The organism is Acinetobacter puyangensis (assembly GCF_900096995.1).
Lineage (GTDB): Bacteria > Pseudomonadota > Gammaproteobacteria > Pseudomonadales > Moraxellaceae > Acinetobacter > Acinetobacter puyangensis.
Genome location: NZ_OANT01000003.1, coordinates 1 through 408630 on the forward strand (window position 1 = coordinate 1; position 408630 = coordinate 408630).

At 39.7% G+C, this 408630-nt stretch carries 370 protein-coding genes, 11 tRNA genes and 7 pseudogenes; 226 read left to right on the forward strand and 162 right to left on the reverse strand.

The genetic code is table 11. From position 1 onward, the window contains the following. The 3 genes and pseudogenes from CRO21_RS06535 to CRO21_RS06545 form a co-directional block, all read right to left on the reverse strand. Positions 1–548 (reverse strand): annotated as a pseudogene (locus CRO21_RS06535) (inovirus-type Gp2 protein); the annotation flags it as partial. Between the two features lie 465 nt (positions 549–1013). Further along, positions 1014–3431, reverse strand: coding sequence for a hypothetical protein (locus CRO21_RS06540; protein WP_097078538.1), 2418 nt, complete (start codon positions 3429–3431; stop codon positions 1014–1016). A gap of 823 nt (positions 3432–4254) precedes the next feature. Further along, positions 4255–6450: a TonB-dependent siderophore receptor gene (locus tag CRO21_RS06545; protein ID WP_097078539.1), complete on the reverse strand. Its 2196-nt coding sequence runs from the start codon at positions 6448–6450 to the stop codon at positions 4255–4257. A 471-nt stretch (positions 6451–6921) separates the two neighbouring features. Between CRO21_RS06545 and CRO21_RS06550 the strand changes: the two genes are divergently transcribed. Next, positions 6922–6997, forward strand: a tRNA-Thr gene (locus CRO21_RS06550). 20 nt (positions 6998–7017) lie between these two features. On the opposite strand, the gene CRO21_RS06555 is transcribed toward CRO21_RS06550, so the two are convergent. The 3 genes from CRO21_RS06555 to hisB form a co-directional block, all read right to left on the reverse strand. After that, positions 7018–7311: a DUF2218 domain-containing protein gene (locus CRO21_RS06555; RefSeq protein WP_097078540.1), complete on the reverse strand. Its 294-nt coding sequence runs from the start codon at positions 7309–7311 to the stop codon at positions 7018–7020. Positions 7312–7411: 100 nt separating this feature from the next. Then, positions 7412–8029 carry an imidazole glycerol phosphate synthase subunit HisH gene (gene hisH, locus CRO21_RS06560; RefSeq protein WP_097078541.1) on the reverse strand — a complete coding sequence of 206 codons (618 nt, stop codon included), beginning with the start codon at positions 8027–8029 and terminating at the stop codon, positions 7412–7414. Further along, the gene (gene hisB, locus CRO21_RS06565) at positions 8029–8622 is read right to left on the reverse strand and encodes an imidazoleglycerol-phosphate dehydratase HisB (protein ID WP_097078542.1); all 594 of its coding nucleotides are present in this window, start codon (positions 8620–8622) and stop codon (positions 8029–8031) included. The genes hisH and hisB overlap by 1 nt, the downstream gene beginning before the upstream one ends. A gap of 111 nt (positions 8623–8733) precedes the next feature. On the opposite strand from hisB, the gene CRO21_RS06570 reads away from it, so the two are divergent. The 3 genes from CRO21_RS06570 to CRO21_RS06580 all read left to right on the forward strand — a co-directional run bounded on the left by CRO21_RS06570 (position 8734) and on the right by CRO21_RS06580 (position 9483). Then, positions 8734–9111, forward strand: a complete 378-nt coding sequence (locus CRO21_RS06570; RefSeq protein ID WP_097078543.1) for an acetyl-CoA sensor PanZ family protein — start codon at positions 8734–8736, stop codon at positions 9109–9111. A 91-nt stretch (positions 9112–9202) separates the two neighbouring features. Then, a tRNA-Phe gene (locus CRO21_RS06575) sits at positions 9203–9278 on the forward strand. Between the two features lie 129 nt (positions 9279–9407). Next, positions 9408–9483: transfer RNA gene (locus tag CRO21_RS06580), tRNA-Phe, on the forward strand. 483 nt (positions 9484–9966) lie between these two features. Here the strand turns inward: CRO21_RS06580 and CRO21_RS06585 are convergent. The 4 genes from CRO21_RS06585 to ompR all read right to left on the reverse strand — a co-directional run bounded on the left by CRO21_RS06585 (position 9967) and on the right by ompR (position 14949). Continuing rightward, positions 9967–10767 (reverse strand): RIO1 family regulatory kinase/ATPase domain-containing protein, encoded by an 801-nt coding sequence (locus CRO21_RS06585; RefSeq protein ID WP_097078544.1) that lies wholly within the window; start codon positions 10765–10767, stop codon positions 9967–9969. 188 nt (positions 10768–10955) lie between these two features. Beyond that, the gene (locus CRO21_RS06590; protein ID WP_097078545.1) at positions 10956–12470 is read right to left on the reverse strand and encodes an acetyl-CoA hydrolase/transferase family protein; all 1515 of its coding nucleotides are present in this window, start codon (positions 12468–12470) and stop codon (positions 10956–10958) included. Between the two features lie 221 nt (positions 12471–12691). Beyond that, the gene (locus CRO21_RS06595) at positions 12692–14164 is read right to left on the reverse strand and encodes an ATP-binding protein (RefSeq protein ID WP_228150384.1); all 1473 of its coding nucleotides are present in this window, start codon (positions 14162–14164) and stop codon (positions 12692–12694) included. A 23-nt stretch (positions 14165–14187) separates the two neighbouring features. Beyond that, positions 14188–14949, reverse strand: a complete 762-nt coding sequence (ompR, locus tag CRO21_RS06600; protein WP_087619723.1) for an osmolarity response regulator transcription factor OmpR — start codon at positions 14947–14949, stop codon at positions 14188–14190. Positions 14950–15372: 423 nt separating this feature from the next. On the opposite strand from ompR, the gene CRO21_RS06605 reads away from it, so the two are divergent. Both CRO21_RS06605 and CRO21_RS06610 read left to right on the forward strand, forming a co-directional pair. Further along, entirely contained in the window at positions 15373–17730 is a 2358-nt protein-coding gene (locus CRO21_RS06605) for a Tex family protein (RefSeq protein ID WP_097078546.1), read from the forward strand. A 325-nt stretch (positions 17731–18055) separates the two neighbouring features. Continuing rightward, positions 18056–19411, forward strand: a complete 1356-nt coding sequence (locus CRO21_RS06610) for an 8-oxoguanine deaminase (RefSeq protein WP_097078547.1) — start codon at positions 18056–18058, stop codon at positions 19409–19411. A gap of 98 nt (positions 19412–19509) precedes the next feature. Here the strand turns inward: CRO21_RS06610 and CRO21_RS06615 are convergent, their stop codons facing one another. Further along, on the reverse strand, positions 19510–20265 hold the full coding sequence (locus CRO21_RS06615) for an SDR family oxidoreductase (protein ID WP_097078548.1): 756 nt from the start codon (positions 20263–20265) through the stop codon (positions 19510–19512). A 166-nt stretch (positions 20266–20431) separates the two neighbouring features. Between CRO21_RS06615 and CRO21_RS06620 the strand changes: the two genes are divergently transcribed. Continuing rightward, the gene (locus CRO21_RS06620; protein ID WP_097078549.1) at positions 20432–21340 is read left to right on the forward strand and encodes a LysR family transcriptional regulator; all 909 of its coding nucleotides are present in this window, start codon (positions 20432–20434) and stop codon (positions 21338–21340) included. A 4-nt stretch (positions 21341–21344) separates the two neighbouring features. Here the strand turns inward: CRO21_RS06620 and uvrA are convergent, their stop codons facing one another. After that, on the reverse strand, positions 21345–24179 hold the full coding sequence (gene uvrA / locus CRO21_RS06625; protein ID WP_097078550.1) for an excinuclease ABC subunit UvrA: 2835 nt from the start codon (positions 24177–24179) through the stop codon (positions 21345–21347). 93 nt (positions 24180–24272) lie between these two features. On the opposite strand from uvrA, the gene CRO21_RS06630 reads away from it, so the two are divergent. Further along, positions 24273–24734: a GNAT family N-acetyltransferase gene (locus tag CRO21_RS06630; protein ID WP_097078875.1), complete on the forward strand. Its 462-nt coding sequence runs from the start codon at positions 24273–24275 to the stop codon at positions 24732–24734. Between the two features lie 10 nt (positions 24735–24744). Here CRO21_RS06630 and guaD read toward each other — a convergent pair whose 3' ends face one another. From guaD to tenA, 3 genes are all read right to left on the reverse strand, one after another. Then, the gene (gene guaD / locus CRO21_RS06635) at positions 24745–26112 is read right to left on the reverse strand and encodes a guanine deaminase (protein WP_097078551.1); all 1368 of its coding nucleotides are present in this window, start codon (positions 26110–26112) and stop codon (positions 24745–24747) included. Between the two features lie 431 nt (positions 26113–26543). After that, positions 26544–26918, reverse strand: a complete 375-nt coding sequence (locus CRO21_RS06640; protein ID WP_097078876.1) for a hypothetical protein — start codon at positions 26916–26918, stop codon at positions 26544–26546. 163 nt (positions 26919–27081) lie between these two features. Continuing rightward, a complete protein-coding gene (gene tenA, locus CRO21_RS06645) occupies positions 27082–27756 on the reverse strand; it encodes a thiaminase II (protein WP_097078552.1) in 675 nt (224 codons plus the stop codon). 91 nt (positions 27757–27847) lie between these two features. Here tenA and CRO21_RS06650 point away from each other — a divergent pair, with 91 nt between their 5' ends. Both CRO21_RS06650 and CRO21_RS06655 read left to right on the forward strand, forming a co-directional pair. After that, entirely contained in the window at positions 27848–28261 is a 414-nt protein-coding gene (locus CRO21_RS06650) for a GFA family protein (protein WP_097078553.1), read from the forward strand. Between the two features lie 228 nt (positions 28262–28489). Then, positions 28490–29512, forward strand: a complete 1023-nt coding sequence (locus CRO21_RS06655; RefSeq protein WP_097078554.1) for an AraC family transcriptional regulator — start codon at positions 28490–28492, stop codon at positions 29510–29512. Between the two features lie 38 nt (positions 29513–29550). On the opposite strand, the gene CRO21_RS06660 is transcribed toward CRO21_RS06655, so the two are convergent. The 5 genes from CRO21_RS06660 to CRO21_RS06680 all read right to left on the reverse strand — a co-directional run bounded on the left by CRO21_RS06660 (position 29551) and on the right by CRO21_RS06680 (position 36008). Continuing rightward, positions 29551–30309 carry a fimbrial biogenesis chaperone gene (locus tag CRO21_RS06660; protein WP_097078555.1) on the reverse strand — a complete coding sequence of 253 codons (759 nt, stop codon included), beginning with the start codon at positions 30307–30309 and terminating at the stop codon, positions 29551–29553. After that, entirely contained in the window at positions 30306–31910 is a 1605-nt protein-coding gene (locus CRO21_RS06665; RefSeq protein ID WP_097078556.1) for a fimbrial protein, read from the reverse strand. The genes CRO21_RS06660 and CRO21_RS06665 overlap by 4 nt, the downstream gene beginning before the upstream one ends. Before the next feature lie 2 nt (positions 31911–31912). Next, entirely contained in the window at positions 31913–34594 is a 2682-nt protein-coding gene (locus CRO21_RS06670) for a fimbria/pilus outer membrane usher protein (protein ID WP_097078557.1), read from the reverse strand. Positions 34595–34615: 21 nt separating this feature from the next. Continuing rightward, complete coding sequence (locus CRO21_RS06675; RefSeq protein WP_097078558.1) at positions 34616–35359, reverse strand: fimbrial biogenesis chaperone; 744 nt, start codon at positions 35357–35359, stop codon at positions 34616–34618. A 133-nt stretch (positions 35360–35492) separates the two neighbouring features. After that, positions 35493–36008, reverse strand: a complete 516-nt coding sequence (locus tag CRO21_RS06680; RefSeq protein ID WP_097078559.1) for a fimbrial protein — start codon at positions 36006–36008, stop codon at positions 35493–35495. Between the two features lie 414 nt (positions 36009–36422). Here CRO21_RS06680 and CRO21_RS06685 point away from each other — a divergent pair, with 414 nt between their 5' ends. The 3 genes from CRO21_RS06685 (at position 36423) to CRO21_RS06695 (ending at position 40423) form a co-directional block, all read left to right on the forward strand. After that, positions 36423–37787, forward strand: coding sequence for an MFS transporter (locus CRO21_RS06685; protein WP_097078560.1), 1365 nt, complete (start codon positions 36423–36425; stop codon positions 37785–37787). Positions 37788–37845: 58 nt separating this feature from the next. Then, positions 37846–38415 (forward strand): single-stranded DNA-binding protein, encoded by a 570-nt coding sequence (ssb, locus tag CRO21_RS06690; protein ID WP_097078561.1) that lies wholly within the window; start codon positions 37846–37848, stop codon positions 38413–38415. Between the two features lie 304 nt (positions 38416–38719). Continuing rightward, on the forward strand, positions 38720–40423 hold the full coding sequence (locus tag CRO21_RS06695) for an NAD-dependent malic enzyme (protein ID WP_097078562.1): 1704 nt from the start codon (positions 38720–38722) through the stop codon (positions 40421–40423). 149 nt (positions 40424–40572) lie between these two features. Here CRO21_RS06695 and CRO21_RS06700 read toward each other — a convergent pair whose 3' ends face one another. Continuing rightward, positions 40573–41469, reverse strand: coding sequence for a LysR family transcriptional regulator (locus CRO21_RS06700; protein ID WP_097078563.1), 897 nt, complete (start codon positions 41467–41469; stop codon positions 40573–40575). 152 nt (positions 41470–41621) lie between these two features. Between CRO21_RS06700 and CRO21_RS06705 the strand changes: the two genes are divergently transcribed. From CRO21_RS06705 to CRO21_RS06730, 6 genes are all read left to right on the forward strand, one after another. Then, the gene (locus CRO21_RS06705; protein WP_097078564.1) at positions 41622–42473 is read left to right on the forward strand and encodes an aldo/keto reductase; all 852 of its coding nucleotides are present in this window, start codon (positions 41622–41624) and stop codon (positions 42471–42473) included. A 21-nt stretch (positions 42474–42494) separates the two neighbouring features. Beyond that, on the forward strand, positions 42495–43544 hold the full coding sequence (locus CRO21_RS06710; protein ID WP_097078565.1) for an alpha/beta hydrolase: 1050 nt from the start codon (positions 42495–42497) through the stop codon (positions 43542–43544). 89 nt (positions 43545–43633) lie between these two features. Then, positions 43634–44767: a cupin domain-containing carboxymuconolactone decarboxylase family protein gene (locus CRO21_RS06715; RefSeq protein WP_097078566.1), complete on the forward strand. Its 1134-nt coding sequence runs from the start codon at positions 43634–43636 to the stop codon at positions 44765–44767. 16 nt (positions 44768–44783) lie between these two features. Continuing rightward, a complete protein-coding gene (locus CRO21_RS06720) occupies positions 44784–45884 on the forward strand; it encodes an alpha/beta hydrolase (protein ID WP_097078567.1) in 1101 nt (366 codons plus the stop codon). A 12-nt stretch (positions 45885–45896) separates the two neighbouring features. Further along, complete coding sequence (locus CRO21_RS06725; protein WP_097078568.1) at positions 45897–46592, forward strand: flavodoxin family protein; 696 nt, start codon at positions 45897–45899, stop codon at positions 46590–46592. A gap of 35 nt (positions 46593–46627) precedes the next feature. Beyond that, complete coding sequence (locus CRO21_RS06730) at positions 46628–47848, forward strand: multidrug effflux MFS transporter (protein ID WP_171294001.1); 1221 nt, start codon at positions 46628–46630, stop codon at positions 47846–47848. Between the two features lie 2 nt (positions 47849–47850). Here the strand turns inward: CRO21_RS06730 and CRO21_RS06735 are convergent, their stop codons facing one another. Then, a complete protein-coding gene (locus CRO21_RS06735) occupies positions 47851–48744 on the reverse strand; it encodes an AraC family transcriptional regulator (protein ID WP_097078570.1) in 894 nt (297 codons plus the stop codon). A 213-nt stretch (positions 48745–48957) separates the two neighbouring features. Here CRO21_RS06735 and CRO21_RS06740 point away from each other — a divergent pair, with 213 nt between their 5' ends. The 4 genes from CRO21_RS06740 to CRO21_RS06755 all read left to right on the forward strand — a co-directional run bounded on the left by CRO21_RS06740 (position 48958) and on the right by CRO21_RS06755 (position 52271). Continuing rightward, positions 48958–49452, forward strand: coding sequence for a (R)-mandelonitrile lyase (locus CRO21_RS06740; RefSeq protein ID WP_097078571.1), 495 nt, complete (start codon positions 48958–48960; stop codon positions 49450–49452). A gap of 107 nt (positions 49453–49559) precedes the next feature. Continuing rightward, a complete protein-coding gene (locus tag CRO21_RS06745; RefSeq protein ID WP_097078877.1) occupies positions 49560–50192 on the forward strand; it encodes a carboxymuconolactone decarboxylase family protein in 633 nt (210 codons plus the stop codon). 110 nt (positions 50193–50302) lie between these two features. Then, on the forward strand, positions 50303–51136 hold the full coding sequence (locus tag CRO21_RS06750; protein ID WP_097078572.1) for an SDR family oxidoreductase: 834 nt from the start codon (positions 50303–50305) through the stop codon (positions 51134–51136). A gap of 79 nt (positions 51137–51215) precedes the next feature. Continuing rightward, positions 51216–52271, forward strand: coding sequence for an NAD(P)-dependent alcohol dehydrogenase (locus CRO21_RS06755; protein ID WP_097078573.1), 1056 nt, complete (start codon positions 51216–51218; stop codon positions 52269–52271). A 63-nt stretch (positions 52272–52334) separates the two neighbouring features. Here the strand turns inward: CRO21_RS06755 and CRO21_RS06760 are convergent, their stop codons facing one another. Further along, positions 52335–53222, reverse strand: a complete 888-nt coding sequence (locus tag CRO21_RS06760; protein WP_097078574.1) for a LysR family transcriptional regulator — start codon at positions 53220–53222, stop codon at positions 52335–52337. A gap of 221 nt (positions 53223–53443) precedes the next feature. Here CRO21_RS06760 and CRO21_RS06765 point away from each other — a divergent pair, with 221 nt between their 5' ends. Both CRO21_RS06765 and CRO21_RS06770 read left to right on the forward strand, forming a co-directional pair. Continuing rightward, complete coding sequence (locus CRO21_RS06765; RefSeq protein WP_097078575.1) at positions 53444–54415, forward strand: aldo/keto reductase; 972 nt, start codon at positions 53444–53446, stop codon at positions 54413–54415. 77 nt (positions 54416–54492) lie between these two features. Further along, the gene (locus CRO21_RS06770) at positions 54493–55086 is read left to right on the forward strand and encodes an NAD(P)H-binding protein (RefSeq protein WP_097078576.1); all 594 of its coding nucleotides are present in this window, start codon (positions 54493–54495) and stop codon (positions 55084–55086) included. Positions 55087–55208: 122 nt separating this feature from the next. Here the strand turns inward: CRO21_RS06770 and CRO21_RS06775 are convergent, their stop codons facing one another. Further along, positions 55209–56351 carry an efflux RND transporter periplasmic adaptor subunit gene (locus tag CRO21_RS06775; RefSeq protein WP_097078577.1) on the reverse strand — a complete coding sequence of 381 codons (1143 nt, stop codon included), beginning with the start codon at positions 56349–56351 and terminating at the stop codon, positions 55209–55211. 21 nt (positions 56352–56372) lie between these two features. Further along, a complete protein-coding gene (locus tag CRO21_RS06780; RefSeq protein ID WP_097078578.1) occupies positions 56373–59549 on the reverse strand; it encodes an efflux RND transporter permease subunit in 3177 nt (1058 codons plus the stop codon). A 149-nt stretch (positions 59550–59698) separates the two neighbouring features. Here CRO21_RS06780 and CRO21_RS06785 point away from each other — a divergent pair, with 149 nt between their 5' ends. After that, positions 59699–60595 carry a LysR family transcriptional regulator gene (locus CRO21_RS06785; RefSeq protein ID WP_097078579.1) on the forward strand — a complete coding sequence of 299 codons (897 nt, stop codon included), beginning with the start codon at positions 59699–59701 and terminating at the stop codon, positions 60593–60595. Positions 60596–61326: 731 nt separating this feature from the next. On the opposite strand, the gene CRO21_RS06790 is transcribed toward CRO21_RS06785, so the two are convergent. The 16 genes from CRO21_RS06790 to CRO21_RS06865 all read right to left on the reverse strand — a co-directional run bounded on the left by CRO21_RS06790 (position 61327) and on the right by CRO21_RS06865 (position 82347). After that, positions 61327–62655, reverse strand: a complete 1329-nt coding sequence (locus tag CRO21_RS06790) for a hypothetical protein (protein WP_141398118.1) — start codon at positions 62653–62655, stop codon at positions 61327–61329. A 19-nt stretch (positions 62656–62674) separates the two neighbouring features. Beyond that, a complete protein-coding gene (locus tag CRO21_RS06795) occupies positions 62675–64777 on the reverse strand; it encodes an ATP-binding protein (protein WP_097078581.1) in 2103 nt (700 codons plus the stop codon). Continuing rightward, the gene (locus CRO21_RS06800) at positions 64777–66033 is read right to left on the reverse strand and encodes a DNA cytosine methyltransferase (RefSeq protein WP_097078582.1); all 1257 of its coding nucleotides are present in this window, start codon (positions 66031–66033) and stop codon (positions 64777–64779) included. Before CRO21_RS06800 ends, CRO21_RS06795 begins: the two co-directional genes overlap by 1 nt. 61 nt (positions 66034–66094) lie before the next feature. Further along, positions 66095–67699, reverse strand: coding sequence for a Tn7-like element transposition protein TnsE (locus CRO21_RS06805; protein ID WP_097078583.1), 1605 nt, complete (start codon positions 67697–67699; stop codon positions 66095–66097). Beyond that, a complete protein-coding gene (locus CRO21_RS06810) occupies positions 67692–69215 on the reverse strand; it encodes a TnsD family Tn7-like transposition protein (protein ID WP_097078584.1) in 1524 nt (507 codons plus the stop codon). Before CRO21_RS06810 ends, CRO21_RS06805 begins: the two co-directional genes overlap by 8 nt. Positions 69216–69228: 13 nt before the next feature. Then, positions 69229–70875: an AAA family ATPase gene (locus CRO21_RS06815; protein ID WP_097078585.1), complete on the reverse strand. Its 1647-nt coding sequence runs from the start codon at positions 70873–70875 to the stop codon at positions 69229–69231. A gap of 1 nt (position 70876) precedes the next feature. Further along, positions 70877–72964, reverse strand: coding sequence for a DDE-type integrase/transposase/recombinase (locus CRO21_RS06820; RefSeq protein ID WP_097078586.1), 2088 nt, complete (start codon positions 72962–72964; stop codon positions 70877–70879). Next, positions 72948–73781 (reverse strand): TnsA endonuclease N-terminal domain-containing protein, encoded by an 834-nt coding sequence (locus tag CRO21_RS06825; protein ID WP_097078587.1) that lies wholly within the window; start codon positions 73779–73781, stop codon positions 72948–72950. The genes CRO21_RS06820 and CRO21_RS06825 overlap by 17 nt, the downstream gene beginning before the upstream one ends. A gap of 152 nt (positions 73782–73933) precedes the next feature. Next, positions 73934–75772, reverse strand: coding sequence for a glutamine--fructose-6-phosphate transaminase (isomerizing) (gene glmS / locus CRO21_RS06830; RefSeq protein WP_097078588.1), 1839 nt, complete (start codon positions 75770–75772; stop codon positions 73934–73936). Positions 75773–75790: 18 nt separating this feature from the next. Further along, the gene (gene glmU / locus CRO21_RS06835) at positions 75791–77152 is read right to left on the reverse strand and encodes a bifunctional UDP-N-acetylglucosamine diphosphorylase/glucosamine-1-phosphate N-acetyltransferase GlmU (protein WP_097078589.1); all 1362 of its coding nucleotides are present in this window, start codon (positions 77150–77152) and stop codon (positions 75791–75793) included. A gap of 4 nt (positions 77153–77156) precedes the next feature. Then, the gene (locus CRO21_RS06840; protein ID WP_097078590.1) at positions 77157–77678 is read right to left on the reverse strand and encodes a phosphatidylglycerophosphatase A family protein; all 522 of its coding nucleotides are present in this window, start codon (positions 77676–77678) and stop codon (positions 77157–77159) included. Then, the gene (gene thiL / locus CRO21_RS06845; RefSeq protein ID WP_097078591.1) at positions 77650–78576 is read right to left on the reverse strand and encodes a thiamine-phosphate kinase; all 927 of its coding nucleotides are present in this window, start codon (positions 78574–78576) and stop codon (positions 77650–77652) included. Before thiL ends, CRO21_RS06840 begins: the two co-directional genes overlap by 29 nt. Before the next feature lie 18 nt (positions 78577–78594). Further along, a complete protein-coding gene (gene nusB, locus CRO21_RS06850; protein ID WP_097078592.1) occupies positions 78595–79041 on the reverse strand; it encodes a transcription antitermination factor NusB in 447 nt (148 codons plus the stop codon). 18 nt (positions 79042–79059) lie between these two features. Further along, positions 79060–79530 carry a 6,7-dimethyl-8-ribityllumazine synthase gene (gene ribH, locus CRO21_RS06855; RefSeq protein ID WP_097078593.1) on the reverse strand — a complete coding sequence of 157 codons (471 nt, stop codon included), beginning with the start codon at positions 79528–79530 and terminating at the stop codon, positions 79060–79062. A gap of 149 nt (positions 79531–79679) precedes the next feature. Further along, positions 79680–80795 carry a bifunctional 3,4-dihydroxy-2-butanone-4-phosphate synthase/GTP cyclohydrolase II gene (ribBA, locus tag CRO21_RS06860; protein WP_097078594.1) on the reverse strand — a complete coding sequence of 372 codons (1116 nt, stop codon included), beginning with the start codon at positions 80793–80795 and terminating at the stop codon, positions 79680–79682. Positions 80796–81072: 277 nt separating this feature from the next. Then, a complete protein-coding gene (locus tag CRO21_RS06865; RefSeq protein WP_097078595.1) occupies positions 81073–82347 on the reverse strand; it encodes a hypothetical protein in 1275 nt (424 codons plus the stop codon). An 87-nt stretch (positions 82348–82434) separates the two neighbouring features. On the opposite strand from CRO21_RS06865, the gene serB reads away from it, so the two are divergent. The 3 genes from serB (at position 82435) to CRO21_RS06880 (ending at position 85095) form a co-directional block, all read left to right on the forward strand. Then, positions 82435–83652, forward strand: coding sequence for a phosphoserine phosphatase SerB (serB, locus tag CRO21_RS06870; RefSeq protein ID WP_097078596.1), 1218 nt, complete (start codon positions 82435–82437; stop codon positions 83650–83652). 430 nt (positions 83653–84082) lie between these two features. Further along, a complete protein-coding gene (gene aciT / locus CRO21_RS06875; protein ID WP_097078597.1) occupies positions 84083–84418 on the forward strand; it encodes an AciT family ciprofloxacin tolerance protein in 336 nt (111 codons plus the stop codon). A 197-nt stretch (positions 84419–84615) separates the two neighbouring features. Further along, positions 84616–85095, forward strand: coding sequence for an SCP-2 sterol transfer family protein (locus CRO21_RS06880; protein ID WP_097078598.1), 480 nt, complete (start codon positions 84616–84618; stop codon positions 85093–85095). A gap of 74 nt (positions 85096–85169) precedes the next feature. Here the strand turns inward: CRO21_RS06880 and CRO21_RS06885 are convergent, their stop codons facing one another. Next, on the reverse strand, positions 85170–85556 hold the full coding sequence (locus CRO21_RS06885; RefSeq protein ID WP_097078599.1) for an RcnB family protein: 387 nt from the start codon (positions 85554–85556) through the stop codon (positions 85170–85172). Positions 85557–85726: 170 nt separating this feature from the next. Here CRO21_RS06885 and CRO21_RS06890 point away from each other — a divergent pair, with 170 nt between their 5' ends. Further along, on the forward strand, positions 85727–86425 hold the full coding sequence (locus CRO21_RS06890; RefSeq protein WP_097078600.1) for a VIT1/CCC1 transporter family protein: 699 nt from the start codon (positions 85727–85729) through the stop codon (positions 86423–86425). Between the two features lie 49 nt (positions 86426–86474). Here CRO21_RS06890 and CRO21_RS06895 read toward each other — a convergent pair. From CRO21_RS06895 to CRO21_RS06905, 3 genes are all read right to left on the reverse strand, one after another. Continuing rightward, positions 86475–86550 (reverse strand) — tRNA-Ala (locus CRO21_RS06895). Between the two features lie 70 nt (positions 86551–86620). Further along, a complete protein-coding gene (gene gltX, locus CRO21_RS06900) occupies positions 86621–88132 on the reverse strand; it encodes a glutamate--tRNA ligase (RefSeq protein WP_097078601.1) in 1512 nt (503 codons plus the stop codon). A 261-nt stretch (positions 88133–88393) separates the two neighbouring features. Continuing rightward, positions 88394–88729 carry a hypothetical protein gene (locus tag CRO21_RS06905; protein WP_141398119.1) on the reverse strand — a complete coding sequence of 112 codons (336 nt, stop codon included), beginning with the start codon at positions 88727–88729 and terminating at the stop codon, positions 88394–88396. Positions 88730–88986: 257 nt separating this feature from the next. On the opposite strand from CRO21_RS06905, the gene CRO21_RS06910 reads away from it, so the two are divergent. Next, the gene (locus CRO21_RS06910; RefSeq protein WP_097078603.1) at positions 88987–89997 is read left to right on the forward strand and encodes a sulfate ABC transporter substrate-binding protein; all 1011 of its coding nucleotides are present in this window, start codon (positions 88987–88989) and stop codon (positions 89995–89997) included. Between the two features lie 62 nt (positions 89998–90059). On the opposite strand, the gene CRO21_RS06915 is transcribed toward CRO21_RS06910, so the two are convergent. Then, on the reverse strand, positions 90060–91355 hold the full coding sequence (locus tag CRO21_RS06915) for an MFS transporter (protein WP_097078604.1): 1296 nt from the start codon (positions 91353–91355) through the stop codon (positions 90060–90062). A gap of 459 nt (positions 91356–91814) precedes the next feature. Between CRO21_RS06915 and rutD the strand changes: the two genes are divergently transcribed. The 8 genes and pseudogenes from rutD to CRO21_RS06955 all read left to right on the forward strand — a co-directional run bounded on the left by rutD (position 91815) and on the right by CRO21_RS06955 (position 98886). Continuing rightward, the gene (rutD, locus tag CRO21_RS06920; protein ID WP_097078605.1) at positions 91815–92585 is read left to right on the forward strand and encodes a pyrimidine utilization protein D; all 771 of its coding nucleotides are present in this window, start codon (positions 91815–91817) and stop codon (positions 92583–92585) included. Between the two features lie 30 nt (positions 92586–92615). Further along, positions 92616–93215 carry a malonic semialdehyde reductase gene (locus tag CRO21_RS06925; protein WP_097078606.1) on the forward strand — a complete coding sequence of 200 codons (600 nt, stop codon included), beginning with the start codon at positions 92616–92618 and terminating at the stop codon, positions 93213–93215. A gap of 41 nt (positions 93216–93256) precedes the next feature. Beyond that, a pseudogene (locus CRO21_RS06930) lies at positions 93257–93920 on the forward strand (IS1595 family transposase). A gap of 50 nt (positions 93921–93970) precedes the next feature. Beyond that, positions 93971–94597 carry an MFS transporter gene (locus CRO21_RS06935; RefSeq protein ID WP_097078607.1) on the forward strand — a complete coding sequence of 209 codons (627 nt, stop codon included), beginning with the start codon at positions 93971–93973 and terminating at the stop codon, positions 94595–94597. Positions 94598–94774: 177 nt separating this feature from the next. Beyond that, complete coding sequence (gene uvrC / locus CRO21_RS06940) at positions 94775–96574, forward strand: excinuclease ABC subunit UvrC (protein WP_097078608.1); 1800 nt, start codon at positions 94775–94777, stop codon at positions 96572–96574. Positions 96575–96711: 137 nt separating this feature from the next. After that, positions 96712–97506 (forward strand): acyl-CoA thioesterase, encoded by a 795-nt coding sequence (locus CRO21_RS06945; protein WP_097078609.1) that lies wholly within the window; start codon positions 96712–96714, stop codon positions 97504–97506. Positions 97507–97597: 91 nt separating this feature from the next. Continuing rightward, positions 97598–98182: a CDP-diacylglycerol--glycerol-3-phosphate 3-phosphatidyltransferase gene (gene pgsA, locus CRO21_RS06950; protein WP_097078610.1), complete on the forward strand. Its 585-nt coding sequence runs from the start codon at positions 97598–97600 to the stop codon at positions 98180–98182. A 95-nt stretch (positions 98183–98277) separates the two neighbouring features. After that, positions 98278–98886: an alpha-ketoglutarate-dependent dioxygenase AlkB family protein gene (locus CRO21_RS06955; protein ID WP_097078611.1), complete on the forward strand. Its 609-nt coding sequence runs from the start codon at positions 98278–98280 to the stop codon at positions 98884–98886. Between the two features lie 9 nt (positions 98887–98895). On the opposite strand, the gene CRO21_RS06960 is transcribed toward CRO21_RS06955, so the two are convergent. The 4 genes from CRO21_RS06960 to recN form a co-directional block, all read right to left on the reverse strand. Continuing rightward, positions 98896–100707 (reverse strand): ABC transporter ATP-binding protein, encoded by a 1812-nt coding sequence (locus CRO21_RS06960; protein WP_097078612.1) that lies wholly within the window; start codon positions 100705–100707, stop codon positions 98896–98898. Between the two features lie 59 nt (positions 100708–100766). Beyond that, positions 100767–101213, reverse strand: a complete 447-nt coding sequence (gene ruvX / locus CRO21_RS06965) for a Holliday junction resolvase RuvX (RefSeq protein ID WP_097078613.1) — start codon at positions 101211–101213, stop codon at positions 100767–100769. After that, a complete protein-coding gene (locus CRO21_RS06970) occupies positions 101206–101760 on the reverse strand; it encodes a YqgE/AlgH family protein (RefSeq protein WP_097078878.1) in 555 nt (184 codons plus the stop codon). Before CRO21_RS06970 ends, ruvX begins: the two co-directional genes overlap by 8 nt. 207 nt (positions 101761–101967) lie before the next feature. Continuing rightward, entirely contained in the window at positions 101968–103629 is a 1662-nt protein-coding gene (gene recN / locus CRO21_RS06975; RefSeq protein WP_097078614.1) for a DNA repair protein RecN, read from the reverse strand. A gap of 366 nt (positions 103630–103995) precedes the next feature. On the opposite strand from recN, the gene ppnP reads away from it, so the two are divergent. The 3 genes from ppnP to CRO21_RS06990 all read left to right on the forward strand — a co-directional run bounded on the left by ppnP (position 103996) and on the right by CRO21_RS06990 (position 106066). Next, positions 103996–104322 (forward strand): pyrimidine/purine nucleoside phosphorylase, encoded by a 327-nt coding sequence (gene ppnP / locus CRO21_RS06980; RefSeq protein WP_087621099.1) that lies wholly within the window; start codon positions 103996–103998, stop codon positions 104320–104322. A gap of 99 nt (positions 104323–104421) precedes the next feature. Further along, positions 104422–105165: a 23S rRNA (guanosine(2251)-2'-O)-methyltransferase RlmB gene (gene rlmB, locus CRO21_RS06985; RefSeq protein ID WP_097078615.1), complete on the forward strand. Its 744-nt coding sequence runs from the start codon at positions 104422–104424 to the stop codon at positions 105163–105165. Positions 105166–105184: 19 nt separating this feature from the next. Beyond that, positions 105185–106066 carry a DMT family transporter gene (locus tag CRO21_RS06990; protein WP_097078616.1) on the forward strand — a complete coding sequence of 294 codons (882 nt, stop codon included), beginning with the start codon at positions 105185–105187 and terminating at the stop codon, positions 106064–106066. Here CRO21_RS06990 and coaE read toward each other — a convergent pair. The 4 genes from coaE to pilB are packed head-to-tail and all read right to left on the reverse strand — an operon-like array spanning position 106063 to position 110492. Continuing rightward, positions 106063–106668 (reverse strand): dephospho-CoA kinase, encoded by a 606-nt coding sequence (gene coaE / locus CRO21_RS06995; protein ID WP_097078617.1) that lies wholly within the window; start codon positions 106666–106668, stop codon positions 106063–106065. The two genes, CRO21_RS06990 and coaE, sit on opposite strands and share 4 nt — an antisense overlap. Continuing rightward, positions 106669–107526 carry a prepilin peptidase gene (locus tag CRO21_RS07000; protein WP_097078618.1) on the reverse strand — a complete coding sequence of 286 codons (858 nt, stop codon included), beginning with the start codon at positions 107524–107526 and terminating at the stop codon, positions 106669–106671. It lies immediately after the preceding gene. Continuing rightward, positions 107526–108755 (reverse strand): type II secretion system F family protein, encoded by a 1230-nt coding sequence (locus tag CRO21_RS07005; protein ID WP_097078619.1) that lies wholly within the window; start codon positions 108753–108755, stop codon positions 107526–107528. Before CRO21_RS07005 ends, CRO21_RS07000 begins: the two co-directional genes overlap by 1 nt. 21 nt (positions 108756–108776) lie before the next feature. Next, a complete protein-coding gene (gene pilB, locus CRO21_RS07010; RefSeq protein WP_378234930.1) occupies positions 108777–110492 on the reverse strand; it encodes a type IV-A pilus assembly ATPase PilB in 1716 nt (571 codons plus the stop codon). Positions 110493–110678: 186 nt separating this feature from the next. On the opposite strand from pilB, the gene tpiA reads away from it, so the two are divergent. From tpiA to CRO21_RS07055, 9 genes are all read left to right on the forward strand, one after another. Then, positions 110679–111446: a triose-phosphate isomerase gene (gene tpiA / locus CRO21_RS07015; RefSeq protein WP_097078621.1), complete on the forward strand. Its 768-nt coding sequence runs from the start codon at positions 110679–110681 to the stop codon at positions 111444–111446. 9 nt (positions 111447–111455) lie between these two features. Continuing rightward, complete coding sequence (gene secG, locus CRO21_RS07020) at positions 111456–111782, forward strand: preprotein translocase subunit SecG (protein ID WP_097078622.1); 327 nt, start codon at positions 111456–111458, stop codon at positions 111780–111782. 55 nt (positions 111783–111837) lie between these two features. Then, positions 111838–111922: transfer RNA gene (locus CRO21_RS07025), tRNA-Leu, on the forward strand. A gap of 542 nt (positions 111923–112464) precedes the next feature. Continuing rightward, positions 112465–112541: transfer RNA gene (locus tag CRO21_RS07030), tRNA-Met, on the forward strand. A gap of 94 nt (positions 112542–112635) precedes the next feature. Then, a tRNA-Met gene (locus tag CRO21_RS07035) sits at positions 112636–112712 on the forward strand. A gap of 250 nt (positions 112713–112962) precedes the next feature. Further along, positions 112963–113481 carry a ribosome maturation factor RimP gene (gene rimP / locus CRO21_RS07040; protein ID WP_097078623.1) on the forward strand — a complete coding sequence of 173 codons (519 nt, stop codon included), beginning with the start codon at positions 112963–112965 and terminating at the stop codon, positions 113479–113481. 38 nt (positions 113482–113519) lie between these two features. Further along, a complete protein-coding gene (nusA, locus tag CRO21_RS07045) occupies positions 113520–115004 on the forward strand; it encodes a transcription termination factor NusA (protein ID WP_097078624.1) in 1485 nt (494 codons plus the stop codon). A 14-nt stretch (positions 115005–115018) separates the two neighbouring features. Next, positions 115019–117724: a translation initiation factor IF-2 gene (gene infB / locus CRO21_RS07050; RefSeq protein ID WP_097078625.1), complete on the forward strand. Its 2706-nt coding sequence runs from the start codon at positions 115019–115021 to the stop codon at positions 117722–117724. Beyond that, a complete protein-coding gene (locus CRO21_RS07055) occupies positions 117724–118125 on the forward strand; it encodes a ribosome-binding factor A (protein WP_097078626.1) in 402 nt (133 codons plus the stop codon). The genes infB and CRO21_RS07055 overlap by 1 nt, the downstream gene beginning before the upstream one ends. A gap of 73 nt (positions 118126–118198) precedes the next feature. On the opposite strand, the gene CRO21_RS07060 is transcribed toward CRO21_RS07055, so the two are convergent. From CRO21_RS07060 to CRO21_RS07105, 10 genes are all read right to left on the reverse strand, one after another. Continuing rightward, positions 118199–118978 (reverse strand): hypothetical protein, encoded by a 780-nt coding sequence (locus CRO21_RS07060; protein WP_097078627.1) that lies wholly within the window; start codon positions 118976–118978, stop codon positions 118199–118201. A 135-nt stretch (positions 118979–119113) separates the two neighbouring features. Then, entirely contained in the window at positions 119114–119533 is a 420-nt protein-coding gene (locus CRO21_RS07065) for a Na+/H+ antiporter subunit G (RefSeq protein ID WP_097078628.1), read from the reverse strand. A 12-nt stretch (positions 119534–119545) separates the two neighbouring features. After that, on the reverse strand, positions 119546–119821 hold the full coding sequence (locus CRO21_RS07070) for a monovalent cation/H+ antiporter subunit F (RefSeq protein ID WP_097078629.1): 276 nt from the start codon (positions 119819–119821) through the stop codon (positions 119546–119548). After that, positions 119818–120363 (reverse strand): Na+/H+ antiporter subunit E, encoded by a 546-nt coding sequence (locus tag CRO21_RS07075; RefSeq protein WP_097078630.1) that lies wholly within the window; start codon positions 120361–120363, stop codon positions 119818–119820. Before CRO21_RS07075 ends, CRO21_RS07070 begins: the two co-directional genes overlap by 4 nt. Before the next feature lie 3 nt (positions 120364–120366). Continuing rightward, positions 120367–122163 carry a monovalent cation/H+ antiporter subunit D gene (locus tag CRO21_RS07080; protein WP_097078631.1) on the reverse strand — a complete coding sequence of 599 codons (1797 nt, stop codon included), beginning with the start codon at positions 122161–122163 and terminating at the stop codon, positions 120367–120369. Continuing rightward, entirely contained in the window at positions 122163–122531 is a 369-nt protein-coding gene (locus CRO21_RS07085) for a Na+/H+ antiporter subunit C (protein ID WP_097078632.1), read from the reverse strand. The genes CRO21_RS07080 and CRO21_RS07085 overlap by 1 nt, the downstream gene beginning before the upstream one ends. A 4-nt stretch (positions 122532–122535) precedes the next feature. Then, positions 122536–125358, reverse strand: coding sequence for a monovalent cation/H+ antiporter subunit A (locus tag CRO21_RS07090; protein ID WP_097078633.1), 2823 nt, complete (start codon positions 125356–125358; stop codon positions 122536–122538). A 255-nt stretch (positions 125359–125613) separates the two neighbouring features. Beyond that, positions 125614–126552 carry a tRNA dihydrouridine synthase gene (locus CRO21_RS07095; protein ID WP_097078634.1) on the reverse strand — a complete coding sequence of 313 codons (939 nt, stop codon included), beginning with the start codon at positions 126550–126552 and terminating at the stop codon, positions 125614–125616. A 177-nt stretch (positions 126553–126729) separates the two neighbouring features. After that, the gene (locus CRO21_RS07100) at positions 126730–126996 is read right to left on the reverse strand and encodes a hypothetical protein (protein ID WP_097078635.1); all 267 of its coding nucleotides are present in this window, start codon (positions 126994–126996) and stop codon (positions 126730–126732) included. 155 nt (positions 126997–127151) lie between these two features. Then, the gene (locus CRO21_RS07105) at positions 127152–127496 is read right to left on the reverse strand and encodes a hypothetical protein (RefSeq protein ID WP_097078636.1); all 345 of its coding nucleotides are present in this window, start codon (positions 127494–127496) and stop codon (positions 127152–127154) included. 285 nt (positions 127497–127781) lie between these two features. On the opposite strand from CRO21_RS07105, the gene fadB reads away from it, so the two are divergent. From fadB to CRO21_RS07120, 3 genes are read left to right on the forward strand one after another with little or no spacing between them, the layout of a single operon-like run. Next, on the forward strand, positions 127782–129935 hold the full coding sequence (fadB, locus tag CRO21_RS07110) for a fatty acid oxidation complex subunit alpha FadB (RefSeq protein ID WP_097078637.1): 2154 nt from the start codon (positions 127782–127784) through the stop codon (positions 129933–129935). Between the two features lie 12 nt (positions 129936–129947). Then, positions 129948–131123, forward strand: a complete 1176-nt coding sequence (fadA, locus tag CRO21_RS07115; protein WP_097078638.1) for an acetyl-CoA C-acyltransferase FadA — start codon at positions 129948–129950, stop codon at positions 131121–131123. Between the two features lie 56 nt (positions 131124–131179). Next, positions 131180–131965 (forward strand): hypothetical protein, encoded by a 786-nt coding sequence (locus CRO21_RS07120; protein ID WP_097078639.1) that lies wholly within the window; start codon positions 131180–131182, stop codon positions 131963–131965. A 14-nt stretch (positions 131966–131979) separates the two neighbouring features. Here CRO21_RS07120 and CRO21_RS07125 read toward each other — a convergent pair whose 3' ends face one another. Continuing rightward, positions 131980–132471: a hypothetical protein gene (locus CRO21_RS07125; RefSeq protein WP_097078640.1), complete on the reverse strand. Its 492-nt coding sequence runs from the start codon at positions 132469–132471 to the stop codon at positions 131980–131982. Positions 132472–132685: 214 nt separating this feature from the next. Next, on the reverse strand, positions 132686–133339 hold the full coding sequence (locus CRO21_RS07130; RefSeq protein ID WP_097078641.1) for an RBBP9/YdeN family alpha/beta hydrolase: 654 nt from the start codon (positions 133337–133339) through the stop codon (positions 132686–132688). 75 nt (positions 133340–133414) lie between these two features. Here CRO21_RS07130 and CRO21_RS07135 point away from each other — a divergent pair, with 75 nt between their 5' ends. The 3 genes from CRO21_RS07135 (at position 133415) to CRO21_RS07145 (ending at position 135596) form a co-directional block, all read left to right on the forward strand. After that, on the forward strand, positions 133415–133765 hold the full coding sequence (locus CRO21_RS07135; RefSeq protein ID WP_097078642.1) for a MerR family transcriptional regulator: 351 nt from the start codon (positions 133415–133417) through the stop codon (positions 133763–133765). 140 nt (positions 133766–133905) lie between these two features. Then, a complete protein-coding gene (locus tag CRO21_RS07140) occupies positions 133906–134577 on the forward strand; it encodes a YidX family protein (protein ID WP_097078643.1) in 672 nt (223 codons plus the stop codon). A gap of 194 nt (positions 134578–134771) precedes the next feature. Then, positions 134772–135596: a DUF4198 domain-containing protein gene (locus CRO21_RS07145; protein ID WP_097078644.1), complete on the forward strand. Its 825-nt coding sequence runs from the start codon at positions 134772–134774 to the stop codon at positions 135594–135596. Between the two features lie 304 nt (positions 135597–135900). Here the strand turns inward: CRO21_RS07145 and CRO21_RS07150 are convergent, their stop codons facing one another. Beyond that, positions 135901–136290: a hypothetical protein gene (locus tag CRO21_RS07150; protein WP_097078645.1), complete on the reverse strand. Its 390-nt coding sequence runs from the start codon at positions 136288–136290 to the stop codon at positions 135901–135903. Positions 136291–136377: 87 nt separating this feature from the next. Between CRO21_RS07150 and CRO21_RS07155 the strand changes: the two genes are divergently transcribed. Further along, positions 136378–136776, forward strand: a complete 399-nt coding sequence (locus CRO21_RS07155) for an MAPEG family protein (protein ID WP_097078646.1) — start codon at positions 136378–136380, stop codon at positions 136774–136776. Positions 136777–136889: 113 nt separating this feature from the next. After that, positions 136890–137417, forward strand: a complete 528-nt coding sequence (gene ppa / locus CRO21_RS07160) for an inorganic diphosphatase (RefSeq protein WP_087621060.1) — start codon at positions 136890–136892, stop codon at positions 137415–137417. A gap of 81 nt (positions 137418–137498) precedes the next feature. Here ppa and CRO21_RS07165 read toward each other — a convergent pair whose 3' ends face one another. Further along, the gene (locus tag CRO21_RS07165) at positions 137499–138797 is read right to left on the reverse strand and encodes an OprD family outer membrane porin (protein WP_097078647.1); all 1299 of its coding nucleotides are present in this window, start codon (positions 138795–138797) and stop codon (positions 137499–137501) included. Positions 138798–139202: 405 nt separating this feature from the next. Here CRO21_RS07165 and CRO21_RS07170 point away from each other — a divergent pair, with 405 nt between their 5' ends. Next, entirely contained in the window at positions 139203–139949 is a 747-nt protein-coding gene (locus CRO21_RS07170) for a TorF family putative porin (protein WP_097078648.1), read from the forward strand. Positions 139950–140061: 112 nt separating this feature from the next. Here CRO21_RS07170 and CRO21_RS07175 read toward each other — a convergent pair whose 3' ends face one another. Together CRO21_RS07175 and CRO21_RS07180 are read right to left on the reverse strand one after the other, a co-directional pair. Then, positions 140062–141546, reverse strand: coding sequence for a YifB family Mg chelatase-like AAA ATPase (locus CRO21_RS07175; protein ID WP_097078649.1), 1485 nt, complete (start codon positions 141544–141546; stop codon positions 140062–140064). Between the two features lie 61 nt (positions 141547–141607). Then, positions 141608–141832 carry an accessory factor UbiK family protein gene (locus tag CRO21_RS07180; RefSeq protein ID WP_097078879.1) on the reverse strand — a complete coding sequence of 75 codons (225 nt, stop codon included), beginning with the start codon at positions 141830–141832 and terminating at the stop codon, positions 141608–141610. Positions 141833–142065: 233 nt separating this feature from the next. Here CRO21_RS07180 and glnK point away from each other — a divergent pair, with 233 nt between their 5' ends. The 6 genes from glnK (at position 142066) to CRO21_RS07210 (ending at position 147886) form a co-directional block, all read left to right on the forward strand. After that, entirely contained in the window at positions 142066–142404 is a 339-nt protein-coding gene (glnK, locus tag CRO21_RS07185) for a P-II family nitrogen regulator (protein WP_087621157.1), read from the forward strand. Between the two features lie 62 nt (positions 142405–142466). Next, a complete protein-coding gene (gene amt / locus CRO21_RS07190) occupies positions 142467–144158 on the forward strand; it encodes an ammonium transporter (protein WP_097078650.1) in 1692 nt (563 codons plus the stop codon). A 155-nt stretch (positions 144159–144313) separates the two neighbouring features. Then, the gene (gene nrdR / locus CRO21_RS07195) at positions 144314–144796 is read left to right on the forward strand and encodes a transcriptional regulator NrdR (RefSeq protein WP_097078651.1); all 483 of its coding nucleotides are present in this window, start codon (positions 144314–144316) and stop codon (positions 144794–144796) included. Continuing rightward, positions 144796–145866 carry a bifunctional diaminohydroxyphosphoribosylaminopyrimidine deaminase/5-amino-6-(5-phosphoribosylamino)uracil reductase RibD gene (ribD, locus tag CRO21_RS07200; RefSeq protein WP_097078652.1) on the forward strand — a complete coding sequence of 357 codons (1071 nt, stop codon included), beginning with the start codon at positions 144796–144798 and terminating at the stop codon, positions 145864–145866. The genes nrdR and ribD overlap by 1 nt, the downstream gene beginning before the upstream one ends. A gap of 2 nt (positions 145867–145868) precedes the next feature. After that, on the forward strand, positions 145869–147164 hold the full coding sequence (locus CRO21_RS07205; RefSeq protein WP_097078653.1) for a DNA adenine methylase: 1296 nt from the start codon (positions 145869–145871) through the stop codon (positions 147162–147164). A 62-nt stretch (positions 147165–147226) separates the two neighbouring features. After that, on the forward strand, positions 147227–147886 hold the full coding sequence (locus CRO21_RS07210) for a riboflavin synthase (RefSeq protein ID WP_097078654.1): 660 nt from the start codon (positions 147227–147229) through the stop codon (positions 147884–147886). Positions 147887–148331: 445 nt separating this feature from the next. On the opposite strand, the gene CRO21_RS07215 is transcribed toward CRO21_RS07210, so the two are convergent. From CRO21_RS07215 to CRO21_RS07225, 3 genes are read right to left on the reverse strand one after another with little or no spacing between them, the layout of a single operon-like run. Next, positions 148332–150521: a polysaccharide biosynthesis tyrosine autokinase gene (locus tag CRO21_RS07215; RefSeq protein ID WP_097078655.1), complete on the reverse strand. Its 2190-nt coding sequence runs from the start codon at positions 150519–150521 to the stop codon at positions 148332–148334. A gap of 21 nt (positions 150522–150542) precedes the next feature. Beyond that, positions 150543–150971 (reverse strand): low molecular weight protein-tyrosine-phosphatase, encoded by a 429-nt coding sequence (locus tag CRO21_RS07220; RefSeq protein WP_097078656.1) that lies wholly within the window; start codon positions 150969–150971, stop codon positions 150543–150545. Position 150972: 1 nt separating this feature from the next. Further along, on the reverse strand, positions 150973–152076 hold the full coding sequence (locus CRO21_RS07225) for a polysaccharide biosynthesis/export family protein (RefSeq protein ID WP_097078657.1): 1104 nt from the start codon (positions 152074–152076) through the stop codon (positions 150973–150975). Between the two features lie 658 nt (positions 152077–152734). Here CRO21_RS07225 and CRO21_RS07230 point away from each other — a divergent pair. The 3 genes and pseudogenes from CRO21_RS07230 to CRO21_RS07240 all read left to right on the forward strand — a co-directional run bounded on the left by CRO21_RS07230 (position 152735) and on the right by CRO21_RS07240 (position 154510). Beyond that, a pseudogene (locus tag CRO21_RS07230) lies at positions 152735–153059 on the forward strand (IS630 transposase-related protein). 62 nt (positions 153060–153121) lie between these two features. Further along, positions 153122–153571, forward strand: a pseudogene (locus CRO21_RS17895) (IS630 family transposase). A gap of 282 nt (positions 153572–153853) precedes the next feature. Next, positions 153854–154510 carry an IS1595 family transposase gene (locus CRO21_RS07240; protein WP_097078659.1) on the forward strand — a complete coding sequence of 219 codons (657 nt, stop codon included), beginning with the start codon at positions 153854–153856 and terminating at the stop codon, positions 154508–154510. 415 nt (positions 154511–154925) lie between these two features. On the opposite strand, the gene CRO21_RS07245 is transcribed toward CRO21_RS07240, so the two are convergent. Beyond that, complete coding sequence (locus CRO21_RS07245) at positions 154926–156458, reverse strand: lipopolysaccharide biosynthesis protein (RefSeq protein WP_097078660.1); 1533 nt, start codon at positions 156456–156458, stop codon at positions 154926–154928. Positions 156459–156498: 40 nt separating this feature from the next. Next, positions 156499–157287 (reverse strand): glycosyltransferase family protein, encoded by a 789-nt coding sequence (locus tag CRO21_RS07250; RefSeq protein WP_097078661.1) that lies wholly within the window; start codon positions 157285–157287, stop codon positions 156499–156501. Positions 157288–157578: 291 nt separating this feature from the next. Between CRO21_RS07250 and CRO21_RS07255 the strand changes: the two genes are divergently transcribed. From CRO21_RS07255 to CRO21_RS07275, 5 genes are read left to right on the forward strand one after another with little or no spacing between them, the layout of a single operon-like run. Next, entirely contained in the window at positions 157579–158376 is a 798-nt protein-coding gene (locus CRO21_RS07255) for a polysaccharide pyruvyl transferase family protein (protein ID WP_097078662.1), read from the forward strand. A gap of 25 nt (positions 158377–158401) precedes the next feature. Beyond that, entirely contained in the window at positions 158402–159370 is a 969-nt protein-coding gene (locus CRO21_RS07260) for a glycosyltransferase family protein (RefSeq protein ID WP_097078663.1), read from the forward strand. An 8-nt stretch (positions 159371–159378) separates the two neighbouring features. Next, positions 159379–160545 (forward strand): nucleotide sugar dehydrogenase, encoded by a 1167-nt coding sequence (locus CRO21_RS07265; RefSeq protein WP_097078664.1) that lies wholly within the window; start codon positions 159379–159381, stop codon positions 160543–160545. Then, positions 160545–161657, forward strand: coding sequence for a glycosyltransferase (locus CRO21_RS07270; RefSeq protein ID WP_097078665.1), 1113 nt, complete (start codon positions 160545–160547; stop codon positions 161655–161657). The genes CRO21_RS07265 and CRO21_RS07270 overlap by 1 nt, the downstream gene beginning before the upstream one ends. 41 nt (positions 161658–161698) lie before the next feature. Further along, positions 161699–162706 carry a hypothetical protein gene (locus CRO21_RS07275; RefSeq protein WP_141398120.1) on the forward strand — a complete coding sequence of 336 codons (1008 nt, stop codon included), beginning with the start codon at positions 161699–161701 and terminating at the stop codon, positions 162704–162706. A gap of 131 nt (positions 162707–162837) precedes the next feature. Here the strand turns inward: CRO21_RS07275 and CRO21_RS07280 are convergent, their stop codons facing one another. From CRO21_RS07280 to CRO21_RS07290, 3 genes are all read right to left on the reverse strand, one after another. After that, positions 162838–163935, reverse strand: coding sequence for a glycosyltransferase (locus CRO21_RS07280; protein ID WP_097078667.1), 1098 nt, complete (start codon positions 163933–163935; stop codon positions 162838–162840). Positions 163936–164022: 87 nt separating this feature from the next. After that, on the reverse strand, positions 164023–165444 hold the full coding sequence (locus tag CRO21_RS07285; RefSeq protein WP_097078668.1) for a mannose-1-phosphate guanylyltransferase/mannose-6-phosphate isomerase: 1422 nt from the start codon (positions 165442–165444) through the stop codon (positions 164023–164025). 65 nt (positions 165445–165509) lie between these two features. Further along, positions 165510–166583: an undecaprenyl-phosphate glucose phosphotransferase gene (locus CRO21_RS07290; RefSeq protein ID WP_228150385.1), complete on the reverse strand. Its 1074-nt coding sequence runs from the start codon at positions 166581–166583 to the stop codon at positions 165510–165512. Between the two features lie 212 nt (positions 166584–166795). Between CRO21_RS07290 and CRO21_RS07295 the strand changes: the two genes are divergently transcribed. Then, positions 166796–168265, forward strand: a complete 1470-nt coding sequence (locus CRO21_RS07295) for a capsule assembly Wzi family protein (protein ID WP_097078880.1) — start codon at positions 166796–166798, stop codon at positions 168263–168265. Between the two features lie 65 nt (positions 168266–168330). Here the strand turns inward: CRO21_RS07295 and galE are convergent, their stop codons facing one another. Further along, entirely contained in the window at positions 168331–169356 is a 1026-nt protein-coding gene (galE, locus tag CRO21_RS07300; RefSeq protein ID WP_097078670.1) for a UDP-glucose 4-epimerase GalE, read from the reverse strand. A gap of 437 nt (positions 169357–169793) precedes the next feature. On the opposite strand from galE, the gene CRO21_RS07305 reads away from it, so the two are divergent. After that, a complete protein-coding gene (locus CRO21_RS07305; protein ID WP_097078671.1) occupies positions 169794–171095 on the forward strand; it encodes a hypothetical protein in 1302 nt (433 codons plus the stop codon). Between the two features lie 94 nt (positions 171096–171189). Here CRO21_RS07305 and uraH read toward each other — a convergent pair whose 3' ends face one another. From uraH to puuE, 3 genes are read right to left on the reverse strand one after another with little or no spacing between them, the layout of a single operon-like run. Continuing rightward, complete coding sequence (uraH, locus tag CRO21_RS07310; RefSeq protein ID WP_097078672.1) at positions 171190–171516, reverse strand: hydroxyisourate hydrolase; 327 nt, start codon at positions 171514–171516, stop codon at positions 171190–171192. A gap of 9 nt (positions 171517–171525) precedes the next feature. Next, on the reverse strand, positions 171526–172029 hold the full coding sequence (gene uraD / locus CRO21_RS07315) for a 2-oxo-4-hydroxy-4-carboxy-5-ureidoimidazoline decarboxylase (RefSeq protein ID WP_097078673.1): 504 nt from the start codon (positions 172027–172029) through the stop codon (positions 171526–171528). A gap of 19 nt (positions 172030–172048) precedes the next feature. Further along, positions 172049–173020 carry an allantoinase PuuE gene (puuE, locus tag CRO21_RS07320; protein ID WP_097078674.1) on the reverse strand — a complete coding sequence of 324 codons (972 nt, stop codon included), beginning with the start codon at positions 173018–173020 and terminating at the stop codon, positions 172049–172051. Between the two features lie 257 nt (positions 173021–173277). Here puuE and CRO21_RS07325 point away from each other — a divergent pair, with 257 nt between their 5' ends. From CRO21_RS07325 to dsbD, 4 genes are all read left to right on the forward strand, one after another. Continuing rightward, positions 173278–173631 (forward strand): HPF/RaiA family ribosome-associated protein, encoded by a 354-nt coding sequence (locus CRO21_RS07325; RefSeq protein WP_097078675.1) that lies wholly within the window; start codon positions 173278–173280, stop codon positions 173629–173631. A gap of 164 nt (positions 173632–173795) precedes the next feature. Continuing rightward, positions 173796–174335: an ankyrin repeat domain-containing protein gene (locus tag CRO21_RS07330; RefSeq protein ID WP_097078676.1), complete on the forward strand. Its 540-nt coding sequence runs from the start codon at positions 173796–173798 to the stop codon at positions 174333–174335. A 22-nt stretch (positions 174336–174357) separates the two neighbouring features. Continuing rightward, positions 174358–175131 carry a transporter gene (locus tag CRO21_RS07335; protein WP_171294002.1) on the forward strand — a complete coding sequence of 258 codons (774 nt, stop codon included), beginning with the start codon at positions 174358–174360 and terminating at the stop codon, positions 175129–175131. A gap of 10 nt (positions 175132–175141) precedes the next feature. After that, a complete protein-coding gene (dsbD, locus tag CRO21_RS07340) occupies positions 175142–177022 on the forward strand; it encodes a protein-disulfide reductase DsbD (protein ID WP_097078678.1) in 1881 nt (626 codons plus the stop codon). Between the two features lie 75 nt (positions 177023–177097). Here the strand turns inward: dsbD and CRO21_RS07345 are convergent, their stop codons facing one another. Continuing rightward, positions 177098–177454, reverse strand: coding sequence for a RidA family protein (locus tag CRO21_RS07345; protein ID WP_097078679.1), 357 nt, complete (start codon positions 177452–177454; stop codon positions 177098–177100). A gap of 87 nt (positions 177455–177541) precedes the next feature. Then, positions 177542–177997 carry a DUF441 domain-containing protein gene (locus CRO21_RS07350; protein ID WP_097078680.1) on the reverse strand — a complete coding sequence of 152 codons (456 nt, stop codon included), beginning with the start codon at positions 177995–177997 and terminating at the stop codon, positions 177542–177544. 455 nt (positions 177998–178452) lie between these two features. On the opposite strand from CRO21_RS07350, the gene CRO21_RS07355 reads away from it, so the two are divergent. Further along, positions 178453–179208, forward strand: a complete 756-nt coding sequence (locus tag CRO21_RS07355) for a PA3715 family protein (protein WP_097078681.1) — start codon at positions 178453–178455, stop codon at positions 179206–179208. 44 nt (positions 179209–179252) lie between these two features. On the opposite strand, the gene CRO21_RS07360 is transcribed toward CRO21_RS07355, so the two are convergent. Next, complete coding sequence (locus tag CRO21_RS07360; RefSeq protein ID WP_097078682.1) at positions 179253–180074, reverse strand: exodeoxyribonuclease III; 822 nt, start codon at positions 180072–180074, stop codon at positions 179253–179255. A 47-nt stretch (positions 180075–180121) separates the two neighbouring features. On the opposite strand from CRO21_RS07360, the gene pyrE reads away from it, so the two are divergent. From pyrE to CRO21_RS07380, 4 genes are all read left to right on the forward strand, one after another. After that, positions 180122–180772: an orotate phosphoribosyltransferase gene (pyrE, locus tag CRO21_RS07365; protein WP_097078683.1), complete on the forward strand. Its 651-nt coding sequence runs from the start codon at positions 180122–180124 to the stop codon at positions 180770–180772. Between the two features lie 456 nt (positions 180773–181228). Then, complete coding sequence (gene rpsO, locus CRO21_RS07370) at positions 181229–181498, forward strand: 30S ribosomal protein S15 (RefSeq protein ID WP_087621024.1); 270 nt, start codon at positions 181229–181231, stop codon at positions 181496–181498. A 266-nt stretch (positions 181499–181764) separates the two neighbouring features. After that, positions 181765–183867, forward strand: a complete 2103-nt coding sequence (gene pnp / locus CRO21_RS07375; RefSeq protein ID WP_171294010.1) for a polyribonucleotide nucleotidyltransferase — start codon at positions 181765–181767, stop codon at positions 183865–183867. Positions 183868–184214: 347 nt separating this feature from the next. Continuing rightward, positions 184215–185525 carry a dicarboxylate/amino acid:cation symporter gene (locus tag CRO21_RS07380; RefSeq protein ID WP_097078685.1) on the forward strand — a complete coding sequence of 437 codons (1311 nt, stop codon included), beginning with the start codon at positions 184215–184217 and terminating at the stop codon, positions 185523–185525. Between the two features lie 37 nt (positions 185526–185562). Here the strand turns inward: CRO21_RS07380 and CRO21_RS07385 are convergent, their stop codons facing one another. Further along, positions 185563–185781, reverse strand: coding sequence for a YdcH family protein (locus CRO21_RS07385; RefSeq protein WP_097078686.1), 219 nt, complete (start codon positions 185779–185781; stop codon positions 185563–185565). A 521-nt stretch (positions 185782–186302) separates the two neighbouring features. Between CRO21_RS07385 and CRO21_RS07390 the strand changes: the two genes are divergently transcribed. After that, positions 186303–187469, forward strand: a complete 1167-nt coding sequence (locus tag CRO21_RS07390) for a magnesium transporter CorA family protein (protein ID WP_097078687.1) — start codon at positions 186303–186305, stop codon at positions 187467–187469. Positions 187470–187542: 73 nt separating this feature from the next. Here CRO21_RS07390 and CRO21_RS07395 read toward each other — a convergent pair whose 3' ends face one another. From CRO21_RS07395 to CRO21_RS07410, 4 genes are all read right to left on the reverse strand, one after another. Then, complete coding sequence (locus CRO21_RS07395) at positions 187543–187863, reverse strand: chaperone modulator CbpM (protein WP_097078688.1); 321 nt, start codon at positions 187861–187863, stop codon at positions 187543–187545. A gap of 10 nt (positions 187864–187873) precedes the next feature. Continuing rightward, on the reverse strand, positions 187874–188824 hold the full coding sequence (locus tag CRO21_RS07400) for a DnaJ C-terminal domain-containing protein (protein WP_097078689.1): 951 nt from the start codon (positions 188822–188824) through the stop codon (positions 187874–187876). Positions 188825–189001: 177 nt separating this feature from the next. Further along, positions 189002–189874: an Hsp33 family molecular chaperone HslO gene (hslO, locus tag CRO21_RS07405; protein WP_097078690.1), complete on the reverse strand. Its 873-nt coding sequence runs from the start codon at positions 189872–189874 to the stop codon at positions 189002–189004. 55 nt (positions 189875–189929) lie between these two features. After that, a complete protein-coding gene (locus CRO21_RS07410; RefSeq protein ID WP_097078691.1) occupies positions 189930–191768 on the reverse strand; it encodes a monovalent cation:proton antiporter-2 (CPA2) family protein in 1839 nt (612 codons plus the stop codon). 458 nt (positions 191769–192226) lie between these two features. On the opposite strand from CRO21_RS07410, the pseudogene CRO21_RS07415 reads away from it, so the two are divergent. From CRO21_RS07415 to CRO21_RS07450, 8 genes and pseudogenes are all read left to right on the forward strand, one after another. Continuing rightward, positions 192227–193456 (forward strand): annotated as a pseudogene (locus CRO21_RS07415) (acyl-CoA dehydrogenase family protein); the annotation flags it as partial. Positions 193457–193627: 171 nt separating this feature from the next. Continuing rightward, positions 193628–195094, forward strand: coding sequence for an MFS transporter (locus tag CRO21_RS07420; RefSeq protein WP_097078692.1), 1467 nt, complete (start codon positions 193628–193630; stop codon positions 195092–195094). 527 nt (positions 195095–195621) lie between these two features. Next, positions 195622–196785: an AMP-binding protein gene (locus tag CRO21_RS07425; protein ID WP_097078693.1), complete on the forward strand. Its 1164-nt coding sequence runs from the start codon at positions 195622–195624 to the stop codon at positions 196783–196785. A gap of 10 nt (positions 196786–196795) precedes the next feature. Next, positions 196796–197617, forward strand: a complete 822-nt coding sequence (locus CRO21_RS07430; RefSeq protein WP_097078694.1) for an ABC transporter ATP-binding protein — start codon at positions 196796–196798, stop codon at positions 197615–197617. A 9-nt stretch (positions 197618–197626) separates the two neighbouring features. Beyond that, positions 197627–198508 (forward strand): branched-chain amino acid ABC transporter permease, encoded by an 882-nt coding sequence (locus tag CRO21_RS07435; protein ID WP_097078695.1) that lies wholly within the window; start codon positions 197627–197629, stop codon positions 198506–198508. 3 nt (positions 198509–198511) lie between these two features. Continuing rightward, entirely contained in the window at positions 198512–199582 is a 1071-nt protein-coding gene (locus tag CRO21_RS07440) for a branched-chain amino acid ABC transporter permease (RefSeq protein WP_097078696.1), read from the forward strand. A gap of 21 nt (positions 199583–199603) precedes the next feature. Beyond that, entirely contained in the window at positions 199604–201010 is a 1407-nt protein-coding gene (locus CRO21_RS07445) for an ABC transporter substrate-binding protein (protein ID WP_097078697.1), read from the forward strand. Positions 201011–201023: 13 nt separating this feature from the next. Beyond that, positions 201024–201767 (forward strand): ABC transporter ATP-binding protein, encoded by a 744-nt coding sequence (locus tag CRO21_RS07450; RefSeq protein WP_097078698.1) that lies wholly within the window; start codon positions 201024–201026, stop codon positions 201765–201767. A 132-nt stretch (positions 201768–201899) separates the two neighbouring features. Here CRO21_RS07450 and CRO21_RS07455 read toward each other — a convergent pair whose 3' ends face one another. The 5 genes from CRO21_RS07455 to CRO21_RS07475 all read right to left on the reverse strand — a co-directional run bounded on the left by CRO21_RS07455 (position 201900) and on the right by CRO21_RS07475 (position 206216). Then, positions 201900–202727: an ABC transporter ATP-binding protein gene (locus tag CRO21_RS07455; RefSeq protein ID WP_097078699.1), complete on the reverse strand. Its 828-nt coding sequence runs from the start codon at positions 202725–202727 to the stop codon at positions 201900–201902. Positions 202728–202752: 25 nt separating this feature from the next. After that, complete coding sequence (locus tag CRO21_RS07460; RefSeq protein ID WP_097078700.1) at positions 202753–202968, reverse strand: TOBE domain-containing protein; 216 nt, start codon at positions 202966–202968, stop codon at positions 202753–202755. Between the two features lie 206 nt (positions 202969–203174). Continuing rightward, complete coding sequence (locus CRO21_RS07465) at positions 203175–204227, reverse strand: NADP(H)-dependent aldo-keto reductase (protein WP_097078701.1); 1053 nt, start codon at positions 204225–204227, stop codon at positions 203175–203177. Between the two features lie 18 nt (positions 204228–204245). Continuing rightward, entirely contained in the window at positions 204246–204848 is a 603-nt protein-coding gene (locus tag CRO21_RS07470; protein ID WP_097078702.1) for a nitroreductase family protein, read from the reverse strand. Between the two features lie 18 nt (positions 204849–204866). Further along, positions 204867–206216 (reverse strand): LLM class flavin-dependent oxidoreductase, encoded by a 1350-nt coding sequence (locus CRO21_RS07475; protein ID WP_097078703.1) that lies wholly within the window; start codon positions 206214–206216, stop codon positions 204867–204869. A 414-nt stretch (positions 206217–206630) separates the two neighbouring features. Here CRO21_RS07475 and CRO21_RS07480 point away from each other — a divergent pair, with 414 nt between their 5' ends. The 22 genes from CRO21_RS07480 to CRO21_RS07585 all read left to right on the forward strand — a co-directional run bounded on the left by CRO21_RS07480 (position 206631) and on the right by CRO21_RS07585 (position 230000). Further along, positions 206631–207989, forward strand: a complete 1359-nt coding sequence (locus tag CRO21_RS07480) for an LLM class flavin-dependent oxidoreductase (RefSeq protein ID WP_097078704.1) — start codon at positions 206631–206633, stop codon at positions 207987–207989. A 112-nt stretch (positions 207990–208101) separates the two neighbouring features. Further along, positions 208102–208659, forward strand: coding sequence for a chromate transporter (locus CRO21_RS07485; RefSeq protein WP_097078705.1), 558 nt, complete (start codon positions 208102–208104; stop codon positions 208657–208659). Beyond that, positions 208646–209164 carry a chromate transporter gene (locus CRO21_RS07490; protein WP_097078706.1) on the forward strand — a complete coding sequence of 173 codons (519 nt, stop codon included), beginning with the start codon at positions 208646–208648 and terminating at the stop codon, positions 209162–209164. Before CRO21_RS07485 ends, CRO21_RS07490 begins: the two co-directional genes overlap by 14 nt. Positions 209165–209379: 215 nt before the next feature. After that, entirely contained in the window at positions 209380–209817 is a 438-nt protein-coding gene (locus CRO21_RS07495) for a GNAT family N-acetyltransferase (protein ID WP_097078707.1), read from the forward strand. 88 nt (positions 209818–209905) lie between these two features. Further along, a complete protein-coding gene (locus CRO21_RS07500) occupies positions 209906–210778 on the forward strand; it encodes a nitroreductase family protein (protein ID WP_097078708.1) in 873 nt (290 codons plus the stop codon). A gap of 266 nt (positions 210779–211044) precedes the next feature. Further along, positions 211045–212013 carry a TauD/TfdA dioxygenase family protein gene (locus tag CRO21_RS07505; protein WP_097078709.1) on the forward strand — a complete coding sequence of 323 codons (969 nt, stop codon included), beginning with the start codon at positions 211045–211047 and terminating at the stop codon, positions 212011–212013. 151 nt (positions 212014–212164) lie between these two features. Then, entirely contained in the window at positions 212165–212878 is a 714-nt protein-coding gene (locus tag CRO21_RS07510; RefSeq protein ID WP_097078710.1) for a Crp/Fnr family transcriptional regulator, read from the forward strand. Between the two features lie 467 nt (positions 212879–213345). Further along, positions 213346–214800, forward strand: coding sequence for a porin family protein (locus CRO21_RS07515; protein ID WP_097078711.1), 1455 nt, complete (start codon positions 213346–213348; stop codon positions 214798–214800). A 42-nt stretch (positions 214801–214842) separates the two neighbouring features. Beyond that, positions 214843–215943 (forward strand): ABC transporter substrate-binding protein, encoded by a 1101-nt coding sequence (locus CRO21_RS07520; RefSeq protein ID WP_097078712.1) that lies wholly within the window; start codon positions 214843–214845, stop codon positions 215941–215943. A gap of 101 nt (positions 215944–216044) precedes the next feature. Next, positions 216045–217286, forward strand: a complete 1242-nt coding sequence (locus CRO21_RS07525) for an MFS transporter (protein WP_171294003.1) — start codon at positions 216045–216047, stop codon at positions 217284–217286. Position 217287: 1 nt separating this feature from the next. Then, complete coding sequence (locus tag CRO21_RS07530; protein ID WP_228150386.1) at positions 217288–218151, forward strand: ABC transporter permease; 864 nt, start codon at positions 217288–217290, stop codon at positions 218149–218151. A gap of 10 nt (positions 218152–218161) precedes the next feature. Then, positions 218162–218950, forward strand: coding sequence for an ABC transporter permease (locus CRO21_RS07535; RefSeq protein ID WP_097078714.1), 789 nt, complete (start codon positions 218162–218164; stop codon positions 218948–218950). Positions 218951–218961: 11 nt separating this feature from the next. Then, the gene (locus CRO21_RS07540; protein ID WP_097078715.1) at positions 218962–220065 is read left to right on the forward strand and encodes an ABC transporter substrate-binding protein; all 1104 of its coding nucleotides are present in this window, start codon (positions 218962–218964) and stop codon (positions 220063–220065) included. Next, positions 220062–221174 carry an ABC transporter substrate-binding protein gene (locus tag CRO21_RS07545; protein ID WP_097078716.1) on the forward strand — a complete coding sequence of 371 codons (1113 nt, stop codon included), beginning with the start codon at positions 220062–220064 and terminating at the stop codon, positions 221172–221174. The genes CRO21_RS07540 and CRO21_RS07545 overlap by 4 nt, the downstream gene beginning before the upstream one ends. After that, the gene (locus tag CRO21_RS07550) at positions 221164–221991 is read left to right on the forward strand and encodes an ABC transporter ATP-binding protein (protein ID WP_097078717.1); all 828 of its coding nucleotides are present in this window, start codon (positions 221164–221166) and stop codon (positions 221989–221991) included. The genes CRO21_RS07545 and CRO21_RS07550 overlap by 11 nt, the downstream gene beginning before the upstream one ends. A gap of 35 nt (positions 221992–222026) precedes the next feature. Then, positions 222027–222881: an ABC transporter permease gene (locus tag CRO21_RS07555; RefSeq protein ID WP_097078718.1), complete on the forward strand. Its 855-nt coding sequence runs from the start codon at positions 222027–222029 to the stop codon at positions 222879–222881. A gap of 5 nt (positions 222882–222886) precedes the next feature. Beyond that, positions 222887–223945, forward strand: coding sequence for an ABC transporter substrate-binding protein (locus CRO21_RS07560; protein WP_097078883.1), 1059 nt, complete (start codon positions 222887–222889; stop codon positions 223943–223945). Between the two features lie 118 nt (positions 223946–224063). Further along, positions 224064–225209 carry a sigma-54 interaction domain-containing protein gene (locus CRO21_RS07565; RefSeq protein WP_097078719.1) on the forward strand — a complete coding sequence of 382 codons (1146 nt, stop codon included), beginning with the start codon at positions 224064–224066 and terminating at the stop codon, positions 225207–225209. Between the two features lie 509 nt (positions 225210–225718). Continuing rightward, positions 225719–226417 carry an FMN reductase gene (msuE, locus tag CRO21_RS07570; protein ID WP_097078720.1) on the forward strand — a complete coding sequence of 233 codons (699 nt, stop codon included), beginning with the start codon at positions 225719–225721 and terminating at the stop codon, positions 226415–226417. A 69-nt stretch (positions 226418–226486) separates the two neighbouring features. Continuing rightward, the gene (sfnG, locus tag CRO21_RS07575) at positions 226487–227602 is read left to right on the forward strand and encodes a dimethylsulfone monooxygenase SfnG (RefSeq protein WP_097078721.1); all 1116 of its coding nucleotides are present in this window, start codon (positions 226487–226489) and stop codon (positions 227600–227602) included. A gap of 21 nt (positions 227603–227623) precedes the next feature. Further along, complete coding sequence (locus CRO21_RS07580; protein WP_097078722.1) at positions 227624–228859, forward strand: acyl-CoA dehydrogenase family protein; 1236 nt, start codon at positions 227624–227626, stop codon at positions 228857–228859. 409 nt (positions 228860–229268) lie between these two features. After that, complete coding sequence (locus CRO21_RS07585) at positions 229269–230000, forward strand: hypothetical protein (protein ID WP_097078884.1); 732 nt, start codon at positions 229269–229271, stop codon at positions 229998–230000. Between the two features lie 394 nt (positions 230001–230394). Here CRO21_RS07585 and CRO21_RS07590 read toward each other — a convergent pair whose 3' ends face one another. The 4 genes from CRO21_RS07590 to ssuD form a co-directional block, all read right to left on the reverse strand. Beyond that, complete coding sequence (locus CRO21_RS07590) at positions 230395–231225, reverse strand: S1 family peptidase (RefSeq protein WP_097078723.1); 831 nt, start codon at positions 231223–231225, stop codon at positions 230395–230397. 361 nt (positions 231226–231586) lie between these two features. Then, positions 231587–232660 (reverse strand): sigma-54 interaction domain-containing protein, encoded by a 1074-nt coding sequence (locus CRO21_RS07595; protein WP_097078724.1) that lies wholly within the window; start codon positions 232658–232660, stop codon positions 231587–231589. A 93-nt stretch (positions 232661–232753) separates the two neighbouring features. Next, positions 232754–233950 carry an acyl-CoA dehydrogenase family protein gene (locus tag CRO21_RS07600; protein ID WP_097078725.1) on the reverse strand — a complete coding sequence of 399 codons (1197 nt, stop codon included), beginning with the start codon at positions 233948–233950 and terminating at the stop codon, positions 232754–232756. A gap of 105 nt (positions 233951–234055) precedes the next feature. Beyond that, the gene (gene ssuD, locus CRO21_RS07605; RefSeq protein WP_097078726.1) at positions 234056–235207 is read right to left on the reverse strand and encodes an FMNH2-dependent alkanesulfonate monooxygenase; all 1152 of its coding nucleotides are present in this window, start codon (positions 235205–235207) and stop codon (positions 234056–234058) included. Positions 235208–235693: 486 nt separating this feature from the next. Here ssuD and CRO21_RS07610 point away from each other — a divergent pair, with 486 nt between their 5' ends. Beyond that, the gene (locus CRO21_RS07610; RefSeq protein WP_097078727.1) at positions 235694–236767 is read left to right on the forward strand and encodes a sigma-54 interaction domain-containing protein; all 1074 of its coding nucleotides are present in this window, start codon (positions 235694–235696) and stop codon (positions 236765–236767) included. Between the two features lie 55 nt (positions 236768–236822). Here CRO21_RS07610 and CRO21_RS07615 read toward each other — a convergent pair whose 3' ends face one another. The 4 genes from CRO21_RS07615 to CRO21_RS07630 are packed head-to-tail and all read right to left on the reverse strand — an operon-like array spanning position 236823 to position 240933. Then, positions 236823–238184 (reverse strand): LLM class flavin-dependent oxidoreductase, encoded by a 1362-nt coding sequence (locus CRO21_RS07615; RefSeq protein WP_097078728.1) that lies wholly within the window; start codon positions 238182–238184, stop codon positions 236823–236825. Between the two features lie 39 nt (positions 238185–238223). Next, the gene (locus CRO21_RS07620; RefSeq protein ID WP_097078729.1) at positions 238224–239105 is read right to left on the reverse strand and encodes a MetQ/NlpA family ABC transporter substrate-binding protein; all 882 of its coding nucleotides are present in this window, start codon (positions 239103–239105) and stop codon (positions 238224–238226) included. A gap of 55 nt (positions 239106–239160) precedes the next feature. Then, on the reverse strand, positions 239161–239859 hold the full coding sequence (locus CRO21_RS07625) for a methionine ABC transporter permease (protein WP_097078730.1): 699 nt from the start codon (positions 239857–239859) through the stop codon (positions 239161–239163). A gap of 57 nt (positions 239860–239916) precedes the next feature. Further along, entirely contained in the window at positions 239917–240933 is a 1017-nt protein-coding gene (locus tag CRO21_RS07630; RefSeq protein WP_097078731.1) for a methionine ABC transporter ATP-binding protein, read from the reverse strand. Positions 240934–241349: 416 nt separating this feature from the next. Here CRO21_RS07630 and CRO21_RS07635 point away from each other — a divergent pair, with 416 nt between their 5' ends. After that, on the forward strand, positions 241350–242573 hold the full coding sequence (locus CRO21_RS07635; protein WP_097078732.1) for an SfnB family sulfur acquisition oxidoreductase: 1224 nt from the start codon (positions 241350–241352) through the stop codon (positions 242571–242573). A gap of 94 nt (positions 242574–242667) precedes the next feature. Here CRO21_RS07635 and CRO21_RS07640 read toward each other — a convergent pair whose 3' ends face one another. After that, positions 242668–243423: a TorF family putative porin gene (locus CRO21_RS07640; RefSeq protein ID WP_228150387.1), complete on the reverse strand. Its 756-nt coding sequence runs from the start codon at positions 243421–243423 to the stop codon at positions 242668–242670. A 152-nt stretch (positions 243424–243575) separates the two neighbouring features. Continuing rightward, a complete protein-coding gene (locus CRO21_RS07645) occupies positions 243576–245810 on the reverse strand; it encodes a primosomal protein N' (protein WP_097078733.1) in 2235 nt (744 codons plus the stop codon). Between the two features lie 175 nt (positions 245811–245985). Here CRO21_RS07645 and gspF point away from each other — a divergent pair, with 175 nt between their 5' ends. From gspF to CRO21_RS07660, 3 genes are all read left to right on the forward strand, one after another. Beyond that, positions 245986–247191 (forward strand): type II secretion system inner membrane protein GspF, encoded by a 1206-nt coding sequence (gene gspF, locus CRO21_RS07650; protein ID WP_097078734.1) that lies wholly within the window; start codon positions 245986–245988, stop codon positions 247189–247191. 15 nt (positions 247192–247206) lie between these two features. After that, positions 247207–247719, forward strand: coding sequence for a type II secretion system major pseudopilin GspG (gene gspG / locus CRO21_RS07655; RefSeq protein WP_228150388.1), 513 nt, complete (start codon positions 247207–247209; stop codon positions 247717–247719). A 332-nt stretch (positions 247720–248051) separates the two neighbouring features. Further along, the gene (locus tag CRO21_RS07660) at positions 248052–248378 is read left to right on the forward strand and encodes a hypothetical protein (RefSeq protein WP_097078736.1); all 327 of its coding nucleotides are present in this window, start codon (positions 248052–248054) and stop codon (positions 248376–248378) included. An 82-nt stretch (positions 248379–248460) separates the two neighbouring features. Here the strand turns inward: CRO21_RS07660 and lnt are convergent, their stop codons facing one another. After that, positions 248461–250023 (reverse strand): apolipoprotein N-acyltransferase, encoded by a 1563-nt coding sequence (gene lnt, locus CRO21_RS07665; protein ID WP_097078737.1) that lies wholly within the window; start codon positions 250021–250023, stop codon positions 248461–248463. Continuing rightward, on the reverse strand, positions 250020–250859 hold the full coding sequence (locus tag CRO21_RS07670) for a CBS domain-containing protein (RefSeq protein ID WP_097078738.1): 840 nt from the start codon (positions 250857–250859) through the stop codon (positions 250020–250022). The genes lnt and CRO21_RS07670 overlap by 4 nt, the downstream gene beginning before the upstream one ends. 159 nt (positions 250860–251018) lie before the next feature. Here CRO21_RS07670 and tusA point away from each other — a divergent pair, with 159 nt between their 5' ends. Continuing rightward, complete coding sequence (tusA, locus tag CRO21_RS07675) at positions 251019–251285, forward strand: sulfurtransferase TusA (protein WP_097078739.1); 267 nt, start codon at positions 251019–251021, stop codon at positions 251283–251285. A 31-nt stretch (positions 251286–251316) separates the two neighbouring features. Here the strand turns inward: tusA and CRO21_RS07680 are convergent, their stop codons facing one another. Both CRO21_RS07680 and CRO21_RS07685 read right to left on the reverse strand, forming a co-directional pair. Next, complete coding sequence (locus CRO21_RS07680; RefSeq protein WP_097078740.1) at positions 251317–251565, reverse strand: DUF2789 domain-containing protein; 249 nt, start codon at positions 251563–251565, stop codon at positions 251317–251319. 103 nt (positions 251566–251668) lie between these two features. Then, on the reverse strand, positions 251669–252529 hold the full coding sequence (locus CRO21_RS07685; protein ID WP_141398121.1) for a hypothetical protein: 861 nt from the start codon (positions 252527–252529) through the stop codon (positions 251669–251671). A 129-nt stretch (positions 252530–252658) separates the two neighbouring features. Here CRO21_RS07685 and CRO21_RS07690 point away from each other — a divergent pair, with 129 nt between their 5' ends. The 4 genes from CRO21_RS07690 (at position 252659) to codA (ending at position 257648) form a co-directional block, all read left to right on the forward strand. Beyond that, a complete protein-coding gene (locus CRO21_RS07690; RefSeq protein ID WP_097078742.1) occupies positions 252659–253621 on the forward strand; it encodes a 2-hydroxyacid dehydrogenase in 963 nt (320 codons plus the stop codon). A gap of 260 nt (positions 253622–253881) precedes the next feature. Next, entirely contained in the window at positions 253882–255150 is a 1269-nt protein-coding gene (gene codB / locus CRO21_RS07695; protein WP_097078743.1) for a cytosine permease, read from the forward strand. Positions 255151–255164: 14 nt separating this feature from the next. Next, positions 255165–256394 carry a PucR family transcriptional regulator gene (locus tag CRO21_RS07700; RefSeq protein ID WP_097078744.1) on the forward strand — a complete coding sequence of 410 codons (1230 nt, stop codon included), beginning with the start codon at positions 255165–255167 and terminating at the stop codon, positions 256392–256394. A 9-nt stretch (positions 256395–256403) separates the two neighbouring features. Beyond that, a complete protein-coding gene (codA, locus tag CRO21_RS07705; protein WP_097078745.1) occupies positions 256404–257648 on the forward strand; it encodes a cytosine deaminase in 1245 nt (414 codons plus the stop codon). A 19-nt stretch (positions 257649–257667) separates the two neighbouring features. Here the strand turns inward: codA and CRO21_RS07710 are convergent, their stop codons facing one another. The 4 genes from CRO21_RS07710 to glyQ form a co-directional block, all read right to left on the reverse strand. Continuing rightward, a complete protein-coding gene (locus CRO21_RS07710; RefSeq protein WP_141398122.1) occupies positions 257668–258102 on the reverse strand; it encodes a hypothetical protein in 435 nt (144 codons plus the stop codon). A gap of 43 nt (positions 258103–258145) precedes the next feature. Further along, complete coding sequence (locus CRO21_RS07715) at positions 258146–258586, reverse strand: hypothetical protein (RefSeq protein WP_097078747.1); 441 nt, start codon at positions 258584–258586, stop codon at positions 258146–258148. A 222-nt stretch (positions 258587–258808) separates the two neighbouring features. Then, positions 258809–260878 (reverse strand): glycine--tRNA ligase subunit beta, encoded by a 2070-nt coding sequence (glyS, locus tag CRO21_RS07720; RefSeq protein WP_097078748.1) that lies wholly within the window; start codon positions 260876–260878, stop codon positions 258809–258811. 3 nt (positions 260879–260881) lie between these two features. Then, complete coding sequence (gene glyQ, locus CRO21_RS07725; RefSeq protein ID WP_097078749.1) at positions 260882–261877, reverse strand: glycine--tRNA ligase subunit alpha; 996 nt, start codon at positions 261875–261877, stop codon at positions 260882–260884. 128 nt (positions 261878–262005) lie between these two features. Here glyQ and CRO21_RS07730 point away from each other — a divergent pair, with 128 nt between their 5' ends. Both CRO21_RS07730 and CRO21_RS07735 read left to right on the forward strand, forming a co-directional pair. Next, positions 262006–262731, forward strand: coding sequence for a hypothetical protein (locus CRO21_RS07730; protein WP_141398123.1), 726 nt, complete (start codon positions 262006–262008; stop codon positions 262729–262731). Positions 262732–262849: 118 nt separating this feature from the next. Further along, a complete protein-coding gene (locus tag CRO21_RS07735; protein WP_097078751.1) occupies positions 262850–264034 on the forward strand; it encodes an MFS transporter in 1185 nt (394 codons plus the stop codon). A gap of 57 nt (positions 264035–264091) precedes the next feature. Here the strand turns inward: CRO21_RS07735 and CRO21_RS07740 are convergent, their stop codons facing one another. Next, a complete protein-coding gene (locus CRO21_RS07740) occupies positions 264092–264559 on the reverse strand; it encodes a 2-thiouracil desulfurase family protein (protein ID WP_097078752.1) in 468 nt (155 codons plus the stop codon). Positions 264560–264725: 166 nt separating this feature from the next. Next, positions 264726–265088, reverse strand: a complete 363-nt coding sequence (locus tag CRO21_RS07745; RefSeq protein WP_097078753.1) for a hypothetical protein — start codon at positions 265086–265088, stop codon at positions 264726–264728. A gap of 297 nt (positions 265089–265385) precedes the next feature. Between CRO21_RS07745 and CRO21_RS07750 the strand changes: the two genes are divergently transcribed. From CRO21_RS07750 to CRO21_RS07800, 12 genes are all read left to right on the forward strand, one after another. Further along, complete coding sequence (locus tag CRO21_RS07750) at positions 265386–266648, forward strand: putative DNA modification/repair radical SAM protein (RefSeq protein ID WP_097078754.1); 1263 nt, start codon at positions 265386–265388, stop codon at positions 266646–266648. Between the two features lies 1 nt (position 266649). After that, the gene (locus tag CRO21_RS07755) at positions 266650–267444 is read left to right on the forward strand and encodes a TIGR03915 family putative DNA repair protein (protein ID WP_097078755.1); all 795 of its coding nucleotides are present in this window, start codon (positions 266650–266652) and stop codon (positions 267442–267444) included. Between the two features lie 83 nt (positions 267445–267527). Beyond that, a complete protein-coding gene (locus CRO21_RS07760; RefSeq protein ID WP_097078756.1) occupies positions 267528–269978 on the forward strand; it encodes an ExeM/NucH family extracellular endonuclease in 2451 nt (816 codons plus the stop codon). 261 nt (positions 269979–270239) lie between these two features. Then, a complete protein-coding gene (locus CRO21_RS07765; protein WP_378234926.1) occupies positions 270240–271772 on the forward strand; it encodes a hypothetical protein in 1533 nt (510 codons plus the stop codon). Positions 271773–271778: 6 nt separating this feature from the next. Beyond that, positions 271779–272219 (forward strand): GNAT family N-acetyltransferase, encoded by a 441-nt coding sequence (locus tag CRO21_RS07770; RefSeq protein ID WP_097078758.1) that lies wholly within the window; start codon positions 271779–271781, stop codon positions 272217–272219. A 338-nt stretch (positions 272220–272557) separates the two neighbouring features. Continuing rightward, entirely contained in the window at positions 272558–274435 is a 1878-nt protein-coding gene (locus tag CRO21_RS07775; RefSeq protein WP_097078759.1) for a DEAD/DEAH box helicase, read from the forward strand. Positions 274436–274554: 119 nt separating this feature from the next. Then, on the forward strand, positions 274555–274686 hold the full coding sequence (locus CRO21_RS17795; RefSeq protein ID WP_265734855.1) for a hypothetical protein: 132 nt from the start codon (positions 274555–274557) through the stop codon (positions 274684–274686). A gap of 79 nt (positions 274687–274765) precedes the next feature. Continuing rightward, positions 274766–275599, forward strand: coding sequence for an ABC transporter ATP-binding protein (locus tag CRO21_RS07780; RefSeq protein WP_097078760.1), 834 nt, complete (start codon positions 274766–274768; stop codon positions 275597–275599). Further along, entirely contained in the window at positions 275596–276375 is a 780-nt protein-coding gene (gene mlaE / locus CRO21_RS07785) for a lipid asymmetry maintenance ABC transporter permease subunit MlaE (RefSeq protein WP_097078761.1), read from the forward strand. The genes CRO21_RS07780 and mlaE overlap by 4 nt, the downstream gene beginning before the upstream one ends. Then, positions 276376–277077, forward strand: a complete 702-nt coding sequence (locus CRO21_RS07790) for an MlaD family protein (RefSeq protein WP_097078762.1) — start codon at positions 276376–276378, stop codon at positions 277075–277077. A 13-nt stretch (positions 277078–277090) separates the two neighbouring features. Further along, positions 277091–277717: an MlaC/ttg2D family ABC transporter substrate-binding protein gene (locus CRO21_RS07795; RefSeq protein ID WP_097078763.1), complete on the forward strand. Its 627-nt coding sequence runs from the start codon at positions 277091–277093 to the stop codon at positions 277715–277717. Between the two features lie 10 nt (positions 277718–277727). Further along, on the forward strand, positions 277728–278018 hold the full coding sequence (locus tag CRO21_RS07800; protein ID WP_097078764.1) for an STAS domain-containing protein: 291 nt from the start codon (positions 277728–277730) through the stop codon (positions 278016–278018). A 347-nt stretch (positions 278019–278365) separates the two neighbouring features. Here CRO21_RS07800 and CRO21_RS07805 read toward each other — a convergent pair. Then, a pseudogene (locus CRO21_RS07805) lies at positions 278366–280682 on the reverse strand (penicillin-binding protein 1A); the annotation flags it as partial. Between the two features lie 156 nt (positions 280683–280838). Here CRO21_RS07805 and CRO21_RS07810 point away from each other — a divergent pair. The 20 genes from CRO21_RS07810 to CRO21_RS07905 all read left to right on the forward strand — a co-directional run bounded on the left by CRO21_RS07810 (position 280839) and on the right by CRO21_RS07905 (position 303291). After that, positions 280839–281897 (forward strand): pilus assembly protein PilM, encoded by a 1059-nt coding sequence (locus CRO21_RS07810; RefSeq protein ID WP_213064406.1) that lies wholly within the window; start codon positions 280839–280841, stop codon positions 281895–281897. Next, positions 281897–282517, forward strand: coding sequence for a PilN domain-containing protein (locus CRO21_RS07815; protein ID WP_097078767.1), 621 nt, complete (start codon positions 281897–281899; stop codon positions 282515–282517). Before CRO21_RS07810 ends, CRO21_RS07815 begins: the two co-directional genes overlap by 1 nt. After that, positions 282514–283206 (forward strand): type IV pilus inner membrane component PilO, encoded by a 693-nt coding sequence (locus tag CRO21_RS07820; RefSeq protein ID WP_097078768.1) that lies wholly within the window; start codon positions 282514–282516, stop codon positions 283204–283206. The genes CRO21_RS07815 and CRO21_RS07820 overlap by 4 nt, the downstream gene beginning before the upstream one ends. Then, positions 283203–283742, forward strand: coding sequence for a pilus assembly protein PilP (locus CRO21_RS07825; protein WP_097078769.1), 540 nt, complete (start codon positions 283203–283205; stop codon positions 283740–283742). The genes CRO21_RS07820 and CRO21_RS07825 overlap by 4 nt, the downstream gene beginning before the upstream one ends. A gap of 52 nt (positions 283743–283794) precedes the next feature. Beyond that, the gene (pilQ, locus tag CRO21_RS07830; protein WP_097078886.1) at positions 283795–285915 is read left to right on the forward strand and encodes a type IV pilus secretin PilQ; all 2121 of its coding nucleotides are present in this window, start codon (positions 283795–283797) and stop codon (positions 285913–285915) included. Positions 285916–285957: 42 nt separating this feature from the next. Further along, complete coding sequence (gene aroK / locus CRO21_RS07835; protein WP_322853232.1) at positions 285958–286509, forward strand: shikimate kinase AroK; 552 nt, start codon at positions 285958–285960, stop codon at positions 286507–286509. 11 nt (positions 286510–286520) lie between these two features. After that, entirely contained in the window at positions 286521–287606 is a 1086-nt protein-coding gene (gene aroB / locus CRO21_RS07840) for a 3-dehydroquinate synthase (RefSeq protein WP_097078887.1), read from the forward strand. Positions 287607–287625: 19 nt separating this feature from the next. Further along, on the forward strand, positions 287626–288495 hold the full coding sequence (locus CRO21_RS07845; protein WP_097078771.1) for a hypothetical protein: 870 nt from the start codon (positions 287626–287628) through the stop codon (positions 288493–288495). 414 nt (positions 288496–288909) lie between these two features. Continuing rightward, the gene (gltB, locus tag CRO21_RS07850; protein ID WP_171294012.1) at positions 288910–293394 is read left to right on the forward strand and encodes a glutamate synthase large subunit; all 4485 of its coding nucleotides are present in this window, start codon (positions 288910–288912) and stop codon (positions 293392–293394) included. 66 nt (positions 293395–293460) lie between these two features. Next, complete coding sequence (locus tag CRO21_RS07855) at positions 293461–294882, forward strand: FAD-dependent oxidoreductase (protein WP_097078773.1); 1422 nt, start codon at positions 293461–293463, stop codon at positions 294880–294882. 185 nt (positions 294883–295067) lie between these two features. After that, positions 295068–295931 carry a metal-dependent hydrolase gene (locus tag CRO21_RS07860; protein WP_097078774.1) on the forward strand — a complete coding sequence of 288 codons (864 nt, stop codon included), beginning with the start codon at positions 295068–295070 and terminating at the stop codon, positions 295929–295931. 147 nt (positions 295932–296078) lie between these two features. Further along, complete coding sequence (locus CRO21_RS07865) at positions 296079–296669, forward strand: LemA family protein (protein WP_097078775.1); 591 nt, start codon at positions 296079–296081, stop codon at positions 296667–296669. A gap of 90 nt (positions 296670–296759) precedes the next feature. Next, positions 296760–297830, forward strand: a complete 1071-nt coding sequence (locus CRO21_RS07870) for a TPM domain-containing protein (protein WP_097078888.1) — start codon at positions 296760–296762, stop codon at positions 297828–297830. Then, positions 297824–298384: a TPM domain-containing protein gene (locus CRO21_RS07875; protein WP_097078776.1), complete on the forward strand. Its 561-nt coding sequence runs from the start codon at positions 297824–297826 to the stop codon at positions 298382–298384. The genes CRO21_RS07870 and CRO21_RS07875 overlap by 7 nt, the downstream gene beginning before the upstream one ends. Before the next feature lie 231 nt (positions 298385–298615). Beyond that, the gene (locus CRO21_RS07880) at positions 298616–298822 is read left to right on the forward strand and encodes a hypothetical protein (RefSeq protein ID WP_213064407.1); all 207 of its coding nucleotides are present in this window, start codon (positions 298616–298618) and stop codon (positions 298820–298822) included. 708 nt (positions 298823–299530) lie between these two features. Beyond that, positions 299531–299953, forward strand: coding sequence for a pilin (locus CRO21_RS07885; protein ID WP_097078777.1), 423 nt, complete (start codon positions 299531–299533; stop codon positions 299951–299953). Between the two features lie 54 nt (positions 299954–300007). Next, positions 300008–301216 carry an O-antigen ligase family protein gene (locus CRO21_RS07890; RefSeq protein ID WP_097078778.1) on the forward strand — a complete coding sequence of 403 codons (1209 nt, stop codon included), beginning with the start codon at positions 300008–300010 and terminating at the stop codon, positions 301214–301216. A gap of 1 nt (position 301217) precedes the next feature. Beyond that, positions 301218–301634, forward strand: a complete 417-nt coding sequence (locus CRO21_RS07895; protein WP_097078779.1) for a hypothetical protein — start codon at positions 301218–301220, stop codon at positions 301632–301634. Positions 301635–301814: 180 nt separating this feature from the next. Next, positions 301815–302234 carry a pilin gene (locus tag CRO21_RS07900; RefSeq protein WP_097078780.1) on the forward strand — a complete coding sequence of 140 codons (420 nt, stop codon included), beginning with the start codon at positions 301815–301817 and terminating at the stop codon, positions 302232–302234. A gap of 514 nt (positions 302235–302748) precedes the next feature. Then, a complete protein-coding gene (locus CRO21_RS07905; RefSeq protein WP_097078781.1) occupies positions 302749–303291 on the forward strand; it encodes a transposase in 543 nt (180 codons plus the stop codon). Between the two features lie 54 nt (positions 303292–303345). Here CRO21_RS07905 and CRO21_RS07910 read toward each other — a convergent pair whose 3' ends face one another. Further along, positions 303346–303636 (reverse strand): type II toxin-antitoxin system RelE/ParE family toxin, encoded by a 291-nt coding sequence (locus tag CRO21_RS07910; protein ID WP_097078782.1) that lies wholly within the window; start codon positions 303634–303636, stop codon positions 303346–303348. Further along, the gene (locus CRO21_RS07915; RefSeq protein WP_097078783.1) at positions 303633–303887 is read right to left on the reverse strand and encodes a type II toxin-antitoxin system ParD family antitoxin; all 255 of its coding nucleotides are present in this window, start codon (positions 303885–303887) and stop codon (positions 303633–303635) included. Before CRO21_RS07915 ends, CRO21_RS07910 begins: the two co-directional genes overlap by 4 nt. Positions 303888–303988: 101 nt before the next feature. On the opposite strand from CRO21_RS07915, the gene CRO21_RS17545 reads away from it, so the two are divergent. The 3 genes from CRO21_RS17545 to CRO21_RS07930 all read left to right on the forward strand — a co-directional run bounded on the left by CRO21_RS17545 (position 303989) and on the right by CRO21_RS07930 (position 305607). Beyond that, positions 303989–304144, forward strand: coding sequence for a hypothetical protein (locus CRO21_RS17545; protein ID WP_171294005.1), 156 nt, complete (start codon positions 303989–303991; stop codon positions 304142–304144). Between the two features lie 73 nt (positions 304145–304217). Continuing rightward, a complete protein-coding gene (locus CRO21_RS07925) occupies positions 304218–304979 on the forward strand; it encodes a DUF1016 N-terminal domain-containing protein (protein ID WP_097078785.1) in 762 nt (253 codons plus the stop codon). An 82-nt stretch (positions 304980–305061) separates the two neighbouring features. Further along, positions 305062–305607, forward strand: a complete 546-nt coding sequence (locus CRO21_RS07930; protein ID WP_097078786.1) for a Uma2 family endonuclease — start codon at positions 305062–305064, stop codon at positions 305605–305607. A 78-nt stretch (positions 305608–305685) separates the two neighbouring features. On the opposite strand, the gene bfr is transcribed toward CRO21_RS07930, so the two are convergent. From bfr to gmk, 6 genes are all read right to left on the reverse strand, one after another. Continuing rightward, a complete protein-coding gene (gene bfr, locus CRO21_RS07935; protein ID WP_097078787.1) occupies positions 305686–306159 on the reverse strand; it encodes a heteropolymeric bacterioferritin subunit Bfr in 474 nt (157 codons plus the stop codon). A gap of 232 nt (positions 306160–306391) precedes the next feature. Continuing rightward, on the reverse strand, positions 306392–306586 hold the full coding sequence (locus CRO21_RS07940; protein ID WP_097078788.1) for a bacterioferritin-associated ferredoxin: 195 nt from the start codon (positions 306584–306586) through the stop codon (positions 306392–306394). A 205-nt stretch (positions 306587–306791) separates the two neighbouring features. Then, the gene (locus CRO21_RS07945) at positions 306792–307175 is read right to left on the reverse strand and encodes a RidA family protein (protein WP_097078789.1); all 384 of its coding nucleotides are present in this window, start codon (positions 307173–307175) and stop codon (positions 306792–306794) included. Between the two features lie 34 nt (positions 307176–307209). Beyond that, a complete protein-coding gene (locus CRO21_RS07950) occupies positions 307210–309312 on the reverse strand; it encodes a RelA/SpoT family protein (protein WP_097078790.1) in 2103 nt (700 codons plus the stop codon). 142 nt (positions 309313–309454) lie between these two features. Continuing rightward, positions 309455–309736, reverse strand: a complete 282-nt coding sequence (gene rpoZ / locus CRO21_RS07955) for a DNA-directed RNA polymerase subunit omega (protein WP_097078791.1) — start codon at positions 309734–309736, stop codon at positions 309455–309457. 93 nt (positions 309737–309829) lie between these two features. Beyond that, positions 309830–310456 (reverse strand): guanylate kinase, encoded by a 627-nt coding sequence (gene gmk, locus CRO21_RS07960; protein WP_097078792.1) that lies wholly within the window; start codon positions 310454–310456, stop codon positions 309830–309832. A 127-nt stretch (positions 310457–310583) separates the two neighbouring features. Between gmk and ispH the strand changes: the two genes are divergently transcribed. Then, positions 310584–311534, forward strand: coding sequence for a 4-hydroxy-3-methylbut-2-enyl diphosphate reductase (gene ispH, locus CRO21_RS07965; RefSeq protein ID WP_097078793.1), 951 nt, complete (start codon positions 310584–310586; stop codon positions 311532–311534). A gap of 125 nt (positions 311535–311659) precedes the next feature. Then, positions 311660–312268, forward strand: coding sequence for a Uma2 family endonuclease (locus CRO21_RS07970; RefSeq protein WP_097078794.1), 609 nt, complete (start codon positions 311660–311662; stop codon positions 312266–312268). A gap of 100 nt (positions 312269–312368) precedes the next feature. Here CRO21_RS07970 and CRO21_RS07975 read toward each other — a convergent pair whose 3' ends face one another. Genes CRO21_RS07975 through CRO21_RS07995 form a run of 5 tightly spaced genes read right to left on the reverse strand, consistent with a single transcriptional unit; the run spans position 312369 to position 316609 of the window. Continuing rightward, a complete protein-coding gene (locus CRO21_RS07975; RefSeq protein ID WP_097078795.1) occupies positions 312369–314651 on the reverse strand; it encodes a hypothetical protein in 2283 nt (760 codons plus the stop codon). A 12-nt stretch (positions 314652–314663) separates the two neighbouring features. Further along, on the reverse strand, positions 314664–315314 hold the full coding sequence (locus CRO21_RS07980) for a prepilin-type N-terminal cleavage/methylation domain-containing protein (protein ID WP_097078796.1): 651 nt from the start codon (positions 315312–315314) through the stop codon (positions 314664–314666). Further along, positions 315314–315730 (reverse strand): prepilin-type N-terminal cleavage/methylation domain-containing protein, encoded by a 417-nt coding sequence (locus CRO21_RS07985; RefSeq protein WP_097078797.1) that lies wholly within the window; start codon positions 315728–315730, stop codon positions 315314–315316. Before CRO21_RS07985 ends, CRO21_RS07980 begins: the two co-directional genes overlap by 1 nt. Continuing rightward, positions 315708–316178: a pilus assembly FimT family protein gene (locus tag CRO21_RS07990; RefSeq protein WP_228150399.1), complete on the reverse strand. Its 471-nt coding sequence runs from the start codon at positions 316176–316178 to the stop codon at positions 315708–315710. Before CRO21_RS07990 ends, CRO21_RS07985 begins: the two co-directional genes overlap by 23 nt. Before the next feature lie 11 nt (positions 316179–316189). Beyond that, a complete protein-coding gene (locus CRO21_RS07995) occupies positions 316190–316609 on the reverse strand; it encodes a type IV pilin protein (protein ID WP_097078799.1) in 420 nt (139 codons plus the stop codon). Between the two features lie 333 nt (positions 316610–316942). Between CRO21_RS07995 and CRO21_RS08000 the strand changes: the two genes are divergently transcribed. From CRO21_RS08000 to CRO21_RS08055, 12 genes are all read left to right on the forward strand, one after another. Next, a complete protein-coding gene (locus tag CRO21_RS08000) occupies positions 316943–318172 on the forward strand; it encodes a tyrosine-type recombinase/integrase (RefSeq protein ID WP_097078800.1) in 1230 nt (409 codons plus the stop codon). A gap of 143 nt (positions 318173–318315) precedes the next feature. Next, positions 318316–318741, forward strand: coding sequence for a type IV pilin protein (locus tag CRO21_RS08005; protein ID WP_097078890.1), 426 nt, complete (start codon positions 318316–318318; stop codon positions 318739–318741). A gap of 5 nt (positions 318742–318746) precedes the next feature. After that, the gene (locus CRO21_RS08010; protein ID WP_171294007.1) at positions 318747–319208 is read left to right on the forward strand and encodes a prepilin-type N-terminal cleavage/methylation domain-containing protein; all 462 of its coding nucleotides are present in this window, start codon (positions 318747–318749) and stop codon (positions 319206–319208) included. Beyond that, positions 319198–319548 (forward strand): PulJ/GspJ family protein, encoded by a 351-nt coding sequence (locus tag CRO21_RS08015; protein ID WP_171294008.1) that lies wholly within the window; start codon positions 319198–319200, stop codon positions 319546–319548. Before CRO21_RS08010 ends, CRO21_RS08015 begins: the two co-directional genes overlap by 11 nt. After that, positions 319548–320255, forward strand: a complete 708-nt coding sequence (locus CRO21_RS08020; protein WP_097078803.1) for a hypothetical protein — start codon at positions 319548–319550, stop codon at positions 320253–320255. The genes CRO21_RS08015 and CRO21_RS08020 overlap by 1 nt, the downstream gene beginning before the upstream one ends. An 8-nt stretch (positions 320256–320263) precedes the next feature. Then, positions 320264–322732 (forward strand): hypothetical protein, encoded by a 2469-nt coding sequence (locus CRO21_RS08025; protein WP_097078804.1) that lies wholly within the window; start codon positions 320264–320266, stop codon positions 322730–322732. 578 nt (positions 322733–323310) lie between these two features. Continuing rightward, positions 323311–323793 carry a type IV pilus modification protein PilV gene (gene pilV, locus CRO21_RS08030; protein WP_097078805.1) on the forward strand — a complete coding sequence of 161 codons (483 nt, stop codon included), beginning with the start codon at positions 323311–323313 and terminating at the stop codon, positions 323791–323793. A 70-nt stretch (positions 323794–323863) separates the two neighbouring features. Beyond that, a complete protein-coding gene (locus CRO21_RS08035) occupies positions 323864–324793 on the forward strand; it encodes a PilW family protein (RefSeq protein ID WP_097078891.1) in 930 nt (309 codons plus the stop codon). Beyond that, on the forward strand, positions 324793–325509 hold the full coding sequence (locus tag CRO21_RS08040; RefSeq protein WP_097078806.1) for a pilus assembly protein PilX: 717 nt from the start codon (positions 324793–324795) through the stop codon (positions 325507–325509). Before CRO21_RS08035 ends, CRO21_RS08040 begins: the two co-directional genes overlap by 1 nt. A gap of 23 nt (positions 325510–325532) precedes the next feature. Beyond that, positions 325533–329723, forward strand: a complete 4191-nt coding sequence (locus CRO21_RS08045) for a pilus assembly protein (RefSeq protein WP_097078807.1) — start codon at positions 325533–325535, stop codon at positions 329721–329723. Positions 329724–329733: 10 nt separating this feature from the next. Continuing rightward, positions 329734–330423: a type IV pilin protein gene (locus CRO21_RS08050; RefSeq protein WP_097078808.1), complete on the forward strand. Its 690-nt coding sequence runs from the start codon at positions 329734–329736 to the stop codon at positions 330421–330423. Further along, positions 330423–330860, forward strand: coding sequence for a type IV pilin protein (locus CRO21_RS08055; RefSeq protein WP_097078809.1), 438 nt, complete (start codon positions 330423–330425; stop codon positions 330858–330860). Before CRO21_RS08050 ends, CRO21_RS08055 begins: the two co-directional genes overlap by 1 nt. Here the strand turns inward: CRO21_RS08055 and CRO21_RS08060 are convergent. Continuing rightward, the gene (locus tag CRO21_RS08060; RefSeq protein WP_097078810.1) at positions 330857–331453 is read right to left on the reverse strand and encodes a Uma2 family endonuclease; all 597 of its coding nucleotides are present in this window, start codon (positions 331451–331453) and stop codon (positions 330857–330859) included. The two genes, CRO21_RS08055 and CRO21_RS08060, sit on opposite strands and share 4 nt — an antisense overlap. A gap of 274 nt (positions 331454–331727) precedes the next feature. On the opposite strand from CRO21_RS08060, the gene rpsP reads away from it, so the two are divergent. The 4 genes from rpsP (at position 331728) to rplS (ending at position 333815) form a co-directional block, all read left to right on the forward strand. Next, a complete protein-coding gene (gene rpsP, locus CRO21_RS08065) occupies positions 331728–331979 on the forward strand; it encodes a 30S ribosomal protein S16 (protein ID WP_097078892.1) in 252 nt (83 codons plus the stop codon). Positions 331980–331982: 3 nt separating this feature from the next. Beyond that, positions 331983–332537: a ribosome maturation factor RimM gene (gene rimM, locus CRO21_RS08070; RefSeq protein ID WP_097078811.1), complete on the forward strand. Its 555-nt coding sequence runs from the start codon at positions 331983–331985 to the stop codon at positions 332535–332537. A 48-nt stretch (positions 332538–332585) separates the two neighbouring features. Beyond that, complete coding sequence (gene trmD, locus CRO21_RS08075) at positions 332586–333326, forward strand: tRNA (guanosine(37)-N1)-methyltransferase TrmD (protein ID WP_097078812.1); 741 nt, start codon at positions 332586–332588, stop codon at positions 333324–333326. Positions 333327–333446: 120 nt separating this feature from the next. Further along, positions 333447–333815: a 50S ribosomal protein L19 gene (gene rplS / locus CRO21_RS08080; protein WP_097078813.1), complete on the forward strand. Its 369-nt coding sequence runs from the start codon at positions 333447–333449 to the stop codon at positions 333813–333815. Positions 333816–333896: 81 nt separating this feature from the next. On the opposite strand, the gene CRO21_RS08085 is transcribed toward rplS, so the two are convergent. After that, positions 333897–334877 carry a lipase family alpha/beta hydrolase gene (locus CRO21_RS08085; protein WP_097078814.1) on the reverse strand — a complete coding sequence of 327 codons (981 nt, stop codon included), beginning with the start codon at positions 334875–334877 and terminating at the stop codon, positions 333897–333899. 78 nt (positions 334878–334955) lie between these two features. Next, positions 334956–335996, reverse strand: a complete 1041-nt coding sequence (locus CRO21_RS08090; protein WP_097078815.1) for a lipase secretion chaperone — start codon at positions 335994–335996, stop codon at positions 334956–334958. 129 nt (positions 335997–336125) lie between these two features. Between CRO21_RS08090 and truB the strand changes: the two genes are divergently transcribed. From truB to yccS, 4 genes are all read left to right on the forward strand, one after another. After that, on the forward strand, positions 336126–337022 hold the full coding sequence (gene truB, locus CRO21_RS08095) for a tRNA pseudouridine(55) synthase TruB (protein WP_097078816.1): 897 nt from the start codon (positions 336126–336128) through the stop codon (positions 337020–337022). Between the two features lie 33 nt (positions 337023–337055). Next, on the forward strand, positions 337056–337829 hold the full coding sequence (locus tag CRO21_RS08100; RefSeq protein ID WP_097078817.1) for a sulfite exporter TauE/SafE family protein: 774 nt from the start codon (positions 337056–337058) through the stop codon (positions 337827–337829). A gap of 60 nt (positions 337830–337889) precedes the next feature. Next, a complete protein-coding gene (locus CRO21_RS08105) occupies positions 337890–338519 on the forward strand; it encodes a TetR/AcrR family transcriptional regulator (protein WP_097078818.1) in 630 nt (209 codons plus the stop codon). Positions 338520–338663: 144 nt separating this feature from the next. Next, on the forward strand, positions 338664–340814 hold the full coding sequence (gene yccS / locus CRO21_RS08110) for a YccS family putative transporter (RefSeq protein WP_097078819.1): 2151 nt from the start codon (positions 338664–338666) through the stop codon (positions 340812–340814). A gap of 12 nt (positions 340815–340826) precedes the next feature. Here the strand turns inward: yccS and CRO21_RS08115 are convergent. The 3 genes and pseudogenes from CRO21_RS08115 to CRO21_RS08125 all read right to left on the reverse strand — a co-directional run bounded on the left by CRO21_RS08115 (position 340827) and on the right by CRO21_RS08125 (position 343421). Then, positions 340827–341593 (reverse strand): annotated as a pseudogene (locus CRO21_RS08115) (nucleotidyltransferase domain-containing protein). 45 nt (positions 341594–341638) lie between these two features. Then, a complete protein-coding gene (locus CRO21_RS08120; protein ID WP_097078820.1) occupies positions 341639–341941 on the reverse strand; it encodes a hypothetical protein in 303 nt (100 codons plus the stop codon). A 70-nt stretch (positions 341942–342011) separates the two neighbouring features. After that, positions 342012–343421, reverse strand: coding sequence for an FAD-binding oxidoreductase (locus CRO21_RS08125; RefSeq protein ID WP_097078821.1), 1410 nt, complete (start codon positions 343419–343421; stop codon positions 342012–342014). 90 nt (positions 343422–343511) lie between these two features. Between CRO21_RS08125 and serA the strand changes: the two genes are divergently transcribed. Together serA and CRO21_RS08135 are read left to right on the forward strand one after the other, a co-directional pair. Next, entirely contained in the window at positions 343512–344744 is a 1233-nt protein-coding gene (gene serA, locus CRO21_RS08130; protein ID WP_097078822.1) for a phosphoglycerate dehydrogenase, read from the forward strand. Between the two features lie 192 nt (positions 344745–344936). Continuing rightward, entirely contained in the window at positions 344937–345797 is an 861-nt protein-coding gene (locus tag CRO21_RS08135; protein ID WP_097078893.1) for an EamA family transporter, read from the forward strand. Between the two features lie 41 nt (positions 345798–345838). Here CRO21_RS08135 and CRO21_RS08140 read toward each other — a convergent pair whose 3' ends face one another. Together CRO21_RS08140 and CRO21_RS08145 are read right to left on the reverse strand one after the other, a co-directional pair. Then, a complete protein-coding gene (locus tag CRO21_RS08140) occupies positions 345839–346285 on the reverse strand; it encodes a hemerythrin domain-containing protein (protein ID WP_097078823.1) in 447 nt (148 codons plus the stop codon). 193 nt (positions 346286–346478) lie between these two features. Next, positions 346479–347651, reverse strand: coding sequence for an acyl-CoA dehydrogenase family protein (locus CRO21_RS08145; RefSeq protein WP_097078894.1), 1173 nt, complete (start codon positions 347649–347651; stop codon positions 346479–346481). 487 nt (positions 347652–348138) lie between these two features. Here CRO21_RS08145 and CRO21_RS08150 point away from each other — a divergent pair, with 487 nt between their 5' ends. The 6 genes from CRO21_RS08150 to CRO21_RS08170 all read left to right on the forward strand — a co-directional run bounded on the left by CRO21_RS08150 (position 348139) and on the right by CRO21_RS08170 (position 353464). Continuing rightward, the gene (locus tag CRO21_RS08150) at positions 348139–348399 is read left to right on the forward strand and encodes an FAD assembly factor SdhE (protein ID WP_097078824.1); all 261 of its coding nucleotides are present in this window, start codon (positions 348139–348141) and stop codon (positions 348397–348399) included. Continuing rightward, positions 348396–348794: a protein YgfX gene (locus tag CRO21_RS08155; RefSeq protein WP_097078825.1), complete on the forward strand. Its 399-nt coding sequence runs from the start codon at positions 348396–348398 to the stop codon at positions 348792–348794. Before CRO21_RS08150 ends, CRO21_RS08155 begins: the two co-directional genes overlap by 4 nt. 208 nt (positions 348795–349002) lie before the next feature. Further along, positions 349003–349134 carry a hypothetical protein gene (locus tag CRO21_RS17800; RefSeq protein ID WP_265734856.1) on the forward strand — a complete coding sequence of 44 codons (132 nt, stop codon included), beginning with the start codon at positions 349003–349005 and terminating at the stop codon, positions 349132–349134. A 218-nt stretch (positions 349135–349352) separates the two neighbouring features. After that, positions 349353–350525 (forward strand): hypothetical protein, encoded by a 1173-nt coding sequence (locus tag CRO21_RS08160; RefSeq protein WP_097078826.1) that lies wholly within the window; start codon positions 349353–349355, stop codon positions 350523–350525. Positions 350526–350537: 12 nt separating this feature from the next. Next, positions 350538–351137, forward strand: coding sequence for a rhombosortase (rrtA, locus tag CRO21_RS08165; RefSeq protein WP_378234925.1), 600 nt, complete (start codon positions 350538–350540; stop codon positions 351135–351137). A 155-nt stretch (positions 351138–351292) separates the two neighbouring features. Beyond that, entirely contained in the window at positions 351293–353464 is a 2172-nt protein-coding gene (locus CRO21_RS08170) for a TRAP transporter large permease subunit (RefSeq protein ID WP_213064408.1), read from the forward strand. A gap of 83 nt (positions 353465–353547) precedes the next feature. Here CRO21_RS08170 and CRO21_RS08175 read toward each other — a convergent pair whose 3' ends face one another. The 4 genes from CRO21_RS08175 to CRO21_RS08190 all read right to left on the reverse strand — a co-directional run bounded on the left by CRO21_RS08175 (position 353548) and on the right by CRO21_RS08190 (position 357232). Further along, positions 353548–354414, reverse strand: coding sequence for a DMT family transporter (locus CRO21_RS08175; protein ID WP_228150390.1), 867 nt, complete (start codon positions 354412–354414; stop codon positions 353548–353550). 91 nt (positions 354415–354505) lie between these two features. Continuing rightward, positions 354506–354937, reverse strand: coding sequence for a hypothetical protein (locus CRO21_RS17695; RefSeq protein ID WP_228150391.1), 432 nt, complete (start codon positions 354935–354937; stop codon positions 354506–354508). 21 nt (positions 354938–354958) lie between these two features. Then, the gene (locus CRO21_RS08185; protein WP_097078829.1) at positions 354959–355168 is read right to left on the reverse strand and encodes a YheV family putative zinc ribbon protein; all 210 of its coding nucleotides are present in this window, start codon (positions 355166–355168) and stop codon (positions 354959–354961) included. A 36-nt stretch (positions 355169–355204) separates the two neighbouring features. Then, positions 355205–357232 carry a M3 family metallopeptidase gene (locus tag CRO21_RS08190; protein ID WP_097078830.1) on the reverse strand — a complete coding sequence of 676 codons (2028 nt, stop codon included), beginning with the start codon at positions 357230–357232 and terminating at the stop codon, positions 355205–355207. A gap of 200 nt (positions 357233–357432) precedes the next feature. Between CRO21_RS08190 and CRO21_RS08195 the strand changes: the two genes are divergently transcribed. From CRO21_RS08195 to CRO21_RS08215, 5 genes are all read left to right on the forward strand, one after another. After that, on the forward strand, positions 357433–358347 hold the full coding sequence (locus CRO21_RS08195) for a LysR family transcriptional regulator (protein WP_097078831.1): 915 nt from the start codon (positions 357433–357435) through the stop codon (positions 358345–358347). Between the two features lie 101 nt (positions 358348–358448). Continuing rightward, positions 358449–358856, forward strand: coding sequence for a DoxX family protein (locus CRO21_RS08200; RefSeq protein WP_097078832.1), 408 nt, complete (start codon positions 358449–358451; stop codon positions 358854–358856). A 110-nt stretch (positions 358857–358966) separates the two neighbouring features. Beyond that, the gene (locus CRO21_RS08205; RefSeq protein ID WP_097078833.1) at positions 358967–359941 is read left to right on the forward strand and encodes a glutathione S-transferase family protein; all 975 of its coding nucleotides are present in this window, start codon (positions 358967–358969) and stop codon (positions 359939–359941) included. Next, a complete protein-coding gene (locus CRO21_RS08210) occupies positions 359938–360543 on the forward strand; it encodes an alpha/beta hydrolase (protein WP_097078834.1) in 606 nt (201 codons plus the stop codon). Before CRO21_RS08205 ends, CRO21_RS08210 begins: the two co-directional genes overlap by 4 nt. A 175-nt stretch (positions 360544–360718) precedes the next feature. After that, on the forward strand, positions 360719–361615 hold the full coding sequence (locus CRO21_RS08215; RefSeq protein ID WP_097078835.1) for an ATP-binding protein: 897 nt from the start codon (positions 360719–360721) through the stop codon (positions 361613–361615). 55 nt (positions 361616–361670) lie between these two features. Here the strand turns inward: CRO21_RS08215 and CRO21_RS08220 are convergent, their stop codons facing one another. Together CRO21_RS08220 and rnr are read right to left on the reverse strand one after the other, a co-directional pair. Beyond that, complete coding sequence (locus tag CRO21_RS08220) at positions 361671–362264, reverse strand: Type 1 glutamine amidotransferase-like domain-containing protein (protein ID WP_097078836.1); 594 nt, start codon at positions 362262–362264, stop codon at positions 361671–361673. Positions 362265–362342: 78 nt separating this feature from the next. Beyond that, positions 362343–364970 carry a ribonuclease R gene (rnr, locus tag CRO21_RS08225; RefSeq protein WP_097078837.1) on the reverse strand — a complete coding sequence of 876 codons (2628 nt, stop codon included), beginning with the start codon at positions 364968–364970 and terminating at the stop codon, positions 362343–362345. Positions 364971–365171: 201 nt separating this feature from the next. Here rnr and CRO21_RS08230 point away from each other — a divergent pair. The 10 genes from CRO21_RS08230 (at position 365172) to CRO21_RS08275 (ending at position 371170) form a co-directional block, all read left to right on the forward strand. Continuing rightward, a tRNA-Ser gene (locus CRO21_RS08230) sits at positions 365172–365263 on the forward strand. A 63-nt stretch (positions 365264–365326) separates the two neighbouring features. Continuing rightward, positions 365327–365403 (forward strand) — tRNA-Arg (locus CRO21_RS08235). Between the two features lie 40 nt (positions 365404–365443). After that, positions 365444–365520: transfer RNA gene (locus CRO21_RS08240), tRNA-Arg, on the forward strand. Positions 365521–365660: 140 nt separating this feature from the next. Next, the gene (locus CRO21_RS08245; protein ID WP_097078838.1) at positions 365661–366185 is read left to right on the forward strand and encodes a ClbS/DfsB family four-helix bundle protein; all 525 of its coding nucleotides are present in this window, start codon (positions 365661–365663) and stop codon (positions 366183–366185) included. 88 nt (positions 366186–366273) lie between these two features. Next, positions 366274–366350: transfer RNA gene (locus CRO21_RS08250), tRNA-Arg, on the forward strand. A 234-nt stretch (positions 366351–366584) separates the two neighbouring features. Continuing rightward, complete coding sequence (locus CRO21_RS08255; protein ID WP_097078839.1) at positions 366585–367586, forward strand: AraC family transcriptional regulator; 1002 nt, start codon at positions 366585–366587, stop codon at positions 367584–367586. Between the two features lie 138 nt (positions 367587–367724). Continuing rightward, positions 367725–368909 carry a methyl acetate hydrolase AcmB gene (locus CRO21_RS08260; protein WP_097078840.1) on the forward strand — a complete coding sequence of 395 codons (1185 nt, stop codon included), beginning with the start codon at positions 367725–367727 and terminating at the stop codon, positions 368907–368909. A gap of 56 nt (positions 368910–368965) precedes the next feature. Further along, the gene (locus tag CRO21_RS08265) at positions 368966–369835 is read left to right on the forward strand and encodes a transporter (protein WP_097078841.1); all 870 of its coding nucleotides are present in this window, start codon (positions 368966–368968) and stop codon (positions 369833–369835) included. A 151-nt stretch (positions 369836–369986) separates the two neighbouring features. Continuing rightward, positions 369987–370487 carry a hypothetical protein gene (locus CRO21_RS08270; protein ID WP_097078897.1) on the forward strand — a complete coding sequence of 167 codons (501 nt, stop codon included), beginning with the start codon at positions 369987–369989 and terminating at the stop codon, positions 370485–370487. Positions 370488–370531: 44 nt separating this feature from the next. Continuing rightward, a complete protein-coding gene (locus CRO21_RS08275) occupies positions 370532–371170 on the forward strand; it encodes a fumarylacetoacetate hydrolase family protein (protein ID WP_097078842.1) in 639 nt (212 codons plus the stop codon). A gap of 47 nt (positions 371171–371217) precedes the next feature. On the opposite strand, the gene CRO21_RS08280 is transcribed toward CRO21_RS08275, so the two are convergent. Further along, entirely contained in the window at positions 371218–371817 is a 600-nt protein-coding gene (locus CRO21_RS08280; RefSeq protein WP_097078843.1) for an NAD(P)H-dependent oxidoreductase, read from the reverse strand. Positions 371818–371917: 100 nt separating this feature from the next. On the opposite strand from CRO21_RS08280, the gene CRO21_RS08285 reads away from it, so the two are divergent. Next, entirely contained in the window at positions 371918–372268 is a 351-nt protein-coding gene (locus tag CRO21_RS08285; protein WP_097078844.1) for a winged helix-turn-helix transcriptional regulator, read from the forward strand. A gap of 34 nt (positions 372269–372302) precedes the next feature. On the opposite strand, the gene CRO21_RS08290 is transcribed toward CRO21_RS08285, so the two are convergent. Beyond that, complete coding sequence (locus tag CRO21_RS08290; RefSeq protein WP_097078845.1) at positions 372303–373547, reverse strand: YihY family inner membrane protein; 1245 nt, start codon at positions 373545–373547, stop codon at positions 372303–372305. A 115-nt stretch (positions 373548–373662) separates the two neighbouring features. Between CRO21_RS08290 and wrbA the strand changes: the two genes are divergently transcribed. Continuing rightward, positions 373663–374265 (forward strand): NAD(P)H:quinone oxidoreductase, encoded by a 603-nt coding sequence (gene wrbA, locus CRO21_RS08295; RefSeq protein ID WP_228150392.1) that lies wholly within the window; start codon positions 373663–373665, stop codon positions 374263–374265. Positions 374266–374628: 363 nt separating this feature from the next. On the opposite strand, the gene CRO21_RS08300 is transcribed toward wrbA, so the two are convergent. From CRO21_RS08300 to CRO21_RS08310, 3 genes are all read right to left on the reverse strand, one after another. After that, positions 374629–375207, reverse strand: coding sequence for a xanthine phosphoribosyltransferase (locus tag CRO21_RS08300; RefSeq protein WP_097078847.1), 579 nt, complete (start codon positions 375205–375207; stop codon positions 374629–374631). 135 nt (positions 375208–375342) lie between these two features. After that, entirely contained in the window at positions 375343–376041 is a 699-nt protein-coding gene (locus CRO21_RS08305) for a DUF3108 domain-containing protein (RefSeq protein WP_097078848.1), read from the reverse strand. Positions 376042–376182: 141 nt separating this feature from the next. After that, entirely contained in the window at positions 376183–376860 is a 678-nt protein-coding gene (locus CRO21_RS08310; protein WP_097078849.1) for a hypothetical protein, read from the reverse strand. Positions 376861–377156: 296 nt separating this feature from the next. Between CRO21_RS08310 and CRO21_RS08315 the strand changes: the two genes are divergently transcribed. From CRO21_RS08315 to CRO21_RS08325, 3 genes are all read left to right on the forward strand, one after another. Continuing rightward, positions 377157–377966, forward strand: a complete 810-nt coding sequence (locus tag CRO21_RS08315) for an energy transducer TonB (protein WP_097078898.1) — start codon at positions 377157–377159, stop codon at positions 377964–377966. 215 nt (positions 377967–378181) lie between these two features. After that, on the forward strand, positions 378182–378442 hold the full coding sequence (locus tag CRO21_RS08320; RefSeq protein ID WP_097078850.1) for a type II toxin-antitoxin system RelB/DinJ family antitoxin: 261 nt from the start codon (positions 378182–378184) through the stop codon (positions 378440–378442). Beyond that, positions 378429–378722 (forward strand): type II toxin-antitoxin system RelE/ParE family toxin, encoded by a 294-nt coding sequence (locus tag CRO21_RS08325; protein WP_097078851.1) that lies wholly within the window; start codon positions 378429–378431, stop codon positions 378720–378722. Before CRO21_RS08320 ends, CRO21_RS08325 begins: the two co-directional genes overlap by 14 nt. A 263-nt stretch (positions 378723–378985) precedes the next feature. Here the strand turns inward: CRO21_RS08325 and CRO21_RS08330 are convergent, their stop codons facing one another. Together CRO21_RS08330 and CRO21_RS08335 are read right to left on the reverse strand one after the other, a co-directional pair. Further along, positions 378986–379279 carry a type II toxin-antitoxin system RelE/ParE family toxin gene (locus CRO21_RS08330; RefSeq protein WP_097078852.1) on the reverse strand — a complete coding sequence of 98 codons (294 nt, stop codon included), beginning with the start codon at positions 379277–379279 and terminating at the stop codon, positions 378986–378988. Then, a complete protein-coding gene (locus CRO21_RS08335; protein ID WP_097078899.1) occupies positions 379272–379514 on the reverse strand; it encodes a type II toxin-antitoxin system ParD family antitoxin in 243 nt (80 codons plus the stop codon). The genes CRO21_RS08330 and CRO21_RS08335 overlap by 8 nt, the downstream gene beginning before the upstream one ends. A gap of 273 nt (positions 379515–379787) precedes the next feature. Between CRO21_RS08335 and CRO21_RS08340 the strand changes: the two genes are divergently transcribed. From CRO21_RS08340 to CRO21_RS08350, 3 genes are all read left to right on the forward strand, one after another. After that, a complete protein-coding gene (locus CRO21_RS08340) occupies positions 379788–383081 on the forward strand; it encodes a TonB-dependent receptor (protein ID WP_097078853.1) in 3294 nt (1097 codons plus the stop codon). Positions 383082–383749: 668 nt separating this feature from the next. Then, a complete protein-coding gene (locus CRO21_RS08345) occupies positions 383750–384562 on the forward strand; it encodes a Slam-dependent surface lipoprotein (protein WP_097078854.1) in 813 nt (270 codons plus the stop codon). Positions 384563–384634: 72 nt separating this feature from the next. Then, positions 384635–386146, forward strand: a complete 1512-nt coding sequence (locus CRO21_RS08350; protein WP_097078855.1) for a porin family protein — start codon at positions 384635–384637, stop codon at positions 386144–386146. An 81-nt stretch (positions 386147–386227) separates the two neighbouring features. Here CRO21_RS08350 and CRO21_RS08355 read toward each other — a convergent pair whose 3' ends face one another. The 3 genes from CRO21_RS08355 to CRO21_RS08365 form a co-directional block, all read right to left on the reverse strand. Beyond that, the gene (locus CRO21_RS08355) at positions 386228–386428 is read right to left on the reverse strand and encodes a hypothetical protein (RefSeq protein ID WP_097078856.1); all 201 of its coding nucleotides are present in this window, start codon (positions 386426–386428) and stop codon (positions 386228–386230) included. 372 nt (positions 386429–386800) lie between these two features. Continuing rightward, complete coding sequence (locus CRO21_RS08360) at positions 386801–387820, reverse strand: FecR family protein (protein ID WP_097078857.1); 1020 nt, start codon at positions 387818–387820, stop codon at positions 386801–386803. Beyond that, a complete protein-coding gene (locus tag CRO21_RS08365) occupies positions 387810–388364 on the reverse strand; it encodes a sigma-70 family RNA polymerase sigma factor (protein ID WP_097078858.1) in 555 nt (184 codons plus the stop codon). Before CRO21_RS08365 ends, CRO21_RS08360 begins: the two co-directional genes overlap by 11 nt. A 276-nt stretch (positions 388365–388640) precedes the next feature. On the opposite strand from CRO21_RS08365, the gene CRO21_RS08370 reads away from it, so the two are divergent. The 4 genes from CRO21_RS08370 to CRO21_RS08385 all read left to right on the forward strand — a co-directional run bounded on the left by CRO21_RS08370 (position 388641) and on the right by CRO21_RS08385 (position 393470). Continuing rightward, complete coding sequence (locus CRO21_RS08370; protein WP_097078859.1) at positions 388641–389567, forward strand: energy transducer TonB family protein; 927 nt, start codon at positions 388641–388643, stop codon at positions 389565–389567. Positions 389568–389661: 94 nt separating this feature from the next. Further along, positions 389662–390249, forward strand: a complete 588-nt coding sequence (locus CRO21_RS08375) for a biliverdin-producing heme oxygenase (protein WP_097078860.1) — start codon at positions 389662–389664, stop codon at positions 390247–390249. A gap of 104 nt (positions 390250–390353) precedes the next feature. After that, positions 390354–390773 carry a YbaN family protein gene (locus CRO21_RS08380; protein ID WP_228150393.1) on the forward strand — a complete coding sequence of 140 codons (420 nt, stop codon included), beginning with the start codon at positions 390354–390356 and terminating at the stop codon, positions 390771–390773. Positions 390774–391337: 564 nt separating this feature from the next. Continuing rightward, positions 391338–393470: a TonB-dependent siderophore receptor gene (locus CRO21_RS08385; RefSeq protein ID WP_097078861.1), complete on the forward strand. Its 2133-nt coding sequence runs from the start codon at positions 391338–391340 to the stop codon at positions 393468–393470. 172 nt (positions 393471–393642) lie between these two features. Here CRO21_RS08385 and CRO21_RS08390 read toward each other — a convergent pair whose 3' ends face one another. The 5 genes from CRO21_RS08390 to miaB form a co-directional block, all read right to left on the reverse strand. Further along, positions 393643–394893 carry an amidohydrolase family protein gene (locus tag CRO21_RS08390; protein ID WP_213064409.1) on the reverse strand — a complete coding sequence of 417 codons (1251 nt, stop codon included), beginning with the start codon at positions 394891–394893 and terminating at the stop codon, positions 393643–393645. Between the two features lie 315 nt (positions 394894–395208). After that, positions 395209–395484, reverse strand: coding sequence for an antibiotic biosynthesis monooxygenase family protein (locus tag CRO21_RS08395; protein ID WP_097078862.1), 276 nt, complete (start codon positions 395482–395484; stop codon positions 395209–395211). Between the two features lie 11 nt (positions 395485–395495). Next, positions 395496–395975 carry an rRNA maturation RNase YbeY gene (ybeY, locus tag CRO21_RS08400; protein ID WP_097078863.1) on the reverse strand — a complete coding sequence of 160 codons (480 nt, stop codon included), beginning with the start codon at positions 395973–395975 and terminating at the stop codon, positions 395496–395498. A 3-nt stretch (positions 395976–395978) separates the two neighbouring features. Continuing rightward, complete coding sequence (locus tag CRO21_RS08405; protein WP_097078864.1) at positions 395979–397076, reverse strand: PhoH family protein; 1098 nt, start codon at positions 397074–397076, stop codon at positions 395979–395981. Between the two features lie 39 nt (positions 397077–397115). After that, the gene (gene miaB, locus CRO21_RS08410; RefSeq protein WP_097078865.1) at positions 397116–398573 is read right to left on the reverse strand and encodes a tRNA (N6-isopentenyl adenosine(37)-C2)-methylthiotransferase MiaB; all 1458 of its coding nucleotides are present in this window, start codon (positions 398571–398573) and stop codon (positions 397116–397118) included. 495 nt (positions 398574–399068) lie between these two features. Between miaB and CRO21_RS08415 the strand changes: the two genes are divergently transcribed. From CRO21_RS08415 to CRO21_RS08430, 4 genes are all read left to right on the forward strand, one after another. Further along, positions 399069–400976 (forward strand): lytic transglycosylase domain-containing protein, encoded by a 1908-nt coding sequence (locus tag CRO21_RS08415; RefSeq protein WP_097078902.1) that lies wholly within the window; start codon positions 399069–399071, stop codon positions 400974–400976. 34 nt (positions 400977–401010) lie between these two features. After that, positions 401011–401664 carry a ribonuclease T2 family protein gene (locus tag CRO21_RS08420; protein WP_228150394.1) on the forward strand — a complete coding sequence of 218 codons (654 nt, stop codon included), beginning with the start codon at positions 401011–401013 and terminating at the stop codon, positions 401662–401664. Between the two features lie 182 nt (positions 401665–401846). Continuing rightward, positions 401847–402836, forward strand: coding sequence for a malate dehydrogenase (locus CRO21_RS08425; protein ID WP_097078866.1), 990 nt, complete (start codon positions 401847–401849; stop codon positions 402834–402836). A 159-nt stretch (positions 402837–402995) separates the two neighbouring features. Continuing rightward, entirely contained in the window at positions 402996–403241 is a 246-nt protein-coding gene (locus CRO21_RS08430) for a DUF2789 family protein (protein WP_097078867.1), read from the forward strand. A gap of 32 nt (positions 403242–403273) precedes the next feature. Here CRO21_RS08430 and CRO21_RS08435 read toward each other — a convergent pair whose 3' ends face one another. The 3 genes from CRO21_RS08435 to CRO21_RS08445 all read right to left on the reverse strand — a co-directional run bounded on the left by CRO21_RS08435 (position 403274) and on the right by CRO21_RS08445 (position 405722). Next, a complete protein-coding gene (locus CRO21_RS08435; RefSeq protein ID WP_097078868.1) occupies positions 403274–403798 on the reverse strand; it encodes a hypothetical protein in 525 nt (174 codons plus the stop codon). 159 nt (positions 403799–403957) lie between these two features. Beyond that, on the reverse strand, positions 403958–404950 hold the full coding sequence (locus tag CRO21_RS08440) for a hypothetical protein (protein WP_097078869.1): 993 nt from the start codon (positions 404948–404950) through the stop codon (positions 403958–403960). Positions 404951–405116: 166 nt separating this feature from the next. Continuing rightward, the gene (locus tag CRO21_RS08445; protein ID WP_097078870.1) at positions 405117–405722 is read right to left on the reverse strand and encodes a 2OG-Fe(II) oxygenase; all 606 of its coding nucleotides are present in this window, start codon (positions 405720–405722) and stop codon (positions 405117–405119) included. A 115-nt stretch (positions 405723–405837) separates the two neighbouring features. Here CRO21_RS08445 and CRO21_RS08450 point away from each other — a divergent pair, with 115 nt between their 5' ends. Further along, positions 405838–406695, forward strand: a complete 858-nt coding sequence (locus CRO21_RS08450; RefSeq protein WP_097078871.1) for a 23S rRNA (adenine(2030)-N(6))-methyltransferase RlmJ — start codon at positions 405838–405840, stop codon at positions 406693–406695. A 21-nt stretch (positions 406696–406716) separates the two neighbouring features. Next, the gene (pssA, locus tag CRO21_RS08455) at positions 406717–407517 is read left to right on the forward strand and encodes a CDP-diacylglycerol--serine O-phosphatidyltransferase (RefSeq protein WP_097078872.1); all 801 of its coding nucleotides are present in this window, start codon (positions 406717–406719) and stop codon (positions 407515–407517) included. A 76-nt stretch (positions 407518–407593) separates the two neighbouring features. Here pssA and CRO21_RS08460 read toward each other — a convergent pair whose 3' ends face one another. After that, positions 407594–408364 (reverse strand): class I SAM-dependent methyltransferase, encoded by a 771-nt coding sequence (locus CRO21_RS08460; protein WP_097078873.1) that lies wholly within the window; start codon positions 408362–408364, stop codon positions 407594–407596. Positions 408365–408630: the final 266 nt, after the last annotated feature.

A 408630-nucleotide genomic window follows, 5' to 3' on the forward strand; every position in this document is an offset into this window, starting at 1 on the left:
TAGCTTTTGTCTCGTCCCTGTTCAATCGCCCATGCATAATCCAGTACACCTTTAAAGCAATGCCGACGGTCACTAATACGTTTTCGAAGAATTTGAAGGTCAGCATTAAATCGGTGGATATCAATATCTGCCTCATAGGGATAACTGACATCGACACGTACCAGTAGTAATTTACAATGTCTATCCAATAACGCTTCAAAGTTATCCTTTAGGGTAGTGAAATTACGTCGTCGTTGTCGTTTATGCTTTTTAATAAAAGCTTGATGTTCTTCCAATAGGTCATCACAGAAATTGATAAAATTAGACTGTGAATGGAACAATGATCTACTTGAGCTTGTTCTACACGTAAGCCTTGATGAACCATAAATCGACATCAAGTCAAAGTAAGCTTGTAACATGGGTGAATACTCAAGATCAGGATCGTAAATATCATTAGCAATCTGTCGATAATCTTCCAATAGGTAATGAACTTCTTTCCAATGATATTTGTCAGAACAAATATCCAGCATCAAGTCTTCGATCTGAATGAGTATTTCATTGTGATTCATGTAAGTATCTCCTATGGTTCTAACCCATAGGAGAGATGACTCTGTAATTAACTACCCAAAGGTTTGATGAATCAGAAATGAAAATTTTTTAATGCCAATCATGAGATTTTCTAATCTTAGATTTTTAGAAAGAAATAATTTATAGTTGTACACTCGTATGATTTATAGATTTTTTTTAGTGAACATGGTTTTGAATACATGCTGAGTACATATAGATTTGTAAGTTATGTAATTATTAAGAATATGATTATTATTAATTAAATTTAAATCCTAGCTGATTAAGCCCATTGAATCATATCAGGCATAATTTATGCTAATGTCCCAAAAACCTTTAAGTACAATACTTTCCGTCTATTTTACAGAACAACCATACTGCTGAAAACACATCAGAACTACCGACAAAAGTTAAGGCTACCTCGTAGCTCTGAATAGTCACCTCAACGATAGGTACTAGCAATTTACATTTCACTTGGATTGCTTAGTCTTTTTCTTGACTCTACTTTCGGTTCCTCGGATAAGCCATTTTGGTATGTCCTGATAAATTTTATCGTTTAATACATCTTTATAGACCACAAAGTTGGAAAGATGATCAATAAATTCTTTTTTACGTTTTTTATTGATGGTTTCAAGGAGTAGCTGATTTTTGTCATAGGACAAGCTTGAATACCAGACAGGAAGTGACAAGCAAGATGCCTTATATATTAAGCCCTGCTTGATCAAGTTGTACTGCTGTGCCTGCTCGGGACTCAGTGAGCTAAAAAATTTATGACAGGCACTTTGCCATGCCTTGCTCAGTTCATCTTGTAAGTCTTCATACTTCTGTAAAACGTTTGATTTGAACACAAAGTAAATATTTGCTGAAAAGCTCGTGTAATCCTCCTCAACCATCGAAGTTCCTTCCCAATAACCTAAATATGCGGTGATTTGTGATAATGGCATGCGTCTCTTGCCAGCATGTAGCATCGTGTACAAGGCTTTTGACAAGGCTTGCTGCGGTAAAGTATGCTCTTTGTTTTCCGCTAAATTATGTTCCTCGACTACCAATCCTTTGTGCTGTTTTACACCGACACAGCTAAACTGATAATGAACTACAATTACATCTGACTTCATAGCAGACTTCAAATAGCGTCTCACTGCTTCAAGTCGATGCTTGTGGCGTGGTATATCAATCAGCTTTATGGCAACTGATGATTGAGCGTCTTTCTGTAGAGAAGGTGGGTCGAGTAATGGTTTTGTTTTAATGGCTTTTTTTTCAAAAAGCTCATCGTGATAAATAAAATCTGCAATCAGTCGCTCAAGTTTATTGCGCCCCTTGTTATGACTTATATCAAGACCAAGAATAGCTTCAAGCTCTGCTTTTTTCTCTACGGCATTCATTTTTTGTTGATAGATCATTAAGAAATAGTGCAGCAATTTTGACCTATTGCTGGTAATCAACTTGTGAGCAAGCTCATCTATTAATTGTTGTCTTGTCAGCAGTTGAATAAATTGAAGCAAAGGACGGGTTGCGAGTTCTTCAATATGATGAATCTGATACTCCATCAGTTGCTGCCTGATAGAAGGTGAACTTTCAAAAGCAATATGGGCTGCTTCTTTGAGGGTCAGCATGAAATTTTCAATATCAACAACCAGCTCCATCAAAGTGTGTATTTTTTTTGTGCTTAAAAATTCCTTATAAACGACAGTTACATGTTCAAGGTAGTTTGCTGCATAGCTAGATAAATGTGTAGTTGACCAAACTAGTTTTATCCGAGGCAATTTTTTTAATAAGTAAGGGTAGTAAATTTCCTGTGGTTCATTAAGCTTTAGATAGCTCAAGTCATGCTTCTTCCTTGATGAGTGGGCATACTCCTGACCAATATGTTCAAAGAAGTGAATACCAATTTTTTGATAGCTTTCCCAATAAAATAAAAAACCAAAAATCCACTTCCACACCAATTGATCATTACGAATAGAAAAGTCACTCAGGAAAAAATCCCCTTGATGAGCAATTGTTTCATGGGTACGCAATACCATATTAAAATTAGTGATATGAACTTCCAGATCGGGACTGCATCGACGATAAACCCTGAGTAATTCTTGTTTTAAAGTCTGGATTAGGCTTACTTCTGAAAATGAGTGATTAATATCCTGAATTAACAGGATGGCAAAATATTCTAGATTATTATCGACACCAATGATGGGTTTGGATACGACTCTTAAGATTCCGAGATTAAGTTGACATATATCGAGGAATTCCTCAAAAGATGAGAAGAAACTATTAAGTTCTATACTCCGTTTTAAATGATGAACAAGTTGGATCCTTAAACCTAGCACATACAGCATTCCTGCTTTTGATATGAGTGCATTGATATCAGTCTCAACATCTTCCTTAAATTTATCGAGCTGTTGTGCACATGAAGTAGGCTTTGTTGCCTCTGTTTTGTCTTCTTCCAAAGAGCGGATAGGATAGCGTTTTAGATAATGCCAGTATTTCTCAATGGTCTGTTCTGGCGTTCCAAAATAGATATTAATGATATCGTTGAAGTGTTCAGCTTCTATTTGACCTCTAACTGTATCGATAAATCCGAGAAAATGAATAATCTCGGTATGCTGCAATATATACATGCTGCCTTTAAAGCTATTCACCGCAGCAAACGTCACATGATTCAGTGCCTCCATTAGGTTTTTAACATGAGAAGACTTTAGCTTTCTCTCCATGTTCTGATCCCAGCGTCGTGACTGAATATCTTGATTAAAAAAATCCACGACAGGTTTAACCCATCTCAATGCTTCAAGAACTTCGGGATAGCTATTACCACTACCTTGATTCGGTTTTATGTGAAGTTGTTTTAACAATAAGAAGAATTCAGTTTGGATTAGTTTCATATCATTATTTGACATTATTATTTCCCCTGGATATTTAAGATCTATTTTTTGTAGAAAAAACGGCTGTTTCCCATGCTCCGTATGAAAATTTTCTAAAATAACTTACATATTTATCATATCAAAAATTGGTTGATATTTTAATAATAATAAACATCTAAATTTAACTAAATATTTATAGATCTATAAACAATATTTTTAATTATTTAATTTAGGTTTAAGCTATAAAAAATAGGTAAGTGGTGATGGATTGATGAGATGGATTTTAGCCGATTCAAGCAGAGAGTATTTATAGCTTGTCGTGAAAAGGTGGGGGACAGGAGCAAATACTACGGCTTTAAACATGACGTGTTTAATTTGTGACGAGATATTTAGCGTAGTGTGAAACCTTATGTATAATTAGATTTAGCGGAAGTTTTGTGTTTTATCTAATGCTTTTAATTGATCTGAAATTTTTACTTCATTGGATTTAGTATAGCGTTTAACTTGGTATCACTATCCAGTTGGGGGTATAAATGGGGGTAAAATTGGAAATATTAATTTATAATATTGTTTATTTTTAATGTCTTAGTTTAAAAATATGATTCCCTCTCTCGCCAAGATTCATTCCAAAGATGTCCAGTGGAATACAAAAAGGCTTAAACTGTAAAGGTTTAAGCCTTTTTTGTTGTCTGGTGTAATCCGATGGTATCCATTGTAATCCCCCATCACTTGGGGGAACATATTGATAGACCCATTTATCCCCCCCAAATCTTCTATAGGATATGTAGTTGCTCACATTTGCCACAAGGCAACAAGATTTAGAATCCAGAGAGATTTTTTCTCCAGATTGATAAACGAGTTAGAATTGAAAACTTGTTGAAATCATAAATGTTCTAGGATCACCCAATATCGAATCATTCGCCCAATAATGTTTATTTAGAACATTATTTAAATTCATTCTGAGGGTTATGGGTATATTCTGTAAATTCATGCTGTAACGGGCACCTACATTAAAAATCGTATATGCAGGTAATACATCCGTATTTTCATCATTTGCATAACTTTTTCCAGTATAAATTGCACCAGCACTTAAACTTAGATTTTCAAATTGAGGAACAGTATATTCCGCATATAGTTTATACATTTGTTTTGCAACCATTGCAGGCAAGTTTCCTTCTAACTCAGGACGCTGCTTTTGCTCTTTAATTTTTGGCTGCAAATAGGTAAAACCACCCACAATATTTATATTATCAGTGAGTTTACCTATGGATGTAAACTCGAATCCTTTATGTATCTGGCGGCCATCTTGCACATATTCGGCGAAATTGTCATCGATATTTTGACTGTATTGCAATCCTTTATTGATCTGAAAAATTGCCGTATTTAGCGATAATCTATCATTGAATGTGTATTTTGCACCTAATTCAATTTGCTTACTTTTTAAGGGATCAAATTGTTGACCTGCATTAATGACTGTGCGAGCCCCTACATTATCAGGTGCTGTTCCACCACTTTCTAACGATTCAATATACGTGGCGTAGGTTGTTAGTGTATCGACAGGCTTGTATAGGATAGAAATATTGGGCGTAAATGCGGATTGTTTCACATTCGTCAACTTGTTTTCAATTGTGACATAAGCCGCACCTAATAATGCCGACCATTTGTCATTGAATTGAATATCATCACCTAACAACCAGCTTTCTGTTTGACTATGTGAACGTTTTAATAAGGGGCCTCTATCTAGAATTTGTCCATTTCCTTGTGGAAAATAGCTTGGGTAATTTAGACTTAGATTCTCATATACCGTATCTTTTGCATCGTTTGCAAAACGTTTTTGAATCGTATCGGTTGCTTGATAACCAAAAGTCATTTTATGGATAATGGAAGCAGTATCAAACTGATAATCCAGATAGATGGAACCGCGTTTATCCAATTGTTGACTTGTTCGTCTATTTATACCTTTGGCGTAGATTCGCGGTATAGTTTGCGAATATGTCCCATCTGTATTTACTACATTCGTGAGCGGTTGAGTGATGCGATCACTTGTACTGTCTAGATAATTCATGCGTAGGGTTAAATTATTCGTCGCAAGCCATTTGAGGTGTGCACCATAACGCTGTGACTCGTAGTTACTATTACTCCATGGTTGCCCCCAAGAAATCGTATTATCCAGATTTTTTGCGGAAAAACGCTTTATATTATTTTTGGCAAAATCCCAATCTGCTGTTTTTCCATCCAGATCATATTCCCGATACATTGCGTCAAGCTGCAATACAAAATTATCACTGGGTTGCCAATCCAGAGCCAAGCTCACAAAATCTTTTTTGATATTCTGATGTTTAATTGCAGTTTCACCTCCCTGTTTGACGGCATTAACACGATATCCGAGTGTTCCCGCATGATCGAATTTTCCGCCAAAATCACCACCAATATACCAATTACGACCACCTGCATTACCTATGGTGACTTTATTTAGTCGATCATCCGTTGAGCGTTTACTGACATAATTAATCATTCCACCCACATTACCGGGACCATATAAAAATCCTGATAATCCATTAAATACTTCAATTTTTTCGGCATCTTCACTACTGGTTCCATGCCCATACTGATCGCCGGCTAAGCCATCACGATAAATTGTATAAACATGAAAGCCACGTAAAAAAGTGGAAGGCTGGTCATTTTCATATTGTGAACGATTAAGCTGCATGGTGGGGTTAATTCGATAAACCTCATCTGTACTGACCACAGATTGTAAATTTTCAATTAAATCCTCAGAATAGACCTGAATGGAATAGGGTAAATCTTGTAATAGTCGACCTTGCCAAGGCCCAGCTTGTGATACTTGTTCAGCACGATATCCATTCTCTGTTGTACCATCAGATTGTTCGGCCGTTACCGTGATACTGGGCAGAACAGTCATGTTTTGTTCAGCCAAAGCACATGTTGAAATACTGAATGCAGTTCCTATCCTGAACAGCAAAACAGATTGATCGGTTACCCAGTTTAGCTTTGGGAGGCGCTTACATGATCTTAAAAAATAATCAGTTTTCATTAACAATTTCCAAAAAGTTAATACATTTTTAATTTCATGAGAATAATAACTTGTATCATTTTGATAATTGTTATTATATGTATTTTTTAATTTGTCATCTGCAAGAAAACTAGAGTAAAAATCACAACACTTTTTACTGATCACATTATTTGTGATGAATGGACATTTTTGTATGAAGGGGAGATTTAAAATTTATTTAAATCACAGGAGAGGGCGAATTTGGGCAGAATTTTTTGAATTTAACTTATCCATGAGCGATGTTATTATTTGATTTTAAAAATTAAAATTTCGATTAGAGCTACATATCAATACTTATTTGCTTGAAATAGTGTATAAGACTTAGTCTGTTTAGTAGCTCAGCTAGAGACTAAAAAGGTTATAGCTGGAATATCTAGACGTATAAAATTTCAAATGATTAAAAATTAACTTGACCTTTGTCACAATTGAGATAAAATCACGCCACTTTTAAACGCCGACATAGCTCAGTTGGTAGAGCAACTGACTTGTAATCAGTAGGTCCTCAGTTCGAATCCGAGTGTCGGCACCATTTTATTCCTTCTAAAAATACTAAGATTCTAGGCGTATCCACGTCGCAGCAAATTCTTGTTGTGCCATACGATTAAGATGGCTTAGAACTACATTTTCCGTCTCTATTAACTGTTCATGATTTTCGCTTTCAACTTTTGCAGCTAAATGATCTGGATAAGCAGTTAAAAATACATTGATTTCTTTGGAAAATGGAATTTTAAATGTGTCGTTATACTGTTCAATCGCCATTTTATGCCGCCAATGATTGGTAAGCTTTTTAATGATTTTTTCGGCATTGACTGTATCTATACGCAATTCACTGATTTTATTCATCTTTATCATCCAGATCTATTTTGTGGATCAGTTATAACAAAATTCTGCATCGTGATACATAATCCAAATGTAATCAAAAAAGCCGCTTAAGCGGCTCAAATCAAACCTGCCATTCCACAAAGTTTTTGAGTAACTGTAAGCCGGCAGTATGGCTTTTTTCCGGATGGAATTGCGTTGCAAACAAATTTTCCTGATGCAATGCAGTACAGAAGTTCAAACCATAGTCACAGGTTGCTGCAACAAGGTTCTGATCTTCTGGTTCGACATAATAACTATGCACAAAATAAAAACGGCTGTCCTGTGCAATATCTTTCCACATTGGATGTGTTGGATCAGTTTGATGCACCTGATTCCAACCCATATGTGGTACTTTTAATGGGGCAATCTCCGGAAAGTGTTTGACCTGTCCTTTAAAGATCCCCAAGGCATCGGCCCCGCCATTTTCTTCCGAATGTTGCATCAATGCCTGCATCCCAACGCAAATTGCCAGAACCGGTTTATTGAATACTGCCTGACGGACGACTTCGTCAATTCCTGCTTCTCGCATGCCTTGTATACAGTCACGCATTGCGCCTACACCCGGAAAAACGATTTTATCGGCTTGTGCAACAAGTTTTGGGTCATTGGTGACATCAACTGTTGCACCGACATATTCCAGCGCTTTTGCCGCAGAATGCAGATTACCCATCCCATAATCTAATAACGCAATACGGGTCATTACAGGCTTCCTTTGGTTGATGCAATTGTTCCAGCAGCACGTGGATCATGTTCACAGGCCATACGCAAGGCGCGGGCAAAGGCTTTAAAAACACTTTCAATCTGATGGTGGCTATTTTTTCCTTTAAGATTATCAATGTGTAGCGTCATTAAGGCATGATTGACAAAACCCTGAAAAAACTCGGAAAACAAATCGACATCAAATGTACCTACACGGGCACGGGTAAAGGGAATATCCATAAATAAACCTGGTCGACCAGAAATATCCACGACAACTCGAGATAGGGACTCGTCAAGTGGTGCATAAAAATGACCATAACGACGAATACCTTTTTTATCACCCAATGCCTGAGCAAAAGCCTGCCCTAAAGTAATACCACAATCTTCTACAGTGTGGTGATCATCAATCTGTAAGTCGCCATCGCAACAAATATCGATATCAAATAGCCCATGACGCTTGATTTGATCGATCATATGGTCTAAAAATGGAACTCCGGTGTTGAGTGTGCCTTGACCTGTACCATCTAAGTTAACACGAACTTGTATTTTGGTTTCGTTGGTATTTCTTACCACTTCGCTGATACGTTGCGTCATAGACACATTCCTTAAAACTTTGAACAAGAAAATCTTTGGGTAGTGCAGCATTCTGCCTATTTCTGTCATAGTTTACCGCATCTCATTTAATATATACAGGAGCTTGTGTCGATGCCAATCCAAGTTGAAGCAGTAACAGATCTTAAGGATGCTATCGTACGCAACCAAATTGAACGGCTTTACGAAACCAGCCCGGAATTTGGCGATGGTCAGGAAGCAATTACACAATTAGATGAGGCTTTAGATCAGGATACCGTGCTTTATACGGCTGTTTTTAATGACAAGATTATTGGCGCAATCTGGAGTGAAGGAAAGGGGAATACTCGTTTGCTGGAATATGTGGTGATTCATCCTGCAAATCGTGGACGTGGTGTAGCAGATCGATTGATCAGTGAAACCTGTCGTATTGAAGAAGCAAAAGGTGTGACCAAATTTGAACCCGGATGTGGGGCAATCCACCGCTGTCTGGCTCATTTGGGTAAACTATAAATTCTATCTGATTTAAAAGTGCGCAGTTAATTAAATTTGTAAGATTTATACTTGACCTTTGCACGATAAATCTGTTTAATACGCACACATCGGCGCGATAGCTCAGTCGGTAGAGCAACGGATTGAAAATCCGTGTGTCGGCAGTTCGATCCTGCCTCACGCCACCATATTACTTTATTGTGATTTTCGAGTCCTGATCCCATCAGGACTTTTTTTTATTTAAATTTTTTAATCGTCTGATTGTTAAGCAGGTTTTCTTGCTTTTTGACATGAAAACCGCTTTAATACTTGCCATCGGCGCGATAGCTCAGTCGGTAGAGCAACGGATTGAAAATCCGTGTGTCGGCAGTTCGATCCTGCCTCACGCCACCATATTTTAAAAAGCCCTGAATGATGATTCAGGGCTTTTTTAATATCTATTAATTTTTTACAGTGTATTGATATGTTTAGATAAATATATATAAATCACGCCAATCTCAACTTATTTAAGAATATCATTTTTCACTAATACACTAATAACCTTATGTTTTTGCAATTTTGGTTGTCGTAGGCAACCAAAATTGCAGTACTTGCGAAGCCTTAATCGCTTCTCAGGGCGAAGCCCCCGAAATAGTCCCCTTCACCTCGCTACCGAAGTGAGTTAATTTTTTAAAATTTATACTTATTTATCTGTTTAAGCATATTTATTGAACTTGAATAAAAAAGATAAATTAAAGTTGAGACTGGCGTATAAATCATAATTTTAATTTGTAAATCGCGATGAAATAGCATTAAGTTTTTTTGGCTCTTAGAAATCAGTTCAACGAAAAATACTGGTCTTATTAATCCTTAAAGATGAACAGATCGCTAATCTTATTACATCAGTGCTTTTAAATAGGCTAATAGCGTTAATACAGCAGTCAGGCGATAACCATCTTTACCCAACTTGTTTAAAGGTAATTTATTTAACCAGTGGAATAGTTTGGTTGTGGAAAGAACAGCATTCTGGGTTTGTTTAGATTCCTGTTGAACAGTGCTATATAAATAGCTTGAACCTTGTTCTAGAATATCATGAGATTTTAAATAGATGGAGGCTGAAAAAATCAAACAGAGCCAGTCTCGGGCAAAACATAATTGTTGATTCATATATTGGCCTGGATCAGATTCGAAATCCAGAAAGACGATATGTTTATTTTTATCCAACACCATATTGCGTAAAAATGCTTCGCTTAACCAAGCTTCTTTTTGATGGATAGCATGCAACTCATCCACAATTCGTTTGTACAAGTGTAGACAGTCTTCAGCACTGGCACTGTTTTTGAGTGCCGATTCCAGTTGTTCGGATGGCACTTCTGCATTGCCCACATCGGCAATCATCAAACCTTGGTTATTATAGGCTAGTAATTCTGGAACATTAATGCCCTGTTGCCGAAGCGCTTGTAAACGATGGATTTCGGTGCGGATGGATTGCTGTCCACCCAGATTGGGAACAGGAGTGAGTGCTTGTAACCTTAGGAGTTTTGCTGCGATACCAAAGATACGATAGAGCCAGATCGAATGCCGTTCGCTTGCTTTTTTAATCCAGACCGTTTGTTGCTTAAATTGATATTTTGTAATCGATGCAGTTTGGGTCGCTAGCTTTTGTGTTAGAAAGTCTTGAGGGGAACAATTGTACATGATTGGACCTTGGTCTTATCAATTGATTTTAAAGACACAGTCATCATAATCCTTTTTAAAACAATACACAAAAATAGGTGGTTGTCTAAAAGATTCAACCTAGGGATACATAGGCGTTAAAAAAACGACCTGATCAATTGTGAACAGGCCGTATTGGGATGAAACAAGTAAAATTTTAAATCAAAAGATTAAGCTGATTTCGCCTCAGGTTTAGTAGCCAGCATATGACCATTTTCCTCAAGGTTGATATGCCATTGCAATGCTTCACGTAAGATATGTGGGGTGTGACCACCGATTTTACATGCACGGTCATAATAGCTTTGCAGTTCTTCACGATAAGCTGGATGCACACAGTTTTCGATAATCACTTTGGCGCGTTCACGTGGTGCCAGACCACGTAAGTCTGCCAGACCAATTTCAGTGACCAGAATATCAACATCATGTTCATTATGATCAACATGGCTGACCATTGGCACTACAGATGAAATTGCGCCACCTTTGGCAATCGACTTGGTCACAAAAATAGCCAGATGCGCATTGCGGGCAAAGTCACCTGAACCACCAATACCATTCATCATTTTTGTGCCGCATACATGGGTTGAGTTGACATTACCGTAAATATCGAACTCCAAAGCAGTATTGATACCGATAATTCCCAAACGACGGACAAGTTCCGGATGATTGGAAATTTCCTGTGGACGTAAAATAAATTTATCTTTGTAATGTGCAAGATTACCAAATACACGATCACCGTATTTTTGGGAAAGGGTCATCGAACAGCCAGAGGCAAATTTCATTTTGCCAGCATCGATTAACTCAAATGTACAGTCTTGTAATACTTCTGAGTACATTACCAAATCTTCAAAACTTGAATGTTGAAAACCGGAAAGTACAGCATTGGCGATTGAGCCGATACCTGCCTGTAATGGACCAAGATTTTTGGGTAACCGACCTGCCGCAACTTCATCTTCAAAGAAGTTGATCAGATGATTGGCAATGCCTTGAGTTTCTTCATCCGGTGGGGTAACAGTAGACGGTGAATCAAGGGTATCATTAAATACAATACCGACGATTTTAGCCGGATCAATCACAATGGCTGTCGTACCGATGCGGTCATCAACTTTGGTTAACGGTACAGGCGTACGGGTTGGACGATAGGTTGGAATATAGATATCGTGCAAGCCTTCAAGCTCTTCACTGACCGCAGTATTGATTTCGACAATAACCTGATCGGCAAAGATGGCAAAACTCGCGGAGTTACCGACAGACGTTGTTGGAATAATATGACCATCTTTACTAATGGCAATCGCTTCGATCACGGCAATATCAGGACGTTTCAGTTGTTTGTTGCGCATTTGCTCAACAGTTTCGGATAAATGCTGATCGACAAACATCACTTCGCCATTGTTAATGGCACGACGTAAAGTAGTGTCCACCTGAAACGGCATACGGCGCGCAAGAACACCGGCTTCGGTCAGTTGTTTATCCAGATCATTGCCCAGACTTGCACCGGTAATCAAGTTGATTTTGAGAGGATGCTGCTTTGCCCGTTGCGCAAGTGCTTGTGGGACAGCTTTTGCTTCGCCGGCACGAGTAAAACCACTCATCCCAACCGTCATCCCATCTTTAATGAGTTCAGCGGCTTGTTGTGCACTGATCACTTTGTTGTGTAGGCTTGCTAAACGAATACGCTCTAATGACATAGCAGACTCTCAAATTAAATTAACGAAATCCTTGTGAGAGCCGATTGTAACGTGGGAATTTTCAAAAAGGCAGATCAATACTGCTAAGGTCTAATAACGATTATTATGCCTATTAATCTTAGCATAAAAGGCCAAGAATTTAAATTGGTCATAAAAACGTAATATTATAATAAATATAGTTATTTTTTAAGAAAATAATTAACATTTTAAAACTGAATTAACTAGAGGTGTTCGCTTAGTTTTTGCTTGATACGAACAAGCGGACCGGTTTGGATAACGTCTTCATCAGGATGTCCATCGAGGGGCAGATGAATTTTGACTTCTAAACCGCCTTCTGCATGATTACTAATTTCGAGTCTACCTTGATGGATATCGACAATTCTTTTGACAATGGCCAAGCCTAAACCACTGCCCTGAATCGTGCGGGCCGCTTCACCGCGTACAAACGGTTGCATCAGTGCTTGTACCTGACTTTCGGGAATACCTTCACCATGATCAGCAACTCGAATCACCAGATGAGTATTTTCTAGATAGGCCGATAACTCTATTGGTTCAGCACCATAGCGTTTAGCATTATTGACCAGATTTCCAACCATACGTTTTAGCGATAGACTGCGGGCCTGAATTATGGGTAAGTCCTGCGCTGTAAAGCGAATATCTAGTGGTTTGAATTGAACCACGACTTCTTGCAAGAGAGTATTGACATTCGTGTCATGCAATTCCTCATCAGAACCATCGCGCATAAAAGAAATAAACTGATTGAGGATGGCATCCATATCATCTACATCATAAATTAATCCTTCTTTTAAAAACTCGTCAGGCAGCATTTCTGCGGTTAAGCGAATACGGGTTAAAGGCGTTCGTAAATCATGAGAAATCCCTGCCAGCATGATGCGACGTTCCTGTTCCGCCTGTTGTAGGGTGTGGATCATGTGATTAAAAGATTGGTTAACCTGCCTGATTTCCAATGGGCCATGATTGATTTCCAGATAGGGTGCCTTGCCGGTTTTACTATAGTTATTTGCGGCATTTTGTAGACGCTTTAATGGACGGTTAAGTTGACGAACCAGCGTCAAAATAATCACCATGGTCAGAAAAGGGATACCGACGATCCAGCCAATCAACAGTTCCGGACTGTAGTTGGCATAGGTTGGTAGTGGTTCTCGGAGCCAATTTCCATTGAGCTGCGGTGTCTGTATCCAGATTTGTGGGCTGGGCTTAAATTGAAAATAAACCGTGACATCGCTGATATGCAGTTCTAGTTCTCTGGCCAGTGCATTGGAGAGGCGGTCAGTAAATAATTCAGCGATGAACTTATCCCGAACATTTGGAAACTGGTCGGGATTTTTGACAATTTCAATACCCATTTTATCGCGAAGCCATGCCCTTAAATCAGTCGATTGTTGCTGATAATGAATTTCGACATCACTGTAGCTGAGCATTTCAATTTCAACCGCCAGATAACGGGCATGTTGTTTTATTTCGGGTAAGTAAAGTGTGCGCCAGAAAAGCCACAAAGACATCCACAAACTAAAAATAACCACCAGTGACACCAGTACCGTGGTACGCATGGCGGCAGAGCGTGGTTTAATTTTATCCAGAAACTTTTCCCAAGGCGTACGTTTACGCTCCTGATAGGAAGTTTCTGCATCCTGCTGTAGATCAAGATGAGGTGGGCTGGAATCCTGCTTCACGGGTTAATCAATACAGGTAAGACTTATTCTGCACCATCTGGAACGAAAACATAGCCCACGCCCCATACAGTCTGAATATAACGGGCGCGTGCAGGGTTTTCTTCAATCAGCCGTCTTAAACGAGAAACCTGTACATCAATCGAACGTTCCATTGCGCCCCATTCACGTCCACGCGCAAGATTCATCAGCTTGTCACGCGTTAGCGGTTCACGTGGATGTTGAACCAGTGCCTTAAGTACTGCAAATTCACCAGTTGTTAAGGTGACGACCTGACCTTCACGTGTCAGGGTACGGGTCGATAAATCCAGTGACCACGGTCCAAAGCTTACCACTTCAAGATTTTGACTCGGTGCACCCGGCACTTCTCGTACCTGACGGCGCAGCACAGCACGTATGCGTGCAAGCAGTTCATTGGGATTAAACGGTTTTGGCAGATAATCATCGGCCCCGGCTTCCAGACCGGCGATACGATCTGAGTCACTGCCTCTTGCCGTCAGCATAATAATGGGTGTATCGATATTTGAAGCACGTAGACGACGACAGATACTTAAGCCATCTTCAACCGGTAGCATGAAATCCAGAACGATTAACGAAAACAGCTCACGTTGTAATAATCGATCCATTTGCGTGGCATCATGCGCTGTTTTAACGACAAAGCCTTTATCTTCCAGAAATCGCTGCAATAGGGTTCTTAAGCGGACATCATCATCGACCACCAAAATCCGATCCACTCGATCTGAATCTGGACGAGGTGCTTCGGTTTCTGCTGGTACAACTAAGCTCATGATGTACTCCTTCAATTGTTATTCATGCTATATTGTTGCTTAATATCTTGAGTATAAAGCTAAATTCATACAATACACTATGCTCGAATCTACCAAAAATTACAAATGTAAATCTTGCTTTGATACTAAAATTCAACAACTAAAATTTGGTTCTTATCTGCAATATCTTAATAACTGATATGTAATGCAGTAAGATTCAGCCTAAAGATTGGCAAAATTCTGTCAATTTTCAAGAAAGCCTCTATTTTTAAGTAACTTAAAGGACAAAGATGACGGTTTCAAGAAAGCAAATGTTACAGGCTGAAAAATTATTTTAATAAAATCTGTTAAAAAGCGATGAAAAAGCTGTGCATAAAGGCTTTATTTTCATCGTTTGGCACGTATAATCGTGTGCTGATAATTTAACTGCCGGAATAACGCTGAATGACTGAATTAGTGCAGCAAATCGCAACGGAGCTTGCCGTACGTCCTAACCAAGTAGAAGCAGCTATACGTCTGCTTGATGAAGGTTCAAGTGTGCCATTTATCGCACGGTATCGTAAAGAAGCGACCGAAGGTTTGGATGACTCGCAACTTCGTCAGTTAGATACTCGATTACATTATTTAAGAGATTTGTTTGATCGTCGTGAAAAAGTCATTGCGTCATTAAAAGAACAAGATAAGCTGAATGACGACTTATTATCGAGAATTAATACTGCCGAAACAAAAAATGCATTAGAAGAAATTTATGCACCTTATCGTCCGAAGCGCACCAGTAAATCCTTTAAAGCAAAAGAAGCGGGCCTAGGCGAATATGCAGAAAAAATTCTCACCACCGAAATCGATCCCAAGACAGCTTTGGAAGGTTTTAGTCATGAAGACTATCCGGATGTAGACAGTCAACTGGATGCTGTTCAGCATATTATTATTGATGAATGGGCGCAAAATATTGCCCTGACTGCCGACCTAAAACAAATCTTTGCCAAAACAGCCGTTTTAAAAAGTGTAGTTGCTTCGGAAGAGAAAAAAGAAGTTGGTAAAAAATTCCGTGATTATTTCGATTTTTCCGAAAACCTGAATAAAGTTCCTTCGCATCGTTTATTGGCATTGTTGCGCGGTCGTCAGGAGAATGTACTGACCTTAAAAGTTGATGGCGAAAATGATGGTCCGGAAACACGTATTCACGAAGAATATAATATCGGTCAGATCAAACCAGAATCGCGTCATGAGTTTTTAAAGCAAACGGCGACTTTATTCTGGCTGGGTAAAATTCGTCCGCAAATTGAACATTCCCTGTTAACGGAAAAACGTCTGGCTGCCGAAGCAGAAGCCATGCAGGTATTTGCCGAGAATTTACGTCATTTATTATTGTCTGCACCTGCCGGTGCCCGTTGTACGCTGGGTGTTGATCCTGGGATCCGTACCGGTGTAAAACTGGCCGTAGTGAATGCCTCTGGTGATGTCGAAGCGCATAGCACCATTTATCCATTTGCACCCAAAGAAGATAAAGAGGGTTCAATTGCCGAGCTTGCCCGTTTGTGCCGCGAGTTTAATGTGGATTTGATTGCGATTGGCAATGGTACTGCGAGCCGTGAAACTGAGGCCGTGGTTGCCGAAATGATGGCACAAAATACCGATTTGAAGCTGACCCGCGTAACGGTAAGTGAAGCTGGTGCATCGGTGTATTCTGCCAGCGAACTGGCTTCGGCAGAATTACCTGAACTGGATGTTACGATTCGTGGTGCGGTATCGATTGCCCGTCGCTTACAGGATCCATTGGCAGAATTGGTTAAAATCGATCCAAAATCGATCGGTGTGGGTCAGTATCAACATGATGTTAATCAGACGGGTCTGGCACAAACACTGGATGCAGTGGTTGAAGACTGTGTGAATGCGGTAGGTGTGGATGTGAATACTGCATCTCCTGCAATTCTTGGCTATATCGCTGGTTTAAATAAAGCCATTGCCCAGCAAATTGTTGAATATCGCAAAGAGCATGGTCGTTTTGAAAACCGTGAACAATTGAAAAAAGTACCACGTTTGGGTGAACGCACCTTTGAACAAGCAGCAGGTTTCCTGCGTATTCAGGAAGGTGAGCAACCGCTTGATGCGTCTGCGGTGCATCCGGAAAGCTATGCGCTGGTAGAACAGATTGTTAGCAGTAAAGGCACCACCGTGCAGGACATTATTGCCAATAGTGAAATTATCCGCTCAATCGATGCGGATACTTTTGTGACAGAACAATATGGTCTGCCTACTGTGAAAGATGTGTTGGCCGAACTAGAAAAACCGGGCCGTGACCCACGTCCGGAATTTCGTACTGCAAAATTCCGTGAGGATATCACCGAAGTTGCCCAGTTGAGCGAAGGTTTACAGCTTGAAGGGGTCATCACCAATGTCACCAATTTCGGTGCCTTTGTCGATATCGGTGTACATCAGGATGGTTTGGTGCATATCTCCGAGCTGTCGAATGGTTTTGTCAGTGATCCGCATAAAGTGGTTAAACCGGGACAAATTGTACAGGTTCGTGTGTTGCAAGTGGATGTAGAACGAGGCCGTGTCAATTTAAGCATGAAAGCCGAAGGTGCTGCACCTGTTAAAGCGGCTCGTGCGCCACGTCCACAGCAGGATCGTGCAGAGCGCAGTAATGAGCGTAAACCACAAGGTCAGCGTCCACCACGTAAAGATGGTGACTTTAAGCGTCCGCAGCATAGCAAGGCGAAATCCGAAAAACCACAAGAGCAAAAAATTGGTGGTTTCGGTGCCTTATTATTGCAGGCCGGGATTAAAGGTTCTAAATAACTTTAAGTGCAAATTTCTTATAAAAACCTCTTAACTTTTAAGGGGTTTTTATATTTTAAGCGGCTTTAAACATAAAAATAATCATTAAAGAAAATTACTGACCATTTAACACGGCATTTTTATTGTAAAGATTAAATTTTAAAAGATGCTTATTGAAGCATCATATTGTGCAGAAGGACTTGGCACTGCATCATAAATACGGCAAAATATCACAAAATAAATTTGTCCTTTAATTCAAAAGCGAAGCAGCATCCGTGGTTAGCTTTTTCCCTTTTGAATATCTTCAAGGCGTCTTTTTGTATGAATAGATGTATTGGAGAACATGATGAGTCAAAGTATCTGGATTCAAAATCCGCTAGCAATTTTTACTGCCAACGATCTGGATGCCCGTGGTGGGCTTGTGGTCGAACAGGGCAGGATTAAGGAGCTGATTGCCTTGGGGCAGCAGCCTTCCCAACCTTATGATCAAATCTATAACGCCCGTGATGACGTGATTATTCCGGGCTTGATTAATAGCCATCATCATTTTTATCAAACCTTAACTCGTGCATGGAAACCTGTGGTCAATGTACCCTTATTTCCGTGGCTGGTGAATTTGTATCCGGTCTGGGCAAAACTTACACCGGAGCAATTGCATCTGGCGACGCAGGTTGCATTGGCAGAGTTGTCCATGTCCGGTTGTACCTTTGCGGCAGATCATCATTATCTATTTCCACAACAACTGACCGATGCCATTGATATTCAGGTACAGGCTGCCCGTGATTTGGGTGTACGGGTCATGTTAACTCGTGGCTCCATGAGTCTGGGTAAAGATCAGGGTGGTTTACCGCCGCAGCATACGGTGCAGGATATGGAAGTGATCTTGCAGGACAGTGCTCGTCTGGTCAATCAATATCATCAACGTGGTGAAGGTGCGATGGTCAATATTGCATTGGCACCATGTTCACCTTTTTCTGTTACCCGGGAAATTATGCAGGCCAGTGCAGATCTGGCAGCGCAATTAGATGTGCGTCTGCATACGCATTTGGCCGAAACCATTGATGAAGAAAATTTCTGTTTGAAGATGTTTGGCTTGCGTACTGTGGATTATCTGGAAAGCGTCGGTTGGCTAAATTCCCGGACATGGCTGGCACATGGCATTCATTTTAATGCCGAGGAAATTGCGCGTCTGGGTGCGAATGGCGTGGGGATTTGTCATTGTCCTTATTCCAATATGCGTTTGGCATCGGGAATTTGTGCGACGCTGGATTTATTGCAAGCGGGTGCCAATGTGGGCTTAGGTGTAGATGGTTCAGCATCGGCGGATGCGTCAAATCTGATTTTGGAAGCACGACAGGCCATGTATTTACAACGATTAAAATATGGTGCTGAAGCGATTACACCGGAATTTGCCTTAACACTAGCCACCACGGGTTCGGCGAAATTGTTGGGTCGCGCGCATGATTTGGGGCAAATTGCCGAAGGCTATCAGGCTGATTTGGCTTTTTATCGTCTGGACGAATTACGTTTTTCTGGTAGCCATGATCCGATCTCGGCATTATTGCTTTGTGGTGCAGATCAGGCACAGCATGTCATGGTACAAGGTGAATGGATTGTGAAGGATCGAGAGTTGCAAACGCTTGATATTGAGCGTTTACAAGCATTGCATCAGGAACAGGCGAAAAAACTTTTGGCTGCTTGATGTTGCTGATAGCAATGATAATGAGTTTAAAAAATTTAGAGAAAAAATACAAAGCTAGAGAACAGCCGCAAATGCCAGATGCGGCTGTTTGATTGGAATCAACGTGTGGTATAACCACCATTGGCAAAAATGGTTTGTCCGGTAATCCACCAGCCATCGGTCACCAGAAAACGGACCAGCGGCTCGATGTCTTCAATTTTGGTCAGACCGCCTAGGGCCGAGGCAGATTTATGGTAGGCAACAGCTTCTGGTGCTTCCTGTCCGTAAAAGAATGGCGTATCCATCGGACCGGGTGCAACAGCCGTCACGGAAATTTTACGGTCACCAAATTCTTTGGAGGCGGCACGGGTATAGTGTTCAACTGGAGCTTTTAAACCTTCATAAGTTGAATATAATCCGGTATATGCCGCAAGTAAACTGGTGACAATCGAGCAAATCTTGCCATGTTCATTGAGATTTTTACCTGCCGACTGAATAAAGAAATAGGCAATTTTATTGTTAATCACATCCATCTGGTCAAATTCTTGTTCGGTGGTTTCGACAAATGGCTTTTTCAGGACACGGCCAACGGTATTAATGGCGATATCCACACCGCCAAATTGTTGTTTGGCCAGCGTGAATAAGTTTTCAATTTCGGCAATATCAGATAAATCGGCCTGTACCAGAATGGCTTTTGCGCCTAAGTCCTGTACCACCTGTAGGGTTTCTTCAGCTTGTGCCTGCGTTGCCGCACTATTGTAATGAATGACCAGATTGGCGCATTGTTTGGCAAACTGGCGTGAAATCAGACCACCCAGATTTTTGGCACCGCCAGTAATCACCACAGTTTTATCTTTTAAGCTATGTTGTGACATGTTTATTCCTCATCATTATTGATTTGATGGTTTGATCTTAGAGCAGTTTATTTATTTGAAATAGGTGATAAGATCAAACAGATTGTTCGAAAAAGTTGAATAATCTAAAGTCAGAAAATAGAAAAATCGCAAGAGCTAACAAGAGCTAAAGCGCAGGATAAGGCCAATGGATAAAATTGAACGTTTAAGGATTTTTTGTCTGGTGGCAGATAAACAGTCATTTGCTCAGGTTGCTCAGCAAATGAGTTTGCCCCGTTCTACCATTACCTATGCGATTCAGTCGCTAGAAAAAGAATATGAGGTGTTGCTGTTTTATCGGACCACGCGAAAGGTTTCCTTAACCCATGAAGGCAGCTTGTTTTATGATGAGGCGATGCGATTGATTACACAACTAAAGGAGCTGAATCGGTTTAAATATCAAATTCGCCATCAACAGGGTAAGATCAGTATCGGTTTGCCCAAACGTATGGCAACACAAATTTTAATTCCACATTTATCTGAATTTTATCAAGATTATCCACAGGTTAAAATTCTCTTAAATGGCAATGATGATTTTTCCAATTTAATTGAACAACAACTGGATTGTGTGGTACGGGTCGGGCAGGTTCAGGACGAATATTTATTACAACGTTCAATCGGCAATATCAAACTGGTCACGCTAGTCGCACCCACATATATTCAACAGTATGGTAAGCCGGAAGATTTACAGCAGATGGAACAGCATTTTGCGGTAGATTATCATGTTGCTCGAAATTATGCCGAATATAGTCATCTGGAGTTTGAGGGGCAGCGCATTAAAGTGCCATATCAATTATTGGTTGAAAACACGGAAGCCTATTTACAGGCAGGATTAGCTGGTTTAGGAATTATTCAGATTCCGGCATTTGATGCACAGTATTATCTTGACAGTGGTCAACTCATCGAAATATTTCAGGAGATTGCACCGATATTTTTACCGGTAAATATTCTACTGAATGATCGTAAATATCGCCCACAATATTTTCAGGCTTTTATTGACTGGCTGGAAAACTTACTTAAACAGCAGTTTTCCAGCCTTAGTATAGAATCAAGGTAGCGGATTATTTCGCAAGCATTGGTTTTAAGAACTTACCGGTAAAGGAAGCTTCCACTTCTGCCACTTGTTCCGGTGTACCTTCTGCAATGATTTGTCCACCACCGGAACCACCTTCCGGACCTAAATCAACAATCCAGTCCGCGGTTTTAATCACGTCCAGATTATGCTCAATCACCACAATGGTATTCCCTTTTTCACGCAAGGCATGCAGGATATCCAGCAGTTTGGCAATGTCATGAAAATGTAGACCGGTGGTCGGTTCATCTAACACATACAGGGTTTTGCCGGTATCTCGTTTGGCCAGTTCACGTGCCAGTTTGACCCGTTGTGCTTCACCACCGGATAAGGTCGTTGCTGCCTGTCCGAGTTTAATATAGCCCAAACCGACATCCATCAGGGTTTCTAAGCGACGGTGAATCACTGGAATGGCATTAAAAAATTCTGCGGCATCTTCTACAGTCATACTGAGCACATCAGAAATGTTTTTGCCCTTGTAATTGACTTCCAGTGTTTCGCGGTTGTAGCGTTTGCCATGACAGACATCGCAGGGCACATACATGTCCGGCAAAAAGTGCATAGCGACCTTGATCATGCCGTCACCTTCACAAGCCTCACAGCGGCCACCCTTGACATTAAAGGAGAATCGGCCTGCATTGTAGCCACGTGCCCGTGCTTCGGGTGTTTGTGCAAACAATTCACGAATCGGGGTAAATAATCCGGTATAAGTGGCTGGATTTGAACGTGGGGTACGGCCAATCGGACTTTGGTCAATATCAACCACTTTATCAAGATATTGCAGCCCTTCAATGCCATCGAACTTTTCCGCCGTCAATGTTGTTGCACCATTGAGCTGGGTTAATGCCAGTGGTAATAATGTACGGTTAATCAGTGTGGATTTACCGGAACCGGAAACACCGGTAATACAGGTCATTACACCTGTGGGTAAGGTCAGATTAACATTTTTCAGATTATGGCCACGCGCGCCAGTCAGGACAAGTTTTTCATCCGGATGCGGCGAAGTTTTGCGTTGCTCAGGTACTGCGATTTTAAGCTTACCGGATAAATATTGCCCGGTCAGCGAGTTTTTATTCTTCGCCAGTTCTTTGGCTGTCCCTTCGGCAATGACCTGACCGCCATGTACACCAGCACCTGGACCAATATCAATAATCAGGTCTGCGGCACGAATGGCATCTTCATCATGTTCAACCACCAGTACGGTGTTGCCCAAATCACGCAGACGAATCAGGGTTTGTAACAGGCGATCATTATCACGCTGATGCAGACCGATTGATGGTTCATCCAGCACATACATCACGCCCATCAAGCCTGCACCAATTTGTGAAGCCAAACGGATACGCTGTGCTTCACCACCTGACAATGTTTCGGCAGAACGCGCCAGACTGAGATAATTCAGACCAACACTGACCAGAAAGTGCAAACGTTCACGAATTTCCTTAAAAATTTTGTCGGCAACTTCGCCTTTTGCACCCTCAAGTTTGATCTGTTGATAATAATTTTCGGCATCGCCAATCGACATCTGGGTAATATTTGCAATGGTTTTATCCAGTACCCGCACATGACGGGCAATTTCATTGAGGCGTGAACCTTCGCATTCGCTACATGCAGCATTGGATAGATACTGTGCCAGATCATCACGCACATAATTACTTTCGGTTTCACGGTAACGTCGTTCCAGATAAGGTAATACACCTTCAAAAGGCATTACCCGATTGTGTCTGCGACCACGTTCATCAATATAGGATAAGTCGATTTTTTCCTTACCCGAACCTTGTAAAATGATTTTTTGCTGTGCCTTGTTCAGTTCATGCCAAGGTTGATCCAGTGCAATGTCAAAATGATCGGTAACTTTTTGCAGCATGGCATAATAATACGGACGCTGACGATCCCAGCCACGAATTGCGCCCTGACTCATGGACAGTTCTGGATTGGGAATAATTTTTTCTGGGCTGAAATGACTGCGTGTCCCCAGACCGTCACATACCGGACAGGCACCAAAAGGATTGTTAAAGGAAAATAAGCGCGGTTCCAGTTCGGCAACGGCACGATCACATTTTGGACAGCTATGTTTGGCCGAAAAAATACGATCCGGTTTTTCACCATCCATAAAGGATAAAATCGCCAGATCACTGCCTAAACGTAATGCAGTTTCAAAGGATTCGGCAATACGGTTACCCAGATCGTCACGAATTTTAAAGCGATCGACCACCACTTCAATACTATGTTTTTTATTTTTATCTAGTTCAGGCGGATTATCGATATCAATAATTTCGCCATCAACACGGGCACGTACAAAACCCTGACCCTGTAATTTATCAAACAGGGCACTATATTCACCTTTACGCTCACGTACCACAGGGCCAAACAGCATAATTGCTGTGCCTTCCGGCAAAGCCTTGACCTCATCGACCATTTCCGAAACAGTCTGCGCCACCATCGGTAAATCATGTTCTGGACAATATGGTGTCCCAACCCGGGCATAGAGTAGACGTAAATAATCGTAGATTTCGGTAATGGTACCGACAGTAGAACGCGGGTTATGGCTGGTCGACTTTTGTTCAATGGCAATGGCCGGACTTAAACCTTCGATGGAATCGACATCGGGTTTTTCCATTTGTGACAGGAATTGACGGGCATAGGCAGATAATGATTCGACATAACGACGCTGACCTTCGGCATAGAGCGTATCAAAGGCCAGTGAAGATTTCCCCGAACCGGATAAGCCGGTAATCACGACAAACTTATCACGGGGAATGTCCAAAGAGATATTTTTTAAATTATGAGTACGTGCGCCACGAATACGAATATAACTTTGGCTCATTCGGGAGAATCCTATTTTTTATGAAGGCGAAAAACTCTATGATATATGGAGATGAATTTGCATTGTTCAAGTGAGATTGTAACTGAGGGTGGGATGAAAATGTTAGAGATTAAAGAATTAAGTACAATCCGTTTCGAGCAGTGGCTTGCCTTATGGAAAGCTTATTTGGCTTTTTATCATGCAACTTTTCAACAGGAAATTGCCGAATTTACATGGCACAGGTTGATTGCTTCTAACAAAGACAATATGTATGGTTTTGCTGCAATTGATGGTGATCAGGTGGTAGGGATCGTGCATGTGATTGAACACGATAGTTGCTGGACACAACAGCCTTATGCTTACTTGCAGGATTTATATGTCATTACTGATGTGCGTGGTCAAGGTGTTGGACGTGCATTGATTGAGCAGGTTTATCGTGTGACCGCAGAACGAGGTTGCGATAGAGTGGTGTGGTTAACGCAGGAAAGCAATTTAACCGCACAACGACTCTATGACAATATAGCTGTGAAAACGGGTTTTATTCAGTATAAAAAAGCATTACAGGATATGAATTAACTCATTGGGGCTAAACTACTTTTTGCCCTTCGACCCAGACTTCAATGATATTTTGGCGTTCGGTGTTATAGATGATTTTTTGCAGGATATCCTCAGGGCGATCATCCGGCCAGATTTTTAAATTACTGTGTGGATGCTGGGTATCAATCACCATGACATCAAAATAAAAATCTTCGCGAATCTGGCCAATCGCTAAATCAAGCGCAATGCCGCCACCTGCACTGGCCAGCCAGAATGCTTCCTTATAACTGATCGCTGCTTCTTGGGTGCCGCGCTGTCCTGCCTCAATGCCGCCATCAACCCCATCCTGTAAGGCTTTACTGGCAGTGATGGCGTGCTGACAGGCATTAAATAAAGATGGACTATGTCCACCAGCGACATCTGTGCCGAGTCCGATATGAAGCTGTTGTTCGAGGGCACGTCTTAAAGGAAAAACGCAATTGGCAAAATAAAAATTGGACAGCGGGCAATGGGCGATTCCGGCTTGTTGCTGCTTGATCAGGGAAAAATCTTCTTGGGTGATTTTATTACTATGCGCCAGAATGGTTTTACGGCTAAGTAAACCAAAATCGTTTAAGGTGGCAGTATCAGTTTTGCCATAACGATCCAAGCCGTATTGATGTGCCCAATCACTTTCAGAACAATGGGTTTGGACATGGCAATCTGTATCTTGTGCAATTTCGCCTAAACCTTGCAACATGGTATCGCTACAGGACGGAATAAAACGTGGCGTGATCACTGGCTGCACCCGCTGCGTTTCATTTTGTGGCAATTGACGTACCGCTTCAATAAAGTCCCGGACTTCCTGCAAGGCTTGTTGTGTATCTGTTTCGATATAATCTTCGGGACATTGTTCTGGATTATCCATACTCACCTTACCGATTAAGGCACGCTGACCTTTTTGCAGGCAGATTCTGGCCAGTTCCAGACTCGCTGGGGTATGAATAGAAGAAAAATATAAAACTGTTGTGGTGCCATTGGCCAACAAGGTTGTGACCATATCTTGATAAATCGGACGGGCAAATTCGACACTGGCATATTTCTTTTCCAATGGGAAGGTATGTTGTTGTAACCAGTCCGCTAAAGGCAAATCCAGTGCTTTACCCAGTTGAGGCCATTGTGGGGCATGTAAATGTAAATCGACAAAGCCGGGGAGTAGGTAATGATGCTCCGGATATTGAATCAGGGTAAATTGTTTAAATAGTGCTCGATAGCTGTCGTATAATGCATCATCATGGTGAATAATGCGGATAATTTTGCCATTCTTGCCGATACATAACAGCGCCTGTGGATAAAATAAAATTTCCTGTGGAGAACTTGCAGTAAAAAAATTAGCCTGAATAACCAGTTGAATATCCGGTAAAAAAGATTGGTCCATAGAACAATTTGTGCCTTTATTTTAGCAACGGAAGCCTAGGGGCTGTCGCCATTTAATCTATGGTTGCGACAATGGATATTTTTTAGGCGATACAAGGCATGAATAGTGAGATTTAGTCATTCTAAATGAACTATTCATAACGCAGTAGCGTCGAAAAATCTCCTTGTCCCGTAGGGTTGTGGCTAAAATTCCCCCAAACTTCGTTATGAAACTTGACAAGGGAATAACCATTGCCTGCGTTTCATGCCTTGTTTGAAGAAATTTTAGCCTACAACGCAACCTATTTATCAAATGATGACAGACCCTAAACGCCATCGTATTAAAAAATTTTGTTTAAACGATTTAGTTTGGCTGCAATAATTGTTCCATTATTCAGGCTTTGATCTATAGTTTTGTACAATCGATCCTCAACAATAAGAATGTTGAATGATTTAGCACACCATGGAGTATTGATTTTCAAAAATTGAATCAATCTGCTCAAATGTGATTGTGCGTTGGTCGGCATGATGTTTTCGTGCGTAATGATTGATTTCCAGCTCAAGACGTTCCAGAAATTGCACATAATTCTGCTCGAAATCTTCTAGATCACGCAGATCGAAACGCGTGGGATGGTGGCAATTATAACGGCCAATAAAATCCAGCATTAAATCCTGAATATGGCGATTGGTATAATAAATTAAGTAAGTCGCTGCCGAACCACAATGCAAGCAGCCTTGTTCTAGATAGATTTCTTCATTATTCAGCCAACAGCATTGTAGTGTAAAGAATGCACGAATGGCTTCTGTACCTAGAGTTTGATGTTGCATGGGCATACCTCTCATTCTTATATGATGTCAATCTGACATAAAACCAAAAAATCAATAATGATTATCATTTAATATTGTTAGAATGCGCTATGCAACTTTAAAAATCAAGTCGGAAAAGGACAATTCTCAGGATTTAATGATCAAAAAATGCCTGTTTTTGTATCTAAACGTGATCTAACCCATCCCAGTTGCGTTGCTGATAAGCACTGTCCCAGAACAGCCATTCCAGTTTTGCTGCCATGGTGTATGCTGCATGCATTTTGGCAAGTGTATCGGCATCACATCGTGTAGCCACCAGGTCAATGGTACGAATCACATTACTCACCGCGGTATGAAATTCTTCTCCTGCATAAGTATCAATCCATGCTTGATACGGGTTATTGACAACTGATTTCTGCACAATTGCTCGCCCTACTTCTGCATAAATCCAGAAGCAGGGCAGCAATGCAGCCAGCACGATCGGATAGGCTTCACGCCATGCGGTTGCAGTTAGAAAAGTCGTATAGTGATGACAGGCCAGAGTCAACGGGGTACTTTCAAATTGTACTTTGCTGATACCAAAATCCTGCATAAATCCGTCATGCAAACTGCGTTCCACCACAATAGCCACTTTGGCCGCTTCGGAAAACTGAATCACAGCATCGGCATCAAATGCTTTGGCCGCAGCAACTGCCAAGGCCCGACCATAGGCAAGCAAATAATGGGCATCCTGGATCACGTAATGGCAAAAAACTTCCCGACTTAAACTGCCTTGTGCCAGTTCCTGATTAAAGGGTAAATTTAAGGTTGCTTGATATAAATCCAGATTACGTGCCCAAACATCCTGACTAAATGACATGCGATGATACTTCCTTTTGTTGCTATTGACTTTGTCTAGTGTTCTAACATAATCCTGAATATTACTCTAGCTGACCTTTGGTGGGATCAACATGCAACAGGCAAAATATCATGGCAGTTGTTTATGCGGTGCAGTGCAATATGAATTACTTGATGATTTCAATGACATTATTCAGTGCCATTGTCAGAAATGCCGCAAAGCGACTGGCACAGCATCTGCAACCAATGCACCTGTTCATAAAGATACCTTTAAACTTGTAAAAGGTGCAGCACAATTAAAAGCATTTGCTTCAAGTGCCAATGCCAAGCGTTATTTTTGTGGAGAATGTGGCAGTCCAGTCTATTCGGTAAAAGATACTGCACCAGAGATTTATCGTATACGTATCGGTTTGATTGATGAAGATATTCCACATCGTATTGCCAAACATGTTTTTGTCGGGTCAAAAGCCAATTGGGATCAGATTTTCGATGATGCCCCACAATTTGAAGATTTTCCTTCAACTTAATCATAGTATTAAAAAATTAAAAGAATATTATGTATTGTATTCTACAGTCTAATAATTTTATTTGCCTAAATTTATAAATATTTTTCATTATAAAACACGCTACAATATTATTTGGAAAAGGCCTCGGATTTGCACTCATTTAAATTATATGGTATTTTATATTAAAGTCATTAATTATTTTGTATAGAATTTTTTTGTAATTGAAGTATTATTTATAGTAAGAGTAAAATGGAAAGTAAAAATAAAGGTTCTGTATGTGCATCATTACTTATGATGGTTGTGGATTTCTGTAAAACTAATAATCTTGATATACCAGAAGAATGTACTCGATATTTTAATCAAGATTTTACAATATTAAATGATATCTATGCAAGAGTATCATTAGCTACTTGGTGTAATATTTTATATGAAATTCATCGTCAGTATCCAGTTGCTGCTCTAGGATTAAAAATTGCTGAACATGTTCAACCTTCTTATGCTGGGATACTGACTTATTTAGCTTTTTCCAATCCTAACTTATTTGATGCACTTCCTGACTTTATTAATTATAGTCGTCTGGTTTATGATTACCAATATTTAAATTTCGATATAAAAAATGATGAAATTGAATTTAGCTGGTCAGATTATAATGAATTATCAGGACTATTAGTTGATGAGCTATTTATTGCTGTATTTGTTAAGATATTAAAACTAGCCATTTATCCTCATGAACTTCCAGTTAGACGTATCCATTTTATCTATAAAAAACCAAAAAATATTGGTATATATGAAGAATTTTTTCAATGTCCTGTTTATTTTGACATGCCATTATCTGGGGTAGTATTTTCTATTTCTGGTTTTAAAAATATAACTTTATCTTCTCCAGATGAAATACTTTATGAAATATTAAAGCAGCAAGTTGACTGGTTGGTTGAGGAACTTAAAAATTATAATGACTTTGAACAGAGAGTTTATTTAAGTATAGTATCTGCAATTAAAGATAAAGATGTATCTATGGAGGCTGTAGCAAAAAATATGGAAGTAACAGTTACAAAATTACGTCAGATATTGATACAAAAAGAATTAGATTTTTCTGATTTATTGGCGGATACACGTTATAAACTAGCACAACAATATTTAAAAAAGCCTAAACTTAGCATCAATGCTATTTCAGAAATGTTAGGATATTCTGAACAAAGCTCATTTCAGCGTGCATTTAAAGTTTGGTCAGGAACTACACCTCTGAAATGGCGAAAAATGAATAGAGCGTAATACTATTTCATCAAATACTTTTTAAAAGTACTGAATATTTATTGCGTCTGTTTTTTATCATATTTACCCACAATGCTATGTCCTTGATCATTAACAAAGCTAAAATTTATCTTTTCAAAATCAGTTAATTGTGAGCTATTTTGCAAATGATATATTCGTTTGCTCAATGGAGGCGTCATCATATCCATTTCTTGTTGAATCTGAATTTCTTTTCCAGCTTGGAAGATTGACAAACCGGTAAATGATATATGGTAGGGTGTAGGATTATGACAAATTAAAATTGTTTGTCCTTGTTGCTGTTGTAGGTAAAATTGCAATTGCTGAGCAATCTGTGTCGAGTCCATTTTTTTAAGCGTTTTAGGCCGATAGAAAATTTTAAGCTGAGTATTCATCGCCAGATCCAGACGGGCTTTATTTTCTGTAACGGGACCGGAAAGCTCTTTTGGTTTACCAGGGATTTCATATAGGTTTAGCCAATATACAGATTCCCGATCCTGTGGCATTGCATCGCCATTATGTACGATGCGTAAGGCTTGAATACCTTGTGGATTCATTTTAAATACCGCTGGCAGTATCACAAATGGGGCTTTAGCTTGTAGTGGATTGCCCAAACCATCATCGATCCATGTTTGCGTGATGATTGGATATTCATTAATATTCGCTAGCGTCACAGATTGGGCATTATCATTTTGCATATAGATAATGCGACTTGTTGATGTCGCAAATCCAGCAAAAGTTGTTGTACTAAAGAGAAAACAGAATATAAATATAGAAAAACCAGTATTTAATTGCTTCATTGTATTTTCACCACTACAGTTGCTGTTGAATAAATGGAACCTGTGGTTACCGGTGGAGCACCATCAATTTTTTTCAAATCGGCAGTATAGTTGATGTTATAGCGGGTATAGCCTGATAATGGTGTACCAATATTGGCTGCATGGTTAAGGATAGGATACCATCCTGCCGCATTGCCTTGTGGAAACGTAACGGCTGGGTAGCATGCTTGATTATTACTTGAGCCGCAACTCACGCTATGGTTACCGGAGGTCGCAGGCGTTGAACCCGTAGCTCCTGGTTGTCCCAGTAACGTAATATAATTACTATCACCTTGATATTTAATATAAATACCGACATTTTTTGCGCGTAACGTATTGCTTGAATAGTCATCAGAGAGTAGTGTGGATACACCATTACTTGCATTGACCAGTGTAGGCGAAAATGCTTGTGCTGCACTATATGCACCCTGTGATGGTTGTATACCAATGGCAACCTGACCATTTCCTATTCCAGAGCTTACTGCATTATGGCAGTCAATCTGCACTTGAAAATCTCTACTTAAGATATTGTTTGCATTAAGAAAGATGGTTGAAGTTATGCCAAAGTTGACGGCCGGAGTTACCATATTTAATTTACAGGCACTGGTGGTATTATCTAAATAGGCAGAGTTGTACAAAGTATAGCCAAAACCATTATCGGCTCCCCAAAAATACCATGTGTCGCCAGCAACGCTATGGGTTACGCCAATTGCATCATGAGCAAAAGCAACATATTCATTGCCATTAGGACTGCCTGATGTGCTTACACTCTCACCCAGAGTAATATAGGAAATAGGCTGATTACAGTTATAGTTGCCATATTGTCCCATCCCCAGATCATTACCAGTTGCATTACTTGGCGTGGTGTAGGAATTGCAATATTCATTGGCTGGACTGCTATAAGGGGGTTGTCCAGCGACACGGAGTAGTTCAAACTGCATGGTAGGTAAGTGTTTCAGTCTGATACAATGCCAACCAGGTTGACATTTATCTTTGGCCCAGCCGACAGAGCCAGCAGTACCAGTTTCATATTGTATTGGAACACCTTTATACTGACGGCCTAGCACTTGACCATCAATATATTGGCGGATTCCGACATATTTAAACCAAGTATAAAATACATTTGTTTCCCCGCCTGCATTGACCGGATCAACTGGAAAATAACCTCCGACTCGGTCATCACCATTGACTGAGACCAAAAAGCGAATTTTGCTCATATCTGTACTGGGAGAGCATGCCCAGAGTAAACTTTCGGCATAGGTATTACGAATTTTATAGGCGGTGGGCGGTACGCTAGCAATTGCTAAACTACTACCATTGGGCTGTATGGCATTATCCATCAAATGAATTTTACCTATCGAAATTCTGGCAGAGTTATTATCTTCGGTTTGTGTGGTATTGGAATCCCCCCATGTTGCACCGGTTGTTCCATTTTCGATAATTGTATTACCTGAACGTGTTACACCTGCATATTCACCTGTATTATAGTGAACCGAACGACACGCTGCCCATCCCTCACTTTCTACGGACAGTAACACAATACCAATGATTACGCCAAGAGAAAGTCCGAAATTTTTACTCATTTTTAATGCTCCATCTTACATTGGGCTGATAGCTTAATTAATGGTTGAGTCAGTTGTTGATTATCGATCTGATAAGGTAGTGAGCAGCTTTGGGCTGTTTCATCGCCCCAATTGAGTAACAAGGTACCTTTTTGCTGTTCGACTCTTATATAGACCTGACCTGATTGACCCACCATGCCAATCACTGCGCCATCTGCATTGCGAACTTCTGCGCCCATTGGCACAGTACTTTCATCGTCAAGCTCGCTCTGAATCAGTACGCTATAACCCATACGTGTCTTAAACTTGACTTTTATTGCTGCACCTGCATAAGGCGCAATACGTTGTTCGCCACCTTCGATTTCTACATTACTGGAGGTGCCTTGGGGGTCTAAGACCAGATTGTTATAACGGTAAGGGGTGATGCTTGGCACAAGGACATAGCCAAAGCGATCCACCTTGCTGTAAGGTGCATTGATGACAGTCGCACCTTCTGCACCTTTGGCTTCAACCAATGCAAACGTATCGCCAAGATAGGAACCGAACGTTACACCACCTGCATGGATTGCCAGCGCACCACTGGCATTGAGCGAACCTTGCCAATATTGGTTGCTATAAGAAGTGTTGGCACCGAGCTGGATATTGGAGAAACGTTTATATAATCCTGCATTATAATTTTGCTGATCTGAATCACCAGTTCCACTCATCCCGACATTATAGCCAAAGCTATAATTTTCATCGAAAGCGCCTGTAACATCGAGCTGGTAATTATCTTGGTCGTTACTGCGATTGTAATTGGCATTTAGCCTTGGTGTAGTAAGTGTGCGATTGCGGCCCAATGGCAGACTGATACTTAAACCACCATAGTTATCAAAGCGTTCTTCGGTGATCACCCCGCCATTGATGCTGTGTACTTTTTGTCTTGTATAATTCAGATTTAAATTTAGAATGCCAAAGTTTTTGTTATAACCTACCTGATATAAAGTATCCCGTTTTCGTCCGTCCCGATAGTTTTGAGTTGAACCTGAAACATAGAGTGAACCATAATTACCCAAAGGCTGGCTGATACTGACCTGAAAGCGTGAATGCTGTAAATAGCTATCTGATGACCAGCGTGTGCCATTGTTCCATGCATAACGAATGCCCAGCACATCATTTAGATCGCGATAACCTTTGGTAGAATAACGATAGCCTGCTAGTGCAATAGTGGTGTTGGTTGGCGTAAAGGTTTTGCTATAGGTCAGATTTGCCATCCACCCATCGACATTATCCCAACCATTGGGCGTTGGTAATTTTGCCCGTGAATAGGTGATATTTGCCCCAAGTGCACCTAATACATCTCCATATACGCCACCAAATGCAGCCGCTTGGTAATCATCACTTATACGTAAACCACTGTTTATTGTTATGTTATTATTTACACCATATTCATAATCTAGATCGGAAAAGATCGTATTTTCTGTGGCATTTAAATCCGTTCGTCCGAGTGAAAGACTATAGTTTGACAAACCTTCACGGAGTGAGGTCGGTACTGCGGCATAAGGTATGGTTGTTGAGTGTTGTGAACCATCTGCCTCAGTCACAACAACGGTCAGGTTACCATTATAATTGGTTGGATAAAGATCGTTGATTTCAAACGAACCTGGTGCAACGGTAATTTGATAGATTTCCTGACCATTTTGTTGCACCGAAACTTTGGCATTGGTTTGCGCGATACCACGAATCACAGGCGCATAACCTCGCAATGAGTCTGGGCGCATGCGTTGATCGGTTGCCAGATTCAAACCAATATAGGGTAAGCCTGAAAAGAAGCGTCCAGATGTATAATCTTGTCCAAGTGTCAATTGTGATTTTAGTTGATCGATTGGACGTTGCACATAACTACGAATATTATTCCACTTTGTTTCATGGTTGTTGTCCATAGTAAGACTGGATTGTTGACGATACTGCCATTTACCAAAATTGATACCACCATTTAAGCTCATAAACGCAGATTCATAATTACTGCCATTGTTTATTCTATTCTCGGTATAGTAATAATTACCTAGATAATTGATAAAGCCAATACTTGTACCTGCATCAAGATCGGCAGGATTGACATAACCCTGTGGCAGATTTTTCATTAGGCTTTGCGGTACACTTAAATCCAGACGTAATATTGAAAAGTCCAGTTGACTACTGCTACTTTTGGCAACCTGTGACAGGGTTAAGCAGTCATTTTGCGGTAGGGACTGATTCGTAAGCTGTTCCCGAAAACTGACATCACCTAAAATCCCTGCATGTTCAAGTATGTCCGGTGTTAAACACGCATCCACACCCTGCGGAGCATTTTTATTTTCAGCAAAACGAATAGTTTGACGTTCAACAAAGCGTTTATTGATATAAATATCGACTTTATAGCTATCTGCTTCGATTTGATCGGCATGGTTAAAGCGTTCAATCATGCCTGCACTTAAACCAGTCCCTTTAAATAAGTTGCTATCAAATATATAAACCTGCTCAGTAGAATTCACTTCCTGTGCTGGTTGAACAGGGTAATCAATTAAATTTTCATTGGTTTCATGCGTAGACAATATGCCAATTTTCTCTGCTGTCTTTGGTGCATTTTCAATACGTTCTGTACTTTGAGCCTGCGCTGTTTCCACTAGAATTCCACTGATTAAAATTGCCAGACAACAAGGTCGTAATATGGTTTTTTTTTCCATGCTTCACTTCCTTTTTATATATTATGGCTGAGGGCGAATGTTATATTGATGAAAAGCCCCATAATCATTGACCAAGGTGATCTGAAGCTGTATCGCAGCTTGCGTCGGAATAGGTTGTTTAAGCTGCCACTTTTCACTGGATTTTGGTGCGATCATCGTGATGTCTTTAATATTAATTTTTTGTTCGTCGACCTGAAGTGTTGCCTGCGTGAGATTTGCATAATAACCAGTAGGATTAGTGATCTGTAACCAACTGCCAGTTTGATCCTGTTGTAACTTAAAATTGAGTTGTTCTGGGAGATTCTCGACTTTTTCGGTAATGGTTTTGGGGCGATAAAATACTTTCAAACGATTTTTTACCAACAAAACAAGTTTATTTTCCTCCATCGTAATTTGATCCATGGCAGGAATTTGTTTAAAATTTAAATAAAAAATAGATTCACGATCTTTAGGAAGTTGGCCATCACCGATATAAAACAAGCGTGTTGTTTGTCCGGTATGGGGACTAAGACGGAACACCTGTGGATTGACCATAAAAGGTGCGTCTGCGGTTTCTGGAGTTGAGCGATCATCGCCCTGATCTAACCACACTTGTACTAAAAATGGTAAATCACTATTATTGCTGAATTGTAGGGTTTTTTCTTTTTTTTCGGCTGGGAAAATAACTCGGGTACCTGTCATAATTACATTGGCATAGACAAGATTTGTACAGAAAACACTGCATAAGCATAATAACTTAATCCCAAATTTTTGAGCCATTATCATGATGTCATCCTCATTATAGATTTTCTTTATTGTCTAATCGTGGCATAAATCTGTCATGAGACTGCTGTTTTAAACAGCAGTCTCATGATGAAATAATGTTTTACAGAGATATTCGATTTAGTAGAGTGGTGTATTATGGATAAATCACTTCATAATCTGTAACAGCAAGTACAGTACCAGCAGTAGCCGCTGCATCAGCGTAATATTGGGCAGTCAGATCGTATGAAGCAGTACCATTACTTGTTGTTTTTCCTGATGTTTGTGCAATACCAGTAGTAAATGTGATAGGTGAACTACCAGCACTACCATCTAGAAGTTGCACCGCAACATTTGTGGCAGTACCCGTAGAACCGAGGTTTGTACCATCAGGATTATGCGCTGCAAAGCGTATAGCAACATCATCTGCGGTTCCTGCATCACAGCCTGTGATGTTAATGGTGAATGGAGTTGCACCTGCTGTATTGCCTGTAGCTGTAAGGCTACCTACACCAATAGTTGGTAGAGTTACAGTAGGATTTGCACTACCGCCAACATTGACAGTACATGTATTTGAATCAACAGTACCCTGAAAAGTAATGGTATTTGCTGCCATTGCCATATTTGCTACCCCGGCAGCGATTAGAGCTAAAGCAAAAGATTGGAGTTTCATAGTTTTTCCTTTTATGGATGAATAAATATGCGCTTTCGGAGAAAATCTCTATCTAAATTTATTTCTTGCAATGAATGATTGAGATATCCTGGAAAAATACTAACAAATTAACTAAGCAACCGTATTGACATAAATAATAAAAAAATTGACACAAATCACATTATTTATATAAAAAGCTAACAGTAATATAATTTAAAGCTTATTTTGCATAGATAAGTTGATTGCATTGATTTCTTTGTTTTATGTGTCTTAAGATGATATTAATTCACAGAAGAAAAGTAGAAAGTCTGGACTTTTGCTAAGATATATGACAGAAAATGTCACATTTGTTGAGATGAGCCAGTTTAGAAAATTTAAATTGTTCAAGATGTTTTTCCTTTATAATATAGCCGATGTCATAAGCCAGATGTATTGATGATGAATAGCCTTGAACGTCGCTCGACCTTTGCACTGAGTAGTATTTTTGCACTACGCATGCTTGGGCTGTTTATGATCATTCCCGTTTTTGCCGTGGCAGGACAGCAATATACTGGTGCGACCCCAGCATTAATTGGTCTGGCGGTGGGAATTTATGGCTTAAGTCAGGCGTGTTTACAAATTCCATTTAGCTTGTGGGCAGATCGTTTTAGCCGTAAACCACTCATTATTATTGGTTTGGCTTTATTTGCCATTGGTGGTGCGATTGCTGCGCTCTCTACCTCGATTTATGGGGTCATTCTTGGCCGTGCGATTGCTGGGAGTGGCGCAGTTTCTGCTGTGGTGATGGCATTATTATCTGATGTAACCCGCGAAGAACAACGTTCCAAAGCCATGGCATTTATGGGCATGAGTATTGGCTTGTCTTTTATGCTGGCCTTTAGTCTGGGGCCGTGGGTGACCACCAAAGTCGGGATATCAGGATTGTTTTGGGTCACCACCATCATGGGGATGCTGGCCATGCTGATGTTACTGCTGGTACCCAAAGTTAGTCGTCATTATCGTGTTGCACCTCAAGGCTATTTAACCCAGCTAAAACAAGTTCTGGCGATGGGTGATTTAAATCGCCTGCATGTTTCGATTTTCATGCTGCATCTATTGTTGACGGCCATGTTTGTTTTTATTCCATCCCAGCTGATTGAATATGCAGATATTCCATTGGCAAAGCAAGGCTGGGTCTATTTACCTTTACTCTTAATCAGTCTATTGTTTGCTTTTCCTAGCATTATTCTGGCAGAAAAATACCGCAAAATGCGCGGCATTTTTATTACTGCGGTGATTGCGATTGTCTTTGGTCTTGCCATTATGGCCTTTGGCGATCAGAGTAAATATGTGTTATTACTAGGCTTGGGCTTGTTCTTTATCGCCTTCAATGTGATGGAAGCTTTACTGCCATCATGGCTGTCCAAATCTGCACCGATTCAATCAAAATCTACGGCAATGGGGATTAACTCCAGTAGTCAATTTTTAGGTGCATTTTGTGGTGGTGTATTGGGTGGACAGTTATTGGGCTTTGCACAGACCAGTTGGGGTTGGGGCCTATTAACACTGCTTGCAGTGATCTGGTTAGGCCTAACTTTTAGTTTAAAACAACCGCGTTATTTATCTTCTATTGTGGTGTCATTACCTGAAACAAAAAAACTAGATGAATGGGCTTCCATTTTACTGGCGATTCATGGTATTGAAGAAGTGGTCGTGATGCCTGAAAAACAGGTGGCCTATCTCAAACTCGATAAGCAACAATTAAATGAATCATCAAGACAGGAATTGTCGCAGTTGTTGGGACAAGAGCTAGCGATTTAGTCTGAATTCTTATAGAGTACACAAACTAGAAACGTATCGTATAAAAGAGGAATAGCGCATGCGCGGAGTGAATAAGGTTATATTAGTCGGTACCTTAGGACGTGATCCAGAATCAAAAACATTTCCTAATGGTGGGTCGGTGTGTAATTTTTCCATCGCAACCAGTGAATCATGGGTAGATAAGAGTACTGGTGAACGTAAAGAACAAACAGAATGGCACCGTATCGTTTTAAATAATAAACTGGGTGAAATTGCACAGCAGTATTTGCGTAAAGGTTCGAAAGTCTATATCGAGGGTTCATTGCGTACCCGTCAATGGACTGATCAAAACGGACAGGAGCGTTATTCGACCGAAATTCGTGGTGACCAGATGCAAATGCTGGATTCACGTCCATCACAACAAGAAGGTGGCTGGAATCAACAGGGCAATGCTGGTTTTGATGCGCCACGTTTTAGTAATAATGCACCACAAGGTGGCGGTTATAATAACAACACAAATCAGGCACAGCCGCAGGGTGGCTATGGCGGTAATCAGGGGGGATATAATCAGGCACCGCAATCTGCGCCTGCTACACCTCGACAACAGCCTGCCAATTCAAATGAACCTGATGATGATTTACCGTTCTAGCCTATAGAATAATTAAACATTATTTTAATCGTAAAGAAAGTCTGATATATCAGGCTTTTTTTATTTTGAATCACAAAATTGTTTATCATAATTTTATAATGTTATTACTCATCAATACCTATTATTGAGATGGTGGTCTAATGTTAAGCTGTTTTTGATATTCCCTCTCTAAATAAGATTGATATGCTTATCACGCTTATAAATATCAAAAATGTCCTAAGATGAGCTAAGCTTGAGTGATGAGAAAATTGTAGTCGACATTGTCTATACTTCACCACAATGTCAATCAGTAAAGAGATGGCAAATGACTTCAGAAAGTGTAATCAATTCGCAATATCCATTATATGTCCCCTATGCAGGCAATAGTTTGTTGGAACTTCCTTTATTAAATAAAGGCTCCGCATTTACCAAAGAAGAACGTATCAATTTTAATTTATATGGCTTGATTCCGCATGTAATTGAAACCATTGAGGAACAAAGTCAGCGTTCTTATCAGCAATATTCTGCTTTTAGTAGCGAAATTAACAAGCATATTTATCTGCGTAATATTCAGGATACCAACGAAACACTGTTTTATCATGTACTCGGCAATCATTTAAGTGAAATTATGCCGATCATCTATACCCCAACAGTGGGTGAAGCATGTCAGCGTTTTTCTGACATCTACCGTCGTCATCGTGGTATTTTTATTTCTTATCCCAATCGTGAATATATTGATGATATTTTACACAATGTAAATAAGAAGAATATCAAGGTCATTGTGATTACTGATGGTGAACGTATTTTAGGATTAGGTGATCAGGGCATTGGCGGCATGGGGATTCCGATTGGTAAATTATCCTTGTATACCGCATGTGGTGGTATCAGTCCTGCCTATACCTTGCCAATTACACTCGATGTTGGGACGAATAATCAGCAATTGTTAAATGATCCGATTTATATGGGCTGGCGTCAACCACGTATTAGCGGTGATGAATATTATGATTTTGTCGATCAGGTGATTTCTGCGCTTAAACGTCGCTGGCCTAAGGCATTGATTCAGTTTGAAGATTTTGCACAGAAAAATGCCATGCCATTACTGGAAAAATATCGTGATCAGGTCTGCTGTTTTAATGATGATATTCAGGGAACTGCTGCTGTTTCGGTGGGGAGCCTGATTGCTGCATCACGGGCAGCCGGTAAACAGCTTAAGGATCAGACCATTACTTTTCTCGGGGCTGGTTCTGCTGGTTGTGGTATTGCCGAACAAATTATTGCGCAAATGGTAGCAGAAGGTTTAACGGATCAGGAAGCACGTGCCCGTGTCTATATGGTGGATCGTTTTGGTTTGATTACCGAAAATCAGCCAAACTTACTGGATTTCCAGCGTAAACTGGCGCAAAGACCGGAAGTGATTGAACAATGGGGCGATGCCAATGAAGTCATTTCATTACTTGATGTAGTGAAAAATGCCAAACCGACCGTATTAATCGGGGTATCTGGTCAGCCGGGATTATTTACCGAAGAAGTGATTCGTACCTTGGCGGCCAATTGTGAACGACCTATTGTATTGCCGCTTTCTAACCCTACCTCACGAGTCGAAGCCGTTCCTGCGGATATTATTCAGTGGACAGATGGTAAAGCTTTGATCGCTACAGGTAGTCCATTTGCACCGGTAAATTATCAGGGTAAGATCTATAATATTTCGCAGTGTAATAACTCATATATTTTCCCCGGTATTGGTTTGGGTGTAATTGCAAGTGGTGCAACACGCGTGACTGATAATATGTTGATGGCATCGAGTAATGCATTGGCAGATTGTTCACCAAAATTGGCTGATATCGAAGCAGACTTATTACCGGATATTAATGAGATTCAGAAAGTATCCAATATCATTGCTTTTAAAGTTGCAAAAGCTGCAATGGAAGATGGCGTTGCACCTTTGCTCAGTGATGATGAATTACGTCAGGCGATTAAAGACAATTTCTGGAAACCGCAATATCGTCAATATAAGCGTGTTCCTTTTTAATCAGAAACTAAAATAGATGATGGTTTAGTCGATTTACAAAGTATGGACATTTTCCACGTTTAATAAGCGGAGGAACTTATTTTAGTTTTGACATAAACTGAACTGGATTTCTTTGTTGTAGAGCAATTTGCATGGCAGATTGCTCATTTTTAATAAAGCTTTAAGGCATCTACCAGCAAACGGAACAACGGTGAAGATTCACGCCGGTTTGGATAATAGATGTAATATCGGGCATAACTCATTTCCCATGCTTGTAATAATATTACTAGCTCACCATGTAATAATTCAGATTCAACCATAGCTTTCGGTAACCATGCAATTCCTAGTCCATCAAGTGCGGCCTTAACTTTTAATCTCGCATGACTTACGATCATAACAAAGTCAGGTCGTAGATGAAGGACTTCATTCGATTTTTCTATATTTTTGAACTCCCATGTCATGATATTTTCATGGCTGGGTAATCGCATACCGATACAACGATGTTGGTGTAAATCATTCGGTGTTTTAGGGATATCGCAATTTTTTAAATAATGGGGTGAAGCTACTGTAATCATTTCTAAAGGTTCACTGACCGGGATAGCAATCATATCTTTATCTATAAGATGCCCTAAACGTATGCCGATGTCATAACGATCTTTTACAATATCTGAAAGTGCATAATCAGTGGTAAGTTCTAATTGGATCTTGGGATGATCATGTGAAAATTTTGCTAATTTATCCCACAATAAAAAGTTGATACTCAATTCCGTTCCATTAATTCGCAATTTTCCTTGAGGTGAATCCCGAAATTCATTCAAGTTATAGAGTTTTTGTTCAATACCTGTAATGAGTGGTTCAATATCATTCAGCAATTGCTCGCCTTCTTGCGTTGGAGAAACACTGCGAGTCGTTCGATTCAGTAATTTAATTCCAAGACGCTGTTCCAGCATTTTAAGGGTATAACTAAGTGCAGATTGGGATATGCCTAATTGTCCTGCGGCTTTGGTAAAACTCCCCAGTTGAGCAACTACAACAAATGCTTTTAAGTCATTTAAGTTTTCAGCCATTTCCTACCTCAATATCCTATTTTTTGTTAATCAAATGTAATTAATCAAAAATCTATATAAATGTAATCGAAATCGCCTGACTAATACATTGTTTATTGTCAGGTTATAGTTGTTTTTTAACCAATGTTCTGCATGTACGTGGTGAAATAGCAATGAAAACAGTTCGATTAAATAATGATATTGAAATGCCACTCGTTGGTTTTGGTGTGTTTCAAATGAATGATCCTGTGCAATGTGAGCAAGCCGTATTGCATGCGATTGATGTAGGCTACCGACTGATAGACACGGCAGCCTCTTATCAAAATGAAATTCAGGTGGGGAATGCACTTCGCCAAAGCCAAATCACTCGTGATGAGTTATTTGTGACCACAAAATTATGGTTACAAGATACCAGTTATGAGGGAGCAAAAGCCCAATTTGAACGTTCATTGAACCGTTTGCAACTGGATTATCTTGATCTTTATCTCATTCATCAGCCGATTGGTGATGTACACGGTGCATGGCGAGCAATGCAAGAGCTTTATGCCGCAGGCAAAATCCGTGCAATTGGCGTGAGTAATTTCTATCCTGATCGTTTAGCAGATTTGACCGCTTTCAACCAAGTAAAACCTGCGGTGAATCAGGTTGAGGTCAATCCATTTAATCAACAACTCCATGCTGTACCGTGGATGCAATCACGGGATATTCAACCAGAAGCATGGGCACCTTTTGCAGAGGGGCGTAATAACTTGTTTAACCAGCCTGTATTGGTCAATATTGGCAAAAAATATGGTAAGTCCGTTGGGCAGGTGGTTCTACGATGGTTATTGCAACGCAATGTTGTCTCTTTAGCCAAATCAGTAAATAAAGCGCGTTTACAGGAAAATATCGATATTTTTGATTTTGAGCTCTCTATTGAAGATATGACACAAATCACAGCCATGGACACAGCCACCAGTGCATTTTTCTCACATCGTGATCCTGCCATGATTGAATGGCTGGCTGGTCGAAAAATGGATGTCTAAACTTAAAATTCAGGAGCGATAATGAAAATTTTACAAACTGTTTTAATGTCGGCAGCTATTACCACTTCAGGTGCGGGCTTTGCCGCAGATAAAAAAGAAAATCCTTTTGGTTTGGTGTATGGCGGTGCAATTACTGAAAATGTTAAAGGTCAGGTCAATATTCATCCTGTTAGCTATAAGCTCAATGGGTTGGATATTGTTGCCAATGTCTATACACCTGCCAATTATGACCCGAATAAAAAATATCCTGCGGTTGTCGTGGCGCATCCCAATGGCGGCGTCAAGGAGCAAGTTGCTGGCTTATATGCACAGCGTCTGGCTGAACAGGGATATATCACCATTACTGCCGATGCAGCCTATCAGGGTGGCAGTGGTGGACAGCCACGCAGTATTGATAAACCCGCAAACCGTATTGAAGATGTGCATGGCATGGCAGATTTTATTACCCAATATGCGGGAGTGGACAACAACCGTTTAGGTTTACTTGGAATTTGTGGCGGTGGTGGCTATTCATTAGCAGCCGCAGAAACGGATAAACGTTTTAAAGTTGTCGCCACTCTAAGTATGTTTAATTCTGGACGTGTACGTCGTAATGGTTTTGCGGATTCACAACTGGATACCATTCAGCAGCGTTTAAAACAAGCCACGGATGCCCGCGCCCAAGAAGTTGCAGGTGGTAAAGTTCTTTATGCAGGTGATGCTGATATGACCGATGAGCAAATCGCTGCATTGCCATTTGAGATGTACCGACAGGGTTATGAATACTATTGGCGAACTCATGCCCATCCAAATTCAACCTTTAAATACACCATGAGCAGCTTGCTTGATCTGATGCGTTGGGATGCGACAGATCAGATTGAATTAATCAATCAGCCGTTACTGATGATTGCAGGCAGTAAGGCAGACAGCCTTTACATGACAGAAGATGCTTTTGCCAAAGCCATAGGTACAAAAGACAAAAGCTTATTTAAAATTCCAAATGCCACCCATATCGAAACCTATTGGAAACCTGAATATGTCAAACAGGCGATGGATCAACTGACTGTCTTTTATGGCAAGCATCTGAAATAAAAAATTGCTGGTTTGGATAATGGGCAATGATTTGATGGGTTTCCTTGAATCATTGACCTATTTTTTTAATAGGGATAATGGGGGATAACATGAAAAATCAGGTTAATGCATTATTGGTGATGAGTTCTCTCTCGGGTATGGTTTGGTCTGAGGATAAAATGGGCCAGCAGATCACGCCAGCGAATCAGCACGAGATTAGTCAAGCACCTACAAGTAATTTTTCTGGCAAGGCAAATTTTGCCCGTTATCCAGTCATGCCTTCACAAGGTGATGTTGCACCTGCCATTGTCAATTTTGAGGCTGGTACGATTACCAACTGGCATACCCATCCACACGGTCAATACTTGATTGTGACAGAGGGTGAAGGACGTACTCAGGAATGGGGTAAGCCCATCCAGACGATTCATAAAGGCGATACGATTTGGTGTCCACCCAATGTCAAACACTGGCACGGCGCAAGTGAGCATAGTGCAATGTCGCATATTGCGATTACCCCTGTGGCAACAAATGGCAAAAGCGTGACATGGCTGGAAAAAGTGGATTTCCCCACAAAAGCAAAACCTTTACAAACACCTGCAAAGGCTGAAACAGTACAGCTCAATACCAAACAATTAAGCTTAATCCCTATTGCTGCATTTACTGCAACAGGTGATCTGAAAAAACTAGAACCTGCTTTAATCAAAGGATTGGAAAGTGGTTTAACAGTGAATGAAATCAAGGAAGTGTTTGCCCATCAATACGCCTATACGGGTTTTCCCCGTGCCTTAAATGGCATGTTGACTTTTAAAAGTCTGCTTGAAGAACGCCAAAAACAAGGTATCAAGGATATACAGGGGGCACTGCCAAACACGTTACCAAGTGGTACTGATTACTATCAATTGGGTATAGAACGACTTGCCTATCTCAATAAAACCTCTATCGAAGACAATACCAAACCTCTCTTTGAAAATTTCTCACCCACGATGGACTATGCCTTAAAGGCACATTTATTTGGCTATCTGTTTAGCCGAGATAACTTAGCACCTTTAGAGCGTGAAATTATTGTGGTGAGTACGCTTTCCGCATTAGGGGATATTAATGCGCAACTACGTTCGCATTTAAGAATTACCCGAAATCTGGGGGTGGATGCTGTCCAGATGCAAAAAATTATCAGCACTTTACAACAATCCATCGGGGTAGATTTGGCAAAGAATGCCCAAAGTGTTTTACAGCAACTACAGTAACTGAGGGCATGGAAAAATGATCAATACAAGCTTTATATTGAGAAATACACTGATTTCGATCTGCCTGGCAGGTGTTATTTCAGGCTGTTCAATCACTCCACATCAATCAAAAACCTTAACAATTGCTCAGCAGGGCAATTTTGCCGCAGGTGGTAAAGTGATTCAAAATGCAGGTCAGTTTGATGATACGCAACTGTTTAATCCCCAAGGTCAAACCCTGCATGGTGATCATGCTTCGGTATTTTACCAAATCCCTGAACATGCCCGTCCTTATCCACTGGTATTTTTGCATGGTGCGGGGCAATCAGCGAAAACATGGGGCACAACGCCTGATGGTCGAGAAGGATTCCAGATGCTTTTCCTACGTCAGCATTTCTCCGTGTATGTGGTTGATCAACCACGTCGGGGACAAGCTGGACAATCGACTGTGGCAGCGGAAGTGCTAGCCACGACCAATGATCAGGCATGGTTTAATATGTTCCGTTTAGGACAGTATCCCAACTTTTTTAAAGGGGTACAGTTTTCACAAGATTCAACTGCGTTAAACCAGTATTTCCGTCAAATGACACCGAATACAGGGGCGTATGATGAACAGGTGATTAGTGATGCAATGGTCGAAGTCCTAAAAAAATCGGGTGATGCGGTGCTGATTACCCATTCACAAGGTGGTGGGCCGGGTTGGTGGACAGCAATAAAATCAAATCAGGTTAAAGGTATTGTGGCGTATGAGCCAGGCAGTGGTTTTGTCTTTCCTGAAAATGAACTGCCTGAACCGATGCCAAGTGCAACAGGAACATTATCACCAACCCCAGTCAAAATGACAGATTTCCAAAAGCTGACCAGAGTGCCAATCATTATCTACTATGGCGATAATATCCCGACTGAGAAAAATGGCTATGCTGGACAACAAAATGCGGGACAGGACAACTGGCGTGTACGTCTGAAAATGGCACAGCTATGGGTGGATAAAATTAATCAGCATGGGGGTAAAGCCCAGTTGGTGCATTTGCCTGATATGGGAATTTATGGCAATACACATTTCCCTTTTTCTGATCTAAACAGTGAGCAAATTGCAGAACAGCTTTCACAATGGTTGCATAAAAATAAACTGGATTAAGGAGGATAGAAAATGTTTGCAAGTATGCGTTTTATTCTATTATTTGTTTCTGCAATTGGGTTGATGGGATGTCCAAGTACGGAAAAATCACAGGCAGTACAGAACATGAATCCATCACCGAATCCACCAGTTAATGCAGACAATCCTAAAGCCCTCATTGTTTATCTGTCTCGGACTAAAAATACTGAAGCCCTTGCCAAAATGGTACAGGAACAGGTGGGTGGAGATTTAGTCGCCTTAGCGTTGCAGACACCTTATCCTAAAAATTATCAAGCGATTGTCAGACAGGTAGATCAGGAAAATCAGGATGGTTATTTACCACCATTAAAAAACCAGATTGCAGATATTGGGCAATATGATGTCATCTTTGTTGGGTTCCCAACATGGGATATGCAATTGCCGCCACCGATCAAAAGTTTCCTGAACCAATACCAAGCGGATCTAAATGGCAAAATGATTGTGCCATTCAATAATAATGCAGGCTATGGCATGGGGCAGAGTCTTGCTCAGTTCAACCAATACTGCCGAGGATGCCAAATCATGCAAAGTATTGAGCTACGGGGTGGAATTGAACGGGATGGAATTTTATTTGTGATGAAGGGTGAACGGGCCAACCAAGCCAAAAATGAAATCGCACAATGGTTGCAAGACTTGTCTGCAAACTATTCAGTGGTTCAACAACTCTTGCAAAACCATGCAAAAAATTAAACTACCTTTTAAACATGATCAATCGAGTCTCTAAAATGCCTGTTTCTCCCACACATTCTCAAAATCCTGATACCACATTGAAGACTTCAAGCTGGTTCTTTATGGGGATTTTGGGTGCATTGATGGCATTTACTTCACTCTCAACCGATATTTATTTGCCTGCGATGCCACAAATGGCACATGAGTTAAATGGAAATGTTGAGCTGACAGTCACAGGATTTTTGGCTGGGTTTGCATTGGCACAGTTGATCTGGGGTCCAATGAGTGATCGCATTGGACGGAAAATCCCTTTATTTATTGGCATGATCCTTTTTGTAATTGGTTCAATCGGTTGTGCGTTGTCTCAATCCATTGAGCAAATTGTATTTTGGCGTGTGTTTCAGGCTTTTGGTGCATGTACCGGCCCTATGCTTGGACGTGCCATGATTCGTGATCTATATGGTCGAACCCAAGCTGCGCAAATGCTTTCAACACTGATGGTGATTATGGCAATTGCACCGATTGCAGGGCCACTATTGGGCGGTCAGATCATTAAATTCAGTACATGGCATAGTATTTTCTGGTTGTTGGCAAGTATTGGCGGAGTAATGTTTTTAACACTGTTCTTTTTACCTGAAACACATCCTGTTGAGAAACGGACCAAAGCATCAGTGATGAATACCTTTGCCAATTACCGTCGGTTATTGGGTAATTGGCAGTTTATGCGTTATACCTTGTGTGTCACTTTCTTTTACGTAGCTGCCTTTACTTTTATTGTGGGTTCGCCCTTTGTTTATATTTCTTTCTATGGCGTGGATGCTCAGCATTATGGTTGGCTGTTTGCATTGAATATTGTAGGGGTAATGGGACTAAGTTTTATTAATCGTAACTTGGTTAAACGGTTTAGCCTTGATCATCTACTCAAATGTACGACTGCAATTGCTACCGTGGCATTAATCACGCTCTGTATTTTATTTTACGAACAGGTTGGTGGAATCTATAGCATCATTGCAATGGTTTTTATCTTCTTTTCAATGAATGGCATGATTGCCGCTAATTCAACTGCAGCCGCATTGGATGGTGTGCCGGAAATGGCAGGTTCCGCATCAGCGTTGATCGGTTGCTTACAATACGGAAGTGGTATTATTTCTTCTTTACTGCTTGCGTGGTTAATTACAGATACACCGATGACTATGATTGTGATTATGGCGATTTTTACTGTACTTAGTGCGTTTACTGTCTTTATTCCCTATCACAAACTTAGATCAACACATTGATTTTATTTTGAAATATGCTTTATATCTTCAGAGGGTGACGTACCAAAAAAACGTTTATATTCTCTGGAAAATTGTGACAAGCTTTCATATCCTACTTGGATACTTGCAGATGAAATATCACTGTCTTCAGTCATTAATAAACGACGTGCTTCAGTAAGCCTGATTCTTTTCTGGTATTGTAGTGGGCTCATTAAGGTCATATCACGAAAATGCTGATGAAAACTTGAAGTGCTCATACCCATTGTGCTGGCGAGTTCCTCGACATTGAAAGATTTTGCAAAGTTAGTTTTTAGCCATTCAATAGCTTTCACAATACGATGTCCAGTGGCACCTGTTGCTGCAATCCGTTTAAGCTGCTCGCCTTGCGGACTCATTAATAATCGGTAAAAAATTTCTTTAATAATCAGAGGTGATAGGATCGAAATATCTTGTGGTGTTTCCAGTAATTTTAATAAACGCACAAAGGCATCATTTAGTTCAGAAGTGACCAAGCCAACAGCAACGCCTTTTTTCTCGTTATTGGTATGTTTGAATGGAATATGCGCTTCAAGCATGAGCTGGGCAAGCACATAAGGGTCTAGTCTGAGAATCACACCTAAATAGGGTTGCTCAGGTGAAGCTTCAATAATTTGAGTAATAATAGGTAGATCAATGGCAGTAAATAGAAAGTGATTGGAATCATAGGTGTACACTTTCTCACCTAAAATTACCTGTTTTTCCCCTTGGGCAATTAAACACAGGCTAGCATCTAAAATAGTACTGTTGAGTTGAGTCGGCTGCTCTTTACGATACAAAGTTAGTCCAGTAATCGGGGTTTTAAATTGACTTTTGCCTTGAGTCCATTGATTAATAATCTGAACTAGTTTTTCATTATCGCCTATATATACATCTGTCATTTACCTACACCTTTTCGCCCCACTTGTCATTTTATTGTAGAGATTTGCAACAGAAAGACTAGAGTAAATTACAAAGATTTGGAGGATTAGGCAAATATATAAGAGAAATAGAACAACACTTATTGTGATTGATTTTTATACTTGTAGTTAGTGTTTAATTCTTCGTCTGCTATTTGAATTAGAGGACGATAAGAGTCAATTCAGGAAAGAAAGATGAACCTCAAAATAGTCGCTTTTGCAGTTACTTTATGTATTTCAACGGGAGTATTCGCAATGGATAATCAACAAACTATCCCAGTTCAAACCATCAAAAAAGCCAGTCAGCAACAAGTGATTAAAGGTCCAGATAAGATTTTTACAGGAACTGTCGCGATTAAACCTCTAACTGATGTAACTGATGGTATTAATGCATCAAGTGCTTACGTCAGCTTTAATGCTAATGCTCGTTCATTCTGGCATACCCATCCAAAAGGACAATATCTTATTGTCACAGAAGGAGAGGGTCTGGTACAGGAATGGGGTAAGCCTGCCGAGAAAATCGCAGTGGGTGATGTAATCTTTTGTCCACCAGGTGTAAAACACTGGCATGGTGCAAGCGGTCATTCTGCCATGACCCATATATCCATTGCAGGTAGTGATGAAAATGGAAAGAATGTCGATTGGCTAGAGCCTGTGTCAGATGAACAATATAAAGAGGCGAGCAATTGAAATTAAAAACTGTATTTTTGATTGTGAGTGTGCTGATGTTATATCAGCACATTTATGCAACAACGGAAATGTTTCAACCATCTTTGTCCAAAAAGGAGATCAAGCAAGTGCAAAATTCTTTATCTCAACAGCAACAGGCGATGATCCTAATAGCAGCTTTTGCTGCAATGGGTGATTTATCCAAGTTAAATCAAGCCCTAAACACTGGGTTAGACCAAGGGTTAACGATTAATGAAATCAAGGAAATTCTAATCCAGACTTATGCTTATGCCGGCTTTCCTCGAAGTTTGAATGCCTTGAATGAATTTATGCAAGTTCTTAAAAATCGTAAAGAAAATGGTATTCAGGATAATGAGGGCAAAGCTAATAGTGCATTAGCACAAGATTATCAAGCACTTGTTCAAGGTACCCAAAATCAGACTCAATTGATCGGACAGCCCGTCAAAGGTGCATTATTTGAATTTGCACCTGCCATAGATGAATATTTAAAAGCACATTTGTTTGGTGATATTTTTTCAAGGGATGTATTGAATTGGCAAGACCGTGAAATTGCCACTGTCAGTATGTTGGCTGTATTACAAGGTGTTGATAGTCAGCTTCTATCACATCTCAATATTGCCAAGGCACAAGGTGTTACTTTTCCTCAGTTTAAAGAGATGCAAGTAATACTAGATGGAAAAGTGAATGCTCAGGCAGGTCAACGTTTTCAAAAAGCATTCGTTGGTTTGCAAGATCAATAATTTTAGATTTATGAATCTTATTCATAAAGGTTATGTATTTTTGAGACTGAATGCTTTTGTAGTAAGCGCTTAAAATGATTCTGATGTTTGATTGATCATGTGAGGCAAAAGTGAATAACGTAATTGTGGTAATTGGAGCAGGTTCAATAGGTCAAGCAATCGCGCGTAGAATTAGTGCAGGTAAACAGATTTTATTGGCTGATTTAAGAAAAGAGAATGTGGAAGCAGCAGCCAAAGTGTTGAGTGACGCAGGATTTGAGGTTAGTACCGCAATTGTTGATGTTTCCTCCCGTGAATCCATACAGGCATTGGTTAAGCTGGCTTTATCTTTGGGAGAGATTATGGGGGTGATTCATGCTGCGGGTGTCTCTCCATCGCAAGCGACAAAAGAAATGATTCTAAAAGTGGATTTATATGGTACAGCTGTAATTCTTGAGGAATTTGGAAATGTGATCAGTGCAGGCGGTGCATGTGTGGTTGTTTCCTCCCAGTCAGGTCACCGCTTACCTGCTTTAACTGAGCAGCAAAATACCATATTGGCCACGATACCAGCAGATGAATTACTTGCACAACCCATGCTGCAACCTGATCAGATCAAAGACACATTGCATGCTTATCAAATTTCAAAACGCGGTAATGTTTTAAGAGTTATGGCAGAGGCGATTCGCTGGGGTAAACGTAGAGCAAGGGTCAATGCGATTAGTCCTGGTATCATTATCACACCTTTAGCAAAAGATGAACTTACTGGACCAAGAGGTGAAAGTTATCGCCGTATGCTTGATTTGAGTCCAGTCGGTCATGCAGGAACACCAGATGAAGTGGGAACGGTTGGAGCACTTCTTATGGGGGAGCAAGGCAGGTTTATTACAGGGAGTGACTTTCTAATGGATGGCGGTGTAACCGCTTCATATTGGTATGGTGAACTGGCACCATCGAAAGCATAGTAATCGATTAAGGCTGATCTTACCAAATTTTAATTTTAGCTAAAATCGCAATTTCATAAATTCAGTGTTGGAGAAAAATATGTCCATTGAAGTATTAGGCTTTGCAGCTCAATCAGCGAAAAGTCCATTGGCACCATTTAAATTTGAACGTCGTAATCCTCGTGAAGATGATGTTGTCATTCAAATCGAGTATTGTGGTGTCTGTCATTCTGATTTGCATCAGGCTCGAGATGACTGGGGATTTAGCTCGTATCCTGTTGTCCCTGGCCATGAAATTGTTGGGCGTGTTACTTCTATTGGTTCTAACGTCACCAAGTATAAAGTGGGTGATTTAGTCGGTATTGGCTGTCTAGTCGATTCCTGTCGTACTTGTTCAGCATGTCATACAGGGTTGGAACAGTATTGTGAAGAGGGGCATACTCAAACTTATGGCAGTTTAGATCGGCATGATCATCGACCAACTTACGGTGGTTATTCTCAAACCATTATTTGCAGTGAAGACTTTGTTTTAAAAATTCCTGAAAATCTGGATACTAAAGCTGTGGCACCTATACTGTGTGCAGGAATTACCACATGGTCACCACTTCGTCACTGGAATGTAAGTAAAGGCAGTAAAGTTGCTGTAGTCGGACTCGGTGGATTAGGTCATATGGCAATTAAACTTGCCAATGCACTGGGTGCGGAAGTGACCTTATTTACGCGTTCAGCAAGTAAAGAACAGGATGCAAGAGAATTGGGTGCGCATCATGTGATTTTATCAACAGATGAAGCGCAAATGAAATCGGCTGCGAATCAATTCGATTTGATCGTAGATACCGTACCTTATGACCATGATTTAAAAACTTATATTCCAACCTTGGCATTAAATGGAACCATTGTTTTAGTCGGATATTTGGGTGACTTAAACGCCAATTCTATTCCAATGATTATGGGAAGAAAAGCAATTGCTGGTTCAGTGATTGGTGGTATTAAAGAAACGCAGGAGCTTTTAGACTTCTGTGGTGAGCATAATATTGTGTCTGATGTTGAAATGATTGATATGCAGAATATTAATGAAGCTTTTGAACGTATGTTAAAAAGCGATGTGAAATATCGTTTTGTGATTGATATGCAATCATTGGCTAAAGAAGCGTGATTATGTTCTAGATTGTGATTCAAAGTCGCTATTCATAATATAGAGTAGCGGCTTTTTTACGATTTATATTTTTAAGGCATTAATGAAAAGCCTAAACACAGGATTTGATTCTCGGCGATTGGGGTAATACAAATAATAGCCGTCATAGGTTATCGCCCAATCCTCTAAAACTTGCACTAATTGTCCAGATTGCAATGCACCAAGAATTCTATTTTCTTGCACCCAGATCAACCCTAAACCAGCTTTCGCAGCTTTAATCAGCATGGAAACATCATTAAAAATCATTTGCCCTTCAACATGCTTTTCAATTCGTTCACCATTTGGATTTATAAAATCCCAAGCCATAATCCCGCCTTTGGTGGGGAGTCGCATATTGATACAATTATGCGAAGCAAGGTCATCTGGGGTAATGGGTGGCTGATGCTGATTCAAATATTCTGGACTGGCAGCAACTGTCATTTTTAAGTCTGGGGATATTCTTTGCGAAATCATATCCTTATCTATATGCATGCCAATGCGGATGCCCATGTCATACCGCGCGGCAACAATATCGGTAAATTGATAATCTATGGTGATTTCGACATGAATTTCTGGATGCTGCTGAATAATCGGTAATATTTTGTCCCATACAAAATTATTAACCGCATGATCGGTGGCATGGATGCGAATATTTCCTGACAAAGTATTACGAAATTTAGTTAAGTTATGAATTTGAAAATTAATTTCATTGAGCAAAGGTTCAACCTTATTGAGAAGTTGTTCTCCTGCTTCAGTGGTAGAGACACTGCGGGTTGTGCGGTGCAACAGTCGCAGATTGAGCTGAGTTTCAATGGATTTGATAGTATAACTTAACGCAGATTGAGAGATTTGCAACTGTGCTGCTGCCTTGGTAAAACTACCTGTTCGAGCCACTAATATAAAAGCCTTAATATCATTCAAATTATCTAGCATCTTCAAGCCCTGTTTTTATATCAGTATACCTACCTAAATATTAAATGAAAATTTTAAAAAGGCACGTACGATGAATGGAATTCTAACACTGTTTTTATTTCGGGCTTGCCTTTAAGCTATTTATAAACTGTATTGATAAGTGAATGCTATTTTTTAGACTTAATCCTTGGATTCCAAACTTTTATAATATCACTATTGAATAGATTGTGAGAGGATTAAAAATGAAAAAACGTCAATTAGGTTCCCTAGAAGTTTCTGCCATTGGTATGGGTTGTATGGGATTAAGCTTTGGTTTGGGTGAATCAAAATCCACTCAGGAAGGTGTTTTTTTAATTCGAAAGGCGTATGAGCAGGGAATCACTTTTTTTGATACTGCCGAAGCCTATGGTCCCTATACCAATGAAGAATTGGTGGGTGAAGCTTTAAAACCGATTCGTGATCAAGTGATCATTGCAACCAAATTTGGTATGATCTCAGATATAGGAATTAATAGCCGTCCAGAAAATATTCGTAAAGTTTGTGATGAATCTCTGAAGCGTCTGCAAACGGACTATATCGACCTTTTTTATCAACATCGTGTTGATCCAAATGTGCCTATTGAAGAGGTAGCTGGAACCATTAAAGATTTAGTTGATGAAGGTAAAATTAAACATTTTGGTTTGTCTGAAGCCAATGCAACAACCATTCGCCGAGCACATCAAATCTTTCCAGTCACAGCAGTTCAAAACCAATATTCTTTATGGACTCGAGAGCCAGAAGAAGAAGTTTTACCTGTATGTCACGAGTTAGGAATAGGTTTTGTTCCATGGGGTCCATTGGGCACTGGTTTTCTTACTGGAAATATTAAGTCTGATACTGTTTTTGACCCTAAAACCGATTTGCGTGCTACTTTTCCTCGTTTTACCAAAGAAGCCATGATTGCAAATATGCCATTGGTCGATAAAATTTCTGAAGTAGCGAAAAGAAAAGATGCGACCTCTGCACAAATTGCATTAGCTTGGTTGTTAGCTCAATACAGTTTTATCGTACCTGTACCTGGTATTGATAAAGAACTTTATTTATCGGACAACATTCAATCGGCAGACGTCGAATTAAATGCAGATGACTTAAATGAAATTGAAGAAATTTTATCTTCAATTGAAATAGCGGGTGAACGTTTATCTAAAGAACTTTTGGCTCTTGATGATCAGTAATCTGATTTGAATACATGTACGAAAAAAGGAAAACGATCAGATTTTCCTTTTTTTATTTATAGAAGGTAGTTTAAAGAATGGCAAATATTTTAATTTTAGGTGGAAGCGGTCAAATCGCTCGATTAGTGACCCAGCAGCTTTTGGAAGAAAATCAACATCATCTATTTTTATATTGTAGAAATGCTAAATCTATTCAAATGAAAGAAGAATTGAATATTTTTGAAGGTGATGTTAATGATCCTAAAGCGCTTGAGAAAGCGATGATTGATATTGATATTGTTTATGCAAACCTAAGTGGAGCTGATTTAGGTAATCAAGCTCAAGCAATAGTAACTGCAATGAAGCATGAGGGAATAAAAAGATTAATTTTTATAACTTCTATGGGAATTTATAATGAAGTTACAAATCCTAGCCAAAATCTCGAGAATAATCCTATACTTAAACCTTATCGAGCAGTTGCAGATATCGTTGAGGCGACTGATTTAGATTACACCTTAATTAGACCAGGTTGGTTCACAAACAGCAAAAATCCACATTATCAGCTTTGTTTTAAAGGTGAGAAGTTTACTGGTTCAAAAATATCTAAGTCAAATTTAGTGAAATTTATTTGTGAAGTGATTAATAAACCAGATCTTTATAAAAGAAAAAGTGTCGGAATTTTTGATGATTAAAAGCTTTAAGGATAATGAATAATTGCGTCATAGAGTAAAGTCGGACAATTTTTTGAATGCTCTGGAATTTAATATATTTAAAAGAAAGCAGCTATCCTAGTAGTTGCTTTCTTATATTAATCCTAATGATGATTTGATACGGCAATTCGTACCTGATCACCATTTTCTACACCATCAGGGGGATTCGTTACGATTCTATCTTTCAGGGTAATGTCACCTGTAATTTCAACTTGATTACCAAAATCTTGGATGACTTTTATCTGTTTTAATTGTATCTGATTTTTGTCATTGATAATGGCAATCTGCACACCATTTTTGTTTATAATCAAGGCACTAGGTGGTATTCCTGGATTATCAGAAGATTCCACCAGTTTAAAAGAAAGATTGGCATATGCACCTGGTAATAAATGTTGGTCTTTATTCTGTACTGTTAATTGTACTTGCATTGACCCAGTTGTGGGGTTAATCGCTTTGGATAAAGAGCTCACTGTTGCACTAAAAATTTCATTTGGATACTCAGGTACAGTTAAGTCAGCGGTTGTACCAACTTGAATGAATGAAATCTGACGTTGGGGTATTTCAGCGTAAATTCGTAATTTTTGTATATCGGAAATCACGAATAATTCATTGTCAGTAGCCATACCAGTATTAATCAAAGCACCGATATCAGTATTTCGTACTGTTATGATACCATCAAAAGGTGCGGTGATACGCTTATAGGTTTGCATTGTACGCAGACGATTGAAATTTGCCTGTAAAGCATTCATTGCTGCGATCTTGGCATTTTTATCGGCTTCTCTTTCTGCAACTTCCTGCGATGATACTGAATTACTGTGTGCAAGGGATTGCCAGCGTTTTGCTGTTGTCATGGCAAAATCTGCTTCTGTTCTTGCCTCAGCCAATTGGGCTTGTGCCTGTAAAATCTCCTGATCAAGTTCAGGTGTATCAATTTCTGCCAAGACTTGTCCCTTTTTAACCTGATCACCAATATCAACATTCCACTTTTTTAAATACCCTCCTACACGGGCATAAAGTGGTGTTTGTGACCATGCTTCGATACGACCAGAAAACTGTAGCTGACTATTTTCAATGATTGTTGGAGACGTAATAGAAACAGTGCGTATAATCTGCTCTTGTACCTGTTTATTTAGTTCCTGGGAGTTTGACCAGCGAATATAGATTCCATGCACCACAATGATGAGTGCAACCACCAATACAATGATAAGGATTGGCTTTTCCTGTGTTTTATTTACATGGGTATTCATAATTTAACTCACAGCAATCCATTAAGAGGTAAAAGAGTTTGAATCAGGTTTAGGGTTGCGATGTACCAGACTAAATAGCACAGGAACAAAAACCAGTGTGGCAACGGTAGAGAACAACAATCCACCAATCACAGCTCGTCCTAAAGGTGCATTTTGTTCACCACCTTCACCCATACCAAACGCCATTGGTAGCATTCCAAAAATCATCGCTAATGCCGTCATTAAAACAGGACGAAATCGAACTGAACCCGCTTCCCATGCAGCTTTTGTTGCATCACCCAAAACATCCAGACGTTCACGGGCAAAACTGATGACAAGTATACTATTGGCTGTAGCAACCCCCATGCACATGATTGCACCTGTTAAAGCAGGTACGGATAAAGTGGTTTGGGTGGTAAACAGCATCCAGACAATCCCTGCCAGAGCAGCTGATAATGCAGAAACAATGACTGCTGGATCACGCCACGACTGGAAGTTCACGACAATAAGAAGATAAATCAGAACGATTGAACCCATTAATCCTAAAAACAAACCTGTAAAAGCACCTTTCATGGTACTGATTTGACCCAATAACTCGACATTAGAACCTTTGGGAAGATCATTCTGCATTTCATTGAGTACTTTACGAATATCCTTGGCTATTGCTGCCAGATCTCGCCCCTGAATTGCGGCATGTACTTGAACAACAGGCTGGAGGTTATATTGTGTCACAATTGAATTTGCAGTATTACGGTTAAATTCAGCGACACTTCCTAAAGTAATTTGTCCTGCGTTTTGACCATTCCCAATTGGTAGGCTTGAAAGTCTGGATAAAGAATCCAGCTCATATTGAGGTGTCTGAATTACAATAGGATAACTTACGCCATTGGCAGGATTAAGCCAAAAAGTAGGGGCAACCTGACTACTTCCTGCAAGGTTGGTGACTAAGCTATTGGTAATGTCGCGTGTGGTTAAACCTAATTGCTGTGCTTGTACTCGATCAACATTGATATCGAAATTAGGTGCTTTATTGGATTGTTGAATACGTGCATCCGCAATGCCTGGAATTTCCCGTAAACGTTTTAAAAGCGATTGTGCATATTTATAGTTCCCATCAAAATTTGCGCCCCTGACTTGAATGTCGATAGGTGCTGGCGTACCAAAGTTAAGAATCTGGCTGACGATATCGGCGGGAGGAAAATAGAAAGTCGCATCAGGAAACTTAACAGGTAAAATTTTCCGTAGTTCTTGAATGTACTGTTCAGTAGGACGATGTCCCCTTTTTAAAGCAATTTGAAAATCGCCATCTTGTGAACCTACTACACCTGTATTGTTATAGGTGAGGTTAATATTACTGGGTGGTAATCCAATATTATCGACTAATGTTTCAATTTCAGCAGCAGGAATGACTTTGCGAATTTCTTTTTCAATGGCAGCAAATCGCACCGCCGTTTCTTCGACTCGTGTTCCCACAGGGAGGCGAACGTGCATTAACACTTGCCCTGAATCAATACTCGGAAAGAAATTTGCACCTAGAAAGGGGACAAGACAAAAAGAACCCAAGATAAATAAACTAAATACTACAAGAAATGATCGACTACGTTGTAATGCGTTGCTGAGTATGCCTTGATAGGTATGACGCACTACATTGAAGCCATTTTCAAAATTAGATTGGATGGAGGTGAAAATTTTTAATTTAGAAGATTTAGCAGCTATTGCAGAGTTTTGTTCAGAATGAGGTTTTAATAAATATTTTGCCAGTGTCGGGACAAGGGTTCGGGATAAAATAAAAGAGAAAATCATGGCAAAAATAACTGCCATTGCCATCGGTACGAATAGAAAACGAGAGATTCCTTCCAGAAAAAACATAGGGAAAAAGGCAATACAAATACAAAGCAGGGAAACAAAAGCAGGTTTGACAATTTGTTGGGCACTATCCAGTATAGACTCTTCAACACCTTTGCCATGCTCTAAATGCCAATTGACATTTTCTATGGTTACTGTTGCATCATCAACCAGAATGCCAATCGCTAATGCCAAGCCACCTAGCGTCATTAAGTTTAAAGTTTGTCCAAAAACAGACAATGCGAAGATTGAACCTAAAATAGATAAGGGAATGGTAACAGCGATAATAACTGTTGAACGCCAGCTTCCTAAAAATAACAAAATCATTAGCCCCGTTAATGTCGCTGCAATGGCTCCTTCCAAGGCAACCCCTTTAATTGCAGCTCTTACAAAAACAGATTGATCGTTAATCGGTAAAACTTTTAAGGTTTCAGGTAGGGCATGTTGCATTTCATCCAGCTTTTTACGGATGCCACTTACAATTGATAAAGTGGAGGCTGAACCACTTTTTAATACCGTCATTAATACAGATCGCTCACCGTCGACATGAACAATATTGGTCTGTGGTGCATTGCCATCACGGATATTTGCAATATCCTGCAAATAGATGATGCTACCATTCACTGCTTTGATTGGAATTCTTGCCATCTCCTCAATAGATGATGGGGTACTATTTAATTTTAAGGTATATTCCAAATTATTAATTTTTTGCGTACCAATTGGTATCAAAATGTTATTGTTTGCCAGTGCGTTAGATACATCAATTGCAGATAAACCTCTTGCCTGTAATTGTTCTGGTTTTAAGTCAATTTGTACCTGTCTTTGCTTACCGCCATAGGGTAAAGGAATTACTGCACCTGGTACAGTCACTAAAGGCGTCCGTACTGTATTCATTCCTAGATCAAACAGATTTTGTTCAGATAAACCTTCCCCTGATAAGGCTAGTTGTACAATTGGAATGGTGGCTGCATTGTAATTCAGAATAACAGGAGGCTGTGTGCCACTGGGCATTTGACGTAATGCTACTTGGGTTGCTGCAGTAATTTGTGCATTTGCGGTGGCAATGTTGACATCAGGTTGAAAGAAGATTTTGACGATGCCCACACCTTGATATGTATTTGCTTCAATACGCTCGATATCATTGACTGAGGCGCTGAGAATACGTTGAAACGGTGAGGTGATTCTGCCTGCCATTTCATCTGGAGGTAAACCTGTATATTGCCAAGCTGTTGCAATGACGGGAATATCAATTTCAGGAAAAATATCAGTTGGTGCTCGTAATGCAGCAAGAAATCCTCCTATCAGGATTAGAATTGCCAAAACAATAAAAGTATATGGCTTTCGCAGAGCTGTAATAATAACTTGCATGAGCATTACTAAATGTCCTTTCTGAGCTTTAAATCAGCCAAAAATAAAATTAACTGATAAATGTACGGCTACATAGATCATTTTGCAGTTTACAAAGGATGTTGATTAATGATTAGATATCATCATTCGATTACTGTTATATGTATTACTCATAAATGACTAGAGAAAATCTGAATGATTTAATGGCATTTAATGTTGTTGCTCGTGAACGTAGTTTCACTAAAGCAGCAGCACAACTGGGTGTTTCTCAGTCGTCTTTAAGTCATACTGTTAAAGCATTAGAAGAAAGATTGGGCGTAAAATTACTGACCCGAACGACTAGAAGTGTCTCATTGACAGAGACTGGTGAACGCTTATTTAATGTAATTAATCCAAGGTTTGGCGAAATAGAAGAAGAATTAGTACTGATTAAGGAATCTAAAGATAAGCCTGCGGGGACAATTAGAATTACTGCTGCCGAACATGCTGCAATGAGTGTTTTATGGCCTAAACTCTTTAAAATTCTTCCTGATTATCCTGATATTAATGTAGAAATAACTATAGACTATACAATGACTGATATCGTGGCAAATCGCTATGATGCTGGTGTACGTTTAGGGGGACACGTTGCCAAAGATATGCTGGCAGTAAAAATTAGCCCTGATTTGCGAATGGCAGTAGTTGGTACACCCAAATATTTTACAAGATATTTAATTCCAAATCATCCAGAAGAACTAGAACAGCATAATTGCATCAATCGTCGGTTGCCTACTTATGGTGGTATATATTCATGGGAACTATCAAATGGTGAGCAAAAAATTAATGTCAGAACTATGGGGCAAATTGTAGTGAATAGTAGTTCTGCTGTGCTTAGAGCTACTTTAGAGACGGGAGGATTAGGTTTTATACCCGAGGATATGGTTTTATCTTACATTAGTGAAGGTAAACTGATACGAGTGCTAGATGATTGGTGTCAACCATTTGAAGGTTATTATATTTATTATGTTAATCGCCAAAAATACTCTCTAGCATTTCAAATTATTATAGATGCGCTTAAGCAGGAAACTTGGTAAAATAAAACCAATAAAAATATTATAAAAAATACCAAGTAAGAATGGATTCATATTTTTCAACAGCTTTAAAAAAGTGTTCTGATCGAATTTATTTTAACAAGCAGAAAAGATAGATGCTTTTTTTGACATTATCTATCAAAAAGTACAGACCTAATATTTCTATGAAGAAGAAGGTAATCCGATAGTTTATTTGGATAAAATTGTTTTAAAAGCAGTTAATTACCACCGATATGCTTATGATGAAAGAGGAATGTCTTGATATGGAAAATATAATTGCTAGTTAAAGAGTAAGACCAATGTAATAAATGTATTACATCAACGCAAATTATTTAAAGTAGGATTATTTGATTGGAATATCAATAGTAATATTTTCTGCCCACGACCATCTTTTATTCTTTTGCTAATTTGTTCTTGTGTGAAGAATCTCGATGCTCTACTCATAGAAAAACACAGCCTACTTTTTAATCAGTATAGCTGGGTTTATCCAGTTTACAACTTTAATGTCTAGTTTAGAACTATATTGTCCAAACATATTTTTATTGTGCGAGAGTAATAAAGTTTCATACTGAACAAGCTTTATCTCATTGATCTTTATAGTTCACAAATAATAGAAGAAAAAATAAAGTTTCATACTCAGCTTCATCTTTTCTTCAATTTTGAGTTTTTATCAAGTAATAAAGTTTCATACTAAAATGAAACATAAGACTCAGCTAATTGTGTCCACTTACCCATTATCTTACATATAGCTCATTAATGCCGGGTCTTGATGCATGATTACTTGCTCGTAAAATTAATTGATTAAGTAATTGCTCTCTAATCCTGTATTTGGCTTCAAAAATAGAAGTTTTATGTGGAGGTAAAGTTAGTAGATATTTTAAATTAACAACTAGGTAAAAAGGTTCTGGCTCTACATCCGTAAAAAATAGGGGAGAATGCCATTCAAAGTCATTCTTTCTTTTAACAAAATCTTTTTTTGATACCTTATAACCTAAATAATATGGAATTAAACCTTCTTTTTGTTGTGCATAATCACATACCGCCCCTAGTCTAACAAAGATAGGTTCGTAGCTAGACGATTTCTCAGGTTTGAGACCAAATACATCTGTCTTGATTTGAGTGGTAGTTAAACCAAATAAGTCACATGTCATTTCATTACCCCAATATATTGGTTTAAGTACAGCTCCCCAATCTAAAGATGACATAGTCTCATAGCCTGTAACAGCGAGATGCAACATTTTATTATATTTACCGACTGCTTTGGGATCTGAAATTTTTGACTCGGGAGTATTTACTTTGGTAATAGCATTATTCCAGATATCTTCATTAAAATTTTTATTATTCAGAATTTTATCAGTTAAAATTGGTGCAGTTGTAATATTGAACGCTTGTTGACGGTCTTTATTAACATGTCCATCACCCAATGTAGAGCTAGTAATACAGCTTAATACTTTGTCTATTTCAGATGGATAGTCGTTAAAATTTCTCTTATCGTTTGGCACTAAATTTAATAGTTCAATAAGAGTTTGATTTACAGCTTCTAAAACTCTTGACTCCCAGTCAAAAAGTACTGCTATTTGTGGGACAGACGAAAAAAAACCTTTAATTTCATTCTTTAAGTTTTCACTAGTATCTGCCTTGATATGGCTATTTTCATCAATATATTGAGTTTTAGAAAGAGGCTTAATAAGTAAAGGCTTACAATATCTCTTTTCAGGATCTAAACGTGTTTCTATATATTGAATTAAATTACTACAATCTTGAGGATTATCTGTCCATAAAATCATAATAAAAGGCCCGTTTTCACTTGAGATAACAGACTCTAAAATTCTTATAATTTCAGCATAGTGGGTATTCTGACCAAGAGAGCTTCTACCTGATAAATTTAAATCTATAAATAAACCTCTCACGCCTTTGTAATAATCTTGGCATAGATGAGACTCATCTTCCTCATTATATTGAACTCCAATACATGAAGATCCAATAAGTTTAAATGTCTCAATAATAGGCTCTAGGTGTTCTTTTTTATCATCAAGTACTACAAAACGTGGAGGTGTTAACATTATCAATTTAACCCAAAAATTAATCAAAAACTAAAGCCATAGCTGCACCGTCAAACTCATTTGGTACATCATCTTGATCATCAAGAATAACTAGACGTCCTTTATTTACTTCCATAGCTAGATTTACATAATACAATCCAATACCCATACCATTAGGTCTTCTCGTAAAGAAAGGTTTTACTAACTGTTCTTGCTCATCTTGGAAACCTGAGCCATTATCAGCAACAATAATTGCTGTTTTACCATAAAAGTCTCTACGTACATCTATATAAATCTTTCTTTGACCAATAGTATCTTCAGGCCAACGTGCTTGAAGCCAATATATTGAATTATCAAAGATATTATTCAAACAACCAATCAGGATTTTAAATATATATTTTTGTTCAATATCAGGAATATTTTCCTCAAGAAACGGACAAACGAATTGAACCTTATGGGCTCTAAATCGAATTGAGGCAATATCTCTTGCACGACGAATCAAGTTTTTCAGACTTGCAGGCTTATTATCACCTTTTCTCAATAAGTCAGAAAAACTATCTAAAATTTTCACCAGTTGATAGGCTTGATCTTTAATTAAAGTAATATCTTCACTATGTTCAATTGTCTGATATAAAGACCTAACGCCATGTTCGACTTCATGAAAAACAATAGCCAATCCCATGTTATTAAAGCCTGAAGTAAGCATTACTTCACGCATTTCGTTATAATTTTTTTCAGTTTTCTCAATTAACGGTTCTAATTCATCAGTTAAATTATGCTTCTTAGCCAGTTTTCTTAGTTCAGTTAATGGCTTTTCAATTTTCCTCTCTTCAATATTTTTACCAGTTTCAGTTACTTGTCTGATACGCTCTTTATCTTTTTGCCGTTCAGTCTCCACAATAGATAACACACTTAATACAATTTGTTGAAATCTTTCATATGTTTCATTTTCTATGAAACCTTCTCGATTCGTTTTTTCTTTTAGACCAAAGCTATCTTCAACACTTAGATCTAAAGATCCAACAACGATATTTCGACTAATATGCCTACCAGGTACATTGACCCTCCGCAAATCTAAACCGAGCCAATCATCGCCAGGTTCCCCATAGTTGTATACTCGAATGTTGTCTCTATATACACGAATACCGCCATTTTCATTTAGGAAGCTTTCGACTAGTTGCTGTTCTCCAAACTTAGAAATGACCTGTTTATCACGATCATAGATAAAAAACTCACCGCTTATATTACCAATTCCACGTAAATCTTCAGGCTCCACAATAACTTTGGTTTTTTTCAAATCTGATGGTAATAAAAGTTTCTCATTTTCTAATAATTCTTGACGAGGCTCTACTTTGATTCCAGGAACGCCAATAAAATTATAATTTAAAGTTAGTAAACCTTTATCAATTGAAAATGAGATATGCCAAGGGGCTCTTTCCTTTAATTTCTCAATATCTGAAACGCCCTCAGTCCAGTCAGAATGCCCTTTAACCTCAAGTAATGTTTCAAATTTATCACTCCGTTTATCAGTAAAAGGGGTAGATATTGAAGTAATTTGACGTAAAAGCTTTCTTACATCACCACGAGCCCAGTTCTGTTCTCTCAAGTTACTTATAGTAATTTGAGTACCTGTATTTTCCCCCGTAAAGACTATAGGTGTTCTTGTAATTACTTCTACACGAGTATCTTCTAGAAAAGGTTTATCAATTAAATCTTGCCAGTTAATGTGAAGAACACATTCATCAGAGTTTTTAGATCTGGTGACTAACTGGATTTCATTTCCTAATTTATGTACTGCGAATCTACCTAAACCTTTTTCCCCTAAAGGCAGACGACCAGCTTTGGTTCGCTTTTTTTCTTTTTTTTGCAGTTCCTTGTGATCATGAGCAGGCACAAGCCAAATATTTTTAATAATATCAGCTGACATTCCCTCACCATTGTCTTCGACAATAATTTTGGCATTTGGCGTATTGACTTCATCTAATGTAATTAAAACAGTATCGGCATCAGCATCATAAGCATTTTTTACAAGCTCGAAAATTGCAAGACGTGAAGAACCAATTAGTTGATCGCCTAACATTTGCAGTAATCTAGCTCTTGGGCGAAATGCTAAGTCTTCAGAAGTAATATAATTCTCGGTCATTACCAATCCCTTAATAGTTGTTCTGCAATTTTTTGTGCGAGTAAAACGGGTACAGCATTACCAATTTGTTTAAAAGCACTTGTACGTGCTGGTTTTCCTGAAACATTCTCAAAATAGTAATCATCAGGAAAACTTTGTATTCTTGCTACCTCTCTAGGAGTTAATGAACGGTTTTGCTCGATATCTGGATGAATATAGTGATGTCCATCCTTTGAGATATGAGCAACAACAGTATGGCAGGCAGCTAGGTCGCCAGCAACAACTTTAAAGCGATCAACAAATGAATTTCTACCTTTATGACTTTTTAGATGCTCAGGTAAGTCATCATAATGTAATCGTCTTTTCTGATTATTCCATAAATTGACAGCAAATTTATAAATTTCTAAATCTTGCTCAGAGTGAGGACGTGCTTCATGCCAAGTTAAAGGTAGAGTGGTAAATATTTGAGCTTGCTTCAGCCATTGTGACGGCTTAGCGATTAGTTCTAATGGAGAGGCTTTACCACCACCAGCATTTATTTTAGGAAGATCTTTGAGTAAATCCCATACGTTAACTTCAGGTACCCACTTTTCTATTTCAGGATAAAAGGACTTTTTACCACGATATCTTCGTTTACCCACTAAAATGATTCGTTTACGATTTTGAAGAACACCATATTCATTGGCAGATAACACTCGATATTCAATTGAATAACCGATTTCGATAAATAAACTTTTCATTTTGTCGAAATAAAGTTCACCTTCGGGGCTTTTTGCGGTTAAAAGACCTAATACATTTTCAAAAACAAAATATTTAGGCTTATATCTTTTTAAAAATTCAGCGTAGTATTTATATAAATGGTTCCTTGGGTCATCAATCATATTTCCACGAGCACGCCCTATCAATGAATATGCCTGACAAGGAGGCCCTCCAATGATCAAATCTAATTTGGACTGACCAAGTTCTTGATCAATTTTTTGAAAAATTTTATCTAGGGTGTCTGGACCAATAATTTCGTTGATAACAGAGTCGATTTCACTTATTGGAACAGCACTATACAGCTCATTTCGAGTAATCTCATTTTTTAAATATTTTGAGTATAAATCTATCGAATTATTGTTTTTTAACCAATGAAAAGCTTGGCGTGTTTTAAGTGTAAAGCATGCTGAAGCATCTGCTTCAACGTGGGCAATTGGTTTGAACCCAGCACGAATAAACCCCTCTGACAAGCCGCCAGCACCAGCGAATAAATCAAGAAATTTTAAAGTGCTAGACATAATGCATCAATAGAAAATAAATAAGTGCCAGGATACCAGGAAATTCTGGATTTGGCAAAAATTAACTAACTTCATTTGTCAATATGAATTCTAATCGTCTCATCCATCCTTTTAATTCTTGTTCGGATATTTCCTGTTTTTTTGTATTCATCCGAGGATGATTAAGCGTACTATTTTTATAACAAATATTTTTAAAGATGCCTTTCGGCCAACGTAAACATTGAGTGACGACAAGCTCAAGTACTTTGGCTCGATCAGTAGTATTCCATTGACTGATATCTTTAAGCGATAAAACTCGAGTTGAAAGCGGTTTTTTATTATCAGATGTATCTACCTCTAAGATCACAATATCTTGCTGATTCAATCGAAAGCTAACTTCTGCGACACATCTAGGATTACCATCAGTTTTTATATGTTTGGAATGCCCCTGAATATTAGGCAGTTTATGGAGTTGAAATCTGAAATTTTTTACAATATTTTCTTTGCAAAACAAATCAATCATTTGTTGGAATGCAGAGAATCGATCAAGATACAAATGAAGGTCTTCTGTTTCATCTTCAACACCATTAAATTCAGCAGAGGGGATAGTACCTTCAGAAATAGGCTCATTCGTGCTAACTTCAGATGGTGTATTGGTAGATGGTAGCTCTGGATCCTTTGTACCTTGATTTCTATGCCTAGATTTTTTAGAAGATTTACGTGTTTCAATTGCTTCTAGAAAGTCGAAGTGTGTAGTAACAACATCAATTATTTGTACATCATCACTATTACCTTCCTCATCATCATTAATGGTGGGTGCTTTTCCATCATTTTTAGTTCCTGATGAATTTTCACCTTTACCACCTGACTTAGACTCTATGAATTTATCGCTATAAAACGCCACCTCTTTGGAAATATTGCTTGAAATATTCTGAAAACCTGAAATCTCATTTACGAAAAACTCGGAAGTTTCAGCTTTATAATAGCCATATACATCAAAGATTACTCCACTGAGTTGAGGTGGATTAAAACAAAAGCTCCATATTCGGTATTGGTCAAAGTCATAGCCATATTTCGTACAAAATTGACTAATACTTTCAAAAGATTGTCGAATATCAGAATCAAGAAGAATCCAAGATAAGATCCGTCGTATGCCTGCATCGTTGAAATGAGAAGTTGGATATGAGCAAACTGGCAAAATATTGATGAGGTAGTGATCTGGGTTTGAAACAATATCAAAATCAATACTTAGACTATTTTCTAAAACTGCTGATCTTGCAAGATATGGAGTATAGAAAAAGAGTGATCTAGCAAGTTCAAATTGTGGAAGCCGAACTTTGATTATTGGCTGCTCAAACTGATCGATTCTAATAGCATCAAATAAGAAATGGTGTTCTAAAAATTTTCCTTTTGCTAAGTCTGAATTGTAGGTAGAGGACACCCAATCTTGAGTTGAGGTAATTTTAAACCGTAAATGATAGCTTTTGGGATACTCTTGGGTAGGGTTGATGTGGCTGTTTTTTCTTAATAATCTTGCATTGGAAAAATTAGTGTAAGTCATTTCGGTTGCTTTACTTTCATTTTCCAAACCCAAATTAATTGCCCAATTGGTGGCATTGTGCTTTTTGAATAAAGTACCAATCTTTTTTATTTTCATATCCTTAGCTATGTGACTTATCTTAGCCATAATTTATCCCTCTAATTTGATTTAGGAATTTAAGCGTTTCATCCGTTAATCTTTCTTCACTTAATCCAGATTTTCGTAATATTTGCCAATCAGCTGGATATAGATTAAGTATCTGAAACTGGATGAGCGTTCGAGTAATTCTTCTGATTTGATAGCTGCTAATATCTTCTGAATAAACATTCAAAAATTTATTCGTTAGAGTAAGTTGGTGTAGGTTTTTTTCTACAGTGGAGTATAGCGGTAGTTGCCTTAAATACCAATTTCTAGATTGCCTAGGTAAATTTAGGTTATTTTCTGACTTATAGAATATCTTGAAAAGTTGTTTTACCAGTTGCCAATCTCGCAAAGACCAATTGACTTTTTTCTGCCTTGATTTGGGTAAAACTTGAAATTGTCTATTTTGATTAAGCAACCAAGTCTTATCATTACGATAAAGCCATGCGTACAAAGCAGCATTTTTGATTCTAGATGGTTTTATGCCATATTTTCGGATCAATGATACCCATTCATCACGTTTTGCTGTGAGTGTCGATATATCTTTATACTCCGTTCCTTGAGTGTGTGTATCAGTATTGGAAGGATTAGATGGAATCTGATGGATTTCGCTCAGAATGGCTTTCCATGTCCAGCCTTTAGGGCAGCACGCCTCTAATGCAATAATATGTTCAAGATAACTGAATGACTTACGGTGTTTTCTAAAAATGGCTCTGAGCCAGCTTGTTTCAGCATGAAGTTTATCAAGATGATGTTGCCGTAACCAATTTAAATCCCATGTTTTTATAATTGAAGCAAAAATTTTGGTGTGATCAATGTGTTTAGTACCTTTACAGAACCCTAACCGTCTTGCAATACGATGGTAAAATTGGCTCCATTGATGGAATGTTGGTGATGATGTTGGAGGAAGCTGTAACAGCTCATCAACATGCCTATAAACAATTTTATCTAATTCATGAGCGGGTTCAGTTGGTTGGCTTCGGTTAATGATGTTATTTGCAGCGATAAATTGATGTCGTCCATTCAAATGAGGTGCTAATACAAACTCTGATAGTTTAACTTTGTGCTTCGTACAGCAATTTGCTCCTTGAATTTGCCAAAGTCTTGACCAAAAAAACTCTCCATATTGGCAGTATTGGTCTTCTAAGCAATGACTACAATATCGATGCATTGTTATCTGCTTAACTTTGGATGCTGCAATCCCTAATGCTAAGTGAATAGAACCTTTTGATTGATTTTCCATCCACTGAAGGCAACGTAAACGTGTGTTTTCGGGAGAAAATAGAGCGTATATTGGAAAAAGCGTATGCTCGTAAACAAGATTTTCAAGTGTATAGTTCGGTGGTAAATGTCTTAAAATGCATGAAAGATGGTTAGGTAAGTCAATCGTGGCAATGACCTTACGATTAGTAAATATTTCATCGAGTAATTGCTTAGGACTTGTAATAGCATGGTGAATTCCAGCTCTTGCTATCGTGCTGTAAATTAACTCATTAGGATATGGTGTAGGAAAATTCAACATGCCAATTCCACTATTACATTGATTGTACCCAAGTTTGGGTATTGAAAATTAAATCGCTTGATTGAAGAACATCATAAAAATCTTGGGATTTTTGCTTTTGAGAAAACTTAAACCTCAAGTCATCTGATGGCAAGGTCATCCATTCACTTTGCTTTAATCTTTTGCGATTTGTCGGTACAGGCTGACTATTTTTATCAAGTTCTGACTCAATGAGCCAATTAGAAACGATAGGCATGAGTTCTTGCATCTTTAGCTGAGGAAAATCAGTAAAGGCTTTTTTGATAACAGGCACAACCTTAGATTCTGGATATCCAGTGGCAATCAGTAGGTTATGTAATCTTTGGGCTTGAGCATTGCCATTGTATTGTTCAACTTTTTCTTGGTCTTCCTCTATTCTTCTTTGAAGCAAGAGTAAGGTTTTGTCTACATATGGAATTGTTAAGTCGGAATAGAGTGCAATCCGATTTGGATCTCCAGATTTGAGAGCCTCTATCATTGGATGAACGAATTTGAGCTCATCCTCATAGACCTGTTTAAGCAAACGAGGAGTAATTCTTTCTAGCCCTGTCATGATCGCTCGGCATTGAGCCAAAACAAAAAGTTTGACGACAATATCCAGTACTCCTTGTGAAAGTTCATACCAACAGTCTCGAATTTCATCACTGAGTTGTTCTTTGTTGGTTAGCCATTGGTACTTCCAAAGTGCATTGGTAAAGGCTACCCATTCTGTTCTAGTCGTACTATTTGATGATAAGACACTGTTCTTCATAGGTTCCCATATAACAGCCCCGAATCCAGCTCCACGCCGAGCTGAACGCAGATCACCATCAAAGATAAATTTAGCTTTAGGTGTGCCCACCATAACCACAGGCAAGCCTACCACATTGATCAAGGTAACAAAGAAATTCAGCATTTTTTCAGCACCACCTGAATTTTTAACACTCAGATGTTGGATTTCATCAATGACGAGTACACCAATAGCATAGGTATTGGTAATTTGACGCATATAGTTTAGTAAAGCTTCGATTCCTAATCTTTTTAAAGCTACTTTTCTTTCAAAATCTGTTCCTAATGCAACATCAATTGCTTTGAAAAAGTGTAAACATAAATTTTTCAATGAACCATCATGAGGGCAGTCTATTTTGAGATAAATCAGCTGTGTAAAATTATATTTTTCATGGTAAATCACTTGAGGGTAAAGGTTCAGAATGCGCTGTAGCGTTGTACTTTTACCACTACCAGAACACCCGATGAGGGAGTAGCTTAAAGCTGTCGATTTTGGGGCATCAAAGCGAAAGGCATTAATGTCACCCGACATGATGCGTTCATAGCCGTTTTGCAAGTGTTGATGTAATTTCCCATCAGCAATATTGCGCCCTACATAGCCTTGACGAATTAATATGGCTATTTTTGACTCTAATGAAATATGCCGAGTAATTGGTTGAAAAAATTGATGAAGAAGTTGTGACGTAAGATGAATTCTTTCGTTCTTAGATCTAAGAATATCTTGTGGGTTATAGTCCACCTTACCAATCAGATTTGCTTTGATAGCTGAAATTTCTTGTATGATTGGTGGCAATGCTTCAATAAATGGATTACCTGTATATTCACCAAAACTAGGTGTGTAATGTGCTTTAATAAAGTTTAATGGCAAACTCATTTTAGTCATCCTCACCAAATAATTCGTCGGTTAAGTCAGGGTAGTGAACAGCTTCAGCATCCTGAGCAGCAATTGAAGTTTTTGCTTTAGGCATTGGAATAATGTTTGTATCCACTATTTCTTGCTGTTTTACCTTACTTTTACGTTCATTATTTTTTTCTTTAGCCTTATTTTCAGATATTTCAGCAATACGTTGAGATGGTTTAGTTGAACTTTTCACACTCTGGCTTTTGAGTTTCTCAGTGATGAAAGCTTCAAGTTCTCTTCGTTTTTTTGAAGCTTCTAATTCATGCTGTACAAGGTTTTCTTTTTGGTTTTTTTGCTTTTCTTTGATTTCCCACAAAGTACAATCTAAAAACTCTCTCGATCGAGCGGAGAGAGCCCCTATCCAATATTCAAGACTATTACCTTGTGGGAAAATATAAATTTTATTCATTGAATAAGGGTCATATGCGGCTTCGAGGTCTTGAGGGCGAGAACGCTCTGTTTTTCGATGTAACCAGCCGAGATCAAGTATTTCTTTAGCAAGATAGTAAAGGCCAAATGCTTTGATTCCTAAATCAGAAATTGTAATTTTAGTACGTGGCAATAATGCGATTCTAAGAGCTTCTTCTGAAACAGTTCGCAATTTTCCAGTTCTGTTTTGGATACCCCAATTCCATAAATGTAAGGGAATGGTTGGTAATTCATTAGGCATGTCTGCCTCACGATCATATGTCTTTAACACATGGAATTGATTGTGTGAGATGATGCAGGCAAGAATGATTTCAGTAAACTGGCGAATATTTAAAGTAGCATCTTGACGGTAATCTCTACCCCCTGTTTTCTTTACGGTAGTGCCTTCCACGACACCTTTTCCTTTACCCTCGCTTTTGAAATAAGCTTGATAAGTATTGAAAGCTTGTTCCACAATAGCTTTAGCATCACCACGCCTAGCTGGTGCATTCTCAATTCTCACAGCGAATGTTTTTTCCAGTGCTTCGATTTGATAGCCTAATAACTCTCCTCGATCTGCGAGTAGAGCATCAGGTAGTCCAATGGCTGGCCAGTTTTCAGACTGAATAGTGACCCCATATTCAGCACAATATTCAACTTTATCAGTCATCGCTATATTCAATGCTTGTATAGCAGCTAAATAAGAAGGTGATTCGAAACCTATATAGAAGCCAGTAACTAATCTACTGAACACGTCAATCACAAAGTAAATTGTAGGTCTACCAACGATACTTTGGGGATTTGAGTTAGAAACTAGGTAAATATCAGCGATCGTTGCATCAATCTCATAACGTGATCCAGGTCCTAATGCTTGTGAAGTTGAGGTCGATTGTAATGGACGATAGTCCTTACGATAGTTCGCGGTATTAATACGAGCTTTAATGCTCTCAATTTTTTTAAATTCCTTTTCATAGTAATACTTAAACTGCCATATTGTAGGAATATCCGCCTCAATCGTATCGGGATACAAATTTTTATATGTGGTTTGAAATTTTCGATACACAAAGGGAAGTGAATGCTGATTATCTTTTAGAAAGAATAATTTAATTGTACGATAAAAGAGCTTTTCAATATCTTCCGTAACATTAATACCTTGCTCGCTGTTATAGAGGCGTGGTCGTCCCAGTTTTTTATCTTTGGGCGTTCTTTTTTGCCCTTTAGCACCGCTATTTTTATAGTCTGGGAGTAAAGCATTAGGCGTTTGTCCTCGTTGCCAATATCTGCGAATTAAGCGATAAATTGTTTGTTTAGTTGCTCGATGTTGAGACATGATCTCATCAATTATTTTGCCTCTTTGAGTAGGTATAAAAAATAATTCATGAGAAATGAGAGGGTGAATAAGTGCGTAATTTTGATCACGTTTGCTTTCTTGTGTTGATCCCTTTTCTGGTTGAATAAATGCTAGTGATTGATGCGGATCGGTCTCTCTTTGAACACTTAAATCCTCTAAGCCTTTAAATATTTCAGTTTTCCTAATTTCAATAGGAAAAGCACTTTCATCATCAAGACTAATCCAAATCACAGAGTGAGGGAGGATGGTTAAAATTCTGAATAAAGAGCCTTCAAAGCTTAGTACTTCATTGATTGTTAGCATGAAGAACCTCATTCCAAAGATTGATTTGACCTAACTGAATGTGATCAGTTTTCAAATCTTTAAAAGAAATATTAAGATCAAATGTAAAATATCGAAGAGCAAGTAAATCTCTAATTTCTCTTAAAGACTGACCCATTTCAAATAGATATTTTTGATCAATCAATCTTGCCAATTCATTAATTTTTTTAGACTTATTTTTACTAAAAATATCTGCATAAAAGTTGAGTTTATCTAGTGCGTCTTGTTCACTCAGTTCCAAGGTATTTATGGAGCTGTACAGCCATTGAATATTCTGATTTACTTTTATGGGAACTTGATGTTCAGTAAAAATATAAAAAGGGATGTTTTGCTGTTTCCAATATTGTCTTTCAATTTCTATCTTTTCTATTGTACGTGGGTCATTGAGAGCATTTGAATATTTAACTTGGACTGCAAATTTAGGTGATTTTGAATTATTTGTATCTACCAAGAAATCACTTGTCATTATTTGATAATGTTTTCCAAATTTTGGATGAGGAATTTTAATTGTTTCAGCAATTTTTAATGTTTGTTCGAGGTCTAAGGGATATTGTTCTCGAATATCGATGGTACTAGAATGCCATTCCAGCAATAAAAAAGCAGAGAGTTCTAAATCAGATAAAAGATGATGAGTTCTTTTGCTTTTATGGCCATAAACTCGGTGAGATCGTCCTTCTGAACTCACATCTCGAATTGTAATCCAAGGCTTATAGTTATTTCCAAAACCCTGTCCTCGTCCTTCTTTAATCCACTTTTGAATTTTGAGTTCATGATTTTGTGTGTTCTTAAAGTTGGCCATAAAAAATCCACACATTTATGCTATTTTAGAGCATAGCCTGTGTGGATTAATTGAGCAATTCAGTATTACACTTTATTACTCAGTATGATACTTTAATACTTAGTATGAAACTTTATTACTCTCATACATTTATAAAAAATCAATAAGTTAAATCATTCTACCGTAACCGATTTTGCCAAATTGCGAGGTTGGTCGACATCTGTACCACGTAATACCGCCACATGATAAGACAGCAATTGTACCGGAATACAGTAGATGATCGGTGCTAACCATTCGGAGACTTGCGGAATATGCACCACATGTTTGCGATCTTGAGCATGAATATCACTATGCTCATCGGCAAAGACAAATAGTTCACCGCCACGGGTTTGCACTTCTTCCATATTGGATTTGAGTTTATCCAGCATCTCATCTTTAGGTGCCAGAATGACCACCGGCATATCATTATCGACCAGTGCCAATGGACCGTGTTTCAGTTCACCAGCAGCATAGCCTTCGGCATGAATATAGGAAATCTCTTTCAGTTTTAATGCACCTTCAAGGGCAATCGGGAAATGTGTGCCTCGACCAAGGAACAAACAATGCTGCTTTTCCACAAACAGACTGGATAAGCGTAAAATTTCAATATCATTTTTAAGCGTTTCGTTGAGCACTTTTGGACAATGCCACAAGGCTTTAATAATGTCCTGTTTTAACGATTCGGCAAGGGTCTGTTTAATCTCACCAATTTTTAATACCAGCAACATGAGTGCCGCAAGTTGGGTGGTAAAAGCTTTGGTGGAGGCAACGCCAATTTCAGGACCAGCCAGCGTCAATAAATGGAAGTCGGTTTCCCGTATCATGGATGAAGTGGATACGTTACAGATTGCCATGGTATGAATAGGGATATCATGCTGTTTGGCACGACGCTGGATATCTCTTAACGCGGCCAAACTATCGGCTGTTTCCCCAGATTGAGAAATACATAAAAATAAGGTATTGGCCACAATCACCGGATGGCGATAACGATATTCACTGGCGATTTCAACATGGCAGGGCAAACCAATAATCTGCTCGCACCAGTATTTAGCCACCATGCCGGCATGATAGCTGGTACCGCAGGCGATAATTTGGATTTGCTGAATCGCGGCAAAGGTTTGATTGGCCTTTGCCAGAAAATCAGGTTTTAGGGTATCCGCATCAAGTGCTTGTGCGATGGTTTGTTGAACCGCATCAGGCTGCTCAAAAATTTCCTTGAGCATGAAGTGTTTATATTCACCTTTACTGCTGTTTGTGACGGCTGCATCGAGTTCTTTCACTGCACGATCAATGGCTTGCCCATCGACAAAAATTTCAACGCTGTTGCGTTTTAAACGGACAATATCGCCTTCTTCCAGATAGATAAAGCGATTGGTCACTGGCAATAATGCCAATTGATCAGAACTGATAAAGTTTTCACCAATACCGACACCAACGACCAGTGGTGAACCTTCACGTACAGCGATCAGTTCATCAGGCTGTTCTGTCCAAACGATTCCTAGTGCATAAGCACCTTTTAAACGTGGCACGATACTTTGTACGGCCTGTAATAAATCCGGGATTTGTTTTAAAGCATGGTTGACTAAATGGGCAACCACTTCAGTGTCGGTTTGTGAGGAGAAAATATAGCCAAGTTGTTGTAGTTCTTGTTTAAGCTCTTGATAGTTCTCGATAATACCGTTATGTACTACGGCAACATTGCCAGAAGCATGCGGATGGGCATTTTGTTCGGATGGTTTACCATGCGTTGCCCAGCGCGTATGGGCAATGCCTAGATTACCCTGTAAATGATGGGTAGAAACCGCATCAGCCAGATTAATTACTTTGCCGACTTGGCGTTCGCGTAAAAGTTGCCCCTGATTAATGACTGCGACACCGGCAGAATCATAACCACGGTATTCCAGTCGCTTTAGACCTTCAATTAGAATTTCTGTGATGTTACGTTCGGCAATACCGCCAACAATACCGCACATATTTAAACCTCGGGATAATTATTTTAGCTTTTGTGGACGTTGATAGTTTGCTCTTGCAACTTGCTTGGAACGTTCTACCGCTAGACTTTGTGCTTCCACATCACGGGTAATGACCGAACCTGCGCCCACCGTTGCGCCATTGCCAATATGGACGGGCGCAACCAATGCACTATTTGACCCGATAAATGCATGGTCGCCAATGATAGTTTTGTGTTTATTGGCACCATCATAATTACAGGTAATCGTGCCTGCGCCGATATTACTTTCACAACCCACCTCGGCATCACCCAGGTAGGTAAAATGGTTGGCTTTACTGGCAAAACCAATGCGGGAGTTTTTTACTTCAACAAAGTTGCCGATATGCACTTCATCTGCAAGGACGGCATTCGGACGTAAACGAGAAAACGGCCCGATCTGGTTGTTTTGTCCGACGATTGCAGAATCAAATACACTATAAGGCTGTACAACTGTACCCGAAGCAATTTTGGTATTTTTTAAAACACAGCCAGCACCGATCTGCACATTATCACCCAGTTCACAATCACCTTCGATAATGACATTGATGTCAATCCGTACATCACAACCAAATTTTAAACTGCCGCGTAAATCAAAACGGTGCGGATCGACAATATGTAAACCCTGACGCATCAGTTGTTCAGCTTGATAATTTTGCCATTCGCATTCAAGCCGTGCCAATTGCAGACGGTCATTAACGCCTTCTACTTCAAAGCGGAATTCGGGTTCAATGGAGGCAATTTCCAATCCATCTGCCACGGCCAGGGCAATAATATCGGTTAAATAATATTCGCCCTGTACATTATGATTGGAGAGTTTTGGTAACCATTGATGTAGCTTGGTATTACTGACACAGTAGATACCGGTATTGATTTCCTGAATCTGACGTTGTTCAGCACTGGCATCTTTATGTTCAATAATCGATTGAATCTTGCCATCCTGCCGAATGATACGACCATAACCGGTTGGATCCTCTACATTTAGGGTAATCATGCCGATACCCGAATCTTTTGAGGCTGCCAGTAATCGTTCAAGTGTTTGTAATGAAACCAGGGGTACATCACCATATAAAATCAGGGATAAACCATCAGTAGGCAATACCGGCAAAGTCATTTGTACTGCATGACCAGTTCCCAATTGTTCTGCCTGTTCTACCCAGTCAATTTGTTCATCGGCAAAAGCTTGTTTGACCAGCTCTCCACCATGACCATAAATGATAATCATGCGTTTGGGTTGTAATTGTTTTGCGGTATGAATCACATGACCCAATAAAGGTGTATTGGCCAGTGGTTGTAATACTTTGGGTAAGGCGGATTTCATCCGTGTGCCTTTACCAGCTGCCAAAATAATGACGGTGATTGACATGGTATTATCCTAATGATACAAAATTCAATATGGCAATAAATACAATGGCAGCCATGATGCCAGCAAGAAGATCATCCAGCATGATTCCCAGACCACCTGAAACTTTTTGATCTGCCCAGCCAATGGGAAAAGGTTTCCAGATATCAAACAGCCTAAACAGCGCAAAGCCAATGAAAATCCACCACCATGAAAATAATGGATAGAAATACACAAGCGGTAGTAATGCGATGGACTGTCCTGCAAACTCATCCCAAACAATTCGGCCATCGTCATGAACCTGCATGATATCTGCACTGCGACCACAAATATAAATGCCAACAAGCGACATGATGATAATCACCACAATACTGGCGATCAGACCTATCTGTATCCAGACTGGATAGAGCAATAGTACAGCAAGCGATCCCATGGTGCCCGGTGCTTTAGGGAAAAGTCCGGAACCCAAGCCAACACCCAAAAACCAGATCAGTTTATCCAGTGCCGATGCATTGCTTAAATTAATCGGAGGCTTTGGCAAAGTGTTGATATCCTAAAATTTGTGGATGAAAAACTTGTTGCTGATATTGATATAGACAAGTCTGCTGTTGTTGAATTGTACCAATACTATACAACTCAAAAGCATGTTGTTGTTTAAATTTTTTTAAATTGTCAGGGGAAATGGTAAAACATAGATGATAGTCATCGCCACCAGCAAGCACCAGTTGCATCCGTGTGTTTAAATCCAGTTGTGCTAATTCATCTGCAACAGGAATTTGCTCCAGATTTAAGAGGGCACCTACAGCACTATCATCTAGAATATGCCCGAGATCCTGTGCTAGACCATCGGAAATATCCAGCATGGCAGAAGCGTAGCCTAATAGAGCTTGACCAAGAGCCACCTGAGGCTCGGGATAATCTAAAGTATGTTGCAAAGGGGAGTGCGGGTGGCGCAGGGCATAGGCTGCACTGCCAATTTTGCCACTCACTACAATTATATCGCCCACTTGTGCGCCCGATCGTAAAATTGCCTGATCGGGTTTGATCCAGCCAAGTGCAGTGATGGAAATGCTTAGTGTGGGGCTTTGGGTGGTATCACCACCAATCAACTGAACACCGTATTTTTGACAGCAATCGGCAATTCCCCGACTAAATTCGGCAAGCCATGCTTCATCAATATCGGGGAGGCTTAATGCCAATAAAATGCTGTGTGGTGTAGCACCCATGGCAGCCAGATCGGACAAATTTACCGCAACACTTTTCCAGCCAATGGCATGTGGTGGTGTATTTAAAGGGAAATGTCGTCCGGCAATCAGCGTATCTACACAACTGACCAACTGCATCTGTGCAGGTGGGGTAATAATGGCACAATCATCTCCAATCCCGACATTAATATTCTGTGGTGTCAGAGATTGAAAATAACGGGAGATAATTGAAAATTCAGCCATATGCAGTCAGTTTTAAACTTAAGCTTGTTGCTTTTCTGCTTGGCGCAACTGCTGTGCAACACGATCAAGTACACCATTGATGTATTTGTGACTGTCTGTGCCACCAAAATGTTTGGCTAATTCAATCGCTTCATCCAGCACCACACGATATGGAATTTCCAGATGGTTTTTTAGCTCATAAGCCCCTAAACGCAGGGTGGCAAGTTCAACACCATCGAGTGCATCAAGCTCACGATCCAATGCTGGAATTAGAATTTCATCCAGTTCTTCATGTTGTTGAACGATTTGGCTCAGTAATTCGTGATAATAGCCAATATCGACTTTGTGCATTGCATTGTCGCTACGAGTACGTGCTTCAATTTCATGTACAGGATTGCCACTCATTTGCCATTCGTAAATGCCTTGTACAGCAAAACGACGTGCTTTACGTTTTGCTGCATAAGTGGTGGGATAACTTTGATTCATGACGTGGATAGCCTTTTCTTAAATCGCTTTTAATAGATTAACCATTTCGATTGCTGTCAATGCAGCTTCTGAGCCTTTATTACCGGCTTTGGTCCCAGAGCGTTCAATGGCTTGTTCGATACTGTCGGTAGTCAATACGCCATTGATGACAGGTAATGTACTGTCCAGACCAACCACACCCAGACCTTTGGCACATTCACCGGCAACAAAGTCGAAATGTGGCGTGCTACCGCGAATGACTGCGCCTAAAGCAATAATGGCATCAAATTTTTGGGTGGCAGCCAGTTTTTTGGCAACCACAGGCAATTCCCATGCACCAGGAGCATAAGCCACAGTGATATTTTCTTCTGCAACACCATGACGTTTTAGCGTGTCAATCGCACCTTCAAGCAGATGCTCAACCACAAAACTGTTAAAACGTCCAACAACAACGGCATAACGATCTTCGTTTGCCAAATGTAATACACCTTCGATTTTACGGATAGCCATTTTGTTTCCTCAAACCCACAACGATGATGTTGAATGTGGGATAGTTCAAGTTAAATCTATATATGTTCTGCTTTGCATGTGGTCATTGTACCTCAAGCCTAGCATTTGGTCTTGTCGGAATTGCCCTGTTGATCAGGTCTTGGAAAATGTTATACGCCCTGATCTGGGGTAACATATTCTTCAACTTCCAGATTAAAACCGGATAATGCATTAAAACGCAAAGGCGAGCTAAGCAATCTCATTTTTTCTACGCCCAGATCTCTTAAGATTTGCGCACCAACACCAATGGTTTGATATTGCTGAGATAATGCTGCATTGGATTTGGTTTGGCGCGGCTGATTGAGTTGCAATAGTGCAGGCCCCAAATCCGGTAACTGGTTTTGTCCAATCCAGACCAGCACACCGCGTTCACGCTTGGAAATTTCTTTGAGTGCATTGTCCAGATTCCAGGCAGGCGTACCATCAATTTTATTGAGTTTTAACAAATCACGTGCCGGATTAAAACCATGCACACGAACTGTGGTGATGCCTTCTTTTGGATTACCTTTGACCAATGCCAGATGCACTGCTGGGCTGCCAATTTCATGATAGCGATAAAGCTGAAAATCACCGTATTCTGTTTGAATAGTACTGATTTCATCGCGTGAAACAGTTTGCTCATTGGTCATGCGATAATGAATCAGATCGGCAATGGTGCCAATTTTAATGCCATGTTTTTCAGCAAAAATTTCTAGATCTGGACGACGCGCCATCTCGCCATTTTCTTTAATAATTTCGCAGATGACAGATGCCGGTTCCAGTCCTGCAAGACGTGCCAGATCACAACCTGCTTCGGTATGCCCTGCACGATGTAATACACCACCGGGTTGTGCCATTAATGGAAAAATATGGCCCGGTTGTACGATGTCGGCTGGTTTGGCATGAGCTGCAACGGCTGTACGAATGGTATGTGCCCGTTCTGTGGCGGAAATCCCAGTCGAAATACCTTCTGCTGCTTCAATTGATAAGGTGAAATTGGTACCGTGCTGTGCGCCATTCTGGTCAACCATCAGCGGAAGGTTTAATTGCTGGCAGCGCTTTTTGCTTAAGGTTAAGCAAACCAGACCACGTGCATGGGTAATCATGAAGTTGATATCTTCAGGACGGATATGGGTTGCAGCAATCACCAGATCGCCTTCATTCTCACGATCTTCATCATCCATAAGGATGACCATTTTTCCTGCACGGATGTCGGCAACAAGTTCTTCGACGCTATTTAATGGCATCTATATTCACCTTTGCTTGATGGTTCATCTAAAATAGGCGTTAAAGATTCGGACACGAATGTTTTATACACCGGATAGATTGATAAAATAAATCGGCATAGTTTAGCGGATTTTTAATTGTTGTGTTGATATTTCTTGGCCTTATACCATCAATTTTATCATGTGATTATGATAAAAAAGTATATTGTTATCATTTAAATGAGATGCAATGATGTGAAATACACCATTGCATGCGCTATTTTGCTTTAATCAAACCTTTTAATGATTCACTCAGACACTAATTGTCCTGTTCATCATGTTGCGGTTTGCGACCAGATAAAATCTGATTACGCATATCCTGTGCACTTTGGGCAAATTCATTATTCAGACCGTGTAATAACATGGCTTCACGTGTTAAGGCATTGGACGGATTCGGCAATGCCACCAGTTCGTAGCAATGACGAACATCTTTAAATGAAGGTTTGCTGAGATAAATTGCAGTTTCTTTGGCATGTAAATATTGTGCCAGTCGAATAGCTGCTTTATCGGCAGAAAGTTGCATGTTGGGTAATTCTTCTGCAATTGCACAACGCGTTTGCAATGCAAAGCGTTTTTCTTCCCGATAGCGTTTATACATCGCTTCAGAAAGTAATTGAAACACCACGGCCACTTGCACTAGGGCACTAATCAGGTTTGCATTTTTACTAGAAATTTTGACCAATGCACCATCATCAAAGAATGGTTGGATAATTTCCAACTCATTTTCCTTGAGCTGATAATGACTGCTACAGAGCTCGACCACTTTGTTTAAAAATAACTGTGCAATATTAAAATAGGTCTGCGCAATAGACTGGTTCACGGTACCTAAGAGTTGTTTAGGATCGTAAAATTGAATGCTGAGATAAATATCATTGCTTTGTTCGGTCTGTTGTGCAGCTTCCTGAAGGTTTTGCTGGGTTCTAGGCTTTTGATACAGTTGCTGTGCTTTTGCAATGGCAAGGCTGGCTTGATGTTTTTCCTGTTCCAGCGCATCAGCAAGTCTTTGAATCTCATGTTTGAGTTGTGCTTCACGTTTCATTTTTGCCAGAAATTCTGAACGTGTGGGGCGAGCAATGGTACGGTAGCCTAGCCATAACAGACTGTGAAGAATCAATGACAATAATAATGGCAGCCATAAGTTACGCAATTGTTCACCAATACTTGGCTTAATCAGTGTAACCTCTATGCGGCCAATTTTTTGTTCATTGAGTAAGGCATCACGAACAAAGACTTCACCCTGACGGGTTTTATTGGCACCGGCAGTTGCCAGTACACGATCGCTTTGGTCTAGAATGCGTAGTGAAGCAATACTCGGATTGGTGGCATAACGGGAAGTCAGTAATGCCAGTGCAACAGTATTGGGTGGATCCAGTTCATTTATACTGTCTGTGACCAACTGACGAGTCAGTAACTCGCCCTGAATTGCACGGTTATCTTTTAGGTAATAATTTGTCGCCACCACCATTAAAATGCTGTGTAGCGCAAAACTTAAAATGAGTAGGCTTGCAAAAAGCCCTTGACGAGGTGCATTCAAGTTAAACTTCCAAGGCAAATAGTTTCAATATCGATTATCATTCTATCAATTTTATAGTTAGATGCTACTCAAACCAGAGTTATCCTCATGCGAGAAATCATTCTTATTTCCTTTTTAGGCCCAGATCAACCTAATCAGTTTACCCGACTTATGCAGGCTTTGTCTGTACATTCTTTGCAGATTCTTGATGTTGGACAAGCTGTGATCCATAATCAATTGACACTTGGCATTGTGGTGAGCTCTGAAGATCAAACCGCTACAGCACTTGCCATGAAAGAAATTCTTATTCTGGCACATGATATCGGGCTAACCGTACGCTTTAAACCCATTCCCTTGCAAGAATACGAACAGTGGGTGAAAGATGGCGGACGAACCAAATATATCGTCACTGTCCTCGCCCCTGAATTGACTGCAAGCCACTTGCAGGCAGTGACTAAAATTGTATCTAATCAAGGCTTCAATATTGAAACAATCACCCGTTTGTCTGGACGTCTGACGTTGGCGCAATCAGGGGATCATAGTCCAGCTTGTATTCAATTTGGCTTAAGTGGCCAAATGCTGGATGCGGCGGCGATGCGTTCGGCATGTTTGCTGCTCAGTGCGGAACAAAATATCGATATTGCAGTTCAGGAAGACAATGTCTATCGCCGGAATCGTCGCTTGGTCTGCTTTGATATGGATTCGACTTTGATCGAACAGGAAGTGATTGACGAACTGGCACTTGAGGCAGGTGTGGGCGCACAAGTTGCCGAAATTACCGAACGTGCCATGCTCGGTGAACTTGATTTTCAACAAAGTTTCCGTGCACGGGTGGCATTGCTCAAAGGTCTAGACGCCGAAGTTCTACCAAAAATTGCCGAACGCTTAACGATTACCGATGGTGCAGAAAAATTAATTTCTACCTTACGTTCTCTGGGGTATAAAACTGCGATTTTATCGGGTGGGTTTCAATATTTTGCCGAGTATTTACAGCAAAAACTCGGAATTGATGAAGTACATGCCAATGTTTTGGATGTCCATGATGGCATTGTCACAGGTGAAGTCAAAGGCCAGATCGTTGATGGTGCGCGTAAAGCGCAACTATTACAGGATTTAGCCAATAAATTTGGTATTTCGCCTGAGCAAGCCATTGCCGTAGGTGATGGTGCAAATGACTTGCCGATGTTGTCGCTAGCTGGATTAGGCGTGGCGTTTCGTGCCAAACCATTAGTCCGTCAAAATGCCAATCAGGCCATTTCCAGTGTTGGATTAGATGGAATTTTATACTTATTGGGTGTTCATGATAAAGATATCTACCGTGTCTAGATATGACCTGAGACACAATATATAGTGTTTGGTTAACTGCATCTATCTGTTGAATGTTAGATGTAGTTAACATGTAATTACAATGTTATTTAATTATATTTTATATAAAATCAATAACTTATAAAATTATATTTTGACATAAAAAAAAGATTAGCGGGCAGTAATTGCCGCATCCAATAAAATTTATTTTTCTAAACACACACAATATATAGGGTTGTGATAGATTTTCTTAATCTTTCTCAATCGAAGATAAAATAATCAACGACACTTTGTGTCGTGAAGAGAATTTTAGGGGCTTTTATTCTGCTCAAAAAGCTGCATAATCTGATTAACCGAAATGGATACTGTGTTTAATTTTTAAGCTGCATGTATAAGTTTAGCAAGGTATTGTTTGGATGGTTTTTTACGTTGTGATTGTAGGAGAGTGTGAATGATGACATTAGATTTTACCACGATGCTTGGGGTAGCCTGTGTTGCTCTTGCAGTCACTTTAATTGCACTGTCACGCTATCGTTACTGGTTGGTCTTTATGGCGGCTGGAATGGTGTTCTGGGGGAGTCTGGAGCTATTAAGAGTGGCGATCCAGAGTGTGATCGAGATGCCATTGTTATATGGCTATATTAGCGCTTTTATGCTGAGCTTACTGGGGTTTACCGTGATTATTGCATTATATGACTATCGCCATGCAAAAGTCGCTCCTGTGAAAGTCAACTGTATTGAGCATACCCCGGTTTATGAGGATGATCAGCATCAATATACAGGTTGATGCTGTAATATTAAATCTAAGGGCCTAGCGTTGCTGTGAATGATAAGTAAAAATAAGAGAACGTAGCGCAAGAGAAAAAGACTAACTCACGAGAATAATAAGTTTTTATACACAAGAGCACTTATTTTTTAAAAAGCGAATATGTTACGATTGCGCTCAAGATCAAGAATAGCACCAGAATGATTAGGATAGACTAAATGAAGTTATCATCTTTGCCCGTTGTAAAATTACCAGTAGTTGATGTCACTACTGATCCCTTGGATTTATTACTGGCAGGGCTTGTGTTACGCATGAAGCAACTTGCCCGTACCAGTCCGAAATTTATTGAGTTAATTTATGATCGTAAATTTCGGATCGAAATTGGCGTGGAAAATGGCGTTGCACGTCAGATCGTGGTTGATCATGGTAAGGTGTCAGACGAAGTTGCCAATGGACAAGCCGCAGATTTTAAATTGCAATTTGCCAATAGTGAATATGCCGTTAAAACCCTGTTAAAAGGCGATCCAAGTGCATTCATGACCGGAATGCAATCGGGTGACATTAAAATGGAAGGTGATTTTTCTTTACTGGTCTGGTTCAATCAGGCAGCAAAATTGATCCCGCCAAGACTACCTAAACCTGTCAAACAGCGTATCAAACAAGTGCGTCAGTTCATCAAGGCAAAAACCGGTAAATAATCTACATGAAAAAGCCTTTTACCGCACATGACTGGTAAAAGGTTTTTGGTGTTAGGGTATTTAAATCCTGTCGATTATTCTGGTACAACTTTGATAATGGTATTGGTAATCACATTGAGTAGCACATATTTATTATTGACTTTAATCCATTGCTGATAGCGTGTTGGTGGGGCAAGTTTGGGATTGTCGCTAAAATCAACCTGGTTATTGGCCGAGCGATATTGTTCAGGTAGAGTAGCACCTGCTTTCCAATAAAATTTTTCATGATGACGAGATGAATTATCATCTTGCTGGCGACGTTGATCCCGGGATTTATGGAAGTCTTCTCGATTTGTCTGGTTCTTATATTCGTATTCATTATGACGATCATAAGGTCTACCGCCATCTTGGGGCGCTGCAAAAAGTGGTTGGATCGGTAATAGCGATAAACTTACAAATAATAAGCTACCTAGATATTTCATACTGATCAACCCTATGTCAAGATTATACTGATAAGCATACTAAAAATCATACAAGAAGTGCCAATGGATAAAGTTTTATTAATACGTGAAAATGATGTAGAAAAGATGAACAAGCTGGTAATATTCAGAATATTAGCTCAATCTAATTGATCATAAAATCGGTACTTACTATGTCACAATCACACCATCAAGAAAAACATTATATTGAACGCTTAGGCTGGTTGAGAGCCTCTGTGTTAGGGGCAAATGATGGCATTATTTCGGTGACCAGTCTAGTCACCGGGATGGCTGCAACAGGGGTAACAACACATGTCTTGTTAATCACTTGTTTGGCTGGCTGGATTTCCGGCGCAATTTCCATGGCAGCAGGAGAATATGTTTCGGTTAAATCTCAAGAAGATATTGAAGAATCTGATCTTGCACTTGAGCGTCGTGAATTACATAAAAATCCGGAAATGGAGTTAAAAGAACTTACAAATATCTATATTCATCGTGGACTAGATGCAACACTAGCCCATCAAGTAGCAGTCAAGCTTACCGAACATAATGCACTAGAGGCACATGCGCGAGACGAGATCGGTATTAACGCGCATACTGCGGCAAAGCCTGTACAGGCTGCCTTTTCTTCAGCAATTTCTTTTTCTCTCGGTGCATCATTACCCACTTTATCCATTTTATTGATTCCCGATCAATGGTTAAGTCTGGGTATTATTGTAGTAGGGGTTATGGCATTGGCAGTATTAGGGGCAATTTCGAGTTATCTTGCGGGGACTTCCTTAATGAAGGGTGCATTAAGAATTTCGCTATGGGGCATATTGGCAATGATTGTGACCAGCTGGATTGGCTCTTTATTTGATGTGACGATCTAAGAGAAAGAAAAATTTAAATGATGAATGGATAACACGATGGTTTTATTAATGGTGGAGTCAAGCGGGATCGAACCGCTGACCTCTACAATGCCATTGTAGCGCTCTACCAACTGAGCTATGACCCCATTTTTAGCAATCAATTTAAATTGCCTCGCCATCTTATGCAGATGACGAGGCGATGTCAATTCAGTCTAATTATTCTGCATGATCAACTGATTCATTTTTAGGCAATTTTAACTGTTCATTAAGTTTTTGCCAGGATTTTTCTTCTTTTTTACTTGGTGTGCCGACAATTTCCAGTGCATGACGCAAGCGGGCAAAAGTCAGATCCGGGCCAATGGTGACCATGGATTGCATCACCGGTGTTGAACTGGTTGAGCCAGCAATTGCGATAAAGAAAGTCGGCATAAAGTCACGCAGTTTGATCTCCATTTGATTGGCTAGATCTATCAGGGTTTGGCTGACTGTATCATTATTCCAGGTAAATAAACTTTCCAGACGCCAGATGGCAAATTGCAGGCTTTGACGTACTTGCTCCTGCGAAAGTTTTTTACTTTCAAACTGCTCTGCGCTAATGTTTGGCATATGGTTGAAATAAAAACCGGCCCAATTCACTGCTTCTGATAACAGATTAATACGCGGTTGAATCGCTGCTGCAATATCTTCGAGTTTGTTACGATTGCCTTGCCAAGATAAAATCGTGTCAAGTAATTGACCTGGTGTCATGGCTTTTAAATACTGTCCATTTAACCAGTGTAATTTATCAATATCAAAAATTGGACCACCCAAAGAAACCCGTTGAATGTCAAAGTTTTCGATCATTTCAGTCAGGCTGAATTTTTCACGTTCATCCGGCATAGACCAGCCCATCCGACCCAGGTAGTTCAGCAAGGCCGCAGGTAAAACACCGATGTCACGATAGTAGTTAATCGAAGTTGGATTTTTGCGTTTGGAGAGCTTGGATTTGTCCGGATTACGCAATAAGGGCATATGACCCAGTACTGGCATGTCCCAGCCAAAATATTGATAAAGCAATTGATGCTTTGGCGCAGAAGGTAGCCACTCTTCGCCACGGAACACATGGGTAATTTGCATCAAGTGGTCATCTACCACATTGGCAAGGTGATAAGTGGGTAAACCATCGGTTTTTAATAACACCTGCATATCAACTTGAGCCCATGGAATCTCAACTTCGCCACGTAATAAGTCATTGACAGTACAAATACCTTGTTCAGGTACTTTCATACGGATGACATGTGGTTCGCCAGCAGCCAGACGGCGTTCAACTTCTTCTTGGGATAATTTTAAACCTCGACCATCATATTTTGGCGTTTCGCCACGTGCCTGTTGTTCTGCACGCATTTGATCCAGCTCTTCTGGTGTGGCAAAACAGTAAAAGGCATGACCTTTTGCCACCAGTTCCAGTGCATATTGCTTATAGATGTCCATGCGCTCAGACTGACGATAAGGTGCATGTGGCCCCCCAATATCTGGCCCTTCAACCCAATTGAGTCCCAGCCAGCGTAAGGAATCTAGAATCATTTTTTCAGATTCAGGCGTTGAACGCAGTTGGTCTGTATCTTCAATACGTAAGATAAACTCTCCGCCATGTTGTTTGGCAAAACAGAGGTTGAATAAAGCAATATAGGCTGTACCAACATGCGGGAAACCTGTTGGGGAAGGTGCAATACGAGTACGGACGGTCATAACTAGAAATCTAAAAATTTGATGATAAAGGACATTATAGCGAAAAACCCGGCATCACTACACATTAGTTACGAAGGATTGGCCAAGTTAAAGGGGCGTTTTAAGGAATATAACGGCAAAAAGAAATAGAGATGCAAAAATGACAAAGGCGTGATGAATCAACGTGCTGAATGTATACGTTTTAGCGGGAATTTTGTGTGATTGAAAATAGCTGAACAAACTCAACATATTTGCATGTTGAGCAAAAAACGCATCATCACATTAACCGCCAAATAAACGTTTGAATATTGAGCTGATTTTTTTATTTTCGGAGAGTAAGGGGTTTGGTGAATAATTATTTAAACGTGCCACGGCTCTACTTTCCTCTTTTGAAACAGTAATGGTCTGTTGTTGCTCAGTTTCTTTCAGCAACTGATCCAATACAGTTTGGTTGGGGATAAAAAGAGGTTTATCCACAGGCTTTAAAGAAGCCGCAACATTTTTAATAATTGACACTTCTTTTTTATCTTTGGATTGTGGTTGCAGTTGGGCAGCATCACTCACTGAAGCGACACCACAACTTAAACTGATGATAAGCATGATTGACTTGTATCGCATGACTGCTGCCCTCAAAAAACGATTTAACAAACTAAAATTTAAACTAAAAACAACTGATTATCATTAATAAATTGGCGCAATGTATTTCAATTTGCAACCAACCTATACTGTTTTGTTAACTCTATCACGTTTTATGTTACTGAATCAAGGTGGCGCCTTATAATGCATTGTTCATTATTTATCACATAATAATATTTCTAAAATATTGTTTTGAAAATTATAGTGCCCAAATCATATTCAGATATTGTGAAATAGCAATGAAAATAAATTTAAAAAAATTGGCTAAATTTGGGGCGGTGTTTGCGATCAGTTTATCCACAACACATGTATTGGCAAAAGATTTTCTCAATGTGTCGTATGATCCGACACGTGAGTTTTATCAGGAGTTTAACAAGGATTTTGGAACGTTCTGGCAAAAACGCACAGGACAGAAAGTAGATTTTAAACAGTCTCATGGTGGCTCAGGCAAACAGGCCCGTGCGGTTGTTGATGGTTTACAGGCGGATGTGGTGACTTTGGCATTGGCCAACGATATTGAAGAAATCGTTAATGTCGGATTAATTCAACCAGGATGGCAAAAAGAGTTTCCAAACAACTCTGCGCCTTATACTTCAACCATTGTTTTTTTGGTGCGTAAAGGTAATCCTAAAAACATCAAAGACTGGAATGATCTCACCAAAGAGGGTGTAGAAATCATTACGCCAAATCCAAAAACTGGTGGTGCGCCGCGCTGGATTTACTTATCTGCTTGGGGCTATGCATTGAAACAGCCGGGCGGTAATGATGCCAAAGCACGAGAACTAGTAAAACAGATTTATCATAATGTTAAAGTGCTGGATTCTGGTGCGCGTGGTTCGTTAACTACATTTGCAGAGCGTGGCATTGGTGATGTTTTATTGTCATGGGAAAATGAAGCCTTGCTTGCCACACAGGGACTGGATAAAGATAAATATCAGATTATTTATCCTTCAATTTCAATTCTGGCTGAACCATCTGTGGCAATCGTAGATAAAGTCGTGGATAAAAATGGTAATCGTAATTTGGCGACAGGCTATTTGAACTATCTCTATTCACCAAAAGGACAGGAATTGGCAGCAAAATATAATTTCCGTCCACGCAATGCCGCTGCGGCGAAAAAATATGCCAGTAAGTTCCCGAAAATTCAGACATTCACCATTGATAAAGTGTTTGGTGGTTGGGCGAAGGCACAGCAAACCCATTTTGTAAATGGTGCTATTTTTGATCAAATCTATGCAGATCGTAAGTAAAAAGACTGGCGTCATCTCTAAATGATTTAGAGATGACGTTTTTGCTGAAGGTGGTAATTTAGTTAGTGTTCATGCTCAAGAAATTTAGGTTTCTTTGGCAAACTCAAACTACATAAAAAACAGATAACCAGCATTACAATGACATAAATAAAGAAGTCGTTTTCAATCCCCATTTCCTTGAATTTTAAAGCCACTGCTGGTGCTGAACCACCGAATAATGCATTGCCTACTGCATAGGAAAAGCCAACGCCCAAAGCACGTACATGTGGTGGGAACATTTCTGCTTTAACCAAGCCACTAATTGAAGTGTAGAAGCTAAGGATCAACATTAAGAAAATTAAGAGCAAGGTAATGATGACTGGGCTGTGTGCAAAGGTACTCATACCAATGACCATCACTGGATAAATGAAAATAGCCATCAAACCTGCAAATAGCATCATGGCAGTTCTTCGACCCACTCTATCGGCGAAATAACCAAAAAATGGCTGTGCAATCATATAAACAAACAAGGCACAGGTCATCATGATCCCTGTCGTTTGCCCATCCATTCCCAGTGTTTTGGTGAAATAAGTTTTGGAATAAACGGTAATGATATAAAAAGTTAGGGAACCGGCTGCGGTATAACCTACGACCAATAAAAATGATTTCCAGTGATCACGAAATAATGCACGCATGGTGCCAGAATCTTCACTTTTAGTTTCATCTTGAACCAGTGTTTCTTCCAATTTACGACGGGTCAGAAGAGAAATAATTGCTGCAACACCACCGATCACGAATGGAATACGCCAACCACCATCCATTAATTGCTGTTCGCTCATAAAGAATAAAATAATGACACTCAGCAAACTTGCCAGTAACTGTCCACCAATTAATGTTACATATTGGAAAGAAGAAAAAAATCCGCGTTGACCTTTTAAACCAATTTCTGACATGTACGTGGCAACAGCACCATATTCACCACCCACGGAAAGACCTTGGAGTAAACGTACAAATAAAAGTAAGAAGGGTGCAAGCATACCTACCTGAGCATAGGTCGGCAAAGCAGCAAATAGAAACGAACTCAATGCCATCATTGCGATAGAAATGACCATAGAGCGTTTTCGGCCATATTTATCGGCAATACGACCAAAGAGCCAGCTACCGATAGGTCGCATAAAGAAACTTGCTGCAAACACACCCCAAACATAAATGGCTTGTGTTGTATCATCCATATCCGGGGCAGTTAAAGCGTGTTGAAAATAAATCGCAAATACAGCGTAAATATAAAAGTCAAACCACTCTACAAGGTTTCCTGAAGCTGCGCCAACAATTCCAAAAATCCGTTTGCGCTTTTCTTCTGGTGTGTAGATTTGCTGCATTTTATGATTCCTAAAATATTGAGAGATGAAAGAAACAATCATCTTAACGCTTAAAAGATTTAATGAGAAGAACATGACTCTAGCTTCTATCTCAGATTACATATCAAATGAACACTTATGTTGATAAACAATTTTTTGCTGCTACTTATTGATTAATAAAAGAATTTATTCATGCTTCTTGGTTTAACTTCTAAGTAGTAAAAGTTTTGATTTTGCGCATTATAACCAATTGAAAATACTTGTAATTAGATCTAAAAAAATACCAATAGAATTTAAAAATTTAGTTTAAGCACATTAAAGAAAATCCATTTTTGCAAACGACTTAATTGTTAAGTTGGATAATAATTTTTGTTTAAATAGTAAAAACAAAGCGTTATTAATTTTTATTTTTGACCGTTTGGTAAAATTGGTGCGGTTTTTGCTTAAATAATCTTATCTTTTCTTATTTATATTTTTCTTATGAGCGTATATCTCTATCCCTGTAAGCATCAAACCGATAAAACCGTGGTGTTAAGTTCCGGACTTGGTGGACATGCACATTTTTGGCAACCACAAATTGAGGCATTGAGCGAGCATTTTCAGGTACTTTGTTATGATCAGGAGGGCGTATTTGCAGACAGTCCGCAATTGCCTGATGGTTATAGTATGCTGCATCTAGCCGAACAGCTTGCAGAAATTTTACAGCAAAATAAATTACATGCCTGTCATTTTATTGGTCATGCACTGGGTGGTTTTATTGGGCTGGAATTGGCAAAGCATTATCCTGAATTAGTGGATAAACTGGTATTAATTAATGCCTGGGATCAACTGGATGCGCATACGCAAAAATGTTTTCAAGCACGCACAGCGTTATTGCAACATGCAGGCATAGAAGCTTATGTCCGTGCGCAGGCATTGTTTTTATATCCGCCAGCTTGGATTTCTGCACATGCTACCTCACTACAGGCACAAGAGGACAAGATGATTGCATCTTTTGCCCCTGTAGAAAATGTATTAAAACGTTTAAATGCCTTACAACAGTATCGACCTGCAATCACAGCATCAGAAATCGAAAATCAGACATTAGTGATTGTTAATCAAGATGATTTTTTGGTGCCGTGGCAACGCAGTTTTGCGCTGTCCAAATTAATCCAACATGCCGAACTTGAGTTGCTGACCAGTGGTGCACACGCCAGTACGGTGACTCAGGCCGCTAGTGTAAATGACATTCTGATTAAATTTTTAAATTAAGCCTAGTTATTGAAGAACAGGAGACAACACATGACAATTGATCAACAGGGTTTGCAACAAGATGTACTCAAACAATTGTTTCTGGACGCACGTACCCATAATGCTTGGCAGGATAGGGACGTGACAGATGCACAAATTGCTGCAATTTATGATCTGGTCAAAATGGCACCGACATCTGCCAATTGTTCACCTGCACGTTTTTTATTTGTGAAATCACCAGAAGCGAAAGCACAGTTAAAACCTGCTTTGTCGTCTGGAAATCTGGAAAAAACCATGACTGCACCTGTTACAGTAATTGTGGCATATGATGCAGAATTTTATGAAAAATTACCGGAACTGTTTCCACATGGCGATGCACGCTCATGGTTTACCTCCAGTGCAGAACTGGCACATGAAACTGCTTTTCGCAATAGTTCGATGCAGGCAGCCTATCTGATTTTGGCATGTCGCAGTCTGGGACTGGATACAGGTCCGATGTCCGGTTTTAATCCAAAACTGGTTGATGAAACCTTTTTTGCCGGGACAACATGGAAATCCAATTTGATCATTAATATTGGTTATGGAATAATAGAAAAATTATTTGCTCGTTTGCCCCGTCTGAATTTTGACGATGCCTGTAAGATTATTTAATTTAGGGCTGTAGTAGATTAGAACAGTGATAATCTATTTTTATGAAGGTAACTATATGTAAACTAAAAAACTCAAAGAAAGTTGCTTGAGTTTTTTATAGCAGAAATAACCGCTAGAACAGCAGCAGATTTACTCGGTATTCAACCCAATTCTGCTGCTTTGTTTTATAGAAAAATACGTCAAGTCATTATGTATCATCTTGACCAAGATGCCATAGACGTCTTTGAGGGGCAAATTGAGCTAGATGAAAGTTATTTTGGTGGTGTTCGCAAAGGTAAACGTGGGCGTGGTGCTGCTGGAAAAGTAGCCGTATTCGGTATGCTTAAACGTGGTGGAAAAGTTTATGTCAAGATTGTTCCAGATACTAAGACAGCAACCTTAATGCCGATAATTACTAGAAAAATTTCTCCAGATAGCATTGTTTATACAGATAGCTATCGTAGCTATAACGCTCTTGATGTAAGTGATTTTAGCCATCATAGAATTAATCATTCAGAAAAATTTGTTGAAGATAAAAACCATATCAATGGTGTAGAAAATTTCTGGAATCAAGCAAAAAGAGTACTCAGAAAATATAATGGTATTGACCGAAATGCCTTTATATTGTTTATTAAGGATGAGAAGCACTGCTTCGCAAGATTTCGATTTAACTATGGTAGTCCAAAAGAGCAGCTAAAAACACTACTCATTTGGACAGGTATTTAGGCTTATCTACTACAGCCCCGAGTGCCTGTTTTGCTCTATGTGCATTACTTATGCTACTGGTAACCCCACTACACAAATACTTTCTAAATTCAATTTTTGTGAAAACCCATCTTTCCCTTCAACAAGCTGGAAAAAACAGTTCTAAATTCGGTCTTATTACGGTATTTGCAACACTATGTTTTTATATTGCTATTGGTGGAATTTGGACATTCATGGCAAATCTGAGTAGCTTCTATCAAATAAATACCGATTTCACAAATCTAGTCTTGGCAAGCTCCACCTTACTCGGTATTTTAGGGTCACTACTCACTTCCATTATTGGGACTAAGTTTAAACGTAATTATCTTATAATAATTGGTTTTATATTTTTTGCTATATCACTATTTTTACTTTTAAACCATGTAACGGATACAACATTCGCTATTTCGGTTTTAATCTTTAAATTTTCCTGGATGTTTACAGTTCCCTATATACTTGCAACAGTTGCTTCATTTGATTACACAGGAAAATTTATTAATTCTGTAAATTTAGCGATTGGGGGTGGACTTGCACTCGGTCCATTTATCGCTGGTTTTATCATTGAAAATACCCTTAATTATGATGCACTGATTACGTATACAGCTCTTATTTTCTTATTTTCTTTTGTTTTAATCTTCGGTGCGAATTTAAAAAAATAATAAATTATCAAATCAAATGGTTATTTAAATAATCATTTGATCTCACCTTTTAAAAAACATAAAATCAAAAACTATAAATTTTTAAAAGATGTTTTTGAGCTAAATAAGTAGGTCAGGGATTGAAAATAAGATGAAATGGCATCATAAAACAAGGTATCTAGCCAATTTGATATTATTGTGAATCCAAACGCTAAAGACCATATTGAAAATTTATTGAGCCATATGACCCCACTTCCCGGCGTCTATAAAATGCTGGGGAAAGAGGGCGAGCTACTGTATGTGGGCAAGGCGAAAAATCTTAAAAATCGAGTCTCCAGTTATTTTGTCAAAACCATTGAGCATCCGAAAACACAAGCCTTAGTGGCACGGATCTATGATATTCAAACATTGGTTGTTCGTTCGGAAACAGAAGCCTTATTACTTGAACAAAATCTGATTAAACTGCATCGTCCGCCATATAACATCATGCTGCGTGACGATAAATCTTATGTCTATATCTTTGTTTCCGCAGATAAGCCTTACCCGCGCATTGCCAGTGGGCGTGGTAAAGGCAAATATCAGGTCGGCAAGTTTTTTGGGCCTTATCCCAGTGCTTATGCAGCAAGGGATACGCTGGTGACACTGGAAAAATTATTTAATGTACGGCAATGTGAAAATTCTTATTTTGCCCAGCGGAAACGCCCTTGTCTACAATATCAGATCAAACGCTGTTCGGCACCCTGTGTCGGTTTTATTTCACCGGAAGATTATGCTCAGGATGTGCAAAACTCAATCCGTTTTTTAAATGGTGATACCAAAGAATTAAATCAGGAATTGATTGGGAAAATGGAGCAGGCAGCGGAAAATCTCGAATTTGAAAAAGCGGTGTTTTATCGTGATCGAATGGGATTGCTGCGAGAAGTACAGGCACAGCAAGCCGTATATAAAATTAAGGGTGAGGCAGATATTCTGGCAATTGCTTATCAGGCAGGAGTGACCTGTGTACAGATTATGCATGTACGCAATGGCCGTATGCTGGGCGGAAAAAGTTATTTTCCGGATATGTTAGGCGATGATCTGGGGCAGATGCTCAGTGATTTTATTGCTAACTTTTACTTTCAGGTGGCCGATGAAATTCCGACAGAGCTGATTGTGAATGTGGATTTACCCAATCGCAAAGAATTGGAACAGGCGCTTAATCAACATTTTCAAAAGAAAATACTGATTAAGCCAAATGTGCGAGAAACACGGGCCGAGTGGCTTGAACTGGCGACCATGAATGTACAGCATGCCATTAAAGGGCAGTTGGCCAGCCAGATCGAATTACATGAACGGTTTTATCAACTGGAACAGGCGCTGGGACGTCCAATTGACCGGATTGAGTGTTTTGACATCAGTCATACCATGGGTGAATCGCCGATAGCATCTTGTGTGGTCTTTGATCAGGGCGGCGCACGGAAACGGGATTATCGCCAGTTTGCCATTGATGATATTACCCCGGGCGATGACTATGCCGCCATGCGTCAAGCCTTGACACGGCGTTATAAAAAACACATGTTACCTGATTTGCTATTGATTGACGGCGGTAAGGGACAACTCCACATGGCCATGGAAGTGATGCAGGATTTAAAGCTTGATGCATTTATGGTGGGTGTATCCAAAGGCGAAGGGCGCAAGCCGGGATTGGAAACCCTGCATTTTACCGATGGTGGTAAAATTCAATTGCCCGAGGACAATAAAGCATTACATTTAATTCAGCAGGTCCGGGATGAAGCACATCGTTTTGCCATCACGCGTCATCGTGCCAAACGTGATAAAAAACGTGCAGGATCAATTCTGGAAGTGATTCCGGGATTGGGGGCCAAACGACGTCGTGATTTATTGACGCATTTTGGTGGTATGCAGGGCGTATTGAAAGCAGCGGAAAAAGAGTTATTGCTGGTGAATGGCATTGGGCCGGCAATGGCAAGAACCATTTACAAGGTTTTGCATGAATAGCTCGTGAATAAAAGGTATTGGCTAAAATGATGATTTCATATGGGCAACATCACCATTCACAAAATACTGAAATTTTGACAAGATCAAGGCAAGACAGAGGCGCATAGTGCTTCACTTTATCAGCGGATGTATAAAAAATGAATTTTGATGATGCATTGGCCTTGGTTGCCCAACAGGCAGAATTTGAAATGCCGACAGGTTGGGGGCAGGGACGTACTGTATATGGCGGCTTTGTTGCTGCACTTTTGATGGAACGGGCATTCATCACGCTTGATGATCCGGAGCGTGAACCCTTAAGCGCTAGTATTACTTTTGTCGGACCTGTGCAGCACCAACAAGCCAAAATTACTGTAGAGGTGTTACGTGAAGGGAGTGCCGTGACCACACTGGAAGCACGGCTTTGGCAGAATGATCAAGTCCAGACCATTATGCTGGCCAGCTTTGGTAAGCGTAGGGATTCACAAATCGAAATCCATCAGGAAGCCAGTGCACCTGCTTATCCTGGCTATCACCAGCTTGAAGCAATGCCATTTATTGAAGGGCTGATTCCCGAGTGTTTTAAACAATATGAGTTGTATTGGGCAGAAGGAAAGTTACCGTTTGCTGCCAGCCAGCATGCGGATTTTGGTGGATGGTTTAGATTTAAACAGGATGTGGCCAGCGGTAGGATGCGTGCCTCACATATGGTGGCATTGGCGGATATCTGGCCGCCGGGTATTACACCTTTATTTCCACAGCCTGCGCCGGCAAGTTCTTTAACTTGGCATTTAACCTTTATTCAGCCGATTACAATGGATTGCAGTGATTGGTTATGCTATCAGGTTCAGACCAGTTGTGCCAAAGATGGCTATGCTACCGAAACGGCATACATCTGGGATGCACATGGGCGTTTATTAGCGACCAATCAGCAGACCATAACAATCTTTGCATAACTCGACAGTAGGGGTGTTTTCGTATAAAGTTCTGACTAGTGAGATACGATAGATTATTTTTTTTCTGGGGATAGCGTAGCTGGCGGTGTGTATGACAGGACGAATCCTGAATATTCCAAACATTTTAACGATTGCTCGAATTATATTAATTCCTGTGTTTCTGATCCTTGCGTATTGGCCACCTGCATTGGGTATAAATGGTCATGAAGGTGGTTTACTGCGTCATTCAATTTTAACAGGGGTCTTTGTATTTGCTGCTGTGACGGACTGGTTTGATGGTTATCTGGCCCGAAAACTGAATCAGACCTCGGCATTTGGGCGTTTTCTCGATCCTGTTGCCGATAAACTCATGGTGGCAGCAGCACTGGTGGTACTGGTGCAATGGAAACCAACCATTGCCATGGCCTTTGCAGCAATTGTGATTATTTCACGGGAAATTACTGTGTCTGCCCTACGGGAGTGGATGGCGGAACTGGGTGCGCGGACCAGTGTGGCGGTATCGACTGTGGGTAAATATAAAACCGCATTTCAAATGATTGCCATTACGGTATTTTTACTCAATTGGCAACCATTGGAATGGATTGCCTATATATTGCTGTATACCGCAGTCATTTTAACCTTATGGTCGATGTTTATTTATTTAAAAGCGGCTTGGCCGTATTTAAAACAACCTTGATTAACACACACGTATCCAATCTAGCAAGAATGCAACAGATGAGGCCTTTCCAATGTGAAAGGCTTTTTTTATGATACGATTTTTAAGATGTGATTATGACTTTAGATTTATTTGCACCTGAACCGCAGCGCAATCTCCTGCCTTTTGACGGAGATGTGGAAGATTTTGGCTTAATCCTTTCCATGCAGCAGGCTGAACAGGATTTGCATTATATGTTGCAGTATTTAGCGTGGCAGCATGATCAGGCACATCTGCATGGCAAACACTATATTACTGCCCGTCAAGTGGCATGGTATGGTGATGCCAGCTTTAATTATGTCTATTCGGGTGTGGCACGACAGGCGATGCCGTGGGATCCTGTGATTCTAAAACTCAAACAACAGATCGAAGATTTACTGGGCTTGTCTTTTAACTCTTGTCTGGCCAATCTTTATGAAGATGGTACGCAAGCCATGGGCTGGCATAGTGATCAGGATCGTTCACTGGGACAGCATTGCACTATTGCTTCCCTAAGTTTTGGTGCAACCCGCAAGTTTGCTTTTCGGCATATCCATCGGCATGACAAGGTGGAAATGCTGCTACACAGTGGGCAATTGATTGTGATGCGTGGACAGACCCAGCAGTTTTGGCAACACCGTATTACCCCCACAACAAAAGTGATTACACCACGGATTAATCTGACTTTTCGGCAATTTCTGGCCTAAGTCACTTTATTACGAATGGCGTAATTCCCCTTCTTCAAAGGTTTTGGCAATTTTGTCGATATTCAGGCTTTTTGCCATCGCATCAAAAATATTTTTATACACGCCTTGTTGTTGATACAGCGCATAGTGTTCACCATGCTCGACAATTTCACCTTCCTGCATCACATAGGTATAATCGGCATCAATAATTTGTGACAGGCTGTGAGAAATAATAATTACAGTCCGGCCCTGTTTGATCTCATCCAGACTCTGTTTGATTTGTTCTGTGGCAATCGCGTCCAGACTGGCGGTTGGTTCATCCAAAAAGATAATCGGTGGATTTTTCAGGAACATACGCGCAATGGCGATGCGTTGTTGTTGACCACCTGATAGCATGAGGGCATCGGTATCATAATCATGTGCCAGTTTGATAATCTGATCGTGAATCGAGGCTTTTTGCGCTGCCTGAATAATTTCATCCATACTGGCATCGGTTTTACCATAACGGATATTTTCTGCAATAGTACCTTGGAAAATATGATTTTTTTGCAGCACCAGACCGATATGATCACGTAAGTAGGCGGTATCGATATCCTGTAAATCGACACCATCAATACTGATCACGCCGGATTGCGGTTGATAGAATTTATCCAGCAAACTAATTAATGTTGATTTGCCTGCACCGGACAATCCGACCAGCGCAGTAATTTTATTGGGGTGAATGGTCATATTGATATTTTTAAGCGCATGATGACCATTGGGATAATAAAATTCAACATTTTTCAGTTGAAATTTGCCCTCTAAATGCGCTGGTTTAAGACTGCCGGTGGATTCGACTTCATCATCTGCTTCCAGAATTTTAAAAAAACTTTCCGAATAGATCATGGCATCATTAATTTCATCATAAATCCGGTGCAGCGAGCGAATGGGTGCAGACACATTATTAAACAGTAAGACATGGTACATGATCATACCGATGCTCATTTGTCCGGCAAGCACGAAATAAGCAGTCAGGATAATAATCAGGACCACACCAATTTGTTCGATAAAGGTTTTTAAACCATCAAATAAAAAACTGACCTGACGGGTTTGCATCTGGTTCTGCGTCAGATCTTTTTGCAGACTGAGCTGTTTATCCGCTTCAATTTTTTCCCGGTTAAAGGATTTGATCACGGTAATGGAATTGATGATGCTTAAAATACCCTGACTTTTCTTTTCACGACCATCACGTAAGTTGCGGCGCCAGTTGCCCAGTTTTTGGGCCTGACGAAAGGTGAGGATGAAGTAGACAGGTACCACGCATAGTGCAGCCAGACCCACCCAAAAATTGGCATAGAACATCAGGCCTAGAGCAATAATCGCACTGGTAAATAGCGGTAAAATTTCGATAAAAAAGATCTGTACCAGCCGTGTTAAAGAGCCAATACCACGATCAATACGGGTTTGTAGTTTGCCGGCCTGATTATCATCCTGAGTGAAAAATGCCAGCCGATACTTTAGAAATTTTTCGATAATACTTTGTGCCAGATCCTGTGACACCAGAATTCGTAGTTTTTCACCAAACAGCTTTTGTCCAAACTGGATTAAGGTGTTGAGAATTTCTTTACCCAGTAAAATAGCAGTGATGGTGATTAAAATATGCCAGCCATGTTGTAAACCCTGACCGTCGGATAAGAGCTGATTGATACTGTCAACGGCATATTGCAATGTCAGCGCATTGACCTGTGCTGCCAGCGCACCGATCAGCGTCAGAATTAAGGTAATTAATACCAGCCAGCGATATGGCACAACAAAAGGACGGAGTTTTTTAAACAGTTGCCACAGGTTTACAGTATTTTTCATCAGATATTTTTATGGGCTGAGGTTATTTTGGCGGAACAATGCATTTAGTCTGCAAGGATTCAAGGTTGAATGCCTTGTGCATCATGATACCAGCTTTCAATAAAGAGTGATGCAGCAAAACTATCGGCGGACAGTTTTTTCGCCTGTCCTTTGGCTTGAAAATTTTGCAGTGTATCCCGAGCTTCACGAGTGCTCAGCCGTTCATCCACCATCCATGTGGCAATATTGGTCTGATGGCGTAGTCGCCGGGCAAATTTCCGTGCCCGGGCAGACAGGTCTGATTCACTATCATCCATATTTAATGGCAATCCGACCAGAAATAAGTCCGGTTGCCATTGCTGAATGATTTTATGCAGATTATCCCAATTGGGAATGCCATCTTTCATCGGGAACAGGGGCAAGGGATTGATACTTTCAATCAGACGTTGTCCCACCGCGATGCCCATTTTTTGCGTACCAAAATCAAATGCCATAATGATGCTGGCGAGGTGGTCTTGTTCAGGCATGTCCGATCTCGTGCGATAACCAGCCACGGTTAATACCGATTTTTTCATAGGCGGCATTCCAGCGAGCGTCATAGGGCAGATTAAAAATTAGATCCATATCTGCATCACAGACCAGCCAGTCGCCACGGGATATTTCCTGTTCAAGTTGATTTTTCGTCCAACTGGCATAGCCTAAAGCAACCTGATAATTATCTACCCCTTCATTATGGGCGATAGCATCCAGAATATCCTTGCTGGTGGTAATACAGACATTTTCACCTACGGCAATAGAGGAGTACCAGATCGGTTGACCGGTATGCAACACAAAGCCGGCTTCAGGACGAATTGGACCACCATGCAATACCGCATGTGGATGAACGTGGTCGGCATCAATATCTAGATCATTGAGTAATTCTTTAATTTGTACATCTGAGGGACGATTTAAAATAATACCCTGCGCACCATCTTTATCATGGCGTGCCAGATAGATGACGGTGTTGGTAAAAGACGTATCATCCATATGCGGCGGGGCAATTAAACAGCGATGTGCTAGATATTGTTTTGGCACGTCATCCATTCTCCTTTAATATAAAAATAATGAAAGATTTATTGATAACTTAATGAGAATGCAATCCACGGAAGAAATATCAATAAGCCTTATATATTCAACATACTAAACAATGCGCAAAGTTCCAAATCATTTTTATAGGATTATTGATATGGACGGCCGATAAATTCCAGCCAAACCGCATTATTGATGTAAAATCTATACGGTTTAGTGTGCGATAAATTTAAGTTTTCTTAATTGTTTGGCATGATTAAGCGTGGTTTGATTGATTTCGACACCCCCAGACATGCGCGCTAACTCCTGAATTCGTTGATCTTCATTAAGTGTGATAATGGTACTGCTTGCCGGATCGGTCTGTTGTTTTTTGACCAATAGATGTTGATCTGATTGCGCTGCCACCTGTGCCTGATGTGTGATACAAAGGATTTGTACATGTTTTGCCAAATCTGCCAATAAACGTCCGACAATTTCTGCTGTGCCACCACTAATCCCAACGTCAATTTCATCAAAAACCAGCACTTCGGCATCTGTTTTACTGGCATTCATGACTTGCATCACTAGGGCAATACGCGATAGCTCACCGCCAGATGCAACACGTGCCAGCGGTTGCGCAGGAATACCTTTGTTGGCGGTGAATAATAGTTGAATGGTGCTTAAACCATCGGCATTGGGTTCTTCCAGTGGTTCAAATTTAAATTCAAAATGCGCTTCTGGTAATGCCAAGGGTTTGACTTGTTCGGTGAGTTTGGCTGCAATATCAATCGCCACTGCTTTACGCGCTTGATCAAGCTGATGGGCCAGATCAAGAAAGTGCTGATGGGTCTGCTCAACTTGCTGTGCCAGATATTCCGGATTTTCCAGTTCATTCAGTTGTTCGAGTTGTTGTTGCCAGTGTTCATATTGCTGTAACAGTTCATCTGGCTGAGTACGATATTTACGTGCCAAACGATGGAATTGTTCCAATAATTGATTGAGCTGCGCCATACGTTCGGGATCAAAACTTTGCCGATCAATAAATTGACGTAAGGTACTGGCTGCATCTTCCAACTCGCTTTGCGCATTGATTAGGCTATTATAAACCTGTTGCAACTGTGGACTACGTGATTGCTGTGCTTCGGCACGACGCAGCAGTGTGCCGACGTCTTGAATTAGATTTTGCTCACCTTCATCCAGCCCATAGATCAAGGTGCTACAATCCTGCATCATGGTTTCATGATGGCTTAAACGGTCATATTCTTGCTCGATGTCCTGATAATGAATGTCAAGCAGAGGCTCAATATCTTCGATTTGTAAACTCAGTTGTTCAATTTTAGCTGCACGGGAATGTTGTGCCTCTACAGCATCCTGATATTGCCGTTTACTTTTTTGCCATGCCTGATAAGCCAGTTTAAGCTGCTGCGTTTGCTCCGATAAACCACTGTAACGATCCAGCCATTGCTTTGGATAGGGTGGGTCTAACAATTGTTGCTGGCTGTGCTGACTGTAGAGAAGCACCAATAAACGGCCTAATGCTTTGAGTTCCGATAGACTGGTAGGACGACCATTGATCCACGCTTTACTGCGACCATTGGCAAAAATTACCCGACGAATAATGATCTCACCGGATTCATCCAGTAATTCATGCTCTTTTAACCATTCTGCTTCCGGACTGTGTTCCTGATAATTAAACGTTGCAATGGCTTCTGCCTTTTCCTGTCCAAAGCGGACCTGTGTGGCATCACTGCGTTCACCCAGACATGCTGATAAGGCATCGAGAAGTAACGATTTTCCGGCACCCGTTTCTCCTGTGAGCACATTAAAGCCAGCTTCAATGTCAATGGAAAGTTGGTCGGCAAGAGCGAAATTATGCAGTGAGATATTGTTGAGCATAGGCGATTAAATGCACAAATTGGAATAATTGTTGATGGTTTTATTATGGGATTGAGTCGATCCATAAAGCAAGTGCTATTGAAAATTTGCTGAATGATTTATGTTAAAGTTTGAATGTTGTCGCGGTTAGCAATAAAGTAGCATAAAATCAGATCACAATTTTTAAGAAAATGATGCAGTGGTCATGATGCTGTCATGATTGTTGTTGTGAAATGTGCGATCAGTTGATGGCGTTTATTTGTTAAACAAAATAACTGGATTAAATCGAAAGTTATCACGCAAATAGATTGATTCATCAATCAAGCTCGGGATAAACTACAGCGGTTCTATTATTTTAAGTCGTGATTATTGTACTGGAGTGACTACATGAGTTCGGCACAGTTTGACCATGTTTCTGTGATCAAAAAATCTAATGTTTATTTTGACGGTAAATGTATTAGCCATACGGTTCAATTTGAAGATGGAACGAAAAAAACACTTGGTGTGATTATGCCAACTGAACAACCATTAACATTTGAAACGCATGTTCCTGAGCGTATGGAAATTATTTCCGGGGAATGCCGGGTATTGATTGCCGACAGTGAAGAGAGTGAGTTATTTCGTGCAGGGCAATCATTTTATGTCCCGGGTAATAGCCAGTTTAAAATTGAAACAACTGATGTTGTGGATTATGTTTGCCATTTAGAAGGCTAAAGATGTTAGATAACATCGTCACGACAGTATCAATTTAATCCTGTAAGCCAGCATTACAGGATTTTTGTTTTTTATCTGACATTTTTAGAGGTGAAGTTCATGGCAAAGCCAGAATATTACTATGGTGTGCATGCAGTGGAGTCACTTCTTGAATTAGAACCAGAACGTGTACTGACCTTGTTTGTATTAAAAGGGCGTGATGACCAGCGTCTGCACAAAATACTGAATTTGGCGGCACCGTTTGGGATCAGTATTCAAAAAGCCAGTCGCGATAGTCTGGAAAAGTTGGCGGGTTTACCCTTTCATCAAGGCGTGGTTGCCTCAGTCAGACCGCATCCGACATTAAATGAAAATGACCTTGAACAGTTGGTGGAAAATACACAAGATGTCTTTTTATTGGCACTCGATCAGGTGACCGATCCTCACAATCTCGGCGCATGTATTCGTACCGCAGCAGCGATGGGGGTACATGCTGTGATTGTACCGCGTGATCGTTCTGCGAGTCTGACACCAACAGCCAGAAAAGTTGCAGCAGGTGGTGCGGAGAAAGTTAAGTTTATTCAGGTCACCAATTTAGGTAAAACTTTGGCTGCCTTAAAAGAATTGAATGTTAAAGTGGTGGGAACCTTACTGGATGAACAGGCTTTACCTATTCAGCAAAGCAATTTAACCGGTCCTCTAGTGCTGGTCATGGGTGCCGAAGATACCGGGATTCGTCCGATCAATCAGGCGCAATGCGATGAAAAAGTCTATATTCCGATGGCAGGGGATTTACAGAGTTTAAATGTCAGCGTGGCAGCGGGCATGGCCTTATACGAAGCCTGTCGACAACGCCTTTCTTAAAACATTCAGTTGAGTCTTCATGTCTTCTAAAATGCAGGGTTACCTGTTTGTCTTGATTTCCATGTGTATCTGGGGTGGTTTTACCATCTTTTCACGTCTGAATGCACAATGGCATATTTCTGCATGGGACATTACCGCATTGAGGTTTGCCTTGGCATTTATAATTTTGATGCCGATTCTGATTTATCGAAAACAGACGGCTTTTCTTTGGAAAAAGGAACCGTTTATTCTAGCAATGCTAGGTGGTCTAGCGTATTGCCTAACTGCATATAGTGCATTCAATTTTGCACCTGCGGCACATGCCGCAATTTTTTTAAATGGTTGCATTCCGCTATGTACTGCATTGGCCGCCTATTTTCTATTTCGACAACCTTTTGATCGGCACATTTGGCTGAGTCTGATCATTATGATGGTATCCATCGCTGTCATGACTTACCTATTATCACAACAAAGCGCGCATCCGTTTGGTCTGGGTGATGGATTATTCTTTTTAAGTGCCATATGGTGGGGAACGTTTACAGTTTTATTACGGCAATCTAGCTTAACGGCTTGGCAAGCAATGTGTAGCGTGGCGATCTGGTCGGCATTGATTTATATCCCGATTTATCTGTTATTTTTGCCAAAGCATTTGGATCAGGCCGAGTGGAGTCATATTGTAATCCAAAGTTTATTTCATGGCGTACTGGTCGTGATTGTGGCCACCTTAACCTATGTAGAAGCGATTAAACGTCTGGGGGCATTTAAGACCGGTAGTATCGTAACATTGGCACCTTTTATTGCAGCGATTATTGCTGTGCCTTTGTTGAATGAACCCTTAAGTCTGGCAATCGTCTGTGGTTTACTTGGTATGGGCATTGGTGCATTACAGCCATGGCGGTGGTTTAGACGTTCTATTGTTTAGGGTGTTGTCTGGACAAGTTCTAAATAATATTGATGTAAGCTTTCAAGTTGCTGATATAAATGCTCAAGGTGACCATCATTGATGACAATATCATCGGCGTGTTTTTGTTTGTCGGCACGGGGCATCTGTGCGGCAATAATCCGTTTGATTTGTTCGATAGATTGCCCATCACGTTGGCTGGCACGCTGGATTTGTATATCTTCCGATGCATCTATCAATAAAGTACGCCCGGTTAATTGGTGTTGATTGGTTTCAAAGAGCAGTGGCGAAACCAGAATGGCATACGGGCTATCGGCCTGTTGTAGTTGTTCAATGATTGATGCACGAATTGCAGGGTGGGTGATCTGTTCTAACGCTTTACGTGCTTGCGGTTGTTGAAAAATATGTTCACGCAAAGCTTGACGATTCAACTCACCATTGTCGAGTAAGACCCAGTCACCAAATGCCTTCTGAATCTGTATGAGTGCTGGTTGACCTGGCTGTACGATTTCACGTGCGACGATGTCGGCATCTACGACCTTGATGCCTTGTTGCTCAAACCACTGACTTGCTGCCGATTTACCGCTACCAATACCGCCGGTCAGGCCTATTATTAAACCCATTTAACCTCCTAGATAAGCCGCCATGATTTGATCTCCCCATAAGAAAGCAATCCAGCCTGCAATGGCAAGATAGGGACCAAAAGCAAAAGGACGGTTTTCTTTGGTCATTTTTAATAAGATGATACCGATGATTGCGCCTACAAATGAGGACAGTAATATAATTAAAGGCAATTGTAATGGGCCCATCCATGCACCTAAAGCGGCAAGTAATTTAAAATCACCATAGCCCATGCCTTCTTTGCCCGTAACTAGCTTAAAAATAATATATACAATCCAGAGCGATAAAAAGCCAATGAGACAGCCCCAAATGGCCTGAGACGCTGAGGTGAAAATGGCATAGCTGTTGATGGCCAAACCTAGACCAATCAAGGGGTAGGTTAGTCGATCTGGAAGTAATTGAGTGTCAAAATCTATCCCTGTTAATGCAATAAGGATCCAAGTGAAAATCAATCCAAATACTGTTTCTATGCTAGGACCAAAGTGATAGGCGATGACCAGCGAACACAGCATTGTACCCAGTTCAACCAGCGGATAGCGAATGGAGATCGGTTGTTTGCAGTCGCTACATTTACCCTTTAGCAGCAACCAACTGATCAGCGGAATATTTTCATACCATAGAATTTTATGCTGACAGTGCGGACAACTGGATGCGGGGGTACTTAATGTGAACTTTTCTGTCGTCACTATCGGTTGGTCAGGATGTAAAAAAGCTTGGCATTCCTGTTGCCATTCATTTTCCATGATACGTGGTAGACGGTAAATCACTACATTAAGAAAGCTACCAATACATAGGCCGAGAAAGGTAACGCTTAGATAAAATACAGCGGTATTTTCTTGTAGAAGTTGTAAAAATTGCATTAGACCACAGAGCCCATTTGGAAAATTGGAAGATACATGGCAATCACCAGACCACCGACCAATACACCTAAAACCGCCATGATCAGGGGTTCCATCATACTGGTCAAACCATCAACTGCATTATCCACTTCATTCTCAAAATGCGTGGCTACTTTATCCAGCATGCTGTCCAGCGCGCCGGACTCCTCACCAATGGCCACCATCTGAATTGCCATACTTGGGAATCTTTGGGTTTGGCGCATGGCAAACTGAAGTTGTTGTCCTGTTGCCACATCGTCACGAATACGCATTACGGCTCTTTCGTAAACGACATTATTGGTTGCCCCAGCGGTTGATTCAAGCGCATCAATGAGCGGAACACCAGCAGCAAATGTAGTGGCAAGAGTACGACTGTAACGGGCAATAATCGATTTATAGACTAGATCGCCAAAAATCGGTAGTTTTAAAGCGGTTTTATCGAGAAAATCCCGAAACTTTTTACTGCGTTGTTTGGCTTCCATAAAACCAAATATCAATGCACCGATACCAATAATCAGGATAAACCAATAGCTTTGCATCCATTTTGACATACTCACCACCATTTGGGTAAAAGCAGGCAAATCTGCACCAAACGAGCTAAATAAGTCCTGAAATACTGGGACGACCTTGACCATCAAAATAATGGTGACAATGATGGCAACCACCACCACAGTCGCTGGATATTTCATAGCTTTTTTAATTTTTTGCTTGAGAAGCTCACTTTTTTCTTTATAAACTGCCACACGATCCAGCATGGTTTCCAACGCACCGGATTGTTCACCGGATTCTACCAGTGAGCAAAATAACTCATCAAAATATTGAGGATATTTTCTTAACGCACCGGCAAAGGTATTCCCGCCCTCAACTTCGCCCTTGATGCCGAGTACTACATCCCGCATGGACGGATTGTCCAGACCTTCGGCAACAATCTCAAAGGATTGTACCAAGGGCACACCGGCTTTCATCATGGTTGCTAGCTGACGGGTAAAGATGGTGATGTCTAAGGTGGTGACTTTTTTCTTGAATAATTTATTTAAAAATTCAATTTCACGTTTTTGCGTGATTTTTCTAACCGTAATGCCTTGTTTTCTTAAAGTGACTTTGGCCAATGCCATGTTTTTGGCTGGCAGTTCCCCTTTAATTTTAAGTCCTTTACGATCTACCCCTTCATATGAAAACGTCGGCATCAATTTTGCTTTTTTAACTGCCATTTGCCTTTTCCTTAACGGTCATTATTCACTGGTGACACGGTTGACTTCTTGCAAAGTGGTAATGCCTTGCATGACTTTGATTAAACCGGAACGTCGTAAATTATTATACCCCAAGCGATGTGATGCCTTGGCGATTTCAATGGCATTTCCATCTTCCATAATAATTTTTGAAATTTCGGGAGTGACTTTCATCACTTCATAAATCCCAACGCGTCCTTTATAACCATCCCGACACTCGGAACATCCAACCGCCTCGAAAATTTCAAACTCTGGATGCTGTAAGTCCTGTTCAGTAAAACCCATTTCCCGAAGACTCGGGTGGGGAATCTCAATTAAACGTTTACAATGTGAGCATAATCGACGTGCTAGGCGCTGTGCAATGACCAGATTAACCGACGTTGCAATATTAAAAGATGGAACGCCCATATTACGTAAACGGGTTAAGGTTTCGGGTGCACTATTGGTATGTAGCGTAGATAACACCATGTGGCCTGTTTGCGCCGCTTTAATGGCAATTTCGGCAGTTTCCAGATCACGGATCTCACCGACCATAATAATATCTGGGTCTTGACGCAGGAAAGATCTTAATGCTGTGGCAAAGGTTAAACCGACTTTGGTATTAACATTGACCTGATTGATGCCTTCCAGATTGATTTCGACCGGATCTTCGGCTGTCGAGATATTGGTGTCTTCGGTATTGAGAATATTTAAACCGGTATATAGCGATACGGTTTTCCCCGAACCTGTTGGACCAGTAATCAGCAACATGCCTTGCGGCTTGTCCAGTGCTTCCATGAACAGCGCCTTCTGTTCAGGATCGTAACCGAGGGCATCAATGCCCATTGTGGCACTAGCGGGATCCAGAATACGCAGAACAATTTTTTCACCGAATAGGGTGGGCAGGGAATTGACACGAAAATCAATGGCCCTAGTTCTCGACAGTTTAAGCTTGATTCGACCATCCTGTGGCATACGTCTTTCTGAAATATCCATTTGCGACATAACTTTTAAACGGGAAGCAAGACGCGTGGCAAGTTGTAAAGGTGGCCTGGCAATTTCACGTAATATACCATCGACACGATATCTCACCCGGTACATTTTTTCATAAGGTTCAAAATGTAAATCCGATGCACCCATACGAATGGCATCGATCAGTAATTTATTGATATATTTTACAATGGGTGCTTCATCTTCGGCAGATTTTTCATCTTCATGATCAGTATTGTCATGACCTTGATCATCAGCAACTTCTAAATCAAAATCTTCATCACCAAAATTAAAATTATCCTGTTCTTGATAGTGTGTCGCAATAAACTTGGCGAGTTTATTTTGCTCGACAATCACATTCTGTAAATTGAGTTTACTATTAAAACGAATGGTTTCCAGACCATCAAGGCGTGTGGGATCACTCACTGCCACAAATAAATTGTTGCCTCTTTTCATCAAAGGCATAATCTGATGCTGCACCACCAGTTTTTCTTCAACCAGTTCTTTGGGTAATTGGGCAGGATCGTAGCTATCCAGATCAAAAATCGGTTCAGCGAATTCTTCTGAAATGGCAAGGGCGATGGTCAAGGCCGACAGATGATAATCTTCAACCAATACCGCAGCCAAAGGTTGCTTGTTCCTTTTGGCTTGCTCTTGCGCTTTTTGCATCGATTCAGTGCTGATCACCCCATCAGTCACTAGGCGTCGAATATAGCCCGTAAAATTTGCATGACTTTGCGTTAGCATAATAACAACGGCTCGTTTAATCGGTGTTTTTTGTCGATGAAAACAGTGTTTTAAACAATATATCACAATTCAATAACGATCAAACAAAAAACCAGATGAAAGCCGTGCAGCATAAAATATCAATGGCATATTTTGGTGAAATAAACATTTCAGTGTAAAATTGCCAAAATTGTTATTGAGCAGTGATGAATGGAAAAAACTTACCCTAAAAAATGGGTCATTGGGAACTGGAAATTAAATCCTTATTTTCAGGATGCACAGGCTTTATTTCAAAATATTATTCAGCAACTTGAGGTGCAATCTTTTGATTGTCAGGTTGCAATTGCGCCACCGACTGCATATCTGGCATTTTTTTCAGCACAAAATTTACTTTTACCTGTCGTGGCGCAGGATATTTCCAGTGTGAATGGGACAGGTGCTTATACTGGAGAAGTCAGTGCTGATCTACTTAAACATGCGCATGTGAATTATGTTCTGATCGGTCATTCTGAGCGTCGGGAATTGTTTGGTGATCATGTCGAGCGTTTACAACAAAAAATTAAAAATGCCATTGAGTCCGGATTACACATTATCTATTGTGTGGGTGAAAGTCTGGAACAACGGGAATCGGGTCACGCCAAAGATATTGTGATTCAGCAACTACAAGAATTAAAAGCCGTTTTGTCAGAAAATGACTGGCAAAATGTGATTATTGCCTATGAACCGATCTGGGCCATTGGTACAGGTAAAACAGCTTCACCGCAAGATGCGCAGGATATGCATGCCGCTATTCGCAGTTATTTGCAAGGCCATACAGCCTATGCAAATCGTATCTCTTTACTCTATGGTGGTAGTGTTAAACCTGAAAATGCGGTAGAGTTAGCGGCCTGCACAGATATTGATGGTGCACTGGTTGGCGGGGCATCATTGGATGCTTCAAGTTTTATTTCAATTATTCAAGCTTTTGCGCAAAAATAAGGTGATTTGATGTATACCTTTGTACTTGTCGTGCATATTTTACTTGCGATTTTAATGATTGCCCTGATTCTGGTTCAGCACGGCAAAGGTGCAGATGCAGGTGCATCATTTGGTGGTGGCGGTGCAGCAACCGTATTTGGTGCATCCGGGTCTGCGAATTTCATGACACGCCTTACAGCAGTGTTGACCGCTTTATTCTTTGTGACCAGTTTAACCCTAGCCGTTTTTGCAAAGAAACAGAATCAGACCATGTATACCTTGCCAGGCGCTGAACAAACTCAGCAAGTACCGGTGTCGAATGAATCTTCACCAACTGTGCCGGTTAAACCTCAATAATTTTAAAATATTGCTTTTCTTTTAAAATAGAAAAGAATAGAATGCAGCCCTAATTGCGGTGGTGGTGGAATTGGTAGACACGCTACCTTGAGGTGGTAGTGCTTTCGGGCGTGGGGGTTCAAGTCCCCCCTTCCGCACCAATATTGCGAAGTATGCAGTATTGGAAATAAACATGAAGGTTTAGGCGTTTGACGCTTAAGCCTTTTTTGTTGTCTGTACTTGAGCATGTTGAGGATTAATCACATCTTCACCCTATGCAAAAATTAAAAAAATTGCATTGTATTTTTTTGCACGAAAAATGGCTAAATTCGACTTATAACTGTGTTCATCAGCTTGCCAACATTTGCATTATTGACTTCCTGGTGATGAAGTCAATGCTCCTTATACCTTATCTAAGCCATCATTTTCCATTGCAAAGATTAAATTTCTATAAGCTCTAGATTCAAATCATTGATGATTATGAAATGCGATAATTTATTCGGCTTTTTATATTTAGGGCATCTGCTGAAAATCGACAGTTATAGGGTGCATATCTGGCTTATGCTAAAATAATGCTTTATCAATTTATCTGATTATTGCAGAGCTTTTGTACAAATAGTTAAAAATAAAAAAACATTGCCTTGCAATGTGCAAATCTTGTGTTAGACTGCGCATCTCGATAAAACGAGACAGTCAATTTCGATGCGGGATGGAGCAGTCTGGTAGCTCGTCGGGCTCATAACCCGAAGGTCGTTGGTTCAAATCCAGCTCCCGCTACCAATTGATGTGACGTATTAAATGAAAGTTTAGTGCACTAACATCAATCAACTAAATTGACTTTTGTAAGAAATGCACTATAATTTGTGCACATTGATGCGGGATGGAGCAGTCTGGTAGCTCGTCGGGCTCATAACCCGAAGGTCGTTGGTTCAAATCCAGCTCCCGCTACCAAGTTTCTAATTAAAGAGGCTCACAATGAATGGTGGGCCTTTTTGCACAGTGGAATTTAAAAACTGTGCAGGTAAAAAGGGGGCGAATGCGCCCTTTTTTGTTGGCTATCGTGAGTTAAGACATGAGCCATGTATGGTACAAGGTTAAAACGTCATGCTTCACTATAGCGAATTATTCAAGGTAAGTTTGCAGGTTTTCATCAACCTTTAACAAACTTTGAGTCCAATAGATTTAGCAGTGACGAGAGTACATGAAATTATCGAGTAAAACTCAAGCGTTATATGAACTGATTGCACCAGCAGTGGCAGCGTGTGATGTCGAGTTGTGGGGTATTGAATTTATTCCACAAGGTAAGCGTTCTTTATTGCGTATTTATATTGATAAAGCAGATGCAGTAGAAGAATTAACGACAGAGATTCAAGACGAAGAACAAGGTCGGGGAATTGGTGTTCAGGATTGTGTTGCTGTAACACATCAGGTCAGTGGTATCTTGGACGTACATGATCCAATCTCGGGTGAATATGCACTTGAAGTTTCTTCTCCTGGTTGGGATCGTCCTTTCTTTAAGCTAGAACAAATGCAGCATTATCTTGGACAGCAAGTGGCCTTGCGTTTGATATCTGCTGTAGACAATCGCCGTAAATTTCAAGCCAAGCTGATTGCGGTAGATGTCGACAAAGATATGATTGAAGTTGAGGTTGAGAATCAGCAAGTTCTCGAAATAGATAGCCATAATATTGATAAGGCAAATTTGATTTATCAGGATTGATTTTTAATACATTTAGATAAATTTTACATAGGTGACTTATGAGCCGTGAAATTCTTACTGTTGTGGAAACGGTCAGTAATGAAAAAGGTGTTAGTCGTGAGGCGATCTTCCAAGCCTTAGAGCAAGCACTTGTTGCTGCAACAAAGAAAAAGTTTTATGAAAACACGCCTTCTTCTGAAGCACAGATACGTGTTGAAATTGATCGTAAAACTGGCGATTATCGCACGTTTCGTCAATGGGAAGTGGTCGCAGATGAAGATCATGAAATGCCTGCTTGCCAAGATGCGATTTCTGATGTGGATCCAGCCGAATGGTCGATTGGTGACATTCGTGAACTTGAAGTAGAGTCCATTGAATTCGGTCGTATTGCTGCACAAATCGCCAAACAGGTGATTGTACAAAAGATTCGTGAAGCTGAGCGTGCATTGGTTGCAGATGCTTACGAATCCAAGGTCGGTGAACTGGTTTATGGTGAAGTGAAAAAACAAACCAAAGACGGTTTTATTATCGATCTGGGGGATGGCGCCGAAGCCTATCTGGCACGTGAAGAAGCCATTCCTAAAGAAATTCTACGTCCGAAACAGCGTATTAATGCCATTTTGTTTAACGTTAATCGTGAAGGTCGTGGCGCACAATTATTGTTGTCGCGTGGCAAACCGGAAATGTTAATGGCACTGATGAAAAAAGAAGTGCCAGAGATTGCCGAAGAAATTATTGAAATCAAGGCTGCGGCACGTCAACCCGGTGTTCGTGCCAAAATTGCAGTAAAAACCAATGACCATCGCATAGATCCGGTGGGTGCATGTATTGGTATGCGTGGCACACGTATTCAGGCCGTTCAACAGGAATTAAATGGTGAACGTATTGATGTTGTGGTTTGGTCTGATGATCCTGCACAATATATTGCCAGTGCGTTAGAACCGGCAGATGTTTCGGGTATTGTGATTGATGAAGATGCACATAGTGCTGATATCATTTTTGCCACCAGTGAACAACTGGCACGTGCGATTGGTTCGCAAGGTCAAAATGTACGTCTAGCCTCAGAATTAACGGGTTATAAACTCGATATGATGCTCGAAGACGAATATCGTGCGCGTCAGGAAAGTGAATCACAACAATATGTAGATATCTTTGTGCAGCGTCTCGATATTGATCAGGAGTTGGCAAGTGCACTGGTAGAAATGGGCTTTACCTCACTAGAGGAAGTGGCGTATGTACCGGTTGAAACTTTTGACGAAATTGGTCTGGATGAAGAAACTGTTACTGTTTTGCAGGAACGTGCCAAAGAAGCTGCCTTGGCTGATGTTTTAACTCAGCAGGAAAGTCTGCAACAAGCAACAGAAGAATTATTGGGTATGGAAGGTATGACTCCTGAAATTGCTCAGGCATTAGCGCAGCGTGGCATTGCAACATTAGATGATTTAGCCGATCAAGCCATTGATGATATTAATGATATCGAAGGTTTGAGTGAAGAAAAAGCCGGTCAACTCATCATGAAAGCACGTGAATCATGGTTTAACTAAGGAGGAGGTCATACATGACGGACAAAACGATACAAGAGTTAGCGAAAAGCGTAAACCGTCCAGTCGAAAAGCTCCTCGAGCAGGTTCGTGATGCTGGATTGCCGCAACGCAAGGCGAATGATGTGATTAGTACTGCCGAACAAGAAAAGCTTTTTGCTTCGATTCAAAGTTCAGCAGGGAATAGACTGGGTGCAGGAATTACTTTGAAACGTAAAACGACAAGTACTGCGAAAGTTGCAGATTCATCTGGACGTACCAAAAACATTAATGTTGAAGTACGTAAAAAGCAAATATTTGCCAAACCGGATCCTGCAAAATTAGCAGCCGAAGCAAGAGCCAAAGCAGAAGCTGAGGCCAAAGCAGAAGCGGAAGCAAGAGCAAAATCAGGTACAAAAGCCAAAACAGATACACAGCCTAAAGCGACTGATGGTGCCAGCAAAGCATCAGCAGCACTTGAAGCAATGCGGGCATCGCAGAAAAAGGATATCGCAAGAACGGCACCAAAACCTGAAGTTGTGGTTAAAAAACGTGGTGCGACCATTACCAAGGCGCCTGTTGCAAAAGTGACTGAAACAGCAGAGCAGAAAAAAGCTCGTGAAGCGCAAACAGCACAATTAAAGGCAACAGAAGAAGTAGCACGTCGTAAAGCTGCGGAAGAAGCACAACAGCGTACGCTTGAACAAATGCGTAAAATGGCATCGAAATATTCAAGTGATGATACCACTGCAACCATTCGTGTCGTAGATGATACGCCTTTGGCTGCCGGTCTGGTGGGTCAAGCCTACGAAGATTCATTTGAAAAAGAAGATCGTGAAATTAAACGTGGTGGCGCCAATGCCCGACCACAGAAAAAAGGCGGTCGTCGTGGTCAGGAAGAGCAAAACTTCAACCAGAATTCACATAAACGTGGTTTGAAAACCAGTCAAGGCAATAAACATGGCTTTGAAAAACCGGTTAAAAAACAGGTTTATGATGTGGAAATTGGTTCAAGTATCGTGGTTGCCGATCTTGCCCAGAAAATGGCCATTAAAGTGCGTGAAGTGATTAAAACACTCATGAAAATGGGTGAACTGGTAACACAGAATCAGGCTATTGACCAAGATACTGCTGCACTGGTTGTCGAGGAAATGGGACATCATCCTGTTCTGGTTTCTGATACACAGGCCGAAGACAACCTGCTTGAAGCCGCAGAAGAAGCACGTGGTGAACAAAGTACTCGTCCACCAGTTGTGACTATCATGGGCCATGTTGACCATGGTAAAACATCCTTGCTTGACCGTATCCGTCGTTCAAAAGTAGCTGCGGGCGAAGCAGGCGGGATTACCCAGCATATTGGTGCATATCACGTTAAAACTGACAAAGGGATTATCACTTTCCTTGATACCCCAGGACATGCGGCATTTACCGCAATGCGTTCTCGTGGTGCCAAGGCTACTGATATCGTGGTACTGGTTGTTGCAGCAGATGATGGTGTTATGCCGCAAACTGCCGAAGCAATTGATCATGCCCGTGCTGCGGGTACACCGATTATTGTGGCCATCAACAAGATGGACAAAGAATCTGCCGATCCAGATCGTGTACTGAATGAATTGACTGCCAAGCAAATCGTTCCGGAACAATGGGGTGGTGATGTACCTGTAGCCCAGGTTTCCGCACATTCAGGTCAGGGTATTGATGAGTTACTGGATTTAATCCTGATTCAATCAGAATTAATGGAACTTAAAGCTTCTGCCGAAGGTGCAGCGCAGGGTGTTGTGATTGAAGCCCGTGTTGACAAAGGCCGTGGTGCGGTAACGTCTATTCTGGTACAAAACGGTACATTGAATATTGGTGATCTGGTACTTGCTGGTTCATCTTATGGCCGTGTACGTGCCATGTCTGATGAAAATGGTCAGCCAATTAAATCTGCCGGACCTTCTATCCCTGTTGAAATTCTGGGTCTACCAGATGCGCCAATGGCAGGTGATGAAGTACTTGTGGTGAATGATGAGAAAAAAGCACGTGAAGTCGCGGATGCGCGTTCCGATCGTGAACGTCAAAAACGTATTGATCGTCAAAGTGCAATGCGTCTTGAAAACATCATGGCATCCATGGGTAAAAAAGATGTACCAACCGTCAATGTCGTATTGAAAACCGATGTACGTGGTACCTTGGAAGCCCTCAATGTTGCATTGTCAGAACTTTCAACTGATGAAGTTAAAGTCCGTATCATCAGTTCTGGGGTCGGTGCAATTACTGAGTCTGACGTGACGCTGGCGGAATCTTCCGAAGCAGTATTGCTCGGCTTTAATGTGCGTGCTGATGCAACTGCACGTCAAAAAGCCGATCAGGATGGCGTAGATATTCGTTATTACAGCATCATTTATGAATTGATTGATGATGTGAAGGATGCAATGAGCGGTAAGCTGGCACCTGAACATCGTGAAACAATTCTGGGTGTGGCGCAAGTACGTGAAGTGTTCCGTTCAAGTAAGTTCGGTGCAGCGGCTGGTTGTATGGTGATGGAAGGTGTCATTCATCGTAACAAGCCAATCCGTGTATTACGTGATGATGTTGTCGTATTCCAGGGTGAACTTGAATCCTTACGTCGTTACAAAGAGGTCGTCGATGACGTTCGTGCGGGTATTGAGTGTGGTTTGGCTGTGAAAGGCTATAATGATATTCAACCTTTAGACAAGATTGAAGTGTACGACGTTCAGCAAGTGAAACGGAGTCTTTAATGGCTAGTCAACGCTTAAAACGTATGGCGGATTCGGTTCAGAGAGAACTCTCTGAACTGATTCGCCTAGAACTCAAAGATCCTCGTCTGGGTGGTTTAGTTACGATTTCAGGCGTGAAAGTGAGTCCAGATCTGGGTTATGCGGAAGTTTATGTCACTGTGATGGGACGTGAACTTGATGATGATCAGACTGAACAGGCACATAAGGAAACCTTGGATGTTTTAAACAAGGCATCCGGTTTCCTGCGTCAGGAATTGAGTCGTCGTATTAAAACGCGTATAACACCACGGTTGCGTTTTCATTATGACAAGACCAATGCATATGGTAACTATATGTTTGGTTTGATTGCGGAGGCGGTAAAAGATTTACCCGCCGGCGAAACAAAAGATAAAGATGAATAATCATGTTGCATGATGACATCAGCCAGATCAAATGATCTGGCTTTTTTATATTCGTTTTATAGCAGCTTTGATATCAAATCACATCAATTTGCATGATCTCATCTGGGTCATATTGATATTTTTGACCATCAAAAGGCAAGGTGAATTTGAATTGCTGTGTTCCTTTTTGTTGTTTACAGCCTGTGGCTTGATGCGCTTCATTGTGGGTATAAGTTTGTTTGAAAACTAAATCTTGTAAACCTTTGTGTTGTTTCGTTCCAAGTACAATCACACTGTGAATATTGGCGCCCCATTTTGCCTGAGTGGTCGGACATTCACCGCGACTATAGTAGTGGGATTTTGTGGGTAGATCATTCAGTACGAAGCGTAATTTCGTGTCGGGTTGAATCTCTATCAGCTCCAGATATTCATCACCTGAATTGGTTTGCGGTTTATAGCTAGACCATTGATGTCTTAGACCGATCACATGTTTATTGGCTAAAGTGGAAAAATGGACCAGATCAAAAAATATACCGTCAAAACCTTGATAGGATGAGTATAATGTATCTTGTTTTTGTCGCATGGCCAGTTGTTTGGGAACAGTATAATCAAATAGATAAATCCTTAATAAATAAGGTGAATCAGGCTGATTTTGTTCAACAGGTAGTGCTACAGCAAATAAGGCTTTTTGGTCGTCGATGATCAGACAATCTTTTTCTTTTTGCTTAAATGCATAAGAGGATTTGAGTTGTGTAAGAATTTTCTGGGAAATTACATCAGAACAATTTTTATACGGTGTTTGGGTGGCGATGGATTCTGCTTTTGCATGGCTAATATGCAGTACCACACCATAGATGGTAATAATAAAAAGCATGAATTTTTTCATATATTTGATCTGAATATTTTTCTATAGACTTTAAATAAGCGCACGATATGCTGTCAATCAAAATATATGCAGTAGAAATAGAATATTAGTCGAGTTCTATGAGAAAGTTAGCCTTAAATCTGATTATTTCTTTTCTTCCTCAGGCGTTAGTTCAGGATGTCTTTGATTACGGGTATTCATAAAAATTGGACGTTTCACTTGTTGCCAAGGCAATGGACGATTTAATGCTTCAGGCACATCTCCACTGCGGGAACGTAAATTAAGATGAATTGCTGCCTGTGCCAGCAAATTGGCAGAAACAGGGGCAGTAATAAAAGCAAGCAACGTGATTAATAACTCAGGAAAGCCAAAACGCAGTTCAAATGCCGAGTAACTGATGGACGCAATTAAGAAGCTGCCCAAACCTAGTGTGCTGGCTTTGGTGGGTGCATGTAGGCGCATAAACAGATCGGGCAAACGTACCATGCCGATGCCACCGACAAAGATAAAAAATGAACCGGTAATCAGGAAAAAAGAAACTAGAATTTCCATAAATAACAGCATGTCTAATTCTCCTTAGTCGATGACATGGCCGGTTGTGAAATAACGTGCCAAGGCAGCAGTCGAGACGAAACCAAGCATTGCGACCAATAATGCACCTTCAAACATATCGGTGGTGGACCAATAAATACCTAGTACAATAATTAAACAGGTGGCATTTAGAAATAAGGTATCCAGCGCCAATAGCCGATCAATCACCGACGGACCAATCACTAGGCGGAACAGGCAGCAGAATACGGAAATTGAAATCGCCAGAATACTAAATGCAAGCACATAGGGTAGGATCATCATGAGACATTCTCCTGATTTTGCTGGTCTTGTGCGTGAAAAACCCGAATAAGCGGCTGTTCATAACGTTGTTTGATGTCATCAATATCCGCCTGCTCATTGTCGGTACTTAAACTATGCACCAGAATATCACCACGTTGCTGGTCAATCCCGGCAGAAATCGTTCCAGGTGTGGTGGTAATAATCATTGCCAACAAACTATTTACTTGATCATGGTTGGTGTCCAAAGGGACACGAAACCATTTGGGATGTAATTTATCTGAGGAACCTAATACCAGTCTTGCCACACGAATATTGCTGACGATCACATCCCAAAGGACCACAAAAAATAATTTAATCGCTTCCAGCCAGTTGATGTCGGGTGTGCGTACCACAAAACCCTGCATCATTTTGGGAATAGACCAACCCAGTAAAATCGCCAAAACAATATTGCCACCAGAAAAGCTATGTTGCAGCATTATCCATGAAGCAGCCAGAATAAAAGACACCAACGGATGCGGGAATATCCGAAAAATAAAATGATTTGTAGAGAATAATTTACGCATCATTTACTCCATGGGCTCAATTTTAGCATTATCATTCGGCAGTTGCTTTTGCACGGGTTGCGGATGCATCTTTTCCTCAGGAATATGTTCACCTGCTAGCGTATTTGGTGAAATAATATAAGGAATATAACTCTGATATTGATCAGGTTTAGTTTCAGCATATTTCAATTCAGGCAGATAGCTAACATCATAAGGTAGTACACTGATGACCTGCCCCGTTGTATCTTTTTTCAACAGGCTGTCCTGATAAAGTTGTTTATCCTGTAACTGCTCTGCTGCGGCATAAGTATATTTATAAACTGGATCGGCAAAAGCAGCATAAGCCGTCAGGAATAATAAGAATGCATAGACCACTTTATCTAATCGAGGGGTCGAATGATCTGGCAAAGCCTGATATTTTTCATATTCAGGATCAGCAGGATTATCTTCGGGAGAGCTTGCTCGCCAGAACAAGATAAAGCCAACCCGTACAAAAGCTAGAATTGATAACAGACTCACCAATAGAATTATTAAAATAATACCGACTTGCCACGGGTGATAGAGTGTACCTTGTAACAAAAATACTTTGCCAATAAAACCACTGAAAGGTGGCAAACCGGCCATCATCAAACCGATCAGCATAAACAAAATACTGAGTAAGGTGCTTTGTTTCATGGCCGGCGCAATCTTAAAATGATCCTTGAATTCGCCACGCTGGGCACAGATCCATTCGGTCAAGATATAAAAAGTAGCTGCAATAACGGTACTATGAATTAGATAATACAGTGCGGCAGCCCATGCCTGCATGGTGAACAATGACAGTGCGATTAAAATGGTACCAATCGAGGATAACATCATAAAGCCAATAAAACGACGTAGACGTTCCGAACCAATTGCACCGATGACACCATAAACACTGGTGATGATACCAATGGGCAATAACCATTGCTCCATTAGATATTGACCCTGCGTATCACTAAAGACCGTACCATTAATACGCAAGATGGCATAAACTCCGACCTTGGTCATGAGGGAAAAAATTGCTGCCACAGGGGTGACGGCAACCGCATAGGTTTTGGGTAACCAGAATCCCACAGGTAACATGGCAGCTTTGATACCAAATACCATAAATAACAGCATTGCACCAGTGAGCGCCATTTGATGGTTATCAGTAGGTAGTGTTGGAAAAATTCGGGCCACATCTGCCATATTCAAGCTGCCGACATTGCCATAAATTAAGCCAAGTCCAATCAAGAATAATGCCGAGGCAAACAGATTGATGATGACATAATGCACACCCAGCTTGAATCGGGCTTTATTGTGACTATGCAACAGCAATACATAAGACGCCATCAATAAAATTTCAAAGAATACAAATAGGTTAAATAAATCGCCAGTTAGAAAGGCGCCACACATACCCATCAGTAAAAACTGCATCATGGCATGAAAATAACGGCCTTTTTGATCCCACTTATAACTGGCAAACCACAGGATTGGCAGTGCCAGAATATAGGTGAGCAGCACCATCATCGCAGCAAGACGATCCACCACTAAAACAATACCAAATGGCGCCGACCATTCCCCCAACTGATAACCAAACAGTTCGCCGGAACTGGCAAAATTTACCATACAGATGGCAAGGACTAATCCGATGCTGGTCGAGATCAGACTAATGGCATGTCGAATAGGTTGGCGCCAGTCACTTTCCAGTGAGCCAGCACCAGGATTGCCCAATAAAATTAGGGTAAAAGCGGTAAAAGCCGGTAATAAAATACTAAAAATCGGGAAATGGGTGTGCCAGAAATCCACCAAGACATTCATTAAGGCTCATCCTCTCGTGGATCGTAGGTATATTTTGCGTCTTCTTTTGCATCGACATGGTCATTACCGGTTTCAAAGCGACTGCGCAATGCCAGTTGTACAATAAATGCTGTAGTGGCAAAACCAATTACAATTGCTGTTAAAACCAGTGCTTGCGGGAGGGGATCGGTAACACGTGCTGTTTCAGTTAAAATGGCTGGTGCATTGAGTTCTAGTCGCCCCATGCTGAACAGAAAAATATTGACTGCATAGCCGATCATGGCTAGTCCAAGTACTACTGGAAATGTACGACGACGTAAAATCAAATAAATGCCAGTTGCGCTCACCACACCTACGCCCGTCGCAATTAAAAATTCCATACTGATCATCTTTTTACCCCCGTATTGGACCAGACAATGAGGAATGTCTTGAGTCGCCTAAAACTGAGATGAGTAACATGGTCGCACCCACCACAGTGATATATACCCCGACATCAAAAGCAGCAGCAGATGCCAGATGTAGATCGCCGATCAGTGGCGCATGCACATGAACATGTGCACTGGTGAGAAAAGGTCGTCCCCATGCCCATGCAGCCATACCGGTTAAACCAGCAATAAATAAGCCGATGCCAATCCATTTTTCATATAGACGACCTGAGTTTGCTTTTAATAGTCGTTCCGCTTCATCTTGACCGAGTGCGATATATTGAATGATGAGTGCCATGGCGGTAATTAAACCCGCGATAAAGCCGCCACCCGGTAAGTTATGGCCGCGCAAGAAAATATAGAAACTGATCACCAGTGCCAGAGGTAAAACCCAAGACATGGTAATGCGTAACATCAGTGGCGAAGGATTAAAGCGAAAGGTCAGCCCCTGCGTCATGGTTGCACCATGGGCACGCATGCCATCCATCATGCACAGTGCGCCAATTGCAGCAATCCCGAGTACGGTGATTTCACCAAAGGTATCAAAGCCACGGAAATCGACCAGAATCACATTGACCACATTTGACCCACCACCAAGCGGTAGAGATTGCTGCATAAAGAACCAGGAAATCGACTGATGATCACGTGTCAGCACCAGCCAAGTCAGCCAGCCTAGACCCAAACCACCAATTGTTGCCAAAATCGCATCACGCCAGCGTCGGGTGCGTGTTGATTCATAGGGTGTGAGTTGCGGTAATAACGATAAACTCATCAATAATAAGACGGTCGTAACCACATCGACCGTGATCTGTGTCAATGCCAGATCCGGTGCAGACATGGTAATAAAGACCATGGTCACCACCAGACCAACTGCACCACTGATGAGAACGGCTTTGATACGTTCATGGTGGAACCATAACATCATCCAGCAAGCCGAAATCAGTAAAAACCAGAAAATAATCGCAATCAAAGGTGCATGAATCAGTTCTCTTGAACCCTTATCAATCTGAAAACCATACATTGGTATGATCGCCATCACCAGCGTAAAGCTGATAATCATAAACAGATAATTTTGCAAGGCACCTGTTTCGGTATGTTTTTTGATATAACGACTGTATAGCAGTAAATATTTTAGAAAATAATCAAATAGCACCGTACCACGAAATTTGCCCAAGGCAGGATCGAGATCAACTTTGCGAAGTTGGCCACCTTTTGCCATTTGAAAATAAAACAGTGTGCCACCGACCAGTGCCACAATACTCATCAATAATGGCATATTAAAGCCATGCCACAGGGCCAAATGGACTGGTTCAAGCTGAGGCAGTTGAGTGGTTGCAGCAGTCACACTATTGACAATATCTTCAGCCAATAATGCGGGGAAAATACCTACAAGAATACACAGTACAGCCAAGAATGCTACCGGTGCCAACATGCCTTTGACAGGTTCATGTATATCGGATTTGGGGAGTGGCTTGCCATGCTGCGCATCAAAAAACACACCATGTACCAGACGAATCGAATAAGTCACGGCAAAAATTCCTGCCATGGTGCCCAGACTCACCATCAAGGCGAGCAGTAGACCGGACTGACTGGCAACCAGCTCGGTAAAGAACATTTCCTTGGAAATAAAGCCATTGGTAAACGGCACGCCCGCCATTGCTGCGCAGGTAATCATGGCCAAGGTACCGGTTATCGGTAAAAACTGCCATGCACCACTGAGACGTCTTAAATCGCGGGTACCAGTTTCATGATCGATAATCCCGGCGATCATAAACAAGGCTGCTTTAAACGTGGCATGGTTGATAATATGGAAAATCGCCGCCGCAATGGCAAGTGGCGTACCAATTCCAATCAGGCAAACAATTAGCCCAAGATGGCTGATGGTGGAATATGCCAGTAAACCTTTTAAATCTTCTTTAAAAATTGCAAAAAATGCGCCCATGCACAGGGTAATTAAACCGACAAAAGTGACAATGCTATGGAATAATGATGCCCCAACAAAAATAGGGGAGAGGCGCAATAATAGAAAAATTCCGGCTTTGACCATGGTTGCCGAATGCAGATAAGCTGACACAGGCGTAGGTGCTGCCATTGCATTAGGCAGCCAGAAATGAAATGGAAATTGCGCACTTTTGGTAAAAGCACCGACTAAAATTAATAATAAAATCGGCACAAAATATGGACTGGACTGAATCAGATTGGCTTTTGCAAACAATTGATCAATTTGATAGGTACCCGTGATTTGTCCCAGTAAGATAAAGCCACCGAGCATACACAGGCCACCCAAACCGGTAATGGTAAGTGCCATACGTGAACCACGCTGTGCTGCTTCATAGCGTTGCCAATAACCCACCAGCAAAAATGAGGAAATACTGGTCAATTCCCAGAAAACCAGCAATATGATTAAATTATTAGATAGGGCGATACCGAGCATGGCTGCCATAAACAGCATGAGTAAGCTATAAAGTTTAGCCAGAGAATTCTTTTTGTTTAGATAATAATAGGCATAGATAAAAATCAGCGTACCAATTCCGGTAATCAGTAAACTGAAAAGCAGACTGAGGGCATCAAGCCGAAAGTCAAAATTAACCCCTACGCTGGGCAGCCAATTTAGGCTATAGCGAATGACCTCACCTTGTTGCAGGGTTGGAATATAACTTGCTAGTCCGACAAAACATAAAATGCTGATGCTACAGGCAGCAATCGCCGTCACCTGTCTGGAAATTTTTTGCAATCCCCATACCGAGGTTGTGCCGATCAGTAAAGGCAAAAGAATAATGACAAAAAGCACAAGCGGTTCCCATATAAAACTTACGTGTGCTAATACCGAAACATTAGCAGTTTAACTGTAAAGTATTTGGCAAAGAATGCCTAACTTTAACTACAAATTAAAAAATAAAACAAAAAGATTGTATTGCGCAATCTAAAAAATGAAACTTGATGAACTGCGGTTCGCTACGCAACAATGTATCATTGAAAAACTCGATAATATTATAGTTTTATATCGAGAACAAGGTTTAATTACATAAACTCACTAACTGAATCATCAGCTTATTTGAGCAGTTGTCAGGGCATTTAAGAGTTCGGGCATAGTCTTTATTTTTTTGACCCCTTGCCATAAATCCTGTGCTTCAGGATAGGCTTTAGTCATCATGCCGAGCCATTGTTTATAACGGCCAATCAGACCAATTTCAGTTTTATATTGACCATTTAAAAATGCAATTTGTAATTGTAGTAGTTGTGACCAGTTCATGCCGAGATTAGGATTGTTTTGCCGAATGGCATTGACTAAATCCGGTGTGGTCACTGCACCACGACCAATCATTAAATCTTCACATTGGGATTGTTGTTGACAGCTTCGGGCATTGGCAACTGTCCAGATTTCACCATTGGCAATTATGGGAACAGTAATGGCCTGTTTAAGTGGTGCAATTTTTTCCCAGTAGGCTGGCGGTGTATAGCCATCTGCTTTGGTGCGGGCATGAATGGTGATCCAGCTTGCACCAGCGTCCTGTAAGGCATGGGCATTGTCAAGCGTATGCGTCTCATCCAGATAGCCCAAGCGCATTTTTGCCGAAATAGGGATATGTGATGGTACAGCATCACGAACCGCCTTGACGATGGCATATAGTGTTTCCGGTTCATCAAGCAAAACGGCACCGCCACGATGACGATTAACCGTTTTTGCCGGACAGCCAAAATTGAGATCAATGGCTGGTGCACCCAATTCTACTGCCTTATAGGCATTGGCTGCCAGCATATCCAGACGATTTCCCAGAAACTGTACGTGCACAGGTGTTCCGGCAGGAGTTTTACCGTGATTTTTTAATTCCGGGCAATAATGATGATAGACGTGATCAGGTAACAGACTATCTGTGACGCGGATAAATTCGGTAACACACCAGTCATACTGCCCTACCTGTGTGAGAATGTCCCGCATTAACGGATCGGTTAAGCCTTCCATTGGTGCAAGTACAAGTTTCACGGGACAATCCTCAAAAAATTTTCGCTGTTATACGAGTTTTAAGCGGGATTGTCCAGTCGGCAATAGATGTGCCTGAGAGAGGGCCAGCACATGTTTATAGGCAATTTGATGTTTTACTTCAAGATCGGGATAAATCTCCACATCCGATAAGCAATATATCGGTATTGAAAAACAGGATTATTGAAAAGCAGTTTTTTTGCAGTGCTGACGATTTAAAACTTTTGCAGTGATTCCACCGACAATTGCACCCGTCACGGTATTAAACACAGGTAAGAAATGTCCAGCCACTGCACCAATTAACGCACCTTTAACGGTAGGCGAAAGTAATTGTGATGCTTTACTGCTTGTGTTGGGGGATTCAACCTTATCTTTTGTGTCTACGGGTGCTTTGCTATCAGAGCTATCTATAAGGGGAGTGGGCGTATTAATATCTGTGTTGCTCATTGCGATTATCCTTTTTTGATGATTAATTGCATCATCATAAGCCTATTATTTGCTCATTATGTAGCCATGTTGTATGGGTTGTTGCAACAAAGGTAACTGACAACATCATAATTGTGAGCAGTGTATCTATGCTTTAATGCATCTTTGGTCAGCTACTAGTGTGGCGTATTAAGACAGCTTTGATATTTACCTTGTTTAAAGGCTTCCATGGCTTTTTCTTTATCTACCTGTTGATCCAGCTTTTCAACCTGATGCGCTTGTTTGACCAGATCAATCAACATTTCCCGTTGCTGACCGGCAGGGCTTTTGTTTAGATGTTCAATTGATTTTTCCATGGAAATATCATTTTGACGATCAAACATAATATTGTAGGCTGCTCCCTCATAGCTTTTGCAAAACACTTGCCATTGTTCTTCTGGCGTAAGTTGTTTTTTTTCAGCGCAACCTGTGAATAAAACTAAAGGAATACACATCATTAAAGAAGAAATACTGACTTTCATTATAAAAACCGTTGTAAATAAATAAACTCAGTTGAGTTTAGCATAGCCCAAAAAAGACATGTCGAAATGTTAGGTCTTCATTTTTGTCTAAACTTGGTTATGTAGCAAGCAACATCATAAATAAAGAAATAGATTAAAAATGTGATGACCCTTGCGTCACGCCTTGATACAACTTGTATGTCATTTTTTAGATATAGTTAGCGTAAGATTAGGCAAGCAGATATGCATGTTTTTGCATAGGCTTTTTAATTCACCATAAGTCCTCCAAATAAAAGGAGATCAGGCATGATCCACAATGGCAATGCCATTACCGTCCAACTACTTTCGGATGGAATTGCAGAACTTCGCTTTGATTTACAGGGCGAGTCAGTTAATAAATTTAACCAAGTCACTTTAGAAGATTTAAAAGCCGCAACTGATGCGATCAAAACCAATAGTGAAGTTAAAGGTTTGATCGTGACCAGTGGTAAACCCGTATTTATCGTTGGTGCAGATATTACAGAATTTGGTTCATATTTTTCTGCTGGTGCAGAAGTAATTGCCGAGAAAACACTGGTTGCCCACGATATTTTTAATGCATTTGAAGATTTGGACATTCCCAAAGTGGTGGCAATCAATGGGATTGCTTTAGGCGGTGGTTTTGAGATCTGTCTGGCATGTGATTATCGTGTCATGTCTACAGCAGCACAGGTTGGTTTACCGGAAGTAAAGCTGGGGATCTTCCCGGGTTATGGCGGTACGGTACGTTTGACGCGTGTCATCGGTATTGACAATGCACTTGAATGGATTGCTGCCGGTGCGCAACAAAAACCTGAAGCAGCATTAAAAGTTGGTGCGGTAGATGCAGTAGTTGCACCAGAAAAATTACATGATGCAGCCATTGATCTGGTGAAAAAAGCCCTTGCAGGAGAGTTGGACTGGAAAGCCAAACGTCAGGAAAAACTGGTTCCTGTAAAATTAAGCCCGATCGAACAAATGATGGCGTTTAATTCTGCTAAAGGTGTGGTTCTTGCCAAAGCAAATCCGGCACAATACCCGGCACCAAAACTGGCGATTGATTCTATCCAGATTTCTGCAACGCAAAACCGTGATGATGCAGTTAAAACCGAAGCCAAATTCTTTGGTCAGGCGGCAGCAACACCACAGGCAGAAGCATTAATTGGTTTGTTCCTGAATGATCAGTTAGTGAAAAAAGTATCCAAAAAACATGAGAAAGGTGCACATCCGGTCAATCAGGCTGCGGTATTGGGTGCAGGTATCATGGGTGGTGGGATTGCCTATCAGGCTGCCAGTAAAGGTACACCGATTATCATGAAAGATATTGGTAATCCACAACTTGCACTGGGTTTAAAAGAAGCCAATACATTATTGACCAAACAGGTTGAGCGTAAAAAACTGACGCCTGCTAAAGCGGGTGAAACACTGGCGCGTATTCGTGCGTCTTTGAGCTATGATGAGTTTAAAGAAGTCGATATCGTGATTGAAGCTGTGACAGAGAATCCAAAAGTAAAAGAAATTGTACTGGCGGATACCGAAAAACACGTGCGTGAAAACACCATTATTGCCTCCAATACCTCAACTATTTCCATTACCCGTTTGGCTAAAGCCTTGCAGCGTCCGGAAAACTTTGTCGGCATGCACTTCTTTAACCCGGTACATATGATGCCACTGGTTGAAGTGATTCGTGGTGAAAAGACATCTGATGAAGCGATTGCAACCACTGTTGTTTTAGCGCAGAAAATGGGCAAAACACCAATCGTTGTCAATGACTGCCCGGGCTTTCTGGTCAATCGTGTCTTGTTCCCTTACTTTGGTGCCTTTGATCTATTACTCAAAGATGGCGCAGACTTCCAGCAAATCGATAAAATCATGGAAAAATTCGGTTGGCCGATGGGTCCTGCATACCTGATCGATGTTGTGGGTATCGATACCGGTGTACATGGTGCAGAAGTCATGGCAGAAGGCTTCCCGGATCGTATGAAACCTGATTATAAAGGTTCAATTGAAGTCATGTACGAAAACAAACGTCTGGGTCAAAAGAATGACGTTGGTTTCTACAAATACGAACTTGATCGTAAAGGTAAAAAAGCCAAAACTGTTGATCCAACAGCATATGAGCTCGTGGCAACTGTTGCGACCAGTGACAAACGTGAGTTTGATGCACAGGAAATCATTGATCGCATGATGCTGGCACTTGGCAACGAAACCGTTCGCTGTTTGGAAGACAATATTGTGGCAACCGCTGCTGAGGCTGATATGGCAATGATCATGGGGATTGGCTTCCCGCCATTCCGTGGTGGACCATGCCGTTATATCGATCAGACAGGTGTAGCTGAATATGTTGCACTGTGTGACAAATACGCACATTTAGGCAAGGCTTATGAAGCGCCACAATTGTTGCGTGACATGGCTGCAAACAATAAAAAATTCTACGGTTAAGGAGCAACGTGAATGACTACTTTAAATCCACGTGACGTTGTGATTGTTGATGGCGTGCGTTCTGCCATGGGCAAATCCAAAAACGGTATGTTCCGCAATGTACGTGCTGACAGCTTATCTGCTGAACTAGTACGTGCACTTGTTGCTCGTAACCAGTTTGATACAAATGAAGTTGAAGATCTGATCTGGGGTTGTGTAAACCAGACCTTAGAACAAGGTATGAACATTGCTCGCAATATCGGTTTATTGGCAGATTTGCCAAAAACTGTTGCTGGGCAAACCGTGAACCGTCTGTGTGGTTCTTCCATGCAGGCGATTCATACGGCAGCAGCGCAGATTGCGACTAATCAAGGTGATATCTTTATCATTGGTGGTGTCGAGCATATGGGCCATGTCGGTATGATGCATGGCATCGACCTGAATCCGGAAGCCTCCAAGCATTATGCAAAAGCCTCTAACATGATGGGCTTAACTGCGGAAATGCTGGGTCGTATGAATGGGATCTCCCGTGAAGAACAGGACAAATTTGGTGTGGAATCACACTTACGTGCCTGGACTGCGACACAGGAAGGCCGTTTTAAAAATGAGATCATTGGAATTAATGGTCATGACCAAAACGGTTTCTTACAACGTTGTGACATTGATGAAGTGATTCGCCCGGATGCAAATCTGGAAGCTTTTGCTGCATTGCGCCCGGTATTTGATCCAAGTAAAGCAGGTACCGTGACCGCTGCAACTTCGTCCGCATTGTCTGATGGTGCCTCTGCCATGTTATTGATGTCTGCGGAACGTGCGCAATCTTTGGGTTTAAAACCGCGTGCCGTGATTCGTTCAATGGCTGTTGCAGGCTGTGATGCTGCGATCATGGGTTATGGTCCTGTCCCTGCAACACAAAAAGCTTTAAAACGTGCGGGCTTAAAAGTCGAAGATATTCAAACGATTGAATTAAATGAAGCTTTTGCTGCACAAGGTTTATCTGTGCTTAAAGCATTGGGTCTTTATGAGAAACAGGATATTGTGAACATCAATGGCGGTGCGATTGCATTAGGTCATCCACTTGGCTGTTCTGGTGCACGTATTACCACAACTTTGTTAAATGTCATGGAACAACAGGATACACAAATTGGTCTTGCCACCATGTGTATTGGTTTGGGTCAGGGTATTGCCACGATTATTGAACGTGTTTAATTAATCGTTGATGCAAAATCCTCGCTTCGGCGGGGATTTTTTTAAAGAGACATTATATGTGGCAACAAAAAAGATCAAAGATTTTGTCTAAAGCGCCTCGTAGAAAGAATGAGGCATTACATGGACTCTTAAAATATTTTACGTATTGGGCAATTTTTGTTGTGATTGTTGTATTTCTCATTAAGTCACATGATTTAGAGCAATATCCTTATTACCCCTCACATTTTGCACAATATTTTAATACGACTTTATCGTATATTATTGCAATTGTACTATCCTCAATGTTGATCATAAGTCTAATAGAAAGAGATACCGATAACAGCAAAAGAGCAGCACAAAAATATCAAAAGAAAATTTTTAGATATTTAAATGCTATTTTATATATCGTAATTTTTTTATTTTTTTTAATGATATTTCAATTTGTAATGAGTATGTTGATCAATGATCTTCAAAGTCGAATTATTAAATATAGTTTAAATGAGAAAATTGAGAAACCAGTGTATTTACAGGCAATGGTCATCTCTAATCCCGATTATCAGAAAAAAATTTCTATTCCTAATGGAAAATCTCATAAATCAATAATTGACCCTGCACCTTATAAAATTTATGCAAAAATTATTGTAGATGATATTTCTTATCAACTTGATACACATTGTTTTCTTGAGGATCAACCAGTTTTATTAAAAAATAGAAATTATTTTCTTAAAGGCTATGATTCATTTTTAGGTTTTAAATGTGTGGAAAATTGCACACTCAATTATCAGTTTGAAACAGCAAATGATCAGAAGTTATCAAGAAAGGTGTTGGATCGATGCAAAACGATTTATAAAAATCAGTTATAAAAATACATTTTATTTCAATAGCCCCGAAGACTATTTTGAATGAGTTGCTGTAATATCATTGCATCATCAATATTGACTTTAAGTGTGCCATCACGAATATTATCTATATTATTACGATTAATGTTCAAAGGTTCGAGCATATTAAAAATGCCATTGCTTGGGTCAGATGACTGTAAACCTGTTGCTACGGCTAAAATATATTGTTGTAAGGCTGGTGAAAACTGACTCATATCAGGTTCAGCGATTTTCGGCTGAAAGTCAATATTTCCAATGCTTTCACTTACACTGGTATTTTGTAGATCACGCTCAATTTTATACACATGATGTTGTAGCGCCTGACGTGTCTTCTTATCTTCCTGAAATGGCACAAATCCAACTTCTTCACGTAGTTCAGATTCTGCCATCACCTTAATGGTGGGCAAGGTGATGACATCATTTGCCTGTACGGTAGATAAAGCAAAACCTGAAAATATAATGATCAAGAATGCGCATTTAAAAAAGTTCATCATGTGCTCCCGAAATCAGTCATCCTATTAAAATAAAAGATGATCAGCTAAATAACACGCCTTACAAAATAGGCTACAACAAAGTCGGATTTAATTCAGTAAGGCTCGGATAAACGGTAAGGGCCATTAAAATTTAAAATGAGTAGCTCACCAGCTTTGCTATTAAAACTAATTTAATGCTTATCAAAATTAAATGCTTGCTGGAAAATCATGGTTAAGGTGAGGATTTTTTATGTTTTAGCATCTGTTGCATTAATTCAACCAATTGCGGAAATTGCATATAACCATCGCTGCCAAGGAAATGTCCCGCATTCGGCAATATGCGATAGGGAATATTCAACGTTTTGGCCAATGCCAGACTATATGCTTTGGGGACGATGCTGTCATTATCGGAAATCAGCATATAGGTTTGGCTAGCGTGTGGAAATGCAGATGGGTTGATCTGATTGGCCAAGATATACTTTTCTAGATCTGGAAAATCAGGAATTGGATTAGAAAAACCGGAGACGAGGATAATGCCACCCACTTTTTTAATCTGATGCCGCTGTAAAAAGTGTAATAAAGTAATTGTACCTAAACTATGTGCAACAAAATAAGTATGCTCATCTATGTTGCCAATGGCTTGATCCAGCGTCTCTTGCCATTTTTTTGCATCCGGATGTTGCGAATCCGGAAATGCAATAAGGTCAACTTGTGTGTTTTTATTCTCAATGGATTGTTTTAAATCCATAAACCAGTGATCGTGAATATCGGCAGCATAACCATGTAGTACATAAATCTGCTGCTTGGTGTGTGAATGTATTAAGGGCTGTGCTTTGAGTGCCAATGGAATAGCCAGTAAAGTTAAGGCGAGCAATACTTTTTTCATCATTTGATTCCTGATTTACGTTGGAGTTTGTTATGCTAAACATTGACAGTACTGTCAGAGTCAAGAGGAGAAATAATGAATCTTGCCAAAGTTGCCGAACGCACCGGAATTAGTCCGCGTATGCTGCGTTACTATGAAAATATGGGTTTAATTTCACCTTTGCGCCGTAGCAATAATTATCGTGATTATTCTGTAAAAGACATTGAAACTATTCATAAAATTAAAATATTAAATGATGCTGGCATGCCATTAAAAGATATTCAATTATTGCTGCCCTGTTTTGATTTAGCTAAAAAAAACTTTAGTTTATGTCCTGTTGTTCAGGAAAAATTAGTTCAGGAAATGGATAAAATTACAGCACAATTAATCCAGTTAAAACGCTCACATGTTTTATTAAAGTCATTTCTGGACAATGGAACGAATTAGAATATTTGCTAAAGTTCGATAGACGAAGGAATTTTATTGTATGAAACACTATAGAAATAAAAGACAGGCTTGCTATAGTGCTTTTTAATCACAACTTTTTATTAAAATGGTCGAGGAGAATATCGGTGATCAAAAAAATAATGATGTTTGGTGTAATTAGTGCTGTATTAACGGGATGTGCAACTTCTACATTAATCAAAAAAGACAATCGCTCATATACTCAGACTATCGAGATTCCTTTGGTTGAAGATCAGGTGATTGCCTTTGGTAAACCCGCTCAGACATTGGCAAATTTACCTACCGACAGTATCGTGATTGCCGGTCATAAAAACAGTTATATATTGACACAAGGTGGTACTCAATTTGCTGGTTTAATCAATAAACTGGATGCAAAAAATATTCAGATTAATAAAGATTTAAAATTTTATTCGCAAAAGAATGATGGGCGTTTTTCGGGAACATTGCCTTTAGCCTATGTAAAATTAAAACAGGATATTAGCAAGCAGGATTTGGAATTTTTTATTGAAAATGGTGCAAGAGAATGCTCTAGTTCCAGTGATGAGCGCATGCAAGCCCAGCGCTTTTGTTTTGAGATCAAGCTTGCAGGTGTAGTTTATCCGGTTGCCAACAATGTCGCCAGCTTAAAAGCCTTAAGTAAGCCTTATCAAGTCACCATTTATACCACTGAGCAGGAAACATATACATCCAAATCTGGACTAAATCCACTACAAAAATTGGTGCTGTTTCCCTTTGCTGTGGCCATTGATGTGGTGAGTTTACCTTTTCAGGCCGCAGAGAAAATTTTTGATTAATTTTTGCGAGCAAGGATGATCGCTTCTATTAGAGAAGTAGAGGTGGAGTCATAAAAGATCTTTGAGTATTGGTTTCAATGATTTGTTTATCAAGAAAAAGTTAAAGCCTGTAAAATAAGCCCGTATTCTTGTGTTGACTTTTTTGTTGAAAGTTTGTTAAATAATAATCATTTTCAAAGAAAGACGAATAGCAAATGAAATTTAATCCATTTTATCAAGTGGCGGCGGTATCTACCTTATTATTCTCCGCTTCCATGATGGTACAAGCCCATTCTCCATTTATTGCACCGCAAGCCTATATCATTGAAGGTAATGGCACAGCAATCATTGGCGGTTATGCAGAAGCGCCTTTTGCTTCTGAGTTTGCATTAAGTGGTTTCACAGTTGCAGTGAATACTCCAAATGGAGTACAGCCTTTGGAACTACAAGGGACCAAAGCTTTAAGTGCGGCTGACGTTGAAACGAAAGTAGCTGGTACGTATAAGATCACAGCGAACCGTGAAAATAAATTGGAATTTGCCAATGTTAACGGAAAATGGTTACGGGTGATGGAAAGCCATAGCGAAACTTTGCCACCATTGGCAGAACGTAGCTTTATTACACCTGCTGAAGTCACTGCAAAAAATAAAAAAGTGAGCAGTACTCGTTATGAGCAGTTGATTGGCTATTTTAGTAAAGAAAAATTGACAGACACAGTGTTGCAACATAGTCAAAAAGGTCTGGATGTACAATTTTCCCAACATCCGAATAGCCTGACTACCGCACAACCTCTGACTTTAACGTTTACGGTAGATGGTAAAGTGCAAAAGGGCTTGGCATTGGTTGCGATAAAGCAATGGGCAAGCGTTGCTGAAAAAGAAATAGAAATTAAACAGACGACCAATGAAAAAGGTCAGGTACAATTAAGTTTCCCACAAGCAGGTCAATATATTGTTGAAGTGAACTCTCCGGAAACAGCAGAGAAAGTACAGCCTGCTGCACAGACCTATCGTTTAAATATTGCTTTACAGGTCAATTAATTAATATCTGGTTGTGACCTTTAAAAGCGTAAATGGATGACACATGCTTAGGATTAGAAATAAGTAATGGTCATCCATTTTATTTTGTTGTCGCTTGATATCTATAGAAAAATTCAAAATGTAAGCTACATTTATGTCATGCCGGACTTAATCCGGCATCCAGAGTTAACGTATCCCAAATCAAACTCTATAAAGCTAAAGCCAAGGCCTTACTTTTGAACTTTGCTCTGGATACTTGCTTTCGCAAGTATGACGAGATGATATGTAGCCTATAAACCGAATTTTGCTATAGCGATGCAATGATTTATCTTTTTATCATGGCACGTTCAGCCATAGGGCGAACCAGACCAATAATTGCAATAAATAACACCATTGAAAGCAACTGGCGTTTTAGACCAGTGATGTTAAATTGAAAGCCATAACTTAAATAATTATCGACTAGACAATATAACAATGTGATGGCTAAGGTAGCAGCCAGAGATTTTTTCTTGATCCCGACCACTATAAATGCAATGGTTAATACAAAGGCGGTACCAATGGTTGAGAGAATATTCCAGTTGGCAAAAATGGTACTCAGTAGTAACGCCAGAATCGGTAAAAATATCCATAGGATACGATCCAATGTTTCGCTATTTTTTTGCTGTTGTTGGAGTGCCTGTTGCAGCTCTTTCTGTGAGTCGGGTTGCCTCGCCATAGCTATCTTTCCAGTTGCAAGATTACAATTCTTTAATGTTAAGCATGGTATCATGTCTGCATTTATTTTTAGACAGGATTTACTTACATGCACAGTCTAAATATCATTATCATGATTATCTTAGCAGCATGTCTGTTGCCGTATATTTTTACGGTCATTGCACGCATGAGTGCAGGTTATAACTCCAAATTGCATGAGAATCCCCGAACATTTCTGGAGAATGCAACGGGTTTGGCAGCACGAGCCAATGCGGTACAAAAAAATAGTTTTGAAGGTTTACCCTTATTTATTGCCGCAATGCTCATGGCTGATTATTTGGTAGTGCCGGATTATCTGGTGATTATTCTGGGCATTGCCTATTTGGGCCTCAGGGTCATTTACGGACTTTGTTATTTGGCAAATTTATCCAGATTGCGATCGGTATTTTGGCTATTGGCAACTTTATGTCCAATTTTTTTGCTGATACTGTGTATTAAACTAAATTAATTGCAGTGCGTGTTTCTACAAAATTTCAATACATAGTTCTGAGATAAGCACTGTTTCCTGTGACATTTCACGCTATAATCCACCCGTTAATTATTTTGTCTAAGAGTGTTGGTATGAGTTACAACAATATTCCTCCAGGTAAAGATGCACCCAATGATATTTATGTCATTATTGAAATTCCAGCAAATGCTGCACCGATCAAATATGAAATTGATAAAGACTCGGATGCGTTATTTGTAGACCGTTTTATGGGAACAGCTATGTTCTATCCGGCAAACTATGGCTATGTACCAAATACTTTGTCTGAAGATGGCGATCCATTAGATGTATTGGTCGTAACACCTTATCCTGTAACTGCTGGTTCTGTCATTCGTTGCCGTCCTGTCGGTAAATTAAAAATGGAAGATGACGGTGGTATCGATGCAAAACTGGTTGCAGTACCACACGAAAAATTATCACCGTTGTATAAAGATGTTCAGGAATATACTGACTTACCTGCATTATTGATTAGCCAAATCGAACATTTCTTTTCGCATTACAAAGATTTGGAACCAGGAAAATGGGTAAAAATCAGTGGTTGGGAAGGTGCTGATGTTGCCAAGGCTGAGGTATTGAAAGCCATTGAAGCGGCGAAAAAATAAAAGATTATTTTTTGCCCCTTGATATAAAAAACCTGCATCAGATATGCAGGTTTTTTATGAATTAATTCAAACTATTATCAATTAGAATAACTTGACCGGAAAGTCTACAAAGATACGCCATTCATTGGTATCTGGCATATATTGATCGGCATAGGCTTGATCATTACGATAAATCGAATTACGTACACGCAATTTTAAATCTTTGGCAAAACCACTTTGCACGGTATAGCTGAGCTGATTAAAGAATTCACTTTCTTTGGCAGTATCATCAGAGTCTTTAAGATTGATATCCCAACCATAGACATAAGCAGTGGTCCAATTTAGTGCAGGTAAATTAAATGCACCGAAATCGAGCGAATATTGCGCTTGAACCGATTTTTCATCATTACCGATAAAGTCTGATAAGTAAGAGTTCGGTAAATACACACTTTGGCCGCCATCAGCATTTTGACCATAGTCATAACCGACATTACCGGAGTTTTGTTGATAGGCCAGCATGAGGCTATGTGGACCGGTTTTATAAGTGCCTGATAATGCCCAGATATTATTCACAGTTTTTTCATTTGCTGGAATGGTTGCGGAATAAGTGGTGTTTGGCTCAAACTTGGTATGGTAGCCACTCAGGTCATAAGTCAACGTGCTGTCATCAGCCAGAACGTACTGATAATTTACATTGGCATAATGACGCTCAAGTTTATCTTTAAGATCTGTACCGTAATAAGATGCATTGAGTTGATCATTTATTTTATATTTGGCACCCCACACTACGGCACGATCCAGATGATTTTGATCGGAGGCAATCTGATCTGGTTGTTGATTTTTGGTAAATTTACCTGCGACCAGAGATAAATTATTAATTTCATTACTTGTTACTAAGGCACCTGTGAAATATTCAGGTACATTACGTGTTGTCATGCTGGCCAGTACCGGTAAATCTAAAACCTGTGTACCATATTTTATGGCTGTATTGGAAATACGTGCTTTTACAACACCGCCACCACGTGTCCATTGGTCATATGGATCTACATAACCATTCGTATCTTTTTGCCCATTATTATAATGTGGGATCATGCTGTTGCCAGAGTGTTGATTGTCACCAATTTTAAAAGAAAAATCGCCAATCACATCTACACCAAGACCAATTGTCCCTTGAGTAAAACCTGATTCCAGATTAACCATGGTTGATTGTAACCATGAATTATTGTCAACACCCGGAGCAACATTTTTTTTGTCACGCTGGATAAAGCCATTACGGAATAGGACCGTACCCGAGGCATCTTCTACAAATCCTTTTGACTCGCTTTGCTCACTGGCGAAAGTGGTTGAGATAAGTACAGTATATACACCTAAAATTAATGCAATATTATGTTTTTTAAACATTTATTAACCCTAAAGCAGATTTGAGAGAGGTTGAGAGGCAAATGACCAGTCAAATAGATGCGGTACTCTATAGTAAAAGTATACGTTCTATCAAATTCATTTAAATAATAAGTCGTTGGATTTGGTTAATAATAAGGCAGTCAATAGTGAGATCATCGAGTATTACCATAAACTAAGCGGGAGAAATGACCCAATTTTTTGCAATTTATAACTTCATTTTAGTTTCAGTAGAGATAAAAGGTTGATGTAATATTTATATTATGTTTGTAATTTATATTATTATAATCTTTTAATATCAATAATTTATACATTTAATATTAAAATTGGCATAGGAATTGCTAATTACACTTCGAGGTCAGAATTATCTGAATAAATTAAAGCGTTACGACGTTGGGGAGAACAAACATGACTTTCAAATTAGCAGCAATTGCAGGTGCTTTGGCAGCAGGGGTATCGAGCGTGGCTATGGCCGATACAGCTTTACCATTTCCTGGTGAAGTCACTGGTAATATTGGTGTATATTCTGATTATGTATTACGAGGGAATACTAATTATTTAGAAAATGATGGCGCAACCATTCAGGGCGGTATTGATTATGCGCATCCATCTGGTTTTTATTTAGGCTATTGGGGTTCCACACTCGATTATTCTCTCACTGATGATGGTGCAAGAGATGCATTTGAAAACGATTTTAATATTGGCTATAACGGTAGTATTACCGAAGATTTAGGTTTTACAGTTGGCGGTACTTATTATTATTACTATGAGTCTGATGTTGATGCAGATGTATTTGAAGTATTATTAGGCTTAAACTACAAAGACTTTAGCTTAACCACGCAAACCATTACCGATGATGTGGTTTGGGGTAATGCCGGAGATACATATATTCTGGGTAGTTATTCTTATGCCTTGCCTAAAGATTTTACTTTAAATGCCGCAGTAGGCTTGTACTACTATAAAGACAGTGGGGATTACGAAGCTGATTTGAATACCACCGAAACATTTAATTTCCGTCATGCAACGCTGGGGTTGAGTCATCCATTGGGTACAACTGGCGCAGACTGGAGTCTGGATTATGTCATTGGCGGTAAAACACGTTCTGATGAAGATCTGAAAAATAAAGTGGTATTAGGTTTAAGTTACGCATTCTAAACCCATATTATGAAATGAAAAAAAGCAGGACCTAATGTTCTGCTTTTTTTATCAAAATAGTGTGTCTTATTAATAATTTTGCATCATTACTTAAATTGGCATCAATATTAACTTAATTTGTGGGTCGATACGAAAGAGCTTCGGTAATATGCATACTGGAAATGGTTTCACTGCCGGTTAAATCGGCAATGGTTCTGGCGACACGTAAAATCCGATGATAGGCGCGTGCAGAGAGCTGTAATTTTTGTTGAGCGACTGTCAGAATATTTTGGCTGATTTGATCAAGATTGATGACTTTATCCAACTGTTGTGGCGAAAGTTCATGATTTAAATGACCTTGCCGTTGCATTTGTTTAGTGTGTGCCTGCAAGACACGTGCTCTGACGATTGCAGACTTTTCTCCAGCTTGTTGTTGCTGTAAATCCTGTGCAGACAATGGTGGTACTTCGATATGTAGATCAATTCGATCTAACAATGGTCCGGAAATACGATTTTTATAGCGTTTGATGGCATCGGCGGAACATTGGCAGCGTTGATCATGATGAAAAGCATAGCCACAAGGGCATGGATTCATGGCTGCAATCAGTTGAAAATTGGCCGGAAAACAGACTTGCCTGGAGGCTCGTGAGATCACCACTTCTTTTGATTCTAGCGGTTGGCGTAAAACTTCAAGCACTTTACGATCAAATTCTGGTAACTCATCCAGAAAAAGCACACCTAAATGGGCCAAAGTGATTTCCCCTGGTTTGGGATGTGAGCCACCACCCACCAAGGCAACTGCCGAAGCAGTATGGTGTGGTGATCGAAAAGGTCGTACACCAAAAGGATGTTGCATATTGGCAATCGAATAGATGCTGGCAACGGCTAAACGCTCCTCATCAGATAATGGCGGTAAGATACTGGGTAATCTGGACGCCAACAATGTTTTGCCAGTGCCTGGCGGTCCGGTAAACAATAAAGAGTGTCCACCCGCTGCGGCAATTTCCAATGCGCGTCTGGCTTTTAATTGGCCTTTGACATCAGCAAGGTCGGGAAGGTTGAGTAATTCCTGCACTGGAACTTGATATTGATGTGGTTCGATTTGAATATTCTGTGATAAAAATTGACAGACTTGTTTTAAATTTGCTGTTGGAATGACCTTAAGCGGTTGAATGCAGGACGCATCATTGGCATTGTCTACGGGTACAAGTAAGGTATGTCCAGCGATTTTACACGCATGTGCGATACTTAAAATCCCTGATACCATCCGTAATTGCCCATCAAGAGCAAGCTCACCGACGAACTCAAAAGTATCTATATTTTTTTCATCAAGTTGACCTGACGCGACTAAAATGCCCAAAGCAATTGCCAGATCTAGCCGTGAACCATCTTTGGGTAAATCGGCTGGGGCCAGATTAATGGTAAGGCGTTTATTTGGAAACTGAAAGCCACTGTTAATGATGGCAGATCTGACCCGATCCTTACTTTCCCTCACCGCTGCTTCAGGCAGACCGACAATAGTTAAGGCAGGTAATCCCTGACTTACGTGGACTTCAACTTCAATTAATGGCGCATTTAATCCCAAAACACTGCGCGAATATATTTTTGCAAAACTCATATTGATCCATATTGGTGCATTTTTAATTATTAAAGTTTATTTTGATCAAAAAGAAGGCGATTTATCCGTGTTTTATACGATCTTCAAGTTGATCTAGTTGCTGTTGTAGTGCATGTAAATGTAAATTGGCTTGTTCCAGTGCAGTTTTTTGCCGATCCAGCTCTTGTTGAGAGACAAGATCCATTTTAGATACCATTTCATTGAGCACAGCACGAATATTTTTTTCCAGATCGGCTTTGGGCGTGGCAATTTGTTCTCGTAATGCATCTACAAAAGTATCAAGCATTGCTGTCATGATCTCTATCCTGTATTTGTAAGCTTTATCTTCTTTCAAGATACAACAATTCTTTATCAGATGGTAGTTAAGTGATGGATAAAAAATACAATACTGTTAAACTGTAGAAGATATTTACCACAATGGAATGTGCTGGGTTTGGAAAATATCCCCAACCTTTTCTAAAGCTTGGCACGAAAATTGAACAGAAAACTATTGGTATGAGAAACCTAAAGGAAAATAACATGAAGCTCGTAACAGCAATCGTAAAACCTTTTAAATTAGATGATGTTCGTGAGGCACTTTCTGAGATCGGTGTGCAAGGTATTACCGTCACTGAAGTCAAAGGCTTTGGACGTCAAAAAGGCCATACTGAATTGTATCGTGGTGCAGAATACGTCGTAGATTTTTTACCGAAGGTGAAAATTGAAATTGCCATTAAAGATGACATGGTCGATGGTGTAATCGAAGCGATCACAAGTGTGGCGAGTACTGGTAAAATCGGTGATGGTAAAATCTTTGTGTCCAATCTGGAACAAGTGATTCGTATTCGTACCGGTGAAACTGGCTCTGATGCTGTTTAAAACATGGCATGACTTTTGCTGATTGAAAATCAGCAACTTATTCAAAGAGGTTGGGGATACGAATGAAAAAAATGCTATTAGCACTCAGTTTAACTGGTGCGCTGTTTACATCAGTTGGAAGTTGGGCAGAAGAATCCGCTACGGTGCAATCTCCTGTTGCAACATCAACAGTGGCAAGTTTTCAACCGGCAAGTGTTGAATTTGACTTAGGTGAAACGGCTGTTTCGGCTACAGATATTCAATCCGTTGTGGATTATGCCAAGGCAAATCCAGACGCAAAATTCAAACTCAGTGGCTATGTCGATAGTACAGGTGATGCTGAGACCAATAAAAAAATTGCTAAAGATCGTGCAGAAAATGTAAAAGCTGCATTGGTTGCTGCGGGTGTCGCAGATGCAAATATTGAACTACAAAAACCAGATGATATTGTTGCTGGTGATGAAACCAGTTCCAGAAAAGTAGAAATAGCCTTAGCTGATGCGGCTACTCCGATTGCCGAGGTCGTAGATGAAACAGTGACTGTCGAAGCAGCACCTGCTGAAGAAGCAGAGACTGCACCACTGGATAAAGCAGATACGATGCTGATCTTTGTATCCACAGCATTAGTACTGTTTATGACTTTACCTGGTTTGGCACTGTTCTATGCTGGTATGGTGCGTAGAAAAAATGTACTTTCTACCATGATGTATAGCTTTGGCTCTGCTGCGGTCGTGAGCGTAGTCTGGGTGATTATCGGCTATTCAATCGCCTACGGTGAGGGAAATGCCTTCATGGGAGATTTCAGTAAAATCATGCTGGCGGGCATCTCTTCCGATACGGTTGATGGTATTCCTGAAATTATCGATGTGATCTTCCAAATGACCTTTGCGATTATTACAGTCGCGATCATCAGTGGTTCTGTTGCAGAACGTATGAAGTTTTCTGCTTTCCTGATCTTTTCTGCACTGTGGGTTGTGCTTGTATATGCGCCAATCTGTCACTGGGTTTGGGGTGGCGGCTGGTTAGGCAACGATGGCGCACTTGATTTCGCTGGTGGTACCGTTGTTCATATTAACTCTGGTGTTGCCGGTTTAGTTGCTGCTTATATGATCGGTAAACGTATGGGGCTTGGCAAAGAGTCTATGGCACCGCATAACCTGACTTTAACATTGGTTGGTGCAAGTATTCTTTGGGTAGGCTGGTTCGGGTTCAACGGTGGTAGTGCATACGCTGCCGATGGTACTGCGGGTATGGCATTGGTTGTTACTCAGGTTGCAGCAGCAGCAGCGGCATTATCATGGTTGGCCGCAGAACGTATTGTACGTGGTAAAGGTTCTGCACTAGGCGCTGCTTCAGGTGCAATTGCGGGTTTGGTTGTGATCACACCTGCGGCTGGATTTGTGACGGTGGGCGGTGCTTTGGTCATGGGTCTGATTGGCGGTGTAGTATGTTTCTGGGCTGTGACTGGACTTAAACGTCTTCTTAAAGCTGATGATGCATTGGATGCATTTGGTTTGCATGGTATCGGTGGTATCGTTGGTGCGTTATTAACTGCTGTGTTTGCCAGTGAATTTATTATGGGGGCAGATGCGCCTGCTTCAGTTTTGACACAATTATGGATTCAAACCAAAGGTGTGATTGCTACAATTGTCTATAGTGGTGTATTAACTTTCATTATCCTGAAAGTAATTGATCTGCTGATCGGTATCCGTGCCGAAGTTGATGATGAACGCATGGGTCTGGATCTTAGCCAACATGGCGAACGCGTTGAATAACATTCTGCAATAAATAGTTCGCGATAATTGCAATAAAAGCAGCCATAGGGCTGCTTTTATTTTGTCTGAATTGCTGGGAAGACTGAATACAAGTTCTATCATTTTCGGTTTTTTGCTACACTAGGCTATCTGTCAAATAGATGTTTTCTTAAACCATGCATTGTCCTTTTTGTGATACACCTGATAGTAAAGTCATCGACTCTCGCCTTGCTGCACAAGGTGCGCAAATTCGTCGCCGTCGAGAGTGTATGAAGTGTGGTGAACGCTTTACAACTTTTGAGAGTTATGAGGTGGTCATGCCACGGGTGATTAAATCAAATGGCAAAAATGAGCCGTTTGATGAACAAAAATTACGTCGTTCGTTGATGCATGCCTTACAGAAACGTCCTGTCACGCAAGAGCAAATAGAAGAAACCTTATCAAATATCCAGCAAAGAATCCGTCGTTTGGGTGAACGAGATGTAAAATCCTTGACGATTGGAGAAATTGTGATGCAATCACTTTATGTTTTGGATCATGTTGCGTATGTGCGTTTTGCTTCGGTATATCATGATTTCCAGAATGTGGATGCTTTTCGTAAACAGATTGAGCAGATGCAGCAACGTGAATCTAACCATTTACTTGAGCAAACAAAATAATGTCTGAACATGAAAAATGGATGGCTGAGGCACTGGCACAAGCCAAAACGGCAATTTATCGGGCGCGTCCTAATCCTGCTGTAGGTTGTGTTATCGTTAAAAATGACAGGATAATTGGACGTGGTGCTACAGCGCCTGTTGGAGGTTCACATGCGGAAGTTTTTGCCCTAGCAGAAGCAGGCGAACAGGCCGAAGGTGCAACGGCTTATGTGACATTAGAACCTTGTGCGCATTATGGTCGCACACCACCGTGTGCGGAAGCCTTGGTTAAGGCCAAAGTCGCCAAAGTTGTAATCGCAACGCTGGATCCGAATCCATTGGTTGCAGGGAAAGGCCAGGCGATTTTGCAACAGGCAGGTATTGAAACAGTTGTCGGTGTACTTGAGTCACAGGCGATTGAATTAAATCGTGGTTTTCTTAAAGTGATGGCTGGTGGATTGCCCTATGTACGTTTAAAAATTGCTGCCAGTCTCGATGGCCGTACTGCAATGGCATCGGGTGAATCAAAATGGATTACCGGGGAAGCAGCCCGTCAGGATGTACAGCATTTTCGTGCGATGAGCGGGGCAGTCATCACTGGAATAGAAACAATTCTTACCGATGATGCCGAGCTTAATGTAAGACATTTAGCAAATATTGATTTAAATCAGATTGTTCAACCTTATCGTATTATTTTGGATCGCCAAGGCCGTCTGTCTCTAGATGCCAAAGTTTTACAAAATCCTGAAACGGTGATGGTGATGACGCCATATCGTGAAGATTTAGTTAAGCTGGGTGTGCTACAATTGCCAGTCCAGTCATTAACTGATTTACTGACGCTGCTTAAATCACAGTATCAGATTTATGATGTGTTGGTCGAAGCAGGTGCAACTCTAGTGAGTAGTTTTTTGACGGAAAAATTGGTGGATGAGGTAATTCAATACATTGCACCGATGTATTTGGGTCAAACTGCTCGTCCACTCAATCAATTGATGTTTAGCACGATGCAACAGCGTTTAAATTTAAATTTATTTGAAATTACTCAAATTCATCCCGATGTCCGTTTAAGACTAAAACCTATTTACGAGTAATCATGACTGCCGAAGCCTCCGTATATCATAAGCGTCGTCATGCTGCACGTACTACAGATGAGTATTTATTTCATCAACTTGTTCCCTATCTAGGCAACAAACGTCGTCTATTGCACCTGATTTTTGAAGCTTTGGAACAAACCGGCACCTTGGAGCGCAAAAAAGGCAAAGCTGCACCTATATTCGTTGATTTTTTTGCGGGGAGTGGGGTGGTATCACGGCTTGCCCGGCAGAATGGTTATCGGGTGATTGCCAATGACTGGGAACCTTATAGTCATGCTCTAAATCATGCATTATTGGCATGTGTTGAAGCGCCTGAATTTAAACAGTTGGGTGGCTATCAAGCAGCAATTGATTATTTGAATCGTTTACCTGAGGTTAAAGGCTGGGTCACGCATAACCTGTGTCCTCGTAATGATGATATTTATGATCCAAGTCGTGATCGATTGTTTTTTAAACGTCGTAATGGCATGCGTATTGATGCCATTCGTCAGCAAATTGCTACATGGCAAACACAGGGTGCAATTGATTCGGTTGAGATGAGTGCATTGCTTGCACCCCTATTATATTCGGCTAGTTTTGTCAGTAATACCAGTGGGGTATTTAAAAGTTTTCATCAAGGCTGGGGTGGGAAAACCAAAACAGCTTTGGAGCGCATCGACTCCTTACTTTGGCTTACGCCGAGTAAATTTTGTGAAATAGGTGATCCTGCAAGATTGCAGGCAGAAATGTGGTGTGTAGATGCCCAGCATCTTGCCAATCAAATGACAGATTTTGAAGTGGATGTAGCATATCTTGATCCACCGTATAATCAGCATGCCTATAGCAGTAACTATCATGTCTTAAATTCATTGACTTTGTGGGATCAGGTGGATTTACCTTCGCCTGATACCAAGGGTTTCAAAAGCGGTATTGATCGTGCGTGGCGTAAACAACGTCCGAGTGCCTATAACTCATCCAAACATGCCAAAGAAGCTTATCAAAAATTATTGGCAACGGTAAATGCACGCTATATTCTCACCAGCTATAGTACAGATGGTAATATTTCGCCTACGGATTTACTGGAAGCTAATCTGGCACGTGGCAAGGTGATGTTATTAACGCAGGATGTACCACGTTACCGAGTTAGTAAACAACGCCAGTCCGAACGTGCCAGAGTACTCGAATTTATTGTGATTACTGATACACACGCAAAGTCGGGACCGCCATTACGACAATTACTGGGACAGTTGTATCATTTTGCAGAATTAGGTGGCGTGGATACCAGTGGACCCAATACCCAATTGGCATTGTGGTAATGTGAAAAATTGCAAACAACTAAATATATACATCATTTCGTGATTAAAATGGGAAGTCATTCATGTTTACCGGAATTATTGAAAGTTTAGCCAAGGTTCAGAGTATTCAGAACGTTGGGGGTGATGTACGCCTACGGATCCAAACGACTATGGATATGTCCGATGTAAATTTAGGTGATTCTATTGCGACCAATGGCATTTGTTTGACCGTCATTGACTTTGGTTCGGATTGGTATGTAGCAGATGTTTCCAGAGAAAGTTTAAATCGCACGACCTTGACCGACTGGAAAAGCGGACAAACGGTGAATGTGGAAAAAGCCATGCTGCCAACTACCCGTTTTGGTGGGCATATTGTTAGTGGCCATGTGGATGGTATAGGGGAAATTAGCGTATTACGGCAGGATGCACGTTCACTTTATTTTGAAATTACTACACCTACAGAACTGGCAAAATATCTGGCAGAAAAAGGTTCAATTACAGTTGACGGTATTAGTCTGACGATTAACCATTTACGTGGCAATATACTAAGTCTAAATCTGATTCCACATACTGCCGAAAGAACCAATATTCATACATGGAAACTGGGCAGCAAGGTTAATCTCGAAGTTGACATCCTCGCCCGCTATCTTGAAAGATTACTACTAGGGGATAAAGCTGCCAAACAAGAAAGTGGCTCAAATCTCAGTATGGCATTTTTGGCGCAGAATGGCTTTTTAAAATAGCAATTTAGCAAACAAATAAACTGGTTCAAACAACTCGTTAAGACAAAAGGCTAATTTCATCATATAAGATGATCGCTTAAGGTGTTTATTTCCTTGTCTTAAAAGGTACGATTGCAAAATGAGACGTATCTTATATATTGCTATTTTTAGCCTCATATTTTTATTGATTGGACTGTTTTTGCAGTTTTATCTGATAGAAGCACTACCTATTGCCTTGCTGGGTGGATGTTTAGGGTGGGCTGTAGCTGAATTTAGACGAGAAACCAATAAAGCTTAATGAAATGCTTAAAATAACAGGTGTTTATCTCTGTCTGTTATTCTGCTCTTATTAAACACTCTTGATTTGATGATCATTTGATCCAAAGATTCTGAGAAATAATGAAGCCATCATTGCTAAAGATTTAAATAGCAATGATGGCTTAAGCTAATCTATGAATAGATAAGTTTAATCATCCTTATGTGACTTGTATGCATAGGCATAATTGTAATTATAACCATAGCCGGAACTACGTTGCACATCGTTAAAGATTACACCAGTAACTTTGGCTCCGGCATGTTCAAAACGATTCACTGTTAATTCAAGTTCTTTAATATTAGTTTGGCCAAAACGTGCCAGTAGCAGATTAATGCCGACATATTGTGAAATGATAATAGAATCGGTTACTGCCAGTACTGGCGGTGTGTCGATAATAATATGATCATATTGCGTAGATAATTCCTCCAAAAGACTCTTGAACTTTTCGGAGCTAAGAAGTTCGGCTGGATTTTTAGGGCTTTTACCACGACTGATAAAAAACAGGTTTTCTACAGTAGACTGGTGAGTAATATCTTCTAAAGTATTATCACCGATTAAATATTCGACTACACCGGGATAGGCATCGATATTAAAGTATTTATGAATATAACCACGACGTAAATCCGCATCAATTAATAAAGTGCGTTTACCGTTTTGTGCAAAAATAGTGGCGAGGTTGGTGGCAATAAAAGATTTACCCAGCTCTGGTGCTGGCCCACTAATCATGATGATATTGTTTTTTGCATTTTCTAGTGCAAAATGAATTGCGGTACGAATACTACGCAGGCTTTCAATGGCAATATCATCACCGTGTTTAACCGCCAAAATAGGTAGGGTCTTTTTCTTTCTTAAAACAGAAAGTCGACTTTCTTGTAACGGTGAACGCGGTACCGTGGCATAAACAGGCAAGTTCAGATCTTTTTCAATTTGTGTTGCATCTTTAATTCCAGATCTGAATAAGTTACGTAGGAAAGCAATAAGTACCCCGATAAAACCACCGACAAAAATTGAAAGTATTAAGATAATTAATTTTTTAGGTTTAATTGGGTTAACCGGTTCGACTGCGGTATCAATAATGCGTACACTGCCAATCTCACCAGCTTTGGAAATCTGTAGTTGTTGATAACTTCTAAGCAATTCTGTATAGAGTTCTGTTTGAACCTCAACATCTCGATATAATTGCATATAGCGACGCTGTAATTCGGGCAATCGATTAATTGATTGTTGTAATTCTGCAATTTTGTCATTGACTGTTTTTAACTGGGAGTTAATTTCGGCCATTAATGGATGATCGGATGTGTATCTGGCAGCCATTTCAGCTTGTTTTTGTTGCAATTCGAGTTTTACTGTTTCGAGTGCAATATTTTGTTTTAAAAATAGTTCGGATTCGGCAGTCACATCGACTGTTTGATTTTTTTGTCGGAAGTCATTAAAGACTATTTCAGCTTGCGTTAATTGTTGCTTTAATTCAGGCAATTTTTTATTTAAAAATTCCAGGGTTTGCTCTGATTCTAGCGACTTACGTTCAATATTTTGTCGATGATAAACTGTTAAAATATTGTTTAGTACCTGCGTGATATGGGTCTTATCTTCACCTTGATAATCTAGTCCAATCACTCCAGTTGTTTTTCCTCTTTCAGCAGCCGAATAAGAATTTTTTATTGAATTTACTGCTGTAGGTAGAGCCTGTTTTACGATGTTAAAATCATGTTGAGGAATTCGTTTTGACTGAATCTGAACAGTCCATAAACCGGCAGAGGAGTTAAGAGTATTTTTTTGATTTAAACGACCTTTAAGTAAAATCTCTTTATCTTGATTACTCAGGGTAAATTGATTATTTCCTATAAATTTTAGGGTTAAAGTTTTATCCAGATAATATGCAGGTACTTCTAAAGTGTTGATGGTGAAAGAAGATAGTTTGTTTTGATAGGCTACGCCATCAGAAGTATATTTTAATATATTTTCTTCATGTGTAATCAAGCGAGATAACAAGGTGTCCTGATTATCCTTAATATGTATATCCAGATTAAGATCTTTAACCACCCTTCCTAAAATCATGCGTGAGTTTAAAATTTCAATTTCGGCTTGTGTTAGAGATTTTCCGCCAATACTACCATCACCAAGTTGACCAAGTAGTGCTGCAGATGCTGCGCTTTTACCCTCTTCTACTTGAACTAGTGCGTCAACAGAATATATATCAGATGCAACACGTAAATAAAGTAATGCGCAAATTAAACTTAAAATAATGCATAGCGTAATGATTTTCCATTGTGCGATTAAAGAAAAAAATAATTCTCTTATATCAATTGTATCATCTGCTACTTGTGAGTTTTGAGTCATGGCGAATACAACTATTTTAAATTAAATATGTGATGCCCAGTCTTGGACATAAGATTGAATATTAAGGCAAGTTTGATCAAAAAAAGCCTGATCATGCTGGTATGGATCCTGTACATTGCGATTTTGCCAGTGCCCCAGTCGAAAGGTTTTCCCTTTGGCAAAAGGCCAAGTCTGTTCCAGATGTACTTGTTGGTTATTACTCATGACCAAAATTAAATTGGCTTTTTTAATTAAATCTGCATTGAGCTTTCTGGCAACATGTGGACGCATATCAATATTTAAACGATCCATACAATGAATGGCTTTGTCATCAGCCGGATGTCCAGTCAAACCGGAGATTCCTGCCGAGCTGATGAATAAATGCGGGAACTGTTGTTTAAAAAAATATTCTGCCATGGGACTCCTACATATATTTCCCACACACACTATCAGTATATTCTCAATCTTCATATTAATTCCCTAATCGATCAAATGAATAGATGGCATTAGAGAATGGAACAATCTGATTCACAATACGCTGCCAACGGGTCAATCCTGTCGCATCAATATAAACAATATCATTTTTTTGCATTTGGAACTGATTGGCTAGTGCCAGATTACCAAGACTACTTAGGTTTAACTGATAAATCGTTGATGTTCGGGCTTGTAAATTCGATCGCATAATATAGATACGGGAGGCACTGGCAGAATAAGGGCTAATACCAGCACTTTCACCGAGTACGTCACTTAAGGTCATACCTTGATCACGTAATGATAATGCCTGACTCTTATTAGACTCCCCCATGACATAGAGTTTTTGGTCCTGTTTAGTGTTGACATAAATCGTATCGTTTGGCTGGATCAATAATTTATGCAAGGAATAGCCATTTTTTTCAAGATTAATCGCATTTAAGTCGTAAGTTATCCCATTACGAATGAGCTGAATGGATGTATTGTCTCCGGTTTGGGAGTTCACACCGCCTGCCATACTCAGTGCGGTATAAACACTAATCGGTTGGTCATTTAAAGTGTATTGCCCACTTTTCATGACTTGGCCGTTGACATAATAACGGTTACCTTCATAGGACAACACTCGAGTGATAACGTCTGGTGTTTTTAAATATTTGGCAAATTGTCTTTTTAATAATTGATTAAGTTCCGGTACGGTTTTACCTGTTGCTTTAACCTGTCCTAATAAGGGTAGTGAAATATACCCATTACTATCAATCGAAAAACCAATACTTTGGGCATTAGTTGCATTAGTCGTAATAGGTGGAATTAATTCAGGATATGCCCATAGTTGAATGGATAGAATATCACCCGGACTTAGGCGATATAGATAATGTTGATTACGAAACAAGTGAGAAAAATTGGTGTTAGATATGCTTGAAGTCGCAGTGATTGAAGGAATATTATCCTGATTGAGTTGCACAACATTAATGTCTGCACCTTGCTCAGTGCGAATCTCACCCTGTTCCGGCAAATCATATGTTTGTAGACCGGGTGCAATTACACAACCGGATAAAGTTACAATGCAGGATGCGAATAGTAATAAAGCTGATTTTTTTTTAAGCACATTGAAACCCTATGATTCTAATTAAAGTTGTTAGATAATCAGAATTATAAATGTCTTTGTCACACAAATCTAGTTTTACGCAATTTTAATAGTAATTAAATTATCTTTTATTAAATTAATTTTTTGAAAAATTTATCATTTTTTCTCTTTAAGTTAAATTTTTTGATCGAATAGTCGAGGGTAGTTCCAGAAAAATTCGAATTTTGTAAGATATATACTTTGATTTTAGTAAAATAATTATATGAATTAAAAATTTATGTAATTTTTTTGTAAGCCAATTATTATGTATTGTAGTGTTATTTGGTTTTTAGTAAGTTTGATTTAATTTGAGAATAATACATTTAAAATAGAAATAGTAAGGTCAACTTACATTTGAACAATACGCATCTTAGACTTAGAACGAGAAAATAAATAGCTAAGGGAAGCGAATGATATTTTAAAAAAAGCACATGAATACTTTCTCACAGGACCGCCCTGAGAAGAATACAAAGTAATCAAAGATTTTGCTATGAATAATATAGTCAGATCATGAAAAAATACATACAGGAAAAATTCATAAGTAATTTAATTTAAAGGTGTTTTTTGAAACTAGTTTATGGGGTTAATAGTGATTTGACTATATATAGTCAAACTGTTATAAATAACATACAATAACCAAATGAGTTACTCAGAACATTTTAGAAAGAAAGTATTGGCTAAGCTTGAGGAAGGATATTCCATTCGAGCCGTCGCGATAATTCGAAATTGACAAAAACACGATTGTTAAATGGAAAAAACGTATAGAGATCAAAAGAACTCGCCCAGGTAAACCATCCAAAATTGATGATGATGCTCTACGAGCAGATGTGGAAAAATATCCGGATGATTATCAATATGAACGTGCAGCACGTTTTGATTGTGGTGTATCATCTATAGGTGATGCCTTAAGGCGTTTAAGGATTACAGTTAAAAAAAGAACTTACACCATACGCAAGCAAAGCTAGAAATCAGACAACAATACCTGAAAAAGCTAGACCGATTAAAGGTCAAACATCCTATTGTTTATATTGATGAAAGTGGCTTCAGATCGCATGAACACAGACCTTACGGTTACTCCAAGCAAGGGACGCCTTGTTTTGGGACATATAATTGGCAATTAAAGAACCAAACCAATGCTATAGGTGCAATTTACCAAGGTCAGTTATTTGCAGTAGGTTTATTTGATTGTAAGATAAATTCTGATGTATTTCATTTTTGGGTAAAACAGTTTCTTATTCCAGAATTACTAAACAACAGCGTGGTTGTTATGGATAATGCCACATTTCATAAGAGAGCAGATATATAAGAACTGTTAATCAAACATGGGCATCAAATTTTATGGTTACCCGCTTATAGTCCTGATCTTAATCCTATAGAAAAAATGTGGGCATGGGTGAAGAAGAAAAGGAAAGAATGGTTAGTCGATTCGATTGATGTATTATTCCAATTGTTTTTTCATGTTTGTATGAGGTTTTAGACGGATCTACTATATTGGTAACTTGTACCTACCAATATTTAGGCAGAATTTCATCTGGCTGCTATACGGGTGAAACCGTTTGGTATGATATAGTAAAGCAGGATTATGCCAAGTTAGGTGAAACCTCACTGGTTTATGATATGTATAAATTAAGTTACAGTATGAGTAAGTGATATGCAGGCAGGAGAATACTTAAAATTTTTGCTTGCACAATAAAATTGCACATAAGTATACGATAAATTTAGGGGCTGTAGTAGATTAGAACAGTGACAATTTACTTTTATGAAGATAACTAGATGTAAATTAAATAAAAAAACTCAAAGGAAGTTGGTTGAGTTTTTTATAGCAGAAGTAACCGCTAGAACAGCAGCAGATTTACTTGGTATTCAACCTAATTCTGCTGCTTTGTTTTATAGAAAAATACGTCAAGTCATTATGTATCATCTTGACCAAGATGCCATAGATGTCTTTGAGGGGCAAATTGAGTTAGATGAAAGTTATTTTGGTGGTGTTCGTAAGGGTAAACGTGGGCGTGGCGCTGCTGGAAAAGTAGCCGTATTCGGTATGCTTAAACGTGGTGGAAAAGTTTATGTCAAGATTTTTCCAGATACTAAGACAGCAACCTTAATGCCGTTAATTACTAGAAAAATTGCTCCAGATAGCATTGTTTATACAGATAGCTATCGTAGTAGCTATAACGCTATTGATGTAAGTGATTTTAGCCATCATAGAATTAATCATTCAGAAAAATTTGTTGAAGATAAAAACCATATCAATGGTGTAGAAAATTTCTGGAATCAAGCAAAAAGAGTACTCAGAAAATATAATGGTATTGACCGAAATGCCTTTATATTGTTTATTAAGGAATGTGAATTTCGATTTAACTATGGTAGTCCAAAACAGCAGCTAAAAACACTACTCATTTGGACAGGTATTTAGGCTTATCTACTACAGCCCCTAAATTTATATCGTCGCTTGCCCACAGCACTGAATCTTTTAGACTGGCAATTTAAAGTGACTGACTCTGATCAAGTCAGCAGAATTGATATTATCTATATGCGAACCGAACCAAAGGAGGTCATTTATATTATGTGTCACGCAGAGGCAGTCGGGGCAATGCTGTAACTAAAAGTTTTTTCAAATCTTGGAAGAGTCTATTGTGTATGATAGTGTAATTTCTACCTGAAAAAAAGCGAAGGCAAACTTGTTTGAGTATATTGAAGTTTCCTATAATCGGATTATATGCCATTCTGCTAAATGGCTAGCTAAGCGGTGAAGCCATTTAGCAGAAATATTTTACTAGTTTAGATGGATTAACTATCCATAATATGATTTAGGGTCAAATGTAACTATTTTATTTTTTTAACCTATTTAATTTTTCTTTAATTAAGTTGAAAATAAATTCTTTTTCAATTTTTTTTAGTATAAATGTGTAGAAAACAATTAAAGAGATTGAAAAGTTGATAAATATTGATAGAAAAAAACTAAAAGCATTATTTTTAAAGGGTAATAAATTTAAAGTATATAGTGTTAATACATAAATGATACAAATTAGTAAAATGTTTTTAAAGAATATTTTTAAAATAAATTCTGAAAAGTTGATAAGGGGGAAAATATTTTTAACTATAAATAAACTTATGAAGCTGCTAATAATGGTGGAGGAAATAAAAACTATATATGGTACAAATGGATATTTATATAATGTTAAAGAAAAATAACTAGCTGGAATACATAGTAACAGTATTGTGCCTGAAATTAAACTTAGTGCTCTGATATTTCCATGAGCATGAATAATAAATTTTAAAGGTAAGAAAATAACTGATATAATGCTATTAATAATCATTAAGGAAATAAAAATACTTAGATATTCTGGAACGGATGTTAACCATAAGTGTAAAACAAAATCTATATTTACTAAAATAGGAATTGATAGAAGAGAAATCAAAAAAGGAGATAATTTACTACTAATAAGCACTAATTCCAAAGTTCTTTTATAATCTCCTTGAGAATAGGATTTTAAAATTTGTGGTCTAACTGCAGTCATGAAGTTTTGAGATAGAATCATAAGTCCAATATTAACTTGGTTAGTTAGACCTATCGTTGCATTGATAGCAACCCCAAAGAATTTATTTTGTATAATATCTGTCCCATTTGTTCTAACAACTACTGAGAAATTACCATACAAATCCCAAAGGAAAAAACTCATTATTTTCTTAAATTCTGTTAAACTAAAATATAATTTAAAAGAACATTCCTGAAAATTTCTCATACAATAAAGAATATACATTATCTTTATAATAATGGTTGTTAAACATATTGATATGGAGTATAAGATTAACTTATCAGAATCGGTATAATAAACTATATATGATGTAATTAATTTAAATATTGCTTCAATTATAGAGAAATATGCATAAACGGACATTTTTTCATTTGATATTATAAGTGCATCAAAAGGCACATTGGTTATTGTGAAAAATGTTGTTAATACAATTAAATGAAAAACAAAGTTGGCTGCATCTAGCCTATGTATAGGAATATTCAAATGATTATTTAAATACCATAAGCCGAATGTTTCTAAAAAAACAACTATAAGTAAGCCTAAACAAATATGAATATAATGGCTGGTATTAAATAAAATGACTCTTTTTTCTAGCGTTAATTTTTCGGATATACTAAAAAATCTACTTGTGGCTGTACTTAAAGATGAGGTTAAAAATGAAGAGAGTAGTACTAATCCCCCTACGATACTATAAATTCCATAATCAATAATCCCCAACGAATGCAAAATAACTCTGGTAGTATATAAACCTATAATTAATATGACTACCATTCTTATGTATAAGAAAATTGTATTTTTTAAAATTTTAGTATTTTGATTTTGCATACTTTAAAAAGCCAATCTATTGAAAATTAAAGATAAAATGTTAATTGAGTTCTTTTATTCCAAAATCTATTAAAAAACTTTGAGTAGCTTTTTTGCTATTCCACCAATGAAATTTGCTGGAAGAAAATCTTGAATGATTAACGGAGGTTCCAACATTATATAATACGGCTGGGAACTCTAGGAATTTAATTTTTTTCTGATTTTCTTTAAATGAATTTAACGAAAATTTGTGAGATCCTAATGTATTGGTAATAAAAATGTCATTAAAATTGTTCTTAATATCAGAAATAGAAAAATTAGTAGAATGAAACTTTAAGTTGGTATCAATCTCTAATGCTTCAGTTGAGAAAATAAAACATGATCCACATGTTTCATAAAAATTATCCATTTTTTTTATTCTTTGTGTGCTTGCATTAAATTTAAATCCTGTATTTACAACAAATAAGTCATAATACTCAGAGTTTAATATGTAATCTACTAAATTTATATTGATGAAATCATCTGAATCTATAATCATAATATATTTTGGACTAAACTGTAATCCAAATAATATTGAAGCACATAACTTTGATCCTTTATCTAGTCTAATATCTTCATAAGAAATTTTCCCAGTTTCTTTATAGGACTTAGGGATGTCAATATCTAGTTGTACTGCTTTAACAAAACTGGGAAAACGAATATCTGGAATTTCATTGAAACAAATAATTAATTTAAAATTCTGATTTTTTTGATGAGATAATGAATCTATTAATTTATTCAATAAGGAAATTTTTTTATTGTAGTCTTCACAAGCTTGGGGGTGAATCATAGAAGTAACAAATAATAACATATAGATACCGTAATTTGAGGCTTTAACCTTGTTCTACATTAACAATTTGCTTTTCATAATGCAATATTGGTTTTAGTTAAATTTTATGCTTTTATGATATATTTGTAATATAAAGAATTGTTTTCGTTGTGAAATAAGTAATCTGAGCATTTTATGCATTGGAATTGGCGCAAAAAAATGCTTCAATGCTCTCATCTTGATAGAACTGATTCTAGTAAAGAAAGTAGTTTGATTGGAAGAGTGGTTTTTATACGAAAACTTTTTAAGGTGTTGTGATGGGGTGGAAAACTCATGGTTTTTAATTTAATGCAAAGTGCATTTAATAAGCGTATTTTTGGTTGGAAACGTGGAGATAATCAACCTAATGTTGGTGATGAGCTAGCAATAAAAATTGTAAAAGAGATATTGGCTTTTAGAGATATCAATGAAAATTTTTTTAGGAATAGAAAAGGAAAGTTACTTTCAATTGGTTCTGTGATGCATTTTGCAAAAAATGGAGATGTTATTTGGGGTACAGGGGTAAATGGTAAAGTTAATGAAAATTTACATACTTTTTCCCGGTTGGATGTGAGAGCAGTTAGAGGTCCTAGAACCGCTAAGTTTTTAAAAGAGAGAGGGATAACTGTGAAGGAGGTGTATGGTGATCCAGCACTTCTAACACCACTTTTTTTCCCAAAAGAAGCATTTGTAGAGAATGAGCCAGAGAGAGATTTTATTATTATACCTCATATGAGTGAGATGGCTGAATTTTCTAAATCTTACTCTGAGGAAGTTTTATGTAGTCCTTTACAATTATCCTATCCATTTTTAAAGAAGCTGTTATCTGCCAAACAAGTATATTCCAGTTCACTTCATGGGATAATATTAGCAGAAGCATATGGTATTCCTGTAGTTTGGTTACAATCTGCAAATGGAGAAGATGATTTTAAGTATCATGATTATTATGAAGGAACGGGGCGTTTTTCATATGAGGAAACTTTTGTTTTTGAAAAATTTAAATGTATTAGATATAGTGAAATTAAGGATTTGTATTCGATACAAAAGGATTTATTGACAGTGTTTCCTTATGATTTTTGGGATAATGCATAGTTTAAATAAATGAGCTTTTAATAACATGAGTAAAATATATTATTTCCCTGAAGGTACTCAGACAAATGCATATTGTAAGCGTATGCAGGATTTACTTTCTAATTATGGTGAAATTTGTAAAGTCGAAAAATCAGAATTTATTAAAAACATGATGTTATTTAAGCGTCAAGATGTTTTTGTTGTTAATTGGCTGGAAAATAAGATTGTTAATAAAAAGGGAGGAATTAGTATTTATGGTTTCTTTAAAATACTGATATTTTTTTTGGTTTTTAGACTATTTTTCAGAAAATTTATTTTTGTTAGACATAATCACTATCCTCATGGTTGTACAAAAAAAAGTGCTCAAAATGCTAAATTTTTAGTGAATTTATTAGAATTGATATCACATGAAGTCATGATACATTCTCTTCCTGATGTGTCTGGTGGGCAAAAATATGTGCCTCATCCTTTATATAATAAGATTGAAGGTGTTCGACCTTTAAATATAGGCATTAATAATTTTGTTATTTTTGGTAGAATTATTCGGTATAAAAAAATTGAAGAAGTTATATTATCTTTTCCTAAACATTTGAAGCTAACGATTGCAGGAAAGTGTGAAGATGAGTTGTATTTACTAGAATTAAAGGAATTAATTAATAATAGGAAAAATATTGAAATCATTTCAGATTTTCTTTCGGATGAACAAGTAAAAGAATTGATTTTAAATAGTCAAGGTATGTTACTTACTCATAATGATAATGATATGATTGTATCCGGTAGTTTTTTTTATGCGATGTCTATATTGAGTAAAGTGTATAGTTTGCGTACTCCTTTTTTTAGTTGGGCTGAAAGTGAATTAGGTAATGGATATATAGAAGTATTTGATGAGTTACAGCAAATGTTATTAAGCATATCTTCTTCAGGTGAAAGATTTAAGAATGAATTTAAAAAATCACCAAATGAATTGTTTGGTGATGATATTGTGGTAGAAAAATTAGGTGAAATTTTAGGTTAGGCAGAAATATGGAAAAGATCACAATAGTAGGAACTGGTTATGTGGGATTATCTAATGCAATGTTGTTTAGTCAACAACATTATGTTATTGCACTAGATATAGACCCGGCACGTATTGAGCAGTTAAACAAAAAGATTTCTCCTATTCAGGACGATTTAATTGAACAGTATTTAAAACGGGTTATAAATTTTAAAGCAACACTGAATCCAAAAAGTGCATATCAAAATGCAGAAGTGATAATTATTGCAACACCAACTAATTATGATGAAGCAACCAACTATTTTGATACTAGTTCAATAGAACAGGTTTTACAGAATTTAAATGACTTTCAAAGTCAGGCAATTATTGTGATTAAATCTACTATTCCTGTCGGTTTTACTCAAAAAGTTCAAGCGCAATTTCCACAATTAAAAATTATTTTTTCACCTGAATTCCTGCGTGAAGGGAAAGCTTTGTATGATAATTTATATCCATCACGTATTGTTGTGGGAGATAAATCTGAAATAGGGCAAAAAATTGGTAATTTATTTAAGGAGAATTGTTTAAAACCAGAGGTCGAGGTTTTATTGATGGATGCTACTGAAGCAGAGGCAGTTAAATTATTCTCAAATACTTATTTGGCAATGCGAGTAGCTTACTTTAATGAGTTAGATACTTATTGTGCGTCTCGTGGATTAAATTCCAAGGATATCATTGAGGCTGTTGGTTTGGATCCTCGGATAGGAACACATTATAATAATCCATCATTTGGTTATGGAGGGTATTGCTTGCCAAAAGATACCAAACAATTACTTGCGAATTATAGTGATGTACCGCAAAATTTAATTAGTGCTATTATTTCTTCAAATACCACACGTAAAGACTTTATTGCGGAACAAATTTTGCTGCAAAATCCAAAGATTGTAGGTGTTTATCGGTTGGTGATGAAAGCAGGTTCAGATAATTTTAGGCAAAGTGCTATACAAGGTATTATGAAGCGCTTAAAAGCTAAGGGCGTAGAAGTGATTGTCTATGAGCCTGCTTTACGTGAAGCTAGTTTTTACAAATCTACTGTAGTTAAAGATTTAGAAGCTTTTAAACTACAGGCAGATGTAATTGTGACAAATCGTATGGTAAAAGAGTTATCAGATGTATGTGATAAAGTTTTTACACGCGATTTGTTTGGGGACAATTAATGCAAAAAAAAATAGTCTATTTTACACTACATGATATGTCTGATGTATCATCAGGTGTATCTAAGAAAATTAAATCTCAAATAAAGGCATTAGGGTGTTATGCTGATGTATATTTGGCATCTATAAATGATGATTATTTTATAATTCAGGATGTGAATGGTAAAGTAATTGAAAAAATAAAAATTGTTATACATAAGTATATTGAAAAGTATAAAATATATAATTTACTGCATGATTTTATTCAAAAAAACAATATAAATGTATTCTATATTAGGCAATTTTTTTCTGATTTTTTATTTATTAGATTATTAACTAAATTAAAAATCGAAAATCATAAAATATTTAATGTACTTGAAATACCTACTTATCCATATGATTATGAGTCTAAGACATTAATTAAGAAAATATTTAATGGTATTGATAAATTTTATAGAACTAAGTATTATTTAGTTTTGGATAAAATTGTAACATATAGTTCAGATCAATATATATTTGATGTGCCATGTATTAATATTTCTAATGGGATAGATGAGAGGGAAATATTAAATAACTTATTGAAAATTAAAAAAAATGCATCGATCAACTTTATTTCAGTATCTTCATTACAATATTGGCATGGTGTAGATCGGTTTATTGAAGGATTAAACAATTATTATAAAAATAATCCAGAAATAATAGTTAAAATTTTTATTGTAGGTCCAGATAATGAAGAATCTAAGAGTTTAAAAAATAAAGTTAAAGAATATAATATTGTAAAATATGTGGAATTTAGTGGATATATGTCTGGAGATAAATTAGAGGAAATATATCAGAATTCAAATGTTGGTTTGGGTAGTTTAGGAAGACATCGTACAGGAATTGCAGATTTAAGTTCTTTGAAAAATAAAGAATACTGTGCAAAAGGTTTACCATTTATATATTCGGAAAATGATCGTGATTTTGATCAAACACAGTTTATTTATAAAGTCTCTCCTGATGATAAGCCAATAGAAATAGATTCCGTTATCAAATGGTATAATAGTCATCAATTTAATTCAGAAGAAATTGCAGAATATGCAAAAAAATATATTTGGAAAAATCAAATGAAAGTGGTTCTCGATGATTTATATTGAATTAATTTCAATTGGCTCTAATGAATTGTGTTGAGGTATAGATGATTATTAAATATCGAACTATTTATCTAACTCTTATTTTAAGTTTTTTTATAGGAGTTTGTATACTTGGAGAGTTTGTTTTTTCGTCAACTATGGGCAAAGATGCCCTTCTTATTGCTAATATGGAAGTGGAAGATATTCAATTGGGTTCTTCTTATGGGATGATGGCATGGTTATACCAGATGATTCCTTCAAGTTTAATATTAGTTGTGACAATTTTTATCGGTAGTATGTTTATATTAAATGTCTTTAAAGATGCTAATAAAAACTATAATTTATTATTGCTTTTATTTCTTTGTAGTGTTCCATGTGTTTTAACGATATCTTCTTTCCAAAAAGATCTAATATTAGTATTGTTTATTATACCAGTAACAATGCTGATTTTATCAAATATAAATAATTTTGCAAAACTAATTCTAATATCCGCGATTTATATTTCCTATGCGGTAGTCTTTAGAAGTTATTATTATTTAATAACTATTTTATTTGTAGGAATTTATTTCTTTAAAGTTTCTAATGGCCATATCCGACTTTCAATTATTCTAGCTTCAATATGTGTGTTTCTTTTAATTCCTAATACTGTATATTACTCATTACAATCCTCACGAGATTTGGTAAATCTACACAGGGTTGGCGTTAATGGTGAAGGATATCGTACTGCATTTTTAAATCCATTATCGCCTGATTCTTTTTTTAATTTTTTATATAATTATGTATATGCTATTCTTCGGCTTAACTTTGGATTTTTCTTTAATTCTAGTATCAAAGATTTAGTTTTTATGATATATCCTCTTATTTACTATTATTATGTTTTTAAAGGCTTGATATCTCAACAGGTTGATAAAAACTTTTTTGCAGCATCTTTAGTTTTATCACATGCTTTGGTGTATTTTTTATTTGAACCGGATACGGGTTCTTATGCAAGACATTTATCATCCACATTGCCTTACTTGGCAATTGTTATTGCAAGTGGGTTTAATATGCAGAAAAAGTATAATTTTGATTGAAATTGATTTTGTTACATAAATTGATTTAGCCCTATAAATAATGAATGAACATAGGTAAGCATCCGGTTAATTCGGCTTAAAATCAAGCGGAATTAACTAGATAATTACTAAAATGTCAATAATCTAACACCTTAAAAATTATTGTAGATGTGGAATGTTTTTTTATTCATAATATCTTCTGTAAAGTTATCTTGAAATTTCTTTAATGTTTGATGTTTTATTGCTGAAAAATTAGTAGTTTCTAAAGCTTGAATCCGTTTTGCTAATGCACTGGCAGCACCACTTCTAAATAAAATACCGTTAACATTATGCTCAATAATTTCTTGAAAAGGTTTAATGTCGCTAGCAATGATAGGTATTCCATAGCTCATTGCTTCCAGTGGTACCATGGCAAAACCTTCCCAACGACTAGGTATGATAAGAGCATCTGCATTAAGATATTCTTTTTCTAATTTTTGAGGAGATAACCACCCATAATGAATAACTTTTACATATGAATTGTCTTTGAACTCAACTTTATCATTACTGTTTACATAATCTCCTATCAGTAAAAGATTTGCTGAAAAACTTAGTTTCTCTGTGGCAAGTATATCAATAGCATCTTTAAGAATATCAATTCCCTTCTGATAATCAAATCTACCTACAAATAATAAGTTTACATTTTTTTTATCAAATAACTTATTGTTTACTTTGTTTTTTTGTTTCACACCATTATGAATTAGAACGAGTTTGTTTTTTGCAAAATTTCGTTCAATGGCAGATTCATATTCTTCCGTACTGACGCATATAACTTTATCTGTAATTTTACTTAAAACTCTTTCCATTACAGCATAAATATCAGTTTTCCATTTACTGGTTTTCATTAGAAAAGAAAATGCATGGGGGCAATAGATTACTTTAATAGATTTTCTTTGCCCACTTATTAAGATGGCTATTCTTCCAAGAAGACCAGCGAATGAACTATGTAAATGTACAATATCTGGCTTCTCTTTTTTGATTAGATTAAAGATTGCTACTGCAAAAATTAACATACCAATGAAATTTCTACCATTACGTTTAAAAGTTTCTTTCCTAATATTGCAAGGAGCGATCAGATTATCTTCTTGATCAGAAGGTATAAGACATATAATTTTAGTAATTGTAGGTATTTTCGATTGATATTCCACAAGACTATTAATGACTGTGGCAACACCACCTTTAATTGTTTCAGCAGCATGTATAACTTTCATATATCAATAATCAATAAAGTGAATGTTAATTTAAAAGCATTTAAGAAACTTTTTAAATGCTTTTTAGTAAATTTATTTTGATAAGATTTAACACCGTCCATACAAATCTTCAAAACGGACAATATCATCTTCACCAAGATAAGAACCTGATTGTACTTCAATCAATTCTAATGGTACTTTGCCGGGGTTTTCCAGTGCATGGATTTCACCAAGGGGAATATAGGTGGACTGGTTTTCTGTGAGCAGAAAAGATTCTTTACCTTTATGAATTTTTGCAGTACCACTGACCACGATCCAGTGTTCAGAGCGATGATGATGCATCTGAATCGAAAGTTTTTGTCCCGGTTTTACCGTAATCCGCTTAACCTGATAACGCTCTGCCTGATCAATACTGTCATATTTGCCCCATGGACGGTATACTTCACGATGACAATAATGTTCTGTTCGCCCTTTTTGTTTTAATGTTTCTACAATCTTTTTAATATCCTGTACCTTGTCTTTATTTGCGACCAGTACAGCATCCTTGGTTTCAATGACGACTAGGTTATCTACGCCGAGTAAACTAACCAGTCTACTTTCTCCATAAATGTAGTTGTTCTCGCTCTTCACTGTAATCACATCACCATGAATCACATTGCCTTGATCATTCTTAGTTTGAATATCCCAAAGTGCAGACCATGAACCCACATCATTCCAGTTGGCGTCAAGTGGAACGACTACAGCATCTTGGGTATGTTCCATGACCGCATAATCAATGGATTCTGAACGACATTGACTAAATGCTTCTTTATCAATACGGATAAAATCCATATCTGGTTTTGTTTCCTTGATTGCTGCTGCACAAGATGTATAAATATCATCGGCATAATGTTGCAGCTCTTTTAAGTAAACATCGGCTTTAAACATAAACATGCCACTATTCCATAGGAATTGCTGGCTATCTAGATATTGTTGTGCAGTTGTGACATTTGGCTTTTCAACAAAACGTTTTACGACAAAGCCACTTAGTTTAGCTTGGCCTTTTTCGATATAACCATAACCTGTCTCAGCATGCGTAGGTACAATACCAAAAGTAACCAGTTTATTGTTTTTGGCTAGTTCAATGGCTTGTTGAACACTATGTTCAAAATTTTCTTGCTGGGTAATGACGTGATCGGCTGCAAGCACCAGCATGAAATTTTCTGATTCTGTTTGAGCTGATTGTATTTGATAAAGTGCTGCAAGGCTAATTGCAGGCGCTGTATTTTTGCCCTCAGGTTCTAGAATAATTTTGGCATGAACACCGATTTCTCGCATTTGTTCTGCCGCCAAAAAACGATGTTCTTCATTACAGATCAGAATTGGATCGGCACAATCCAAATTTTTTAGACGTAATAATGTGGATTGTAAAAGTGTGTAACCATCAGGAGAAAGTTTTAAGAATTGTTTAGGGTATTGAGTACGGGATAATGGCCATAACCGAGTACCACTACCGCCTGCCATAATTACCGGTAAAATTTTTGCTGCCATATCAAAACTTTTCCTATGCATTGAGCAATTAAATAAAAATATAGATTCAGTATTGCAAAATAAATCTAATAAGCAGACTTATTAATAAAACCTTTAAAAATGGTGAGAAAAATAATTTTAATGTCTAACCATAAACTCCAGTGTTTGATATACATTAAATCACATTCGACTCGTTTTTCCATTTTATCCAGTGTATCTGTTTCACCCCGCCAGCCCCGGATTTGTGCCAGTCCTGTAATGCCCGGTTTAACTTTATGTCGTAACATATAGCCGGGAATGAGTGCACGATATTGCTCATTATGTGATACTGCATGTGGGCGAGGTCCAACGATAGACATACTGCCAGATAACACATTAAAAAATTGTGGCAGTTCATCTAATGATGTTCGCCGTATAAAGGCACCGACTTTGGTTACCCGTGGATCATTTTTGGTGGCTTGTTTTACTTCTTGGCCATTTTCCATGACTTTCATGGATCTAAACTTAAATACTGTAATTGGTTTGCCATTTAAACCATTACGAGTTTGTTTAAATAATACAGGACCTTGTGATGTTAATTTGATGGCAAAAGCTACTGCGAGTAGGATAGGGGAAATCAAGATTAAAATCATTATTGAAAGTACAATATCTTCTAAGCGCTTGATAAAGCGGTTAAATCCATAGAACGGCGTATCAAATAATTTGATTAAAAATATGTCGTTAATCGTTTCTAATTTCGGATCGGATAGAAAATAGTCTTTGGTATTGAGATGAATTGTGTTGACTTGATTGGTATTAGAAATCAAAATGATAGAGCAGGTGGTGTTTTTTAATTGATCAATAATATTATTAATGGTAATTATCGATTCAAGATTAATATATACAATATCTATATTTTTAGTATTGATATCATCAAATAAAGTATTTAAGTTTCCGAGATATGGGTATCCATTGTTCTTAGTATTGTGATGTTCGTCATAATATCCTATAATTTTTACATGCGAGAAAGAGGGTTGATATATTTTATCAAGTGTGATTGGAGAGGAGCCAACCAAAACAGCATTTTTAATATCAAGGTGTAAGATAGCATTCATCTCTGAAATAATAATAAATGTATTTATATGGAATCGAATCATACTCGAAGTAAATACTGAAATCAAACAGAATTGCCTTTGATTTGTTTAGAATGTATTTAGAGAAAATTTATAAAATACATAAACTTATATTTTTTGGGGTTTTCCTTTCCCTTATACCCATATTTTGTGTCTTTTTAAGCTGTTCCTGTTTTGAAGTGTATATTTTTTTTAATTAAGTTGCTGTACTGTTACGGTTAAGATAAGATTTGGAAATGAAAAATTTGGATTTTACCGATATGTTTTTAAAAACAAAATCTGTAATAGCAATCTCTATTATAATCAGTAGTACTATTTCGTCTTTAGCTTTGGCTCAAGGCATCATTGTCAATAACAAAGCGTTGTCTACAGATTTAATCTGGTTAAATCAACAGGGCGTTGTTAACATTAGTACTTCTACATGGCCGTTAAGTGGCGACGAGATTGAGCGTGCACTTTCGCAGGCAAATATCTCTAATCCGATACAACAAAAAGTTGTAAATGCTGTCCTAAACGCCATTAAAGCCGATAATAATCAGGTTAAAGTTGGTTTGTTTGCAGAAAGTGATCAGAAAAATATTCCTCAATCATTCGGTGATGCTCAAAAAGCACAATATCAAGCCAATCTTGAATTAAATGCTGGCAGTGAGAATTGGGACGGAAAGCTTCGGGTCAATCTTGAAAAAGATCTTCAAATCGAGAATTCAGAAGATGTGAATGTTGAAGGATCCTATCTAGCAGGTAAGCTCTGGAATCAATGGATTATTGCTGGTCAGATTCCAACTTGGTGGGGCCCTGGCCATGATGGCAGTTTGATTCGTGGTGATGCGAGCAGACCAGTGTATGGTGTAACTGTACAGCGAGCTGTACAAGATGCATTTGAAACAAAATGGCTATCTTGGATTGGTCCATGGCAATATCAGGCATTTGCGGGTCAGTTAAAAGACTATGATGCAGTGCCAAATGCAAAACTTTTAGGTTTACGTGTAACTGCTCGACCACTACCTTATCTTGAGCTTGGTGCTTCACGGACTATACAAATTGGTGGTAAGGGACAACCAAATAGTTTTAATGCATATTGGAATGCGATTATTGGTAAAGATAATAATTGTGATGATCAAGGCTGTGTCAATGATAAAAATGCATCAAACCAACTTGCAGGATTTGATGCACGACTGAATTTGGTAAATTTAATTCAGGTGCCAGTTGGTCTGTATGCACAATATGTGGGAGAGGATGAGTCCGGGTTATTACCATCAAGGAAATTATATTTAGCTGGTCTGGATTTTTCTTCAAGCTATAAAAATATGCCTTATCAACTTTATGCAGAATGGGCAGATACCAAAACCAATGGAGATGTATGGGGATATTCTTATAACCATCATCAATATACTGATGGTTTTTATCAGCAAGGTTATCCATTAGCACATGCGATAGGTGGTGATGGTGAAATGTATTCGGTTGGTGGTCATATCCGTTTTGATCCGATGAATCGACTTGATGCTCGTGTTTTATACACCAAAGTCAATCAATCCAATTTAGCGATTAATCATGCTTTTCCGGAAAGTGACAAGATTAAGGCACTGGATATTACTTGGTCACATTATTTAAAGCCTGATGTCCCGTTAAAAATTAATGGCTGGATCAGTGATTCGGATCTTAAAGGTAATGACAGTGGTGTTTCGGTAGGCGTTGAATTTCCCCTAGATTTGAAAGCAATTGGCTTTTAGTAGGTCATTATTTGTATTAAAAAGAAGGCTCTATTTTTTAAATAGAGCTTTCTTGTTATGTGTAATTAGTCACGATAGCCATCAGGATTCTGGCTTTGCCAGCGCCATGCATCTTTTAACATGGTGTCTAAATCCAACGCCGTTACAAAATCCAATTCTTGTTTTGCTTTTTGATTATCGGCAAAATATACAGGGAGATCACCTGGTCGGCGTTCTACAAATTTATAATTTAGCTTGATTTGATTGACTTGTTCAAAGCGTTTAACCACCTCTAATATGCTGTAACCGACCCCAGTCCCGATGTTCCATATGTCAATCGATGGTTTGTTGGTGAATAGATATTGCAGTGCTTTTAAATGTGCATGCGCCAGATCCACGACATGGATGAAATCACGCACACATGTCCCATCTTGTGTCGGGTAGTCATTCCCAAAGATACTTAACTGTTCTCGCTTGCCCATGGCAGTTTGTGTGACAAAGGGAAGCAGATTGTTGGGAATATCGTTTGGATCTTCCCCAATCAGGCCGCTTTCATGTGCACCAATCGGATTAAAATAACGTAAGATCGCAAAAGACCATAAATCATTCGATTTGGCTGAAGTTTGAAGAATGTTTTCAGCAACCAGTTTTGAATAACCATAGTTGTTATTTGGCATATAAGTCGGCATGGATTCTTTATATGGCGATGGATTTTGTTCACCATACACAGTCGCAGATGAACTAAATACCAAAGTCCCAACTTGATATTGTTGCATCACTTCAAGTAAGCAAATCGTACCGGAAACATTATTATCATAATATTTCAATGGAAATTGCATACTTTCACCCACTGCCTTTAATCCTGCAAAATGAATCACAGCATCAATCGCATAGTTTTGGAATATATTTTCCAGCTGTGCTTTATCTCGTACGTCACCTTCAATAAAGGTCACATCTTTATTGGTAATGGTTTTGATACGGTCAAAAACCTTGATAGAACTGTTTGACAAATTATCGATCACAATCACATTGTAGTTGTTGTTTAGAAGTTCGACACAACAATGTGAACCAATATAGCCGGCACCACCAGTAACCAAAATATTTTTTTGCATACTTAAACCCTAACCATGAGAACACTGTAAATTATAGAAATAAATTTATTTTATCAGCCATAAGAAAAATACCATAGTACTAATCTGTGAGAAGGAATGTTTGGTTTAATTTATTGATGATCAACAAGGATAAAATATTATTTCTTTTTCTTTTCTTGATTGTAATGTTTAAAATTGGCTTCTTTTTTGCATTCTTGTGTAAAGTAAGCACATATGTGTTATCAAAATGGTGCAGATATGTATTCATTTTGGATTTGGATTGTGCACAACCATATGAGCAGCACTTTTTAATTTCGTCTAAGGGAAACATCATGAAGATAAGTAATTTTTTCTCTCTCCATTTTTTAATGCTTCTAGGTTCAAATCATTATTAGTCTGAATTTAGAAAAGTTGTAGATTATTTATTCTTTTAGGTCATATTTTTAAGGTAATTTCATATGAGTCATAGTGTATTTAAAAAAGTTGTTATGTTCTGTGGTCTGGGCACATTATGTGGTTCAGTCTTCGCATTACCTTTATCAACAGATGAATCTTGCAAAGCTTCAGCTGTCGGTGAGCTTTCCCAAATGTTTAGCTGCGGTACAGTTGAGGGAAGTTTACGGTTAAATTCATTTTCATTGAATAATGCTTATTTTTCTGGCTCAAGTCAGGATACAACTACGGCAGGTGGCTATTTGACCTATAAAACTGCCCGTTATAATGGATTGCAGTTGGCATTAGGTGTGGAAGGACAATATCGCCTTGCAGAAGGCGCAAATAATATTGCCGAGTTATCAGATGATACATTTGGAATTGGCGAGGCTTATTTAAACTGGACACAAGATAAGTTTTCGGTCACGATCGGTAATCAAAAGTTAAATCTACCATTTACTGGTGATTATTCTTATTATCGCGTTCAACCATGGCTTTATCAAGGAATTGATATGAAGTATGGTGATGCTGATAATTTTGTTCGTGCAACAAAAATTACAAAATATAAGAATTATGGTGATGATAACTTTAACAAAGGATCACGCTTAAAAGATGATGCTTTCTTATACGATAATAATGGCAATAAATATGATTCTGAAACTGATGGCATGATTGCTTTTGGTGTGGGTAAAAAATTTGATTTAAATGATAAATATTTAAAAGCTCAAGTATGGGCTGAACAATATCAGGATCTATTAAATCTATATTATGCTGAGTTTAATTTTGGTATGCCGAATCTGACTTGGAAACCAGAGTTTAGCGTGCAGGGTATTTATGGGGAAGATACAGGTGATGCGTATTTAGGTAAAGTAGACAGTACATCTATTGGTGCTCAGGTTGTACTTAAGCCTACAGATAAATTGACATGGAAACTTGGCTATGACCATGTATTTAAACAAAAAGATGCTTGGCATAATGGTTCCTTACCTACGCCATATGCGCATAATACATCTTCAGACCCATATTTTGCACAACCTTTCTTTACCAGTACCCAAGATTTAGGCGCAGGTGATTTTGTGAAAACAGAATTGTCTCGTCCATTTGGTGAAAACTTTTTTGGTGGTACAAAAATTAGTTATGCAAAAGCGGATAACACCCCGTATGCACCAAATAACAGCAATATGTATGAAGTCATGTTTTATGGATTTTATAACTTTACTGGTGCTTTAAAAGGATTAAGTATTGCAGAATTTGTTGGTGCACAAAAACATGAAGGTGATGCCAATGCGTTCTTACAAAATCGTCTTGCACTATCTTATAACTTTTAATAATTTGTGATGGCAGCGAGAAACTATATTAAATCTCTATGCCTGAATTTTCTATGAGAAGCCAAATAAAATTTTATTTGGCTTCTTTTATGATTTAGCTGCCACGATAGGTGGAATAGGCAAACGGGCTGATTAATAACGGAACATGATAGTGTTCATTCGGTTGATCGACAAAAAATTGTAAACACACTTGCGGAAAAAAGGTCTTACTGCCGAGCTGCTCAAAATACGGCAAAATGTCAAATACCAATTGATACATGCCGATAGGAAAGTCTTTGATGCCAAAGTCTTTAAGGCGACCATCAACATCAGTTTGTCCTTCGCCCAGCAATGTATTGCTATCGATATGTAATAATTTTACCGTTACACCTACGGCAGGTTTGCCGAGATTGGTGTCTAAAATATGGGTACTAATGCTCATAAAAATTCCTTATTCGGTGACAGCTTGAGAAAGGCGCAACAGAGCAATGCCCGCGAGATTCTGCTTAACAATGGTTTGTTCCTGCTCGGCTGAATGATTGAGACGCTGCTGAAGTTGTTCAAGAATTTGTTCGGCAGTTAAACCGGCGGCTTTAATTAAAAAGATATAGCCAAATTTTTGTTCATAGGCGATATTGCCCTGCAAAAGCTGCTGTTCGGTACTTGCGCTGAGCTGGACATTGGCTTGCTCCTGATTAGAGAAGGCTTCTTCCTGATTGGATAAGTCTTTTGCTGCCTTTTTCTCACCGATGCGTGGATGAGTATCTAACGCTGCTTTAATTTCCTGCCAGCTCCAGCTATCGGTCTGATTTTTTGCAAATGCTAATAATGCCTGCTGTGAGGCAAATGGACGTGCCTGACTAATTTGCGTAATCCATGATGGAATATTGACACAATGCTGTAAGCATAATTCTGCTTCGGATAAATCATGCTGATTAAATTCTGCAAGTTTCATAAAAGTTTCCTATACAGCCTTATTGAGCCGAAAACGGATGATGGTTCTGCCAATGTTGAGCGATATCGCCACGACGACAAATCCATGCCTGATCATGGCTTTGGACATAATCCAAGAAGCGTTGGAGTGCCTTAAAGCGGCCAGGGCGACCAAGAATCCGGCAGTGCATCCCAATTGACATCATTTTTGGTGAGGTTTCACCTTCAGCATATAAGACATCAAAACCATCTTTTAGATATTGAAAAAACTGCTCACCACTATTAAAGCCACCTGGTGAACAAAATTTCATATCATTACTTTCTAGGGTATAGGGAATAATCAGATGTGGTCGTGTATCGCCATGGCTGTCGGTTAATGTGGTCCAGAAGGGCAAATCATCGCCATAATGGTCACAATCGTATTGAATTTGCGGAAATTCTGCCAAGAGCTGTCTGGTGTTCGGACTGTCACGTCCGGTGTACCAGCCAATGGGTGCATGGCCGAATAATGTTTCAATTACAGAAATCGCCTGATCCATATATTGTTTTTCTAATGCAATCGGCATGTCCTGATAATGAATCCAGCGTTGTCCATGTGAAACCACGTCATAATTCGCTTTTTGGATAGCTTCCACTACATAAGGATTACGTACCAGCGCCATCCCTACGCCAAACACAGTCATTGGCAAGCCACGTTTTTCAAATTCCTGATAAATCCGCCAAAAACCGGCACGAGAGCCATATTCATACATGGAGTCCATCGACATATGTTGAGCAGGGTAACTCGCCGCACCAATAATATCCGATAAAAATTGTTCTGAACCTGCATCCCCATGTTCAATATGATTTTCACTGCCTTCTTCATAGTTCAATACAAACTGCACTGCAACTCTGGCCTGATTGGGCCATTGAACCTGTGGCAGTTGTCCATGGTAGCCAATCAAATCACGGGAGTAGGGTGTTTTTAAAATATCATCAATTAAGTTTTGTCCACGTAAGTATGAACTTTGCATTACAATTTCCTGAAAACAACACGATGTAAAGAAGTTAAGCATGTTTTATGCCGAGATTGAATAAAAAAATTGTACATTGACAAGTTATCTATTTGATGTATAAAAGAATTGAAAGACTTAGATTGTAATGAACGTTTGTGGTAAGCAAGATTACAAGTTCATTACAGTTTGTTGATGTACAACAACAGCATTTTAGCGCAAGCTAAAAGTGTAAATGATTCTTAGCTAAGTTGAGTAGAGAAAGAGGGACATTATTTATGAATATTGAAATCCGTACAGATAAGAACATTAACAGTAGTGATCGTTTGATTGATTATGTGAGAACTGAATTAAAACAAGAGTTTCAACGGTATAGTGAAAAAATTACGCATTTCGAAGTGCACTTAAGTGACATTAACGGCGATAAAGGTGGGGACGAAGACAAACGCTGTATGATTGAAGCCCGTCCAGCAGGATTAAAACCCGTTGCTGTGACACATAAGGCTGCCAATATTGATCAGGCCATTCATGGTGCAATTGATAAATTAAAACGCGGGATTGAACAAGTCTTTGCTAAGCGTGAGCCATTACGGGGCGTCAAACCGGAATGGGTTGAAGATGATGCTTCATAAGGGATCTTGATTGCACATAAAGAGAGCGTTATACGCTCTTTTTGTGTGCATGAATTTATATCTATATCAATTCGCCATTGTTTGAATCGCTCAAAGAAAAATAACAGGCTAGGCAGATTGGTATTGATGGATTAGACTGCTCTTTTTATCTAGGTAATATCTGTATGTTAAATTCACAACAGCAACAATTCGTACAGAGTATCGAACAATTAGATCTTGCACAAATACAGGCATTATTGGCACAAGGTCTGGATCCTAACTTTATTGATGCAGAAAAAGGACCACCGATCTCGATCTTATGTGATGGTTTGTTTTTATGGTGGGAGCGTATTTGTGAGGCCTATGAAGCCGGACAGCCATTATCTGAATCGGAAAAACAGCAACAATTACAAATATATCTGGATATTTTAGAGGCACTCATCAAGGCGAATGCTAATTTACATTTGTGGGACAGTGAAGAATTTTATGGCCCGCTTTGGGATGCTGCCAGTGCCGCCTGTGTCCCTGTGGTACAACGTCTGTTACAGCAGGGTGTAAATCCTAATACCATTGATGATCAGGATTTAACAATATTAAGTTCAATCAGTCAATTATGGTTCGATTGTGATTATGATGAAATCGACTGGAATGATGCTTTACCAGAAGAGCGCGCAACGCTTGAGTTACTGCGTGAGAATGATGCTAAAATGTCAAAAGAAATCTAAAGTGTAAGATATGATGATGCCCATGAAAAAGATTGTAGCAACGACCACAGCCATTTTTGCGGCTGGATTGATTAGCCAGATCACAAATGCCGACGCCTTTGGTTTTGATCGTCCCGGTGCAGGATTGGGAACAGATATTGTTCCCAAAGGCCACCTGGCATGGGAGCAATCCTTACCGAGCGCAAGCTATGATGATTATTCCGTAGATGGCGAAAAACATAGTGTGCTCACCATACAGGGCGATATGCTGGCCCGTATTGGTGTCGGTTCCGATCTTGAAGTACGTGTCGGTTGGGATGGTCCAGTCTGGCAAAGACTCAAACAGGGCGCAGTCAAGCATGAGACAGATGGTGTTGGTGATGTTACCCTTGGGTTGAAAAAAGCCATCAATACCCATGATGATGAGTTTAAATGGGCGGTGCTGGCACAGGTCAATCTTGCCAATGGCGATGATGAGTTCACGGTAGATAAAGAAATCTATACGCTGGGCTCCGCCGTTAGTTATCAGTTCAATGATATCGTAAGTACAGGGATGACCATGTATTATGATTATCAGGATGGTGATTTGGCATGGTCAGCGATTCCTTCATTACAATATAAGATTGCAGGTAATTTATCTGGTTTTTCGGAATATGTTTATCGTAAACAGGAAAGTCAGCATAAAGAATCGATCTTAAACAATGGTTTAATCTGGTCATTAAAAGATAATTTACAGCTTGATGCTTCGATTGGTTATAGTTTTAATCGACAAAATCCGAGATTGAATGCAGGATTAGGTGTTGCGTATTTATTCTAAGAATGCGTCTATGCACACTGTTTACACCTTGTTAAAAGGTCTAAATTCAGGTTGCTGCAACAGATTAAAATGGTGGTCTGCTCTACAGACCGCCATTTTTATATTGCTGATGATGGTGTGCTTGCCAATGGCATATGCCGAACAGCAATTTTTACCGAATGAACAGGCATTTCAGTTTGATGCACAATCTTTAAGTAAAAGTCAGGTTGAACTGAAGTGGAAAGTTGCGCCGGACTATTATTTATATCAACATCAATTTGCTGTACAGCAAGGGCAAAAAGCACTTGTATTAGATTTACCCCCAGCAAAAGCCAAACATGACGCATTTTTTGGTGATACCAAAGTGTATTATCAAACTGTTGCCTTTAATATTCAGGTACAACCCAATCAACATTATCATGTGACCTATCAGGGCTGTGCAGAAAAAGGCTTGTGCTATCCCATGAGTAAGGCAGATTTCCAGACCGATCAAGACGGGCTGGTCATTCTGGCTGATTCTGCTGCCCAGCAGGTTAAACCACATGGTTTATTGCAATCTTCCCAGCCATCTGTTTTTACCCAGACCACTGATGTCAATCGGCAAGGTCAAGCGTCACAGACAGCAACAGTTGATTCGACAGAAGATAACAGCAATCAAAAAGTTGCTATGAATGTGCAAAGTCAGGCACAGGATGAAATCTGGTCGAACCGGTTACATCAGCAATCGTTGTTCTGGAGTATTTTGTTATTTTTAGGACTCGGTATTTTATTGGCGTTTACGCCTTGCTCCTTACCGATGTTACCGATACTGTCGAGTTTATTGATTCGTAAGCATAATGGCGTTAAAGCAGGGCTGATCAGCTTGATTTTTGTGCTAAGTATGGCGTCGGTCTATGCCATGTTGGGCATCATGGCAGCAAGTGCAGGCAATAATTTTCAGCGTTGGTTACAACAGCCAACTGTATTGATTGCATTTAGTTCGATTTTTATTTTATTTGCCTTAAATTTATTTGGTGTCTTTGAGTTAAAGCTACCGCAGTCTTGGTCAAATAAGCTGGATCAGTTGCAATCGCGGCAAAAAGGCGGCACGTTGGTCGGTGCTGCCTTGATGGGCATGTTATCCGCTTTGCTGGTTGGCCCTTGTATGACGGCACCACTGGCAGGCACACTGCTTTATATTTCACAAAGTCAGAATATTTTCGCAGGCGCAGTCTTACTATTTTCCTTAGGTTTAGGCATGGGTGTGCCGTTGATTCTACTGAGTCTGATTGGTGAACGTGCGATTCCAAAACCGGGCATCTGGATGATGTATGTGCGGCATGTATTTGCATTTATCATGCTGGGGCTTAGTCTGTATTTTGTCCGGCCGTTGTTATCAATTGGTGTTTTTAATCTGTGTTTATTGCTTGTTGCCATCGCATTAGCACTTTATTTGATTTATCTTGTGTTGCGGGCACATCACTGGATTCGTTATACGGCCAGCCTTTGTCTGGTGATCTTGCTTGGCCTGTCAATCTGGAAAGGAACACAGTACTGGCAATATCAAACCCAGCAACAACAAATTTGGCAGGTAGTGACTACGCAAGCCGAATTTAATCAGGCTTTGCAACAGGCAAAACTTGAACAAAAACCGATTATTATTGATCTATATGCAGACTGGTGTATCGCATGTCAACCGATTGAACGCAATGTCTGGCATAATCCCGATGTACAGCAAAAACTTCAATCCATGACCAAGATCAAACTGGATTTAAGTCGTTATGATCAGAGTCAACAGGCTCTATTAAATGAGTGGCAAATTCTTGGGCCACCCACAGTATTATTCTTAGATGCACAAGCACAGGAACTGCGGCATTTACGTTTGACGGGTGAGTTTAATACGGAAAAACTATTAAGCCGAATCAATAATTAATCCGTAAATCACCAGCAAGTGAAGCAAGTGCTTTGACGTCAAAATACCAAGATGTTTTGCGTCAATATATCGCGATTATTTGGCTACAGCTGCAATCACTGTAATCTCAACCAGCACTTGAGGATGATAAAGTTTTGCCTCCACACAGGTACGTGGTGGTGCTTTAACATCTTTAAGCCAGTCATCCCAAATCTGATTCATAGCATCATAATCATCATCAATATGTTTAAGGTAGATTGTTGCAGAGAGAATATGCGCTTTATTGCTGCCGGCATCCTGCAAAAATTGATCAATGGTTGCTAGTGTTTCTTTGGTTTGCTGGATGATATCGCCCGTAAAATCAGTGGCAAGCTGGCCTGCAAGATAAACTGTGCCTTGATGGACGGTCGCTTCACTAAAGCGTTGAGTTGTGTGTAAATGTTGGATGGTCATTACGGTATGAATCATAAAAAATATAGAAAATATGATAAAAGAAATAATTGCCCTTATAAATCTTTATCTATATTAATTTTTAAAATGCTATTTCCAGATCAGTAAGGACAGAATTCCTGCCGCAATTAATGGGCCTACCGGAACGCCGCGTAAAAAAGCAACGCCAAGTATTGTCCCCACCAGTAATCCGGTCACAATCATCGGTTCTTGTGTCATCAGATGTGCGCCACGTCCACCTAACCATGCAACCAGAAGTCCAACGATGACGGCAACAAAGGTTTTCCAGTGGGTAAACACCTGTATTAAATCTTCGGTCTGGATTTTCCCACTGATCAGTGGTGAGAGCACGCCGATGGTGAGAATCACAATACCCAGCTTTAAACCATATTGTTCAATAAACGGAGCATACTGCACCAAAGGTGTTTGCTGAATTAGAAGCAGTATACACGCTGCAATCGTCACCGAATTGTTATTGCCAATAATACCGAGCGCAATAAACAGCAGTAATAACAGTGAGATTGAATGAGTGGCTAAAAAAGACATAAGACGATCACAGAAAAATGCTAGAGTGGGCAAATGTTGCCATAGTGCAGTTTATCGTGTTTTCGGTGAGAACAACAATCTGAATGAGCCCTGTAAAATCATGTAGAGGTACAAACAATACTTTACAGGACAATCAAATGATTTAAGCAATCGGGTTTAGGCTTAAATACCACTTACATCGGATAAAATACAAGCACAATAAGTTTACGCTTTTTTTAGCAAAAATCCAGTCTTTGTCTGTTTAGATGATGGAAGATTTGAGTTTTTGTTCAATAAATTTTGATGCGGTTTGATCAAGCAACCATATCGAAAATGCCACGTACACAAAAATTAAAAAATAGTCTTTTATGATGTGAATATAAAGATGCACTAAAAGAAATGGCATGCTAAATTAAGATCTGCTGATAATTTATTCAATAAATTGTGGTTGTACATAAAAATAGATGAGTATATCAATGAAAGTCATTCCTTTTATTCTACTGGCTAGCTGTATGATGTTCTCCAATACAAGTATGGCAAATCTTTGCCAGTTGCCTGTGGATATTCAATATATTCTAGAGCATCAACAGGTTCACCAAGAGGAACAGCAAAATCTGGTGGCATGCAGCAGCATGCCTGGTCAAAAAGGGGTAACATTGTTGGCAGCCGCCCATAAACTGACATTTGACAGTGAGTTTGATTATGACTTTCAAATCATATTTCTGGCAATCAATGATCAAACCCGAAAAGTACTTTGGCGCTATCAGGATCCTACGATTTATATTTCTGATGCTGTGGGCTTATATCAGATTCGTCTGGATACAGCCCCTTATCGATTAAATACCAAACTTCGTGCTGTCGGGCTGCGTATCAGCTATCGAGGTGCTTCACGTGTTAATCCGTATCATCCCACAACCCTAAATCTTTATGATTTGACCCGGAAGCGAAAATTGCTTGATCAATTGGTAGTGGTGAAAGACAGTGGAGAGTGGGACGGGAACTGTTACGGTGAATGGTATAATCAAAAATCCAGTATTCAGGTGCTGAAAAAACAGCATAATGGTTTTGCCGATTTACAAGTTAAAACCAATATGAAAAATCAAAGCAGTCAGGAAACTTTTGATCGCTGTACAACACAAAATGGAAAACAGTGGCAGGAAAGTTTTGTGTTGAAATTTGATGGACAACAGTATCAAATACCGGGAAAATATCGGCAGGAATATCAATATTAATATTCAGGTTATGCAAACGCATAACCTGAAAAACGTGCGTTTGACTAGGCAATTTTATAATCAATAATCACTGGCGCATGATCGCTAAACCATTGTTCTTTATATACCCATGCATTGACTGTACGGTCTTTCCAGTCAGGTGAGCAGGCCTGATAATCAATTCGCCAACCAACATTCTTGGCGCGGGCTTGTCCACGATTTGACCACCAGGAATATAATTCTGCTTCTTCACGTACTACACGGAAAGTATCTACATAACCTAATTCATCGTAGATATGATCCAGCCACGCACGTTCATGTGGTAAACAGCCGGACGATTTCTGATTACCCGACCAGTTTTTAATATCAATCCGTTTATGCACAATGTTGTAATCACCACAGACAATGATAGAACGATTTTGATCCCGCCATTGCTTTAACAATTGTTGATATTGTTCTAGGAAATGATCTTTACGGACCTGTGCTTCTTCACCCGATGAGCCGGATGGCAAATATAAAGAGGCAATTTCTACCGGTTTTTCCAAGCCAACATCGAACGAGGCAACGGTAAAGCGACCCTGCGTATCGGCCAGATCAAAACCCAATCCATCCTGAATATGCAAAAACGGTAATCTGCTATAAATTGCTGTGCCGGCATAACCTGCACGTTCGGCGGGGAATAGATGTGCATACCAGCCTTCGGGCTTAAAGGCATCAGTCCATTGATGATCGCTGATACGGGTTTCTTGCATACAAATAACATCAGCTTCGGATTGTTCAATCCATTCAAACAGACCTTTTTTATGAGAAGAACGTAGTCCATTGACGTTAATTGAAACCACACGAAGAATTTTTACATCACGCGGATAGTGATCCTTTGGTATCATGCGCAGGTTAAACCTCATTTTGTTATTTCAAAGATACGGAGCATAGCATGACCACGACAACTACATTTAATCCACAAGCATTTATCGATTTGGCATTGTCACGTGGTGTGCTTAAGTTTGGAGAGTTTACTTTAAAATCGGGTCGTGTGAGTCCTTATTTTTTTAATGCAGGCCTATTAAATGATGGTGAAGCCTTGTCATTACTAGCGCAAGGCTATGCCGACCAATTAATCAATTGTGAGCACGTAGATGTGATTTTTGGCCCAGCCTATAAAGGTATTCCGTTCGTCGCAGCGACCGCAGTCGCATTGATGCAGCATCATCAAAAAAGTGTGCCGTGGGGTTTTAATCGCAAAGAAGCCAAAGATCATGGTGAAGGTGGCGTGTTGGTTGGTGCTGCGGTTGCGGGTAAAAAAGTCTGGATTATTGATGACGTGATTACTGCGGGTACAGCCATTCGTGAAGTGGTGAATATTCTTAAACATGCCGGTGCGGAAATTGCTGGTGTATTGGTGGCACTGGATCGTCAGGAACGTGGACAGGGTGAATTATCTGCCATTCAGGAAGTTCAAAAAGAACTGGATATTCCTGTACATGCATTGATTAGCATGAAAGATTTAATGGATTATCTTGATGCAAAAGGGGAAGCACAGGCACTTGCAGCAATGCAGGCTTATCGTGCGCAATATGGTATTTAAATCATTACTTATGCCCGCCTATGGTGTCAATCATGCCTGTTTGTAAGAAATGACGTACACATCAATAGGCTTTTTACTCTATGCAGAATTCGGATCACAATATAGGATATATTAAACGCAAAAACTAAATAGATATTTTAGTATATCTAAAGAGTTGTGTGATTCTAAAAATAAATAACAATAACAGCGCAGCTCGAACCTAAATATGCAAATATTTAGGTTCTATTTTTTTACCTTTATTTTAACCAAAATGTCATTGCGCCATGCCATGATCCTGTCCAAATGAGCAGACGATATCTTCTATCTCAAGCCAGTTGAATTTTAGCTTTTGCATTCATGGCTAAATTCATTTAAAATAGTGCGCTTGCTGTAGTGATGCACGGCAAAAGTTTTTCTGGAATAGGAAAACTTAATCTTATCGCTTCTATTGAATTTTTAAGCATCTCGGAGAAAACGATGGCTTTAACTAACGAACAACGTGCAGAAATCATTGCAAAATTTGCACGCGCTGAAAACGATACTGGTTCACCAGAAGTGCAAGTTGCATTATTAAGTGCACAAATCAATGATTTACAAGGTCACTTCAAAACGCATAAACACGACCATCATAGTCGTCGTGGTTTGATCCGTATGGTAAACCAACGTCGTAAACTGCTTGACTACTTAAATGGTAAAGATCACGCACGTTATACAGCTTTGATCGGTGCATTAGGTTTACGTCGTTAATACCTAAAAGTAATACATTGATGCTAGGTGTTTTACCAAATTCATTATATTGTATTACTGCTGTGCTTAAGTTAGCTATGGTGATATGAGAAGGGGCGATTATGCCTCTTCTTTTTGTGTTAAAACTTGTGAAAGACTGGTAAGAAGCGGCTTCTAAGCTTTGTCATCACATCCCATCATTTGCTTAAAAATGATGTTGTGGATGGAATGCCAAACCTTAGGGGCCTTCAGCCAGCATAAAATTTAGGAAACAATAATACATGTCAATGTTTAATATCATTCGTAAAGAATTCCAATATGGTCAACATACCGTCGTACTTGAAACAGGTCGTGTGGCGCGTCAGGCAAAATCTGTTGTCATCACCATGGGTGGTGTCACTGTGCTGGTTGCTGTGGTTGCACAACCGACTGCAAAAGCAGGTCAGGATTTCTTTCCATTAACTGTGAATTATCAGGAAAAACAATATGCTGCTGGGCGTATCCCTGGTGGTTATGGTAAGCGTGAAGGTCGTGCTTCAGAGGCCGAGACTTTGATTTCTCGCCTGATTGACCGTCCAATTCGTCCATTGTTCCCGGAAGGCTATTACAACGAAATTCAGGTGACTGCAACCGTTGTATCTTCTGATAAAACCATGGATGCCGATATTGCAGCAATGCTGGGTACTTCGGCTGCGCTAGCGATTGCCGGTACACCGTTCCGTGGTCCGATTGCAGCAGCGCGTGTTGGTGTGATCAATGGTGAATATGTTTTAAACCCAAACTATGAACAACTCAAAGAATCTGACCTTGACCTTGTGGTTGCCGGTACAGATACTGCGGTATTAATGGTTGAGTCTGAAGCAAAAGAACTGTCTGAAGATCAAATGCTAGGTGCAGTTTTGTTTGGTCATGACGAAATGCAAATTGCTGTACAAGCGATTAAAGAATTTGCTGCTGCCGCAGGTGCGGTGCAATCTGACTGGGTTGCACCAGTGCATAACGAAGAATTGCGTGAGAAATTAAAACAATCTTTTGAAGCCAAAATTTCTGAAGCCTACACCATTGCAGAAAAACAGGATCGTTATGCAGCACTCGATGCATTACATGCCGAAGCAGTTGCACAGTTCGTTCCAGAAGAAGATGTAGATGGTGTTGCAGACGAAGTGGATTTTCTGTTTGAAGATCTAAAATATCGTACCGTGCGTGACAATATCCTGTCAGGCAAACCACGTATTGATGGTCGTGATACCAAAACTGTGCGTCAACTCGATGTACAGGTGGGTGTCTTGCCGCGTACCCATGGTTCTGCATTGTTTACCCGTGGTGAAACACAAGCCTTGGTTACCGCAACATTGGGTAATACCCGTGATGCCTTGATGGTCGATACATTATCAGGTACAAAAACTGATAATTTCATGTTGCACTATAATTTCCCTGCATATTCTGTCGGTGAAACAGGTCGTGAATCTGGACCAAAACGTCGTGAGATTGGTCATGGTCGTTTGGCTCGTCGTGGTGTATATGCGGTATTGCCACCAGTTGATCGTTTCCCATACGTCCTTCGTATCGTATCTGATATTACCGAATCGAATGGTTCATCTTCTATGGCATCTGTTTGTGGTGCATCTTTGGCATTGATGGATGCTGGTGTGCCGCTGAAAGCACCTGTCGCAGGGATCGCTATGGGGCTGGTTAAAGAAGGCGATCGTTTTGCCGTATTATCCGACATTCTGGGTGATGAAGATCATCTTGGTGATATGGACTTTAAAGTTGCCGGTTCTGCCAATGGTATTACTGCACTGCAAATGGACATCAAGATCGAAGGGATTACCGAAGAAATTATGGAAGTGGCACTGAATCAGGCATTTGCAGGTCGTATGCATATCCTGAACGAAATGAATAAAGTTATTTCTCGTGCACGTCCAGAAATCAATATGTTTGCACCAACATTCCAAGTGATTAATATCAATCCAGATAAGATTCGTGACGTGATTGGTAAGGGTGGTGCGACAATCCGTTCTATCACGGAAGAGACAGGTGCAGCGATTGATATCGAAGACAATGGTACTGTTCGTGTCTTTGGTGAGTCGAAAGCCTCTGCAAGTGCTGCGGTTGCCAAGATTCAAGCACTGACCGCAGAGATCGAACCAGGTAAAATCTACACAGGTAAAGTGATTCGTATTGTGGAATTTGGTGCATTTGTAAATATTATGCCGGGAACGGATGGTCTATTACATATTTCGCAAATTTCCAATGAACGTATTGCCAATGTGTCTGATGTCTTAACCGAAGGTCAGGAATTACAGGTTCAGGTACAGGATGTCGATAATCGTGGTCGTATTAAGCTCACGCTGAAAGATATCCCACAACTTGGACAAGTTCAAACCTAAGGACAAACTGCATCAATTATAAAGTTTCTTTGTAATATTTTGATGCAATATTTTTATTAAGTGCCGATTTATTGTTTAAATAAATCGGCGCTTTTTTTTGCCTTTATTTGTTTAATATAATTTATTATCTGTATGTTTTGTAAGTATTATTTTTATTAAAAATAATGAAAATATATTGATGTAGACTTAAGTGTGAGCTATTAGACATTAGTCTAGTTTTGTACTATCGGTGTTAAAATCACGTAAAATTCAGCAGATTTTTTTACACACCCACTTTCCCCTCATCGCAATAAACTGCACGACTTTTTGTATGCAAGGGAAAGAATTTTTTGAAAAAGGTGCATAAGATGCATATAGATGTTTCTTCAACGGGAGATCAGACCCCGAAAAAGCCACAAAAATTTTATCAAATTCTTTATGTGCAGGTTGTTTTTGCGATTGTAGCGGGGATTTTGCTGGGTCATTTTTATCCAGAGATTGGTGAGAGCTTAAAGCCACTTGGTGATGCCTTTATTAAGCTGGTGAAAATGATTATTGCCCCAGTGATCTTCTTAACTGTGGTCACGGGTATTGCCGGCATGAAAAATATCGGCAGTGTTGGCCGTGTCACCGGCAAGGCAATGATTTACTTTTTGACATTCTCAACGCTGGCACTGGTGATTGGTTTGGTGGTTGCCAATGTTGTTGAACCGGGTAGTGGCTTGAATATTGATCCAAGTACACTGCACAGTGACAAGGTAGATGAATATGCGGCTAAGGCGCATGAATCCACCATTACCGGCTTTTTGATGAATATCATTCCGGATACTTTGGTGAGCCCATTTGTCTCTGGTCAGATTCTGCAAGTGCTTTTTGTCGCGGTATTATTCGGTTTGGCACTGTCTAGAACCGGTGATCTGGGTCGTCCAATTGTTGAATTCCTACAACAACTGACTTCGCCAGTATTTACATTGGTGGGTATGTTGATGAAGTTTGCACCGATTGGTGCATTCGGGGCAATGGCATTTACCATTGGTAAATATGGTATTGGTTCAATTGGTAATTTGATGCTGTTGATTGCGACTTTCTATATCACTTCATTACTGTTTATCTTTATCGTACTGGGTGCTGTTGCACGCTACAATGGTTTTTCCATTCTCAATTTGATTCGTTATATCAAAGAAGAATTATGGCTGGTACTGGGTACCAGTTCTTCAGAAGCTGCTTTACCATCGCTGATGGCGAAAATGGAAAAAGCAGGCTGTGAAAAATCTGTGGTCGGTCTGGTGATCCCGACAGGTTATTCATTTAACCTAGACGGTACCAATATCTATATGACGCTGGCAGCACTATTTATTGCCCAAGCCTGTAATATTGAGCTTACCTTGATGCAGGAAATCACCATCTTGCTGGTTGCAATGCTAAGCTCAAAAGGTGCGGCAGGGATTACCGGTGCTGGCTTTATTACCCTTGCGGCCACCTTATCCGTTGTTCCGGATATCCCGGTTGCAGGTATGGCATTGATTCTGGGGATTGACCGGTTTATGTCTGAATGTCGTGCATTGACCAATCTGGTCGGAAATGCCTGTGCAACGATTGTTGTTGCACGATGGGATAATGCACTGGACAAGGAACAGCTTGATCGTACCCTGAAACAGCATAACGTCACACATGACTAAAGTAAGAAATAAGAAAGCTGCCAGATGGCAGCTTTTTTTATGCTTGGTCGGCTCGCTTTAGCATGACATACAGTTCATCTTTTAATTTTAGCTTTTGTCTTTTCAGTGTCTCAATATCATCAAGACCACTGGTGACAGGACTTTGTTCGAGGCGAATGATTTCATGATCAATCGCATTATGTTCATCAAATACTTTGGAAAAATGGGCATCTTCCTGTTTTAATTTGCTAATCAAAGTACGGTATTCCGGAAACATATTTTCACCTGCTTGTTGTTAAAACTGGGGTCTGTTGACATTTCATAAATGGATTGCGTTGTAGGCTAAAATTTCATCAGACTAGGCATGAAACGCAGGTAATGGTGGTTCCATTATCAAGTTTTATAACGAAGTATGAGGGAATTTTAGCCCCAACCTTTCAGGACAGGGTTGTTTTTTGACGCTACATCGTTATGAATAGTTCATTTAGAATAACTAAATTTCACTATTCATGTCTTGTATCGCCTAAAAAACGACCTCTGTCGCAAACATAGACGAAACGTCAACAGACCCTATCTTTTCAATTTTATTATCAGCTTATTTGGCAGAATTACGAGTCTATTGTGTAAACAGATCGTTCAATTTTATCCCTTAAAAGTTGTATGGCTTTATGCTATACTATGACAGCAAAATTAAACATGACTAACAATAAAAATCAGTTATAGTGATTTTAAGCGATCATTTAAATAACAATCGGATACCTGTTTTCTTATCCTTCATTATGAGCCTTTAATGCAGACATGAAACAATATTATTTTTATATTCATTCAGAATCGCAGACGATTTTCTTAAGTTCCAAACCTTTGGAAAATAAGCAACTGGTCTTTGTCTGGCTGGAGTGTACGCTGGAGGATCTGGTACATCCTGAACAATGGCAGCAGCAAGTCTATGAAAAAACCCATTTGATGATCAATGAATATCATATCGAAGATATTTGCAATATAGATCATCCTTCCAATTACGATACTACGGAAGATTATGATCTGTTGATCTTTCGCAAATTGGTCACACCTGAAGATGGTTTTGCCAAAGTATCATTGCCTGATCATGATGAAAAAATTAAAACATTTAATCCATCCGAACTATTAACCACGCCGATGAGTTTCTGTATTTCTCCTTCTTATTTGATCAGTATAAGAGATACAAATAATTTGGCGACCAAACAATATGTAGATCGTTTAAACAATATGCTGAATAAGGATATCAGCCAATTGGGAAAAAATATTCGCTTGCCCAGTTCACCTTTGGATCTGACCTTACGCTTGTTAAATATCGTGATAGATCGTTATCTGGATATTCGCTTACCTTTAACTCAGCGGGTGACATTTTGGCAAAATCAGTTATTACAAAGCTCGGCCAGATTTACCCAATGGCAGGATCTGTTTCAGGAAAATATGGCCTTACAGCAAATTGAATATTTGTGTGAGGAACAAATTGATGTGTTGCAAGAACTGCGTGATGATATTATGGAAAACCAAAGCCAGTTAACTGGTGAATTTTCCTTGGAAAGTCAGGATATTACACTGGTACGTGTGCATGATTTATTAAGTCATGTAGAGCGGGTACAAAAACACGTCTCCCGTCTGGAAGCAATGATTAAAACGGCGATAGATTTGCACTTTTCAGCTATTGCCAATCAAACCAACGAAAATATGCGCATTTTAGCCATTATTACCGCGATCTTCTCGCCACTTACCTTGCTCACGGGAATTTATGGGATGAACTTTGAGGTCATTCCCGGTTTAAAAAATCCGTATGGCTTTTGGTTGATGGTGATGACGATGATTTTAACTACATTGATCCTGATGTATATTTTTAGACGTAAACGCCTCATGGGTACCAGTCAGCGTAGTATTACCGAGTTATTATCGCAAAACCAAAGTCTGGATATTAAAAATATTAAATAAACACCCAACACGGTGCGTGTTGGGTGAAAAATATATATTTCAATGATGAGTCTTTTTACAAAGACAAATGAACTTATCTGATTTTTTTACGAAGATGCTGAACTTCATCAATCAGATCCAACATGACTGCAACTGCACGAAAACTGGCATCGAAATCACGTTGCAGGCGATAAGCCCGGCGTGCGCGGGCCAGATCTTCGCCTAGGAATTGATGGTGTTTCGGATCGTTTGTAGGACTAGACAAAATATCATATTCAAATAGTTGAAAGACCCAGGATTCATCCTGTCCGCAGGCTTGAACAAACTGGATAAAGTTCAAGCTACTGTGTTGATCCACAATTTCACTGTCACAAACATGTGGAATCTGGATCTCACGAATGGTGATTTTACTCATGGGAAACTCCTTATGCTCGTGGATTATAGGCGTTAAACGCTTGGGCTAACTGTTGATAGGCTTGTTTTTGTTCGTCATTTTGTGCAGTAGGCAGCACAATATTGATGATCAGGTATAAATTACCGGCTTCTTTGCTATTGGGAATACCTTTACCTTTTAAGCGTAATTGTTGGCCATTTTTGGCATTGGTTGGTAAGTTGATTTGTAAACGACCTGCCGGGGTATTCACTTCAACTTGTTCGCCCAGTGCAGCCTCCCAAGGGCTGACATCAACCGTAGCATAAACATCTGCATCTTCAACATAAAGACGTTTATCTTCTTTGTACTGAATTTCAATATAAAGATCACCGGCTTTACCTCCATTGACGCCGGCCTGCCCCTGTCCGGACAAACGAATTTGCTGGCCTTCTTTCATGCCTTTTGGAATTTTGACCTGTAAGGTTTTACGCTGAATTTCAGCTTCGCCATGGGCATTATAGGTTGGAATTTGCAGGGTGATCTGTTGTGTGGTGCCGGTATAGGCAACGTCTAAATCCACTTCAATTTTTGCATGTTGATCTTCACCCTGAAAACTCTGTTGCTGGCGACGACTGCCACTACCACCAAAACCTGCGCCAAAGCGACCAAATAGATCTTCAAAACCACTGAAATCTGCGTGTTCACCGCCGCCCGTGCTTTGACGATAAAATTGTGCGCCATCAAAGCCGCCTTGTCCTTGCGCCCCTTGTCCAAAGCCGGCAAAACCTTGTGGATTATCCAGCATCTGATCATATTCAGCTTTTTTTTCGGGATGACTCAAGGTATCGTAAGCCACATTGATGGCTTGCATTTTTTCCTCGGCATCGGCTTCTTTGCTGACATCGGGATGGTATTTTCGGGCAAGTTTACGATAACTTTTTTTGATTTCCTCGGCACTGGCATAACGGTCAACGCCAAGGGCTTGATAATAATTTTCTGCCATAATTTATATTCTCTATTTAATGTTCGTTTGACGTTAAATATGGGGGTGTATCTATTATTTTAAAGCATCAATGTTTGGTAAATAGATAAAATCACAAAAAATAACCCTGAATCTGGAGGGTGATTCAGGGCAAGAGAAAAATCAAGGCTTCGCCATCATGTGATCAAGCAATTACGATTAACTGACATGTCGTCCAAATAATCCCAATGCTTCTTCTGCGCTAAAGGTATATCTGCTGTTACAGAACTGACAATGCATTTCTATCGGGTTTTGCTCAAGCAGGGTTTCCTGAACTGCTTCTTCACCAATTTGGATCAAAGCATTGGCACAACGTTGTTTGGAACAGGTACAACCAAAACTCAGGACTTCACTGTCTGGTAAACGCACATCTTCTTCATTATACAAACGATAAAGAATTTCTTGAGCGGGCAGGGAAATCAATTCTTCTGCTTTTAAGGTTTCAGTCAACATGGTTAAACGCGGCCATAAATCCTGATCAACGCTTTCCTGTTCTTCCTCGGTACGGGGTAAAAGCTGGATGAGCAAACCACCTGCCGATTCTTCAGAACTTGCCAATACAATTCGGGTTGGGATTTGTGCGGACAAATCATAGTATTGCACCAGACATTGCGCCAATGTGGCATGTTCAAGCGGAACAATGCCCTGATAGCGTTCGCCCACATCGGGTTCAATGTTGATAAATAATACGCCGCCAACCAAATTGGATAAGGCCACACGGCTATCGGCCGCTTCTAAAAAGCGTGGGTCCTGTTCAAATTCTGCCAACGCACGCACTTCACCCAGATGATTACACTCGGCCATGGCCCATTTCAATGTACCAGTACTCTGGATTTGTATGCTTAAACGTCCCTTAATTTTTAAAGTACTCGCCAATAGACTGCTGGCAACCAGCATTTCCCCCAACAGCACTTTAATGGCTTGCGGGTAATCTCGTTGTGCCAAAATTGTTTTTAGCGCTTGTTTTAAATGCACAACTTCACCACGAACAGGACAATCATGGATATAAAAGCGTTGGCGGATATCAGACATAAATTTCTCCATTTAGGCTTTATATAGTGGCAAATCAAAAAATCTCAAGTCTTTATTATGCCGATGGATCAGAGGTTCGGGGTTGATCCGGATTGCCAGATGATGTTTCTTCAACCTGATTTTTTTCCTGTACAAATTCATCATTTTCAAACAGATTTTCAAGTTCATGCAGCATATCGCGATTGGATTCAAGCAATTTTTGCGGATCGGCATAGATGCCTTGCTGGCGTTGTAACAGTTGTTCATCATACTCAAAAAATTGTTGAATATGTTTTTTGGCAAGTTGAGGATCTGTACCGAGTGAGAGCAGTATTTGTTCACCCATGGCAAGTGCCGATAGATACGTTTCCCGCCAGATATGCGTAATGCCGAGTTCACGTAATAAATACACATGATGACGATCGCGTGCCCGTGCCAGAATAGGCAGTTCCGGATGATACAGGCGAACATGACGTGCGATATTCATCGAATCTTCTACATCATCAATGGCAAGGACCAGTAAACGTGCCGAAGATAATCCGGCGGAATGTAAAATTTCCGGAACAGTTGCATCGCCATAATAGACTTTGCCACCATATTTACGGACAAAATCAATATTGTCGATATTATTATCAATGGCGGTAAAGCGAACATGATGTAAATGGGCAATACGGGAAACAATTTGTCCGAAGCGGCCAAAACCGGCAACCACGATATGATTTTCATGTTGCGGTATTTCATCGTATTGTTTGGCTTGTTCATGTTTGGCAAATACAGGTTCAATCCAGCGATCCAGAATGGCAAATAATGCTGGGGTTAGCATCATGGAAAAAGTCACGATCAGCGTGAGTGGTGCCAGCATGGCAGCGCTAATCATTTTCTCTGATGCGGCGACACTAAACACCACAAAGGCAAATTCACCGCCTTGCGCCAATGCAACACCAAGACGAAAGCTATTGGCGAGGCTATGCTTTCGCAAATAGGCAATTAAAGTGACGCAAAGCAGCTTGATCAGGATCAGGGCAAACGTACCGGCAACAATCAACAGGGGGTGTTCGATAATAATATTCAGACTGATGCCCATGCCGACGGTCATAAAGAATAGACCGAGTAATAAGCCTTTAAAGGGTTGAATACTGCCTTCCAGTTCGTGACGAAATTCGGAATCTGCCAGTAAGACACCTGTTAAAAATGCGCCTAAGGTTGTACTGATGCCAATCGCATCCATGAGCACCACCACTGCCAGTACAATGAATAAACCGACCGCAGTGAGTAATTCGGTTGCACCGCTTTTTGCCACAAAGCGAAACAGGGGACGTAAAATATAACGGCTAAATAAAAACAAACCTGAAAATGTTGCAATCACTGCGGCAAAATAGGCAATGCCATGATGTGCGCCCTGATGACCTGCGAGCAATGGAATCAATGCCAATAACACCATTGCTGCGATATCTTGAAACAGTAAAATGGCAAAGGATTGTTGTCCGTAAAAGCTTTTTAATTGTTGTCGATCCCGCAGTAATTGCAAGACAAAGGCTGTAGAAGATAAGGCCAGCGCAAAGCCGACCACAAAACTGGCCGAAAAGGAAAAGGGCAGAAATAACCATAACAGTAGCATCAGCACACTGCCTGTTACCGCCATTTGCAAGCCACCCAGCACAAAGATGGATTGACGCATGTGCCAGAGCCGTTGCGGACGCAGTTCCAGACCAATCAGGAACATCAGCATGATGACCCCATATTCAGCCAGTTTCATAATCTCGTCAGGATCATTGGCGATATTGAATACACTAGGGCCAAGCAAAATACCGGTAAACAAATATCCCAAAACGGTCGGGATACCAATACGTTTGCCGAATGGCACCAGAATCAGCGCCGCAGCAATAAAAATAGTGATTTGTACGAGCATTGGCATAAGGCATATACGATAAAAATTACATCACTTTTAGTTTACTACGGTTTGCAAGGCTAAAATTCATAAAATCTTTTAAATTAGTCGCGGCATATTGATTGGCAGTAAAAATAATATCTAAAAAATTTTTAGCCCAGAAAATTAACGTAGCGAATGTTGCTGACAAAACATGAGTTCAACAAAGATATCGTATTCAGATGCAAATTATGCTCAATCAATTTTTATAATATTTTGAAAAATATAAAAATTTTAGTTGGCACATAAATTGACAATATCAACTGACAGTTCATTTCGGCTTTGACCATGGTTTGCCGACATTGATGATCCAAAATTATCAGAATCGGTCATGTCCGGATTTAAATCATGGCAAATATCATAAAGAGGAATTTATTACTATGACACAGTCAGGTCATACCACTACGCTTGCGCCAAATCTGAATTTAGATCCAAATACGAGTGGTTGGGGTGAAGCACCTTCTTCCCGTTACGAAACACTTGCACAACATTTTCGTACGGTATTCGCCCGTATTCAGCAACAGGCTTTACAACGGGAAGTTGAGCATATTTTGCCTTTTGAACAGATTCAATGGCTTAAAGAGAGTGGATTTACCCGTTTACGTTTACCAAAACATCATGGTGGCTTTGATGCAACCATTCCTGAATTATTTAAACTCATTAGCGAGCTGGCAGAAGCTGACTCGAATTTACCGCAGATATTAAGGGTACATTTTGGTTTCACCGAAGATATTCTGGTTTCAAAAGATGAAGAATTTAGACAACGTTGGCTAAACAGATTGGCAAAAGGAGAAATTATTGGCAGTGCTTGGTCTGAGGGTGGCAAGGAAGATCAAAATCAATTTCAGACTCATGTGTATAAAGATGAAATAGGTGCAATCCGACTTAGCGGGCAAAAATTTTATACCACGGGGAGTCTGTTTGCGGATTGGATTGAGGTCGGCATCAGTGATTTACAGGGGGAGTCTGCTTCGGTATTGGTCAGCCGGTATGCAGATGGTGTGTCTGTTGTTGATGACTGGAATGGCTTCGGACAGCAGTTGACCGCAAGTGGTACGGCTTTTTTTAATAAGGTGTTGGTAGATGCTCGTGAAATTCTAGCGGATGATGTGCGGTTTAAATATTCGGCAGCATTTTATCAATTGGTGCAATTGGCCATCATCACCGGTGTAGGACGTGGGGCAACACGCCATGTTTCTCAAACGGTGAACAGCAGAACACGTAACTATAGCCATGCCAATTCACAATTTATTAAAAATGATCCGCAAATTTTGCAAATCATTGGACAAATTCGCAGTGCTGCTTATACCGCAGGTGTACTGGTGGAGAAAGTCGCACAAAGTCTGCAACGTACTTATCTTGCAGCACTAGGTGACGATTTATATCACGAACAACAACAAAATGTTTTGGCAGAACTGGAAAGTGCACAGGCGCAATCTGTTATTACCTCTTTATTGTTAAATGCTTCAACCATTTTATTTGATGCACTGGGCGCATCAGCAACGGATAAACGCTTAGGTTTTGATCAGTATTGGCGCAATATCCGGACCTTGTCTTCCCATAATCCTCGAGTGTTCAAAGAACGGATTATCGGTGATTTTAGCGTGAATGGGACATTGCCACCGTATCAATGGCGGATTGGTGACGTTGCTAAAGCAGAGCGCGCTACGGCGTGATCCTCTTCATCGCATATTAAAAATAAAGCTGGCCTATGGTGATTGGTATTCAACCGCAATGATCCATGCCTCGTTTGTCTATTTCTCCCACGAGAAAAGTAATCCATTAAAAAACTTAATATTTTTCTCGGTTCTGTGATGTCTTGATATAGAGATAAAAAGGATAGTGTTATGAGCAGCGTATCTGAACTAGAAAGTCAACGCTATGAAATTAATAGCCCTAATGATGTGTCGTCATTGGTGTCAAAATTTGCCGGGCAGGGCAAAAGTAATAAAGTGATTTGGTTAGCATTAATCGGCGTATTTATTGATGCCTATGATCTAACCACTTTATCCTTTGGTATTGATCAGGTGGTGGAAGAGTTTTCCTTAACACCGGTAATGACCGGTGTCGTCGCATCGGCAATCATATGCGGTACCATTGTTGGGAATATTCTTGGTGGCTGGCTGACAGATAAGATCGGCCGTTATCGTGTATTTATGGCAGATATGGTGTTATTCGTGATTGCTGCCATTGTGGCCGGTTTTGCACCAAATGTATGGGTCTTGATTCTGGCACGATTTATTATGGGCATCAGTGTCGGGGTAGATTTACCAGTCGCTATGTCTTACTTGTCAGAGTTTTCAAAATTTAGTGGCAAAAGTAATAAAGCAGCACGTTTAGCAGCATGGTGCCCGATGTGGTATGCAGCATCTTCAGTGTGTTTTGGTATTGTCCTTGCGTTATATTTTTTACTTCCACCTGAACATATTAATTGGCTATGGCGAGCATCTCTGATTTTTGGTGCTGTACCTGCATTGTTGATTATTTTTATTCGGGGTAAATATTTGACCGAGTCACCGATTTGGTTGGCCAATCAGGGAGATCTGGCAGGGGCTGCCAAAGTGTTGCGTGAGTCCTATCATATTAATGCCCATGCCAATGTTGCTCGGGTAGAGAAGAAGCAGACTGAACGTAAACAAGAAGGTTTTTTGGTTTTATTTAACAAGACATATTTATCTCGTACTATCGTATCGATCGTGATTCATATTTCAGTGGCGTTTCAATACACCACCATTGCATTTTTCTTACCCTCTATTTTAAGCCGATTTTTTCATACCGATGTATTAACCACAATTTCTACGACGTTAGGGTTAAATCTTCTATTTGCCTTTACGGGTGGTTTACTCGGCGTTTATGTTGCGAGTCGGTTTGCTTCGCGGCATGTTTTGCTGGCAGGATTCGTTTTGCAGTTCATCGCACTTATTGTGCTGGCATGGATTGGACAGCCGGCAAATGCTGTCTTGCTTTATCTGGCGATCGGCATGTTGGGACTATGGCTGTTTTCGGAAGGCTTTGGCCCAGGTGCGCAAATGATGGTTTATCCGACCATGGCCTATCCCGCATCCATTCGTGGTGTGGGTGTCGGATTTAATCGTGCGGTAACTGGGGTGGCGCAAGCAATCGCAATGTTTGTATTGCCGATCTGGATGGCAAATTATAAAACCGATGTCTTTTTGATCATTTCTATTTTCGCAATTGTCCCGGTTATTGTCATTGGTTTCTTAATTAAATATGAACCGACAAAACAGGATGTCGATGCAGTGATTGAGGAAAATCAGGATAAAAAAATCGTAGGGCATGCGCTCCCTGATTAAGTTCAATTCACCTTGTGTTTGTTTTGATGAGCAGATGGATCGCTGTAGGACAAGAACATTATTCCAGTATGATTCACACATTTTAGGCTGTCATGTATAGGTTAAAATAATGGAGATTTGTGATATGTATAAATCTCCATTTTATTGTTTATTTACTCATATGCTTTTAAATCCCAATACTTTATTGCTAGATGGCAGAGTTAAGTTTATTCGCCAAAGAAATTTCATGTTCCTCTATCTTAGCTATAAATTCTTGATCATAAAATTACATTTAGATGAAATATCTGATGTAGGCATATAAAACGATAATATCCATTAGCACATTCAGACTTTAATGTTGCCCTTACAACAACAGTTCAACAATACAGCATAAATAGTATGCAAATTGTCTTTGAGATATAAATATAACAATATGAAAAATATATAAATTTTAGTTGGCATGTAAATTGAAGACATCACAATAATATTTATTTTTTAAATGGATAAAACCAAAACAGGTTTTGTCCTGTGAGGGGAAGTATTACACGATGTCAGATCACCTCCAAAGCCTTGCTACATTATTGGCATATCATGCACAGGTACGTCCGCATGCGATCGCATTACGCCATAAGCAATTGGGTTTGTGGCGGCAATGGTCATGGCAACAATTACTGGAGATGAGCCAGCGCTATGCATCGGCTTTAACCGCCTATGGTTTTCAAAAAGACCAGACCTTTTTTATCGCCAGTTCCCCTAATGTAGAGGTGGTGGCAATCAGTATTACGGTACAGGCGTTAGGTGGTCGGGTGCAATTACTGGATCAAGCCGCAGAAGAGCTGGATGCGGTACAACTCCATCAGGATTTAAATATTTTACAGCCTGATTATGTACTGGTTGAGCAGTTGCAACAACTCAGTCCGTTGGCTTCTTTGAATTATCATCCAACCTATATTTTTTATATTGAACAAAATAATTTAAGCGCATTTGATCATGAATATATTGTTGATCTTAAAACTTTATTTTCTGAATTAAAGCCACAGCATCAGATTGAATTCAAACAAATTCGTACACCCTTGATGCAAACTGCATTTAGTTTTGAAAAAGTTGAAGATGGACAGCGTTTTCGGGTGTATTACTCGCATCAGGAATTGATTGAAGAAGCGCAGCGCTTAGTAGATGCCTATCAGCTTGAGGCAACAGAACAGGCTTTTATCGCACGGGCATTTTCCAGTGTTGGACATATTCGTTATTTATGGTCGGCATGGTTATATGCCGGTTTCTGTTTGAATATCCCGGAATCATTACAAACACGCGATCAGGATCGGCAAGTGATTTCACCGAGTTTGGTGCTGGGTACCAAACAAACCTATGAACGGGTAGAGCAATTGATCATGGCACGCTTACCAAAATCCGATTCATGGCTATTCCATCAGTATCAGGCGGCAATTCAGCAAATTGGACAACAACGTACACCATCTTTGATACAGCGACTGGTATTTGCATTGTTTAAACAGGCGATTTTAGAAGAGCTGGGATTCTCACAGTTAAAAACTGCATTGATCGTAGGAGAACCGGTATCTGATCAAACAGCACAATTTTATCAGGCATTGGGTATTCAGTTACAACACTGGGGCCAACATGCAGCATGGCAGGCCATGACCTCTACGATGTCATTAAACCTCACATCATCTTCCACAATAACAATACATTAGGAGAATCTGGATGTCTGCCGTAATACAACAGGAAATTTTGCAGCTACAAGATATTGATCTATCGTTTGCAGCGTCTCAAGTCCTTAAAAAATTGAATTTTCAGGTGCGCACAGGGGAGATTTGCGCCTTGATTGGTCCCAATGGGGCTGGTAAAAGTTCGGTGATTAATATTATTAATGGGATTTATCGACCACAGGCTGGACAGATTATTTTTGCGGGTAAAGTACTCAAACAGTATAAAGCAAAGCATGCACCATATCTGGGGATCGCGCGAACCTTTCAGAATTTGGCCTTATTTAAGCATATGTCGGTGCTGGATAATGTGTTGACTGGTCGAGTGTTAAAAAGTCGTTATTCCGTGCTTGGTGCAATTTTACGTTTACCTAGGAGTAAACGAGATGAGGATTTACAACGCCTAAAAGTTGAAGAAATCCTGAAATTGCTGAATCTACAACAATATCGCGACAAGGTGGTAAGTACCTTGTCTTATGGTTTGCAAAAACGGGTTGAACTGGCTAGAGCACTGGCTGCGGAACCGAAACTGTTGCTCCTTGATGAACCGATGGCGGGCATGAATCATGAAGAAAAACAAAGTATCGCCGAGTTTGTAAAAAAAATAAATCTACGGCTCGGCATTACTGTACTGATGATTGAGCACGATTTGGCTGTGGTGATGGAGATTTCAGACCATATTGTGGTGCTGGATTACGGTAAAAAAATTGCCGATGGAACGCCACAGCATATTCAGCAACATCCGGAAGTATTGAGTGCCTATCTTGGGGTACAACGTGTTGATGTCACGCCTTCCCATTCGAATGAATTAAAAATATGAGGGTTTAGTATGTCATTTTTTTTAGAGGTTTTGCTGGGTGGCACACTTGCCGGGGTGATGTATTCACTGGTGGCAATCGGATTCGTGCTGATTTATCGGGCATCTGGCGTGTTTAATTTTGCTCAAGGGTCGCTGGTACTGTTTTCGGCATTGACCTTTGTCAATTTAACCGAACGTGGTGTGCCATTTGTGCTGGCATTTATTGCGACCATGCTGGTGATTTTTTTGCTGGTATTACTGATTGATGCCTTGATTTTAAAGCACTTGATCAATCGCTCGGTGATGACTTTATTTATGGCCACACTGGGTTTGAGCTACATCATCGAAGGTCTGGCACAAACTGTCTGGGGCACACAGGTTCATGGCTTGGATATTGGAATTTCCGATGCGCCGATGAATTTTTTTGGCATCATGCTGAGTAAATTTGATTTATTTGCTACAGCAATTGCCGGCAGTCTGGTGATTATTTTGTCGCTGCTATTTAGTAAAACCCGTTTTGGTATTGCCTTGCGGGCCGTTGCAGATGACCCATTGGCTGCACAGTCTGTCGGGATTCGGTTAAATAGAATCTGGATTTTGGTGTGGACCGTTGCAGGCTTTGTTGCACTGGTCGCAGGTTTGTTGTGGGGCGCACGTCTCGGTGTGCAGTTCTCATTGTCACTGGTAGTACTTAAGGCTTTACCTGTACTGATTATTGGTGGTTTTACCTCAATTTCAGGCGCTATTGTTGCAGGTTTGATTATTGGTGCAACCGAGAAACTGGCAGAAATTTATCTGGGTAGCATCATCGGCTCTGGGCTTGAAAACTGGTTTCCCTATGTGCTTGCCATACTTTTTTTATTGGTACGTCCAACGGGTTTGTTTGGTCAGCAACAGGTAGAGAGGGTCTAGCAGATGTTTTTATTTAGTCAGGCACGACAATTTACTCAGCATTATCAAGATGAACAGCGTATTTTTCGCTTAAAAGAACACCGTATTCTGTTTTTATTTGCCTTATTGATTGCCTTTGTTTTTGTCCCTTTTGTCGGTTCGGATTATTTATTTAATGCGATTCTGGTGCCTTATCTGGTGCTGGCACTTGCAGGTCTGGGACTTAATATTCTCACTGGCTATACCGGACAGTTGTCTTTAGGATCGGCGGCATTTATGGCAGTTGGGGCATTTGCCACCTATAACCTTGAGCTACGAATTCCACAATTACCTTTATTACTCAGTATTTTTCTGGGTGGTGTGATTGCTGCATTATTTGGTGTTCTGGTTGGCCTGCCAAGTCTAAGAATTAAAGGCTTTTATCTGATTGTATCGACGCTGGCTGCACAATTTTTTGTGCCTTGGTTATTTACCCAATATGGCTGGTTTACCAATCATAACGCTTCGGGGGTGATCACCGCACCCCGACTGGAGATTCTAGGATATTCCTTAAATAGTCCGGTCGGACATTATTTATTGACTTTAAGCATTGTCGTACTCCTCACCGTAGTAGCACGGCATTTAATCCAGAGCCAATATGGACGTAATTTTCGTGCAGTACGTGATATGGAAACAGCAGCGACCACATTGGGTATTCCTGTTGGACGGACCAAATTGTTCGCATTTGCTGTGAGCTCATTTTATCTGGGTATCGCAGGTGCATTATGGGCATTTGCTTATCTGGGAACGATTGAAGCCAATGGTCTGGATCTGAATCGTTCTTTTCAAATTTTATTCATCATCATTATTGGTGGTTTAGGCAGTCTGGCGGGCAGTTTTTACGGTGCCGCTTTTATCGTGCTATTGCCGATTGTGCTCAGCATTTTAGGTCAGGCGGTCTTTGGTCAAGCGATTGATCAAGCGTTATTACAAAACCTGCAAAAAATTATTTTTGGGGCTTTGATTATTTATTTTCTGATTAAAGAGCCAGAAGGGCTAAGCCGTTTATGCCGCAATGCATATCAACGACTGAGAACATGGCCGTTACGTTATTAATTATTTTTTAAAAGGTATGCGATGAAACTATTTAAATCTTTATGGTTTTGGCTAGCGGTGATTGCACTGATCTTAATTTTGATCGTGTTTTTAACCAGCAATAAAAAGACCAGTGAACAGCAGTCGGCACAGGCGCAGCAAGACACGGCAACAGGGGCACAAAGCACCTTGTCCGATCAAAATGCCCAGTATTTTCCTTTGCAAAGTTATCGGGTTGGTCCTTATGCAGCAGCGGGGACGGGCTTTTTTGGCGGATTTATTGATTATATGAAAGCCATTAATGCACAGGGCGGTGTTAATGGTGTCAAGCTGGTGTGGTCGGAATGTGAAACCGAATATGTGGTGGAAAAAGGTGTGGAGTGTTATGAGCGTTTGAAAAAAGGCCTGAATGGTGCGCCTGCCGCTGCAACTAATCCTTTGTCGGTGGGAATTGCTTATGCCACGCTGGAACGCTCAACGCAGGATAAACTGCCATTGATTACCATTAACCATGGGCGTACCGATTCGACTGATGGCCGGGTTTTTCCTTATGTATTCCCCTTACAGCTTAATCCCTACAGTGAAGTCTCAGCTATTATTAATTATTTGGGACAACAAAGTGGTGGATTGGATCAGCTAAAAGGCAAAAAAATTGTGGTGCTATATCACGGTTCGCCTTACGGTAAAGAAACCATTCCGGTGATTGATATTTTATCGAAGAAATATGGTTTTAGTGTGACGCATATCGAAGTGCCGCATCCTGGCAATGAACAGCAGTCACAATGGTTGAATATTCGTCGCATTCAACCTGATTGGGTAATCTTACGCGGATTTGGCGTGATGAATCCTGTGGCTTTAAAAACCGCACAAAAAGTCGGTTATCCCTCGGATAAAATTATTGGCAATATCTGGTCGAATTCTGAAGAAGATGCTGCGCCAGCGGGTGATGCGTCCAAAGGCTTTATTTCGATTACTACGCATCCATCAGGTACCAATTTTCCTGTCTTGCAACAAATCAAAAGCCTTGTGGTGGATAAAGGGCAATCTGATCTTAAAGATTCGAAACAGTTTGGTACGGTGAATTATAACCTAGGTGTGGTTAACGGGATTTTGAATGTGGAAGCGGTACGTGTGGCGCAAGAAAAATTTGGTCATCGTCCACTGAGTGGTGAAGAGGTACGCTGGGGCTTTGAAAATATTCATTTAACTGATGAACGTCTAAAAGAACTGGGTGCTTATGGCTTGGTTCAGCCTTTAAAACTGTCGTGTGAAGATCATGAAGGTGGCGGTGCAGTACGTTTTCAGCAATGGGATGGCACAAAGTGGAATGTGATCAGTGACTGGGTGCAGGCAGATCGCGCCTTATTACGTCCAATCATCGAAGAATCCTCACAGAAATATGCTAAAGAACAAGGCATTACTGTCCGTGACTGTGCTGCGGAAAGCTAAAAAGGAGTACGCTATGACCATACTGCTTGATGTACAAAACATTGAGGTAGTCTATGACCAAAGTATTTTAGCCGTCAAGCAGGTGAGTCTGGCTGTGCCACAAGGGGCAATTGTGGCATTGCTGGGCGCAAATGGTGCAGGCAAAAGTACCACACTCAAAGCAATTTCGCAGTTGATTGCGGCTGAGAATGGCCAGATTCATCGTGGAGAAATTATCTATCAGGGCGCGTCCATTCTTGGACAGAATCCCAGTGATATTGTCAAAAAAGGTTTGGTACAGGTACTTGAAGGTCGACATTGCTTTGCCCATCTGAGTGTAGAAGAAAATCTACTGACTGGCGGCTTTATCCATCGGCCATCACAGGCAAAATTACAGCAGGCATTGCAACAGGTTTATCATTATTTTCCGCGGTTGGCGGAGAAGAAAAATACTTTGGCTGGTTATACTTCTGGCGGTGAGCAACAAATGCTGGCGATTGGTCGGGCGTTGATGACGGATCCCAAACTGATCTTACTCGATGAACCCTCCATGGGACTGGCACCTAAAATTAGCCATGAGATTTTTGAATTGATTGGCAATTTACGAGCAGAGCAAGGGATGAGTTTTCTGGTTGCAGAACAGAATATCCAGTTGGCACAGGATTATACCGATAATGCCTACGTGATTGAAAATGGAGTAGTTCGCTTATCCGGACAAACCAAAGCACTATATGAAACAGGCGCAATTCAAAGGGCTTATCTTGGGCAAACGGCTTAGATTACTGCATTATTATGATGATAAAAGCACTGAACGGATATTTCGTCAGTGCTTTTATTTGTAGCACATTCTCTTATTTTCTAAATACATTTCAATCATTAATTTTATAGAGTGAGGAATTACCCAGAAAGGCTATACCGAAAATTGATATTCATTAAATTGTCGGCGTGTTAATTCAAGTGAATGTAATTCTTCAGATGAAAATTGGCTAAAATCTTTCAGTATTTCATTTTTGATATTGGTGAGTCTAAAATCTTCCCGATGTCTGGGATGCGGGACGTCAACAGGAATAATACGTTTAATGACACCAGGATTAGGTTGCATCACCACCACACGTTCGCCTAAAAATACGGCCTCTTCGATATCGTGGGTCACAATAATCATGGTAATTTTTTCAGTTTCCCAAATGCGTTGCAGCTCTTGTTGTAATTTTGCCCGAGTAAGCGCATCCAATGCACCAAAGGGTTCGTCTAGAAGCAGAATTTTAGGGCGATTGACCAATCCTCGAGCAATGGCAACACGTTGACTCATACCACCGGAAAGTTGTGAGGGGTAGGCATTTTGAAAAGCGGTCAAACCGACCAGTTCGATATGTTCATCAATGGTTTTATCCTGCTCTTCACGACTTAACGTGCTGTTTTGTAGGGCGACTCGGATGTTTTCTCGCACATTTAACCATGGAAACAGACGATGGTCCTGAAATACAATACCTCTTTCCAGACTGGCGCCTTGGATTGGTTTACCATCAATTAAAATGTCACCAGAAAACTCCTGTTCTAGTCCGATTAATAATCTTAATAAGGTAGATTTACCACAGCCGCTACTCCCCACGATACTGATAAACTCGCCAGGTTGAATATTTAAAGAGATATGATCAAGTACAGGTAAAGGTTGATTGTTTTTTTGCCGATAAAATTTACTGACATCTTTGATCGACACTGCACCAAGAAATTCTGCCATGAGGAACTCACCTTCTCGTTATTGTTTATAGTTTTGCTAAAGCGACTTCAGTTGCTTTAATCAGGACCACTACTTCATTTCCGACTTGGATATTTAAATCTTTTACCGAGCGTGTGGTAATAACTGAGGTAAATAATCCGGCAGGTGTTTCTACATCCACCTCGGAGACGACAGGACCTTCAATGATTTCCTTTACGATTCCCTTAAATTGATTACGTACATTAATTGCTTGAATAGTCATGAAAATAAAATACCTATATTAAAATAATTGAATAATTATATGGGGTTTATATTGATTTAAAAAATAATAATAACTGATATTAAATGCATAAAATGTATTAAGTGGTTTCTTTGAATAATTATATAGAAAAGCATTATATGTTCTATTGATATAAAACATATAATATATAGTCTGATTATAAAATAATATTGGGTTGTCTAATATTATTACGGACTCGGATTTGGATATTGTTGATGGATTTTTTCAATTTTTGAAAGTATATCTTCAGATAAATGAAGGTGAATACTATCAATATTGGTTTTTAGTTGCTCCAGATTGGTGGCACCGATAATATTACTCGTTACAAAACGCTGCTGATTAATATAAGCCAATGCCAATTGTGCTGGATCCAGATGATGGGCTTTGGCTAAATCGACATATAATTGGGTGGCTTTTACTGCATTTTCACTTTTATAACGACCAAAGCGTTGCCATTTTGTGATTCTCGCACCTTCAGGTAATGCACCATTGAGGTATTTTCCGGTCAGATGTCCAAAAGCCAAAGGTGAATACGCCAATAATCCAACCTTTTCCCGAATCGCAATTTCGGCATTACCAATTTCAAAGCTGCGATTCAATAAATTATAGGGATTTTGGATCGAAACAATACGGGCAAGATTGTGCTTTTCGGCAAGATGGAGAAATTGTGTTACACCCCATGGTGTTTCATTAGATAAACCAATATGACGAATTTTTCCTGCTTTGACCAAATCGTCCAGAACCGTTAATGTTTCCAGAATTGGAACAGTATATTCATCCTCGACATGATGATAACCTAACTGGCCAAAAAAATTAGTTGTGCGATCAGGCCAGTGTAATTGATATAAGTCAATATAATCAGTTTTTAAGCGTTTTAAGCTGTCGTGTAAAGCCTGTTCAATATTGGCTCGATTATGGCGACTTTTGCCTTCACGAATATGGTCTGTTCCTCCATTGGCAGCGGATGGGCCTGCAACTTTACTGGCAATAACGAGTTTGTCCCGTTGTTGGGATTTTTGGGCTAACCATGTTCCAATATAGCTTTCAGTCAGGCCCTGAGTTTCTGGTTTTGGCGGAACCGGATAGAGCTCGGCGGCATCAATAAAATTAACACCTTGATCAATGGCATAATCTAGTTGTGCATGGGCTTCTTGTTCAGTATTTTGTTCGCCCCATGTCATGGTGCCCAGTGCAATAATACTGACCTCTATCTCGGTTGTGCCTAATTTTTTGTATTGCATTACATCTTCCTGAACGAATTAAAATGTTGTTTCAACAGAAAATTTCCCTTCATAGGTAAATTGCTCAGTTGGGTGGCGGGTACTTGGAAATTCACGAGACTGGAGATGATCGGGTAGATTGTCTTTGTCTCCTTGTTTGCCGAGGACAATAATGGCCTGAATGGCATAGTTGTCAGGGATGGCTAAATTATGACGTACCTGATCTTGATCATAACCACCAATGGCATGTGTTTTCCAGCCTTTTAAATCGGCTTGTATGGCTAAATGTGACCAAGCAGCCCCTGTATCAAAAGCATGACTACGCAGTTGTTGCTCAGTATTTTGTCCGGGAACTAAAAAGTTGGTTTTAGAGATCACCACAATTAAAGCCGATGCATCTTTTGCCCAAGACTGATTGTATTCAGATAATGTAGCAAAGATATTGTCCCAATGTGGTGTATCTTTGCGTGCATAAATAAATCGCCAAGGCTGTGAATTCCATGCTGAAGGTGCCCAGCGAGCCGCTTCAAACAGTTGCTGTAATGTGGCTTGATCAATAACCGCTGGGCTAAAACTACGAGGCGACCAGCGTTGTAAAAAGAAATCTTCAATATCATGATTTGATTGGCGAATATAGGTCATTTTTATTTCCTCTATTTTTTAAGATACTTTATGGTGTTGCTGATGTAGAACATATTGATTTTGAGGACGCGCTAAGCCTAGATTTTCCCTTAGAGTATTGCCTTCATAAGCAGTGCGAAATAAACCGCGACGTTGTAATTCAGGCACAACCAGATCAACAAAATCATTTAAACCTTCTGGTGTGGTCGGTGGCAGTACATTAAATCCATCCGCCGCTTCATTTTCAAACCATTCCTGTAGTTGGTCTACCACTTGTTCCACTGTACCAATCAGTTGCCAATGCCCACGGACACCGGCAATCCATTCGTATAGTTGACGAATGGTGAAATTATTTTTTCTGGCAATATCAATAATTAATGCGCGACGACTGATTTGAGTTTCTGTTTCTGGTAACTCAGGTAAAGGTTGATCTAAATCATATTGAGATAAATCCCATCCACCTGCCAGCGCACTTAATAGCGATAGGCCTGCTTCAGGGCGGATTAATTTTGTCACCCGATCATATTTTTCACGCGCCTCTGCTTCGGTTTTACCGACAAAAGCCGATACGCCAGGTAAAATAAGCAATTGATCTGGCGTGCGCCCATATTTGGCGAGACGACTTTTAACATCACGATAAAATTCTTGTGCACTGGCCAATTCCTGATGCGCAGTAAAGATCACTTCAGCAAATTGTCCGGCAAGCTCACGACCCGGTTCAGATGAACCCGCCTGTACAATGACAGGATAACCTTGTGGTGGGCGTGCAATATTCAATGCACCTTTCACCGTATAATGTTTACTTTTGTGATTTGGATGATGCAATTTTTCAGGATCATAAAATTGTCCAGTTTCTTTATTATAAACAAAGGCATCATCTTCCCAGCTATCCCAGAGTTTTTGAATCAAACTTACATATTCTGCCGCGCGTTCATAGCGTTCTGCGTGAGTAGGTTGTGTATCATAACCAAAATTATATGCCGCAGCTTCAGATGCTGTGGTGACCACATTCCACCCCGCACGTCCTTTACTGATATGATCCAGCGACGCAAATTTACGCGCCAGTAGATACGGTTCTTCATAGGTGGTGGAAGCGGTGGCAATAAAGCCAAGATGTTTGGTCACAGCCGATAGGGCGGCAAATAAAGTGACAGGTTCAAAGCCCACCACTTTGTCGCTGGTACCATTATCTTTTAAATTACCAAAGTTGACAGACAGGCCATCTGCCAGAAAATAGGCATCGAACAAACCTCGTTCAGCAGTCTTTGCCAGTTCAATCAGATAGTCGATATCGAGCCCGCGATCTGCCTGAGATTCTGCCAAGCGCCAGCCAGCAGCATGTTGACTGGTGGCGGGGATAAATGCGCCTAATCGAATTTTTCTACTCATGATATGTTCCTTTTTTAAATATAGAAGACACTTTAAATGTATTTTAGTTATATCAATAAACATGCCATAAATTATTAATATATTAATCAATAACTTATTTTTTTATTTGATCAGGGGTGATGAATTTTAAACGTAAATGCTGATAAATGAACAGGTCAAAGCTGAATATGCGTAAGAATACGCACAATACTATTTTGTTTGGTTTTGAGCAGATAGGCGCAGAAAAATTTTAAAAGTAAAAATATGCGTATTTTTAAGCGTAGCATCAGCACAATCCTGATGAATAATCAGCATCTTATTTTTTTAAAAACATAACTATATGAAAATTATAAAAATAATAACTGGCATGTATTTTGACTAAGATAATGATGCTGAGCAAGTGATTTAAATAATTTTAATCGAATGGAGATTACAATGAGTAGAAAGATTAGATTGGGTGCTTTTCTGCCCGCAACCGGACAACATCTCGGTGCATGGCGACATCCAGAAGCTTCGCCTGAAAGACACTTGGATATTGATTATTTAATCGAAATTGCACAAACCGCAGAACGAGGTTTGTTCGATGCCTATTTTCTTGCTGATTCACCTGCCATTAATTTTGGTGGATCGGCTGGGATTGATCATGTCGGTGTCAGTAGTAAGGTCGCAGGTTTCGAACCTATTACTTTATTTGCTGCTTTATCGGCTGTGACTAAAAATATTGGTTTTATTGCCACTGCATCGACTACCTATGAAGCACCTTATTTACTGGCGCGTAAATTTGCGTCGCTAGATCATATCAGTAAAGGACGTGCAGGTTGGAATGTGGTTACCACTGCTTCGACTGAAGCTGCTTATAATTTTGGTTATGAGCAACAGATTCCGCATACCGAACGTTATGATCGGGCGCAAGAATATGTGGGATTGATTCAAAAACTCTGGGATAGCTGGGAAGATGATGCCTTTGTTTATAATAAAGAAACTGGACAATTTTATGATCCTGAAAAATTGCATCATCCAAATCACAAAGGTAAACATTATGCGGTGAAAGGTGCGCTCAATGTATCCCGTTCACCACAAGGTTATCCTGTGATTGTACAGGCGGGTTCATCTGAACCGGGTCGTGAACTGGCAGGGCGTTATGCAGAAGTCATTTTTACTGCACATCAGGAATTAGCCAGTGCGCAAGAGTTTTATCGTGATGTTAAAAGTCGTCTTGCCAAATATGGACGTACGCCGGATCAGTTACTGGTTTTACCCGGTGTATCTATTTTTGTCGGAAAAACCGAAGCAGAGGCACACGCAAAATATCAGGAGTTGACCCAGTTGATTCGTCCAGAAGCTGGTCTTGCTTTATTAAGTGGCTTAGCCGGTGGTATAGATTTTTCGGATTATGATTTAGATGCTCCATTCCCGGACATTCAAGCCGACGCTACAGTACGTAGTCGTCCTGCATTGATTGCTGATATTGCCAAGAAAAACAATTTTACGATTCGTCAATTGTATGAGTGGGTGGCGGGTGTCCGTGGGCATTGGCAACTAATTGGTACAGTGGAACAAGTGGCAGATCAACTACAGGAATGGTTTGAACATGAAGCGGCGGATGGCTTTAATATTTTACCGCCAAGCACGCCTGCGGGGTTAAATGACTTTGTTGATCTGGTTGTGCCTGAATTACAACGCCGTGGTTTATTTCGTACCGCATACGAAGGGACAACCTTACGGGAAAATTTAGGCTTGGCACGTCCGGAAAACCAGTATGTATTACAGCAGAAACAGACAAAAGTGTCTTAATATTGAAGGTGGCGTTAGATCCATCTGGGGCACTGGTTTTTATGAATAATAAAAATGAGTGCTCTGCTAATGCTCAGTCATGAGGTTATTAGGCACAAATTTTAGGAGAAAAATGAACGATATCATTTCACCAAATTGTAAGACCATATTCTTAGGTTTTTTAAAGCTGGGATTACTTGGTTTTGGTGGCGTTTTACCGCTGGCGCGATATATGATTGTTGACCAAAAAAAATGGTTAAGTGCAGATGAATTTACCGATTTATTAGGTATTTGTCAGATTTTACCGGGTGGAAATATCATCAATATGTCCATTGCGATAGGTCTGCAATTTGAGGGTATTAAAGGTGCAATAAGTGCAATTACCGGTTTATTTTGTGCACCTATCTTTATCGTGATCTTGATTTATCAATTTTATCTACAATTTCAGCATATTGTCTGGGTGCAACATTTTATTTTGGGAATGGCCGCCGCCGCCGCAGGATTATTAATTGCAACAGGCTTGAGAATGTTAAAACCGATACTGAAAGAAGATCTTACCATTATCACGTTGCTACTGACTTTTATCTTAATGATCGGGATGAAGCTACCGTTGATCATGACTTTATTATTATTGCTGGGCGTGAATTTATGCATGATTAGGATGAAAAAACACAAATATGGTATTGATTAGCCTAGCGATCATTTTTACGCAATTATCATTATTAGCTTTTGGTGGAGGAAATGCGATTCTTCCTGAGATGAAGCATCAAGTGGTAGATGCTCATCATTGGCTGACAGCACAACAATTTAGTGTCATGTTTGCCATGTCACAAGCTGCGCCTGGTCCTAATATGATGATTGTGCCGTTAATTGGATGGTATGTGGCAGGATTACCCGGCGTATTGGTGGCAACTTTGGCCAAATTAGTCCCGTCATCACTGATTATGATATTTTCCATGCAATCATTGGATAAAATCAAAGGTCATCTTTTTTATCGCTATTTTGAACGGGCCTTGAAACCGATTACAGTCAGTTTGATTCTAGTGAGTGGCTATCTTATTGCTGGAGCGGCTGCACAAAATTATTTATTGATAGCCATTATTTTACTCATAGCCTGTCTAAGTTATTTTAAAAATTTGCATCCATTTTGGCTAATGTTACTAGGTTCTGGTCTGGCTGTTTTGCTGCTACATTGACATATTGATCATTTAGACCAGTTTATTTTTATTAAAAAAGCATTGGTTGCGTATTTTTACGCATAGCAGCAACAATCTGTGCGTAAAGCAGCGGCCTATCGTTGTTGAGTTATTTTATTTATTTGAAAAATATAATTATTTTTTGTGGCATGAAAGTTGAATAGTTGATAAAGCAATGATTACTTGAACCTTGTATAACTGATTTAGGGTGAAAAATGGTCGATTTTAATAAGATAAAATATTCTACAGATAAACAGACATTTGACTTAAATGTGATTCATCGTTTTTTAAAAAATAGCTATTGGAGCAAAAATATTCCGCAGATTGTCGTTCAACAGGCCATTGAAAATTCGTTTTGTATTGCTGCATTTCTGGAAGAAGAACAGATAGGCTTTGCGCGTTTAATTACAGATTATGCGACATTTGCCTATTTAGCAGATGTTTTTATTATAGAAAAATATCAACGACACGGCATTGGTAGCATCTTGATTCATCATTTAATGAAAGAAGCCGAGACGATGAATTTAAGAAGAATATTATTAGCGACCCGAGATGCCCATGATTTATATACAAAATATGGTTTTTCATCATTAAAGCATCCACAAAATTTTATGGAGATTGTTCGTCCAAATATTTACGTGGCAGCAGGCTGATTTTGTAAAAGATGTCATGAATCCTATTTTAAGGTTCTGGCGAGATGACGACATAAACGTAATTATTTAACCATTAAAGGAACTCACTATGACAACACTTCAACCTTTACTCCAACAACGTTATGGTAATTCACAATCATTACCTGATGTTTTTCAACATGCAGATTTATCTGATTTTGATAATGCAGTATTGACGACTTTGCTATCACATGCGTCTTTACGACATTTTAGTGATCGTACCGTAAGCGCAGAAGTTCTATCCGTATTGATTGCAGCAGCACAATCTGCATCGACTTCTTCCAATTTACAAGCATGGAGTGTGATTGCAGTCCAAGATCCAACCCATAAGGCGCAATTATCGCAACTTGCGGCCAATCAGGCATTTATTCGTGAGGCACCTTTATTTTTAATTTGGACCATTGACCTCCATCGCCCGACTGAAGTGATTGAATTGGCTCAGCCAGATGGTGCAGTGGAGCAAGCTCTCGGCTTGGAATCGGTAGATAGCTTATTAATTGGTACAATTGATGCGGCATTGGCAGCACAAAATTTAACTATTGCCGCACATTCACTGGGGTTGGGTTCAGTTTATGTTGGTGCAATTCGTAATAATTTAGAAGAAATTATCAATTTATTAAAATTGCCTAAAGGGGTTATTCCAGTATTTGGTTTGGCTGTAGGATATCCACAAGACCATCTCCAAAAAAGTATAAAACCTCGTTTACCTCAACGGGTTATTTTACATCATGAAGTTTATCAGACAGACAACGATCTGGATGAAACAGCTTTAGGCCATTATGAGGCAATACTCAACCAGTTTCAGATACAGGCGGGTCAAGCACAAGATCGCTGGCGTGACAAGGTTTGGCAAAGATTGAATGCGTTGCATGGTCGTGAAAGGTTAGCCGCGACATTTAATCAACAGGGATTAAATATTTTTTCCGAAAAAAAAGATAAATAAATTTAATTAACTCAATATATTATTTTGAATGTAGATAATGTAGTATTTTTTTAATTTAGTCTGGCGAAGTAACATGATTACTTCGCTTTTTTATAATAAAGAATCGTATTATAAGAAAAATATTAAAGTTTATAATTTATTGTTCTGAGTAATGTTAAATAATTGACAAAGTGGATTATTTAAACCTTATAAACTGAATTTGTCAGTTGAGTTCAAACATTGTTTTGAGTCAATGTTTTAAATCAATATAATTAAAGGAAATTAAAATGAGCCAAATTCAATTAGCCAATCCATCTCAATCAGAATATGCATATCAACATATTCAGGTCAAACCGATTACCGGACGTATAGGTGCTGAAATCTCCGGTATCAAGCTAAGCGGTCAGTTAGAGGATCAAGTGGTGACGGAGATTAACCAAGCTTTATTACACTATAAAGTGATATTTTTCCGGGAACAACAGCATTTAACGGATCTCGAACAAGAGGCTTTTGCTGGATTATTAGGTACACCATTGAATCATCCCAGTGTGCCAATCAAAGATGAAACCAAACATACTTTAGCGATTGATTCACGTGGTGGCCGTGCATCTTCATGGCATACCGATATTACATTTTTAGCGAATTATCCGAAATATACGATTTTAAGAAATGTCGTTGCACCTGAAGTGGGTGGAGATACGGTTTGGGCAAATACCACCGCAGCCTATGAGGATTTAACGCCGGAATTGAAAACTTTGGCCGAAAGTTTACGTGCCATCCACACCAATGTTTACGATTATGCCAGTCGAGTAACTTCCGTAGAAGAGAAGGAAGGGCGTAAATTATTTACTACAGCTGTTGAGATTGAAACAGAGCATCCATTGGTCCGTGTACATCCTGAAACGGGTGAAAAAACACTGGTCCTCGGACATTTCTTTAAAAGTTTTACGGGTCTAAATAATGAAGACTCACGTTTATTATTTACTTTATTTCAAAACCATATCGTACGTTGGGAAAATATTGTACGCTGGCGCTGGGCAGTAGGTGATGTGGCGATCTGGGATAATCGTGCGACGCAGCACCGCGCAATTGATGACTATGGCGACGCGCTAAGAATTGCAACACGGGTAACCTTAGAAGGTGATATTCCGGTAGGTGTTGATGGTCGATCAAGTCAAATTATTAAAAATATTGTGAATCAGGATATTTCTGATTTACGCCGAGATGAAGGACGCATCTATAAAAAGGTTTCTTAAGCACAAGCAGATTAGCGATTATAAAATTTAAGTCAAGCTGGAACTGAAATCATGAATAAAGATAGCGAAAAATAATAGTTTATATTTCTAAGTACAAGACTTAATATCAAATGTGTATTAAGTCTTTTTTATTAGGTTAAATGTGGTTTTAATGGCAAAGGATCAGTTTAATTCCAGAGAGTGGCTGAAAAATATATTAAATGAGGATGCTGTTTTTACGGGATTTAGTCATGAGTCAAGACAACTAATACTCAAGCATGCTTCATTTCGGCGTTTTTTATCTGATCAGCTGATTCTGGATCACGGACAAATCATCGAAGATGTGTATATTCTATTAAATGGCACATTACAGGTGGGCTGGTTGCAAACCGATGGTCAGTTAAAACTGAATAATTATCTTGTGAATCAGAGTGTTTTTAATCTGGTTGCTTTTTTACAGAAAAAACCACTGAATTATGATTATTTTGCCATTGGCCAAGTTGAAATTTCGATCATTCCCGGAGCAGTATTTTTACAACAATTAAAACAACAACCCGATGCAATGTGGCATGTTTTACAATTGCTTAGCCAACGGATGTATACTTTATTTGAACAATCCCGCTATGTGCATACTGCAAATCTGATACAACGGATCGCCTATCATTTAAATCGTTTAGCCATACAATATGGTGATTGTCAGCATAATACCTGTTTGATTGGTATTCGTATTACACAACAAGAATTTGCAGAATTATTTGGTGTATCAAGACAAACATTACATAAAAATCTACAATTTTTTTTGGAACAAAATATATTGGAATGGAATTATAGTCAGATTTATATTTTGGATATGGCTCAATTAGAAAAAATTTGTGAACTTGAATAATTTTTTATAAAAACACTGAAGATTTATATGAGTTTTAATTATAAATTTCTAATAATTTTTAGTTGATATGATATATTTTATTTTAATAAAAGATGCTATTTTGGTGGTATTATTTAATCTTGTAGATTTGATTTAATTTTTTAACTTGTGCGTAATATTGGGCACGATGCGTAATATTAAGCACCATGTTGTTTTGTGAGCATATATAATAAAAATAAATTTAATAAAATCAATGGAATAAAGTTGGTATGTTTCTTGATTAATAATAAGTCAATTGAATTAATTTTAAACTTCAGTTCTTGGCTTAATTTGTTTGATATCACAATTTTGTATAAGTGCTCTTAATGTTTTTTTTGAGAATTTATGGTTTTTTATCTTTGATAAAAATAAACAGATTGTGTTGTGAAAATTGAGTGGGATTAATTCATTTTACATAAATTTTTTTACTAATTATTCTTGGAGCTATTGTGAAGCAAAATAATCTTGCAATATCTATTGCACTGGGTGTGACTTTATTATCAAGTAGCAATGTGGTATTTGCTGCCAACGAAGAAATATTGTTAAAACTACAAGCTCAAATTGATGCCTTGCAACAACAGGTTAAAAATTTGCAGCAAGGTAGTTTATCTGAGGAGAGTGTCCAACAGGTAACGGTTCGGGAAGAAGGGGAGGTTGTTGAAGAGGATAATAGTCGAGTCATTGCAACCAAAGCTGATGTTGAAGGGGTTCAGGCTGCATTAGAAAGTTATAAGTATGATCAGGATCGCTTGCGTGAACGTAGTACTGCAAAAACGACGCGTGATACAACCTTATTTGGTACAGTCCAGTTAAGGGCACAAAACGACAGTGTGCCTACCTCCGCAGGAAATAGTAATGACTATGAAACACGCAAGCTAAATTTTGAAGTGCCTTTAGCGCAATTTGGGGTACGAGGTAATCTGTATCGTGATTATAAGGAAGGTAAAAATCTAACCTATCAATTGTCATTTGCTTATGCCAAACGTACAGGCAGTAATACCAGTGATGTCAATCTACAGGATGCATGGTTGCAATATAGTTTTGCACCGACCAATGGTGGACTAGAAGATCCCAAGCTAACATTAACTTTCGGTCAACAGCAAATTCCATTTGGTCAGGAAGCACAGTCACCCGAAGATTTAAGACCAACGATAACTCAGGCTCGTGCCGTCGGGCAGCTGGGTTTGGGGACACGTCAAATCGGCCTAGTATTAAGAGGGGATATTAAACCTTATACCGATTACGCTGCCAATTATCGCGCGCCATTATTGGAATATGCCTTGGGCGTGACAAATGGGAATGGCTGGAATAGAACAGATGATAATAACAGCAAAGATTATGTCGGTCGTTTGGCATTCACCTTACCCGTCGACTATGCCAGTATTTTTCGTGAATTAAAATTCGGGGCATCCTATAAAAAGGGTACCAATAATATTTCAGGTGGTACATCAGTCGGTTTAATCACTGATAAAGGTAAAAATGATGTTTTAGGTCTGGATGTTTATTATAACCATGCGCCATTTGGTGTGACCTATGAATATTATAAAGGCACGCGGGATGCATTAATTTCAGGCACCACCGGTACGCAAGAAATAAAATCTGACGGTCAAACGGCAACCCTGTTTTATACCGTGGGTGATCAATTTTATAACAGTATAAAAGCAGCTGCCAAGTTTGACGACTTCTGGCCAAAATCTATTCAAGCCTATTATCGCTTTGACACCTTTGATCCGAATACCGCCACTGCAAAAGAAACAGGAGAGGTGGATATTCACTCTTTGGGTCTGAATTTCTTCTTCGCACAAACTACCAAGTTTCAATTGGGTCTAAGTCGCTGGAATTATGCCAGTCCTGATGTGAAAGACAACAATCAGGTACAAGCACAATTCCAGTATGGATTCTAAAGTGCTGCGTTCAATTTTAATTTTTAATCAAGAGAGATCTTTATGAAACAATTTATACAACGTCTTCTACTTGCCGCAACTGTTGTTGCCTCATTTATTCCATTTTCTACTGTTTTTGCAGCAGAGAATCCCACAGTAATCCGTTTTGGGGTACCCGGAGCCGGTGAAGGCGGACGACCAAAAACAGGTGGAAGTTTTAATGCGACAGCACATTTGCGTGGGATATTGGAACAAGAATTTAAAAAAGATGGGATTAAGGTGACTTGGTCTTTTTTCCCGGGTGCTGGCCCACAACAGAATGAGGCATTTGCCAACGGAAAAATAGATTTTGCCTCGCATGGTGATTTACCCGCCATTGTCGGGCGTTCTACCGGTTTAAAACATAAAGTAATCTTTTCACCAGGTCGCTTTACCAGTGCTTATTTTGTTGTGCCGGCTGACTCAACAGCAAAAAATATTCGGGATTTGAAAGGGAAGACAATTTCTATTTTTAAAGGCACCAATGGTCAGTTGGCTTTAGGCCGTCTATTGGAAAAACATGGCTTAAGTGAAAAAGATTTCCGTGTTATTAGTCAGGATACATTCTCTGTACGGACGTCATTAGCAACCGGAGATATTGACGGTACCATTACCACGCCTTGGTCTTTAGAAGCACGTGGTGTTGCCAAACGTATTTATGATGGCCGTAATGACCGTACGACTTATGGTCCAAACGTATTCTGGGTCAGCGAAGTGTTTGAGAAAAAATATCCGCATATCGTGCAACGGGTGGTCGATACTTTTGTGAAGCAAGCGTATTGGAGCACCTTGGAAGCAAATCGTGATACTCAATATCGGTTATGGGCGCAATCGGGTATTCCTTATTTAGATTATAAACGTGAATGGGATGGCGTGAATCTAAAAGAAAAACTGAATCCTTTACTAGACCAATATTTCTATGCAGCTACCAAGAAATCTGTTCAGCAATCAAAAAGTTATCGTTTGATTCGTCGCGATGTTGATGTCGATAACTGGGTTGAACCCAAGTATTTGAAAGTTTCTTTACAGAAGTTGGGTCTGGAAAATTATTGGCCGCAATTTGATGCCAATGCCAAGCAAATTGCAGGGACAGGGACTCAAACAAAACCGACCAAAGCGTGGTAATGCAGGATTAAAAATAATCAGGGAAGATTTTTATCAAATTTTGTAAATGGAAGTTATACCGCTGTTTTGTCGCTGGAAGATGATTTATGTCGAGGCTGATGATGCCAAAAATTTCTGATAATGCTCGTTTTATGCTGAGTTTTATCTTAGTTGCTTCAACTGCTGGTCTTGGAATAGGTACAGCGAAAGTTGCAACCTCATTGTTTGCTATTGAGTTAAATGCATCAGAATTTGAGATGGGGTTGGTGGCAGCTGCCCAGACCATTGGCATTTTATTTATGGGACTACCGACAGGCGCCTTAATTAATCGTTTCGGTCCATTAATACTGTTTAGTACAGGTAGTTTATTGTCCGGGCTGTGGTATGCCTTCACCCCGATGCTACAGCAAACATGGTTTTTGATTGTGTGCAGTACTTTAGTGAGTTTTTGTATGCCATTACGTTTTGTGTCATTGAATACAGTCTTTATGAGTCAGCTCTACCAGATTGGTGCTGCCAAAGCTGGCTGGTTTCGTGGTGCGCATATGATCGGCTTTATGTTACTGGGGCCCATGTTGGCAGTGTGGTTAGTCCATAGTCTGGGTTTTGTTGGTGCATTTTGGGCCTTGGCAACGCTGTTTATTGTGCCTGTTTTTATCGCGCCTTTTATGTTTCGTGATTATAAAGTAGATCGCAAAACGTCTCCTCGTATCAGTTGGAATGCCTTGATTGAGCCGCTTTCACTTTTGAAAAAGGAATTGGCCTTGCGCTATGCCGCATTGATTGAGTTTGCCAGTAATGCAGCCATGAGTTATTTCACCTTTTTTATTGTGGTGATTGCGATTCAAAGCTATGGCTTTCATCCCGCAGCAGCAGCGAGTTTGGTGACGTTATATGGACTGGTTTACATGGTGGCATTATTTGGTGTCGGCCTGTTATTGGCACGTATCGGTGAAAAACACTTTTATCAACTTGGTTTTGCAATTGTCGGGCTAGGCTTGTTGTGTTTAGGCGTACCTTTTACTGCATATTGGTTGTGGTTGGGCGCACCGATTTTGGGTCTGGGTTTGGGTATTGTCAATGTCGCAAATTTATCAGCATTTGCTCATATTGGCCAACGGGTGGGTATGGCCAACGTTTCAGCCTTGTCATCATTTTCTGGACCTGTCGGAAGTTTATTGGGCAGTATTTTAGGTGGGTTATTTGGACACATATGGGGATTACAAACACTATTTTTCCCCGTGGCAATTTTGTTTTTGGCTTTAATTATCTTATTACAGATTAAAGATCCATTTAGACAAAGTGGCCTTCAACAAACACATGATACAGAGATTGATATTTTAACGAATGTGGATGGGCAATGAGATGAGTATTGTGAATGAGCAAAAAATGAGTCACATCACCGAACAGGATAATCTGCATTCCCCTCGCATATTGGCCTCGGTGAAGCGTGGCTTGTTATGGTTGGGACGTTCGGGTTTGAGTGTAATCCTCGGATTGATTGTACCTATCTTACTGCTGGGATTTTGGCAGTATGTTTATCAAAAACAATGGTTACCCGAACAGATTTTGCCAAGTCCTGTCTTGGTGTGGCAAACGTTTTGGGAGCTTATAGAAACGGGCGAGTTAACTGAAAACTTAGTCATTAGCCTAAAACGAATTGGCTGGAGTGTATTACTGGGGGGCGGCATTGGCTTATTGCTTGGATTTGTCATTGGTTTATCACGTAAAGCTTATGCTTATTTATATCCAACCTTTAATTTGATTGCACAATTTCCAGTGATTGGCTGGATTCCGCTGTTACTCATTTTTCTTGGTATTGGTGAAAGTTTAAAAATTGTCGCGATTTCACTTGCTGTGGTCGTGCCAGTAATGGTGGCAACGTATAAAAGTGTTAGCAATGTTTCTGAAAAATTCATTGAAGTCTCAAAAGTTTATGAGTTTAGTCAGTGGCAAACTTTGCTAAAAGTGATTATCCCGGCAGGCTTGCCCAATATTGTCAGTGGATTGCGACAAGGCATCATGCAGGCATGGCTGGCATTGGTGTTTGTTGAGTTGTTGGCAAGTAGTGAAGGGATTGGTTATCTGATTGTATGGGGACGTCAGTTGTCGCAACCCGATATTATCTATATGTCGATTATTGTGATTGGGGTGATTGGTTATTTGCTGGATGGCATTTTACAACTGATTGAAAAACGGTTTAACCATTGGCAAAACCACGCATTCTAGGAGGTCATTCATGGCATTTATTCATCGAATTCAAACACTGAATTGGCAACACATCAATTGGCGTGGTTGGGTGATTCCGTTATTGTTTATCCTGCTATGGAGTGTTGCCTCTTGGCAAAACTGGGTTAATCCCAAGTTGATTCCAGCACCTATTGCCGTATTACATACGGCTTGGCAGCATATTTTCCAATTAGAATTCTGGCAAAGCATTGCAGCAAGTTTAGGACGTGATTTAAGCGGGTTTGCCATTGGCAGTTTCTTTGGTATTGCTTTTGGTATTTTGGTCGGTTCATCCAAAATAGCCAACTATTTGTTTTCTCCGAGTTTTAATGTATTGCGTCAAGTGTCTTTATTTGCATGGTTACCGTTGATTACCACCTTTTTGGACCATGGTAATGGTGCCAAGATTTTATTTATCAGTTTATCTGTATTTTATCCGGTTGCACTGCATACCATTGATGGCGTGCGAGGTATTTCCTCTAAGCAATATGAAGTCGCACAGGTCTACGCTTTTAGTCGTTGGCAGTTACTCCGTCAATTAATTTTACCCGCTGCGGCACCTCAGATTTTCGTTGGGCTACAGTTGGGCTTGATCTTTGCGTGGCTTGCGACCATCGGTTCGGAGTTCTTATTGGCAAGTTATGGCACTGGTTTAGGCAATCTGGTGATTCAGGGACGTGCTGCCATGGATGTGGCTTTGATTGTATTTGGCCTGATCGTGATTGGTCTGATTGGTATTTTATTAAATAGTCTTGCCAATCAGTTAGAGCGTCGCTGGCTACATTGGCGCAACCATTGAGGGGGAAAACAATGCACATCCGAAAAGTTGCTCCTCATGTATGGATCGCTGTATTGCTGCTCGGATTGAGTACCTTTCTTGTGGGTTGTCAGCAGTCAAATGAATCCACAAAAGGAAAAATCACTGAATTACGTTATCAGGGCACGCCGGGTGCGGTGGGTTTGCCTGAGCTTGCTGAAGATCTTGGCTATTTAGGTGAGCTAAAGCTGAATTATGTTGGCAGTACCCAAGGAGGGCCTGAAAATATGCAAGCCCTGATGAGTAAAGATGTTGACTATGCCAGTGCATTTAATGGTGCGATTGTGAAGCTGGCGCATGCGACACGTAATAGTCCCAACAGTATTGTTGCAGTAGTCGGATCATATGGCAGTGATCAACATACATGGACATGTTATTGCGTATTAGAAGATAGTCCGATCCGATCAGCACGGGATTTAATCGGTAAAAAGATTGCTGGAAATACTTTGGGTGCCCATTTCGAATTTATTATAAGAGAATGGTTGGCTCAGCAAGGCTTAACTCAGAATGAAATCAAGCAAGTGCAACTGGTGGTATTACCGCCAGTGAGTACTGAGCAGGCTTTACGTCAAGGTCAGATTCATGCAGCCTCCATGTCAACAATTTTAAGGGATAAAGCCTTTGCCCGTGGTGGGGTTCGTAAATTATTTGCCGATACTGATTTATATGGTGAATTTACTGCGGGGACCTATGTATTTACCCGTCAATTTACCCAGCAGCATCCTGAGGTGGTGAAGCAGTTTGTGTCAGGGGTTGGGCGTGCATTGGAGTGGAGTAGAAATAACCCACCTGAAGTGGTGCGTGAACGATTAACCCAAATTATTCGCAAACGCGGCCGCAATGAAAATGATCAATTGATTCAATACTGGAATAGTTATGGTGTGATTGAAACAGGCGGTTATGTGACAGCGCAGCAATTTCAGCCATGGATTGATTTTATGGTGAAAAATGGTGAATTAAAAGCCAATGACATCACCCCAGAAGATATTTTTAGCAACGAATTTAATTCTTTCGCACCGCAGCAGGTACAAGCATCAGGGGCGACAGAAACAGCAGCTTATAGCCAATCTACCGAACATGTAGAGGTTAAGCCATGAATATTTATCAGTTTTATAATTATTTTAAACCACGTCTAAATCTATTATTCCTCAGTCTTATCAGCTGTATATTCCTCTTAACCGGCTGTGACCGCAAGGCAGCAACGGATACCGATGGATTAGACAATAAAGATCAATCTTTTATCCTGCGTTATCAGGATTATCCAGGCCGAGTCAGCTTACCCGAGTTGGCCGAAGACTTGGGTTTTTTAGGCAATATTAGGCTGGATTACAAAGGTAGCATTCAGGGTGGTCCTGAAAATATGCAAGCCATGATCAGTGGTGATGTCGATTATTCCAGTGCATTTAATGGTGCCATTGTCAAATTGGCACTTGCGACAAGAAATAGTCCAAACAGTATTGTTGCCGTAGTGGGATCGAATGGCAGTGATAAAGAAACCTATTGGTGTTATTGCGTATTGGCAGACAGTCCGATCAGGACTGCACAGGATTTGATTGGCAAAAAAGTTGCGGGGAATACGCTGGGCGCACACGTTGAATTTATCTTGCGTGAATGGTTACAACAGAATGGTTTAAAGCGTGATGAAGCCAAACAAGTACAGTTGATTGCCTTGCCGCCTGTTGCCACAGAGCAAGCCTTACGACAAGGGCAAATTCAGGTGGCAGCCATGAATGATATTGTGCGTGACAAGGCATTGGAACGTGGAGGATTACGCCAGTTATTTGCGGATATTGATCTATATGGTGAGTTTACTTCAGCAAATTATGTCTTTACCCGTCGTTTTACCCAGCAACATCCAACAGTTGTCCAGCAATTTGTCAAAGGCGTTGCTCAAGCTTTGCAATGGAGTCGAGAGCAGCCCCGAGAAGTAGTACAGCAGCGTATGCGTAGCATTATTGCCAAGCGTAAACGCAATGAAAATGATGCATTGGTTCAATACTGGAAAAGTTATGGTGTGGTTGAAACCAATGCTTCCATTACGTCAAGCCAGTATCAGCCATGGATTGATTTTATGGTTACACAGGGTGAATTAAAAGCCAATGAAATTACCCCAGAAGATATTTTTAGCAATCAATTTAATCCTTTTGTGAATGACAGCCAGCATGCTGCATTGACAGCAAAGGAAGGAGTCAAAAATGAGCAGTAATTTAAGTATTCATCAAGTCTATAAAACCTTTCCTGCAAAAAAAGTAAAAGGCGCAATCGTTCCAGATTTTGTTGCAGTGGAAAATATCTCCTTAGAGGTAAAGGCTGGAGAGTTTCTGGTGATTGTTGGACCAAGTGGTTGTGGAAAATCAACTTTACTGGATTTATTGGCAGGCCTCAACACGCCCACTGGCGGTGAAATCAAAATCGATGGTAGAACGATTACTGGGCCGGGTTTGGACCGCGGCATTGTGTTTCAGCAATATGCTTTATTTCCTTGGTTGACTGCCTTACAAAATATTGAGTTTGGTTTGGAGGCGAAAGGCATTGCTAAAGAAGAACGTCAGAAAACTGCACAATATTTTCTGCAATTGGTGGGATTAACTGACTTTAAAGATCATTATCCAAGCGAACTGTCAGGGGGGATGAAACAGCGTGTGGCGATTGCCAGAAGTTTAGCCTATAACCCAGATGTGTTGTTAATGGATGAACCATTTGCCGCACTTGATGCGCAAACACGAGAAACGCTGCAAGGTGAATTATTAAGGATTTGGCAACAAACAGGAAAAACTGTGGTTTTTATCACGCATAGCATTGATGAAGCCATTTATTTAGGCCAGCGTATTGCAGTGATGACCTCTAAACCTGGTCGGATTGAAACCATTATTGATGTTCCAGAGGCCTTACGTAGTAATCAGGAAGATGTCCGTTCCACGCTGGAATTTGGTCAGCTTCGTCATCGGATCTGGAGTTTATTACGAGAAGAAGTCATAAAAGCACAAGAGCTAGAAAATTATAGTCAGTTGAGTGCTTCTTAATTTTAACAAGATAAATTTATTCAGGAGTTATGATCATGACAAGTTCAAAACAAGACATAATATCGACTGAACAGGCAATTCGATCTGATGTGCTTCAATCTGCCGTACATAAAGCCAGAAGCTATGATTGGACGTGGTTGTACAATGGTTTTAGACGCAGTATAGCAATTATCTTATTCTTTATTTTATGGGAATTATTACCACGGCTAGGGGTAGTCGATGAAGCATTCTTACCGCCCTTTAGCAAAGTATTGGCAGCAGGCTATCATTTGATTGTCAATGGACAATTCTTTGTGCATTTACAGGCCAGTCTGCTGCGATCACTTAGTGGCTTTATTATCGCTTTAGCGACAGCCATTCCCTTAGGTTTTGCGATTGGCTGGTATCGGGGATTTTCTGATTATTTAAATCCTTTACTGGAGTTATTGCGTAATACCAGTGCCTTGGCAGTATTGCCCGTATTTATGCTGTTTTTGGGAATTGGCGAATCATCGAAAATCGCATTGATTATTTTTGCCTGCGTTTGGCCGATTTTATTAAATACCATTTCTGCGGTACGTAATGTTGATCCATTATTGATTAAATCTGCCCGTACCTTGGGGCTAAGTGATGCGAAATTATTCCGTAAAGTGATTTTACCTGCGGCGGTGCCAACGATCTTTGTCGGTATCCGACTGGCGGGAACTTCTTGTATTTTGGTATTAGTGGCAGCTGAAATGATCGGTGCAAAAGCTGGATTAGGTTATTTGATTATTTATTCACAATATAACTTTCAGATACCAGAAATGTTTGTGGGGATTATCAGTATTACTGCATTTGGTTTTGCATTTAACTATCTTTTATTGGCTGTAGAAAAACATTTTACCGCATGGAATAGGACAGCAGGGTGATGTTAATGCATTTGAGCATATATAAAAAACCATTTCACATACTGCTCTATTTATTCTTTGGTGGTGTGCTATTGTTATTGAATGGCTGCACTAAAAACACAGAAATAGGCAGTGCAACAGGTGAATTAAATGTTGTCGGTAAGCCTTTGGAGACATTAAGTTTTAATTATTTAGGTTCGCCAGGTACAGTTACACCCTTGGAACTTGCTGAGGATCTTGGATATTTAGCACCTGTGAAATTGAATTATGTTGGCATTGCGACAGGCGGACCACAAGGATTACAAGCAGCTTTAACAGGTGATGTGGATATTAGTAGCACTTCATTTGTGGGATCAATTGTAAATATTGTCGCCAGTAATGCGCCAGTGGTTGCGGTGGTGGCAGCTTATGGTTCACCACCTGACGATAACAAGGGCTATTATGTGCTGGAAGGCAGTCCGATTAAACAGCAACGTGATTTAATTGGTAAAAAAGTTGCGGTCAATATTTTAGGGGCGCAAGCCGAAGTCATGTTAAAAGAATGGCTGAAACGAGGTGGGCTAACTGCAAGTGAAATTAATCAGGTAACCATGGTGGTTGTTCCACCTGGCAGTGGTGAACAGGCATTGCGCCAAGGGCATGTCGATGTTGCAGCATTAACAGGACCTGCCATAGATCGAGGTGGTGTACGGATACTTTATCGTGACTGGGAAATGTTTGGTAATAAAACATTGGGTGGCTATGCCATGTCCAAGCGTTATCTGGAGAAAAATCCGCATACTGCCCAGCAAGTGGTGACCGGTATTGGTCGAGCCTTGGATTGGGCAAATGCGCATAGCCGTGAAGAGGTAATTGCCCGTTTTGAACAAATAGTGCTAAAACGCCAGCGGCCAGAAAATACTGAAGCGTTACAATATTGGTATGGCTGGGGCGTTGCTGATGGTGGCAAGCTCAAAGATGAAGACTTTCAGATTTGGATTGATTGGTTGGTCAATGATGGACAGCTAAAAGCAGGGCAGGTGCAAGCCAGTCAGGTTTATCGTAATGATTATAATGTTGCAGATACCATTAAAAAGGCACATTAATTTTTTGAATGAAAACCATTTGCTGTAATCATGGATAACTAATACGGATTAATGATTTTTATCTCACATAAAATTAATGCATTATCACTAATTAAGATTTAAGATCAGGTATAAAGTTATGTCTATTTTAATTCATCCCGACTCACGTCGACTGATTAAATCTGAACGTGCCACAGCAATGGTGTATGAAGATAAAAGATCCCGTGCACTATTGGCAAGAATTGAACAAATTGCTTCGAGTGAAGCAAGTGTTTTAATTATTGGTGATACAGGCACAGGTAAAGAATTGGTGGCTAGACATGTCCATATGTTAAGTCACAGGAAAGATGGTCCCTTTGTTGCAGTCAACTGTGGTGCTTTTACTGAGTCATTGGCTGAAAGTGAGTTATTCGGGCACGAAAAAGGGGCCTTTACCGGCGCTTTATATCATAAAATGGGTTGGTTTGAAGCCGCCAATAATGGCACTTTATTTTTAGATGAAATCGGTGATTTATCTTTAAGCTTACAGGTCAAGTTATTACGCGTGTTACAGGAACGAGAGATTTATCGTGTTGGTTCATTAAAACCGATTAAATTAAATGTCCGTGTTATTGCGGCAACCAATGTACAATTAGATGAAGCAGTACAAGCAGGTAAATTTCGGGAAGATTTATTTTATCGCTTAAATGTGGTGAGATTAAAAATCTTACCTTTGGCTGATCGCCCAGATGATATCTTGCCGTTGGCGAATCATTTTGTCACCGAATATAGCCGTAGATTAGGTTATATTCGTCCAAAATTTAGTCCGGAAGCAGAAAGAAAATTATTAGGTTACCCTTACCCGGGTAATATTCGTGAACTGGAAAATGCTATTCATCATGCATTACTTGTCTGCAAGAATAATGAAATACAACCGACAGATTTTTGTTTTGCGACACTTGCACGGCAAGCAAGCCGCCCGGCTTATCGTACTATAGAAAGTAGTTTTGATAATATTCGATCAACAGAATTCTCACTTGAAAATACTGAAGATCTTTTACCCAAACAAATGTTACAACATGCATTATTAAAAATCTTCGAGTCGGGTTCAGCATTGTCACATGAAACGATAGACCGATTAATTGAAGAAACTACGATTCGAGTGGCCTATGAATATTGTCATCGTAATCAAATGCAGACAGCAAAGTTACTGGGCGTCAGTCGTAATGTGGTCAGAAATCGATTATTAAAATTTGGTATCATTGGTGATGAAATGCCATCTATTATCAATATTAATGCATTGTAAATACATATAGAATATTTCCCTGAAAAATTTAATTTTAAAATAAGAATAAATAATTAAAACTTCTTATTTTATCAGAATATAAATCTGATATGGTGTAATTAAAATCTCTAAACTTAATCATTTTTTTTAGAATAAACATCAATGAAATTTTAAATGTATTAAAAGCTGTATGTCTTGTTGGACATACACTTTATTTTATTGATATTGATTATAGCCTTTCTTAATGAGTTGGTATTTCATATAGGACGATCTATACACAGTGCATTAGTGCTTTTACTTATTCCATGCAAGGTGAAATAGACCATTTCACAGCAGAGAAAATCAAAACTCGACTGTTGTTCCAGCAACAGTTCATCAACACATCAGTGTAGATTAGCCCGACAAAGTACATTGATTAAATTTTAAATAATTGAAAAACAATGAAAAATAATTTGGCACGATTTTGGCGTATATAAACATATATCAGCACATTGCTCTGTCATTTATATTGAAAAATTAGGTTATATATTATGAGTTCAGTATCTTCAATTCGCCCTTTACGTTTGGTTGCCGTTTCTGGCGCAACAAGTTCACCTTCCAAAACCGAAGCCTTAATTGATGCGATCGTGGCACAGTTACAACAGCAAATTAATCTTGATATTGAGTATGTCAAATTAAGTCAGATTGGTCATTTACTACATGGTGCGGCACGACGTGATTTGCTTGCGCCAGAAATCCAACAGGCACTCGATCATATTGAAAGTGCAGATGCCTTAATTGTGGCCAGTCCGGTTTATCGTGCGTCATATACAGGATTATTTAAACATTTATTTGATTTTATTGATCAATTTGCATTGGTGGATAAACCTGTTCTGTTGGCAGCAACGGGCGGCAGCGAGCGTCATGCACTGGTGTTGGAACATCAGTTCCGTCCGTTATTTAGCTTTTTTCAAGCCCATACTTTACCGATTGGGGTGTTTGCTACCGATCAGGATTTTGCAAACTACCACGTAACAAATCCTGTATTGCTTGAACGTATCCAGTTGGCGGTCACACGGGCAATTCCCCAGTTTTTATTTGCCAGTCAGGTCAATGTTTCTGCTGAGGCACAGCTTGACAAGGCCTCATCACCATTGAAATTACATCAATTACTGACCACACAATTGCCAACCACATTGTTGGGTTCTATCAATCCACAAATTCAGAAGCTGGAAGTATCAGCCAGTTAAAATAGTGATCCATTAATCAGCCAACAAAAATCAATTTTTTTAACATTATACAATTTCAGGAGTTTTAATATGACAACAGTACATAAAGAGAGTTCACCAACAGAGATCCGTTTTGCTTATTGGGTGCCGAATGTAAGTGGTGGTTTGGTGGTCAGTAATATTGAACAACGCACCGACTGGGGTATTGATTATAACCGTCGTTTGGCACAGGCAGCCGAGCGTAATGGTTTTGATTATGCACTATCGCAAATTCGTTTTACCGCAGGGTATGGTGCGGAATATCAGCATGAATCGGTGTCTTTCAGTCATGCCATTTTGGCTGCAACAGATAAAATAAAAGTGATTGCTGCGATTTTACCTGGACCATGGAAGCCTGCATTGGCAGCAAAGCAATTGGCGACTATTGATCAACTGACCAATGGCCGGATTGCAGTCAATATTGTCAGTGGCTGGTTTAAAGGTGAGTTTGATGCGATTGGTGAGGAATGGCCAGAGCATGATGAACGTTATGTCCGTTCTGAGGAATTTATTCGGAGCTTAAAGGGCATTTGGACACAGGATAATTTTTCATTTGATGGTAAATATTATCAATTTAAAGACTACACATTAAAACCAAAACCATTACAACAACATCCAGAAATTTTTCAGGGCGGTAGTTCCCGTGCGGCACGTGATATGGCTGCTCGTGTTTCCGATTGGTATTTTACCAATGGCAATAGTGTTGAAGGAATCAAGGCCCAAGTCGATGATATTCGGGAAAAAGCCAAAGCCAATAACCATCATGTCAAGATTGGCGTAAATGCGTTCATTATCGCCCGTGATACCGAGGAACAAGCACAGGCTGTGTTACAGGAAATTATTGCCAAAGCCAATCCGGAAGCGGTCAATGCCTTTGGTGATGCCACCCGTGAAGCAGGTGCGGCAAGTCCGGAAGGTGAAGGGAACTGGGCAAAATCAACCTTTGATGATCTTGTGCAATATAACGATGGCTTTAAAACCAATCTGATCGGAACACCACAACAAGTTGCCGAAAGAATTGTGGCATTAAAAGCCGTGGGTGTGGATCTGGTACTGGCAGCCTTTTTACATTTTATTGAAGAAGTCGAATACTTTGGTGAAAAAGTCTTACCTTTGATACGTGAACTTGAAGCACAACAAAAAGCACAGCTTGAAGAAGCGGTTTAATGAAAGAATGAGGATCATAAAATGACAAGCTTACACGATATTCCAGCGATTGCGTATAGTACAGACTATAAAGCACTCGCACAAAAATACCGTCCGATCTTTGATCAAATTACTGCGGGTGCTCTACAACGGGAAAAAGAAAGAATTTTACCTTTTGAACCGATTCTGTGGCTTAAACAAGCAGGCTTTGGTGCGGTTCGTATCCCTGTTGAGCAGGGTGGTGATGGCGCTTCGATTCCCCAACTTTTTCAGCTATTAATTGAACTCTCCAAAGCAGATTCAAATGTCACGCAAGCCCTACGTGGACATTTCGCTTTTGTTGAAGATCGCTTGAATGCACAGCGAGATGCCGATCAAAGCCACTGGTTTAAACGCTTTGTTGCTGGTGAAATTGTCGGTAATGCATGGACAGAAATTGGCAATGTCAAAATCGGTGATGTGATTACCAAGGTCACCAAACAGGGTGAGCAATGGATTGTAAATGGTAAAAAATATTACACCACTGGTAGTATCTTTGCCGACTGGTTTGACCTGTTTGCCCAGATTGAGGAAACAGGTGAGTCTGTGATTGCTGCGACTCGAACGCAACAACAAGGCGTGACCATAGACGATGATTGGGATGGTTTTGGTCAACGCACCACAGGCAGCGGCACAGCGGTTTTAGTCAATGCTGAGGTAGAAGAAGTGATTCCTTTTGATTCACGTTTTAAATATCAAACTGCCTTTTATCAACTATTCCATCTATCAACATTAACAGGCATTGCCCAAGCCGCTGTGGCAGAGTTTACCCAGCAAGTACGACAACGTACCCGTGTCTTTAGTCATGGTAATGGTGATCGGGTCGATCAGGATGTACAAGTGCTGCAAGTGATTGGTAAAGCATCGGCACAAGCCTATGCAGCAGAAGCCATTACCATTCAGGCAGCACAGGCTTCACAACGGGCTTTTCATGCACATTTTTCCCAAGATGAAGAGGCTGAAAAGCACATCAATATTTTGGCAGAAATCGAATCTGCACAAGGGCAAGTCGTGATTGCTGATCTGGTCTTAGATTTGACCAGTAAATTGTTTAATGTACTTGGTGCTTCGGCAGCAAGTCGTGACAAAGCATTGGATCGCTTCTGGCGCAATGCACGTACTGTATCTTCTCATAATCCACTTATTTATAAAGAGAAAAGTATTGGCGACTGGGAGGTGAATGGTACAGAGCCAATTTATGCATGGCAGATTGGTGGTGGTAGTAAAGAGAACGGCTAGTCTTGTTTTTAAATAAAATGCTTATCGGCAGATGAGCGTTTTATTTTTGTAGAAAGTGTTATAAAATATTTTAGAGCTATACTCTTTTTTATATAATTTATTCATTATGTTATGGATTTTTATTTCGCATAAGAGATTTTATGTTAAATCTTAGGTTTGATAAATTTTATGATAAACCTCTCATTAGTTATTAAAAATCAATCTATTGATAGGTAATTTTTGCCTTTTATCAAATGATCGTTTGGGTATAGAACAATGATAGGCTAGTTGCCTAAAATTTCTCAAATGAAAGTCTCTTGCTAGTTCAGCACACATCACTATATCCTGAATACGAACTAGCTCTGGTTGATAATGTTTCATTTTACTTATTTTTATGTTATTAATATTTAAATTACTATTGTATGATGCAATGTCTAGACAAGTTTTACCTAGAGACATTAAGTTGCTTTATGGCTTATCAGCAGCTAGATGTAATATATGTGAAAAAGTACTATTTGAACCAAAAATCAATGAAGATGGATATGTTCATATAGGTCAAATGGCACATAATATTGCTTATTCAGAACATGAAAGTGCGCCTAGAGCTATTGATGGCTTATCAGGTGATAATTCATATCAAAACCTAATTTTACTCTGTGCTAATGATCATATTAGTGTTGATCAAAACACAGCCCTGTATACAATAGAATATATTAGAACTATCAAAAATAACTTTGAAAACTCTGTTAGAATTAGGTTGAATAATGCTGTTAGACCTGATAAATCTTTAGTTGATTTAATTCACTCAAATTATAATTTACAGGCTTTAATTTACAGCTTAAATTTTCCTTTAATTTTATTACCTTTTAACATTGGTGATATCATTGATATGGAAAACTTTTTATTAGAACCAAATAGACCTACTTCTTATCCATTCCGAGATGAAAGGTTAAATGGACTTATGCTGCCAATTCTAGAATTGGCTCATCAATTGAGTCCATATATAATTTCATATTATTCCCCTTCTAATGTTGGTGATTTAAGACCAATTAGAGAAAAACAGATCCCTGTTAATGAGCAGGCTGCTATAACAAATATTGTTCAGAACCTATTTCAATCAATATTTAATTGGCTTGAATATTGTCGAATTAACTATAGTTGATTTTGAGTGGGATTATATTTTCATTATCAGATCCCACTAATAGTGATGTGTGCTGAAAAACAGGATTGTTTAAAGTGGTAAATTATACATTCTGATTAGGCATTTTATCCCAAGTCTTGTCCGCAGAAATTGGGGATAATTTAGGCACTGTATGAATTGATAATACAGATGAAAAGTTAAATTTGACTAAAAAGAAACCAATTTATTGGCGAAATATATCAGAGCTGTATAAAAAAGAGCCGATATATTTCTATATCGGCTCTTTGCTGTTTATTAGGTTTTTATATTTATTTAAATATTTGATTTTAAATGAAAATATTTAATTAATTTCGCATAACCATAAGCACCATTATGTTAAATATGATTTAAGAAGTATGCTAATAATTTAATATAATTAGATCTTCCACGTCTCTATTGCATATGATTCCAAAACTTTGAGTTCACTAGATTTGATTACAATGCCTAAATGCATCATTGAATCAATCTTAAATTGAAGACCTTTACTTAAAATGATCTGACCAGAACTTGTGAACTGAGGACCCGCATATAAAATACCCAATAATTTTAATCTTGATTGTCCCATCACAATACTTTGAGTTTTTCTATCTAAGTACCCATCTCTATTGTATAGAAAAACTGGTGAACCAGAAGATCCTGGGAAACACGCCATGTCTATCATGAATTCTTGATTACCATTATATGGTTTATTGGGACTAGTTGCCGTAATGCCCTGTCTTATAATAGGTAAATTATTTACAGTATCTGACAAACCATTTGGACAACCTACCATTGTTATTTCTTCTATGGCATCAAAATATTGCCAATCACCATCTTCGGGTATGATGTCCATTGTGATAGGAGCATAGAAAATTGGAGTACTTTGATGTATGGCTTGCTGTAGTATTGAACCAATAGATATAGCGCACAAATCTATATTTTGATTAGGATGATTGAGAAGTGTGTCATGTAAAAGGATATTAACATCTATTAAGCTTCCAGATGGTTTATAAACAGTTTGGTCTGCTATATGACATTTAATATGTATTTGGTCTGCTCCAGAAACAACGTGTTTATTTGTGATGAGAACAGGTATAAGAGAATCTTGGGTTTTATTAAAACATGTAAAAAATCCAGTTCCTGTGCCAATTATATTTCCCTGAGACAAGGCTGTAATTTTTACAGTGGAATAAAGTAAGCTTTCAGCTATAGATAATGAAAAATTCATGTGATTTTCCTAAAATAAACATAATACGTCTTATTCAAAATCAACGAAAATATTGTTTTAATTTATTGTTGGGAAAACAATGAACCATCCATTTTTCGCACCATAAAATAACAAGGATTAAAACTACTAAAAAGATGATTTCTAATTCCTTTATTTTTAAGTATTTATACAATTAACATAATACGGCTTATACGAAATATCCAATTTATCTTAGGTATTTCAATAAGTTGGCATGCACCTATTTTACCATCACAGCCGACAGTAACATGCCGGCTGTTTTTCGCCTTTCTGGTACATATCACCAAAAAATTTAGCAGTTTTATGCCAAAAGTGAATTCTATTATTAATTATAGTTTAAATTTTAATCTCCCCGTTTACTCACCACCAATTCTCCCAACTCGATTAATCTTGAACGAACCACATTGCGGCTTAGACCCAATAATTGAGCAGTTTTTACCTGATTTTGATGGCAATAATCATAGGCGACCCGTAATAATTGTTCTTCAAACTGTGAATACACTTTGCCTTCGTGTTGCTGAAATAAACCCTGAAAGACTTCTTTGAGTTTTGCATCAATCACAGGGCGTTTGGCTTCTTGCTGATGCTTATCGTTGGCACGCTGTGCAGGGGATTTTAACAAAGGCAAATCATCACTTTGAATGATGCCATTTTGGCAAATCAATAAGGCATGATGAATCATGTTTTCCAGCTCACGAATATTGCCGGGCCACCAGTAATCATTCAGTTTTTGTTTGGCTTGGGCTGAAAATTCGGCTTTGTCATAGCCCAGTTGTGCATGATATTTGTCAATAAAATGATAGGCCAATGGTAAAATATCACCTTTACGTTCTCGTAATGGTTTGATATTTAAGGTGACGACATTAAGGCGATAATATAAATCCTCACGGAACTGTTCGGCAATAATGGCTTGTTCCAGATTGACATTGGTGGCAGCTAAAACCCGTACATCGATGGCAATACTTTTACGTGAGCCTAAGCGTACCACTTCTCGTTCCTGTAAGACCCGTAATAATTTAACCTGAATGCGTTTAGATAAATCACCGATTTCATCGAGCAACAAGGTGCCGCCATTGGCCGCTTCAAACCAGCCCGCACTACTGGATAATGCGCCGGTAAAAGCACCTTTTTCATGTCCAAACAGTTCACTTTCCACCAGATTTTCAGAAAAGGCACCGCAGTTCACCGCGATAAATGGTTTGTGGCGACGATGACTATGTTCATGAATTTGCCTTGCAATCAATTCTTTGCCTGTACCTGTTTCACCATGAATCAGAACACTGGCTTCACTTGGCGCAATCTGTTTAATATATTCCAGTAATTTTTGTGATTCTGGATCATTAAAGACTTGTGCCGTCGCTTTGTGGGAATGACTACGTTGGGTAATTTCGGGCAAAGTAATAATATCTTGTCGCATTCCATTATATCCTTGTCACTATACGATGATTTAATGTTGAGATAAGGATCTCCTCAGCGGATCGTGCAGTATTGAAAAATGTCATCGTATCCATTATGAATAAAAAGATGCTTTGGGATAACGGTCATTTAAAGCCCATTGTCCAAGGTCTTTGAGTTTATATTCCACTGGATCGTGCAGGGTTTGGGTACGGACATTGCGCCAGAAGCGATCAAAACGTAAGGCGGCATGAGTGGCTCGTGCACCTGTCACTTCAAAGATACGACTACTAATATCCAGACTGGTTCGGGTCGCAGCTACTTTAGCAGTTGCAACAGCAAGTGCAACTTCACCACGTTGTTGTTCGGTTAAATCCTCAGCAATCTCCCATGCCCATTGCAATTTACTGATGGCATGTTGATTGAGCAAACGTAATGATTCAAGTTCTAGCCAGAACTCACCATAATGTCGCAGGATATATGGGTCATCGGTTGCATGTTCGACATCGGACAAAAACCATGCCCGGGTTTCTTTGCTGGTATATTGTTTGGCTTCAGCCAGTGCGCCTTCGGCAACGCCAAGGAACATATTGATAAAGATCAGTTGGGCGATTAATGGTCTTAATGAGGAAAAAGGCGTGCTAAGTGGACCCGGGTCGATCAGCATATCCTTGGCTTCAACACGGACACGTTCAAAAATGGCACTACCGCTATCGGTTTGGCGTTGTCCAATATTATCCCAGTCGTGATATAAGGTAATTCCTGAACGTGATGTTGGTACGGCAGCAATCAATAATTTTCCTGTATGTTCATCCAGACCTGAGGCAATCAGCATTTCAGAATCAAGTGCGCCGGAACAAAAACTTTTTTTACCGGAAAACTCGTACCAGCCGTCTTGATATTTAACGATGGTGCGTTTATCCAGTGGATTTAAGGCATTACCCCAAAACCATGATTTTTCGGCAGTGAGTTGATACCAGCGTTGCCACTGTGCGCTATTGCCAAACAAGCGTATGCTGGCTAAATGTAAATGATGAAAACCAAAAACGTGGGCAAGTGAGCTATCTGCTTGGGCAAAAATTCTTACCACATCTAAAGTTTGCTGCCATGAAGCAGAAAACCCGCCAAATTCTTCGGGAATTGATAAAGACAGTAAGCCACTTTGGCGAATTAAATCACGTTCATCTTTGGGTGTGCCGCCTTGCCGATCCCGTTCAATTGCGGTATGTGCAAATTGCTGTGCAAGTGCTTGTGCCACAGCACTTGCATCGGAAAGCTGGTTAATGCGATGCGTTTGATTAAAAACATTCATATTTTGTTATCCTGCAAAATATCGTGATCTTTTTTTAAAGGTAAAGGGCATGGGGCTGTATCTCTGACCATAATATTCATGTTTTGGCATAGATTTTAAAATGATTTATCCCTGTGCATTTTTGTGTGGTGGAACCACATCATTGGCAATCATTTCACCAAAGGGACCTGTGAGATTGGTTTGACCAAATTTAGCATAACTGGCATAGGGTTCCGGTAATAAAGGGAATACCAGTTCTGCAAAACGATAGGCTTCTTCAAGATGTGGGTAACCGGAAAAAATAAAACTTTCAATGCCCAGATCCGCATATTCTTTGATGCGTGCCACGATCATTTCCGGATCACCGACCAATGCGGTGCCTGCACCACCCCGTACCAATCCTACACCTGCCCAGAGATTTGGCGACACTTCCAGTTGATCACGTCGTCCCTGATGTAATTCTGCCATACGTTTTTGTCCGACGGAATCAAAACGGGCAAAAGAGGCTTGTGCCTTGGCAATGGTTTCATCGGAGATATGTTCAATCAGTTGATTGGCGGCTGCCCATGCCTCTTCATTGGTTCGGCGTACAATCACATGCAGACGAATACCGAATTTAACTTGCCGTCCTTGCTGTTCTGCTTTGGCTCGCACCTGTGCAATTTTTTCTGCGACCGCAGCAGGCGGTTCACCCCAGGTTAAATAAACATCGACCTGTTTGGCTGCCAAATCTTGTGCAACATCCGATGAACCACCAAAATACAGCGGTGGATAAGGTTTCTGTACAGGTGGATAGAGCACCTTGGCATTTTTAACAGTCAGATGTTTGCCTTCAAAATTCACTGCTTCGCCTTGTAAAACATGACGCCAGATGTGTAGAAATTCATCGGCAGCTTCATAGCGTTCAGTGTGGTTTAGAAATAAACCATCACCTAGATTCTCATCAGGATCGCCACCTGACACCACATTAATCAATAAACGTCCATTGGACAAACGATCCAGCGTGGCAGCCTGTCTGGCTGAAACTGTCGGAGAAATAATCCCTGGACGAATGGCCACAAGAAATTTTAATTTTTCGGTTAAAGGCACAAGTGCCGAAGCCACCACCCACGAATCTTCACAGGAACGACCGGTTGGAATCAATACAGCATAATAGCCAAGATAATCTGCTGCTTGCGCAATTTGTCTTAAATACGGTAGAGAAACGGGTCGGGCACTTTCACTTGTCCCCAAAAAATGCCCATCGCCATGCGTTGGTAAAAACCAGAAAATATTCATTGTAAGTTAACTCTGTTAAAACGTTATATTTACTTCTTTGCAATCTATATACCAATAATTTTATTTATATAAAACAATAGAGTAATAATTTAATATCGGTTGGTTTATTCGGTGTGTGGGAAAAGATGTTGATTCACTGTTGGTCATGCAACAGTTTTTTATCAAGCTTTCATCATCATCCTTTGAACATAAGAAACGTTAATAGTTAAACTGAATATTTTTAGCATTTAATCTTATTGGTATTACTCGAATAAAAAAATTAAATTAACTCAATATCATTAAGGCATGTTGCAGCGTTATTCATAAATATGCCAATTCGATTTGTCCTATGCTGCTTTCATCTTTTTTAATCATTTATCAAAGCATATAGGGTTTAAATTTTCTTGTTGATCACTACGAATCAGCATTTATGTTTTTGTTGATCGCTACTTTTGTTTGAGGCATTGCCATGCAATGTATCTGTCCTCATGAATTTTGGAGATAATTATGGAGATCGTCAAGCATCCCGAATCTCGTCAACTGGTTCGCACGGTCAAGGCCAGTGCCTATGTATTTGAAGATCAAAATTCAAAACGGCTGATGTCGTATATTGCACAAATTGCCCCGAGTGAAGCAACTGTATTAATTATTGGTGAAACAGGTACAGGTAAAGAACTGGTTGCCCGCCAGATTCATGCATTATCGAACCGTAAAAATAAACCCTTTGTTGCAGTGAATTGTGGTGCTTTGTCCGATACATTGGCCGAAGCAGAGCTATTTGGTCATGAGCGTGGTGCATTTACAGGCGCAATCAGTAATCAAATCGGCTGGTTTGAAGCTGCGCAGGGTGGAACGATTTTCCTTGATGAAATTGGTGATTTATCTCCAAGTATTCAGGTCAAATTACTGCGTATTCTACAAGAAAATGAAGTGGTACGCTTAGGTTCCAGACAGAGTAAAAAAATTGATGTACGGGTCATTGCAGCCACCAATATCAAACTGGAAGAAGCAGTTTATGCAGGAAATTTTCGGGAAGATTTATATTTTCGTTTAAAAGTTGCGTCTTTGCATATTTTGCCGTTACGTTTGCGTATTGGTGATATTCTGCCGTTAGCACAGCATTTTATTGAAGATTATTCCACTAGCCTTAAACGGCTTGCACCGGTTTTAAGTGAAGAGGCTCGGCAATTATTATGTGATTATCATTGGCCGGGGAATATTCGGGAACTGGAAAATGCCATACATCATGCTTTATTGATTTGTAAAAATGGCATCATTCAAAGCTATGATTTTCAATTGACAGGTTTTAAGCATAAGTTGTCTTTACACGATGCTGATTTATCCATTTATCAACCGGCGGGTCAGAACTTAAAACAAATTTTATTTGAATGGTTCGAGCAGGGCATTGAAGATTTAAATGAACAGCTGGAAGCGGAAATTACCGAAGCTGCTTATCAATATTGCCATGAAAACCAGCTACATACCGCAAAACTATTAGGTGTTAGTCGCAATATTATCCGTGCCCGATTAATCAAACATGGTTTGTTGTCACCCAATACCCGTACATCAACTGTGTCTTGATCATTGTTCTTCAAGAGGCATGTGATGGTGAAAAAATTTCACCATCACATTTTTTCTAGCGTTTATAACTTGCACCAACATGCGGTGCAGATAAATGATCTCCCTGACCAAATAACTTATGCCGCAATGTCCCTTCACGATAGGCTTGAGGATAAACCCCTCGTTTCTGTAATTCTGGCACCACATATTCAACCACGTCACTAAAGGTTTCATGTGCCACTGCATAGGCGAGATTAAAACCATCTACACCAGTTTCTTCTACCCATTCTTGCAAAACATCGGCAATGGTTGCAGCAGAACCGACAAATACAGGTCCATTACCGCCAATGCTGGTCCATTCTGCGACCTCATCGACAGTCCACGAGCGACTTGGATCGGCAGTGCTATAAGATTCCAATAGCGATTGAATGGCATTGGTTTTAATATATTGGATTCGGTCATCTTTGCCAAACTGGGCAAAATCAACACCACTCCAGCCAGATACCAGCGTTAATGCACCGTCATGACTAGCATATTTTTGATATTCCTTGAGCTTATCTTGAGCTTCTTGATCAGTTGCGCCGGTAATAATGGTCGCCAGCGTATAGATATAAACACTGTTTGGATCACGACCTTCGGCTTGTAGGCGTTGTCTGGTATCGTCCACAAAACGTTTTAATAGAACTTTTGATGGCACAGAAATAAAAATACATTCGGCATGTTTGGCAGCAAAGTTTTTACCACGGGATGATGCGCCAGCCTGATATAAAACGGGCGTTCTTTGTGGTGACGGTTCACTAATATGAATACCGGGGACTTTAAAATATTTACCTTCATGCTCAATCGGAAACACTTTATCAGCATGGGTAAAAATCCCTGATTCACGATCACGCACCACCGCATCATCCTGCCAGCTGCCTTGCCATAATTTATATAAGACTTCTAAATATTCATCGGCAATATCATAACGGTCATCATGAGATACTTGATCGTCCTGTCCGATATTTTTTGCACCACTGGATAAATAGGAGGTGACAATATTCCAGCCCGCCCGTCCCTTGGTTAAATGATCCAGTGTGGTGATACGACGGGCAAATGGATAAGGATGCTCAAAAGAGATAGAGGTCGTGATACCAAAGCCTAAATGTTTGGTTACTGCTGCCATTGCAGGTGCCAGTTGTAATGGATCATTGACTGGGACTTGTACCGCACCTTGTAGGGCATGGCGATTATCGCCATGGAAAACATCGTATGTGCCGAGGACATCGGCAATAAAAATACCATCAAAGATACCTTTTTCCAGAATTTGTGCCAAATCTGTCCAGTATTCAATGTCTTTATATTGCCATGAACGATCTCTCGGATGGCGCCATAGGCCCGGTGATTGATGGGCAACACAGTTCATTTCAAATGCATTAAAACGAATTTGTTTGGTCATGATCATTTCCTCTATTTTTTGATTGATTTTTCAATGGGATTATTCGGCAGATACCGGCGTTAACACATTTTTGACTAGAGGATCATCGGTAGTCCGTAAATATTCATCTAGACGTGGATCTGCAAAGGCTTGTTGTAATTTAATAATCTGTGGGTTTTTTAAATGCTCGGTTGCAACCACTAATCGAGATGCAAATGTTTTTGGCGCAGGTGGAAATAATATACCTTTACTTCGCGGAACTTTACCGGCATCAAATTGTAGAACATAACCAATGGCAGCATCTACGGAGTCCAGTACACGCGGTAATGACAGTAAATCAAGTTCTTTAAAAACGAAATTTTTTGGATTGTCCTGAATATCACGTAGTTTTGCCACCCGAGGTTCGATGGCTGGATTTAAGCCGATTGCACCGATACGTTGTAGTAACCACAATGCCTGTCCCTGATTGGCACCATCATTGGGAACAATAATCGTTGCGCCATCTGGTAGATCAGCAAAGTTTTTATAACGATCGGAATAAATGCCAAATGCCCATTGAAACACTTCAACGGTTGGCGTGAGCTTAAAATCATTTGCATCAACGACTTGTTTTAACCACCATTGATGCTGATAAATTGTTCCGGCATATTGGCCATCGTTTACCGCACGATTGGCCTGTACTGGATCTTGTAAGCCAACTGCTTCAATTTTTATACCGTAATCGGGTGCAATATTTTGACTAACAAATTCAATGATACGTTGTTCTCCTGCCATCGCAGGTTCAAAATGGACTTTAAGAACATCACCGAAATCACTGCTGTGTTGATTTTTTTTAAGGCTAAACACTGCGATTAGAATCACAATGATAAGAATCGCGATGCCGATCAGTAAGGGTTTTTTGCTGGATTTTTTTAATTCAAAATCAGTAGGGCTATTACTCATGGGAGAATCCTCAAGTTTATTTCATCTTGTTTAAGATTGGAAATTATTAAAATGCTCATGGTCGTGTTGCCCATTGGCTTAATTTTTGACCGACCAGTTGTACCACTTGAATGGTGATAATAAGGGTAATAATGGTGGCAATCATGATGTGATGATCAAAGCGCTGATAGCCGTAAACCACCGCCAGATAACCGATACCCCCTGCACCAATAGTGCCGGCAATGGCTGAATATTCGATCATGGTGATGGTGTTGAGTGTGGCTGCCGAGATTAAACTGGGGAGAGCTTCGGATAGTTGTACCGATTGAATAATTTGCAGATTTGATCCACCTGAAACACGACCTACAGCAGTGACTTCTTCGGGTAATTCACGCAAGGCGTTTTCAACCAAGCGCGCAAAAAATGGAATGCCTGCAATGGTCATAGGTACTACAGCCGCAGGAATACCAATTGTGGTGCCTGTGAGCCATTTGGTGAAAGGAATAATTGCCGCCATTAAGACCAGAAAAGGTAAAGAGCGCCCGATATTGACCAATATACTTAATACGTCATGAAGTGAACGATGAGGGAAAAGACCTTTTTTCGAGCTGTTGAACAAAAGCACACCCACAAAACCACCGATAATGATGACCAGCGTCATCACAATGCCAACCATTATCCATGTTTCCAAATAGGCAGGCAGTAACATCTCTGGCACTTCAGACCATGGCGTGTTTTGATTAAATGCAATGTCTGGTAAACGGTTTTCACTCATATGATTCTCATGGTTTATTTATTGTGTTTGCTGCTTGTATCGTCATATATTTTGATCTTAATGACAGGTTTGACTGTTATTCGCCCTCGTCTGATAGACTTGGGCTTGTATGTTGTGAGTCTTTAAGAATCTAATGGCTTGATCGCTATCAATACCTTTAAAACCAATTAACGCACGTGCCACGGTGGCTTTGGATATTTCTTCAATATTTGCTGCAAGTAACTGAACACCCTGATTAAACTGTTGTGAAAAATCATTTAACCAAGACTGTTCCTGATCACTTGCATGCGAATACAACACTTCCAGCAGGGTCAAATCGGCAGCAAGATGCTGAGGTTGCTTTAAGGGTAATAATTGTTTGCCAATGGTTGAGTCTGGATTAAGAATGAGTTGCTGTAATGCGCCTTGTTCTATGATTTGACCGGCATTGAGTACTGCAACCTGATCTGCAACTTGACGAACCACATCCATTTCGTGCGTGATCAACATGACAGAGAGTTCCAGTTCGTCTTTTAAACGATTAATCAAGTTGAGAATAGACTGAGTTGTTTCGGGATCTAGCCCGGAGGTCGCTTCATCTGCCAGTAAAATTTTGGGTTTAAGTGCCAAGGCGCGTGCAATACCGACACGCTGTTTTTGTCCGCCAGAGAGTTGACCTGGATAATGGTGTGCACGATCTGATAAGCCGACATTTTCCAATAATTCCTGTACCCGTTTAGCAATGGCCTGATCCGTCACACCGAGATAATGTAAGGGTAATGCAATATTTTCTGCCACTGTACGACGGCCAAGCAAAGAGGATGATTGAAAGATCACACCGATATTCCGTCGGTGAGTGCTTAATTCTTTTTCGGACAGATAGGTTAAATCTAAACCATCAACTTTAATGCTGCCTTGACTGGGCCGTTCTAATAAACTGACACATTTAGACAGTGTGGACTTTCCTGATCCACTCGGACCTAACACTGCGGTAATAGACTTTTTGGCCACATAGAGATTGATATCCTTTAATACTTGGACGTGTTCTGTCGCAGGATTTTGATAATTTTTATAAAGATGTTCAATTTGTAGCATATGTTGGCACCAAGGAGAAAATTCAAAAATAATTTGATATTGATTTGTTAATGCGGGAACCATGCCAATAATTTTTTATAATATTTTCAATTACTTATTTTTCTACCCAAGTCAAATTATCCTTTTGTTGTTGTCATAAATGTTTAATCACTGTTGAGTGAACAACACTTATCTATTTCCCAGTGATATAAGCATTAAGTTTTAATGCTGTTTCTAAGGCAACAGTCAATCATCAGGATCGATAAAAAAAGTACAGTCTAAGCATATATTTTTATAATAAAAATAGATTATTCAAAGATTTAAATTTGGCATGGCTGATGCACTATAAGCGTAAATAACCTTAGAAAGGTGAAGATATTTTCTAATGGCAGCATTAGAAAACTTTAATAATGTATTTTAAATAAGAGAGCAAATATATGGGTAACTTAAATATTGATCAATATATTCAGTCCACGCCAAAACAGACTGCACACCGTATTCAATCCGAAGCCGAAGCGATCGAGATTGCCAAACAACTAGCAGAAAAATTTAAACAGGGTGCGGCTGAACGTGACCAGAACCGACAATTGCCGATTGATGAATTAAATGAATATTCACAAAGTGGTTTATGGGCCATTCGAGTGCCAAAAGAATATGGTGGCATTGGTGCTTCCTATCGTACTGTGGTGGAAGTATTTAAAACCATTTCGTCAGCCGATGGTTCGCTTGGACAGATTCCACAAAATCATGTTGCGATTTTGGATACCCTGATTTTTGATGGTTCTGAACAGCAAAAACAGTTTTTTTATGATCTGGTATTACAAGGCAATCGTTTTGGTAATGCTTTTTCGGAAATTGGCAATAAACACGTCGCTGATTTTCAGACTAAAATTAGAAAAGAGGATGATGATTATATCGTAAATGGCAAGAAATTCTTTTCTACAGGGGCATTATTGGCACAGTGGATTCCGATTGTTACCGTAGATGATGAGGGCAATGCTTATCTGGCATTTACCCCAAGAGAAACCGAGGGTTTAACTATCATCAATGACTGGTCGAGCTTTGGTCAGAAAACCACAGCCAGCGGGACAGTGATTATTGAAAACGTACGGGTTCCTGCACAATATGTCGTACCGATTAACTCCTTTACCAATCCCACACCAACAGGAGCAATTTCACAAATTTTACAGGCAGCGATTGATGCAGGCTTGGCGCGTGGTGCGATTGAGGAAACCATCAATTACGTCAAACACTATACCCGTCCTTGGATTGATGCCAAACAGGAAAGTGCGACCGAAGATCATTTTAGCATTGCTGCAATTGGTGATTTAAAAACCCGATTGCTGGCAGCCGAAGCTGTTCTGGATCTGGCTGCGGATCAAGTTGATCTTGCGATTCAAGAACAAACTGAACAAAATTCGGCGCAAGCCTCTATTTTGGTGGCACAGGCCAAAATTTTAACCACCGAAATTGCAATTCTGGCGAGTAATAAATTATTTGAATTGGCAGGCACCCGTTCGACATTGGCAGAGCATAATTTGGATCGTCACTGGCGTAATGCTCGCACGCATACCTTACATGATCCGGTACGCTGGAAATATTATATTGTCGGTAATTATTATCTTAATGATATCCAACCTGAACGTCATGCATGGTTATAAGCAGTGATTTAATGCTAAATATTAAAAAGAATATTTGGTGTTTATTTAATTTATAATAGCCTATTATTCATAATAGGCTATTTTATTATTTAGATTAGAATGAAAATGATTTATTTAAACCCAGAATAATTTTATTATCATGACCATCGAGATCAATACCAACATAAGAAAATTTGGCAGAAAAACCTTCTTTAAACTGTTTATTTAAACTTAGCGAATAATTGATAAACTTATTCATGCCACCGACCTTTTTTTGATCCAGTGCATCGCCAAAAACGTAGCCAACTTGAGGGGTTAAAATCAGATCGGATTTTAATTGGATATCTGCTTGAGTTGTGACATACCATGCGGATTCATCCTGTGTTTTTGGGGAAGGCAAATAGCCATTACGATCAGGTGAGAAATAGACTCTGGCACTCAGGTTTGTGGGTACACTACCATCAATCTGATAATTTAAACTGGCAGAACCTTCAATAAAATTATATTTAGATGCATTGAGAAACGTAATATAACTAAGGTTAAGATCATAGCCGAGTTTATCCGTAATTTTATTAGCATAGCCGGTATAAAAATCCCATTCAACATCACTGTCAAATACGCCATCACCGGTTTTATCATACCATTTGATGTTTGAAGCAAAACTGCCGAGGTAAAATCCTGAAGCATTGTTATAATCAATATTGCCTTGAACACTGACGCCACCAGTTTGATCTAATCCCCTGGCATAATAATCACTCACCACACCAATATTTCCAGAAACATCTGCATAACTTAATATACTGAATAATGATGTAGAAAGAAATAATCCTGATTTAGTCATAGAATTGACTTGATTTTTAAAAAATAGCATATGTAAAATACCCTGAATATTAAATGGTATGATGCTATGGCATTTTTTATGCCAAAATTAATGCATTGAAAAATATATAAAAATTTATTTTTTATTGATGGTTGTTGTATATTTTTATGAGAATTTGTTTATTAACTGTTGTATTTTTCGGGTTAACTTAGTTCCTGTGGGTCAATATCAATAATAATGCGTAATTCAAATTTACGGGGTTGTTTAAATAGCCATTGCCACCACAAGCTGATTTGTTGTTGTAAAGCGACTCTTGAGCTACAGAACATCAGTAAATGTGCACGATAGGAACCTGCTTTACGCTGCATTGGCGCAGGAATTGGACCCCAGAATTCAACCTCGGTATTGCCAAAGTTTGGCCATATTTGTGCGGCCATCTGTAAAAATTCCAGATTAAACAGATCGTTTTGGCTTTCTGCACGGATTAATGCTGCATAGCGATAAGGTGGCAGTTGGGCAATTTTACGCTCAGCCAGAGATTTTTCTGCGAAGGCTGCATAACCTTCATGAATCAAGGTTTGTAATAATGGATGATCAGGACGGTAACTTTGCAATAATACTTGTCCAGCCACTTGTCCCCGACCAGCACGTCCAGCGACTTGCATGATCAATTGGGCAGTACGTTCCGGTGCCCGAAAATCGACACTCATCAGGCCTGCATCAATATCCAAAATGGTGACTAAACTGACATAGGGAAAATGGTGCCCTTTTGCCAGCATTTGTGTGCCCAAAAATATGGCTGCCCCCGAACGATAGGCACGCTGGTAGACTTTCTCCCAACTGTTTGATTGCATTGTGGTATCACGATCAACCCGAAAAATTGGATAGTCCGGAAATAATTCTTGTAAATGCTCCTCGATACGTGCAGTTCCGCTACCAATCGGTTTTAATTCTGTGGCCTGACAGGACGGGCAGGTGGTTGGTATAGGTTGTATTAAATCGCAATGATGGCATTGTAGTTGTGCCCGAGGATGATAATGCAGGGTTAAATGTGCATCACAACGCGGACAGTCGGCTTGCCATCCACAACTGGTACACATCAATACAGGTGCATAGCCCCGACGATTAATGAACACCAGTACTTGTTGCCCTTTTTCCAGTTGTTGTCTGATGGTTTCAATTAAGCTTTGTGCCAGACCATGTTGTTTTTCCGCAGATTTTAAATCGATTAGTTTAAAACTTGGCGGTTTGGCTGTTCCGGCACGATGTTTAAGTCTGAGATGGGTCATTTTTTGTTGTTGTACCAGATACAGACTTTCAAAACTTGGTGTGGCAGAACCCAGAACAACCGGACATTGTTGTTTAAAAGCACGATACAGCGCCACATCACGGGCATGGTAACGGAACATATCCTGTTGTTTATAGGAAAGATCATGTTCTTCATCCAGAATAATCAGTCCCAAACGTGGCAGGGGACAGAAAATTGCCAGTCGTGTACCGAGAATAATACTGGCTTTGCCGGTTTGTGCCTGCTGCCAGGCCTGTAAGCGTTGTGAGTCGGTCAGGCCGGAGTGTAAAAGAATGGTATCGGTCAGAAAGCGTGCTTTAAAACGTTCTACGGTTTGTGGTGTTAAACCGATTTCCGGCACCAGCACCAGCACCTGTTTATTGCGTTCCAGTGCAGTCTGGATCGCCTGTAAATAGACTTCTGTTTTACCACTGCCGGTGATTCCATCGAGTAGGAAACTCTCATACTTACCGAGTGCCTTGCGTATTTTTTTTATGGCGATGTCTTGTTCGGCATTGGCATCAAGTGGCATTTGTGCCAGTTGCATTGGTGTTGGACTAAAATCGATCGGTTGCATAAAATGCTCAACCAAACCACGCTTTTCCAGTTGTTTTAACTGACTGGTGCTGACGCCAGACATATTTAAAATTGATTCGGAAGCACCTTTTTTATGTAATTTTATGGATTGATAAGCGGCATAAAGTTTGCTGCCAGCTTTTGGCAGCTTGATTTCATCGCCTGCTTCATTATGAAGTTCAATTATTTTCCAGTAATAGGACAATAAGTGATATGGACGGCCTTGCCTTAAAATATTCGGTAATGCGGTTAGGACCACTTCTCCGATGGGCGACTGATAGTAATGAGCAGCCCAGCTTAAAACATGTAGACATTGCAGATCAAACAATGCCGGTTCTTTAAATAATTTGATAATAGGCTTGAGTTTAAACGGTTGGGTAAAGGCAATCTGACAATCAATTTTTTCGACAATAATGCCGATCATTTTTTTATTCATAAAGGGTACGGCAACCCTTGCGCCAATGGTGGCTTGTTCAAATTGTTCAGTCGTGACTTCATACTCGATCAGATCAAAAATAAATACGGCAATCGCCACACGAATGCGGTAGGGATGATCTTGTACGGTTGTTGTCATAAATGCTTTATCCAATTTAAAAAACAATCATAGCGAAAAAATGATTCGTCAGTTATGCTTAAATCTAACAATGTGTTATCGCAATAATCGTTACATCGTATGGAATTTTAATCAATATATCATTCAAATATGATAATAATGTCCATATTTTTCTGATTAATTTTTTGAGTAAGTGATGCCTGCCTATCAGTATTCTGCAATTGACGCAAATGGCAAACAACATAAAGGGTTGATGGATGGCGATTCTGCGCGTCAGATTCGCCAACAGTTGCGTGATCAACAGCTTACCCCGATTCAGGTTGAACCTGTCCTTGATCAAAATAAATCGACCAAATTCGGTTTTTTCCAGAAAACCCTGAGCGCCTATGATCTGGCATTAATGACCAGACAACTTTCGGTATTGATTGCTGCCAGTATTCCGTTAGAAGAAGCCATTCGTGCAGTGGCCAAGCAAAGCGAAAAACGTCATGTTCAAAGCTTACTCATGTCTGTGCGATCAAAAGTCCTAGAAGGCCATTCACTGGCTCAGGCATTACAACAAAGCTCAAGCTTTCCCTCTTTATATATTGCGACCATTGCCGCAGGAGAGCGATCAGGACATTTGGATCTTATTCTTGATCAGCTGGCAGACTACACCGAAAATCGTTACGCCATGCAAAAGAAAGTGCAGGGTGCAATGATTTATCCGATCATTCTGATGCTGATGTCTTTTGCCATCATCATGGGATTAATGACGTATGTTGTCCCTGATATTGTCAAGGTCTTTGCCAATACCAAACAGGCCCTGCCTTGGATCACACAAGTCCTGATGGTCAGTAGCGATATCATTCGTACGTTTTGGCCCTATATGTTGACGCTTAGTGTGCTCATATTGCTATTACTGGGAAAATTTTTAAGAACCAGTGCAGGACATTACACACTTGATCGTTTAATCCTCAAATTGCCATTAATTGGTAAATTATCTCGTGGTATAAATGCAGCACGTTTTGCCAGTACTTTATCAATTCTGACGCAATCCGGTGTACCGTTGGTCGATGCCTTAAAAATTGGCGCAGCGGTCAGCTCAAACTGGGTGATACGGGATGCGGTGAACATTGCCGCAGAAAAAGTGACAGAAGGTGGCAATCTGGCCAGTCAACTGGAAAAATCAGGTTATTTCCCACCGATGATGGTGCAAATGATCCGAAGCGGTGAAAGTTCCGGCGAGCTGGATCGTATGTTACAACGGGCATCAGATATGCAGGATCGTGAAGTGACCTCAACCATCACCACGTTATTGGCTTTACTTGAGCCATTAATGCTGGTATTTATGGCAGCAATTGTATTGGTCATCGTGATTGCAGTGATGTTACCCATTGTGAATATGAATAACTTAATTTAGTGTTTATGATAAGAGATGAAGATGAAAAAAAGACCTATGAAGTATGCAGACCGCATATATCACTTCGAGCATAGCTCTCCGTCTTGCGTTCGTGCAAAGCGATGCTTTGCTAACCCTCACTCAGGATTTACCTTGATCGAAGTAATGGTGGTGATCGTCATTCTTGGTGTTTTGGCAGCCTTAATTGTCCCCAATGTCATGGGACGTGGTGAAAAGGCTAAAGTGGATACCACCAATATTGCTTTAAAAAGTACAGCGGGTGCGCTGGATCAATACAAGTTGGACAATGGCCGTTATCCCAGTATGCAAGATGGTGGACTTGAAGCATTGGTTAACCAGCCTGCAACAGCAAAAAACTGGTTGCCGGGCGGATATGTCAAAGGTGGCTATCCGAAGGACAGTTGGGATAATGATTTTCAATATGTGATTCCCGGAACAGAAGGACGAAAATTTGATTTATATTCATTTGGTGCCGATGGTAAAGAAGGCGGCGAAGGCAATGATGCTGATATCTATTACCAACCATAAATGCGATCAAATATAAATGGCTTTTAATCATCAATCGTTCTCAACTATAAATTACTATCAAGCGTAAATGATTTTAAGTCTAAAATTTAAACGAGGATTCGGCCTTGAATTAAAATAAAAATTTAAGGCCGTAAAAATCTATACTATAAATAGAATAAAACGATTTTATTTAAAAAATTAATATTTATCAAATGTATATAAAACAACTGATAATAGTTATTAATGCTGGTATTTACAATATAGATAAAATATGAAGCAATATAGGCTTAACAATAAAAGATATTCTTTGCATAATGCTTCTAAGATATAAAAAGATGATGAAGGAGAATATGATGCGAGCATTTTTGATCACTGATCGATTAAATCAGTTGCATTGGGCCATGCTAAAATCAATCGCAGTCATTTTGGCTATTCTCCCGGTAAGTCATATTTTATTACAAGCCATGCAGAATGCCGAAGGGAGCAGTCAGATCATGATTGGTTTCTTTGCTTTAAGTATTTTAAGTACCAATTGTATTGTTTCATTTGTCACCGCATTACAAATCACGACTTGGCAGAATAATCTGGCGCAAAATAAAAGCGAAAGAGTGTTATTTAAGATATACCAACAAATTCCAATGTTATTTTTAACAGCGATACTGGTTTATGTGGTGATGTAAGTTACCATTCTCCTCATATATAAAAAAGCCGCTCAATACTGAAAATCGTATTGAACGGCTTTTTATATGTTTTATATGTCACTTAACGACGTTGTTTAAAGGCTGTGTTAACGACTTTGGGTCTAAATACAAAGCCCAGTGCCAATAACAAAGTACAGAACACTAGAATCATCCAGTCGCCAAAACGACTATAGAGTGTTTCGCCAGTATATGCTGGTAATTCGCCGCGTAAGACCATACGTTGATCGCTTGGAAGTTGTTTTACGATACGACCTTGCGCATCAATAAATGCAGTTACACCGGTATTGGTTGCACGAATAATCCATCTGCCATTTTCTTTGGCGCGCATTTGTACCATTTGTAGATGTTGCCAAGGACCGCTGGTCCCTGTAAACCATGCATCATTAGAAATCGTGATCAAAAAGTCATTGTCTTTGGCATTATTACGGGTTAGGTTCGGATAAGCGATTTCATAACAAATAGCCGATGCTAGACGATAATTTTTAATCAGTAAAGGCGCTTGATGGTCATGTCCGGCACTAAAGCCACTTAAGGTCACGTCATCCTGTAAGCCCGGTAATACCCAGCTTAATGTGCCAGAGAACGGAATATATTCACCAAAAGGTACAAGGCGTTGTTTGAAATATAAACCTGATGACTGACGACCCGATGCCATAATCGCATTGTAATAAAGTGGGTTACCCTGTTCGGAATTTTTAATGTCCCAGTAAGGAATTCCGGTCACCCAAGCTGAACCACGTTCTTCGGCATGTTTACTGATGACATCCAGAAAAGGCTGGATATCACTTTGAAACATTGGAATAGAGGCTTCCGGCCAAACCACCAGATCACGACCCCATTCGGTTTGACTGAGTGTGGCATAGATACGTAAGGTTTCAGTCTGGTATTCCACCAGCCATTTTAGGTCTTGTGGGATGTTGCCCTGAATCAAAGAAACGCTTAATGGTTTCTCATTTTTGGCTTCAACCCATTGAATATGTTTGGCTCCCCATGCGCCGAATAAAAGCAGGATAATCGGAACCAGCCAAAAGCGTTTGCCAAATAGGCATTCTGTCAACGCAGCAGCAATCACGATCACCACAAAGGACACACCAAAAATTCCAAATAATGGTGCATATTCATCTAAACCATAGGTGGTGAATGCATAACCGACGAACAGCCAAGGAAAACCTGTGAAAATCCAGGTTTTCATCCATTCAAACAATACCCAGAGCGGTGCAAAAGTCAGTGGTGTTTCCGGGAAGAACCGACGATATAGCCAGCATTGAATGGCATTGAACAGTCCCATGGCAATCGCCATAAAGGCTATCATCACGACAGCAAGGAATGCGGGTGTATCACCATAGACATGAATTGAGGTATAGAGCCAGAATGCACCGACAAACCATAAACCAATCCCGTAACTCCAGCCAATCCAAAAGGCGTGTCTGGCTGTACGTTGATGCAAGCAGGCATAAAGCAGTGCTGGGGAGAGGATGGCAAGCCACCAGCAATGATAAGGTGCCAAGGCAAATGGCAGGAGTATGCCTGCCATGAGTGAAATTAAACACACCAGACTTAAAGGAATGCGTTGTGCGGTTGTAGTGGATCGGGTGCTAGTGATTTTATGAAAAAATGATCTCATAGCCTTACTGCACGAATCAGTTGAATACTACGGGCATCTGCTTCGAGAATATCAAAACTCCAGCCATCCAATTCGATGACCTGACCTTCCAGATCATTCACCAAGCCAATTTCTTGTAATAATAATCCGCCCATGGTTTCGACTTCTTCATCGGAAAAATCTGTTCCTAAGAGGGTATTAAAATGTTCAATCGGGGTTAATGCCTGAACCAGCCAAGCATTTTGCAGTTCCGATTCCGGATCGGGCTGAATAAATTGTGCATATTGATCGGCTTCATCATGCTCATCTTCGATTTCACCGACAATTTCTTCCAAAATATCTTCCAGTGTGACAATGCCAGATGTTGTACCGTATTCATCAATCACAATGGCAATATGGGTTTGGGTATTTTTAAGCATGCGCAGCACTTGATCGGAACGGGCACTTTCCGGAACAAATAAAGGTTGACGCATCAATGCAGTAATATCGACTTTTTGTGATTGGCGTTCGGTTAAGAAGGGCAATAAATCTTTGGCCAGTAACACACCGATCACCGAATCATTGTTTTCTGCGGAAAAAACCGGGAAGCGGGAATGGGCAGACTCAATCAGTACATGAATGATATCCAGAAGATCATCATTTTCTTGCAGACTGATTAAGGATGTTCGAGGCGTCATGACTTCGCGAATTTTGGTCGCTGGTAAGTCAAGCACACCCTCAAGCATAGCCACAGTGTCTGGCTCTAAAAACTTTCTAGAATTTTGGACTAATTTCAATAATTCATCACGCGTTTCTGGTTCCGCATTCAGCCATTTTTTTAAACCACGGGTCCACGATGGGCTCGATTCTTCTTGCATGAGGTATCCTAAATAATGCAATTCAAGAAAAAGTCGTTTTCATCATACCGAAGAAAACGCCGACTTGCATCTAAAAACAGATTGAAATTGATGATCAAATTTTGATTAGGGTGATTTTCATTGATCATGATAAAATATTATTTTAATTGAGGGCACCTTATGGCAAGTATAGAAACATCCACAACAACTCCGATCAAGCAACTTGATACTCGAGGGTTACGTTGTCCGGAACCGGTTATGATGCTACATCAAGCCATTCGAAAATCACAAGGTGGCGATGTAATTGAAATTTTTGCCACAGATCCTTCAACCTCATGGGATATCCCCAAGTTTTGCATGCATCTGGGACATGAGTTGCTGGTGCAGGAACAACGAGATATAAACGGCAAAACCGAATACTATTATCAAGTGCAAAAAAAATCCTGAGATGACCTTATGCGATCATCTCAGATACATATTACTTTTGATTGACTGAATCTTCATGTAAGGATTCATTGAGTTGGTCGACAATGGTCGCCCAGTTATCATCAGCCGCAAGTTTTTCTTGAATAAATGCACGTTGTCCTTCATCCCAAAAATCGGCATCACTGATATAAGTATCTGCATCAAGTTGATGATTCTTAATGAAAGCTGCAATTGCATTCTCACTAGAATCCAAACCGAGTTGTTCGAATAAATTGGTCATTCTTGGCTGTACAGTGTTCATTGCGACACTCCTTTGCTTTTATAAAATAATATTTAAAGCATTAACATAGCATAAACTGGGTATAAATCGATGATGCTTAATCTAAAGTTTTAACAAAAAATTTCTAGGGTTGATCTTGAACGGATTTTGGCATAGCAGGGCGATAATATTCACCACGCTGTCCACGCCCTTCCCAGACAGGCAACAAAACATCTTGATGAATCTCCAGATATTGGGGCAGCATGATGGGCTGTCCGACAATATTGTTCAGTAAAATTTCAATAATGAGTGGTTGCGATTGATTTTTGGGTAAATTTACCCAAGTGAGTGCTTCATCCATATCTGGAAATGTTAAAGCTATAGCGGTGGGTGCAGTTTTTCGACGGGTGAATTGGGCCATATGTTGATCAATAGACTGTACTTGTGTTGTGCCATCTGTCCAGCGTAATACAATTGAAAATCCCTCCAGACTCATACCATATTGTTCTTCCAAGGCAAAAACATGTAATACATTGGCATTTTCTTTTTGCTGTTCAATTTGTTTTGCTTCTGCAAAAATCTCTTTTGTCCACTGATTCTGATGTTCTGACAACAACTGAAAATACTGGGATTGATTAGGGGTATCGACTGCCAGTCCGATACAATTGTATGTTGGATTTAGCCACCATTGCCCTTGAGCAGATTGATTCATAGCACCATATGCCAGCGTAAAATCAAATCGGCCATTACGATGCAATACAAGGGTAGAGCCTGTTTCCATGATGCCCTTAAGATAATATCGGCCAGACCATGTGTTGGCTTGCTCAACAAACTTGAGTTGTGGGCAAGTTGCGAAGTGTTGATTTTGCAAGGAAGCATCCGAATGAACTGTGCTTTCGTTTGTCTTATGATTGGTGACGGTTGGTTTTGCAAAAAGAAAGGGTGAAATCATGCATAAAACAGATATGCTTAACGCTCTGAGGGAAAGTTGTTTATCGTATTGCATGGCGAATCCTCGAGATTTAATATTTTATTTCCTTGAGATTTGTTGACAATTCATACAGGTAACATAGATAACATATCCACAAGGCTTAAATATGCAGATCATTTTTTAGATCGCAATGGAGATGAAGTGATGTCATTTAACGCAGTATTTCTGGATTATGCAACTTTGGATCAAGGGGATTTAAATTTTCAGTCTCTGCATAATCATTTTGGGCATTTGCAATTGTATCCCGAAACATTTGCGACACAAGTCATTGAACGTCTCAAAAATGTTGAGGTAGCCATTACCAATAAAGTGGTTTTAGATGCAGACATTATTCGGCAACTGCCTCGCTTAAAACTTATTCTGGTCGCTGCAACTGGGACCAATAATGTGGATTTAGAGGCAGCCAAAGCGCAAGGTATTGTGGTATGTAATTGTCAGGGATATGGCACGCATTCGGTGGCGCAGCATACTTTGGCTTTAATGCTGGCATTGACAACCAATCTGGTGAAATACGATCATGCAGTTAAACATGGTCGCTGGCAGCAGTCGGAACAATTCTGTTTTCTGGATTATCCGATTGTTGAGTTGTCAGGTAAAACACTGGGGATTATTGGTTATGGTGAACTGGGGCATGCGGTGGCACAATTGGCAAAAGCCTTTGGAATGCAGGTGATTCTGGGACAAATCCCCAATCGCCCGGCAAAGGCCGACCATTTACCTTTAGACGAATTTTTGCCACAGCTTGATGTTTTGAGTCTGCATTGTCCCTTAACCGATGAGACCCGAAACTTAATTGATGAAGCACAAATTAACTTGATGAAACCAAGTGCATTTATTGTCAATGTGGCGCGTGGCGGTATTATCAATGAGCAGGTACTCGCCGATGCCTTGAAAAAGGGGCGAATTGCTGGTGCTGCAACCGATGTACTCAGTGTGGAACCACCAAAAGACGGTAATGTTTTATTAAACTCCGATGTCCCCAATTTAATCATCACGCCACATTCTGCCTGGGGCAGTGTACAGGCACGGCAGAGGATTGTGGATCAATTGGTGGAAAATGTATTGGCCTTTCAACAAGGACAGGTGCTTCGGCAGGTTAATCCATAGTCTGTCATTTCTTCCTTATTATATTTCTTATTTTACCAATCAGATCGGTGCAACCCGCTGGTTGGTAAACCAGCACTAAAAATAAACAATAATGTTCGATTGGCACAATTATAGCTTTCAAATTTTATAGATTTACTAAAAAACTATGCATGATGCATGGTTTTTCGTACGTTTTTCGCAAAGTAAAGCGCATTAAAAACGGCACAGCAGTTGCAATGAGGAGTTCTCTTTCTATTGCGTTCTATCATTGAGGTGAACACATGAACCAGCAAGATGAACATCCTTTAAGTGAAACACCTTTATCACAGCGTAAAGGTTTCTTCCCGATTGCAATGGTGTTGTTTAGTTTTACATTTTTTACCGGCACCATGTTTGCGGGTGGAAAAATTGGCGTAGCCTTTAATTTTGTTGATATTTTATGGATCACGGCGCTTGGTAATTTTTTATTGGCAAGTTATGCCGCTTCTTTGGGGGTAATCTCTGCACGAAGTGGCCTTAATACGGTATTGATGGGTCGTTTTTGCTTTGGCAACCTTGGAAGCAAATTATCAGATGTGATTTTGGGTTTTGCAGAATTAGGCTGGTATGCTTGGGGAACAGCGACACTGGCCATTTCTCTGGTTAAAATTATTCATTTACCCGAAGCATTAACCATTCCATTGATGGTGCTTTTCGGACTGGGCTTTTCGATTACTGCCATTATTGGATTCAAGGGACTGGAAAGCTTGTCGAAAATTTCCATTCCTTTAATGGCGGCATTATTAATTGTTTCGATGTATCTTGCGACCAAAACCATTGGTGGATGGACTGGGCTAAATCAGGTTCAACCTACAGAGCATTTAACATTTTCTGCCGCCTTAACCATTGTCTTTGGTACCTTTGCCAGTGGGGCAACACAAATTACCAACTGGACTCGTATGGCCAAATCAAGCAGGGTTGCAGTCTGGGCTTGCTTAATCAGTTTTGTCATTGGTAATGGTCTTATGGTACTGGCGGGTGCGTGGATGGCAATCGTCTATCAACAACCTGATATTGTAGAAGTACTAATATTACAAGGTTTATCTATTGCTGCGGTGATTATGCTTTGCCTGAATTTATGGACTATTCAGGGGCCAACCATCTATAACGTTTCTGCGGCAGCCTGTCACCTGATTCGCAGTGAACGACGTAAAACGCTGGTCATGGTTTCGGCTATCATCGGAATTATTCTGGCTGTTGCAGGGATGTATGAATTATTAATTCCGTTTCTTTTATTGCTAGGTGCGATTATTCCACCAATTGGTGGAGTGATTATGGCGGATTACTGGTTTAAGTATAAAGGCCATTATCCAAATCTGGCAACGGCACATTTACCGCAATTTAACTGGATTGGTTTATCTTCCTATTTTATAGGGGCACTGGTTGCCTATAATTCGCCGTGGATTGCCCCGATTGTTGGTATCGTCGTGTCAGTAGTTTGTTATGTGGTCGGTATCAGTCTGTTTTCGGCAAAAACAGTTAAGCCGTCGCAACATCTTCATATTGATTAGACAGGATATAAACCATGGGATTATCCATTCATGATGTCTTAAATTTTCCTCAGTTGCAGCAAATGCGCCTACGCGCTGGGCATGACAATATTTATAAGGCAATCCGCTGGATATATATTGCAGAAAATGAAAATATTTTTGAATGGTTAAAAGGCGGAGAGCTGGTATTTATTACCGGAATAAATCACCAACGTAATGAACAAAATTTGCTGGAGTTGGTGTATCAAGGCTATCAGAAAAATATTGCGGGTTTAGTCATTTTGACCGGAGAGGAATGTATTCATTTTATTCCTGCAAGTGTAATTGCTTATGCCAATGAATTAAATGTACCGATTGTGGAGCAGCCTTACAGTCTTAAGATGATTGAGGTTACTCACATTATCGGGACTGCACTGGTTGAGCTGGAACAAACCCAGAATTCTATCGCTGATACCTTCTCCCGTCTGATTTTTGCTAATTATTCGTCTGAGGAAACGATTGCAATTCGGGCTAAGAACCTGAATCTAAATTTACAAGTCTCTTATCTCTTAGTCAGTATTAAAATGGCTGCCCATGATGAATTATTTATTTCTGATCAATATCTGGATCCGGAGAAAAAACTACGGGATAAAAAACAGTTTTTGATTGAACAACTAGATGCTTGGGCCAATGAAGAACAACTGAATTTTCCGGTTCTTAAATTTGGTGATGTTTTTGTGCTGGCATTTCCCCTACGCCATGAAGATATAGAAACATGGATAAGAAAGATGAATCATTTGATTCTACAACTAGCAGAAAAAACCAAACCACTCAAATTGTATATTGGGTTATCCAATATCGTTCAGTCTGTTGCATCTTTTCAGCGGGGTTTTGATGAAGCAACTCAGGCTCAAAAACTGGCGATAGACCTTCATCTTGAACATCGCTGTTTGCCTTATAACGATTTGGGAATCCTACGATTAATTAGTGCAATTCCGGATAAATCGGTTCCTCGCCAATTTATGCAGGAAACGCTGGGCTGTTTTTTCACAGCAGGAAAACGGCAGGCCGATATATATCTTAATACTTTGGACGCCTTGGTTCAGGAAAATTTTAACGTGATGAATACAGCTGTCAGATTGGGTATTCACCGCAATACCATCACACAGCGTATGCAAAAAATTGAAGCATTGACTGGATATTCGCTGGAAGATCCGAAATATCGTTTGCATCTTTCGGTTTCTCTCATCATCTGGCAACTATTCAGCCCTACATCATTACACTAGGACAAATTCATGAAAGTAATTAATGCGACTTTACGTGGCAAAGACGGGCTATACACTTTAGAAACTGCAAATGGTGTGATTCATGCCCTGACGCTGCAATCTGAAAAACTACCATCTTCTTCTCATCCTGAAATTATTGATGCAGAGGAAAACTTACTTATGGCTCCTTTTGTGGAGCCACATATCCATTTAGATGCTGTATTAACGGCAGGAGAACCGGAATGGAATATGTCCGGTACACTGTTTGAAGGCATTGAACGTTGGGGGCAACGCAAAGCCAGCATTACCGCAGAAGATACCAAGCAGCGTGCAACTAAAGTCATTCATATGCTTGCCCAACATGGTATTCAACATGTGCGTACGCATGTGGATGTAACAGATCCTCAGTTAATCGCTTTAACGGCTATGCTGGAACTAAAGGATTCAGTGAGAAACTTGATTAATTTGCAAATTGTGGCATTTCCGCAGGAAGGCATAGAATCCTTTCAACAGGGGCGAGAGTTAATGCAACGCGCAGTTGATATGGGGGTGGATGTGATAGGTGGAATTCCTCATTTTGAATATACACGGGATAAAGGTGTGAGTTCGGTTAAGTTTCTCATGGATTTGGCAGAACGACATGATAAATTGGTTGATGTCCATTGTGATGAAATTGATGATCCCAATTCACGATTTTTGGAAGTGCTGGCAGATGAAGCTCGTATTCGTGGTATGGGCGCGCATGTGACAGCCAGTCATACCACTGCTATGGGCTCATATGATAATGCCTATTGTTTTAAATTATTCCGCTTGCTAAAACGCTCAGGTATTAATTTTATCTCCTGTCCTACCGAAAGTATTCATTTACAGGGGCGCTTTGATACTTATCCCAAAAGGCGTGGATTAACACGTGTTTTTGAAATAGATCGTGCTGGCATGAATATCTGTTTTGCTCAAGACTCTATTCGTGATCCGTGGTATCCGATAGGAAATGGCAATATTATGCGGATACTGGATGCCGGATTACATATTTGTCATATGTTGGGTTACAAGGATTTGCAACGATGTCTGGATTTTATTTCAGATAATTCTGCCAAGGCATTAAATTTACAGGATCAATATGGTTTGGAAGTTCATCGACCTGCAAACTTTATTCTACTCAATGCAAAAAATGATTATGACGCACTGGCCAATCAGGCTAAAGCTTATCTCAGTGTGCGTCATGGTAAAATCATCATGCAAAGACAGAATGAACAGGTCACTTTAACTGCTTAAAAAGTGAAAAGGATTAAGGCTAATTTTCTGGTGTATTGGAAATATTGCCCTGATCTGCCGGTTGTATCGGCGTGGTTAATGGACGGGATTCAATTGGTGCAGTGCCGTTGTTGGGTGTACCAATGATGGCTTCTTTACCTTGTTGCCATTTTTCTTTGCCAAAAGTGGTCGCCTGTTGAGTCTTTTCCTTGGCAAATTGTGCAGTTGATGTCGCACCTTGTTCTACGCGTTCTCCAATATTCTGGTTTTGGATCGACTGACTGGTATTTTCGGCACCACGCTGAATCGCATCACCTGTTTTTGATAATGTTTGTCCTGATTTATAGGTTAAAACTCGCCATAAACTAGGATTATCAGGCAATCCATTGCTTGCTTGTGTTGCTGTGGTTTCTTCAGCAAAAGTCGTAGAGGCCAGTAATAATGTCGTGCCTAAAAGTAGTATTGTCTGTTTCATAATCATTTTATTTCCTTATATGCTTCTATTCATGACATCGGGTTTATTGACATTTCTGTAATTCATCGTCTTTAAAATAACCGAGCAATGACTGGAAATTCTTCTGTGTATCTGCATCATGGATATCAAAGTTTTTGTGTTGCTGTGAGGCGATCTTAATTGGTTGATCAAAGTTATTGGTTTGATTCAAACCGTGATCGACATAGGTACTGATGACAGATTTTGCAGACAGCAGTTGTTTACCTTGAAATGACCATGTTTCAGTCGCTTTACCTGTTTCATAAAAGCCAGTAAATTCAATGGCACAGCCTTTATCCAGTTGGTATAACTTGGCATCATTGCTGTCGCTTGCCGGTACAGCCTGTAGATTCTCGATTTTTTGAACCAGCTGTCCATTTTCCTTTGCATTATGCGTGGGAGCATGATGACAGGCTGCGAAGGCAATACAGCTTGCAGCCGTGAGTAAAATCAGTTTGATGTTCATATTTTCATAATGTGCTAAGGAATTGATTTTAGTATAGCGAGTTATGGCATATGGAAAATGTATGATTTTATATATTTTGTTATGCTGCGTTGTGATTCATTTATTCCAGTTTCCTGCATAAATTCGTAAGGACTGAAAATTAATTTTGCCTAATTTTAATGATAAAAATAAACCCCACTAATTTATAGCAGGGTTGGGTAATATCTTCAATAAAATTAAGGTCTAATGTTGCAATACACTGATGTCGGCAACCGCAGTAAACAAACCACGCAATTGCGCCAGTAAACGTAAGCGATTGGCTTTGAGTTCAGCATCATCTGCCATGACCATGACGTTTTCAAAGAAGGCATCAATCGGTGCACGTAATGCTGCCAGTTTGGATAAGGCTTCGGTATAGCTGCGATTATCCAGTAATGGTTGAACTTCGGTAGTCAGACTTTGCAACTGTTGATACAGTGCTTTTTCGGCATCTTCAACCAATTTGCTTTCAATCACTGCACCTTCTGGTGTTGCTTCTTTGGCAAGAATGTTGGCAACACGTTTATTGGCGGCTGCCAATGCTGTGGCTTCCGGCAGGGTACGGAAATGTTGCACCGCAGCAATTCGTTTGTCGAAATCCAGAGGTGATGCCGGTGACAATGCTTGTACGGCTTGAATTACATCAACATCAACACCCTGATCTTCATATTTGGCACGATAACGTCCTTCAAGGAACGCCACTGCATCAGCACGGGTCTTGGCATGATCTTTAATCACATCGCTATAACCGTCTAAAGTGAGTAACACCAATTCATCGAGTGTAACATCCAGTTCATTTTCAATGATGAGACGCAGAATCCCGATGGCCGAACGGCGTAAGGCAAACGGGTCTTTGGATCCTGTAGGCGCTTGACCAATACCAAAAATACCCACTAATGTCACCAGACGATCAGCAAGGGCAAGGGTGGTACCCGTTTTGGTTTGTGGTAATACATCGCCAGCAAATTTTGGTAAATATTGCTCGCCTAGTGCTTGTGCAACTTCATCATTTTCACCTTCAAGGCGGGCATAATAAGTACCTGCAATGCCCTGCAATTCAGGGAACTCACCGACCAGTTCAGAGGTTAAATCGCATTTGGACAGGAATGCAGCTTTTTCTGCATCGACTGCCTGGGCGCCAGTAATTTGTGAAAGTGCCACCGACAGTTTGGCGACACGTTCGGTTTTTTCCCAAAGTGTACCAAGCTGTGCTTGAAAGACCATATTTTTGAGTTTGTCTTTACGGCTGGCTAGCGGTTGTTTTTGATCCTGCAAGAAGAAAAATTCTGCATCGCTTAAACGTGGACGTACGACTTTTTCATTACCTTCAATGATTTGTGTCGGGTCTTTGGACTCAATATTAGAAATGGTAATGAAATAGGGTTGTAGTTTGTTATGGTGATCGACCAAACAGAAATATTTTTGGTTATCCTGCATGGTGGTGATCAATGCTTCCTGTGGTACGGCAAGGAAACGCTCTTCAAAGGTGGCGCGTAAGGCAACCGGTAATTCGACCAGTGCAGTGACTTCATCACGCAGATCAGCAGGGACAATGGCAATGGCATTGACCTCATCCGCCAGTTGTTTCACCTGTGCATCAATAATGGCCTGACGTTCTTCAAAACTGGCAATGACTTTGGCTTGACGCAGGGCCTCCAGATAATTATTGGCATGCTTGAGAGTAATTGCTTCCGGCGCATGGAAACGATGACCATATGTTACATTTCCGGTTTTAAAGTCTTGAATCGTCGCGTCAATAATCTGGTCATCTTTAAGCAACACTACCCATTGCACAGGGCGTACAAATTCGGTACGACTTGCTGCCGAGCGCATACGTTTGGCAATTGGTAAATTATCCAGTGCAGTTTGTAAAATTACGGGTAACAAGGTATCCAGATTTTGACCTTTAATGTCTTTGTAGTAGCAAACTTTTTCGACTTTACCTGCCTGAAAGGTAGAAACCTGTTCAGCGCTGATGCCCTGACCACGCATAAAGCCTTCCAGTGCTTTGGTTGGTTTGCCTTCGCTATCATAGGCAGCTTGCACAGCAGGGCCATCAAAGCGTTTTTGCGTATCGGGTTGCTGACCTTCTACTGCAACGATTTTGAGTGCCAAACGACGTGGTGCAGCATAAGCGTCAATGTGTTCGAATGCTAGACCTGCTGCCTGTAAGCCTTTTTCGACTTCACTTTTTAAGGCATCACGCAGGTTTTTAAGGCTTTTGGGTGGCAATTCTTCACAGCCAAGTTCAAATAATACAGTGTGTAAGCTCATGATTTAACCCTGATTCATTTCCGCATTGGCTTTATTGAGTAATGCTTCCGCATCGGCTTGTGCTTTTAACTGTGCCAATACTTCATCACGTAATGCTGGTTCTGCCATGGGGAAACCTAATTTGGCGCGGGATTGTACATAACTTTGTGCAATTGCTCGGGCAAGAGTACGCACGCGCAAGATGTAACGCTGACGTTCAGTTACCGAAATTGCGCCTCGAGCATCAAGTAGATTAAAGGTATGAGATGCTTTTAATACTTGTTCATAGGCAGGCAATGGTAATTCCGCTTGCATTAAACGATTCGATTCGGCTTCATAAAAATCAAATAATTCAAATAATTTTGCAACTGGTGCTTGTTCGAAATTATAGGTGGATTGTTCAACTTCATTTTGATGGAACACATCGCCATAGGTGACTGTACCAAACTGACCTTTGGTCCAGACCAGATCATAAACTGAATCTACACCTTGCAAATACATGGCCAGTCGTTCCAGACCATAAGTGATTTCACCGGTTACGGGATAGCATTCTACACCGCCAACTTGCTGAAAATAGGTAAATTGTGTTACTTCCATGCCATTGAGCCAGACTTCCCAGCCTAGTCCCCATGCACCTAAAGTAGGTGATTCCCAGTTATCTTCAACAAAACGGATGTCATGTACCAATGGATCAATGCCAATGGTTTTTAAGGAATCCAGATACAATTGCTGGATATTACTTGGGTTAGGTTTGAGTACCACCTGAAATTGATAATAATGTTGCAGACGGTTGGGGTTTTCACCATAGCGGCCATCTTTGGGGCGACGGGAAGGCTGTATATAGGCTGCATTCCAAGACTCTGGACCAAGCGCACGTAAGAAGGTTGCGGTATGGAATGTCCCAGCCCCCATTTCCTGATCATAAGGTTGTAATATTACACAGCCCTGTTCTGCCCAATAGTTTTGTAAGGCAAGGATTAAACCCTGAAAAGTATCAATATGTGATATGGCACGGCTCATGCTGTATCCGTTATAAGTCTAAGTAAAAATTGTGCTTAAGTATAAGGATTTTGTTGAGATGTGGCAAAGGCTATAAATCAGTTAATTTCTCAGCTAATATTAAGGCAGATATAATATCTGGATTAAAAATGCATATATTATCTTTTATGCGCATGAGTCTTTTAATAGTTGTTGCTATGCTCTCACAGGATTTGCTGGCGCAAACATTTGATTCTGCACAGTGGACCAAACTAAAACCTCTTCGAGATACAGCGCAGCTTGGGGATAATGTGGAATATCTCATTTCCTTTCCAAAAGATGCAGCAACTTATCAATGGCAGGTTGAAATTCGCATTAATGATAAAAATAAGAAAAAGCCACAAATTATTTTAAAAAATCCGCATCCAGAACTTATTCTGCTCAATCAGCATGTGCTTAAGCTGGCCAACACGATACAGGTTGAAACCTTGCCACAAATGTCGCAGTTGTATGAAAATAAAAAGACAAAAATCGTTGAAAGTGTCCGTCAGCCTTATCCACATTATTTGATGAATTATCGGTTTTTATCCAGACAGGATCAATTTGAGCCACCAAAGTTGGACCTCCAGCAACTGCGCTATGTGACGGCACAATACTGTAAGGTGAATACTCAAAAAGCAGATCAACCTTTAGTGGATTTAAAAGCATATATTGATGTTGATCAGACGGGTCAAGTGCAGGTTCGTTTGTCAGATTCTGAGGTACCATCACGCATCAAGGATGTCATTGAAGATGCGATTAAACGCCGTAAATTTGCCCGAGTTTATGATATCGACAAGGATCAATACCAGGCTTATCAATATATGATGCCTATTCGTTTGTTATGCGCATCATAAAAATATTTTATTTTGGGGTGTAAATGTAATAAAACCTGCGAATTTCTGACCATCTGGTTGAAACAATCATCTGATCGGTATAAATTTTACCTTCAAATTTAAAAGCATCTGGATCATCATGAATACTCGACAGACCTGGCAGCCATTTTTAATGGTCAGTCTGGCGCTTTGTGTCGGCACTTCGGGGACTGCATTATCTAGTCCTTTATATCCTATCTATGAATTATCATGGCATCTTTTACCTAGTCAGATTACCTATATCTTTGTTGCCTATATGTTTGGTTGTCTGGCGGCGCTGTTGTTTTTAGGACGGGTTTCCAATCATATTGGTTATGTTCGTACTCTACAGTTGGGTTTGTTGCTGTGTATTTTTGGTTTGGGATTATCGGCATTTGCACCGAACATATTCTGGTTGTCGATTGGACGCTTTATTATTGGTATTGCCTCGGGGTTAATTAATACCTCGGCAATGCTTGGTCTGTTTTATACCATTCCGGATTCTCATAAGGCTTATTCAGCACAGTTGAGTTCAATTATTACCGTGATGGGATTTGGTGTTGGGCCAGTGATTGGTGGCTTTATTGCCCAGTTTTTTGCTTATCCGCTGGTGACGCCTTATCTGCCGATTATTCTGTTGTCTTTATTGAGTCTGGTCAGTTTGTTTCGGTTAAAAGCGGATTTTACGCCGCAGAAGCTCACCTTTATGCCGCACCTAGAAATGCCGCAAGCAAAATATAGGTTGTTGTTTCTAATACTTGGCTTTTCAGCATTTAGTGCTTTTGGTTCCTTTAGTTTATTTGCCTCTCTGGCACCTTCTTTTATTAAGGAAGTGATTCCATGGCATGGCCCGTTGGTCAGTGGTATAACCATTTCCAGTATTTTACTGTTGTCGGCGTCTTCTCAGATTGTGGCAAAATCGCAAGAACCGCATAAAGGATTAAATCTAGGACTATACACCTTGATCGGTAGTTATTTGATTCTCACCCTGTGTATGCTGATGCAGTGGAGTATCTTGTTTTTTATCAGTGTGGTGGGTGTGGGAATCGGCCATGGTTTAACGCTGCTGGCAGCATTTTCACTGGTCAATAAAATGACGCAAACAGAAAATCGTGCGGCGGTCGTCTCCACTTATCTGTTTATGGCTTATCTAGGTACGATTCTACCGATTTTGGCGGTGGGATACCTTTCCGATCATTTTGGCATGATCTGGGGTGTAGTCAGTTTTTGTCTGGTGATGGGAATTTTATGTCTATCTTTGTTGTTACTGCATTTTAAGCAGATGCAACAACGCACTCATCCATAAGTTGATGGGTCTACCTATTGTCGGGATTCAGGCTTTATTCGTATCCAACAGAGCAAATTAGGTGTGAGATTCAAGCCAGTCTTTCAATTGATATTCTGAAATGACGTTAAAGCCGTATTGCCTGAACAGAGCGGTAGTCACGCCCATTCCGATGATTTTATGTCCATCAAATGAGCCATCATAAATCTGTTGACTACCACAGGACGGGCTATTTTCTTTTAACACGATACAGCTTGCACCTAAATCTTGTGCAATCTTCAGGGCTTTATAGGCCCCTTCCAGATATTGTGCGGTTACATCTTCACCCGCACAGTCCATGACTTTTGCCGTGCCGTTTAACACATCAAGCCCTGTGCCATTGATGATTTCGGCAGGCAAGCGGGGAATAGGAAAGCCGCCGAGTAATTCAGGACAGACAAATTTTGCTTTTCCCTGCTGGATCAATTGTCGAATTTTATCATGACCACTGTCCCGACCGTCGTAACGAACCGGTTCGCCTGCCAGACAGGCACTGACTAAAAGCATATGTCTGTAATACTCGATTTTTTGATTGATGCGTTGATTGCATTTTAAAGCAAGCGCAGAAGAAAATCAGGAATAAATAGGGTTTAAAGACTTGATGAAGTAGAGCAGGCTAAAATGAAATAAGCAGGTATAGATGACCTGCTTATTTTGATCAAGAACATAGAAATTAAGATTTGGTTTTCTGATCAACTTTTTGTTTTAGTTCTGTACTGGTCTTTGTTACGGTGGCTTTTGTTGCCGTTTTAGCTTCAGTTGGTTTTACTGCATTTTTGCTTGCAGCGACTTTGTTATCGAGTTTTTTGCTTTCAGTTTTTGTAGCAGCGCTTGCTTTGTTGCTGTTATTTTTAACAGCAGTTTTTGCTGTGCCGGTAGAGGTTTTTATTTTTTGCTCGGCTTTATGGGTCTGTGTTTTTGCGATGGAAACACACTTTCCTTTTTCTAGGCTTGTGCCTGTTGGACAAGCTGCCATTGCGGTTGCACTTAAGGTGGCAAAGGTAACTGCCATAATAGACGCGATAATTTTATTCATTAAGTTTTCACTATATTGATCAGGAGAGAGTACCTATCGCTTATTATTCATATTAATTATGAATTGATTAAGAATACAAGGCTTTAAATTGTAAAGTGAGGCTTTTTCAGCATTCTAGATAGACCTAAATTTAATCGATATAAACTTTATTAATGATTTATCAATCCATCAATTGCCCGATCTAGATCGCAATAAAAACCAAAACCACACGTCAAACTGCGTCGTTATGGTGTCTTATCGGGCTTAATTTCATATTTTTTTTAGGCTACTTTAAACCTTTAAAAAAAGGTACTGATGATGTCCGAGCGAATCCGAGAAAAACTACATATTCTTGCCGATGCTGCCAAATATGATGTGTCTTGTTCATCTAGTGGTAGCAATCGTAAAAATAAAGACAAAGGCTTAGGTGACGCAAGTCGATCAGGGATTTGTCATACCTTTACTGAAGATGGGCGCTGCGTCTCCTTATTAAAAATATTATTTAGCAATGTCTGTATTTATGACTGTGCTTATTGTGTGTCCCGACGTTCTAATGATGTGCAGCGGGCAGCCTTTACCGTGCAGGAAGTGGTGGATTTAACCATTAACTTTTATCGTCGTAATTATATTGAAGGTCTGTTTTTAAGTTCAGGCATTTTTAAGTCTGCTGACCATACTATGGAACGTATGATGCAGGTGGTTAGAAAACTACGTTTGGAAGAGAATTTTAACGGTTATATTCACTTAAAAACCATTCCCGGGGCATCGCCGGAACTGATTCACGAAGCTGGCCTATATGCCGATCGAATGAGTATCAATCTGGAAATGCCGACGGAAACAGGACTTAAAATTTATGCTCCAGAAAAATCGCATCATGAAGTACAGAAAGATTTGGGGCTGGTACGTGATCGGCTGATTCAACTGAAAGATGAACGGCAAATCATCAAGCATGTACCGAAATATGTACCTGCGGGACAAACCACGCAAATGGTGGTGGGGGCTCATCAGGAAAGTGATCAGGACGTATTGATGATGGCAGATCATCACTATCGGGAATTTAAACTAAAACGTGTCTATTATTCGGGCTATATTCCGATTAATGCTGAACATCAGTTATTACCGGCGGTTGGTTCTGCACCGCCTTTATTGCGAGAAAACCGTTTGTATCAAAGTGACTGGCTGATGCGGTTTTATGGGTTTGCTGCCAGTGAAATTGTTAATGATCAGCATCCCAATCTGGATTTGGATGTCGATCCGAAACTGAGCTGGGCTTTACGCTATCCTGAACAATTTCCGGTGGATTTAAATTGTGCTGATTATCGTATGATTTTGCGTGTACCTGGGATTGGGGTGAAATCTGCCAAAAAGATTGTAAAAGCCCGTCGCTTTGGCAAAATTCATACCGATTTATTGAAACGGCTTGGTGTTGCTTATTCCCGTGCCAGACATTTTATCCGCTGCGAAGATAGTCCTTCCTTTCAAAAAGAATTACAACCACATCAAATACGGCAAAATATTCTGGAGAATAGTCACTCCAAATATATCAAACAGCTTTCGCCACAGCTGAGTTTGGGCTTTTAAAATGGCAACATTAGCACTGCAACGCTATCATTTTGATGGTTCAATGCGCGGATTATTATGCTGTGTATTTCGGGCATTTCAGTTTAAACAGTTTTATGTGGAACTTTGCCATCAGGGCTTATCCCAAAGTCATCTATTTGAAGATTTTATAGACGTTCCCTGTGATGAAGCAAAAGCCCAGCGTGTCTGGGAAGCCCTTAAACAAAAAGTTTCTGCATCGGCTTTACGGCAGCTTTATTTTGCTTATTTATCCGAATCAATAGATGCGCATCAACATCTATTTCATTATTGTATTTATGTTTTTCGTCAGCAATCACAAGTAGAAAAAGATTATTCCCATCCCAGTGTTCTAGCGATTGCACAGTGGGCAAAAAAAGTTGGTCGTGAAAAGCATCGTATGGAAGCCTTTGTTCGCTTTAAGAAGACGGCTGATGGCTTGTTTCTCAGTTTGATTCAGCCTGATTTTAATGTTCTGCCTTTAATCCAGCCACATTTTAAACGACGTTATCAGGATCAACGCTGGTTGATTTACGATGAAAAACGTCACTATGGACTTTATTATGATTTGCAGGAAATTCACGAGGTATCACTTTGCGCCAAAGAGATTGATGCACATATAGAGATCGGTTCAAGTCAACATTTTGTGGTGGCACTCGATACAGAGGAAATGTTATACGATCAACTCTGGAAAGATTATTTTAGTAGTATCAATATTCGGGAACGACAAAACATCAAACTGCATGTGCAATATGTGCCAAAACGCTACTGGCGTTATCTGAATGAAAAAATAATCTAAAGGAGAAAATTTATTTATTTTTCATGCCAATGTCATACCAAAAAAATAAACTGGTTCGAACTTTTTCTAGGGCGATATGCGTAATGAAAAATTCGAAACACAATATTTTAATGCAATCTTTTTTGCTGCTCGGCGCATCTAGCTGTTTTACGTCGGCATATGCACAATTAATGTTTAGTAACTATATCCATGGAAGTGGCAATAACAAAGGAATGGAAGTTTATAATCCTGATGCGGCAACCGTGAATTTGGCTGATTATCAAATTAAGCTTTTTGCAAATGGCGCAGCCGCAGATAAGCCGACAACGACTGTGACTCTGGCAGGATATTTGGCGAGTAAAGGGAAATATTTGGTTGGCCATGCAGATTTAAAAACAACGCTAGGTGATGCGGTTAAACAAGTCGGCAATCTCAATATGAATGGTGATGATACGCTTGTGCTTTACTATAAAGGAATTCCTGTCGATATCTTCGGTCAGGTTGGGTTTAGACCGGATACAGGCTGGGCCGTTTCAGGCAGTATTTTAACCGCAAAAAATAGTTTTGAGCGAACCAAAACCAGTAATAATGTTTCGGGCAGTGGCATAGACATTTATCAAACATTTGATGTGAATGAATCATGGAAAATCTGGTCAAGTCCGACCGCATATTCAACTTACTTAACACTTGATACAACATCAACGACACCAGCAGAAGCATTAAGCTGCACCTCAACATATACATCAATTTCTGATGTGCGTAAAGGCAGCGAAAACACCAAATATAATGTGCGAGGCATCATTACTGCTGATTATCGCTACGCCAATGGACATGATGGCTTTTTTCTGCAAACACCAGATACGACGGCAAAATCTGGTGTAAGTAATGGTATTTTTGTCTATGTGCCTACCATTACAGATGCAAAAGTAGGTGATGACGTTATTTTGAATGGGACCTTGGGTAGCTATAACAATCAGCTTCAAATCAAAGATGTAAGCAAAGTCCGGACCTGTAATACTTCGCTTTCTGCACTGGTTAAACCCAAGTCACTCACTTTGCCACTGAGTAGCCTGAGTTTGCTCGAGCAGTATCAAGGTGAATTGATTGAATTCAAACCGACTCAGACTTTAACCATTAGTGAAAATTATAACTACGGACGTTATGGTGCCTTAAGCTTAACACCTTCTCGTTTGTTTATACCCACCCAGCTTTATCCGGCAGGCTCGTCCGAGGCAAAAACTTTGGCTGAACTCAATGAACGTTCGGAAATTAACCTTGACGATGGCTATGGTAAACAGAACATTAATCCATTATGGCCACTAAATTTTAGTTCAGCAAATACTTTGCGTGCAGGTGCACAGCTTAATGTCAATGTGAAAGGCGTGCTTTCCCGTATGGCCTATGGTTATGCGATCCAACCGATCTTAACTGAAAGTACCGTCGAAGTCGTAGCCGATAGTAATAAACGGCCGTCCATAGTTGCCAAAGACAGCAAGCAGATTCGGGTTGCAGCATTTAATGTTCTGAACTATGACAATGGGGCAGAACAAGGTTTTCCAACCGAGCGTGGTGCGACCACAGAAGCAGAATTTAAACGTCAGCATGCAAAAATTGTTGCAGCATTAAAGGACATTGATGCAGATGTCTATGGATTAATGGAAATTGCCAACAATGGTTATGATAAAGACAGTGCACTGGCATATTTAACCAATGCTTTAGGTGCCGACTGGCAATATGTTACGCCAAAATCTGCTGATAAACTGGGTGGCGATGCCATTGCCGTGGCGATTATCTATAACAGCAAACGCGTCAAACCTGTAAATGATCCGGTGACTTTTGATTTTGCAGATAATAAAACCCGTACCACCATTGCACAAAGTTTCCAGCCAATTTCGGGTGGAAAAACCTTTACGGTTGTTCCGCAGCATTTAAAATCAAAAAGTTGTTCCGGGGCGACCGATACAGAAGCGGATCAAAATGATGGGCAAAGCTGCTGGAATCCGACACGCAAAACTTCGGTCGAAAAATTAATACAATGGTTAGCAAAAAATCCGACAGGCGTAACAAAAAGCAATACGCTGATTCTGGGAGATATGAACAGTTATGCCAAAGAAGAACCGATTTTACTTTTGCAACAAGCAGGTTTTAAAACATTATTGACCGATGAAAATATTGGGGAAGGTAAAGCAGGGTACAGCTATGTCTTTGGTGTTGCCAGTAATAGCACAGGTCATGGTGGAGCAGGGAGTTTGGATCATGCGCTTGCTGATGCCGATCTCTATCCGCTGGTGAAGAAAACCTTTGCATGGCATATTAATGCCGATGAGCCAACAGTACTGGATTATAACGAAGAGTATAAAACTGATGAGCAAAAAGCATTATTCTATGCCGAAGATGCTTATCGTTCTTCTGATCATGATCCTGTGATTGTGGATCTGGATTTAAATGAGGCCAGTACCACAGGTAAAACCAGTTCGGGGAGTTTCGGGATTTGGACCATGTTTGGTTTGATCGGAATGGGATTGATCTCAACTCTTAGTCGTCGTAACAAATAGAGATGAAACAGTTTAATGTTTAAGAGGCTGTTATCGACTAATGTCGATGACAGCTTTTTTGTCATAAGTTGATAATCAAGACAGTGTAAATATACATTCAATTCGGTCATTAATTACATGATCAAAGTTGAGTATTGAAATCTAACGACTCGCAATACACTAAAACAAAACTTAACCACAATGAGCTTTTTGGTCAGTTATTTTACCGCAATTTTTTGTCATGATTAACTGTTAGCTTTTTTTGATGATGATTGTAATCGTATGGAGACGCATAATATGTCTACAAAAAATAATGATGGCATCCAGTTTCCTGTATTAGAACAGACCGGTAAACCCAGTACATCAGGTTTTGGTAAAACGGTTATTCATGCTGCATTACAGGCAGCTGCGGCACCGCAATCCGTAGATGTATTAAAAGAAAAAAACTGGCGCAGAAATTATCCCTACTATTTTAAAGCATTGGTACAGCATAGCATTCAGTCGGTCGATGCCGCATTGAAAATTGCCGAAAAAGGACTGCACACTGCACAGCAAGCCTTAGTTTTTCATCGTGATGGCAAAACTTATACATTGAATGATGCGATGCAGAGTCCACAAGATTTTAGCTTTGCCAAATTCACTTTAAAAGGTGAGGGAAATAAGGAAATTGCTGAATGGGGGATTCCCTATCATGGCAAGTTTTTAACCGGACAGGCCTTGTTAGAGCAAATCGATATTTGGCAGACCAATGGCATTATTGATCCAACCCATGCAGATGCATTAAAAACTGTTTATCAGCATCCAGAATGGTTCGATTTATCGCAACGTACAGTGGTATTGTTTGGCGCTGCTTCCGAAGCAGGACCTTTGACATGGTTGTCGAAATGGAAAGCCAATATCGTTGCCATTGATTTACCCAATGAAAAAATCTGGCAACGAATTCAGGATACCATCCGTAAGGGTAATGCCACATTGATTGCGCCAATGCAGCAAGGGAAAAATGGTGAGCGGGTTTTGGGTGTCGATTTACTGCAACAGGCGCCGGAAATTGCCAGCTGGCTGGCAAGTTTTAGGCAACAGCTGGATTTGGCTGGGATTGCCTATCTCGATGGTGAAAAGCATGTGCGTGTATCGCTTGCAATGATTTCGATTATGCAGAAAATCAGTCAGTTAAAATCTGACAGTAGCATTATGTTTATGCTCACCCCAACAGATATTTATGCCATTCCAAAGCGTGTGATAGAAGCCATTGAGCAGCGTAAACAAAAACGTACGCAGATCGAAAAGTTTTTATCCAAAGCTGTCAATAAAGTGTCGTTCTCACATTTCTTTCAACCTAATGACGAATCCTTGTATGCATCGGATAATGGTCAGCAATATGCCATTGCTGATTGTATGGTGGTAGAACAGGGGCCGAATTATGCTTTGGCCAAACGTTTACAACAATGGTATGCCTTAATTGCACGTCAGCAAGGACAAAAAGTATCGATTAATATTGCGCCATCGACCACAACCCGATCAGTGATTAAAAATCCATTGTTGAAAGCCGCTTTTGAAGGCGCAGATTTGTTTGGTGTGGAAGCTTTTAGTCCAGAAACCACCAATGCCATTATGGCGGCATTATGGATTTACGATCTTAATTGTCCAGATAGCGTGGCTAATCCACAAAATACGCTGGAACATCCATTAAAATTGATCATGGAAAATGCCAATCATGGCGGTTTGTGGTATGTGCCTTATCTGGCAAGAACAGCTTTACCTTTTGCAGCCATTTATGGGTTTACGCTGGGTAAATTGGCGAAATTGAAAAAGTAGCAGTTAATGTATGAATTAAATGGAATACGCATATCCCGTAAAGATGGGAAGCAAATCCATATTCGGTCTTTTCAAAACAAAGATTTGCCCGCAGTTTTTCAACTTTTGCAATCGCATGGCTGGTCACATCGAATAGTCAGTCAAGTATTTCTTGAGCAGCTTATTGCCAATTCACAATTGGTGTATGTGGTGGAGTGCCAGTCTCAAATCATAGGTTTTGCCCGGGCCATCACTGACTTCTTATCGAATGGCTATTTATCCATGCTGGTGGTGGATAGAACATTTCAGCGCCAAGGGATTGCCTCACAACTGATAAAAACATTGATGGCGCAGGCACCCGCAGTGACTTGGGTGCTACGTGCCGGACGAGAAGGTGCAGGCGACTTTTTCCAGTCTCAGGGATTTAAGTTTTCTGAGATTGCAATGGAACGTTCTAGACCTGAATAAAACAAACTATTTTAATAAGTATATCTTTTTTAGTTTTTTGCTGTTATACTTGCCGAACGCACGAATTTTCCGTTCTTACCTGAACATTTCCTTTTAAATACTACCTATAGTCTGCGTAGTCTGCGCGTGTTGTCCAATGAGAGGACGTTCCCTTCGCGCCGAATCGCCTAAGCGATTTTTCAGGTTGCAGCCGTAATCATGTGTGCGTTTATAGACCACATCGTCTTAAATCGGATATCTACTTGAAATAGTGGGTAAAAGCTTGAGCTTTGCCGCCTGATGCCGATGTATTACATACAAATTTTAAAATTGGAGCACCTGAATAGGTGGAACTCTCTATGAGCAAGACATTTGCAGATTTTTCTCTCGCAGAATCATTACAACTCGCCTTAACAGACTTAGGTTTTACTGCACCAACACCAGTACAAGAACAAGCAATTCCTGCTGCCCTAGAAGGTAAGGATTTATTGGTTTCTAGCCAAACAGGTTCAGGTAAAACAGTAGCATTTTTATTGCCAACATTAAATGCAATTGCACAAGAAGATACTTTTGTACCATTTAAAGAACGTATGCGTGCAGTACCTGCACCATCAATTCTGGTACTTTGCCCAACCCGTGAATTGGCACAGCAAGTTAGCCATGATGCTATTGATCTGGTTCGTCACATGAAAGGTGTGCGTGTCGCAGCTGTGATGGGTGGTATGCCATTTGCAAAACAAATTCAACAGTTAAAAGGTGCGCAGGTTTTAGTTGCGACTCCAGGACGTTTACTGGATTTAGTTAATCGTCGTCAATTAAAACTCAATCAGGTTAAAGCGTTAATCGTTGATGAAGCAGACCGTATGCTGGATCTGGGTTTCTCTGAAGATCTGGAAGCGATCAGTGATTTGGCTAGTGAGCGTGATCAAACTCTGATGTTCTCTGCAACATTTGCTGGTCGTATTATTTCACTTGCTGAACGCATGATGAATTCACCTGAGCGTATCGCAATTGAAACTGGCCATACCACCAATACTGATGTAACACAAACCTTGCATTGGACTGATGGTTTTGAACATAAGAAAAAATTACTGAATCACTGGTTAAGTGATGAAACGCTTGATCAAGCGGTTGTCTTTGCTTCTACCCAAGAAGATACTGATATGCTGGCTGAAGAGTTGGCTGAATCTGGTTTTTCTGTGGTTGCATTGCACGGTGCGATGCCACAATCGGTTCGTAACCGTCGTTTACGCAGCATCCGTGAAGGTAAAGCAAAAATTTTGGTGGCAACCGATGTTGCAGCACGTGGTTTAGACGTACCGACAATCTCTCACGTGATTAACTTTGGTCTTCCAATGAAAAATGAGGACTATGTTCACCGTGTGGGTCGTACTGGCCGTGCTGGTCGTTCAGGTCAGGCAGTCACTTTGGCGACTTACCGTGAACGTGGCAAAATTCGTGCATTGGAAGATTACTTGGAAACACGTTTAAATGTTTCTGAAATTGAAGGTTTAGAGCCATCTCCACCACAAGAACGTCCTCGTCGTAGTGGTGCCGGTGCTGGTGGTAAGAAACAAGGTGATCGCCGTGGTGGACGTGGTGGCTTTGATCGCTCTTCAGACCGTGGCGGACGTAGTGATCGTCCAGAAGGTCGCAGTTTTGGTGGTGGTTTCGCTGGTAAGCGTCGTGTTGAAGGCGAAGGTCACTTCAAACGTGATGAGCGTAGCCCACGTCGCGAATATGCATCGACTGATGCTGTAGGTCAATTTGCTGGTAAGCCACGTTCCGATAAACCACGTTTCAATAATGATGATAATCGTGGTAACCGTGCTGATTATCAACCACGTGGTGATCGTCCAGAAGGTCGTAGTTTTGGTCAGGGTGATCGTCCTGCACGTAAAGATTTTGGTGACCGTCCGCCACGTCGTGAATTTGGTAATGGCGATCGTCCAGCACCGCGTAAAGATTTTGGTGATCGTCCACCGCGTCGTGAATTTGGTAATGGCGATCGTCCAGCACCACGTAAAGATTTTGGTGATCGTCCACCGCGTCGTGAATTTGGTAATGGCGACCGTCCAGCACCACGTAAAGATTTTGGTGATCGTCCGGTTCGTCGTGAGTTTGGTAACAGTGAACGTCCAGCTCGTCGCGAATTTGGTCAACATGATAATACTGAACGTCGTTTTTCCCAAGGTGATCGTGGCGAACGTCGTAAATGGTCAAGCGATAAATCTTAATTTTTAGGGTTTATTAAAAAAACACGCTTTAGGGCGTGTTTTTTTATGGCTATTCTAAAAACAACGGCTATGTTAAAATATGTGATGATATATACATTTTTTTATTTTAAGGAGCATCTGTGCCGTATATTTTTGTTGCATTGGTCATGTTGAATGCTGTTTATCTCAGTTATTCGGTCATTAAAGAAAAATTTAAATCAAATGATGTACAATATGTCTTACATCTCCATCAAGATGTAGATAAAAAGTAATTTTTATCATAATTATAACGATATTTTCGACATTTCTTTGTAAGATATGCCTTTCCTATAATGGATAGATAATAGAAATATGAATCCATCTTTCCAATCTCAAGATTATGTACAAAATCATGCACTGGTCGAAGTGAAAAATCTAAGCTTCAATCGGGGCACACGTATTATTTATGACAATATTAATGTCACGATTCGTCGTGGGCAAATTACTGCATTTATGGGGCCTTCGGGTACAGGGAAAACGACACTATTGCGTTTAATTGGTGGGCAACTTAAGCCAGATCGAGGACATGTGCTGCTTGATGGTAAAGATATTGGCAGTATGTCACGTAAAGAATTGTTTGAAGCGCGTGCTCGTATGGGCATGTTATTTCAAAGTGGTGCTTTATTTACCGATATGAGTGTGTATGAGAATGTGGCGTTTCCAATTCGTGCACATACCAAATTGCCAGAAAATCTGATTGGCGAGATTGTCGGCTTAAAGCTTGAAGCAGTTGGATTACGTGGCGCAGAAAAATTAATGCCTTCAGAATTGTCAGGCGGGATGAATCGTCGTGTGGCTTTGGCGCGTGCAATTGCTCTGGATCCGGAATTGATCATGTATGATGAACCCTTTGCCGGACAGGATCCGATTGTGATGGGTGTGTTAAGCAGATTGATTCGTTCATTACGAGAAGCATTGGATTTGACCACGATTATTGTCTCGCATGATGTCGAGGAAACACTCTCTATTGCCGATTATATTTATGTGGTTGCAGAAGGCATTGTTCAGGGCGAGGGCACACCTGATGAACTTCGAGCACACCCAAATGCATTTGTACAACAGTTTCTAAACGGTTCAATTGATGGTCCTGTCGATTATCAGTTTAGCCATACACCTTATTTGGCACAGCAAGAGGTAGCACAATGAATGCAATAGCTTTGCTTGGACGGCGAGTGATTGAGAGAGTCCAGGGCATTGGTATGGCGACCCTCATGTTATTGCAAGTTTTTCTTTCAGTACCAACATGGCAAGGGGTGCGTTTGTTTATTTATCAAATGTATCGCGTTGGCGTGATGTCTTTGCTGATCATCAGCGTCTCCGGATTGTTTATTGGTGGTGTGCTAGGCTTGCAGATGTACAGTATTCTGGTGAATTTTGGTAGTGAAGCAATGTTAGGTACAGCTGTTGCCTTGACCTTGTTGCGAGAACTTGCACCCGTGGTTGCTGCGTTATTATTTGCAGGTCGGGCTGGTTCAGCACTGACCGCAGAAATTGGATCGATGAAACAAAGCGAGCAACTTGCCAGTATGGAAATGATTGGTGTTGATCCATTAAAGCAAATCATTTCACCACGGTTATGGGCGGGTATTGTCAGTTTACCGATGCTCTCCGTAGTCTTTGCGGCGGTAGGGATTATTGGCGGTAAATTGATAGGCGTCGATTTCTTGGGTGCGGATAGTGGTTCGTTCTGGAATAGCATGCAGGCATCCGTCGAATTTGGACAAGATGTGTTTAATGGCACCATCGTAAAAAGTATTGTCTTTGCTGTGATCTGTACATGGATTGCGGTTTATCAGGGTTATGCTTGTGAGCCTACACCTGAGGGTATTGCAACTTCTATGACGCGTACCGTTGTGTATTCGTCTTTGTGTGTTTTGGGTTTTGATTTTGTGTTGACTGCGGTCATGTTCGGAGTGAATTAAATGAAATCGCGTACAGTTGAGCTGGCCGTTGGCATATTTGTAATTCTATTTGCAGCGGCATTATTTTTGCTGGCAATGCGTGTCAGTGGTTTGGCTGGTAGTAATTTAGGCGAAACCTATACTTTAACTGCCAAGTTTGACAACATTAGTGGTTTAAAAGAGCGTGCAAAAGTGACGATTAGTGGGGTCAAGGTTGGACAAGTGCAAAAAATTGCGTTTGATCCGATGGTTGATCGTGCCATTGTGACTATTGCCATGGATAAAAAACTCACCACTTTTACTCCAGAGCAATTAAAGCAGGTGGAAAAAAATGCGCTTGAGGATTTGAAATACAGCTATGAGTATGAGCAGGCCGATGCTGCACAACAAAAAGCTATGGAAAAGCAACTCATTGATAACATGAAACACATCACCACCATTGATGAAGATGCTTATATAAAAGTCGCAACCAATGGCATTATTGGTGAAAAATATTTAAAGGTTGAGCCAGGTGGTGCGTTTACTTATATTGCTCAGGGTGGCAGTTTTCCAGACACCCAGACGCAGGGTACAGTGGAAATTGAAGATCTAGTGAATAAGTTTATTACCAATAGCTCGACCTCACAAAATACCAGTCAGGCGGCAGAGCAACAACCGGCTTCAAGCCCAGCGACGACTGCATCACAACAATCAAGTGATGATGCTGCATTATTTAAAGAATGATAGGAGACACAGTATGACAGCCATGAACAAAGTATTACTTGCGACGGCAGTAACAAGTATGTTGGCTAGCTCATTGACTTTTGCTGCGCCTAAAGAAGCGCCACCGGATTTTGTCAAACGTATTTCAGACCAAATGATTGCACAACTGAAGCAAAATAAAGGTCAGCTACAAAATTCTACGGTCATCAATAAACTGGTTTCACAGAATATTGAGCCTTATGTGGATGAACAAGGTTTTTCACGCTTGGTGATGGGGCAGTATTATTCCAACCAATATACAACGCCTGCACAACGTGGACAATTTACCAAAAATTTCCGTGACAGTATTATCAAAACCTACGCAAAAGGTTTGGCACAATACAGTAATGAAGGCTATACCTTGCGCCCTTATAGAGATACAGGCTCGCAATATCCAGTGGTCATGATGGATTTTAAAGCGACCAATGGTAATAAAATTCCAGTTGGATTCCAGTTGGTGGATAAAAACAACCAATGGAAAATCCGTAATATCAATGTAAGTGGTATCGACCTTGCCCTGACTTTCCGTGATCAGTTTAAATCAACGGTACAGCAAAACGGTGGCAACATTGATAAAGCCATTGCTAGCTTTAAACCTGATGCGGATGTCGCTAAAAAATAAGGATATAACGATGACAGCTGTTGAATTTAAAAATAATCAGCTTTATCTGAATGGTCAGGTTGATTTTGACAATGCGCAGCAAATTTATCAGCAAGGACTTGTGCAACTCAAACAACAGCAGTCTTGGCCTATACAGGTAAATCTGTCTAATTTAAAGCATGGTAATACACTGGTTTTAGCCATTTTCATTCAATGGTTAAGAGCATCCCCAAGCATGCAAAGTCTGAAATTAACAGCGGTACCCGAAAAAATGAGAGGCATTATCCGCGCTAGTAATTTACAGCAATTATTAGAAGCTTAGTTTTCTTTGTAATAAAAAAGCGAACTCTAATCTGTTCGCTTTTTTTATATCTTGAGATTAGAAAATACTATTAGGATGGACCTGCTCGGTATTATTGCCAGCATTCTGCTTGTTTTGCGGTGTCGCTTGGTTGATAGCTGGCGGTGTTGCACTATCCGGTATCAGAATTTCTTCACCGGGTAAATCGGAGAAATCATGATCACGTAGGTTATTCTGTGGATTGCTAATTGTTGGTGGACGATAGATCGGACGTGCAACTGGCGGTGTTTCTTTTTGCTGACGTAAATAGTCTTCATCGACCAAGCTGTTGTCCATCGTTTGTTGATCAATGGTTTTGTTTCCATTTTGATCTAGTTTTACCCAAGCCAGCGGTTGGTTTTTGAGTGCGCCTCCCATAAAGTCTGTCCAGATTGGCAGTGCTGCCACACCACCATATTCACGTCGACCTAAGGTACTTGGTGCATCAAAGCCTACCCATGCCACAGCAACCAAATTACCATTAAAACCGGCAAACCATGCATCTTTTGCATCATTGGTGGTTCCTGTTTTTCCGCCTAGATCGCTACGACCCAGTTTTAACGCTGCACGGCCTGTACCGTGTTGAATCACATCACGTAAAATATTTGCCATATCATAGGCAGAACTTGATTTTAAAATACGTTGTGCTTTGCGATATTGTCCGGAAATTTTTGCATCGGGATTTTGATCAGCATTTGAATTGACGTTTTGGTCATTGTTAGCTTGCGCAACAATGGTATTGTCTGCATTATTATTGGTCAGTAGCGTGACATTCTCATCATCTTGTGGATCTGTCTCGACATCTGCTTGCTGTGTGATGTTTTTTTCCTGTTCGATTACACAGCTAATACATGCGTAGGCAGGGTTTGCCTTGAAAATGGTTTGTCCAAAAGCATCATTAATATGATCGATAAAATAGGGTTGTACCCGATATCCGCCATTGGCAAAGGTAGCATAGCCAGTGGCCATCTGGATCGGTAATACCTGTGGTGTCCCTAAGGCAATGGTATAATTCCTTGGAATTTGATCTTCATGTAAGCCCATATCCATAAAGAATTGACGGGTACGTTCAATGCCTACATTCTGTAAAATTCTGACTGAAACCGTATTACGGGATAAATATAGTGCGCGGCGTAAAGGGATCATACCCAAATAACGTCCGTCAGAGTTTCTGGGTGACCATTTGCCAATCGTGATGGGCGCATCACTGAGCATGGTATAGGGTGTCATACCACGTTCTAATGCGAGCGCATAAACAAAAGGTTTAATCGTAGAACCCGGTTGACGCCAGCCTTGAACAGCACGATTGAATTTTGATTGGTAGAAATTGAAACCACCGGCAATGGCTTCAAGCGCACCACTATTGGGATTTAGGGCGATTAATTGGCCCTGTACTTTTGGCACTTGAACCAAGCTCCAGCTGGTTTTATCAGCATTGGGTCGGACACGAACAATATCATTGACTTTAACAATTTGTGAAGCCCGGCTTGCAGCGGGGCCCGGATTATTGGCATTTCTATATAATCTGACCCAGTTCATCCCAGACCATGGAATAGTGACTGTTGATCCGTCTTTGAGTTCTGCTTCGAAACTACTTTGATTGACTTTAATCACTTTGGCGGGCCACATATTGGCAAAAGTAATAAAGTCCTTTAACGGTTTGTCGTGTGCTTCTGCCCCTCGCCAGCCATGACGACGATCATAAGCTTCCAGACCAGAACGTACAGCTTCTTCTGCGAGTTCCTGACGATGACTATCCACTGTGGTATAGACTTGAAAACCGGAATTGATGACTTGTGGCCCAAATTGGCTTACCAGTTCTTTTCGTACCAGCTCTGCGAGGTAGGGGTATTTTTCTTGAATTTTACGGTTATAGAGTTTTAATTGGATTGGTTCGGCAATCGCCTGTTCATATTGTTGTTGTTCAATGTAGCCCAATTGCAGCATTCGGCCAAGAATCCAGTTGCGGCGTTCTAATGCGCGTTCTGGATTGGCGACGGGATTATATTTTGATGGTGCTTTAGGTAGACCTGCAATCATGGCCTTTTCGGCCAGTGTTAGTTGGCTTAGGGTTTTATTATAATAAATTTGTGCAGCTGCCTGAATGCCATAGGCATTTTTACCTAAAAAGATCTTATTGACATATAGGGTTAAAATTTCCTCTTTGCTTAGGTTTTCTTCTATTTTTCGTGCAAGAAAAATTTCAGTCAGTTTACGTCTTAAAGTACGTTCAGGGGTGAGGTAATAGTTTTTTGCGACTTGCATGGTGATGGTTGAGCCACCTGTCTGTGCAGCACCGCTGACAGTTTCTGTAATGGCACGGCCTAAACCTTTAAAACTTACACCGCTATGCTCAAAAAAAGATGAATCTTCGGCCGCTAAAAAAGCATGAATCAAATCGGGTGGGATATTTTGATATTGTACCGGCATGGACAGACGATCACCAAATTCGGCGATGAGTAATTGATCTTTGGTGAAGATCTGTAATGGTTTTTCTAAGGGTGCCTTTTGCAGGCTATTCATGCTGGGCAAAGACGGCGCGATATATAAATACATGCCATAAAATGCCATGGGAACAGATAATAATCCTAAAATTATAATTGAAAAAATCGGATGAATCTGTCCATGAGATGATAGCTTTTTCATAATAACTGGGTTTTAATAAGCACGATGTGTAGTGAAATTGGAAAGTACCTGTAAGTATAGCGATAAGCTATGCAGATTGTTAGCAATAAAATGCTGCGAAGATAAAAAATGGTGCAGATTCCATATTTCTCAGGGGATAAAAATAGGAAACGCATAGTGCTTAAATTAAATTCTAAAGCATCTAAGGGTGTTGTGGGTATAGATATTAGTTCTACTTCTGTAAAGTTAATACAACTTAGTGAAAAAAATGGCAAGTTTCAGGTTGAAGCATACGGGGTGTTGCCATTGGCGGAAAATGATGTAATGGATAAAACCATTATGCAGCCTGAAAATGTAGGGGAGGTTTTGGAGCGAACCTATAATTTGGCAAATCCGAGTCTTAAGCAAACAGCTGTTGCTGTGCCTACGATTTCAGCCATCACTAAAATTATTGAAATGGATGCAGACATGAATGATGATGAACGTGAAGTTCAGATTCGTATGGATGCAGAACAATATATTCCATATCCTTTGGATGAAGTCAGCCTGGATTTTGAAATTTTAAGGCGCAATACGCGCAATCCAAACAAAGTGGATGTCCTGCTGGTTGCAACACGGACCGAAAATGTCGAAAAACGGGTGGAAGTGGTTGAACTGGCTGGACTAAAAGCAAAAATTGTTGATGTTGAGTCTTATGCATTGGAGCGTTCTTACGCCTTGCTTGCAGACAGTTTGCCCATGGGCGCAAATTTAGTTGGTGTATTGGATATTGGCCATACACAAACTACACTTACTGTCCTAGACCGTGGCAAGGTGATCTATAGTCGGGAGCAAAGCTTTGGTGGAAAACAACTGACGCAGGAAGTTCAGCAACGTTATGGTCTGTCTTATGCAGAAGCAGGTTTTGCTAAAAAAGAACGTAATCTACCCGATGATTATGAAACTGAAATTCTTTATCCCTTTATGGACGCTTTGGCACAACAAGCTGCCCGATCATTACAATTTTTCTTTTCTTCTTCACAATACTCAGAGATTGATCATTTGTTATTGGCAGGGGGCGGTGCGAATATTCAGGGTTTACCCAAATTATTGCAAAATAATTTAGGCTATCGTGTCACAGTGGCAAACCCCTTCTTGCGCATGAGCTATGCGCCACAGGTAGATTTGAAAAAACTAGAAAAAGATGCTTCGTCTTTATTGGTGGCATGTGGGCTGGCATTAAGGAGTTTTGACTGATGGCGAAAATAAATTTATTGCCTTGGCGTGAAGAACGTCGAGCACAACGCAGAAAAGAATTTATCGCTGTCAGTACTGGCGTGGTGATATTAGGGATTATTTTATCAGCATTAATCTGGATGTCTTATAATCATCAACTTGATGAGCAAAATGCTGCAAATGAAAGTATCGTGAGGGAAAACCAGAAACTTAATCAACAGCTTAAAGCGCTTGATGGTTTGCAAGTACGTCGTGATGAAATTGTGGAACGTATGAAACTGATTCAGGATCTACAAGGTGTAAGACCTGTGATTGTGCATATATTTGATGAAATCTCAAAATTAACCCCACAAAATATGTATTTAACTGGTTTTTCAAGACAGGGCGATAAATTTTCGATTAGCGGAAAAGCTTTGGATCCAAATGTGGTTTCAGATTTTTTAAGAAATCTTGGTGGGTCACCATGGTTTAGAAATGCCTTTATGAATTCTTTTATTGCAGGTGAAATCAAGCCGCAGCAACAGGGTGCAGTCGCACCTCGTGTAGAAGATGCTTATGGTACCTTTTTGGTGACAGTAGATATGGGGGATATGAGTACCATTCTTGTCGCACCGCAGAAAAATGACGAGGTGGCACCATGAGTATGGAAGATATGGATCAAATTGATCAGGCAGAAGGAAAAGCCAAAAAAGGCTTTTCTTTTGAACGCTATGTTCAGCAGTTACAACAAATGGATATGGAAAACATTGGTGCTTGGCCAGCTTCAGTCAAGTTTACCATGTATGTATTTATCCTTGTTCTGATCTGTGTGTTGGCTTATTTTGTTCTTATTCGTGGGGTACAGGATAGGATTTCGCAAGCGGAAGCACAGCAGCAGAATTTATTAAATGAATTTCGTGATAAAAATTCCAAGTTGAGAAACTTGCAGCAATATCAGGCACAAGTGCAATTAATGGAGGTCCAATTCAATCAGCAACTGGATCAATTGCCAAAGGAAACTGAAATTCCTGATCTGGTTGAAGATATTAATATGGCCGGTGTTTCTTCGGGGCTTGAATTTAAAAATATCCAGTTATTGCCAGAAGTAAAACAGGAGATTTTTATCGAACAGCCGATTGATATTTCGGTATCGGGGCATTATCACAGTATGGGCGGTTTTGTCAGTGCGATTGCGGCTCTGCCACGTATTGTTACTTTACATGATTTTGATATCAAGGCTGAAGAGGTAAAAGGCAGTGAAGTGCCCAAGCTTTTGATGAATGTAAAGGCAAAAACCTATCGCTATATGACTGAAAATGATAAAAATAAACTTGAGGAGAGTAAGAAATGATAGATAAAGCTCGCCTCAGTCAGGTTGTTTTATTTGGGCTGGCTGCATTGATATTAGGTGGATGTGAATCACGTACAGAAAATGCAATGATCAAGATGCAGGAAATTCGCAATCAACCGCCTTTACCGGTTGAACCGCCACCTACATTTACGCCAGTCCCTAATTATATTTATAGCAGTTTTCAGCTAAAAAGTCCTTTTGTACCTACCAGTATTGCAAATGAGTTGAGGATTATGTCGGGTAAACGTGTTTATCCGAATCTCGCCCGTCCTTTACAGCCGCTTGAAAGTTATGCTTTGGAAGAGTTGTTGATGAAAGGTACCATGCGTGGTGCCTCCGGTAATATCATTGCTTTGGTAAGGACGCCTGATGGCGAAATTGAGCAGGTACAAAAGGGCAATTATATGGGTAAAAACCATGGCAGAATTGTAGGGATTACAGCAAATGAAATTTCCTTAATTGAGGTTGTGCCAGATGGTCAGGATGGGTTTATTGAACGTCCACGTAATCTGGTTCTATATGGCAATGCTCAATAGTAGGAAGAATACAATGAAAAAGATGAGCATATTTGAAAAAATGGGGTTGATGATGAATAGGGGTTTCACGATGAAAAATTTTGTCATGACGGCGGTTGCGATGGCCGTTGTACAAAGTGTAAGTGCTCAGGTGGGTATTACGCAGGTGATACCTTTGCAACTAGGGAATCAGGGTACCGAGTTACAAGTCGTGTTTGACGGATTACCCGTACAACCAAAAGCCTATCAGTTGGAAGGACCTACACGCTTAATTTTAGATTTTGAAGGTGCAAATAATAAACTCACCAATAATGATATTATCGTTAATAGTGCGGAAATTTCCAATATTGATGCACAGGTGGATAATGAACGTTCCAGATTAACCATTCATTTAAAACAACATGGCGCATTTACCACCCGTACCGAAGGCAATAGCTTTATTCTTAAAGTGTCTCCTGAATTGGAAACTCCGGTTGCTGTGCCATCTAATATTATTTCCCAGCCAATCACTACAAAAGCCAATGGTTTATCCAATATTGGTTTTGAACGAGGGGCACAAGGCGAAGGTTTAGTCAATATTCAGTTACTGAGTTCAAGTACTCCGGTTGATGTACAGCAACAAGGCAGTAAAGTTGTTATTCGATTATTAGGTTCTAAAGTCCCGACGAATCTTGCCAGACGTTTAAATGTCAATGATTTTGCTACCCCTGTTTCTTCGATTGATGCCTATAATGAAGGTAGCAATGGCGTGATAGTGATTCAGCCTACAGGTAGCTATGAATATATGGCTTATCAGGCAGAAGATAAACTCACCATTAGTGTAAAACGTCCTGTCGAAAATAATGCTGCTGTTAAACGTAATGCCCAAAATTATAGTGGTAAAAAGATCTCTCTGGATTTTCAAGATATTGAAGTACGACGTGTTTTGCAGTTGCTGGCAGATTTTACCGATGTCAATTTAGTGGCTGCCGATTCGGTACAGGGACAGATTACCATTCGGTTAAAAGAAGTGCCTTGGGACCAGGCGCTTGATATTATTTTAAAAAGCAAGAACCTGGATAAACGTCGCAATGGCAACGTGATCTGGATTGCACCGGTTTCCGAGCTCATTAAGGCAGAAGAAGATGAGGCCAAGGCTCAAGCACAAAGCGTTAAACTAGCACCGATTCAAACCGATTACATACAGTTGAATTATGCCAAAGTCGCTGATATCGAAAAGTTGATTACTACCCGTAATCGGTCATCTACAAATTCGGGGGGTACAAGTGCCTCAACCAATAGTGATGAGTTAACCGGTAGTTTGTTAAGTCCCCGCGGATCTATCTCCAGTGATATCCGTACTAACACCTTAATTGTTAACGATACGGCACAAAAAATTGATGAAATCCGTAAGATGATTAATCTGATTGATATCCCGGTTAAACAGGTGATGATTGAAGCAAGGGTAGTCCGAGCAACAAATACTTTTAGTAAAGATCTTGGAGTGAAGTGGGGTGTTGCTTCAAAAAATAGTAATTTCCTAGTGGCTGGTAGTCGATCTTCATTAAGTACATTGTCTAATTCTGATACCACTCAATATTCTGATTTATCTGATAATGTGAGTGTCGATCTGGGAGTTAGTAATGCATCAGGACAAATTTCATTTGGATTAATCAACTTCTCAAATTTTATGCTAGATTTGGAGTTATCGGCATCTGAAGCTGAAGGTTTAACAGAAATCGTTTCTACTCCAAAAGTTTTAACCGCAGATAAACAAAAAGCATTAATTAAATCAGGGGTTCAGATTCCATATCAAACGACAAGTGGTACGACTTCTGGTACAACGACGTCTACAGAGTTTAAAGATGCTGTATTGCAGTTAGAAGTTACTCCCAGCATTACCCCTGATGGTAAAGTGAATATGCAACTTAATATTGCCAAAGATGCTTTGGATAGTTATGCGCAAAATGGTGAGGCGATTATTTCAACCAATCAGATTACGACTAATGTATTAATTGATGATGGTGAGACAGTAGTATTAGGTGGTGTTTTTGAAAGCACAAAAGGTGATGCTGTCACAAAAATTCCACTCCTAGGTGATTTGCCCTATGTTGGTCGTTTATTTCGAAAAACTGAAAAGCAAGACGATAAAAATGAACTGCTTATTTTTGTCACACCTCGCATTGTAAATGACAATACTTCAACAAATCGTTAATATAGAGGCAATGAAAAAATTTGTTGGCATAGGTGGCACTTGATTAGCCATAATCATCACCTGGATCTACCAAATATTTATTTGGTGGGTCCAATGGGTGCAGGTAAAACAACTGTAGGGCGATATCTGGCAGAATTACTCAATCGTCAATTTATCGATAGTGATCACGAAATTGAATCACGTACAGGTGCAAGCATTCCCTGGATTTTTGAAAAGGAAGGGGAGGTGGGTTTTCGTATTCGAGAAAAAGCGATTATTCATGACCTCACCAATTTGGAAAATATTGTGCTTGCCACCGGCGGCGGCGCAGTTACACAACATGAAAACCGACAAAATCTTCATCATCGTGGTGTCGTGGTGTATCTTTATACCCCTGTCGAAATTCAATTGATGCGAACCAGTCGTGATCGTAACCGACCTTTACTGCAAGTGGAAAATCCAGAAAAGAAATTACGCGATTTACTGGAGATTCGGGATCCGCTTTATCGTGATGTTGCGCATTTTATTGTGGAAACCAATCACGGTTCTGCTCGTGATCTGGCACAAAAAATACTACAATTGATTCGTGAAAAACCGATAACATCAAACTTATGAATACTACTGCTATGCAAACTTTATATGTCGAATTGGGCAAACGCCGTTACCCGATTTTTATTGGTCAGTCCCTAGATAGTGCAGATCTCTTAGCCCCTTATATTTCTGGGCAACAGGTGATGATTGTTACAAATACCACAGTTGCGGCATTGTATTTGTCCTATTATCAGGCCCAGTTTGAGAAATTAGGCAAAAAAATAGCAGTTTGTATTTTGCCAGATGGTGAAAAATATAAAAATTTTGAGCATTTACATTTAATTTTTGATGCGTTGTTAGAGGCTGGTTTTAATCGTGACTGCACTGTGGTTGCACTGGGTGGTGGTGTAATCGGTGATATGGCGGGTTATGCCGCGGCATCGTTCCAGCGGGGTGTAAACTTTATTCAGATCCCAACCACTTTATTGTCGCAAGTCGATTCGAGCGTTGGTGGTAAAACCGGTATCAATCATCCATTAGGCAAAAACATGATTGGTGCGTTTAAGCAACCGGAAGCTGTGCTTGCAGATATGCGTGTATTGGAGACTTTGCCAGAACGTGAACTATCTGCGGGTATGGCAGAAGTGATTAAATACGCATTGTTATGCGATGCTGATTTTTTGCTCTGGTTGGAACAAAATATGCCGGCTCTCATGCAACGTGATCCAGCATTACTCGCTGAGGCGGTATATCGCTGCTGTGCGCATAAAGCCAGAATAGTTGCCAACGATGAAACTGAGAAAGGTGAGCGTGCTTTACTTAATCTTGGGCATACTTTTGGCCATGCGATAGAATCTTATCTGGGCTATGGTGTCTGGTTACATGGCGAAGCTGTCGCAACTGGTATGGTCATGGCGGCAACACTGTCTGAACAATTGGGCTGGTTAAATCATCAGGATGTACTTCGGGTAAAAAATATTTTAGTACAGGCGAAATTACCAGTAATCTGTCCATATATTCCTGTTGAGCAGTTTTTGGGTTATATGGCGCACGATAAAAAAGTTTTGAATGGTCAATTGCGTTTGATTCTATTAAAAAATCTGGGTCAGGCAGTGATTCATAATGAATTTGCACAGGATACCTTGATAAAATCCATTACTTTCAATCAGCTTCCCGCATAAATTTTAGATAGAGGTCTAAATGCTTACACCTAAACAAACATGGCAACTCATCAAAAACTCGACATGGATTGCTTTGGGTGTGGGATGTTTTGTGGTTGCATTTATCATCTGGATTTTACAGTTTAAAATTTCAGCCGTAGAAGAAGTCGTACCAGTTGAAGAAGAAGCACAGCAGTCATTGCGTCCGGTTCAGGCTGAAAAAGTTTCATTTAGTCAAGCCCTTGGTGGTTTTGCGACAGAAGTGCCTGCGATTGATTTGTCAAAGCGAACAGTGCTTCAAGGTAATCATGAACCTGAATTTCGGGGTGCCAAGTTTGTCAGTGAACAGAATAAACGCTGGACACTACAAATTATGAAAGTCACTGAGGAAGATATTATTCGCTCATATCTAGCCAAACGTGACGATCGTAAAAACTTTAATTATTTGCGTTTGAGTGACGGTAAAAATCCTGAACAATTTGTATTAATCTATGGCTTATATCAGAATGTGCAACAGGCCATGGAAGCCTCGCAGAAAATTGATTTTGAATTACCTGATAGCATAAAAATTCTGCCTGAAAAGATTTCGGTATATTCCGCTTTGGTCAATGATTTGGGCAGTGATGAGTTATCTTCGGGTGTTGCACTGCGATCTGTGGTATTACGTAAAGCCGCTTTACCGAAAATGGTGGACTTGTCGATTAAGTCATCTGAAGGGAATGTACCAAATCTAGCAGGTACGACCACGACGATTCAACGTAAAGATGAACGTGGTGAAATAAAAAGTACGCATGTTGAAAATTCATCAGTCGCACCAAAAAGTGAGGAAATGAAGCCAAATTCTGAGCAAAAAACTGCCCCTGCTGCAAAACCAACACAAACTGAACCACAAGTAATCGATCCATTTTAATAATTGCACCAAAAAAGAGCAAATTTAATCGTAAATTTATCACTGCATTGTGTTGGTGCAATTATTGTGGCAAATGTGGTGCGAAACGATTTTGGCTTATAAAAATAATGTTAGAAATCAATTGAGTGTAACTTGACATTAATGGCATGTTTTTTGCTTTTAGGAGGAAGTTTAATAGACTTAATTTCTTTATTTTGCATGAAATTTGCATTAAAAAAGTAAAATGTGGTCGAAAATGTACAAATTTAGTGCATTTTTTAATCAAATAAACAGTGTGTGTAGTTTACTGTTTGGGGTTAAACTACCTCTACAATCACAGTTTTGTTTGATGACCATCATTTAAAGTCTGTGCTTTGCTTGATTTAATTTGACTGTTAAAAAGTCATCATTGGAATAGAAGGGTACGCTATGCACATGCCATCGCTCAATACTGTAGCTCCCACTGAACAGCCAAATCAGGGTTTGTATCAGCCGCATGAATTTAAAGACAACTGTGGTTTTGGTTTGATTGCACATATGCAAGGGACACAAAGTCATCATTTGGTCAAAACAGCCATTCATAGTTTGAGCTGTATGACGCACCGTGGTGGTATTGCAGCAGATGGAAAGACAGGCGATGGTTGTGGTCTGTTATTGGCGATGCCAAAACAGTTCTTTCGTGCAGAGGCAGAAAAATTAAATGTGACTTTAACCGATATTTTTGCTGTCGGTACGGTATTTTTAAATCTTGATCCTGCACTTGCCGAAAATGCCAAAACAATTTTAAATAAAGAAGTTGAGGCGGAAGGCTTAACTGTTGCAACATGGCGTAAAGTACCGATTAATGTTGATATTCTAGGTGAAATCGCCTTACGTTCTTTGCCTGCATTTGAACAGATTTTAGTAAACTGTCCAGAAGGCACAACTGAGGTTGAATTTAACCGTAAGCTATTTCTGGCACGCCGCCGTGCAGAGCAGCAGTTGCAAAATGACCCATTATTTTATGTAACGACTTTGACTTCTACCGTCATTAGCTATAAAGGCTTGATGATGCCGGAAGCAATTGACGATTTTTATACCGATCTGGCAGATGAGCGTCTTGAATCGCATATCGTGGTTTTCCACCAACGCTTCTCTACCAATACCTTACCTCGTTGGCCGCTGGCACAACCTTTCCGCTATTTGGCACACAATGGTGAGATTAACACCATTACTGCAAACCGTAACTGGTCTGTGGCACGTACACCTAAATTTGAAAATCCATTGCTGCCAGGTTTGTTGGATATTAAACCGTTGGTGAACCGTACAGGTTCCGATTCTTCCAGTCTGGATAATATGCTGGAAATTCTGGTCGGTGGTGGAATGGATCTGTTCCGTGCCTTGCGTATGCTGGTACCGCCTGCTTGGCAGAATGTGGAAACACTGGATGCAGACTTACGTGCATTCTATGAATTTAACTCCAAACATATGGAGGCTTGGGACGGTCCTGCCGGCTTGGTGGTACAAAATGGTCGTCATGCCATCTGTATGCTGGATCGTAACGGCTTACGTCCTGCACGTTGGGTAATTACCAAAAATGGTTATATCACTCTTGCCTCTGAAATTGGTGTATGGGGTTATGAACCAGAAGACGTGGTGTCTAAAGGTCGTGTCGGTCCGGGACAAATCTTGGTTATCGATACTTACACTGGTAAATTATTAGACACCAAAGATGTCAGTAACCATCTGAAAAAAATGCGTCCTTATCGTGAGTGGTTGCGTGATCGTTCAGTCAAGCTTCAGGCAGATATGCAACTGGAAGAAAATCTGGCTGAAAAAGGTCTGACTGGTGATGCGTTAAAAGCTGCACAAAAAATGTTTATGGTGACATTTGAAGAGCGTGATCAAATGTTACGTCCAATTGCAGAAAGCGGACAGGAAGCGGTTGGTTCGATGGGTGATGATACGCCAATGGCAGTATTGTCTCGTCAGGTACGTCATGTGTCTGACTATTTCCGTCAGCAGTTTGCACAGGTGACAAACCCGCCAATTGATCCATTGCGTGAATCTATTGTGATGTCACTGGAAACCTGTTTTGGTCGTGAGCAGAATGTGTTTGAGCAAGGACCGGATCATGCAGAACGTCTGATCATTTCCAGTCCGGTGCTCTCTAATTCAAAAATGTATCAAATTCGTCATGTCGAGCGTAAAGGCTACGAGAATGCAGAAATTGATCTGAATTATCCGCAAGCAGAAGGTCTGGAAGCCGCGGTTCAGCGTATTTGTGAAGAATCTGCGCAGGCAATTCGTGATGGCAAAACCCTGCTTATTCTTTCTGATAAGAATATTCGTGAAGGCTATTTGCCAGCCAATGCACTCATGGTCACAGGCGCAGTACACCATCATTTAATTGATGTCGGTCTGCGTACCGATGCCAATATTATTGTAGAAACTGGTATTGCGCGTGATCCGCATCAATTTGCCGTATTACTTGGCTTTGGTGCAACAGCGATCTATCCATATCTGGCTTATGATGTGATTAATGATCTGGTTGCCAAAGGCGAATTGCTGGGTGATCCGATTCATGCTCAGGCCAACTTCCGTAAAGGGATTGATAAAGGCTTATTAAAAGTTTTATCAAAAATGGGTATTTCTACCGTTGCATCTTATCGTGGTGGACAGTTATTTGAAGCCGTTGGTTTATCTAAAGCGGTTGTGGACAAATGTTTTATTGGTGTACCAAGTCGTATTGAGGGTGCAACCTTTGAAGATCTGGAAAATGATCAGAAAAAATTGGCCGAACTGGCGTGGAAAGCACGTAAGCCAATTGATCAAGGTGGTATGCTGAAATTTGTCTTTGGCAAGGAATATCATGCGTTTAATCCAGATGTGATCAATACTTTGCATAAGGCGGTTCGCTCTGGCAAATATGAAGATTTTAAAGCATATGCCGAATTGGTGAATCACCGTCCGGTGGCAACCATCCGTGATTTGTTAACGCTTAAAACCGACAATTCTATTGATATTAGTCAGGTGGAAGCGGTTGAAGATATTTTACCACGCTTTGACTCTGCCGGTATGTCATTGGGTGCATTGTCACCAGAAGCGCATGAGTCGATTGCGATTGCCATGAATACCATTGGTGGTCGTTCAAATTCCGGTGAGGGCGGTGAAGATCCTGCACGTTACGGCACCATTCGTAACTCCAAAATCAAGCAGATTGCATCGGGTCGTTTTGGGGTGACACCAGCCTACCTGACTTCTGCGGAAGTGTTACAGATCAAAGTGGCACAAGGGGCGAAACCGGGCGAAGGTGGTCAGTTACCGGGTGGTAAGGTCAATAGTCTGATTGCACGTTTACGCTATTCTGTACCGGGCGTGACTCTGATTTCTCCACCACCACACCATGATATTTATTCGATTGAAGATTTATCACAATTGATTTTTGACTTAAAACAGGTCAATCCAAAAGCCATGGTGTCGGTAAAACTGGTGTCTGAACCGGGTGTAGGAACCATTGCTGCCGGTGTTGCCAAAGCCTATGCCGATTTTATTACGATCTCTGGTTACGATGGTGGTACTGCGGCATCGCCATTGTCTTCCATTCATCATGCTGGTTCACCATGGGAATTGGGTCTGTCAGAAGCGCATCAGGCACTACGTGTCAATGACCTGCGTGGTAAAGTTCGGGTGCAAACCGATGGTGGCTTAAAAACCGGTCTGGATGTAGTAAAAGCAGCGATTTTGGGTGCAGAAAGTTTTGGTTTTGGTTCCACACCAATGATTGCACTGGGTTGTAAATACCTGCGGATCTGTCATTTAAATAACTGTGCAACCGGTGTGGCAACACAGCAAGACCATTTGCGTCATGAACACTATATTGGCGAGCCGGAAATGCTGATCAATTTCTTCCGCTTTATTGCCGAAGAAACTCGTGAATGGCTGGCTGCGCTAGGTGTTGCATCACTCAAGGATTTGATTGGTCGTGTTGATCTACTTGATGTTTTACCAGGTGAAACTTCAAAACAGGCGCATCTGAATTTATTGCCATTGTTGCAATCGCATCCTTCGGCAGAAGGCAAAGCACAATACTGTCAGGTACAAGGCAACGAACCACACGACAAAGGTTTACTTGCTGAACGTATGGTGCGCGATATGTTACCTGCCATTGAAAATGGTACAAGTGGCGAGTTCTATTATCGAGTCGGTAACTGTGATCGTTCGATTGGTGCCCGTTTATCCGGTGAAATTGCCCGTCGTTATGGCAATTTGAGTATGGAAAGTGCACCTGTCACCTTGAAACTTGAGGGGACTGCTGGTCAGTCACTGGGTGTTTGGAACGCAGGCGGTTTACATATCAAACTCGAAGGTGATGCCAACGATTATGTCGGTAAAGGTATGGCAGGTGGTCGTATTTCGATCTTCCCACCAAAAGGTTCACCATTCCAGACCCAAAATACAGCGATTATTGGTAATACCTGTATGTATGGCGCAACTGGCGGTAAGTTGTTTGCGGCAGGTACAGCAGGCGAGCGTTTTGCGGTACGTAATTCCGGTGCATTCGCTGTGATTGAAGGTGCAGGCGACCACTGCTGTGAATATATGACCGGTGGTATTGTGACTGTACTGGGTAAAGTTGGTCATAACTTTGGTGCAGGCATGACCGGTGGTTTCGCCTATGTTCTGGACTTGGACAATGACTTCGTCGATTATTATAATCACGAACTGATTGATTTAACCCGTATTTCAACCGAGTCAATGGAAGAACATCAGCAATTCTTGATGAAAATTCTGGATGAGCACATCAAGGAAACAGGTAGTGCATGGGCCTACAAAATCCGTAACGAGTTTGATTATTACAGCCGTAAATTCTGGTTAGTCAAACCAAAAGCTGCAAACTTACTGACTTTGCTTAAAACCACTCAAGCTGATCCACAATAATCTAACTGCATTGACATAGGCAGGTGCGCAACTCAAACCAGTGCGCACTTACCCACGGAGAGACACATGGCACAACGCCTTAATAATGACTTTCAGTTTCTGGATGTTCCACGTCAAGAGCCAGAGAAAAAAGATATTACTGTCCGCAAAGCAGATTTTGTGGAAATTTATAAGCCATTTACTGCGGATGTGGCCACCAATCAGACCCATCGCTGTTTAGGCTGTGGTAACCCGTATTGTGAATGGAAATGTCCTGTACATAACTATATTCCAAACTGGCTCAAATTGATTGCTGAAGGCCAGATCTTTCGTGCTGCTGAACTTTGTCATCAAACCAATACTTTACCTGAAGTCTGTGGTCGTGTTTGTCCACAAGACCGTTTGTGTGAAGGTGCATGTACTTTAAATGACGGATTTGGTGCAGTGACCATCGGTAATGCCGAAAAATACATCAATGATACTGCGTTTGCACTGGGCTGGCGTCCAGACATGTCTTCCGTTAAATGGACAGACAAAAAAGTTGCCATCATTGGTGCAGGTCCCGCAGGCTTAGGTTGTGCAGATATTTTGGTACGTGGCGGTGTAAAGCCGGTGATTTTTGATAAACGCCCAGAAATTGGTGGTTTGCTGACCTTTGGTATTCCAGAATTTAAGATGGAAAAAGACGTGATGAAACGTCGCCGTGAAATCTTTACCGAAATGGGCATGGAATTCCGGTTAAATACCGAAATTGGCAAAGATGTTACGATTGATCAATTACTTGCAGAATATGATGCAGTCTTTATGGGCATGGGCACTTACACCTATATGAAAGGTGGTTTTCCTGGGGAAGAACTCGATGGTGTCTATGATGCACTGGATTTCCTGATTGCCAACGTCAATCGTTGTCAAAACTGGGAAAAGGATCCAAGTGAATACATCAGCATGGAAGGCAAGAAAGTGATCGTGCTGGGTGGTGGTGATACCGCCATGGACTGTAACCGTACCTCCATTCGTCAGAATGCCGAAACTGTCACGTGTGCTTATCGTCGTGATGAAGCCAACATGCCGGGTTCACGCCGTGAAGTTAAAAATGCCCGTGAAGAGGGTGTGGAATTCCTGTTTAACCGTCAACCGATTGAAGTTGTCGGTGAAAATGGTAAAGTCACTGGTGTAAAAGTCGTGACTACACAACTAGGTGAAGCGGATAGCCGCGGCCGTCGCAGTCCTGAGCCAATTCCCGGATCGGAAGAAGTTTTACCCGCAGATGCGGTATTATTGGCATTCGGTTTCCGTCCGAGTCCAGCAGACTGGTTTACTAATGTAAACATTGGTCTGGACGGTTCAGGTCGTGTTGTGGCACCAGAAGAACAGGAATTTATGTTCCAGACGTCTAATCCAAAAATCTTTGCTGGTGGCGATATGGTTCGTGGTTCGGATCTGGTGGTTACAGCGATTTGGGAAGGGCGTAAAGCTGCCGAAGGGATTCTGGATTATCTTGATGTGTAAACTGAAATTTAATTGATCGTGTAAAGCCCATAGTTTTAGAATTATGGGCTTTTTTATTGGTTTTGAAATAAAGCATTATTTTTTTCAGTTGAGCGTTTTTGCCAATATGTGCATATTTCCGCCATGGTTTGTGGGTGCGCAATCGTCAATAATCATGAATGAGCTTTCATGATGAGATATAAACCATGGCTTTTGCAGTAGCGGCAACAGAAAAAACTTATTTAAATCGCCCGAAAGCATTCGGTATCACGGTACGTCGACCACAGTTTAATCCGCAGGCGATTAAGCGACATTATTTTGCCAACTCCCCAGTGATGTCACATATGTTGACCGCACTATCTTCTACCTTTCCAATTGGTGAACAATTTTTTGTACATAGCGTGCGTAATGTGCGAAATCGTGTTGATGACGAAAAATTGCAGTCAGACATTGCTGCTTTTATTGGCCAAGAAGCCATGCATTCCAAAGCTCATGCTGAATTTAATGCCTCATGGCGCCAAGATGATTACCAACTGGATCGTTTTCAAGCATGGCTTGCCAGACAAGATCAGAAAGTGCGTGAATTGCCGTATAGTGTTCAGCTTGCAGTGACCTGTGCGTACGAACATTTTACTGCTTTGCTGGGTGGTTATATTTTAAAACATCCGGAAGTTCTACAAACGCTTGATGATGATGCAATCAAGTTATGGGTGTGGCATGCCATTGAGGAAATAGAACATCGGGCAGTAGCTTACAATACCTATCAGGCGGTTTATAGCAATCATAAATTACGTAAAAGCGTGATGCGTACTGTCACCACAGGCTTTGCCAGTTTGACATTTTATGCGACTTTCCGTTTATTTATGCAGGATAGAAAAGATAGTTTAACTAAAATTGGCGGTAATGTGTTTGGCCTGTATTTGTTGGCGAAAATGTTTATACAATTATTGCCGGAATATCTGGCTTACTATAAAGATGATTTTAACCCTGCCGAAATTGACTACAGTCGGGAAGTGGAATATTGGAAAAATAAACTGGCAAATGACTATCAAATGGCAGGTTTTGCTTAAAAAGACAAATTGATATTCAAAAAAATGCGTCGCTTTAATACACAAGAGCAACGCAATTTTTTATACAAAAATACATAAAATCATGATAATAATTGCGTAGAATGTAAATCAATACAATAGGCTAAATGCTATATTTGGGTGAATAGAATGAAATTATTGAAAAAAACATTATTAACAGCAACCGTTGTGTTGGCACTTAATCTTACCGGTTGTGGTTATAACACCTTGCAAGTCAAAGATGAAGCAGTCACAGCTTCATGGTCAGAAGTAGAAAACCAGTATCAACGCCGTGCCGATCTGGTGCCTAATTTGGTCAATGTGGTTAAAGGTTCTGCGGCACATGAAGAAAGTGTACTTACCGAAGTCACACAGGCTCGTTCCAATGTTGCCGGTTTAAAAGTCGATAAGGAAGTACTGGAAGATCCGGAACTGTTTAAAAAATATCAGGAAGCACAAAGCCAGTTAACCGGTGCATTATCACGGTTGATTGCCGTATCGGAAAATTATCCGGATTTAAAAGCCAATCAACAGTTCCAAGAATTACAGGTCCAGCTTGAAGGTACGGAAAACCGTATTGCCGTGGCTCGTAATCGCTATATTACCACTGTGCAGGATTACAACAGCTATGCACGTCAATTCCCTCAAGTAATGACGGCGAAAGTCATTGGCATGAAAACCAAACCAAACTTTAGTGCTGAAACCGGTGCAGAAAAAGCGCCTACAGTAAGTTTTAACTGATCATCATCTCATTCATTGTTGATCATAAAATAAGGTTGAGGCATGTTGACTAAGCTGGATATAACTGCGGATAAGCATATAAATGCATTTATGCAACAGATTGTGAGGGGACTTTTAGGCTTTGTCCTGTGTTTCAGTCTGCTTTGCATATCTGGCTTTGGCGCATCTGCCTTTGCCGAAACAGCAACGGCCACCGCATCTGATGACGGTACCGAAGCAGTGGTACTCAACAAAATTATCAACAATCAAAAACAGAATACGCAACAGCAAAGTGCACAAAATTCAGAGAGTCAAAATAGCACGGCACAATCGTCAGTATCCGCTGATGGTACAGATGAAAATATTATTCAGCGTGATATTCCACAGCTTAATCAACCGATTATTGATCAGGCAAATATTCTTACAGCAGAACAAAATCAGAGTCTAAGCCAATATATTCGCCAGATCTATGATTCAGGTAAGGCACAGATCGGTATGGTGATTGTACCGAGTACCGGGCAGGAAGATATTTTTAGTTATTCCATGCGTATTGCCGAGAAATGGCAACTCGGAACAGCCAAGCATGATAATGGTCTATTGATTGTGGTTGCGGTCAATGATCGTCGTATTCAGATTTTAACCGGTTATGGATTGGAAGGTGTGCTGCCCGATATCATGACCCATCGTATTATTCAGAATCAAATCACACCGTATTTTAAACAAGGACAGTATGCACAAGGTTTACAGTCCGGACTGGAAGAAATCAATCGTATTTTGAGTCAGGACCCTGATGTGGCCCGTCAGGCTGCGGAAAGTTTAAAAGAGCAGCAAGCTGCTGCACACCAAAAACAACAAGGCATGCAAAGTGCATTGGGTATTTCCATCGTTATTCTGGTGATTGCAGTGGTTTTATCCGCACTGATTGGACGCAAAATTTCTGCATTGGGTGCAGGCGTTGCCGGTACGGCGCTGGGTATGTTGAGTGGGCTCGGACTGGGTATGAGCCTGTTGCTCGGTGGTGGTTTATTCTTTTTGGTGATTAGTTCATTGGCACAATTGCTCTTTCAAGCCTTTGCCAGTTCTGGTGGTGGTCGAGGCGGAGGTGGTGGCTTTGGCGGAGGTGGCGGTTATAGTGGCGGAGGCGGCGGTTTTGGCGGTGGAGGAGCATCAGGTTCATGGTAAATCAAATCGAAACGCAAACGGTGATTAGCACCAAACATCTTGATGTGGTGAATAAACCCAGCTTAAAGCGTTGGTTTAAACATATCTTGTATTTTAAATCTGCCAAACATGCTTTAACTACACAGGACTGTGACAAGATTGCACAGGCTATTGAAGCGGCTGAAAATGGCCATCGCGGTGAAATTCAGGTGATTGTCGAGGGCAGTTTGCCTGGTCATTTCGCCTTGCAACATACCACGCAGCAACGTGCGGAATATCTATTTGCCAAATACCGTGTGTGGGATACCGAATGTAATAGCGGAATTTTGATTTATTTAAATCTATGCGAACATGCGGTGGAAATTGTTGCAGACCGAGGCATAGATGGTGCTGTGCATGAAAAGTGCTGGCAAGAGATTTGCCAGAGTATGCTGCCATTATTTAAGGCACAGCAATTTGGTGATGGGCTGTGTGTGGCGATTGAGCAATTAGGACAATTGTTTAGCCGGTATTATGGCAATAATACCCATGATCCCGAAGGCAATGAATTGTCGAATCGACCACGATTGATTTAGTTTTTATGATGCTTTAAATCCCGATATCAATTTTTATGATTGCCTAATTTGAGATATATCTGGTAAAGCAGCAATGATAGAAAATTCAGTATAAATAAGCCCACATTTGATCTAAATAGCTTGTTTTTAATCGTCTTTTTCGGTTTTTCGATAGGTGTTTATATGTACATTAAATAATCAGATCTTTATGATATTATATAGCTATTATGATGATTAGATAAGGGGACGTTAATGGATATGATTAACCGAACAGAATATCCGGCATTAGATCAAATTTTATGGGATAGCACAATACGTCAAATCCCTGCGGAAATGGCATTTCAATATTATGAGAAACGCTGGAAATATATTGATGAGGCACAGCTTACAGCAAAGGAAAAACAGCTTATTCATACCTTAACCAAAACAATTGGACATGGGCTATTTTTAACTCAATAAGATGGGGAAAGATGATACAGTATTACGGCAAATATTACGGCAAAAAAATCCATAAATTTTTACTATGCTAATATTTTAATTGATAAAATTGTTGTAAATATTGCGGCAAATATTTATAGTAAATATCAAAGTGTAATCGGAAGATAGCATGATTGGTATCACACCATTTTTATCACATCCCTCCAAATCTCTGGAACAAAAAATCCTAGACTTTCTTCAGCTTGATTCTGTTATTCCAAAAACAATTCGTCAGGATTTAATTTTTATATTGTTTTAAGTCACGATAGCAATTTTCATGACTGCCTAACTTGAGCAGACACAACGTTATTGCTGTGTAATCTATTCATCTACGTTAACATATATTGGATAACTTTCAGCGAATGATCAGGTACGTTTGATTCAACATTTCGATCTAAAATAAAAACAAAGAAAAATAGAATGCGTTTCAATATAAATGGTTTAAAGCACTGAATTGTTGACCGAATTGTTATATTTAATATTTCTGCTAGTAACTGACAAATATTGTCATTTTGTAACGATTGTAAACGCATGGAAAAACAAAAAATCGAACAATAAAAGTTTTATATTGCTTAATTTATTGTTTTATAATATAAAAAATATGAATCATAAAGTTGGCATAGCTTATGCTATAAAGTAATTAAGCGAAATTTAGCAAACAAATTTTACACAAATTTCCAGGAGAAATTTATGAACGCACAAAAGGGTTTTACCTTAATTGAATTGATGATTGTAATTGCGATCATTGGTATTTTGGCGGCAATTGCGATTCCTGCATATACGGACTATACCGTTCGTGCTCGTGTTACAGAGGCTCTCACAACTGCATCAGCAATGAAAGCAACTGTTTCTGAAAATATTATGAGTGCTGGTGGTACTACAATTGCAAGTTCAGCGTGTAATGGCGTAATTTCTGCAAGTGCAACTACAAATGTAGCATCATCAGCATGTTCAGGCAGTGGTGTAATTTCCGTTACTACGACTGCGGCTGCTAAAGGTATTGTTTTAACATTAACACCTAAATATACAGGTGGGAATGTAGCTTGGCAATGTACAACTACATCAGGCGATGCTCAAAAATATGTTCCTTCTGAATGTCGGACAACCTCATAATAAAATTTAAAAATAAAAAGAGCCTCAGATGGGGCTCTTTTTTTGGGATAATATATGAGCTTTTATTGTTATAAGTATTTAAATCTTTTTGGTATTTTTTTAATGGGTGTGGCGTATTTTTCAACAATAACGCTTTTTTTCTCTACTACTTTTTATAAAGAAATCTTTGCTGTTGCAGGGCTTTTATTCTTTTTAACAGCATTATGCTTTCAATACAAAATTGTCAGTACCCAATTGCTGTTATTTAATCTTGCTTTGCTTTTAATTCCAATGATTCAATATGCTTTTGGAATTATCTTTTTTTTGCAGGATGCATTGTTATCAACTGTTTATCTGTGTATTTTCTTATGCAGTATTTTAGTGGGAGTAAATTTTAAAGCCAATCATCAGACAAATATATTAAATATATTTTTAGCGATGCTTGTGTTTGTTGGATGTATATCTGTATTGATGGCATTTAATCAGCGTTTTATGTGGTTCAATAGTTATTTATTATTTTCCTCCTCTTATGGTAATCGTGCAACAGCAAATCTTGCACAACCCAATCAATTATCTACCTTGCTTATCATGAGCTTATTCTCATTGTTTTATTTGTACCAAGCACAAAAAATTAAAAAAATCATCATGTATGGTATTACGTTCATATTGTTGATTGGGATTGTGATGACCCAATCACGTTCAGCATGGGCATCATGCATCGTTTTAAGTGCGTTATATCTTTATTATTACCATCAAAAACAAGATATTATAAACGTTATAAAATTAAATGTTGTTTTTATTGGTTTAACACTATGTATTCCTTTTTTACTGAATGTTTTAACTTATTCCCAAGCGTCTACTGCGATAGATCGTTTACAAGGTGGATCAACACGTTTTAAAATTTGGCCACAATTGCTTCATGCAGTTATGGAGCAACCTTGGACTGGATACGGCTGGGGACAAGTCGATGTTGCACAGTTATCTACCATGACACCAACATCTACAAAAAAAGAATTATTTACTTATTCGCATAATTTGTTTTTAGACCTCCTACTATGGAATGGTTTGGTGCTTGGTACACTACTCAGTTTATTGATTATTTATATTTTATATCGTTGCTATATGAATCTGCAATATAAACAGGATTTATTATTGTTTTTAGGGTTTATGGCATTTTTTGTGCATTCTTGCTTGGAATATCCGTATGCATATACATATTTTCTAATTCCAGCCGGTATGTTTTTAGGTTATGTATCGTATCAACAAAATATTAAAGAGGTGTGATATGTTAATTCAGATTAATAAGAAATTATATGTGATATTTTTAATTTTATTATGTATTATATTTGGTTGTTTTTTAATTGAAGTAAATCACCTTAATGAAAAAAGTGATTTGTACGCACGGCAAAATTTATTTCATGAAAAAGTTGATTTTAATGACCAAAAATTTTATTTTTTGGATGGGTATAGTACATCCTTAGATTTTCAAACCATTCCATACTGCAATTTAGTTCAATATTATCCACTAATAACTTTTAAACAGATAGCTTATCGTTATCCATCTGCTTTAACTATTGCCAAATACTGGTTGTTTTCGCAAAAACAGCAACAGATGGTACGAGATGCTGAGCAGCTTAGACAGGCTTATGTATTATTAACTAAAAGTGGTCAGCATACTTTTAATAATAAAGTATGTAATTAAAGTTAATTTTTCTATCTAAGCTTAAAATTCTCCAACAAAGTCGTTAGATGACAAAAAATGTTAATTATTACCTATTTTTAAATCTTTTAAATTTATATCAGTTTTAAGTTTTTGAAAAATAAATATAAAATGTGTGGTATAAAAATTGTACTGATAAATCAGAATAAAAGAGTATTAAATATGAAAAGACAGCAGGGTTTTACCTTAATTGAAATCATGATTGCCATTGCAATTTTGGGAATTTTGGCTGCTATTGCAACAGTCAACTATACACTTTACACGAAGAAAACTATCCTTAGCGTTGCATTATCGGAAATATCAGCTTTAAAAACAGAATACGAAATGGCAGTTAACGAAAATTATTCAGGTCTAGGCAACTTGTCTAATATTGATATTAGTGCTTCAAAATACTGTATTTTAAACGTCAATGCACCAGATCCTACAACATTTATTGCAGACAAAGCATTGGTTTGTACTTTAAAAAATACCGCATTATTTGGCGAAAATGCACAGGTGTATTTATCCCGAAGTGCAACAGGGCAATATACTTGTCATGTCGAGAATATTGCACAGCAATATTTGCCGGCAACGTGTAATTAAACCGTTGGTGCGTATTGTATACACCAGATTTTTACATGTGTATGTTTGGGTCTATACAATAGACCCCTACGAATGTTTTTTAGAATTGATTTGAATCATTTGATCGTATGGCGGTAGGGGCGTATTGAATACGCCCAAAAATGTACGCCCAATAACATACGTCCGATTTTACATATGTATGTTTTGGGTCTATACAATAGACCCCTACGAATATTTTTTAGAATTGGCTTTAGATAATTTGATGATACGGTAGGGTGAGAAATATATTTCGCAAGGAATACGCCCAATAATGTATGGCCAATAACGATATGCAAGATTTTTACATGTGTTTATTTTGGGTCTATACAATAGACCCTTACGGAATATTTTAGAATTGATTTGAATCATTTTATTGTATGGTAGGGGCGTATTGCATACGCCCTATAACGATACGTCCCATAAAATATGCCATATTCTTGCATATATCCCATAAAATATGACAATATATTGAACAAAACAATTCAATAAACTGATTATGAAATACAATCCAGATATACATCATCGGCGAAGTATTCGATTAAAAGGTTATGATTATTCGCAAGCCGGCTATTATTTTATTACGATTTGTTGTGCTGATCGAGCATGTCTATTTGGAAATATTATAGATGATTCTATGTATTTAAATGATTTTGGAATAATTGCACATGATGAATGGTTAAAAACGGTAGAATTGAGAAAAAATGTTCTATTAGATGATTTTGTGATTATGCCAAATCATATGCATGCAATTATTATACTTACAGAAACTGATTTATCAGAGGAGTATAATGGATCAAGCATATCTGAATTGGGCGTATGCAATACGCCCCTACGGTCGCCATCAAATAATTTAGGTTCGATCATACGTGGTTATAAATCAGCGGTAACAAAGCAAATAAAACAACAGAATTTTCATGGGCAAGTATGGCAACGAAATTATCATGAACATATTATTCGTAATGAGCAATCATATCAAAAAATTTCACAATATATTGCGAATAATCCTACAACATGGAATGAGGACTGTTTTTATATATAGGATGTTAAAACGAATGCTATGAAGATCTATTATAGGAATAATTTTCTTGCTCATTTATTTATACAAAACTGTATAATCGATTGCAGTATTTAGAATACGAACAATGAAAATACAATTAGACTCGATACGGAAAAATATTGAATAGTTTTGATAGACACGTCTACGTATTCCCAAATCCGCCAGTTCATCAAAAATTTGAAATGCCTTGGGTATATCAGCAATAGATAGGCATTTTTGCTCTAGTTCTTGGGTAAAAGACAAAGCACGAATTGGATTGTCTTGGGCAATAAAATCTAAGATTTGTTCTAAATCAAATTCGGCTTGTTTCGTAAAAATCACTTTCATGATTTATCTGCGATTGCCTGATATTTTGCTTTCAAGCGAGCAAAAACATCTTCTGCTGGCGTTGTTTGTCCTGCTTCAATATCTGCCAGACCTTGTTTGATTAACGCCTTCAAAGCTTCCTGTTGTGTTTCTCTTTCTTGAATCATGCGTACGCCTTCACGCAGCACTTCACTTTTTGAGCCATACCTTCCACCATCAACGAGTTCTTGCACATAGCTTTCAAGTGATTTGCCTAAATCGGCACTAATCATGTTATCACCTACATTTGATAATAGTTAATAAAATCTTATCAACTATTATCAACTATGGCAATTCATGTTTGATCTTTGATCATGTCTGGAAACGATATAAATTGAAAAATATAATCCAGAAAGAAATTGTGGATACTTTGGTAAAATATCCACAAGTAACCGCATTTTTGCCGTTAAAAGTGATTACTGTTGATATGACGATATTGTTTGATGAGTACGGTAATGTACTTAAGGCTGGTGATTTAAGACCGTGGTGATCAGGATAAACGGTCTATAGGAAACGATCATAATTTGTTATATTCATGATTATTTGCATCGAATCTCTGCATCATGACAGACCTACAACTCATTACACTGATTGATCGTATTGTCGATACCAGTCAATTTTTTCGGCAACAAGCACAAAAACAGGTCAATGTAATGCTGACTTTGCGTAACTGGTGTATTGGTTACTATTTGGTGGAATATGAACAACAAGGTGCAGATCGTGCGATATATGGGGATAACACTTTAGAACAGATTGCTGTAGCGTTAAAACAGCAAGGTTTAAAAGGATTAGGGAAAACCAATCTTAAAATATTTAGACAGTTTTATCTAAATTATCCTCAAATTGGTCAGACACTGTCTGACCAATCCAGCCAGTTTTTATTGCCACAACATTTAGTCTTTAGAAATATTAGTGTAAAGTCGGAAACACAGGATATCCTCTATCAAATTGCACCCTTGACCTTGGTGAATCAACTTAGCTTTAGCCATTTTATTGAGTTACTCAAAATAGAAAATCCATTGCAACGCAGCTTTTATGAAAGTCAGACGATTAAAAATCATTGGTCTGTACGAGAACTACAACGGGCAATCAATAGTCTGTTATTTGAACGTACCGGATTAAGTCTGGATAAAGAAAAAGTACTGGAAAAACATGCAAAGGGCACAGGATTATCAGCTAAAGATGTATTTCGTAATCCCTATATGCTGGAATTTTTAGGTTTGCAGGAAAAAATAGAATACTATATTTTATCTTTAAATCGCATTGCAGGGAATATGACTGATCAACAAGGTAATGTCGTGAAAATTGTCGATTTAAGACTGTGAAATTTGCATCAATTCGCAGACATAAAAATATAGAAAAGCTATGCTATAGTGTAAAAAATCAAAATGACGAGAGGCTGAAAATATGGTCTTTGCCAACAAATATAGACTCAATCAACAAGAATATTTGCAGGGTGAGTTAAATAGCGACATTAAGCACGAATTAGTCAATGGTGAAGTCTTTGCCATGGTTGGTGCAAGTTCTGCGCATAATTTAATTAGCTTAAATATTGCAGGTGAGCTTCGTCATTATTTGAAAGGTAAGCCATGCCGTCCATATATCAATGATATGAAAGTAAAGATTGAAGATAATTTTTATTATCCAGATGTCGTAGTGGATTGTAGCCAGATTGCCAATGATGCTTACTTTGTAGAAACACCAATCTTGATTATTGAAGTGCTTTCTGCATCGACAAAAAGCTATGATAAAACCTTTAAACTCGAGCAATATAAAAAGATTCCGACCTTGCAGGAATATGTCATGATCGAACAGGACACACAGCTGGTTGAAGTGCTAAGCCGTCTGGACAACTGGCAACCGCATTATTATGAAGCGGGCGAGGACTTTATCTTACAGTCTGTAGGCTTAAAACTCGCAGTTGCTGATGTCTATGATGGGCTTCAATTATAATTTTTATGTTTGCTAAGGTATAAAAAAATCCCTCAAATAAATTGAAGGAATTTTAAACATTAGAAATAAGGAAGCGCCTTAATCGTCTTCAAGCTGGCTTTGGATATAGTTCTCAATGCCGACTTTGCCAATCAGATCAAGCTGAGTTTCTACCCAGTCGGTATATTCCTGTTCTTTGTCCAGAATACCTTTTAGCAGATCACGGGTGACATAATCCATTTCCTGCTCAGCCAGAACAATCGCCTTATTTAAAGACTCCATATTCTCATACACTTTACGTTGGTCACATTGCAATACTTCTTGGGTATGTTGGCCGATATACAGTTTACCCAGATTCTGTAAGTTGGGTAGACCTTCTAGAAATAAAATCCGTGCGATGACTTTGTCGGCATGTTTCATCTGGCGGATAGATTCTTTGTATTCTGCTTCACCTAGGTTTTCGATACCCCAGTCATTAAACATACGGGAATGTAAAAAATACTGGTTAATGGCTGTGAGTTCGTGATAAAGCACTTGATTCAAAAGTTGAATCACTTGTTTATTACCTTGCATCGCACTTCTCCAGAAAAATATAAGAATTTACATAATTTCAACATTGTAAAAGCTTAAGGTTTTTTTGGCGAGTTATTTTTAGAACAGCAAATGAGAATAGCAATGAATATAGCGTCTGTTGGCAATTCATTTATGAATCAATAATCAAATGCTCACTACAGAAAAAGAAACCCGCCTTGAGTCGTGGCGGGGAGGAGAAGTACTTGCTTTTAATAATTTCTTGTTATAGGAATTAGGCAGCGACGGAAATCCTGGCAGCAATGAGTGATAGCTCTTCTGAGATAATGGATTTCGCTTCTGGCGCACAACGTCCGCAGCAGGTGCCTAAATCTAACATATCGCGCACTTCACGGTAGCTTTGTGCTCCGTTTTGCATTGCGTCTTTAATGTCTTGGTCGGTAATTCCACGGCATAAACAAACATACATCTGGACAGTCCTGATGTGGTGAATACGATGACTTATATTATTGATAATTGTTATCGTTTGTCAATGAGTTTCATTGGAATTTTCAAAAATAGTTATTGAAAAAAAAGATAATGGTTAGGATATTTATTGAGCTTGAGAATGATAAAAGTAATCATTTGATAAAAAATATCCTCCAGATGCGGAGGATATTCTGAATGTTAAGATATTATTTTTCGATACAAACAATACCGTCCATTTCGACCAGTGCGCCTTTTGGCAGACTGGCAACACCCAGTGCAGCACGGGCAGGGTAAGGCTGGGCAAAATATTCACCCATGATCTGATTAACCAATTGAAAATGCGAGAGATCGGTAAGATAGATATTAAGTTTGGCAATGTCGGCAAATGTTGCATCTGCGGCGTGACACACAGCTTTGAGATTGTCGAAAACACGGCGGATTTGTGCTTCGATGCCATCAACAAGTTCCATGCTGTATGGATCTAGGCCAATCTGTCCGGATAAATACAGGGTGTTTTCAACCAGGATGGCTTGAGAGTAAGTGCCGATAGCAGCAGGAGCATGTTCTGTATGGATCACTTGTTTAGACATTGAAGGTCGTTCTCCCTTGGATAGAATAAATAATTTAGCTTACCCTTGCACTTTGGTGTGTTGCAAGTGGCATATGTAACCGAGTAATGCGTGGGAAATTAAGCATCATGCGTAAATCCCGAATGATCTGTGCAATATGATTACGATCTGTCACCACAATATTAAAATAGGTTTTTTCGTTTTCATGAATGACCGATTCTACCCCGGCATTGTCTTTACGCGCCTGATAAATGGCTTGTGACGCTTCTTCATCATCCAGATTACCATCAATCTGCAAATAAGCATGAAAACGAATGCCTTCGTGATTGGTACTTTGCCATAATAACGGCATGATGCTTTCCGGATGCTGGCGTTGTTCGTGCAATAAATTCTGGCATTGTGTGCGATGTACAATCAAACCACGGCGGGTTAAATGTCCAAGGATCGGGTCACCAAATACCGGGTTACAACAGTGTCCGTATTTAACTTCTACACCTTCTGTGCCCTGAATTAACGAATCGGATTCTAGGGTAATCTGATCGGTCAGGTTGAGCAGTTTGTTGGCCACCAGTTGCGGCAATAAATCGCCCACTGCAATTTGTTCAAAGATGGCTTCTTTATCGGGCAGATGATGCCATAACAATAAACATTGCCAATCATTATCACTAAGCTCCAGAATCGATTTGTGATAGGGTTTTAAGGCTCGATTCAGGGCTTGTTGTCCAATCAGGATTTGCTCATCATAATCTTGCTCACGCAAGATGTTCTGGATAGCACGACGGGCTTTTTGTGTATTCACAAAGCTCAGCCAGTCCGGATTTGGTGTGGCCAATACATCGGTAATCACTTCCACCACTTGCCCATTGCTAACAGCTGTAGATAAAGGCTTTTGTTCGCCATCAATTTTGCAGCCGACCGCATGATTGCCCAGAAATAAACTTGCTGCATAGGCAAAGTCGACCGCTGTTGCACCACGAGGCAGTTCATGTACATGCCCTTGCGGGGTGTAGGCGATAATTTTTTCCTGATGCAAATAATCCAGTAAATCGCTAAAGGTGGTTTTGGCACACTCTTCATCAATCAGATCATTCAGATTATGCAAAGACGCCTGAATGGCAGAGCGGCAAGCCTGCGGTGCGGCTTCACCGAGCACGACACCAAAACGGGCAGCTTTACGCATCAGTTCGGTTTGAATGGTGACTGATAAATAGGTTTTTTCGCCTTTTAAACGTAATAATAAGGCCTGATTACCACCCGGCATGGGTTTACGAATATGGTCGGTATAGCTGATGATGCTAAAATTTTGCGCCAATAGTTTTACCAGTTCATCACAATCTTGCACAGTGGTTAATATAATTTCAAAGGCATGGCTATGGGTAAGCTGGTTTAGATCAAGTTCATTTTTCACAAAGTGGCGGAGTAATTCGGTGTTATTATTTTTCTTTTTAACGCGACCTTCAATCTGGTGTTCTTGTAAAATCTGATTCAGGCGTTGTTCCCAGATGGTTTGATATTCACAGCGTTTGGGTTTGGTTTCGGTCAATGCCTGCTGAATCGTTGCATACATATCCAGATCAAGATTCTGATAGCAGAGATTTTCCAGCCAGTCAGCCATCTCGTTCATACCGACCAGACGAGCCATCGGCACGTAAATATCAAAGGTTTCCTGCGCAATGCGTTTGCGTTTGTCGGGACGTAATGCTTCAAGCGTGGTCATATTATGATAGCGATCTGAGAGCTTGATAATAATGACACGGGGATCTTGCAAGGTTGCCTGTAAAAACTTGCGGAAGGATGCAGCTTTATTAAATTGTTTGTCGCTAGAGCTGGTTAGTTTGGTCACACCATCAACAAGATGGGCAACAGTCGGATTATAGCGTTCGGTAATTTCTTCTTTGGTAATGGGCGTATCTTCAATCACATCATGTAATAAAGCCGCCATTAATGTATCGGCATCCATACGCATATGGGCCAGTAAACAGGCAACAGCAATCGGATGCAAAATATAGGGTTCACCACTTTTACGGGTCACACCTGCATGTGCTGCATCTGCAAAGTCGCTCGCATCCATGACTTCACGAATTTCATCGGAAGACAGGTAGGGCTCTATGATAGCCTGGAGCTGAAGCTTGGCATGACGGACTGCATCACCTAGCATAAATGAACTCATCCTGGGTCGTTATAGATAAAGTAGCTAAACGTATAATGAAAAACAATTTGAAGAAAATGTCAATGTATTCTCTTCATTTTAGATTATTTTTTTAGATGGCGGGGGTGAACGCATCACCCCGCTGGATGAGTTATTGAAAACTAAAATTTTCGAGATTAAGTGCATTGGCAGAGAGTGCCAAATCTAGATTGGAATGATGTAAGTCCTGATCACGTTGTTTCAGGATTTCTTTGGTGATTGAACCTGCTGCGATTTCACGTAAAGCGACAACAGTGGGCTTGTCATTATCCCAGTCTACAGTCGGATCAATGTTTTGACGAGCCAATTGACGAGCACGTTTACTTGCCACCAGTACCAACTCAAAACGATTATCAACGTTTTCCAAGCAATCTTCAACGGTTACGCGTGCCATTTTTAGCCTTATTAAATGATTAAAAATAATCCTCGATTATATCCATCTTGCGCATCTCACTCAAGCATCAAACTGTACACAGCAGCAAAAAGCCTAAATATCTTGTGTTGGTGTAAGCAGTTTGTAAATCAGCTCTTGGTGTTGCAGAGCTTGCTGCGTTAAAGTTAGGCGATTGGCGGTAATAATGGCTTCCAGTTCATGCAATGCACGATCAAAAGAATCATTAATAATCACATAGTCAAAATTGACATATTGTTGCATGTCTGCCACCGCACAACTTAAGCGCCGTTCGATCACTTCTACACTGTCTGAGCCACGATTGGACAAACGTTGACGTAGATCGTACTGGCTTGGCGGAAGAATAAAAATTTGAATGGAATGAGGAAATAATTTACGCACCTGCTCGGCACCTTGCCAGTCGATTTCTAGCAGCACATCATGGCCATTTTTTAATTGATTTGCGACTTCTGCCTGAGAGGTGCCATAATAATTGCCAAATACTTCGGCATATTCAATAAAACCATCTTCTCCGACTTGCGATAAAAATTCATCTTTTTCCACAAAATGATAATGCACACCGTGCAGTTCGCCAGGGCGCTGTGGGCGTGTGGTGTGCGATACGGAAACATGCAGATTGGTGGTGCGGTCAAGTAATGCCTTTACTAATGATGTCTTTCCCGTGCCCGAGGCCGCCGAAACCACAAAAAGTAAACCAGACATAATTATTTTCCTGTATCATCATCAATGGATAGTCAAGATTGTAGTAGAATCTGACACTAAACAAAACCCAAATTCCTCGTAGACTACTGGTCTTGTCGTTTTAGGTCATAAATTTAGGTGCATGACAATGGAAATTCTTTTAGCCAATCCCCGTGGTTTCTGTGCAGGCGTGGATCGAGCCATCGCAATTGTCAATCGGGCATTAGAATGTTTTGGCGCGCCAATTTATGTGCGCCATGAAGTTGTACATAATAAATTTGTGGTCAATGATCTAAAACAACGTGGCGCTATTTTTGTCGATGAACTGGATCAGGTGCCTGATGATGCCATCGTGATTTTTAGTGCACATGGTGTTTCCAAAACTGTGCAGAAAGAAGCGGAAGAACGGCAATTAAAAGTATTTGATGCGACTTGTCCTTTGGTCACAAAAGTACATCTGGAAGTCACCAAATACTCCCGTGAGGGCACCGAAGCGATTCTGATCGGACACCATGGACATCCTGAAGTCGAAGGGACTATGGGGCAATATGATCGCAAATATGGCGGCAATATCTATCTGGTTGAAGATGAAAATGATGTGGCGCAATTGCAAGTGACGCATCCAGATCAATTGGCTTTTGTGACACAAACCACCTTGTCGATTGATGATACTGCAAAAGTGATCGAGGCATTACGCAGCAAATTCCCCAATATTCAGGGACCGCGTAAAGATGATATTTGCTATGCCACTCAAAACCGTCAGGATGCAGTACGTGATCTTGCTTCACGCTGTGATGTGGTGCTTGTGGTTGGTTCGCCAAACTCATCAAACTCCAATCGACTGCGTGAATTGGCAGAGCGTATGGGTAAAAAAGCCTATCTCATTGACAATGCTGATGAAATGCAGCAGCAGTGGTTTGCCCAAAGTCAAAAAATTGGAGTAACAGCTGGTGCATCGGCCCCTGAAATTTTAATTAAACAGGTGTTAAATCGACTTCAGGAATGGGGCGCAAAAATTCCCGAAGAACTGGCTGGACGGGAAGAAAATATTACCTTTAGTTTGCCGAAAGAGTTAAGAATAAAAGCGATAGAAGTTTAATTCATTATCAGGGTTTATACAATAAACCCCTACAAAATCAATTGTATGGAATTGTACGGGCGTATTGCATACGCCCAATTATTTATGAATAATGATATAATAATTCAATGATTCGGATAACCATTATGGCGAATCTTACATCATCTTTAAAAATATCAGAACAGGACTATCTTGCTGGCGAACTGGTGAGTGAGATTAAACACGAATATATAGATGGCAAAGTCTTTGCAATGACTGATTTCAATGTGAATCATTGTTTATTAACTGGGAATATATTATTTGTTTTAGGTAATCATTTAAAAGGTCAACCTTGCCGTCCTTACGTAAGTAACATGAAAGTTAAAATCGAAACAAAATATTTTTATCCTGATGTCTTGGTGGATTGTTCTGATTTTAATGGAAAAGACAATTTTACCCAAACACCTATCTTGATCGTTGAAGTGCTTTCTGACAGTACACAAAAATATGATAAAACGCTTAAGCTGGAAACGTACTTAACCATTGCATCGTTACAGGAATATATTTTAATTGAACAGGATAAAGCCGAAGTACAGGTCTTGCGACGTAGTGAAGGCTGGAAGCCGAATTATTATTTTTTAGGTGATGAGGCGATATTTGAATCTGTTGGACTTAAGGTCGCTGTCGAAGATATTTATGATCGTATCCAAAATGAAGATGTCAGGGAGTGGCTTGAGTTAAAAGCGCAAGTTGATGGAGACAAAGAGGCGTTTTGAGTTTTAGCTTACAGGTTATTTTACAAACTTAAGTGATTAAAGAAAAACGCAATATACCTAGATTTTAAGTATATTGCGTTAAGTTTAATGGTCTTTGAAATTAGAGATAACGAGCCCATTTAATGGAGGCGGTGGTGGATGTACTATTTGTTCCACCTCCATTTTCTGTGTCAGTACTGCCTGAATTACCAATGGTACTTTTATCTACATTGGTTAAATCTATAGTTACCTTACTATTAAATGAAGATGAACTTTGTGAAGATGCTCCTAGATTTGCTGCTGTAATTCCACCTGCAACATAACTTGCACCGCTTGTATTAAAACGAGAACCTGCAATAACATTACCATAAATATAGGCATTTGAATTAAGTGTAATATTTCCACCCATATAAGTAGATTTACAAGTTGTCAAACTTGTGGAATCTGTACAAGACCCTGCCATTAAAGCAATATTCGCAACTGTAATTTTTGTTAATGTTGAAGATGAGCTACATAAATTAACAGGCATTTGATATCCAGATATATTGCACACTTTTCCCGCACCGGCATAATTAGGTGCATAAACTGCCGGAATTGATGCAATAATATCTCCAGTCGCAATTATAGTATTTGTATAAGCTCCTTGACCTACATTTAAATTACCATAAAAAAACATTACACCAGGTGCTAAAGATGGAACATCAGGTGCTATAGGGTTACTAGTAGAATTATAATTCCCAGTATCAGCCAAGCTCCATGTTTTACTACCAGTATCATAGGAAACATACTGCCCATTTGTAGTATTAGGTTCATTGGGAAATAGCTTAAGCTGATAAATATAATTTTTAAGTTGACCAATATTTGGGGTATTCTCGCAATATTCAAGTTCGTTGATATCTAAACTTTTACATAAATATCCTGTATAAGAATTACCCGCCCAATATTGATTACCCCCAAGTCTGATTTTACCAAGATAGTAATCACCGGAATAATCTATTGATTTACTTTGATTCCAGACATTTTGAACCTTGACTTTAATTCTACCATTTGTATCTGTATAAAAAATATAATTTGCATTGGATAAATAATCATATGCATTGACTTTAATTCCATCGTTTGTTGCCACGGTTTTTGTTGAACCAGTTGGAGTTGTAGGTTCATCGCTTGCAAAGGTTACGGATGGTATGGAATCTGTATTAATCCCTGAATTAGAGCTAGGGCAATTACTTACTCCACTGATTTTAGTTGCTTTAATTGAAATAAAAGTATTCCACCATTGCGTATTACAATAGAATGTCTGTTCTGTCGTAATATTAGTAAAAGTTGGATAATTACTTATCAAAATATTACCTTTAGCTAGAGCGTTTGTAATATTGCCGCCTGTCGCAGTAATTGTACCTTTAGCTTTAGCTGTTCCAATCGTGCCATTTCCAATTGTAATATTTGCTCCAGAAATAAGTGAAGTTGCCGAGCTTCCAGAAAAAGTAATATCTCCTTGAGCATTTGCTGTGCCTACAGAACCATTGCTAACTTTAATATAGCCACCTGCAACCGCAGTTGTTAACGTACCACCCCCACTTAACTCTATATTTGTAAATGTATTAGCAACTTTCACGCTACCATTAGTAATAATAATATCCTTGTTTGCATAAATTTCACCTTCTTGTTTACCACTATCGACTGTTACTGTACCTTTAGCATAAACATAGTCAACTTCACTGCCAGCTCCTAAATATACATTGCCATTAGATGTAATAGATGTAATTCTTTCCCCACCACCATTTAATTTCACATTCCCCGTTACATTCAACTCACTAACACCAGTAAAAGTATTACCGCTCGAAGTAAAATTACCATGAACATTAATCACAGCATTTTCTCCGCCTTTAACTTCAATACCACCACCTACATTTAAATCACCATAAATATCAATTACGTTAATTGTAGTAGTATCAACTATTGTTGAAGTGCCCCCACTCCCCAGATTAACCTCATAAGTTACTTGTACTTTTGAAGATGCTTTGGAAGCATTACTTATATTGGTAATTATCGCTGTAATCAAATAAGTGGTGCCATTCTGCTCTACATTATTAATCACTGCACTTAAAGAACCACTATTAGTCCCTGACGGTTTGCTTACTGTTAATGTTTGACCAGTTAAGGCTGTTAATTGTTCCGCAGTAGTTAGTTCTGCCAAATATCTCCTAACAATCTCAACACCATTCCATGCACCAGACTGAACATTCGTTAAAGCATGTCCGGAAACCAAACTACTTTGCGAGCTACGCAAATAATAAGCTGTTCCCAAAACAGAAGCACCCAAAGCTAACCCGACAAGCAATACCACCAGTATCGTAGCAAAGCCTTGTTGTGACGGTAAATTTTGTATTTTAGATTTATTCATATTGTCACCTTTTTATGCTACGACAATGTTTACTAAACACACTGTGATATTTACGGTTTGGTTGGTACTGGTTTTTGCAGAAATCGTCACATTAGGATGCTTGACTGTATTTATTTCACCTTCACCATACGGTGTACATGCTTTATCTGTGGTCGTGGAAGCCGTTGCACCAGAAAAACCAATTTGTGCAAGATTGGTTTTATCCGCAGAATAGTCATGTAAGTGTGCTAAGGTTCTTTCAACACTCCATGCAGTTACGTTATATGTCACAGTTCCACTACTTTGGCAGCCTGTTCCTTTTAATAAAACTAATTGCCGCTCTGCTGACACTGCAATATCTGCTAGACCATAACAGTGTGCCGTACCACCAATTGCATCCAGCTCTTTCCAAACTAAAGCATTAATTGTAGTACTATTTAGTGAAATACTTGTTGTTGCCACATTCCGAACTGTTGGATCCAGTCCAAACCCTGCATTTTGCAATAACATTTGCGCAGTGGTTAAACCATTTTGTAGCTGGGTATCATGTGTTGCTGCAATACGAGAATCTGCACCCACATATACTACAGTACGATAAATAGAAAGCACGGCAACCATACATAACATAGCAATGAGTAAACCAATTAATAGGCTAATTAATGTCACGCCTTTTTGCTTATTCATTACAATGTTTCTCCTACCGTTAATTTCCCACCTAGCAAAGCACTTTCTATTTCAAATTTAATAGGCTGTGTCATGGCAATTGTTTTATTATTACTGGCGGTACTATTGACTGTGACATTCACGGAAGCACAAGTCACTGTAATGTTCTGGGTGGTAGATTCGCCAGGTAAAGTAATTGTTGGTATTCCTGTCCCATCACACCAGTCTTTTTTTTCAGCTGTTGTTGCAGTTTGTAATTTTGTCCGTAACTCATTGATCACAATATATTGCATATTAGTTTGCTTTTGATTTGCCAAAATCCGACCTGTACTATAAGCAGCACCTAAAATCACAATACTAGATAACAACACCGCAACTAAGGCTTCAAGTAAACCAACGCCTTTTTGATATTGTCTAATCAAAGGTTTTACTCTCATTTAATGTACCATTACTAATGTTTAGCGTAAGACTGGTTGGGCAGCTTTCAGTTCCAGCGATAGATTTCGCACGAGAGTCAAAGGCAAAGCATGTAAAAGATGTGATATTGTCTGCCTTTTTGATCTCAATATTTTGACTTAGTGGGTAGCTATAAATTATTGTGCTGGTACAACTTGCAACACCTGTGTCCGTTGCTTCGCGTATCGTTAACACTTTATCTGTATTATTAAAACAGACTTGTCCCGTCACACTCTCTGCATCTTTTGCATATTGATTACGAATCGCAGTGGCTCTTGCCAGACTAATTGCACTTTGCAATGACCAAATGGCTTTATCTAATTCTGCTTGCTTTGACCATTGGGCAGTTAAAGCAGTTCCTGCTACAACAAGTATTCCCATTATTGCAATAGTGATCATTAGCTCAATCAAGCTAAAACCTCGTTGCATGTTCACAGACATTACCATGTCGTGCCTATATTGCAAGCGGTCGTCGCTGTACGACTATTCGCTTGATTTAGCGTTAACACACAATTGAGAAGATTACCGCTACCTGTTGCTGCTAACGTATAACTATTAGTGGTTGAAGTAGAATAAGTAAATGTGTTTTCACTGGGTTGCCATTGACTAAATACTGCTTTGATTGCTGCGGTATCTGCATAGGATGAAGTTGGATAGGATAAATTCCGCTGATAATGATTTTCCAATACCAAACCTAACGCCACCAAATCCGATTGTGCCGCCTTAATATGCGCTTTTTTAATGTAGCTACTATAAGAAGGCAATGCAATCATCGCCAAAATAGCAATAATCGCCACCACAATCATTAATTCAATTAAGGTAAAACCCCAAGCCCAAGAGGCCTTAAATGTACGGGTCATTTACAATCTCCCGTAACATTATTCGCCACTATAATTGCTATCATATCACCAATAAAAAAGCTGGAGTTTTCGGGAGAGACTGCGGTGCAATGATATAAAAACATTAAGCTGTTTTCCTTATATCGAACATAGAGCTGTTATTTAAAAATAAATTTCTTCCACTATAAGCATAAAACTTACTCTATACAAATCACAACAAGAAAATGACCAATACGATAAAAACCGGGATAAAAGGTAAATTTTCATTTTTGGTCGAAAATATAAACGTATACCGATACTTTGTATCCTATGTTGTATCCTGAGTAATTTGCAAAAATAGGAGATATACATCGTATGAGACGTTCAGAAATCAAGAAAAGACCTATCTCTGATACGGCACTTTCAAGTTTAAAGCCTGAACTATATGAATATCGGGAACATGATGGAAATGGCCTTTACTTTCGGGTAAAACCCAACGGTAAAAAATCTTGGCAATTGCGTTATAAAAAAACAAATGGTAAATGGTCATGGCTGGGTATAGGTCCCTATCCAGAAATTTCTGGGCAAATTGCACGACAAAAAGCCATAAAACTAAGAGATTCGATGACAAAGACTACAGTCGAAGTATCTATGTTGTATGAGGAACAATTTATCCCTCTAACACCTCAAAATAATTGTGAAACATTTGAACATTTAACTCATGAATGGCTAAGTGGAAAAGCAAATAAATGGACTCATAGCACGATGATTCGTCATTGTGGTGCACTACAAAATCATATATTGCCTGTGATGGGTAAACGTGATTATCGAGGAATTAAACCCGTGGAATGGTTCAATCTATTTAAAATGATTCAAACCGAAAAAAAAATTATCGAACAATCAAATCGAATTTATCGGTTATGCCATGATATATATGATTTAGCAAAAGTTACAGATCGTATTGACTACAATCCGCTGGAAGGTATTCATAAACATATTGCAAAAGCTCGATCTAAGAATCTGGCACATATTCCAATCCATGAATTACCAATATTATTACAGCATATTAAAAATTATCCTCAACCAGAAATTTCGATTGCTTTGCAATTATTAATAATGCTGTTCCCAAGACCCAGTGAGCTGAGACTAGCACAATGGAAACATTTCAATCTTGAAGACAAAGTATGGATTAGACCTGCCGAATTTATGAAAAAAAGAATTGAGCATGGTATACCTTTACCATTTCAGGCAATTAAATTATTAAAGAGATTGCGAAAATACAGCGGAGATTCTCCTTATCTGCTCCCAGGCTGTGTTAATCGCAACAAACCACGCTCTGACAAAGTTTTTGTTAATGCATTAAAGAAATTAGGATATGCGGGACAACAAACACCTCATGGCTTTCGGCATATTGCCAGTACCATTTTGAATAATGAATTTGATGACCGTGAACAGGTTGTCGAAGCTTGTCTGGCACATTTAAAAAGCGGAGTTAAGGGAACTTATGACAAAGGTTCTCATTTTAATGCTCGTATTCATATGATGCAGTGGTATGCCGATTATCTAGATGACAAATTAATAAATTATATTCATCGCTGTTCCTAATCATATTTATAAAACGGCTTGTTTTCTGTATAAATAATTGTATCCCATAATATAAAATTATAAATTTTCTTATAAAAATAAATTACTTGAATTTTAAATACGGGAGATTGTAAATGACCCGTACATTTAAATCCTCCCGAATCATGGGCTTTACCTTAATTGAGTTAATGATTGTGGTGGCGATTATTGCCATTCTAGCGACGATTGCGCTGCCTTCTTATAACAGCTATGTCAAAAAAGCGCATATTAAGGCGGCACAATCGGATTTGGTGGCGTTGGGGACATCTATTGAAGGGATTTATCAACGACAATTAGAATATCCAACTAAATGTGATCTTAGCGGTACTAATAAAACTTGTACAAATGGCACAACAGCAGCATCGATTAAATGGACTCCAAGCGAAAATATTTTTGATTATTCATATACCTATAATGCATCTGATGCTTATAGCTTGAAAGCTGTAGGCAAGAGTAATAGTAATTTAAAAGGCTGTAGTATCGAGTTAACCAGTGCAAATTCCAAAAAAATAACTGATTGTGGCAGCTTTAATAATGCAGATGCATGGTGATCAACATGCGAGTACAAGCAGCTTTTACCTTAATTGAGATGATGGTCGTAATTGCTATTATTGCGATATTGGCAGTGATGGGCGCGTCATTGGGATCGGGTTGGATTTATCAGGCGGAGTTAAATAAAGCCAATGCATCATTACAAAGTGCAATTAATCTTGCCAGAGCTACTGCCATTCGTAATTGTGCTGGTGTTATAGGTAATACTACTGCGGCAAGTGTTAGTTTTGAAAATAATAAATTAACTGTTTTGGATAACAATTGCTCTAACCAAAACCAAGCAACGAATACTTTTGATATTTCCGCAAAAATTACGATAACAGATGAGCAAAGCCATATTTTTAAGGAGTTTGGTTTTAATTCAGTGGGGGAAATTATTAAAAAAGATGATTTTGATTTGAGTTCTCCACTGATTATTAAACATTCAGGATTAAGTGAAGATGCAGGAGAAAAATATGAATTCTAATCGACTGCATCAATCTGGTTTTGCTCTACTGGAATCTCTTATTGCCATGGTAATTATTGCAATTGTTGCTTTAGGAACAGCTTTTGCACTGAGTAAAATTTTGCAAGTACAACGCCAATCGTCTGCCCAACAAATTGCGGTAAATCAATTACGCGAAAAATTACAAACAGGAGTTTGCGATCAAGCTCCATCACCTTTAGGTAAGCCATTAGCAAATGTCAGCGTAGCATGTGAAGATCCTACAATAATTAAAATGGATGGGGATATTAGCGTTTCAATTCCCCAATTAACGGTAACGGACGATGCCTTTGGTGGTGAAATGACCGTAGGAGGCAACTGATGAAAAATAAACAATATGGCATCAGTTTGGTCAGTTTATTGGTTGGTTTACTTATTTCCATGCTGTGTTTACTGGCTTTATTGGCAATATTCCGCACCGTAGTACAAACCAGTGTGGATTCACGTAAAGGTTCGGATCGGGATACCAGTATACAAAATAGCTTGATGGGTGTGCAAAACATGATTCAGAGTGCTGGTTTTGGTTTGGACAGTGGTACAAATATAGTTGTTTTAAAAGGCGCTAGTTTCACTGGTGACAACCTTTCAGGTGGTAATCCAATAGAATCAGGTGAAACAGTTTTATGGCGTTATGCTAATAATCTGAATGAAACTAGTTCGGTTATTTGTCAGGGTATTTATTATAATAATAGCAATAAACAACTCATTTTATTAAAAACAGATAAAAATACGGATACAGCAATGGATACTTGTCCTGAAACTAATTCATTAAATAATTCTGGCGTTAAATGGAAGAAAGAAGCCATTCTTGCCGATTTAAGCAAAACCAATATCAACAGTATTAGATTTAATTTATCTACAGATATTACAGATAAATGTTCACCTTATGGTTTTGATTCTACAAAATATCCAAAATTAACAATTACCGCCACCTATCCATTAGATCCAACTCCTACTAATAATAGTAAAGAAATGACGGTCAACTTCCCTGTTTGTCTGACCAATCCAGTTAATGCGACATCATCGTGAGGTTTACTATGTCTATTTATTCTAAATCACAACGGGGTATGGCGACCATTTTGATGGTGGCATTGGTAGGTTTTGCATTAGTATCGGCCTTACTGGGAACAGCCTATTATTTACGGATGAAACAACAGGCTGCCGTTGCTAGCCATGCCCTGACCAATGCCCAACAAGGTGCATGGGCTGGTGTGGAAATTGTACGGCAGTATTTGCAAAATCGTAATGCCACACAATTGGCAGCATACAAAACGGCTAGTCCGGCAGAGTTAACGATTACGCTTCCTACGGGTTCAAAAAATAATATTACTGCCAAAATTATTAAGGCTGAACCAAATTCTGACAGTAGCAGTTATGAAATTACTGCCCAGATTAAAAATAATAATACTGCGGCAAAATCTGCTTCTACAATACAAGTGGTTTATAAGGTTGATGTGACGAATTCAGGTGAAAATGGGAATGATGGAAATTCATCAACTAAAACTCAGGCTATTAATATTTACACCAATCTAAACTATTCAGGAACAAATACTTTAACAAATAATTCCGGAAAGGCTGTAGTAGTTAGTGTTGCAGGTAATGTAGAACTTCATGAAGTAACAAATATTAGTGATTTATATGCCACAGGGACTGTAAAATTAGCAAATACAACTACACAAGTAAATAATATTTATGCTAACGGAACAGTAACGCTTGAAGGTGGTATTGCTGTAAATAGTGTAAATACTAAAGCACAAATTAATTTTAAAAATGCGTATGCTAATATTTTAAAAGCTGGTACAGATATTCAAATTGATGGATCTGGATGGATTTATGAATATATGTATGCTAATAATAATATTAACGGCACAATGAATACAGTATTACATGGAGTATTAAGCGGCATTTCTTGTACGAAATATAATTCTTATCGTACAACAACATGTGATGATTCACGAATTTCTGAGAATGGTATTCTAACTATTACCATAAATAATATTACCCATACACATGCTAATGGTGATTTGCATGATGTGAAAGGCGATTCAGAAACTATTCAAGCCAAAGCAGGAGGGACATTTTATTGTAGTCAAGGAGATATTTCTAAAAATTATAGAATGATTGAAGCTCAAAATTTTGGAAGCAATTGTGAGTCATCAAATAATGCAATTGCAGCAGGACGTACTCAAATATCTTTAAGAGAAAGTCCAGTTATTGCAGAAAGTGAGTTGGGAGTTCCTGCTTCACATACACTTGTAGCACCTAAAGTTAATGCATGGTGTTACGATCTACAAGAACGTATTAAAAATACAGTAGAGTGTGAAAACAATTCTGTTTATAAATCAGATACAACCGTTACCACGAATAGTCAAAAAACCGATAATTTAAAAAATGACACGGCTAATTATGTCTTTTATGGTGCTACATCGGATAATAATCTAAATAATATACCTTTAGTTCGAGTTTATAATTTGGATAATTCTACACTAACTACCAATCAAAATACTCTTAAGGATGGAAACTCTTATTGTGTACTGACTGTAAATAAAAACTTAACACCACAAAATACAAATGACCATTGGGGATATTTGTATGCTTATAATGGATCAACGTGTGCAACTACAGCAAGTGGAAATATTGCAAGTGTTTATACTGAGAATAAAGATAAAATGCCAACGATTAGATATTCATCAGGTACATGGATTATGGAACAACATGATGTAAGTAATAATGTTGTTTGTTCTGGTACAGGGTTATCTGGTTATCCAGCAGCAAGTTATCCAGATTGTGGAAAAGGTCAATATAATGAAGATATCGTAGTCATTAATGAAGCCGATTATGAGAAAATATGGAAAACAAAAAACTCATCTTTTGCACCAGGAATTATGTTATTTGAAGGAAATTTAAATCTTGGAGAAGGCATTTTTTATAATAGCATTTTAGCAACAGGTAATATTCGTGGTGATGGTGAAGTGAATGGAAATTCTACGTTAATTACCGCACCAAATTACGCAGCAAGCAGTAGCAGAGCTGGTGTGGCTAAAGTGTGTAATGGAACAACAGGATTAACTGCTTATCCTAATTTCCCAAGACCAACCAATTTGTGTAAAAGTACAACTGAAATGAATGCGTTGGCTTTAGGCGATATTGCATTATTGGCGGGTTCGTATCGAGGTAGTTATAACAAAACGACATGCTCAAGTAGTACGACAACGAATTGTTATTATGGTGGTGATATTTATATGAAAACTCAAAGTCAGATTTTCGGTAATATCGTTGCAGGTAATTTATTTACATCATCTGGTACAGTAAAAATCTATGGCTTATTTTCAGCGATGGGACTAAGAGCATCTTTGACGGATCAAGTAAAATTAACAGATTTAAAAATAACAATTCCATCAGATGCAACAAATTATGATGCCGGTTCACCAAACAATGGTTCTGGCGGCGGCAGTGGTGGCGACCCAACAGTAACCGCCTCCATCAAATGGGCCCGTTATCTCTAATTAAAAAAGCATCACAAAAGCCAAGCAAGATCAGTCTTTGCTTGGCTTTTTGTTATTTGTACGTCAATCTTAACTTTTTTCATATTAAAAAACTATATAATTCAATATCTTGAAGTTTATCATACTTCATAAAATCCCCTCCAACTCCCCTTTTCCAAAGGGGAGAGCGTTGCGAATCATAAACTGTCATTAGATTCGAGGGAAGTCCCCCTTTGGAAAAGGGGGATTTAGGGGGGATTTCTGTAAAAAAGTAAGGGTATTTTATGAATTTAGACCAATTTAAAATTGAGATTGGCGTTATTTGTCTAAATTTTTTCAAAACATTGATCAGTTGTCCAAATCAAAACCATTCATCGCTTTTTAAAACAAAAAGTTTACAAAATATACGCCTTGTATAAAAATAAGTTGTATGAAAAAACAACAAGATGATCAACCAAAATTGAACAAATAGATGTCATGGTGCGCACTCGCCGTATTTGTAGCGTGCTATATCAAAACAGCACATCACGTTATAAAAAATCATTAGATTTTTGCAATCCATGTGCATCCATTGTTCAAATCTATGGACAGAATGAACAGTGATAAAACAACAGGGTGTTGGGTTAACAGAAGTACTGGTTGCATTGATTCTATTAAGTATTGCAGTGTTAGGTTTTGTTGCATTACAGATCAGAGCCTTGGCCGCAAGCTATGAAGCAGGACAACAGATTCAAGCCATCAATCTAGCACGGGATTTATCCGAAAGAATGCGGATTAATCGTGCCGGTCTACGCCATTATCAGGATATTTCAAGTCCGGCAACAACATGTGCCGCTGCATTTTGTACAGCCAATGAAATGGCTCAATATGACTTTGCCCAAGTCAAAAGCAGAGCCAGTGATCTGGGCATGCAAATCAATATATGGGACTGTCAGGGTTCTACTTTAAAACGTAAATGCATATATGTCGCATGGAGCGAGACCACTGCAAGCAATGGAAATGCAGCACCGCACTGTACCAATGGTACGGCATATGTACCGAATGCCAAGTGTATCATTATGGAGGTCTATAACTATGATTAGACCTCATACTCCTATCAAACCACGTCTTGCAACACGTTACAATGGTATTGAGTATCCCTCTCGGTCTTGCATGGGGGCAAGGCGATATCTTGCTGCTCCTCACGCAGGATTTACCTTGGTCGAGTTAATGATTGCTTTGGTGCTAGGTCTGCTGATTAGTGCGGCAGGCTTATCCATATTTCTAAGCAGCCAACGTGCGTTTAACTTACATGAAAGCATGGGGGAGTTGCAGCAAAATGCCAATTTTGCTTTGGCAGTATTCACGCAGGATTTACGCCATACCAATTTAAATACAGCATCCGATCAAAAGATTAATAATAAGATTGTCGGGGCAGGCATTATTTTTGCCAAAGAAAATGTACCCTTAACTTTAGATATGAAGGATCTGGAAACAAAATTTGTTTCTTTACAAGCACAGGATACAGATAGTACCACTGGAAAAAGTGATCGTTTGACCATTCAATATGTGCCACAAACCAGTCCAATCATCAATTGTGAAGGGCGAGAAGTCACCGATGCAACATCAAAAGTAATTGTGCAGCATTATTATTTAAAACAAAGTCCGCAGCAGATTAGTGGGCAACCGACAGCATATAGTTTGTATTGTGATGCTGGTTATTATCAATCTGGCGATACATCAATTACCAACATAAATCGTTCTGCACAGCAGATCATGCAGCGTGTAGATGCTTTTAAAGTACGTTTTGGAGTCAAAAGTCCGGCGGGCCAGTTACGTTATATGACCATTAATCAATATAAGACAGCAATGGCAAGTATCACAAATACAGCAGATGCACTCAATATTGTTTCCATTGAAGTGGGAATTTTGGCACGTTCAACCGGGAGAATTAGTGCGGAAGCAAATTTAAATAGCAATAAAGAATTTTCGCTTGCAGGACAAGTTGTGACTTTGGCGGGTGATGAGGCACAAAATCAAAAATATTTGCGTCAAGTGGTTAATCAGGTGGTTGCAATTAGAAATACCCTAGGAGCATCATGATGGAAAAACACGCTGGTGCCACATTAATTATTATTTTGATTATTTTGGTTGTGGTAACTCTGCTGGGGACGATTGCGGTAAGATCAGGAATTCTAGGTTTAAAAATTGCTACCAATAGCCAAATACGAGAATTATTATTAGAAAACTCGAATGCTGCACTGTTTAATATTGAGGATCCGGCTCAGGTCACTCGGCAATTGGCAGAAGATGGCATATTTGCTTATTTTAGATCGGCAGAGAATGCCCGAGATGAGTTGGTCTTTTGCTATCGTGCGTCGGAAAATGTATTTTTTTCTCGTGGCAAAGCCAGTGCAATCCTTGTCAATAATAATACCGTGACCATCACAAAACAGGGTGTAGATGGATTTTGTCAAGCACACCAGTTTGCTAGCGGACGTTCTGCAATTTTATCACAGGTATATGTCAGTAAAAATACCACATCTAGTCAACCTTTCGCCACTGTGCCTCGTGGCAGTAGTTTAGGCGAAGGGCAACAAACATCAATGCTTAATCCGATTCATGTCACGGTTATTTCAGTTTTGCCCAGTTTTTCAGCTGCCACTAAAGCACAGATTGAAACATGTTTTCGTAAACCTTCGTTGAAGCAGGGGGCGATTCAAACCGTAGCGAAATGTTTTAATGATCTCGATATGCCTTATAACATGCAGCATGCCGACTATATAGTGGGTGGCGAGCCAAAATTAATAGACCGATAGGCGATAACATAGAGGGAAAAATAATGAAAAAACACATATATAAAAAAGTAATGTTGATCGGACTGCCTATGTTTTTGGTCACTGTTGCGTGTACCCATTTATCCAATGCAAGTGATATTGAGATTTATCAGGATGCAACCCGTGGCACTGTTACCCTAATGTTAGCCATTGATACATCACGTAGTATGGAGGAAGCCGATGATGCCAAAACCACGGCGGATGATTATGAGCTAGGTTCAGCCTGTTACTTTGGAACCTATCAAGGGGCGGGAACCACCATTACGCGAGACAATGGTGATTTAAAAATTCAAAATGACAGGACGGTTTATAGCGAGATCAAAACACGTGGTGGGGTAAGCTATACACGTAAATATTGTCAGGTTGCGTATGCAACTGCGTCGACATCAGCATATGAAAAAAATAAAGATAGATGTGAAGTATTGGCAAACCAAGGCGGGATAAAGTGTTATGACCGTTTAACACGGGTCAAAGATGGTTTATTTGATTTATTACTGGGGAGTGAAGATGGCTCAATTGCACCGATAAGCGATGATAAGGTGATTGGACTATCGCATTTTGCTGTGATTCCGCGGGGTGATTCAGCCACAGGCACATTTGCAAATAATGCTAGTCCTGCAAAATTTACCCGAGGGGGAATGATTGCTGTGCCTGCCCGACCTTTAAAGGAAATCGTGGCCGGAAAAACGCAACGACGTATTTTGCTGGAAGGCATTGCACATTTGCATATTGATGGTAAAGGCGGGACACCTAGTGCGGCCTTATATGCTGAAACTGCGGCTTATTTATTGGGGACCAGCACATTGACCAGTGGTTTGACTGGACAGGAAAATTTTAGGTGGAATGCTGCGACCGGTCGCTGGCAACGTTGTATATCGTGGAATCCAATTTCAGTAAATGGTTTAAAGTCTTGTTCTTCGGTTTTGGGATGGTGGGATTTTAGCTTGGCTGATTTAAAGTATCAGCGTGGTGCATATAGTTCGAATGCAAAACAGACCAGCACCAAAGACTTTTATTTGAATGAAACCTTTAGACCCACAAAATATGCGGATGGCAATGATTATTATATTGGCCTAAATCATGAGGTAAGTAGTGGCTTTTTTAATTCTGTGCTGGAATCTAAATATGGCGCAGCTTATCAGCGACCAAGTTCTATTACAGAACAAATTGGAAAAAGTGACGAAATTAAGGCATGTCATGGGCAGGGAATTTATTTTTTAACGGATGGTGCAGCAAGCATAGCATCTGATACGGAAAATATAAGTAAAGCAGCTCTTGGCCCATCCTATGCCAGTGGCTTTAGTTGTAACAGTAGCGATAAATTTGATTGTTCCGATAAGCTAACCACCCGATTATTAACGGCATCGCAGAATCCTGTCGGTTTGAGTTTTAGAACAGCAATTATTGGTTTTGGCAAAGATTTTGAGCATATTTCTTCCTATGATGGCACACCCTTGATTGCTGGAGCGAAAAATGCCGATGGGACTATCGTGACAGAAGAGCAGGCCAGTACAAACGTGAATAATAATATTGCTGCCATTGACCATGCGAGCGTTGGAACAGACTTTAAAAATACCGCAAAATGGGGAATGAATGGACGTGGCGGCTGGTATTCTGGCAGTCGTTCGGCAGATGTTGTTTATAGCATCAATGCTTTTTTAAGCACAATTGAAGTCAATATTCCGACCATGGTCACAGGTTCTCCGACGATTCCAGCCGATGCTTTAAATCCATTACGCCTACAACCTTATGCTTACTATGCTGCATTTGAACCCAAACCACAGGCGCCTTATCGACTTTGGACCGGCGATCTGAATAAATATCATGTTCATCATGGTGAGTTATATAATCGTTCCAAAAGCTTACGCTTGATTCAGGCCAATGGTGCATTAAATACTGCTGCAAATGGCATCTGGGTAAATGGCATGAAAGGGCAATTATCGCTGGGCATGTCCACTACCGATGCTGTACAAACTGCAAACCGTAAAATTTTGACGAATCGTCAAATTAACAGTTCAGGATCGACATATAACGCGAATGCAGCGGCCAGTTTACAACCCGTCAATATCAATAGTTTATTTGGTGAAGGAGAAGGCGCTGCTTTTAAAAATGACCCGGATAAAAATTATTGGTTAAATTTGCTTGGTTACAATGTTTCTGTAACAGGAACAGCAACTAGCCTTGCTCATTTGACAGAAAAACCTGAACTTCGACAAGTGGGTGCCATATTACATTCTTCACCGATTTTATTAACTCAACAAGGTAAAGTGACGGTAGATAGTTATGGCGATTTAGATACCAGCAATCGGGATGATTACCTGTTATTTGGTAGTACGCAGGGCTTATTGCATGTGCTTGATGCAGATCATGGTCAAGAAGTCTTTGCTTTTGCACCACATGAAATGATGCAACGACAGAAACAGGCTTTTTTGGCGGAAAACAGCAGCACAGGCGGCAAGAATAAATTATTTTATGGCATAGATGCGCCATGGACAGCATATACACAATATGTCGCAAAATCAGATGGTACGCTCACAGTACGGGATTCTGGGCGTAAGATAGATTCAACAGACGATCATTCATCGAACCTTAAAGGTTTGCAATGGGTTTATGGTGGTTTACGTATGGGTGGCCGCAGTTACTATGCGCTGGATTTATCCAACATTAACAGTCCTTCCCTCAAATTCCATATTGATCCCGATGGTGCAACGCTGGGTACACCACTGAGTTATATGGGGCAAAGTTGGTCTAAACCCACGATAGCAAGAGTAAATTGGGGTGGTGAAGCGAAACTGGTGATGTTTGTGGGTGGTGGTTACGATGCAGAAGGTTTAACAGCATTGTGTAATTTAACCACAACAACGTGGGACACGCTGAAAAGCGTAGTCAATCATGCAGGTGGGCTTTTAGGTGGACTTCTCAATGCGAGTACACCACCAGCTGATCCAACCACGTTAGATTTATCTGCACTGGTGAGAAATAATCTTTTTGATTTTCAGGGCTATGAATGTAGTAAATATCTTCAAGTCAACAAAAAAGGTGCAGGCGTGTATATGTTTGATGCCGACACAGGAGATTTACTCTGGTGGGCAAGTGATAATGTGACGGCAAGTACATCAGCCACAACCAACTCGGGCACCATCGCAACCAAACATCATGATTTAAAATATAGTGTAGTCAGTCAGATTAATGCCATAGATCGAAATAATGATGGCTTGGTGGATCATTTATATTTTGGTGATTTGGGCGGTCAGGTATTTCGTGTCGATATAGATAATACGGTAACCACCACAGGCGGCTTTGCGAAACGAATTGAATTATTGTTTCAGTCTAATCTTGTGACAGAAGGTTTAACCAATCTCAACCTTCCCTTTGTTGCCAATCCGAGATTTTACGATATGCCCAGTATTTCAATTCATCAGGGGGGAAGTGGCGTATTTGCAGTTGTTGCTTTGAGTTCAGGAAATCGTAGTTCACCCTTGGCAGCAGGACTAGATGCAACAAATCGCGATGCGCTATATGTCTTGTATGATCATGATGTAGCACGCAATGATTTATATGCCAATGATTATGTACGTCGTAATCCTGATGCAAAACTTGCTGTACCTGCACCGGTCGGATCTGGTTTGGTGACATTAACCGCAAGAAATTTTGTGGAGAATCTCACCGGGATTGATATTGAGGAAATACAATTAGTAGGCGATAAGGCACCTCGGCTGGGCTGGAAATATTATTATGATGGTGCAGGTGGCGCGCCCTCTAGTTTAAATGAACTACAAACGCTGATGCCGGGGCGTTATAAAGGTATGAATGGCTTATACGCATTAGATCATATGCTATATGTCAATGTTTATGATCGGGACGGTATCGGGATTCTTGGTTCCTGTGGTGCAGGCGTAACAGGTGATTCGTACTTATATCAATTTTGCTTACCTTATGGTCGATGTCCATTTGACACGCCTAAGGCTGCATTTGGTTTATTAGAATATCCATATAAAGCCAAAATTGGGGCTGGCATACTTGGAGCGACGTTAGGATCGGCTGGAGACGACCAGTTTAAAAATATTGTTCGGAGTGATACTGCTTGTGATGCAGTTGATGTTAAAGGTAACAAATTGAATAAAAATAGACCCGAGTGTCAGGTATTTAAAACAACAGTGGGTTTACAACATCTACGCTGGTATCAAATTCGCTAAGGAAGGCGTCATGAAAAAAACCTCAAGCATAGTTTTTAGCTTTTCGGTACCGCGCCACTCGAAGCAAAGCATTTCGTTTTTTGTTCGGAAAAGGCAATGCTTTTCTAATCCTGCATTAGGCTTTACCTTAATTGAACTGATGGTCGTCGTGGTGATTATTACGGTTTTTGCTGCAATTGGCATTCCTTCTTATCAACGCTATATCGAAAGACGGGATTTGGCGGTGGCGAAACAGGAAGCACAGCGTATAGCAACAGAGTTAGAGCGATTTAAGGCCAAAAATTTCAGTTATAAAGGCTTTGATGCCAGTTATTTGTATCATGATAACACTATGGAGGACGACACGAAGCCAATTGCCAATAGTTATTATGATGCAGCTAAGGGTGAGTTATTACTACCAGTAGGTTCAACCTCGGCCAATGCCAAGTATATTCTTACCTTGCTGGATGCAAAGGAAAAACGTCCACTTTCTGCTGCGGATCTCGCACAAGATAAAGCACAAGGAACCTCTGCCAGTACAGTCTCTGGACTTCATTGGGTGATGAAAGTTGAACGCAACGTTGGGAGTGATCATTTGCCGAAACAACCGAATAATTATGATTTATTGCTGACCAGTACAGGCGTGCGTTGTATGACCAGAACTCAAAATGCCGTTGATGATTATACGGGTTGTGGTACGACAGATAGCGAGAATTGGTAATGAGCAAAAACATTTCAGGCTTTAGCTTGATCGAACTGATGATTGTGGTTGCAATTATTGGGATTCTGGCAGCGATTGCTTATCCATCATATACACAATATAAAATCCGTACCCATCGTGCCGATGTACAAACCGAAATGATGCGGATTGCGCAGCAATTACAAAGTTATCATGTGATCAAGCATAAATATACCGATGCAAAGCTTGATAATAGTCATACAATTCAGGATTATCCGATGTCAGCAGGTACTGTCTATACGCTTACTTTAGTGACTACCGATCAAACCTATACTTTAACTGCTACACCAATGAATTCCCAAGCTGGGGACGGTCATATTGTATTAGATAGCCAAGGGCAAAAATGCTGGACTAAAGGCAGTGATAGCGCTGGAACAGCTTGTTCACCATCGGCATCAACAAATTGGGATGGTCGTTAATCCTCATCGGTTTGTGCTTTTTGCTCAAGCCACTCGCTCATATCATCATTTTGTATCTGGTCATAAAGTTCTTCAACAGGGACGGTTAAGCCGACCGATTCAAACGTCACATCATCACCTAGAAAATAATAATTCGGTTGCCAGCCTTGCGTTCTGCGTAAAACCTGTATTTCGGCTTTGTCTTGTTCGATTAGTATGTATTCCAGCAAGGTATCAATTTTTAAATAATTTTTGAGTTTTAGCGTTTTGTCATATTGCTGCGTGCTTTTAAACAACACTTCAACAATCAATATCGGCGTCTGGGTAAAAATATCCTGTCCTGATATATTTGAACAATCAACTAGAACATCAGGATAAAAATATTTTGTTCCAATTTTGACTTTCATATCAGAGGTAAAGGGACGGCAGGGTTTGCCTTTTAGATGGTTTCCCAGTGCAAGGAATACATTACCTGCTAATGTATTATGATTGGCAGTTGAGCCCACCATGGCAAAAACTTCACCATCAATATATTCATGTTTGATTTCGCTATGCAATTCGCCAGCAAGGTAGTCTTGTTCTGATAGTTTTAGTGGTGATGCAAGATTCGCCATGATCGTATCCCAATCATTGAATTATTATACCATTATTCATAAATGATTGGGCGTATGCAATACGCCCGTACAATTCCATACAATTGATTTTGTAGGGGTTTATTGTATAAACCCTGATAACTTAATTTTAATGTTTGGTATTAGTTTGAGTATAAATATTTTTGCTTTCTTTTGTCTAAAATTTAACGTAAAATACCGCCCTCTATGAAAGGGGTTTGAAATGTTACCGATGGTCGGTGCAGGGATAATCCGTAAAAATTATAAGGTTTTTCTCATGGTAGTTATTCGTTTAACTCGTGGTGGCGCAAAAAAACGTCCGTTTTATCAAATCGTTGTAACAGACAGCCGTAATGCACGTGATGGCCGTTTTATCGAGCGTATTGGTTTCTTTAACCCGACTGCACAAGGTCAGGCAGAAAAAGTTCGTCTGGATACTGCACGTTTTGAGCATTGGGTTGCTCAAGGTGCTCAAGCATCTGATCGTGTTGCTGCATTGGCAAAACAAGTTCAAAAAGCAGCTGTTTAATCGATGAGTCAGACCTCCATGCAGAATGTACCTGAAGATCTTATTCAGATTGGGCAGTTACGTTCTCCGTATGGTTTGAATGGCTGGCTTTGGGTCTTTTCCAATACAGACCCAATCAGCAATATGTTTGATTATTTGCCTTGGTATATCAAGACTAAGGCAGGTTGGCAAACAGCCGATGTAAAACGCTGGAAACCACAGAGTAAAGGTTTGGTTGTTGCGCTTAAAGGTGTGAGTGATCGCACTGCGGCAGAGCAACTGGTCGGTGCCGAAATCTGGATTGAAAAATCACAATTGCCACAGGCAGGCATGGATGAATATTACTGGTCAGATTTAAAAGGTCTGATGGTGATGGGACTAGATGAATCAGAACATGAAGTCATTCTAGGTAAAATCCATGAGCTGTTTGAAACTGGTGCCAATGATGTCATGGTGGTTCACGCTACCGCTGACAGTGTTGATGCCGAGGAACGCATGATTCCATGGCATAAAGATGTGGTACAGCGTGTAGATATTGAAGCAGGTCGTATTTACGTCAATTGGGGCGTAGATTATTAAACATTCATTATTTATCCATGGATAAATAAAACAGGAAGGGAGCCTGCGATGTTTTTTGCAGTGATTACATTATTTCCTGAAATGTTTGATGCGATTACTGCGTATGGGATCAGCGGGCGTGCAGCAAAACGTGATGTGATTCAGTTGACCTGTATTAACCCACGGGATTTTGCCAAGGGCAACTATAAGCGAGTGGATGAACGTCCATTTGGTGGTGGTCCGGGTATGGTGATGATGGCGGAGCCTCTGGCACAAGCAATCGATCATGCCAAACAGCTTGCACAACAAGCAGGATGTGTTCATGCGCCTGTGGTGTATATGTCACCGCAAGGCAAAACCTTAAATGAACAGGCAGTACAAGATTTTGTCGAATATGATGGTTTGATTGTATTGTGTGGGCGTTATGAAGGGGTAGATGAGCGTTTAATCCAGTTGTATGTTGATCAGGAATGGTCAATTGGCGATTACGTATTATCCGGTGGTGAACTACCTGCGATGGTCTTACTTGACAGTATTATTCGGCGTTTACCAAATGTGATGTCGGATGATAAATCGGCGGAACAGGATTCTTTTGTGGATGGTTTACTGGATTGTCCACAATATACCAAGCCAGATCATTTTGAAGGGCTTGAAGTACCGGAAGTTTTAAAATCCGGACATCATGCCAATATTGAAAAATGGCGGTTTTTGCAGCGTTATCAACGCACTTTACAACGTCGTCCGGAACTGGTCGAAAAAGTTGAGTTGAGTCCGCAGCAAAAAAAATGGGTAAAAGATTTGGATTCGTAAGAATCATGAGTGAGTGCTTTAAATCATTAAGGTTTAAAGTGAAATATAAACGGGTTGATATGCGTCTTTAGCCTCTGTCCCCAGCGAAACCAAAAATTTCGCATAGTGGAGATTCCCACAATGAGTGGCAAACATCCTTTAATTCAAGTAATTGAAAACTCTCAATTAAAAACTGATATCCCTGCGTTTGCACCAGGTGATACAGTAATCGTACAAGTTAAGGTAAAAGAGGGTGAGCGTGAACGTCTTCAGGCATTTGAAGGTGTTGTCATCGCTAAGAAAAACCGTGGTTTAAACTCGGCTTTTACCGTACGTAAAATTTCTAGCGGTGTTGGTGTTGAGCGTGTATTCCAAACACATTCTCCAATCGTTGCTAAAATCGAAGTGAAACGTCGTGGTGATGTGCGCCGTGCTAAACTGTATTACCTGCGTGAATTGTCTGGTAAAGCTGCACGTATTCGTGAAAAATTGCCTGCTCGTAAAAAATAAGCTTTATTGCTGTTTTTTTAGAGTAAAAAATGCGCCAATTGAGGCGCATTTTTTTATGGCTTAAAAGCTATAAATGCTAATTTATAAACCCTGTAACTTAAGGCGATTGGCATGTTGCCGATAGATGGATAAAGGATCTGGTGCAAATAAGCCTCGAATTCCCAAGACTTGATTGACTTCATCCAGATGATTCCATGCATAGTCATCACGAATGGTTTTACCAAACTTGGCACTACAGCGTGAAACCAGTCCATCATTGGCATCCTTAGATGTGGTCAGGCTGGTGATTTGTAAGGCATAGTCGATTGGATCAAGTATATTGGTAAAAGGTTTTATGCCGGTAAAAGAATAGAGATAGATTCCTTTTTCCTGTGCTGCACCATCTCCACAGGCAGTACTTGGAATACCTATGGGGAATTTGCTATTAAAGGTATTAGAACCTGCTGTGGTTAAACTTTTGCCCGCACTTAATGCATCACTTGGAAAGGTGTTTGGATCCAGTGTTTGTGTAAACAAAATGATCTGTGAGAATAGATTGAGAACACCCACCAATGGACCTTCAAGAAGTGTTCCTTCTGCGGATACAACCAGATCGGCAGTACCAGAGCCTTTATGTGGGCCTGCCACTGCGGTTAATGAAGCGACTTTTTCCGGTGCAACACCGGCCACATAACGGATAGTTGGTCCGCCATGACTATGACCAATCAGGTTGACTTTTGCTTGTCCGGTGATGGCAAGGATTTCATCGACCTGTTGTAATAATTGTTCGCCACGGATTTCACTGGAATTCAAGGGGGATACCCGTGTGGTCCATACATTGGCACCATTGCGGGCCAAATCTGGCACAATTTGATACCAGTAATCTAATCCCAGTAGATCTGTACCTACCCGGTTAAAACCCGCCATGCCATGGGCAAAGACCAGTGGATATTTAGTTTTGGCATAGCTTGAGATGACAAAACTACTCTTATATTGTTCTGTATTACTGGCCTGTGCTTGGCTTGCCATGCATGCGGCAGCCAGTGTCAGCCCACTCAAAGCAGTTAAAAATTGATATTTCATATCCAACCTCTATTATTTTACCTATATTATCAATACAAATCCTTGTGTTGACCTATTTTTTAACAGGAATAGTCGCAACTATTCAGCAAATGGTAATGTTCCCCCTTTATCGTGGATCGATTCGAATGTCTGTAAACGCAGTTGTTCCTGTTGGGTTGCGAATTGTTGTGTTTGAAGCTGTGCAATCGCTTGTTGCTTGCCCGACTCACTTAAGCCACTGTTGAGAATAGAATCCCTGTCTGTGAGATATTGGTTGATTCGGCCTTTCCAGTCTTGACGCTCGACATCCAGATGTTCCAGTCGATTGGTTGCATCAGCACCCACCAGATTTAAACGCATCTGATGAAGTTCGTTGGCCGTACCGCCTCGGGCTTTCAGTGCTGCGGTAAGTTGTCTTAAATCTTCCAATACCGAAAGCTGTTGAATGTTTTCCTGCCAGTCTTGCGGTAGATCCTGAAATAGTGCATTTAATTGTTTGGCTTTTTCTGCTTCAGATAATGTGGTTTGTTCTAAAATTGCCATTCGATCTAGTGTGTATTGATCATAAACATTTTGAGTATTGAAAAGACCAGCGATTTCGGCAGTAGAAAAGAATTTTTTGCGTAAATTTTCTGTGGCTGCAAAAATTTCTTTTAAATATTGTGCACTTTGCGGATCGCCAGCGGGTGGTTTTAATTCACCGAGTTGTTTGCGATATTCAATATAGCGTGTCCATAAATCGATAATTTGTGCTAATGCAGGTTGCTGATAACTGTGCTGTGCATAAGCGATAAAACGTGTCTTGATTTCATCCAGATTGGCTTCGCCATATTGTGAAATAAAATATTCAAAACAATCCCGAGTTTGTGCATTAACAATCAGTCGATGACTGGCATCAAGCTGTAATTGACAGTTAATTTCGGTATCTTGCTGGCTCGGGCTTAATACGGGGGCAGTCTGGTGTTGGACAATCTGGCTCGGCTGATTAGCATCATGCGCTTGCTGATCGGATTGAGATGTAGGACTGAATAGCGTTTGCTGGCTATTACTAGGGCGAAGCCAGAAGATAAGCACACTCACGAGCACAAGTATTAACATCACGGTATATAGAAATACAGGGCTGCGCTTTTTACCCGACATACAAACGATCCTTGTTTGAGTCAATTTTTTAATAATTTGCCATAAAAAGTAAGCTGGCGAAAGTAAAATTCGCAAAACAACAGCGCAGATTTGTTACCATAGCCATTCAAAGATGGAAGTCAATTTACCATGTCAAAAAATGTTCGCCGCCATGTCCATGGCGTTTTTCTGTTAAATAAACCTTTGGGGATTAGTTCCAACGCTGCTTTGCAAAAAGTTCGCTGGTTGTATCGTGCGCATAAAGCTGGCCATACTGGTGCACTGGATCCGCTGGCAACGGGATTGTTACCGATTTGTTTGGGTGAAGCGACCAAGTTTTCGCACTACCTTCTTGATGCCAGTAAACGCTACCAGACCACAATTACCCTTGGGCATAGCACCACCACTGGTGATGTAGAAGGCGAAGTATTTGAGCAAGCAGATATTCCATCACTGAATGAAGACATGATTCAGCAGGTATTGAGCCAGTTTACCGGTGATATTTTACAGGTGCCACCGATGTATTCGGCACTGAAAAAAGATGGTCGACCCTTGTATGAACTGGCACGTCAGGGCATTGAAATTGACCGTCCGGCACGTCCAATCACGATTTATCAAATTGAATTATTAGGTTTTAATGAAAATAGTTTAACGCTGGATGTGACCTGCTCAAAAGGGACCTATATTCGGGTACTGGGTGAGGATATTGCCAAAGCACTTGCAACGTTTGGGCATTTAACCTATCTACATCGGGTACAAACAGGGCATTTTGAGTTAAATCCGCAAATGACGATTGACTATCTGGAAAGTCTGCAAGACTCTGAGCGTGATGCATTATTGTTGCCAGCCTTTGCTCCGGTACAAGATTTACCGCGGTTGGAACTTGCCGAAGAACGGGTTAAATATTTCCGTAATGGTCAGGAAAGTAATGTTGATTTTCCAGAAACCGAAGCTGTACTGGTATTTTTTTCTGGACTGTGTCTCGGGCTGGCAAAAGTCAATCAGTATGGACGTTTAATTCCACAACGGGTTTTAAATCTGGCCTAAGATCAGGCGTATGAGTTCAGAATTGAGGTGGTTGTGGATTTTGTAACAGTTATATCTTTGGTATTTTTTGCTTTTGCCGCAGGGCTGATCGATGCTGCGGTCGGTGGTGGTGGTTTGATTCAAATTCCTGCTTTGATGAACTTCTATCCCAATACATCTGCGGCAACCATTTTTGGGACCAATAAACTGGCGGCAATTTTTGGTACCGCAACATCTGCATTTAATTATGCGCGTCGGGTACCGTTTAATTTTAAACTGGTAGGTGTCGTTGCGGTATTTGCCGGTGCATTTTCTCTACTTGGCGCAAATTGTGTCAGTCTATTGCCACAACAGGTATTACGCCCCTTTGTTTTGATCATGTTGATTGCAATTGCCATCTATACTTTTAAACAAAAGCAATTTGGGATTTTGCATCAACAATTTGCGTGGTCTAAAAAAAGCTGTATTCTCGCCATGTTGGGTGCTGCCAGTATTGGATTTTATGATGGAGTGTTTGGACCTGGTACAGGCAGTTTTTTTATCTTCTTCTTTATTCGTTATTTGAGTTTTGATTTTTTACATGCTTCTGCTTTGTCTAAAATGGCAAATCTTACGACTAATTTGGCAGCATTGTCGTTCTTCATTCCTAGCGGGCATATTTTACTGCAACTGGGCTTAATTATGGCGGTTGCCAATATGGTAGGTTCGGTGATTGGGGTCAGAATGGCATTTAAATATGGGACACATTTTATTCGTAAGCTGTTTTTAGCCTTATTGGTCGTTTTGATTGGACGTTTGGCATGGCAAACATTCTCCGATTTTCTCTAAACATCTAACTTTAAAAAATGCTATATTTCAGCATTAAGTCTTTGGGTGTTCGGATGATTTATGAAACTACAACGGCAAGAAATTTATAAGGAAAGAGAGCAACAAATTGTCAGGGTTGCAGAAAATTTACTCTTGGAAAACCAAAATTTTACACTGGATGAAATTGCCAAAGAGCTGGACCTTGCCAAAGGCACACTCTATAAACATTTTTCCAGTAAAAATGAATTATTGATGCATCTGATTATTGAAAATGAAAATAAAGTATTAGAAATATCAAAAAACTATAATCATGATATCAAGGAATATATTCCGCGGTATATGCTTTATCATTTACTTGATCCGAAAAAAACCATTATTTTACATCAGATTGAAGAACATCTGACCATGACGGTATCGCAATCGAGTCTGGCTTTTGATGAGCTGTACCGTGTCCGTCAGGAACGGATTCTGTGTATTCGTGACATGATTGAGCAATATCTTAAAGTGATGAATTATGATATCTCGATTCGTGATTATTCATCTTACGTTTGGTCATTGACCTTTGGTGCAAGCCTGTTACTCAATTCCAGTTTCTATCAACGTTCGATTGGTTCACGTAAGAAACTGATTAATTTATATATCAATCAGGCCTTGGCCTTTCCTCAAAATCAAATTAATACCGACAGCTTTCTGGATGAAGAAATGGCCTAAACCGGACAGATTGTGGATAACTCCTATGTTATACACAATCGGAACGACATCATCTTTGGTCATGACAAAGCATAAATTGACAGACTGAATAAAACAGTTCAGGCTGAGATCATCACAGCAATTGACTTTGCATCGTATTCTATCGTGAATAGTTTAATTCAGTTATTTCAGCAATTTAAATCAAATTCCACCTTGATTTACTGTCTACAGATTTTGATTGTTCTGACAGGGACCACGCTTGGGCTGTATTTTTCCGGCTATGTGGAATGGATTGTTCCGGTCACACTCGGTGCAATTGCTACAGCATTAACAGATTTTGATGATCGCTTGAGTTTGCGCTTACGCAATTTGGGTGTTGTCTGTGTTTTATTTTTTACTGTCAGCACCATTTTACATTTTCTTTATCCTTATAAATTTCTATTTATTGTTTATCTCTCTTTGTCTAGTGCAGCCCTGATTCTAATGGGGGCTTTAGGGCAACGTTACGCAACCATTTCTTTTGGCACCATTCTTTTATCGATTTATACCATGTTTGGTTTGGGCGAATATCATGTCTGGTATTTTCAGCCGTTATGTTTTGTTGCCGGCGTGATCTGGTATGGGTTTACTTCGGTTATTTTCTATTTGATCAAGCCGACACAGGCGGTACAGGATAATCTTTCACAAAGTTTTGCACATATTGCCGAATTATTATTTGCCAAAGCCAAGCTATTTGATCCTGACAATAAGGACAATGTCGAGGCTTTATTGTTTGATTTATCCATTAAAAATGCTGATGTGGTACAAAGTTTTAATCGGACCAAGGCCTCTTTATTGACACGCTTAAAAGCCTCTCGTGCCAATAAACATACCATTTACTGGCTGAATTTATATTTTCTGGCGCAGGATATCCACGAACAGGCGAGTGCCAATTATCTGCATTATGAGCAGATTCAGCACAATTTTAGTCGTACTGATTTAATTTTCCGTATTCAAAAAAATGTGCGATTACTGGGATTGGCATGTCAGGAACTGGCGCAAAGTATTTTGCATGATCAACGTTATCAGCCCAGTATCGATCAAACCAATGCCTTACATAATCTGGAAAGTTCAATGGCTGACTGGATTCGGCAGAATCCACATAATATCGAAGTTAAAAATTTACAGCTGATTTTAAACAATTTAAAAAGTGTGCATGCCGATTTATACAATTTGCAGGATTTATCGCATAGTCAGCAGCAGCGTTATCAGCAACATATTGATAACTTAAATTTGCTCGATGATGATATTCACGATCACCACGATTTATGGCTTAAATTAAAACAACACTTAAGTCCGGAATCTGCATTATTCCGACATGCGGTGCGTATTGCCTTTGTCTTTGCGGTAGGGTCATTGATTTCCTTATTACCGTTTGCCAAAAATGGCTACTGGATTTTATTGACCAGTTTATTTGTTTGTCAGATGCGATACTTTGCCACCAAAAGTCGACTGAAAATGCGTACGCTGGGTACGTTATTGGGGGTGATTCTAGGTATTCCAATTCTGTATTTTGTGCCGAGTGTAGAAGGGCAATTATTCCTTACCATTATTTTTGGGGTATGTTTTTTCTACCTCAGTGCAAAAAAATATGCGATTGCCACTTTGATGGCGACCCTCATGGTACTCTTGATCTTTAACCTTAAAGGGGCAGGCTATGCGGTGATTTTGCCTCGTATTATTGATACCATTCTCGGCTGTTTAATTGCCTGGTTTGCGGTGAATTTTATCTGGCCGGATTGGAATTTTCGAAATATTTCCAACACCATTAAAAAAAGTAGCAAAGCCACTCTGGATTATTTTGATGCAGTGGTGGAGCAATATCAGCATGGCAAAACCAACAGTATTGATTATCGTAAAGCCAGACGTTATGCACATGATGCGCAAACCGAACTGTCTTCGATGATTTCCAGTTTAAGTACCGAACCTAATCCCGATCAGCAATTGATTCATTCTGCATTTCGCTATCTGGTGTATAGTCATAGCCAGTTAAGCTATGTATCGGCATTGGGTAGTGACCGTGAGCGGATCGAGGATCAACAGATTCTGGATTTGATGATTTGGTGTAAAAATACCTTAATCGCAGTATTGCTGGATCAACAGCCTTTGCCAGAACATGAGATCGGTGAGAAATTACAGCAAATTAAGGATTTAAGTACACAGGACAATTTATCTGAACATATGCTTTTGGTACTAAAACAAATCAGTTTATTATTGGAAACTTTACCTGAATTATTAAATCTACGTCGTACCTTACTGGCGTTGGAGATTAAATAATCCTGAAAGAATTTATTTATAAAAATATTCTTTAAGATGAATACTATATTCCGTTAAATACTGCTGTAACTGTTCAGGCTGATGCATTTTTTGCGGTATTGAGTGTGACAGAATTTCAATTTTTTCATTCAATAGGTTTAGAATCAATTGTTGTTCATTTTTAGGCAATTGCGCTTTTTCTTGTTGTTGCTTTTTAATCTCCAGATAATCTTCTGCCCAATGGCGTAAAGGATCCTCTTGATCAACTTGTTCAAATAAATGGGTAATCAATAATTCTGGCATGATGTGCTGCGTTGCCAGTTCTGCCGACATTAAGCCACGAATCGAATAAAATACTTTTTTATAGGTGAAATTCTCCGCAGTCTGCATGACTTTTATGCCACCTTTGGCAAGGGAAATATAGTGATGATATAAAGCACAATAATCAATTTTTTCCAGCAAACCTTTCTTAAACTTTTTTCCCATTCAGGAAAATCATTTAAATAAACGATGTGTGCCCGAACCCATTCCAATACAGTGGGGTTACTTTTTGCCAATAATCCAAACATTTTATCCAGATCATAAGAGACAAAATCAAAGTCACCATCCATAATTTCAATCAGATCACGATGTTTACGATAGTCATAATATTGTGCTTTCGAGGGTAAGTGAAAACCACGCACATCATAATCACTGTCAGGACTTGCCATGCCCCATAGACGACTGCCACTTTCAATATAAAATAGTGGGGTATCATCACGGCATTGGAATAGATTTTGGATTTCTTGATCGATGTTCATTTTAATACCATTGTGCTGAATCTTTAGCCAATTAAATAAAGTAATTTAATTTTGGTGTACAAAATAAATATAACCAATACACTGATTTTTCAAACTATAGACTTCAATTTTTTTAGAAATTAAAAGTTGATCTTCATTAATCATAAAGCTTGCGTAACAATGCAACTGTTCATTTAATATTAAAGGTGAGTGATCAATGAATGAAACTTTAAAAGAGTGATAAAATTCATCAATTTTTACTCTTAACATCATACTGATATATTTAATCGTATCTTCATTCCAATAGTAATCTACATAATCAGCATATAACTGATTTGAACTAAAAGAAATGTAGCCTTCTAAACTCACTTTATATTCCTAAAAATAAAAAACGCATCTATCGATGCGTTTTAGAGATTTATTTTAAATAAATCAACCGTTAAAGATCAAATAATTTCCCAGGATTCATTACGTCATTGGGATCAAAGACTTTTTTCAGGGCTTTCATATACTCGATTTCTTCGGCACTGCGGCTATAACCCAGATAAGGTTTTTTGGTCATCCCCACACCATGTTCGGCAGAAATCGAACCATTGTATTTTTTCACGGTTTCAAATACATATTTATTGACGACCTGACATTTGGCAAAGAATTCATCCTTGTTTAAATCGGCAGGTTTTAAAATATTTAAATGCAGGTTGCCATCACCAATATGCCCGAACCAGCAAATTTCAAAATCCGGATAATTGGCTGTGACGATGTCATCAATTTCCTTGATAAAAGCAGGAACGTGAGTAATTAACACAGAAATATCATTTTTATACGGGATAAAGGGTGCAATCGACTCGGAAATATCTTCACGCAAACGCCACAAGTTATGTAACTGTTCCAGATTCTGGCTCATCACGCCATCAAGTACCCAGCCCTGTTCCATGCAATGTTCAAAAATTTCCATGGCTTTATCCATGATCGGCTCATATGGCGCTTCAAATTCAAGCAATACATAGAAGGGGCATGCGGTTTCAAATGGACGTTGTACATGGCCGTTATCCAGCACTTTTTGCATGGCAAGTTCACCAAAGAACTCAAATGCAGTCAAATCAATTTTGCTTTGAAAAGCATGTAGAATCGGCATGATGGCATCAAAATCGGGAACACCGAGCACCAGCACCTGTAAATCATGTGGTTGTCGTTCCAGTTTTATTTCTGCTTCGGTGACAATACCCAGTGTACCTTCACCGCCGATGAAGAGATGTTGCAAGGCATAGCCAGTGGCATTTTTAATCATGCCTTTATTGAGATGCAAAATATCACCTTTACCAGTGACAACGGTTAAACCCAGAATCCAGTTACGGGTCATGCCATATTTAATTACTTTAATTCCACCGGCATTGGTACCGATATTGCCACCTAACTGGCTAGAGCCACTTGAGGCAAAATCAACCGGATAATAAAAGCCTTGTTCTTCGGCATAATTTTGCAATTGTTCGGTGATCATGCCTGCCTGAATATGGACCATGCGATCGGCTGGATAAAAATTTAGTACTTTATTCATGCGATCCAAACTAATTACCATCTCGCCATTGGCTGCAACAGCACCCGCTGATAAACCGGTACGCCCACCCGATGGGGTAATGGCAATATGGTATTGATTGGCAAGTTTGACTAATTCGGCAACTTCCTCAGTAGTGGCTGGAAACACCACAACAGAAGGGTTTGGGTCGAAATGCTTGGTATGGTCTTTGCCCCATGTCATCAAGCTATCATGGTCGGTTTTGACACGTTGTTCACCAACAATGCTACGAATCGAGGTTAAAAAATCTTCAGAGATATGGACTGGGGCATTCATGACGTATGAACCTAATAACAATTAAACAAGTTATGAGCAATATGTTATCATACTGCGACTAAATAATTTGGCCTTTGTAGCGGAGCCGTAATGAGCCAACATCTTTCACTTCCAAAAGATAAAATCCGTTTCTTGTTATTAGAAGGCGTTCATCAAAACGCTATTGATACTTTAAACGCTGCGGGTTATACCAATATTGACTATCGTAAAACTGCACTTGAAGGCGAAGCTTTAAAAGAAGCTGCTAAAGATGCACATTTTATCGGTATTCGTTCACGTACTCAACTGACCGAAGAAGTCTTTGAGGCGGCAAATAAATTGATCGCTGTGGGTTGTTTCTGTATCGGGACCAATCAGGTGAATTTAAATGCTGCGATGATTCGCGGTATTCCGGTATTTAATGCACCGTATTCCAATACCCGTTCGGTGGCCGAACTGGTACTTGCAGAAGCGATTCTGTTATTGCGTCGTGTTCCGGAAAAATCTACAACCACGCATGCGGGTGGTTGGGAAAAATCTGCGGTCGGTTCATTTGAAACCCGCGGTAAAACTTTGGGGATCGTTGGTTACGGTTCAATCGGTTCACAGCTTTCTGTATTGGCAGAAAGTCTGGGTATGAAAGTGATTTATTATGATGTGGTGACCAAATTACCGCTTGGTAATGCACGTCAAGTGGGTTCATTGGGCGAATTGCTTGCCAATGCCGATGTAGTAACCCTGCATGTGCCTGATGTACCATCTACACGTAATTTCTTTACCAAAGATCAATTTGCGCAAATGAAAGAGGGTGCAATCTTCATCAATGCTGCGCGTGGTACTTGTGTGGTGATTGAGGATTTGGCTGATGCGATTAAATCTGGTCATTTGGCCGGCGCGGCAGTCGATGTATTCCCGAAAGAACCAAAAGCCAACGGTGAAGAGTTCCAATCACCATTGCGTGGTTTGGCAAATGTGATTTTAACCCCGCATGTTGGTGGTTCGACCATGGAAGCGCAAGCCAATATTGGTCTTGAAGTTTCTGAGAAATTTGTTGCTTATTCTGATAAAGGCATGACCTTATCGGCAGTCAACTTCCCGGAAATTGCCTTACCATTGACCGAAGGCAAACACCGTTTATTACACATCCACAAAAATATTCCGGGCGTACTGTCTAAAATCAATAGTCTATTCGCCGAGCATGGCATCAACATTTCCGGTCAGCAATTGATGACTCGTGGTGATGTTGGTTATCTGGTGATGGATGTTGATGCATCTGCTTCACAAGAAGCGTTGGATACCTTACACAATGTTGAAGGTACAATTCGCGTGCGTGTATTGTTCTAAATACTTTTATATGCTGTTTCAGCTAAAAATATTTGTACTTAAAACCATCTGATCTCTGGATCAGGTGGTTTTTTAATTTGAGTTATTGACACTGAAAATAACAGGCAATTTCGATATACTGCATCAAAATATTGTGGCGTTAAATATTGTGACGATTAAAATTCTGTGAATACCTCCCATCAATTTGTTGCCATGTTGTGTATGCTGGTTTCCATGCTGGCATACCAGCTCAGTGCTTCCTTTGCAAAATATTTATTTACGGTGCTTGATCCCACTTCGGTAACGGTATTACGTTTATGCTTTGCCAGTATTTTTGTCGGGTTGATGCTGCGTTCATGGCGTATTTTTGTCAAATTAAAATATATGCAATGGCGTAACTTGTTGTGTTATAGCTTTGCTCTGGGCTGTATGAACATGATGTTCTATCATGCTCTGGTGTTATTGCCACAAGGGATTGCAGTCGGTCTGGAATTTGTCGGACCGTTAGGTTTGGCGTTGTTTGCCGTGCAAAAGAAAAGCGATGTGATTTGGGTCATCTTTGCCATGATTGGTGTGGTTCTGCTGATGCCATGGTCGGGTCATGATAATATTTCATGGCTCGGCGTGGTATTGGCGCTGGGTGCTGGTTTTTGCTGGGCATTGTATATTTATTTTGGACAAAAAGTGATTCGGCAAAATTTAGGCATGCATAGTTTGACGTTAGCCATTGGCCTTGCTGCACTGATCTGGTTACCTGTAGGTTTGTGGAATAATGCGCAGGGAGTTTTAAATATACAGTATTGGGGATATGCTGCTGTGCTGGCAATTTTGGCGACTTCAATTCCGTATGCACTGGATTTATACGCATTAAAATATCTAAATCGGCTGAGTTATGGCACATTTACCAGCCTGTCTCCGGCAGTGGCTGCGCTGGCCGGATTGTTATTATTAAATGAGCATTTATCTGCATTACAATGGTTTGCTTTATTTTGTATTATGCTGGCTTCGATTGGTATAAGTATCAGAAATTATTATCAAACACCAAAACAAGGGGAAAGCGGATCAACTACATGACATGTTCGAGAACAGTCATGTAGCGTTTGCGTGAAAATTAATCAAGCTTCGGCAAGATATTTCTCATATTCCTGTAAGTATTTTTTTGCCAGTTTTTCCTTTTCACTATCATCAAGAATTTTCCCTGCCTGCTGAAAAAAACCGTGTTCTTCTTCCTTTAAATGATGATGAACCACACCGGCCAATTGTTTGGCAATGGCTAACCAGCCGGTATTGCTAAATTCAGTTTGCTCCAGTTTTTCCACCAACTCATCCATTTCGTGATGTTCGGCCAGCGCATGACGTGAGATATCCAGCCCGGTATCATTGAACATCAAAGGAATATACAAATAACGATCTTCTGCAACGGAATGAGCATAGAGTTCATGTTTAAGTGCGGTAAAAACCTTGTGTCGTTCTGTGGTATCACCATGGGTTTCAACCAGTTTGTCACACAGGTCACGTTGGCGCTCGTGGCTCTCTCGTAAGGCTTCAAATATTGTCGTCATTATGTTGTTCTCGCTTATGGCTAAAAATTAAAATGGCTTTAAGCAAATCATTCATTTTGCAATGATTTAATTATAAGTATAAAAAATAATCGACATTAGTGGTGTATAGCAGTTACATCATTTATGTTAATGGCTGGTTATCAATGGATAACAGTGGTTTAGCGTGGCGATGATGACCACCGCCACATTAGGATTATAGACTGCGAGAAATCAATTCTTTCATGATTTCATTGGTCCCTGCATAAATACGATTGGCCCGATTGTCGATATAGGCCCGGGCAATTGGGTATTCCAGCATATAGCCATATCCACCATGTAACTGCACACATTCATCAACAACTTTGGAATACATCTCGGAAATCTTATACTTTGCTGCTGCGGCGGCTTCCACTGTAAGTGTGCCTTCCAATTGGAGCTGCATACAGCGATCCAGATAAGCCCGACAAAAGTCAATTTCGGTACGCAGCTCGGCCAATTTAAAACGGGTGTTTTGAAAGGTGGCAATCGCTTTGCCGAATGCCTTGCGGTCTTTGGTATATTGTACCGTATGGGCAAAAGCTGCTTCTGCACCGGCTTGACAGATAATGGCAACAATCATGCGCTCCCAAGCCAGCTCTTTCATGAGCATAATAAAACCCATACCTTCGCTGCCGAGTAAATTTTCTTTGGGAACACGTACATTATCGAAAAACAGTTCACAGGTATCCTGTCCTTTCATGCCAACTTTTTTTAATGGTTGCCCCTTACTAAAGCCTGCACGGTCCGCTTCGATAATGAATAAGGATAAATTGGCAGCGCCTTTCTCATGGTTGCCGGTTTTACAGACCACGATCGCCATGTCACAGAGATAGCCGTTGGTAATAAAGATTTTTGAACCATTAATCACATAATCATCGCCATCGAGTACAGCACTGCTTCGTACTGCTTGTAAGTCTGATCCAGTGCCGGGTTCGGTCATGGCGATGGCAGTAATTACCTCGCCTGTGGCCATTTTGGGTAACCAATTTTGCTTTTGGCTTTCGTTGCCAAAATTATAAATATAATTGGCGACAATATCGGAATGTAAGGAAAATCCAGTACTTGAATCCATGGCATAGGCTTGTTCTTCAATCAGAATCATACTGTAAAGACGATCTACACCAGAACCACCATATTGTTCAGGCATGGTGGTACATAATAAGCCTAATTCACCTGCCTTGTTCCATAGATTACGATCAACATGTTGCTGTTGTTCATATTTTTCGATGTGCGGCACCACTTCTTTTTGATAGAAGCGACGTACAGTTTCACGGAAGGCATCATGTTCCGGATCGAATAGATGACGAGGCAACATATTGGCAAGTGGGCGAATCATTCCATCAGACATTGTTTTTTCCTGTATCGATATAAGCGCATATTGAATTGCAGTAAAAAATACTTTGTTGTCTGCTGCAATATGCGGATTGCTCAATTTATTTTTTTTATTGGTAACTTTTGCCAAAATGAGATTAGGGTCTGTTGACATTTCGTCTATGATTGCGACAGTAGTTGTTTTTTAGGCAATACAAGGCATGAATAGTGAAATTTAGTTATTCTAAATAAACTATTCATAACGTAGTAGTGTCAAAAAACAACCCTGTCCCAAAGGGTTGTGGCTAAAATTCCCCCATACGTCGTTACAAAGCTCGACAAGGGAATAGCCATTGCCTTCGCTTTGTGCCTAGTCTGAAGAAATTTTAGCCTACAACGCAATCTATTTATCAAATGTCAACAGACCCTATTTTATGCCTTAACTATTTTTAAGATTTAACTAGAGAAGAGAAGCATGCTTGCGTTACAATTCAAATTGCTATGTATGGTCAAGGAATAATAGGATGTCGTACGAACCTACTCTGGAAGAGCGCAAGGTCATTTATCGTTCTCGACGTGGTTTAAAAGAGCTCGATATTTATTTTGATCCTTATGTCAGAAATCATTATCTTACTGCATCAAGTGAAGAGAAAGCCTTATTTGCCGAGCTTATTGAGCAGGAAGATCCGGATTTACTGGATTGGTTTATGATGGTTGATGAACCGCCGAAGCCAGAATTAAAAGCACTCATTATTAAACTGAAAAAACAATTGCATGAGCAATGAGCTATCAACTTTTATATTTTCACTTAAGACCAAGCCTGCTAAAATTTTTTCTGCACAGCGTGGTATTGCTGTGTTTTGTCGTATTGGCTGCAATGATGTTACAGTCAATACTACTTTACGCTGCGATAGCCATATTGCTGGCGCTGGTATATGTATGTCGCGATAAAAATCAGATCGCTCAACTGGCATATCTGAGCGATGATATCTGGACCCTGCAACTGCAATCCAAGACTTGTCTGCCCATGCAGTTAAGCGCTGTACAGCAGTTGGGTTATTTTATGTTTTTACATTTTGTTGATGAAGATGGGCAACAATCACGATCCATCTGTATTGCCCGTGATCAGTTGAATTTAAAACAATGGCAGATGTTGAAACGTTTTATTTATTTAAGATAAATTATATTCCCCATTTTTTTGTTCAACAAAAAGCTGTTTTAAATAATATAAGAATTTGAATTTTAAGCATTAAAATATATTGTCTAACAATTTATTTAACCATTAATCGCCTTTAAAAAATTGTCAAACAAAACTGGGGGTTTCATCGATAAATATTGCTATGTTAGTTCATACATCAACTGAGATGTTTTTCTATTGGAGGTATAACATGGTGATTCCTACCTATGCATTTCTTGCAATCGCGATTGTTTTAGCCATTGTCATTGGCCGTGCTGGAACAATTTTAAGAGAAAGTATCACACATGAAATGAAAAAATCACGTCGTGAAAAGTTTCTTTAAGCTTTATTCATCTCTCAAATCCATACAAGCCTATTCTCCCATAGGCTTGTTTTTTATTAAAAAAGAATAAAAAATTAGCAGCAGTCATGGGACGTTGTCAGGCGATTGACTTTATTGCGCAGAATTTCTGGCAAAGTGGTCTTTTCATGCGCAATACTCTTTGTTAATGTGTGATAAAAGGACATTCATCAAGAAACGATTAGATAGAGGACGTCTACATGTCTAAAGTCCAAAAAATGTGCCAAGGTGTGGCGCTTGCTGTGACAACGATAGTTACTTTTTCGGGTTGTTCATATGTGGTCAAAACCGGTGCAAATGTAGGTTTGGGTTTTGCAGAAAATCATATTGTTCCGCCTATTCTGGCGATGGACGATGCCGATATGGTCTGTGCAACGGGTAATTCCTTGACACCGGCAATTATGTCAACTAAAGATATGGGTGCAGACCCAACCCGTATGGCGGTATTAATGTATTCTGCTGCGGGTTTGTGTGCAGAAAGTCATGCACTGGAATCCGAGTTACGTTATATTCGTTCTTCTAAGGTCGGCAATGTCACAGAGGCACAGGATGCCAGAGTGGAACAAAAGCGCTGGGCTGCTTTGGCGGCCAAACGTCAATATAGTGGTTACTTGCTTTTTGCCGAAACGTGGGAAAGTAAATATCGTTTTAAACTGGGCGAATCTTGTCCAAGTATGAAAAAAGATCTGGATAAAACAGTTTATTTGCTCGGTATGTTAAGTGGATTACAGGCCGTAACCAATGATATTAATTCTGGTGGTCAGGTCAATGTTCCCAAGGATATTGCGGCGATTGTTGAGCGCGGAATGGCCTGCCTGGATAATACCCAGTTCTGGGGCGCACCGAATGCAACACGTGCGGTGATCTGGACACTGTTACCGGGGGCTGGAGATAACAAACCCGAACCTTATCAAACCTTAAAACAATCTATGCAGTTGGGTGAACGTGGCGGCGTACGCTTATCACATGCTTTATATGCAGTTGCTGCACAAGCCAGCGGTGATAATGCCCGGATTCGTGACGCTTTACGTAGCTATGGTCAATCTCTTGGTGAGGATAAAGCTGTTAATCCAGATTATCGTTTACTAAATACTATGGCTGGTTTGATGGTTCGTGCTATTGCCGACCGCTACTGGACTGAAAATACTGGCGTGCGTATGACCGATGACAGTGGTTATACGACCTTTTGGGATGAAACACCTGATGATGGTTTAGGCGGTCTTGGCATTGATTTATTCGGTGATGATACATCGACACCCGCTTCAGATGAAACACCAATAGAAGAAGCGCAGGAAGCGCCAGAAATTGATCAGGACCAAAGTCAGGATTCTGAATCCGATCAATCTATTGATCAAGAATCCGAAGCACCTTGATGTTGTTAAAATATGATGTCTGTTGAACAACACCATAAAATACGCTTTATTGCAGCAAGTATCATCCTTGCTGCAATGCTTCAAATCAAACCTGAATGGTTTATCTATTCAAAATTTGAGATGTTATCGCAACCTTGGCGGTTTTTGACAGCGCATTGGGTCCATGTTGGATGGATGCATTATTTGCTGAATATGATTGCTTTTGTCTGCTTACCTTTTATTTTTCCGAAAATTAAAACCTCAATATTGTTAGGTCTGGTAATTTTATTACCTTTAGTGCTCAGTTTAATTTTTTATTTTGCTTATCCGAATATTGAACTGTATGCAGGTTTTTCCGGTGTATTACATGGTTTGTACTGTATGGCTGCACTGGTCAGTCTAAATGATGGTAAAGAGCGTGGTTTTGCACTTTTGATCTTGTTCGGTTTAATCATCAAGTTGCTGTGGGAAGCGATTGTGGGTGAGTTATCCGCAACAGCACGTTTAATTGGCAGTCCTGTATTGATTGAAGCGCATCAGTTGGGCGTTGGAATCAGTGTATTGTTATTTATTCTTTTGATGATATTTAAAAATAAAAACCCCAAAATAGATTCTAGGCAATTGACTAAATAATTTTTGTAAAGTGCTTTTAAAGCTATTTTTTTAAGGTTTGATTTAAGGCAGAGTGAGCGTAGGCATATCTATGCCGAAATGGACAGCAAGATCGTAGGACAACAATAAGAGCAGGCTATTGAAAGACATAGTGTGCATAAAAAAGTGGGATGCTTATGCAAGAGAATGCTTTAGATAAACAGGATCATGGCAAGCCAAAGAATGGCTATGAATGGCTGTCTACAGTCGTTATTTTTTTCCTTTTGGTTTTGACCCTCATTATTGGTACTGGCGAGATGATCCATGGGCAATTGCTGCGCATGGGCGAACAACTCTATGGTGATCCAGATACAGGAATGCAGTATTCATTCTTGCGAGCTGAACCACAACAACCGAGCTGTGAGCGTAATATCAATATTGATGCGCAAGTTCAAAAGCAAATGGCTGCCAATAAAAATGACGAGTTTGCAGATTTTTTTGGTGTGGCTTCTCCAGAAGAAATTCGTGCTTCTTTGGTGGCGGCTCAAGCTTCCTGTGAAGAAAAATACCAATTTTATGAACAAACATTAAAACATATTGAACATAATCCGAGTGTACGGACCTATCGTGCATTTGAAACCACGTTCTTTGGTATTTTTAAATTTGGAACCGAATATCGTGCGTTATTATTGATGGTGATGTTTGCCATTGCAGCGATTATGGCAACTCTGAATACGCATCATATTGGACTACGTGCACCAACGTCCAAGCTTGATTATAAAGTGTATGGTGTATTTATGATCCTCGGTAATTTATTTTTGCTGAGTGCATCTATTTTTCAATATCAGTCGGCGATGAATGCCGGTGTAGACGTCGCTCCAAGCTTACAAATCATTTACTGGATCTGGATGATCTTATTTAGTTTGCTCAGTCTGATCAGTTTATTCAAAATGATTAAGCCACCCGTAGCAACCACAACCCATCGTTCGATTGGCTTGGCATTGCTGAGTGTGCCGTTATACGCTTATATGGCCATTTTGACCGGTTCAGCCTTTAGTTTCTTTATGAACTATCCTATGGGACAGGCAATTTATCTCGGCCAGTTAATTGAGTTTTCAAATATTTTTCTCAGTTTATCACTGTTTATCTGGGCAGGTATGCTACTGAAACGGACGCGGGTGGTTGATTTATTCCTGAATATTTTACGTCCATGGAACTTTGCCCCGGAAACATTGACTTGGTTAATCCTGCTCGCCGCAGCATTACCGACCGCCTATACCGGTGCATCGGGTATTTTTGTGATTGCCGCCGGTGCGATTATTTACCGTGAAGTATGGAATGCGGGTGGTCGTCGTCAATATGCCATTGCAGCATCGGCAATGTCCGGATCCTTAGGTGTGGTTTTACGTCCATGTTTATTGATTGTGGTGATTGCCTCGCTGAATAAGGAAGTCACGACAGACTTGCTCTATCACTATGGGATCTATGTCTTTTTATTAACGTCTACAATTTTCTTATTCATTTCATTGATACTGGCCAAAGAGAAGTTTCGTATTGCGTCACCTGCGATTGCATTGCCGAATTCTGCGCGTGCCTTGGTGCCAGTATCGCCTTATATTCTGATTGGTATTCTGGTTTGGGCCTTTTATAAACTAGTACTTGATACCAATTTGAATGAGTTTACCGCACCTGTGATTATGCCGATTATCTTATTGGCACTGGTGTTATTTGATACCTTGCGCCGTGCGCCGGAACCTCTTCCACCTGTGGGACACTGGGATGAAACCTTACAGGATTATGAAACGGCCAATGCACCTTCACCGGAACCAAGAGAGCGTATCGGTTTCTTTAAATCTGTTGGTTATGCAACCAATGAAACGATTGGTCATATTGGTGCATTAATTGTGCTGATGGCATTGTCGGTGAGTGTCGGAGGTTTCTTTGAACGTGTTGAAATCATGCATGTGATGCCAACCGATTTAAGCAGTATTTTCCTGGCGATTACTTTACTTGCCGTGATGATGGTATTGGTGGGGATGGTCATGGATCCATTTGGTGCTGTGATTCTGATTACCGCTACAGTTGCGCCTGTGGCTTATGCCTATGGTATTGATCCTGTACATTTCTGGATGATTGCACTGGTGTCATTTGAGTTGGGTTATGTTTCTCCACCTGTAGCCTTGAATCAGTTATTGGCGAGGCAGGCGATTGGCGATGCCGAGGTTGCCCAAGCGGATGCGGAAGTCAAACATCTATCTTTCTACTACCGATATGAGCGATGGATATTACCATTGATGGTGATGATCCCGGCACTTTTTGTCGTGGCATATGTACCTTATCTGTTTAAGCTATTTGGCTGGTATCAGTAGTCAAAGTGATAGGGGAATTATAACAATCTAGTTTTTAACTCCGCACCCAGGAAGTTGGAAATTCCAACTTTCGGGGTGTTTTTTTAACGATTAAATTTTTGTTGAATGCTGGGATAACACATCAACAACGCCAACATGATCAATATAAAACCAATACAACTATAGAAATCGGGATATTCCTGCCATAAAACAGCCGCCCAAAGGCCTGCAAAAATAATCGCCAAATAATTTGCTGGACCGATTTTGCCTGCTGGTGCAAGTTTATAGGCATGTGACATCAGTAACTGACTTGATGTCGCCAGAAGTCCGGCAGCGATTAAATATAGCCATTCTTGTACGCTATAACTGCGCCAAGGCCAGAACATTGGAATTGCAGAGATCAGTGTTGAAATCAGACAAAAATAAAAGACAATTCTTACCGGTGGTTCGGTATCGGTTAATGCTCTTACCGTAACAAATGCCATTGCCGCACAGAAACTTGCCACTAAACCAACCAAAGACAATAGATTAAATAGTCCTTCATTGGGTTTGGCGACAAATAACACGCCAATTAAACCAACAACAGCCGTGATGCACATCCATACCGTCATTTTTTCCTTCAAAAAAAGCCAAGCAATTAAAGGAATAAAAATAGGCGAGGAATAGGTAAATACCATGGCATTGGAGAGCTTCATATGGGCAATGGCATAGAAAAAACCATACATTGCAATCAGACCAATAACGCTGCGCCACAGATGCATCCATAATTTTGTGGTTTTTAGATTATTAACACCTGAACGCAATACCAGTGGGAGAATAAATAGCAGGCCGATGGCATTACGGAAAAATACGATAGTGGCGTTGTCAACGGTAATTGAAGCCAGACGAATTAAGACACCCATGCTGGCAAATAAAAAAGCCGAACTTGCCAAAAGCAATAAGGCAACACGCAGGTTTGAGTTTTGATTCATGGGGGATAGCATAGATCGAGGTCATCTCACATTCTAAAGTAAATCCATGAACGTGTGAGATGATAAAATATAAAGAAAGTGATCGACTGATTTATTGTGAAGTAAGCTGTTTTTCCAGATCGGCCAGTTGTTGCTCTTTAAGCTGAATTAATTGATCTGCATCATGATGCTGTTGCTCTAGAATATCTTTCTGTTCTTTGAGCTGGCTTTGGATATCTTCTAACTGTTTTAATTCATCTTTAATCAGTGCAGGATCTTCAGCAATCGGTTGGGTGAGAATCGAATCATCAATTAAGCCTTCTGGCTCGGAGCTTTGCGCATTAGATATCGTATTCTGAGCAATTTTTGCCAATTCTTCATCATTGATTTGTGGCTGTATTGCTGCCGGTTTTGCTGTCTGATCTGGTGTTGCTTCTGAATGCTTATTGAGATAAAAATAGGCAAAAATCGTAATAAAAATAACAATGGTCAATAGTGCATAAACTATGCCTAGCGTTTTGTTGATTTTGAAATTCCCCAGCATCTTGCTACCTGAATATTGACATTATTTTTGACGTGGTTTGAATTGAATTACCCCTATATCATCTGGCACTACAGTTTCTTTAAACTCTTCTTCAGTTGGTCTACGTTCACTATAGTCACATTCGATGCATTCAATCCATTCGGCAGTATCGGTAGTAATCATCACGACTTTATCCTGCGCCTGACATCTTGGGCATTTTGCACCAGCAATAAAGCGTCGTTTGGTCATGATGATTTCCTACGGTTAAGCTGCATCTAGTTTATCGGATTAGTTTTTTATCGTCCAACCATTATGACGCAACAGGGCATCTATTTTTGGCTCTCTGCCACGGAATTGTTTAAACGCATCCAGTGCTTCAATTTGTCCACCGACTGCCAGAATGGCTTGACGAAATGCCTGACCAGTTTCGCGATTAAATACACCTTCCTGTTCGAAACGATCAAACGCATCGCTGGCCAATACTTCCGCCCATTTATAGGAATAATAACCCGCAGCATAACCACCAGCAAAAATATGGCTAAAGCTATGCTGGAAGCGGTTGTAGTCCGGTGTTTTGATGATCGCAACATTGGCTCGTACATCATCCAGAATATGCTGAATGCCCTGCACATCTGGTACAGGTACCGCATCATGGATATTTAAATCAAATAAGGCAAATTCTACCTGACGTAAAGTTTGCATACCGGTTTGGAAATAACGTGCAGCAAATAAGGCATCCAGTAAATCTTTAGCCAGTGGCTCACCGGATTCGATATGGGCACTGATCAGATCCAGACCTTGTGCCTCCCAAGCCCAGAATTCCATAAACTGGCTAGGTAATTCCACCGCATCCCAAGCAACTGCATGGGTACCGGCCACACCAATGTGATCCGCTTCGGTTAAAATATGGTGTAGACCGTGACCAAATTCATGGAACAGAGTGGTAATTTCATCATGGGTTAATTGTGCTGGTTGGTCACCCACAGGCGGTGCAAAGTTACATACCATAAAGGCAACCGGTTTTTGATCCTGATGCTGGTCTTTGACTTTAGAGCGGAAACCACTCATCCATGCACCGCCACGTTTGCTATCACGGGCATAAAGATCAAAGTAAAAGCCACCGATGATTCTGCCTTGCTCTTCGACTTCATAGTATTTGGCATTTTGATGCCAAAGATCGGCTTGTTTTTCTACAATCTGGATACCATAAAGTTTTTCTGCAATGGCAAATAAACCACTGACCACTTTATTGATTGGGAAGTACGGTTTTAAGGCTTCCTGTGAAAGATTGAAATTTTGCTGTTTCAGTTTTTCGGCATAATAACCAGTATCCCATGGTTGTAATGTGTCTATGTCATCTTCCGCAGCAAAAGCCTGCAATTCTGCAAATTCCGCTTTGGCCGGCGTCTTGGCTTTTTCGGCCAAATCCAGTAAAAATTCACGTACTTTTTCTACACCGGGTGCCATTTTACGTGCCAGAGACAGTTCGGCATAAGTGTTAAAACCCAGTAATTTGGCTTGTGCCTGACGCAATTGCAGGATTTCTTGCATCAATAGACCATTATCAAATTCCGGATGATCGGATAATTCTGAGGCGCGTGTGGTATAGGCATGATAAAGGGTTTCACGCAATTGGCGATCATCGGCATAGGTCATAATGGCAAGGTATGCGGGAATATCCAGTGTTGCCGCAGCCTGTGTTAAACCTTTTGTTTGACCATATTGTTTTAATAGGGCTTTGCTACTCTCTGGTAAACCTTGTAATTGTGATTCCTGCAAAGGCAATACATAGGCTTGTGTCGCATCTAGAACATGATTGGAAAAGTCAGATGAAAGCTGTGATAAACGTGCAGCATTTTTGGCAAATTCGGCTTTTTTATCGGCAGCTAATGCCACACCGGAGAGTTTAAAATCTTTAATGGCATGACGAATGGCACTTTGCAGTGCAGGACGTAATTGCTGAAATTCTGTTTGATCGGCCACATATTGATAGTTTTGATACAGTGTTTCGTTTTGCCCGATCTGGGTATAAAAATCACTGATTTGTGGTAAGAGTGCCTGATAGACTTCACGTAATTCTGGCGTATTCATCACCGCATTCAGATGTGAGAGTACACCAAATAATTCGCTAAAATTATTTTCAAATACATCAAAGCCTTCCACCGTATTTAAGGCCTGCTGAAAATCTGTAGCAGGTTGAACTTGTTCGAGTTGTTGCTTTCCTTGTCCAAGTAATTTTTCAATGTCTTGTTGAAGTGTATGGATATTTAAATCGCTAAATTGGGGTAAGGGTAAAGTGGCTTGGGCAAGGGTCATCGTTATTTCTCTCGGCATCGTTTTCTTTGTTATGTAATAAGTGCTTTATAGACAGAATTCAAGGTTTATCTACAAAAACAAAGTAATATTTTATGCTAATGATTGAACATAATTCATAAAACCAATCGAATGAATTGTGTTTGAGTGATGCAAGATTTCTAGGCAGAATGCTCTTATTCGCTATGTTGATGTGAGATGTTATGGATCGTCTGGATTGTAATCGCATGTTGATTGCTGTGATTGAGCAGGGCAGCTTTGCCAAAGCTGCGGAACAACGTGGTACCAGTGTTGCGCAGGCATCAAAAATGATTAGTCGTCTTGAGCAGCAATTGAGTGTGCAGCTGTTGCATCGTTCTACACGATCATTGACTCCGACCGAGGTTGGACAGGCTTATTATATACAGATTAAACACCTTGTTGCAGAACTGGACGAGCTAGAAACCAGTGTTAAAAACCAATCCAATGAGCCAAGTGGCCGCCTTAAAATTAGTGCGCCGAGTTCCTTTGGTGTGGTGCATCTGAGTCATATTCTGGTTGAGTTTGCCCGCTTATATCCGCAGATTGAACTTGATGTCAGTTTTACCGATCGTATGGTCAATGTGATCGAGGAAGGTTTTGATCTGGCCATTCGTATTGGGCAATTAAAAGACAGCAATTTAATTGCCCGTTATCTTGCAGATGTACATTTTAAGTTGGTTGCTGCACCTGCTTATCTCCAGCAATATGCATTGCCCAAGCACCCAGAGGATTTGGCGTCACATCTTTGTATTATCGACACGAATTTCAAAGATCCCAAACACTGGCAGTTCCATTCTTTACAACAACCCGAACAAATATTTCAGGTGAATGTCAATGGACATATTCAATTTGCCAATACTGAAGCATGTCATATTGCGGCATTGGCTGGTCTGGGGATTTGCCGTTTACCTGATTTTATTTGTAGACAGTCTTTACAACAGGGCAAGTTAGTGACGTTATTAAATGAATATAGCGTATATCGTAGCGGGGTCTATGCTGTATATCCACCGGCTCGCCATCTTGCGAATAAAGTCAGGGCATTGGTAGATTTTTTAAAGCAACATTATGAACAATACGCCACACAAAATAAGCTTTAATTGTTTCCAAAATGGAAACAATAATTTTCTTTTAGACGGATTAATTAAAATATAGAAAACAATTATGCTGTGTTCATTGAAATGAGAATGAGGAAAATATCATGAATACTGCTCGCACAGCACCTTATGCAGCCCTACTGTTACGCATTAGCTTGGCTGTTTTATTTTTGGCCCATGCAGGACTTAAACTTTTTGTTTTCACGCCAGCAGGAACTGCCCAGTTTTTCCAATCTGTGGGCGTGCCGGGCTGGATGGCATATGTCACCATTACATGGGAAATCATTGGTGCCATTGCATTATTGATAGGGTTTAAAGCACGACTTGCAGCGATTGCCTTAATTCCTGTTCTACTTGGTGCGATACTGACTGTCCATGGTCCGGCAGGCTTTTGGTTTACCAATGCCAATGGTGGCTGGGAATATCCTGCATTTTGGATTGTTGGGCTGATCAGTTTGACTTTAATTGGCGATGGTCCTTATCACGTTAAAGCATCATTTTCACAAAAATAATGTTCCGGTGTTTGCCATCTTATGCTGAGATGGCAGCACCTTTTAATTTTAAATGATTAATTTTCTAAAACATACTTATGCTACGACTGAAATGATAAAAGGGGAGCGCAATGTTAGTTAATGGTGTCTGGTCGGCCAATTGGCATCCTGTACAAGCTACAGATCAACAGGGTGGTTTTGTACGTCAAAGTTCCAGCTTTCGTAACTGGATTACCGTAAGTGGTGAAGCCGGACCTACAGGCGAAGCCGGTTTTAAAGCCGAAGCCAATCGCTATCATTTGTATGTTGCCCTGATTTGTCCATGGGCTTCACGTACATTAATAGCAAGAGAATTAAAAGGCTTGAGTTCGATTATCTCTATGTCAGTCGTAGAACCTTTTTTAACAGATAATGGCTGGCAGTTTGGAGGTTTTGCCGGGGCAACGCTGGATCAGGTCAATCATACAACCTTTATTCATGAAATTTATACCCTTGCCGATGTACACTATACAGGGCGTGCAACTGTGCCGATATTATGGGACAAACAGCGACAAACCATTGTCAATAATGAATCTGCCGATATTCTACGTATGCTGAATTCTGGCTTTGGCAGTTTGGCAAATACACAATATGATTTATATCCTGCACATTTGGCCACTCAGATTGATGCTTTTAATGACAGTATTTATCATCGTTTGAATAATGGTGTCTATCGTGCTGGTTTTGCCACCACGCAACAAGCCTATGATGAGGCTGTAGATGATGTATTTAATACCTTGCAGACGTTAGAACAACATTTTGCTTCGCATCAATTTGCGATGGGACAGCAATTCAGTGAAAGTGACATTCGTTTATTTGTCACATTAATTCGTTTTGATTTGGCCTATTATGGTTTATTTAAATGTAATCTTAAACTACTGGCGGACTATCCGCATTTAAGTCGCTATGTTCAAAATATTTTAAATATTCCCGGTGTTGCCAAAACGGTCAATATTGAGCATATCAAACAGGGTTATTATTCGATTAAAGATTTAAATCCGAATGCTATTGTACCTAAAGGCCCTATTCTGAATTTCCAGCTTATACAGACAGAGACACTGAAATGAAAAAATTAGTTATTATGTTACATGGTGTTGGCAGTAATGGTGCAGACCTTGAACCGATTGCAGAATTTTGGCAACAACAGCTTGAGGGCTTGCAAATTGCTTCTCCAGACGCACCATTTCCTTTTATGCATAGTCCGCAGGCATTTCAGTGGTTTAGTTTAAATGGCATCACTCAGGAAAACCGTTATCAGCGTATTGTTGATGCACGAGCGGCATTTGATCAGACCATTACCGATATTTTGAAACAGCACGAGATGCTTGAACAACTGGATCGGGTGGTATTTTGTGGTTTTTCTCAGGGTACTATTATGTCACTGGATGCCATTGCCTCAGGACGCTGGAATATTGCAGGTGTCATTGGTTTGTCGGGACGTCTGGCTTCGCCAATTGAACAAGATGCTGCATTAAAAAGTAAAATCCTATTGATGCACGGCAATGCCGATCAGGTGATTCCGGTGCAGGAAAGTCACTTGGCCTATCAAAAGTTTGAACAGGCGGGTTTTGATATCAAACTACAAACCTTTGATCATCTGGGACACGGCGTCAATCAGGCTGAAATTGAACAGGGTGGGCTATTTTTAAACACTTTATTTGATGTTTAAGCAGGTGTATGTTGTGCTCATGAAATTGATGTCATAGACATCTATTCTGTTATTTTTCTGTCTATGATATCTTTCAGGCCATGATTTTTGTACGCTGATAAAGACTGTCACCTACGAATGCAATGTAAGCTTGGCGTCATGACAGTAATTTTAAACATTGTAAAAGGTTGCCACGATGCACACAGATCAAAATTTGGATCAATTGATTGCAGAAATTCAAAAACTGACTCAGGCGGTAGAAAAATTGTCGGCTCCAAGTCAAGTATCACTTGATGTGCTGGATGAGGCCATCGCTTTTCGTTGGGACAAAGAAAATAACGCACCGGGCCAGTTTTTTGCCGTTAAAAAACCACAACTGATTTCGTTTCAAGACCTTTGTAATGTCGATACGCAGTTAAATAAAGTCAAGGACAATACCGAGGCCTTTGTCAAAGGTTATTTTGCCAATAATGTTTTGTTGACTGGTGCGCGTGGAACCGGCAAGTCCTCTATCGTCAAAGCCTGTTTGGCATCATTCCATCAGCAAGATTTGCGGGTGATTGAGTTGGAAAAAAAATATCTCGATGATTTACCCAAAATTGTGAACCTATTACAGGATAGACCAGAACGCTTTATTATTTTTTGTGATGATCTGACCTTTGAAGCAGGCGATACCAGTTATAGCGGATTAAAAACTGTATTGGATGGTTCGTTGGCAACCAGTGCAGCAAATACTTTGATTTATGCTACATCCAATCGTAAGCATATGGTGACAGAGTATAATAAAGATAATAGTGAAATCCACGTTGATGATGAGGGTGAATTACATCCTGGAGATACGATTGAACAAAAAGTTTCTCTAGCGGATCGTTTTGGTTTGCAACTGCATTTTTATTCATTCAATCAAAATCAATATCTGGATACGGTGGCATTCTGGTTGCAAAGCTACGGCTGGAATGAAGAAGAAATTGCAGACATTCGATTACTGGCAATTCAATATGCAACGCAAAAAGGCAATCGTTCCGGACGTGTAGCCAATCAGTTTGCAAAAATGATGGCCGGACAAAAATTATTAAAGGCGGAAAAGAATTAAGTGTTATTTAATAGTTTATCTTAAACAAGATATGGTTCCGCTTGTATAATTTATTTTACGCAATAATTTCAATGTGTTGATCATTGCTGATCGGCACTACGTTTTGCAGATGTTGATAGGTATGTAAAATATTTTTTGCAATGTCTGCAAAAGGTTCATCACCATAATGCGGTAGTGGGAAAAAGTCGATTACATTTAATGCTGAAAAATCGGTTAAATCCGGCGCTTTATTTTGATCGTCCATTTCAGCAATATATTCAATATTTGGTGCAAGTATGATACTACCGGCTGAAGTACCAATATAAGGTTTGCCTTGTTCAATTTGCGCAATGATCAGTTGGTCGGCACCTGATTTTTTTAATTCTTGCAATAAATAGAATGTATTGCCGCCTGAGATAAAAATATAATCATTTTGCTGTAATTTTTGTTGAATTTGCTCGGTTGTATGTTTGGAAATGTTTAGCTCATCAACAATAATACCTAATTTTTCAAACGCTTGCTTATCATCATCGACATAAAATGTAATGTCTTCAACCTTGCTGGCAGTTGGAATAAAAGTAACCGTTTTGCCTTGCAAGGCTGTGCCAATAAACTGCGGAAAATGCTGAGCAACATCTGCAAATGAGGCTGCTAAGAATAATTTTTTCACTTGATTTGTCCTGTTATAGATAGCATCGACTTAACCATCAGCTAAAGCAAAGCAATAGCTGATGGTAAGTGCTTGGATTTAATCCTCTGCCTTAGGCTTGGCATTGGATTTTTTACTTTTCTTTTCAGCTTTTTTTACTTTGTCTTTTTTCTTGGCCTTGTCTTTTGCTTTAACAGCTTTTTTGTCTTTGGTCTCAGTTTTTACTTTTTTCTTTTTCGCTGGTTTTACCTGCTCAAATACCTGCTCTTCACTCGGTGCCAATACCACAACATCTTCGACTACTGCGGCTGGTACTTTGTCTACGGCTGCTTTAACGCTACGTTTATTGCGTGCAGAAGAAGGCGCATTGTTTTGTGCTGCTACCATTGCTGGCGTTTGTGGATTTGTTGTTTTATTTTGAGCTGTACTATTATTGCGTCTTACTGGTTTTTTCGCAGTAGAGGTATTCGCTGGGCTGGTTTGACGTGCAGGCGATGTTTTTTGCGCTGCTGTCTTCGCAGTTGATGCTGCACCAGTACGAGGGGCTTTAGCACGTACAGCACGACCTGCGGTACTTAATTGTTTAACCAAGGCAAAATCAATTTTACGTTCTTCCAGATTGACTGCTGCAACTTTGATTTCGACTTTGTCACCAAGTGCAAAAATCTGACCATGATGTTGTCCGGTTAAACGTTGTAAGCCTGCATCATAGACAAAATAATCATCACCCAACTGGCTGATGTGAATCATGCCGTCGACATAGAGATCGGTTAAGGTGACAAACATACCAAAGTCGGTCACTGCTGTAATGACACCGCTAAATTCTTCACCAATATGCTGTTGCATATAATGGCATTTTAACCAAGTCGTGACATCACGAGAGGCTTCATCGGCACGACGTTCGGTTTGAGAGAAATGTTCGCCCGCGGCTTCAAGTGCAGCCCCTTGCAATGGATAAGGTTTGGCAGCAAGTTTGGCCTTGATCGCACGATGTAACAACAAATCTGGATAACGACGAATCGGTGAAGTAAAGTGTGTATAGGCATCATAGGCCAGACCATAATGTCCGGCATTTTTTGGCGTGTAATATGCTTGCATCATGGACCGTAGCAACACGGCATGGATACTGGTCGCATCAATACGGTCTTTAGTGGCTTCAATGACCCGTTGATAATCGGCTTGAGTCGGTTGTTCCGGGAAACTTAAACCGAGTAATTTAACGTAATCACGTACTTTCTGGATACGTGAAAACTCTGGTGGCTCATGCACACGATACAACATCGGTACTTCATTTTTAATGGCAAAGTCTGCGGCAGCGACATTGGCCAGTAACATACATTCTTCAATCAGACGATGGGCATCATTGCGTGTGCGTGGCAGAATTTGGGTAATGGCACCTTTGTCATCAAAGGTCATATAGGTTTCGACCGTTTCAAATTCCATCGCATGACGTTCGGCACGTAACTTCAATAAAGTCTGATACAGCTGGAATAAGGTGTTGACCGATTTATGTACCGCTTTGTTATCAGGAATTGCCTGTGTATCACCAGCCAGATAGCTGGCAACCTGTGTATAGGTCAGACGTGCCTGTGAATGCATCACTGCCGGATAAAACTCATATTTGGTGACTTTGCCTAAACGGGAAAGGGTTAAATCACAGACCATACACAAACGATCAACATCAGGATTAAGTGAGCATAATCCGTTAGACAATGCTTCAGGCAGCATCGGCAAGACATAATGCGGGAAATAGACAGAAGTACCGCGTTGTTGTGCTTCATCATCCAGTGGTTTACCGACTTTGACATAATGACTAACATCGGCAATCGCCACAATCACCCGATAACCACCGCCCGGGCGTTTTTCTGCATACACCGCATCATCAAAATCCCGTGCATCTTCACCATCAATGGTCACTAACGGCAATTCACGCAGATCAACCCGATCCTTGCGATCACGCACGCCCGGTTCTTTAAAACTTTCTGCTTCTTGAGTAACATCTTCTGGAAATTCGTAGGGCAGACCATATTCCAGAATCGTAGCAGGGATAATAATCTGGGTATCTGCTTCACCTGCCAGCGATTGTACAATATGACCTGTGGCAAATTCTTCACGTGTTGGGTAGTCATCAATGGCAATACGAACCGAATCACCTACTTTTAGGCCGGCATGATCGACCAGTTCTTTTTCTAGTGTAATCGGCTGGTGTGTATTGGGTGCAGACGGCTGAACATAAAACTCGCCTTCATGTTCACAGAGTTCACCAATCACTTCTTTTACCTGATGTTTGATGACTTCGTTGATAAAACCCTGTGTGCGACCACGACGATCAACACTGGTCGGACGTACCCGAATGCGGTCGCCATTAAACACCAAACGGAGTTCACGTTCAGTCAGTAATAAGTCATTATGTTCCTTGATGACAGCAAAACCCTGACCACGCTGGTTAATTTCAACCACCGCATCAAATTCCTGATCATCATTACACAGCTGATATGTCTGACCAATCCGAATGAGTTGTCCATCACGTACCATGGCACCTAGTCGGCGGCGTAATGCTTCCAGACTGTCTTCATCTTTTAATTGAAAAGATTCGGCCACATGATCATAAGTTAATCCCTGCTCTGATTTTTCGATCAGAGATGAAATCAGTGTCCGACTTGGGATAGGATTGTCGTAACGCTGGGATTCAAGCAAGGCCTCAGGATCATTCCATTTTTTCATCATTATTTATCACATTAAATTTAAGCTTTCATTTGAGTCTATCATACTTGTCTTAATCGAATCTGTGAATTTTGAAAGACTTTATATTGTATAAATTATTTAAAAATCGTACAAAAAATATATAACTAGTCAAAAAATAGAAAAAATATATTCCACAAGGCTTGAAGAAAGGGGATTAAGTTTGTATTATGGCGACCTCGTTACGGTGAGATGTCCGAGTGGCCGAAGGTGCTTCCCTGCTAAGGAGGTGTGGGCTTTATCTCCCACCGAGGGTTCGAATCCCTCTCTCACCGCCACGAGATAATCCTTTTAAGGCTATACTTTAAAAAGATTAGTTGTTTAAAGATAATTTCTTTGATGCGCTCATAGCTCAGCTGGATAGAGCACTTGGCTACGAACTAAGGGGTCGGGAGTTCGAATCTCTCTGAGCGCACCACTTTACAGTGAAATTGAAGATATTAGATTTAAAATGGTTTGCGCTCATAGCTCAGCTGGATAGAGCACTTGGCTACGAACTAAGGGGTCGGGAGTTCGAATCTCTCTGAGCGCACCACTTCCTGTATAAAGGAAACAAGCAACTGCAATCCAATCGGAGCTGCGGTTTTTTTGTGTTTAAAATTTGATATTTTTAAGTGTATTGGCTATTTGCTTTATATTAATAAGAAATATTTTTTAAAATTGGAGAAAATTAAAATGGCTGTACCTGAAAAAAAACAACAACTTTTATTGGCAATTGATAAAAACTTTAATCTTCTGATGAAAAAATTGCGGCAAGTACCTCCTCAATACGCATTTTTACAGGAATTGGAGGGACATGCCAAAAATACCCGTATGAGCGTGGCACAATTGGTATCTTATTTGATTGGCTGGGGTGAACTGGTGCTGTCTTGGCATGAAAAAGAACGTCAAGGTATTCATATTGATTTCCCGGAAACAGGTTATCAATGGAATCAACTGGGATTGTTGGCACAAAAATTTTATCAGGATTATGCGGATATTACGGATTATGAGGGGCTATTACAGAAGTTGCAGCAGAATAAAGATGCATTGGTCGCATTAATAGAAAGTTTTGATGATCAACAACTTTATATGCAAACTTGGTACGGCAAATGGACACGAGGCAGAATGATCCAGTTTAATACAGCATCTCCCTATAAAAATGCTGTAGCACGTTTAAATGTATGGTTTAAGCATGGTCAATTTCTTCAAAATTATTAAGGTTGTTTAGCAATTCGGCATTTAACGATATTATAGTTAAAAAATAGCTGGTATAAAATTTTGAATCCTCTATAATGCGCCCCACGATGCGCTCATAGCTCAGCTGGATAGAGCACTTGGCTACGAACTAAGGGGTCGGGAGTTCGAATCTCTCTGAGCGCACCACTTCCTATATAAAAGGAAGCAAGCAACTGCAATCCAGTCGGAGCTGCGGTTTTTTTGTGTCCAAAATTTGATTGAATGCAAATTTCGACCAATGTTGCATTTATTTTTCTCTTATTTTTGTTTATAGATAAAAAATCATTGCTCACGATGAGTAATAGACAAAGACGTATTCATAGAGGAATATCGCAAAAAGTACAGAACATTTGTATGCGAGATTAGAATGGAGTCGGACGCATGCGGAATAATTCACTGTTAAACAATGTGCAAAATCATCTGGTTTTACAACCGTATAAACACTGTTCGGAAGATTGGGAGGAGATCAAATGGTGGTCTGATCAAATGTATATGCCCTATACAGTACAACCGATGGGTCAAGGTTTAAAACCCCAGTCCAGTATGCATTCGGTACAGGTCGGTAGTATGATTGTGACTCGTTTTAAATATGGTATTCCGGTACATATTTATGACTGGGATCAGGCGGCAGGTAATATTTTATTATTGACGACATTGGAAGGTCAGGGCAGTCATGCAGTGAATTCTTCACAATGGCAAACCACAAAAATTGGTGAATCCTTTTTAGCCGATTGCAGTCGTAATGATGACTACGCCATTAAGTTTGATCCGGATCATTTGCAATTGAATTTGACCATTCCGCATCAAAGTATTGCCGAATTGGTACTACAAAATTTTGGGCATGAAGCGCCGGATCGTTTATGGCAATGTAAAACGTTTTTTGGTGGGGAAGGTTCAAGTTGGCTGGCATTATTAGGTTATCTGATGCAAAGCATTGCAGAGATTCCATCGGCACAGTTAACTCAGCGTGCCGGAGAGCATTTACAGCAGATGGTGAGTCTGCATATTTTAAATGAATGGGCAGTAAGGGCAAAAATAGATTTAACGCAAAAAGAAACAATTACACCGAAATATATTGAACGTGCCGAGCAATACATGCGGGAATATCTGCATTACAGTCCGACCATTGCCGAAGTAGCACAGGCAGTTGGGGTAAGTATCCGCACATTATCCGCAGGATTTAAAAAATATCGGCAGAGAACAGCCAGTGAAACCATTCGTGAAATGCGTTTGCAACAGGTTCGCCAGCAATTATTAAATGCAGAGAAGACACAAAATGTTGCCGAGATTGCCCATGGCTGCGGCTATATCAATCTGGGCGATTTTGCCCGACAATACCGTTTGCGATATGGTGAATTACCATCACAAACTTTAAAAAAATAATCAGTTGAAAAATATTTGCCGATTACCGATAAGGTTTGCCGATTTGCGGTAGCATTTTCAATGACCATTTCCTTACACTCAATCCAGATATCGGAGATATCCAGCAATTGATTGAGCCATATGGAATGGAGTATTGAAATGAAACAACAATTACAGCAAGCACTTGATCCTATCTTAAACCACATTACACAGGAAGATCATCCTGTTGCCGGAGTCGTTGCCGGGGTGATTGATCGCGATGAAGTATTGTATTTGAATCATGCCGGTGAGCGTGATTGTTCTACCCATAGTGCGATGACCGATGACAGTGTTTTTGCAATTTTCTCGACCACCAAAGCCATTACCACCACAGTTGCATTGCAGCAATATGAAAAAGGTTTACTGGATCTGGATGCGCCAGCCAGAGAATATGTACCGGAAATTGGTGAACTCCAAGTGCTCGAAGGATTTGATGCACAGGGCAAGCAAATCTTAAGAAAACCCAAACATGAAATTAGTACCCGTATGCTATTGTTGCATACGGCAGGGTTTGGCTATGATTTTTTTAACGAGAAATATTTAAAACTCACTTCCGAGCAGAATTATCCCAGCATTATTTCTGCGACAAAAGCATCTATCCAGACCCCATTGTTATTTGATCCCGGTACACAATGGGAATATGGCACCAATCTGGACTGGGCCGGTCTGATTACCGAAGCCGTAGGACAAAAACGTCTGGGTCAACTAATGCAGGAGCAGATCTTTGATCCCCTTGCCATGAATGATACCGCTTTTACCCTGACGCCAAGTATGCAGCAGCGGCGTGTCAGTATGCATCATCGTTTGCCGGATGGGATCTTGAGTGCTGATCCGGAGTTTATTTTGCCACAAGAACCGGAAATCCATATGGGCGGGCATGGCTTATACTCGACTGTCAGTGACTATCTAAAATTTATTCAAATGTGGCTGAATCGTGGCACGGTCAATGGCAAACAAATCTTGCAGGAAAGTACCATTGAACTGGCATTAAAAAATGGTCTGGGTGAGATCGCCATGAAAAATCTGCCGGGTGTTATTCCAACTTTGTCTAATGATGTGGTGATGTATCCAGAGGCGAAACAAGGCTGGACATTGGGTTTTATGATCAATGAGACAGCAACCCATTCCGGTCGTCCGGCAGGCACGATTGGCTGGTGCGGTTTGGCCAATCTATATTACTGGATTGATATTCAAAATAATATTGGCGGTTATTTTGCTACGCAGACCCTACCGTTTCTGGATGCCACAGCATATAACGGATTTTTGCAATTTGAACAGGCCGTAAATCGTATCGTCCAGCAGTAAAAAATAAATATTTAGCAATGATCAGTGAGATCAGTCGTTTGCACAAAGGAATGAACATGAAGAAATTAAATAATGTGGCATTAAGCCTGATGAGTCTATGTACAATCACCATGTCGGCACATGCAGTTGATGTCGATGCCGGTGATTATGATTATGCGCCAAGTGGGGTAAATCTCGGCATTCTTTATTACCAACATGCCACACGCGATGCGATTTATGCAGGAAGCGATAGAGTCGCGGGCAATCCTGAATTGACTTCAGATATTGGCATTGCCCGATATGTACATTATATGGATGTTGCAGGTGTACATATTGCACCACAAATTCTTGTCCCCTTTGGTCGTCTGGATGCAGGCAAGGATATCGCTGCATTAGGTAGTAGTAGCGGTATTGGTGATATTATTTTAGCCAATACATTTTTTGTCTATCATGATCCGCAATCCAGCACCACAGTAGGAATTACCCCTTATCTGTATTTACCCACCGGACAATATAATAAAAATGATGCTTTAAATCTGGGAGAGAATCGCTATAAGTTGATCTTACAAGGCGCCTATACCACCAAACTGAATCCACAACTTGCATGGGATGCGATTGCTGATGTCACGTTCTATGGAAAAAATGATGACATTGCTGGCGGTGGTGATTTAAAACAGGATATGGGCTATCAGTTACAAACCAATTTACGTTATAAAATAACCGATAAAGTGGATATACGCGGTGGCCTATCCTATGCTGATGCCGGGGATAGTAAACTCAATGGTATAGAATCGGACAGTAATACACAAAGCAAGTTCTGGATTGGTACAGGGATTAATCCGACTGCCAGTACACAATTGATCGTTAATTATGGTCAGGACTTTAAAGTGGAAAATGGCTTTAAGGAAGATAACCGGATTAACTTGCGCTTTATGAAAGTTTTTTAAACGCTGTTTAAAATATAATTCTCCTTAAAGAGAGGCTTCTTGTTCAGATCATGACAAGAAGCTTTTTTAATGACCAGCATCAAGGTTTCCTCTTGTCATCACTCCCGCCATACAGTAAGGTTAAGCCAAATTTTTAATGCATGTGATTACAATGACAGACATCGCACCAAGTTTTAGTTGCCGTTATCATTTAAGTCTGGAAGAGGCCAAAGAAGGCTTTGCGCTAGCAACATTCGGCAAGAAAAAATTTGCCCGTTATATTACGCCACTGATTAGTATTGCCATTATTATTTGGGGCATAACTTTGGGAATGACTGGCGTAGGCAAGTTTTATGTGGTGTTAGGGGCATCTTTTCTCGTCTTGCAGTTGGTTCTACGTTTTATCTTCTTGCCGAAAATGTTTTCAAGGCAATATACCAAATATAAATTTGGTGAAATGGAACAAGGGATCGATTTATATCAAAATCATGGGATATTAATTGCCGCAGGACGCCAGCAGAATTTTAACTATAGTGATGTGGTAAAGTTTATGGTTGGTAAAGTGAGTTATCTGATTGAGCTCAAAGACAAGACCGTGGTGATCTTATCTAAAGATGCGGTTGCAAAAACAGGTCAGCAGGCATTTTTTGAATCAGCATTTCATCAACGTTGAAATAACAAAGTCTGCTTTAATATAAAACACAAGGAGTCATCATGATGTCTGTTCAACCGTCAAAAATCGTCTGTGTTGGGCGTAATTATGCCGATCATGCCAAAGAATTAGGCAATGCCATTCCAGATTCTCCGGTACTTTTTATCAAGCCACCAAGCAGTCTAATTTCCCTGACAGACGGGATTGAATGGAATCAGGCATTGGGTGAATGTCATTTTGAATGCGAATTATGTTTGCGTATTGATCAGCCATTATCCAAACAAAATGATCCACAATTGGCATTGCAGGCTGTTGGTGCAGTGACACTGGGATTGGATCTGACTTTGCGTGATTTACAAAATACTTTAAAAAATAAAGGACAACCCTGGGAACGTGCCAAAGCTTTTGATGGTGCTTGTGTGCTTGCAGACTGGGTGGATGTCAGTGAGATTACCGACTGGCAAAATATCGAGTTTAGTTTTGCTCAAAATGGTCAAATCAAACAACAGAGTTTTACGCATGATATGCTGTTTGATGTGGCAACTTTATTGGTGGATATCAGTCAAAGTTTTAGCCTACAGGTCGGTGATGTGATTATGACCGGTACGCCAAAAGGTGTTGCTGCATTACATCCCAAAGATCAACTGCTACTGAGCTTAAAAACACAAAAAGCTTCGCATCAGTGGCAAACCTTTTGTAAATAAAATATAAACTTGATTTTTTCGATCCAGAAAGTATTTGTTTTATCAATTCAAATACTTTTTATATATTCATCTACGGGTAAGTGTGTTTCTGCGGGTAAAAACTTTTGTAAATATACAAGGTAGTCCTGAAAACCTTGTTCCAGTTTTATCGTATTTAGTTTCTGTTGGGCAATATCCGGGCTAATTTCCGTACCATAAAATGCAAAAAAAGACTGATAATCTGCATTAATATAACCAAAAGTTACTTCAAAAGGACGCAAAATTTCTGCAAGAGAATAATGGTAGCGACCTGCTTTTGAATAATCTTCTTCTCGAATTCCTGTTGAAACAGCTAAACCCACTTTTTTATTGAATAATTTTTTGCCTTGAGAACCATATGCCCAGCCATTACGTAACACCTGATCTAACCAACTTTTTAATAAAGGTGGACAATTAAACCAGTAGATGGGAAATTGTAAAACAATGCTATGATGTTGTTCAATTAATCGTTGTTCGGCAACAATATCAATTTTGCCATGAGGATAAATCTTATCAATATGATGCAAGGTAAACTGTTCAGGATAAGACTGTAATGCCTTAATCCATGTTTGATTGATAATAGAGTTTTCAATATCTGGATGAGCGATAATGATTAAAGTTTTATGCATGAAAAAAAACTCTGAAATTGATTAATTTTAGATTATCGAAATCAAAGCTCTTTGAGTAGTACGGTAAATGAGGTAAGCACTTACCTGAAGGTTAGTATAGATGCAAAATGAATTCATATGTAGTATTACAGATGTAGAGTTAAAAAATACACCTTTTGGTTATACTTTATCTCTTATTCAGGGTAAATATAAAATGATTATATTATATTGGTTAAATGAAAATAATGGCGTCATGCGATTTAATGCATTACAGCGAAAGATCGGAAATATATCTTATAAAACCTTAAGTAATACATTAAAAGAACTGGAGCAAGATCATTTGGTTTTACGCAAAGAATATGTACAAATTCCGCCAAAAGTAGAATATATCATGACAGCCCGTGGACTGTCATTAATACCTATTCTGGATATGATGTGTAATTGGGGTAAAGCACATCAAAATAAGGATTGAATATTGGAGATGATTCAATCCATTCGGTAGATATTTATTTTGTTTCAAAAATACGGGAAAGTGGCATAGACAATTTTGCCGATAAATATTCATCGGTTTCGGCAAGCGCTGGCCCCAGAACTTGCATCCACTCATCATCAGGATGGATATTGCCCAGATCTTTGCGATGTGGCAACTGGAAAGGCAGTGCAGTAGCAAAACTCCAGAAATCCACCTGACTTAAATTGCGAATAAGTACATATTCATTTTTATCGGTTTCGGCAATCAGCTTTTGCTTCTCCAGTAATTCAATATAATACGGCCAGCGACCAATTTCACTGCGGCCTAGAATATCCAGTGCTTCTTTATCTGATACCGATTCACCGATTTTTTGTTTTTTATAAAACAGTTCCAAAATATCTAATAACATCACAATCGGATGACGGGTAATGGTGGTTTTTGAGCTAAATGCGGTAATACCATAACTAATTTCTACACCCAGTAAAATGACATTCCAGGAAATAAAAATCCATAACAGGAAAATTGGAATTGCTGCAAATGCACCATAGACCAGTTGATAACTGGTAAAGTTACTCATGATAAAACCAAACAGGTTTTTCAGTAATTCAAATACGATACCGCTAAATATACCTGCAATAAATGCCGAGCGAATTGGCACACTACGATTGGGAATAGTCCAATATAACAAGCTAAAGCCCAGACAGGTAAGGAAGAAGGAAACTGAGCGCAGCACAAAGGCAAAATCCAGTTCATAACCGCCAATCGTATTGCTGAGTAAGTTGATTGAGGTGACGGTAGAAGAAAGCACAAATGCGGTGCCGAGGATAATGGGCCCCAAGGAAATAATGGTCCAGTAACGCATAAAGCCAATAATACCACCACGTGATTGGCGTACTCGCCAGATCCGGTTGAAGGCTTCTTCAATACTCGATAGCATCATCACTGTAGTGACAAACAGAAAAAGTATCCCGATAATGGTTAAATTACTGGAGTTGGCGGTAAATGAATTAAGCGCTTGATCAAAAGCAATCGAGGTTTTAGGTAAAAAGTTGTTATAAATCCATTCCTGTAATTGCTGGCGCGCAGGTTCCAGTGCCTTAATCGAAGAGATGATCACCAGAAAAACTGTGAGCATCGGAACCACTGCAAATAGGGTGGTATAGGTCAACGATCCGGCAAGTTCACGGCAACGATCAGCTTCAAAGCGACGAAAGATAAAAATAATAAATTGAACCCATTGCTGTTCCAAAATAGGCGAAGCTTTCAATTTTTCTAGCATAAATTCATTTCCCCATGAAAATTTAGCAGTGAATGGCAAGCATGCTTTTATCAGATTTGGCGTAACACTTAAAACTTTGTATGATGTGTTGTAAATCGATTATAAAGCTTTGAAAATGATGCAATGTTATATTTTGGTTCTATATTACAGTAAATATGGTAGCACACGAGAACTGGCACATTTGATTGCCGAGGGTATTGAAAATACAGGCTGTGCAGTCAAGATCCGCACCGTACCAGAAATCTATCCGTCAGTACAGCAGGTAGAACCGAGTATCCCTGCCGAAGGCGATTTGTATTGTACATTACAAGACTTACAAAACTGTGCGGGCTTGGCATTGGGTAGTCCCACACGTTTTGGCAATATGGCCAGTCAAATGAAATATTTCTGGGATCAAACCACCAGTCTTTGGTTAAGTGGCGCTTTACAGGATAAACCTGCGTGCGTATTCACCTCGACCGGTTCGATGCATGGTGGGCAGGAAACGACCTTACTGAGCATGTATCCGCCACTATTACATCATGGCATGTTGATCATGGGTCTAAGCAACGCAGAACCGGCATTATCTAACACCCGAACTGGCGGCACGCCCTATGGTGTCAGTCATGTGAGTGGGCCACGCCATGATCAGGGTTTATCTGAAGATGAAAAGCGTTTGTGCATCGTACAGGGTGAACGTTTGGCGAAGCTTGTGATGAAAATTAATGAGAAACTGTAGGGCAAGTTAAACTAACGTGAATTCGGGATAAGATGAGGAGAAGAAATTCGTTTCGTAGCAGCGTCCGCTGCTTGTACGAGGTCAGCAGATTATCTGCAAGATAATGTTTTTCAATCAATTTGTTTTTTAGCGGTATTTGACCGAGTTTGCAGCGGATAAATGGTTTTGCCTACTTTTCCCGAAAGAAAAGTAGGTCGAACCGAAGGTTTATCCTAAAATATGCCTAATTTTGTAAGACTCTGTCGTGATTCTTTCGTTAAAATTAATTTTATTCATACAAAACAAAGATTCTTATCCCGAACTGACGTTAAAGTATTCATAGCAATAATCATGTCATGAATTTAAGCAAGCCCTGATGCGGGATTATTTTTCGATAATAAAGGAAACTTTGCCGTCTGTCAGAGAGGCAACCCGAGCCAGCGATTCGACTTTAAAGCCTTTTTCATCCAGCAATTTACGACCAGTCTGGAATGATTTTTCGATCACGATACCAATTCCACAAACGGTTGCATTGGCTTGAGAAATTAAATCTACCAGTGCTAGTGCAGCATGTCCATTGGCTAAAAAGTCATCAATGATCAGTACTTTATCTTCGACATGTAAATATTTGTTGGAAATGGCAATGGTACTTTCAGTCTGTTTGGTGAATGAAAATACTTTTGAGCGATATAAGTCGTCTTTTAAAGTCAAAGACTGATATTTTCGTGCAAAGATCACAGGTACGCCTAGAACCAATCCAGTCATGACCGCTGGCGCAATGCCTGATGCTTCGATGGTAATGATTTTAGTGATACCAGCATCTTTAAAGCGTTCTGCAAATTCGACACCAATCTGCCGCATTAATTCCGGATCAATTTGATGGTTTAAAAAAGCATCAACTTTTAAAACCTGTTCAGAAAGAACAATACCTTCACTTAGTATTTTTTGTTGAAGTGCGTACACAGGAGAATCCTCTAAGACGGATGCTTTTTCGGGATTGTTAACATCTTGTGAGGAAAAAGTTAACAGTCCCTAAGCAAAGGCATATTTTAAAAAGTAGATTTTAAAAAGCAAGCCGCAAAAGAGAAATATTCACTGTTAATGTGCTTTTAACAATAAGCCATAGGATTGATCACCATCTTGATGTGTTACTTTCACAGGTAGATAATCCAGACTTGGTGCCAGCCAGAAAATGGTGTTTTTATTGGCACGATCATGTTTTAAACGAATTTTAACTGTATCATAGCTTTTCCCATCGGCAGCTTTGATCTTTTCTGAACCTTCCTTCACAAAATGCCGTGCTTCGACTTCTTTATAATCGGCAATCAGATAGCTGGATTTTAAACCACCTTGTTTGAGATCTTCACGCACTTGTAATTCGGCATTTAAATCATCCAGTACGCCATTTTGCCAAGTTAACACGCGTGATGTGCCTTTACGACTGGTCTGGATTTGTTTTTGTTGTGGTTTGAAATTCATATTGACCACATCATTATGTACCAGAATTTTGGTTTGACGCTGATAACTGACAGATTGGATTTGTCCCTGACTAAAGCCAAACTTACTGGTCTCAGTGGCACTGCCAATCACTGGAATTCTGGAACTAAATTGATATTGCCATAGATTGCCTTGCTGACTGAGTTTACGTGTCGCATCGCCCATGGTTTTATTGCCGTAGGTGAATTGATAGGTTGCCGAAAAAGGTGTCAAGGCATGGCTTGCTGCGGCAAAAGTGAAGCTTGCTGCGGTAAAGGTCGTCAATGCAAATGTCCGCATTGCAGCAGAAAAGGTCTTCATAAAGTGCCTCTCAAATATAATTGTTTGCTTTACTAGAGCTCAGCTTAAGAAGCGTGCATACAAATTACGATGGGATAAATGTATCGAAATGTGTGCGAAGTATTAAAATGTGAAGAAAACATCTGGTGAGTCCGAAACCCGCTAATCTTTAATCGGACTGATCGTGGTTTTACCATCGTCTTCCAGTTCAAAATCATCAAAGATATTGTCCTGTTTGTCCCGATTGAATATCCCGTCCAGATTGACATTGGCAAGCAGTACCAGTTCGGTTTCTTTTAAAATGCCATGATTGATATGCACCTTACGCAAAGTCCGCATTACGCTTTCTATATCGCCTAGCCAGCGATTTAGATCAAGATAAAGCAAGCCGTGTTTGACCTGCACAATATTATAATGCTGCAAGATTGGCCCTAAAGGATCTTTATCCAGTACTTTTTGAAATACGAATAAGGCAAAATTTGCGCCTAATTTTTTATACATTTTATCAAAGCGGGCTTCGATCACCTGAGTTTTGCTGATTTGTTCAAAGACAACCAGTTGAGTTCCCTTATTGAACTCCATTTGTACCAGTTTTAAATCAACAGAAAGTGCAGCATAGATACCGACGACATCGACAGTGGCATACAGTCTTAACCAGTCGTCATAGACATCGGCATGCAAGTCTTTGAGTAAATCGACATTGTCGGTAACATACTTTTTGAAGGTGGCATTGAGTAGATTTTGTGAAACCGAAAAGTCTCTTTCTTCTTCGATTAAATCTTCTGCACGTTGATAAAGTTGCTGGACAGATGATGTGATTTTAGAAAAAATACGCGACATACTGGCTCACTATAAAATAAGGTTGGCTGATTGCAATGATCGCAGGTTTATATGCTATGCAGTTTGCTTTAATATAGATTGTGCTTAAAATACGTTTTTTATACAAGTGATCAAAAAGCGCTAATAAAACATGTATAAATCAACATGCAGTACGATTATACGTGTAAATCAATTGATTTCAATGTATCTAGGGGTAGGGATACTTGGCAGAACAGTCAAAGCAGGACTATTTACAGTTTTTACAGGCATCCGTGGTCAGCAAACACTGGTGGAAAGATCCTGTTTTTCTTGTGGCAATGATGATTGCAGTCCTTTTGCATCTTGCAATTCTGAGTATTCAGTTTATCTCCGGTTCATCTTCGCCGATGTCGACCAAAGATGTGACTATCGCTGTACATTTGAATAACGATAAAGTTGAAGATGCGGACTTTTTGGCACAAAAAGATCAAAAAGGCGATGGCGAACTGAAGCAAAAGCATAGCAAAACAACACCTATTCCGGTAACTGCACCAGACAGTTCCATGGGCGAACAACAACAGGAAATGCTGGAGCAATTGTCCCAGAAAAAAGCACTGGATTTTCAGGAAAGAATGTTGATGACCACATTAAGTTGGCAGAAACAGAGTCAGGATGAAGAACGTAAAAAAACACAGGATCAACTTGAAAGTCAACGCCAATCTCGTGCAGCCATGATCGCCAGTATCGAAGCACAGTTTGCACAGCGTCAGCAAATGTATGCCAAGAAACAAAAAGTGAAAACTGTGACAGATATTCAATCCAAACAGGATGCTTCGGCAGCCTATCTGGATCGTTTCCGTCAGAAAGTGGAACTGTTTGGTAATCGCTATTATCCGGATGCCGCAAAGCAACAAGGTTTGTCGGGTGATGTCCGTCTGATGGTTATTCTCAATGCACAAGGGGGAATACGTGCGATCCGCTTGCTGGAAAGCTCAGGACATCCGATTCTGGATGAAGCAGCAAAAGCATCGGTACGCCGGGCCATGCCATTTGGAAAGTTTGATGTTGGTATGAAAGATATTAGTGAACTACGGATTGTACGGACATGGCGTTTTGATGCAAAAGATTCGATGTTTAATGTGCAGTAGTAAAATTCCTGAACTTTGCACTGTATACCTGAGATGCGACTAAAGCATCGCAAGGCAGGAATGACGGAGTAATTCCAAGCATATTCCTTTTCCAGATATGAACGATGAAAACCAAAAGAACGTAGCTTTTGAGGTAAATTTTTCTTACCAAATGACTAACTCGAACGATTTTTTTTGATGTATGATTAACGTTGTTAATCATAGGAGAGTAGAACATGGCAGCAAATGCACTCGTCACCACTCGAATCAATGAAAATATTAAACATGAAGCAACAGAAGTTTTGGCAACGATGGGACTGACTGTATCTGATGCTGTCCGTTTAATGCTGACCAAAATTGCTAAAGAAAAAGCTTTACCATTTGAAATCTGGCAGCCGAATGCTGAGACCATAGCAGCCATACAAGAGGATCTGAGCGATGCCCCTGCATTTGAATCTGTAGATGATTTAGTGGCAAGTTTAAATGCGGACGATTAAATACACCACGGTCTTTAAAAAAGATTTCAAGCGAGAAAAGAAAGGGCAACATCGTAATACGGTACAAACCGAGTTAGAAACGGTTTTAAAGTTGTTACAGGCGGATTTGCCCTTACCAGAGAAATATCGAGATCATGCTTTATCCGGCAATTGGAAAGAGTATCGAGATTGTCATATTACGCCTGATTTAGTGCTAATCTATAAGAAGAATGAGGAAGGCGAACTCCTTATTTTACAGCTTATAAGGTTGGGAAGTCATAGTGAATTAGGCATTGCCTAGTTTTAACCTAACGAAGTAACTTTAGTTGTCATACTCTGAGCCATATATTGCGCGAGGAGCATCAAGAGCCAATGTAACTTGAATTAAATTCTAACCGCAGTTAAAAAGGCAGATTGATTTAATAAAGCCTAGAATGGGTGAACTTTGCACTGGATTCCTGAGATGCGACTAAAGCATCGTAAGGCAGGAATGACGGCGTAATTCTAGTCGCCATCGTCATGCCGGACTTGATCCGGCCTCCAGAGCTAAGATGACCGAAATGGTTATAGGTCAAAAAAGTATTTCATCGGTTGCATTTGTTGATGAAGTATCCTAATGATAAAAATACCATATTTCTGTGGACGGTAAAAAATAGCATGTTGATTGTGATCATGACGACGTATATTAAGCCCTATATCAGGACATTCGTGTCCCATTAGTGGGGCACTGGTCAAAAGATTAAAAATATTTTCTAAATTGTCAGTGTACTTATCGGCTTGAATAACACCAAATTTAAGCAATGTATATTCATAAATTGCTGCAAAATCTTCCGCAGCCAAATTAGATAGTTTATACATTGTGCTTGCGTTTCACTTGGGCAGCTATATCTTTTAAAGTAAGAGAACTTTCTCCACTTTCGTCACCGGCTTCAATTGCTTTTTTTAAGGCTATTGCTTGATTCTCCTGATGTTCTAATAATCTCAAAGCGGATCGCATGACTTCACTCGTTGAACCATATCGTCCAGATTCAATGAGTGTTTTGACAAATTCATCCAATTGTTGGCCGATAGTTACACTCGTTGTTCTAGCCATAAGAATTTCTCTGTGTATGAATAGATAACACAATGCTAACATGTATATTAAATTGAGATCAATTAAAGAACTCTCAAGTATGACGAAGTGGTAAGGTATGCCACACACACGACTCTGAATTAAAAGTAAAAAAACAAGATCGTGTAATTTCTCTAAATTTTTATGTAATTTTTTTGCGTAATTTTTTTATCTCATTCGTCATATTAAGTATAAACCAAGGATTTTTTCTTTATCGCTTTGGTTAATGATTATCATTTATTGCTGGAATGGGGCATGAGCACTTTTTTTAAAAAACCGAAACAATTGATTTTTAAACAGTTGAGTATCAGTATCTCACTTGCAATCGCATCTTCTGTGTTGGTTTTGCCTACACATGCGGCAGATAGCTCAACAGCAATAAATTACCAGATTCAACAAGGGAGTTTGACGGATGCGCTAAATGCAGTGGCACAGCGGGGCAATGTTAGCTTGCTATTAGATACCGCTAAAACCAATACTTATCAAGTTGAGGCTCTATCTGGGCAATATACAGTCGATCAGGCTTTACAGGCATTATTAAGCAATACGCCATTTCAGATCCATAAAACACCGGCGGGCTATATTGTGCAGGAAGCACCAGCCGGTGCTGTACAACAAAATAGCACGACAAATCCTGTTTTAGCGCAAGCAAATCAAACTGCCGAGAATAATAACAATATTACAGAACAGCAAGAGATTCAGCGCATACAACAAGAAGCAGTACAGCTTGCACCTTTAACCGTATATGGTGATAAAGACCGTGATACCCAAGGCTATGATGATGTTTATGATAAAAACTACAGTACTGTCTATGCCGGTAAGGATTTAATCGAACGTTTTAAAGGCACCACACCCTCGGATTTATTTAAGGGCATGTCCAATGTCTATAGTGGTGATGCTCGTAACAGTGGCGCACTTGATCCGAATATCCGGGGGATGCAAGGACAAGGTCGTGTACCTGTAACCATTGATGGCACAGAGCAATCTTTAACCGTATGGCGTGGATATGGTGGTGCTAATAGCCGTAGTTATATTGATCCAAATTTGATTAGTTCGATTGCGGTGGTAAAAGGTGCTTCTCTAGACAGCGAAGTAAAAACCGGGATTGCCGGTGGGGTAGCAGCAACCACCTTGCAGATCGATGATATTGTACGACCAGGACAAAAATATGGCGCAGAAATAAAAATAGAAGGTGCCACCAATAGCGTTAAAGAACGAGTACCAACGTCTTATACCGGACAGGACTATCGAGATGTACTAGATACACTTGGTATGGATAGCTGGAGCGTAACTGGATTCAATGATCCATTAAGTATGATAACGCCTAAAAGCAGTGATGATAATAAACTAAGTAACTGGGATGACAAGGCATTACGAATTGCAGTGGGAACTAAGCAGGAGTATTTTGATCTATTGGCAGCCTATGCTTACCGTAGCCGGGGCAATTATTTTGCTGGTAAAAAGGGCAGTGATTTTTATACTACTGATGATGGTACACGTCGAGATATTAGTAGTAGTACTGGTTTAGTACCCTATATGGCGACGGTATATGTTCCTGGTGGGGAAGTGACCAATACCTCGAACTGGATGGAATCTTATTTACTAAAAGGAACTTGGCGCCCCACCGATGATCAGGCATTACAATTGACCTATCGGGATAGTACTACCATCTATGGTGAAATCATGCCATCTCGAATTAGTTTATCTGATGATGGATTGTTACCACAATGGCCCTTAAGTAAAGTAGATACCAAAGCTTATAGTTTGGAGTATAAATATAATCCAGAAGATAATCGCTGGATTAATTTAAAACTCAACCTTTGGCAGAATGATACTGTTTCTGAAACCTATACTACAGGTGGGTTTATTAACTATGTCAAATTGGATGGTATCTACACTTATTGTCATCCAGATACAGCGAATTTAACCGCGACACAGGTTGCAACGTATGCTCTTTTATGTCGTACTTATCAGGCGAGAGGATATGATCGGGATTTAAATAATTCTTATATTTTAAAAAATACGGCTTATAGCTATGCCGAGAATACTCGTAAAGGTGCAAGCCTTAGCAATAAGTTTGAATTATTATCTAATTTGGGATTAACAGTTGGTGCAGATTTAACTCGTGAAAAACTGGAAACAACTGATGAATATGTCAATGATAGTACCGGAGCCGGTGCAGGATATCGTTCATTACCACGTGCAGGTAGACGCTCAGAAAATCAATACTGGTTTAATTTTGACTGGCAACCAACCTCATGGTTAAGCCTGACTGCCGGGGCAAAATCTACCTCTTATTGGTCATTTGATGATTATTTAAATGAGTCGACAGGCGGCACTTCAACCATTATTAAAGAAATTGGTAAAGATTTAAGTTATACTGTTGATGTCGATAATTATACACAAGAAATGTATGATACAGAATATAACTATTATACAGGAATGATGGAAAAATACCCTGGTGTTTCGACTTATAGATCTAGGCGAAATGAGCTAGCTAATAAGTTGGGAACATCGACAACTGTAACATATCATTATAATTGGTATGCAGATCCGGTTACCGGTAAATATAGTGCAGAAAATAATCCTTTACTTAATGGTACTATTGATATTAGTAATGAAAATATTACAACCAATGTAAATGGTGGCCCTACAATGGGTTATAGCTCAATTACGGAAACCGTTACGGAACAAGTTAAAAAGGAAAAAGATCGGACAAACTGGGCGCCATCATTTTCTGCTGCGTTTAAACTTAATCAAAACAATCGGTTTTATATTAATTATAGCGAAGCTTATCGCCTTCCAAGTCTGTTTGAAACTACCTTGGGTTTTTCTGCTTCGCAATCTGGTTACGATCTGGAACCGGAACATGCACATAACTGGGAATTGGCCTATGTCTATAATCTCAAAGAGCGATTAAAGTTGGAAAAGGGACAAGCTGATATCAAACTGGCTTATTTCCGTAATAAAACTGAAAATGTAATTGAACGAAATTATATATTGGTATTTTCTAATGTAGATCAGCAAAAGATTGCCGGTTTTGAACTTTCCGGTCGTTATGATAATGGCAAGTATTTTGGTGATTTATCTTTAGTTTGGAACAAACAAAATCAGGTTTGTGATGAAACATCTGTATTGTTAAATAGTTATAATGCATTGGGTTATACCAAAGCTGCTAGTAATTGTGTTGATTATGGTTTTTCTGCTGGTTACTTAATAAATATGGCTTTGCCGGAATATCAGGCGAATTTAACCCTAGGTACCCGTCTATTTGATCAAAAGCTGGAATTAGGCACGCGTATTACTTATTTTGAAGGTTTTAAAAATCCTTATATTGGAGTGACAAATGCAGCATGGTTTAATGCACCATTGCAATGGGATGATACTTGGGTAGTGGATGCCTATGCTAATTATAAATATAACGATCATTTAAGTTTGGACTTTGTTGGCACTAATCTAGGCAACCGCTATTATCTCGATCCGATTAGTCGATCTGCTGTTCCGGCACCGGGACGTACCTTTAAACTTGCGCTTACTTATACTTTTTAATGGAGCATAGCTTATCGAAAATAGAGATATCATTGTAATATATTAGAATTATTGCTGTATTAATCTTATTATTGATTGATAATAAGCTGTTGCATTTTATTCTAAATTTTTTATTATATTTTAGATTGATGTAATTATTAATAATTGCATCGATATTTTTTATTTTATTTTAATAGGTTTATTTTAATGTGGTTGTGGTTATATTTTGTTTCAATTATTTAAGTTGTTGATTTACTGTTAATTTAATATTTTAAATATAAAATTAATGGTATGGGGCTATTTTGTAATGGAATGTGTGATGGATTTATCTTTTATTATCTATAGATAAAGTTGATATAAGTTAAGTAAAAAATAAATATAAAAATGTCTTGATATTGTCATTATTATTTTATATCTTGAATAGGCGGGTTAATCTTATAAAAGAGATCAATCTGTAGGCTGCAAAATGTAAAAATTGATATATTAAGATTTTATCCTGATATGTCGATATAACGGGTGATTGTCGTTGTTATAAATAATCATCTTATCCCTGATAAAATAAAATGTTGTTTTCCATTTACACACTATAGATAGAAATGAGAAAAACATAGCATTTTATTTAAATAAGAATTACTAAGTTTATCATTATGATTTCTTGGTAAATTTTAATGAAATAAGAGGAAATACTCATGAAATTAAATCAAATTGCGTTTGCCCTAGTTGCGACACTAGGCATTATTGGTTCTGCGCACGCTGCAATTGGTTCTGGTCAAAGTTATGGTGGTTCAGATGGTGATGGTTTATTAAAACTATCTTCTACAGAGGTTAAAGCAGGTGTAGATGGTGCAGTAGTTACTACATCAAGTCCTACTGGTGGTTATGCAGATTTTGATCATCTAAAAACTTATATTAATTTAGGTTTAGCTGGTTCACATAACACCACGACTGATGTTTATCATTTTGCAGGAAGTGATCTTGCGTGGGTAAGTGCGCTTGGAGCACCAGATCATACTGGTTTAGGTGTGTGGGACTTTAAACAAGTGGGTGGTGAAGATATCTATTTTGGTAACTGGGCTAAAGAAGTAGGTACAACTGGTGTGGCTGACTCTTCAACTCATACAGTATTCTATATTGGTGACAATGTGGATAGTGCAATTAGTTCTGCCAACTATGGTGTAACTGCCAACTATACTGTTTCCGGTTTAAATAACGGCGATTACTATAGTGGTAATTATGCAGCTACCTTCGGTGCTACAGCTACAGGCACTGGTACGTTAACCGGTACTTTAACTGATGGTACCAGTACCTTTAATGTCGGTACTGCAACCATTGACAATGCGACAGCAGCGATTAGTGGTTCCGATGCATCATGGACCGGCGGTAAAACGGCTTCTGGTGGTGTGGTTTCTGGTAGCTTCTTCAATACACAAGCACAACTGGCCGGTATTGCTAAATTTGCCGACCGTTCTTATGACATCGCCTTTGGTGGTGTAAGACAATAATTTATATTAAGGAAAGACTTGCTTTGGCAGGTCTTTCTTTTTGATTTTTTATTTTGCTACCGGTATCTATTAATGAAAAAAACATTTTTGTTCTGTACATTATTATCGATCCAGCATTTTGTCTATGCTGCCGACAACGATACCCAGTTACGTCTAAATCAGGATATTCAGCAACAACAATTACAGCGTGAACAAAACATAAAAGCATTAAGAAAACAGGATACAGCTGAATTACCTTCAATCATTATTAATGGGGAATCGATTAAGGTTGGAGAAAGTCTTGAAGATATCGGACGTGCATTATATTTATCAGTTATGCAAAATCAATGGCAAGCCGTAACAATTTATCTGGATGCCTATTTAAAACTGCAAGGTTACGATCAATCGTTGGTATTATTTGCACAAGGTGCATTGGCGAGGGTGAAAGGGAATGCCAAACAAGCCGAACAAGATTTTAAGCAGGCACTCGAATTACAACCGCAAAATCAGATTATCAAGCTGGAATTGGCACGGGTATTGACAGAACAACAAAAAAATAAGGAAGCCAAACAGGTATTTCAACAAGTAAAAGATCATTTGGTAACATCTACCGATCGTACAGCACAAAATATTGTTAAAAATGTTGATGCGTATTTAAATGGATTAAAACAACGCGATGCATGGCAAGGGTCTATTGCTTTTGGTGGACGCTACGCAACTAATCTAAATAATTCGGCAGAGTATAATAATACCATTATTTGGTATGCAGCTGATGAGAATGGTGATTATAAGCTTGATGAGGATGGCAATAAAATCTTTGTTGCTGAAGAAAATCAGAGTAGTCCTGATCCGATTAATGTAACAGGACTGGATTATGAAGCAACCTTAAGTAAACGCTGGTCGCTTTCCGGCAATCATGGTGTTTCATTTCGGGGGCTAGGCTATGGACAGGTTTATCCGAATGAATGGGATTATAACGAACTCACCTTTAACTTTAATGCCGGTTATAGCTATCAGGATCAGAAAAACCAGATATTATTTGCTCCGGTATTTGAGCATAAATATTTTGGTCATGATCCTTATTATAATGCGTGGGGTGGACGGGCAGAATGGATGCGATTTATTGGTCAGGACAAAGCATTCAAGCTAGAAACAGAAATCAAGGATTTTAACTATTCAAATTACACCACGCAAAATGGTGTGGAATATTCGGCTTTTTCTACATTTTGGAAAATCTTGCCCAAGCAGTGGAGTTTGAATGCTGGGCTGGATTATGTCGATCATAATACCGAAGAACAATATTATACTGCTTATGAACAACAAGGTCTAAGACTAGGTGTCACCAAACAATTTAATGCCGGCTTTAATGCCTCACTTACCAATTCATATCGTTGGCGACAATATGATAAATATGTTGCAGTTTTTGGAACTAGACGCCATGATTTTGAACAAAGTTATAATTTAATTGTTTCTGCACCTAGATGGCAATTTTATGGTTTAACTCCAACATTAAATTATCGCTATATTCATAATAAAAGTAATGTAGAAAGATATTATAGTTTTGATAAACATAATATTAGTTTAAAACTGGAGCATCGGTTTTAAAGATAAATGCAATAAAAATCCGGGAGTAAAAATATCCGCCCCGGATCTTTGGGATGTCAACATATTAAATAATCAGCTTACTTAACGCTGTTGATTATTTTCATTTTGTTGATCAGGATTTTTTGGGTTTTGACCAGTCTGGTTTTGATTCGAATCTTTTTGATTTGAACCCGGTTGAGAGCGTTGATCATTTTGTTGCTGCTGCTGATTACGCTGCTGGTCATTTTGCTGTTGTTGGTTACCATTTTGCTGGTTACGTTGTTGATCGTTTTGATTAGCCATGATTCTTTACCTCAGATGTTATTAAAATTAATGACCTGATCTAAATCCATAGAGAATTTATCAGATGTATTCATTCAAACATAGATTCTGGCGCAATAGTTAATGTATGCTGTTAGCGAATATTTAATTGTAAAGCTTATAATTTAAGGCATTGAATTTAAATATAGTATTTTAATTTAAAACTTACATAAATAACAAAGCATAATAATTATTACCCTTAGGTGCAACAATTAAAAATAATTATCCGAATTTTATTGAGTAGATTTAATTAAAAATATTTATCTATTTTTTTAATATATATTTCTTATATTATTGGTTGACTAAAAATAATAGTTTTTATCAATAAATTATTTTTTATTAAATTCTAATATTTTACTCGCTCAGATTTTTAATTCTTGCATAAGTGACAAATTTACCTACTTGAATAAAGTCGATTTGGGGATATTGTGTTTTAAGTAAGCGCAATGTTGCATTTAAATCCTGTTGGGTATTGATAACACCAGTAACTTTAATCTCGCTTAAACTGTCCTGATCAAAAATAATATAGCTGTCGTAGTAGGCATTTAAGCGTGACAATAAATCCGAAAGCGGTAAGTCATTGGCTAGAATCTGGTGCTGTTGCCAAGCTATTTTTACCGATGCAGGATTGATGTGTTCAACTTTACCCAGACCTTGTTGATTGATATTGATTTGTTCGCCCATCGCAACGACTTGTGATGGCGGTCGCTGTAAGGCTGGAAGCGAGCTGTGATGTGCAGATACTTTGACTTTTGAATGTAACATGCTTAGGGTACTGCTGGTCGGATAACGATTCACAATAAATTGTGTACCCAATGCTTGAAAATCCGCTTGTGTTGTTTGCACGACTAATGGACGGGTCGCATCTTTGGCCACATCAATATAGAGATCGCCTTGAATTAGATGAATGCGACGTTCTGTGCTCGTATAATCAAGTTTAATCGCAGATTTTGCACTTAAGGTAATGCTTGAACCATCCGGTAACGTTAAATTTCTACTCTCTGCAATGCCGGTTCTATAGTCGGCAGTATAATATTGCAGTGGAAAATAAGCATAAAACAGATAACCAAGGCAGCTGATTCCAGCCAGAATAAAGGTGGTCTTACTTAAAATTTCTAAAATATTCGGTTGTTCTTTTTCGATTGCATCAAAGGTGTATTGTATTGTCTGGGCATTAATAGAATGTTGATGCGGTAAATTTTGCATTTCTGTATTAAAGTTTTTGAGTGCTTCAAAATGATGTACATGTTCTGGATGTTCAGCTTTCCATTGCTCAAATTCTTGTTGTATCTGTAGGCGTTCAACTGGATCATCGCAATTGAGGCGAATGACCCATAAGGCGATGTCTCTTTGTATATTTTGATCATGCCCCATAGCGATTTAACTCGGCATTGATTCTGTCACGTGCTTCGTAGCACAGGCTGAGACAATCTGCCAAATAACCCTGTATGCTGCGCAGGGAATGATTCATCATGTTGGCAATTTCTGTTTGACTGTAGCCTTCAAAATAATACATTACGAATGCCTGTCTTGCCTTGGCATGCGTTTGATCTAGTGCAACAGAGAGAAAATCTAATATCTGAACCACATCTTCAATGGCATTTTCCGGTAGAGCTTCTTCATCAATCAGCATTTGTTCACAGAGAGAATCTAAATAGCTCTTTTCAATGATATAGCGTCGATGTTGGTCAATTAGCACATGTTTGGCAATATTGACTAGATATGCTCTAGGTTCTTGTATTGCCGTAATTTTTTGTTTTGCTTGTAACAGTCGTAGGAATGTATCCTGTACGATATCTGCTGCACTTAATGGATAATTAATACGATATTTTAACCATTGTAAAAGCCAGTCATGATGTTTGAAATACATTTCACTGATGAGATGTTGCTGTGCTTTCGATGAAGTGGAGGAGGTCATAACATTACCTGCACAGTTCAAATAAGAATGATTATCTTTTAAATTGAAAAGAAATGCAATGCATTAAAATGATATTACAAATGAAAAAAATGATTAAGAAATAAATTTCACTATTTTTTTGCGTATTTTGCCGCGTTCATTCGTCAAACTTAATGAAGACAGTTGATTCTTTGATGAAGTTAATCATTCTTATTCACTTTTTATTCTATGGCAGAGTGAATTGTATTTTAACTTTTTGTTGATTGTTATGCGCATTTGGGAAGGTTACGTTTATTCATGTCTTATTCTGTTCATGCATCGCTAGGGCGTTCATTTAAGCCATTGAAAGAAAATAAAAAACGAAATCCTGTGGTTTTTGTTGTGGTTGTGTTTGGTCATGTTTTGGGATTATGGCTATTAATCTATTTACATCGGCCTTATCAACTGAGTGCGCCGCCGCAAGTGAATGCTATCAAAGTACATTTTGTGTCGATGAGCAAATCCGATGACGTTGCCAGACACAGTGCAACAGCACAACATGCTGCGCCTGAACAACCAACCCAACCACAACCCAAGTTAGAAAAACCAATTGCACCAGCCAAGACAAAACCAGTGGAACAGGTCAAAACGGTGACCAGTAGGCAATCGGATAAAACAGTCATTCGCTCGCAAGAAAAAAATGAACCTGTGCAAAAAAACGAATTGAAAGAAAGTACACCGGCAGCAAGTTCAGCGATTTCAATTCAAGAAAATAAAGTGATTCCCCAAATCCAGACTAGCCCAAATGCTGGAAAAGCAAAAGCTATAGAAGGTAGTAAACAACAAGAGCAGGGATCAGGTACGGCACAGGGTGAAGACCAACGTGCTGGTGGTAGCAAAGAAGGTCAAGATAAAATGCTGAGTCAGGCAAAAACTGCACCCCTTGCACAGGAAAGTCCAATACAGGTCAATAGCATTGATGTGCTGAGCTTTCCATTAAAATATCAGGATCGGGAACTACAAAATCAGGATAGACAAGGGATTCTAACCATTTTCGTAGACCGTCGGGGTTATACAACCAAGGTACTGATTAAACAAAGTACAGGTATTGATTATCTGGATCAACAAGCGGTCAAGGCTGCACAAAAAGCCCGATTTAAACCACATAAAGTCAATGGTCAAGCTGTTCCTATCTTTGTCAATTTACCAATAGATTTTCGGATGAATCAACGGGGGCGAGGCTGAAAATAATGATTTTAAATTCACTTTGTCACCTTTTTCATTTTAAACGGGTAAGTAAAGAAACAGTACCTAATGATACTAAACAAGGAGTAACACCATGAACGCAACAGTAGAAATAAGCAGCCTCTCACAACGGCTAAAAACTGAAACCAGCCACGAACATGACCGCATGGAACAGTTAATGGAAAAGGCACAGGTTTTTGCCAACAAAACCAATTATGCACAGCATACACTGGCGCAATATTACTTCCAGCAAGATGTAGAAAACCTGTATCGACATGCCGAGGTAGAAAAAATCATACCGGATCTTGACGTGCGGGGGCGTTCACAGGCAGCTTTACAGGATTTGGAAGATTTAGGGATCGAACCGCAAAGTGAAGAGATTGCGACATTAAATGTTGGTTATCCTGAAGCACTGGGCTGGATCTATGTCTCAGAAGGTTCGACGTTGGGCGCAGCCTTTTTATTTAAGGAAGCACAAGCGAAATTAGGTCTATCGGCAGAGTTTGGTGCAAGAAATTTGGCAGCTTATCCAGAAGGTCGTATGCGAGTCTGGAAACGTTTTAAACAGGCTTTGGATGATGCCAATTTTAGCAAGGAAGATCAGGATAAGGTGATTCAAGGTGCTTTGGACGGTTTTTCCCGTTTTGGTACCTTACTGGAAAATCTGGATCAATTACGCTAGGGACGTATCGCATACGTCCGATTTATTGTTTATGAAAAACGATATATTGGTATTTGGGTCTAAACAATAGCCCTTTACAAAGGCAATATAACAGAGGGATATCGGTGCAACATACCAAGCCGGATAATAAAATTGAAAAACAACCAAAACTGGCAAAATCAGCGATCATTCGCTGGTTATGTATCATTTTGGCTTGGTTGTGTATTGCTTTGGGGACCTTGGGAATTGTGATTCCGGGTTTGCCCACTATTGATTTTTATATCTTGGCAGGATTTTTTGCCGCAAAGGGTTCACAACGTTTACATTTCTGGATTTATCATAATCGTTTTATTGGGCCACTATTACAGCAATGGCATGAACATCGTAGTATTCCAAGAAAAGTAAAATATATATCCTTGATCAGTATGAGTTTTGCAGCGGCATTAATGATCTGGAAAGTGCCGCATCCATGGTTTGTCTGGATCACCATCGGCTGTATGGTGTTGGTACAGGTATGGTTGTGGACGAGGTCGGAGAAAACTTAATATTTGATTTTTATAAATTTTCTATATATATGATAAATATGATTTATATATCTTTATTTAAATTTTCCATCTTTGAAAAAGCAGGGCTGTCTTTGTGAGACAATGTTTCTTTATCCTAAAATTGGATTCATCATACTCTGAGAAATACCGTTTCATAAAGCGAGCATCCAGTGCGATCTTGGTAGAAAAACTGATATGAACGCTCTGGATTTCTGCTTTCGTAGAATACGGTATGTCAGGAGGCATCTTTTAGAAATCAAAAAATTGTCTTGTATAGAGATAGATTTTATTGCATTTAAACTTAATTAAAATAGTAATAATACTAGTATTTGGGTGGTAAATATTATGATAATCACTTCCATTTATAAATAAAGATTATTACAATGCTCAAGCATTTCAAAACTAGCATGTGTACTTGATTTATTATGGTCGAATCTATTAGTCATTTGGTTTGAGCTTTATGATTGGCATCATTTGAATACTACATATGTTATCTATCGATAAGTTATTGTTTTTAACAATAGAACATATCTCCATCATCTTGTTTTCAATGAAGGTTAATCTATGAACGGATCATCTGCCTTGAGTCGTTTTAATCGTTTATTTCTTGCAATTGCAGCGGTAACAGCCAGTGTTGCGCATGCAGAAGAAACATCAAATGTTCAAACTTTACCAGTCATTACAGTTGAGGCAGAGGATGATACATCTGTCACTGAGGGAACCGGAAGCTATACTGCCAAAAGTACAAATACAGCAACAAAATTAAATCTCTCGTTGCGTGAAACGCCTCAATCGGTAAAAGTTTTAACGCGTGAATATTTAGATGACACTAATACTAATACTTTACAGCAGATGCTTGGTAATTTAACTGGTGTAACCATTAATCAATTTGATGAGCGTGTTTATCCGACGGCACGTGGCTTTGATGTTGATTATTTTTTATATGATGGTGTGCCAAGTAGTAGCTCTATAGAAATGGATAATGCTACTGATCCAGATTTAAGTATGTATGATCGTATTGAAGTCGTCAAAGGTGCCAATGGTTTAACAACGGGTGCTGGTAACCCAGCTGTGGCAATTAACATGATACGTAAACATGCCAATGCCAAAGAATTAACAGGAAGTGTAAGTACCTCATTTGGTTCTTGGGGTGCATGGAGCAGTACAGCAGATGTGTCTAATGCATTGAATGCTGATGGTAGCATTCGCGGTCGTGTACTAGTTAAGCATGAGCAAAGTGGCTCTTCAGAAGATCGTTTTGATAAAGAAAATAATTTGATCTATGCTGTCTTAGATGCAGATTTAACCGACTCAACTTACGTATCTTTTGGTGCCGGTTATCAAGATTTACAACGCCAAGGTATTAAATGGGGCGGATTAACAGCTTTCTACTCCGATGGTACAAGAACTAATTTTGATCGTGGTTTGACAGTTTCTGATGATTGGACTTATTGGAATAACCAGACCACAACTGCCTTTGCTACCCTGAAACAAAAATTATTCAATGATATAACTTTGAATGTTGATTATTCATATCGTCGTTTGGATACCGATACCGCATTATTATATCCTTGGGTCAATGCTGGTGTTGACAAAGAAACGAATACTGCTTCTGGGTATTATGCATATTCCAGCAATGGTACATTCTTGCAGAACACAGCAGATGCCTATGTTTCATTACCATTTACTTTGGGTGATTTGGAGCAACAAATTATTGCAGGTATTTCATTTGATCAAAGTGAAAGAACAAATGCATATTATGGCAATCCGACTCTCGCTAGTTCACTCATAGATTACAATAACATTGATACTAAACTGATTGGTTCAATAAACAATCCCAATGTGAATCCATCTAACAGAACCATTCAGCGTAGTGCTTACCTAGCTGGTAAATTTAAGTTGCTTGATCCATTAAAATTAATCGCAGGTGTTCGTCTAACTAATTGGAAATTTAACAGTGCTGATGGCGCAGGTAATCGAGAATACAATGGAAAAATTAGCCCTTATGCTGGTTTGATATATGATTTGAATGATCAATATTCATGGTACGCCAGCTATACGGGCGTATTCAGACCTGATGATAAAAAAGACATCAATCAACAATACATTGATCCTCGTGAAGGTAAAAGTTATGAAACAGGTATCAAAGGAGAGTTTTTGGAGGGTAAGTTAAATGCGGCAATCGGAGTTTTTCAGACCAAGCTCGAAAATTTTGCTGAAACAACAGGTACAACTATTACAACGGCTGATGGCCTTCAAACAGTTTATCGTGCGACCGAAGTTGAAAGCAAAGGGGTCGAACTTGAATTGGACGGTAAGCTAACTGATCGTTGGAACCTGAGCTTGGGTATGTCACATTTTAATGCCAAAAATCCAACAGGCCAAAGAGTACAAACTACAGCTGCACGAACAAATGTTAATTTATTTACTAAATATCAGTTAGATAAGTTAAGTATTGGTGGTGGGATCAACTATAAGAGTAAAACTTATACTACAGATCCAAATTTCGGTTTGATCAACCAAGATGCCTATGTTTTGGCCAATCTAATGTTGGGTTATGATTTAACCGAGAACATCAAAGCACAAATTAACATCAATAATTTATTTGATGAAAAATATTACGATGGATTGGGGCAAAATGGTATGATTTATGGCGAACCCCGTAATGCAACTTTAACCCTACGTTATAATTTCTAGAAATTTGAGATGATTTATTATTTGCGTTAATCCAACAAATTTTCTCTAATAAAAAACGGCTGATTTTTCAGCCGTTTTTTTATGATTGAATGTTTTCTATATGGTTTGATTTTTAGCAAAACATGTGGGTTTTAGATTATATCAATAACAAATAGAGGATTAATACAAAACCTCAGGGTTGTTGGGCACGTTGTAAAAGTTGTTTTGCAGCGGTATGTGTCTGCTTAATAACTTCATCAGTGGATATATTTAAAAATTTACCGTCCTTTACGATTAGCTTACCATCAATAATGACTACCGAGATGTTGTCTTTCTTTGCAGAATAGACCAATAGGGCAGCAGGGTCTCCACCAGCATAGCCACTCATATTGAGAGTGTTGGGCTGAATAATTTGTAGATCTGCTCGTTTTCCTACAGCGAGACTACCGGTAATTTTTCCTAGGCCTATCGCTTCTGCACCACGACGTGTAGCAAGTTCCAAAAGTTGTCTGGGATCTGGTTTTGTTTCATCTTTATTGTAGCCACTCATGGTTAATGCCGCCAGACGAATATTATCGAACATATCACCACTGCCAGCCAATGTGTTGCCGTCTATACCTAACCCCTGACGTGAAACACGGCTAAAGTGTTCTATATGGGTAAGCCCATAACCTACACGGTGTTCACTTAAGGGTGTGAGGGATAAAGCAGCTCCTGTCTGTTCCAGTGCATCAAGTTGTTGGGGCGTTGCATCCGTAGCATGGACAACAGTCACCGCAGGGGATAGATATTTACGCTGGATGAGCGCATTGAACATGGCATTGGCATCACCGCTAATGTGGACTTGTATCGGTAAATTTTGTTTAATCGCCATTTTGTACTCAACATCACGCATCGCCCAATTGGTTTCATCTTGTAAATTACGGGGAATACGCCATGCCAAGCCCAGATTAACCCTAGATGTTGTTTGTTGTTTTAATTTTTGCAGATTGTTTAAATCGATTGGTTTTATCGTGGTTTTATCTGGTCCACCATAATACATAATGGCACGAATACCAGAATCCTGAAGTGCTTTTAAACCTGCTTCACCCCATGCAGGGCCATGAATATTATCAAAAAAATCTGCTGTTGTGGTAATCCCATTCGAGATCAATTCCAGTGCACCACTATACATGGCTAGATATGTATCCTGTGGCGTCATATTTTTAGCAAGTTCATTACTTATTGGAAAAAATTTACCTTCAGCATTTCGGAATTGTCCACGCATCAAATTAACCCATAAATGGGAGTGGGTATCGACAAAACCAGGAAGAACAAAACCACCGTTTGCATCAATGATAGTATCGGCTTTGGCATTCACCTGTGTGCCAATCGCTGTAATTTTATCATTTTCAATGAATATTTCTCCCACCGGGATATCTTTGCCATTCTGGGTCATTGGCATGATATAGGCATTCTTAATCAGAATTGTATGCGCTTGAATATGCAGAGAGAACAAAGATAAACATGTGATAGATAAAAAAGAAAAACTTAACTTTTTGAAACCTGATTTCATATGCTGCCCTGAACTTTATGATGTGTTAAATCATATACTAGGGGGAAACTGATCTGATGTTTTATAAAAAATGCATTATTATGTAAACATTAAACATGCTTAAAAAATTTTTGATCTAACAAAATTTGAGCTTAGGCTAGAGATAATTTCGATGTATCTGAAAATACAGTTTTCATAAAAAGGGTTGATTGATTTCAACCGTTTTTATTTTAGAGATTGGCAAATTTCTACAGAGCAGGTGCTATACCATTTTTCATGGCCCAATTGCTGTGCCAAAAGATGTTCAGGATCATTTTTCCATGCCTGAATATCTTCCAAACTGAGCCAGTAAGATAAGGCAATTTCTTGTTGATTCTCTGTATAACTTTCAAATTTTTGACAATGATATTCTGCAAAAGCTTTCTGTCTTAAATTTTGCGCCATGATGCTGTATTGCGGATCCAATTGTCTGATAGTTGCTTTAAAAATCACAATATACATGGATAAATCGACTATTGCTCTAGATACGGATTTTTTAAGCCAAGTTTTGCTAAAATCTCAATTTCCAAGGCTTCCATTTCTTCGGCTTCCTGTTCACCTAGTTCATGGTCATAACCGAGTAAATGTAATACACCGTGTACCAGTAAGTGGCTGAAATGATCCATATTGGATTTTTGCTGTTGTTCGGCTTCGCTTAAAACCACAGGAATACAAATGACTAAATCGCCAAGTGGTCGGGCATCAAGCATGGGCAGAATTTCTGCGGGAATATCGCTTGGAAATGACAGCACATTGGTCGGTTTGTCTTTCTGACGATACAGTAGATTCAGTTCGTGACTGGCGGCAAGATCTACACAGGCAAGACCAATTTCACAATTATCCGTGATATTGACATGGCGTAATGTGGTTTCGATGATCTTTTTCAAGTCGCTGCGTTTAGGTTTAAGCAGGGGCGTGTTAAACCCCTGTTGTATGGATAGGCTGATTTTCACAGGTTATTCTTCATCGCTGTTTAGATGCTGGGCATCGGCAGCCTGATTATGTTCATTCATCAAGACCTCCTGTAATGCTTTACGTTCAGCACGTTTTTCGGCACTGAGGCGTTGTTGTTCATCATCAAATTCTTCGTAGGCTTCCACGATTTTTTGTACCAGTTGATGACGTACCACATCACGAGAATGGAAACGGGTAATATGAATTTCCTTGATATTTTCCAGTACCCGTAAAGTATGTGCCAATCCTGATTGATGACCACGCGGTAAATCGACCTGCGTAATATCGCCTGTGATCACCGCACGGGAACCAAAACCAAGACGGGTCAGGAACATTTTCATTTGTTCCGGTGTAGTGTTTTGTGCTTCGTCGAGGATGACAAAAGAATGGTTGAGGGTACGACCACGCATATAAGCCAGTGGGGCAACTTCAATCACTTGACGTTCAATTAGTTTGGCCACTTTTTCAAAACCCAGCATTTCATACAGGGCATCGTAGAGTGGGCGCAAATAGGGATCAATTTTCTGGGTTAGATCACCCGGCAGGAAACCGAGTTTCTCTCCGGCTTCAACTGCCGGACGTACGAGCAGGATCCGCTGGATTTCGTTGCGTTCCAGCATATCCACAGCAGCGGCGACAGCAAGATAGGTTTTACCTGTCCCTGCCGGACCGACACCAAAGGAAATATCACTTTGCAAAATGCGCTGTACATAACGACGCTGATTGGCACCGCGTGGATTGATGCGACCTTTACGGGTTTGCAAATACACATCTAGAGGCGCTTCATGATTTTCAGGTTCTTCACCGATCAACTCAAAATCCCGTTCAGTCTGACTGCCCTGAATCATTAAATGAAGTTGATCTGCACTGATACTCTGGGTGTTTTCTGATTCTTCAAAGAGACGCTGTAAAATGGCTTCGGTGCGTTCGACCTGATCCATATCACCTTCGATAAAGAAACTGTCACCACGCTGTGTAATGGCAGTCTGTAGCCGTTGTTCGATCTGTCGCAGGTGGGCGTTGTATGCACCCAGCATGCTTTTTAATTGTTCAAGAGGAATGCCCGCAAATTGTACCGTACGACGAATTGTAGCAGTCAAAGATGAATCCTTTTTAAGTGATTGGCGTATGCTTATACATTACGCCACGTCAGGCTCAATATTCAAGAGTTCACCATAAACTAAATTCAAAGTTTTAATTTCAGTGATTTCAATTTCGGCAAAACGACCAATCCATGCTGCATCACCAATAAAGCTCACCAAACGGGTGTTGTCGGCAGTCCCAATCAACATATTTGGATCGTGATCAGAGATTTTTTCGATCAGTACCCGTTCAATTTTACCTAGCATGGCATCAGTTTTGGCAATACTGGATTGTTTAATGACTTGTTGTACTTGCGCCAGACGGGCTTTTTTGATCAGATCGGGCGTATGGTCTTCCAGTTCTGCTGCCGGTGTACCAGGGCGTTTTGAATAGATAAAACTGTAGGAATGATCAAAATCCAGATCCTTAATAAATTGTAAGGTTTCCTGAAAGTTGTCATCGGTTTCGCCGGGAAAGCCAATAATAAAGTCGCTGGATAAATGCATATCCGGACGAATTTTGCGTAAGCGGGCAATTTTATCGATATAAACATCAATGCTGTGATTACGCTTCATGGCTTTGAGTACATCATTTGAGCCGCTTTGGACCGGTAAATGCAGATGAGACACCATTTGTGGTAAATCACGGTAGCATTCGATCAACTCATCGGAAAATTCTAAAGGATGCGATGTGGTATAGCGAATACGCCCAATGCCCGGAATCTCAGCGACCAGACGAATCAGTTCGGCAAAGCTACAAATCCCGCCTTCAAAGGTTTCGCCACGATAACCATTAACATTTTGACCCAACAAGTTAACTTCACGTACACCTTTTTCTGCCAGTGTTGCGATTTCTGCCAGTACATCATCCAGTGGTCGAGATACTTCTTCACCACGGGTATAGGGCACCACACAAAATGAACAGTATTTTGAACAGCCTTCCATGATCGATACAAACGCTTTGTAGCCTTCAACTCGAGGTTCAGGTAAAAAATCAAATTTTTCGATATCCGGAAAAGAAATATCAACCAGTTTGATTTTATCCTGCTTGGGTTTGTGGATTTGTTCGTGATGCTGATCCAGCATTTGTGGCAGGCGATGCAGAGTTTGCGGACCAAATACCATATCGACATATGGTGCACGTTTTTGAATGGTATCGCCTTCTTGTGATGCCACACAACCACCGACACCGATAATTAAATCCGGATTTTGTTCCTTGAGTTTGCGCCAGCGCCCCAATTCACTAAAGACTTTTTCTTGCGCTTTTTCACGAATGGAGCAGGTATTCATTAAGAGAATATCGGCGTCTTTTGGATCTTTGGTTAAAATATAACCATGCGAGTCGCCAAGTAAGTCTGCCATACGGTGACTGTCGTATTCATTCATCTGACATCCTTGCGTTTCAATATACAGTTTTTTGACTGTAATATTGTCTTCATTAGGGATGTGCGATGGCTGGTGAACAGTGTTTTCTGAGGCAGCTACAGCATTGGGAATGAAGGTTTGAACCGTCATGTAGGCTCCTAAATTTGATGCGAACTGTGCCAAACGAATGACACAATAAAAAATAAGCCGCATATTTTAACAGTTTATTGAGATAAAGGTGAGCAAAACCCCGTAAAAAAACAATTTTAAAATTCATAAGAAGTGATAAGAACGTTTATTTTAGGGCGAACCAAGACTTATTCTGATTTAGGCGCTGTATAGCGTTGTGTTATGGCTCAAGTGATATCGTGAGGAACTTTCAAAGGAGCTAACGGAAATGCAATAGAATGGGCAGTTTAAATTTATTGGGATAAGTTACACAACGATACAAAAAAAACGAGGTAAGCTGTTTAAAATGCAGCTATTCATCAAGTCAGTTTTGATCTGTCAAGTTGTTAATCACACGTTGTTATTCAAAGGTATTGAGGAATTTTGCGCATGCTGCGAGTTTGGATCAGGCTATTCAAAGAAAAACGACTCAAAGAAAAGCGACAGCCGAATTTGAAAATACCAGCGCGTTTGACCATGTTGAGCGTATTTCTAGCAGCAAGTTCTAACAGTTTTTGCTCTGATGAAGTCTTTAATGATGCCTATAAAGTCAGTAATAGTGGCAATGCCGCATTGCTAGATCAATACCAGTATTCAATGCAGGACAGTACTTTGCAGTATTATCCTGAGTATTGGAAACTCAATGCTAATCTGGTACTTCAACCAGCAGCCAGCATCGTTGCTTTTGCACGAAAATATCCCAATTCCGCAATGGCAGAAAAACTTGCCGCAGATTATGTTGAAGAAAAAGTAAAAGCGGGTGATTTTAATTCTGCCGTGCCTGTGTTGCCTTATGTCAGCAATGCGGATGATGCAGAAGCCTGTGCAGTGGCTCAGGTACGTACCAGCACGGGTGATCCATTGGCTTTAGCCGAGTTTAAAGACAAAATCTGGTTAAAAACAGACTCTCAGCCGGATTCCTGTATTGGTCTGGCAAGAATGATGTTAAGTAGCCCGTTGATTTCCGATCAGGACAAACAGCAGCGTTTATTCAGTTTGCTACGAGCAGGGCAGATGGGGCAGGCATTTGCAACTGCGGCAAATATGGGGATTCCGATTTCCCTGACCCAGCTAAATCAAATCCAGTCCAGTCCGCTAAATTATTTATGGACAGCCCCTAAAGCCACACAACAGGACTATCTCTATTTAATTTTTGCCTTGGGACGTCTGGCGGATAGTGATTTAAATAATGCCATTTCCATGGTGGATCGGGTGGCGCAGGGTACCCCAGAGTACGTACAGAAGTATTTATACCGAACTGTTGCATATGTTGGCGGTACAACGGTTTTAAAGAATAATTTTAACTCGGCATTACCACAGTATTTTGATAAAAGTTATGGTTATCCGTTTAGTCCGGAAGAAGCCGAAATTTATGCGCGTCAGTCCATTCGTTTTAGCAATTGGGAAGGATTGATTCGTGCCATTGACAGTATGTCTGTATCACAGAAACAAGAAGATCGTTGGCAATATTGGTTGGCGCGAGCCACCGAGCAACGGAATGATACCAGTAGTAAAAAATATGCACAGTCGATCTATAAAAAGTTAGCTGAATCTGATGATTATCACGGATTACTGGCCAAAACACGATTGAATGAAGGCTATTCGCAATTTCCTAAAAATCATGAGCCATCCAATCGTGATTTTGAGCGTCTGGCACAGGATATTAATTTTCGTCGTGCATTTGCCTTAAAGAATATTCAGGCACCGGACAACTATACCAATCGTGAATGGAACTGGGCAGTACGACAAGCCTATTTGAAAAAGGAGGACGGCTTAATTCTAGCTGCGGCAAAACGTGCCAATGATATGGGCTGGCTGGACCGCTCAATCTATGCTTCAGATCGTACAATTGATAAACATAATTATGCCTTACGTTATCCGACACCATACAAAAACTATGTGGTCAATCATAGCCAGTCTGCCAATATTGATCCATCATGGGCTTATGGTCTGATGCGTCAGGAAAGCCGTTTTAATACCGCGGCAAGATCTGGTGTGGGTGCTGGTGGACTCATGCAGGTGATGCCGACCACAGCACAGCAAATCGCCAGACAACTGGGCGAAAGCTATAGTAGTGCGGCTTTAACCAATATGAATACTAATGTACGTTACGGAACTTATTACCTTGGTATGATTCAAAGCCAGTTAAGTGGTCATCCAGTTCTGGCGACAGCTGGTTATAATGCCGGTCCTAATCGTGCAAAACGATGGCAACCCGCATCTCAACCGCTTGCGGCTGATCAATATACAGAATCCATTCCTATTCTTGAAACTCGTGATTATGTAAAACATGTACTGACCAATGCCGTACATTATGGTGTGGTACTTGGAAAAGGTCCGCAAACAATTAGTCATTTTATGTACCCCGTACCTCAACAGTTTTGATGCATAAATGAATGAAAAAGGAAGTAGCGGTTCGATGAAGCAATTAATCTGGCTAATTTACGCAACAAAATGGTTGTTAGCAGGTACGTTCGGGTGTTTTTTGGCAAGTACCGTTTGGGCGGCACCGACAGGTTTTGTATTGCAAATTGAGTTATCGCCAGCTGTTTGTACCCTTGATAGCAGTCAAAGAAGAACACGGCAATGTCTGGAGGGATATTCGCTGACTGTATCAGGATTAATGCCTGAAGGCGTCAGTGGAAAAAGTTGTGAAACCTCCAGTGTGCCCACACTTACGCCCGTACAAAAACGGGTGTTGATGCGGATTATGCCAGATGAACATGCACAGGCAAGATTATGGCGTTCGGTGGGCGGTTGTGTCTCTATGAATGCCAGCCAATATTTCCGTACCATGGTAAATTTTGCCGAAAAACTGAATATGCCGGCAGAGGTCACTTCGCCCACCAGTATTCGTGTCAATCGAGAATGGTTACAACAACGCTTTTCACAATTAAATGCAGGTATGCCATCGTCTGCATTACAGCTAGGATGTGATAGTGCCAGTCGTAACTCTGCCACATTACTGACCGATATTCGGGTGTGTTATCAAACCAATGGCCGTTACAAAACCTGTCATGTTGAGCGTGTATCAAGCTGTCCAAGTCAATTTGTCATCCAAGGTTCATATTAATTCCAACAGGCCGTTATTATCTTGAGCGATAGCCCGGCATTCGACTTTTGTTGAAAATCATTGTCTTTTAGATGCAACTCTGATGCGAATGGAGTACAATCTTGTCCGTTTATATAATTCAGATTAAGAACTAAAAACACTTCTTAATCCGTGTGGACGAAGCTCTCAATTGGAGAAATTACATGTCAAAGCAACCCGTTCGTGTTGCCGTTACAGGCGCTGCTGGTCAAATTGGTTATAGCTTGTTGTTCCGTATTGCAAGTGGTGAAATGTTAGGTAAAGATCAACCTGTTATTTTACAATTGCTTGAGATCCCGGTTGAGAAAGCTCAACAAGCGCTTAAAGGCGTAATCATGGAGCTTGATGACTGCGCATTTCCATTGCTTGCAGGGGTAATTGGTACTGATGACCCTAAAGTTGCTTTCAAAGATGCAGACTATGCATTATTAGTGGGTTCTCGTCCACGTGGTCCAGGTATGGAACGTGCTGACTTGTTGAAAGTGAACGGTGAAATTTTCATCGGTCAAGGTCAAGCATTAAATGAAGTGGCTAGCCGTGATGTGAAAGTACTGGTTGTTGGTAACCCTGCCAATACCAATGCATACATCGCAATGAAATCTGCACCTGATCTTCCAGCGAAAAACTTCACTGCAATGTTACGTCTTGATCACAACCGTGCTTTGACTCAAATTGCTCAAAAAGCGGGTGTTGCGGTTGCCGATATTGAAAAATTAACAGTTTGGGGTAACCACTCTCCAACAATGTATGCAGATTACCGTTTTGCAACAGCAAATGGTGAAAACCTAAAAGACAAAATCAACGATGCTGAATGGAACAAAAACGTATTCCTGCCAACCGTTGGTAAACGTGGTGCGGCAATTATCGAAGCACGTGGTTTGTCTTCTGCTGCATCTGCCGCAAATGCTGCAATCGACCATATGCGTGATTGGGCTTTGGGTACAAATGGCAAATGGGTAACCATGGGTATTCCATCTGACGGTTCTTATGGTATTCCGGAAGGCATCATCTACGGTGTACCTGTTACCACTGAAAATGGCGAATACACACGTGTTGAAGGTCTTGAAATTGACGAATTCAGCCGTGAACGTATGGATGCTACACTGCAAGAACTTGAAGATGAGCGTGCAGCAATTGCTGATATGTTAAAATAATCTTTGAATTAAGATGATAAAAAAACACTCCGTTTCGGGGTGTTTTTTTATGGGGTAACAGGATAAAAAATAACAAGATAAAACAATAAATCATCATGCCAAAAAACAAAATGTTTTACACTAAAACCATCAATAACCAAGATAAACAACGAGGTCAAAATGTTAGGTGATACCGAACCTACTTTCGAATTATTATTTGAGCAACTGGGATTGGCTTCCGATGCAGCATCGATTGATCAATTTATTAAAACCCATCAGATTGCAGCGGATGTTCGTCTGGTCGATGCGCCGTTCTGGAATCAGGGACAACGCGATTTTCTTTCACAACAACTCAATCGCGACAGTCAATGGGCACTCATTGTTGATGGCTTAAATGAGCAACTCCATCAGGACAGTCAGTCATAATAACCTAATTGAATCCAGATGCTGGAGTCGTATCAGTGTATTTTTCGTTTGATCAGTAATTTGAACCAGTCCTTATTGCGTAGTTCAATAAAGGCTGGATGGGTCTGTAGTAACTCAGGATCAAAGTCTGCTGTTGCTGCATACTTCTTAAGCCAGTGTTGAGCCAGCGAAAATTCTTTTTTTGAGGCGGAAGCATACGCTAATAAAAAATAAATTTCTGCATCGGCATGATGTGCCAAGGGTTTTAAAATTTGTTGGGTAATTAACGCTAAATGATGTTCTTTATTGATTTCAAAATACATCATATAGGCTTTTGCCAGAAGCAAAGATAAATCCAGATATAAACGCAAGGGGATTTCATCATATTCAATTCTGGCTTGTTCCAGCAGCACAATAGCTTCTTGTATAAAATGCAACTGTTCCTGACGAACATGACTCAGGCAAACCAATTGTAAGCGTAAATCTGCCCGTTCAAGCGCCAGTTCAGGTGTGTTTTCTTGTAAAAATAATTGATCGGTTTCCCCAACGCGTTGAATGAGTTGTTTTGCTGTCGTCATATGTTAATCCCCAGTGATTCAGGTTTATATGAGGACAAGACGATCTAATTTAAAGGCAGGCTTTTTTTGTATTGATAAAAAATTCCGTGTAATCGCAGATTTGTGATGATCATGCAGTTTTTTTAGATGATATGCGGCCTATGTTTATTCAGGATGGGATTAAACAAAAAAACCTTCGTAGGGATGGTCGGTAATTCTGACCTGCACTTCCAGACGACCAGGTTGTACACGTAAATCACTAATTTCAAACTGTTCAGCCAATTGCTGTACCAGTGCTTTACTTTCTCTTAAAATATTCAATCCGGGTAAAATACTAAAATCAGTCAAACTGATCAGTTTATCCACCATCCAGTTGGGGTTATTAATAAAGTCAATAAATCCGGCTTTTTGCAGATCAATATACCAATGGCGATGTTTTTCCTGCTGGATACCGGGGATGTCCCGTATTAAATGGTTGATCAGCGTGACCAGCGGTAAATGGTTGATAATTTCAAACCCGATATTTCCGACACGACGCGTTGCCCAGTTGGTGACGGAACCCGAATGTCGTAATTGCAAATCAAGTTTTTCATCATTTTGCAGTAAGCGTAAATACTTTTTTTGTCCGATCCGACATTCCAGCACATGAAAGTCCAGAGTCAGGCGGTACAAAAATTTGCGGTAATGTCCGTCAATTTCAATTTGAAAACGATTATTCCCACATTGTACGGTGATGTGATCAATATCATCGGGATTGATGCGTTTACGAATTTGATTATTTAATAACAGTTCGGGCAGATAGAGTGTGATCGGGGTTTTGTCGAGAAAAGTTTTGGCCATATGCAAAGCCACGTCACGCGCAACTTCACTGGTTTCTGAAACCATGCCTCGCACTGTTTGCGCAGAATATTGTCCAAGTTCATTGACACTGCGTTTGGTCTTACTGCTCACCTGATCAAAGCGCTCTTTGGTAAAATCAGTGGCCTGACCAATCAACTGGCGCACATCACCTGTAGTATCGGAGGCAAAATCAATTGCGCCTTTGGCATGTTGCAGTGTTTTGTCTACCGTTCTGTTAAGAATGCGTTTGGATCGAGCAGTCAATTCAGCAAAGTCTAAATCACTGCTTGAAGAGGGAAGGGCATTTGCTTCGGGTTTATGTGTTTTACTCATACAATGTTCCTAGATTATTTTTATTACCACTGTAACGGATAAAAGAGATTGTTTTTTACAGCAAAGAGTGACTTTATCCATATCCTTCTTTGCTTTTCAGTTTAATATAAAGGTTGAAAATCACGCGCATAGATTGTTTATATCTTGCTTAATATTTTGTCAAAGATCAATTCCAAATCGGATTGTTATTGCGTAACCATGCGGTAATGGACAAGCGCTGTTGTTTGGCAACTAATACTTCGTGTAATAAATCACTTTGAAATAAAGCAATACGATTGGTTTTTGGTGTAATAATGTGCCAACTGCCATGTTTATCCTGTAAGCGTAATTCTCCACCCCAGTCATCTTGCCAGTCGGTATGCAGATAAAACACCACTGAGATCACACGATCATTTTTTTGCTGTGGATTATCACGATGTAGAGCATAAAATTCACCAGCGTTATAACAGGCAAAGTGCGCTTCGACTTCTTTAATGCCAAAAAAGAAAGCACGATTTAATTGCTGGGAAAAATGTTCTAAACTCAGTATATGTTGATGGGCAATGGGCAACTGATCATTAATCCATAAGATATGATCGCTACGAATGTTGCTGACTACACCATTTTGAATTGCAGCGTCCCGGAAGCGTTGTAGATTATCAATACATTCCTCACTTATCGCCTGTAAATAATCCACAGGATAGGCATTATCAATTAAAGCAAAACCGTATTGATTTAAATCATCTAAAATATCATCGATATTCCAAGAGTTTAGAACAGAAAGCTGCTGCATGAGCGATCACTTCATTGAAAGTAAATAAACTCGGCTAGTTTAGTTGAATAGAAGGATAAAAAAGAACTTTTTTTTCATGCTAAAATGATATTTGAATTAAGGAATCCCAGATACAATGAATTATCGCCACCATTTCCATGCAGGCAATTTTGCTGATGTCATGAAGCATGTATTATTGCTGCAACTTTTGAACCGTTTAAATCTCAAAGATAAGCCTTATCGCTATATCGATACGCATGGGGGGGCAGGTAAATACAATTTATCTGAGGCACCAGCACAAAAATCAGGTGAATTCCTCACAGGGATTCATCGCTTGGCGCAACTTGATCAAGCACAGAAAAAAAATGCACCTGAAGCAATTCAGCAATATTTAACATTGGTTGACACTTTACGAGATCAGGAAGGTAAAGGCACCTATCCAGGTTCACCATGGTTTGCTTTACAGGCTATGCGTGAAATTGACAAAGCCACGATTTTTGAAATGCAGCCAGATGTATTCCAGCAATTATATTATCATATTCGGGATCGACGGGCAGGTTTGCATGAACGCGATGCTTATGAGGGATTATTGGCGGTCATTCCACCCAAAGAAAAGCGTGGTGTCGTGATGATTGATCCACCTTATGAACTTGAACGCAAAGATTTTCCACAACTGGTAGAATTATTGAAAAATGCCTATAAAAAATGGGCAACTGGTGTATTTGTGGTTTGGTATCCGATTAAAGACCGAGCCATGATTGAACGCTTTGAAAAGAAAATGATGAAAACCGGTATTCGTCGCCAACTGATTTGTGAAATATGTGTTTGGCCCGATGATACGCCTGTGGGGCTAAATGGCTGTGGACTTCTTGTGATTAATCCACCATGGCAATTTGCAGAACAAGCAGATCAAATACTACAATGGCTATTACCACATTTAAAAATGACAGAAGTAGGCGCGAGCGCAACCGTGCGCTGGTTGGTTGGCGAGTAAGCACATATCAAGAAGGTACACATGCAAAACCAAAGCAATAAAGATCATGAAGACGACTTTGATGGTATTACTTTTGAAGTAGTAGAAGAAGAACATACTGAAACGGGTAAAGTCCGTCATCGGGGCATTTATCTTTGGCCAAATTTAATTACCACAGCGGCATTGCTATGTGGGTTTTACTCGATTATTGCCAGTATGAACGGTCATTTTCAACAAGCCGTTTACGCTATTATTTTGGCGGCTTTGTTTGATGGATTGGACGGTCGTGTGGCACGTGCCATTGGTGCACAAAGTGCGTTTGGTGAACAATACGACTCATTATCTGACTTGCTGGCTTTTGGTGTTGCACCTGCGATTTTGATGTATAGCTGGAGCACCCATGATCTGGGTCGTATAGGACTTGCCTGTTGTTTTATCTATACGGCTTGTGCAGCGTTTCGATTGGCACGATTTAATGTGCAGATTGGCATTGTGGATAAACGTTATTTTATTGGCGTCGCCAGTCCACTGGCTGCAATCATTGTAATCTGTTCGGTCTGGGTACAAAAAGATTTTGCTGCAATTATTGATTTCAATCAATTGTGGATACAGGCTGTAAATGCAGCGACCATGGTGATTGTCGGTTTACTGATGATTTCCAACCTAAAGTACTATTCGTTTAAAGTTATGGACCGTAAACGTGTACCGTTTGTGATCATGTTGCCGGTGGTCTTGATTCTTGCTGCCATTACTTACAATATTCCTGTCGGAATTTTAATTGTGTCAGTGATTTATGCTTTTTCCGGTATCGTGACCACAATCATGAGCCGTAAGACTGCTTAAAATAAGCAGATAAGTATTTATTTAAGGCTAAGATTATAAAATCTTAGCCTTTTTTATTGCCCATTCATTATAAAAATCAGGATAAACGGGTTGCGACCAAATAAACTACATGACTACTAAAACTGCCATCAGGCTGAATCGCAAAATACTGCTTCACATTATCTGCGACATGTTGCTGTAAAAAATGTAGTGTTTGAATCTGTTCCGGCGCTGTATCCATCCGTCTTACCCAAGCCTGAAAATCCAGTGCCAGTTTCTGCTGTTCAATTCGTGCGATGTCAAAATTCGTATATTCACATAAATTCGTCCATTCACTTAAACTATAGTCTCGCACATGGCTAGGGTCCCGAATAAATTCAATACTTTGTAAAAAAGTATCAAACATGGGAATATCCGAACCTAAAATATCAATCAGAATCAATTTTCCATTTGGTTTTAAAACCCGATGAACTTCTTGCAAAGCCTGTCCGACATGTTGCCAGTGATGTGCAGAATAGCGACTAACCACCAGATCAAAGTGATGATCAGCAAAAGGTAAATGTTCAGCAGTACCTTGTTGCAATGAAATATTGGATAAATTTCTATCCCGAGCAGTTTGTTTTACCGTATCAAGCATTTCAGATGATAAATCATAAGCAACAATAGTATTAACATAAGGTGCAAGCTGATAACTGACATGACCACCACCGCAGCCCAAATCCAGAACATCTATTTTACTTTCGGCAAAACCGGAAATTTCCTCCACAATTTTTTGAAATTCGATTCCTTGCGCATGAACTGAACTTTCCAAATAGTGTTGAGATTTATCACTGTATTGATTCTTACTGATATCGTGCTGTGTTTTCATGATGTTTTCTCCAAAAAAATCAGCATAGGGAAGGAAATATCAAAATAAAAATGATTAATTTTTTAGAAATACATAAAAACTAGGAATAAAACGACGGAAATTCGGAATAAAACGACATATTTGCCGAGAAAATGAGCGATTGATAGTGGAATTTGAAAAAAAGTAAAGAATGGGGTTGCGTTGGTATGTGAATGCTGTAGAATGCACATCCATCGGCGGTGATGCAGATTAAAACTTGTTGAAAAACAGGGTGTTAGTTGGGACTT

What these genes read in the sequence shown, in the direction of transcription:
- CRO21_RS07400 (WP_097078689.1), bottom strand. Translation starts at nt 188,824, where the DNA reads ATGGCAGAAAATTATTATCAAGCCCTTGGCGTTGACCGTTATGCCAGT.
- hslO (WP_097078690.1), bottom strand. Translation starts at nt 189,874, where the DNA reads ATGTCTGATATCCGCCAACGCTTTTATATCCATGATTGTCCTGTTCGT.
- CRO21_RS06695 (WP_097078562.1), top strand. Translation starts at nt 38,720, where the DNA reads ATGACTTCAGAAAGTGTAATCAATTCGCAATATCCATTATATGTCCCC.
- CRO21_RS06555 (WP_097078540.1), bottom strand. Translation starts at nt 7,311, where the DNA reads ATGAATAAAATCAGTGAATTGCGTATAGATACAGTCAATGCCGAAAAA.
- CRO21_RS07770 (WP_097078758.1), top strand. Translation starts at nt 271,779, where the DNA reads ATGTATGAATTAAATGGAATACGCATATCCCGTAAAGATGGGAAGCAA.
- CRO21_RS07970 (WP_097078794.1), top strand. Translation starts at nt 311,660, where the DNA reads ATGGCGAATCTTACATCATCTTTAAAAATATCAGAACAGGACTATCTT.
- CRO21_RS08150 (WP_097078824.1), top strand. Translation starts at nt 348,139, where the DNA reads ATGTCGTACGAACCTACTCTGGAAGAGCGCAAGGTCATTTATCGTTCT.
- CRO21_RS06935 (WP_097078607.1), top strand. Translation starts at nt 93,971, where the DNA reads ATGCTACTGGTAACCCCACTACACAAATACTTTCTAAATTCAATTTTT.
- CRO21_RS08310 (WP_097078849.1), bottom strand. Translation starts at nt 376,860, where the DNA reads ATGTCGCGTATTTTTTCTAAAATCACATCATCTGTCCAGCAACTTTAT.
- CRO21_RS08395 (WP_097078862.1), bottom strand. Translation starts at nt 395,484, where the DNA reads ATGTATATTGTGATTTTTAAAGCAACTATCAGACAATTGGATCCGCAA.
- CRO21_RS08000 (WP_097078800.1), top strand. Translation starts at nt 316,943, where the DNA reads ATGAGACGTTCAGAAATCAAGAAAAGACCTATCTCTGATACGGCACTT.
- CRO21_RS07855 (WP_097078773.1), top strand. Translation starts at nt 293,461, where the DNA reads ATGGCACAACGCCTTAATAATGACTTTCAGTTTCTGGATGTTCCACGT.
- CRO21_RS07945 (WP_097078789.1), bottom strand. Translation starts at nt 307,175, where the DNA reads ATGTCTAAACAAGTGATCCATACAGAACATGCTCCTGCTGCTATCGGC.
- CRO21_RS07215 (WP_097078655.1), bottom strand. Translation starts at nt 150,521, where the DNA reads ATGACTCAAAACTCACAAGTAGCAGATGATACAATTGATATAAGAGAA.
- CRO21_RS07940 (WP_097078788.1), bottom strand. Translation starts at nt 306,586, where the DNA reads ATGTATGTTTGTTTATGCCGTGGAATTACCGACCAAGACATTAAAGAC.
- gltB (WP_171294012.1), top strand. Translation starts at nt 288,910, where the DNA reads ATGCCATCGCTCAATACTGTAGCTCCCACTGAACAGCCAAATCAGGGT.
- CRO21_RS07875 (WP_097078776.1), top strand. Translation starts at nt 297,824, where the DNA reads ATGGTAAATCAAATCGAAACGCAAACGGTGATTAGCACCAAACATCTT.
- CRO21_RS07735 (WP_097078751.1), top strand. Translation starts at nt 262,850, where the DNA reads ATGAATACTCGACAGACCTGGCAGCCATTTTTAATGGTCAGTCTGGCG.
- CRO21_RS07270 (WP_097078665.1), top strand. Translation starts at nt 160,545, where the DNA reads ATGCAAAAAAAAATAGTCTATTTTACACTACATGATATGTCTGATGTA.
- bfr (WP_097078787.1), bottom strand. Translation starts at nt 306,159, where the DNA reads ATGCAAGGTAATAAACAAGTGATTCAACTTTTGAATCAAGTGCTTTAT.
- lnt (WP_097078737.1), bottom strand. Translation starts at nt 250,023, where the DNA reads ATGAGATCATTTTTTCATAAAATCACTAGCACCCGATCCACTACAACC.
- CRO21_RS08145 (WP_097078894.1), bottom strand. Translation starts at nt 347,651, where the DNA reads ATGTCTGATGGAATGATTCGCCCACTTGCCAATATGTTGCCTCGTCAT.
- CRO21_RS06760 (WP_097078574.1), bottom strand. Translation starts at nt 53,222, where the DNA reads ATGCTAGATAATTTGAATGATATTAAGGCTTTTATATTAGTGGCTCGA.
- rpsP (WP_097078892.1), top strand. Translation starts at nt 331,728, where the DNA reads ATGGTAGTTATTCGTTTAACTCGTGGTGGCGCAAAAAAACGTCCGTTT.
- CRO21_RS07975 (WP_097078795.1), bottom strand. Translation starts at nt 314,651, where the DNA reads ATGAATAAATCTAAAATACAAAATTTACCGTCACAACAAGGCTTTGCT.
- CRO21_RS07615 (WP_097078728.1), bottom strand. Translation starts at nt 238,184, where the DNA reads ATGACCAAACAAATTCGTTTTAATGCATTTGAAATGAACTGTGTTGCC.
- CRO21_RS07165 (WP_097078647.1), bottom strand. Translation starts at nt 138,797, where the DNA reads ATGTTTAAAAAACATAATATTGCATTAATTTTAGGTGTATATACTGTA.
- CRO21_RS07620 (WP_097078729.1), bottom strand. Translation starts at nt 239,105, where the DNA reads ATGAGTAATAGCCCTACTGATTTTGAATTAAAAAAATCCAGCAAAAAA.
- CRO21_RS07275 (WP_141398120.1), top strand. Translation starts at nt 161,699, where the DNA reads ATGATTATTAAATATCGAACTATTTATCTAACTCTTATTTTAAGTTTT.
- tusA (WP_097078739.1), top strand. Translation starts at nt 251,019, where the DNA reads ATGGCAAGTATAGAAACATCCACAACAACTCCGATCAAGCAACTTGAT.
- CRO21_RS07660 (WP_097078736.1), top strand. Translation starts at nt 248,052, where the DNA reads ATGCGAGCATTTTTGATCACTGATCGATTAAATCAGTTGCATTGGGCC.
- dsbD (WP_097078678.1), top strand. Translation starts at nt 175,142, where the DNA reads ATGCACACTGTTTACACCTTGTTAAAAGGTCTAAATTCAGGTTGCTGC.
- nusA (WP_097078624.1), top strand. Translation starts at nt 113,520, where the DNA reads ATGAGCCGTGAAATTCTTACTGTTGTGGAAACGGTCAGTAATGAAAAA.
- CRO21_RS07740 (WP_097078752.1), bottom strand. Translation starts at nt 264,559, where the DNA reads ATGCTTTTAGTCAGTGCCTGTCTGGCAGGCGAACCGGTTCGTTACGAC.
- truB (WP_097078816.1), top strand. Translation starts at nt 336,126, where the DNA reads ATGTCAAAAAATGTTCGCCGCCATGTCCATGGCGTTTTTCTGTTAAAT.
- CRO21_RS07240 (WP_097078659.1), top strand. Translation starts at nt 153,854, where the DNA reads ATGAAGATAACTAGATGTAAATTAAATAAAAAAACTCAAAGGAAGTTG.
- amt (WP_097078650.1), top strand. Translation starts at nt 142,467, where the DNA reads ATGAAAAAAATGCTATTAGCACTCAGTTTAACTGGTGCGCTGTTTACA.
- CRO21_RS06925 (WP_097078606.1), top strand. Translation starts at nt 92,616, where the DNA reads ATGACAATTGATCAACAGGGTTTGCAACAAGATGTACTCAAACAATTG.
- CRO21_RS07915 (WP_097078783.1), bottom strand. Translation starts at nt 303,887, where the DNA reads ATGATTAGTGCCGATTTAGGCAAATCACTTGAAAGCTATGTGCAAGAA.
- rplS (WP_097078813.1), top strand. Translation starts at nt 333,447, where the DNA reads ATGAGTGGCAAACATCCTTTAATTCAAGTAATTGAAAACTCTCAATTA.
- CRO21_RS07500 (WP_097078708.1), top strand. Translation starts at nt 209,906, where the DNA reads ATGACAACACTTCAACCTTTACTCCAACAACGTTATGGTAATTCACAA.
- aciT (WP_097078597.1), top strand. Translation starts at nt 84,083, where the DNA reads ATGATGACATTAGATTTTACCACGATGCTTGGGGTAGCCTGTGTTGCT.
- CRO21_RS07670 (WP_097078738.1), bottom strand. Translation starts at nt 250,859, where the DNA reads ATGCAAGAAGAATCGAGCCCATCGTGGACCCGTGGTTTAAAAAAATGG.
- CRO21_RS06990 (WP_097078616.1), top strand. Translation starts at nt 105,185, where the DNA reads ATGTCTTCTAAAATGCAGGGTTACCTGTTTGTCTTGATTTCCATGTGT.
- CRO21_RS06730 (WP_171294001.1), top strand. Translation starts at nt 46,628, where the DNA reads ATGCCTGTTTCTCCCACACATTCTCAAAATCCTGATACCACATTGAAG.
- CRO21_RS07450 (WP_097078698.1), top strand. Translation starts at nt 201,024, where the DNA reads ATGACCATACTGCTTGATGTACAAAACATTGAGGTAGTCTATGACCAA.
- CRO21_RS06775 (WP_097078577.1), bottom strand. Translation starts at nt 56,351, where the DNA reads ATGAATACCCATGTAAATAAAACACAGGAAAAGCCAATCCTTATCATT.
- CRO21_RS07825 (WP_097078769.1), top strand. Translation starts at nt 283,203, where the DNA reads ATGATAGATAAAGCTCGCCTCAGTCAGGTTGTTTTATTTGGGCTGGCT.
- CRO21_RS08045 (WP_097078807.1), top strand. Translation starts at nt 325,533, where the DNA reads ATGAAAAAACACATATATAAAAAAGTAATGTTGATCGGACTGCCTATG.
- ribBA (WP_097078594.1), bottom strand. Translation starts at nt 80,795, where the DNA reads ATGCCATTAAATAGCGTCGAAGAACTTGTTGCCGACATCCGTGCAGGA.
- glmS (WP_097078588.1), bottom strand. Translation starts at nt 75,772, where the DNA reads ATGTGCGGTATTGTTGGCGGTATTGCCGAACGTAACATCACAGAAATT.
- CRO21_RS07530 (WP_228150386.1), top strand. Translation starts at nt 217,288, where the DNA reads ATGAGTATTGTGAATGAGCAAAAAATGAGTCACATCACCGAACAGGAT.
- CRO21_RS07865 (WP_097078775.1), top strand. Translation starts at nt 296,079, where the DNA reads ATGAAATTATTGAAAAAAACATTATTAACAGCAACCGTTGTGTTGGCA.
- CRO21_RS06795 (WP_097078581.1), bottom strand. Translation starts at nt 64,777, where the DNA reads ATGACCGAGAATTATATTACTTCTGAAGACTTAGCATTTCGCCCAAGA.
- CRO21_RS07145 (WP_097078644.1), top strand. Translation starts at nt 134,772, where the DNA reads ATGAAATTTAATCCATTTTATCAAGTGGCGGCGGTATCTACCTTATTA.
- CRO21_RS07210 (WP_097078654.1), top strand. Translation starts at nt 147,227, where the DNA reads ATGTTTACCGGAATTATTGAAAGTTTAGCCAAGGTTCAGAGTATTCAG.
- CRO21_RS17800 (WP_265734856.1), top strand. Translation starts at nt 349,003, where the DNA reads ATGGTGATTCCTACCTATGCATTTCTTGCAATCGCGATTGTTTTAGCC.
- CRO21_RS06660 (WP_097078555.1), bottom strand. Translation starts at nt 30,309, where the DNA reads ATGAAGCAATTAAATACTGGTTTTTCTATATTTATATTCTGTTTTCTC.
- CRO21_RS06785 (WP_097078579.1), top strand. Translation starts at nt 59,699, where the DNA reads ATGACTAGAGAAAATCTGAATGATTTAATGGCATTTAATGTTGTTGCT.
- CRO21_RS06780 (WP_097078578.1), bottom strand. Translation starts at nt 59,549, where the DNA reads ATGCTCATGCAAGTTATTATTACAGCTCTGCGAAAGCCATATACTTTT.
- ompR (WP_087619723.1), bottom strand. Translation starts at nt 14,949, where the DNA reads ATGAGCTTAGTTGTACCAGCAGAAACCGAAGCACCTCGTCCAGATTCA.
- recN (WP_097078614.1), bottom strand. Translation starts at nt 103,629, where the DNA reads ATGCTCAACAATATCTCACTGCATAATTTCGCTCTTGCCGACCAACTT.
- codB (WP_097078743.1), top strand. Translation starts at nt 253,882, where the DNA reads ATGAACCAGCAAGATGAACATCCTTTAAGTGAAACACCTTTATCACAG.
- CRO21_RS08365 (WP_097078858.1), bottom strand. Translation starts at nt 388,364, where the DNA reads ATGACCTCCTCCACTTCATCGAAAGCACAGCAACATCTCATCAGTGAA.
- rpoZ (WP_097078791.1), bottom strand. Translation starts at nt 309,736, where the DNA reads ATGGCACGCGTAACCGTTGAAGATTGCTTGGAAAACGTTGATAATCGT.
- CRO21_RS07780 (WP_097078760.1), top strand. Translation starts at nt 274,766, where the DNA reads ATGAATCCATCTTTCCAATCTCAAGATTATGTACAAAATCATGCACTG.
- pilQ (WP_097078886.1), top strand. Translation starts at nt 283,795, where the DNA reads ATGAATAGGGGTTTCACGATGAAAAATTTTGTCATGACGGCGGTTGCG.
- CRO21_RS07155 (WP_097078646.1), top strand. Translation starts at nt 136,378, where the DNA reads ATGCACAGTCTAAATATCATTATCATGATTATCTTAGCAGCATGTCTG.
- CRO21_RS08390 (WP_213064409.1), bottom strand. Translation starts at nt 394,893, where the DNA reads ATGCCAATGACCCAGAATGGCAAAGATATCCCGGTGGGAGAAATATTC.
- CRO21_RS07420 (WP_097078692.1), top strand. Translation starts at nt 193,628, where the DNA reads ATGAGCAGCGTATCTGAACTAGAAAGTCAACGCTATGAAATTAATAGC.
- CRO21_RS07435 (WP_097078695.1), top strand. Translation starts at nt 197,627, where the DNA reads ATGTCATTTTTTTTAGAGGTTTTGCTGGGTGGCACACTTGCCGGGGTG.
- CRO21_RS07430 (WP_097078694.1), top strand. Translation starts at nt 196,796, where the DNA reads ATGTCTGCCGTAATACAACAGGAAATTTTGCAGCTACAAGATATTGAT.
- miaB (WP_097078865.1), bottom strand. Translation starts at nt 398,573, where the DNA reads ATGACGGTTCAAACCTTCATTCCCAATGCTGTAGCTGCCTCAGAAAAC.
- CRO21_RS07860 (WP_097078774.1), top strand. Translation starts at nt 295,068, where the DNA reads ATGGCTTTTGCAGTAGCGGCAACAGAAAAAACTTATTTAAATCGCCCG.
- CRO21_RS07360 (WP_097078682.1), bottom strand. Translation starts at nt 180,074, where the DNA reads ATGATACCAAAGGATCACTATCCGCGTGATGTAAAAATTCTTCGTGTG.
- CRO21_RS07105 (WP_097078636.1), bottom strand. Translation starts at nt 127,496, where the DNA reads ATGAAAGTCAGTATTTCTTCTTTAATGATGTGTATTCCTTTAGTTTTA.
- CRO21_RS07625 (WP_097078730.1), bottom strand. Translation starts at nt 239,859, where the DNA reads ATGAGTGAAAACCGTTTACCAGACATTGCATTTAATCAAAACACGCCA.
- hisH (WP_097078541.1), bottom strand. Translation starts at nt 8,029, where the DNA reads ATGACCCGTATTGCGTTATTAGATTATGGGATGGGTAATCTGCATTCT.
- CRO21_RS07890 (WP_097078778.1), top strand. Translation starts at nt 300,008, where the DNA reads ATGAGCTTTTATTGTTATAAGTATTTAAATCTTTTTGGTATTTTTTTA.
- hisB (WP_097078542.1), bottom strand. Translation starts at nt 8,622, where the DNA reads ATGACGCAACGTATCAGCGAAGTGGTAAGAAATACCAACGAAACCAAA.
- CRO21_RS07595 (WP_097078724.1), bottom strand. Translation starts at nt 232,660, where the DNA reads ATGCGACAAGATATTATTACTTTGCCCGAAATTACCCAACGTAGTCAT.
- CRO21_RS07760 (WP_097078756.1), top strand. Translation starts at nt 267,528, where the DNA reads ATGAAAAATTCGAAACACAATATTTTAATGCAATCTTTTTTGCTGCTC.
- serB (WP_097078596.1), top strand. Translation starts at nt 82,435, where the DNA reads ATGCGAGAAATCATTCTTATTTCCTTTTTAGGCCCAGATCAACCTAAT.
- CRO21_RS07460 (WP_097078700.1), bottom strand. Translation starts at nt 202,968, where the DNA reads ATGACTATTCAAGCAATTAATGTACGTAATCAATTTAAGGGAATCGTA.
- CRO21_RS07680 (WP_097078740.1), bottom strand. Translation starts at nt 251,565, where the DNA reads ATGAACACTGTACAGCCAAGAATGACCAATTTATTCGAACAACTCGGT.
- CRO21_RS07845 (WP_097078771.1), top strand. Translation starts at nt 287,626, where the DNA reads ATGCTTACACCTAAACAAACATGGCAACTCATCAAAAACTCGACATGG.
- CRO21_RS07980 (WP_097078796.1), bottom strand. Translation starts at nt 315,314, where the DNA reads ATGAATAAGCAAAAAGGCGTGACATTAATTAGCCTATTAATTGGTTTA.
- CRO21_RS07640 (WP_228150387.1), bottom strand. Translation starts at nt 243,423, where the DNA reads ATGCTATTTTTTAAAAATCAAGTCAATTCTATGACTAAATCAGGATTA.
- CRO21_RS07130 (WP_097078641.1), bottom strand. Translation starts at nt 133,339, where the DNA reads ATGAAAAAAGTATTGCTCGCCTTAACTTTACTGGCTATTCCATTGGCA.
- CRO21_RS07330 (WP_097078676.1), top strand. Translation starts at nt 173,796, where the DNA reads ATGTTAAATTCACAACAGCAACAATTCGTACAGAGTATCGAACAATTA.
- CRO21_RS08315 (WP_097078898.1), top strand. Translation starts at nt 377,157, where the DNA reads ATGATGATTGCAGTCCTTTTGCATCTTGCAATTCTGAGTATTCAGTTT.
- CRO21_RS08210 (WP_097078834.1), top strand. Translation starts at nt 359,938, where the DNA reads ATGAAAAAATTAGTTATTATGTTACATGGTGTTGGCAGTAATGGTGCA.
- CRO21_RS07560 (WP_097078883.1), top strand. Translation starts at nt 222,887, where the DNA reads ATGCATTTGAGCATATATAAAAAACCATTTCACATACTGCTCTATTTA.
- CRO21_RS07075 (WP_097078630.1), bottom strand. Translation starts at nt 120,363, where the DNA reads ATGCGTAAATTATTCTCTACAAATCATTTTATTTTTCGGATATTCCCG.
- CRO21_RS06685 (WP_097078560.1), top strand. Translation starts at nt 36,423, where the DNA reads ATGATGAATAGCCTTGAACGTCGCTCGACCTTTGCACTGAGTAGTATT.
- ispH (WP_097078793.1), top strand. Translation starts at nt 310,584, where the DNA reads ATGGAAATTCTTTTAGCCAATCCCCGTGGTTTCTGTGCAGGCGTGGAT.
- CRO21_RS07345 (WP_097078679.1), bottom strand. Translation starts at nt 177,454, where the DNA reads ATGACCATCCAACATTTACACACAACTCAACGCTTTAGTGAAGCGACC.
- CRO21_RS07280 (WP_097078667.1), bottom strand. Translation starts at nt 163,935, where the DNA reads ATGAAAGTTATACATGCTGCTGAAACAATTAAAGGTGGTGTTGCCACA.
- CRO21_RS07395 (WP_097078688.1), bottom strand. Translation starts at nt 187,863, where the DNA reads ATGAGTAAAATCACCATTCGTGAGATCCAGATTCCACATGTTTGTGAC.
- CRO21_RS07355 (WP_097078681.1), top strand. Translation starts at nt 178,453, where the DNA reads ATGAAAGTCATTCCTTTTATTCTACTGGCTAGCTGTATGATGTTCTCC.
- CRO21_RS06815 (WP_097078585.1), bottom strand. Translation starts at nt 70,875, where the DNA reads ATGAGTTTGCCATTAAACTTTATTAAAGCACATTACACACCTAGTTTT.
- ribH (WP_097078593.1), bottom strand. Translation starts at nt 79,530, where the DNA reads ATGGCTATCCGTAAAATCGAAGGTGTATTACATTTGGCAAACGAAGAT.
- CRO21_RS08090 (WP_097078815.1), bottom strand. Translation starts at nt 335,996, where the DNA reads ATGTCGGGTAAAAAGCGCAGCCCTGTATTTCTATATACCGTGATGTTA.
- CRO21_RS07630 (WP_097078731.1), bottom strand. Translation starts at nt 240,933, where the DNA reads ATGCTACAAATTGAACATCTTTATAAAAATTATCAAAATCCTGCGACA.
- CRO21_RS07775 (WP_097078759.1), top strand. Translation starts at nt 272,558, where the DNA reads ATGAGCAAGACATTTGCAGATTTTTCTCTCGCAGAATCATTACAACTC.
- CRO21_RS07445 (WP_097078697.1), top strand. Translation starts at nt 199,604, where the DNA reads ATGAAACTATTTAAATCTTTATGGTTTTGGCTAGCGGTGATTGCACTG.
- CRO21_RS07905 (WP_097078781.1), top strand. Translation starts at nt 302,749, where the DNA reads ATGAAATACAATCCAGATATACATCATCGGCGAAGTATTCGATTAAAA.
- CRO21_RS08015 (WP_171294008.1), top strand. Translation starts at nt 319,198, where the DNA reads ATGAATTCTAATCGACTGCATCAATCTGGTTTTGCTCTACTGGAATCT.
- CRO21_RS08270 (WP_097078897.1), top strand. Translation starts at nt 369,987, where the DNA reads ATGACAGACATCGCACCAAGTTTTAGTTGCCGTTATCATTTAAGTCTG.
- CRO21_RS07880 (WP_213064407.1), top strand. Translation starts at nt 298,616, where the DNA reads ATGGATATGATTAACCGAACAGAATATCCGGCATTAGATCAAATTTTA.
- CRO21_RS08440 (WP_097078869.1), bottom strand. Translation starts at nt 404,950, where the DNA reads ATGAGTAAAACACATAAACCCGAAGCAAATGCCCTTCCCTCTTCAAGC.
- CRO21_RS07925 (WP_097078785.1), top strand. Translation starts at nt 304,218, where the DNA reads ATGACAGACCTACAACTCATTACACTGATTGATCGTATTGTCGATACC.
- msuE (WP_097078720.1), top strand. Translation starts at nt 225,719, where the DNA reads ATGAGTTCAGTATCTTCAATTCGCCCTTTACGTTTGGTTGCCGTTTCT.
- CRO21_RS07585 (WP_097078884.1), top strand. Translation starts at nt 229,269, where the DNA reads ATGTCTAGACAAGTTTTACCTAGAGACATTAAGTTGCTTTATGGCTTA.
- CRO21_RS07715 (WP_097078747.1), bottom strand. Translation starts at nt 258,586, where the DNA reads ATGAACATCAAACTGATTTTACTCACGGCTGCAAGCTGTATTGCCTTC.
- gmk (WP_097078792.1), bottom strand. Translation starts at nt 310,456, where the DNA reads ATGTCTGGTTTACTTTTTGTGGTTTCGGCGGCCTCGGGCACGGGAAAG.
- CRO21_RS07380 (WP_097078685.1), top strand. Translation starts at nt 184,215, where the DNA reads ATGCATATAGATGTTTCTTCAACGGGAGATCAGACCCCGAAAAAGCCA.
- CRO21_RS08285 (WP_097078844.1), top strand. Translation starts at nt 371,918, where the DNA reads ATGCAAAATGAATTCATATGTAGTATTACAGATGTAGAGTTAAAAAAT.
- CRO21_RS08360 (WP_097078857.1), bottom strand. Translation starts at nt 387,820, where the DNA reads ATGGGGCATGATCAAAATATACAAAGAGACATCGCCTTATGGGTCATT.
- CRO21_RS07910 (WP_097078782.1), bottom strand. Translation starts at nt 303,636, where the DNA reads ATGAAAGTGATTTTTACGAAACAAGCCGAATTTGATTTAGAACAAATC.
- CRO21_RS08370 (WP_097078859.1), top strand. Translation starts at nt 388,641, where the DNA reads ATGTCTTATTCTGTTCATGCATCGCTAGGGCGTTCATTTAAGCCATTG.
- CRO21_RS07390 (WP_097078687.1), top strand. Translation starts at nt 186,303, where the DNA reads ATGAAACAATATTATTTTTATATTCATTCAGAATCGCAGACGATTTTC.
- CRO21_RS08320 (WP_097078850.1), top strand. Translation starts at nt 378,182, where the DNA reads ATGGCAGCAAATGCACTCGTCACCACTCGAATCAATGAAAATATTAAA.
- CRO21_RS08060 (WP_097078810.1), bottom strand. Translation starts at nt 331,453, where the DNA reads ATGGCGAATCTTGCATCACCACTAAAACTATCAGAACAAGACTACCTT.
- CRO21_RS07750 (WP_097078754.1), top strand. Translation starts at nt 265,386, where the DNA reads ATGTCCGAGCGAATCCGAGAAAAACTACATATTCTTGCCGATGCTGCC.
- CRO21_RS08020 (WP_097078803.1), top strand. Translation starts at nt 319,548, where the DNA reads ATGAAAAATAAACAATATGGCATCAGTTTGGTCAGTTTATTGGTTGGT.
- ruvX (WP_097078613.1), bottom strand. Translation starts at nt 101,213, where the DNA reads ATGCCTGAACAAGACCACCTCGCCAGCATCATTATGGCATTTGATTTT.
- CRO21_RS07765 (WP_378234926.1), top strand. Translation starts at nt 270,240, where the DNA reads ATGGAGACGCATAATATGTCTACAAAAAATAATGATGGCATCCAGTTT.
- CRO21_RS07535 (WP_097078714.1), top strand. Translation starts at nt 218,162, where the DNA reads ATGGCATTTATTCATCGAATTCAAACACTGAATTGGCAACACATCAAT.
- rutD (WP_097078605.1), top strand. Translation starts at nt 91,815, where the DNA reads ATGAGCGTATATCTCTATCCCTGTAAGCATCAAACCGATAAAACCGTG.
- CRO21_RS06810 (WP_097078584.1), bottom strand. Translation starts at nt 69,215, where the DNA reads ATGTTGAATTTTCCTACACCATATCCTAATGAGTTAATTTACAGCACG.
- CRO21_RS07265 (WP_097078664.1), top strand. Translation starts at nt 159,379, where the DNA reads ATGGAAAAGATCACAATAGTAGGAACTGGTTATGTGGGATTATCTAAT.
- CRO21_RS08205 (WP_097078833.1), top strand. Translation starts at nt 358,967, where the DNA reads ATGTTAGTTAATGGTGTCTGGTCGGCCAATTGGCATCCTGTACAAGCT.
- CRO21_RS07000 (WP_097078618.1), bottom strand. Translation starts at nt 107,526, where the DNA reads ATGCAATTTTTACAACTTCTACAAGAAAATACCGCTGTATTTTATCTA.
- CRO21_RS06915 (WP_097078604.1), bottom strand. Translation starts at nt 91,355, where the DNA reads ATGCAGCAAATCTACACACCAGAAGAAAAGCGCAAACGGATTTTTGGA.
- infB (WP_097078625.1), top strand. Translation starts at nt 115,019, where the DNA reads ATGACGGACAAAACGATACAAGAGTTAGCGAAAAGCGTAAACCGTCCA.
- CRO21_RS06650 (WP_097078553.1), top strand. Translation starts at nt 27,848, where the DNA reads ATGCAACAGGCAAAATATCATGGCAGTTGTTTATGCGGTGCAGTGCAA.
- glnK (WP_087621157.1), top strand. Translation starts at nt 142,066, where the DNA reads ATGAAGCTCGTAACAGCAATCGTAAAACCTTTTAAATTAGATGATGTT.
- CRO21_RS06715 (WP_097078566.1), top strand. Translation starts at nt 43,634, where the DNA reads ATGAAAAATCAGGTTAATGCATTATTGGTGATGAGTTCTCTCTCGGGT.
- CRO21_RS07350 (WP_097078680.1), bottom strand. Translation starts at nt 177,997, where the DNA reads ATGTCTTTTTTAGCCACTCATTCAATCTCACTGTTATTACTGCTGTTT.
- CRO21_RS08425 (WP_097078866.1), top strand. Translation starts at nt 401,847, where the DNA reads ATGTCAAAGCAACCCGTTCGTGTTGCCGTTACAGGCGCTGCTGGTCAA.
- coaE (WP_097078617.1), bottom strand. Translation starts at nt 106,668, where the DNA reads ATGGGTTTAATAATAGGCCTGACCGGCGGTATTGGTAGCGGTAAATCG.
- CRO21_RS08040 (WP_097078806.1), top strand. Translation starts at nt 324,793, where the DNA reads ATGGAAAAACACGCTGGTGCCACATTAATTATTATTTTGATTATTTTG.
- CRO21_RS07525 (WP_171294003.1), top strand. Translation starts at nt 216,045, where the DNA reads ATGCCAAAAATTTCTGATAATGCTCGTTTTATGCTGAGTTTTATCTTA.
- pyrE (WP_097078683.1), top strand. Translation starts at nt 180,122, where the DNA reads ATGACCACGACAACTACATTTAATCCACAAGCATTTATCGATTTGGCA.
- CRO21_RS08305 (WP_097078848.1), bottom strand. Translation starts at nt 376,041, where the DNA reads ATGAAGACCTTTTCTGCTGCAATGCGGACATTTGCATTGACGACCTTT.
- CRO21_RS07590 (WP_097078723.1), bottom strand. Translation starts at nt 231,225, where the DNA reads ATGAATTTTTCATTATCTATAGCTGAAAGCTTACTTTATTCCACTGTA.
- CRO21_RS07455 (WP_097078699.1), bottom strand. Translation starts at nt 202,727, where the DNA reads ATGGCAGAATTTCTTGGTGCAGTGTCGATCAAAGATGTCAGTAAATTT.
- CRO21_RS06905 (WP_141398119.1), bottom strand. Translation starts at nt 88,729, where the DNA reads ATGCGATACAAGTCAATCATGCTTATCATCAGTTTAAGTTGTGGTGTC.
- CRO21_RS07470 (WP_097078702.1), bottom strand. Translation starts at nt 204,848, where the DNA reads ATGACCTATATTCGCCAATCAAATCATGATATTGAAGATTTCTTTTTA.
- CRO21_RS06735 (WP_097078570.1), bottom strand. Translation starts at nt 48,744, where the DNA reads ATGACAGATGTATATATAGGCGATAATGAAAAACTAGTTCAGATTATT.
- CRO21_RS06655 (WP_097078554.1), top strand. Translation starts at nt 28,490, where the DNA reads ATGGAAAGTAAAAATAAAGGTTCTGTATGTGCATCATTACTTATGATG.
- CRO21_RS06570 (WP_097078543.1), top strand. Translation starts at nt 8,734, where the DNA reads ATGCCAATCCAAGTTGAAGCAGTAACAGATCTTAAGGATGCTATCGTA.
- CRO21_RS07480 (WP_097078704.1), top strand. Translation starts at nt 206,631, where the DNA reads ATGAGTAGAAAGATTAGATTGGGTGCTTTTCTGCCCGCAACCGGACAA.
- CRO21_RS06620 (WP_097078549.1), top strand. Translation starts at nt 20,432, where the DNA reads ATGGATAAAATTGAACGTTTAAGGATTTTTTGTCTGGTGGCAGATAAA.
- CRO21_RS08125 (WP_097078821.1), bottom strand. Translation starts at nt 343,421, where the DNA reads ATGAATGCCCCAGTCCATATCTCTGAAGATTTTTTAACCTCGATTCGT.
- CRO21_RS08265 (WP_097078841.1), top strand. Translation starts at nt 368,966, where the DNA reads ATGAAGAAATTAAATAATGTGGCATTAAGCCTGATGAGTCTATGTACA.
- CRO21_RS07895 (WP_097078779.1), top strand. Translation starts at nt 301,218, where the DNA reads ATGTTAATTCAGATTAATAAGAAATTATATGTGATATTTTTAATTTTA.
- CRO21_RS07295 (WP_097078880.1), top strand. Translation starts at nt 166,796, where the DNA reads ATGTTTTTAAAAACAAAATCTGTAATAGCAATCTCTATTATAATCAGT.
- CRO21_RS08430 (WP_097078867.1), top strand. Translation starts at nt 402,996, where the DNA reads ATGTTAGGTGATACCGAACCTACTTTCGAATTATTATTTGAGCAACTG.
- CRO21_RS07245 (WP_097078660.1), bottom strand. Translation starts at nt 156,458, where the DNA reads ATGCAAAATCAAAATACTAAAATTTTAAAAAATACAATTTTCTTATAC.
- CRO21_RS08375 (WP_097078860.1), top strand. Translation starts at nt 389,662, where the DNA reads ATGAACGCAACAGTAGAAATAAGCAGCCTCTCACAACGGCTAAAAACT.
- CRO21_RS07260 (WP_097078663.1), top strand. Translation starts at nt 158,402, where the DNA reads ATGAGTAAAATATATTATTTCCCTGAAGGTACTCAGACAAATGCATAT.
- CRO21_RS06805 (WP_097078583.1), bottom strand. Translation starts at nt 67,699, where the DNA reads ATGGCTAAGATAAGTCACATAGCTAAGGATATGAAAATAAAAAAGATT.
- CRO21_RS07885 (WP_097078777.1), top strand. Translation starts at nt 299,531, where the DNA reads ATGAACGCACAAAAGGGTTTTACCTTAATTGAATTGATGATTGTAATT.
- CRO21_RS06945 (WP_097078609.1), top strand. Translation starts at nt 96,712, where the DNA reads ATGAATTTTGATGATGCATTGGCCTTGGTTGCCCAACAGGCAGAATTT.
- guaD (WP_097078551.1), bottom strand. Translation starts at nt 26,112, where the DNA reads ATGGACCAATCTTTTTTACCGGATATTCAACTGGTTATTCAGGCTAAT.
- CRO21_RS08175 (WP_228150390.1), bottom strand. Translation starts at nt 354,414, where the DNA reads ATGAATCAAAACTCAAACCTGCGTGTTGCCTTATTGCTTTTGGCAAGT.
- rimM (WP_097078811.1), top strand. Translation starts at nt 331,983, where the DNA reads ATGAGTCAGACCTCCATGCAGAATGTACCTGAAGATCTTATTCAGATT.
- CRO21_RS07610 (WP_097078727.1), top strand. Translation starts at nt 235,694, where the DNA reads ATGGAGATCGTCAAGCATCCCGAATCTCGTCAACTGGTTCGCACGGTC.
- uraD (WP_097078673.1), bottom strand. Translation starts at nt 172,029, where the DNA reads ATGAAACTTGCAGAATTTAATCAGCATGATTTATCCGAAGCAGAATTA.
- CRO21_RS07510 (WP_097078710.1), top strand. Translation starts at nt 212,165, where the DNA reads ATGGCAAAGGATCAGTTTAATTCCAGAGAGTGGCTGAAAAATATATTA.
- CRO21_RS08245 (WP_097078838.1), top strand. Translation starts at nt 365,661, where the DNA reads ATGGCTGTACCTGAAAAAAAACAACAACTTTTATTGGCAATTGATAAA.
- uraH (WP_097078672.1), bottom strand. Translation starts at nt 171,516, where the DNA reads ATGAGCATTAGTACCCATATTTTAGACACCAATCTCGGCAAACCTGCC.
- CRO21_RS07690 (WP_097078742.1), top strand. Translation starts at nt 252,659, where the DNA reads ATGTCATTTAACGCAGTATTTCTGGATTATGCAACTTTGGATCAAGGG.
- uvrA (WP_097078550.1), bottom strand. Translation starts at nt 24,179, where the DNA reads ATGAGCCAAAGTTATATTCGTATTCGTGGCGCACGTACTCATAATTTA.
- CRO21_RS06960 (WP_097078612.1), bottom strand. Translation starts at nt 100,707, where the DNA reads ATGAAAAATACTGTAAACCTGTGGCAACTGTTTAAAAAACTCCGTCCT.
- CRO21_RS07070 (WP_097078629.1), bottom strand. Translation starts at nt 119,821, where the DNA reads ATGATGATCCTACCCTATGTGCTTGCATTTAGTATTCTGGCGATTTCA.
- CRO21_RS07065 (WP_097078628.1), bottom strand. Translation starts at nt 119,533, where the DNA reads ATGCTGTTATTTATGGAAATTCTAGTTTCTTTTTTCCTGATTACCGGT.
- CRO21_RS07495 (WP_097078707.1), top strand. Translation starts at nt 209,380, where the DNA reads ATGGTCGATTTTAATAAGATAAAATATTCTACAGATAAACAGACATTT.
- CRO21_RS07150 (WP_097078645.1), bottom strand. Translation starts at nt 136,290, where the DNA reads ATGGCGAGGCAACCCGACTCACAGAAAGAGCTGCAACAGGCACTCCAA.
- CRO21_RS07250 (WP_097078661.1), bottom strand. Translation starts at nt 157,287, where the DNA reads ATGTTATTATTTGTTACTTCTATGATTCACCCCCAAGCTTGTGAAGAC.
- rlmB (WP_097078615.1), top strand. Translation starts at nt 104,422, where the DNA reads ATGGCAAAGCCAGAATATTACTATGGTGTGCATGCAGTGGAGTCACTT.
- CRO21_RS06665 (WP_097078556.1), bottom strand. Translation starts at nt 31,910, where the DNA reads ATGAGTAAAAATTTCGGACTTTCTCTTGGCGTAATCATTGGTATTGTG.
- CRO21_RS08215 (WP_097078835.1), top strand. Translation starts at nt 360,719, where the DNA reads ATGCACACAGATCAAAATTTGGATCAATTGATTGCAGAAATTCAAAAA.
- CRO21_RS08135 (WP_097078893.1), top strand. Translation starts at nt 344,937, where the DNA reads ATGTTGTGTATGCTGGTTTCCATGCTGGCATACCAGCTCAGTGCTTCC.
- CRO21_RS07745 (WP_097078753.1), bottom strand. Translation starts at nt 265,088, where the DNA reads ATGAATAAAATTATCGCGTCTATTATGGCAGTTACCTTTGCCACCTTA.
- CRO21_RS07205 (WP_097078653.1), top strand. Translation starts at nt 145,869, where the DNA reads ATGACTGCCGAAGCCTCCGTATATCATAAGCGTCGTCATGCTGCACGT.
- thiL (WP_097078591.1), bottom strand. Translation starts at nt 78,576, where the DNA reads ATGGCTGAATTTTCAATTATCTCCCGTTATTTTCAATCTCTGACACCA.
- CRO21_RS08280 (WP_097078843.1), bottom strand. Translation starts at nt 371,817, where the DNA reads ATGCATAAAACTTTAATCATTATCGCTCATCCAGATATTGAAAACTCT.
- CRO21_RS07645 (WP_097078733.1), bottom strand. Translation starts at nt 245,810, where the DNA reads ATGACAACAACCGTACAAGATCATCCCTACCGCATTCGTGTGGCGATT.
- codA (WP_097078745.1), top strand. Translation starts at nt 256,404, where the DNA reads ATGAAAGTAATTAATGCGACTTTACGTGGCAAAGACGGGCTATACACT.
- CRO21_RS07085 (WP_097078632.1), bottom strand. Translation starts at nt 122,531, where the DNA reads ATGATCAGTATGGAATTTTTAATTGCGACGGGCGTAGGTGTGGTGAGC.
- fadA (WP_097078638.1), top strand. Translation starts at nt 129,948, where the DNA reads ATGACTACTTTAAATCCACGTGACGTTGTGATTGTTGATGGCGTGCGT.
- CRO21_RS07305 (WP_097078671.1), top strand. Translation starts at nt 169,794, where the DNA reads ATGAGTCATAGTGTATTTAAAAAAGTTGTTATGTTCTGTGGTCTGGGC.
- CRO21_RS07700 (WP_097078744.1), top strand. Translation starts at nt 255,165, where the DNA reads ATGGGATTATCCATTCATGATGTCTTAAATTTTCCTCAGTTGCAGCAA.
- CRO21_RS07285 (WP_097078668.1), bottom strand. Translation starts at nt 165,444, where the DNA reads ATGGCAGCAAAAATTTTACCGGTAATTATGGCAGGCGGTAGTGGTACT.
- CRO21_RS08160 (WP_097078826.1), top strand. Translation starts at nt 349,353, where the DNA reads ATGTCTAAAGTCCAAAAAATGTGCCAAGGTGTGGCGCTTGCTGTGACA.
- CRO21_RS07550 (WP_097078717.1), top strand. Translation starts at nt 221,164, where the DNA reads ATGAGCAGTAATTTAAGTATTCATCAAGTCTATAAAACCTTTCCTGCA.
- CRO21_RS06545 (WP_097078539.1), bottom strand. Translation starts at nt 6,450, where the DNA reads ATGAAAACTGATTATTTTTTAAGATCATGTAAGCGCCTCCCAAAGCTA.
- ppa (WP_087621060.1), top strand. Translation starts at nt 136,890, where the DNA reads ATGAGTTACAACAATATTCCTCCAGGTAAAGATGCACCCAATGATATT.
- gspG (WP_228150388.1), top strand. Translation starts at nt 247,207, where the DNA reads ATGAAGATGAAAAAAAGACCTATGAAGTATGCAGACCGCATATATCAC.
- CRO21_RS07565 (WP_097078719.1), top strand. Translation starts at nt 224,064, where the DNA reads ATGTCTATTTTAATTCATCCCGACTCACGTCGACTGATTAAATCTGAA.
- tpiA (WP_097078621.1), top strand. Translation starts at nt 110,679, where the DNA reads ATGGAAAAAACTTACCCTAAAAAATGGGTCATTGGGAACTGGAAATTA.
- CRO21_RS07255 (WP_097078662.1), top strand. Translation starts at nt 157,579, where the DNA reads ATGGTTTTTAATTTAATGCAAAGTGCATTTAATAAGCGTATTTTTGGT.
- CRO21_RS07990 (WP_228150399.1), bottom strand. Translation starts at nt 316,178, where the DNA reads ATGCAACGAGGTTTTAGCTTGATTGAGCTAATGATCACTATTGCAATA.
- CRO21_RS07710 (WP_141398122.1), bottom strand. Translation starts at nt 258,102, where the DNA reads ATGAAACAGACAATACTACTTTTAGGCACGACATTATTACTGGCCTCT.
- CRO21_RS06585 (WP_097078544.1), bottom strand. Translation starts at nt 10,767, where the DNA reads ATGTACAATTGTTCCCCTCAAGACTTTCTAACACAAAAGCTAGCGACC.
- CRO21_RS07600 (WP_097078725.1), bottom strand. Translation starts at nt 233,950, where the DNA reads ATGAATGTTTTTAATCAAACGCATCGCATTAACCAGCTTTCCGATGCA.
- CRO21_RS07180 (WP_097078879.1), bottom strand. Translation starts at nt 141,832, where the DNA reads ATGCTTGATACTTTTGTAGATGCATTACGAGAACAAATTGCCACGCCC.
- puuE (WP_097078674.1), bottom strand. Translation starts at nt 173,020, where the DNA reads ATGCAAAGTTCATACTTACGTGGACAAAACTTAATTGATGATATTTTA.
- CRO21_RS07425 (WP_097078693.1), top strand. Translation starts at nt 195,622, where the DNA reads ATGTCAGATCACCTCCAAAGCCTTGCTACATTATTGGCATATCATGCA.
- CRO21_RS08035 (WP_097078891.1), top strand. Translation starts at nt 323,864, where the DNA reads ATGGGGGCAAGGCGATATCTTGCTGCTCCTCACGCAGGATTTACCTTG.
- galE (WP_097078670.1), bottom strand. Translation starts at nt 169,356, where the DNA reads ATGCAAAAAAATATTTTGGTTACTGGTGGTGCCGGCTATATTGGTTCA.
- CRO21_RS07475 (WP_097078703.1), bottom strand. Translation starts at nt 206,216, where the DNA reads ATGAGTAGAAAAATTCGATTAGGCGCATTTATCCCCGCCACCAGTCAA.
- CRO21_RS07125 (WP_097078640.1), bottom strand. Translation starts at nt 132,471, where the DNA reads ATGAACTTTTTTAAATGCGCATTCTTGATCATTATATTTTCAGGTTTT.
- CRO21_RS08345 (WP_097078854.1), top strand. Translation starts at nt 383,750, where the DNA reads ATGAAATTAAATCAAATTGCGTTTGCCCTAGTTGCGACACTAGGCATT.
- CRO21_RS07555 (WP_097078718.1), top strand. Translation starts at nt 222,027, where the DNA reads ATGACAAGTTCAAAACAAGACATAATATCGACTGAACAGGCAATTCGA.
- CRO21_RS07120 (WP_097078639.1), top strand. Translation starts at nt 131,180, where the DNA reads ATGTGGCAACAAAAAAGATCAAAGATTTTGTCTAAAGCGCCTCGTAGA.
- CRO21_RS08005 (WP_097078890.1), top strand. Translation starts at nt 318,316, where the DNA reads ATGGGCTTTACCTTAATTGAGTTAATGATTGTGGTGGCGATTATTGCC.
- CRO21_RS07820 (WP_097078768.1), top strand. Translation starts at nt 282,514, where the DNA reads ATGAGTATGGAAGATATGGATCAAATTGATCAGGCAGAAGGAAAAGCC.
- CRO21_RS08290 (WP_097078845.1), bottom strand. Translation starts at nt 373,547, where the DNA reads ATGCTAGAAAAATTGAAAGCTTCGCCTATTTTGGAACAGCAATGGGTT.
- pssA (WP_097078872.1), top strand. Translation starts at nt 406,717, where the DNA reads ATGCAAAACCAAAGCAATAAAGATCATGAAGACGACTTTGATGGTATT.
- ribD (WP_097078652.1), top strand. Translation starts at nt 144,796, where the DNA reads ATGTCTGAACATGAAAAATGGATGGCTGAGGCACTGGCACAAGCCAAA.
- CRO21_RS08325 (WP_097078851.1), top strand. Translation starts at nt 378,429, where the DNA reads ATGCGGACGATTAAATACACCACGGTCTTTAAAAAAGATTTCAAGCGA.
- CRO21_RS07335 (WP_171294002.1), top strand. Translation starts at nt 174,358, where the DNA reads ATGAAAAAGATTGTAGCAACGACCACAGCCATTTTTGCGGCTGGATTG.
- CRO21_RS08140 (WP_097078823.1), bottom strand. Translation starts at nt 346,285, where the DNA reads ATGACGACAATATTTGAAGCCTTACGAGAGAGCCACGAGCGCCAACGT.
- CRO21_RS07985 (WP_097078797.1), bottom strand. Translation starts at nt 315,730, where the DNA reads ATGAGAGTAAAACCTTTGATTAGACAATATCAAAAAGGCGTTGGTTTA.
- ssb (WP_097078561.1), top strand. Translation starts at nt 37,846, where the DNA reads ATGCGCGGAGTGAATAAGGTTATATTAGTCGGTACCTTAGGACGTGAT.
- CRO21_RS06720 (WP_097078567.1), top strand. Translation starts at nt 44,784, where the DNA reads ATGATCAATACAAGCTTTATATTGAGAAATACACTGATTTCGATCTGC.
- glyS (WP_097078748.1), bottom strand. Translation starts at nt 260,878, where the DNA reads ATGAGCTTACACACTGTATTATTTGAACTTGGCTGTGAAGAATTGCCA.
- CRO21_RS07170 (WP_097078648.1), top strand. Translation starts at nt 139,203, where the DNA reads ATGACTTTCAAATTAGCAGCAATTGCAGGTGCTTTGGCAGCAGGGGTA.
- CRO21_RS07995 (WP_097078799.1), bottom strand. Translation starts at nt 316,609, where the DNA reads ATGACCCGTACATTTAAGGCCTCTTGGGCTTGGGGTTTTACCTTAATT.
- CRO21_RS08200 (WP_097078832.1), top strand. Translation starts at nt 358,449, where the DNA reads ATGAATACTGCTCGCACAGCACCTTATGCAGCCCTACTGTTACGCATT.
- CRO21_RS08195 (WP_097078831.1), top strand. Translation starts at nt 357,433, where the DNA reads ATGGATCGTCTGGATTGTAATCGCATGTTGATTGCTGTGATTGAGCAG.
- CRO21_RS07485 (WP_097078705.1), top strand. Translation starts at nt 208,102, where the DNA reads ATGAACGATATCATTTCACCAAATTGTAAGACCATATTCTTAGGTTTT.
- glmU (WP_097078589.1), bottom strand. Translation starts at nt 77,152, where the DNA reads ATGTCAATCACCGTCATTATTTTGGCAGCTGGTAAAGGCACACGGATG.
- CRO21_RS06705 (WP_097078564.1), top strand. Translation starts at nt 41,622, where the DNA reads ATGAAAACAGTTCGATTAAATAATGATATTGAAATGCCACTCGTTGGT.
- CRO21_RS08335 (WP_097078899.1), bottom strand. Translation starts at nt 379,514, where the DNA reads ATGGCTAGAACAACGAGTGTAACTATCGGCCAACAATTGGATGAATTT.
- CRO21_RS07505 (WP_097078709.1), top strand. Translation starts at nt 211,045, where the DNA reads ATGAGCCAAATTCAATTAGCCAATCCATCTCAATCAGAATATGCATAT.
- CRO21_RS06765 (WP_097078575.1), top strand. Translation starts at nt 53,444, where the DNA reads ATGAAAAAACGTCAATTAGGTTCCCTAGAAGTTTCTGCCATTGGTATG.
- CRO21_RS06680 (WP_097078559.1), bottom strand. Translation starts at nt 36,008, where the DNA reads ATGAAACTCCAATCTTTTGCTTTAGCTCTAATCGCTGCCGGGGTAGCA.
- rrtA (WP_378234925.1), top strand. Translation starts at nt 350,538, where the DNA reads ATGATGTCTGTTGAACAACACCATAAAATACGCTTTATTGCAGCAAGT.
- CRO21_RS07580 (WP_097078722.1), top strand. Translation starts at nt 227,624, where the DNA reads ATGACAAGCTTACACGATATTCCAGCGATTGCGTATAGTACAGACTAT.
- CRO21_RS08385 (WP_097078861.1), top strand. Translation starts at nt 391,338, where the DNA reads ATGAACGGATCATCTGCCTTGAGTCGTTTTAATCGTTTATTTCTTGCA.
- CRO21_RS06540 (WP_097078538.1), bottom strand. Translation starts at nt 3,431, where the DNA reads ATGTCAAATAATGATATGAAACTAATCCAAACTGAATTCTTCTTATTG.
- CRO21_RS06675 (WP_097078558.1), bottom strand. Translation starts at nt 35,359, where the DNA reads ATGATAATGGCTCAAAAATTTGGGATTAAGTTATTATGCTTATGCAGT.
- secG (WP_097078622.1), top strand. Translation starts at nt 111,456, where the DNA reads ATGTATACCTTTGTACTTGTCGTGCATATTTTACTTGCGATTTTAATG.
- nusB (WP_097078592.1), bottom strand. Translation starts at nt 79,041, where the DNA reads ATGAATCAAAGTTATCCCACCACTTATGCAGCAAAACGTAAAGCACGT.
- CRO21_RS06725 (WP_097078568.1), top strand. Translation starts at nt 45,897, where the DNA reads ATGTTTGCAAGTATGCGTTTTATTCTATTATTTGTTTCTGCAATTGGG.
- CRO21_RS06890 (WP_097078600.1), top strand. Translation starts at nt 85,727, where the DNA reads ATGTCACAATCACACCATCAAGAAAAACATTATATTGAACGCTTAGGC.
- CRO21_RS07545 (WP_097078716.1), top strand. Translation starts at nt 220,062, where the DNA reads ATGAATATTTATCAGTTTTATAATTATTTTAAACCACGTCTAAATCTA.
- CRO21_RS06790 (WP_141398118.1), bottom strand. Translation starts at nt 62,655, where the DNA reads ATGTTAACACCTCCACGTTTTGTAGTACTTGATGATAAAAAAGAACAC.
- CRO21_RS08050 (WP_097078808.1), top strand. Translation starts at nt 329,734, where the DNA reads ATGAAAAAAACCTCAAGCATAGTTTTTAGCTTTTCGGTACCGCGCCAC.
- gltX (WP_097078601.1), bottom strand. Translation starts at nt 88,132, where the DNA reads ATGACCGTCCGTACTCGTATTGCACCTTCCCCAACAGGTTTCCCGCAT.
- CRO21_RS07730 (WP_141398123.1), top strand. Translation starts at nt 262,006, where the DNA reads ATGCATATATTATCTTTTATGCGCATGAGTCTTTTAATAGTTGTTGCT.
- CRO21_RS07635 (WP_097078732.1), top strand. Translation starts at nt 241,350, where the DNA reads ATGGGTAACTTAAATATTGATCAATATATTCAGTCCACGCCAAAACAG.
- CRO21_RS08255 (WP_097078839.1), top strand. Translation starts at nt 366,585, where the DNA reads ATGCGGAATAATTCACTGTTAAACAATGTGCAAAATCATCTGGTTTTA.
- rnr (WP_097078837.1), bottom strand. Translation starts at nt 364,970, where the DNA reads ATGATGAAAAAATGGAATGATCCTGAGGCCTTGCTTGAATCCCAGCGT.
- CRO21_RS07930 (WP_097078786.1), top strand. Translation starts at nt 305,062, where the DNA reads ATGGTCTTTGCCAACAAATATAGACTCAATCAACAAGAATATTTGCAG.
- CRO21_RS08460 (WP_097078873.1), bottom strand. Translation starts at nt 408,364, where the DNA reads ATGAAAACACAGCACGATATCAGTAAGAATCAATACAGTGATAAATCT.
- trmD (WP_097078812.1), top strand. Translation starts at nt 332,586, where the DNA reads ATGTTTTTTGCAGTGATTACATTATTTCCTGAAATGTTTGATGCGATT.
- mlaE (WP_097078761.1), top strand. Translation starts at nt 275,596, where the DNA reads ATGAATGCAATAGCTTTGCTTGGACGGCGAGTGATTGAGAGAGTCCAG.
- rpsO (WP_087621024.1), top strand. Translation starts at nt 181,229, where the DNA reads ATGGCTTTAACTAACGAACAACGTGCAGAAATCATTGCAAAATTTGCA.
- CRO21_RS07100 (WP_097078635.1), bottom strand. Translation starts at nt 126,996, where the DNA reads ATGAGCAACACAGATATTAATACGCCCACTCCCCTTATAGATAGCTCT.
- pgsA (WP_097078610.1), top strand. Translation starts at nt 97,598, where the DNA reads ATGACAGGACGAATCCTGAATATTCCAAACATTTTAACGATTGCTCGA.
- CRO21_RS07055 (WP_097078626.1), top strand. Translation starts at nt 117,724, where the DNA reads ATGGCTAGTCAACGCTTAAAACGTATGGCGGATTCGGTTCAGAGAGAA.
- CRO21_RS07440 (WP_097078696.1), top strand. Translation starts at nt 198,512, where the DNA reads ATGTTTTTATTTAGTCAGGCACGACAATTTACTCAGCATTATCAAGAT.
- CRO21_RS07175 (WP_097078649.1), bottom strand. Translation starts at nt 141,546, where the DNA reads ATGAGTTTTGCAAAAATATATTCGCGCAGTGTTTTGGGATTAAATGCG.
- rimP (WP_097078623.1), top strand. Translation starts at nt 112,963, where the DNA reads ATGAAATTATCGAGTAAAACTCAAGCGTTATATGAACTGATTGCACCA.
- CRO21_RS07800 (WP_097078764.1), top strand. Translation starts at nt 277,728, where the DNA reads ATGACAGCTGTTGAATTTAAAAATAATCAGCTTTATCTGAATGGTCAG.
- wrbA (WP_228150392.1), top strand. Translation starts at nt 373,663, where the DNA reads ATGATGCAATGTTATATTTTGGTTCTATATTACAGTAAATATGGTAGC.
- CRO21_RS06605 (WP_097078546.1), top strand. Translation starts at nt 15,373, where the DNA reads ATGACTGAATTAGTGCAGCAAATCGCAACGGAGCTTGCCGTACGTCCT.
- CRO21_RS06955 (WP_097078611.1), top strand. Translation starts at nt 98,278, where the DNA reads ATGACTTTAGATTTATTTGCACCTGAACCGCAGCGCAATCTCCTGCCT.
- ssuD (WP_097078726.1), bottom strand. Translation starts at nt 235,207, where the DNA reads ATGAATATTTTCTGGTTTTTACCAACGCATGGCGATGGGCATTTTTTG.
- CRO21_RS06670 (WP_097078557.1), bottom strand. Translation starts at nt 34,594, where the DNA reads ATGGAAAAAAAAACCATATTACGACCTTGTTGTCTGGCAATTTTAATC.
- CRO21_RS06630 (WP_097078875.1), top strand. Translation starts at nt 24,273, where the DNA reads ATGAAAATGTTAGAGATTAAAGAATTAAGTACAATCCGTTTCGAGCAG.
- CRO21_RS07060 (WP_097078627.1), bottom strand. Translation starts at nt 118,978, where the DNA reads ATGCTTTTTATTATTACCATCTATGGTGTGGTACTGCATATTAGCCAT.
- CRO21_RS08450 (WP_097078871.1), top strand. Translation starts at nt 405,838, where the DNA reads ATGAATTATCGCCACCATTTCCATGCAGGCAATTTTGCTGATGTCATG.
- CRO21_RS07220 (WP_097078656.1), bottom strand. Translation starts at nt 150,971, where the DNA reads ATGAAGATTGAGAATATACTGATAGTGTGTGTGGGAAATATATGTAGG.
- CRO21_RS08010 (WP_171294007.1), top strand. Translation starts at nt 318,747, where the DNA reads ATGCGAGTACAAGCAGCTTTTACCTTAATTGAGATGATGGTCGTAATT.
- CRO21_RS08340 (WP_097078853.1), top strand. Translation starts at nt 379,788, where the DNA reads ATGAGCACTTTTTTTAAAAAACCGAAACAATTGATTTTTAAACAGTTG.
- sfnG (WP_097078721.1), top strand. Translation starts at nt 226,487, where the DNA reads ATGACAACAGTACATAAAGAGAGTTCACCAACAGAGATCCGTTTTGCT.
- CRO21_RS06755 (WP_097078573.1), top strand. Translation starts at nt 51,216, where the DNA reads ATGTCCATTGAAGTATTAGGCTTTGCAGCTCAATCAGCGAAAAGTCCA.
- CRO21_RS08085 (WP_097078814.1), bottom strand. Translation starts at nt 334,877, where the DNA reads ATGAAATATCAATTTTTAACTGCTTTGAGTGGGCTGACACTGGCTGCC.
- fadB (WP_097078637.1), top strand. Translation starts at nt 127,782, where the DNA reads ATGATCCACAATGGCAATGCCATTACCGTCCAACTACTTTCGGATGGA.
- CRO21_RS08415 (WP_097078902.1), top strand. Translation starts at nt 399,069, where the DNA reads ATGTTGAGCGTATTTCTAGCAGCAAGTTCTAACAGTTTTTGCTCTGAT.
- serA (WP_097078822.1), top strand. Translation starts at nt 343,512, where the DNA reads ATGAGCCAACATCTTTCACTTCCAAAAGATAAAATCCGTTTCTTGTTA.
- CRO21_RS07140 (WP_097078643.1), top strand. Translation starts at nt 133,906, where the DNA reads ATGATGTTTGGTGTAATTAGTGCTGTATTAACGGGATGTGCAACTTCT.
- gspF (WP_097078734.1), top strand. Translation starts at nt 245,986, where the DNA reads ATGCCTGCCTATCAGTATTCTGCAATTGACGCAAATGGCAAACAACAT.
- CRO21_RS07685 (WP_141398121.1), bottom strand. Translation starts at nt 252,529, where the DNA reads ATGCAATACGATAAACAACTTTCCCTCAGAGCGTTAAGCATATCTGTT.
- CRO21_RS08330 (WP_097078852.1), bottom strand. Translation starts at nt 379,279, where the DNA reads ATGTATAAACTATCTAATTTGGCTGCGGAAGATTTTGCAGCAATTTAT.
- CRO21_RS08435 (WP_097078868.1), bottom strand. Translation starts at nt 403,798, where the DNA reads ATGACGACAGCAAAACAACTCATTCAACGCGTTGGGGAAACCGATCAA.
- CRO21_RS06640 (WP_097078876.1), bottom strand. Translation starts at nt 26,918, where the DNA reads ATGCAACATCAAACTCTAGGTACAGAAGCCATTCGTGCATTCTTTACA.
- CRO21_RS07410 (WP_097078691.1), bottom strand. Translation starts at nt 191,768, where the DNA reads ATGCCAATGCTCGTACAAATCACTATTTTTATTGCTGCGGCGCTGATT.
- CRO21_RS08155 (WP_097078825.1), top strand. Translation starts at nt 348,396, where the DNA reads ATGAGCTATCAACTTTTATATTTTCACTTAAGACCAAGCCTGCTAAAA.
- CRO21_RS08170 (WP_213064408.1), top strand. Translation starts at nt 351,293, where the DNA reads ATGCAAGAGAATGCTTTAGATAAACAGGATCATGGCAAGCCAAAGAAT.
- CRO21_RS08105 (WP_097078818.1), top strand. Translation starts at nt 337,890, where the DNA reads ATGAAACTACAACGGCAAGAAATTTATAAGGAAAGAGAGCAACAAATT.
- CRO21_RS06800 (WP_097078582.1), bottom strand. Translation starts at nt 66,033, where the DNA reads ATGTCTAGCACTTTAAAATTTCTTGATTTATTCGCTGGTGCTGGCGGC.
- CRO21_RS07490 (WP_097078706.1), top strand. Translation starts at nt 208,646, where the DNA reads ATGGTATTGATTAGCCTAGCGATCATTTTTACGCAATTATCATTATTA.
- CRO21_RS08275 (WP_097078842.1), top strand. Translation starts at nt 370,532, where the DNA reads ATGTCTGTTCAACCGTCAAAAATCGTCTGTGTTGGGCGTAATTATGCC.
- CRO21_RS07540 (WP_097078715.1), top strand. Translation starts at nt 218,962, where the DNA reads ATGCACATCCGAAAAGTTGCTCCTCATGTATGGATCGCTGTATTGCTG.
- CRO21_RS06740 (WP_097078571.1), top strand. Translation starts at nt 48,958, where the DNA reads ATGAACCTCAAAATAGTCGCTTTTGCAGTTACTTTATGTATTTCAACG.
- CRO21_RS06610 (WP_097078547.1), top strand. Translation starts at nt 18,056, where the DNA reads ATGAGTCAAAGTATCTGGATTCAAAATCCGCTAGCAATTTTTACTGCC.
- CRO21_RS08190 (WP_097078830.1), bottom strand. Translation starts at nt 357,232, where the DNA reads ATGACCCTTGCCCAAGCCACTTTACCCTTACCCCAATTTAGCGATTTA.
- CRO21_RS07385 (WP_097078686.1), bottom strand. Translation starts at nt 185,781, where the DNA reads ATGTTTCCGGAATACCGTACTTTGATTAGCAAATTAAAACAGGAAGAT.
- tenA (WP_097078552.1), bottom strand. Translation starts at nt 27,756, where the DNA reads ATGTCATTTAGTCAGGATGTTTGGGCACGTAATCTGGATTTATATCAA.
- CRO21_RS07080 (WP_097078631.1), bottom strand. Translation starts at nt 122,163, where the DNA reads ATGAATGTCTTGGTGGATTTCTGGCACACCCATTTCCCGATTTTTAGT.
- CRO21_RS08355 (WP_097078856.1), bottom strand. Translation starts at nt 386,428, where the DNA reads ATGGCTAATCAAAACGATCAACAACGTAACCAGCAAAATGGTAACCAA.
- CRO21_RS07870 (WP_097078888.1), top strand. Translation starts at nt 296,760, where the DNA reads ATGCAACAGATTGTGAGGGGACTTTTAGGCTTTGTCCTGTGTTTCAGT.
- CRO21_RS06910 (WP_097078603.1), top strand. Translation starts at nt 88,987, where the DNA reads ATGAAAATAAATTTAAAAAAATTGGCTAAATTTGGGGCGGTGTTTGCG.
- CRO21_RS07325 (WP_097078675.1), top strand. Translation starts at nt 173,278, where the DNA reads ATGAATATTGAAATCCGTACAGATAAGAACATTAACAGTAGTGATCGT.
- CRO21_RS06615 (WP_097078548.1), bottom strand. Translation starts at nt 20,265, where the DNA reads ATGTCACAACATAGCTTAAAAGATAAAACTGTGGTGATTACTGGCGGT.
- CRO21_RS07790 (WP_097078762.1), top strand. Translation starts at nt 276,376, where the DNA reads ATGAAATCGCGTACAGTTGAGCTGGCCGTTGGCATATTTGTAATTCTA.
- CRO21_RS07815 (WP_097078767.1), top strand. Translation starts at nt 281,897, where the DNA reads ATGGCGAAAATAAATTTATTGCCTTGGCGTGAAGAACGTCGAGCACAA.
- CRO21_RS07900 (WP_097078780.1), top strand. Translation starts at nt 301,815, where the DNA reads ATGAAAAGACAGCAGGGTTTTACCTTAATTGAAATCATGATTGCCATT.
- CRO21_RS06770 (WP_097078576.1), top strand. Translation starts at nt 54,493, where the DNA reads ATGGCAAATATTTTAATTTTAGGTGGAAGCGGTCAAATCGCTCGATTA.
- CRO21_RS06820 (WP_097078586.1), bottom strand. Translation starts at nt 72,964, where the DNA reads ATGCTAACAATCAATGAAGTACTAAGCTTTGAAGGCTCTTTATTCAGA.
- CRO21_RS08055 (WP_097078809.1), top strand. Translation starts at nt 330,423, where the DNA reads ATGAGCAAAAACATTTCAGGCTTTAGCTTGATCGAACTGATGATTGTG.
- CRO21_RS06880 (WP_097078598.1), top strand. Translation starts at nt 84,616, where the DNA reads ATGAAGTTATCATCTTTGCCCGTTGTAAAATTACCAGTAGTTGATGTC.
- CRO21_RS06885 (WP_097078599.1), bottom strand. Translation starts at nt 85,556, where the DNA reads ATGAAATATCTAGGTAGCTTATTATTTGTAAGTTTATCGCTATTACCG.
- CRO21_RS08420 (WP_228150394.1), top strand. Translation starts at nt 401,011, where the DNA reads ATGAAGCAATTAATCTGGCTAATTTACGCAACAAAATGGTTGTTAGCA.
- CRO21_RS08445 (WP_097078870.1), bottom strand. Translation starts at nt 405,722, where the DNA reads ATGCAGCAGCTTTCTGTTCTAAACTCTTGGAATATCGATGATATTTTA.
- CRO21_RS06825 (WP_097078587.1), bottom strand. Translation starts at nt 73,781, where the DNA reads ATGGCCAACTTTAAGAACACACAAAATCATGAACTCAAAATTCAAAAG.
- CRO21_RS06710 (WP_097078565.1), top strand. Translation starts at nt 42,495, where the DNA reads ATGAAAATTTTACAAACTGTTTTAATGTCGGCAGCTATTACCACTTCA.
- CRO21_RS06590 (WP_097078545.1), bottom strand. Translation starts at nt 12,470, where the DNA reads ATGTCATTAGAGCGTATTCGTTTAGCAAGCCTACACAACAAAGTGATC.
- aroB (WP_097078887.1), top strand. Translation starts at nt 286,521, where the DNA reads ATGCAAACTTTATATGTCGAATTGGGCAAACGCCGTTACCCGATTTTT.
- CRO21_RS08350 (WP_097078855.1), top strand. Translation starts at nt 384,635, where the DNA reads ATGAAAAAAACATTTTTGTTCTGTACATTATTATCGATCCAGCATTTT.
- nrdR (WP_097078651.1), top strand. Translation starts at nt 144,314, where the DNA reads ATGCATTGTCCTTTTTGTGATACACCTGATAGTAAAGTCATCGACTCT.
- CRO21_RS07135 (WP_097078642.1), top strand. Translation starts at nt 133,415, where the DNA reads ATGAATCTTGCCAAAGTTGCCGAACGCACCGGAATTAGTCCGCGTATG.
- CRO21_RS08025 (WP_097078804.1), top strand. Translation starts at nt 320,264, where the DNA reads ATGTCTATTTATTCTAAATCACAACGGGGTATGGCGACCATTTTGATG.
- CRO21_RS07795 (WP_097078763.1), top strand. Translation starts at nt 277,091, where the DNA reads ATGACAGCCATGAACAAAGTATTACTTGCGACGGCAGTAACAAGTATG.
- CRO21_RS07005 (WP_097078619.1), bottom strand. Translation starts at nt 108,755, where the DNA reads ATGGCAGTTAAAAAAGCAAAATTGATGCCGACGTTTTCATATGAAGGG.
- CRO21_RS07950 (WP_097078790.1), bottom strand. Translation starts at nt 309,312, where the DNA reads ATGCTAGGTGATGCAGTCCGTCATGCCAAGCTTCAGCTCCAGGCTATC.
- CRO21_RS07755 (WP_097078755.1), top strand. Translation starts at nt 266,650, where the DNA reads ATGGCAACATTAGCACTGCAACGCTATCATTTTGATGGTTCAATGCGC.
- CRO21_RS06700 (WP_097078563.1), bottom strand. Translation starts at nt 41,469, where the DNA reads ATGGCTGAAAACTTAAATGACTTAAAAGCATTTGTTGTAGTTGCTCAA.
- ppnP (WP_087621099.1), top strand. Translation starts at nt 103,996, where the DNA reads ATGAGTTCGGCACAGTTTGACCATGTTTCTGTGATCAAAAAATCTAAT.
- pnp (WP_171294010.1), top strand. Translation starts at nt 181,765, where the DNA reads ATGTTTAATATCATTCGTAAAGAATTCCAATATGGTCAACATACCGTC.
- CRO21_RS07520 (WP_097078712.1), top strand. Translation starts at nt 214,843, where the DNA reads ATGAAACAATTTATACAACGTCTTCTACTTGCCGCAACTGTTGTTGCC.
- glyQ (WP_097078749.1), bottom strand. Translation starts at nt 261,877, where the DNA reads ATGAGCCGTGCCATATCACATATTGATACTTTTCAGGGTTTAATCCTT.
- CRO21_RS17695 (WP_228150391.1), bottom strand. Translation starts at nt 354,937, where the DNA reads ATGCTGGGGAATTTCAAAATCAACAAAACGCTAGGCATAGTTTATGCA.
- CRO21_RS07465 (WP_097078701.1), bottom strand. Translation starts at nt 204,227, where the DNA reads ATGCAATACAAAAAATTAGGCACAACCGAGATAGAGGTCAGTATTATT.
- CRO21_RS08260 (WP_097078840.1), top strand. Translation starts at nt 367,725, where the DNA reads ATGAAACAACAATTACAGCAAGCACTTGATCCTATCTTAAACCACATT.